The organism is Sorangium sp. So ce726 (genome assembly GCF_051521405.1).
Taxonomy (GTDB): Bacteria; Myxococcota_A; Polyangia; order Polyangiales; family Polyangiaceae; genus Sorangium.
Genome location: NZ_CP150349.1, coordinates 1,211,103 through 1,672,475, shown reverse-complemented (window position 1 = coordinate 1,672,475; position 461,373 = coordinate 1,211,103). Strand labels below are relative to the sequence as shown.

Sequence of the window (461,373 nt, the reverse complement as noted above, 5' to 3'; positions counted from 1 at the left end):
GGCGGCTGCGAGCGCTCGGAGCCGGCGTCCGCCAAGAGAGAGGACAAGCTCGTCGTCTTCGCCGCCGCCTCGCTCCGGGACGTGTACACCGCGCTCGGAGAGGACTTCAAGCGCTCCTATGCGGGCGTCGAGATCACGTTCAACTTCGCCGGCACGCAGGAGCTCCGCACGCAGCTCGAGCACGGCGCCGCGGCCGACGTGTTCGCCTCGGCGGATCAGCGCCACATGGACGAGCTCGTGAAAGCCCAGCGCGCCGCGGGCCCCGTCGTCTTCGCGCGCAACGAGCCCGTCCTCGTCGTCGCGAGCGAGAGCGCCGCGACCGTCCGGGGGCTGGCCGACCTCCCCGCCGCGACCCGCATCGTCATCGGCACCCCCGAGGTCCCGATCGGCCGTTATACGCTGCAGATCCTCGATCGCGCGTCGGCCTCCCTGGGCGCGGATTTCCGCGCGCGCGTGGAGTCCAAGGTCGTCTCGCGCGAGCCCAACGTGCGGCAGGTGCTCGCCAAGGTGCGCCTCGGGGAAGCGCAGGCGGGCGTTGTCTACCGGACGGACGCGCAGGCGGCGCAGGACGGCGTGGTCGTCGTGGTGATCCCGCCCGAGGTCAACGTCATCGCCGAGTACCCGATCGCCGTCGTGTCCGGCGCCGCGCACCCCGAGCTCGCGCGCGCGTGGGTCGACCTCGTGACGTCGGAGGCCGGCCGGACGGCGCTGTGGCGCGCCGGGTTCCTGGTGCCTTCCGGGGGCGGCGCGCCTCGGTGAGCGGGCGCCTCCGCGCGGAGCGGGTCGCCCTGGCCGCGGTCGGCGCGGTCCTCGTGGCCTTCCTGGCCGTCCCGATCCTGGCCTTGTTCGCGACGGCCACGGCGGGGGACGTCGCGCAGGGGCTCCGCCACCCCCTCGTGTGGCCCGCGCTGCGCCTGAGCCTCCTGACGACCTCCGCGAGCCTCGTCGTCGTGGTCGTCCTGGGGACGCCGCTCGCCTGGACGCTGGCGCGCTCGCGCGGGCGGCTCTCGCGCGCGGTCGAGACGGTGGTGCAGCTGCCCATCGTCGTCCCGCCCGCTGTCGCCGGTGTCGCGATGCTGCTCGCGTTCGGCCGCCGCGGGCTCCTCGCCGGGTGGCTCTACCCCGCGGGGTGGTCCGTCTCGTTCACGACGACGGCGGTCGTCGTCGCCGAGGTGTTCGTCTCGGCGCCGTTCTTCGTGCAGGCGGCGACCAGCGCGTTTCGAAGGGTCGACGCGAGGCTCCTCGTGGTGGCGCGGACCTTCGGCGCGTCGCCGCTCCGGGTGTTCTTCCGCGTGGCGCTGCCGCTCTCGGCCCCTGGGCTCGCCGCGGGGGCCGCGATGAGCTGGGCCCGCTCCCTCGGCGAGTTCGGCGCGACGCTCATGTTCGCCGGGAACCTGGAGGGGCAGACGCAGACGCTGCCGCTGGCCATCTACACGGCGCTCGAGTCGGAGCTGCGCGCCGCGCAGGCGCTGTCGATGGTCCTGGTCGTCGTGGCGTTCACGCTGCTCCTGTTCGTGCGGGCCGTGCTGCGGCGCTCCACCGAGCGCCCCGAGGCGGCGCCGTGATGACGGCGGAGCGCCTCCGCGCCCGCGTCACCGCGCGCATCGGGCGCCTGCGCGTCGACGCCGAGCTCGACACCGGCGACGGGTCGCTCGTCCTGGTGGGGCCCAACGGCGCCGGGAAGACGACCTTGCTCTCGCTCCTCCTGGGCGTCTTGCCCGTGGAGCGAGGGCGCGTGGAGATCGGCGAGGCGGTGCTCCTCGACACGGCGGCCGGGATCGACGTGCCCGTCGAGCAGCGCGGGATCGGCTATGTGCCCCAGGACTACGCGCTGTTTCCGCACCTCAGCGTCCGTGAGAACGTCGAGTTCGCTGTGAGGAGCGATCCCTCACGGCGGGGGCGCGCGGCCGGCGCCGAGGTCGTCGACGCCATGCTCGACGACCTCGGCATCGCCGCGCACGCCCACCGGCGGACGCAGGCGCTCTCCGGCGGCGAGAAGCAGCGCGTGGCGCTCGCGCGCGCGCTCTCCGTGAGCCCGCGGGCGCTGCTCCTCGACGAGCCGCTCGCGGCGCTCGACGTCCACTCGCGCCGCGAGGTCCGGGCGTTCCTCTCGGACTACCTGCGGACGCTCGCCCTCCCCACCGTCGTCGTCACGCACGACCCGACGGACGCGCGGCTCCTGGGAGATCGCATCGCCGTCCTCGAGGCAGGGCACGTGACGCAGGCCGGCACCTGGGAGGAGCTCTCCGCCCGACCGGCGTCGCCCTTCGTGGAGGAGTTCGTCGCTGCGGCGCGCAGCACCGGCGATTCGCCGCCCTCCAGGCGCGCGGATTCAGCCTGAAAATTCAGCAAGGAGCAGCGAAACCCATCTGTCACGGCCGGATCCTCGGTCGCGAGGCCATCCGCCAGTCGCTCAGTCGCCACCCAGCGCGATCATATTGAAAATGAGAATCATTCGCGTTACTGTCTCGCTCGGGAGGTCGACTTGTCAAACCCGAAGGACTGTCGTCACGAAACCCTCGCGTACAACGGTGTCGCGCACGTCCAGCGGTGCTTGGACTGCGGGGGTATCTCGATTCACCTCGGCCCCGTCTCCGTCCGGCTCGACGATTCCAGCCTGGAGGCGTTGTGGGCCGTGCTCGGAGAGGCCGCCGCGGAGCTCCACGCAAGGAGGACGACGGAGGTGATGAACGTCGTGAGGCGAGGTGTTGCGTGAGGGCCCGTGCGCTCGCGCGCGCGTCCTCGGCGGCTCTTCCGCTGGATGGGCCCTGGGGGACGTTCAGCGTGCGGGTCCGGGAGCTCGCGTGCGCGGCCATGGGGCGCTTTGGCCGGTGGGTCGCCGTGGCCGGGTGCGCGGCGATGTTCGGCTTCGTCGGCGCGTTCGTCGCCCTGAGCGCCGGCTGGATCGAGTGGCCTGGCTACCTGGTGGTGGTGTCCGGGTCGCTGCTCATGTACGCCGCCTGCCTCGCGGTCGGGCACGCCGGCGATCCGGTCGCGCTGCGGCGCCGGCAGGGCGCCTGTCGCGCGTCAGTCGTCGACGCCGGCAGCGCTGCAGTCCTTGCAGATCCCGAGCAGCTCGTGGACGTGGCCCGTCAAGCGGAAGCCGAATCTCTCCGCGACATCGCGCTGAAGAACCTCGATCGCCTCGAACTCGAACTCCACGACCTTGCCGCAGCGTGTGCAGATCAGATGGTCGTGATGTTCACGCTCGAACGCTCGCTCGTACCGCGCCCCGTCGCCCTTCGACACGAGCGTCATCTGGAGGAGCCCCGCTTCAACCAGGAGGGGTAGGACCCGGTAGACCGTGGCGGGGTGGGCATCGACGACGCCGCGCTCGCGGAGCTCCTTCAGCAGGTCATCGACCGAGAAGTGGCCTCGCCGAAGGAGCGCCGCGCGCGCGATGGCGTCGCGGACCGACGACCCCTTCAGGCCGCGCTGCCGCACCGTGCGCCGCAGCCGCTCCAGCGCCCGCTCGAGGCCGGCCTCGTCGAGCGCGGGCGGCTGGGTCACATGGCGCACGCGGGAAACTATACGAACCGTTCGCAAGATGGTCAACGCTCGCCCACCCCCTTCGGCGGCGCTTCGGTCAGGACGTCGCCGATAAGCCGCTTCCTTATCGCGTTTCCCGTTTCCCCGGCGGAGGAGACGGCTCCTCGACCATCCGGCGCAGGCGCTCGAGCGCGCGATCCCAGCCTGCGGAGATGCCGTCGAGGAACACGCGGGCTTCCTCGATCCGCCGCGGCTCGAGCGCGTAGAGGACCTCGCGCCCGCGCCGCTCGTGCGTCACGAGGCCCGCGCCCTCGAGCACCCGAAGGTGCTTCACGATCGCCTGTCGCGTCACCTTGGCTCCGTCGGAGAGCGCGGTCGCCGACAGCGCCCCTCCGGCCCCGAGCCTGGTCACCACCGACAGCCGCGTCCCTTCGCCGAGGGCGAAGAAGACGTCAGCGACCGCCGGTTCACACGCTTTCGACATACTTCGCGATGTTCTCGGCCTGAGCGGCCCATCCCCCCTCGTTCATGCGGAACGCGCGCTCGCGTCGATGCGCTGGCACACGGTCGAACCCGGACTCCACGATGGTGAGCAAGGTGCCTTCAGCGACCCCCTCGAGGCGGAACTCGACGAGCGTCGTCGGCTCGTTGTCCGGGTCGGCCTCGGCGTCGATGCCATACGGGATCCAGCGAAAGCTGAAGTACCGCTCCGGCTCGATGCGCTCCACCGTGCAGAACACCGCGCCCTTCTCGGGGAGCTTCACCTTCGAAGGCCGGAGACCGCGGCTCTTCTGGTAGTCGATGATGGCGGCTTCGTTGAGCTCCTCGCCGAAGATGCCGGTGAGCGTCTTGCCCGCGACGAACTCGCCCTCGAGCTCGATACCGAACCAGCGCCCGAACTCCCGGGCGTCGGCGATCGCCCGCCACACGCGTGACACGGGCGCGCGCAGCGTGACCCGCTTCTCGATCCTGTCCGTCGATGCCATGTGCAACCTCCTGGATGCACAATACTTTGCCGCGCGACGATGTGCAACCATTTGATTGCACATCGTCCGCACAGCGCGACCGTGGCGTTCGGCGCCAGCGAAGCAGGCGAGCTCCAGCTTCGCGTCCGATGACGCGCTTCAGGGGGTCTTCCACCTCGAGGGTCTGGACGTGTTCGACCTTCGCTTGACTTCCGGATGGCGATCCACAACCATATGGTTGTGGATTCGTTGAGCACGACCCTGGCCGCCCTGAGCGACGCCACCCGGCGCGCGATCCTCGTGCGGCTCAAGACGGGGCCTGCGTCGGTGCACGAGCTGGCGCAGCCGTTTCAGATCTCGCAACAGGCCATCTCCAAGCACCTGGCGACCCTGGAACGAGCGGGTCTGATCGAGAAGCGGCGCGACGGGCGGGAGCACGTTTGCCAGCTCAATCCCGCGCCGATGCGAGAGGTGGCGACCTGGGTCGAGCAGTACCAGCAGCACTGGGAGGAGGCGTTCGGCCGACTGGACGACCTCCTGCACGAGCTGCATCCGCCAAAGAAAGGGTGATCACGTCATAATGCAATCTCCTCAACCCCCTCATGAGCCCACGGTCCTCATCGAGCGCACGTTCGATTTTCCGAGAGACGTGGTGTTCGATGCGTGGACGAACCCCGACCTGCTCGCGCGCTGGTTCGCCCCGCGGGGGTGCACCATCCGCTTCACGCGGATCGACGTCCGGCCGGGAGGAGGCTTCCACTCGTGCATCCACAACCCGCAGTTCGGCGATTGCTGGACCGTCGGTGTCTATCGCGAGGTCGTGCGGCCGCAGCGGCTCGCGTTCACGATGCGCATCGCTGACGCGAACGGGAATCCCGTCTCCTCCGTGAGCCAGGGGCACGATCGGGACTGGCCGGAGGAGACGCTCGTGTCGATCACCTTCATCGAGCGAAACGGGCGGACGCTCGTGAGGCTCGAGCAGAACGTGAGCGAGGCGCTCGCTCGCCGGACCGGCGCTCACCCGAGCTGGCTCCAGATGCTGGACGCGCTCGGCGAAGAGCTGGCGAGGGGCGCGAAGAGACCCGGCAAGAACATCGATCAGGTTGATTTTGCGCTAATTTCGGGCGCTCCGATGGAAGGCTCGGCGGTCTCGCCGGACCATGATCGCTAGCAGACACGAACCGCTTGCAGACACGCGAGGCAAAAAGGCCACCATGACGACGCCGATCCTCTACGCCCACCCCTTCTCGTCCTACTCCCAGAAGGCCTTCATCGCCTTCTACGAAAAGAACATCCCTTTCGAGCTGCGCCTGCTGGAGCCTTCCAACCCGCAGGCTGGCGCGGAGCTGGCGGCGATCTGGCCGCTCGGCAAGTTCCCCGTGCTCAGGGTCGGAGACCTCACCCTGTGGGAGGCGAGCATCGTGGTCGAGTGGCTCGACCAGGCTCATCCGGATCCTGCCCGCCTGATCCCGCCCGATCCGGCCGCCGCGCTCCAGGTGCGGAAGTTCGACCGCATTTTCGACAACTACGTCATGAATACGATGCAGGTGATCGTGAACAACCGCATCCGCGAGATGCAGTCCAACCCGCGCGATGAGTACGGGGAGGTTCAGGCCCGCGCCGTCCTCGACAAAGTCTACGCCTGGCTCGACGGCGAGCTCGCCGGCCGCACCTGGGCGACAGGCGAGTCCTTCACCCTCGCCGACTGCGCCGCCGCCCCGTCGCTGTTCTACGCCGACTGGGTCCACCCCTTCGACGGCCACCCGAACCTGCGCGCCTACTACCGCCGCCTGCGCGAGCGCCCGTCCGTCGCACGCGCTGTGGAGGGCGGCCGCCCCTACCGCCACTACTTCCCGGGCGGCGCGCCGACCGATCGCGACTAGCTCCAGAGGGCTGCCGCAATGCGCTAATGCCGATCAGTCCGCGGCAGGGTCGTTGAGGTTCTCCACGACCCGTCGCAGCGTCGCCATCAGCGCGGCGCGCTCCCGCTCGTTCACGCCCGACATCGCGCGCTCGACCACCCGCTGCATCGCGCCCTTCACCACGGGCAGGCGGGCCTTGGCCTTGGCCGTGAGCGACACCCGACGCGCACGGCCATCGGCCGGGTCGGGCGTGCGCACGATCAGCCCGTCCCGCTCCATCCGGCCGAGGAGCGCCGCCATCGTCGGCTGCTCGACGTGGGCGCGCTCGAGGAGATCCCTTTGCAGGAGAGGGCCGTTCTCCTCGAGGGCGATGATCACCGGGAGGTAGGCCATCCCGAACCCGAGCGGGCGGAGCTGCTCCTCGAAGTGGCGCATGATCAACCGCGAGGCGTGGTTGACCCAGAAGGTGGGCACGGTCTCGGGCGCCCATGCGGGGCCTCCCTTGATTTTCATAGCATACGATATACATGGGAGGTGTTCCGAAGACAACAGCAACCCGAACCCCGGAAGGCCCCATGCTACCCACGACCAGCGCCGACTTCGACCACGCCTATCGCCGTCCCCTCACCCCGTGGGGAGATATTCGGATCCCTCCTGAGATCGCCGCGCTCGTGCGCCGAGGAGCGCCGAACGGCGTGCTCGAGCTCGGGTGCGGCGTCGGCCGCTTCTCGCGCTACGCCGCCCAGCAGGGGCTCCGCGTCACCGGCGTCGATTTCTCGCCGGTCGCCATCGCGAAGGCGCGCGCCCGCGTGGCCGCGGACGAGGTCCGGCCGGACTTCATCGTCGGCGACGTGACGAACCTGGACACGCTCACCGGCCCCTTCGATCTGTCGTTCGACGTCGGCTGCTTCCATTGCCTCGACGCGACCCAGCAGGGCCGCTACGCATCGGAGATCGCCCGTCTCCTCGCGCCGGGCGGCACCCACCTGATCTGGGCGCTGGACGCGGCGCCGGCCGGCATCTCGCTCGACGCCGCCGCCGTGGGGACGACGTTCGCGCCTCGCTTCGCGCTGCGCGACGCCAAGGCGAGCCGCCGGCGCCTTGTCCGATCGCACTGGTACTGGCTGGTCCGCTCGACAGAGTAGCTCTCGTCGCCCGGATACATAGCATGCTATTGACGAAACGCCACCCAGGATCACCGTCATCACCAGCGTCCAGCGGCGTGCGCGCGGCGCTCTGAAGGTCCCCGGAGGGCAAGCGGCGAGACCCGGCGAGACCTCGCCTGCTGCCGTTCATCCCGTCGCGGCCAGCTTCGGCTTCGCGTTCAGCTGGACGAGGCGAGCGACCTCGGTCTTGCACGAGCCGCAGCCCGAGCCGGCCTTGGTCTGCTCCGTGACGGCCTCGACGCTGTCGGCGCCGTCCTTCACGCAGGCGACGATCGCCGATTCGGTCACCTTGAAGCAGTTGCAGATCGTACGGTCACCGCCTCCCCCCGAGCCGGCGCCGACGATGTTGCAGAGCACCTCCAGGGGGTCTTCCGGCAGCGGATCCCCACGATCGAACGTCTGCACGAGGCTGGCCGCGTTGCTCACGTTGCCCACGAACATCGCGCCGACCAGCTGGCGACCTCGAAGGACGAGCTTGCGATACGCGAAGTCACGCTCCTCGACCACCTGGATCGTGCGATCCGTCTCGAGGCTCGGCTCGAGCGCGCCGAACGACGCTACCTCGACGCCGGCGACCTTCAGCCGAGCGTACAGCTTCGAGCCTCGGTAGCGCCCCTGCGATTGTGCGCCGGTCAGCACGCCCGCGAGCACGGTGGCCTGCTCCCATGCGGGTGCAACCAGCCCGTACGTCACGCCGGCGTGCTCGGTGCACTCGCCGATCGCGTACACGCCGGGGACCTGCGTCGCCAGGGTGTCATTGACGAGGATCCCCTTGTTGACGGGGATCTGGGACTTGCGCGCCACATCGATCCGCGGGCGAATGCCGCAAGCCACCACGACGACATCCGCCGACAGCCGCTCGCCGTCGTTGAGGACCACCCCCTCGACACGCTCGCTCCCGAGGACGCTCTCGATCGTCCGGCCCACCCGGACGAAGATCCCGCACCGCTCGATCTGCCGCCGCAGCATCTCGCCGCCCACGAAGTCGAGCTGCGTGTTCATCAGGCCGTGCGCCAGGTGCACGACCGTGACGTGGAGCCCTCGATCGCTGAGCACCTTGGCGGCTTCGAGGCCGAGCAGGCCGCCGCCGAGGACGACCGCGTTGTCTCCTGGACGGGCGTAGTCGCGCATCCGCAGGCAGTCGTCCATCGTGCGATACACGAAGAGCCCCGGCTTCGGCTCGCCGTGCTCGTCGTGCATGCCGTCGATAGCGGGGACGACCGGCTGGCTCCCGGTCGCGAGGATGGCGATCTCGTAGCGTAGCGGCTCGGCCCCACGGAGGACGACGCGCCGCTCCACGGTATCGATGCGCTCTGCCACGCAGGGCGAGACGAGCCGAATACGGTGCTCGTCGTACCAGGCGGGCGGCTTCGTCACGACCGCGTCCGGCTCGGCGCCCTCGAGCACCTTGCTGAGCATCACGCGGTTGTAGGCGCCGCCCGGCTCATCGCCGACGACCGTGATGTCGTAGCGCTCCTGGGCGTTGCGGGCCACGAGCTCGTCGAGCAGGCGGCATGTCGCCATTCCATTGCCGACGATGACGATGCTTTTCTTCCGCGCTATCACCTTATTTCTCCACCGCTGCGCGGACCGCACAGACCTTGAACTCCGGCATGCGGCTCGTCGGATCGAGCGCCGGGTTCGTCAGGATGTTCGCCGCCGCTCGCCCACCCCAGTGAAACGGAGCGAACAAGGTGTCTGGTCGGATCTCGGCGTTCACGCTCACGCGGAACGTGACGGCCCCGCGCCGGCTCTCGACCCTCACGAGCCCGCCGTCCACCGCGCCGAGGCGCTGGGCCAGGCGTGGGTGCATTTGCAGGCGCGGCTCGGGCTTCGCGTCCGTGAGCTTCTCGACGCGGCGGGTCTGCGCCCCCGAGTTGTAGTGCTCCTTGTAACGCCCCGTCGTGAAGTAGAGCGGGTAGTCCGTGTCCGGCTCCTCTCCCGCGGGGCGATGGTGGACGACGTGAAAGCGCGCGCGGCCGTCTGGAAAGAAGAACCGCTGGGCAAAGAGCCGCGGCGTGCCTGGATGCTCCTCGGAGGGGCAGGGCCAGAAGACGCCCTGCTCTTCCTCGAGACGACGGTAGGTGATGCCGCTGTAGTCCGCCTTCCCCCCGGCCGTGGCGCGCCGGAGCTCGTTGAAGATGGCCTCGCTGTTCGGATAACGGAAGTGCTGTCCGTAGCCGAGCCGCTCCGCGAGCTCGCACAGGATGTCGGTGTCGCTGAGCAGGCCCGGCGGCGCGTTCATCGTTCTTCGCCGGAGGATGACCCGCCCTTCGAGGTTCGTGACGGTGCCCTCTTCCTCCGCCCATTGCTTGATCGGCAAGATCACATGCGCTTGCTCGGCCGTCTCGTTGATGAACGAGTCGCACACAACGAGCAGCTCGAGCTTGTCGAGCTTCTCACGTATCGACGAGGCGTTCGGTGAGGCGACGACGACGTTGGAGCCCAGGACGAGCATCCCACGCAGGCCGCCCTCCGTGCCGATCGCGTCGAGCATCTCGTACGCGCTCTTGCCCTTGGTCGGGAGCGACTCCGGGGTGACGCCCCAGACCTTCGCGACGTGCTCCCGGGCCGCAGGGTCGACGATGTAGCGGTACCCCGGCAGCTGGTCCGCCTTCTGTCCGTGCTCACGCCCGCCCTGTCCGTTCCCCTGGCCTGTCAAGCAGCCATAGCCGCTGAAGGGCTTTCCAACCTTGCCCAGCGCCAGCATGAGGTTCGTGAAGGTCACCACGGTGTCGGCCCCCTTCGATTGCTGCTCTGGCCCGCGCCCCGAGAGGATCATGCTGCTCTCGCTCGTCGCGAGCCATCGAACGGCTTCGCGCAGCGTCGGCAGGGAGATCCCGGTCATGCGCTCCACCTGGGCGGGCTCGTACGAAGAGAGGGATCGCCGGACCGAGTCGAACCCGACCGTGCGCTGCTCGATGTAGTCGCGATCGACGAACCCCATGTCGATGGCGAGCGCGAGGAGGCCGTTGCCGAGCGCGAGATCGCTGCCGGGCGTCAGGGCCAGGTGAAGATGCGCAGCCCGCGCCGTCTCGGTGCGGCGCGGATCGACGACGATCAGCTTTCCGCCCTGATCGCGCTGCTGCTGTACCCATTGCATGATCGGCGGCATCGTCTCGGCGCAGTTGGACCCCCAGAGCATCAGCGTCTTCGTCTCGCCGATGTCGCTCACCGGAAACGGCAAACCGCGGTCGATCCCGTACGCGCGGTTCTGGCCCGCAGCCGCCGAGGCCATGCAGTAACGACCGTTGTAGTCGATCTGGGAAGAGCCGAGCGCGATCCGCACGAACTTGCCCAGGAGGTAGGCCTTCTCGTTGGTCAGCGCTCCGCTCCCGAAGGCGCCGTTCGCGTCGGCGCCGTGGCGCGCCTTGATGGAACGCAGCCGTTCGGCGACGAGCGACAGCGCCTCGTTCCACGTCGTCCTGTGCAGCGCGCCGTCGCGCCCGCGCACGAGCGGCGTCGTCACGCGGCCTGGGTGGCTCAAGAGCGCCGCAGAGTTGAAGCCCTTGATGCACATCTGCCCGCGGTTGACGGGGAAGTCGGGATCGGCGCGCACCTCGACGCCGTGCGCCCCCCTCTCGTTCATGGTCATACCGCACTGAAACGCGCAGTAAGGACAGTGCGTCCTCGTCGCGAGCGTCTCGGCCGCGGAGACGAGCTGAAGCTTCGGCTTCACGATGAGCAGCTTGTTCCCGGCTCGCTTCGCGCGCATGCGCGAGACGCCTGCCGAACGCAGATGGGTTCGATTGTCAACAGCATCGCTCGATCACGCACAGCCTCGGACGGAGCGTGTCATTGCGTCGAGAATGTTTCGTAACAGGCGCGGCCCCACACCCCACGAGAGCGAAGCATGGCGCTGGGTGTCCTGACGAATACGTTCGACGCCGCCCGAGCCGCTCGCGAGCGTGACGAAGTCCGCGTCTGCCCTGAGGAGCGCCTCGATGCTCTCCTCGTCGACCTCGCAATGAAACTGTAGCCCGAACATGCGTGAGCCGAGCTGAAATGCCTGGTTGGGGCAGCGTGGCGTCGAGGCCAAGCGCCGGGCGCGCGCCGGCAGCTCGAACATGTCGCCGTGCCAGTGCAGCACCGGGGATTCTTCAGGCAAGCCGCCAAGAATCGGGTCGGCCGCGCCGCTCGGGTGCAATCGGATCGGCGCCCATCCGACCTCGTAGCACCGCGAACCGTCGTCCTGGGTCATCGCATGGACCGGCGCCCCCGCCGCGAACGCCAGGAGCTGTGCGCCGAGACAGACGCCGAGCACGGGCGCATCCTCTGCGACGCGGCGACGGAGCAGCTGGAGCTCTTGACGGAGGAACGGATATTCCGGCCGCTCCAGATCACCGATGCCCATCGGTCCTCCCATCACCACGAGGACGTCGTCGGTGGACAGTTGGTCCGGTACAGCATCGCCGCGATCGAGCCGCCGGACTTCGATCGTATACCCGCGCTCGACGAGCAGCGGCACGAGCCGCGCCGGTCCCTCGAACGCAACGTGCTGAAGCACGATCGCTCGCCTCACGACGACGCTTGCTCCATGAAACGTTCACGAAACACAGGGCCTCCGCTTGCACTTCGTATCGGCCCTCGATGGTTTCCCATGACAATTATACGTTACATGATGTAAAGCATGCGCGCCATGGAAATGCGACTCGCCGAGGTGGCCTCGTCCTCGGGCAGGCTCGCGATCGCTCGGCTCGGCGGGCGCGCGGTCGCGCATGGTCTCCGGCGCGAAGGGGCGCGGCAGCCGCGTCGCGGAGGTGTTCGCCGCATGATCGATGGAGAGGTACGACGATGAAGCGTGGGCTCGAGTTTGCTCCTGTTGTTCTCCTGTTCCTGACCGCCTGCGGAGCCTCGAAGCAGAGCCCGGCGGACGCCGATACGATCGAGCGCGGTCCCAAGGAGATCGCGGTCGACGGCGATCCGAATGGCCTCTGGTGGGATGACGCGGAGCAGACCCTCTATGTGGCGGACGACAACGGCAATCGGCTCCTCCAATGGACGGACGCGGGCGGCTTTGCGTTGGTCCGCCAGTTACCGGCCGCGTCACCGCAAGGCGCCGGGCTCGGTCAGCTGGTCCGGACCGAGGATGGAACCATCGTGGTCACGCGGTTCGGCTACGGCACTGCTGGCGATGTCGTCTTCATCCCGCCTTCCGGCGAACCAGCGATCGTCCCCGGCCTCGACGTCGAGCGACGCCGGATCGGGCTCACCGTCGCGGCGGATGGAACGCTCTTCGACGCATGGTTCGTGCGCCTCTCCACCGGCGATCGCGCGGGCGCCGTCGGGCGGCTCTCGCTCGGCGGAAGCGAACCCGAGGTGATCACAGGTTTGAAGAAGCCGGTCGGCGTTCTGGCGGTCGGCGCCGACCTCTTCGTGTCCGATCAGGACCTGGGGCAGATCCTGAAGGCCCCACAGTCCGACCCGAGCACGTACACCGTCCTGGCGACCGTCGAGCAACCCGACCTCCTCGCCGCCGGTCCTGATGGCTCGCTCTTCACGGGGAGCGCCGGTGGGAGCCTTTATCGGATCACCTCAGCCGGCGTGGCTTCCGTCGTCGAGTCCGGGTTCCAGCAGGTGCGGGGCGTCGCGTACGACCCGACGAACAAGCGGGTGTTCGTGGCCGACCACGATCCGGACGAGAGCGACGGCCTGAGCCACGTGATGCACATCCTGCCCGTGGACTGACACACGCTCCGGGCCGCTCCGCTCGCGCTCGTCGCGATGGGGTCCACGGCGAGGGCGGGCGCAGCAACACTTGACAGTCTAGGACAATCGTCCTACTAGATCGACTCTCCGCGGCTGCGACAGCGGCCGCCGGGCGAGGCGACGCTGTGAGCAACCCGACGACCCGCGCTCAGATCGTTCAAGCGGCTGATGGCCTCTTCTATCGACGGGGCTACGAGCACACATCCTTCGCTGATATAGCGGAGGCCGTCGGCATCTCACGCGGCAATTTCTATTACCACTTCAAGACGAAGGACGAGATCCTCGATGCGGTGATCGAAGAGCGCCTAGCCAACACGCAGCAGATGCTCGATCGGTGGGAGATCGAGGGGAACAGCCCCGCGGACCGAATACGTAGCTTCATCGGCATCTTGATCGCGAACCGCGCCAACATCAAACGATACGGTTGCCCGGTTGGCACCCTGTGCGCTGAGCTCGCAAAACTGGACCACCCTTCTCAACCGGGAGCCAACCGGCTGTTCACGCTCTTCCGGACGTGGCTGAGTCGGCAGTTCGTCCTGCTCGGCCGGGCGGACGACGCTGATGAGCTCGCGATGCACCTCCTGGCCCGGAGCCAGGGGGTGGCCACGCTGGCGAGCGCCTTCCACGACGAGACCTTCATCGCGCAGGAAGTGGAGCAGATGCACGCGTGGTTGCTGTCGCTGACGACCAGCGCCGGCCCGCCTGGCCCCGACGCTCGGTCAGAGCGGGGGATCCAGGCGACGCAACGCAAGACGACGCGTGGCCGCCCCCGCGGCAGACGTGAGCCGTAACCCGAGGAGCATGCGCCGTGTTTCTTGTCCTTCTCAAGTTCTCCGATAACAAGGGTCAAGCCAGCCTGCACATGGAGCAACACAACGCCTGGATCCGGCGTGGTTTCGACGAAGGCGTGTTCGTGCTGGTCGGGAGCCTGAAGCCCCATGGCGGCGGCGGGATCCTCGCGCATCGGACCACGATGGAGGAGCTTCGCGACAGGGTGAACGGCGATCCGTTCGTCGCGGCGGGCGTCGTCAGCGCTGAGCTCCTCGAGATCGCGCCGTCTCGAGTCGACGAGCGGCTCGGGTTCCTGCGAGGCGACGCGCCATGAGCACCGCGACGATCGTGGGGCCCGACGGTCGAGCACGTTGCCGCTGGTCCGGTACGGCGCCGGAGTTCATCGACTATCACGATCGCGAGTGGGGGTTTCCTGTCAGCGACGACCGCCGGCTGTTCGAGAAGCTGAGCCTCGAGGGCTTCCAGTCCGGGTTGAGCTGGCGCACCGTCCTCGCCAAGCGTGAGAGCTTCCGCGCGGTGTTCCACGGCTTCGACTTCGACAAGGTCGCTCGCTTCACCGGGCGAGACGTCGAACGGCTGCTCGGAGATGAGCGGATCATCCGCCACCGCGGCAAGATCGAGGCGGTCATCCACAACGCTCGATGCGCCAGAGAGCTCGTCGAGCGCGAGGGCTCGCTGGCGGCGTTCGTCTGGCGCTACGAGCCCGCCGCGGAGCGGCTCGCGCAACCGCAGACCGTATCGACATCACCGGAGTCGGTCGCCCTCTCGAAGGACCTGAAGAAGCTCGGCTGGAAGTTCGTCGGCCCCACGACGGTGTACGCGTTCATGCAGGCGATGGGGCTGGTGAATGATCACGTCGAGGGCTGCGTCATCCGAGGAGACGTCGAGCGCTCGCGTGAGCGATTCAAGCGTCCCCGACGCTGACAGCTCGTACCCGTCACGGTCGAAGGCCCCGGAAGCGCGGCGGAGAGCGATGCGTGCGGTCTACAGCGTCGAGGCAGGCACCGCGACGCAGGCGCCCGCGCCCGCGCCCGGGCGCCTGCGTCGCCCGCCCGCGGCCCACGGCTTGACATGACGACATAATGTGAACAACATGTGCTCATCATGCCAAACGAGCAGAGCACGCTGAGCACCTTCGAGATGCCCTTCGCGCCGGTCCTGTACGACGCGCTCGTGCGCTCGATCTACCTGCCGGTCGGCGGGGAGCGTTCGCTGCGCGACGACGTGGTCGCGCGCCTCGCCCTCGCCGGAGGCGAGAGCGTCCTGGAGCTCGGCTGCGGGACCGGCAGCTTCACGACGCGGCTCCTCGCCCGAGGCGCCGCGGTGACCGCGATCGACGGCTCCGACCGCATGCTGGCGCGCGCGCGGCGAAAGGCCCCAGGCGCGTCATTCGCCGCGCGAGATCTGCGCGCGCTCGAGCTCGACGCCGGCGCTCGCTACGACGTCGTCCTCATGGCGTTCGTGCTGCACGAGCTCGACCCGGCGACGCGCCACGCGCTGTTCGTGCGCGCGGCGAGCGCGCTCGCGCCGCGCGGGCGCCTGGCCGTGGTCGATCACGCCGTGCCCGCCGAAGGGGGCTACGCGCGCATGTGGCGCCGCTTCCTCCTCGGGCTCGAGCCGCCGACCGTGCGTGCGGTCATCGAGCGCGGCTATCGCGAGGAGCTGGAGGCCGCCGGCCTCGCCTCCTCCGAGCCGATCTCCCTCGCGCGCGGGACCGCGCAGCTCGTCTTCGCGGCGCGGCCATGAAGGTGCATCACCTCAACTGCGGCTCCTTCTGCCCGCTGCTCGGCGGCGAAGCGGTCTGCCATTGCTTGTTGCTCGAGACCGCGGCCCACGGCCTCGTGCTGATCGACACCGGGATCGGGCATCACGTGAGCGAGGATCCTCGGCGGCGCATGTCGCTCATGAACCGGTGGACGCTCCGGCCGCGCTTCACGCTCGAGGAGTCGGCCCTCACGCAGCTCGGCGCGCTCGGGTTCTCGCCTGACGACGTGCGCCATGTCGTCTTGACCCACCTGGACGTCGATCACGCGGGCGGGCTGCGCGACTTCCCGCGCGCCACGGTGCACCTGTACGCGCCGGAGCGCGCGAGCGTTGAGCGCGCCCCGGTGGACCCGCGCTACGACGCGGCCCTGTGGCGGCACGTCGCGCGGTGGGAGACGTACGAGGACGGCGAGGCCTGGCTCGGATTCCGCGCCGCGCGCGATCTGCGCGGCCTGCCGCCCGAGGTGCTCCTCGTGCCGCTCGTCGGGCACACGCGCGGTCACACGGGCGTCGCCGTGGAGGCGCGCGGACGGTGGCTGCTCCACGCCGGCGACGCCTATCTCGATCCGGTGGAGCTCGACCCCGGGCGGACCGCCCCGTGGGCGACGCGGCTCGCGGCGCGGGTGACCTCCGCGCTGCCGGCCGCGCGGCGTGAGAACCTCGAGCGCCTGCGCGAGCTGCGGCGCACGCAGGAGATCGTGTCGGTCTTCTCGGCGCACTCGCCCGAGGAATATCGCGCGCTCAGCGCCAGGGCGGGAGCGCGGTGACCGCGCGCGTGCGCACGCGCGCCGAGCAGAAGGACGCGACGCGCGCGCGGCTCCTGAAGGTGGCGCGGCGCGCGTTCGCGGAGCACGGCCACGATCAGGCGAGCGTCGGCGCCATCTGTCGCACGGCGCGCGTGACGCACGGCGCGCTCTACCACCACTTCTCCAGCAAGGACGAGCTCTTCGCCGCCGTCGTCGCGGAGCTCTTTCACGACATCGGCGGGCGCGTCCTCGCCGCCGCGCGGTCGCGAGGAGGCTGGGACAGCGTCGCGGCGGCCTGCGACGCCTACCTCGATGCGTGCACGGACGCCGACGTGCAGGCGATCGTCTTCCGCGACGGCCCGCGGGTGCTCCGGTCGTTCGATGACGTCGATCGCGCGGCGAACGCGCCGCTCGTGACCACGCTGCTCGCGGGCTGGATGGAGCGCGGGCTGCTCCGCCCGCGCCCCGTCGAGGCCCTGGCGCGCATGCTCGGCGCGGCGTTCGCCGAAGCGGGCGCGCTCGTCACCGAGGCCGCGGACCCCGTCCACGCGCGCGCGCAGGCCGGCGCGCTGCTCGCCGACTGGCTCCATGCGCTGCGCCGCGCGCCGGGCGAGGCGCCGCGGGTGCTCGCCACCGATCGGCTGACGCTCGAGCCATGGTCGGCGGCCGACGTCCCCGCGCTCGTCGCGCTCTTCGCGAAGGAGGACGTGCGCTGCCGTGGACCCGAGGGCGAGGCGCTCGACGCCGCGTGGATGGGCGGGGCCGTCCGCGCGAGCGACGAGCGCTTCGCGCGAGGCGAGCTCGGGATGTTCGTCGCGCGCAACGGCCAGCGCGCGCTCGTCGGCGTCGCCGGTCTCGCGAAGATCCACGGCGAGGTCGAGGAGCTCGTCGTCGCCGTCGACCCGGCGCTCACCCGCCAGCGCTACGGCGGCGAGATGGCGTCCGCCGTCGTGCGCGAAGCGAGCGCCCGCGGCGTGCCCAGCCTGCGCGCGAGCGCCGAGGAAGCCAACACGGCGGCGGTGCGGTTGCTCGAGCGGCTCGGCTTCGTGCGGTGGTCGAGGCGCGGCGCCGTCGTGGCCTACGTGCGCGCCGGCCGCGACCCGGGCGGCTGACCGTCGCCCTCGGGATCGTCGACGAGCGCCTTGCCGTCGCGATGCGACCCGGGCCCCCGCTGCTGGTCGGGGCTGCCCTTGGTCGCCGGTCAGCCCGGGTGCGCCGGCTGCCGAACCGAGTACTCGGTGCCCGAGCGGAAGGGCACCGTCATCGACGCGAAACCGTGGCGCGGATCGCGCACGTAAGCGACGTAGTCGCGGTAGTCGGCCTTGAAGACGCCGACGTTGTCGGTCACCACCACGGCGCCCAGTCGAAGGGCCGGGGCGACGAGCTTCAGCACGTCGAGGGCCCGCAGCGGAAACCCATCGTTGAGCATGAAGTCCACCTCGCCGAGGTCCGCCCGCAGCGTCTCGGTCGCGTCACCCACGCGGATCTCGGCGAAGGACGCGAGCCCCGCCTCCTCCAGGTGCGCCTGCGCGCGAAGCGCCTTCTCCGGCACGAGCTCGGTGCCGATGACGCGACCGCCGCCGTTGTCGCGCACCGCCGCCGCCAGCCACAGCGTCGAGACGCCAAAGGACGTGCCGAACTCGACGATGGTCCTGGCGCGGAGCGCCCGCGCCGTCAGGTAGCAGAAGGCGCCCTGATCGGGCGCGATCGCGAGGTATTTGTCGGCGAAGTCGAGCTCCGTGCCCGGGGCGTCGACGGGGCGGCCGAGGAGCATCCGCGGCAGCTGCGGCAGGAAGTGGAGGAGGACGCCCGGCACCTGCCGGTCGGCCTCGTTGTGGAGGCGCCGCAACACGGCGCGCACCCGCCCGTCGGGCAGGACGGCCAAGGCGTCGGATTTCATGATCGGCCTCGGGTCCAGAACACACATTCTCGGAGCATTCGCTTACCCTCCTCACAGGCATTACCGCTAGCGTTGAACACCGGAGAATCCCTTCCGACCTGGGGCCCAGTAGGCGACGTTGATGACCTGTTTTGCGGAGATGCCTGCTCGCCGTACCGCCCTGTAGAGGCGCTGGATCGACGGAGCCTTCCCCGTGAAGACGCATCGCGCCTGCGGCGCAGCGCGGAGCGCTCTCGTGATGTCGCTCTCGATGCGATCGAGGTGACGATCCTGCGGCTCACGCGTGGTGAGCGTCACGCCGTTCGTGACGCAGATCCGCTCGAGCGCGATGCGCGAGGCTTCGGCGGATTCCACCTCGAACCAGAGCGCGACGTCTCGCGTTCCCTCCGGCGTCGCTCGAATCGCGGCCGCGGTGCCGAACGAGGTTTCGTCGCCGAAGAAGAGCATCGGCCGATTCACGGCGTCGAGGCCCAGCGCCGAGCGCGGGCCGACGAGGAAGAGCTGCTCTCCGATCGTCGCCGAAGCGAGCCAGCTCGACGCGATGCCGTGTCCGTGGACGTAGCCGAGGAACGTGGTGGAGCCGGTCCGCAGATCGAAGGAGAGCGGCGTGTACGCTCGCCCGGCCAGGCCGGCGAAGCCGATCTGGATCATGTCGCCGGGTATCCAGCGGCGGTTTTCGAGATCTTCTCCGACGAGAGTGACGAGGCGGAACGCATCACCCACGGGCTCGACCTCGCGAACCGTGACGCGGCGCGAGACGAGGCGATGGACCAAGGACTCGACGACGCCCGATGGCGCGGTGGAAGGCGGGGGCACGAGAAGAACATAGCGATCGGCGCTGTTGACCGCATTGCGCAATCAAGACAAACTATGTTTCAAAACGGCCATGGCAGCGAAGCGGCGAAACTCGAGGGCGACACCGATTGTGCGTCCGATGGGCTGGACGAGTCGCGGAGACGTCCAGGAGGCGAACGAGCTCGCGCGAGCCGCCAGGCCACGCCAGCTTGATACGCTCGTCCGAGCTGACATCGCGTCGGGTCGAAGGGGGCCGCAGAGCGCCTCTCTGGGGCAGGGTCGTTCCTTCCTCTGATCTTCGGAAGCGTTTGCGAGAACGAAAGGCTAGGCTTCACCCGCGGAGGCTTCGAGCGTGATCGATACGAAGTACGTGGTGACCATGGCCGCCTACAACCGGTGGCAGAACAGCAACCTGTACGGCACGGCAGACGCCCTATCCGAGGCCGACCGCAAGCGGGACCGCGGCGCTTTCTTCGGCTCGATTCACGGCACGCTCAATCACATTCTGTGGGCAGACGAGGTCTGGATGGGTCGGTTCGCCCAGCGCCCCCACCCGGCGACGCCGATGAACAGGTCCAGCGACCGCTACAAGGAATGGGAAGAGCTCCGCGCGGCGCGCATCGGGCTCGACGCGGACATCGTGGCCTGGGCAGAGGCGCTCGATCCGGCATGGCTCACGCGATCGCCGGTCAGGTCTCCGGGCGGACGCAAGACCAAGGTGCCGCGCACCCACGCCTTTTTGGTGATGCACATGTTCAACCATCAGACGCACCATCGCGGACAGGTGCATGCGATGTTGACGGCGGCGGGTGCACACCCCGGCGATACCGACTTGTTGAAGATGGAACCGTAAGAGCACGGAAACGCGACCGGCGCCGTCAGCGCCCATCAGGACCTCGTCATCCAGCGGCGCCGGCCTCGGTACCTTGCGAATCGCCAGCGCCTCCGGTGGTTCGAAGAGCTCGTACACAGCGGCTTTCAGCTGCCCATCCGCCCACCGTCATGGCTGCGGTGCGAGCCGGCGCGCAGCGTGCTGACGATCCCGGCGCTCAGCGTCAGCACGGCGCCGATACCGAGGCCGATGCGCGGCGCGGCATCGATTGGCATGATCGTGAAGAGCAAGGTCATGACGACGGCGCCCGCCGTCTGGCCGGCCAGCCGCGCGGTGCCCTGCATGCCGCCCGCGGCGGCGCTCCGCGCGCGCGGCGCCGCGAGGAACATGTTGCGGTTGTTCGGCACCTGGAACAGGCCAAAGCCTGCGCCGCACAGCGCCACGAACGGCACCAGCGCCAGCGCGCTGCCGTGTGCCGGTAACGACGCGAGCGCGGTGAGCCCCAGCGCGAGACACACCGCGCCCGTCGCGCACAGCCAGGCCGTCGAGATGCGGTTGGCGAGGCGGCCCGCGATGGGCGCCACGATGGCCACGCTCAGCGGCCACGGCGTGATCAGCAGCCCGGTGCTCAGAGCCTCTTGGCCAAAGCTGTGCCGCAAATAGAAGGGCAGCGCGACCAGGGCTGAGGCCTGTCCCGCGAAGCAGGCGACCGAGGCGATCACGGAGATGCGAAATGAGCGGCTGCGCAGCAGGTCGAGCGGCACCAGGGGCGCCTCCTTCCGCAGCTCGCGGCGGAGCAACAGGGTCGCGCTCAGGACGGACGCTGCAAGCAAGCCGGCCCCGAGCGCTGGCTCCGCCGGCAGCTGCTCCGCGCCTGCGATCAGCGCGCCGAAGGCACCCGCGTTCAGCGCCATGCTGGTCGCGTCCAGCGCTCGCGCCGTGCCGGGGACATCGGGGAGGCCGCGCGTGGCGAGCAGCACCGCCACGCCGAGCGGCAGATTGACGGCGAACAGCCAGGGCCAGCTTGCGCTCGAGAGCAGCACGGCGCCGACCGTGGGCGCTGCGGCCGAGGACAGCGCCACAGCGAGCGCGTTCCAGCCGATGGCGGCTGCCAGCTGCGCCTGCGGAACCACGAAGCGCAGCAGCGCCACGCCGAGCGCCATCACGGCGGCGCCCCCGAGCCCCTGCAAAAAGCGCGCAGCGACCAGCCAGTGGAGCGATGGCGCCAGCGCACACAGCACCGACGCGCCCGTGAACAGCCCGACGCCTGCCGTGAACACGGCGCGATAGCCCAGGCTCTCGCCCAGCGCGGCGCACGGCAACAGGGCCATCACCAGCCCGAGCTGGTAGGCGCTGACGACGCGCACCGACGCGGCGGGCGTCACCTGGAACGCGTACGCCAGCGCAGGCAGCGCCACGTTGGCGATGCCCGCGGAGAGCACCACCAGCACCATGGCCGCGAGCACGCACGCAATCGCCTCCACGCGCGCCGGGCCCTGCACACCGGAAGCCGCCTGATCGGGCACCTCGCTCGGCAGGGGCGCGTCCGCGATCGAGGTGCGCAGCGCCATCATGTTCCCACCGTCCAGACGCCGTTGCGCTCGACATAGCGGGTCACCCGCCGCGCGACCTGATCTTCCTGTCTGAGATCGCGCTCGGTGAAACGGAACAGCAGCGCCGGGCCGGCAACGCAGCACGTATCGTGAATGTCTCCAGGCAAGAACAGCTGCGCCTGCCCGGCGCGCAACAGGGTCTCGTCACGCTTGACCAGCTGGACGCCGACTCCGGTCTCGACGCGAGCGTAGGTCGACATCGCGATCTCTCCGCGCTGCAGGGCGTAGATCACCCAGCCGCGACCGTGGTCATGCGGCGGGCGGTAGAGCCCGGCCTGCTCGGTGTGGGCCTGCAGCACGAAGCCGTCCTTCGCATCCCGGTAGAGCTCCCTGGACGCGGGCGCCTCCCCGTGCAGCGCCGCGAGCCAGGGCTCGGAGGCGTGCGCGTTCGCCAGCTGTTCCAGGTGATGGCGACAGCTGGCGACAAGCTCGCTGCTGAGCGGTCCCCAGCTGGCGCGGGTGCGATGGACGAACAGTTCAAGGGAGTTCTCGGTCATGGGCGGCCTCCAGCTCGGCTCGAATCGACGTGATCCGCGCTTCGAGGTCGAAACTAGAGCGCCGGCGCGGATTGCGGAACGCGCAACGATCGCAAACACTATGTGCGTCAAACGCCATGGTTCGCCCCGACCTCTGCTAGCCTGGTGGGATGTCGCTGCCTGACCTGAACTTGCTCGTGACGCTCGACGTGCTGCTCACGGAAGGCAGCGTCACGGGCGCGGCCCGACGCCTGCGCCTGAGCCCGTCGGCGATGAGTCGGGCGCTCGCGCGCCTGCGGGAGACCCTGGGCGACCCCCTGTTGGTGCGCGCTGGACGCGGCCTGGTGCCGACCCCACGCGCGCTCGAGCTGCGCGAGCGCGTGAGTCACCTGGTGCAGGGCGCCGAGGCCGTCCTGCGCCCGGCCGAGAAGCTCGACCTGAAGCGCCTGGTGCGCACCTTCACGCTGCGCACCAGCGAGGGCTTCGTCGAGAGCTTCGGTCCAGCCCTGATCGAGCGCGCCGGCGCCCAGGCGCCAGGCGTCCGGCTGCGCTTCGTGGCCAAGCCCGACAAGGACAGCGCGCCGCTGCGCTCTGGTGCTGTCGACCTCGAGACGGGCGTCGTCGACGAAGACACCAGCCCCGAGCTGCGCACCCAGGCGCTGTTCCGCGACCGCTTCATCGGCGTCGTGCAGAGCGGCCACCCCCTCAGCCGCGCGAAGATCACGCCCGCGAGCTACGCCGCCGGACGCCACGTCGTGTTCTCACGCCGCGGCCTGGCCAAGGGGCGCATCGACGAGAACCTGGCCGCGCTCGGTCTGGCGCGCGAGGTGGTGACCATCGTCGGCGGGTTCGCTACTGCGATCGCCCTGGCGCGCGCGACCGACCTGATCGCCACCGTTCCGGAGCACCACACCAAGAGCCTGCGTGACGGCCTGTTCAGCTTCGCGCTGCCCTTCCCTGCGCCGGAGATCACCGTCTCGTTGCTGTGGCACCCGAGGCTGGACGCGGACCCCGCTCACCGTTGGTTGCGCGACAGCGTGCGGGAGGTCGTGGCAGGCGGGGAAGCGACGGTGGCGCGGAGCGGGCGTGCTGGGCAGCGCCGCGAGCCACGGAGGAGGCGAAGGGGCTAGCGCAGCCCCTCAGTTGTGAGGATCTGTATCGCCTGGCTCGTGCGTCTGGGCGGGCGGCGAAGTTGTCCGCGCCGTTGGACATACGGTCTTACCCCCGTGGCCCGGCGGCCAAGCTGGCGGTGTCGATGACGAAGCGATACTTGACGTCACCTTTGAGCATCCGCTCGTACGCCTGTTCGATCCGCTGGATCGGAATCACCTCGATGTCGGCGACGATCCCCTTCTCCGCGCAGAAATCGAGCATCTCCTGCGTCTCGGCGATGCCGCCGATCGTCGACCCCGCGATCGTCCTGCGCTTGAGCACGAGGTTGAAGACGTTGGGCGACGGGTGGGCGTCCTTCGGCACGCCCACGAGCACCAGGGCGCCGTCCCGCTTGAGCAGCCTCGTGAAGGCGTCAAGGTCATGGCTCACCGCGACCGTGTTCAAGATCACGTCGAAGCTCTCGGCGTGGCGGTCCATCTCGTTCGCGTTGCGCGACACCACGACCTCGTCCGCGCCGAGGGCCTTGGCGTCTTGCCGCTTCGACTCTGACGTCGTGAACGCGACGGTGTGCGCGCCCATCGCATGGGCGAGCTTGACGCCCATGTGGCCGAGCCCGCCGATGCCCACCACGCCGATCTTCTTGCCGGGCCCGGCGTTCCAGTGCCGAAGCGGCGAATAGGTGGTGATGCCGGCGCAGAGCAGCGGGGCCACGGCCGCCAGCTGATCCTCGCGATGGGTGATCTTCACCACGTGCTTGTCGTTGACGACGATCCGCTGGGAGTAGCCGCCCAGCGTGTGCCCGGGGGCGTCCGGGGTCGGAGAGTTGTAGGTGAGCGTCATGCCCCTCTCGCAGTACTGCTCGAGGTGATCGGCGCAGGACGCGCAACGCCCGCAGCTGTCGACGATGCACCCGACGCCGACCAGCTCGCCCTTCTTGAAGCGAGATACCTGGCCCCCCACAGCGGACACCCGCCCCACGATCTCGTGCCCAGGAACGCACGGATAGAGCGTGCCCGCCCATTCACCTCGGACGGTGTGCAAGTCCGAGTGGCAGACGCCGCAGTAGGCGATGTCGATCTGCACATCGTGGTCGCCTGGGGCGCGACGAAAGATGTCGAGCGCCTCCAGCGGCTTGTCGGCGGCATGGGCACCAAAGGCTTTCACGGTCATCTTGAACTCCTGGAGGGAGCTTGAGCTCCTGGAAGAGGTAGGATCGGCCCTGCTCGCTCGTTGGCTACCGGGCCACGTGCAGCACTATCATGGCGAGTTCCCGCCGCCGTACAGGCAACGCCGGCCCCGCAGGGAGAGCCGGCGACGTCGCGAAAAGCGGCAAAGATGAGCTCGGTTGTGGGGGTGTCCAGCATGGAGCAGGATCTGGACACGGGTGGGGGGCGCCGGGAGACGAGGCGGCGGGGTGGGATGTCCGGTTGACCCCACCCCCTGTCCAGATGACCGGGCGGGATGTCCAGATAAGCCGGGAGGTGTCCAGATAGGCGAGGGCGCGAGCGGTGGCGGGCGCGAACGGCGGGGGCGGCGTCAATGCGCCACACGGCGTCGACAGCCTCTCGCGTGGGTGCTCGGCTCGCGCTCGGCCGTGACCTACGCCTTCTGCTGCCGCTCGATCTCTGCGCGAAGGCGTTCCTCCCGAGCACGGAGCTCCGGGGTGAACTCCTTGCCGAAGTCGTCCGCCTCGAAGATCGGGCGAATCTCGAGCTCGGCCTCCTCACCCGGCATCGGATCGGGGCAACGACGCGCCCACTCGACGGCCTCCTCCATCGACCGGACCTGCCAGATCCAGAAGCCGGCGATGAGCTCCTTCGTCTCGGAGAACGGACCGTCGACGACGGCGCGCTGGCTCCCGGAGAACCTGATGCGCTTGCCCTTCGCGCTCGGGTGGAGGCCGTCACCCGCGAGCATGAGGCCGGCGTTGACGAGCTCCTCGTTGTACTTGCCCATCTCGGTCAGGAGCTTCTCGCTCGGCATGAGGCCTGCTTCGCTGTTCTTCGTCGCCTTCACGATCACCATGACCTTCATCGTCGTGTCCTTTCGCTGCGGCGCCTCGGGCGCCGGCGGGGTTGCTCGTACAGGCGACGAGCGACGCTGGGCGAGATCGACATGGCCGAGCATTTTTTCTGGGCCAGCGGCGCCACTCCGGAAATACCATGCAAAAACAATATGTTACGCAGATCCATCGTCCGGCGCGCCGTGGACGATGGCGGCCGCCACGACCCTCAGGTGGTCGGGCCATCGTCCATGCCGCACCTACCCGCGTCGCGGTCGCCGCTGGCGCTCGCTCGCACGTCGGCGCATTCCCATCTCGCGATCGCGAGGAACGGCGCCGAATTCACGCACCAAGTCAACGAGCGGTCGGAGCAGGACAGACTGCGCGTCGGGCCGCCACATCGCAATGTTGCGCATCTCCAAGCCGAGATCGCTGACCGGCTTCCAGATCGCGGTGCCGACCGCGAGGAAGCGCGCCGCGGGTTCCGCGCCGAAGGTCAATCCGAAGCCGCTCGCCACGAGCGTCAACAGGGCTTCTCCGTCGAGGATCTCCGAAGTCACGTTCAGGGTCACGCCGCGCGCGCGAACGGCGGCGATGATGTCGTCATACAAACGAGGGTTGCTCTTCCGCGGATCCATGAGCATGGGCTCGTTCGCCAGGTCCTTGACTTTGATCATGGATTCGGTCGCCAGAGGGTGCTGCTTCGGCACGATGATCCCCAAGCGATGCCGGGCAAGCACGACGCTCTGGAGCGAGGAGTCATCCGGGACGTAGTTCCCATAGCCGAGCGAGATCTGACCCGCGCGCAAGGCGTCCCACTGTTGGGCGCTGGTCATGGGCACGAGCTCCACATTCACTCGAGGCGCCTGCCTCCGAAACCGCGCGAGGATCGTCGACAACGGGCCGACATACGCAGAGCCGCTCTCGAAGCCGATCGTGACGGTTCCGATCTGGCCTTCGGCCGTCTCCCGCGCCTCTCTCGCCGCAGCGTCCACGCCTGAGAGGATCGTCTTCGCTCTGTCCAGGAGCAGCCGCCCGGCGGGCGTGAGCTTCACGCCGCGCCCCGATGGCTCGAAGAGCTCCGCGCCGATCTCCTCCTCGAGCTGCTGCATCTGACGGCTCAACGGCGACTGCGATACGTGCAGCTTCGCTGCCGCGCGCCTGAAGTTCTCCTCCTCGGCGATGGCGATGAAGTAGCGCAGGTGACGGAGTTCCATCGGTTTGCTCCTCGATCCCAGGGCTGGCCGCAGCCCCGCATCGATGCTCAACAGGTCTCAAATCGAGCCCAATATCGTCCTGGACGACTCGGTTGTCAAAGGGTACCCATCACGCATGGTCATGAAGGTCGCAAGGGATCTCCTGGGAAGGCATCCTTCATCCAGCGATTGAACAAGCGGCTGCGGTCGCTCGGTCTCTCGATCCGTCAGATCCGGACGCGAGCTTGTTGGGCACCGGGCAAAGAAGGGCTCGACGGAGACCATTCTTGGACAACTCGATGGTCAATGGGCGTCGACGCTCCTGCCCATCGATGCAGCGCAGCACTCCTCTTCCGAGAGGCCCCCAGTCACCCAGTCAACGACCAAGCGTCGCGCGCATGACCGTTCATTCAGACGGAAAGGAATCGTCGATATGGATTCAATCAGCAACGGCCAGGTCGCAGAGGTGCTCGAGCGTCTTCATCAGGAAGCGGAGGCGGCCGACGCGCCGCTGGCCGCTGACGCAGCGAGCGAGGCGGCCACCAGGGAAGAGATGATCACCCAGCTCCTCAAGGACGAAGCCAACGATCTCAAAGGCACGTATCGCGGGTTCGCGGAGAATTTCCTCAATGTCTCTCCGGATTTTGGACGTTTCCTCTACATGTGTGCCCGCGCATGCAAGGCCAGGTGCATCGTGGAGTTCGGCTCCTCGATGGGGATCTCCACGATCTATCTGGCGACCGCGCTGCGCGATATGGGCGGCGGCCGCTTGATCGGGACCGACCTTGTGCCCAGCAAAGTCGAGCAGGCGCGGGCGAACGTCGCCGCCGCCGGGCTGTCCGGTATCGTCGAGCTCCGGGTCGGTGATGCTCGAGAGACCCTCAAGTCTGGTGTCGGCGGTGATGTCGACATGGTGTTGCTCGACGGCGCCTTCACCCTTTATCTGGACGTTCTCAAGCTGCTTGAGCCGCATCTGAAGCCCGGCGCGATCATCATCGGCGAGAACGCGTTCGAGCAGGCTTCAGGCTATATCGACTACGTGCGCAACCCGCAGAACGGCTACCTCTCCCAGCCGATCCCGTTCGAGGCGGGACGCGGCAACGAGCTCACGATCAGGACGAGTTGAGCAGCCAGGCTCGAGGCACGTTGCAGGGTCATGGGGCCACCCGGGTTCCCTCGTAGGATCTGCGACGCTCACGAGCAGGAAGGTCCACCCCGCCGCCACAGAAACGGCTACTCGGCGCGCAACTTCCGCGTCGATTGTTGCCGAACCGGAAGCGCTGTCGCCGTAGGATGCGCCGGTGAGCAACGTGCCCAGCGCCGCCGACGAGGTCGAGCGGTACCTCCGCACCGGCGAGACCGACCCACACCACGCGGCGTGGCCCGGCGAGTTCATGGAGCGTGCGAACCGCGCTCACGAGGAGCTCCGAGGCGCTCTCGTTCACGAGGTGCGGCGGCGGGCCGAAGGACTCGCGCACGAATCCCTGCCGCACGCCGACGCCGTCGCCATCACGCGCGGCAAGGTCGAGCCGATGGTGCGGGGGCTGTTCCCGCGGGTCGAGCAGGACGCGGTGCTCGCGACGCTCGAGAAGTCGGTCGTGTTCGTCACGAGCGCGAACATCGAGCCGCTCTTGCTGAAGCATGCATACGACAGCTCGGCGTGGACGCTCGCCAACCTGTACCTCGCGAGCCTCGGCGCGGATCTGCTCGGCGAGGACGCGCCGCGCCTCGTTGGCTTGAGCGAGGGGACGACCTGCTATGTCTCGGTCGAGTACTTCGCGGACGACGATCCGTTCGCCGACTTCATCGTTCACGAGGCGGCGCACATCTTCCACAACTGCAAGCGCGCGACAGTCGGTCTTCGCGAGACGCGGACGAAGGAGTGGCTCCTCGACATCGAGTACCGCAAGCGCGAGACGTTCGCGTACTCGTGCGAGGCCTACGCGTGCATCCTCGCGCGCGCCAAGGGCCCAGCCGAGCGCCGTGCGCTCGCCGCGGAGTATGGTGCGACGGCGCGGCTCTCCGAAGAGCGGGTGGACCCGAGCGAGGTCGCAGACATCGTCGCGGAGGCGGCGAGTGCACGGAACGGCTGGAAGATCATCCTCGCGCGGTGCGCTCCGACGAGCCGTCCGCGGTCGGCTATCCAGCTGCTACGGGCGTCGTGGTCCGTTGAGGATGCTGCCCGGCGTCGGTGATCGAGCTGGGTCCGGTATCCATGCATGTCGGCCCGTTGGCCCAGCACCCGTCAACGTCATCGTCACCCCACCGCCGTCACGTTCACGGGGAACCACCACACGCACGCGCTATCGTGACATCACGACACTCTGGGCGCAGGGCGTCGACATCGAACTCCCGGAAGATCGGAGGGTCGGGCAGGTTCGCCACGCGGCGAACGGCAGCTGGAGGCCTCCGGCTGCTGGAGGACCTGCTCCCCTCCCATCGGGCGTTCCACCCGGTCGAAGGGGGTCGCCCCTCGTCCGAGCTGGGATCGCACCGGGCCGAAGGGGGGCCGCATCGGGTCGGAGGGGGCCTCGGCCCGGACCGATTCTGTGACGGCTGCGAGAAACGCCCCGTAATTCTGAGCATGAGCCATTCTCGTCCTCCGGCCGACCCGGTCCAGCACGGCGCCTGGACATCCATGCACACAACCGCCGTTCATGTCCTCCCTGGCATGCTCCGGTTCCTCGGCGTCGCCGAGGACGACCTCGACGACCTGTGCCAGGACGTCCTGCTGGGCGCCTACCGCAGCTTCCCCCGGTACGACCCGATGCGGTCCAGCAGCGCGCGCGACGCGGCCCTGCTGGACCCGCCAGACACCCTGGGATCCGCGGCGCCGGCTGCGCGGGCCGCCGTCGCCGCGGACAGCGCGTCGAGCGACACACCACCTCGCCCGCGCAGCACACCCACGGGCATGCCCGATCCCGCTCGACCGGAGCGCCTCGGCGAGCACTGGAGGGCGGAGGCGTCGTGGCTCTTCGGGATCGCCTGGCGGCAGGTCCGCCATCACCTGGAGCGCGCCTACCGGCGCCGCGAGGTGCCGGTAGGGCTCGCGGACGCCGCGTGCTTCCAGGAGGCAGACATCGCGGCGAGCAGCGAGCATCACATCGCCGTGCAGGAGCGGCTCGCGCTCGCGATCCGCCTCCTGTCGGAGCTCGCGCCCGAGCGCCGCGCCGTCCTCGTCCTGGCCGACGCGTACGATGTCCCGATGCGCGAGATCGCGCGCGCTCTTTCGCTCAACGAGCACACCGCCGCGAGCCGGCTGCGCCTCGCGCGCCGGGACTACCGCGCCGCCGAGAAGCGGCTGCGCCCCGAAGAGAGAAGGGCGCTCCGGTCCAGCGTCCTCGTGCTCCCGCTGTTCTCCGCGACCTCGTTGCGTTCGCTCCGCGAGACGATCCTGCCCGCGAGCGACCCGGCCGCGCCGAGCGCCGGAGCGCGGGTCGATGGGACACGGTGGCGAGCACGCCTCGCGCGCCCGGTCGCCCGGGCCCTTCGACCGGCGCTCGGGTGGGGTGCGGCAGGCGTCGCCGGCGGCGTGCTCCTGGCCACGACGCTCGCTGCGGCGCCGGTGACATGGGCTCGCCACCTCGGCCCGGTCGCGATACCCCTCCTCGTCGCGCGGAGCACACATCCGGCCCCGACGCCGGAGGCGCGACGCCAGGGAGTTCTCGCGGAAGCGCTACGCTCCGGCGACGCCACGCCCTCCGACGGCGAGCAGGGCCCCCGGACGCCCGCTGCACGAGCGGCCGATGAGCCAGGCCAGCGCAAGCCCGCCGCCTCGAGGCGCGCTCCGGCGCTCGCAGAGCCGAGCCAGGATCGCCTCGACGAGGAGCTCGCGCTGCTCGACGCGGCCAAGGCGGCGCTGTCGCGCGGCGAGCGCGCGGCCGCCCTCGAGCACGTCGATGCGCACGCGCAGCGGTTTCCACGGGGCCGGCTGACATTGCTGCGCGAGCGGCTCCGATCGAGGGCGGAGGCGCTGCCGGTCACGACGACCGGCGGCGCGGCGGGGCATGAGCGGCCGTGAGCGCAGAGCCGCCGCATCACGCGCGCGTCGGGTCGTGCGCGCCGCGATGGGGAAAGCAGGCGTGGCGCGCAGCGTTTGCTTCGATGGTCCCGGCCCTCGTCGCGCAGCTCGCGGCCCCACCGGTCCGGGCCGATTCCGGACCGCGCGGGGCCCGCGTGCGGATCGAGCTCACGCGCGGCCCAGGCGCCGAGCGCTGCCCCGACGAGCAGTTCCTGCGCGCGGCGATCGCCCGGCGCATGGGCTTCGACCCCTTCGACGCGGAGGCTTCGCTCACGATGGCGACGTCGATTGAACAGGCGCAGGGCGAGCTCATCGCGTCCGCCTATCTCCGCGATCGCCGCGGCGTGGTGCTCTGGGCCGATAGCTACAGGACCCGCGGCGACTGCAGGGCGCTGGTTTCGACGGTGGCCCTGTCGATCGCCGTGCAGCTCGACGACACGGGCGAGTTCTCGCCGCCGCAGGTAGCGCCGGCCCCGCAGGGAGAGCCGGCGACACCGGCGGAGGCGCCATGCTCCCCCGAGCGCCCGTGCACGGGGCCGCCGGCGCCGCCGCCGAGCGAGGCGCCGCCCGCGCGCCCGCCGGGGAAGGCGCCGCCCGCGCGCGAGCTGTCACGGGTGCGGGTGCCGCCTCCGAGCAGCGCGGGCCAGGCTGCGGCGGAGCGCTTCCGCTGGACCGTTGGCGCCGGCGCCACCATGGCGCTGGGGCTGACGCCCGGCGTTGCGGTGGGTCCGACGTTGGCGGTCGCGGGACGCTGGCCCGCATGGTCGCTCGCGCTGGAAGCCCGCGGGCTCTCGTCGCTGTCGACCAACGTGGCAGACGTGCGTGTGGCGACATCGGCGCTCACCGCGAACGCTGCCCTGTGCCTTCACCGGCATGTCCTCGTTGCGTGCGGGGTCGGAGAGCTCGGCATTCTCCGTGCCGTGCCCGAACTTGAAAATGTCGCGGGTTCGCTGCTGAATGTTCATGCGGGACTCGGCGCGCGGGTCGGCGTCATATGGCCGTTCTCAGATAGCCTCTCCGGGTACGGAACTACCGAGGCGGTTCAGCGCTTGGTCGACTCGTCAATGCGCCGTCGTGAAGGCATCGCCGAATCGGCACGCCCGGTCTGGAGCGCTCCCGCGATCGGGGTGGCGTTCGGGATCGGTCTACAGCTGAACCTATGAGGGCCTTCTGACAGCACGGGTATCTCCCGTCCCCGAAGGTGAGGGAATATGATAATTTTTGGTCAATCCACGCAATGCTCAAACCTTCGGGGCTCGCATCGAGATCCCCGCCTTGCGCTGAGGACCATCGTTCAGGTAGGGTATCACGCATGCGCATACCGAGCTTTGCCCTTGCTGGAGCGCTGTTGAGCGCTGGCTGCAGCCAAGAGCCCATCATTATTGATGGCCCATGTTCGCCCGAAGAGATCGCCCACGGTTATGACTACTGCGACACGGAGGGCGGCGACGGCGGTCGCGGTGGCGCGGGCGGTCAAGGCGGCGGCGGACAGGGCGGCGCTGGCGGACAGGGCGGCGCTGGCGGACAGGGCGGCGCTGGCGGCGAGGAGCACAGCGCGCTGTGCTCCGGCCAGTGCGTCTCCCCCGCCCCGCTCGGCTGGTCCGGCCCGGCGCTCCTCTGGTTCGGCCCGCCGGAGGCCACCCCCGAATGCCCTGCCGACGCACCGACGATCGGGTACGAGGGCTTCGCCGATCTCCAGCAGGTGCCGAAGACGTGCCCGACCTGCGCGTGCGACCCGCCCGAGGTCTCGTGTTCGCTCCCCACCGCGTGGGCCGCATCGTCGTCCTCGTGCCCCGGCGACGAGCCTGACGCCGTAGCGACGCCGTTCGCCGCGCCCGACGCATGGGACGGCGCCTGCACCGCCGAGAGCGCAATCCCCGCCGATCAGGACTGCAACGGCGAGCCCTGCGTGCAGTCGCTGACGATCGCGGCCCCCTCGATCACGGCCGGCGCGTGTACGCCGCGCATCGAAATCCCGCAGCCCGTCCCTCAGAACGCGCTCTTGTGGGCGACGCGCGCGATGGCCTGCGTCGCCGGGGCGCACACCGCGTGCGCCGACGCGACGACGTGCGCGCCGGGAGCGCCGCCCGGGTTCCTGACCTGCGTCTATCACGAGGGCGAAGCCGCCTGTCCGGAGGGCTACGCCCAGAAGCATGTCTTCTATAAAGACGTGCTCGACCACCGCGACTGCACTCCATGCAGCTGCGGCGAGCCGACCGGCGCTTCGTGCACGATCATGGCGTCCGTGTACCGCGACGCGGCGTGCACCGACCTGGTCGCGTCGACCCTCGTCGACTCGAGTGTGCCGTTCTGCGGGGTGACGCCACCTGGGGTCGGCCTGGGGAGCAAGTCGGCCACGGTCGCGGCGGTGGAGCTGGGCGCGTGCGCGCCGCAGGGCGGCGAGCCCGTCGGCGAGCTCCAGCCGGCCGAGCCGTCCACGTTCTGCTGCATCGCCTGAGCTCGCCGGAGCCACCGCCGCCCGGCGGAGCCGCCGCCCGGCCGGCGCAACGATCGGCTACCGGCGCACCCCGACCTCGACGTCGTCTCTGGAGGTTGCGAGCGGTAATGGAAGATGGGAGCAGACGCGCCACCGAGCGCAGTTTCCGCGCGGACGGTGAGCCGGCCGGGATGACGGCGGCCGACCGTTGGCCGATGTCTAGTTGGTCGAGGGCGCGGGGGTCACGGACGCGGGCGCCGCCGCTGGCTTGCCGTTGGCCTGTCCGGACTCGGTGGCCTTGCGGGCCTTCTCGCGCCGCGCCACCGCACGCCGGCGCCGCTCGTAGGCGCTCGTCACCTCGCGGGCGATCTCGGGGTGGCGCCGGAAGACGTGGGCCGCGGTCTTCCGTATGGCGCCGACGCGCCCGACCATGAGGTGCAGCAGCTGGTTGCGGATCGTGGTCGCGGCGGCCGAGGCGCCGGCCTCGGGGGCCGCTTCCAGCGCCCGCCGTTGCAGATCCTCCGCGAGCTTCCTGGCCTCGGCGATGAGGCGCACCTCGAACGCCTCGTCCGCCTCGACCAGGCGGTCCTTGAGCGACTCCGCGAGCCCCGCGTAATCGCGGAGCGCCTGGGAGAGGGCGCTCGAGCGCTGGCCGTCCTGCGCGTGGAACTCCTTGATGCGCGCGAGCTGCGCGTCGGCGGGCTCGTCGACGTCGTCGTCGAGCAGGAACTCGAGCGCCGACTCGAGCTCATCGACGACGAACCGGGCGCGCTGGCCGAGATCGGCGACGGCCGGATCGACGATGAGGAGCAGCCGCGTCTGCGCCTCCTGCACCGCGTGCACGATGGAGAGCAGCTCCTCGCCGCTCGATGCGGGCAGGCGGCTCTTGACCCGCTTGAGGCCCGGGCGATCGCCGTCGGGCTCCCAGTACTTCTTCACGAACGCCGCGGCGGCGACCGCCTCGCGCACGGCGATATCGTAAGGAATGTTCAGCGGGTTGTCGGTCCGCTCCGACCCGGCGGCGACCTTGACCCAGCGATCGAAGTCCGTTCCTTGCTTTGCCATGATGATTGCCTGACCCCTCCTCCTGCGACCCGCGCCCCTGGGAGCACGACGCAAAGCGGCAAGGATGAGCTCGGTCGTGGGGACGTCCAGCACGGAGCAGGATCTGGACACGGGTGGGGGGAGCCGGGAGGCGAGGCGACGGGGTGGGATGTCCAGATGAGCGAGGGGGATGTCCAGATGACCCTACCCCCTGTCCAGATGAGCGGCGGGATGTCCAGATGACCCCACCCCCTGTCCAGACGGGCGGGAGGGATGTCCAGATGAGCCGGGAATTGTCCAGATGTGCGGGGAGGACGTCCGAACGGCGGGGGCGCGCGAGCGGCGGGGGCGGCGTCGATGCGCCACACGGCGTCGATGGCCTTGCGTGTGGGTGCCCGGTTGGCCCGTGGCCGTGACCTACGCCTTCTGCTGGCGCTCAACCTCAGCGCGAAGCTGTTCCTCCTGAGTGCGGAGCTCCGGGGTGAACTCCTTGCTGAAGTCGTCCGCCTCGAAGATCGGGCGAATCTCGAGCTCGGCCTCCTCACCCGGCCTCGGATCGGGGCAACGACGCGCCCACTCGACAGCCTCTCCTTCGACCGGACCTGCCAGATCCAGTAACCGGCGATAAGCTCCTTCGTCCCGGCGAACGGATCTTCGACGAGCGCGTTCGCGACGCCACCGCGCGCAGCAGAAGGCCACCTCGCGCAGCCGCGCACAGGCTCAGGCCGAGCACGGCGAGCATAGCGATGACGCGATGTGATCCGGCGCGAGCAAGGTAGCATCCTGGTCCGGGCGATGGGCTCAGGCAGCCATGCCTCTTGGCCTGTTGGCCCAGCACCCCTTCTACGTTAGCGTCACCCCACCGCCGTCATGTTCGCGGGGAACCAGTACACCGCTGTCGGGGCCGCTGAGCCGCCGGGAGATGGTCTGCGTGTCGAGCAATCGCCCCTCGATGTTGGACCCCCGACCGAGCGCGGCGAGAACCATCGCGCAGACGAGCAACCCCGCGTGGTGGACGCGGTGCTGGAGGACGATGCCGATGTCCTCGCCGATCGCCTCGATGCGATCGGGGTCGAGCAGCCCAGGCGCCGCGTCAGCAACCTCGCTCGCGAAGGCGTCGCGCAGGGCCTGAGGATCAACGGCCGAGCGCAGAGGGCGGCGGCGGTGGAGACGCAGCAGGACGCAGAGGTCCCTGTTTCGCCCTTGCCCCAGCGCTGAAAGTTGGCCCACTTTTCGGCGTCCTTCGAGGCGAGGTGCGCCTACATAGTTCCGGTACCTCGCCGAGGGCTGACGCACCGCCAGACCGATCCCAGCCGGCTCTCTCCCGCTCTTCCCGACGGCCCCCTCCCTGGGGTACACCGTCGCATGGGCAGGCGTGTGCCCATGGGGAGCAGCTTGAGATGACGGAGCTCTGGTCCTCGGTCGACGAGGTCGCGAAGCACTTGGGAGTGGCGCAGGACTCGATCTACGGGTGCCTCGAGGGGCAATGCCTCCCAGCGCACAAGATCGGCCGCTTCTGGACGTTCAAGTGGTCGGAGATCGACGCGTGGGTCCGCGCCGGGTGCGCGAAGAGCGGCGAGAAACCCGCCTCGAAGACCATGACCGCCAAGGCCAAGAGGAGGCGTTCATGAGCGGCAAGAGCATGGACGTCTTCTCGCTGCGCGACTCGATCGTCGGCGAGTACCGCAAGTTCGCCACCTCGTTCACGACCATCCACGCGGAGGACATCCGCGCGCAGGTCGAGGCGATCTACTCCGAGGGGCGCTTCTGGCCCGACCCGCTCCTCCAGATCAACCCGAGCTACAAGCGCGGGGCGAACATCGAGACGCTCATCGCGGGCGGTGCGCTCGACCCTCGGACCGCCGAGATCTTCCGCGCCGACGGGGCGCCGCTCTCCCTCTACAAGCACCAGGAGCAGGCGATCGTGCTCGCCTCGCAGGGCGAGAGCTACGTCGTCACGACGGGCACAGGCTCGGGCAAGTCGCTCTGCTTCTTCATCCCGATCGTGAGCGCGGTGCTCGCCGAAAAGCGGGGGAGCGCTGCGCGGCGCACGCGCGCCATCATCATCTACCCGATGAACGCGCTGGCCAACAGCCAGCTCGAAGAGCTCGGCAAGTTCGTCGCGAACGTCCAAGGCGACCGGCCCATCACCTTCGCCCGCTACACCGGGCAGGAGGACAGCAAGGAGCGACGACGCATCGCCGAGAACCCGCCCGACATCCTGCTCACGAACTTCATGATGCTCGAGCTCCTGATGACTCGTCAGGACGATCTGGATCAGAAGGTTATCGGCAACTGCGCCAGCCTACGGTACCTGGTGCTCGACGAGCTGCATACATACCGAGGGCGACAGGGCGCCGACGTCGCGCTGCTTGTGCGCCGCGTCCGCGAGCGCCTGTCGCCCGAAAAGCTCCAGTGCATCGGCACCTCGGCCACGATGGCCAGCGAGGGCTCCGCGCGGAACAAGCAGGAGGTCGTCGCGAGCGTCGCCTCGAAGCTGTTCTCGACGACGGTGGATCCGAGCCACGTCATCATCGAGGAACTCGAGCGCGTCACCGACAAGTCGAAGCGCGCCGAGTCCGTGAAGAACGCGCTCGGGCCCGCGATCGATGCAGGCCTCTCGGCCAACATCACCGACGAAGCGCTTCGCAACCACCCGCTCGCCATCTGGACCGAGACGCGCCTCGGCATCACCACGACCGACGCGAACCCGGCGTGGCACCGCGCTCGCCCACGCACGCTCGACGAGGCCGCGCGCGAGCTCGCCGAGGAGGCGGGCCGCGACGAGAGGGCATGCCAAGACGCGCTGCGCACGCTGCTCCTCTTCTCGAGCCTCCCGGAGCGGGATCGAACCGGCAACGAATCGGCGTCCCACCGGAGCTTCTTCGCCTTCAAGCTGCACCAGTTCATCTCCGGCGCCGGCCATGCCTTCGCGACCTTCGAGCCACCAGGCAAGCGCTCGGTCACCGTCGAGGGCCAGCAGTACCTCCCCGGCGAGCCCGATAAGCGGCTCTACCCCGTCCATTTCTGCCGCGAGTGCGGGCACGAGTACCACCCGGTCCGCTTCGTCTCGGACTCGGGCGAGCGCGTCTTCCTGGCCCGCGACATCGACGACGCCGCGCCGGCGAGGACCGACGATGACGAGCCGGAGAGCGAGGAGGACGAGTCGCCCGATCGCGAGGTCTTCGGCTTCCTCACGCTCCACGCGCGCGACCCGGAGTTCACCTTCGCCGACCGCGAGGAGGACTACCCGGAGACGTGGCTCGACTTCGACGCCGCAGGGAACCCGCGCATCAAGAGCCACTACCGCAGCGCCCGCGCGCGCGAAGTCATCGTCGCGCCGAACGGCAAGGTGGGCTCGGGCTCCAAGGCATGGTTCATCCCGGGCCGCTTCCGGTTCTGTCTGCGCTGCGGGGCGACGCACAGCACGTCGGCGCGGGACCGCACGCGCCTCGCATCGCTCTCCGCTGAAGGTCGAAGCTCGGCGACCACGGTGCTCGTGTCGAGCGCGCTCCGGTGGATGCACGGGAAGGACTCGGGCCTCCCGACGCACACAAGGAAGCTCCTTGGCTTCACCGACAACCGGCAGGACGCCGCGCTCCAGTCGGGGCACTTCAACGACTTCCTGTTCGTGAGCCTCATCCGCGCCGCCTTCCTCGGCGCCCTCGATGTGGCGGGCGACAAGGGCCTTCGCAGCGACGAGCTCGGGGTCGCGCAGCAGCGCGCGCTCGGCTTCGACCGCCCGACGCCGGAGCTGCGCAGCGAGTGGCTCCTCGAGCCGACGCTCAAGGGCTTCAACCTGCAGGAGGCCGAGAGCGCGCTCCGGCAGGTTCTCTCGTACCGCGTGTGGTTCGATCAGCGCCGAGGCTGGCGCTACACGAACCCAAACCTCGAGCAGCTCGGGCTCGTCGACGTCGAGTACCTCGGCATCGACGACCTGGCCTCCGATGAGGAGTTGTTCGCGACGGCGCCGGACGTCCTGCGGCTCGCGTCGCCCGCGGTGCGCAAGGCGGTCTACACCGAGGTGTTCGACCACCTGCGGAAGTGGATGGCGATCCGCAGCCAGGTGCTCGATCCGGCCGTCGTCGAGCAGATGCTACAGAAGTCTCACAGCCGCCTGCGCGCGCCATGGGGCTTTGGCAACGACGAGAAGCCGCGCAAGGCACGCTGGCTGCTCATCTCGCCGCCGCTGCGCAAGGACACCAGCTTGCGCGACGAGGACATCATTGTTCGAGGCGGGTCGCGTAGCGCTCTGGGCAAGCTTCTGAAGTCCTCGCGTGGGACGCGAACGTCCCAGGAACCCGATGGGCGCAAGCTCTGGTCGGAGCCTTCGGCGGTGCGCGCGCTCAAGTCCAAGGACTTCGACGCGCTAATCGAGGTGCTGCTCAAGGCGGCAGTCACGCACGGGCTCGTGTCCGAGGAGGTGACGCCCTTCGGTGACAAGACCGGCTTCCGCTTGAGCGACGCATGCGTGCGCTTCAAGCGCGGCACGCCCAACGTTGACCCGAAGCACCCGAACGAGAACGCCTTTTTCCGCGACTTCTACGCTAACCTCGCGGTAACGCTGCGCGAGCCTGTCCACCCGCTCTTCAGCTTCGAGGCGCGCGAGCACACGGCACAGGTCGACGGTGAGAAGCGCGCCGTCCGCGAGAAGCGCTTCCGCTTCGGCGAGAAGGAGCGTCAGGAGCTCAGCTCCGATGAGAAGCGCCTCCGCGATGTCGGCGAGGCGAATCGCTTCCTCCCGGTGCTCTTCTGCTCGCCCACGATGGAGCTCGGCGTCGACATCTCCGCGCTCAATGCCGTGTATCTGCGCAACGTCCCACCGACACCCGCGAACTACGCGCAGCGCAGTGGTCGCGCGGGCCGCAGCGGTCAGGCTGCGTTGGTGCTCACCTACAGCTCCTCGCAGAGCCCCCACGACCAGTACTTCTTCCGCGACCCCAAGGCGATGGTGCATGGCGAGGTTCGCCCGCCGCTTCTCGACCTCGCGAACCGCGACCTCGTCGAAAGCCACCTCTCGGCCGTTTGGCTCGCGTGCACGGAGCTGCCGCTCGACCCGTCGATCGCCGAGCTGCTCGTGCTCTCGGAGACAGGGCGCCCGCTGAAGAAGGACGTGAAGGAGCCGATGGCGCTGCCGAAGGTGGCCGAGGAAGCCCGCCGTCGTATCCAACGCGTGCTGAACCTTCTCGAGGAGGACCTCACGCCCGCGCTCGCACCTTGGTATCCGGGCCGCGACGTTTTCGCGGGCGAGGTTGTAGAGCGCACGCTCACGCGCTTCGAGCAGTCCTTCGACCGGTGGCGCGATCTCTTCGCCGCCGCCGAGCAGCAGCGGGACGCTGCACGCCGCACGATGGACGACTACTCCGCGCCGCAGCAGGAGAAGCGCGCCGCACAGAGCCGCCACGCGCAGGCCATCGACCAACTCAACCTCCTCCAGTCGGACACGCGGAACTCGAACAGCCCCTCGAGCGACTTCAACACGTACCGCTACCTCGCGACCGAAGGCTTCCTGCCGGGCTACAACTTCCCGCGCCTTCCGCTGATGGCCTACATCCCGGCGACGAACGACGGGCGCGGGCGCCAGACGTACCTCCAGCGGCCTCGTTTCCTCGCGCTCTCCGAGTTCGGCCCGAGGAGCCTCGTCTACCACGAGGGGCGCGCGTACCGCGTCGCGCGCGCAATGCTCTCCCTGAACCATCAGGCGAGCGCCACGGCGGACGTGCGCCTGCCGACGAAAACCGTGCGCATCTGCAAGGCGTGCGGTGCGGGTCACTGGACCGACGAAGCGTCGATGTGCCACGCGTGCAGCGCGTCACTCGGAGACGCGGAGATCGTCAACCACACCTACCGCATCGAGAATGTCTCGACGCAGCCCGCCGAGCGCATCACCGCGAACGATGAGGAGCGCCAGCGCCAGGGCTTCGAGCTGCAGACGACGTTCGAGTGGGCCACGCGCGACCACGCGCTCGATGTGCGCAAGGGGGTAGCGCTCGACCTCAAGGGCGAGATCGCGCGGCTCGCCTATGGACCGGGCGCGACGATCACGCGACTGAACAAGGGCCTGCGCCGGAGGAAGAACCGCACGAAGCTCGGCTTCATGATGGACCCGGTCTCCGGCTACTGGGCAAAGAACGAGGACGAGGGTGACGAGGACACCGATCCGACCGCCTCGCCGCGTCAGTGGATCGTGCCGAGCGTACAGGACCGCAAGAACGCGCTCCTGCTGCAGCCGGCGGATACCGAGCTCTCGCAGGCCGCGCTGACGACTGTGCAGCACGCGCTCTTGCGAGGTATCGAGGCCGTGTTCCAGCTCGAGGAGGGCGAGATCCTCGCCGAGCCGATGCCCCAGCGTGACGCGCGCACGGGCTTCCTGCTCTACGAGGCGACCGAGGGCGGCGCCGGCGTGCTCACGCGCCTGGTCGCCGAGCCCGAACGCCTCGCCGAGGTGGCGCGCGAGGCGCTCGCCATCATGCACTTCGACCTGACGAACGGCCTGCCGGAGGCGGCAACGCTCGCCGACGCGCCCGGCACGGCGTGCGTCGCCGCCTGCTACCGGTGCGTCATGTCCTACTTCAACCAGCCGGACCACGAGCTACTCGACCGTCGCAACGAGGAGGCACGCAGGCTGCTGCTCCGGCTCGCTCGAGGAACGCTCACTGGGCTCACGACGCCCGTCTCGCGCCGTTCCACGCAGCCTCCACCCATCGGCCCGTCGGCGGGAGGCGACCTCGCTTCGACGTGGCTCGCCTACGCGCGTGGGCGCGAGCTTCCTTCACCTGATTCGGAGCCTCTCGTGATTGATGAACAGGCCGTCGCGCTGGTGTGGCGCGGCCACTATGTTGCTGCGCTTTTCGCAGAGAGCAGCGAGCTCGCAGCGAAGCTCCAAGACAAGGGCTTCGAGGTGGTCGTCCTTGGTGAAAACGAGGCAGCGTGGGCCGAGCCCACGTCGGCGCTGACAAAGCTTCTCGGGAGGTCGGCGTGACCGCGAACCTGACCTCGCCGCCGCCCTCACGCGAGGCGCGCTGGAGCCCTGGAAGCCTCGTACGTGCGCGCGGCCGCGAGTGGATCGTGCTCTCTGGCAGCGATGCCGACGTGCTGCGCGTTCGCCCGGTCTCAGGCTCCGAGGAAGACCAGACCTTCATTCACCTCGCGCTTGAAGCGGTGCCGGTCGCTGACGCGTCCTTCCCGAAGCCCGAGCCGACGCAGAAGGCCGGCCACGACGCGGCGCTGCTCCTCCGTGACGCGCTCGTTCTGTCGCTGCGGCGGGGCGCCGGTCCCTTCCGTAGCTTCGGGCAGATCGCCATTGAGCCGCGCGCCTACCAGCTCGTACCGCTGCTCATGGCGCTCAAGCTCGACCCGATCCGCCTGCTCATCGCCGACGATGTCGGGATCGGCAAGACCATCGAGGCCGCGCTCATCGCGCGCGAACTGCTCGACCGTGGAGATGTCCAGCGCTTCGCCGTGCTCTGCCCGCCGCACCTGGTCGACCAGTGGGTGACCGAGCTCGAAGGGCGCTTCCACCTCCGGCCCGTCGCGGTCACCGCCGCGAGCGCTGCGCGCCTCGAGCGCAACCTGCCTCCGAGCGAGAGCATCTTCACGACGCACGCGCACACGGTCGTCAGCCTCGACTACATCAAGAGCGAGCGACGTCGCGCCGAGTTCCTGCGCGCGTGCCCCGAGCTGGTCATCGTCGACGAGGCGCACACCTGTGCGTCGACCGGCCAGAGCCGCCATCAGCGCTACGACCTGCTGAAGGGGCTCGTCAGCGAGAAAGCGCGCCACCTCGTGATGCTCACCGCGACTCCGCACAGCGGCGACGAGGACGCCTACTTCCGGCTGCTGGGGCTCCTCCATCCCGACTTCGCCGCGCTATCGAGCACCTCGGGCGACGAGCACAAGAGGCTCCGTGACCGCCTCGCGGCGCACTTCGTCCAGCGCCGCCGTCCTGACATCGCCGAGTGGAAGGAGGGCAACCTCTTCCCGCGCCGAGAGACCAAGGAGCTGACCTACAAGCTGACGGGAACGTGGGAGCGCTTCTTCAATGCGGTCCTCGACTACTGCGCGTCGGTCGTCGCGGCGGCCGGCGAAGACACGAAGAAGCAGCGGCTCAACTTCTGGGGCACGCTCGCCCTCATGCGCTGCGTGGCGTCGAGCCCTGCGGCCGCCGTCCAGGCGCTGCGCACGCGCGCGGGGCTCGAAGAGGAGGTCGCCGAGGACGACGTCGAGGCACGTATCTTCGATGGCGCCGCCGACGCGCTTCCCGACGACGATGTCGAGCCGCCCGCCGCCTCGGAGGACAAGGCGCTAGCGGCGCTCATCACACAGGCCGAGGACCTCGCGGGGCAAGCAGGAGACCCGAAGCTCAAGATCCTCACCGACCACATCGCGGAGCTGGTGAAGGAAGGCTTCAACCCGGTCATCTTCTGCCGCTACATCGCAACGGCCCACTACCTCGGACAGCACCTCGCCTCGAAGACCAAGGACGTCACGATCGGCGTCGTCACCGGGGAGCTGACCTCGGACGAGCGCAGGGAGAAGGTCGAGCTGCTCGGAGACGCCGAGCGTCGCATCCTCGTCGCCACCGACTGCCTCTCCGAAGGCGTGAACCTCCAGGACCACTTCGATGCGGTCGTTCACTATGATTTGTCGTGGAACCCGACGCGTCACGAGCAGCGTGAGGGCCGCGTCGATCGCTTCGGCCAGAAGAGCGGCGTCGTGCGCGCCACGCTCCTCTACGGCGCGAACAACCCGGTCGACGGCGCGGTGCTCGAGGTCATTCTCAGGAAGGCCGACAAGATCCGTGCGGAGCTCGGCGTTCCGGTGCCGTTGCCCGACGATGGGCACACGCTCAGCCAGGCGCTGATGAAGGCCGTCCTGCTCCGCAACCGAGAACGCGAGGGCAAGCGCCAGCAGGCGTTCTCGTTCGTCGAGATGGAAGAGGCCAAGGCCATCGAAACGCGCTGGCTCGACGCCGCCGAGAAGGCGAAGAAGAATCGCACGGTCTTCGCGCAGCGCCGCCTCAAGCCCGAGGACGTGCTGCCCGAGTGGAAGAAGTCGCTCGCCGCGCTCGGCGGCAAGGAGGACGTCCAGCGCTTCACTGGGCGTGCGCTTGCGCGTCTGGGCGGGGCCCTCGAGCCCGTAGGCAGCTCCGGCCGTCGAGGCTTCAAGACGCCGCTCACGGCGCTTTCGGAGGACGTGCGCGAGCGGCTCGACGTCGAAGGGCTCGCAGGCTCGATCCTCATCGACTTCGAGTACCCGCCCGCGCCGCGCTGCCGCCCGGTGCAGCGGAGCCACCCGCTCGTGTCCGTGCTCGCCGAGACGATGCTCGAACGCACGCTCGGCAACGTCGCTATCGCCGACGTGAACGACCCAGGCGTGCTCGGCCGCGTCGGCTGCTGGGTCTCAGGCGGCGTCACGTCGCGCACGCTGGTCGCGCTCGTGCGTCTTCGCCACCAGCTCACGTCGCAGCGTGGGCAGCAGGCGACAACGCTCCTCGTCGAGGAGGCGACCGCCATCGCGTGGACCGGGGGCCCGGGTCCGCTCGAAGGTCCCGACGCGCTCGCGCTGCTCTCGCCGCTTCCCGTCTCCGACCCGCCCGCGCACGTGCGTGAGCGCGCGGTCATCCAGTCAGTCGGCCAGCTCGATTCTCGCATGTCGGAGCTCGACGCCTTTGCCGAGCGGCGCGCGCAGGCGCTCCTCGCCGATCACCGTCGCGTCCGCGAGGCCGCCGAAGCGCACGGCCGCTACAGCGTGAAGGCACTACTTCCAGCGGACGTCATCGGACTGTTCGTTCTGCTGCCGAAGGTGGACTGAACATGGCAGCAAAGCGAAAGACCCGAGCGCGCGAGGCCCAGCTCGCCTTCGAAGCCCTGTCGATCGAGGGTGGCCTCCTGTCACCCGAGTGGCTCTCGAAGGTCGCTCAGCTCCAAGCGGGCACCCAAGCCGAGGCGGACTACCGCATCCACAAGGGGCTCAACCTTCGCGACGAGATTGGCCGCTACTGGCGCATCGCCCAGGCGCACTGGGCCGACTTCAAGTCGGGGCGTGACGCGAAAGCCGACCCGAAGGCGGTGTCCGAGCGCTTCGTTCTCGCGCTCCTCCGCGACGCCTTCGGCTTCACGTCGCTGGCGACGGTCAAACCGGCCCTCCTTGCGGAGCGGACTTACCCCATCGGCCAAGCGGCGCTGGGTGGGCGCGTGCCCGTGGTCATCGCTCCGGCCGACAGCGGGCTCGATACGCCCGCCTCGGTGTTCGGCGATGGCAGCCGCAGGCGGAGCGCATTCGGCCTCGCGCAGGAGTACCTGAACGCGCAGGAGGGTGCCCTCTGGGGTATCGCCAGCGATGGCGCCTCGCTGCGCATCGTGCGCGACAACGCGAGTCTCACGCGCCCGGCGCGGATCGAAGCCGACCTCCAGCGCATCTTCACGGAGGCGCGCTACGCCGACTTCGCTGCGCTCTGGCTCCTCTGCCACGAGACCCGCTTCGGCCGTGAGGGCCAGCCGGTCACGGACTGCGCACTGGAGGCGTGGCGCAACGCCGGCCGCGAAGAGGGCACGCGCGCCCGCGAGCACCTGCGTCGCGGTGTCGAGGAAGCGCTCGCCGCGCTCGGTCAGGGCTTCCTTTCGCACGCTGAGAACCAGGCCCTGCGCGCCGACTTCCAGAACGGCACGCTGTCAGTGAAGGACTACTTCAACCAGCTCCTCCGGCTCGTCTACCGGCTCATCTTTCTCCTCACGGTCGAGGAACGCGGGCTGCTTCACCCCGACGGCACGAGCGACGCCGCCAAAGCCCTCTACGCCAACGGCTACGGCATCCGGCGCCTTCGCGAGCGCTCCGTGAAGCGCAGCGCCCACGACCGCTTCTCGGACCTCTGGGATGCAACCAAGGTGGTGTGTCGCGGGCTCGCGACCGGCGAGCCGCGCCTCGGCCTGCCGGCGCTCGCGGGCATTTTCGCGGCGAACCAGTGCACTGCGCTCGACTCCAGCAAGCTCGAGAACCGGGCGCTCCTGCTCGCGGTGTTCAAGCTCGCGTGGCTCCGCGAGGATGGAAGCCTCTCGCGCGTCAACTGGCGCGATATGGGCCCCGAGGAGCTGGGCAGCGTCTACGAGAGCCTCCTCGAGCTCGTCCCGCAGATCGCCAAGGACGGGCGCCAATTCGCGTTCGCGACCGGCGGCGAGACCAAGGGCAATGCGCGCAAGACGACCGGCAGCTACTACACGCCCGACAGCCTCGTGCAGGTGCTGCTCGACAGCGCGCTCGAGCCCGTCATCGCCGACACCATCGCCAAGAACCCGGCGAATCCGAGTGAGGCGTTGCTGGGCCTGTCGATCGTCGACCCGGCGTGTGGCTCAGGACACTTCCTCCTCGCCGCCGCGCGCAGGCTTGCGGCGCACGTCGCGCGCCTTCAGGCCAACGGCACGCCGTCGGCTGGCGAGTACCGGCACGCGCTCCGACAGGTCGTCGGCCACTGCATCTTCGGCGTCGACCTGAACCCGATGGCCGTCGAGCTTTGTAAGGTCGGTCTGTGGATGGAGGCCGTAGAGCCAGGGCTCCCGCTGACGTTCCTCAACTCGCACATCCAGCACGGTAATGCGCTCCTCGGCACGACGCCCGCGCTGATGGCGAAGGGCATTCCCGACGCCGCATGGGACGCCATCGAGGGCGACGACAAGAAGACCGCGAGCGCGCTCAAGAAGCGGAATAAGAAGGCCGCGGAGGGACAACGCTCGCTCGAAACCCTGTGGTCGAAACCGACCGACATCGGGGCCCACGCCGTCACGCGCGCCGTCGCCGAACTCGACGCTGCGAGTGACGCGAACGTCGAAGCGTTGGCGAAGAAGGAAGAACGGTGGGACGGCATCCTTGGATCGCCCGAGTACCGCCACCAGAAGTTCGTGGCGGACGCGTGGTGTGCTGCCTTCGTGTGGCCGAAGCAGCCCGGCGATCTTGCGGACGCCGCGCCGACGAATGAGCTGTGGCGACAGATTCGCGATAGCCAGGGCCAGGCGCCCGCGCTCACCACGTCCACGGTCGGCGAGTTCGCGGACCAGTACCGGTTCTTCCACTGGCACCTGCAGTTCCCGCAGGTGTTCGCAAAGGGCGGCTTCGACGTCATCCTCGGCAACCCGCCGTGGGAGCGCGTGAAGCTGCAGGAGCAGGAGTTCTTCGCGTCGCGCAGCGAGGAGATCGCGAACGCCGTGAACGCCGCAGCACGCAAGAAGCTGATCGCAAAGCTGCCGGACAGTGATGCCCAATTGTGGGAGGAGTGGAGCGCCGCGAGCCGCAGGGCAGAGGGCGAGAGCCACGTCATCCGCAACTCCGGCCGTTTCCCCCTTTGTGGCAAGGGAGACGTGAATACGTACGCGGTCTTCGCGGAGCACGACCGAACTGTACTCAGCGCGTCTGGACGTGCCGGGTTCATCGTGCCGACCGGCATCGCAACCGACGACACGACCAAGGACTTCTTCGCCGACCTAATGAACAAGCAGCATCTCGCAGCATTCTATGGCTTCGAGAACGAGGCTCGCTTGTTCGCGGGCATCGACCATCGAGTAAACTTCTGTTTGCTCGTTCTCTCGGGGCAGCGGGTCGCAGCTCCCGATTTTTCCGCGTTCATCAGGGACCCGGCGCTCCTGCGTAACCCTGACCGTGTCTACAAACTCACGAACGAGGACATTCATCTACTGAATCCGAACACAAACACATGTCCGGTCTTCCGGTCCCAGCGCGACGCCGAAATCAACGTCGCGCTCTATCGACGGGTCGGCGTGTTCTGGCGTGACTCCGAGGGAAACAGCGAGAACCAGTGGGGCATTCGCTTCGCTGCGATGCTCCATATGGCGAACGACTCAGGGCTGTTCCGATCTCGAAAGGAACTCGAACGAGACGGCGGCATTCTGGACGCAGGGCGCTACTTCGTAGGGTCCAAGGAGTATCTGCCCCTACTCGAGTCCAAGATGCTTTACCTGTGGAACCACCGCTTCGGTGATTTCGCGCTGTTGACTCCTGGTGAGCGTGAGCACATCTTGCCGCAAGTCCCGGATGACTTGCTCGGTCGCGCGCACTACCTGACGTCCCCCCGCTACTGGGTGGAGGTGCAGGAGGTCTCCGAGCGTCTAGACTCCGCTTGGAATCGATCGTGGGTGCTTGGCTGGCGACGCGTAACCGATGCTCGGTCCAGTGTCCGCACGCTGGTCGCGTGTGTCATTCCGCGGGCGGCCACGGGAGACTCGTTCTTTCTCGCACTGCCCGAGAAGCAACCTCTTCTCGCCGCGAATCTCTTGGCGAACATGTCGAGCTACGCACTCGACTACGGGACGCGACAGAAGCTCGCTGGCGTCAATCTCAACTACTTTATCATGAAGCAGTTGCCTGTCCTTCCCCCATCCACGTACGCAGCGACGACTCGATGGGGACTGGGGACGGTTCAGGAGTGGCTCGTTCCACGCATCCTCGAACTCACTTACACCGCATGGGACTTGGAGCCCTTCGCCCGCGACCTAGGCTATGCAGGCACTCCATTCCGCTGGGATGCAGAACGGCGGTTCCAGATTCGCTGCGAACTCGACGCGGCGTTCTTTCACCTCTATGGGCTGTCACGCGATGACGTCGACTACGTGATGGACACCTTCCCGATCGTCCGCAAGAACGACGAGAAGGCCCATGGCGAGTATCGAACCAAGCGCGTCATCCTCGAGGTCTACGATGAGCTGGCCAACGCCGCGCAGACGGGGAAGCCGTACCGCACACCCCTCGACCCGCTTCCGGCGGCGCCGGGCGCGAGCCACGGCACGTTCTCTCCCGACGGCACGCCGAAGGACTACGCCGAGGCGCTTCGCACCGGCCTGCTCTTCACGCTAATTAGCCGCAGCGGCGAGGCGGGTATCTCGTCGGGGACGCTCTCTCGAGCGCTTCTCTGGCTCCAGGACTCGAAACACGCCGCCTCGTGGCTTGAGGGCTCGGCGCTCGCCGACTTCGAGCGTGTTCGCGACTCGGACCCGCTCCTCGCTGAGGGCACAGCAGACAGCCAAGCGACCAAGCTGCTCGATGCGCTCGAGAACGAGAAGGCCATCACGCGTGATGCGAAGGGCATCGTGCGCCTGCGCGCGGAAAGCTCGATTCCCAACTGGCTTCCGCAGACGCCGACGCTGGCCAAGATCGCGAGCGTCATGCACACGGCGCTCGAGCGTGCTGAGCGGGGAGCCAGCACTACGCCGGCCGCCGAGAAACCTCCGGCCGGAAAGGCCAAGCGCGCATGACCAATCAGGCTCCGCGTCTTCACGTCGAACGTCTCGTGATCGTCGAGTCCCGCTCGCCGCTCAAGTTCATCCGAGACGTTCGACTGCACGCAGGGCTCAACATCGTCTGGGCTGAAGAGCTGGCAGCCGCCGACGGGACGGCGGAGGTGGAGCGTGCTGGCCACGGCGTCGGCAAGAGCACGTTCTCGCTCATGCTCCGCGCCGTGCTAGGGGACGAGGGCGCGGCGGTCAAGACGATGCGCGGGCATCTCGCGGAACACTACGGTAGCGGCGGCATCGCCGTCGAGTTGGTCGCCGGTGCGGAGCGGTTCGCGGTCTTCCGCTCGTTCGGCTCCCAGAGCCTCGCTCTCAAGAACGGCAGCGTGGAGAACCTATTCAAGGAGAACGCGAAGGTCGATGCGATCGACTTCGCAGCCTACGTGACCGCACTGGGAGAGCGGGCCTGCCTTCAGCACATGCCGACGCGCGCGCTGCCGGTCACCGGACAGGCCGTTGAGTGGGCCCATGTCCTGTGTTGGGTTGCCCGTGACCAAGCGTTGGGCCTGCGCCAGTACTTCGAGTGGCGAAACGACGACGGGACCGGACTGCGCCGCAAGGTGAAGGACCCACCAGCCCTGGTGCGACTCGTTCTCGGGCTTCCCACTGACGCGGAGGCGAAGGCCGAGGAGAGGGTCTCGAGCATCAACAACGACCTCTCGACGGCCCGCGATACGCTCAGAAGCGAGGAGCAGCGCGGCACGAATACTCGCGGCATCGTCGAGACGCAGCTCCGTACGTGGGCCGGCGTGAGCAACTCGCTCCAGATGGTCACGGATGACCTGTTCGCGGACTCGGTCGAGAAGGAGATTCAGCGCAAGACGCGGCAGATCGAGGCCAAGAACGAAGAAGACCGCACGGCGATCGCTGCGCTGGATCGCGAGTTCATCGAGCTCGCAGCCGAAATCCAAGCGCGAAGGCCCATCGTCCAGTTGACGAAAGATAGGTGGGACGAGACGGTGGCCCTTCGGAACAAGGATGAGAAGGCGCTGAAGGAGATCCGCGAGCGACGCGACAAACTTCTCACCCTGTCGGGGACCTGCCAATACGGAGGCGTAGCCTACAACGAGTGCCGTCACGTCCAGGAACAGCGCGACACGGTGAAGCTCACGGTGCAACGTGACATCGGGGTCCTTTCGAAGGCGGTCGACGAGCAGGACGACCGCGAGGCAAACGAGAAGGCCGACTACGAGCGGGGAGCGAAGGTACTTGCCGACTTGACGGACGCCCAACAGAAGAAGACCAAGCGCAAGACGGACCTCAACAACGCGATCGAAGCGCGGTTGCGTCAGCTTGGTGAAGGCGATGCGGTTCGTCGGACCCTCATGCAGTGGCAGGAAAGCCACCAGGCTCCTGAGACGGAGAAGTTGCGGGCCGCGCGCACTGCGGTCGTCGATCTCGAAAAGAAGCTCGAAGCCGCCAAAGGGGCGAAGGTCTCCGCGCAGCAGCAGCTGTCCGAACGCGAGCAACAGGTCAGCGCGCGAATGGCCAGGCTCGCCAAGGAGTTCGGCGTGAATGGTCGCTACGTCCCCTCGGACGAGAAGCGCCCGTTCCAGATGCTCGGCGCCGACGGGGACGCGTACACGGTCTTGGAGATTCTGCTCGGCGACCTTGCGTGCGCGGAGGACGGGGCAAACAGCGGCGGAGGCGCGCATCCCGGACTGTTGATCCTCGACTGCCCGCGAGAGCGAGAGATGAGCCCGCATCTCTACAACCGCTTCCTAACTCTCGTGGACGAAGTCTGCCGCAACGCAACTGGACTTCAGGTCATCATCACGACGACCACGCCACCGCCCGAGCCGCTTCGAGAACCTCCCACGCGCATCCTGAAGCTCTCGCGCGCCAGCGACGAAGACTTGCTCCTCAAGCGCCGCATCGAGAACCTGCTCGCACGGGCAACGCCGTCTTCACACGACGCGTCCGACGACGAGGAGTCATGAACTCGCGCAAGGCGGCTGGGCGACCGCCGCGCCCGACCAAGAAGCCCAAGACGGGCCGCTCGAAGAAAGTCGCAGCGCCGCTGCGACAATCGCCGGGCGCCGCCGTCGAGAAGGAGGCCCCCGTGTCCGGCGCCCAGCTCGATGCCGACGTGGCGGTGCTCGTGGGCGACATCGGCGCGATGATCGACGCCGCGCGCAAGCAGGTGTCGGTCACTGCGAACGCCGCGCTGACGGGGCTCTACTGGCAGATCGGCCAGCGCGTCCACACGGAGGTGCTCGAAGAGCGCCGCGCGGCGTACGGCGCCCAGATTGTCTCCGCAGCGGGGAGACAATTGGAGGCGCGCTACGGGCGCGGCTTCGGCGAGAAGAGCCTGCGGCACATGATCCGGTTCGCGCGCGCGTTCCCCAGTGCGGAGATGGTCTCCGCGCTGCGGAGACAATTGTCGTGGAGCCACTTCAAGCAGCTCATCTACATGGAGGACGAGCTGAAGCGCACCTTCTACGCCGAGATGTGCCGGGTGGAAGGGTGGTCGACGCGCGTCCTCGCCGAGCGCATCGACGGCATGCTCTTCGAGCGCACAGCGCTCTCCAAGAAGCCGGAGGCGCTGATCCGCGAGGAACTGGCCGCGCTGCACGAGAAAGGCGAACTCTCACCGGCGCTCGTGTTCCGCGACCCGTACATGCTCGACTTCCTCGAGCTTGCGGACACATACAGCGAGAAGGACCTCGAGTCGGCGATCCTCCGCGAGATCGAGCGCTTTCTCCTCGAGCTGGGGGCGGGCTTCGCCTTCGTCGAGCGGCAGAAGCGCATCACGCTCGACGGCGACGACTACTACCTCGACCTCCTGTTCTTCCACCGGCGCATGCAGCGGCTCGTCGCCATCGAGCTGAAGATCGGCGACTTCAAGCCTGCCGACTCCGGTCAGATGGAGCTGTACCTGCGCTGGCTCGACCGCCACGAGCGCCAGCCCTACGAGCAGGCCCCGCTCGGCATCATCCTGTGCGCAGGCAAGAAGCGCGAGACGGTCGAGTACCTGGACCTCGACACGCGGGGCGTCCATGTCGCCGAGTACCTGACCGAGCTGCCTCCTCGTGAGGTGCTCGAGGAACGGCTGCACCGTGCCATCGAAGCGGCGCGGAACCGGCTCGTCTTGGGCGCCGGCGTCGATGCCGTGATCGACGTGGCCCCGACGCGCACCGCGACGGTCAAGCGCAAGGGACGGAAGAAGTGACGACAGCTCTGTCGCCCATCATCGTCTCGCGCCTCGAGAAGGCAGCCACGGACAACGGCTTCGACCAAGAGCTCGAACGCGAGGGCCACTGGCTCGTCTTCGCCAGCACACATTGCCCGCTCCGCGTGTGGCTCGGTGCGTTTGGCGACGCCCTCTTCCTCGCCGCGTTCTCGCAGCAGAACGTCGCCCGTGCGCTTGGCGAGTACGGCACGCCGATGGCCGCGCCGATGCCGAAGGGCGCCGTCGCCGGGCGGACCGTGCCCGACGTGCCCGCGCTGCATCGGCTCCTGCGGCGCGCATTCCAGCTCTCGAAGGCACTTCCGAACGAGCTCCTTCACACGTTCGCGAAGCAGGTCGCCGCGCTGCCAAAGACCACGGAGGCCGAGCGCCTCGTGGTCCAGCGTGTTGGCCAGAATCTGTTCCGCGAAGGGCTCCTGGACCTGTGGGAGGGGCGCTGCGCCGTGACGGGGCTTGCCGTGCCCGCGCTCCTGCGCGCGAGCCACATCAAGCCGTGGGCTGACTGCGAGGCGGATGCCGAGCGGCTCGATGTCTACAACGGAATCCTGCTCGCGCCGCACCTCGATGCCGCGTTCGACCGCGGCTTCATCACTGTGGCGGACGACGGGGCGATCGTCGTGAGCCACGCGCTCGACGCCGAAGCGTGCACGACGCTGGGGCTCGACCGGCCGCTTCGCGCGCGCGGGCTGGCGGATGGCCACCGCACGTATCTGCCGTGGCACCGTGACCGGATATTCAACAGGAATGGAGCGGGGTGACGCTGGCGAGCTCTTCAATTCGCCCTCGTTTGGCCGGTGGCGAGTTGGTGACAGGTCAGCGGCTCCGTCCCGCCCGAAGGCCATCCGCTGTTGAACGCTCTCGGCTGCTCTCTCTCCAGACGACAGACCAGAGGGCGCGAACACCGCCCAGGACGCCTCGGTACACCTTCCTTCGCGCCCGCAGCGCGCTGTGCGCGAACACTGTTCACGCGCGCGTCGTGCTCGCCGAGCGCCGAATGCACGCGGAAACGAGGCCTCGCGTCTCGTCCGCTAGCTCCAGGAGCGGCTCGCGAGGCGCCGGGCAGCGTCTCGGTGCGACGCCTGGATGACCGTCACGCGCGGTCATTGGCGATGCGACCGTCGACGATCTCGATCACGCGTTCGCACTGCTCCGCGATGCGCGGATCGTGGGTGACGACGAGGAACGTCGTGCCGAGCTCGCGGTTGAATCGGCGCATCAACGCGAAGACCTCGGCCGACGACTCGGTGTCGAGGTTCCCCGTCGGCTCGTCGGCGAGGACGAGCGGCGGTCGGCGCGACAGCCACGCGTTGCTGCTGGCCGCCCGAGAGCGCAGTCGCCCTGAAGTTCATTCGGTCGGCGAGCCCCATCGCTCCGAGCAGCTCGGCCGCGCGCTCCTTCATGGTCGACGAAGGGAAGCCTTCGTCGCCCCAGGCGGGCGGCATCCCGTTCTCGAGCGCGGTGAATATGCGAGATGCCGTGTGCGCTGCACGGGCGCGCTCCGAGCCCGCGCCGGCTCAGTGAACCCGATGAGGTCGGAGGGGCTCGCTCAGCTCCGCGGCTCGCTCGGCGTCGTCCGTACCTTCAGCAGACCTCACGTCAGCGATGACGATGCCATCGTGGGAGCGATGACCTCGCCATCAAGGTGCTCGGGGATCAGGTGGGAGAAGTCATCGTCCGTGGTGAGCAGCGTCGCGCCGGCAGCCTTGGCGCAGGCCGCGATCCACAGATCGTTCTTTCCCATGTTGCGGGCGCCGTCGGGATGGCGCTGCGAGACCAGGTCGAGCTGCACGTACGCCTCGAGGACGGCTGGATGATTGATGTCCACGACAACCAGGTTATCGAGCGCATTCGAGAGCGCCTGGAGCTTGGCGTCGCCCCAGGCGTTGCGCAGCGCGAGCGCGCGCACCTCGCCGAGGCTGACCACGGACACGAGCGGACGTTGCGCAGCGGACCGCAGGCCGAAGCGCTCGTCGATGTACCGACCCAGCGCGTTACCGCGCACCAGCGGCAGAATCACGCTCGTGTCGAGCAGGTAGATCCGCTGGCTCACCGGATCGCCTCGAGCGCGCCGAGCAGCTCCTCATCGGTCTCGTCCCCGGGCCATGTGCCGAAGAACGCCGACACGCCAGTGGCCTCGTCCTGCGGCACCCAGGAGGCCACGGGCTTCCTGGCAGTAGCTTTTGGCGCGCTCTCGAACACGGTGTCACCAGCGCGCGCAGGGCCGAGATACTCGACGTCGATGACCAGGAGCTTGCCGGAGGGACGGAACTGGGCCATGCCCGAAACCACCACCCGCGAGCCGAACAGGGTCTTGAGCTGCTCGTTGTCGCGGGCGTCGAGCCGGGCAGCCACGGCAGTGCCATCGGCCAGCGTGAGCATGACGTCTGACTTCGTCGCGGAGATCGTGTCCAGCGTGCCGGTCACACGGACGGCCTTGGGATCCGGGGTCTCGTCGCGAAGGAGCTCGATCTTGCCCACATCGTCGAGTCGCACGACGAGGGGGGCGTCGAGCCCAGCAATGCCTTCGAGCTGTACGCCATGAAAGCCGTCACGCGCAGCCCGAGCGAACCGGACGCAGGTGTCGAGCAGCGCGCGGTCGGCGAGCACGCGATCTCGGTCGCCCCTCACGACGCTCGCGAGCACCCCCGCGAAGATGTCCACGGCCGAGCTGCTCGTCTCGATCAGCCGCTGCGCCTCGACGAACAGCGAGACTTGATGCGCGCCTCCAAAGCGCTCGGGCGCCACGTCGGCCAGCGTCGGAGCCTCGAGCGCCACGACGGCGGAACCAGCGGTCAGCCCCGTGATTTCCACGCGACAAGCCACATCGAGCCACGCGGGTCGCGGCCCCTTGCGCGTGCTCTCGCCCTCGACGACGAAGCGCGTCGCCTGGCGGGCCCCCTCGATCAGCGCGCCGACCGTCTCGAGAAGCACGTCTGCCGGAACGCGAAGCTCGCCGCGCATCCCTCCCAGCAGTGTCATGGTGTGCTTCTTCATCGCGGCCTCCCTCTCTATCCTCTCTATCTTCCGGTGTGCGGGCGGGACCGGCAAGGAGAGGAGGAGGAGCTGTGAACCCCAGAGCGAGGAGCCGTTCACCGTGAACCCAAGAGCACCGCTCGGTCTCGGCTCTCCGTGGGCCAAACCTTGTGGCTCGTCACGCGCCCCGTCTGGCTCTGCGCGATCTCCTGGGTTCCGCGTGCGCGCTGCGTGAGCTGCGGAAAAAACAAAGAGGCCTTGCCAGGTTTTCTGGCAAGGCCTCTTGTCGGCCTGGCACCCAGACCAGGGCGCCTCGGCGAAATAGCTCCAGCTGCTGGACTCGAACCAGCGACCCGGCGGTTAACAGCCGCCTGCTCTACCAACTGAGCTAAGCTGGAATGCGTTGGAGACGGGCGCGAGGATAGTCGGCGAGGCCTTCCCGTCAAGCGAATCCGCACCGCCGCTGAAGTTTACGTGACGCCCCGGTGTGCTCGCCCGCTCCGCGCGAGATTGCCCGCCCGGCGTGCTTCTGCGACAACGCCGCCGTGCAGCGCGCCGCCGTGCCCTTCCCGCCGCAGCCGCCGGACGCTCCGGCCCCCGCCGCCACCGCCCGCTCCGCCGGCCGCGGCGGCCTCGCCATCGCCGGCGCCAAGGTCTCCTTCATCCTCTTCGGCTTCGTCCAGCAGCTCATCCTCCCGCGGCTGCTCGGCACCGACGGCTACGGCGCGGTCTCCGTCGTCCTCGCGGGCGTCGGCGTCGTCAACAACGTCATCGTCGCGACCGGCATCCAGGGCGTCTCGCGCGCCGTCTCCAGCGTCGCGGAGCAGGACGTCGCCGCCGCCTTCCGCCGCACGCTCGCCCTGCACGCCATCCTCGCCGTCGTCGTCTCCGCCGGCTTCGCGCTCCTCGCCGGCGCCATCGCCGACTTCTCCGAGGCCCCGCACGTCGCCAACCCGCTGCGGCTCGCCGCCGCCGTCGTCCTCCTCTACGGCCTCTACGCCCCGCTCGTCGGCGCGCTCAACGGCCAGCGGCGCTTCGTCACGCAGGCCGCCTTCGACGTCGGCTACGGAGCGCTCCGCACCGCGAGCATCGCCACCTTCGCCCTGCTCTTCCTCCGCGCGGGCCAGAGCGGCGTCCTCGGCGCGATCGCCGGCTTCGTCGCCGCGGCCGCCGTCATCGTCCCCCTCGCGCTCACCAGGACCGGCCTTGGCCGCCGCGGCAGCGCCGGCCCCTCGATCCGCGAGCACGCCGCCTTCCTCCTGCCGCTCGCCGTCTCGCAGACGTTCCTGAACCTCCTGCTCCAGACCGACTTCTTCCTCCTCCGCCGCTTCCTCGGGCAGGCCACGAGCGGGCTCACGCTCGGCGCGAAAGCTGCGGACGATCTCATCGGCGTCTACCGCGGCGCGCAGCTCTTCGCGTTCCTGCCGTACCAGCTGCTCCTCTCGGTCACGTTCATCCTCTTCCCGATGCTCGCCCGCGCGCACGCCGAGCACGACCGCGCCGCGGTCCGCCGGTACGCCATGACCGGCGTCCGCCTCTCGTTCCTGCTCACCGGGCTCCTCTGCGCCCCGATCTCGGGCCTCGCCCCGCACGTCCTGCGCTTCGCCTTCCCGGTCGAGATCTGGAGCCGCGGCGGCGACACGCTCCGCATCCTCTCCCTCGGCATGGGCGCGTTCGCCGTCCTCGGCGTCGCCTCGGCCGCGCTCACCAGCCTGCACCGGGAGCGCGCGGCCGCCGCCCTCACCGCCACCACCGTCCTGCTCGTCGCCACCGGCTGCTCGATCGCCGTCCCGCGCGCCGCGTTCGGCCCCGACATGCTGGTGCGCTCCGCCGTCGCCACCTCGCTCGCGCTCGCCACCGCCGCGGTCGCCGGCGGCGTCCTGCTCCACCGCGCCGCCGGTGGCTTCGTCCCCGCCCGGACGGCGCTCCGCGTCGGCGCCGCGCTGCTCGCCGCGATCGCCGTGGGCGCGCAGCTCCCGTGGCTCGGCAAGATCGCCGTGCTCGGCGAGGCGCTCCTCGTCGCCCTCGTGTACCTCGCGGTGCTCGTCGCCACGCGCGAGGTCGGCCGCGAGGACCTCGCCGCCCTCAAGCAGGCGTTCGGGCGCGGCGCGCGGCGCGCCTAGCTCCGCCCGTCAGGAGTCCGGCCGGTGATCCGGGGAGAGATTTCAACGCAAAGGCGCAAAGGCGCAAAGGCGCAAAAAAGAACAGATTTTATGCATTTTTGCGTCTTTGCGCTCTTGGCGCCTTTGCGTTGAAATCTCTCCCCGATCGCGGCAGCTCGCCCCGCACCTCACCGCCGCGCGCGCCCGCCCGCGTCCGTCCTGACGCGCGCCCTGCGCGCCCGCCTACAGCTGCTTCCGCGCCCTCTTGACCGTCAGCCGGCGATCTCGCATACGGCCTCTCCCCCCAGCCCGGCCAGCGCCGCGCCCGCTCGAAGGCCGAGCGGGGCCCCACTGCGCGCCGGGCACGCACAGACAGGCGAAGACGTGGCCCCTCAATTCATCTTCACGATGCAGGATGTCCGGAAGGTGCACCCCCCGAACAAGGAGGTGCTGAAGGGCCTGTGGCTCTCCTTCTACCCGGGCGCGAAGATCGGCGTCCTCGGCTCGAACGGCGCCGGCAAGAGCACCCTGCTGCGCATCATGGCGGGCGTCGACAAGGAGTACCTCGGCGAAGCGAAGCCCGCCGACGGCATCCGCATCGGCTACCTCGCCCAGGAGCCGCAGCTCGAGGCGGGCAAGACCGTGCAGGAGCACGTCGAGATGGCGGTCCACGACGTCCGCTCCCTCGTCCAGCGCTTCGAGGAGATCGGCGCGAAGCTCGGCGAGTCGCCCCCCGACATGGAGGCGCTCCTCGAGGAGTACGCCGCGCTCCAGGACAAGATCGAGGCCGCGAACGGCTGGGAGATCGACCGCGTCGTCGAGCGCGCCATGGACGCCCTCCGGCTGCCGCCGCCCGACGCCGACGTCACCAAGCTCTCCGGCGGCGAGCGCCGCCGCGTCGCCCTCTGCAGGCTCCTCCTCGAGAAGCCGGACATCCTGCTGCTCGACGAGCCGACCAACCACCTCGACGCCGAGAGCGTCGCCTGGCTCGAGCGCTTCCTCCACGAGTACCCCGGCACCGTCGTCGCGGTCACCCACGACCGGTACTTCCTCGACAACGTCGCCGGCTGGATCCTCGAGCTCGACCGCGGCGCCGGCATCCCGTACGAGGGCAACTACACCGGCTGGCTCGAGCAGAAGAAGAAGCGCCTCGAGCTCGAGCAGAAGCAGGAGAGCGCGCGCAAGCGCACCCTGGAGCGCGAGCTCGAGTGGGTGCGCCTGGCCCCGCGCGCCCGCCAGGCCAAGAGCAAGGCCCGCCTCGCCGCCTACGAGACCCTGCTCGCCGAGGACAGGTCGAAGAAGGTCGAGGAGAACGAGATCCACATCCCCGCCGGCCAGCGGCTCGGGAACGTGGTCGTCGAGGCCGAGCACCTCCGCAAGGGCTTCGGCGATCGCGTCCTCATCGACGACCTCAGCTTCTCGCTCCCGCGCGGCGGCATCGTCGGCATCATCGGGCCGAACGGCGCCGGCAAGACCACGCTCTTCCGCATGATCATGGGCCTCGAGCAGCCCGACGGCGGCGCGCTCAAGCTCGGCGAGACCGTGGAGCTCGCGTACGTCGACCAGTCGCGCGACGCGCTCAACCCGACCAACAACGTCTGGCAGGAGATCTCCGGCGGCGAGGATCGCCTCCTCGTCGGCAAGCGCGAGGTCAACTCGCGCGCCTACGTCGCGAGCTTCAACTTCGCCGGCAGCGACCAGCAGAAGAAGGTCCGCGATCTCTCGGGCGGCGAGCGCAACCGCCTCCACCTCGCCAAGCTGCTCCGCCGCGGCGGCAACGTCCTCCTGCTCGACGAGCCCACCAACGACCTCGACGTCGACACGCTCCGCTCGCTCGAGGAGGCGCTGCTCAACTTCGCCGGCTGCGCCGTGGTCATCAGCCACGACCGCTGGTTCCTCGACCGGATCGCGACCCACATCCTCGCCTTCGAGGGCGACAGCAAGGTCGTCTGGTTCGAGGGCAACTACGCCGACTACGAGGCCGACCTGAAGCGCCGCCTCGGCGCCGACGCGGCCGAGCCCCGCAAGCTCCGCTACCGCAAGCTCACCGCGGGCTGACCCGGCCCGACGCGCCTCGCACGGCGCCCCCGCGGCGTTCCACCCTGGAGCACGTTTCCGGTCGGGTGCGACGCGCACACACCGGTATTTTCCAGGCACAGGATCACCCCACCCACGTAAGCGTCCGACCGCTCTTCAGCTAAGCTGCGCCCCGATGCACGGCACGAGGAGAAAGGGCTCCCCGCCGAGCGCCCGCAGGGACTGGGGGCGCCTCGCCGTGCGCGTTTTGTGCGCCGTGTTCGCGATGATCGGCGCGATCCCGCTCGCGCTCGGCTTCCTCGTGCGCACCGAGACGGTGCGGGCCTGGGCGGCGCGCGAGACGGCCGCGCTGCTCCAGAGCGAGCTCGGCATCACGGCCCACTACGACGTGCGCGTCCAGGCCTGGCCCCTCATGGTCGGCCTGAACCGGCTCGTCGTCGACTCCTCGGACGGCGGCGCGCCGTTCCTCGAGCTCGAGCGCGTGGCCATCCGCCCGCGCCTGTTCTCGCTGCTCGCGGGGCACATCGACGCAGGCGACGTCGAGATCATCGGCCCCCGCGTCCGCGCGGTGGTGAAGGACGGGGAGCTCAAGAACCTCACCCTCCCGAGCACCGGCAAGGGCGGAGGGGGCGGCCTTGGCCGCGCGCCGCTCTCCTCGGTGGCCATCACCGACGCGCGGCTCGACCTGACGATCGACAACGTCCGCGTCCAGGCCAGCGAGGTCGACGTCGACGTCTCCGCCGAGCCGTCGGACGCGTTCGAGATCGCGATGCGCTCCGGCCTCGTCTCGGTCGTCCGCACGCACGCGGCGCCCGGCCACGAGGCCGAGGAGGACAGCGTCGACGAGGACGTCGTCTGCCGCTTCGACACGCGCGTCCGCGTCGAGCCGGGCCGCGCGCTCGTCCGCCGGCTGATCCTGGAGGGCGCCGCCGACTTCGACCCGGATCCCGGCACCGCGCCGCCCTGCGCGCTCCAGGACGGCGACTGGCGCCGGGTGGAGCTCGAGCTCGGCGCCCTCCGCGCCGTCGGCCTCGGCGACGGCATGCCCCACCGGATCGAGGGCCGCGTGCGGGCGCGCCTCCCCGTGCCGATCGTGCATCGCTTCCTGAACCTGCCGCCCGCGTCCGGCTCGGTCTCGCTCGACGTCGACGCGGAGTACGACGCGGCGTCCGCGCCGCTCGGCCTGGCGCTCCCCCGCGTCAAGGGCACGCTCCTGCTCGACCGCCCGGGCCTCGACGGCAGGGTCTTCGTCACGCGCCTCGCGGGCAAGGTCTCGACGACCCCCGACGCCGTGCAGCTCTCCGACGCCGACGTCGCCTGGGCCGACGGCACGCTGAAGATCTCGAGCGCGGAGATCAAGCCGTTCGAGAAGGGCGTGCCGCTCCAGGCCGGGCCGATCGACCTCGCCAACATCGAGCTGCCGGGTCTGCTCCGCGACCTCGCGGTCCACCCGCAGGCGCACGTCGCGTGGACGCTGCGCGAGGGGAGGTTCGATCGCTTCGGCGGCACGCTGTCCCCGCTCTCCCTCGAGGGCCCGCTCGCCGTGCAGACGCACGGCTTCGACATCTTCGATCGCCCGACGAAGGACCCTGCCCGCAAGCGCCTGATGGGCGTCAAGGAGGGCACGGTCCGCGGCTCGTTCCAGGTGCGTCCAAACGCCGTCGTGCTCTCGGGGTTCTCGCTCGACACGCCGAGCTCGCACCTCAGGACCACCGTCTCGCTCGGCTTCAACGACCAGCTCGGGGTCGAGGTCCACCCGGGCTCGCGCGTGGACCTCGCCGAGGTCTCCCCGCTCGCCGCGCTCGAGCTCGCCGGCGTCGCCACGATGAAGGCCGCGATGCACGGCTCCTTTGCGCACCCGAAGCTCACCGGCGAGATCGGCATCGAGAAGTTCGTGTTCGGGGGCTTCCCCATCGGCGACCTCGAGCCCTCGCCGGTCGCGTTCGAGCCGCTCGCCCTGACGCTCGAGAACGCGCGGGTCCGGCACGGGGCGAGCCGCGTCCGGATCCCGTCGATCAAGGTCGATTTCGACCCGGCCGGCAACCTGCCCAAGGGTCGCCCGCTCGACAGCTCGTCAGGGATCGTCGTCGTGGACGCGACCGTCGACACGCGCGAGGCGCCGCACCTCGCCGCGCGCGACCTCCTCGAGGTGCTCCGCCTCGACAAGGATCCGCGGTTCGCCGCGTACAAGGCGACCGCGAGCGGGACGGCCCGCGCCCACTTCGCGCTCGGCGGCCCCGAAGACCGCTGCGGCGGCGGCTACCTCGCCGTGAACGCGGGCATGCGGCTCACCGGCATCGAGCTGCTCGACGAACGCTTCGACGAGGGCGAGGTCGACCTTGACATGATCTGGGACGACCAGGCCGCCGGCGCCGACGGCATGCGGCTCGACGTCCGCTCGGCGTCGCTGCGCAAGGGCACGGGCTCCGTGCTGGCGAGCGCCTCTGTGGCGCACGGCGGCGCGCTGAAGGGGAGCGTCATCGCGAGCGGCCTCCCGCTCTCGCGGATCGACGGGCTCGGGGCGGCGGCCTCGCAGTTCGACGGCTCGGTGTCGGTCGTCGCCAGCCTGGGCGGCACCGTGAGCAGGCTCTCCGGCTTCGCGGACGTCCACGTCTCGCGCGTCGGCATCCGCCGCACCCACGCGAGCCTGCCGCCCTCGCGGGTCGAGCTCACGATCGTGCCGACCGACAAGGCGCCGAAGGTCGTCGGCAGGACGCCGATCTGCGGCAACCCCCAGGGCGCGCCGTTCGATCCGGCGGAGTACGAGCGCGACCTCCCCGACGGATCCATCGTCGCGAACGGCTCGCTGTTCGGCGGGCAGGTCGCGCTGAAGGGGCTCCGCGTCACGCGCCAGCGGCGCAAGATCGTGGACGGGGACGTGCGCATGGAGGCGCTCGACCTCGGCACGCTCGCGAACGCGATCCCGGGCGCCGTGCTCGCGGTGGCGCCGAAGGGCACGATGACCGGGTCGCTCGACATCGAGCGGCTCCCCCTGGCCGATTTCCGGCAGGCGGCGCTCACGCTCACGGTCGACGCGCTCAAGCTCGATCGGGAGGGCCAGGGGGTCCACCTCACGAGCCCGAGCGGCCCGATCCGCCTCTCGGGCAACACGCTGAAGGTGCCGGAGCTCCACCTCGAGGCGCACACCGCCTCGCGCCTGTCCGCCGCGTTCACGGCGTCCGGCGAGATCAAGCGGGTGTTCACGGCGCCGGACCTCGACATGGCGATCCGGGTCAGCCCGACGAACCTGTCGCGGCTCAGCGCCGACATCCCGCAGATCCGGCACGCGCGGGGCACGGTGCAGGCCGAGGTCCAGGTGGCCGGACCGCTCCAGGGGCTGCGCTACACGGGCTCGGCGACGCTCAAGGAGGGAGAGCTCGACGTGGTCGGCCTGCCGGTCTCGCTCGACGACATCGACGTGGAGATCGCGATCGGCGGCGACCAGGTGCGCCTCACGAAGGCGAGCGCGCGGGTCGGCACGGGCACGGTGACCGCGGTGGGGCACATGCCGGTGCGCGGCCTGACCCTCGGCACGGCGCAGGCCTCCATCGTGGCGACCGGCGTGAAGCTGCCGGTCGCGGAGGGGGTGAACCTCACCGCGAACGCCAACCTGACGGCGAGCTTCAGGCCCGGCGTCGAGGACGACGCGTCGGGGGAGAAGAACCTGCCGCGGGTCGAGGGGAAGATCACGCTCACGTCGTTCAGCTACACGCGGCCCATCCTGATGAGCATGGACCTCGGCGATCTCACGGGGCGCCAGCGGACGACGGTGCAGACGTACGACCCCGCGGACGACGTGGTCCGGTTCGACGTCACCGTCGCCTCGCCGAACCCGCTCCGCTTCTCGAACGATCTCGCCGACATGCGGCTCGAGGTCTCGCAGCCCGGGCTCGCGCTCTCGGGCACGAACCAGCGCTTCGGCGCGCGCGGCACGCTGCGCATCCTGCCCGACTCGAAGCTCATGCTGCGGAGCACCGAGTTCGAGGTCCGGGACGGCTACGTCCGCTTCGACGATCCGTTCCGCATCGCGCCCAAGGTCGACGTGCGCGCCGAGAGCGAGTACCGCCGCTACACGTCGACGAGCTCTGCCGCGGCGGACGCGACGTCGGGCGCGGAGCCCGCGGCGCCGACGGCCGCGGCCGCGGGCAGCAGCGCAAACTCCAGCGGGCTCTGGCGCATCAAGCTGCACGCCCAGGGCGACGCCGACAACCTCCAGCTCAACCTGACGAGCGATCCGCCGCTCAGCCAGGAGGACATCGTCCTGCTGCTGACGCTCGGCATGACGCGCGCCGAGCTCAACCAGGGCGTCGTGTCGTCGCTCGGCGAGACCATGGGCCTCGAGGCGCTCTCGTCGCTGACGGGCGCCGACAAGGCGGTGAAGACGATGGTCCCCCTCATCGACGAGTTCCGCTTCGGCACCGGCTACTCGTCCAAGAACGGCGCCCCGGAGCCGACGGTGACGATCGGCAAGCGCATCACGGACGCGGTGCGCGCCAACGTGACGACGGGGCTCTCGCAGGGCAGCCAGGTGCGCGCGGGCGTCGAGGTGAAGCTCAGCGACCGGATGAGCCTCCAGGGGTCGTACGACAACACGAACGACGCCTCGAGCTCGCCGCTCGGCAACGTGGGCGCCGACCTGAGGTGGCGGCTCGAGTTCGAGTGACGTTCGAGCCGCGGCTCGAGCTCGAGTGACGTTCGCGTGACGCTCGATCCGCGGCCGTCAGGTGGCCGCGGCGAGCGCCGCGTCGAGGGCGCCGTACCGGTCGTCGCGGCCGGAGACCCACTGCTTGTGGCCCATGAGCTCGAAGATGCGCCGGTGCTTCGGGTTCTTCCAGGTCATGCCGAGCAGCGCGCGCTGGAACGCCTCGGCCTTCGCCTCGGGCAGCGCCGGCAGCGCGTCGAACATCGCGAAATCGTAGGCCGGCGTGGTCCAGAGGACGTCGACCCGGCGGAGATCGATGTGGCCGTTCGCCTGCTCGGCGAGCCACACCGCGTCCCCGACCGCCGCCGCCTGCGCCTTGCCCTCGTGCAGCGCCGCGAGCGCCTGGACCTCGCTCGTCGCGGTGTCCCCGTGCTTGCCGACGTCCACATCGAACGGCATGAGCTGGATCTTCTCCACGGCCACGCCCGCCTGCCGGAGGAAGTGGAGCGGCAGGATGCGCGCGTGCGCCGAGTCGACGCTCCCGACAGCGAGCGCCTTGCCCTCCAGATCGCTGAGCGCCCCGACGGCGGCGTCGCGGCGGACGAGGAGCTTGCTGTGGAAGTCGCGATCGATCTCGCGCATCGCGAGCGAGCGGGACCGGCCCTCGGTCTGCCGCTTCACCCGCACGTGCGCGACGGCGCTGTTCCAGGCGACGTCGATGTGCCCGCGGATCAGCGACTCGACCTGGCGCTCGTACGTAGAGAACAGCGCGAAATCAATCAGGATTCCATGTTCGCGGAAGTGCTCGCGCAGGCTCTCCCACAGCGTCACCACCTTGGCGTCATGCGCCACGGCGCCGACGAGCATCGCCAGGTCCTTCATCCGGTGCCTCGCACGGGCGGCGACGCTAGCACGAGCTCTGCCCGCCGAGAGCCCCGCGTCTCGCACATCGGCGCCTCGCGGGCGGCCTCTTGCCCATCCAGCGCCCAACCGGGCTACGCTGCGTCCGTCGTGCACGCCGGCGCCGGTTCATTTCAGTTTCGTCCCCCGGCGCTCCGCGCCTGATGGCTCGCTTCCGTTCCGCCCTCATTCCCCTTCTGCTCGGCTTTTTGCCGCTCGGCGCGATCGCCGTCCCGGCGCACGCCGACCCGACCCCCGCACGTCCGGCTCAGGCCAACCTCAACCCCGGTCAGGCCAACCTCGCCCCTGTTGACCCTTCGGCACAGGCCGTGCCAGCGGGCGAGGCCGGCACCCAGGCCACCGACGTGCCGTCGCTCGGCCAGCCGCTGGCCCTCGGAGAGCTCGTCGGCAAGCCGATCGTCCGCATCGATGTCGCCGCGCAGGGCGACCGATGGCAGATCGTCTCGCCGGTCACCAGCGTCGACCTCGGCGAGCCGCTCAGCCCCGACGCCGCGCGCCGCGCCATGCGCGAGTTGCTCGCCTCCGGCAACTTCGCCCGCGCGTCGGCCGAGGCGTACGCCGTGCCGGACGGCGCCGCGCTCCGGATCGTCGTCGTCCCCCGCCGGAGCATCGCCACCGTCCAGATCACCGGCGGCGCGCTCGACCGGCAGGACACCCTCGAGGCCGCCGGCATCGCCGAGGGCGGCGAGATCACCGCGGCCACGCTGGCCGAGATCAGCCCCCGCATCCGCGCGTTCTACGCGCTTCATGGCTACCCCGCGGCCGCCGTCACGATCCGCGCCGTCGACACCGACGAGCCCTCCCAGGTCGTCCTCGCCCTCAACATCGAGGCCGGCGCGCCGCGCGTCGTCTCCGAGCGCGTCTTCGTCGTGGCGCCGCGCGCGGACCGGGAGCTCGGCTCGCTCAAGCAGAGCTACGGCCTCGGCGTCGGCGCCCGCGTCGACGAGCCCGCCCTCGCCGAGGCCGACCGTGAGATGGCCGAGCTGCTCCGCCGGAGCGGCTTTCACGAGGCCGAGGTCTCCCACCGCGTGCTCGCGGTCGGCCCGCACAACTACCTCTACGTCTACCTCGAGCCCGGCGCGCGCATCGTCCCCGTCTTCGACGGCAACCGCACCTTCGACGACGACGCCCTCGAGGCCGCGCTCGACCTCGGCGAGACGACCGAGACGAAGACGAACGATCTCACCGATCGGCTCCGCGCGTTCTACGTCACGCGCGGCTTCCTCGACGCCGAGGTCACCCCCTCGCTGGGCGGCAAGCCCGAGGATCCGGTCCGTTACCTGACGTTCACCGTCCGCGAGCACGAGCAAGTGCGCGTCACCAAGCGCGTCTTCCCTTGCCTCACGGGCGACCTCAGCCCGGACGACCTCGGCCGCGAGATCGAGAGCTTCCTCGAGGAGGACCTGCCCGGCGCCAACGCCTTCGCGATGCCCGACCCGCGAGGCATCTCGGACCTCTTCGGCCCGACCCGTGGCGCCGGCGGCCGGGCCAGGCCTGTCGAGCTCATCCCCTCGATGACGTACGCGCAGGAGACCTACGAGCGCGCCCTCAAGCACCTTCGCGATCTCTACTTCAGCAAGGGCTACCTGAACGCCGTCGTCGGCCCGGTCTCCGTGCTCCGCGCCACCTGCTCGCGCCGCTCCCCGCCGGGCGCCTGCATCCCCGAGCCGGTCGCCGAGCGCGTCACGGCCCAGTGCCTCACCGACGCGCAAGGGCTCCCCCTCCCCGAGCCGCCCGTCCCCGCCGCCCTCACGTGCCGCCCCGACGCCGCCCGGCACCTCGCGTGCGCCCCCGAGGTGACGCTCCGCATTCCGGTCCATCCCGGCCCGCAGACCGAGCTCTACGATCTCGCCTTCGAGGGGAACAAGGGATTCTGCGGCCAGGCCGGCCTGACCGAGCGCGACCGCGCCCTCTGCGCCGAGGAGCGGCCGTTCAGCGAGCGCTGGCTCAGCGACCTCGCTGATCTGAAGGTCGGACAGCCCCTCTCGACGCTCGCGCTCGACGCCGCGCGGCTGCGCATCATGGATGCTTACCGCGACCTGGGCTACGCGTTCGCCGAGGTCCGCACGGCCATCGAGCCCTCGCCCGACCGCACGCGCGCCCGCGCGCGGTTCATCGTCTCGGAGCGAGATCGGGTGTTCGTCACCGGCATCGTCGTCAAGGGCGCCGTCCGGACCGACGAGCAGCTGATCCTCCGCCGCGTGCTGCTCCGCGAGGGCGCGCCGTTCCGCCAGTCGCAGGCCCGCCTGAGCGAGGAGCGCATCGCCACGCTCGGCCCCTTCTCCAGCGTGTCGATCTCGCTCGAGGATCCCGACGTCCCGCAGAAGAACAAGCGGGTCGTCATCCACGTGGTCGAGCAGCTGCCGCAGTACCTCAACCCGCAGATCGGGTTCTCGACCGGCGAGGGCGCACGCCTCGCCTTCGAGTACGGACACCGCAACATCGGCGGCCGCGCCATCGGCCTCACGATGGGCGTCCAGCTCAGCTACCTGTTCGAGTTCATGATCGTGGACAAGGCGGCGAGCCGCCACTACGAGGAGCTCCAGGTCGACGACCAGCTGGAGCGCCGCATCGCGGTCTCGGTCACGCTCCCGGACATCGGCCTCGGCCCGCTCGTCAGCATGTCGCTCGCGGGCATCAACGTGCGCGACAACCAGCTGGATTTCGGCGTCACGAAGACGGCGATCATCCCCGCGATCACCTACCGCCCGCGGCGCGCCGTGACGACGCAGCTCGCCCTGTCGACCGAGCTGAACAAAGTCGGATTCTTCCCGGGCGCCGTCGGCGCCGACAAGCGGGATATCCTCGACCAGCTGCGCATGCCCGAGGGCGAGACGATCGCCCTGGCGCAGCGGCTCGACGCGTCCTGGGACACGCGGGATACCCCCTTCGCCGCGACCCGGGGCTTCCTCCTCTCCGGCGGCGTCGAGCACGTCGACGCCTTCGACGCCTTCGCCTCGGTCCGGACCCAATCGAACTTCCCCGAGAGCCACTTCCTGCGATTCACGGGCCGCGTGTCGGGCTATATCCCCCTCGCGCCGCGGTCGCGGCTCACCCTCGCCCTGAGCCTGTCCGGAGGGTATATTCAGCCGCTCGTGGCCGAGAGCGGGACTTATCCAGATCGCCTGTTCTTCCTCGGCGGCGTCGACTCGCTCCGTTCCCATCTGGCCGAGTCGCTCTATCCGGAGGACGGGCTCGAGGAGGCGAGGAAGGCGCTGGGCGGGGACGCCCAGGTCTCGACCGACGATATCCCGCGCGGCGGGACGGTGATGGTGAACCCCCGCGCCGAGCTGCGCATTCCGCTGACGGATCTGCTCCAGCTCGGGCTCTTCCTCGACGCGGGCAACCTCTGGATCAGGGCGAAGAACGTCAACCTCGATCCGCGGCTCTTGCGTTACGGGCTCGGCGCCGGCCTGCGGGTGAACACGCCCATTGGCCCCCTCGCCTTCGACTACGGCTTCAACCTGGATCCGCGCGACGAGCTGGACGAGATCGACGGTGCACTCCACTTCTCCGTGGGGCTCTTTTGACAGGCCGCGACGCGCGCAACGCGGCTCCCAACGCATGATGATAACGAGGCTCCCCTGATGAACCGTTCACTCCGCATCTGTGCTTTGCTCGCCCTGACATCGACCCTCACGATCGCCGGCTGCGGCGACGACGAGAGCGCCGCGCCGAGCAGCGCGGCGAGCACGTCCGGCGGGTCCGGCGGATCCGGCGGGCAAGGCGGGCACGGTGGGGCCGGCGGATCGGCAGGCAGCGGCGGAGAGGGCGGGCAAGGCGGCTCGGCTGGCGGCGGAGCGGCGGGTGGCAGCGATGCCACGGGCGGCGGCGGAGCGGGCGGGCAAGGCGGCTCGACGAGCAGCGGCTCGGCTGGCGGCGGAGCGGCGGGTGGCAGCGATGCCGCAGGCGGCGGCGGAGCGGGAGGGCAAGGCGGCTCAACGAGCAGCGCTTCAACGAGCAGCGCTTCAACGAGCAGCGCTTCGACGAGCAGCGCCTCGACGAGCAGCGCTTCGACGAGTAGCGCTTCGACAGGCGGCGGCGACGCTGGCGGCGGCTCGGCGAGCAGCGCCTCGACGGGCGGTGGTGACGCCGCCGGCGGCGGCTCGGCGAGCAGCGCTTCGACGGGCGGCGGCGACGCCGCCGGCGGCGGCTCGGCGAGCAGCGCTTCGACAGGCGGCGGCGACGCCACCGGCGGCGGTGGAGAGGGCGGGGCGGCGGAGTGCGGCGATCTGCGGTGTGACACCGGTGAGACGTGCGATTCGTGCGCCGACGACTGCGGCGTGTGCCCGCCGATCCCGCCGGTCTGCGGTGATGGCACATGCGAGCCCGACAGGGAGAACTGCCAGGCGTGCGCCACCGACTGCGGCGTGTGCCCGCCGGCCGAGTGCAGCCACGACCTCTGCGAGGAAGGAGCGCCCCTCCTCATGGCCTGCGACCCGTGCGTGACCGAGCTGTGCGCGGAGGACCCGGCGTGCTGCATGAGCAACTGGGACACCCACTGCGTCGCTGGCCTCACCGCCGCCTGCGGGCGGGCCTGCGGGTGCGCCCACGACCTCTGCGAGGAAGGCGCGCCCCTCGACGCGTCCTGCAACAGCTGCGTCGAGACCGTGTGCGAAAGTGAGGATGGAGACAGCTTCTGCTGCACGCTCGGGTGGGACGAGAGCTGCGTCGCGCTCGCGGGGAGGCTGTGCGACGTCACGTGCCGGTGAGCTCGGCTCGCCGCCCTGAAGGCGAACCACGCATGGCGCAGTAGCGACGGCGCTCCGCCGTGAACCTGACCGGCTCCGCGGGTGGAACGCCATCGTCCCATGCCGCCGGGCCATGGGCCGGCGCCGCAAGGTCGGCGTCGGCGCCCCTGGCGAGCCCCCAATTGCCCCCTCGAACGGTGGCCGGCCGCCGTCGCGCCCTCGGACGGCGGCCCGGCCCCGCGCTCAGCGCGCTGTCGCCGCCTTCATCTCGCGGACGAAGCCCGCGACGGCGCGCGCGGCCGCCTCGGGATCACCGACGTTCGCCGCGACCCGCTGGACGACCGCGGACCCGCTGACCACGCCGAACGCCCCGGCGGCGAGGGCGTCTCGCACGTGCTCCGGCTTCGAGATGCCGAACCCCAGGATCGCGGGCGGCGCGCCGAACCGGCGCAGCGTCTCGAAGAGCGCCCCGTGGCCGAGGCGCAGCTGCTCGTCCGCCCCCGTCACGCCCTTGCGCGTGACGCAGTACGTGTACGCGCTGCTCCGCTCCGCGAGCCGCTCCAGCGTGGCCTCCGAGGCGTTGAGCGGCGCGATCAGCACCGGCGCCACCCCCGCGGCGCGCGCCGCCGCCACGTACGGCTCCGACTCCTTCACCGGCACGTCGGCGACAAGCACGCTGTCGACCCCGGCCGCGGCCGCCGACGCGTAGAAGCCCGCCAGATCGCGGTGCTTCACGAGGTTCGCGTAGGTCAGGATGCCGATCGGCACCTCCGGCGCCTCCGCCCGGAAGCGCGCCAGGAGCTCGATGCAGTCGGCCGGCCTCACGCCGGCCTCGAGCGCCCGCACGGCGGCGGCCTGGATCGTCGGGCCGTCTGCGATCGGATCCGAGAACGGGATCCCGACCTCGATCGCATCCGCGCCGCCCTCCACCGCCGCGCGCAGTAGCCGCGCGCTCGTGGCGAGGTCGGGATCCCCCAGCATCAGGAAGGGGATGAACGCCCCCTCACCCCGCTGCCGCAGCCGCTCGAATGCGCGATCGTAGCGCGTCGTCACCGTCTCCCGACTCATGTCGACCTCCCGGGATCGAGCAGCCTCTGCGCCTGCTCCATGTCCTTGTCTCCGCGGCCCGACAGGTTCACGACGAGCACCGTCTCGCGCCCTGCCTGCGCCGCCTCCGCCACCATCTTCAGCGCGTGCGCGATCGCGTGCGCCGACTCGAACGCCGGGATGATGCCCTCGCTGCGCGCGAGCCGCTGGAACGCGTCGAGCGCCTCGTCGTCCGTCGCCGCAACGTACGTCGCCCGGCCCGACGTCATGAGGTGCGCGTGCTCCGGCCCGACGCCGGGGTAGTCGAGCCCCGCCGAGACCGAGTGCGTCTCGGCGACCTGTCCGTGCTCGTCCTGGAGGATGTAGGTCTCCGACCCGTGCAGCACGCCCGGGCGGCCCTTGAGGAGCGTCGCCCCGTGCTTGTCGGTCGACAGGCCGTGGCCGGCCGGCTCGACGCCGATGAGCGCCACGTCCGTGTCCGGGATGAACTCGGAGAAGATCCCCATGGCGTTGCTGCCACCGCCCACGCACGCGACCACCGCGTCGGGCAAGCGCCCCTCGGCCTCCAGGATCTGGGCGCGCGCCTCGCGGCCGATCACCCACTGGAAATCGCGCACGATCGTGGGGAACGGGTGAGGCCCGGCGACCGTCCCGATCAGGTAATGCGTGTCCTCGTAGCTCTCGGTCCAGTAGCGCAGCGCCTCGTTGAGGGCGTCCTTCAGCGTCTGCGAGCCCGAGGTCACGGGCACCACCTCGGCCCCCATGAGGCGCATCCGGAAGACGTTGAGCCGCTGCCGCTCGACGTCCTTCGCGCCCATGTAGATGCGCGTAGGCATGCCGAGCAGGGCCCCGATCATGGCGGTCGCGACGCCGTGCTGGCCGGCCCCGGTCTCGGCGATGAGCCGCCGCTTGCCCATGCGCCGCGCGAGCAGCCCCTGGCCGAGCGCCTGGTTCGTCTTGTGCGCGCCGCCGTGGAGCAGGTCCTCGCGCTTGAGGTACAGCTTCACGCGCGGGTCGCCGGTCAGGTTGCGGCACAGGGTGAGCGGCGTCGGGCGCCCCGCGTAGCTCGTCAGCAACGCGTCGAACTCCGCCGCGAACGACGGATCGCCGCGCGCCTCCAGGTACGCGCGCTCGAGCTGCTCGAGCGCGGGCACGAGGATCTCCGGGACATAGGCGCCGCCAAAGGCGCCGAAGCGGCCGCTTTGCTGCATGGTGATTGCCTCGATCGTCGGTTGTGCGTTGTGCGTCGTGAGAGGTGCTGTCAGGGGGAGGCGCGGTCCGCCGGGGCCGCGGGGTCACGGTCGTGGCGCGACGGGCCACGCGCGCTGTCGAACAGGCGCACGAGCAGGTCGGCGCACTTCTCGCCGGGCGCGCGCTCGACGCCCGACGCGACGTCGAGCCCCCACGTCCCGACCCGGCGCGCCGCGGCGATGTTGTCCGGGTTCAGCCCGCCCGCGAGCAGGCTCCGAGCGCGCGCCGGGTGGCCGTCGATCGCGCTCCACGCGAACGTCCGCCCCGTGCCTCCCCGCGCCTCCGCCGTGCGCGTGTCGAAGACCAGCCGATCGGCGCTGCGCTCGACCTCCGCGCCCACGCCCTGCTCGCTGGCCGCGCCCGCGGCGCCCGCCGCGCTGGCTGCCTCCCCGGACGGCGCCATCGGGACCGTCTTCCAGACCTCGCACCCCTCGGGGAGCGCGCGCCGCAGCGCCTCGATGAACGCCGCGTCCTCGTCGCCGTGGAGCTGCACGGCGCGCAGCCCGATCGCCCGCGCCGTATCGGCGACGAAATCCACGGATTGATTGAGGAAAACGCCGACGAAGGGCAACCCCGCGGCCGTGGCGACCACGATCTCGGCCTGCTCGCGCGTCACCCGCCGCGGCGACGTCTCGGCGAAGATGAGGCCGCCGAAGCGGGCCCCGAGCCGCTCCGCCTCGCGCGCGTCCCCGGGCCGGGTCAGGCCGCAGATCTTCACCCTGCCGGTCACCAGCGCGCGCGCGGCGTCCGCGATATCGGGGCTGCGCATGAGCGACGTGCCGACGAGGAACCCGTCCACCGAGGGCGCGAGCCGCTCCACGTGGGCGCGCGACTCGACGCCCGACTCGGCGATGACGATCCGATCGCGCGGCACGCGCGGGGCGAGCCGCTCCGAGACGGCGAGATCGACCTTGAGCGACTTGAGATCGCGGTTGTTGATGCCGATCACGGGCGCGGGCAGCGCGAGCGCCCGCTCGAGCTCCGCCTCGTCGTGGACCTCGACGAGGCAGTCCATGCCGAGCGCCTCGGCGGCGCCCAGGCACAGGAGCGCGGTCGCATCGTCCAGCACCGACAGCATGAGCAGGATCGCGTCCGCGCCGTTCGCCCGCGCCTCGATTACCTGGTAGGGCGTCACGACGAAGTCCTTGCAGAGGATCGGGACGTCCACGACCGCGCGCACGGCCTGGAGGATCTCGAAGCTGCCCTGGAAGAAGGGCTCGTCGGTCAGCACGCTCACCGCGTCGGCGACGCCGTAGTACGCGGCGGCGACGGCGTGCGGATCGAAATCCGGCCGGATGAGCCCCTCGGACGGGGAGGCCTTCTTGCACTCCAGGACGAACCGCGCTCCCGGCGCGGAGAGCGCGCGCCGCAGGCTCCGCGAGGTGGGCGGCGCGCTCGCCCGAAGGCTGGCGAGCGGGGTCCGCCGCTCGCGCTCCGCCACGTCCGCCCGCTTCCGCTCCACGATGCGCGCGAGCACATTGCCCTGCTCAGCCATGTTTCGCCTCCTTCCGCGCTTCTTGGGCCCCGTCCCGGCTCAGCGCCACGAAGCGGGTGAGCCGCTCCGCCGCGCGCCCGGAGCTCAGCGCGTCGAGCGCCAGGGCCGTCCCCTCCCGTAGCCCCTCGGCGCGCCCGGCGATCCAGAGCAGTGCGCCGGCGTTGATCGCGACGGCGTCGCGGTGCGCGGGCGCGCCGCGCCCGGCGAGCAGGTCGCGGAGCCACGCCGCGTTCGCCGCCGGGCCGGCGCCCCGGAGCGCCTCGATCGGCGCCGGCGCGACCCCCGCGTCGGCCGGGTCGATCAAGAGCTCCTCGACGACCCCATCGCGGAGCCGGGCCGCGCGCGTCGGGGCGTGCAGGGCGACCTCGTCGAGCCCACCGCCGTGGACGACGAGCGCGGCCTGGCACCCGAGCATGCCGAGCGTGCGCGCGGCGTGGGTGACGAGCTCCGGATCGTAGATGCCCATCACCTGGATCGGCGGCGCGCTCGGGTTCACGAGGGGGCCGAGCAGGTTCATGATCGTGCGCACCTTGAGGGCGCGGCGCACGGGCATCGCGTGGCGGAGCCCGGCGTGGTACTGCGGCGCGAAGAGGAAGCAGAAGCCGACCTCATCGAGGGCGCGGCGCGAGACCTCGGCCGGCGGGTCGAGCCGGGCGCCCAGCGCCTCGAGCGCGTCGGCGGACCCGCACTGGGAGGAGACCGAGCGGTTTCCGTGCTTGGCGACCGGCAGGCCTGCTTCGGCCGCGACGAAGGCGACGGCCGTCGACACGTTGACGGTGGACTGCCCGTCTCCGCCGGTGCCGCAGCAGTCGGCATAGGCATAGGCCGGCCGCGCGAACGGCACCGACGTCCCCCGGAGCGCGCGCGCCGCGCCCGCGATCTCGGCGGGGGTCTCGCCCTTCGCCTTGAGCGCGACGAACAGCGCGGAGAGCTCGATCTCCGTCAGCGCCCCGGCGATCAGATCGCGGAACAGCGCCTCGGTCTGCTCCGCGGAGAGGTCCACGCCGGCGCAGAGCGCATCGATGACTGCATGCATCATGGTTCTCTCCTCATGTTCACGGCTGTTCTGGCAGACACTGATCCTCGGGACTCGGGCGTCGGGCTGCGGCGCACTGCATAGCGGACAAAAACGAAAAGGCCCACCGTTGTTCCGGCGGGCCCTCTTTCTTCTTTCCTTCAGGTCGTCCTCCCCGCAGGGAGGCGCGTTACCCGTGGTAAGGGCCCGCCTTGGTAGAGCACCAGCGCCACCAGCGCAGCCCTGCCACGCACGAACCCACCTCGACGGCCGAGCACGACGCGCCGCCGAGGACGAAAGCCTCGGAACAGCTGCGAGCGCAGGACGCGGGGAGCGCGCGGGACATGCGGGGAACATAGCTTGCGGGTGCGACGAGCGTCAAGCGGGTTCCGCGCCCGTCTCGCCCGTCTTCAGCTCCCGCTTCAGCCGCGGTGGCCCGAGCTTCCTCGGATCAGCGAACCTCCGAAGCCTCCGCGCTCTCCACCGCCATCCGCGGGCGACGCCTCCGCAGGAGGGTCCTCGTGCCCTCACAGGCGGCCAGCGCCGGCATCACGACGGTGGACAGCCGCCCGGAGGCCGGCGCGGGATACCGGTTCTCGTCGGCGCCTCGGTAGACCCTGAAGAGAGAGATAGAGAGCGCGCTGTCGAAGAGCTGTGCGCGCTCAGGCCGACGCGGCATCACGTCCGTTATGTGGCAGACGAGATAATCGACGTGGAATATCGCTTGGAAGACATCGTCTGGCGGCAGCTTGCGTCGCGCAAGGAGCGTCGGTCATCGTCAGGTCAACTGAGCGTCAATTGACGGTCAATTGACGGTCAACTGAGCACGCCTGACGATTCGCCGTTGACACCAGCACATCGCTGGGTGCGATGATCGCTACCTGGAGATCACGATCCAGGTGAGCTCGTCGATCCCGGAGAGCGGCGCCGTCTTGACGACCGCGCCGTCGGCCTCCCCTGCGGCTGGAGCCGAGAGCTTGCCGTCGTACTCGCTCATGGTCCGGAACCTCACGGGCGTTCCTGGCTCCAGGTCCGAGGGGGCCTGGACCCCGACGGGCGCGTCGCTGGTCGTCGCGAACGGATAGAGCGCATAGACCGCCACGATCTCCTCCCCGCCGAGATCGGGGAGCGGTGGCACGCGCTCCGGCGGGATCCTCCGGGCCGCGATGTCGTGGAGGGCCTCGCCGAGCGGCGTGGCGAGCGCGGCGCGGTTCACGGTGAGCTGGAGGCCATCGCCGACCTCCAGGACCTGCGGATCGTCGCTGTTCGGACCAAGGACCGCGCCCGCGGGCAGGTGCGGCACAAAGAGCAATCCCGCGTCGACGGTGACCGCGTCGGTGAAGCGCAGCGGGAACATGGTCGTTCCTCGGCGCGGCGTCGTCCCCGCGTCCTCCATCGACTTCAGCACGAAGTCGACGGGCGGCTCCGCGTCGCAGAGGAAGGTGAAGCGACCATCCGCCCTCGATCGGTCCGAGTAGCAGACCGCGGTATTGCAAAACAGCACGGTGGCTCCGCCGATGGGCTGTCCCGCCTCGTCCGCGAGCACCCCGGTCACGCCTGGACCCGCCGGTGCGCCGCCTGCGCCGGAGCCGCCCGCCGCGCCGCCGCCGCCGTCGCCGGCGTCGCCACCGCCGCTGGTCGCCGCGCTGCCGCCGCCTCCGGCGCCGCCGCCCGTCGCTGCGCCGCCGCCGGCGTCCCCCGCCCCGCTGGTCGAGCCGCCGCCTCCGTCGCAAGCGGACGCAATCAGCGCGACCACCAGGAGCAGGGCGCGCTTCATCATTCGGCCAGCGCCTGCTCGATGACCGCCGTCATGGCGTCGGGGTCGTACTCGTGGCTGGCGTACCGGACGATGCCGTCCTTGCCGACGATCACGTCGACCGGAAACGGGTTGGGGCCTGGGAAATTGGATGTCACGGCGGCGTAGGTGCTCGCGGTCTCCTCGAGCCCGACCGGGAAGCTGACCTTGATGTTGTCGCAATACGCCTGCACCTGGCCGATCTGATCGACCGGCTCCCTCGGGTTAAGGGCCACGATCTGCAGGCCCTGGTCCTTGTATTTGAGCCAGAAGCGCTCCTCGGTGTCCGGCAGGTGGTTGGCGCAGACCGGACAGAAGGTGGCAAAGTAGGTGAGCAGAAGCACGCCTCCTGCCGACTCCTCCGAGGTCCATGTCGTGCCGTCCAGCATCGTGCCCGTGGTCGCGGGCAGGGGCGCGCCGACGCTCACGCCGGGCGCGTTGCCGACGAGGTAGGTCTTTCGCACCGGGGCCGCAGGGTCGTCCGAGACGATGTGGAGATAACCGACCTCCTGGTCCGTCGCCGAGGCGAGGTAGGTCACGTTGAGCTCGAGCTTCTCGCCGGGCGCGATCCGGGCCTGGCGCGGCTCGACGCTGAACGCGGAGCCGCTGACCCAGTTGTCCACCAGCGTGAGCGGCGCCGTCCCCTGGTTCGTGACCTCGAGCGGGAGCGTCTTCGTGTTCCCGGCCGCGACCGGGCCGAAATCGATCCGAGCAGCGGATTCCGGGAGACGGATGTTGGGGGCGAGGCGGTCCGGCTCGAGGCGGTAGGAATACGGGTTCTCCCAGGTGCCGATGAACACGTCCTGACCCCGGGCGGCGACGCCGAAGGTGCGCATCGTGGGGAGCTCGCGATCCGGATCCTCGTACTCGAACGCCCTCGGGATGCGCACGGCCGCGATGAAGGTCGGTGCGGCGGGCGTGGACACGTCGTACACGCGCACGTCGTTCCACGCGGCGACGAAGAGGCGGCGCTCGGAGTAGGCCAGGCGGAGCGGGGTCCCGGGCATCTCGGCGCGACCGACAACGACCGGGCGCGCGAGGTCGGAAATGTCGACAACGGCGACGCCCGCAGAGCCCGCCGCCACATAAGCGAAGTCGCCGTCCACGACGACGCCCTTCGCCTGGCCGCCGGTGGCCACGCGGCCGAGCTCCACCGGCGCCGTCGGGTCCGTCGCGTCGACCGTGACGAGCCCGTCCACGCCGTCGGCGACGAAGACATGGTTGTCGCGCGCCGCGACCCCCCACGCATTGGTGAATCCACCCAGGCTGCCGACCCGCGCGAACCCGACCGTGCTGTCGTAGCGGTAGACGCCGAGGCCATCTCCGTGCAGCCCCACGAAGATGGTGTGGTTCGCGACGTCGACCCCCTCGTAGCTGATCCCCTGCTCCTGCAGGACGGGGAGCTGAACCGGGGCCTCGGGATCGCTGATGTCCCAGCCGCTGAGGAAGGCCGGGTTCCGGATGTTGCCGAGGTGCGTGGTGAAGACGAGATCGTCGTCCCACGCGAGGTGCTTGCAGCCGGGCGTGCGGGAATCGCCGGGGATTGTGTGCTTGAGCCCCCCCGCGAGCACCTCCATGTCGGCGGGGTCCTCCGCGTGAATGACGTTGAACGTGTAGCTGCAATTGAGGAGCAAGTTGTCGTCGCGGACGCGGACCTCGTCCGTATGGCTCCCCACGTCGTGCAAACTCTGGAGCTGCACCAGCGGGCTCAGGAAATGCCCGGGCTGGAGCGCGGTCGGGACGCATTCCCCGTCGACGGCGTCGGTGCCCTCGCCGCAGACGACACCGGGGCTCGTCGCCGAAGGCACGCACACGCCGTCGACGTCCTCGGTGCCCTCGCCGCAGACGACATCGGGGCTCGTCGCCGAAGGCACGCACACCCCGTCAGCGGCCTTCGTGCCTGGACCGCACGACAGCCCGGTCTCGCTCACCGCATCGTCGTCTCCGCAGGCGGACAAGGCGAGCAAGATCAGCGCGGAGACGGAAGCGCGACGTCGCAGCAGCGTCATGGAGAGCTCCTTGGATGGGATGAAGGACAGGGCGGCTGAAGAAGCAAGGGCCGCGTCTTTGTGACGATACAAGTCGCCGGGGGGTCCTGGGCAAGGAGAACCGGGGTCGCGGCGGCGCCGGCGCACATCTCCGACGGTGTCCGCCGTTGCGCCGTCCGGACCAGGCGGGCTCGAGGTCGGGGGGCAGCGGCTCGGATGGGGGGCCGCCTCCGCGGGTCGAGGGCCTGGGCGACCGAACATGACGCGTCACAGGGGACGAATGCCTCGGAACAGCGCCGCGTGCAGCGCGCGGGGCATGTGGTAGGGAACCCCGGCTGCGTCGTTGGAAGGAACGTGGTCGCTGGTCGCAGGCAGGCCACGAGAGAGCACGGGAAGGTTCATGTTGAGGATAGCGGTTCTTGGAGGCGGGATCGCCGGGTTGAGCGCGGCGATCGCCCTCGCCGGACGGGGGTTCGAGGTCGAGGTCTTCGAGCGACACGCTGCGCCAACGGACATCGGCGCGGGGATCGTCTGCTGGCCAAACGCCTCCTTCGTGCTCCAGGAGCTCGGGCTCCTGGAATCGGTCGCCAGGCTGGCGGGGCGCCCGACCCGGATGCGAAGGGTCTCGTATACCGGCGAGGAGCTCGGCGCGCTGGACATCCGGAAGCTGGACCAGCTCATGGGGTCCCCGAGCCTCTCGGTGCTGAGGAGAGAGCTCCAGGCGGCGCTGCTGTCCCGCGTCACCGGACTGGATATCCGTGTGCGTTACGGGCACGCCGCCGATCGCATCGAGCCCTCGGCCACCGGCTCGGCGACCGTTCACTTCGCGAACGGAGCGACCGTCGCGGCGGATGTGATCCTCGGAGCGGACGGGCGGATGAGATCGGTCGCGAGGGCGTTCGTGCACGGCGACAATCGCCCGAGATATCAGGGCTTCGTCAACTGGCTTGGCACGTTCGAGAGCGATCGTGCGGTGTTCTCGGAATCGCAAATCGAGGTGATGGACTGCTGGGGTGTCGGCGTGCGCTTCGGCGTCGTGCCCGTATCTCGGTCGAAGGCGTACTGGGCCGGCGCCGCGGCCTGCCCTGAAGCTCGGGGCAAGGAGCCAGCGGATTACCGGGCCGAGCTCCGCGCCCTCTTCCACGGGTGGCCGAGCCCGATACCGGAATTGATAGAGGAGACGCCCCTCGAGCGCATGAACAAGATCTACGTCCACGATCACGATCCCATCGACACGTGGCATCGAGACAACGTCTTGCTGCTCGGCGACGCCGCGCACGCGGCGCTGCCCACGTCGGGCCAAGGCGCCAGTCAGGCCCTCGAAGACGCGTGGCACCTGGCCGACTGCCTGGGCAACGCGGCCTCCCTCGAGGAGGCGTTCACCGCCTTCACGAAGCGGCGCCACGCCAAGAACGCCGCGATCAACGCGGGCGCCCGCGACCTCGCGCGCTCGCTGTTCGCGACTGATCCGGCGCTCTGCGAGGCGAGGGATCGCAGGAGCAAGGCGACCGACTACGAGGCCATGGTGCAGGGCATGGCGAGGGGCTGGTCCAGCGGACTGCCGATGAGCGGGCGTCCGGGCGCCCCGTCGGCTCGGCCTCAGGCCTGACGAGCCCGGGGGGGGCCGCCGGCACGTTCGGATTCCGGCCGCCGGCGCCTCGGGCTCGTCCGCTCCCGCAGGATACTTTGCGGCCCGGTACACCGATGGTAGGCCCCGTTCTCCAGGGCGCACGACCTCGCGGCCAGGCGCGACAGGCCCTCGCGAGGCGCCCCCGCGGCCCTCCCCCCTGCGTGCCCATGATCACCGCCGAACCAGGTCCCCCGCCGCCGCCGAGCGCCGCCGGCTCTCATGACAGCGTCCCGCCGCGATCGACGAGCGGTCCGCCCGCCCGGCAGAGCGCGCCGCCGGGGCGGTCCGTCTCCCCGCCGGGGCGGTCCGCCCCTCCGCCGCCGCGCCGCAGCGCCTGGACCACCCGCCTCGGCGAGGCCTGCGTGCTCGGCCTCGGCGTCGCCTCGCTCTCCGCCGTGCCGACCGCGCTGCGCACCGCCCGCGCCGGCGCGTCCTTCCTCGACGGGCTCCTCGTCGGCACCGCCGTCCTGCTCCCGCTCGTCACGCTCGCGCTCATCCTCTCGCGCGCCGCCGGCCGCGGCTTCCGCGGCATCGTCGGCGCGGGCGGCGAGCGGCTCGCCGTCCTCCGTGTCGCGCTCTGGATCGGCGTCGCCTTCCCGGTGCTCGCCGCGCTCGCCGCCCTCCTCAAGGCGGCGACCCACCACCGAGGCCTCGCCGGCGCGACCTTCGGCGTCCTCGGCCTCGCCGGCGTCGCGGCCGCGGCGCTCGTCACCCAGCGCCTCGTCGCGCTCGGCGATCGCCTCGCCGCCCGCGGCGTGAAGCCGTGGCTCCTCGCCGTCGCCGGCACGGCCATCGGCGTCGTGCCGCTCGTCGCCGCCTTCGCTCCGCTCGCCGCCCACGCGGCCAACACGACCGGCGACGCCGGGGCCGCCGTGCGCGCCGCCATCGTCGACGGCGCCATCGCGCTCGTGGCGACCGCGCTCGTCTCGAGCGTCGACCTCAGCGCGGCCGTCGGCCGCATCGCCGGCGTCGCGGGCGTCCCGCTCGCCGCCCTGGTCCTCATGACCGCGACCGCCCGGATCGAGTCGTTCCCGCCGCTCGGCCAGGCCGTGCGCGCCGGCGGCGGGCTCGCGGCCACCCTCTTCAGCGCGCTCGAGCAGTGGACCGACCGCGACGGCGACGGGATGGGCTCGCACTTCGGCGGCCTCGACTGCGACGAGGGCGATCCCACCCGGTATCACGGCGCGCGGGAAACGCCGGGCGACGGCATCGATCAGGACTGCAGCGACGGAGCCCACGAGGGCGCCGCCCCCCTGCCCGCCAGGGCCGTCGCGGGCTCGCCTGCCGGCGCGCTGACGACCGCGGCTGCCGGCGCCCCGCCGGCCGCCGCTTCCGGCGCCCCGCCGGCCGCTCCCGCCGGCGCCCCGCCAGCGGCCCTGAGCGCGCGCGTGCGCGCCGCCTCCGCGCCTGCCGCGCGCGACGAGGGCGGCGCGGTCATCCCGGCCGTCTTGACGAAGACCATCTCCCCCGCCGGGACCACGCCTGCGTCCCCCGCGCCCGCCGCCGCGCCGACGCGCCCCGACGTCCTCCTCATCACGCTCGACACGGTCCGCGCTGACCACACGTCGGCCTACGGCTACGGCCGCGACACCAGCCCGCGGCTCGCCGAGCTCGCGGCCCGCGGCGTGCTGTTCGAGCGCGCCTACGCTGCATCGAGCGAGACGCAGCGGGCCATCTCGCCGCTCGTCACCGGCCGCCGCCTCAACCGAGCGGCGCGCGACCGCCGCGAGTGGCCGACGCTGCTGCCCGAGAACGACACCCTCGCGGAGCGGATGAAGCGCGCCGGCTACCTCACCGCCGCGGTCAGCTCGTTCACGTGGATCAGCCAGGAGCGCGGCTTCGATCAAGGGTTCGACCGCTTCGAGACCGTCTACGGCGACGCCCACCCGGAGCGCGAGGCGACCGGCCACCTCGCGGTCAAGAAGGCCATCGAGCTCCTCGAGGGGTATGCCCAGCGCACCCAGCCGATCTTCCTCTGGCTCCACCTCTTCGACGCCCACGAGCGGTACCTCGCCCACCCCGGCATCCGCTTCGGCGCCGGCAGGACCGCCGCCTACGACGGCGAGATCGCCTACGTCGACCAGCAGCTCGGCGCCCTCCTCGACGCCGTGGCGAGGGGCCCCCGCGCGGGCCGCACGGCGGTCATCGTCCACGGCTCGCAGGGCGAGGGGCTCGGCGAGCACGGCCCCGTCGGGCACGGCGTCGAGCTCTACGAGGAGGCGATCCGCGTCCCCCTCGTCATCGCCCTCCCCGGCGCAGCGCCAGGCCGTTACCCGCATCCGGTGAGCACGGTCGACATCGCGCCCACCGTCCTCGACGTCGGCGGCGCCGAGGCCACGGCCGTCGAAGGCGCCTCCCTGGCCGCGATCGCCACCGGCGCCGAGCGCGCGCCCCGGGGACCGGTGTTCGCCCGCACCGCCCGCCGCTCCGCGGTCGTCGACGGGCAGCTCAAGCTCCTCGTGATCGAGCGGAAGAAGCGGGACCGGCTGCTCCTGTTCGATCTCGGGAGCGATCCCCGGGAGACCCGTGACCTGTCCGGCGAGCGTCTCGACGACCTCGGGCGGCTCCGCCAAAAGTTGTCTGCCTTCGAGTCTCCCTCGCAGTAGAGTTTACTGCGAGGGTTCATGCACAGATTCGCCCCTTCGACGCGGAAGCCCGCGTCCCCCCGCGCGAGGGCGCTGCGCGCCGCCGTCGCCGTCGGCTTCGCGTTGGGCCTCGCCTCGCTCGCGCTGCTCGTGGTGCGGCTCGCGGAGGCGCCGTCGGTGCCGCTGACGCTCGGCGCGGGCGCCATCACGGGCTCGCTGCCGCGGCGCCTCCGGTTCGAGTGGCGCCTCGTGCGCGATCGCCACTGGCAGATCGCCTCGTCGCCTGCCGAGTCGCGCGAGGCCACCGACCAGATCGAGGGCACCCGCGGCACCTGCCCGACGGGCATGGTCGAGGTCTCCGGCCTCATGAAGCTCGACCCCGCCCCGAAGGCCCAGGGCGACCTGCGCTCCATCGACGAGATGCAGCGGACCACCTGCAAGCACTGGATCAGCAGGGACTACCCCGAGCGATGCGCGGAGTTCGATCGCGAGAGGTGGCTCTCGATGTCGAAGGACCTCGACGCGAAGCCGATGCACTTCTGCATGGATCGCTACGAGTACCCCAACCAGAAGGGCGTTTATCCGTTCATCCTCGTCTCGTTCTACGAGGCCAACGAGCTCTGCGCCGAGGAGGGCAAGCGCCTCTGCGACGAGGCCGAGTGGACCTTCGCCTGCGAGGGCGAGGAGGCGCGCCCCTACCCCTACGGTTACGTCCGCGAGCCTGAAGCGTGCGTCGTCGATCAGGGTTGGCGCCCGTACATCGAGACCGCGCTGCGCCCGCGGGGCGGCCCCGCGGCCATGGCCGAGATGGACCGCCTCTGGCAGGGCATGGCGTCGGGCGTCCAGCCCCGCTGCCGGAGCCCCTTCGGCGTCTACGACATGACCGGCAACATCGACGAGTGGACCCGTTCCGTCCGCGAGGGCGAGCGCCCCTCCATCCTGAAGGGCGGCTACTGGGGCCCTGTCCGCACGCGCTGCCGCCCCTCGACCCGCTCGCACGACGAGAACCACATGTTCTACCAGCAGGGCTTCCGCTGCTGCGCGGACCACGGCGCCACGATCGGGGTCCCCGCGGAGCGCGCCGTCTCCGGCGATCCTGCCGCCGCCCCGCTGCCGCGCGAGCTCCGCTGACGCGCTCGCCGGCGCGCAGACGAGCGCGCGCCGCCGCGCAGTCGACCGCGCTCGCCGCAGCGCGTATCCTCTGCGCTGATGGACCACCCCCCCGCCGGACAGGGCGCCTCGCCTGGCCCCCGCGACGTGCGCGCCGAGCACGCCGGCACGCGCCTCGCTGCCCGGGCGGAGCCGCCGGGCGCCGCGCCAGCCCCGCCGCGCGCGCGCCAGCTCGATCGGCTGACCGGGCTCGTGCTCCTCGCCGCCACCGCCGTCGTGCTGCTCCCGACGGCGCCTGTCGTGTTGCGAGCGGTCGCCGGCGATCGCTCGCGGGTGCAGAGCGCAGGCCGGTTCGCGCACCTCCTCGATGGGCATTCCCCGGCGGATCGGCGCGCGCAGGTCCACCCTCGTTTCCCGTTCGACGACGAATCAGGCTCCGACGAGCGGCCATCACCTCACGACGACGGCCCTGCCTTCGACGACGAGGAGGACCCGGGCGCGCCTGCGCGCCTCCAGGCGGGCATCGCCTCGCGCGGCATCACGCTGCTCGACGAGCCGCGGGCGGACAGCACCCAGGTCGGCGCCATCGCCGCTGGCGAGATCGTGATGATCGTGCGCGAGGCGGGCGCGTGGGCCCTCGTCGTGAAGAACGGTGGGGGCGATCTGCTCATGGGCTGGGCCCGCCGGAGCGAGATCGCCATCCGATGAGCGCGCGCTCGCCGGAGTCGCCGCGCGCCTACCGCGGTCGTCTGCTCACCCCGATCCCCGCGTCGCCCGACGGCGCTCAGGTCCGAACCATCGACGACGCGCTGCTCGTGGTCGGCAGCGACGGTCGGATCGCCCAGGCAGCGCCGTTCGCCCCGGGCGCCTTCCGCGGGCCGGTGCTGGACCTGCGGCCTGCGGTGTTGATGCCGGGCTTCATCGACGCGCACGTCCATTTCCCGCAGACGCGCATCATCGGCAGCGCCAGCGGCCCGCTGCTCGACTGGCTCGAGCGGTCGGTCTTCCCCGAGGAGGCCCGCTTCCGCGACGAGGCGTATGCCGGGCTCGTCGCCGGCGAGTTCACGGATCGGCTGCTCGCGTCGGGCACGACCACATGCGTCGTCTTCTCCAGCTCGTGCGCCGGCGCGACCGACCAGCTGTTCCGCGCCCTGCTGGCCGCCGGCTTGCGCGGCATCGCCGGCCTCACGCTCATGGACCAGAGCTGCCCGGAGGCGCTCCGCGTCCCTCGCGACGAGGCCATCGCCGCCGCCCGCGATCTCGTGCAGCGCTGGCACGGCGAGGGCGGCGGCCTCCTCGAGTTCGCGATCACCCCCCGCTTTGCCCCGAGCTGCTCCCGTCCCTTGATGGAGGCGGCCGCGCGGCTCGCCCGCGATCACGGCCTCCTCGTGCAGACGCACGTCGCCGAGAACCCGGCCGAGGGCGAGGCCACGTTGCGCGCGCACCCCTGGGCGCGCGACTACGTCGACGTCTACGACCGCGTCGGCCTGCTCACCGGGCGCGCCCTGCTGGCGCATGCCATTCACCTCTCGCCGCGCGAGTGGGACCGCCTCGCGGAGACGGGCTCCTCGGTCGTCCACTGCCCGGACTCGAACTTCTTCCTGGGCAGCGGCCGCATGCGCCTCTCCGACCCGCGCGCGCGCGGGGTCTCGGTCGGCCTGGGCAGCGACGTCGGCGCTGGCCGCAGCTTCGACATGCGCCGCAGCATGTCGAGCGCCTTCGATAACGCCCTCTGTCTCGGCGACCGCCTGACCCCGGCGGATCTCTTCGTCATGGCCACGCAGGGCACCGCCGACGCCATTGGCCTCGGCCGCGTCGTCGGCAGCCTCGACGTCGGCAAGGAGGCGGACTTCATCGCCGTCCGCTTCCCCGAGCACGTGCTCGGCGAGGCCGAGACGCTGAACCACCTCGTCTTCGCGTCCGACGCGACCGTCCAGCGCACCTTCGTGCGCGGCCGGCCTGTCTACCCCTGACCGGTCCCCCGCTCGTCCTCCGCGGCCTCATAGACCTCGAGCTCCCAGACGAGGATCTCGAAATCTCGCCGCAGGATGTACCGTGCGCCGTCGTCCCCGCGCACCTTGAAGTAGAGGTGATCGCCTCCGGGCCACCGGTCGAGGATCTCCGTCACCCGCACGCGGCGCTCCCCCAGGGTGACCGTCTCGGGCTCTTCGCTCCCGCCGTGGCCGGCACGGCACGCCACATCGACCCGCATCTGCCTTTCGCGCAGGGTAGCAGGTGCGGGCGCCTGGCTCCCGCGATCCCTCCACGAAGAGGGCTCGCTCGGCCGGGCGCCCCGAGGTGGCGGCGCTCCCGGGGTGTCGCGCCCGGGAGCGCCTCCTCGCTCAGTTCGGGTTGACCGAACAGCCGTAGAGCAGCTCCATGCCCGCGGTGTTGTCTTGCGCCGCCATGGCGCACGTGTCCTCGCACAGCTTGATGAGCCCCCCCTCGATGTAGAAGGACGAGGACGCCCCGGCGCACTCCTCGATGCTCTTCACCTGCGAGAAGGTCTGCTTCTGCCCGCCGTTGCTCGGCGTGAACTCGATCTGCACCGTCTTCAGGTCGATCGAGTGCCCATCTGGCGCCTTGGGCACCTCGATCTCACACGACAGCTTGGCGCCCGAGATCACGCTGTCTGCGATGGCCTGGAACACCGCATCGTAGGTGGCGTGCTGCTGGATCGGGTATCTCAGCCCGCCGGTCATGACGCTGAGGACCTGATACGTCGTCCCGGGATCGACCGAGTCTGGCCGGCACTGCTCCCAGGTGGCGGGCGCCTCCGGCGGCCAGGGGGCGGTCGGTGGGTTGTTCTCCTTGATGCCCACGAAGCTGAAGAACTTGTAGTTGCGCTCGTCCTTCGAGCCGAAAAATTCCGGTGCGATCGCCGTCAGGGCCGCGTCGAAGGCCTCTGCCGAGGTGGTGCCGCCAGCGACGTTCTCGTTCGCGGGATCATCATCGGCGGTGTCGAAGAGCTTGATGTCAGCCCCATCGTCGAAGACCGCCTTGTCCGCGCCGAGCGACTTCGTCGTGCAGTCGACGCCGTCATCGGTGATCTCGACGAACACCTTCAGCGACTCCTTCCGCAGCCACTGCGACCACCCGGGCGACGTGGTCTCTCCCCGGGGCTGGATCGCCCCATTCAGCGTGTCGATCGCCAGACAGAGCGAGTCGAGGCTGCCGACCTCCAGGCTGTACTGGTAGAAGTGCGGCGGGTTGCTGTTCGGGTTCTGTGGAACCGGCGAGCAGCTCCCGCTGCCGAGCGGCGCTTCGATGCAGACCGACTGCTCCACATCCGAGCTGCCGTGCTTCGAGAGCATGATGACGCGGTAATCGATCTTGCTCGCCGCGATGATCGAGGCGAAGTTCTGGTTGATGTTCCGCTGGACGCTGTTGATCTCGTCCGTCATGCTCCCCGAATTGTCGATGATGAAGATGATGTCGGCCGGGCGCTGCTGGTAATCGGCCTGCAATCGGGTCGCGATGCACGCCGTGTCCTCGTTGAGCGCCGCGTCCTTGTCCCCGGTCCCTGCGTCGACATCGAACCCATCATCGCCCCCGAGCCCGCTCCCGGACGTCTCGCCGCTGCTGCCGCTGCCGCCGCTGCCGCTGCCGCTGCCGCTTCCAGAGCCGCTATTGCCCGGGCTCGCCTCACCACCCCCGCCGGAGCACCCACCGATGGCTGCCGCCGCCGCAAGCAAACCCAGACCAACCAGCCCAACAAGCGTCTTCGTCGAGAGCTTCAAAATGACCTCCAAATTGGGGAACGCGACAATGCGCAGCGACGGATGTTACCAGACTCACGTCCCAGTGGACGCGATCGACATGAAATAATCTAGATCGACATGAGGTAGACAACCGACCACCGTTGTCGGTCCAGGTACCTTGTCCACGACCGTTCGACTCGCCCTCTGGGACAGGCTCACCAAAGGAGCGAGGAGATGGCCGAGGGCGGGAGAACGGGAGCGACGCCCGACGATGCGGCCCCGGGCAGCCAGACGAGACCACCCTCGGGTACACGCAGCGAGCGCGGCGCACAGCCATCCTCACAGCCCCCCTCGGCCGCTCCGCGACGGGAGTCGCAACTTTGCGACGGGGGGAGGCGCTAGACTGCGCTCTTCGAGGCGACGAGTTCGCGCGCCGCCGCGAGCAGGCGCTCCGGCGTGTTCGCCTCGGGCTCTTCGGTGACGAGCTCGACAAGACGCTCCAGGAGCTCACCGACGAGCCGGCTCGGCGGAATGCCGAGCTCCTTCATCAATCGATTGCCGTTCACGGCGAGATCCTTGGCGGAGAGCGCGGCGCCCGCCGCGAGCAGCGCCTCGACACGCTCCCGGAGCCGCCCTATCGTGGCGATGTCCTCGGTCGCCTCGCGCCCCTTGCCGAGCGCGTCGGCGAAGCCGATCTCGTAGAGATCCGGCGCCAGCGCCGGGGTCACCCGGCGGAGCCAGCGGCGCACCGCTGCGTCCGTCCAGGTGTCGTCGTAGCAGATCAGGTGGTGTCGGATGAGCGCCACGATCCGCGCGCGCTCATCGTTCGAGAAGCGGAGCCGCGTGAGGATCGGGTCGGCCATCTCGGCCCCGATCCGCTCGTGCTCGTAGAACGTGTAGTCCTTCGTCTTCTCGGAGAACTCACGCGTCCTCGGCTTCCCGATGTCGTGCATCAGCGCCGCAACGCGGAGGATCGGCTCGGGCTTGCACGCGTCGAGGCAGGCCATCGCGTGCCCCCACACGTCGTACGCGTGCCATCGGTTCTGCTCGCACCCGACCGACTCGATCATCTCCGGGCAGGTGATCGCCAGCAGCTCCGTCCGGCGCATGATCTCGAACGCCACGCTCGGGCGGCGCGCGCGCATCGCCTTCAGCCACTCGTCGCGCACCCGCTCCGCGCTCACGCAGCGGAACGTCTGGTGCGACCGCGCGGTGCCCATGGCGCGCTCGGTCTCGGGGTCCAGCGTGCCCTCCAGCGTCGCGGCGAAGCGCGCCGCGCGCAGCACCCGCAGCCCGTCCTCAGCGAACCGCTCGCCCGGATCCCCGACCGCGCGGATGATCTTCGCCTCGAGATCGCCCCGCCCGCCGAACGGATCGATGAGGTGCCCGTCCACCGGATCGATCGCGATGGCGTTCATGGTGAAGTCCCGCCGCGCGAGATCCGCGGTGATGTCGTCCACGAACTCGACCCGGTCCGGCCGCCTGCCGTCGCTGTAGGTCCCGTCGCCGCGCAGGGTCGTGACCTCGTACGGCACGCCGCGCACGAGGACGGTCACCGTCCCGTGCTGGATCCCGGTCGGGATCACCTTCCGGAACGCGGCCACGACCTCTTCCGGCCGCGCGTCGGTCGCGACGTCCCAGTCCTTGGCGTCCTGCCCGCGGAGCAGGTCGCGCACGCAGCCGCCCACGATCCAGCCGCGCTTGCCGCGCTCGCGGAGGCGGCGACAGATGCCGAGCACGTCCTCGGGGACGGCGTCGATGAGGTGATCGATCCGGGTCACGCCTGCGGCTTATCACGGGGCACGGCGAGCAGGGCCCCCGCCGAGCGCACGCTCACTTCTTCGGGTGAGCCCAGGGGTCCCGGACATCCGGGTTCTTGGGGGTCCGGGTCGTCGGCACCGCCGGCGGCCGTCCCGTCCCGGGCCTCACCTTCGGACCGCTCTTCTCGTCGGCCTCGAGCTTCACGAGCTTGCTCGGCTCGGTGCCGTCGAGCACCACCGTGCTGGGCTGGTACCCCTCGGCCCGGATGTCGATCGTGACCGTCTGCCCCTGCTCCACGTCGATGCTCGCCGGCAGCTTCAGCTCCACGCCGTTGCGGTAGCCGACCGCCGTCTCCGGCACCGCGGCCAGCGCGACCACCGACTTCTGGACCGGCGGCGGCTCGGGGGGCGCTGGCTTGGCGGGCGCCTCGACCGGCGGCTTCTGCGCCTTCTGGGCGTTGTCCCTGGCGGACCCGCTCGCGCCGATGACGAAGATCGCCGTCACGATCCCCACCGCGGCCGCCGCCCCGGCGACCCATACGTAGCGGGGCCAAGGCGAGCGCGGCGGCGACGGCGGCGTCGCGGGGACGATCACCTTCGAGGTCTTGAAGTAATCGTGCGGCACGTTGAAGCCGCCCGAGCGCGCCATCATCTCCGCGACCGCGCCCGGCACGCCCCCGCACTTCACCTGCTCGAGGTCGGTGTGGAGATCGCCCATGGTCTGGTAGCGCGACTCCGGCTTCTTGGAGAGGCACTTCAGGATCACCGCCTCGAGCCCAGGCGGGCAGTCGGGGCCGCCGACGAGCGCGCGGATGGGGACCGGCGCCTTGTACATGTGCTGCGTCAGGATCCCCATGAAGTTGTCGGCGTTGAACGGGAGCTGGCGGCTCACGAGCTCGTAGAGCATCACGCCGAGCGAATAGATGTCGGTCCGGTGATCGATGGGCGCCCCCGCGGCCTGCTCCGGGGACATGTAGTGCGGCGTCCCGAACACCGCGCCAGCGCGCGTCAGTTTGGTCGTCGTGCTTGTCGACACCTTCGCGATCCCGAAGTCGAGGATCTTCACGAAGTTCGGATCGCTGCCGCGGGCGACCACGAAGACGTTGTCCGGCTTGAGATCGCGGTGGATGATGCCGGCGTCGTGCGCGGCGGCGAGCCCCGCGGACAGCTGCAGCGCGATGTGACAGATGCGCTCCATCGGCAGCTCGTTCGGCGAGTCGATGAGCTGCGCCAGGCTCACGCCTTCCAGGTACTCCATGACGAAGTACGTGGAGCCGTCCGGCAGGTCGCCGAAATCGGAGATGTCCACGATGTGCGGGTTGCCGATGCTCGACGCGGAGCGGGCCTCCTGCACGAAGCGCTCGAAGATCTCGCGGTCCCTGGCGAGCTCCGCGCGGAGCACCTTCACCGCGACGCGCTTGTCGATGACCTTGTGACGGGCGAGGTAGACGAACCCCATCCCGCCCTCGCCGAGCAGCCGCTCGATCTTGTACCGGTGGTCGAAGGTCGTCCCGATGTAAGGGTCCTTGGCGCCCGGCGGCCGCCGCTCGCGCGGCTCGACCTCGTCCGGCGGCGGGATCTCCAGGGAAGGCTCCCCCTCGCTGATCGGCACCGGGCTCGTTCGCCCGCTGATCTCGTCAGCGTCGGGCTCGCTCTGCCGCCCGAACCGCGGGGCCATCTGGCGCAGCGGCGGCGGCGCCCGGAAGCTCGGCGGCACCTCGCTCGCAGGCCCCTCGACCCATCCTGCCCTGGAGGGCCTCGACGAAGGGCGGAGCTCGACCTCGACCGGCACGTCATCATCGGCGCCGCTCGGCTCCATGGAGGACGGCGCGAACGCGGCCGCGACACCGGACGAGCGAGGCCCGCCCGCCGCGCTCTTGGGGCGCGACGGGGGTGCCTCCTCGAGCGCGCCTTCCTCGGCGTTGAAGACCCTGCTGCGCGCGGTGTGGTGCTCGTTTTTGGTGGCGCTCATGAAAGGCTCGCGGGCAAAAGTGCACGCCACATGCCGGCAGCTGCGACAGGGTTGGATTCTAGCAGGCGTTCGGTCCGGGAAGCGAGATCATGCGGACCCCGCGCGCGAAAGGCCGCGCCGAGCACGCGTCGACGGCGTGTCGGCCCGCCGCCGACCATGGCGGCCCAGCGTGCCGCGCGCGCCGCGTTCTGCTAGGAGGGCACCGCGATGAGCTACCCTATCGAGGTCGCGCTGCGATATCTCGGCTCCAAGAAGCGGGCGTTCATCTCGGTCGGCACCACGTTCGCGATCCTCGGGGTCGCGCTCGGGGTCGCGGCGCTCGCGACCGTGATGAGCGTGACCGGGGGCTTTCAGGCGGAGTTCCGCGAGAAGGTCCTGGGCGTCAACGCGCACGTCCTGGTGATCAAGTACTCGACGGACTTCCGTGAGTACCGCTCGATCATGGAGCAGGTCTCCAAGGTTCCCGGCGTCATCGGCGTCGCGCCATTCAGCATCAACCCCATGATGCTGACGCACGGCGACGCGACGGCGACCGGCGTCCTGGTCAAGGGGGTCGACCCGGCCAGGAGCCTCGGCGTCGGAACCGAGGGCGCCTCCACGGCCGTGCTCGACCTGCCCCGTCACATCCTCCCGGGCGGCGATCTCACCGGGCTGCGGCGCCCTGGCTCGAAGCCCGCCGAGCGCGCCGTGCCGTCGTTGCCCGAGGTCCCCATCCTGGAGCCGGACGCTGGCGCGCGGGGCGCGCTCGCGCCGGACGCGGGCCCCGAGATCGATCTGCTGAAGGCCTACGAGGCGCGGATCCGCGAGGACGAGCGCGCCGCGGCCGCGCGCGACGCCGCGCTCGCGCCCCCGACGTCCCGCGCGGCCGAGGCTGAAGGCGCGCCGGGCGCCGAGGCCGAGGAGGCGGAGGTCGCGATCGACGAGGGCGCCCCGCGGGGCTCGATCGAGCCGCAGGGCGGCTATGGCAGCGTTCTCCCGGAGGACGACGAGCTACCGCCCGAGGTCGATCCGGACCCCTGCGCCGACAAGGAGCAGATCGCCAGGATGCCGGGCATCGTGATCGGCGCCGCGCTGGCGAAGAACCTGTCGCTCGACATCGGGCAGTGCGTCACTGTCACCTCGCCCACGATCGGCTTCTCGTTCGCGAACGGCGCCATCAAGCCGCCGGTCGCCAAGCGATTCCGGGTCATCGCGATCTTCGAGGCCGGCTTCGAGCAGTACGACACCAAGCTGGCGTACGCCGATCTCTACGAGACGCAGGCGTTCTACGACCAGGGCGACACGGTGACCGGCGTCGAGATGAAGGTCGACGACATCGACAATGCGAGCGGCATCGCGCGCGAGATCAGCAAGCTCCTCGGCAGCGGGCTCTATTACACGATGGACTGGGAGGAGCTGAACCACGGGCTCTTCACGGCGCTGCGCATCCAGCAGATCGGCATGAGCGCTGTGCTGGCGCTCATCATCGTGGTCGCCGCGTTCACGGTGATCGCGACGCTGATCATGGTGGTGCTCGACAAGAAGAAGGAGATCGCGGTCCTCAAGGCGATGGGCGCGACGGACGCCGCCGTTCTGCGCATCTTCCTCTACCAGGGCGGGATCATCGGCGTCGCGGGCACCACACTGGGCCTCTTGCTCGGCGTGGCGGTGTGCAAGGGGCTCCTTGTGTACGGCTTCCCGCTTGACCCGAAGGTCTATTTTATCTCCCGCCTCCCCGTCCAGGCGCGCCCGCAGGAGTTCATCATCACGGGCTGCATCGCCATCCTCATCTGCCTCGCCGCCACGATCGTGCCCAGCCTCTACGCCGCGCGCCTCCGCCCCGCCGAGGGCTTCCGCGCGCAGTGAGCCCCCGCCTCCCCGCGCCCCGCTAGGCCCACCTCGGGCCGGGCGACTTTGCAAGGCCGCCCATCCCCGAGCCCGAAGCGTCGCGCCGGCTACCGCCGAGAGGCGGAGTAGAGCTTCTGCTGCCCGTCTTTGTCCGACGCCAGGTAGAGCGTGCACTCGTCCGGAGAGAGCGATGGCGTCATGACGGCGACGCTCGGGTCCAGGTTCGGCAGCAGCATCCTCGCCGGCTGATCGTCCACGGGCAGCCCGTCATCCCCGAGCGGCACGTAGAAGCTCCGCAGCACCGACGCCGCCTCGCACTCGCCGCGCGCGCTGTAGGGCGCCTGGAAGAAGAGCAGGCTGCCGTCGGGCGTCACCCACGGGGCGAGGTCGTCTCCCTGCGCCGGGCAGTCGCCTGGCAGGTGGATGTCGAGCACCTTCGCCTCCGCGTCCTGTGCGAGCTTCGTGATGAGCCGGCTCGTGGTCCCCCCGCTGTCCTGGTGCCTGTTCATGAACCAGTACCGGTAGGAGGGCCGCAGCCCGTGGGCGACCGCCACCGAGCGGCTCCCCCCGTCCGGGTTGAGCACAGGGAGCGCGTCCGCCTGGGTCGCGTCCAGCCCGTCCGCGACGAGCAGCGACGGGAGGCTGCCCGGCGCGGTGCGGTCGAAGAGCAGCGAGCCCGCAGGGAAGCCGTCGTGCGGCGAGGGCGCGTCCAGGGGCAGGAGGAGCGGACCCGACTCCTGGCCTTCGGCGTCGACCAGGAAGCTGGAGACGGCCTCGCCAGCCGTCCAGGGCCGCCCGGTGGCCGTGGCGATCTTCGTGTCGTCCGATCCGAACTTCGCCGTGTAGACCAGCCGGAGCGTCGCCTCGCCCTCTCCGGGCTCCGCGCGCACGCGCGGGAACGCGGGCATCGCCCCCGCCACTTCGACCTCCGAGAGCGCGCCGAACGACAGCACGCCGCCGCGGGCCGCGCAGGAGACGCACGTCTCGCTGGCCGTGCAGAACTCCCCTTCCCTGCACGCGGCGCACCCGCCCTCGCCGCCGCCGCCCGCCGCGGCGGACGACGAAGCCGAGCCCCCGACTCCCCCGCTGCCCCCGCCCCCGCCCCCGTCGCCGCCGCCATCGCCGCCATCGCCGCCGCTCGACGACGTGGACGTGGCGTCCGCGCCGGCCGCCGTGAACCGCTCGCCGCAGCCGGCGAGCACCCCCAGCGCGGCGAGCAAGAAGGTTCCGTAGAAGCGAAGCGTGCGCACCCGAGCTGCCTCCTGTCGTGGTCCCGCCGCGCGGAGCCGGCGTGCGCGGTCAAGACGCCTTGTTGTAGTCCGTGTCCTCGAGAAGGATGACGTTCGTCTTCGAGCGGGTCTCGCCGACGCTGGTCACGTAGACCGCGGGCTTGTCCTGCACCGGACACACCTTCTCGCACGCGCCGCAGCCGATGCACAGCGACGGATCGACGTGCGGACGCTGCACGTGGACCATCTTCATCGGCGGCTCCTTGCCGTGCTCGGCCGCCACCGGCTCGCGCTTCGGGATGTCGACCTCCTCGACCCAGATCGCCTTGGGGGACGTCGGGCAGAACTCCTCGCAGACGATGCACGGCACGCTCATCGACCACGGCAGGCAGCGCCCCTGATCGTAGAACGCGGTGCCGATCGAGATCGGCTTCTGGCCGATGCCCATCTTCTGCTCCTCGGTGATCTTCTGGATCGCTCCGGTCGGGCAGACGTCGCCGCAGAGGACGCAGGAGTGCTCGCAGTACCCGATGCGCGGGATGACGATCGGCGTCCAGAGCCCCTCGATGCCCGCCTCGAAGAACGCGGGGTGGATCGCGTTGTTGGGGCAGACCTTCATGCACTCGGCGCACCGGATGCAGCGCTCCAGGAACTCGCGCTCCTCGACCGAGCCCGGCGGCCGGATCACGCGGTGGTCATAGTTCGCGTCGAGCACGTCGGCGATGCGCGCCGTCGGGATGATCACCGCGCCGGCGGCGGCGGTCGCGAGGGCGGTGCGGCGGCCCGTGTCGGGCGTCACGAGGGCGCTCTTCCGGTTCGGCAGGAAGCGGAACTTGATGACGTCCTCGGGGCAGGCGCTCTCGCAGTTGAGGCACATGTGGCACTCGTCCTGCCGCCACTTCACCCCGCCCTGGGGCGAGTCGGCGCCCTGGCAGTGCACGAGGCACAGGTTGCAGTCGGTGCACTTCGCGTGATCCTTCTGCATCCCGAAGAGCGCGAAGCGCGCGAACACGCCGAGGAACGCGCCGAGCGGGCAGAGCACGCGGCACCAGAACCGCGGGATGAACCGGTTCATGAAGAGGATCGCGACGAACAGGATCCCGATGAACCACGTGTGGTGGAAGTAGAACTGCTTCGTCTGCCAGACGCTCGCGGCCAGGAAATCCTGCGCGTGATCCGCGGCGAGCTGCACCGGCCGGCTCCCGGTCGTGGCCGCGGAGCCGGTCACCACGGCGGCGACGTACTGCGCGGCCGGAATGACAGCGAGGCCGATGGCCCGAACCGCCACGCAGATCGGATCGAACAGCCCGCCGATCACGCTGCCGGTCGCGCTCGCCGCGAGGAAGGCGTACATCAGGTAGTACTTCACCCGCTGCCGCGTGTACGTCTTGTTCGCCTCGACGCGCTTGCCGCCCTTGCCGTAGCGCGACGGGAAGATCCACCCGAAGAAATGGTGGAGGGTGCCGAAGGGGCAGATCCAGCCGCAGAACACGCGCCCGAAGACGAGCGTCAGCGCGAGGATCCCGAGCGACCAGAGCAGGCCGCGGTAGACGGTGTGCGTCGAGAGCAGGGTCATCGCGCCGACGAACGGGTCGGCGAGGAGGAAGCCCTCGACGGGGAGCGGCAGGCGCACGCGCGCCTCGGCGGAGGCGAACGAGCCGCGGAAGCCCGTCTGGAACAGGAAGTAGAGGAACAGCCCGAGGCAGCCGGCCTGCACGGCGCGGCGCACCCAGACGAGCACCTGGATCACCTTGCGCGCCGGCAGCCCCGAGCCGGGCCGGCGCTTCGGCGCGGGCCGGACGATCGCGCCTGCCTTGCGGAGCAGCGCGCCCCAGCGGGCCTCCTTCGCGGGCGCGGCGGGCGGCGTCGCGCTCGCCTTCGCGGGTGCCACGGCCGCTCCTGCCGCCGGTTCACGGTGCGCCGGCGTGGCCGGCGTCGGATCGAGGTTTGCCATGAGTACTACACCTCGGCGAGCCGCAGGTTCTGCCAGTGCATCGTGCCAAGGCCCCGGTCGTGGCCCATCTTCAGGTACGGGATCTCCTCCGGCTTGCGGCCGATGAGCTGGCAGCCGTACGCGTCGGCGGCGACCTGATCGGTCGTCGCAATCACGGTGTGCATGTCCTTCGCGTCGGCGACGTTCCCGCCCTGCGGCCCGTTGCGCATGAGGACGCGGACGGCGTCCACGATCGTGAGCGTGGGCTGGATGAACGTCGCGAGATCGGCGATCGACACGTCGATGTTCTGGTGGAGCCGGTTGCGCCGGCCGCCGAGCGCCCCGTACCAGTTCTTCATCGCCGCGGTGTACTTGGACAGGTTGTGGTGCTTCGCGATGGGGACGTTGATGACCTTGTCCGCGTTGACGAGCGGCGTGTACACGGGCCAGTCGTCGAGCACCTCGCCCTTCAGGCGCATGCCGCGGAAGCGGTGCGCCGCGGGGATGACGACCTCCGCGCCGACGTCGTAGGCGGCCTTCCAGATGCCGGAGCGCTGGAAGCAGCGGTTCGGCTCGTTGCACGAGGCGTCCGTCACGATGACGGTCTTGGCGCCGGCGTCGTAGGCGAGGCGCACCACCTCGGCCACGACCTTGGGGTTCGTGTTGGCCGCGTGGATCGGCGTGCGATCCCAGCCGATGTTCGGCTTCACGACCACGACGTCGCCGCGCGAAATGAAGCGGCGCATCCCGCCGAGGGCGTCGACCGCCTTCCGGACCAGGGCGGCCGGGTCCGGGGCGCTCCCGGCGAGCGCCTCGGCGCCGGCGCGGGCGACGACGAGCTGCGGCACGTCGGCAGGAGCGTCGCGGAGCCGGTAGTCCCGCGTCTGCTGGCGCTCGGCGGCGGCGGCGGCGCTGCCGCCGCGATCCCACCGGGCCGCCGCGAGCCCGCCCGCGCCCCCGAGGACGAGGCCCGCCGCGCCCAGCCGACGCAGCACTTCACGTCGAGAAATGTCACCCATGGCCCTCGCCTTCCCTGGACCTACGGATAGCCTCCCCGGGCGATCGCCACAAGCAGAGGTGGCCTGGCGGCAGCGACGTGCGCCGCCTCCCGGCGCTTCCAGCAACGGCGCTCAAGGAGGAGCCGCGGTGGACGTCGCCGGGGCCGCCGGGGCTGCTGGGGCCGCTGGCGTCGCCGGAGCGCCTGCGGCGGGGGACGCGCCCGTGTTCGCCGGCTGCGGCGCCTGCGGCGCTTGCGGCTGCGCGCCGGTCGCGGCGGGCGGCGCGTGCGCAGGCGGCGAGGGCGGCGGGGTGGCGGGCTCGTCCGGCTCGTACGGGTCGGCCTTCAGGCGATCGCGCTCTGCAAAACAGCTGGCGCGCTCCGCGTCGCACGCGGCCCGCAGCTGCGCCGCGTTGGCGAGGTCCGCCGAGCGCTGGTCGGCGAGCGCCCTGGCCTCGTCGCGCTCGGCGGTGACGGCGGCGCGCGCCTTCTCGACCTCGGCGAGCCGCTCGTGCTCGGCCATGGTCGCCTTCTGCGCGGCCGCGGCGCTGTCCTCGCAGGTCTTGAGGCGCGCCGCCTGGGTCGCGTGCAGCGCCTGGATCTCGCGGGCGTGCTCCGCCTCCGACGTGGAGCCGCTCTTCTGGAGGGTGGCCAGCGTCGCGTTGAACTCCGCGCGATCCTGCTCGCGGCCGCCGCGGCACGCGATCGCCTCGGACTGGGCGATCTGGTGGCTGGCGACGCAGGTGTCGAGCTTGTCGAACGACTCGGCGCCCCGCTGGCGGGCCTGCTCGAGTTCGTTCGCGAGCCGCAGGGTCTCGCGCTTCGAGAAGCCGAGCAGCACGACTGCGCAGCCCACGAGGGTCATCGCGCCGGCCGCGATCCGCGCGCGCAGGTAGGACGTCTTCTGCTTGAGGCGCAGCCGCTCCGCCTCGCGTTCCGCCTCGCGCTCCGGCTCGAGCAGCACGTCGAGCTCCTCGGCGAGCTGGGTCATCGAGGGGCGCTCGTTCGGATCGATCGCGAGCCATCGCCTGAGCGCGGCCTGGAACATCTGGCGCGGGCGCCCGGTGAGGTCTGGCAGCGCGTTGTCGGTGAGCGGCTTGTCGGCGCGGACGTCGTGCGCCTCGGCGAGCTCGGTGCGGCTCTGCGCGGACTCGCCCGGGAAGTCCCTGGGATTCACGAGCGAGTAGAGCAGGGTCGTGGCGAGCCCGTATGTGTCCATCTTCTCGGAGAGCGGTACGGCGCCGGGGAAGCCGTTCAGCGCCCGGAGCTGCTCGGGCGAGGCATAGAGCGCGGTGCCGGCGCAGAAGGAGGCCTCTCGCTCCGCGGCCACGCCCAGGTCGAGCAGGATGGGGTGGACGCGGCCGGCGAACCTGGCGAGGAAGATGTTGTCGGGCTTGACGTCCTGGTGCCGGAGCCCGGCGGCGTGGAGCGCCTCGAGCCCGCGCGCGACGGCGAGGAAGATGTCGTGCGACTCGCGCAGGCCGAGGGGGCTGCGTTCGAGGCGCTGAGCGAGGGTCTCGCCCTCGTAGACCGGCATGGTGAGCCACACGTAGTCGGCGTTCATGCCGTGGTCCTTCAGCTGGACGACGTGCGGGTGCCCGACGGTCGCGAGCATGACGAGCTCTCGCTCGACGTTCCGCATCGCGTACAGCGAGCGGGGCATGAGCTTGAGGGCGACCTGGTGCTCGGGGACGTCGATCCGCTGGGCGACGTAGACCTTGCCGAACATGCCCTGCCCAAGGAGGCGCCCGAGGCGGTACAGCCCGCCGACGAGCTGGCCGACCTCGGGGAGGATCGAGGGGCCGCGGCTGCTGCTCCTCGCGGGGTCATCGGTCCCGCCGCGCGACGTGGTGCGCACCAGGTTGGACGGATCCGCCACCGTTACGGCGAACGCGTGGACGATCGTGGTGCGGAGGTTCGGGTCGACGGGCGGCACAGCGATTGCCAGAGTAGCGGAAGCAGCGAGCGCTGAGAAAGAAGCCGGCGGGCGGAAGACGGCCGGCGCGGGGCGTTTATTCGCGGAGGCCGGCGGAAGCGCCAGATGGCTCGCCCTCTCTGACAGCGGAACGCCCCCGCTGGAGCGGGAGGCCCACGCGGGAAGCTGACGCGCAGGGGAGCGCGCTGGCCTGGTCGATGCACCACGGCGCCCGAGATGCGCCACGGTGCGCAACGGTGCCACCTGGCGCTGTGAGATCGGGAATTCACGCCAATGTTCGCCAAAGCCGCGCTCGTGCTCGCCGCCCTGGAGCTCGCCGGATGTGCCGCCATTCGATCGCCAGCGGCGCCGCCCGAGCTCTCCCACGCGCTCTCGGCGATCCGCGCGGCGGAGCGGGAGGGAGCGGGCGCGGACCGGCGCTCGGCGATGCACCTCGCGCTGGCGAAGAGCGAGCTCTCCCAGGCGAGGCGGCGGCTGTCGGTGGGCGACCAGGAAGGAGCCCGCTGGCTGCTGCGGAGGGCCGAGGTCGATGCGGAGCTCTCGACGCTCATGGTGAGGGAGGCGGGGCTCCGCGACGCCGCGGGCCGCACGCTGGACGAGGCGAGCACGCTCGCCGGGCGGGCCGAGTGACAGGCCGGGGCCGCGCCGCGATCCCGCTCGCGCTGTCCCTCTCGCTCGCGGGGTGCGCGCGGAGCGCGGCCGGGCCGCCTCCCGAGCTCGTCACGGCGCGCGCCGCCGTCGTGCAGGCGCAGGACAACCCGCTCTCCCAGCTCGCGATCGCCGAGCTGAAGCAGGCCGAGCAGGCGCTCGCGATCGCCGAGCGCGAGGAGCGAAAGAGCCCGCGCTCCCCCTCCGCGCGCGACGCCGCCTACGTGGCGCGGCGGAGGGCGCAGTGCTCGCTGCTGTCCGCGCTCGTACGCGCGAACCAGAGCGCGCTCGTGCGCGCGCGACAGAGCCAACGCGCCGCGGAGCAGCAGCGCGCGCGCGCCGGCGGCGAGCCTGCACCCGCGGCGCCCGACCCCGCCGACGACGTCGATCTCGACAGCGCGCTCGAGCGCGCGCGCATGCGGCCCCCGCGCATGCGGCCCCAGCAGTCCGCCAGGTGATCGCAGCCGCGCTCCTGCGCTGCCGTGCTCGCTGGTGCGCGCCCGCGTGACGCCGGATTTGCCGCCAAAATCCGGGCGGATCGGCCCGAGCGCCCCTGCGCGCGGCGTACCGCCCAGGGCGTCAGCGCGGCCTCGACGGAACGATTTCTCCTGGGAGTGACCAATTTTTGGATCCAAGATGCGCGCGAGGCGCCTCCGCCAGCGGCGAAAGCGTCCCGGAGGTCAGCGACGGTCGAAGGTCGAAGTTCGATGGGACGCCCGGTCCCGCGTGCGAGGAGAGCGCAATGAAGGAAGGCGCGAACGTGATACTGGTACCCGTCGACTTCGAGGCGGCCTCGATGAAGGCGATCGAGCTCGCGAAGGATCTCGGCGCGAGGCTCGGGCACCAGGTCGTGCTGCTGCACGTCTACCAGCTCCCGGTCTACACGTACCCCGGGCTCGAGCCGGCGCTGATGCCCGGGTTCCACTCCGAGGTGAGCGCCGCCGCGTCGCGCGCGGTCCAGCAGCTCTCGGCGCAGACAGGGGGGCTCTCGACGGCGCTGCGCGAGGGCGACCCTGCGACCGAAATCCTCGCCGCCGCCGACGAGCAGGGGGCGGCGATGATCGTCATGGGCACGCACGGCCGCCGGGGGCTCACGCACCTTTTCCTCGGGAGCGTCGCCGAGCAGGTGATCCGGAAGAGCAACGTCCCCGTGCTCACGGTACGCGTGGCCAGCTGATCCTCCGCGGCGCCTCGCGGTGGGCGGGCCGGCGCGGCTGCCGGCCGTGGCGCGGCGGGCAGGGCCGCGCTCGACTGGGTTAGGGTGGGCTCGGCCGCGCTCGGCGCGGGTCAGGGCCCCGGCTTCTGCGTCGCTTGCGGCGCGTGGAGTTCCTCGCATGTCGCCCCTGTCTCCGCGCGATCTCGCGCTTCCGCCGAACCTCCTGAGCCTGGCGCGGCTGCCGCTGGCGGCGCTGTTCCCGATCGTCGCCACGCGGCCTGCGCTCGCCCTCACCGTCCTCTGCTGCGCGGGCCTGACGGACGTGCTCGACGGCTGGCTGGCCCGCCGCTCCGGTCAGGTGACGCCCACCGGGGCGATCGTCGACCCGATCGCGGACAAGGTGTTCGCTCTCGCGGTGGTGAGCACGCTCCTCGAGAGCGGCGCGCTCCCCCTCTGGGGCATCCCCGCGCTGCTCGCCCGCGAGCTCCTCGAGCTGCCGCTCGCGCTCTGGATCGCGGTGAGCCGCCGCTTCCAGGGCGCGCGCCTGTCGGCGGCGAGCGCCAACATCCCTGGCAAGCTCGCCACGGCGGTGCAGTTCGCGGCGGTCTTCGCCGCGATCGCGCTCCCCTCGGCGCTGCCCGCGATGCTCGCGGCGTCGGCGATCGCGGGCGCGGCCGCTGGCGTCTCGTACTGGGCGCGCCAGCTCCGCCGCGTGCCCGGGGCGGCGTAGGTGCCGCCTGGGGGCGCTCCTGGTGTAAGGTCGGCCGAGGCGGCGCGTTGAGCGCCTGCCACCGGCTCCATGCTCCGAGGAACCATGCGAAGAACGCTGCCCGTCTGGGCTCTCCTTGCCTCGCTCGCCGGCCCCACCGCCTGCAGCTCCGCCCCTTCGGCGGCGCGCGACGCCTCCAGCTCGCCGTCGTACGGAGCGGCGCCGGCCCCGATGGCAGAGATGCCTCCTGGAGCCATGCAGACGACCGGCGAGTCGACGCGCTCGGTGTCGGCGCGCGAGGAGTCGTACGATGCCGAGGTGTCGGCGGCAGCGGATTTCGCCAAGGCGGCGCCGCAGTCGGCGCCCGGCGGCGGCGGTCAGCCCCCGGCGGCCAGGCCGGCGTCGACCGCCGCAGCTCCTCAGCCGGCGCCAACCTCGTCCGGCGCTGCACCGCAGGGCACGCCCCAGGCTGCCGGCGAGGTGAGCGCGGCGCGCGCGCCCTTCCTCGTCTATACGGCGAACATCGCGATGGCGGTGTTCGAGGTGGGCGCGTCGCTCGGCAAGGTCGAGGCGCTCGCGCGGGATCTCGGCGGCTTCCTCGCGCGCCGCGACGATCGCACGATCACGATCCGCGTCCCCGCTGCCCGGTTCGACGAGGCGCTGAAGCGCCTGGAGGGGCTCGGCGACATCCTCCAGCGCAACGTGGTCGCCGAGGACGTGACCGAGGAGTTCCTCGATCTCGGCATCCGCATCCGGAACGCGCGTGCCGTGCGCGATCGCCTGGAGAAGCTCCTCGAGAAGGCCGCCAAGGTCGAGGAGTCGATCCAGCTGGAGCGCGAGCTCGCGCGTGTGTCCAGCGAGCTCGAGCGCCTCGAGGGGCGGCTCAAGTTCCTGCGCGATCGGGTCGCGTTCTCGACCCTCACCGTGACCTTCCAGCCGCGCTCGACGGAGACCCTCGCCCCGTCGGGACCGCGGCTCCCCATCGACTGGCTCAACGAGCTCGGCCTCTCGCGGCTCCTCAACCTGTGAACCGGGCGCCTCCGATGAACCACTCCCTTCGCCACGCCTTCGTCCTCTTCGCCTCGCTCACCGGCGCGGCGGCGCTGCTCGGCTGCGGCCGGCCGTTCGTCCCAGCGACCCCGCCGGGGTTCGTCGATCTCGGCGATCGCTATGGCGACGACGAGTACCGCGCGACCACCGCCGAGGGGCTCGTGATCGGGATCCGTGCGTTCGAGAACGATCCGAAGGGCGACCTCGCCTTCTGGTCCCGCGTGATCGAGAAGCGGCTGCGCGAGGGCGGCGGCTACGCGCTGCTCGGCAAGACCGACGTGAAGGCCCGGAACGGCCTGCCGGGGGTCCAGCTGCGCTTCGGGCACGACGAGGGGAAGGAAGCGCACCTTTATTACCTCACCGTCTTCGTCAACGACGATCGCGTCTTCCTCCACGAAACAGGCGGCGCGAAGGCGCTGGTCGAGCGGCATCAGCAGCAGATCGACTGGGCCATCCGCAATTTCCTGCCGGAGTGACGCGCGCTGCCCGCGGTGGCCGCGCGCGCCCCTACGGCCGCTGCGCTTGCTCGCGGAAGCCCTGTTTGCTACCTGGCGGACGTGCGTTCCCGCCCCATGCCCTGTGACGCGCGGCAGCGCCGGTCGAGCCAGGCGCTGCTCCTCGCCCTCGCGGCCACGCTCGGCAGCGCCGACGCCCTGGCGCACGGCGGAGGAGAGAAGCCGCTCGCCACCGTGCCCGCGCCGCCCCCCGGCGACGGCGCCAAGGCGGCGCAGATCCTCCTCGAGATCGAGGGCCGCGTCGCGCCCCCGCCCGCAGCCGTCCCCGGCGAGAAGGCCGCCGACGGCGAGAAGGCCGCCGTCGGCGCGCCGCGCGTCGAGCCGATCGCAGCGAGGGCGTCGGCGCCGATCGCCGCGAAGGTCGTGGCCGAGCCGATGGCGCAAGCGAAGCGCGCGCTCCAGCGCGCGCACGGCGCGCGCGCTGCGGGCGACGCGGCGCACGCGCGGCAGCTCGACGCGGTGGCCCTCGAGTGGGCGGAGACGGCAAGGACGTTGCTGCGCGCCGCCGCGGCGGAGGCGGCGGCCGTGGACGCCGCGAAGCGCGCGCGCGAGGTCGAGACGAAGCTCGAGCGGGCGCGCGCGCTGCTCGAAGAGACGCAGGCGCGGCGAGGCCGCGCCGCGGCGGAGCTCGATCGGCTCGAGGCCGAGGCGCGCGAGGCGACCAGGGCAGCGGCGGACGTCGAAGCGCAGCGGATCGAGGCCGGCAAAAAAGGGGCGGCGCCCAAGGGGGCGACGCCGGTGACGCGGGGGGCCCAACGGGCACCCGCCGCGGCGCCTGGCGCTGCGCCCAAGGGCGGCGCCGGCAAGGCGACGGCTCCGGTGGGCCAGGAGGGCACGCCTTGAGCACGCGTCGCCTCGCAGGGGTCGCCATCGCGGGGGTGCTCCTCGGCGCGTGCGCGCCGATCCCGCGGCCAGCGGTGCTCGATGAGCTCGATCATGTCCGCGCGGGGGCGGCCGCCGCCGAGTCGAAGCGGCACGCGCCGGGCGCGTTCGCGCGGGCGGAGAAGCTCCGCGGCGATGCGCTCACTGCGCTCGAGAGCGAGGATCGATCCGGGGCGCAGATCCTGGGCGAGCAGGCCATCGCGGCGCACGCACACGCGCACGCGCTCTCGCGGGTGGCTCGGGCCGAGGCGGCCGAGACCGAGGCGAAGGCGCAGCGCTCCGCCGGCGAGGCGTCGCTCGCGGGCCTCGAGGCCGAGCAGTCGCGCGTCGCGGCCGAGGTCGACGCGCTCGACATGCGGACCAAGGTCGCCCGGGACGCGCAGCCCGTGGTCCCGTCGGGCAAGGCCGACGCAGATCGCGAGAAGGCGCGCCTCGCCGCAGCGCGCTCGCTCGCGCTTCAGGCCCGCCTGCTGTGCGGCGCGGCGCGCCTCCTGATCGCACCGGCGCCGCAGGACATCTCGCAACCCGCAAGCGCCAGCCCCGCCGGAGCCCAGCCCGCAGGAGCCCAGCCCGCAGGAGCCCAGCCCGCAGGAGCCCAGCCCGGCAGCGCCGAGCTCGCGGCGCAGCTCGAGGGGGCGACCGCCGCGATCAAGAAGCTCGACGCGGAGCTCGCGGAGGCGAGCGGCTCCACCCGCGCCATCCCGGCGCCCATCGACCAGGCTTCCCGCGCCCGGGCAGGTTGCCTCGCCGCGCTGACGGCCGCGCGCCGCGCCGCCACGCCGGTGACCCGCGCGCCTGGCGCTGGTGACGCGCTCCTCGCAGAGCTCTCGGCCGCAGGCACCTGGTCCCCCGTCCGCGACGATCGCGGCATCGTTGTCACGCTTCGCGGGCTGTTCGCCGGCAACGCCCTCACGAAGGCCGGTGAGGCGCGCCTCCGCGACCTCGCGCTGGTCGCCACAGCGCATCCCTCCTTTCCCGTGGCCGTGGTCGTTCACACGGACCGGGAGATCAGCGCCAGGGAAGAGCCCGCATGGGCGGCGCGGGCTGATGCCGTCGTCCGCGCCCTCGGTCCGGCGCAAGGTGCGGCCGCCGCGGGGGCGCCCGCGGGCCCGTCGATCGCGCCGTTCGTCGCGGGATCCGCGTCCCCGGTCGTCGATCCGGGGGGCAGCGAGCGCGCCCGCAACGCCCGGGTCGAGATCATCTTTGTAACTCCGGAAACCCTGTGAGGCGTGATGATCCCGGCCGCCGGAACTCCGCTCGCCTCGGAGAGTCGTTCTCGATGATGCGCTCTTCCACCTTCGCCCGAAGCGAAAGCAAGCCTGCCGTGCTCGCCTGTACGCTGCTCGCCGCCCTCGGGAGCGCGTGTCAGGAGGACGGCAAGACCTCCCAGAAGCACGCCGCGGAGCTCTGCGCCAAGCTCGCGCCGGTCGTCGCGGAGGACGTCGGCCAGGTGCGGACGGGCCTCCCTGCGGGCGCGCAGAAGCTCGCGGCGCTGGTGGACACCGACCCGGGCGCGAACCTGCTCGGGCTCCAGAAGGCGATCGCGGGAGCGCGCGCCTCTGTGAAGGAGCTCGAGTTCGCCAAGAGCACCTTCTTCTCGTTCGCCGATCCGAGCGGCACGGTGCTGCGCAGCGAGGCCGATCCGGACATGCTCGCCAACAGGTCCGTCCTGGCCTCGTTCCCCGATCTCAGGAAGGTGCTGACGCCGGGCAGTGGCGTCGTCGAGGCGTTCGGGGAGATGCAGGAGATGCGCGGGGTCAGGAACGGCCCCGATCTCCAGTGGGTCGCCGTGCACCCGGTCACGCGGAGCGGCGGCGAGCTCCAGGGCCTCTTCGTCACGGGCTGGTCGTTCCGCGCCTATGCGTACCGGCTGCAGGAGGCGGCCAAGCGCGACATCGCCGAGATCGCCAAGCGCGACGGGCTGAAGTCGACGCCGCTGCTCTACGTCTTCGCGTGGAAGGGGCCGAAGGCGTACGGCGGACCGGTGACGCCCGACGTCAACACCGAGGCGCTCGAGAAGCTGGACCTGCCGGCGAAGACCGCCTCGGGCCCCTGGAGCGGTACGGTGGAGATCGCCGGCCGCACCTTCGGCGCTGCGGCGCAGCGCGCTCCGGAGCTCGCCGCGGACGCCGGCGTCGCCGCGCTCGTCTCGACGCTCTGAGCGCGAGCTCCGGGGCGGCCCCCCTGGCCAGCGGCCCGGGTGCTGTGACGGCCGGCGTCGAGCCTGGGGGAGATCTCCTTATCGAGCGCTACCGTGCTAGGCTGTCGCGACTGGCTCGCGCTGCCGAGCTCACCCCCATGCCGGCTTCCATCGATCAGCTTCTCAAGGTTTGCCGCGAGGTGATCGCGCCGCTCGTCCGAGCCGACGGCGGTGAGCTCTACATCGTGGCCGTCGAGCCCGATCACCTGACGCTCCACCTGGCCGGCGCGTGCTCGGGCTGCCCCGGGGCCATGCTCACCGCGCGCGCGGTGATCGAGCCAGCGGTGCTCGCGGTCGCTCCGTCCGCGCGGGTCATCGTGACCAACGGCATGCGTGTCCCCGACGGCGCCTCCCTGGCGTGAGGCGGGCACCCGCTGCGGATACGGGCCCATCTCGACGTTTTCGGTGCTCAGCGCACTGGAGTGCGCTTGCGCGCCGAAAACGCCGATCTGGGCCCGTCTCCTGTGCGGGTGACCGCCTCAGCGGAGCTACCGGGGCGGGGCGGGAAAAGGGCTACTTCTTTTTGCCGGGCTTGTCGGCGGAGGGGGGCGGGCCGGGAGGGGGCTCGTCCTTGCGGACGGCGGAGGCGACGGCGGGGTCGATGGCGTTCGCGTCGACCGGCTTGTTGGGGCGGAGCGACTCTAGGCTGCCCAGCGTCACCAGGTCCTCGTAGGCGAACGCGATCTCGGAGTCGTTCCGCTCGATGGCGCGGAAGTGCGTGGCCACGTCCTTCCAGTCGACCTCGTTGACGAAGCGGCCCTTGTCCGGAGCAGGCGGCGTCACGCGGCCAGGCACCCCGAACGCCGTCGCGAGCTTGACCACGGCGGACGCATAGTCCTTCCCGCGGACGGCCTTCTCACCCAGCGGGTGCTCGTCGATGATCTTCCAGAGCTTGTCCTGGATGAAGAAGAAGTACCGCTTCCCGCTCTCGCGGGTCAGCGTCATCATCGATTCCTTGTTGAGGTAAGTGTACTCGCCCTTGAGCGGCGTCGCGTCGATGCCGGTCGGCAACCCGCCGAAGTCGATGCGGCTGCGGCGGAACGCGCTCTTCTCCTCGGCGAGCTCCGCGTCGAGCGCCCTCATCTTCACGCCGGGCGAGACCGCCTTGTAACGCGGCACGTACGCCTCATCGAGCATCTTGTCGATGACCGCCGCCACCTGCTTGGTGGTCATCCCCCAGGTGATGCCCGCAGGCGTCAGCGCGATCGTCTTCTTCGTCACCGGCGTATCGGCAGGCTTGGCAGGAGCCGCGGCAGGCGCCCCGCTCGTCCCCCGCTTCTGCTGGGCAGCCGCCACGGTCGCACTCGTGATCGCCGCAAGGCCCAGCCCCAGAGCCAGCGCCGCTCCCAGGAGCCTCTTCGCTTTCATGTTTCTCCTCCAGCCGGCGCAGGCCCTGTCCCTGCGCTCTCTGCAATCGAAAAAGCCAGGAAACCCAGCCCGGCAAGCCGGAGAACGCTAGCACCTGCGGTAGGACAGGAGAATAGGTTCTCCGCACCGGGCGGGGTCGACCGCCGTTGGACGATCGCTCGGCCGGATCGATGGAGAGCGAGCGCGAGGCGGATCGCGACGAGGGCAAAACAGCCTCGGCAGCGCGTGTGGCCGGTGTGTGCCGGGTCCTGACAGGGAACGGCCGACGTGCTACGAGCTCTGGCCCCAAGGATGATGCCTGCCGCTGGTGCTGCACCTTTGCGCCTTGCGCTCGCCGCGCTGGCGACCGTTGGCCCCGCTGGCGGCTGCGTCGCCGACCACGAGCGCCCCGCGGCGTCCGTCGATTCACAGGCCGGCCTGCCCGCATGGGACGGGCGCGCGCGCGAGGTCTTCGACGACAACATCGAGCCTGCCGCCGTGGGCTTCTCGCTGGACGGCCCCTCGCCCAGATCTGACCCGTTCCTCCGCGAGAGAGCGCAGACGGCCGACGTGGTCGCGCGGGTCCGCGTCAACACGGTGACCGTCGATTCGATCGGCGAACAGAGCACCTACCACCTTGGGATCCAGGTCGGCTACCCTCCGCTGGCCACACCCCGGGCGCCGGACCGGACGTTCGAGCTCCACATCCGGCCGCAGAGCCGCGCGTTCGGCGTCGCGAAGGCGATCGACGCACGGCTCCGCGGGCTCACCTTCATCGCCTTCATCCGGCGCTTCGCCGGCGAGGCTGGCGAGCCGGAGATTCACTGGCACCTTTCACCTGATACAGCGGAGGTCGCCACGGCCGTCAAAGAGGCCGTCGTCCTCGGGGAGCTGTCTGCGCCGTGAGCAACGTGAGCATCAAGACGGTCAAGGAAGTCGACGCCCTCCGCACAGCCTCGCAGATGGCTGCGGAGACGCTCCTCGGCGTCGGCGAGATGATCCGCGCCGGCATCACCACCGAGGACATCAACACCTTCGTCCACGAGGACACGATCCGCCGCGGCGGCTACCCCGCGCCGCTCAACTACCACGGGTTCCCGAAGAGCGTGTGCACCTCGATCAACGAGGTGGTCTGCCACGGCATCCCGTGCGACCGCGTCCTCGTTCCGGGCGACATCATCAACGTGGACGTCACCACGATCTACAACGGCTTTTACGGCGACACGTCCGCGACCTTCTACATCGGCAAGCCGTCGGCCGAGGCGAAGCACGTGACCGAGGTGTCCCGGCGCAGCCTGCAGCTCGGCATCGCCCAGGTCCGGGACGGGGCTCGCCTTGGCGACATCGGGGCCGCCATTCAAGAATTCGCCGAGGGCGAGGGCTGCTCGGTGGTGCGGGCCTTCGTCGGGCACGGCATCGGGCGGCGCTTCCATGAGGCGCCGCAGGTCTCGCACGTGGGCAAGTACGGCAGCGGCGCCCGCCTCCGCGCCGGCATGTGCTTCACGATCGAGCCGATGATCAACCTCGGCACCTACGAGGTCGAGATCCAGGAAGACAAGTGGACCGCGCTGACGGCCGATCGCTCGCTGTCGGCGCAGTTCGAGCACACCATCGTCGTGACGAGGAACGGCTGCGAGGTGCTGACCCGTCGCAACCGGCCGCTCGCGAACAGCGAGATCTTCCCCGATCCCTTCGTCGTCTCCGCGGCGCGAGCGCTCTGACGCAGAGCGCGCACGACGACGCGCACGACGCCAACAACGCCGAACGCGCGCCGCGCCCGGACCGCGCGCGCCGGCCAGCCGCGGCCACGAGGGCCGACGCGGCGGTGCGCCGACGTGGCCCGGATCTGTCGATCGGAAACCGAGTTTTGTCGACCGTCCGGCCTGCGATTGGGAGTAGAAGCAGGGGCATGGCCTTGGACGAAGCGTCGCGTGCCCGAATCGCGCCGTATGTGTCGAGCCCGACGGCCGACGTCTTCTCGCTGTCGGGTCTGCCGGAAGAAGTCATTGCCGTCCTGTTCGCGTACTACTCGCGCAGCCGGGACGATCTGCGCACCAACCTGGCGCGCCTGCTCGGCGACGAGGAGCTCGATGTCGCCCCGGAGGCCGACGGCCGGCCGCGCCGGGGCCTCGCGTTCGCGTCGGACAAGGCGCGCAGCTTCCACGAGAAATGGGTCGTGGGCTACGGCCACGCGTCGGTCGCCGAGCACGCCGTGGTGCACCTCGCGATCGAGAACGTCAGCATCGTCGCCTCCAAGGTGATCGAGGACCTGCGGCTCGGCTCGTACACGGAGAAGAGCACGCGCTACGTGGTCTTCGATCAGCACTCGTTCATCGACCTGCCGGAGCTCGACGCCGAGCACGCCGCGAAATACAAGGCTTCCAGCGAGAGGCTCTTCGCGACCTACCTCGAGCTCCTCCCCAGGGTGACCGAGCGGCTCGGCGCACGCTCGCCGAAGCCCGAGAAGATGTCGGACGCCGCCTACAAGGGGGCGCTGCGCGCGCAGGCGTGCGATCTCCTGCGCGGCCTCCTGCCAGCGGGGACGCGGACGAACATCGGCCTCACCGCGAACGCGAGGGCGCTCGAGATCCTGCTCACAAAGATGCTGTCGCACCCGCTCGAGGAGGTGCGCAGGGTCGCGCGCGAGATGCACACGGCGGCGCTCGCCGTGACCCCGACGCTGGTGAAGTACGCCGCGCCGAACGAGCTCCGGCAGACGCTGCAGGCCACCGTCGCCGCTGCGATGAAGCGGGTCTACACGCCGCCGGACGAAGGCGTGAGCGCGACGATGGTGATCAACCAGCCCGTCCGGCTGGTGCGCTACGACAAGGACGCGCTGGAGCGCGTCGCGCTCGCCCTCGCGTACGACGGCAGCGATCCGGGCGTGCACGCCTACAACCTGGGCGACGCGCTCCACCGCGCGACGCTGCCGGAGCTCATCGGGATCGCGAAGGCCGCGTGCGAGAAGCGCGGCCCGTACGACGCGCCGCCGCGCGCGTTCGAGGCGTCGACGATGACCTTCGAGCTGATGCTCGACTACGGGGCGTACCGCGATCTTCAGCGCCACCGGATGCTGACGCCCGCGACGCAGCGGCTCACCTGCCGGCTCGGCTTCGAGACGCCGCAGGCCCTCTCGGATCTCGGCCACGCCGAGGCGTATCAGGACGCGATGCTCGCCGCGCGTGACGCGTGGAACGCGATGGAGGAGCGCTACCCCCTCGAGGCGCAGTACGCGGTGCCGCTCGGCTTCCGCGTGAGGACCCTCTGGACGCTGAACCTGCGCGAGCTCTTCCACGTCATCGAGCTCCGCTCGGCGAAGCAGGGTCACACGAGCTACCGGCGCATGGCCCAGGGGCTCTACCGCACCGCGATCACGGTGCATCCCTGGCTCAAGGACCTGATCCGCGTCGATCTGAACGACTACGCGCTCGCGCGGAGCTGATCCGCGCCACGCCTTGGGTACGCCGTCGCAGAGCGGCGGTCACCCGCACAGGAGACGGGTCCAGATCGGCGTTTTCGGCGCGCAAGCGCACTCCAGTGCGCTGAGCACCGAAAACGTCGAGATGGGCCCGTATCCGAAGCGGGTGACCGCCGCTCAAAGGCGAGCCGCCTCGATGAGCTCCGTCGCGGCCCTGAGCGACGCGCCGGTGACCTTCGCCCCCGACAGCATCCGCGCCACCTCGGCGATGCGGTCCTTCTTGTCGACGCGCGTGACCGAGCTCTTGGCGATGCCGCCCGCGTTCTCCTTGGCGACGACGAAGTGGGCGCCGGCGAACGCCGCGATGGGCGCGAGGTGGGTGATGCAGAGCACCTGGTGGTGGCGCGCCACGTCGCCGATCGCGCGCCCGATCTTGTCGGCGACGGCGCCGCCGACGCCGCTGTCGACCTCGTCGAAGACGTAGAGCCCGGCGGGCCCGCACTCCGCGAGCACCCGCTTCAGGGCGAGCAGGGCGCGCGAGAGCTCGCCGCCCGAGGCGATGCGGCGCAGGGGGCGAGGCTCGATCCCCTTGTTGGGCGAGATGAGGAACTCGACACGGTCGATCCCGTCCTGGCCAAGGCGGGCGCCGTCGACGATGAGCGCGGCGCGGTCGCCGCCGTGCGGCTCGATGTCCACGACGACCCGCGCCCCGCCCATGCCGAGATCGGCGAGCTCCGCGGAGATCGCGGCGCCGAGCTTCTCGCCCGCCTTCCGCCGCTTCGCCGAGAGCTTGCGGGCGCGCTCGGCGGCGACGGCGAGCAAGGCGTCGCGCCGCCGCTCGAGCTCCGCGACGTGGCTCTCGACCCCCGAGAGGCGCTCCAGCTCGGCCGCGAGGCGCGCCCGCGCGGCGAGCACGTCGTCGAGCGTGGGGCCGTGCTGCCGGAGCAGGCCCTCGAGGCGGTACATGCGATCCTCGATCTCGGAGAGGCGATCCGGATCGGCCTCCGCGCGCTCGGCGTAACGGGCGATCTGGCGGGCCGCCTCGCTGAGCTCCGTCCAGCAGCCGTCGACGGCGCGGGCGACATCGTCGAGGCTGGGATCGATCTCCGCCGCCGCCCGGAGCTCCGAGGCGAGGCGCGCGAGCTCGTCGCACATCGCGTCTTCCCCTTGATCGAGGCGGGACGCAGCGCGCCGCGTGATGTCGTGCAGGCGGCCCGCGTGGCGGAGCCGATTGCGCTCGGCCGCGAGATCGGCGAGCTCGCCGGGGCGCGGCGACAGCGCGTCGATGGCCTGGAGCTGGAAGGAGAGGAACGCCTCGCGCTCGCCGCGGCCGCGCTCGAGCTCGCGGGCGGCCCTGAGCTCGGCGGTGAGCGCCTCGAGCGCGCTGACGTCCGCCGCGAGCTCGCTGCGCGCAGGCACGAGGCGGCCGAAGCGATCGAGGTAGCCGAGGTGCGTCGACGGATCGGTCAGCGCGACGCTCTCGTGCTGCGAGGCGACGTCGGCGAGCTCCGGGGCGAGCGCCTGGAGCTCGCCCGCGGTGCAGAGACGGCCGTTCAGGTAGGCGCGCGAGCGGCCGGTCGCCTGGACCACGCGGCGGACCACGAGCTCGCCCTCGCTCGCGATGCCGGCGGCGTCGAGCATCGCCATCGCGCGATCGGAGCCGCGCACGTCGAAGAGCGCCTCGATCTCGGCCTCGTCCGCGCCGGGGCGGACTTGCTCGGCGCTCGCGCGGCCGCCGAGGACCAGCGAGAGCGCGCCCACGACGATGGACTTGCCCGCGCCTGTCTCGCCGGTGAGCACGTTGAACCCAGGCTCGAGCCGGAGCTCGAGGGCGTCCATCAGGATGAAGTTCTTGACCCGAAGCGCGACCAGCACAGCGGCGGGAGGATAGAAAGCTTTCGACCCGTCGTCAGCGGATCTTCACCTGCTTCATGACGGTGACCGGAATTCCTTCGAAAGGTGGCACCGCGACGTCGCGGAATGCAGCGGCGATGCACCCGGCGGTGGCGGTCCCGACCAGGTCGCCCCCCTCCACGCGCGCCGAGATGGCCTTCCCCGTGGGTGCGAAGGTGACGGCCACCCGGGCCGTGCCGGTGAGGCCCTCGCCGGTGCACCCGGCGGCGGCGGCCGCCGCCGACGCGAGGACGGCGGACGCCGCGCTCTGATCGAAGCGCGCTGGCTCGTCCTTCGCCGGAAGGAGCGGCGCGTCTGGCGGCGGCTGCTTGCCCGCCGGCTTGGCGCGCTCGGGCTCGCTCGGCGCCGTGGCCCGGGCAGGGCGCTCGGAACCATCAGGCTTCTCGCTGGCTTGCGGCGCAGCGGTCGCCGCCGGCGCGGCGTTCATCGCCGGCGCGGCCGTCGCTGCTGGCGCGGCCGTCGCTGCTGGCGCGGCCGTCGCCGTCGGCGCGGCGCTCGGCTCGGGTGCCGCCACAGGAGCAGTCACGGGCTGCGGCGGTGTGGCTGGCTCGCCGGCAGGGCCGGCGGTGGCAGCCAGCGCCTGCTCCGCAGGGCCGGGAGCGGCGGCCGGCGGATCCGCGACCGGCTCGTCATCCAGGGACGGCTCCTGGTCGGCGGTCTGGCCGGCGGGAGCCGTCGCGGCGGGCGACGGAGGCGACGCCGCGGCGAGCGCGCCGCTGCTGCTTGCGGGCGCGTTCTGGGTCGCCACGGCGCTGGACGAGCGGCCGTGAGCCTGCGCGAGGTAGAGCGCAGCGCCGAACACGATGAAGACGACGGTCACCCAGCCGGCGAGCGCCATGTTCTGCCGCGATGCCGGCGTCGAGAAGGCGCGCAGCCCCTCGGACACGAGGGAGCCGGCCGTGATCGACGTGCGCACCGGCGTCTCTTCCCCGGAGGACGTGTGTCCCTCGACGGCCAGGAGCTCGGGCTCGACGGGCTGCGAGGGGAACGAGGAGTCCGAGCTCCGCCCAGCGGCGGTGTCATCGAACAGCCCGCTGTTGATGCTCAGGATCTCGTCATCGGCCCGGTCCTCGTTGCGGCGCGCGTCGCCCTCCGCGCCGGGCGGCGGCGCCATGCTGCGCAGGTCGATCAGGCCCGAGGTCTCCTTGCGCTCGGCGCGCCCGCGAGGCTCGGTCTGGCTGGGCCAGTCGCCCGCCGCGTGGGCGGTCGACCGCGGGGAGAGGTTCGTGAGCGCGATCGGCTCATGCGACGGCCGCTCGTCGCTCCCCTGATCCTGCGGCCCCCCCGGTGCGTCCTGCGCCTCGGCCGCATTGGACCTGGCGCGGTCTCGCCGCTGCTCCTCCGCGGCGCGCGACGGGCCCGCGGCCGGCGACGGGGCGAGCGAACCCAGCAAGGCGAGGTCCGCCGGAGAGGCGTCGGCGGGCTGCGCGGCGCTCGGACCGGACCGGGCGCGCCGCGCGGACGGCATGGGCTGCGGGGCGAGCGCCGCCATCGCCTGCACGTCCTGGAGCCGGAGCTCGGGCGACGAGCGGTGCGACGACGGCCGGCCCTCGTCGATGGACAGCGGCGCCGACGGTATCTCGGAGAGCGGCGCCGGCGGCATCTCCGACGGCGGCGCGACGGGCCGCGAGGTGCCGCCAGCGCGCGGGACAGCAGCGGTCCGCGGCCGCGCGACCGCCGCCGTGACGCGCTGCTCGCGCCGCGCCGGCGGTCGCGCCGGGACCGGCGTGCGCGGGGTCGCGCGAGGCACGGCGGCGGGCTCGGGCGCAGGCGCGGGCTGGCTCGCGCGCTCCTCCTCGAGGGCGTGCGAGCCGAATGAGAGCGAGGGCGGCTCGACCCCCGGGGAGAGCATCTGCGCCAGGTCCTGGATCGAGACGGGATCCGAGTCGGCGGGAGGGAGCGCGGACGGGCTCCTACCGGTCGGCGCCGCGCCGCCGCGAGGCGTGTCGTCCCAGGAGAGGCCAGCGAACGTGCGATGCCGCGCCGGGACCTCGCGCCGCCCCAGCCCGCCGTCCGGCGTCACGACGGCGTGCTCGAGCGAGGCCTCGGCCGCCGCATCGAACGCATCCAGCGCCCTCGGGCTGGACTCAGGCGCGGCGTCCAGCTCCTGCTGCGCGATCCGCTCTGCGAGCGTGAGCCCTCGCCTGCGCCCGGCCGGCGCCGCGCGCCCCTCCGTCTCGCCCGCGAGCTCCAGCCGGTGCTGGATGCCAGCGCCCGGGAGCGTCGTCTCGGCGTCCAGCACATCGCTCGAGAGCCCGGCCCCCCTCTCCGAGCGGCGCCCAGAGGAAGGCTTCGCGCGCTCCGGCTCGCTCGACGGCTCCCGCCGGTCGCGTCCGCTCGCGGAGCTCGGAACGCCCGAGGGGGAAGACCGTGGCTCACCCCTCTCGGACGCTGCCTGCTTGCTCTTCGTGCGACACGTCTTGCAGACAAACGGCAAGGACGGACGCATCTCGCGTCCTACACCGATCTCCACGTAGGTCCTGCAGAGAGAGCAGGCGAGTTGCACCTTGATGAAGAGAATCGCGCAGCTCGCCAGCACGCGCAATCTTCTTCACAGGTGACCAGGGCGGTCGTCCTCGGGCTCGCCCGCTCCGCCCGGCTCCGCGCCGCGGGATTCCACCGGATCCCGCTGGATTCGCCTAGGCGGAGAGCTCGCCGGCGAGCGCCGGCAGGGGCGCGGGCGGGCGCACCCAGCGTTGCTCCAACCACTCCAGCGAGACCGGCGCGCTCCGCAGCGCCACGTCGACGGCGCGCGCGACCGGATCGGGGGCCGGCACGGACCCGGAAGCGCGGGTCGACAGGATCCAGTTCGACAGCTCGTAGTGGTGGAGGAGCGGCGCGAACCGGTGGGCGTCGAAGCCAGCGAGGATCTCTGCGGCGCGGCTCAGGCGATCGCAGCGCACGAGCGCCGTGGTGACGTCGAAGAGCAGGGCGCGGAGGTCCTCGAAGGCGCGCTCCGGGTTCGCGGACACGCTCTCCAGGAGCGCCTCGAACCCGGCGTCGGAGAGGCCAGCCGCGTCGGCCGCCTCGGCCATCGCGGGCACCTGCGTGGCCAGGAAGTCGGAGCTGGGGGCGTGCCCAAGGAGGCGCCCGACGAGGTACAGATCGAACGCGCTGGCGATGGCCTCGGCGAGCAGCAGCGCCTCGGCGCTGGGCGGAGCGCCGCCGCCCGCGGCCGTGAGCGCGCGGTGCGCGAGGTGGTGCCACGCGACGTGCGCGACGACGTCGGCGGCGAGGTGATCGTCGGCGATCAGGTCGCCTTGCTCGCTCTGGCTCCAGAACGTCAGGTTCAAGAAGACGACGCGATCCCAGCTCGCATCACCCTCGGGCACGCGAAAGCGGTACCCGTCGCGCCGGAGTGCCTGCTTCAGATCGTCGTAGAGCGCGACGTGCCGGAAGGAGCGCTCGTCGTCGATGGTCAGCTCGTCCAGGGTCAAGGTTCGCAGCTTCACGCGGCGGACATTAGACCCGGAACGTTTCGTCAGCCACAGCGGAGGCCGGGGAAGGACAGCCCCGGCGGAGGCCTGGAAGAACCGGGCGGCGTCGCGTGTTTTGGGCTGAGGGCGGGGTTTTCCCGACCAGGGCCGCAAGTTCTCGCCCCTGGCCGGGTGTTGCAAGCGCCGCCGGCTTAGGCATGATGCGCCCGTTCCTGCGCCAGCCGAGGAGGCACACCGAATGATTTCCGTCAGGTCTCTCTGTTCTATCGCGCTCGTGCTCGTCGCCAGCGGTGCCGCCGGCTGCAAGGAGGACCCGCCCCCTCCCCAGCCGGAGCCGGCAAGCTCCGCGGCGGCGAACACGAACAAGGGAAAGGCGAGCCTGCGGACGCCCGTGTCGCCGATGGCGAAGGTCGACCCGCAGTCGATGAAGGAGTACCGCGTCGACGTCTGCTACTTCGGGACGCTCTCGCTGAAGCAGGCCCGCGACGCGTACCTCGCGAGCCTCGGCAAGGACGAGCCCAGCGAGAAGAAGATCCCGAGCTTCGGCAACGATGATCAGGCGAAGGCCGGAGACGCCGCGAAGGGCGCGCTCCCCGCGAAGCCGCCCGCGCCCGGCGCCGCCGCCGCGCCGAAGACGACCGGCCTGCCCGGCACCGCCGCCGCGCCGGGCGGCACCAGCGCCCCCGCCGCCAAGGGCGCGCCGACCCCGCTAGGCAAGCCCGACGAGCGCCGGCCGATCAACTTCAGCGCGCGGGCGCCGCACGAGCGCAACGCGCGCGCCTGCACCGTCGCCCTCAGCCTCAAGGAGCCGGCCATGGCGGACGTCGACGCCGCGCTCGCCGAGTACGCGCCGTTCGCGACTGAGCTGGCGAAGAACATCGCCGCGGCGGCCAACTACTACCAGCGCGAGGAGTACAAGAAGGACAGCTTCGCGAAGGGCAAAGAGCTCCACGCGAAGCTCCTCGCCGACTTCCAGAAGCTCGACGCGCACTCCGACAAGCTCGGCCTCGCGGTGTCCGCGTGGCACGCGTCGCACCTGCCCGACCTCGCGAAGGCGGAAGAGGGCCAGAAGGAGGCGATCACGGCCCTCGAGGACGCGCGCGCGCTCATGCTGATCCTCGCCAGCAAGAGCGTCGATCCCGCGGCGGAGAAGACCGCGCTCCAGAAGCTGGAGACGTCCGCGGCCGCGCTCAAGGAGTACGGCTCGACCCACCAGACCGACCCGTGGGCCAAGATCATGGAGCCCGCGCTCGCCGGCTTCATCCGCGACGTGAAGGCGGCCGAGCCCAAGCTGACGGACAAGGGGATCACCTCCCCTGCCCTGTTCCTGCCGGTCGTCACGAGCTTCGTGTCGGTGATCGAGGGGAAGCACCGCGCGCACTCCCGCTCGCTCATGGCGAAGAGCCAGGCGGCGACGCGCGAGGCCGCCGGGACCGCGCAGCCGGCCGCGCCGGCCGCGCCGGCCGCCCCCGAGCCCGAGAAGGAGTGACGCGCCCGGGCGCGCTCCCCGCGAGGGAGGCGCGACCGTTCACGCGCCGATCGCGCCGCGCCTCCGCCGGAGGCGCGGTCAGAACGGGCGGCCGGTACGACGGGCGATCGCGAGGCGGTAGAGGGCCTCGTACTGCCGCGCCGCCTGCGCCCAGCCGAAGTTCTTCTTCATCGCCCGCAGCTGCATCGACCGGAAGTAAGCCGGGTCGGCGCGGTAGAGGTGCACCGCCCACGCGACGGTGTTCCCGAGCGCGCTCGACGACATCTCCTCGAATTTGAAGCCCGTGACGTTGTTCTCGACCGTATCGTCGAGGCCGCCGACGGCGCGCACGACCGGCAGCGTCCCGTAGCGCTGGCTGTACATCTGGTTCAGCCCGCAGGGCTCGTAGCGCGACGGCATCAGGAAGAGGTCGGCGCCCGCCTCGATGCGGTGGGCGAGCCCCTCGTTCATGCCGACGTAGACGCGGAAGCGGTCGCTGGCGCCGGAGATCCGCGAGAAGAGGTCCTCCGCCCAGCGCTCGCCGGAGCCCAGGACGATGAGCTGGACGTCGAGCGAGAGGATGTGGTCGAGCGCGCCCGCGAGGATGTCGATCCCCTTCTGGGTCGCCAGGCGGCTGATGAGTCCGAGGAGCGGGACGTCGGGGCGCTCCTCGAGCCCCATCTCTCGCTGGAGCGCCGCCTTGCAGAGGCGCTTGTTGCCAAGATCCTCGGCGGAGTACGGCGCCGCGATGTGGGGATCGGTCGCGGGGTTCCAGATGGAATCGTCGATGCCATTGAGGATCCCGATCACGTCGGTGCCGCGATCCCGCAGCACGCCGTCGAGCCCCTCGCCGCCCTCCCATGTCTGGATCTCCTGCGCGTACCTGGGGGAGACCGTGGAGACGAGCGTGGCGTTGTAGATGCCGCCCTTGAGCAGGTTGATGCTGTCGTACGCCTCCAGGCAGAACCTGTGGAACTGATCCCACCCGAGCCCGGTCGTGTGGAGCTGTCCCTTGTTGAACCAGCCCTGGTAGCCGAGGTTGTGGATCGTCAGCACGGACGCGGCGCGCGCGAGCGGCGACCGGTGCTCGAGCACGTTGAGGTAGAGCGGGACGAGCGCCGACTGCCAGTCGTGGACGTGGACGATGTCCGGCCAGAACTCGAGCGCGTGGCAGAGCTGCAGCGCGCCGCGCGACAGGAGCGCGTAGCGGGCGAGGTTGTCGCCGAACTCTCCATGCGCGTCGCCGTAGATGCCGTCGCGATCGTAGAGGACGTCGTGCTCGAGCAGGTACACGCGGGGCGCAGGTGCGCCGGGCGCCCCGGGATCGAGGCGCGTCTCCCAGACGGCGGTCCACGCCTCGCCGCCGCCGAGCGGCACGCCGAGCGAGATCGGCAGCCGGTGTGGCACGAAGCGCTCCGCCGGAGGCTCGCCGTCGCCGCCTTGGGCCGCGCCGGCCGACGGGGCGACATCGGCCACCGGAGCGGCGTCGGCCACCGGGGCGGCATCGGCCGCCGGGGCGGCGTCAGACGCTGAGGCGGCGAGCCCATTGCCGGCGGCCGCCGCGGCGACGGCCGGCGCGGCGACGGCCTCGCTGCCCGCGGGATGCTGCTCGGCGAGCGCGATCTGGCGGGCGAGGTAGCGCTTGGCGGCACGGTACGCCGGCATCACGACGCGCACGTCGTGGCCGGCCGCGGCGAGCGCGATCGGCAGCGCGCCCGCCACGTCGGCTAGACCACCTGTCTTGCTGAAGGGGACGCACTCGGACACCACGAAGAGAATTTTGAGGCGCGGCATGGACATGGGTGAGGAGGGGGAGCGCGCCCCCGACTCAAGGCGAGCGCGTCGCGTTCCTTCTACCAGCTTCACGCGCGATCTTGACCACGCGATCGACAGAGCGCGCTAGACCGAGCGCCGACGTGTCCACCGCGAAGTCGGCCTGCTCATAGAGCGCGCGCCGCGCCTGGAAGAGCGCCCTGAGCTCCTTCATGGCGTCGGCCCGGTTGGCCATGGGGCGCGCGTCCCCCTGCTCGACCACGCGGCGCCAGTGGTCCTCGGGCGTCGCCCGCAGCCACACCGTCACCGCGCAGCGCCTCAGTCGCTCGAAGGTCGCCGGATCGGTCACCAGGCCGCCGCCCGTGGCCACGATCCCGTGGGCGCGCGCGCCTTCGAGCCGCGCGAGCTCCTCGCGCTCCAGCCGCCGATAGTAGGCATTTCCGTGGATCTCGAACAGGGCGGCGAGGCTCATCCCTGCGCGCGCGGCCACGATGCCGTCGAGCTCGAGGAAAGGTACGCCGAGCCGCGCCGCGGCGCGGCCGCCGATCGTGGTCTTGCCGGCCCCGCGCAGGCCGAGCAGCGCGACGAGGGGCACGCCCGCCCCTCCCCCCGCCTCGCCGGCCGACCGGCCGCGCGGCGGCGCCTCCTCGCCGAGCTCGCCCGCCGAGAGCAGCGCGGCGGCCGAGGTGCCCAGCGCGCGGCCGATGTCCTCGAGCCGCACCACGGAAACGTTCGCCCGCCCGCTCTCGAGCAGCACCAGGAACCGCTCGCTCACGCCGGCGAGCTCGGCGAGCTCGCGCAAGGTGAGCGCGAGCTCCGTCCGCCGCTGCCGGAGCCGACCGCCGAGGTGCCCGAGGATCGGCGGCGCGCCGTCCGCGGCGCTCACCGCGCCGGCCTCCGGCCCCTGGCCTGCGCGCGCCCTGCGCGATGTCTGACGGGACGCCATCTCGTCGATGCACTATATTTCATGAAAGCCGGTCCAACAAGAACTATACTGCTTGACTGGACCCCGGCGCGGTGGTGGGCTCGTCGGGTATGGAAGCGACCACCTCTCCTCCTTCCGCGGCGCCGGCGCCGCAGACCAGGGCCCGGGAAGACGGCTCGTCCGGCGAGGACGCGCCCCTCCGCTTCGAGACGGAGCCAGGCCGTTACAGGCACTGGAAGCTCTCGTTCGAGGGGGCGATCGCGCGCGTGGCGATGGACGTCGACGAGGACGCGGCGGCGCGGCCCGGCTACCAGCTGAAGCTCAACAGCTACGACATCGCGGTCGACATCGAGCTCGCCGACATCGTGCAGCGGCTGCGCTTCGAGCACCCCGAGGTGAAGGCGGTCGTCGTGACGAGCGCGCAGCCGCGGATCTTCTGCGCGGGCGCGAACATCTACATGCTCGGGTCGTCGACGCACGCGTTCAAGGTCAATTTCTGCAAGTTCACGAACGAGACGCGCCTCGCGCTCGAGGAGGCGTGCTCCGAGAGCGGGCAGCGCTACCTCGCGGCGCTGAACGGCGTCGCCTCGGGCGGCGGCTACGAGCTCGCGCTCGCGTGCGAGGAGATCTTCCTCGCCGACGACGGGAGCAGCGCCGTCTCGTTCCCGGAGACGCCGCTGCTCGCCGTGCTCCCGGGGACCGGGGGGCTCACGCGGCTCGTGGACAAGCGCAAGGTGCGGCGCGATCTCGCGGACGTGTTCTCGACGCTGGCCGAGGGGGTGCGCGGCAAACGCGCGGAGCAGTGGGGCCTCGTCGATCGATCGATCCCGAAGAGCCGCTTCGAGCAGGCGGTGGCCCAGCGCGCCGCCGAGCTCGCGGCGGCGACGCCGGACAGGGCGGGGCCCGGGGTGAGGCTCTCGCCGCTCGAGGCGCGGCGCGCCACGGCGGGCGACGTGTCGACCTGCGACTACCGCCACGTGTCGATGAAGGTCGACCGCGCCGCGAGGACCGCAGAGATCCGCGTGCTCGGGCCGGACGGCGAAGGGAGCGAGGTGCCGACCGACGCCGCAGGGATGCGCCGGGCGGGCGCGGACCTGTGGGCGCTCCGCGCGTTCCGCGAGCTCGACGACGCGCTGCTCGACCTCCGCTTCAACCACCCGACGGTGGGCCTCGTGCTCCTGAGGACGTCCGGCTCTCCCGTCGCGGTGCGGGCCGCGGACGAGGCGCTGTGGGCGAGCCGCGACGACTGGTTCGTGAAGGAGGTGCTGCTCCACATGCGGCGCGTGCTCAAGCGGCTCGACCTCACGGCGCGCAGCGTGTTCGCGCTGATCGAGCCAGGCTCCTGCTTCGCGGGGAGCCTGTTCGAGCTCGCTCTCGCGGCGGACCGCTCCTACATGCTGGACGGCGGAGGGGACGAGGGGCAGGAAGCGTCGCCCGCGTCGCCCGCGTCGATCGCGCTGAGCTCGCTGAACTTCGGTCCGCTCGTCATGTCGAACGGCCTGACGCGGCTCGCGTCGCGCTTCCTCGGCACGCCGGAGCGCGTGGCCGCGCTGAAGGAGAAGACGGGCCTCCTGTCCGCCGAGGAGGCGCTGGAGGAGGGCCTCTGCACCTTCGCGCCGGACGCGATGGACTGGGACGACGAGGTGCGGCTCGCGATCGAGGAGCGGGTGAGCCTGTCGCCCGACGCGCTCACCGGGATGGAGGCGAGCCTGCGCTTCTGCGGGCCGGAGACGATGGAGACGAAGATCTTTTCGCGGCTGTCGGCCTGGCAGAACTGGATCTTCCAGCGCCCCAACGCGGTGGGCCAGCGGGGCGCGCTGACGGTGTACGGGCGGCCGGAGCGCCCTGAATTCGACTGGAGGCGGACATGAGCGCGGTCGTCAACTCAGAGAGGATCCCGAACAACGTCGACCTCGCGTCGGACAGGAAGCTGCAGCGCGCCCTCGAGGCGTGGCAGCCGAAGTTCCTGGACTGGTGGCGGGAGACGGGGCCCGAGGGCTTCCAGGCGGATGACATCTACCTGCGCACGGCGATCAGCGTCGATCACGAGGGCTGGGCGCATTTCGACTACGTGAAGATGCCGGAGTACCGCTGGGGCATCTTCCTCGCCGATCGGGTGGCAGACCGGACGATCGGCTTCGGCGACCACCTGGGCGAGGCGGCGTGGCAAGAGGTGCCGGGGGAGCTCCGGAACATGCTGCGGCGGCTGGTGGTGACGCAGGGAGACACGGAGCCCGCGAGCGTGGAGCAGCAGCGGTTGCTCGGCCAGAGCTGCCCGAGCGTCTACGACCTGCGGAACCTGTTCCAGGTGAACGTCGAGGAGGGGCGGCACCTCTGGGCGATGGTGTACCTCCTGCACAGCCACTTCGGCCGCGACGGCCGGGAGGAGGCGGAGGCGCTCCTGGAGCGGCGCAGCGGCGACCCGGACAAGCCGCGGATCCTGGGCGCCTTCAACGAGCCGTGCACGAACTGGCTCTCGTTCTTCATGTTCACCTACTTCACGGATCGCGACGGCAAGTACCAGCTGCTCGCGCTCGCGGAGAGCGGCTTCGATCCGCTGTCGCGCACGACACGGTTCATGCTGACCGAGGAGGCGCACCACATGTTCGTCGGCGAGACGGGCCTGCTCCGCATCGTCGAGCGCACGTGCGAGCTGATGAAGCGCAACGCGAACGAGGACGCGCGCGCCGAGGGCGGCATCGATCTGCCGACGGTGCAGAAGTACCTGAACCTCTGGTACTCGCTGTCGCTGGACCTCTTCGGCGGGGAGATCTCGTCGAACGCGGCGTCGTTCTTCGCCTCGAGCGTGAAGGGCCGCGCGAAGGAGGCGTCGTACGACGACCACCGGGCGCTCGACGGCATGTACGTGTTCGACGTGCCTCAAGCGCCCGCCGCCGGGGGCGGCGCGGTGACCGGCTGGCGGCGCGAGGAGGTGCCGCTCAGGAACGCGATGAACGAGGTGCTGCGCGACGAGTACGTGGCCGACTCGCAGCGCGGGATCGACAAGATGAACCGGGTGATCGAGGCGTCGGGCGTGTCGTTCCGGCTGAGCCTGCCGAGCCGGCGCTTCCACCGGAGCTCGGGGATCTACGCGGGGCTTCACTTCGACGTCGACGGCAACCCGCTCTCGAAGGAGGAGTGGGAGCGCCGGCGCGACGCGTGGCTGCCGACCGCGAGCGACGAGGCCTACGTGCGGAGCCTGATGGAGAGGCCGGTCTTCGATCCGAAGCAGATGGCGAACTGGATCGCGGCGCCGACGAAGGGGCTCAAGGGCAAGCCCGTCGACTTCGAGTACGTGCGGCGCAGCTAGGGCGCGCCCGCGTCGGGCGAAGGCGCGCCCGCGTCAGGGGGAGGCGCGCCCCCGCCTGCGGGCGCCTTCTTCGGGGGGTCGCCGTGCTCGGTGGCGAGCTTCTTCACGAGCCCGTCGAGGAGCACCTGCTCGTGGTACTGCGGCATCGCCGGGAGCTGCACGGCGACGTGCACCCCGGCGCGGCCGTCCACGACCTCGATCGACCCCTGCGTCACCCTGCCGCCGCTCTCCGGGCTCCGGTACTCGAAGAGCAGGTAACCATTGGAGACGTCCTTCTCGACGATCTTGAAGCCGAGATCGACGCGCACGAGGCGCAGCGCCGTGCCGAAGGTCTGCTCGAAGGTGTAAGGCGACTCATAGGCGACGCTGGCGCTGGCGTGCCGCTCGCCGAGGCCGCTGGCCACGGGGACGGCGAGCGCGACGAGGACGACGAGCGCGATCGACGGGAGGCGGCGCATGACCGCGGCGTAGAGGGGCTGGCGAGGACGGGCCAAGTTCCTTGCTACCGAACGAGCGGCTATGCTGGCGTCGACCTCGATGGACCGACCCTACGTCGAGCAGCTCCGCATCCAGGGCTACGGCTGCGTTCAGGACGCGACCCTGGAGCTGACGCCGCTGCATGCGCTCATCGGGCCCAACGACAGCGGCAAGAGCACGGTGCTGCGGGCGCTCCGCACGCTCTCCTCCGTCCTCGAGCGGGCGCTCGGAGCGCCGTCGCTGGACACGCTCGGGCGCGCCGGCCCCACGAGCAAGGCCCCCGACGGCGCCGTGTTCGAGGTGTCGGCGGCGAGCACGACGTGGCGCGTGGAGCTCGACGCCGGGGGCCGGATCCGGTCCATGTCGTTCCCCAGGGACCTCGAGCCCCCTTCCCTGCTCGACGACGCAGACGGGGACGACGACGCGGGCGGCGGGCCCAGCCCCGAACGCCCTGCCCTGGACATCGTCCAGGCGCTGCGCGGGGCCCAGATGCTCCGCCTCGATCCCGACGCGCTGAGGGCCCCGCACCCGCTCATCCCCGACGGGCACCCGCTCTGCTTCGCCGACGAGCGCGGCACGGGCCTGTCGGCTGTCTACGACGCCGTCATCGGCCGCGACCTGTCGGCGTACGTCGAGCTGAACGAGGAGCTCACCCGCCTGTTCCCCAGCGTGAAGAGCCTCCACCTCGCCAACCCGAGCTCCACGACGAAGGCCATCGGCGTGAAGCTCGAGGGCGGCGCCGTGGTGCCGGCGTCGCTGATGAGCGAGGGCATGCTCTACTACCTCGCCTTCGCGGCGCTGCCGCACCTCGATCCGACGCCCCTGCTCCTCGTCGAGGAGCCCGAGCACGGGCTGCACCCCGCGCGCATCGCCGACGTGATGCGCGCGCTGCGCCTCGTCTCCGAGAAGACCCAGGTCCTCCTCGCGACGCACAGCCCGCTCGTGGTGAACGAGCTGCAGCCGGAGGAGGTCACGGTCGTCACCCGCGCGGGCGAGCGGGGGATGAGGGCCACGCGCATCTTGGACACGCCGGGCTTCGAGGATCGGGCGAGGGTGTACGCGCTGGGGGAGCTCTGGCTGAGCTACGCCAACGGCGGTGACGAGGCGCCGCTCCTCGGAGGAGGGCAGCGGCCGTGATGAAGGCGCCCGAGCGGATCCGGGTCTTCCTTGTCGGCGAGGGCGAGAGCGAGCTAGGCAGCCGCGCCGGGGCGCCCGCCTACCAGTCGGACAAGCACCCCGGCGTGCTCTTCACGCTGCTCTCCCGTGTCCAGCCGAGCGGATGGGTCGTCGGCGGCGCCCGCGAGTGGAAGAGCATCCGGAAGTACCAGGCGCGCGGCGCGGCCCACGAGGACACGCACCACGTGCTGGGCGCGGCGCTCGACGCGCAGGAGGCGGGGTGCGAGATCCTCGCGTTCGCCCGCGACATCGACCGCGATCCGGCGCGCCGCGAGGCGATCGCGGAGGGCATCCGGCGCGTCTCGTCGGCCCTGTCCTCGCCGCCTGACGTGATCGGCGGCGTGGCAGCGCCGGCGCTTGGAGGCTGGATCCTCGCGTTGCTCGGCGAGAAGGCGACCGAGGAGATGTCGCCCCTCAGGGCGCAGGCGATGCTCGCGGCGAAGGGCATGATGCCAGGCGACGGCGCCGCCATGGTGCGCGTGGCGGAGGACGCCGACCTCGACGCGGTCCCCCCGGACGCCACGTCGCTCGGCGAGTGGCTCGCGCGCGCGCGCGCCGTGCTGCCGCGGCGGGCCGGCCGCGGCGTGAGGTGAGCGCTGACGCCCTCACGATGGAAGAGCCACGGGTAGGAAGTGGCTACCCCAGAAGTCGAAGCGTGCGAGCTGCTTCGGCAGCGACCCTTGCGCGTTGGTCCTTCACGAACGTCTCGATGAGAGGTCGATCCTGTTCGCGGCCGAACTCTGACAGTACCGCGAGGGCGCCGATGAGCTGCGCGGTTTGTCTGGCGGAGCTCGTGAGAATCGAGAGTGCATGGTCGCGTTGGTCGACGCTCCTATGGAGCTTGCGGAGGTAGCGCCGAGCGTAGAAGCGTACATTGGCGTTGCCGTCAAGGCATGCGGCTTCAATGCGGTCAGCGTCTGCGCGCCGACGATACTCACGCAATGCCAGCAACCGGAGCGACGGGCTGCGATTGTCCGCGAGCAACCGAAGTAGAGGCTCCAGCTCATGTTGTGGAACGACGGAGAGCGCGGTCCGTCCTGCCCATAGTCGGACGGGAGGGCTCGCGTCTTCGAGGGCTTGAGCGAGGCGCGGAGTGAGCTCGTTCGGAAACAAACGAGCGAGGTGAGTGAACGCGCTCAGGCGCAAGTACTGGTCGGGCGAACGGGTCGCGAGGTCGAGCTCGGCGACGGCCAGGTCCGGGAAGCGGGACATGAAGCCATCGACGTCTTCCAGAACACTGGAGCGCGCGCCCCGGGGGGTTTTAATGACCATGTCGATGAGCGGGAGGCACCAAACCACGTGCTGGACGCTCGAGGTTGCCAGCTGAGAGGCCCAGGCATCGCGCGCCTGTTCAGCGACCTGGGGAACGGGGTCGACGATCCGGTTCGCGACGCCAGCCAGCGAGATGGCCTCCACTCGCACGGCGAGCGCGGAGACGGCGCGCTGACGCAGGTAGCCGTCGCGCTGCATGGCGAGACAAACCAAGAGCGGGGTGGTCAGCCTGGAGATATCGACGGGGAGCAGCGAAGCGAATTCGGTGAGGTTGAGACCGACCCTGGCGTAGGCTTCACGACTGCGCAGGATTCGGTCGAAGTAGCGAAAGGCGCGCGCCCCGTCCCGCTCGAGGCAAGCCCGCAGGGTCGGGGAGTGCGAGGCGTCGTCCAGAAGCGCGTCTCGAACCAGCTTGTGAAGGTTGAGCATGCGTTTCGCTGGCCAATGAAGGAGAGTGGAGAGCGAGGGGCATCGCTGGAGTCTGCAGACGCCCTGCCGGCCTTCAATTCTCAGGGTTATCGATCCTGGGCAATGGCTGCCAGTGCGGCGCGTCTGCCATCGCCTGATTGTACTCCTTGCGCCAGGGTTGTCCCAAGAGTTGCTCCCAGGCGTGCCTCAACGCTGCTGGCTCATATTGCTCCAGCGTGGCTCCGAGATCGATCAGGAATCTACGATTGCCCTTGGCCTTGACCACGAGCTCCATCGCCAGTTGACCGGAAATGCACAACTCCGCGAGAGCCCCATAGCTGATGTTTGCGAACTCGGCGACGGCCACGTCGTGCAGGTTGCGAGCAGGTGCGCCGCTGCTCGCGGCGACCCGTCCGGCAGCGGCTTTCGGGCTGCTCTCGCTGGCAAGGATGACTGGGTCACCGAGCCATGCTCCGCGGAATGAGGATGGGACGTCCTCGAAGCAGTCCGAGATCAGCAATTTCAGCGCGTGTAGGCAGTGCTCGCCGCGCAGAACCCCGGAGAACCTCGCGGCCTCGCCAAACCTGGCCGGATCGAGGTATTCGCGTTTCGCCGGATTCACGATGAGAAAGCACGTGCTCACGTCACATCCCTCCGCGGCTCAACGAACATTCGATCGCCCACCCGATCTCATGAGGGCAAGTTCCGCCTGGCGTGCGGAGCATGGTCCACGCCGAATCCCGTTCAGCGGAGCTGAGCCGCGCTCCGGAGGGTAGCCACTCCACGGCGCGGGCGGCGCGCGGAGGCCGGCCTGCGGCCTCAGCGGCGGCGGCACTGCGGCGCCGCGGAGAGCGCTGCCCTCGCCGCCTCGCGCAGGCCGTGCGGCGTGTCCTTGTCGAGGAGCGGCTTGAGGCGCGCAGGCAGATCCGCCGGGTGCACCGACCCGAGCGCCGCGAGCGCCGCCGAGCCAAGCCGCTGATCGTGCTCGCCGATCGGCGCCTTCGCCCGGAGCGCAAGCCGCGTCCACAGGTCGACCGAGCTCGCGTCGCACATCGCCCCGAGCGCGAGGATCGCCCGCGCGCGCACCTCGACGTCCTCCTCCTTGTCCTCCGCCCGGTCGCGCACAGCCTCGATGTGCGCGGTCGCGCGGTGCGCGCCGAGGCCGTCGAGCGCGTGCCGGCGCACCTCGGGGGAGCTGTCGGCGAGCGCCCCGACGAGCGCCCGGTCGCCCGCCGCCGTCGCCGGCATCGCGCCGATCGCGAGCGCAGCGCCGCCGCGGATGAACGTCCACGGGTCCGAGGTGAGCCGCGCCGCGAGCGCCTCGGACGCGCCAGCAGGCAGCTTCGCGCCAGCAGAGGCCGCGCGCGCGAGCGCCACGATCGCCGCCTCGCGCACGCGCGCGTCCGGATCGGAGGCCGCCGCGAGCAGGTCCGGCGCGAGCGACGGCACGTCCGCCGCGACCTCGGCCGCGCGGAGGCGCACGTGCGCGTCCGCGTCCTTCCGGAGCGACGCCCGGAGGTACGCCTCCGCCGGGGCCTCGCCCGCGCGCGCGAGCGCCGCGGCCGGCGCTTGCAGCAGGTAACGCCGCTCGAAGGGCGCGCCGCCCGCCGAAGCGAGCGCCTGGAACGCCGCTCCGCCGCCCTTCACCCGCCCGAGCGCCGGCCCGAGCGCGCGCAGCAGGTCGAGCTGCGCGTCCTCCGGCCGGGCGCGGAGCCGCTCGAGCTGCACCTCTTCCTCGACCACGGAGGCGGCCCGCTCGCTCCGCGCCGCCAGCGCGAGCGCAGCCCGGAGCTCCCTCCGCGCCGCGCCGCGCGCCCCGGCGAGGGCGTCGAGCAGCGCCGAGATCGCCTCGGCCGGCGCGATGAGCGCGAGCTCCCGGGCCGCCACCACCCTGGCCGCGGCCGCGCCCGCCTTCACGATCTCCGCGAGCGCCGGCGCGGCCGCGCGCCCGCAACGGCGGATGCGATCGCGCGCGTGGTGGAGCTCAGGATCGACCTCGGACGGCGCAGCGCGAGGGGCGCGCCCCGGCGCGGTCGACGCCAACCCGGACGCGCGCCCCGCGGATGCCGCGCCGGGCGCGGGCTGCGCCGCCGAGGCCGCGCCGGACGCCAGCCGCGCGGTGAGGAACGGGATCTGCACCGCGCATGGCGCCGTGTCGATCACCCCCCGGGCGAGCTGCTTGCCCGCGGTGTCGAGCCTGTCATAGCCGGCGATCGCCGCCTCGACCGCCTCCGGTCCGCCGCGCGCGAGCAGCGCCGCCGCCGCCCTGGATCGCTCGCCGCCGCCCGCGAGCGCGCCCACGAGCGCCGCAGGGCCCTGCCCGTCGAACGCCGTGCGCGCCGTGACCTCGGCGATCGTGACGCGCACCTCCGGAGCGGAGGGCGCGCCACGGCCCCCGGCCCCCGCCGGGGCGTACGCGTCGTCGAGCACGACGGCGATGCACGAGGCCTTGATCTCCTCGGGGAGCTTCACCTCGTAGCCGGCAGACTCCTTGAGCCACGCGTCCTCGGGCAGGCTCACCTGGAAGAGCCGGTCGGGCGTCGCCACGAAGAGCGTGCGCGGCGCGGCGCCGCCCTCGACGCCGCCTTCCGGCTTGATGCGCAGGCCGAGGCCCGTGATCCCGACCTCGTCCGCCGACGAGAACGAGACGAACTCGCCCCGGCCCACGCCCGCCTTGCCCTCGGACCACGCGGTCTTCGGGTCGCCGTCGGCGATCTCCGCGAAGCGCTTGCCGACCGCGCTCGACGCGGCGGTCGGGCGCAGCAGCCGGAAGGTGGCCGCCGCCGCGTCGGCGTCGCGGCGCTCGGCGACCACCTTGCCTGCGCCGCGCCGCTCCTCCGCCGAGAGGTTCTGGAAGCTGACCCCCTTCAGGAGCGTCATGGTCCGGGGATCGACCTCGCTCGCGCCGACCAGCGCCGGCCGCCCGCAGAGGGTCACGTCGTCTCGCAGCTGCCCGACGAGCACACGGCTGCCGCTGCCGAGCGGCTCCACGACCACGGCGTCGCTCCGCCCCTCACCGTGCTCCCCGGTCGCGACGCCGGTCCAGCCGCTCCAGAGCACGAGCGGCTCCGTCCCCTTCCCTGCGAGCGGCGCCGCGAGCAGCATCACCCAGCTGCCGCTCGCGCCTTCCGGCGCGCCAGCACCCGCCGGCTTTCCCCCGGCCGGCGCCTCGATCTTGGCGAGGCGCTTGCCGTCGGCCAGGGTGACCGGCACGACGCGCGCGCCACCGAGCAGCGGCGCCACCTCGGACGGCACGGCGAGGACCTTGCCGCCGTCGGGCGCGCACGCCGCCGCAGCTGGACAGGCGCGGGCAGTGATCCCGCCCGGATCGATGCGGACAGCGAGCGCCTGCTGGCCCGCCGCGTGAGGGAGCACCACGGGCGCGACCTGCGCGGCGGCGTTGCCACCGACGGCCGCGGAGGCTGCGATCACCCCGGCCGCGGCGCCAAGGCGAGGCCGCCGGAAACGAAACGGCGATCTGGACATGCGCGCCATCCTAATCGCCCGGCGCCGCGAAACCCCTCGAGAGTTGACGCCTCGAGCACAGCGCCGCTCCCACCCGGACCGGCGCTGCGGCGCGTCGTCCGGGCGGGCCCGCCGCGCACAGCGGGCCCGCGCGCCCTCGCTACTTCGGCGTCTCCGAGGCGGGGATCCAGAAGCCGCCCTCGTCCGGCGGCGTCATCCCGAGCGCCTTCGGGAGCACGTTGGTCCAGCCCGCCACCGTCTCGAGCAGGTAGATCTCCGCGCCGGCCTCGATCTCGCCGATCGGCTTCTCCTTCTCGTCGCGCCGCGCGCGGACCGGGATCGCCCTCGTCGCCTTCACGATCGGCGGCGCCTTGTCGAGCGCCAGCTGCGCGCCGGCCACCGCGGTCGTCGGCGGGATGTACTGGTCCATCATCTCGCCCTTCTTCAGCGGCTCGAGATCCTTGAGGCGCGCCCAGGCGTCGATCGTGAGGTCGCCCCGCGACATCAGGTGAACGAAGCCGGACTTCGCCTCGGTGCTCCAGAAGAGCTGGGCCGTCCCCTCCAGCATCCTCAGCGTGAAGATCACGTCGCCGTCCGGGCGATCGGAGAGCTCGATCGTCGACGTCTTCATCAGGTACCCGCGGGCGCTGCCGGGGATCTCCATCTTCATGGGGACGCCGCGCTGCAGCGCGAAGGCGTCGCAGGGGGCCGAGGCCTTCGCTGTCTGCCTCTCGGTCCCGGAGATCGAGAGCTCCGCGCGCAGCGAGTCGCCTGTGGCCGCGACGAGCTTCACCTTCTGCGCGCTCGAGATCCAGACGTGCCCGGCGATGACCGGGATATCGCGCGTCGTGAACACCGCGACGTCCGAGGGCGCGATGTAGCCGTCGATCCGCAGCGCAGGCGAGCTGTCCGACGTGCTCAGCCGCGCGCGGCCCGCCACCGGATCCGCCGGGATCGCGCTCAGCGTCATCGGGACCAGCGCGCCGGTGAAGCTCGCGACCGTCCTGCCGCCGCTCGGCGCGTCATGCAGCCGCGTGCCCTTGGGCACCGGTGCCGTCCCCTTCAGCTTGCACGTCGGCCCCGACACCGCCTGCCCGACCGTCGCGGTCGCCTGCGCGGCCGCCCCCGTCACCTGCGCGGCCGACACCACCACCTGGGCGGGCTCTGCCTTCGCCTCGGAGACGGCCGGCGTGCCCGGGAGCCCCGCGCAGAGCACCCCCCCAAGAGCCAGAAGACCGAGTCCCAGAACGTCGCTTCTCATCCACTTCCTCCGACACAGGCCGGCGGCCCCGCTCGCGCGGCGAGCCCGAGCGCGGTCCCCACCTGTCGAGTCTCCCTGGAACCGCCGGCCTGCTCTGCGCGGCGGCGCACTGCAGGGCCGCCCGGCGCGCCGAGCTGCCCCTGCCGTTGGTCGGATCATCCTAGCGGAACATTCAGGCCTCGCCCGAGAAAGGTCCTCCACCGCAGCGCTTCGACCGTTTCGGGTGTATGGAGCAGGGCGCCCGACGCGGCACGCGCCGGGTCGCCCGGCTGGACGGTACCTGCCTCCCCGGGAAGCCACGCCATGCACGGATTCGATCTCGCCTTCGCCTCCCCCCGCAAGCTCCCCCGCGCCCGCGATCTGCGCGGCAACGTCGCCGTTCTCGACATCGCCTTCGCCTCGGAAGCGGGGGGCAAGAGCTTCGAGACGGTGACGCTCCCGTTCATCCAGGAGCTCGGGCCGCGGCTCGCCGCCTGGGTCGACCACCACGACAGCGCCCACCACGCGCGCTTCGCCGGCGACCCCCGCTTCGTCCTGTCGACCAAGGCCGAGCACGGCGCCTGCCCCGAGATGATCACGCCGGAGCTCGTCGCCCGCGCCGGGCGCGTCGACACCCTCGTCTGCCACGTCGACTTCGACGGCCTCGCCAGCGGCTCGAAGTGGATGCGCGGCGGCGTCGAGCCCTACCCCGGCTGCGACGACGACGCCCGCGCCATCGACACCCGCATCGGCGTCCCGGGCCCGGTCGCCACCCGCATGGACCGCGCGCTCCGCGCCCGCCCGCGCGATCAGGCCCTCTTCGGCCTCATCGTCCGGCACCTCGCGTCAGGCCTCTCCGACCCGTCGCTCTGGACCCCCATCGACCAGGCCGGCGCCGAGCTCGCCACCATGGAAGCCGAGACCCGCCGGATCGCGCTCCGCTACGAGCGCGTCGAGCCGGGCCTCGTCCTCGTCGACGCGTCCCAGCGGGGCGGGGCCTACGACAAGACCCTGCTCCTCCTCATCGGGCAGGAGCGCGCGCCCATCTCGGTCGTCGTCGACAACGACAGCATCACCTTCGCCGCCCGGTTCGACAGCGGGGTGAACTTCCTCGAGACCTTCAAGATCTCCGGGGGGATGCCGACCCGCATCTCCCTCCAGCGCTCCCGGCTCCAGGAGGCGCTCGTGGCCCTCGGGGTCAAGCCGACCGACGCCAGCCGGCTCGCCGCGCCCTCCTGAGCCCCTCCTCACCGCGATCCCGCCGACATCGTTGACGCTGTGGGCCTCGGCTGCTACGGGGCATTTCAGATCTGCAATTTGCAATTCTGCAATGAACATCTGATCTGAGGCGTCACGTCTGCGCCGAGCGCGAGGGGTATGGCAGCGACAAACTTGTCTTCGACGGCGAGCAGCGGTGTCGACGAGCTCCTGTTCCGGAACGACTCCGTCTCGCTCTGTCTCCTGGTCAATCGACGGCATCGGACGCTCCGCATCGTCGACTTCCGCGCGGGGCCTACGCCGTCCAAGCGGAGCTTCGTCCTGTCGACCGCCAAGCGCGAGGGGGTCGAGAAGATCTTCACGCTGGTCGAGCGCGACGAGGTGCCGACGTGGACCCGCCTCGGGTTCACGCGGGAGGGGTCGATCCCCGGCTTCTACAAGCGCAGCGACGCCTGGATCCTCGGGGCGGTCGTGTCCGAGATGACGTCGCGGCTGCGCACGAGCGGCGACGGCGAGGAGGGCGGCGAGGGCGACGACGTCTCGGCCTCTCCGGCGGTCCTGCTCGCGGAGCGCACGATCGCCCGCGCGAGGCGGCTGCTCCGGGAGGCCGAGGGGCGGCCGCTGCCCACGATCAAGATCGCGCCCGCGAGCGGCGTCGAGCTGCGGCGCGCGGCCGCGGCCGCGCAGCGGGCAGGGCGGGCGCTGACGGGCTTCGAGCCGTTCGGGCGCGACGCGGTGCGGACGGGCTACGTGCTGTCCGCGCGGGGCGGCTTCACGCTGCACGCCGCGTGGGAGATGCAGTCGTGCTTCGGCAACTCGTTCCTGGAGATCCTGAGCTCGCCGCGCCACGAGTCGGAGCGGCTCGCCACGACGGCCGCCATCGGCGCGCTCTGCGAGCGCCTCGTCGAGGAGAAGGCCGTGAGCACGTTCACCTTCGCCCCCGCGGACGACCAGGAGCTGTGCGCCGCCCTCCTCGCGAACGGCTTCCGCCGCTCCGCCGTGCTGGCGCGGCACCTCGTCGTCGGCCGCGCCCGCAAGGACGCCATCCTCTGGGCGAAGAAACTCGTCGCGCCCGAGGCCTGAGCCGCCGGCCCCGCGGGGCCGGGGCGAGGGCTACGGCGCGATCGTGACCTCGTAGTCCTCGATGACGGTGTTGGCGAGCATCTCGTCCGCCATCTTCTTCAGCCGCTGCTCGAGGTCGGGCGCGCTGCCGAGCGAGGGGTCGAGCTCTATCTCGATCAGCTTGCCCACGCGCACGCCCTTCACGCCGGGGAACCCGAGCGAGGTGAGGGCGCGCTTCACGGCGTCGCCCTGCGGATCGAGGACCTCTTTCTTCAGTCGGACGTTGACGACGGCTTTCACTGGCTTTGCTCCACGCGCTCTTCGCGCGACGCGATGGCGGTGCGCACCTGCGCCCCGCGACGATTCATGGGCGCGGCCGCGCCCGCCTCACACCCCCAGGTTGCGCGGGATGCGCACCGCCGGGTCCTCGAGGTCGGGGACGAACGCCGCCCCGGTGATCCGCTCGAACGCCTCGATGTAGCGGCGGGACGCCTCGATCCGGACCTCGTCCGGGATCGAGGGGATCGGCCCGTCGCCCTGGAAGCCGCGCGCGGCGAGCCAGCGGCGCACGTATTCCTTGTCGAACGACTCCGGGTCCTCGCCGGCCGCGAAGCGCTCGCCGTAGGACGAGGCGAACCAGAAGCGGGACGAGTCGGGGGTGTGGATCTCGTCGATGACAACGATGTTCCCGTCCCGGTCCTTGCCGAACTCGTACTTGGTGTCGACAAGGATGAGCCCCTGCTCCGCGCACGCGCGGGCGCCGTGCTCGAAGAGCGCGAGGGCCATCTCGGCGGCGGCGTCGAAGTCGCGCGGCGCGATCGTGCCGAGGGCGAGGATCTCCTCGCGCGAGGCGGAGAGGTCGTGTCCGCCCTTCGGCGCCTTGGTGCTCGGCGTCAGGATGGGCCGCGGCAGGCGCTCGTTCTTGCGGAGGCCGTCGGGGAGCCGGTGGCCGCAGAAGACGCGCTCGCCGCGCGCGTAGTGCGTCCAGATGCTGGTCGAGGTCACGCCCGTCACGTAGGCGCGCACCACCATCTCGACCGGCAGGGGCACACACTCGATCGCCTCGAGGACGTTCGGGTCAGGCTGGGAGATCATGTGGTTCGGCGCGACGCTCCGCGTGCGCTCGAACCAGAAGGCGGACAGCCGGTTCAGCACCTGGCCCTTCAGCGGCAGCGTGCCGAGCACGCGATCGAAGGCGCTGATGCGGTCGGTGACGACGAGCAGGCGGCGGCCGTCCGGCGTCGTGTAGCAGTCCCGCACCTTGCCCTCATAGCGGGCGAAGGGGCCCGCGAGCGAGGTGCGTTCGAGCACCCTGCCGAGCGCGGTGCGCAGATCGTCCTCGGTGACCATGGGGCGCGGCTTACCCGGGCTCGCGGGCCGAGTCGACAGGTTTCGGAGGCGCCGGCCGAGTTCCCTCCCCTGCGCCCGCCCTGGAGCCCCGTTGGTCTCCGGCCGGGGGGGTGGTAATAGGGCCGCCCATGGCAAACCGAAGAAAGATCGCCCTTATCGGCGCCGGCAACATCGGCGGGGAGCTCGCGGCCCTCATCGCGCGCAAGGAGCTCGGGGACGTCGTGCTGTTCGACATCCCCCAGAAGACGGACTTCGCGAAAGGCAAGGCGCTCGACCTCGAGCAGAACGGCGCCGTGCTGGGCTACGACGCTTCGATCAAGGGCACCTCGAGCTGGGCCGACTGCGCAGGGGCCGACGTCCTCATCGTCACGGCCGGCATCCCGCGCAAGCCGGGCCAGAGCCGTGACGACCTGGTCGCGACGAACCTGCCGATCATCCGCAGCGTGGCCGACGGCGCGAAGGAGCACTGCCCCAACGCGCTGGTGATCGTCATCTCGAACCCGATCGACGCGATGGTCTACGAGTTCAAGCGCCGCACCGGCTTCCCGCGCGAGCGCGTGCTCGGCATGGCTGGCGTGCTCGACAGCGCGCGCTTCCAGCTGTTCCTCGCGCGCGAGGCGAACGTCTCCGTGAAGGACGTGCGCGCGATGGTCCTCGGCGGCCACGGCGACGACATGGTGCCCATCCCGTCGGCGTGCACGATCAACGGCGTGCGCGCGACCGAGCTCATCAGCAAGGAGAAGCTCGACGCGCTCATCGCGAGGACCCGCAAGGGCGGCGGCGAGATCGTCCAGCTCATGGGGACGAGCGCCTACTACGCGCCCGCCTCGAGCGCCGTCGCGATGGCCGAGAGCTACCTGCTCGACCAGAAGCGGCTGCTCCCCGTCGCGGCCTACCTGGACGGCGAGTATGGCTACAAGGACATCTTCATGGGCGTGCCGGTCATCCTCGGCGGCAAGGGCATCGAGAAGATCGTCGAGCTGCCGCTGACCGCAGAAGAGAAGGAGATGCTCGCGAAGAGCGCGAAGAGCGTGCAGGGCATCACCGACGTGGTGAAGGCCTCGAGCTAGCGCCGGTCGCGCGGCGCGCCGCGCGTCACGAAGAGAACGCGCGCAAGAAGCGCAACGCGCGCAAGAAGCGGGAGGGAGAGGAGAGAGCGAAGGGCTCTCCCTCTCCCTCGGCGCTTCAGCGGTTCACATGGCACCGCCGTAGAGGCCATCCAGCACGGCCGTCAGCTCGCGCCGAGAATCGCGGGCGAGCTCGCCGGGGCTCGCGTCGCCCGCCGGCATCTCGTTGGCCGCGTCGCCGTCCCCTGCAGCGATGTCGCTGATGCGCTGGCAGATCAGGTTCATCATCTGCCAGCCCTCGGTGAGCGCGCCCCGCAGCGGGCCGAGGTCCAGGCCGGGGAAGCCCTTCAGAAGGCTGTGCCCGAGCTTGAAGTGCTCGGCGTCCACCTCGGCGTGCGTCGCGAAGTAGTCCGAGTCGGGGAAGATCTGCTGGGCCGCCGTGAGGAGGACGTCGGCGCAGCGCTCGATGACGAAGTGGACGAGGACCGTCCGCTCCTCGGTGGACGCCGAGCCCATCCGCTCGATGAACCAGGACGACGCCGCGGCGATGCCGCGGTCCCAGGACGGCGAGCTCCGCGGGTCGTGCATCCTGGACAGCCTCCGGTTGTGCCCGACCTCGTCGGCGAGGTGGCGCTCGGCGATCGCGATGGCCCCGGGGTGCGACTCGAAGACGACCCTGGCGCACAGGACCTTCTGGAACGCGTTCGACCAGATCTGGAGCGCGCCGAGCATCCGCCGCTTCACGTCGTCCCGGAGGGCGCGCTCGGACCGGATGAGCTGCATCAAGGGGCTGCCCGCGAACTCCCGCGCATGGACCTCGTTCTCCTCGACGAGGAGATCCACGGGGGACACGACGCGATCCGGGGACGCCTCGTCGGCGCCTTCCTCCCGCCCGAGCGCCGCGCACAGACACGGCGTGTCCCAGCGAGGCTCGCTTTCGTCGAATTCCTCGACATGGATGGATATCGCGGAGAGCCCGTCCGGCGCGCCGCCCACGAGCCCCTGCAGCCCGCCGGAAGGGACCATCACGACATCTCCCGCCTGGACGCTGCATGGTGAGTCCCCGATGACCTCGCCTGAGCCTTCGGTGACGACGATCATGCCTTTGCCGAGGAGTGCACGAGGCCTGAGCGGCTGACCTTGGAGGAGGCGTACCCATTTCAAGGAGAGGTGGCAAGCTTCGGGCAGGTAAGCCGAGAGCTCCGAATGTTTCCGGATATCCTTGAATAGCCCCAGCAGGGTGCGCTCATCCGCCTTGAGAGATTCGATCGCAAGGATGTCGGCTGTATTGACTACGCGCATCTACACGGTCCTCCGGGTCGACATGGGAGTGTCGACTCTGCACGGCTTGATCGCTTGTGTCTAGATCACACTCGAACATGAAGGCGAATCCTACGGGCCTAAAAAGGAAGAACTCCCGCAGTTCTTTTCATTCACGCTTCCCGCTCCCTGCGCCTCTGCTTCTCAGCATCTCTGCTTTCCTGCTCGTCTGGTTCTCTGCTCCTCTGCTTCCCTGCCCCTTTGCTTCCGTGCTTCCGTGCTTCTCTCCTTCCCTTGCTTCCCTGCTGAAGTGCTCGCCCGCCGTGGAGGCGCCTGTGGTCGGCGGGGTGCGCGGCTAACGCGGGCGGACGACGCACGAACCCCGGGCCCGCCATGCGTTGTGGCAGGATGCGTGCATGAGCCAGCCGCAGCTCGTACCCGCCATCCGCCGCGCCGCCGAGGCAGACCTGCCGGTGATCGTCCATCTGTTCTCGATCCCGGACGAGGGCAACGCGAAGACGGACCACCCCGGCCCGCCGCTCGATCCGCGCTACCGCGAGGCGCTCGCCGCCATCGCGGAAGATCCGAACAACGCGCTGCTCGTCGCGGAGGTCGAGGGGCGCGTCGCCGGCGCGTTCCACCTGACCATCATCCAGTACGTGGCGAACCGCGGAGCACGGGTGGCGCAGATCGAGAACGTCATCGTGGACCCGAGCCTGCGCGGCCGCGGGATCGGCGAGGCGATGATGCGATGGGCCATCGACGAGGCGCGGCGGCGGGGGTGTTTCCGGGTGCAGCTCACCTCGAACAAGGCGCGGCTGCGCGCGCACCGCTTCTACGAGCGGCTCGGCTTCGTGGCGAGCCACGAAGGGATGAAGCTGAAGCTGTAGACACGAGCAGCCGCGCGGCCAGCAGGATCGCCACCGCGCGAGGGGCGCCGCCTCAGCGGCCGCTCACCAGGAGCGGCTCCCCCTCGGCCCCGATCAGCGACAGCGGGAAGACCTGCGCTCCGGCCAGCACGTCGCGGCAATAGAGCTCCACGTCGGGGCCGCGCAGCGGCAAGGCCGCGAGCTCCTCCAGCGTGACCCAGCGCGCCTCGAGCGAGTGCTCGTCCGGCTGGCTCTTCGGGGGCGTGGCGTCCCGAGGGCGCGCGAGGAAGATCACCCGGAAGCGCGCCTGCCAGGGGCCCGGGCTGTGCTCGATGCGCAGGATGCCCTCCAGCTCCACCGGGACGCCGCTCTCCTCCAGCGCCTCGCGCCGCGCCGCTTCCGCGAACGTCTCCCCGGGCTCGACGCGGCCCGCCGGCAGATACCAGCGCTGGTCGTGCTTGCGCTCGTGCACGAGGAGGAACCGGTTCCGGTGCCTCACCAGCACCACAGCGATGCACCAGGTCGGGATGGCCGTGCGCGACATGATCGAACCTGCGACAGCTTATCCGGGGGCGCCGTTCGCCAGAAGGGGGGACGCGAGGATCACCCCGGCGCCGCGCCAGCCGGAGCCGCAGGCCCGGGGGGCTCGCTCGGCACCGCGAACGCGGCGATGGTGAGCACCGCCATGAGGGCGCCGAACACGAGGAGCCCCATGAACAAGGCGATCCCGGCGTGCAGCGCCACGGTGGCCACGACCCAGGGCAGCCGCGTGCGACGCGGCCAGATCAGGAATCCATAGCCGATCTCCACGAGCAGCACCGTCCACCCGGCGACCGCCGCGAGCCAGGGGGCGTCGGCGAGCCACGAGAGGTCGAACTGCCGGTATTCCGGCAACATGACCGAACGCCAGATCGCCTCGCCGTCCCACCACGGCTCGCCCCCTGCTTTTCCCAGCCCGCTGACGAGGTAAGCGAACGAGAGGTGCAGCTGCACCACGCGCAACCCGAGCCGGGCTGCCGGCGTGGGCCCTCCCCCCACGCGCCCGAGCCGGCGATCCATGGAGAAGGCCGCCTCCGAGGGCATCCAGAGGAGATAGAAGAGAAAGATGGTGGCGAAGCTGTCCGCACCATAGACGGTGGAGCTCGCCGTCGTGACCAGCATCAGGTGGGTGAGCCACGCCAGGAAGGCCGCGGCCCTGGTGCACCAGCCCACCAGGAGCGCGGCGAGGGCAACCACGTAGATCACCCCCGTGCCCAGGATGACCGGATCCTCCCCGACCCCGAGCGGGGCAAGGAGCTCCACCGCCCAGCCGATGCGAGGCAGATCGGCCCTCACGAACACGTCGCGCAGAGGTCCCTGGAGGATCCCGGACCGCCCGTAGAGCTCGAAGAGCGCGGGCGCGACGAGCGCCGCTTGCAGCAAGAGCACGGCCGCGAGCCCGATGCGGAGGGCGGCGAGCGGCGCCGCCGAGGCCGGCGCCAGCGCGAAGCGCTCGATCGCGCGGAGGACACGCGCGGGCTCGCCGCCTGCGGCCGGCCCGCGGAGGCCGATCGAAGGGTGCTTCACCGCGCACCCCCGCTCGCCTCACGAGAGGTGTGGAGCTTCGAGCGGCTCATGAACTTCGCCTCATACTGCAGGTTCCAGCTCGACCGCTTCCCCTCCCGGTACTCCCGCATCGACGGCAGATCGTACGTCTCCAGTCGGACGAGGATGCTCTCGGCCGCGGGGTGTCTCGCCAGCACCTTGCCCGCCCACGAGGCGGCGATCGAGCGCTGGATCGCCGGGTCCTCCAAGCTCAAGAAAGGCGTGATGAGGTTCAGGATCCGGATTTCCGTCTCGCGGCTGGCGCCCGACTCGAGGGCGTCGGTGATCGTCGCGCCGCGGGCATCGGAGACGTGAAAGCTGGCCCTGGGCAGCGGGGTGATGCTGTCCGCGAAGAAGGCATAGCCGCTCTCGGCCCCAGAGAGCGCGCCGTAAACCGCGAGCGCCCGCGCCAACCAACCGTCTCCCTCGGGATGGATCTGGAGAGCCCCCATGACGACGAGCCCCAGATGGCCCACGACGGCTACCAGGGCTGCGGTGTGGCTCCGGCTGTTCCGCTTTCCCTCCATGCAGCTCCCTCCGGTAGTGCCCGCCTGCAAGCGCCCGCGAAGCTGACCGACCAGAGCGAGACGGGGAGAGGGCCGCCCGTCCCGCTCTCCTGCCGCGGCGCCGGCACCGTCAGCGATTCGTCCTGCCCACCCTCGGGCGTCCGCCGGCCGGGGGGGCGAGGCCCCTCATCGGACCGCCGCCGGCCATGTCACCACCGGTGCCCGTACCAGTGACCATGCCAATGACCGTGCCAGTGACCATGCCCGTGCCAATGACCATGCCAGTACCCGTGCCAATGACCATGCCAGTACCCATGCCAGGGCCTGTACCAGTGACCATGCCAGGACGCGTACCAATGACCGTACCAGGGCCGCTGGCGTGCAGGACGAGCGTTGGGTGCATCCGCGGCGACGGGAGCTCGTGTTTCCGCGATGAGGACGAGCTCCTCGACTGGCGTCGTGGGTGCAGCCGAGGCGAGCTGCGCTACCCCGAGGCATGCGAGCGGCGCGGCCAGCATGCCGATGATGTTGATGCGCTTCATGTTCATCCCCCCGTGCGACGGCTGCTCATGATGAGCGCCGAACATGGCCGTGTGTTCTCAACACCCATGCAAACCGCACGCCCCGGCTGCATCCGGTGGCCGATCGTTACTTCCCCGATCGCGGGGTGACAATCACGACAAAGGGCCCCATCGGCCGAGTATCCCGTCGGCGCAATACGCGATGTGTGACGAGAGACGGAGAGAGCGGAGGGCGCGCGGCTCGACGCCGACCGGCAACGGCAGGTCCTGCGCTATTCCTGCGCTATTCCTGCGCTACTCCTGCCAAAGCACGCCGAGCTCGATCTCCACGGCGTCGAACGGCGCCGCGCGCACGGTGACGTCACCCTCCCACGCACCCACGCGCGCGAACCGCCCACCGTCGATGCGGTAGACCTCCAGGAGCCGGAGCCGCGGGTCGATCAGCCAGTAGTGCGCCACGAGCTCGCGCGCGTAGATCTCCATCTTGTCGCGGCGATCGAGCGCCTCGGTGGACGGCGAGATCACCTCGCACACCCAGTCGGGCGCGAGGAAGATCGCCGCGTTGCGCATCGGGATCTGCGGCATCCGGTCGCGGCGCCACGCGGCGATGTCAGGGATCACGATGTCCGGATCGGTGCCGAGGTGCAGCTCGGGCTCGACCAGCAGCGCCCACCGGCCAGGCCCCTTGATGCCCCGACGAAACGGCAGGTAAAGCTCGCCCGCGAGCACCGACGTCACGTTGCGGGAGAACACGGAGGGCCGCGGCGTCGCGTGGAGGACGCCGTTCAGGACCTCCGCCACCTGATTCGGCGGCGTGTCAAGCACATCCTGGTACGTGGCGCGACGGGCGCAGTCAGACATGGTCGGATGTTAGCATGCACGCCGCGCGCGGCGGCTCGCCCGGCGAAATTCCGTGAGCAGCCCCCCTCCGATCGCCGCGGGTTCGTTGTAGATTCCGCCGCCATGAGCGAAGCAGCCCCCTCCCCCACGCAACGCCCCCGTCCGCTCGTCCTCTGCATCCTCGATGGATTCGGCGAGCGCGAAGAAAAGGACCAGAACGCGATCGCCCTCGCCGCGATGCCGAACCTCGACGCGATCAAGCGCGACTCCGAGAAGACGCTGATCGGGACGAGCGGCCCGGACGTCGGGCTCCCGGTGGGGCAGATGGGCAACAGCGAGGTCGGCCACCTGAACTTCGGCGCGGGGAGGATCGCGCTGATGGACATCTCGCGCATCGACGTCGCGATCGCCGAGAACAAGCTCGGCTCGAACGAGATCATCGACCGGACGTTCCGCATCGCGCAGGACCGCAAGTGCCGGGTGCACCTCTTCGGGCTCGTCTCCGACGGCGGCGTCCACTCGTCGCTCGACCACTTCCTCGCGCTGATCAAGCTCGCGAAGTTCCACGAGGTGCCCCTCGTCCTGCACGCGTTCCTCGACGGCCGCGACACGCCGCCGAAGAGCGCGTGGGGCTACGTCGAGAAGATCGAGGAGGCGCTCCAGGGCATCGGCGTCATCGGCACCATCTCGGGCCGGTACTACGCCATGGACCGCGACAAGCGCTGGGACCGCGTCATGAAGGCCTACACCGCGATCGTGCGCGGCGACGCGCCGCGGGCCGACACGGCGTTCGACGCGATCCAGCAGTCGTACGCGGCCGGGAAGACGGACGAGTTCGTCGAGCCCATCCGCATCGGCGACTATAGCGGCATCAAGGGCGACTTCGTGGCCGACTTCGCCTCGCAGGAGCCCCGCTGGGAGTGGCAGGGAGAGGAGGTCGGCCTCTCCGTCAACTTCAGGCCCGACCGCATGCGCGAGATCTCGGCGATGCTCACGCGGCGGAACCTGCCGGCCGAGGTGCTGGAGCTCCTCTCGGACCGGGGCAAGCCGGTCTTCGCCTTCCAGGAGCACTGTTACAGCGGCATGACCGAGTACGACGCGGCGCTGAAGCTGCCGGTCGCGTTCCCGAAGGACGAGGTGACCGAGTCGTTCCCCGAGGAGATCGCCCGCGCCGGGCTCACGCAGCTCCGGTGCGCGGAGACCGAGAAGTACGCGCACGTCACGTACTTCTTCAACGGCGGCCGCGAGGAGACGTTCCCGGGCGAGGACAGGAAGCTCGTGCCCTCGCCGCGCGACGTCGCCACCTACGACAAGAAGCCGGAGATGAGCGCGGCGGGCGTCGCGAGCGAGGTCGTGGCCGCGATCAAGAGCGGCAAATACGACTTCATCCTGGTGAACTTCGCGAACCCGGACATGGTCGGGCACACCGGCATCCTCGAGGCCGCCATCCATGCCAACGAGGCGGTCGACAAGGGGCTCGGCGCCATCGGGGACGCCGTGCGCGAGGCCGGCGGCGCGCTGATCATCACCGCGGACCACGGCAACTGCGAGCAGATGAAGGACGAGCACGGCAACCCGCACACCGCCCACACGCTCAACCCGGTGCCGCTCTACTACCTGAACAAGAACGACCCCGGCATCGTGCTCCGGTCCGGCGGCCGCATCTGCGACGTGGCGCCGACGATGCTCGAGATCCTCGGCCTCCCGCAGCCCGCGGCGATGACGGGGCGCACGCTCCGCGTCCGACAGCGGTAAGTGGGCGCCGACCAGAGGCAGCTCGGCCCGTACATCCTGCGCGAGGCCGTCTCGTCGCGGGCGCTCACCGTGACGTACCGGGCCGAGCACGCGGGGCTCGGCCGGGCGGCGCTGATCAAGACGCTCAAGCCCACGGTGTCGGCCGCGAGCGCGTTCGCGGCCGGCCTCGAGCGCGAGGCCAAGATCCTCGCGCGCATCCGGCACCCCAACATCATCGACATCCACGACTTCCAGCGCGACGAGGACCGGATATGGCTCGTGCTGGAGCCGCTCTCGGGGCCGACGCTCGCGGCCCTGTGCGCGCGCGCTGGCCGCCTCGACGAGGGCGCCGCGGCGGCCATCGCGCTGGAGATCGCGCGCGGCCTCGGGCACGCGCACGAGCGGGGCGTCGTGCACCGCGAGCTGCGCCCCGAGCGCGTCGTCGTCACGCCCGCGGGCGGCGTGAAGATCCTCGAGTTCGCGGCGGCGTCCGACGGCCGGCAGCCCTCGCTGCCGGAGCCGTTCGAGGGCAGCGACACGTTCGCGCGGCCCGACTACATGGCGCCGGAGCAGATCCTCGGGGCGGAGCCCGGGCCTCAGGCGGACGTGTTCGCGCTCGGCGTGGTGCTGTTCGAGATGCTCACCGGGGTCCGCCCGTTCGACGAGCCGAAGGCGGGGCCGGAGGACGCAAGCCGTGCTTCCAACCACCCGTCGAATCACGCGTCGAGCCGCGCGTCGGTCGCGCCCGGCGCGCCGCGCGAGCGCGACGAGGATCGGTGGGCCGAGGGCAGGGCCGTCGCGCACCGGATCCGCAATGCGCCGCCGCAGCCGCTGCGGGGGCTCGTGCCCGACGTGTCGCGCGGCCTGGAGCGCGTGGTGCTCCGGTGCCTCGAGAAAGAGCCAGAGCAGCGCTACGAGAACGGCCGCGCCGTCGCGGACGCCCTGGCGGAAGAGCTCGCGGAGCGCGGCCATCCGCAGCCGCGCGCGCTCATCGCGAGGGCCCTCGCGGCGGCCAAGCTCGGCGGCGACGAGCTGCCGCCCGCGCAGGCGCCTTCCGCGCGCCCCGCGGCCGAGCAGCGCAGCGCGCCGTCGCTCGCGCCCGACGTGGGCCGGTTCGTCGGCATCTTCGCGCTGGTCGTCGCGGGCGGCGCGCTCATCGAGCTCAGCCTCCGCCAGCACGACGCCGCGGAGCCGCCCAGCGCCGAGGTCAGGCAGCCCGGCGCGCGCTCGGAGGAGCGCGGCTACCTGAAGGTCCTCGCCAGGCCGTGGGCGGAGGTCGTCATCGACGGGGAGCTCATCGACGTGACGCCGATGGCGCGGTCGATCCCGCTCCAGGCCGGGCGGCACTACGTCACGTTCCGGCACCCGAACGCGCCCGAGGAGAAGCGCACGATCTCCGTCTCCGCGGGGCAGACGGTCACGCTCGACGTGAGCATGAGGATCGATCGCAGCGCGATCGACGCCGGCGCGCCGCCGGTGGAGGACAGGGACGCGTCGCCCTGACGGCGACGCTGGCCGCGCCTACACGGCGCCCCCCGCGCGGCGGCGGAGCGCCTCGAGCGCGAGGAGCGGCCGCTCCCGCTTCTCGTGCAGCTCGCCGAGGCACTGGCCGCTGCCGCGCTCGAGCGCCCGGCAGCAGTCGGGCCGCACCTCGTAGATCGAGCACAGGAAGCGGCCATGCTCCGCGTCCAGCGTGAGCGCGGCGCAGCGGCCGTCCTCGATGCGCATGTAGCAGCGGTTGCCGATGAAGCGCGTGAACCCCCGCGCGCGATCATCCATGCGATCGTGGTCGCAGCCGAAGACCCGGACGTACTCCGGCAGGGCCGAGAAGCAGCAGGTGCCGCACGCGGTGCACTCGGGGACGACCGCATCTCCCTCGCCGCTCGCGCCGCTCGCGCGCGCCGCGCCCGTCCCGGCCCGCTCGCCCTTGCGCGTCAGAGCCGGACCTCCACGTGCGTCCCGCGCTTCAGATCGTCGAGCCACTTCTGCTTGGCCTTCGTCATGATCTCCGCCTGCAGCCGCTGGAAGACCTCCGGGCGAGCCGCATCGAGCGTCGTGAAGCGGGACGGCTGGCGGCTCAGGAGCTTCATGACCACGAACGCGTCGCCCGCGCGCATCGGCGCGGTCACGCCGCCCGGCTCGATCGCCATCAGCGCGGCCTCGAGCTCCGGGGCCATCACCTCGCGCTGGCCGGTCGCCGCGGCCTGCGTCCCCTGCGGCGCGCGGACCCCGAGGTCGCCGCCCTCCTCGCGGGTCGCGGTGTCGTCCGAGAACTGCCGCGCGAGCGCCGCGAAATCCTCGCCGCCGCGCGCGCGCTCCGCGATTGCCGCGGCGAGCGCGCGGCGCTCCTCGACTGCCTCGGCGCTCGAGCCGGGCAGGACGCGCAGGACGATCCACGCCGGGTGGTACTCGCGCCGCCGGCGCTCCTCGCGCACCAGCCGATCGAAGGCGGACCGCACGTCCTGCTCGGTGATGCGCACCCGGCCCTTCACCCGGAGCTGCAGCATCTTCCCCTCGAGGATCTGCCGGCGGATCTCGTCGCGGTACTCCTGCTCGGTGAGCCCCGAGCTCGCCCGCGCCATCCGGAACAGCTCCTCGACCGTCACCTGCTCCGCGGCCGCGATGTTCCGGAAGGCGTTCTCGATCTCCTCGGAGGTCACGCGGACATTGGCCTTCTCGGCGGCCTGACCCTCGAGCTCCTCGTCCACCATCTTCTGGAGGAGATCGCGGAAGACCTGCGACTCCGCCGCCGCCTGCTGCGCGCCCGGCGGGACCCGGGCCTGGATCTGCAGCAGGAAGGGGCGAGCCCGCTGCCGCAGATCCGAGAGCAGGATGGCGCGATCGCCGACGACGGCGACGATCCGCTCGCTCACGACCGCATGAGCGAGCGGCGAGGCGAAGGCGGCGGCGGCGACGAGCCCGGCGAGGGCGAGGCGGAGCGGAACACGCATCGCGCGCCTCTACCACTGGGCCCCAGGCGGTTCCACGCGTTTCCGGCCCCGCGCGGCCCGGGTTGTCCCGGACTCAGCCTGAGCCGGGGTACACCGTCCGACGGGAGGCGCGCTCGCGGACGGCCTCGCGCGCGAGCGCGTCGGCGCGCTCGTTGAGCAGCACGCCCGCGTGCCCCGGCACATACACGAGGCGCGCGCGCGGCCGCGCGGCGAGCGCGCCGCGCAGCGAGGCGATGAGCTCGGCGTTCGCCTTCGCCTTCCACCCCTTCTGGAGCACGCCGATCGAGTACTGGCTGTCCGTGTGGATGACGATGGGCCGCCCCGGCTCCTCCACCTCCTCGAGCGAGCGGAGGATGGCCGTCAGCTCGGCGATGTTGTTGGTCGCGGTGCCGAGGAACTCGCTGCGCTCGATCCGCCGGCCGCCGTCGATGATCACCACGCCGAGCCCCGCGGGCCCCGGGTTCCCCGAGCACGCGCCGTCCGCGTAGACGATGACAGCCCCTTCCGGGACGGGCCCCGCGCTGGACTCCCCCCGCGCCGGCGCCTTGCGCTGCGCGCGCCCTGCCGGCGCCGGGGCGGCCGCGCCCCCCTCGGGCTGCTCGCCGGCACGCGCCTTCACGACCGCCTCGGCAGGCCCACAGGTGTCGTCGGGCAACACCTTCGGGTCGGCCACGCTCAGGTTGTCGGCGCGCGCCTTGTACCTGCGGCCGTCGTGCGGCTTGTAGCGGATCTCGACGCCACCGCCCTCCTCCGCGACCAGGGCGCCGGCAGCGTCGGCGCGAGCATAGACGGTTTGACCTCGAAGCGATGCGCGGACCCAGGGCACGAGCGCACCCTGGCATGGATCGAAGGCCGCCGGTACGGGAGACCACGCCAGGCGAGCCCGGCCGATCGGGCCGGCCGGGCGCGGCCGCGCCTGCCCTCGTTGCAGCCCTCGCGGCGCGCTCGGCGGACAGCCTGGAAGGCGTGCGCGCGGCCGCGCCGCCCTGCGATCACGGATCGATGCAGAGCGCGAGAGACCACGCGGTCAGCGTGCCAGAGTCGGACCCGGCGTCGTCCCCGACCCGGAGCGTCCACGTGCCGTTCGCCGGCCCCGAGAAGAAGGCCGCGAACGACGACTCCGGGCGGAAGCAGCCGCGGAACGGCGCCATCGCTCCCGTGACCGCGGTCGCGCAGCCCATGTCGAAGACGGTCCTCCGGTAGTTGTCGCCGGAGCCGCCGTTGTCGCTCGACACGTCGACCGTCGCGCCAGCCGGAGAGGTGAGCGAGATATCGAGATCTCCGTCGAACGAATGCGCGATATCGAGCTCGAGCGTCACGCGCCGGATCACGCCGCTCGAGACGACCGGGAGGACGCTGGCAGCGACAGCGCGATCCGTGACGGTCTTGGGGATGTCCGTGGACGACTGCACCCACAACACCTGCCCGGGCGAGCACGCGCCGACGGCATCGCCGCAGCCGAGCGCGCAGTCCGGGTCGGCGCAGTCCGTCTCGCCATCGAGGTCATCGTCCTCCGCATCGCCGCAGTTGCGCTCCTTGGAGTACGTGCACACGCTCGGCGTGCCCCGGCAGGTGTACCGCGCTTCCACGACGCAGCCCGCGCTGCAGCCGTCGCCGCTCGACGTGTTGGCGTCGTCGCAGCCCTCGACGCCGTCCCGCACGAAGCCGTCGCCGCACCTCGCGACCCGACAGGTGATGGGGCAGCCGTCGGTGCTGTCCGTATCGCCGTCGTCGCACTCCTCGCCGGCCTGGATCGCGCCGTCGCCGCAGCCGTCGAGGAGGCACCCTGGGCTGCACCCGTCGCCCGCGTTCCGGTTCCCGTCGTCACACGCCTCGACGCCGGCACGGACGAACCCGTCCCCGCACACCGCCCGCGCGCAGCTCGTGGGACAGGCGTCGGTGTTGTTCGCGTTTCCGTCGTCACACGCCTCGACGCCGGCGCGGACGAACCCGTCCCCGCACGAGGCGGCGACGCACGTGGTGAGGCACGCGTCCGTGTTGCTCGTATTGCCGTCATCACACGCCTCGGCGGCGGCGTTGACAACGCCGTCGCCGCAGACCGGCGCGGCGCAGGTGCCTGCCGAGCTGCACACGTGGCTCAGGCAATCGCGCCCGGCGGCGCAGCGCATCCCGGCGGCGCACCCGACGCACGCGGGGCCGCCGCAGTCGATATCGGTCTCCGCCCCGTTCCGGGCGACGTCGGTGCACGACGGGAGGCACGTCGTCCCTGAACAGCGGCCGCCCAGGCAGTCGCCGTCCGCGGCGCACGCCTTGCCGGTGGCGCAAGGCGAGCACGCCGATCCGCCGCAGTCGACGTCGGTCTCCGCCCCGTTCGTCGCGCCGTCGGTGCACGACGACGCGCCGCACCTGCCGTCCTCGCAGATCCCGCTCCGGCAGTCCGCGTCGGTGAGGCAGGACTCGAGATCCGCGCACGGCACGCACTCCGAGCCGCCGCAGTCGACGCCGGTCTCGGCGCCGTTCATCGCGCCATCGCCGCAATCGGGCGCGACACAGCTGTTCTCGACGCAGATGTTGCTCAGGCAATCGCCAGCGACGAGACACTCGACACAGGCGCCGTTCCCATCACAATAGCGCGCTCCGGTCGCGTCGGGTCCGCCGCACTCCGTGGTCGCCGGCGCTGGAAGGTTCTTCGGCGCCCCGGCGACGCAGACGTCGGCCGAGCACGGGTCTCCGTCGGAGAGGGCGTCTTGGTCGTCGTCGAGCTCGATCACGGCGCCCTGCCCGTCGCAAACGCGCGCCTTGCAGTCGCCGAGGACCTGCTCGCCCACGGGCTTTCCCCGCGGCGCGGCGTCGAGGCCACACCGGCCGCCTTCGCAGGTGCGCAGCTGGCACGCGCCGTCGACGCCGGGACAGTCCGCAGCCGTGGCGCAAGGCACTCCGTCCCCTCCGCCCCCGCCGTCGTCGCCGCCTCCACCGCTCCCGCCGCGCCCGCCGTTCCCGCCGTCACCGGCCTCCGGCCCCGACGCCTGCCGGGGACGATCGCAGTCGACCGCGGTCAAAGCAGCAGCGATGACGAGCGGCGACAGAACCTTCGTGAACGGAGCGCTTCTGAAGAGGTCCGCTCGCACTGACACCTCGATTCCTCCGCTTCTGGCGGGAACGGCGACGTCCCTTCAAGGCTCGATCCGAGCCTGACGGACGCGCAGGCGGTCGATCATCGGCGCACTAGACTGATATGGAATCGAGAGGACGCCAGCAGCCAAACGGATCGGGAGAGCCCCTATTGCGACGCGCGGCGCTCGCAGCGCGCCGGGTCCTCGGCCACGCCCATGACGGCGGCCATCTCGCCGCCGGGTACGCGGCCCAGCCGCCGCATGAGCTCCAGCGTCCACCGGGAACCCGGAGACGCGAGACGACGCGCCTGCGAGCGCGAGCACGAGCACGAGCACGATGAGGTGCGCCGCATGCCGCATCGCCGATGTGAGGCAGCCCTCTCACTGCCGAATATCGCGCCCGACAGATGCTTGACATCTCCAAGCCGTTCTGGATTTCATTCCTTCTTCTGCACCCGTTCGGGATACCGCCTTGCTCCTCCGAACCGCTTTGGATTTGATTCTCCCCCGAGCTGTACCCGCTGGCGGAGACCATGTGCGCTCTCCTGCCCACCACCGGACTCGATCCATGCAGGCGTAGGCGATGCAACCACTGTTGAGCACCTCGCTCCGCCCTGTATGGAGCAATCTACGCGCGACCCGGGCCTCGGTTCGTAAAGCCCTCGAGCAGTACCCGAGCGCGCTCGTGGACGCGGCAGAGATGGCGGCCTGCGAGCTGCTGGAGAACGCCATCAAGTACGGCGAGGAGGTCCCTGCAGCGCGCGCCATTCGCTTCACGCTCAGCCTGACCGAGGACAGGATCGATATCGTCACGATCAACGGCTGCACCGATCACGGATCGGTCAATCGACTGCTCTGCCGGATAGAGTCCCTGCGCAACGCCCCGGACAAGACGGAGCTCTACATCGAACAGCTCCAGGAGCTGCTCGTCAGCCAGCGCGAGAGCGCCAACGTGGGCATCTACAGGATCGCGATGGAAGGCGGCTTTGCGCTCGACGCGACGTACGCGGACGAGACGGTCACCGTGACAGCCACCAGGAGAATCCATGACCGAGTCGACATTTGAGCGCGACGGGCTGAAAGTACGCCTCTCCGTGGCCGGCGATTCGGCGCGAATCGAGTGGTCGGGCGTCAGCGACATCCGCAGCCCCGCCATGTTCCTCAATCCTCTCTTCGAGGACTGGACCGGGAAGACCAAGAACACGGTCGTCACGGTGGATCTGACGAAGCTCGAGTACATGAACTCGGCCACGGTGAAGCCCCTGGTGGACCTGATAAAACTGCTGGATCAGACGAGCCTCGGCGTGGTCGTCGTCTTCCGCGACAACGACTGGCAGCGAGCGCACCGCAACTGCATGTCGGCCCTGGCGCGCACCCTGAAAAAGACGAAGGTGCAATGACCCGGAGCGACCAGGCCATCGGCGTGTTCGCAGCCCAGATCTTGGAACGAGACCGATCCTCACGAATCTACCATGATCACCTTGTCCGACCGATACACCCTGAACGCGAAGGTGCGCGAGACCCAGAGCTCCGAGGTGTACCGCGGCTATCGCGTCATCGACGGGGCATCGGTGCTGGTGAAGCTGCTCAGGAGCGAGCGCCCGACCGCGCTCGAGGTGGGGCGCCTCCGCCATGAATATGAAGTGTTGACGTGCCTCGACATGCCCGAGGTCGTCAAGGCCATCGGGCTGGAGCGGCACGGGCACGGCCTCGCCCTGGTCATGGAGGACGCGGGAGACGCGTCCGTCGACAAGCTGATTCGATCGGGTCGCCTGGATCTGCTGCGCTCGCTCGAGCTGGCGCTGGCCATGGCGCGAACGCTCGCGGCGGTCCACCGCAGACACGTCATTCACAAGGACATCAAACCCCATCACTTCTTCGTCACCGACGGGCCGAGCTCGCTCGTGCTCGTCGACTTCGGGATCGCGGCGCGCCTCTCCCAGAAAGTCGACGCGCTCTCGGGGGTCACGCAGCTGGAAGGCACGCTGGCTTACATCGCACCCGAGCAGACGGGGCGGATGAACCGGAGCGTGGATTTTCGAGCCGACCTGTATTCGCTCGGGGTCACCCTGTACGAGCTCTTCACCGGCGCGCTGCCCTTCGATGGCAGCGATCCGCTGGAGCTTGTGCATAGCCACATCGCTCGCAGCCCGCGGGCGCCCCTGGCATCCAGGCCGGACCTGCCTCCGGTCCTGTCGGACGTGATCCTCAAGCTGCTCAGCAAGACCGTGGAGCAGCGATACCAGACCGCAGCTGGGCTGCAGCACGATCTGCAGCAAATTCTGGATCAGGTCAAGCGGGCTGGCGCGGCAGAGGTCTTCGGTCTGGGCCAACGCGACAGATCCGATGAGCTCTCGATCCCCGAGAAGCTCTATGGCCGCGAGCGCGACCTCGATGCGCTCCTGGAGAGCTTCGGCCGCGCCAAGCAGGGCAGGAGCGAGCTCGTCCTCCTGTCCGGACAGGCGGGCGTCGGGAAATCCGCGCTCGTCGAGGAGCTGCACCAGCACATCCTCGGCCGGGCATACTTCGGCGCAGGAAAGTTCGACTCCCTGGCGCGGAGCGTCCCCTACGGCCCGATCGCCCACGCTTGCCGTGCTCTCGTCCGGTCCGTGCTCGCGGAGCCCCCAGGCGTGCTCGAGCAGCGGCGACGTGACATCCTCGACGCGGTCGGCCCGAACGCGGGTCTCCTCACCGATCTGATCCCCGAGCTGAAGCACGTCGTCGGCGAGCACCCCCCGGCGCCAGCGCTGGGTCCGACCGAGTCGCAGCGCCGCTTCGAACATGTCTTCTTGAGTTTTCTCCGTGCGCTGGCGGCTGAAGAGCACCCGCTTGTGCTCTTCCTGGATGACCTGCAGTGGGCGGACGCCAGCTCGACCCGGCTCTTGCAGCACGTGCTGACGGCCGCCGGCGCGCGCCACGTGCTCGTGATCGGAGCTTACCGAGAGCTCGAGATCGACGCCGCGCACCCGCTGTCTCTGATGCTCCAGGAGCTGCGCCAGGCCGGCGTCCGGAGGCGCGAGATCACGCTCGCCCCGCTCGGCCAGCCGCACATCGCGCACCTCCTCAGCGACACGCTCGGGTGCGGCGCCGAGGCGGTGGGCGGGCTCAGCGCTGCCTTGTTCGAGAAGACCCGCGGAAACCCCTTCTTCCTCGCGCAGTTCTTGACCGCGCTGCACCGAGACGGCCTGCTGCGCTTCGACCACGGGGACCTCGCCTGGAGGTGGGACACGGCGCGGGTGTGGGAACGGCTGGCGACGGACAACGTGATCGATTTCATGGTGTCCGAGCTGCGCCGATTGCCGCAGTCGAGCCAGGACGTGCTGCGCTTCGCCGCCTGTGTGGGGCATAGCTTCGACATGGCCACGCTGGCCGTCGTGTCTCAGCGCTCGCACAGCGATGTGGCGGACCACCTCTGGGAGGCGCTGCGCCAGGGGTTCATCGTCTCGCTGGACGGCAGATACCGCTACAAGGCCGACGCTCATCACGACGCGATCGGGATGGCCGACGGCGCGCTCGACGCCGCGTTCCGCTTCTCTCACGATCGCGTCCAGCAGGCGGCCTACTCGCTGTTCGGCCCGGAGGAGCGGGACGCCATCCACCTGCGCATCGGTCGGCTGCTGCGGGAGCGCGGCGGCGCAGATCCGGGCGATCGTGAGCTGTTCGCGATCGTGGATCACTTGAACCGTGGCGCGAGCCTGATCGTCGAGCCGGCCGAGAGGCGCGGGCTCGCGCGCTTGAATTTGAACGCTGGTCGCAAGGCGCGCGCTCGAGCGGCGCCCGACGCGGCGGTGCACTACCTGCGGGCGGCGCTCGACGTGCTCGGGGAGACGGGGTGGATTGAAGAGTACGAGGTCGTCTGCGCCGCTCACCTGACCATGGCGGAGTGCGAGTACCTCACCGGGAACCTGGATTCCGCGTTCGGGCTGCTCCAGGCCGTGGAGCGGAACGCGCGGTCGGTGGTGGATCGTGTCATGGGGCGCAACCTCGAGGTGCTCCTGCTCACCAACACGGGCAGGCTCGATGCTGCGTGTGCGAAGGGCATCGACGCGCTGCGCCTCCTGGACGTGGAGCTGCCTCCCCTGGCAGACAAGGCGGCCCTCGGCGCCGCGATCGGCGCCGAGTTCGGAGCGTATCAATCTGCGATAGCGGGGTCGGAGATCGAGTCTCTGGCGACGGTGTCGGGGATGAGCGACGCCCACGGGCTCGCGGTGCTCGACACCCTGGCCACCAGCATCCCGGCGGCGTTCCAGGCCGTTCCAGAGCTTCACGTCCTGCTCGTGCTCAAGGGAGTCCAGCTGCTCCGTCGGGGCACGGCGCCGCTCGCGGGCTTCTTCTATGCGCAGTACGCGATCGTCCACCTCGTCATCACGGGGAGCCGAGAGCACGCGTTTCGCTTCGGCCGGCTGGGCCTGGAGCTGGCTACCCGTGGCGGCAGCCCAGCCAGCAGAGGCCAGGTTCATTTCCTCTTCGGGGGCTTCATCGCCCACTGGCGTCAGCACATCTCGCACAACCTCGAGGTGCTGCGGTCTGGGCTGAGGCTCAGCCTCGAGATGGGAGACCAGATCTACGCGTCTTACTGCGCTGCGTTCGTGGTCTACTATCGCATGTACGCTGGCGAGAGCCTGCCGGACCTGGAGAACAGCCTCCAGGCCGCCCGCGACCTCGCGGACAGGACGGGCGACGTCGTGAACCAGGGCTTCTGCAGCGTCGCCCAGCAGGCCATCCGTGCGCTGACCGGCCGGACTCGGCATCCCGCGAGCCTGGAGAGCGCTGATTTCGAGGAGAGCAAGTTCATCGCCTCTGCGCCGCTGCCGACGCTGGCGATGTACGGGGTCGTGCAGGCGACTGCCGAGTATTTCGCTGGCCACTTCCGCGATGCCCTGGCCACCAGCGACGGCTGCAAGCTCGTCCCTGGCTTCTTCTATCACGCGGAGCACGTCCTCTATCGGGCGCTGACCCTGGCTGAGCTGACGCGCACCGCCGCTCCAGAGGAGCGAGCCGGGCTCCTGGCGCGCCTGCGTGAAGACGCCGCCACGCTCGAAGCCTGGGCCCTGTCCTCGCCTGCCAACTTCGCGCACCGCGCTGCGCTGGCACAGGCGGAGATCGCGCGGATCGAGCGGCGCACGGAAGGCGCGCTGGATCTCTACGATCGCGCGATAGCCCTCGCCCAGGAGCACGGCTTCGTGCACGCCGAGGCCATCGGCAACGAGCTGGCTGGCCGATTTCACCTGGACGAGCGCAGGAACAGGGTGGCGAGCGCCTACCTGGCCGAGGCGATCTACGCGTACCAGCGCTGGGGGGCGACGTGCAAGGTCGAGGAGCTGAAGTCGAGATACGCTCACGTGCTCCGGAGCAACGCAGCGCTCTCCTCTCCCCCCAGTCCAGCAGACGAGACGGCATCGAGCCTGCCAAGGACGACCAGCCAGACAGCCAGCCAGACGGCCAGCCAGACGACCGGCCAGACCTCCAGCACGCTTCGCTCAGGCGAGAGCCTCGACCTCACGGCGGCCATCCGCGCGACCGAGGCGATCTCCACGGAGCTCGTCATCGATCGGCTGCTCGAGCGGCTGATGCGGACGCTGCTCGAGAACGCGGGAGCTCAACGGGGATGCTTGATCCTCGATCGCGCCGGGGTGCTCACCCTGGAGGCGAGCATGACCATCGATCCCGATACGATAAAGCTGGACGCCCGCGCGCTGCAGGGCGACTCGGAGGTTCCGGAGTCGCTCGTGCGCTACGTGGCGCGCACGGGCGAGCTGACGGTCCTCACGGACGCGCACCGTGACATGCGCTTCGCCTCTGACCGCTACTTCATCCAGGCTCGGCCCAAGTCGGTGATGTGCGCTCCGATGCTCCAGGGCGGCAAGGTGACCGGCGTCCTGTACCTGGAGAACAGCATCACCGCGGAGGCGTTCAGCCCTGCGCGGTGCGGGCTCTTGCAATTTCTCGCGACGCAAGCCGCCGTATCCCTCGAGAACGCGATGCTCTACGGGCGGCTGGAGGCCGCATCGCAGGAGCTCCGGCGCGCGAACGAGAACCTCGAGGCGCTCGTCGCCGAGCGCACCGCCGAGCTCAGGCGCCTGGTCGCGGAGCTGTGGAGCGAGATGGATCTCGCGCGCAAGATACAGACGGTGCTCCTGCCGCAGCAAAATCGTCTGAAGGACTACGACATGGCCGCCCTGATGACACCGGCCGAGAGCGTCGGCGGCGACTACTACGACGTGGTCCAGACGGGCGAGAGCAGCTGGGTCCTCATCGGCGATGTATCCGGCCATGGGGTCACCGCCGGGCTGACGATGATGATGGTTCAGACCGCGATACGGACCATCCTTACGACGTCGCCGCGCGACGGCGAGCCTCTCACCCCTGCAGTCGTGCTGAGCCGGGCGAACCGCGCGGTCCGGGAGAACCTGCTCCGCGTCAGTCCCGATCAGTACATGACGATCGTCGCGCTGGAGCTCGGCCGCGGCACGGTCCGCTACGCAGGCCTTCACCTGGACATCTTGATCCACAGGGCGCTCTCCAACACGGTGGAGCTCGTCGAGACCAGCGGGATGTGGATCGGGATCGAAGACGACATCACGGCGCTGCTCCGGGACGATGTGATAGAGATCGGCGCCGGGGACACGATGCTGCTGTACACCGATGGACTCACGGAGTCTGTCACCTCCGCAGGCGGAATGCTGGAGACCCAGGGGCTGGCAGAGCGATTCCACGCGCTCGCGGCGCAAGGGATGTCGCCGAGCACCATCGTGAAGGGCCTCGTGGGCCCCATGGCAGGGCAGCAGCTCCGTGACGACGTCACCGTGATGGTGATCCGCTACTCTCCAGCCGAACAGCCAGCGGCTGCAAACTAGGTGATCCGGAGGCCACGTACTCCCTTGATGGGCGAGCCGGTCGGGGTTAACAACCATGCACACGATCACGATGAAAATGCTCCGCGCTTCGGTCTCTGCGGCCGCTTCGGGTCTGCTTCTCTCCGCGCTGCCGGTCGCCCTGGGAGGGTGCGGATCCCCCGCGCCCGCCGCGGCGCCGGCTCCTCCTGCCGTGTCCGCCGCGGCTCGCGGTGACCACGGTGACGAGCCGCTCCGCCGCCGGCTCGATGCGGTCATCGAGGCGGCCATCGCAAAGGAGCGGGTCGTCGGCACTGTCGTCGTCATCGCGCGCGACGGCGAGGTCGTCTACCGGCGCGCCGCCGGCTTCGCCGACCGCGAGGCAGGGCGCCCGATGCGCGAAGATACGGTGTTTCGTCTCGCGTCGTTGACCAAGCCGATCGTGTCCGCGGCCGCGCTCGCGCTCCTGGACGCGGGCACGCTGGGGCTCGACGATCCGGTGACGAAGTGGCTCCCCGCGTTCGCGCCGCGGCTCGCGGACGGCCGGGCCGCGACGATCACGGTGCGGCAGCTGCTCACCCACACCGCGGGGCTCGGCTACACCTTCGCGGAGCCCCCGGACGGGCCTTACCACCGCGCGCGCGTGTCGGACGGCCTCGATCAGCCCGGCCTCTCCCTCGACGAGAACCTCGCGCGGATCGCCCAGGCGCCGCTGCTCTTCGAGCCTGGCACGGCGTGGAGCTACTCGCTGGCGACCGACGTGCTCGGGGGCGTCGTGGCCAAGGCGGGCGGCGCGCCGCTGCCGGACGTGGTCCGCCGGCTCGTGACCGGGCCGCTCGGGCTCGACGCCTCGTTCACGGTCGGCGATCCGGACCGGCTGGCCGTCCCCTACGGCGACGCGAGCCCGCGCCCGGCGCGCATGGCCGATCCGCAGCCCGTCTCGCTCGGGCCGGCCACGGTCACGTTCTCGCCGTCCCGCGCGCTCGATCCGCGCTCCTATCCGTCGGGCGGCGCCGGCATGGTCGGCACCGCCGGCGACTACGTCCGGTTCCTCGAGGTGCTGCGCACCGGCGGCGGGAAGATCTTGCGACCCGAGACGGCCGCCGCCATGACGTCCAACCAGACTGGCCAGCTGAAGGTGCAGCAGGCCGGCGGGACATGGGGATTCGGGTTTGGCGCCGCGGTCCTCACGGCGCCGGACCCGAGCACGATGCCCTCCGCCGCGGGCACCTGGCAGTGGATGGGCGCCTACGGCAGTCACTTCTGGGTCGATCCGAGCGCGAAGCTCACGGTCGTCGTCCTGACCGATACCGCCTTTGCCGGAATGGTGGGCGAGTTTCCCGACGCCGTTCGGCGCGCGGTCTACGGCCCCGCGCAGCCGTGATGTTCGTCCCGGGGCGCGGGACGCGAGGCGTTGGCCGCCGCGAGCTGCGCATACAGCGCGGCGTACTCCGCCATGATCGTCCTGCTCGCATAGCGGCGCACGGCGCGCCGGCGCGCAGCCTCGCCGAGGTGCGCCCGCAGGGAGGGGTCGTCGCGCAGGGAGCGGAGCGCGCCCCGCAGCGCCTCCTCGTCCTTCGGCGCCACCAGGAGGGCCACCCGACCGCCCTCGCCCTGGATCACCTCCGGCACCGCGCCGACCGGCGTGGCGACGCAGGGCAGGCCGCTGGCCATCGCCTCCAGCAACGCGTTGGGCAGCCCCTCGCCATGGCTCGGTAGACAGAAGACGTCCGCGTCGCGGTAGACCGCGGGCATCGCGTCTTCAGACACCTCGCCGAGCCGGCTCAGGCGGCCCTGCCGCTCGAGCTCCGCGAGCGCCTCGTCGAGGCGGCGGGACGGGCCGGCAGCGCCGCCTGCGTCGCGAGGCCCCACCAGCGCGAGGGTCAGGCCCTCGACCGCCAGCACGGCCCGCGCGAGCTCCAGGACCCCCTTCTGCGGCGTGACGAGCCCCGCGAAGAGCACCCGCAGCGGCTGGCCGGGCGAGCGCGGCGCGGCGGCGGGGTGGAAGCCGTCGGTGTCGACCGGGTTGGCGATCCGGAGGACGCGGCCCCCTGGAACCAGGGCCTGCACGTAACACCGCAGCTCCTCCGAGAGCGTGATGACGGCTGCAGCGCGGCCCAGCACGGCGCGCACGGCCTGCCGAGCCGGCCACGGCAGGGCCCGATGCCAGGCGATGATCTGCGGCGACAAGCGCAGGTGGAGCACGGCCGGCACCCCCGCGCGACGGCACAGCTCCACCGCGAGGGCGTCGCGCGCGGTCGCCCAGAACAGGGTGGTGCACAGATGAACGACATCCGGCCGGCGTCGCGCGAGCAGCCGGTGAAGCGCGGCCAGCGCTTCGCCCGCGCGGACCACGCGCGCGGGGCGAAGCCTGCTCGTCGGGTCGATCGAGGCGCCTCGGGGCGACGTGTCGATGACGTCCGCCTCGATGCCCGCCGCGGCCGCCGCGTCGAGGTAATTCCGCATCCACCGCGTGATTCCGCCGGTGGGCGGCGGGAGGGGGCCCCAGAGCGCGACGCGCATGTCCCTAGAAGCGCGCCTCGGCCTCGATCTGGGCCCAGCGCTCGCGGAACCACGCCACGGTGCGCGCGAGCCCGTCGCGCAGGCCCGTATGCGCCTCGAAGCCGAGGACGCGACGGGCCTTGTCGGTGGACGCGACCCGACGGCGCTGCGTATCCCACGCCCGGCGCTCGACGAACCGGACGCCGGCGCGGTTGCCCGTCATTTCGTTGATGGCTCTCGCGACGTCGAGGATGGCTATCTCCTCGCCCGACGCCAGGTTGAACGCCTCGCCCGAGGCTGCCGCCGCGGTGCCCGCCCGGAGAAAGCCATCGACGATATCGCCCACGTAGGTGAACGAGCGGGTCTCCTCTCCCGTCCCGGTGATCGGCAGCGGCTCGCCGCGCAGGGCCCAGTAGACGAAGTTGGGGATCACATTGCGGTATCGGCCAGGGACCTCGCCCGGACCATACGAGTTGAAGGGGCGGACCCGCACGGTGCTCAGCCCCTCATGGCCGGCCGAATGACCGCAAAAATAATTGCAATAGAGCTCACCGAGCAGCTTGGTGGCCTGGTAAGGCGTGTGGACATCGAGCGCGAGGTGCTCCTCGTGGACAGGCCGCGGCGGGTCGCTGCCGTAGGGCGCGCACCCGGACGAGGCGAAGACGACGCGCTGCGCCCCGCTGCGCTGCGCGTGCTGCAACACCCGCAAGGTGCCGAGGCCGTTGACCTCGAGATCGCGCTCCGGGTTGTCCACCGAGTTCTGGTTCGCGAACAGCGCGGCGAGGTGGAAGACATGCGATGGCTGCTCCCGGAACACCTCCGCGAGCAAGCCGTCATCAACGACGCTCCCCTCCACGAAGCGCACGTTGCGCCGCGCCGGGACGCCCCAGCGGGAGGAGGAGGAGAGGTCGTCCACCACGATCACCTCCGCGCCCGCGTCGGCCAGGGCCGCCGTGAGCGAGCCGCCGATCGCGCCCGCACCCCCGGTCACGATGATCCGCTGGTCTTTGTAACCTTGCATGGTGCCCACCGCTGTTCCTGTCGTCTCGCCCATGGAACGATGCTCATCGCAATGCGCCGGTGCATTGCGTCCCTCAGTACCCCTCAGCTCCGCGCCGGTGCCCGAGGGCGCCGGCGTCTTCACGACGATGCTTCACCCCGCTGCGCGCGCGAAGATCTCCTCATAACGACGCACGAGCGGCTCGCGCGTGAACCAGCGAAGGAAATAGAGCCGGCCGGCTTCCCCCATCGCGCGCCGCGCCTCCGGCGTCATGCCGTGCAACCGCCGCACCGCGTCCGCGAGCGCCGCCGGGTTCTCGGGCTCGCAGGCGAGCCCCGCGCCGCTGTTGCGCACCAGATCCGCCGGATCCCCGCCCGCCGCGACGAGCACCGGCCTGGCCGCGGCCATGTAGGCCGGGATCTTCGAGGGGATCGTGATCTCGAAGCGCGGATCGCGCCGGAGGTGCGAGAGCACCACATCGGCCAGCGCGAAGAAATGCGGCATGCGCTCATGGGGTTGCTGGCCGATGAAGACGACGTTCGAGAGAGCCCGCGCCGCAGCCTCGCGCCGGAGCCTGAGCGCGTCGTTCCCGTCCCCGACCATCACGAACCGCACGTCGGTGAGGTCGCGCAGCCGATCGGCCGCGTCGAGCACGCTGGAGAGGGCCTGGGCAGGGCCCATGTTGCCGGCGAAGAGGACGACGAACCGCCCTGACAACCCGTGCTCCGCTGCGAGCTGCGGGTCGGGCTCCACCGGCCTGTAGATCCGATCGTCGGCCCAGTTCGGGATCAGGTGCACCTTGTCTGTCGAGACGCCTTTGCGGGAGAGCTCGCGCTCGAGCCCCGGGCTGATGACGGTGATCGCCGCGGCGCGCCGGAAGAGCGTGCGGTTCACGCGATCGATGCCAGCGAACACGAGCCTGTTGTCGAGCATGCCTGAGGCCGCCGCGGTCTCGGGCCACAGATCCTGGACCTCATAGACCCACGGTATCCCGCGGAGCGCGGCGAGCCAGGAGGAGGCGATGGCGTGGCTCGGTGATGGATTGTGGACCCAGGCGACGTCCGCCGGCCCGGAGAGGGCGGTCCCGAGCAGCGCTGTCGAGGCGGCGAAGCTCGCGTAGTTGAGCGTCCGCCGCACACGCGATCGGCTGTGATCCGGGTAGGTCGGGAGGCGTATCACCCTGGTGCCGCTCGCGTGCTCCACGTCCCAGAGGCGCTGTCGGTACCCCGGGTAGGTGCTGCCATGCGGGTAGTTCGGGAACGCGGTCACCACCGTCACCTGGTGCCCGCGCGCGGCCAGCGCCTCTGCGAGCAGATGAGGGCGCGAGATCGGCTCGGGGTGATACCACTGCGACAGGAGGAGAATCTTCACTCACCGCGCTTCGATGCGCCGGCGCTCGCGGACATTCATGGGATTCACGGGGGGCGGCGCCGAAACCTCGCGGCGAGGTACGACGGGCGGCGCTCGCCTCGATGGGACGGGCGGCCATCACGCCTCGACAGCACCGCGGGGGCGCGACGATCCTGGACCGCTGGCCGTCCCCCCACGGCGTCGCGAGCCCGCGCCCGGCGCGGATGGCCGATCCGCACCTGCTTGCGACCGCGCGGCGGCGCGTCCGAACGGCCGCCACCTTCGGTCGGACGGAAGGGCAAGCGCGCGCTCAGGCCCTGCCGGGCGCCGCCTCTGGAGGGGCTTGAACCTGGCGATGATTCCAACGTTCGCCACGACGCTGGGGTCGGTCGTCCTCGAGCGCAATAAGCCTCACGATTGACGCCCGGTTCCCGGCTCCGTATCTCCGTACGCGCTGGTCCGAAATACGCGCCCGGAGGGGTTCGTCATGTCGAAGAACATCCTGGCGAAAGCAGGCGCGTTGCTCCTCGTCGTCGCTTTCGGCGCGCTGATGGTCCCGGCCTGCACCATCCACCTCAGACAAGGAGGCGAGGGCGGAGCCGAGGACACCGAGCCCCCACCCGACGACCCGCAGCCCACGACCGCGGGCGGCGGTACAGGGGGCAGCGCTGGATTCACGCCCGAGGTGCAAGAGGCGATCGAGGCGGCGCGCAGGGCCGACCCGGTAGAGCTCGCGCTCACCCAGGCGAAAGCGGGCTATGCGGCGTACGCCCTCAGCGGATTGACCGAATCCCAGATCGTCGACCCGGAAGCCATCGACGAAGAAACGCTGCTACGCCTCATCGAGGAGAACGCGCCGCTGGCCTGGGACCTCGCGGAGCAATGGATCGCCTCGCTGGATCCGGCGACGCTCTCGTACGGGTACCCGGTCAACGTCGCATGCATGGACCCGCCGTTCTTGTGCAACTCCAACGTCGCATGCGACTTCGCAAAAGTCTGCATCCTCGACAACTGCGGAGACGGCAAGTGCAAGCCATGCCCTGACACATGGGGCCTCGGGAACCTCATCACCAGCGGATGGTGCACGTACACCTGTTACCTGGGGAACGACGGCGATATCGTCGGCGCGGCGATCACGTTTCGACCCAGGATCGGCAGCCAAATCGTCCCATGGGTCAAGCTCTGCAGAGCGAACTAGGGAGGTGGAGGATCTGGCCATGGATGAGTCGACCGAAGCACAGGCGCAGTCCCAAAAATGGGCTCAGTGCATGGTGCAGATGGTGAACTACGCAGGCGCGCTCGCCGCGCCGCGGGCAGCGCAAAGCCTTGGTGCCGCGCCGAGCCGGGAGGAGCTTCTCGGGCTCCTCGATCGGTTCATCGCGCTGAACGGTGAGGAATCGCGGGTGACGATCGGGGACGGGAGGCCGATCCATGAGGTCACCGCACAAGCGCGAACGCTCCGCGCCCTGTGCGAGACGTGGACGCCGTCGCCCGAGGTCCCGGCCGCGATCCAGCAAGCCGCGCGGAGCCTGCTCGCCGCGTTCGGCTTCCCCGAGCCGCCCGAGGGCTGGGACGAGCTGGAAGCGCCGCCGGAGGTGCCGCCCGAGCCTGAGGCCCCGGACTCCCGCCCGCCCCCGACCGAGGCGGAGCTGGCGGCGCGACCGCACCCGTTTAGCTTCGGCGTGGCCATCGGGTGGTGCCAGTATCTCGGGTCACCCAGGATGGTCGCGAAGATCCCGCCCGCGGATCTCCGGTTCCCCGCGCTGAGTCACCTCGACAACATGCTGGCTTTGTTCCGGACCGCGCGTAGCAAGAACGCCGAAGGACGCGCCTATTTTGCCACGCTGATCCAACGTCTCGAGACCTTGCACGCGCTCTGCGAGGCGTGGGACGGCGCCGAGGCGCCGCCCGCGCGCGCGCAAGAGGTGGCGCGCGCGGTGCACATGCAGCTCCAACACAAGAGCGATCCACGCGAATACGACGAGTTCGAGGAAGACGTCGACCCGGTTTACTTGACGATCCCCAAGGTGAGGAACGCGTAGGTCCGGAGGGGATTCGGCGAGCCCATCGAAGGCGGGCGCTCGTCGAGCAAGGTTCCGCCGCATCGAGCTACCAGCTGACGCCGAGCGCGATGCGCCTCCAGCTCGCTCACAGCGGATGCAGCGGGTGGGACGACCTGTCGACTTCGGGCGAGCCTCAACCTGCGCAGTCCGACCTCGGACATCACTGCGCCTTCATCGCGAGCGCGTTCGCACGCGACCACGACGCGACCTGGTGCCATCGCGAGCGCGCTCGCCCGCGACCACAATGCGACCTGGTCCATCGCGAGCGCGCTCGCCCGCGACCACAACGCGTTGTGGTCCGCGGAGGTGTATCCTGCGAAGAGTGCTTGATTTTTCAGGACAACGTGAGCTGTCGCACAGACCAGACCCGACGAAGGCCGAGGAGACGCCGTCTCGTCAGTACTCGACGTCCTGCTTGAAGATGAGCTCCGAGGACGGCGACTCGGGATTGGCGGTCTTCTCGAGGCTGATGACGAGCTCGAACCGGGTGAGCGGCACGCTCACGTCCTTGAGCTTGCCGGTGCGGGCATCGGGGTCGAAGTTGAGCGCGCCGATCCGCTGCCAGGGCGAGTCGCTGTCCGGGCGCGCCCAGACGACGTAGGCGGTGCTGCTCGACTCGAGGCGATCGGGCGGCGGGAGGTCCTTCGCGTTGATGTCGAGGCGGGTCATGGCCGCGTCGAAGTTGACGTCGGCGATGATCACGGCGTCCGCGCCCGGCGCCTTCCCCATGCCCTGCGGCGTGTAGCGCAGCGGGCCGCCGCAGCCCGCCATCAGCGCGCACGCAAACGCCACGACAGCGAGCCGCAGCACCCTGGAAACATGTCCTCTCATCTCGGTAGCTCCTCCTTCGTCCCTCTGCTGCGGGCGAAGACGCCTCGCGAGCCGCCAGCACCGGCCGGCGGCCGAAACAGCCGCGGCATCATAGCCGCTTTCGGCCGCGCCGACGGCGCTTGACGCTGCCGGAGGCGGCCAGGCCCGCCGGACGTGCTCGACGCGCCGGAAGCCCCGCCGCCTCGCGCGCCCGGCCGGCGAGGCGCCGTGCGCGAGCGCAGCACAGGCCCCCAGCGTCGGAGAACGGCGCGGTTTGGACGGATCGCATGGCGGAGCGCCGCCCATAGACTAAAGTCTCGAAATCGAGATGGATTTGGCACACACACGGCTCGGAGCACGGGGCGACCGCTGGTCGACCGGGCGGGGAGTCCTCGATGTTCGAACGCCCGCGTCCGACGTCGTGACGAGGCGCCTCGAGGGGTACGCGTCGCTCGATCTCATCGAGCCGGCGATCAGGCACCTGGAGACCCTCATGGAGGCGGCCGTGCACCCGATCGTGTTCGACGATTTCGAGCTCGGCACCGGCTATGACAGCGACGTCCGCGCCAGGCTCACGGCGTGGCACCTGCGGAACCCCGGCAAGCTGAAGGAGGTCCATATCCTCGTGCGGCCCGGGCTCGTCGCCATGGGCGTCACGGTCGCCAACCTCGCCACGGGCGGCCGCTTCAACGTGTACACCGACCGCTCCGCGTTCGAATGGGCGCTCGCGGGCGTGCTGACGACGAGGCTCACGGCGGGGCCCGTCTCGTCGGTTCGCGCGCCGTCCCTGCGCTGACGAGCGCCCTCCGGCCGCGCGGGTAGGCAGACCGCGCGCCCTCGATCCGAGCTCAGGGGTGCTGCACGGCCCCGTTCGCCGGAGCACCCCGGGTGCCGAGCGTGATCTCGCTCATCCGCTCCGGGTGCTTGCCTTCGATGCCATCGTAGTGATGGCGGATCGCCGCCATGTCGGCCTCGATGTCGCCCGTCGGGTGGAACACGTGGAGGATCCCGCCGCGTTTCCGGGGGAAGTCGAGGTATCCGAGGAGGATCGGGACGCCGGCGCCGAGCGCGACATAGTAGAAGCCCGTCTTCCAGCGCTTCGTGCGCGAGCGCGTGCCCTCGGGCGCGATGATCAGAATGAGCTCGTCGCGCTCCTTCAGCACGTCGACCACGGCCGAGACGAGGTTGTTCCGGTCGCGTCGGTCGACGGGGACGCCGCCGAGCCACTTGAAGAAGAAGCCGAACGGCGGCTCGAAGAGGGTGTGCTTGCCGAGCCAGGAGAACTCGAGGTCGAGCACGTAGCTGACCGCGAGCGTGAACGGGAAGTCCCAGTTCGAGGTGTGGGGCGCCGCGATGATCACCGCCTTCGACGGGAGCTCCGTCATGCCGTCCACGCGCCAGCCGAACACGGACAACCAGGTGTGGCCGACGAACCGGCGAATGGCGCGGCGCGCGGCGGAAAAACGTGGAGCGGGTGCGTTCGGCATGGAGGACCTCGACGGTAAGCAGCCGGAGGTTCGTCGCTGCCCGGGTGGAAGTCACGTCACCTTTCCGTCATCCCGCGCCGCGCGCTCGCGCGCATGATCAGCGCCGTTCGATTCCGTGCGGCTTGCCCTCGCCGTAGCCCGCCAGCGTCTGCACCCCGATGACGGCCTTGTCGTGGAGCTCGTCGAGGTTCGCCGCGCCGGCGTAGGTGCACGCCGACTGCACGCCCGTGATCATCTCGATCAGGATGGCGCCGACGCTCTCGCGCCCCTCGTGGATGTAGATGCGCGACGTCGAGATGCCCTCGCGGAAGAAGGCCTTCTTGGCGCGCTCGAACGCGTCGAGGTCCGCGGTGCGCTCGCTGACCGCGCGCGCGCTCGCCATGCCGTAGTTCTCCTTGTAGAGCAGCCCGTCGCGGTCCTCCATGACGTCGCCCGGGCTCTCGTACGTGCCGGCGAGCGTCGTCCCGACCATGACGCGCGAGGCGCCGGCGGCGAGGTAGAGCGCCACGTCGCGCGGGTGACGGACGCCGCCGTCGGCCCAGACGCGCTTGCCGTGGCGGTGCGCCTCGCGGGCGCACGCGAGCACCGAGGAGAACGTCGGCCGGCCGGCGCCGGTCTGCATGCGCGTCGTGCACATCGCGCCGGGGCCGACGTTCACCTTCACGATGCCGGCGCCCGCCTCGATGAGATCCCGCGTGCCCTCCGCCGTGCAGACGTTGCCGGCCACGAGCGGGACGGCGTCGCCCACGGCGCCCCGCACGGCGCGGATCGCCTCGATCATCCGGCGCTGGTGGCCGTGCGCGGTGTCGAGCACGATCGCGGACACGCCGATCTCGAGCAGGCGCGCGGCGCTCTGGGCCGCCTGCGCGGAGATCCCGATCGCCGCCGCGACCATGAGCTCGCCGCCGCCGTCGAGCGTCGGCTTGAGCAGCTCGAGGCGCACGGCGTCGTCGCGCGTCAGCACGCCGTGGAGCCGCCCGTCCTCGTCGAGCACGGGGACCGCCTTCACGCGGGCGTCCTCCATCAGCAGGAAGGCCGTCCGGTTCGGCGTGCCGACCGGGATGGTGATGAGGCGCGACGACATGAGCGCGGACGCGGGCGTGTACTGGTCCCGGTCGCGCAGGTCGGCGTGGGTGACGATGCCGATGGGCCGCCGCTCGTCGTCGACCACGACCACCATGTCGTGCGATCGCTTGCGGATGATGCCGTGCACGTCGCGGAGCGTCGCCCGCGGGGAGACCGAGAGGGGCGTGTCGTAACGCGGGTCGGCGCGCTTGATGTGGCGGACGATGCGCTCGACCGTGTCGAGATCCATGTCCTGCGGGAGCACGCCGAGGCCGCCGAAGCGGGCCATCGTCTCCGCCATCCGCTTGCCGGTGACCGCGTTCATGTTCGCCGAGACGATCGGGTGCGAGCCGCCAGGGAAGTCCGCCGGGCGCAGGTCGGTCTCGAGGCGGGAGCCGCCGGCGAAGTAGCCGGGGGTCAGGAACACGTCTTCGAGGGCGAGTTCCAGGCTCTCGTCATGCTCGGGGTGGAGAAAGCGCATGCACAGCTCCGAGGAAGGGGGATGGCGCCGCGAAGGCGGCGCGGCGCGCGCCAGTCTAGTGCCTGACGGGTAGGCGGGGTCGGCGCTGGTTGCGCGACGAGCCCCCTCCCCGCCCGCCTGCCGTGTTCAAGGAGGCTGGCGGGCGCTACGGGCGGCGGTCGAGTCGGCGATGACGCGGTCCAGGATCGCGGCGATGCTGGCCGCGGCCGCCTCGGACGACAGCTCCGCGGGCGGAGTCGCCGGGACCGGCAGCGCGCCCGTCTGACGGAAGCGCGCGAGGTGGCGCGCGAGCGCGTCGGCGATGCCGTCGGCGTCGTCCGGCGCGACGCGCGCGTTGTCGCTCCGGTACGAGAGGAGCTCTTCGACCTCCCGGTTCGCGGTCACGCTGACGACGGGCATGCCCGACGCGGCGTAGTCGTAGGTCTTGGCCGAGACGCGCAGCACGACGTGGGGGCTGAGCATCGCGAGCAGCACGTGCGCCCGCCGGAGCTCGCCGAGCACGTCGCGCTGCGGGACCGGGGGGAGCGCCTCGATGTACGGCGTGAGCCCCATGCGCTCGAAGGAGGCGCGATCGTGATCGGACATCCGGCCGATCTGCCGGAGGACGACGTCGCTCGGCGTGAGCCGCTCCCGGTCGATGAACCGCCGCAGCGCGGCGCCTATCTGGTCGGCGGAGGCCTCCTCGCGGATCGTGCCGAGGTGGAGCACGACGAAGCGGCGGGGCGGCTCCGGCACAGGCGGCGGCGCGTACAGCGCGAGATCGAAGTGGTTGCGCACGAACGAGGACTTCGACGAGAGCTCGGGGAAGCGCGCGCGGTAGGCCTCCAGCGCGGCCCGCGTGTTGAAGATCACGTGGTCGGCACCCTCGAGCCAGCGGCGCTCCAGGCGCGGCACGATGGCGCGCCGGACCCGCTCGGCCAGGCCGGACGGCGGCCCGTTCCCCGTCTCGTGCAGCGAGTACGGGTCGCGCATGTCGAGGACGAGCGGCACGCCGAGCGCCCGCTTCACGTGGAGGCCGACCGGGCAGGCCGAGTACGGGCCGGCGCTCACCACGACGGCCCGCGCGCCGGTGCGGCGGGCCAGGGCCACCGCCGCGCGCGCCCCGTGCGGCGCGTGCGCGATCCAGCGGTCGGTGATCGCCTGGAACGGGCGGAGCCCGACGAGCGGCCCCGCGCGCCCCGCGGGGAGCGGCGCCCGCGCGCGGAGGGCGCGCAGCGCGGCGCCCGCGGCGAGGACGGCCGGATCGAGGTACTCGTCGAAGACCTCGACCTCGGGCGGCAGCGCGGCGAGCAGCCCGTCGTCGCGCGGATCCTCGGGGAAGGTCCCCGACAGGACGGCGAGGCGAAAGCCATGGCGCGGCAGGTGCCGCGCGAGCTTCACCCAGCGGAAGGCGCCGACGCTCGTCTGGGGCGCGAAGGCTGGGGAGATCAGCAGGAAGGGGCGCACGATCGATCCTCTCGCGTCTTCTCGCGTCCTCTCGCGGGCAAGCTGGCGTCCACGACGTCAGCCCTCGCTGCGCACCCCGCGCTCGAGCAGGTCCGCGTAGAGCGCGAACAGCGCGTCGAAGTGCTCGTCGCTCGTGGGCAGCCGCTCCCCCGCGGCCCGCGCCGCCGCGACGCGCTCCTCCCGCGGGCGCGCGAGCACCCGCTCGATGGCGGCGGCCACCTCGCCGGGCGAGGCGCGCGGCGCGTACACCTCGGCGGCGCCGGGCTGCACGAAATCCAGCGCGGCGCCGGCGGCCGGGACGACGAGCGGCAGGCCCGAGCACAGCGCCTCGCCCAGCACGAAGCCGAACGTCTCGGCGGCGCCCCCGTGGACGAAGACGTCGGCGCTGGCGTGCAGCGCGGCGTAGGTGGCGCGGTCCTTGGCGAAGCCGAGGAAGGTCACCTGCGGCAGGGCGGCCGCGCGGCGCTCGAGCCGCGCCCGCTCGGGCCCGTCACCCAGCACAGCGAGCGCGACCGGACGCCGCGCGGCGAGCTCCCGCACCGCGTCGATCACGAGCGCGACCCGCTTCTCGACGGCGAGCCGGCACGCGACGAGGAGCAGCGCGGCCGACGGCTCGTCCGCGAACCGGCCGAGCAGGCTGCGGCGCAGCGCCGCGTCCGCGCGGGAGGGGCCGAAGTCGCCGCGCTTCACGCCGAAGGTGACGCGGTGGACGCGCTCGCAGCCGTGGCTGCGGAGCTGCTCCGCGATGAACGTCCCGGGGGCGATCGTCGCGTCGAACCGCCGCGACAGCGCGCGCGGCCAGGCGAACAGCGCGCCCTCGAGCGCCCGGGCGACCGCGCGCGGGCGCACCCGGTCGAGCAGCGGCGCCGCGTAGGTGCTGATCTGATCCGAGTGGTACACGAACGTGCGGAGCGGGACCTCGCGGGCGCTCGCCGCGACGAGCGCGGCCGTGTACGGCGCGCTCGCCTGGACCACGTCCGGCGCCTCGCGGCGGATGATCGCCCGCGCCGCGCCGAGCCGGAGGAGCGCGTGGTAGGTCGGGTCGTACGGCATCGGCGGGCCGGCCACCCGCACGATGCGGCCCCGCTCGAGCGGCACGACCTCGTCGCGCGGCCCGGGCGCCACGACGACGATCTCGTGGCCGCGCCGGCTCCCCTGGCGCACGAGCTCCTCCAGGTACGACCGCACGCCGCCCCCGCGGGACGAAAAGAACTCCGCGACGTCGAGGATCTTCACGAGTGGTTGCTCCCGCGCAGGAGGAGGCCGCCCTTCCACGAGCGCCGCATCCGCGCCGAGCGGTTCATGACGTGGAGCAGCGCCGGGAGGAACAGGAGCGCGCACGCGACGCACGCCACCTCACCGCTGACCGCGACCCAGCCGAACGAGTTCAGCGCCTGGTTGTCGGCGAAGATGAGCGACCCGTAGCCCAGCACGGTCGTGTAGCTGCAGAGGGCCACGGGGCCGGCCGAGCGCTTGAGCGCGAGCGACACGTCGCCGCCGAGCAGCCGCGCGCGATCGAAGACGTTGAAGGGGTACTCGCAGCCGATGCCGAAGGTGATCGGGAGCGCGATGAAGTTCAGGAAGTTGATCTTGACGTCGAGCGCCGCCATGGCAGTGGCCGTCGCGAGCACGCCGAGCACGAGGGACAGGAGGACCGCGAGCGCGCCCGCGATGCTGCCCGTCGCGAGCACCACGACGGCCGTGACCGCGAGGAGCGAGGCCGCCGTCGCCAGCGGTCCGTCGCGCTCCATCGACCGGATCATCTCGGCGAAGACCGTCGGCCTGCTCGCCGTGACGACGTGGGTCCCGTCAGGGAGGACCACGTTGCCTGTCGTGTCGGCCATCCGCAGGAGGTTCCTGCCGTTCGAGAACGAGACGTTGTTCTTGTACTTCACGTAGAACACCGTCCCCACGACGCCGTTGTTCTCCTCGAACCTGCGGCGGATGAGGTCAGGCAGGTCCTTGGGGCCGATGACGCGCAGCGTCTCCGGCGGCTTCATGGCGAGGACGCGCTCCCGCTCCTCGGGGCCCAGGGCCTTCAGCACCCGCGGGGTCAGCCGGTCCCGGATGCGCTCCAGGACCTCGATCTTCCGCTGCTGCTCCTCGGCCGTGCCGGGGAGGGCGTCGGCGATCGTCGCGACGTCGGCCACGAGCTGGCCCTGCGGATCCTTCGCGTCGTTCGCGAGGATCTGCGCCTTGATGGCCGGCACCTGCTCGGGGGTGTCGGCGAGCATCATCGCGCCGGCGACGTTCATCTTCCCGCCGAAGACCTCGGACGCCTTGAGCGACCAGCTCCCCGCGCCCTTCTCCCGCGAGCTCTTCGAGCCGAGGCGCGCGAAGTTGTACTCCCAGGGGTCCCGGATGTACGCGGGGAGCTTCCACGCCGCGAGCGCGACGATGACCGGCGCGACCGCGAGGAACGCGAGCGGCCACCGCGACGTCACGCGCGCGAGCGCCCGCGCGCCGGGCCCCGCGGTGCCCTCGTCCGAGACGCGCGGCGCCGGATCGCGCATCCAGCGCGGGAGCCTCTCCTGGATGCGCTCGATCGCGACGAGCGTCGCGGGCACGAGCGGCACGATGGACGCCCACACCATGAACATCCCGACGAAGCCGATCGTGCCGAACTGGCTGAACCCGCGGAAGTGCGTGATCGTGAGCGATCCGTAGGCGATCGCCGCCACGCTCGCCCCGACGAGCTCGGCGCGGAACGCGTTGATGACCGCCTCGCGCCGCGCCTCGTCCGCGGGCATGCCGCGCGCGCGGAAGTCGCGGTACCTCGACAGGAGCACGATGGGGTAGTTGACCCCGTTGCCGACGATGATCGCCCCGAGGAAGGCGCCGACCGTGTTGACGTAGCCGTAGGTCAGGGTCGCGAACGCGTACCCCGCGCTGGCGCCGAGGGCCGTGGGGAACAGGATCACCACGAGCGACCAGGGCGAGCGGTAGTAGATCATCACGCCGCCGACGATCAGCACGAGCGCGATGACGGTGGCCCACACCGCCTCGCTGACGAGCGACTTCTGCTCGGCGATGGCGTTCGGGATGTCGCCCGCGTACCCGACCTGCATGGCCGGGTGGAAGCCCGCAGGATCGAGGCGCGAGACGAGCGCGGTCACCTGGTCGAGGAGCTCCGCCGCGCGGCGATCGCCCATCCCGGCGCTGCGCGAGACGATGCGGAGCGCGACCATGCGCCCGTCGGACGTGGCGAAGTAGCCGCTCGGGAACTCGTCGATCTTCTTCAGGCGCCGCTGGAGCTCCTGCCAGGTCTCGTCGAGCGACAGCCCCTTTTTGGCCGGCGCCGGCGCCGCCGCCGCGCCCGCCGCGCCCGCGTCACCCCCGGAAGCCTCCAGATCGTCGATAAGGCCGCTCCGCAGCGCGAGCTCCAGCTCGATCGCCTCGTCCGCCGCCTCGAGCTCGCGGACGCTCGCGTAGAGCCACTTGTTCGCGTCGAAGAAGCTGCGGACCTCCTTCGTGCCGGACTCCACGTAGCGGATGAGCGCCGGCGGCCCGCACGCCGCCCGGCAGGCGTCGTCAGCGCACGCGGCGGCGCAGGCCGCGCGCTTCCGGAGCGGCTCGTTCAGATGCTCCGCGAGCGCGTCGATGAACCGCTCGTTCGCGCCGCGGTCCGGCGACTCGGCGATGACGATGAGCTGCGCTCCGCCGTCCACGCGCTGGGCCTGACGCTCGTAGGCCTGGAACGCCGGGCTGTCGCGCGGCAAGAGCTCCCGGAGCTCCGTGCGCAGCTCGAGCCGCGACGCGTACCCCCATAGCCCTGCCATGGAGAGGAGGGCGAGCGCGATGACGAGCCAGGGACGGCGCCCGCTGTAATCGACGAGCGCACCGATCATCCTGAGGAGCATTCGAAGAACACCTCGAAACCGGGAACACCTCGAAGCGGCCGCGTGCGGGCCGGCTTCGGGCCGGTCTTACCACGCGCGCTAGGCGCAGAACGACGGCTGGATGCCCTTCGGCCGCGGCGCCGCCGCGGGGCGCAGGTGGCCGAACGCGAAGAGGCCGCCGGTGAAGCCCATCCAGGTGCGGAAGTGCCGGAAAGTCTCCAGCCACTGGAGCGCCTTCGGCCCGTCGACGAGCGGGCGCAGGTTGGATTGCCTCGCGTGCTCGCGCGCGTTCGCGAACGCGTTCGCGAGCATGCGCTGCACGACGAGGGGCGAGGACCGCTCGCGCGCCCGCTGCGCGGCCGCGCTCCCGATCCGCGCGGCGGCGAGCGGGTCGCGCGTGAGCGCCAGCACGGCCTTGCCGAACGCGGCGTTCGCGCTCTCCTCGGCGATCGGCCCGCGGCCCGGATCGATCAGCAGGCCGTTGTGGCCGCTCTGGATCTGCGAGCTCACGCCCATGCCGTCGGCGAACGCGACCGTCGGAGAGCCGCACCAGAGCGCCTCGCTGAGCACGTTTCCGAACGTCTCGCTCAGCGAGGCGTGCAGGAAGAGGCTCGCGTGCCGGTAGTAGTCCGAGATCTGGCTGTACGGCACCTCGCCCGTGAAGATGACCCGGCGCGCGACGCCCAGCTCGCGCGCGAGCGCCGCGTACGCCGCGCTGTCCGGCCCGTCGCCGACGAGCGTGAGCGTCGCCTGCGGCTCGTGCGGCGCGATGTGCTCGGCGAAGATGCGGATCAGCCGGTGCTGCGACTTCTCCCGGGTGTGGCGACCCGCGCAGACGAGGCGCGGGCCGCGCGGGTCGAGCCCGCGCTCCTCGAGCAGCTGCACGTACGGGTCGGGGCCGAGCGGGCGCTCGAACACGTCCTCGGGGACCATCCGCGGGATGACGTGGATGGGCACCGTCACGCCCCGTTCGCGCCAGTAATCGCGCAGGCCCTCGCTCAGCACGACGAGGCCGTCTCCCTGGTTGTACAGGTCCACGAAGAGCCGCTCCATCGGCGCGCGGAGCGTCTTGTGGAGCACCGTGTGGACCGCGCCGATCCGGGAGACCCGCTCCGGCAGGAGCACGTCGTACGCGGCCGCGAGGTGCGTCGTGTTCACGCAGAGCAGCGGGACGCCGCGCATCTTGCGCAGCCAGATGCCGAACTCGACGAGCAGGGTCGTGGTCTGCGCAAAGCAGATGTCAAAATCCCACCGCATCGGATCGAGCACCGAGGAGCCCACGGGGATCGGCAGGTGCACCCCCGGGTAGGTGCGCAGCGGCAGGCTGGGCAAGGCGACGGTGCCGGGAGGGATCTCGTCGGCCGAGGCATCCGGATCCCGAGGTCCGATCAGTGTTGCCTGGTGACCACAGGTGTTGAGCGCGCGATACAGGGCCCGCGTCTGGAAGACCGCGCCATTCGCGTAAGGAATGCGCGTGAAATCGCTGAGGATGGCGACCTTGAGCGGCCGCCCGTTGGCGCCGGAGAGGGCAGCGAAGGGATTCTCTGGAATGGCCGCTTGCGCCCTGACGGAGGAGAGCCCTCCCCGCGCGGGTCCCGTCGACGGCGTGTGGCGCGTCGGCGCGATCGCCTCGTGCGGCGCGCGATCGCTCCGGTGGTCGCTGAGCGGCAGAATTGCATCCATCGTCATCTTCGTTGCTCCTGGAGAAGCGGCGCGAACCGTGGTCGATGACCGACCGAGGCGCGCAGCGTGACGGGCGGTAGGGCGCTCGTGTCGCGCCCGCGACAGCCGTGTCGCGCTGCGGCCGCGAGCGCGGCCTGCTGCTTGGCACAGCAGCCGTTCCTCGTCGGCCGATCGGCCTGTCGGCAGTGGGCGTAATTAGCAAACCTCATGCCGCTTGTGTTGACTTCGGCCACGGTGCGAGGTGCGAACATCGCGATGCACCTCGTCACGAGGCGCCCACGCACGCCTCGTCCAGCAAGGCGAGCACGGCGGCAGGCGCGCTCGGTAGCGCGCGCTCCAGATCGATACGAGCGAAGTCGGCGGCGCGGCAGCGATCGAAGAAGCGCGCCACGACGGCTGGCGAGAGCGCCGCGAGCGAGCTCGCGACGGCGACACCGGCCCGCTCGGCGAGGAGCCCGTTGAGCGTCTGCTCGTTGTGGCGGTCGTCGTAGAGCGCGAGCACGGGCTTGCCGGCGAGCACGCACTCGGCGAGGACGTTGCTGCCGGCGGTGGTCACGACCGCCGACGCGCCCTCGAGGTGAGCGAGGAACGCGCCCGGATCGAAGGGGCGCGCCTCGACGCCGGGCACGTCGAGGCCCGGGTCGCCGAACGCGATGACGCGCCGGCCGTCGCGCGCGACGAGCTCGAGCACGCGGCGCGCGTCGCACTCGCTGAAGTAGCAGACGACAGCCCCGGGCTCGCCGGCGCGCGCGGGGGCGAGCCGGCGCTCGGGCCGCGCGACGAGGGTGCCCGGCGTCTCCGGCTCGATCGGCAGGAAGTGGACGGCGACCGCGCGGCGCGCCCGGCTGGAGGCCCAGGTCGTGCGCCGGCACGCGAGCACCCGCAGCCTCGGCAGGCCCTCGGGCAGGCGGCAGCGCGAGAAGACGAGATCGTGGCCGAGCGCGACGGCGGGGATCCCGAGCGCGCGCGCGGCGAGCAGCGACGGGACGTCGCCGTCGCTCACGATGGCGTCGGGCCGGAAGCCCGCCTGCTCGACGATCTCCTTCGCCAGGCGGCGCGGGAGCTCGATCACGCCCGCGAGCCCGCGGTGGATCGGCCGCACGAGGCGGTGCTCCGGGAGCGCGCCGAGCAGGTCCGCCGCCTGGCCGCCGCCGTAGATCCGGAGCTCGTGGCCGCGCTCGCGGAGGGCTCCCACGATCGGGAGCGCGCGGCTCGCGTGCCCGCGCCCGCGCCCGTGGACGTAGTAGCCGATCTTGGCCACGGGCCCTCAGAGCTCGATCTGCTGGCTCGGGACGGCGCGGATCTCGCGCGGGCGCCCCGCCATCATGACGCCGAAGCCGTCCAGCAGCCGGTTGTGGTGCGCGACGATCGCCGCCGCCGCGAGCGCCGGGCTCTCCGAGGTGCCGTGCGCGTCCGCGGCGAGCGTCACGTCGAAGCCGAGGGTCACCGCGCGCCGGCAGGTCGTGTCCACGCAGAACTCCGTCTTGCAGCCCGCGATGATGAGGTGCTCGACGCCGAGCTGCTCGAGGCGCTCGGCGAGATCGGTCTCGAAGAACGCGTCGCAGGCGAGCTTGCGCACCCGCGCCTCGCCGCCCGCCGGCGCGACCTCCGGGTGGATGTCCCACGCGGCCGAGCCCACCTCGCCCGCCTCGTCGTCCTGCACGAAGATCACCGGCACGCCGCGGTCGCGGGCGCGCGAAAGGAGCGCTGCGATGCGCGAGAGCAGGCCGCTCGCCCCCTGCACGGGAGCCTCCCCGGCAAGCACGCCATTCTGGACATCGATGATCACCAGCGCGCTTCTCTGCTTCATCTCACTTCCCTGGGGATCGCCGCCGAGATCGCCGCCATGGCGGGCGTCTCGGAGCGAGCGCGGAGCGCGTCTACAACGGACGCCCCGCCGGCGGAACCCCGGAGGCGCGCGCCGTCCGGCGGTGCGCGCTCGCCGGGTCGCGCTCGCGCCGCGCGGCGACGCGTACCACGTGGGCAACGCGTACGACGTGTGCGATGCATGCGATGCGTGCGACACGTGCGTTGCGTCATTTCTCACTCCTCCAGACAGGCGACGTGCGCTTTGACTCCGCGCCAGCGCAGGGCTCCAATGGCCTGCGATTCGGCCTGCGCCGCACCATGACCGCCTCGAGCAGCTTCCATTCGACGGGATCCCAGGGACCTCGAGGCGCCAGCTCGGCGGAGGAGCGCCATGCAATGGCGCGGGGCCTCCCCACGGCGCTCGTGACCTGGCCCACGTTCGCGGCGCTCGACGTGTTCGTTGTGCTGGCGGTGTTTCCGAGCGCCTCGGTCACCCGGCTGCTGCTCTACCGGCTGCTCGGCGAGGTCATCCTGCTCTGGCTGTACCTCCTCGCCCGGCGCGAGCAGACCTCGGCCGAGCTCCTCGACGCGGCGCACGTCTTCGCGGTCTGGAGCACGGGGGGGCTCATCTCCGTGATGGCGCTGGAGTTCGGGGATCTGACCTGGAACTACATGCACGGGCTCTCGATCGTGATGCTCGTCGACGCGACGATCCTGCCCACGCACTTCTCGCGCTCGCTCCGGATGACGATCCCGGTGGCGCTCAGCTTCCCCATCATCATGGGCGCGGGGGCGTCCCTCGACCCGGCGCTCGCGGCGCAGTGGACGTCGCCGCGGTCGCTCGTGATCTTCGCCTGCAACTACATCTTCGTGCTCGCCACCGCGATCCTGGTGTCGGCGGCGAGCCACGGCCTCTGGTCGGCGCGCCAGCAGGTCTACGAGGCCCGCAAGCTCGGCCGCTACCGCCTCGTGGCGCCGGTCGGTCGGGGCGGGCAGAACGAGGTGTGGCTCGCCTGGGACGAGTCGCTCCGCCGCGACGTGGCGCTGAAGCTGCTCCGCAGCGAGAGCAAGTCCGAGGGCGACGTGCGCAGCTTCGAGCGCGAGGCGCGCGCGACGAGCCGGCTCACGTCGCCGCACACGATCCGGATCTTCGATTTCGGCGCGAGCAGCGACGGCATCTTCTACATCGCGATGGAGCACCTGGCCGGCGCCGACCTGGCCACCCTGGTGCGCGATCACGGCCCGATGCCGCCCTCCCGGGTCGTCCACTTCGCGCGGCAGGCCTGCCTCTCGCTGACGGAGGCGCACGACGCGGGCGTCGTCCACCGCGACATCAAGCCCCACAACCTCTACATCACGCGCGTGGGGGACGAGCAGGACGTGCTCAAGGTGCTCGACTTCGGGATCGCGAAGCAGGTGAGCCTGGAGGGAGACGCGAGCATGACGGACGTCGGCGTGATCAAGGGAACGCCGACGTACATGTCCCCGGAGATGATCTCGGCCGGCGCCGTGGACGCCCGGAGCGACATCTATTCACTCGGGGTCACGCTCTATTACCTGCTGACGGGCGTGGCCCCCTTCGACGGCCGGAGCTTCGGCAAGCTCGTCTACTCGCACCTGACGATGCCGCCGATCCCGCCGTCGCTGCGCGCGCCCTGGCCGCTGTCGTCGGAGCTGGAAGAGGTGGTGATGCGGTGCCTCGCCAAGCGGCCAGGCGACCGTTACCAGAGCGCGCGCGAGCTGCTCGCCGCGCTCGACGCATGCGAGCCGACGCCAGCGTGGACGCCGGACGACGCAAGGAGCTTCTGGACGGCGCGCGCCGCGATGCCGCGCGCCGAGCCGCCGCCCCCGGATCCCGGCCCCACCGTGCGCCTGCGGCCAGAAAAGGCCGTGCCCGTGGCCTAGAGGGGGGCCGGGGCGAGCGCAGGGCCTGCGCTCAGGCCTGGCTCACCCCCGAGCTGCACGCCGTCGGGGAACCGCCGCGAGGGGGGCGGCGCCCGTCGCACGGACGCAGGAGGCTGCGCGTCCGCCTGGAGCGCGGGGCGCTTGTCGATCACGGGCATGCGCAGCGGCGCGGGCGCGAGCGCTGGCGAGCGCCGCTCGCTCCGCGCCAGGACGAGCGTGTCGTGGAGCGCGCGGGCGCTCTCGTCCCACCCCTTGCACCCGGCGAGCGCCGAGATCCGCTCGGGATCGTAGGGCGCGTGGGCCGCGCGCTCCATGGCGCCGGCCAGGGCGGGGAGATCGCCGGGCGAGACGAGCTCGCCGAGCTCGGGGCGGCAGATCACGTCGGGGATGCCCCCGACCCGCGTCGCGACCACCCGGCGGCCCGACGCGAGCGACTCGATCACGACGTTGGGCGTGCCCTCGTGGTGGCTCGGCAGGACCAGCGCATCGCAGGCGGCGACCCAGCGCGCCACCTCGTGGTGCGGCAGGCGACCGGTCATCAGGACGCGCCCGCCGAGCCGCTCCGCCGCCGACCTGCAGGCCTGCTCGTCCGCGCCGCTCCCGACCAGCGCGAGGTCGATGTCGGGGTGCGCGGCGGCGATGCGCTCGAACGCGGCGATCGCGTCGAGCGCGCCCTTGTCGCGGAGCAGGTGGCCGACGTAGAGCAGCAGCCGGCGCTCCGCAGGGCGGCCCAGGGCGGCGCGCGCCTCGCGCCGGTCGCGGGGGTGGAACATGCCGCGATCGACGCCGTTCATGACGACATCGATGCGGTCGCGCTGGACGCCGAGCGCGTGGACCCCGTCGGCCAGCTGCTTGCTCACGGCGACGACGCGGGTCGCGCGCTGGAGACCCCACTCGAGCGAGGGCCTGACCGCCGGTTGCTGCGAGAGCACGTCGACGTCCGAGCCGTGCACCTTGACGACCGCCGGGACGCCGAGCAGCTCCGCGAGGCACACCGCGGCGAATCCATCCGGATAGGCGAACGAGCCGACGATGACGTCCGGCGCCGGGCGGTGGCGCGCCAGCTCGAAGAGCATGGAGGCCGCATAGAGCGGGCCATTGAGGTAGGGCGCCACCTTGGGCACATAGAGGAATCGCGGGTGGCGCACCGGCAATCCGTCGATCACGTCCTCTCGCGGCGCGTCGCTCGACATCGACCACCGAGAGAACCTGGAAGCCCCCGGAAACCACGGGATCGTCGCGAAGACGTCGATGTCGCAATACCTCGAGAGCGCGGCGAACTGCCGCCGGTTGAACGGCGCCTGTCCCGGGTTCGTCGCGTTCGGGAAGATCTTGGTGATAAGCAGGATGCGCATACCTCTGCTCCTTCGGACTCGTCCGCTCAGCTCGACGAAAATCCTCCGATCAGGGGAGCATTTCGCCGCGCGGTCGAGCGGTATCGAGCAGAGAACATGCCACTCCGATAAAGCTGGAAACGAGGCAAAGAATGGGAGCAGCGCGCCCAGACGAGCGATGAGCGAACAGCCATGCTGCCCCAGCGAGGCAAATTGCCACGGGCCGTAGGTGACCTTGGCAGGAGGAGGTAGGTAAACAGCGCGCAGGGCTAGCGAGCGAGCGCGACAATTGCGATGAGAACGGTCTTTATAAAGAGAGCTTCGCAACGAACGCGTCGCCCTGGCCTGCGCTCGAGAGCGCCCCTTGACCGAAGTTGATGGCGCCGTAAAAACGGCCGGCGATCAGCACGCTCGCGCCTGAGCCCGCCGCCACGTCGAGGCCGACCTGCGTCTGGACGTCGCCGAACAGCTTGCTGAACACGTGGTCGCCCGAGGCGCCGAGCTTGACCAGGTAGACATCGGTCTTGCCTCGACTCGTCAGCGGCCCTCCGCCGAAGTCCGCCGAGCCGAACAGCGGCCCCGCAAGCAGGAGATTGCCGGCGGAGTCCACCGCGACGCTCGCGCGCGCCCCGGTCTCGAAATCGGTGAGCAGCTGGTCGTCGGCGTCGCCGAAGCGCCGGCTCATGAGGTGCGCTCCGGCGCTGGAGAGCCTGGCGACGAACAGATCCCGCCCGCCGGCGCTCACCAGCGGCTCGCCGCCGAGGTCGATGGTCGACGCGAAGGTGCCCGTGAGCGCCACGTCGCCGGTCGCCGGGTGGACCGCGACGTCGTGGGCCTCGTCCGCCTCGGCGCCGCCGAACCGGGCGCTCCAGACGTGGTCGCCGGAAGGACGGAGCTTGGCGAGGAAGATGTCGGAGAGGCCGGCGCTCACGAGCTGCGCGCCGCCGAGATCGATGGATCCCTCGAAATAACCCGCGACGAGCAGGTTCCCGTCGGCGTCGGCCGCGATCCCATGGGCGTAGTCGTCGCCCTCGCCGCCGGCGCGCAGGGCGAGGAGCGTCCGGCCGTCCTCCGAGGCGAGGCGCAGCACGAAGGCGTCGCGCATGCCCGCGCTCGTGAGCTCGCCGGCGCCGAAGTCGACGGTCCCGTTGTAGCCGCCCGCCACGAGGACGTTGCCCGCCGCGTCAACGGCGATGCGGTCGCAGCGATCCGCGCCGGATCCACCGAAGATCCTGCTCCAGATGTGCTCGCCGTCGCCGCCCAGCTTGACGACGAACACGTCGTCGCTCCCATGCGACGCGAGCTCGCCGCCGCCGAGATCGACGCGGCCGAAGGCGCGGCCCGCCACGAGGACGCTGCCCGCCGCGTCGACCGCGAGCGCCATCGCGAACTGGTTGCCCTCGCCCGGGAACACCTTGCTCCAGACGTGAGCGCCGAACCTGTCGAACTTCGCCACGAAGGCGTCCGTGCCGGTGGCGGTGAGCGGGCCGCCGCCGAAATCGACGGTCCCCTCCAGCTGGCCGGCCACGATCACGTTGCCGTCAGCGTCGAACGCGACGGATCGGGCGTACTGGCCGCTCGCGTCGCCGAAGCCGCGGCTCCACACGTCCTCGCAGGCGGGCGCCTCGCCGTCGCAGTCCTCGTCGTCGGGCGTGTCGCACGCGTCGAACGCGGGCAGGACCTCCCCCGTGCAGGGGCCCCACGACGTGCCCTCCGCGTTGCAGACGCGCGTGCCGGCCACGCAGCGCCCGACGCCGTCCGTCCCCTCCGGGCCCGTGTAACACGCCTCCTGCGCGCTGGGCGTGCACACGCAGCCGGGACAGCCGCAGTCGAGGCCGCTGCACGCGGCCGGCGTGAGCTCCGCGATCCAGGCGGCGACACACGCGATCTCCTCGGACGAGTACGGGGCCCCGCCGAGCGGCATGCGCGCGCCGCACGAGGGCGCGTCGGTGAGCCGCACGTAGAGCGCGCTCTCCTCCGGCCGGTCCGGGTCGGCGAGCACGCCGGCGCAGCTCGTGGCCGGGCGGCCGGCGACGCGGTCGCCGACGCCGAGCGTGACGAGGTCGAGGCCAGCCGCGGGCTCGCCCGGCCCGTGGCAGCTCGCGCCGCCGCACCGCTCGGCGAACACCGCGGGCACATCGGCGCACGCGGCTTGCGGGCCGCCGCCGCCGTCCCGCCGGCCGAACCGCTCCTGGTCGTCGATCGTCCCCGGACACCCCGCGAGCAGCGGCAAGGCCGGCGCGACGAGCGCCGCCGCCGTCGCCACCGTCGCCGCCGTGAAGCGCCCGCCGCGACGGGCAGACACGGCGCGCGCCGCGCGCGCTGAGCGCACCTCACTCCCCATAATAAGCCACCCCCAGGTGAACGCTGAAGAGCTGGTCGAGCGCCCCTCCCGCGATGTACATGTCCTCTGGCTCGGAGTCGAAGTCGTAGAAGAACCGCGCGTACGACGCGCCGGCGCGCGCCTCGAGCCCCGGCGCGAACGGGGCGGCGACCGCGACGCGGAAATCGACGCCTCCGGCGCTCGGCGCGCGGAAATGAGACGCGAGGGCTCCCATCGAGAGCGGCGCCTGAACCCCTCCCCCGGCCTCCAGCGCGACCGGGCCGAGTGGCAATCGCCCGTCCACCCCGGCGCGCAAGGCGACGTAGGACACCGACGCGGCGTCGCGCGAAGGATCGCCCGTCGACTCGATATCGAAGTCGGTCCAGCGGAGTCCGCCGCCCGCGAACAGGACCGGCCCGTCCTGCCCGGCGATGCGGTAACGGCCCCGGAGGCCCGCGTGGAGCTGGCTCCACGAGGTCGATACGCTCGCTCCGCCGGCGCCCTCCGAGTCGAGGCCGAGGGCGCGAGCGTACGAGAGCTCGACACCGAGGTCGCGGAGCACCGGGACGGCGCTTCGCGCGAACGGGTACAGCTCGCCCCGAAGGGACGGCATGGGGACGCCCAGCACCTCGTAGGTGCGGAGGTTGTCGGAGAGCAGATCGCTATAGGACAGCGTACGACCTGCGATCTCGAGATCGACACCCGCGCTGAAGAGCGCGGTCCCCGCGGCGGGCGGCCGGGCGCGCTGTGAGCGATCGGCGCCGTCGGCGCTGGACGCCGCGGCCGGATCGGCGAGCGCGGAGCCTGGCGCCAACAACGCCAGGAGCACCGACAGAGTCGAGAGCGCCGCGCCGAGCAGCGCGGCAGCAGGAGAGCGGCGCGCGCGGCGCCAGCGCCCCCGAGGAGAGACAGGACAGGCGAGCGTTCGCCTTTGCATTGGGCGCGAGCATAGTCGCTCCGTACACCGCAGGTCGAGCCGCCTTCGAAGGCCGGAGTCCGCGGCAACGCCGTAAGACACGCGCACACGGGATGATCACATCGGCCCCGAGCTCCCACTTGATTCGGCCGCTCCGAGCGCGGCTCCTATCCGGGAGCAACGGTTTGCCATACGCTCCCTCAAGGATGGCGAGATGGCGCGCCACACACACGGCCGCGCCGCGCACGCTGCACGGAGGGGAACGCACCGTCCCGTGCTCGCGCTCGCGCTCGTCGACGAGGCACCATGGCTGAACCAAGAGCTCTCCGCTGGCCCATCGGCCTGCTCCTCCTCGCCTCCTGCACAGGGCAGTTCGGCGATCTCCCCGCGAACGAAGACGACGACGACGGCGGCGGCGAGGCGACGGCCCCGCTCTGCGCCTCGATCGAGCCAGGCGAGTCGCCGCTCCGCCGCATGACACGGGTGGAGTACGACAATACGATACTTGATCTCCTCGGCGACGACAGCCGCCCTGCGAGGGACTTCGTGCCCGAGGAGGAGTCGCTCGGCTTCAACAACCAGGCGGCGGCGCTCGTGGTGAGCCCGCTGCTCGCGGAGCAGTACATGACCGCCGCCGAGGGCATCGCGACGCGCGCGGCGGGCAAGCTGCTCGGCGAGGCGCCCTCGTGCCGGGAGGCCGCGGCGGGCGCCGCGTGCCGCGGCGAGATCGCGGCGCTCATCGCGTCGCTCGGCAAGCGGGCGTTCCGCCGGCCCCTCGCCGAGGACGAGGTCGCCGAGCTCGCGGCGCTCTTCGACCGCGGGCTCGGCCTCGGGGACACGCCCGACGACGCGTCGACCGGCCTCTCGCTCGTCGTCCAGGCGATGCTCCAGTCGCCGCACTTCCTCTACCGCGTCGAGCTCGGCATGCCGGATCCGGTGGAGGACGACGTCGTGCCGCTGACCTCGTACGAGATCGCCTCGCGGCTCTCGTACCTGCTCTGGGGCACGATGCCCGATGACGCGCTCTTCGCGGCCGCCGAGCAGGGCACGCTCGGCACCGCCGCGGAGATCGAGGCGCAGGCGCGGCGCATGCTGGACGATCCGCGGGCGCGCGAGGCCGTGAAGAACTTCCACCGCCAGTGGCTCGGGCTCTCGAAGATCGACGAGATCGCCGCGGGCGGGAGGGATCCGGAGCTCTACCCCGAGTACCGCGACGAGCTCCTGCCGCTGTTCCAGGCCGAGACCGAGGCGTTCCTGGATCACGCGATCTTCGAGGAGGACGCGAGCGTGAGCACGCTGTTCACGGCGTCCTATTCGATGATGAACCGGGAGCTCGCCGAGCTCTACGGCGTCAAGGGAGGCCCGAAGGGCGAGGCGTTCGAGCGGGTGGAGCTCGATCCGTCGCAGCGCGCCGGCTTCCTGACGCACGCCGGGCTGCTCTCGCTCTACGCGAAGCCGAACCGGTCCTCGCCGGTCCACCGCGGCCGGTTCGTGCGCCAGAGCCTGCTCTGCCAGATCCCGCCGCCGCCGCCGGACGTGGTCCCGGAGCCGCCGATGGTCGACCGGACGAAGACGACGCGCGAGCAGTTCTCGCAACACGTGTCCGACCCGGGCTGCAGGAGCTGCCACACGCTGCTCGACCCGATCGGGTTCGGCTTCGAGCACTACGACGCGCTCGGCCAATGGCGGGACGCCGAGAACGGCATCCCTGTCGACGCCAGCGGCGAGCTCACGCAGACCGACATCGACGGGCCGTTCGACGGGGCGGTCGAGCTCGCGCACCGGCTCGCGGAGAGCGAGCAGGTGCGCGCGTGCGTCGTGAAGCAGTGGTTCCGCTTCGGCTACGGCCGCGCCGAGCAGCGCGAGGACGCGTGCAGCCTCTCGCAGGCGACGGAGGCGTTCGAGGCGTCCCGGTTCAACATCAGGGCGCTGCTCGTGGCGCTCACCCAGACCGACGCGTTCCGCTACCGGCGCGAGATCAACGCGGGCAGCGTGGCAGACGACGCAGGGGGCGCCACGGAGAGCGCCCCGGGAGGAGAGCCGTGATGAAGCCTTTCCGACTCAGCCGCCGCGCCGTGCTCAAGGGCCTCGGCGGCGCGGCGCTCGCGCTGCCGTTCCTCGAGGTGATGGGCTGCTCGAAGCGGCTCGCGCCGGCGTCGGAGCAGACGGGGCGGGCCGGCTTCGGGCTCGAGTTCCCGAAGCGGTTCATCGTGCTCTACACGCCGAACGGCACCGTCCCGCCGGACTTCTGGCCGTCGTCCTCGACGTTCCAGAACGGCGAGGAGCTGTCGCCCATCCTCGCGCCGCTCAAGGATCACAACAGGGATCTGCTGGTCCTCGGCAACGTGAGCGCGCTGTCGGCGCTGACGGGGCCAGGCGACGCGCACCAGAAGGGCACAGGGCAGTGCCTGACAGGGCGCGCGATGCAGGAGGGCGACTTCCCCGGCGACGCCGGGCTGTCGTGCGGCTGGGCCGACGGCATCTCGCTCGACCAGGAGATCGCGAACCACATCGGTACGAAGACCAAGTTCCTCTCGCTCGAGCTCGGCGTGCTCGTCTACGGGGCGACCGTGGGCGCGCGCCTCGCGTACCGCGGGCCGGCGCAGCCGCTGCCGCCGGAGAACAGCCCGTACGCCGCGTTCGACCGGCTCTTCTCCGACCTGTCGGTCGCGCCCGCGGACGCGATGCGGAAGACCGAGCAGCGCAGGGCGGTGCTCGGCAAGGTGGCCTCGGACTACGACCGGCTGCGCAAGCGGCTGGGCGCTGCGGATCGGCTGAAGCTCGACGGGCACCTCGCGTCGGTGGAGGACATCGCGTCGCGCCTCGATCGCGGCTCGGCGCCGACCTCCCCGGCGTGCGCCGCGCCGGCGCTGACGCCGGATCTCGACATCGACAAGGTCGCCAGCATGCCGGAGCTCTGCCGGCTCCAGCTGGATCTCATCGCGATGTCCCTCGCCTGCGATCTGACGCGGGTCGCGAGCCTGCACTTCACGAACTCCGCGACGACCAAGGTGCTGAGCTTCCTCGGGCCGGACATCACCGAGGGCCACCACCCGATGGCGCACAACGGCTACGCCGATCAGGTGAACCGCGACCGGCTCACCAGGATCAGCCGCTTCTACGCCGAGCAGCTCGCGTACCTGATCGCCAAGCTGAAGAGCATGCCAGAAGGCGACGGCACGGTCTTCGACAACACGGTGATCTTCTGGACCAACGAGCACGCGGACGGCAACCACCTGCGCAAGAACATCCCTTATGTCGTCGCCGGGAACGCAGGAGGTTATTTCAAGACGGGCCGATACGTCGTCCAGCAGAAGGAGGTCGCGCACAACAACCTGCTCCTGTCGCTGCTCCACGCGATGGGCGTCGAGGCCGACACGTTCGGCGACCCGGACTTCTGCACAGGACCCCTGGTAGGGATGATCTGACGGCGGTTTGCCGGCCCCGCTCGCCAGAGCGAGGCGCAGGTTCGTGTGCGAGCGCCGCCGTGGACCACGGCGGCCCCCTCAAAACTGGCCACCGAATCCGGTCGGGCGGCCCTCGATGAAGGCTCCCCGGCCCGCTCCCACCTGCTCGGGATCGGGGTCGTGCGCGAGGAGGAGGCCGGCCGACAGGACCGCCGCGACGACCGCCCCGGCGCCGGCGATCCATACCCACGGCGGCGTCCCGCCGCGCTTCTCGGCCGGCGCCAGGCCGACGCGGACGCTGCTCAGCGCCTCGTCCTGGATCAGGATCCGGGCCTGGTAGGGCACCTTCCCCGGCGCCGTCACCCTCACCATGTGACGGCCGCTCGGCACGATGCCCTCCCACTGCCCTTCGCCCAGGAACTCGCCGTCGAGCGCAAGGCGATCGCCCGGAGAGGCAAGGATGGAGAGCCTGCCGCCGTTCATCGGCCGCGCCAGCCGGACGTCGAGCGCCAGCTGCGCGCCAGGAGCCACGCTCTCCACGCGGAGGTGCTCCTTGAACCCCGGCTTGGAGACGCGGATTCGCCTCGCGCCGGCGTCGACGATCACCTTGCCCGGGAGCGGCGTCTTCCCGATCAGCTCGCCGTCGATCGTCACCTCTGCGTCCCGCTCGCTCACCGCGATGTCCAGGTGACCGACGAGGGCCCTGGCGTTCCGCTCGACCTCGGCGATCGTCGCCCAGTCCTCCGGGAGCAGGACGCCGCGGTCCTCCTGCTTCAACCTCTCCACCAGCGCAAGGAGCTGGCTGTACCGGTGCATCTTGGAGGTGCAGGCGATCATGTTCCAGAGGAGGCGCGCGTCCTTCGAGCTCTCGTAGGCGCTCTGGAACTCGAGGAAGGCGCTGGCGAAGTCGCCGTTGCGAAAGAGCGTCTTGCCGGACTCGTAATCGGCCCTGGCCTCACCGCTCAGCCGCTCGCGGACGGGCGCAGGAGGAGCCTCGCCCGTCGCGGGAGCGGTCGGCACAGGAACCGCCGCCGGCGCAGGAGCGGTCGGCGCAGGAGCCGCCGCCGGCGCGGGAGCGGTCAACGCAGGAGCCGCCGCCGGCGCAGGAGCCGCCGCGGGTGCGGGCTGGGGTGGCTGCGCGGCCGCGCCGCCGGCCGTGGTCAACACCACCATGGCGACCGCTGGCGCGAGCCCCGTCGCCGGGCGGCGCGAACGCACCGGTGCCTCGCCTGCATCCGGCTGGAATGCGGCGTGCCGCCGGTCGGGGGCCGGAGGTTCCTGTCTCATTGGAGCGGTGGTTCCAAGGGATTCGTCCCTCCGGACGCCGACGGCGCCTTCGGCGTCGCCGACGCGCTCGTCGCCGGGGGCGCGCGCCGGCCCTGAAGCGCCGCCCCGGAGGGCGCCGCGTCGATGGGCGGCGCGACGACCGGGGAGACCGACGGCTGCTGCGGCGGCAAGGCGTCACGGACCGCCGGCGGCGGCTCCGGCGCGATCAGCGGGTCCGCGCCGCGCGCTGCGGTGTCCTGCTGCGCGCGCCGCGACACCGTGTCGTCCCGCGAGGCCGCCGCGGCGGCATGCAGCGCCGCCTGCTCCGGCGCTCTGCCGGGCGACGCGACAGCGCCCCAGAGGGCGAGCGCGAGCACGGCGATCACGACCGCCCCGAGCGCCACCCCGAGGACCCTGCGCGACCCGGGCTGCGCGTGCGTTCGCGTGAGCCCCCGCGTCGTGGGCAGCAGGCTCGCCATCGCGCCGGACGGGGCGCTCGGAGGGCCGCTGGCCGTCACGACCCGCGGCGCCGGCACGGAACCGGTCGACGGCGGCGTCGCCTGCGCCCCCGCCCCGAGGATCCGCGCGGCGCGCTCTGCGCGCTCGTACCCGCCCGCCGGCGCGAAGGGCACCAGCACGCGCGCCAGGTCGGCCACGGTCTGCGGCCGCCGGGCCGGATCCTTCTGGAGGCAGTGGAGGATCGCGGCCTCGAGCGCCGGTGGGATGTCGCTCCTGAGCGCGGTGGGCGGGATCGGCTCGGCGCTCGCGACCTGCAGCACGAGCTCGGCGAGCGCCGGGGCATCGAACGGCGGCTGCCCCACCAGGAGCCGGTAGAGCAGCGCGCCGAGCGCCCACACGTCGGCGCGGGCGTCGACCGAGCGCGACGATCGCATCTGCTCCGGGGACATGTAGATGGGCGAACCGAGCATCTCCCGCGTCTGCGTCAACGACGCGCCGACGCCCTCGGTGCTGCCCGGCACCTCCTTCGAGATCCCGAAGTCGAGGACCTTGATGAGCGTCGCCCCGCCGGGCGTCGTCGTGAGGAAGAGGTTCGCCGGCTTGAGATCGCGGTGCACGATGCCCGCGGCGTGCGCCTCGGCCATCGCCAGGCAGGCCTGCAGGACGTAGTCGGCCGCGTCCACGACGCTGAGCGTGCCGCGGGCGCGGAGCACATCGGAGAGATCTTCGCCCTCCAGATACTCCATCACGATGTACGGGATGCCCGAGCCGAGCTCGCCGACGTCGAACACCCGCACGACGTGCTCGCCCTTGAGGCGAACCACCGCGCGCGCCTCGCGGAGAAACCGCTGCACGAGCGCCGGGCTCTCGGTGCTGAACAGGAGCTTGATCGCGACACGCTGCGGCAGGAACAGGTGGCTCGCCGCGACCACGATGCCCATGCCGCCTCGGCCCAGGACGCGATCGACCCGGTACTTGCCGGCGATCACGTCTCCTTCGACGACAGGTGGCTTCATGAGAGCTCCGCGCTTCACGCCTGGCCGCGGGGCGTGCCGCCATCCGAGCCTGCTTGTGGTCGATGGTAGCACAGGTGGCCCCCGGCCGGTCCATCGACGGAGGCTTGCCCTCGCCTGCGATCGCCGGCCGGAGGGCGATACGATACGACGATGAAGCGCTCACCTCGACATATCTCAATGGCGGTAGGCTCGCTCGCGTTGCTCGTCCAAAGCGCGTGCGGTGCCGCGGTGGTCATGGACGGCGGAGGAGGCGGGGCCGGCGGCGCGGGCAGCACCAGCGGCCAGGGCAGCCCGGATGGCCCGGATGGCCCGGTCTCGACGACGAGCGCGGTCGCGCCGTCGCCGACGACCTCGGGCGGCGCGGCGGGCGAGGTGAACGCGATCGTCTTCGGCGACTCGACCGTGACCCTCCGTGTCGCCAGCCTGGCCCTGTCCTGCAGCGATCCCGACGCGAACCCCACGTACGACCCCTGCAGCAACTGGTGGGACCTGGAGCTCCGCATGCCCGAGTCGATGCTCGCCGTGGGCGAGGTCGACACGGCGAGCGGAGATCTCACGATCTACGGGACGTCCTCTCGCGCGGACTGCAGCAGCACGGGGGCCGTCAGCGGCGGCGGCAACGCGGGCTTTGGCAGGCTCACCATCACGGCGATCGACCCGACCTCGGTCACCTTCGAGCTCTCCGACGTGGGCACCTATTTCGTCGACGCGGACCCGAACGGCCGCTACGTCGCTCCACGGTGCGCCGCGCAGTAGCACCGCGCCAGCCGAGGAAGAATTCACGGCGATTGGACGGCTGCTCGGGCTGCCGGTGCCACCGGAGGGGCGTGCGCCTCCGGAACGACCCTTCCGCCAGATCGCCACCTCCGCGCCGCCCCGATGTGAGCAGCGGCTCGATGGGCAGGGTTCTTCACTCCAGCACGATGCTCACGCTCTTCGTGCCCTCGTATCCGTCGCCGCGCACGGTCACCGTGAGCTCCAGCTTCTGACCTTCGAGCGCCTCGCGGTCCCATGCGAAAGGGTGGTAGAACGCGCCGTCCGAGACCAGGAAAGAACCGGTCTTGATGAACTGGACGTTGAACTGCGCGGCGGCGAGCCCGCGGGGATCATCGGCGAGCGGGCCCTCGAACTCGTTCGCGAGGCGCACAACATGGCACGTCTCCGCGGCGTCGCCGGGCAGAGCCTCCACCTGGACCCAGGGCGTGATCATCATCGAGCCCTGATTGCCGAGGATCAGTCGCACGCTGGCGCCGTCGGCGTACGGCACGAACGTCCCGGACGACGCGTCGCCGATGTCGACGGCGCGGGTCTCGGTGAAGTCCTCGCCGAACAGCGCGGGACAATCGCTGGCTTCCGTGGGGATCGACGGCTCATCGTCGACAGGGCCACACCCGGAGAGGGACGCGAGGAAAGAGAAGGCGGGCAGCAACAGACAGGATCGCATCGCGCGTGCAGAGCTCCGAAACAAGCCGGGAAGGAGAGACGCCGGCTCGCAGAGGCACGAGGGCGAGGGGGTGCTGTAGCACGCCGGCAGGGGCGGGCCGCGACGCGATGACGGGCCGCTCCGGCGCCTGCGGCGAGTGGCACGCGCGCTGCTATCGGCTCGCGGCGATGCAGAACTCATCACGGCGAAACGCCGGCGGCCTCGCGGATACTCTGACGTTGGTGTCGCGGTCACGACAATCTGTGGCGCCTCGATTCGCGGTCCTCCGCCACCCCCTCTTCCTTGGCGCCCTGGCGCTCCTGGTGGTCAACGACCACCTCCTGAAAGGCGCCGGGCTCTTGCCAGGCGCCCTCACCGGCAAGCTCAGCGACCTCGCCGGCCTCGTGGTCGCCCCCGTCCTCGCAGCGGCGCTCGTGGACGCGCGCACCTCGCGCGGGCGAGCGCTGGCGTTCGCGGCGGTGGTCGCGCCGTTCGCGGCGATCAAGCTCTCGGCCGCTGCCGCGCAGCTCCTCGTGGGGCTCGTGGGGCTCGCGGGGATCGCGTGGCGTATCTGGCAAGATCCGACGGACCTGGCCGCGCTCGTGGTCCTCGTCCCGGCATGGCGCCTCTCGGCGCGCGCGGCTTCCAGCCGGGAGCTCTCGGCCCGGAGCGCCGAGGAAGGCTCACGCACAGCCTGGGTGCTCGAGCGCGCGATCCTCGGGGCGTCCGCCGTCGCCTGCGTCGCGACCGGCACCCCCGCCCCCGCAGGCTATTCCACAGACGCCTATCTCATCAATGCCACGCCCGGGATCGTGGACGTTCGCGTGCGCTGGGTGGACGCGTCGCTCGATTGCTCTGCCGTCACCTCCGGCGACCCGACACGCATGTTCGGGCCGAGCGCGTTCAACCTCGGGATCACGTATCGGCTGGACCCGCAGGACACGCTCCCGCTCAACCGGACCGAGGCCCACCTCGCCGCAGGCAACTTCGAGGAGGCGGCGCCGACCTCGGAAGGGACTTGCGAGGTGGTGCTGCTCGAGACGGATGGCATGCGGCCTGTGATGGCATGGTGGTCCGATCTGCAAACCGTCACGATTCCGCAGAACGTGAACGGCAACAGCGATTTCTGGAAGGACCCGGAGACGGTGGCGGGGCGCGTCGCGCTGAAGCCGCTCGCGATGGTGGCGCCCGGACAGGTGAAGACGGGCGCGCTGCAGACGAACGTCGCACCCTCGGTGTGCGCTGGCACGACTCAATCGTCCTTCCAGTGGGCTGGCCCCTGGCCGAAGCAGTTGGTCGGCGAGATCGCGAACATCGATGCACTGTCGGACGGCTGCATCGAATTGACCATGAACTACCCGCGGCTCGGCCCCGGCGATGACTCGGGCGGCGCAGGCGGCGTGGGCGCTGGCGGCGCCGGTGCTGGCGGCGCTGACGTTGGAGGCGCTGACGGCGCGGGTGCTGGCGGAGCCGGCGGCAGTGGCGCTGGCGGCGCCGGTGCTGGCGGAGCCGACGTCGGTGGCGCTGGCGGCGCGGGTGCCGGCGGCGCCGGTGGTGATGGTGGAATGGGCACCGGCGGCGAGGGCAGCGGCGAGCCGGACCCGAGCTTCACCGCTCTGACTCACTACCTGTGCATTCCGATCGAAGACTTCCCGTTCTCGGCGGGCGAAACGGTGCAATGGTTCGACATGGGCGACCACCTCGAGATCTCGGCCATCGACTCGGCGAAGCGGCTCGAGGTCTATCCCAACGTTGTCGAGCTCCAGCTCGCGGGCCTCGCTGCCTTGATCGAGGCGACCGAGTGCGAGGGCGACCGGCTGGGCTGCGGCGCCTACGTCACCGACGCCGTGGTGGCGGTGCAGAGCGGCGGCGCGAAGACCCTCCTGGGCCCTGGAGACGCCCTCGAAGGGCCGGATTTCCGCGTGCGGGTGGGCCGCGCCGAGCGCGTGCTCGCCGGGCGTGACGAGTGCGACGCGGGGTACCAGACGCCCAACGCTTCCGCGGACCTGTTGATCGCTTACGAATGAGGAGAAGCCATATGTCGTCGAAGATGAAGCTGGTCTCACTCGGTCTCTGCGCCGCCGCCGTCGGTTGCGGCACCGACAACGTCGGCGAGGGCAGCGGCGTCCCCGCAGGCTCGGTCAACGTGGCCCAGGGCGGGGCGCAGGACATTTCCCAGTTCCGCGCGATCGTGAAGGCGGGGAAGGTGCCTGCGCTCGACACGCTGGATCCGGTCGGGTTCTTCGCCGAGCACGCGATCGACCTGCCCGATGCCGACTGCGGCAAGGACGTTTGCATTCACCCGCTCCTCGCGGTGGCGCCGCGCTTCAACGGGGGTAACTGGACAATGGCCTTCGTCGCGATGAACACCGCGGTCGACCCTTCGAGGCTGGACAGGCCGCCGGTTCACCTGGCGATCGCCGTCGAGAACAGCCGCTTCGCCGAGATCGATGAGAGCGCGCTGGACGCGGGGATGGGAGGGCTGCTCGAAAGCCTCCGTCCCGAGGACCGCGTCAGCGTCATCCGCTATGGCGAGAGGGTCGACCGCCGCGCCTTCCTCGCAGCGCCGGAGTCGGCGGAGCTCGCGAGCCTCATCGCCGACGAGCGCCTCGGCGACGGCGCCGGCGAGCTCGTAAGCCTCTACGAGGGGATCGCCGCCGCCGAGAAGGCGTTCGACGAGGGCGACGCGGCGGGCTTCGAGGGCGCGCACCGCGTGCTCCTGCTCACGAGCGGGCACGCGACAAGCGGTATCACGGACCCCGACCGCATCCTCGGTCTGGGCGAGGCGCAGGTGGAGAAGGGCACGGCGTTCGGCGTGATCGGCGTGGGCGAGAGCTTCCTGGTGAGGATCCCGTCGGCGCTGGGCTCGATGGGCGCGGGCACGTACGCCTACGCGCTGAGCCCGGGCGACCTCGGTGGTTTGCTCTCGGAGGAGGGGAAGACCACGCTGTTCCCGCTGGCGACGGACTTCAGCCTGGAGGTGACCCCGTCCGCCGGCTACAAGGTGGGGCGCATCTACGGGACGAAGCGGGCGACCGCCAGCGCCGCGGGGGCGGCCCTGGAGATGCCGGCGCTATTCATCGGCCAGCGCGACGGCGCGACCGACGTGGGCGGCAGCCGCCGCGGCGGCGGTGGTGGGCTGTTCGTGGAGCTCCTTGCCGACGCGTCCCTCGCCGACGACATCGGGCCGGACAAGGCGGCCTTCCAGGTGACGGCAGGCTGGACCTCGGCGAAGGACGGAGCCGCGCAGAACGTCGACACCACGCTGCTCAACGCGCTGCCTCCCGGGCAAAACCCCGACTCGATGTGGTGGAACATCTCCGACGGCGGCTCGGGCAAGCCGTACATGATGCTGAACATGTACCTGGCGCTGCGCGGCGCGCTCGACTTCTACCAGGCGGGCGACTGCCGGCGCTCGCTCGGGGTCATCGAGATGATGAAGCCGTCGGTCGGGGGGTGGCTCGGGGAGTACTCGGACACGGACATCCAGGACGACAACAACCTGATGTTGATGTTGCGACAGAACATCGAGAATGCCTGTCGTGAATCGCAGTCGTCCACGGAGCCCACGCCCCCCCTCGACTTCGACGGCGGCTGCGGTTGGTTGTGACCGCCACCTTCACGCTCTGAACGCCGCTCGGCGGCGGTGCAGGTCGGACAGGCGGTCACGGAGCGCCGATGTGCATCACGGGTGTCCGATGCCAGCGATCGCCCGGAGCGCCTGAACCGTGTTGTCAAGGTGCCCCCTGGCCTGGATGAGGTGGCTGATCGTCTTTCGGATCTCGCGCACCGCCGGGCGAAAGATATAGAGCCCTTCGAGAAAGAGGACCCCCAGGGTCACACACAGCAGGATCAGCTCGACGAGCCGGAGCCGCTCGATCCGCGCGGTCGCCTCCTGAGCATACTGAGAGACGACCCGGTCCATCCCGCTCAGGAAGGCCGGCTCCGCGGCGAGGATCGCGGCGACGATCGGCTGGATGGCGGCCGCCTCCACCGGCTTTTCGCCGCCGGCGCCGACCGCGGCGAGGAGATCCTTCCCGTCTCGGAGCATGCTCTGGTGCAGCGGCTCGATCGTCTGGAACATGCGGGTCACCTCCGGCGTGTTCTTCCCCGGCAATCCCATCCCTGGATCGCCGTGCTGGAGCGCGCGATGCGACCGCTCCCAGAGCGCCATCGCCTGCGCCAGCTCGTCGGCGCGGCCCTTGCGCTCGGCGGGGTCGGTCGTCACCTGGAACGTGAGCGCGGCCTTGCTGAGCCGCTGGCTGAGCATTCGCTGGCGCCCGGCCACGTTGACGACGTGCGCGTCGCTCGTCTGCTGGTTCAACGCGTGCTGCACGAGGAGCTGCGCCACGACCGACAGGAGCGCGACGGCGCCGAGCGCGCTGACGTACAGGCGCGTCAACCGGCGGGTCGGTGCCAGGAGCTCAGAGGAAACATGCGCCATTGTTCTCTCTCCATGGGCGAGGAGGGAGACATTACCCGAGCATCGGAACGAATGTGTATCGCTCATGTTTCCGCAGATGGCTTTGCGCGCGCTGCCCCGCGCTCCTCCATTTCAGTGCGGACGCGCTCAAAAAAGCTGACATCTCATGACCGCTCCATGGTAAGACTCGCCTGAGAGCGCTCCTCGCGAGGCCCCTTTGCGCTGGCCTTACAGGAGCGTCCATTGGAACCAGGAGAATGTCTCATGCAAGAGCGTACCGCGTTGACCGCGGGCGGCGCGCCGCCGAGCACGGCCGGAAACGCACCTGAGCTCTTGCCGAAACAGTTCGGCAAATACACGCTCCTGTCGAAGCTCTCGGCGGGGGGCATGGCGGAGATCTTCCTCGCGCTGCATCGCTCGTCCTTCGGCTTCGAGAAGCTCGTGGTGATCAAGCGCATCCTGCCCTCGATGCACCAGGATCCGTCGTTGATCGACATGCTGCTCCACGAGGCGCGCATCGCGGCGACGCTCTCGCATCCCAACGTCGTCCAGACGTTCGACGCCGGGCAGGTGGACAGGACGTATTTCATCGCGATGGAGCACATTCACGGCGAGGACGTCGGCTCGATCGTGCGCGAGGCGGCGGAGCGCGACCCGGGAGGGATCCCGCTCGAGCATGCGCTCAGCATCATCCTCGGCGTCTGCGCGGGGCTCGCGTACATCCACGACAAACGCGGCCTCGACGGTACGCCGCTCGGCATCGTCCACAGGGACATCTCGCCGCGCAATGTGGTCGTGAGCTACACGGGCGACGTGAAGATCGTCGACTTTGGCATCGCGCGGAGCGAGCTCGGCGACGTCGAAGAGCAGAAAGAGAACGTGCTGATGGGCAAGTTCGCCTACATGTCCCCGGAGCACGTGGCGGGAGATCGCATCGACCATCGCGCGGACATCTTCGCCGCCGGCGTGGTCCTGTTCGAGATGACGACGGGCAAACGGCTGTTCAAGGGCGGTACCCAGATGCGGACGCTCCTCCAGATCCACGGCTCGGAGTATCCCCTCCCGAGCGCGATCAAGCCCGGCTACCCGAAGGGGCTGGAGAAGATCGTCCTGCGCGCGCTCGAGAAGCGGCGGGAGGATCGCTACCAGTCTGCCCGCGAGATGCACGCCGCGATCGAGGAGTTCATCCGCGACGAGCGCATCCCCGCCTCGCCGATGGGCCTCACGGCATGGATGGAGTCGCTCTTCCGGGACAAGCTCGCTCGCCACAAGGAGGCGCTCCTCGGCGTCAGGCAGCTCATCGACGTGATCGCGGCGCAGCAGCAGCGCTGGTCGCTGGAGATGAGCGGCGGCGCGACCGTCTCACAGAGCGGCGTCCCGACGAGCACGAGCCCGGCGACCTTGAGCAGCCCGCCGCCGCTCGCGGGCAAGGGAGGTGTTGCGGCGTTCATCCCAGCCGCCAGCGCGCTCGCGCTCGTGCCTGGGTTCCTCTACATGCAGGGCCAGCTCTCGGAGCGGCACGCCCAGTTCATGACGATGGTCCACGACGCCCAGGCGAGCCGTCAGGAGCCGCCCGCGCCGATCGAGGCGAAGGGCTCGCTGGAGATCACGAGCAAGCCCGAGGGCTGCACCCTCTGGGTGAACGGCGAGCGTCACCCCGTCGCCACGCCGGCCAAGCTCCACGAGCTTCCGCTCGGGCGTGAGCTCCACATCAAGCTCACCAGAGACGGATACAAGCCGTACCGCACGGCCGTGAAGCTGAGCGATGAGGTGCGCTTCAAAGAGGTCGTGGCCGAGCTGGACAGGCTCACGGCGACGGTGGTGCTCTGGGTCGATCCGCCGGCCAGCGTCTTCGTCGACGGGAAGCTCTGGAAGGGCAATCGCACGAGGATCGAGGGGCTCACGGTGGGTGAGGGACACCGCTTCGTGCTGTCCGCCCCTGGGCATGCGTCCAAGACGCTGATGGTCAACGTGGAGCCGGGAGAGATGAAGACGCTGAGCGTCCGGCTGCCGAAGCTCGGCGCGCAAGCGCCGGTGGAGGAGCGCGCCGAGGGCGCGCAGTGACGCCGAGCGACGGTCACCCGCTTCGGAGACGGGCCCATCTCGACGTTTTCGGTGCTCAGCGCACTGGAGTGCGCTTGCGCGCCGAAAACGCCGATCTGGACCCGTCTCCTGTGCGGGTGACCGCCGCTCTAAGCCCGGATCACCGCTGCTCGCCGCGCAGGAACGCCAGCGCCGCGCGGGCGAACGGCTCCTTCCACTCGCCGAAGATGGGGCCGTGTCCGCCGTTCGGCAGGATCCACAGACAGGAGCGCGGGATGGCGCGGTACAGCTCCAGGGCGATCTCGGCCGGGTAGAGAGGATCGCGGTCGCCGCTCACGATCATCGTGCGCGCCGTGATGGTCGACAGGTGGGGGGGCGTGAAGTTCATGTCGTCGTGGCTGGCGGCGAAGCGGCGCGGCTGATTCCACAGCGCTCGGATCTGCGCGTCGCCGAGCGCGTGGCGGCTCCTCATGTCCCGCCATTCTTCCTCCGTTCGGCCCTCGTCGGAGACGAGGCGCATGATCGCCCGGGCCTGCTCGGGGAAGTACGGTGTCGCGGACACGAGGACCATCGACTCGAGGCGATCCGGCTGCTGCGTGGCGAGGTGCAGGAGGCACTTGGCGCCGAAGCTGAGGCCGATGGCCCGGAACGCCTTCACCCCCAGGTGGTCGAGGAGGGCGAACACGTCGGAGGCACACTGACGGATGGTCAGCGAGCCAGCCGGGTTGGTCGAGCGGCCGTGGCCGCGCAGATCGGGGACGATGACCGTGTGTCCACACCCGAGCTCCGCGAGGTCGAACACGTGAGCCCAGTCCCCGCCTGCTCCGGTGAAGCCGTGGAGCAGCACGAGCGGCGGCCCTTCGCCGCGGAGCTCGTAGTACATCTCGATGTCGTTGACGGGCGCGGTGCGCCCGGTGGCCGTCGCTGTCGCCATTCGCTCCTCCGATCGCTCGACCGCGGCCGATCCGCGGCCGGTCGCCCACGATCTGTAAGCGGCGCGCTTCGCTCTTGATAGCTGTGCCCTTCTCGCATAGAATGCCAGTCGGCTGTTGAGGGGACGGCCAACCGGCGTATCCAGTTGACCGCGCTGAACAGACGCTCAGCGTCCTCGGTCCAGGCGGCAACGGGTGTTCGTCAGCCGGCGAGGAAATGGCGCAGGAACTCGTCTGCCTCGCTGAGGATGCGCGGGATCGAGGCGACGAGCTCGTGGCCGTCGTCCACCTCGATGAGCCGGACATGCCGCTTCCCTGCGGCGAACGTCCGCGAGAGCTCGATGTCCACCACCTCGTCGCTCCGGCCATGGATGATCAGCGTGGGCACACGCACGTCCGGCCAGCCCCCCGAGCGCTCATCCACCTCGGCCGCGTCGGCGGCGAAGCCGAAATCCACCCGGGCTCGCTTCTTCTCCGCGTAGTCGTCGACCTCCAGCCACCCCTGCTCCTGCCACGCCCGAAAGCCCTCCTCGCCCAGCCGCAGCCGCCATCGCTCCATGATCCGGAACGCGGGCGCGAGCAGCATCAGCGCGCACACCCGCGCGTCCTCCTCGGCGACGCGGCACGCGGTGAGGCCGCCGAGGCTCGAGCCCATCACCACCGCCCGGTCGCGATCGCCGCCGATCGCCTGCTTCACGGCGCCGATCATCGCGCTGAGGCGCAGGCGCTCGAACGAGGGCACCCGCAGGTTGAGCCGCTCGACGGCGACCCCGCGCCCCTCGAAGTGCGCGGCGATCCGGACCCCCTTGGTCGAGCTCGGGCCCGAGGCGAAGCCGTGCAGGTACAGCCAGCGCGGGCCGGCGGCGGAGGGCGGCGTCGTCATGGTCATGCAGGCGGGGAGCCTACTCCCTCCACCGCGGCGCGACGATGCGGTATGACCCGCCGGAGAGACGCCATGATCCGCCCCGCCACCGCCGCCGACATCCCCACCATCGCCCGCCTCATCCGGATGCTCGCCGAGTACGAGCGGCTCGCGCACGAGGTCACCTTCGAGGAGAGAGAGCTCGAAGCGCACCTCTTCGGCCCGAGGCCGGCGGCCGAGGTCGTCCTGGCCGAAGCGGAGGGGATCCCGGTGGGATTCGCCCTCTTCTTTCAGAGCTTCTCCACCTTCCTCGGCAAGCCCGGGATCTACCTCGAAGACCTCTTCGTGCTCCCGGAGCACCGCGGAGGAGGCCACGGCAAGGCCCTGCTCGTGCACCTCGCCAAGCTCGCGGTGGAGCGCGGCTGCGGGCGCTTCGAGTGGTCCGTGCTCGACTGGAACGAGCCGGCGCTCGGCTTTTACCGGAGGCTCGGCGCGAAGCCGATGGACGAGTGGACCGTCCACCGCCTCACCGGCGAGGCGCTCACCCGGCTCGCGCAGGGCTGACGCGCTCGCCACGGGCATTGCTCGTGGCGACGCAGCCGAGCACCACCGGCTGCTGCTGGAGCAGCAGCAACGGCGCCCCCTCGGCGCGCTCGCGGCCTGATCGCGCCCGAGGCGCGCCGCCCAGACCACCACCGCGAGCACGGGGATCTTGGTACGGATGTTGCGGTTCATGGCGAATTGCGAATCGCCCATCGCACACGCCGCGTGTGCTGATAACGGCGGCGCGACTCCTGGACTCGGTCGCGACATGCCCTAGTGCTCATCCTGTATGAGCGAGAGTCCACATCACCCCTCCAGGGCCGCCGCAGGCGCCGAGATGTCTTCCAACAACCTCACCGGGCTCGGCGTGCTGCGCCACCGGAGCTTCGCGTTCTACCTCGCGGCGAGGCTGCTCTCCGCGGTCGCGGTGCAGATGCAGAGCGTCGCGATCGGCTGGCAGGTCTACGCGCTGACCGGCGATGTCTTCGATCTGGGCCTCATCGGCCTCGCCCAGTTCGCGCCCTTCTTCGCGCTGATCCTCTTCGCCGGCCAGGCGGCGGATCGGTTCGACAGGCGCCGCATCATCACGGTCGGCCTCGCCGTGGAGCTGCTCTGCTCCCTCTTGCTGCTCGCGTTCACGGTGTCGGGCCTGACCGTTGTGTGGCCCGTGTTCGCGGTGCTCGTGCTGTTCGGCAGCGCGCGCGCCTTCATGATGCCGGCGCAGCAGGCGATCCTGATGAACCTGGTGCCGCAGGACAGCTTCAGCAAGGCGGTCGCGCTCAGCTCATCGAGCTTCCATGTCGCCGTCATCGTCGGGCCGACGCTCGGCGGGCTCCTCTACCTCGCCGGGTCGAAGATCGTGTATTCGATCGTCGCGGCGCTGCTCCTCGTCTCTCTCGTGCTCATGAGCCTGGTGCGCGCGGCCCAGCAGGCGAGGCGCGCCGAGCCGACGTCGTGGAGCGCGGTGCTCGAGGGGCTGCGCTTCGTCTGGTCGAAGCCGGCGGTGCTCGGCGCGATCTCGCTCGACCTGTTCGCGGTGCTGTTCGGCGGCGCGGTCGCGCTCCTGCCCGCGTATGCGCGCGACGTGCTCCACGCCGGCCCGACCGGCCTCGGCCTGCTCCGCACGGCGCCGGCCGCGGGCGCCGCGATCACCGCCGGCGTGCTCGCCTTCCGGCCGATCACGCGCCAGGTGGGCCGCTGGATGTTCGGCGGCGTCGCCGTGTTCGGGCTCGCCACCATCGGCCTCGGGCAGACCCAGAGCTTCACCGTCGCGCTCATCGCCCTGTTCCTCGTCGGCGCAGGCGACATGGTGAGCGTCTATATCCGCCACATCCTCGTGCAGTTCGAGACGCCGGACTCCATCCGAGGGCGGGTGAGCGCGGTGAACGCGGTGTTCATCGGCGCCTCCAACGAGCTCGGCGAGTTCGAGTCCGGCCTCACCGCCAGCTGGTTCGGCCTGCTCCGCGCCATCCTCCTCGGCGGAAGCGCCACCCTCGTGGTCGCCGTGCTGTGGGCCCTCGGCTTCCCCGTGCTCAGCCGCATGGACCGCTTCCCGCACGCGAAGCGAGATCCCGAGGAGAGCGCGGACGGCGGCGGAACGACCGAGGCCGCCGCGACGACGTGAGGACGTGAGGAGCTGCTACTCCGAGCGGAGGGCCTCGATCGGGTCGAGCCGCGCGGCGCGCCAGGCCGGGTAGAAGCCGAAGACCACGCCGATCGTGACCGAGAGGCCGAGGCCGAGGAAGAGCGACCAGGGCTCGACCTGGAACGCCCAGCGGCCGACCATCTGCGCGAGCAGCGCGCTGGCGAGCCAGGAGAGGGCCAGCCCTGAGAGCACGCCGAGCACGCCGCCGAGCAGCGAGACGGCCGCCGCCTCGCACAGGAACTGCAGCAGGATCGCGCGCGGCGAGGCCCCAACGGCGCGGCGGATGCCGATCTCCCGCGTCCGCTCGGTCACGGTCACCAGCATGATGTTCATGATGTTGATGCCCCCCACGATCAGCGCGACCACGCCGGTGCTGAGCAGCAGCATCTTGATGATGTCGAGGACGAGCCGCTCCTGGCCGTGGCTCTCCTCGTCCTCGATCCTGAAGTTCTTCACCCCGTGATGGCGGCGCTTGAGCGTCGCGTCGATGACGCCGCGGAGCGCGGCGAGCGGCGTCCGGACCGTGACGAGCGGATCCTGCCGGACGTACAGGCGGTCGGTCCTGTGCGACGGCGCGTAGAGCGAATCGTAGGTGGTCTCCGGGACGAGGACCTTGCGGTTCCAGATGTTCGTGTCGTCCGTGGAGCCGATGATCGGCCGGTCCTGGAGCACGCCGACGACCGTCCACACGTGGCCGTCGGCCGTCATGTGGAGGGGCTCGGCCTGCTCGGCCCGCGCCGGAGGGCCGCCGAAGAGCTCGGCCCAGACCTCGTGGCCGACGACGCACACGCGCCGCCGCGCCGCGAGATCCGCCTCGACGAGGAACCGGCCCGCCGCGAGCTCCAGGTCGTAGAGGGCCGGCGCCGCCGGCACGGCGCTGACGAGGGAGATCCGCTTCTTCTTGGCGCCAGAACGGGCCTCGGTCGGGCGCACCGACTCGCTCAGGGCCGAGGCGCCGCCGAGGGCGCGCGAGGCGGCGAGCGCGCGGGCGTCGTCCCGCGAGAGATCGCGCCGGGTGCGGCGCCGGTCGTTGACGCTCACCTCCGCGGGGTGGACCTGGATGAGGTCGGCCTCCACGGCCTGCTGGCTCGCCCGGAGGAGCGCCTCCTCGCCGCCCGCGAGGAGCGAGGCGAGCAGCACGATCGAGCCGGTGCCGATGATGATGCCGAGCAGCGTGAGCGCGGCGCGGGTCCGGTCGGCGACCACAGCGCGCGCCGAGTGGAGGAGATCGTCGAGCCTCATCGCCGCATCGCCGCCACGGGGTCGAGCCGGCCCGCGCGCTGGGCCGGCAGCCACCCGAAGACCACGCCCACGCCGGAGGAGACGAGCAGCGCCGCGACCACGGCTGGCGTGGAGACCGCGCCGATCCAGCTCGGCGTGAAGCGGCGGATGATCGACGAGGCGAGCTCGGCCGCGGCGGCGCCGCCGACGACCCCGAGCAGGCCGCCGAAGCCCGAGAGCAGCGCCGCCTCGGCCAGGAACTGCGCGCTGATGTCGCGCGGCGACGCCCCGAGCGCCTTGCGGATGCCGATCTCGCGCACGCGCTCGGACACGCTCACGAGCATCATGTTCATCACGCCCACGCCGCCGATGAGCAGCGCGACGCCCGCGATGAGGCCGACGATCGCCTTCATCGTGGCGAACATGGCCTCGAATTTCTGCATGATGCTGCTGAAATCGAGGAGGGTGAAGTCGTCGACGCCGTGGTGGCGGTCGACGAGGAGCGCGTTGATGATGCGCTTCACCGGGTCGTTGTTGCGGACGTCATCGGTCTTGATGACGAGCAGCGCCGAGGTGCTCACCGCCTTCTCGACGTCCGCCGCGGTGTCGAGCGGGGCGACGAGCAGGTCGACCCAGCTGAAGCCGAAGTTGACGCCCATCCGATCGGCGTCGGCCAGCACGCCGATGATCCGGCAGCGCAGGGCCCCGACCGTCACCCACCGGCCGATCGGGTCGCCGCGCCAGAGCCGCGCCGCGAGCTTCGGGCCGGCGACGCAGACCCGGGCCCGGCGGCGGTCCTCCTCGTCGGAGAACGTTCGGCCGCGCGCGACGGGCATCCGGAAGGCGTCGAGGAAGCCGCTATCGGCCGCGACGAAGTCGGTGCGATCCTCCTTGCCCTCGTCGGAGGTGACGTCGCGCGAGCCGAGCATGGCGTACATCGTGTGCTCGGCGACGTGGGGGACGCCGCGCGCGAGCCGATCGCGATCCCGGCGGGTGAAGCCGGTGACGTACATTGTCTTCTTCCGCTCGGCGCGCTCCGGCGCCTTCGGGACGACGAGGATGAGCCGCGCCCCGCCGAGCTGCTCGATGCCGCGGCCCAGCGTGAGCAGGCCGCCCTCCGCGAGCGAGGTCATGAGCACGATGGCGAAGGCGCCTAGCGTGATGCTGAGGACGGTCAGGAGCGACCGCAGCTTGTGCGCCGAGAGGGCCTTCGCGGCGATCGCGAGGTAGGCGGACCACCTCACATCTTCGTCTCGTTCGCGGCCGCCGAGGGCGGGTTGATGAGCACGCGGGCCCCCTCCGGGACGCCGTTCACGATCTCGACGTCGCGATCGTTGCGCGCGCCGAGCGCGACCTCGACCTTCTCGGTCGTCTGCTTGCCGTCGGGGCCGTCGACGACGCGCGTGACGAGCTGCTTGCCGCCCTCGTCGGAGACGGCCTCGATGGGCAGCGAGACCACGCCCGGCCTGCTGTCGAGCCGGATGCGCACGTCGGCGGTCATGCCGGGCTTGATGAGGCCGTCGATCTGGGTGAGCTCGGCCTCGACCGGGAAGACGTCGACCTCGCGGCCCTCGAGCTTCACCGAGGCGGGCGCGATCTTGGTGACCCTGGCCCCGTACGTCTTGCCGGGCAGGGCGTCGAGCGTCAGGGTCGCCGTCTGGCCGAGCGCGACCTTGGCCACGTCGATCTGGTTGAGGTCGACCTTCACCACGAGCGTCGAGAGATCGGCCACGGTGAGCAGCGCCTTGCCGTTGAAGGTCGACTGCACCCCCGGCGTGACGACCTCGCCGGGCTCGATGTTGCGCTGGATCACGGTGCCGTCGAGGGGCGAGGAGATCTTCGTGTACCGGAGCTGGTCCCTGGCGGCGCTGAGCGCGACCTCGGCGAGGCGGATGGCGACGGTCTTCTCGGTGAGGTCGTGCTTGGCCGTGTCGAGCTCCTGCGCAGGGACGACGCTGGCCTCGACGCCGGCGGTTCGCTGCGCGACGACGCGCTTGGCGAAGCCCGCGGCGGCCCTGGCCCGGGCGAGCTCGGCCTCGGCGCGGGCGACCTCGCGCTCGTAGTCGGTCGGGTCGAGCACGAGCAGCAGCTGGTCCTTCTGGACCCGGGCGCCCTCGTCCGCGAGCACCTCGGCGACCTGGCCCGCGACCTTGGACTTGAGCTCGACCTGCTCGCGCGCCTCGATGCGCCCGGTCTCGAGGATCTCGACGGCGAGGTCGCCGCGCTTCGCGGTCACGACGAGCGCTGGGTCGATGGGCGCGGGGCCGCCGCCGGCCTTCGCGAGGACGACGGCGCCGCCCCCGGCGAGCGCCAGCGCCCCGACGAGCCACGGCCAGAGGCGCCGCCGACGCCGGGCGCTCACGAGAGGCCTCCAGGAGGCGACGACGACGGTCCAGGAACCGATGGCGCTGGTCCAGGAACCGACGACGAGACGTCCACGCGCCGGCCGCGAGGGCCGGTGTCCTCGACGATGGCGCCGTCCCTGAAGGTGACCACGCGCGTGGCGTAGTCGGCGATCGAGCGGTCGTGGGTCACGACGACGACCGTCATCCCCTGCGCATGCAGCGCACAGAAGAGCTCCATGACCTGCCCGGTGGTGGCGGAGTCGAGCGCGCCGGTCGGCTCGTCCGCGAGGAGGAGCGGCGGCTCGTTGACGATGGCGCGGGCGATCGCCACGCGCTGCTGCTGGCCGCCGGACAGCTGGTTCGGCAGGTGGTGCGCCCGGTCCTCGAGGCCGACGCGCGCGAGCGCCCGCGCGGCCCGCGCCCGCCGGTCGGCCGGCCGGACGCCGGCGTAGACCATCGGCAGCTCGACGTTCGCGAGGGCGGTGTCGCGCGGCAGGAGGTTGAACGACTGGAAGACGAACCCGATCTTGCGGTTGCGGAGCTGGGCCAGCTCGACCTCGTCGAGGTCCTCGACCGGCTCGTCGTCGAGGAGGTAACGGCCGCCGGTGGGGCGGTCGAGCGTGCCGATGACGTTCAGGGTCGTCGATTTGCCCGACCCCGAGGCGCCCATGATGGCGACCATCTCGCCCCGCGAGAGCTCCAGGGAGACGCCGCGGAGCGCCTGCACCTCCACCTCGCCCATCCAGTAGACCTTGGTGATCGCGTCGAGCTTCACGAGTGCAGACATGAGGGTCCTCGGCGGTGGCCTGCGCGCCGTCCGCGGGACGGCCACGGCCCGCGCGAGCCCGGCTCGCCAGACCCGCGCGTGACGCACCAGGGTGCGCCGCTCTCGTCGCTCCGGCCATCCTGCTGCGAAGGCCGGCGGACGCGCTGAGGCGTAGGCGAAGCGCAGCAGCAAGGCAACCGCAGCGCAGGAGCGCGGCGCTCGCGCGCCGAGGCCACGGCGAGCGTGGCGCAGGAGGCGCTACAGCCCGGACGTTTCGACGAGCGCCAGGACCACGGCCCCGACGCCGTACGAGAGGTCGTCGCGGAGCTCGACCGCCGCGTAATCCTCGAGCTTTCCCACCGTCGTGGGCCCCGAGGTTCCGGTCACCACCGGCCGCCCGGCCCCGTCCTCCTCGATGCGCGAGCGCACCCCCGCCATGGCGCGGTCGATGGCGGGGCGCACCGAGGCGTCGAGGAAGCCGTGGCGCAACCCGCGCGCCAGCCCGACGGCGAAGAGGGCCGTCGCGCTCGTCTCCAGGTAGATCTCGCCCGGGCGGTTCATGATCGTCCACCACAGGCCGCTGTCCTGGTCCTGCGCGCCCAGGACCGCCGCGACCTGCCGCTCGAGCGCCCCGGCCACGGCGTCGTCGCGTTCCCCGCGCGCCGCGCGCACGCGCAGGTACTCGTAGCCGGCCGCCGTGACCCAGCCGTTGCCGCGCGCCCAGTACACGTCCGGATCCTGCGGCGCCGCCCAGTTGTAGGCGTGCCGGAAGAGCCCGGGCTCGTCCTGGAGGAGCGACGTGAAGATCTGGAATTGATTCGAGAATTCGTCGAGCGGACGCGCCTCGCCCGAGCGCTCGCCGGCGCGGATGAGCACGTTGCCGAACATGAACAGCGAGTCGACCCAGAGGGTGGGCTCGAACAGCGGCGACACGCCGAGGTGGTTGATGCCGCCCTGCTCCGTCCGGCGGGCTTCCTCGTAGAGGTAGCGGAGCACGTCGTCGACGACCTTCGCGTAGGGAGCCGCGCACGTTTCCTCGTGGAGCGCGAGCGCGGCGGTGGCCGGCGGGCAGCGGTCGCTGGTCGTGATCTCGTAGCCGTACTCGATGTGGCGATCGATGTAGCGCCGGTAGTAGTCCCGGTACGGGGAGTGCTGCGTGACGCGGTACAGCTCGACCAGCGAGAGCATGACCGTGCCCTCGCCCCAGTCCCACGAGAGCGACTCCGCCGGGTGCTCGGCGATCCAGCGGTCGGCGATGGCGCGCGCCAGCGCGATGCTCTCGGAGTCGGGCGCGCGCTCGCGAGCGAACGCGTCCTCCGCCGACGGTGACGTCGGTGTGCACTCCGCGCCGGAGCTGGCCGGCTGCCCGGCGCCCGGCTCCCCCGAGCACCCGCTGGCCGCGGCAACGCACGCGGCGGCAGCGACGAGCACCGCGCGGAAGCGCGACGTGCGCGACATGGGAGGGCGGGGTCTCGGCGGCATCTCACTCCTCCACGGCAAGGCCGGTGGCGTCGGGCGAGGTGACCCGGGGGTTCCCGTCGAGGAGCACCCTCGTACCCCGCGCCATCAGCGCGAACGGCCGCTCGCCCTCGATCCTCAGCACGACGAGCTCCGCATCGGTCTCGAGGACCTGCCCCCCAGGCAGCGCCAGCGCCTCCGGGGCTCCCTTGCTCCGCAGCACCGCCACGTCGGTCCCGCCGTCGCTCTCGATCTGCCACGCGACGACGCCGGGCTCCGCCGCGATCGGCGCCGCCTGGAGCGGCGCGTCGGGGCCCGCGTCCACGCCGACCTTGTAGGGCAGGAGCACCGCCAGGAACCCCGGCGCCTCGGACTCCACCGTGGCGTCGATGACGGCGTGGTCGGCGGCCTCGCGGTCCTCCTCGAACTCGTGGACGTGGGGCACCGTGAGCGGCGTGTACGGCGGCTCCACGACCGCGAGCCCCGGCGACGTCGACTGCACGCGCGCCTCGACGCCCGCCCGCGCCCGCTCCCATCGGCCGCCGTCGGGGAGCAGCTCGAAGGTGCCGCCGGAGGTGAGCCCGGCGTAGCCGTGCAGCCGCCACGCGTGCGTGCGGGCCGCCGGGTGCGACGTCGAGAGGCGGTCGCCGACCACGAAGTAGCGGCCGTCGATGAAGGCCACAGATCGCTCGACGTGCGTGTCCTGGTAGTCCTGGTGCGCCTCCGCGTAGTCGACGGCGTCGCCGTCGTGGGTGTTCCGGAGGAAGGCGTCCGCGTCGCCGAAATTGTTGAAGAGCCCCTTGTCCGGCGCGGACCGGCCATCGATCAGGATCACGTTGTGCGACGGCGACTGGCTGGTCTTGGCGTTGTCGAGCGAATCGGGCTTGTAGTAGCCGGCGTCGATCAACAGGTACTCTCCGTAGGCCGCGAGGGAGAACGACGTGCCGTCCACGTGATCGTGGATCGCCTTGCGCGCCGAGCCGTGCTCCGCGAGGAGCAGGAGCCAGCGCGCGTCGTCGCCCCAGTCCGAGCGGAACACCGCGTGGCCGGTGTCGGGGAAGAAACGCGTGAGGACGCGCGGCGCCTCGGGGGCCACGGCGTCGTCGACGTAGAGCAGGTGATGGGCGACGAGGTCAGCGCCGAACTCCATGGCCTGGGGGTCGCGGTTCTGCTCCCAGTCCCACAGGTACTCCCCGCCTCCGCCGAAGGAGGTGAGCAGCGGGCTCCCGTTGAACGGGGTGAAGACGCCATCGTCGACCGGGGGCCGGCTGCCCCAGGGGAGTCGCAGCGAGAGCGACCAGTCGACGGCCTTCGTGAAGAGCCCTCCGCGCAGCGGGACCGAAAGCGCGCCCTGCTCACCGTCAACGCAGCCGTGTCCGGCCCACGGGTCCTCGTTGGAGCGCGTGCGGCAGTCCCGGGTGAAGGACGCTTCGCCCGCGAGCGCGTTGTCGAGGGCGATGAAGAACGCCGCCGTGGGCCCCCAGGCGAAGCCGGAGTAATACGGGCCTTCGGACGCCCCGCCGTCGGGCTGCACGTACTGGCCCTCCGGCCCCCAGAGGTAGTCGAGCTCCGAGATCGACCAGTTCCACCAGGTCGCGGCCGCCGGGTGTTCGGGGAACGCGAGCGCCACATAACCGATCGCGTCGGCGGTCCGGATCGGGTGGTTGTTCTGCGCGGGGCGCAGCAGGAGATCTCGATAGAAATCCTGCTCGAGGTACTTGGCGAAAAACTGACCGGTGATGTCGGTGATCTTGCCCTCGGCCTGGGTGGACTCCTCGGCGGGGAACCACGGCGTGGCGCTCAGGAGGTCCCACGCGTTCGTGTACCCCATGAGGACCTTCGCCATCCGGATGTTCATGTCGAGGACCGTGTTCGTGTCCCAGTTGGTCTGGAGCCGGCGCAGGAACTCGCGCGCCTTGTCGGCCGCCGCCCGGTCCTCGAAGGCCCAGGCGAGGAGGGCATTCGCCTGGGCGGTCGAGGCGTTGTTGCCGTTCGTCACGTGGTCCCATGAAGCGGGGTCGGGCTCCTCCTCGTAGGGGCGGTCAGCGCGGCGCTTCAGGGTGGCGAGGATCGAGGCGTAGGGCTCGCGATCGACGCGCGAGCGCAGGAGGTCGCGGTGCTCCGGGCGCGCGAGGAGCCGCGGATGGACGCCGGTGTCCCGCGGCTCGCTCGGCCCGGTGGCGTCCGAGCCGCACGCCGCGGCCGCGAGCGCGACGCACGCGAGCGCCGGAGCGAGAGTGTGAAGAGAGAGAGGAAAGCCGCGAGACCGTGATTTCATGGACGGATGGGGCCAGGGGTCAGAGGGACGAGCTGGTGCGTGAGGCGCAGCGTATCAGCTCGCCCCGGCCTGGAACCGCACGAGTTCTCGCTGCCGTGGGGGCGATCACCACGTGTCCACGATGGGCAGTCTCGGCAGTCGCCAACACGCCGGAAGATCCGACCAGAGCGGAGAGAACAACGCTGATGACGTGCGATTGCGATGAGAAGGCGGGAGAGGAGGAGCCTTCTGTGAGGCCGCCGGGGTCAGCGCGTCGGGCGGCCCGGGGGGCGTCTCCTGCGAGCTGAGCAGCGCCTGTTGCGATGGCCTGGCGCGGGCTGCGTCGAGCGCGCGCGCGGCCTTCTCCGCTGAGGGGGTACGCGCGCAGGGTGGCGCGATCCTGCGCGAGCGTCTGCCTGCTGTAGCAGGACGCGACAGGCGGGGTGGAGCGACCGCGCTGCTGGCGCGAACCCCTCGACACAGGGGCTTCCCGCTGCGCGGTCTCCCGCTTGCATTGCCCCGCCCCGGTGGGGGGAGTCGAGGAGGTTTGACATGGCGACCGAGCAGAAGCAGGGAGCGGGCGCGCAGGGGCAGCAGGGCTCCGGCCTACAGGAGGGCCGCAGCGAGAGCAGCGTGGTCCCCGACAAGGACTACAACCTGGTCAGCGTGCTCTACCATACGCTCAAGGGCGCGGAGACCCACTCCCAGTACATCCAGGATGCGAAGAAGCAGGGTGATCAAGAGCTCGCCTCCTTCTTCAGCGAGGTCCGGCAGGAGGAGCTGCGGCTCGCGGAGCGCGCGAAGCAGCTCCTCGGACAGCGGCTGAGCGGAGGGCGCCCGGGCCAAGGAGGGGCCCGCGGGAGCGCCTAGAGCCCACGGCGCTCCGAGCCGCCCTGACGGCCCTCAATCGGCGATATACTGGTTTCGGCCAACAAAATCGAGGTACGGATACAAGGCCGAACGCAGGTTATCCACCTGAACACTCGAGTTGATACCGCCGATCTCCCAGCCGTTCCACCTGGACGGGTTCCGGATCGTCGCGTTCAGGAACAGCGGCACCTCCAGCAATGACTCCACGACGCCGGTCGTGGAGATCTTGTCAAAATCGACGAGGACCGGAGCGGTGTTGTCCGTCAGGTTCTTCACCCAGACACGCGCAGCGCCGAAGTCACCCCCCGCGACGCCGTCGATGTCGCGGTTCGGGTCGACCTGCACCTGAATGTCATACCACTTGCCCGAGGCCGGCGCGAAGTTGGTCGCCTTGTACAGCTCACCGCTGTCCCGCGACCCCCGGAGGCGCAGCTGCCCCTGCTCGAACTGGACCAGGAACCCGACGTAGTTGTTCGGGGTAAGGCCATTGCTCGCGCTGGTGGCCGTGTTGACAGGAGCAAAGTAAACACCTGTGGTGCCGTACAGCTGGCCGGAATAGACCGTCAGGTCGCTCGCGTCATGGTCGGGCCGCTCGGTCTCCCACCAGGCCTGGGCCAAGTTCGAGCCCGTCGGACGGACCGCGAGCGTCGAGGGATTGCCGGTGCCGTACGGCGCAGCAGCCGTGAGCTGCCCTGGCCCGCCGGAGGCCGGCCCCTTCCACACGAGCTGCGGAACGACCTGGCTGTCCATGGCAACGCCAGACTGATAATGGTCGAAATTGTCATTCATCTGCGGCACGTAGTACCCCATCGAGAGGTCATCCACGGCGTTGCTGTCACCGTAGGCCGCCACGATGAATCCATTGAAATTCGAGGGGTTCCTGTTCACGCCCAGGACGAGCGGGACGTACAGCACCCGCTCGGTCACGCCGGTCGTATTGAGGTTGTCGAAGACGACGCGCGTGAAGCCCTTCTGCCCGTCCGTCACATTGCGGACGTAGAGTGAGCCAAGGCCGGTGCCCACAGTGGGATTGACGACCATCTTCACCTCCAGCCATTTACCCATCGTGGCGGGGATGTTGACGGCTTGATAGAGATCTCCGCCGTCATAGCCAGAACGAAGACGGAGCGCCCCCCAGGCCATGGAAACGGTCGGCCCCTGGTAGGCGGGGAGGGCGTAGCCCGTCGGGCTCCCGCCGGCCACGTTGATCGGCTCGAACGTGACGCCCGAGATGGCATTGTAGAGGAGACCCGAGTAGACGACCTTGTCCGTGCTGTTGAAGCTCGGACCATCGAACGCGGACCAGGCCACCTTGCCGTTGTAGCCGCCCGTGGAGACGATGCTCTGCTCGGAGACATTCCCGCTTCCCGGCGGCGAGCCGATCGCGAACTTGTCCGGGTTCGCCCCCGACCAGCTGTTCGCGCCCTGGTTGTTCATCGCGTTGCCAAAGACGTGCTGCTCGTAGTCCTCGCGATCCATGGTGCAGGCCTCATACTGAAGGCGCACGTGGTCGTGGTAAGCGACGTCGGGCGACTGGGAGGGCAGCGCCGCCACATGAGACCAGTCGGCGTGCTGCGTCGTGGTGTTCATGTTGCTCACCAGCACATCGACGCGGCCCCCTCTCTGAACGCCGGACCACTCGATGCCGGCGTTCTTGTTGGTCGCCAGGTTGAGGGTGCGCAGCTCGCCGTCCCGCGCGAACACGCCGTCCAGCGCCTGCCACGCGTCCGCCATGTCGGCGGTGAACGCGAGCGTCGCGGTGACGACGTTGCCATACGTCTGGTAGTAGTAGGTGGTTGCCCCCGACTGGTTGACGTTGACCTCCCACGTCCTGAACCCGTCAGCCCCGCGGAGCCGGTAGTGCTGGACTTGTGCGACGTTGTCCGTCGGCAGGAGGACCTGCGACTGAGGCACACCATAGTTGGGCTTGTTGACGAAGTCCGCGATATAGGGAATCAACAGATCACCAGCAGGAAGGTGGCGCGCCGCCACGCTCACCGTCTCGAGCCCGTTCCAAAAAATCGCGGAAATCTGGGTGGGCGCCGTTCCGCCGACATAAGGCACGCCATTGATCGAGGAGGCGATATGCAACGCCGACTGGCTCGAGTTGTACGCCACCGGCATCGCGACGTTGATGCCTGACGTAGTGTAGATATTCTCTCGATCGATCTTGAACTGCTCACCGACATTCCAGGGCCACGCGCCGGACGTATCAACGCTCATCCCAGGGTAGTAGCCATAGTTGCCCACGTACGCCCCTGAGATATCCGCGTCCGGGTCGGTTCGAACGCGGTCGACGTTGTCCAGGAGCAGATCGTATTGCGTCTGGGTGTCCCCCTCGATGTCCATCAACAGGTAATCGAGCGCATAACCGTTGCTGCTGATCCAATCGAGCGCAGGGTCCAGCTTCGCCAGGCCCCACCCCCTGGTCTCGAGCCCCGTCGGGACCCCGGCCAGGGTGTTGCTGATGATCACGTCGTCGTAGTCGCCCCGCTCTGCCCACCCCACCGCGGCGATGTCTCCCCCGTTCTGGACAATCTCGGGGTTGGTTGGCTCGAACGCCTGCCAGCTCGTGAAGTAGCCCTCGGCTTGCGCCATCGCGGTCGCGCCGCTGTCGAGCACGCCGAGCAGCGCGCCTCCCATCACGAGCACCCAATGCAGAGCTGTCCTGTTCTTACCGTGCGTTCGCATCTGAGACACCTTCTTTATGGCATTCTGGTAACGGCCCCGAGACGCACCTCGGCCATGGGCAGGTGCGGTCGGGCGCAGGGGGACGGCGCAGGTCGCGCCGCCCGCGGCGGGATCTCCGATTGGATCACAAGGATGGGAGGGATTGGGGCAAAATCGTCCGTCCAGCGTGTCCCACGCATTCAGCGTGCCGCAAGAAAATCGACATACGTGCACAGACGCCGGTCACGAGCCGCTCCGATAAGGGGTTACCGGCCGAGGCAAGCGAAGCGTGCCGCTACGCTGTCGAAGTGAACTTGGTTTTGCCGTGGTATGCGCGAACCGTGTGCGCAGCGGAGGGCTGCCCGGTTCGCGGAGCGAGCTTCGGAAGCCCGAGCGACGCTCCGCACGCGATCACCGCCGCCCGGGCGGGCGCCGGCCGGGGCGCCCCTTGCGAGGCGCCCCTTCGCCACGAGCGGTTACTGGAGGGTCGGCGCCGTCCACTTCATCCACTTCGCCAGATCGGCCGTCGCCCCGTCGCCCTTGAGCAGGTTGGTGTCCGCGGTGCCGCCGCCGACGAGGAACTTCTTCACGTACGCCTCGAGGGCCGCCCTCTGCGAGGACGGGAACGCGCAGTGGGAATGGGCGGCGGTCTGCCAGTAGCCCATCTTGTCCTGCACCCCGAGCCCCTTCCAGATCTGCTGGGCGATGGACCCCGCCGTGAAGGTGCTGTTGATGCCGAGCCAGTCGATCCTGTTGTCGATGACGAGCAGCGCGCGCGGCGCGACGAGCCCCATGACCATGTGATGATCGAAGGGCAAGGACGTCACCCGGTTGCCGAAGGTCGAGCCGAAGTTCGCGCGGAACCACGGCTGCTCGCTGGCCGCGCTGGAGAGGGTCTGCACGTTCTCCCCGGCGTTGGCGCCCGCCTGCGAGACGCGCCAGCTCGCCGAGCCTCCGGCGCCCGACTCCTGGGGGATCGTCAGCACGATGCGCTCGTCGAACGCGCCGACCGTGAGGGCCCCCTTGCCATTGCGCGAGCAACCCGTCACGGCGATGCGCTTCGGGTCGATGTTGGCCCCCGGGGTCTTCTCCAGCGCGTCGATGATCCGGCTCACGCCCCAGGCCCACGCGATCATCGAGCTGGCCGAGTGGTTGCTGCCGTAGAGGTTGTAGAACGTGCCCGTCCCGCGCGAGCCGCCGCCGTTCTGCGCGCCCATCGCGTTGTTGTCGAAGGTCGCCATCGCGACGCCGTTCTGGGTGAACACGCTGTTGTCCAGATTCGAACCGCCGATGCCGATGACAAGCGGGATCGGACCAGCAGGCGCGCCGGCAGGCCGGCTGATGTTGATGGAGAAGGAGGCGCTCTTCCCTGCGTCGTTGACGTTGACCGTCAGCCTGTTCGCCGAGAACTGCCCCGTGACATTGTCCTTGGACACCACGGGCTTCGATCCCGACTCATACGTCTCGACCTGCGACTTGATCTCCGCACGCCGGCACGCCCACTCCGACTTCTTCGTGATGCGTGAACCGCTCAAGCTCAGGAACGGATCGTGATGCGTGTCGAACACCGGGAGAGACGAGGCGGCAGGCAACGTCGGCTTGGGGCAGTTCGCGCCGCTGTCCTCGACCACGCCCGTGCTCCCGCCGGAGCCGCCGGTGCCGCCCGACCCGCCAGAGCCGCCCGCACCGGAGCCACCCTCACCGCCGGTGCCGCCTGTCCCGCCTGAGCCTCCCCCTCCCGTGCTGCTGCTCGACGACGAGCTGCTGCTCGACGAGCTCGAGCTGCTGCTCGATGAAGAGCTGCTGCTCGACGAGGAGCTGCTGCTCGACGACGAGCTCGCGCTGCTGCTCGACGAGGAGGACGCGCCCGTGCCGACGACCGTGCCTCCGCTGCCGGTGACCGACGCGACCGCGGGCCGCCCGCTGCCGTTTGCGCAGAACCCCCACGCCGTCGAGCCGTTCAGGGTGATGGCTCCGTTGTGGCTCGCGTTCGTGGCGTTGAGCTGTCCGCTCGAGACCGTAGAGGTCACGTTCCACGAATTGGCCAGGGTCGAGCCGTTGAGCCGGACGCCCACGCTCCAGCCGGTGGTGGCCGGGGAGCGGGACTTGTTCTTCACCGTCACGTTCGCGCAGTAGCCGCTCCCCCAGTCCGACTGAATCGCGATATCCGCCGACACCGAGCCGTCAGCGCTGTCCAGGGCGCCGTCCAGCGTGTCGAGATCCTCTTCCTCGATGGGCTCGACGGCGCACGCGAGCAGACCGATAGCGAACGAAGCAGAGAGGCAGCCAAGCAAGCGAGTGGTACGCATAAGGTTCTCCATGATGGGAACGGCTGAGTCGCGGGCTTCTGCTCGAGGTGGATACGTGCACCAGCGAGACGGCTGCAACCCCCCGTTCTATTGGTTAGAGTTCAAAATTTCCGGCCAGCGTGCGCCTGTTGATGGACGCCTCGCGGACCTTGCCGACCACATGCCTGGCAACCACGGTGTTCGTCGGACAGATACTCACATGCGGGTACCCCGCGATGGGGCGGAGCACCATGAGAAAGCAAGAGCAACTCGGACACGCAGCTGCAAGGAGCGAGTGCTCCGGGCAGCAATCTCCCCCCGAGTCGGTCCTTCAACATCCAGCGACCGACGCGGCGCCCGGTTTTTTACGGTCCGGGACGCCAAGGGGGATTAGAACATTCATACAAATACGGACCGAAAGTCAAGACTCTTTTTTATCTTTCATCTGATTCATCTGAGCCGATCGCTTTGTTTCGCGTGTTTGCGATGTTTGCAGCTTTTCGACCCCATTCGGCTCGGCGCGCATTCGGCGCAGTTTACAGCCACGTTGCACGCCTTGGCTCGAACACAGAACCCCATGAGGCTCGTTCAGTTTCCCGCAAAAGTGACGACACCTCGGTAATCGCTTCAGGCATCGAGCGACATCGACAGGGGCCTTTCCGTGCGACGACACGCGGGGATCTCGCCGTGCTACTCGGCAGCACCCCCGCAACACGGGGTATGCCACGACGAACCCAGGAGACGCCGGAGCGAGCGCGATCTCCCTACCGCTGAGTCCGGCAATGTAATGATAGCACCGCCCTGAGACGACATGGTTCACGTCCCCCGCACACCGGGCCGGATCGTGCTGTTGCCGCTCAGGCCGCCTGGGCGCGTGCCATCGTCCAACTACGACGTTCCGAGGCCGGGCGTCACGCCGGCTTGCGCCCCGACACCAGATAGAACGTCACCCCGCGCGCCCCGTCGACCGTGCGCGCGAGCGCGGCCTGCTTCCACGCGCGCGCCTCCTGCATCGCGATCGCCCACAGCCGCTCGAACTGCGCCGGATCGCCGCCGCCGGCCAGATACCAGGCGTGGGCCTGGTCGCGGGTGCCGCCCGTTCCGAGCCAGATGCCGCCGTCGATCCATGCCAGCATCTGGCGCAGCTCCGCGCGCTCCGCGGGCGTCTCGTACGGCGGGATCAGCGGGGCGCACTTGTCCGACTGGACCACGTGGAGATCGCCGAGCCCTGCCTCGCGGAGCAGCCCTGGCAGCCGCTCGCCCACCGAGCTGTCCCCCTGTCCCAGCCCGCGCTTGCCGTCCTGGCAAATGGCCTCGAGCTCGAGCAGCGCGAGCCGGTCGGCGCGCGACAGGCCGGGCGCGGTGACCAGGGCGGTGGCCTTCTCGGCGAAGTTGTTCGGCTCGACCGCCAGCAGGAGGCCGCCGGGGCGGAGGACGCGGCGCATCTCGCGCAGCACCCGGAGGGGGTCGGCGACGTGCATCAGGACCGTCTGGCAGGTGGCGAGGTCGACGCTCGCGTCGGGCAGCGGGAGGGCCTCGGCAAGGCCCTCCCGGTACGACGTGCGCGCCGCGACCCCGCACGCCTCGGCCTCGGCGGCGGCGCGCGCTACGAACGACGGTTCGCGATCGACGCCTACCAGGGTGGCGTCGCCGTGGAGCACGGGCAGGAGGGTACGACCCCAGTGCCCGACGCCACAGCCGACGTCGACCGCCGCGCGCACCTCGTCGAGCCGGAGCCGGCGGGCGACGAGCTCGAGAAAATCGCGGTTCCACCAGGTGTCGCGCCAGTCGCCCTCGAAGCCGACGAGCCAGCTGTAGTCATTGGCCTCGAAGGCGGGCGGCGGCGGAGGAGCAGAGGGATCAGCGGCGCTGGACACCACGGTGGCATACCACGGCCACCGCGTGGTCCTGCGCCGATCCACGATGTGGCGCCGGGTCGGGCCTCTGGAGGCGAGCCTCGCCTGGAGCGGTCACTCGAGCGCCGGCGCCGTCCACTTCATCCACCTGGCCAGATCGGCCTTCGCCCCGTCGCTCCTGAGCACGTTGGTGTCCGCGATGCCGCCGCCGACAAGGAACTTCTTGACGTACGCCTCGAGGATCGCCCGCTGCGCCGAGGGGAACTGGCAGTGATTGTGGCCGCCGAGCTGCCAGTAGCCCATCTTGTCGGGCAGGCCGAGCCCCTTCCAGATCTCGTGGGCGATCGACCCCGCTGTGAAGGTGCTGTGGAGACACTGGACCGCAGCGCGATCACGTGAGCATTCCCAGTCGAAGGCACATCGATCACGGTTATTGGCAGCTTCAGTCCGCATTCCTGACGTTTTCTGCCCGAACCCCTCCAGAAATGCAGGAGCGCTGAACACTTCGCGCACGACCGCACAAGAAGCGACCTCTGACGAGGTGGGCAAGGCATGGCGGAGCCGCGGTGCGTTGCAGTCTTGCACGGCGCGTTTAGCCCTTGACGGGCGTCGAGATTCACCCCCGAGATCCACGAATCGGTTTGTTCACTCTCTTTCCCAAGCCACCCTCCATGGAAAGGCTGATTCAGATGGCGCCTCCTTCGGAAAACAAGATGTCACGTTGCGCGGGTCGACCGCCCACCAGACGGCCTCACTCGATGAAGATCCTGAGGGTACCGCTCCTTGTTGTCGGGCTCTTGAGCGCGGCGCTCGCGGGCGCCTGCTCCTCGAGCGGCACCGATGAGCCGAACGGGGTGACCGGCAGCGGCGGCTCCAGCTCGGCGGGGAGCCCCAGCGGGGCCACCGGCACAGGCGGCGCGAGCAGCGGCGCGAACAGCAGCGCGAACAGCGGCACAGGCGGCGGCGCGTCGGTCGGCCAGGGTGGCGGGGACACGGGAGCATCGACCGGGAGCACGGGCGGAATGTCGGGCTCCGATGAGGAGTACCCCGTGCCGAACGCCCTGTCCGACGAGACGGGCGCAGACCTCTGGCTCAGGTACCCGAAGGTGCCAATTCCGGGGCGCCTCGCGGAGTATCAGGCGGCCTTCAAGCGCGTGGTCAAGTCGGGGACCGGCGCGAGCCTCGACATCGCGGAGGCCGAGCTCGTCAAAGGGCTTAGCGGCTTGACGGGCGGAACCGTCGCGACCGGCGCGGCCGTCGACGGACCGGGCGCCGTGGTGATCGGGACGGCCGCCGCGGACGCCATCAAGGGCCTGCCGCTCGCATCGCGCCTCGGCGCCCTGGGCCCCGAGGGCTACCTCGTCGAGGCCGCTGACGTCGGAGGCCAACCGGTGATCGCCGTGGCCGGCAACACCGAGGTGGGCGTGCTCTATGGCACCTTCGCGCTCCTCCGGCACGTCCAGAGTCACAGCGCCCTCGACAAGCTGTCGCTCACCGGCTCTCCGAAGATCGGCCATCGCATCCTGAACCACTGGGACAACCTCGATCGCAGCGTGGAGCGCGGCTATGCGGGCCGATCCATCTGGGACTGGGGCGCGCTGCCCGGCACGATCTCTCCCCGTTACAAGGACTATGCGAGGGCCAACGCCTCCATCGGCATCAACGGGACCGTGCTGACGAACGTGAACGCCAACGCGCAGGTGCTGACGCCATCGTACCTCACGAAGGTCAAGGCGCTCGCCGACGTCTTCCGCCCTTATGGCATCAAGGTCTACCTCACGGCCCGCTTCAGCGCGCCGGTCGAGATCGGCAACCAGAGCACGGCCGATCCGACCAACTCCAGCGTCAAGCAATGGTGGACGAACAAGGTCAACGAGATCTACCAGCAGATCCCCGACTTCGGGGGTTTCCTTGTGAAGGCGAACTCCGAGGGGCAGCCGGGGCCGCAGGATTACGGGCGGACCCACGCCGACGGCGCCAACATGCTCGCCGACGCCCTCGCGCCGCACAATGGCATCGTGATATGGCGCGCCTTCGTCTACTCGGACACCAGCCCTCCTGACCGCATCAAGCAGGCCTACGAAGAGTTCAAGCCTCTGGACGGCAAATTCAAGAGCAACGTCCTCGTGCAGGCCAAGAACGGCCCGCTCGATTTCCAGCCCCGAGAGCCGTTCCATCCGCTGTTCGGGGCCATGCCGAAGACGCCCCTCGCCCTCGAGCTCCAGATCACGAAGGAGTACCTCGGCGAGGACACGCACCTCGCCTATCTCGGCCCGCTCTACGAGGAGGTCCTCAAGGCGGACACCTACGCGGGCGGCGAGGGCTCGACCGTGGCGCGGGTCATCGACGGCACCCTCCACAAGTACACGACCACCGCGATCTCGGGCGTCGCCAACGTCGGTGACGACGCGAACTGGACTGGATCGCAGATGAACCAGGCGAACTGGTACGTGTTCGGACGCCTGGCGTGGAACCCGGACCTCTCCTCGGAGGCCATCGCAGAGGAGTGGGTCCGGCAGACATTCTCGAACGATCCCGTCGTCGTCGAGCCGGTCGTTCAGATCATGATGGAGTCACGCGAGGCGCTTGTCGACTACATGACGCCCCTCGGCCTTGTCCACATCATGGGCAACGACCATCACTACGGGCCAGGGCCGTGGCTGAACAGCCTGAGCCGCGCCGAGTGGAACCCGGTCTACTATCACAAGGCGGACGCCAACAACATCGGCTTCAACCGCACCTCGTCGGGCAGCAACGCTGTTGCCCAGTACGCTGCGCAGGTGGGACAGAAGTTTGGGAGCCGGGACACGGTGCCGGACGATCTCGTGCTCTTCTTCCACCGCGTCGGCTGGCAAGACAAGCTGAAGTCGGGAAGGACGGTCTGGGAGGAGCTCGTCCATCGTTACAGCCAGGGCGTCGATGAGGTGGGTGTCATGCGAGAGACATGGAAGTCCGTCGAGGGCCGTATCGATGGCAAGCGCTTCGGTGACGTGAGCGACTTCCTGGAGATCCAGCACTACGAGGCGCGCTGGTGGCGCGACGCGTGCCTCGCCTACTTCGGCTCGGTGTCGAAGCTCCAGGTCCCGAGCGGCTATGCCCCCCTGGCAAACACGCTGAGCTACTACCAGGGGCTCCGCTGCCCGTCCGACGCAAAGAAGCCCCGCTGCTCGCAGGTCTATACGGGGAATCCGTCCCCGGCCATCCTCCAGTGAGAGCGCAGTAAGAGCGGCGGGCCGGCTCGGTCTGGCCCGCGGCCTGCTGGCGATCTTCACGCCCCTGCCCCTGCCAAGCGCACAGCCTCTTCTGGATCTCGCTGACTCGGCGAGCTAGCCAGGTCACAACACCGGAGTCGTCGCATGACCTCGTCGTGGTCCGCGATCGACGTGAGCGCACGCGCGCTGTTACCGTCCTGCTGGCCCATCAGAGAACGGCGTGGTGCGCGTCGGCTGCCAAGGCCGTCAGGAGGTGCGTCATGACGCTGGCATCGAGTCGAGCTTTGTTGTTGTTGATGGCAGGATGCGCCTCGGCGTGCAGCGCGCCTGGACCGCACGCCGTGGGGAATGGTCCTGCCGAGCGCCCGGCGGAGCGCGCGCTCCGGCCGAGCGGCGATACGCCGGTCGAGCTGGAGCGGATCGTGAGCAGGGCGCGGGCGAGCTTTCGATCCACGCGACAAGGGCTCTCCGCCGAGGGCGCCGCCCATCGGATCGACGTCGAGGGCGGCGCGGCGCGGATCCGCGCGAAGCCCTCGGCGAGCGCGGCACGCAGGGGGCGAGAGAGGCAGCTCCAGGCGCTCGTCGAGGCGCGCACCGCCGCCGAGCTGACAGCGCGCCGCCGCGCCCTCCGCGGGCCTCTCGTCGAGGGCGCGCCCGGCGAGGTCCAGCCCGGGAGCGCGCTCACGCTGGCGACGCGATCGATCGCCCGCGCCGGCTACGAGTGCATGAACGGCGAGGGCCGCGTGCGCCTCGCGGCGGATGGCAGCGCGGAGCGCGTGTTCGAGACCTGCAGCGAGCTATGGAAGAACCACGAGGCGAACGCCGAGCAGGCTTTCCGGTTTCCCGAGCGGCCCGGTGGGCGCGGCGATCTCGTCGTGCGCGTGGGCGCCCGGCTCGGCGCCGCGGGCGCCGCGCCGCCGGTCGCGAGCGACGCCCGCGGCCTCGTCCTCGGCGCCGCGCCGGGGCAGCGGTTCGTGTACGGCCACGGCGCGTGGATCGACGCGTCGGGCCGCCGCATGCCGGTGCCCGCCCGCTGGGCAGACGGCCACATCGAGCTGCGCGTGCCCGCCTCGGTCGTCGAGGAGAGCGGCTATCCGGCGCTGCTCGATCCGGAGGTGGGCCCCGAGATCGGGACGGAGTCGCCCGTGCCCGTCCAGCAGGACGTCGGGTTCGATCCGGAGATCGCGACCGACGGGACGAGCTACGTCGTCGTCTTCGAGGATCTATCGCGCGTCCGCGCGGTCCGCGTCGGCGCGCACGGAGACGTGCTCGATCTCGACTGGCTGGATCTGGGCGAGCAGTCCGCCGGTCAGTACCTGCCCAGCGTGGCGTACGGCGGAGGCCGCTACCTCGTCACGTGGAGCCAGTACGGCGACGACGCCCGGATCACCATCCGCGGCCGCATGATGCGACCCGACGGTACGCTCGAAGGGCCGGGGAGCTTCGCGGTCTCGACGTCGTACGAGGGCGTGTATCCCTCGGTCGAGTGGAATGGGGAGCGCTTCGTGACCGCCTGGCTCAGCCTCGCCGACGATGGGGCCGACGACGTCCGCGCGACCCTCATCGACCCGATCGGCAGCGCCGTTCCCGGCGCCGAGCGCGCCCTCTCCACGAGCGGCCGCGCGTCGCGCCCGGCGGTCAGCGCCGGGGCGGACGTCTCCGCCGTGGCCTGGGACGAGGACGTCTCCGGCGGCGGCGCGCACGCCATCCGTGCGGCGCGGGTGGCCAGCGATGGGACGGCGCTCGACGCCGGCGGCGTTCAGATCTCGGAGGGCCCGGACAACGCGCGGCTGGTCGCGCTCGCGTCCAGCGGAACGAGCTTCCTGGCCACGTGGGTCCGGGACGATCCCACGAGCACGATCCGGGGCGCGGTGCTGCGCGCTGACGGCGCGATCACGGCAAGGGACTTCCCGATCTCGCGGCCGAGCCCGGGCACCGGGGCCCCCGCCGCGGCGTTCGACGGCAGCAGCTATCTCGTGGCCTGGGCCGACGAGCGGGACGGTCGCGCGATGTACGGGGCCCGCGTCTCGGCCGAGGGCGTCGTGCAGGGGACCGACGACGTGAGGCTCGCGGACGGGTCGCCTCGCTCCGTCCGGGATTCGGAGCGGAACGCGCTCGGGTGGAACGGCGCGCATTTCCTGCTCGCGTTCCACGGCCAGGGCATCGAGGGCAGCCTGATCGGCCCGGATCTCGCGCTGGCCGCGGGCCGGCTCGGGCTCAGCCCGCTGCCAAACAAACAGGGCACCCCGCGCGTGGCCTGGACCGGCGAGAGCTACCTCGTCGCCTGGACCGATGAGCCGGACCCGGACGTGGAGCGCATGACCGCGCGCGCGGTGCGCGTGAGCGCGGCCGGCGAGGTTGTCGACCCGGTCGGGATCGAGCTCGCGAACAGCGCCTTCGCGATCGATCTGGCCTCGAACGGCGACGGCGCGTCGGTGCTCACCTGGAGCGCGCTCGGCGCCGGCGGGGATCACCTGCGGCGGGTGTCGGGCGACGGCGCGCTCGGGGAGAGCGCCGCCGTCTCGTCGCTCCACCTGCCGGCGACGCCGTCGGTCGCCGGCAACGGCGACGGTTACCTGGTGACCTTCGTGGAGAGGACCGCGGAGGAGCCCTTCGTGTACACCGCGTCGGGTCGTCTGCTCGACGCTTCGGGGAGCGCTGGCCCGGTGTTCCCCATCGTGCCCTCGGTCGGGGCGGAGTCGCACGCGATGCCGCTCCACGCCGGGCAGGACTACCTGGTGGCCTACTTGAAGGCGGGCCTGCATCTCGTCCCCGTGAGCCGCACAGCAGACGTCGGGGAGGGCTTCCTGCTGTCGAGCGCATCGGCCGCCATCGCCGGGGCGACGGGCGGCACGGACACGCTCGTGGTCTGGACGGAGTCCGCCGATAGCTGGCCAGAGCCCGGTGATGGGCCGGTGCACGGTCGAATCTACGGCACGGGCGGCTGGCGGGGCGAAGCGTTCCTGATCTCGCCGACGAGCGCTGGTCATGCGGCGGCCGTGGCCTGGGACGGCGCGAGCTACCAGGTGGTGTGGGAAGAGGCGGAGACGCACCGGCTCCGGATCCGCGCCGTGGCCCCCGATGGGACGCTGGGCATGGAGGCGCTGCTCGTCGATGACGATTGCCATGCGCCGGTGCTGGCCCGCGGCGAGGATGGCCGGTTCCTCCTGAGCTATTACAAGGTCGGCGCTGCTGCGCGCACGCGGCGCGTCGTCTCTCGGCTGCTCAGCTGGGAGCCCGGGCCCGGCGCAGGCGGCGGCGCGGGTGGAAGCGGCGGCGCAGGCCTCGGTACGGGCGGAGGCGGAAGCGTGGAGCCCGGCGCGGGCGGAAATGGCGGTGCAGAGCCGGGGATGAGCGGAAGCGGCGTTGCGGAGCCGGGCGCGGGCGGCCGAGCAGGGAATGGCGAGGGCGGCGGCACTTCCAGCGTTGCCGCCGGCAGCAGCAGAAATGATGGTACCGACGACACCAGCGACGACGCACAATGCAGCTTTTACGGCGCTGGCAGCAGGTCAGCATACCTCGGGCTCACCGTCGCCCTGTTCGGCGTCGCCCTCATCGCGCGACGCCGCGGCGCCAGGAGTGCGCAGGACGCTCAAGCGGGCAGATCTGATTGATCCACCGAGAAATCAACCGCCAAGCGCGCCAAGGACGCCAAGACGCTAATATTTATTATTTCTTGGCGTCTTGGCGTCTTGGCGTCTTGGCGTCTTGGCGTCTTGGCGTCCTTGGCGGTTCGAAATTCTGCCCTCTTCAGGAGGCTTCAATCCGCTTGTCGCTCTGGCGCTATGACGTCAGGTTCGTGAGCGGCCCGGTGCAGTGCTCCGGGGTGCCGAACGTGGTCCGGGTGTCGCCGAACAGGTTCAAGATCGAGACGAGCAGGTTGTTGTGCGGGAGGTTCTTGTACCGGAGCCAGCGCCCGGTACGCAGACCTCCGCCGCCGCCGGCCAGGAGGAACGGCATGTTCGTCTTCTTGTGGCTCGGCGGATCCGAGATCTCGGAGCCGAAGAAGACGACGCTCTCGTCGAGCAGCGAGTGTCCGCCCATATCGACCTTCTCCATCTCCTGCAGGAGATAGAGGTGCTGCTTCGAATACCAGTTGCAGATGAGCTCGCACTCGTCCGCCCTGAAGCCGCCGTCGTGCTGGTAGTAATGGTGGTGCTCGCTCAGGTTCAGCCAAGGGAAGGTGTGCTTCGCCTCGGTGTCGCTCCACTGAAGGGTGCCGACCGCGGTGATGTCGCAGGCGAGCGCCATCACCAGCATGTCCGTCATGAGCTTGCCGACCTTGGGGATCGCCGCGTCGGTCGACGTGTCCTTGATCGAGCCGTTGTCGGCGGAGTTGCGCCCCGTGCGCGGGTTGTAGTCGGAGGTGTCGACCTTCGCCGGCGCCTGGCAGGTGCCCGTCGCGGTCGGCGCCTTGCTGAGGCTCTCCTCGATCTCGCGGATCTTCGTCAGGTGTTGATCGATCTTCTGCTTGTCAGCCGCACCGAGCCGCGAGGACAGGGCGGAGTAGCGCCGGTCGAGGAAGTCGAGGACCGATTGCTTTCGCGCGAGGCGACGGGCGGCGTCGTTGTCGGCGCCGGGGTTCAGCGTGCCGAAGAGATCGGTGAAGATCTCCACCGGATCGATGCGCGGCGGGATCGGGCTGTAGGGCGCGTCGTTCTCGAAATTCGCGATGTTCATCGGAGACAGCAGGCCGTGCGATTTTCCCGTCGCCCAGCGCACCGCGATCTCGAGGCTCGCCTTCGCCTTTTGACCCCCGGAGATCCGGGAGGCGATCACCTGATCGATGGACGGCCCGCTCCCGTAGGCGCGGCCCGCGGCGCCGTCCTGCGGCGTGCCCGTGAGCCAGGCGATGATCCCGGCCTGGTGCTGCTCGCCGATCCCGCTCTTCATGTCGAGGCCGTCGACGACGAGCAGCCGGCTCTGCACCGGCGCGAGCGGCGCCAGGATGGGGCTCAGCGTGAAGCTCGTCTCGGAGCCCGTCGGCCGCCAGCGGTCCATCACGGTCCCGCCGGGCGTGTAGACGGCGAGGAAGCGCTTCGCGGGGGCGGCCTGCGCGCGCGCCGTGGGCTCGGTGCCCATGATCTCCAGCCAGGGGAGCGCGATGGCGATGCCGCCAGCGCCTCGCAGCAAGGCACGCCGGTTCAAGCGAAACGTCGACATAGCCGTCACTCCTCCCGGGGAGCCATGGTGTGGAAGGCGTCCGTCTGCGTGAGCTCGATCAGGAGCTGTTTCACGTTGTATCCGGACGTCTTGAAGGCGGCCGTGACGGCCTCTCGGGTGCACTTGTCCTCGGCGCGCAGGGTGAGGCCGTAGCCGTATTCGATCCAGTGCGTCGCGAAGCAGCTCTGCACCTCTTCGGTCTCGGCGAGCTTCCGCACCAGCTCGACCGGCCCGCTCACGGTCCCCTCCGTGCCCGGCACCGAGCCGCTCGCGTCGATCGCGACGTCGTTCTCGGTCGTGCGGAACAGCCCGACCGCGTCGTAGTTCTCGAACGAGAAGCCGATCGGATCCATGAACTGGTGGCACCCCGCGCACACCGGATCCTTGCTGTGCTGACTGAAGCGCTCCCGCGCGGTCGAGCCGGTGTACGGGTCCGGCGGCTTCACCTTCTCCAGGATGTCGCCCGTGGGGAGCGGGATCACGCGGCACATCAGCTTCTGGACCACGAACGAGCCGCGGACCACGGGGTTCGTCATGTTCGAGTGCGTCGTCCCGGCCATCACCCCCGCCTGGGTGAGGAGCCCGAGGCGCTGGGTCGTATCGAGCTCCACGCGCTGGAACGCGTCGCCCGTCACGCCGGAGATGCCGTAGAACGCCGCGAGCGGGCCGTTCACGTACGTGTACGGGGCGGTCAGGATGGACGGCCAGGTGCCGCCCTCCTCGAAGATCTCGTGCTCGAGGAACCGCTGCGTCTCCTCACGCATCAGCGAGCCGATCGAGCGAGAGAAGGCCGGGAAGGTCTCCTCGTCCCGCTCGAGATCCGCGAGGCTGCTGATGGGGAGCAGGCTGTCGAAGAAGAACCGCACGACGGGCCGGGCCCGAGGATCGTCGAGCATGCGCTCGGCGTGCGAGCGCACGCCGTCCTTCGTCGAGAGCTCCCCCGCCTTCGCGGCCGCGCGCAGCTGTTCGTCGGGCATCGTGCCCCAGAACAGGTACGAGAGCCGCGTCGCCATCTCGTCGCCCGTCGGCCGGCGGAGCGCCGGGCGCGCGGGATCGGGCGCACCCCATTCGACGCGGTAGAGGAAATCGGGCGATTGAAGCAGCGCCTCGATCACCGTCGCGATGCCAGCGGCGAACGTCGCGTCCTCTCGCCCGACGCTGTACAGCGCGAGGAGCTCGTCCGCTTCGCCAGCCTCGAGCGGCCGGCGATAGGCGCGCGCCGCGAGGTCCTCGACGATGGTGCGCGCGCACGCTTCCTCGCTCGCCGCCGTCACGTCGCCCGCGCAGGGGGCGAGCCTCGCGAGCGCCTCCGGGGTCGCGGTCGCGCGCTGGGCGATGCCCTCCGCGATGGTGCCCAGCTGCTCGGCGAGCAGGCTCGAGACCGACAGCGTGTCGGCGTCGTTGCCGAAGCCGTTCCCGATATCCTCGCTCGGCAGCGAGAAGGCCGGCTCCGTCGTGTCCCCCAGGAGGTCGCGAACCGTGTTGTTGTATTCGAAGCGCGTCAGCCGCCGGAGCGGCGCTCGCCCGGGGTACACCGTGTCGTCCTGGCAAACACCGATCGGATCATCGGTACCAGGTTTGCCGGAGCCGGAGCCGGAGCTGGAGCCAGCGCCGGAACCGGCGCCAGGCTCGCCCACGGATCCCGTACAGCCGCCGGCGAGGATCAGCGCGATCGGCGCGGTCCACCGAGCGCCTCCGCGACGACGCGCAGGCTCGTGACGGGAGGGTCTGGACATCGTTGTCGCTCCTCACCAGCGCTGGAGCGCTGAAGTCCCGCGATTAGACAACAAGCGCTCTTCAATCTCCAGGAAATTGAGAGGGGATCCCTCCCCTTCGGCTGCACAGGAGACATCGGGGCCGTCCCGGCGGCTCCGTGATTCCAGTGACGGCGACATGATTTGATTCTTCAGGACGTGTTGCCTCCCGGCGCGCACACGTTCCGTTCTGCAGCGAAAATCACACGTATACGGCGCTTCTTGTTGGCTGCAATTTTCTCGCGATGAGCGCGCGCGCCGGACCGGATGGGTAGTCTCGCGAAGCCACCGTCACGGAGATGGATTGGGCTCCAGATCCGTGATGCGCGTCATCGCGTTCACCTGGCGATCGCGAAGGCGAACGGCGCGAGCCCTCGCCTTCGCAGCACGGAGGGGACGAGCAAGGCGACCGCCTCGGGGCCGCGAGCGGTCTCGATGTCTCCGAGATCTTCGATCCAGTCAGCCGGCCAACCCAGATCGCCGAGCAGCCGTACGACGACCGCCTTCGCGCCCTCGTCGTTGCCGGAGAGGAACGCGGTCGGGGCGGAGCGCAGGCTCATGGGATCCGCCATGACGGTGAACAGCATGGTGTTCAGCGTCTTGACCACGGCCGTCTCGGGCAGCGCTGCCTGCAGGCGCTCGGCGACGCTGTCGTTCGGGTAAAGCAGGCTGCCGGGAAGGCCGTCGCGGCCGCGCAGCGTCGCGTTGGAGACGTCGACAAGGATCTTTCCCTTCAGCGCGTCGCGGAGGGCGCCGAGCCGCTCCACGCTCGTGTCCCCGGGGGTGGCGTTGATGACGATCGCGGCCAGGCGCGCGGTCTCCGCGTGATCCCTGAACTCGACGCGCGCTCCCGACCATTTCACCGCCGCTTGCGCCGGGTCTCTGGCGCCGATCGTGACGGCGTGCCCAGCGCCCGCGAGCTTGTTGGCGAGGACCGTGGCGACCCGGCCCGAACCGAGGATTCCAATGTTTCTCACGATGTGATCCATGTTCAGCCCCCTCCCCTCATCGGATGGTCGACAGGACGCCGACCGCGCCAGCGTGGAGCCCGGGCGCTGCAGCCAGGAAGTCCTCGCTGGCGAGGCTCCAGCGCTCCCCGCGTGTGTCCGTGACCGTGCCCCCGGCCTCCGCGACGAGCAGCGCCCCCGCGAGGAGCCCGGAGCGGATCTGGCTGTGCTGCCAGAAGACGTCCATCCGGCCAGCCGCGACCTGAAGGAGCTGGAGGGTGGCCGGGACCGAGACGCGCAGGACGAGCGCACTCCGGAGCATCGCGGTGACCGACATGCCAATCCGCCGGTACGTCTCCTCGTCCTCACCCGGCCTCGCCTGGCCGGTTCCGACGAAGGCAGCGCCGAGCTCTGTCTTCGCCGACACGCGAATCCTCCTCGTCCCGACGTACGCGCCAGCGCCCTTCCGGGCGGTGTACGTGTCGCCGGTCAAGGGCAGGTGCACCGCCGTCAGGACCGGCTCGTTGTCGCGGACGAGGGTCGCGGTGACACACCAGTCCGCCATCCCGTGAACGTGGTTGATGTTCCCCTCGACGGTGTCGGTGACCCACCACTCCCCTGGCGGGAGGGGCCCACACCCGAGCTCGTCCTCGACCCACCGGGCCTCCGGGCGAGCGCGCGACAAGGGCTCGCGAAGCGCCTCGAGGGAGACCGCATCGCTTTCGCCGAGCGCGGCAAAGACGTCCTCTCGGCTCCTCAGGCGCGGCTCTGTCGAGAAGCGACCGACGAGCCGCTCGCCTGCCACGGAGAGCGCCGCGACGACCGCGGGCAGCAGGGACTCGTCCTCCGCGCGGCCCGCGCTTCGGTCTCGCCACATCGCATCGTTGTTCATCTGCTCGGAACGGGTCGACATGAATCCTCCTCGGACGAGCGGCTCGCGCGTGCTCGTGAACCGCTGAACGCTGAACGCTGAGCCAGCGTGCGGAGGAATAAACCCTGGACGATTCATGCCGTCCAATGCATAGTTGCTATGAGGAAGAATTACCGCCATGCATGTGGACCTGAACCTGTTGCCGGCGCTGGACGCGTTGCTCGAGGAGAGGAGCGTCAGCGCTGCAGCGGCCCGCTTGCATCTGTCCCAGCCCGCGATGAGCCGAACGCTGGGGCGCATCAGGGACGCCACGGGCGACCCGATCCTGGTGCGCGCCGGCCGGACGATGGCGCTCACGCCCCGCGCGCTGGCCCTGCGGCAGGAGGTCCAGGCCATCGTCCAGCGAGCGCACGCGGTGTTCGCGCCCGAGCGGGAGCTCGACCTGGCGAGGCTCGAGCGGACCTTCACCGTCCGCTGCCACGACGCCCTGACGACGGCGCTCGGTGCGCGGCTCTTGCGCGCGGTGCAGGAGCAGGCCCCTCTCGTGAAGGTCCGGCTCCTGGCCGAGCCCGCGGGAGATACAGACGACCTGCGCCACGGGCGCGTGGATCTCGAGATCGGCTCGACGGAGCCCGCGCTCCCCGAGATCCGTGGGGAGCTGGTCGGCGAAGATCGCCTCGTCGTCGCCCTCCGCCGGGCTCACCCGCTCGCGCGCGGCCGGCTCACCGCCAGGCGCTACGCCCAGGCGCTCCACGTGCTCGTCTCACGCCGTGGCCGCCTGCGCGATCCGATCGACGAGGCGCTCGAGGCCCTGGGGCTGCGGCGGCGCGTCGTCGCGGCGGCTCCCACGTGCGCCGCGGCCATCCATTTCGCCCACGAGAGCGATCTCGTCGTCGCGCTGCCGGCGCGCGTCTGCGGTCCCATCGTGCAGGCGATGGGCCTCATCACCCGTCCGCTGCCGCTCGATGCGCCGGAGCTCAGGATCGTTCAGCTGTGGCACCAGCGTTGCGAGGGCGACAAGGCGCACGCATGGCTGCGCGGACACACGCGCGAGATCCTCCGAGCGATCTGCCGTGAAGAGGCGTGACCCGTGAGCAGCGTGCCAGTCGGCCGGCGCTGACAGGCATGGCGTCGACCAGCCTGACGAGCGCGCTCCGCCGCGGGAGGTCCGGCTGGCGCGGCCCTCAACCCTTCCTCCGGCGGCGCGGGGCTTTCCCGGCCGCCGGCGCCCCGGCGCCGTGGCCGCAGCGCACCAGCTCGTCCCAGAGCGCCTGCGCGACGACGCCGTGCGGGCGGTCGCGGCGGCGAATCACGAAGAGCTCCATGGTGTCGGCCACGAACTCGGGGACCTGCAGCGCCACGAGCTCGCCCGCCGCCAGCGCGCCGGCGGCCACGTGCTCGGGCAGCCCGCCCCAGCCCATGCCCGCGAGGATGACCTCCTTCTTCGCCGCGACGTCGGTGACCGTCCAGCGCAGGCCGCCCTCCAGCACGTTCAGGGACGGCGAGGCGCTCCCCTTCGCGCTGTCCCGCAGGATGATCTGCGCGTGCGCCCGCAGCAGCGCGGGCGGGATCGGCGCGCCGCAGGTGGCCACGGGGTGATCGAAGCGCGCCACCGGGATCACCTGCACGTCGCAGAAGCGCGCCGTCTCCACCGCTGAGCCGTCGATCCCGAGCGTCGTGGCGACCGCGAGATCGGCGCGGTCCTCGCGCAGCGCGTCGGCGGTGCCCGCCAGCCGCTCGGTGCCGAGCTCGATGCGCACCAGGGGATAACGCGCCTGCAGCCCCCGGAAGATGTCCATGATGGGGCCGAGCGGCGTCACCGCGTCGATGGCGAGCCGCACGATCGGCTCCACCTTGCCCGAGAGGCGCATGCCGAAGCTGCGCAGCGCCTCGGTGCCCTCGATGACGGCCGCGGCGCGCTCGTGGAACAGGCGGCCGGCGTCGGTGAGCGTGGCGCGGTACTCCCGGCGATCGAACAGCTCGACCCCCAGCTCGCGCTCGAGGTTGCGCACCAGCTTGCTCACGGCCGGCTGGGACTTGTGCAGCCGCGCGGACGCGGCGCTGAACGTTCCCTCGCCCGCGACGGCGAGGAAGGCGACGAGCTGATCGTAGGTCATGGCGGCGCCCGCATGTCCAATACCTGGAGTTATGGAGTCCATAGAAACATACCACTTTCTCGGTTCGGGGGGCGGTCCTAGGTTGTCGACGCGAAAGGAGCGACACTCCATGTCCACAAGAATCGATCGCGTCATCATCACCGGCGCCAGCAGCGGAATCGGCCTCGATCTCGCCAGGCGCTTCCTGGCCGAGGGCTCGAGCCTCATCGTGAACGGGAGAGACCCGGAGAAGCTAGAGCAGGCGCGGCGGAGCCTCGGCGGCGGCGCGCGCGTCGTCGCCGTGCCGGGCCACGTGGGCGAGCGGGCCACGGCGCGGGCCGTCGCCGGCGCCGCGCGCGAGCGCTTCGGCGGCGTCGACGTGCTGATCAACAACGCCGGGATCTTCGGCGTGAAGCCGTTCCTCGAGAGCACGGAGGAGGACCTGGAGCGGTTCTTCACCACCAACGTGAAAGGGACGTTCCTGATGACGCAGGCGGCGGTGCCGCTGATGATCGAGGGCGGCGGGGGCTCGATCATCAATGTCGGCACGGTGCTCGTCCAGCAGGCCATGGCGCGGATGCCGGCCTCGGCCGCCATGGCCAGCAAGGGCGGCGTCCACGCGCTCACCGTCTCGCTGGCCGCCGAGCTCGCCGCCCACAACATCCGCGTGAACACGCTGGCGCCCGGCATCATCCGCACGCCGCTCATCGGCGAAGGCGCGGATTCGCTTGCCTCGATCCACCCGCTGCAGCGCATCGGCGAGGTGCAGGACACGACGGAAGCGGCGCTGTTCCTGGCCAGGGCCGGCTTCGTGACGGGCACGACGCTCGACGTCGATGGAGGCTACTCCCATGGGCGCTGAGGGCCCGCAGCACGTGCTCCTGGTGGGGCTCCAGGTGACGGACGAGGCGTCCTATGCCCGCTACCGCGCCGGCATGACGCCGATCCTCTCGTCGTATGGCGGCGCGTTCGGCCACGATTTCGTCGTGTCGCGCGTGCTGAAGGGGGATGAGCGGATCAACCGCGTCTTCACCCTCCTGTTCCCCGACCGCGCGGCGCGGGAGCGGTTCTTCGCCGACCCCCAGTACTGCGCCGTGCGCGCCGAGCTCTTCGAGCCGGCGGTCGCGGCGGTCTTCGTCCTCGGCGAGCTCGAAGCGGCGGCGGGTCAAGGCGTGTAGACGATATCCCCATCGTTGAAAAAGCCGCCGGGGATCGAGACGCCGACCGCGCCGTAGTAGTTCACATCGACGTAGTCGACGCCCGCGCCTGGGCTGCCGTAGTCGACGAGCACGAAGCGGTTCGACGCGGCGAACGTGCCGCCCGAGCTCCAGCACGTGCCATAACCGTCGAAGTTCCAGCTCGCGCCGCTCACGAGGTTGGGGCGGAAGCGCAGGTAGCGGCAGTACACGGGCTCTTCACCAGGTTTGTGGACGATGATCGTGAAATGCCCCCTGAGCGAGCCGTCGGCCTGCTGGCTCACCGAGCCCATGAAGCTGCCGTAATCGCGCACGCCCCAGCCGGAGAGCGTCGGCAGCGGCCCGGCCGCCGCAGGGGACGAGAACGCGGTGACGGCGAGGCCGGCGGCCATCGTGAGCGACATGACGAGGGAGCGGGTCTTGTGGGTCGTGTTCGTGGGCAGCATCGTATCTCCTTGGTCGTTGCAGCGAGCCTCGCGCGGCTTCTTTCGTGCGGGGACGAGGAGGACACTCGCATGAGTCGTACCAGGGCCAACGAGGGGAGCGGATCGAGCGGGAGAGGCTGTTTCAGCTGAGATTCTGGACGTGGCGCGGCGCGAGGGACGCGGGGCTGGAGGGGCGCGCCTCCATGTCCGGTGATGCCCCGCGGCACCACCGGGGGCGCGAGCCGCGGTGCCTTGGTGAGAGGGCATCACAAGCAGGCTTGATTCTGACAAGCAGGCTTCGTTATGTTCTCGCTGCACGACACGTGTCGTGCTCCTCGCGGAGCGGAGAGCATCCGTGATATGCGAGTTCACCATGCCCCTCCCCAAGCACCCCCGCGTCGTCATCACCGGCGCGGCCTCGGGCCTCGGCCGCGCGCTCGCCCTCGAGCTCGCGAGCCGTCGCGCGAAGCTGCTCCTCGCCGACCTCAACGACGAAGGATCCCAGGAGACAGCGCGCCTCGTCGCCAGCGCCGGAGGCGAGGCGCACGCGATCCGCTGCGACGTGAGCCGGAGCGACGAGGTCGCAGGGCTCGTGGGCGAGGCCGATCGCGCCCTCGGCGGCGTCGATCTCGTCGTGAACAACGCGGGCGTGTGCGCCGGCGGGCAGGTCGGCGAGATCCCCCTCTCGGACTGGGGGTGGATCCTGGGCGTCAACCTCTGGGGCGTCATCCACGGCTGCCACGCGTTCACGCCGCGCTTCAAGGAGCAGCGGAGCGGACACTTCCTGAACGTCGCGTCCGCCGCTGGCCTCATCTCCGTGCCCGGGCTCGCGCCCTACTGCGTCACCAAGGCCGCTGTCGTCGCCCTCTCCGAGGCGCTGCGGGTCGAGCTCGCCCCGCACGGCGCCGGGGTCACGGTCCTGTGCCCGACCTTCTTCAGGACACAGATCGTCGAGAGCGGGCGCGGCCTCGACGCGGCCTCCAGGGACGCCGCCCTCAAGCTCATGGGGCGCGAGGGGCTCCAGGCCGACTACGTGGCGCGGCGCGCGCTCGAGTCGGTCGACGCCGGCAGCCTCTACGCCGTGCCTCACCGCGACGGCCGCTGGTTCTGGCGGCTGAAGCGCGCTGTCCCCGAGCTGCTCCACGACGTCGTCCTGCCGCAGGTGATGCGCAGGGTGCTCTGACCGACCGAGGAGATCGAGGCGCGACGATGAGGACCGGGAGCTGGTTCGTGCTGTGTCGGCGCGAGCGACTCGTCTCGTTCGTGGATGTCGCGCCGCGCCTTGCGAAGCTGCGGGACGCGCGCGTCGCTGTGCTGGAGCCGGATTACATGGAGATCGTCGTCGACGACTCGCTCACGGGCAACACCGCGACGATCGAGGTGTTCGTGAGCGACGAGGATCACGTCAAGATCGAGTCGGAGGAGACAGCCGAGAACTTCGCCGATCGCCCCGATCGCGACGCGATCGCCGCGGCCGACGCGAGATACATGCTCACGTGGGATCTGCAGTACGGCGATGAGACCTATAACACGATGTGCATCGTCGCCGAGGTGCTCGCCAAGGCGTCCGACGGGATCGTGTACGACACCACGGGCGGGATCATCCTCTGGAGCGCCGTGGTGAATGCCCGATGACCACCGACGCCATCGCCATCCTTCGTGACGGCGGAGGATTCGGTACGCACCGCTCCTCGACCCGCTCCTTCCGGTCGTGAGGTACGACTCAGGCGCCGAAGACTTCGCGCACCCGGCGTTCGGCCGAGTCGGCCAGGTCCTGCGCGATCAGGCGCAGAAAGGTGCCCGCTTTGTCCAATCGGGCCCCCGCGGGCGTGGTGCGACCGAGGATTCCGGCCCCCTGGCGGCTGAGCTCGGCCAGCAGCTCATTGGAGCGGATGCTGGTGAGACAGGAGCGGTACCCGACCTCTCTCTCTAATGAGTACCTCTGCTTGCCCCGGGCTCCGCGTTCGCGGACGATCAGGCCCTGCTCCTCGGCCCAATGGGTGGCTGTGGAGACGGCGGCCGGGCTGACATGGAGCCGCCGCACCAGCTCGGCGGCCGTGAGCTCGCCGGAGTCGGTGGTGAACAGGCACGACAGGATCCTCGCCACCATGCGCGGGCATCCAGTGGCGATCATCAGCTCGGCGAGCTGCTGCTCGAACGCGAACACCGCCTTGGGGTCGCGTCCGTAGGCGGCGGCGGTGGCGGGAGTCGCGGGCAGCGGCACCGGCTTGCGGCGGCGGGCACGCAGCCGGGTCAGCTGGTGCGCATGGTCGGCGCGGTAGTCTTCGGGCCCGCCGTTGCGGGCCACCTCTCGGGTGATCGTCGACTTGGGACGGCTCAGCCGCCGGGCGATCTCGGTATACGTCAGGCCCTCGGTGAGCCACGCGGCGATGCGCCGGCGGTCTTCCTGGGTGAGTCGGTCTCCTGGCACGGCGGGCGCCTCCACGGTGGTGCGAGCGTCGAGCAGTATGCATTCGTTGTCATGTCATTGCAACCGCTGGAGGGTCCGTGTTGCATTCACCCCCATACCCATTGCAACAAACCCCCGAAATTTGCGCAATTTTCCCCGAATGTTCGTCCCAGCGATCTTGACGATTTTACGAATGCAACGTAGCTTTTGGTTCCTCGCGAACGCTTCGCGGTGCCAACACAACGCGATTCGGCGAAGAAGAGAGGAATGAACATGACGGAATCCGTACACACCGTCGGCCTACTGCCGACGGCGCGTGACCCTGGCTGTCCCTTCGACCCGCCGAAGGAGCTGCGTCAGGCGCGCAAGCACGGTCCCATCAGCCGGTACCCCTTCCCCGGCGGACACGAGGGTTGGCTGATCACCGGCTACGATCTGGTCCGATCAGTGCTGGCCGACCCACGATTCAGCTCTCGCAAGGAGCTCATGCGCCACCCGTTGATCGACCTGGGCGACATGAAAATCCCTCCGGCGCCGCCGGGCGAATTCCTCCTGATGGACGAGCCGGAGCACGGCCGCTACCGGAAGCTGCTGGCGGGCAAGTTCACCGTCCGGCGGATGCAGCTGCTCACCGAGCGCGTCGAGCAGGTCACCACCGAACACCTGGATGCCATGGAAAAGGCCGGCCCGCCGGTGGACCTGGTGACCGCGTTCGCCAAGCCCATCCCCACGATCATGATCTGCGAGCTGCTCGGGGTGCCGTACGAGACCCGAGGCGCTTTCCAGGAGCATGTCGACGCGATCGTCTCCGGGGTGAGCAAGCAGGACCAGGTGGCCGGCTACATCGCGACCCAGCAGTACATCGCACAGCTGGTGGCGGCCAAGCGCGCCAATCCCACCGACGACGTGCTCAGCGACCTCACCGACACCGACCTGACCGACGAAGAGCTGATGGGTGTCGGCCTCCTGCTGCTGGCGGCCGGGCTCGACACCACCGCGAACATGCTGGCGCTGGGCACCTTCGCCCTGCTGAGCCATCCCGCGCAGTGGGCCACGCTGCGTGCCCGGCCCGAGATCGCCGACCAGGCCGTGGAGGAGCTGCTGCGGTACCTGTCTGTCGCCAAGACCTTCCAGCGGGCGGCGCTGGAGGAGGTCGAGCTCGGCGGCCAGACCATCAAGGCCGGCGCGACGGTCATCCTGTCGTACAACACCGCCAACCGCGACCCGGAGCGCTTCACCGATCCCGACACGCTCGACATCCAGCGGCAGGCCATCGGGCACCTGGCGTTCGGCCACGGCATCCACGTGTGCCTTGGCCAGCAACTGGCCCGTATCGAGATACGGGTCGCCTTGCCCGCGCTGGTAAGGCGCTTCCCGACCCTCCGCCTGGACGTAGCGGCGGAGGACGTCGACCTGCGCCCCGAAACCGCGGACATCTTCGGAGTGAAGCGCCTCCCGGTCACCTGGAACGCGTGACCCATGCTGGCCGCGGATCCTGCGAGGGCGGCCGCATTGACGTCGAATCCTGGAAGCTCGTTTGCCGACACGCCCTAACAGGATGGAGATGTCTTGCGGCGTGATCCCGTCCTTCGGGGTCCGAGCTCAAGGTGGTTTTCACCAGCATTGCGCCGATGCCAACGCTCGATCACGTTGACGAGGGCCGCGTGGATCCGGCCCAACGCTGCCCCCAGGCCTGGCGGAGGCTCGTCGCAGAGCGTCGGCGCGACCGAGAGGCGCAGCCGGTCCTGGAGGATCTCCTGAGCGCGGCGAATGGATTGTGGATCCCGGCGGTCGAACCAGATGGCTTCGCCAAACGACTCGCTGGCCTCGGGGCCTTCGTCCTCGGCGGGCCCGAGGTACAGGGTCACGGTGTGTCGTCCCACTGTGGCCGGTGGATCGATCCGCATGTTCCTGCAGCGTGAGCGGCGCTCGTGACAGATCGGTGGCGCAAGCGAAGACTCTCCGTTGCAGCGCGGCGCTCACCCCGCAGGCTGTGGAGTGAACGTGGCCCCCTCGATGCACGGATAAGTCGCTGATACAGCGTCACTTTTCCGGGAGGAATGCGGTTCGCGTAAGGTTCTCTACGTCAACCAGCGCGTCCAGCATGGCTGTACAGTGGGGCACATCCGTCGGTGCGCCTCGCCAGTGCCGGTGCGCCCTGTGATGCGGTTGCGATCTGCGCCACGCGCGGCGTCGTTCCACTCGCAGCGGAGCCGTCGGGCGCCGCGCGTCCAGGACGGCGATCCGCCGGCATCGGAGCGCTGTTGGCTGTACAGGGGGTTGACCACGGAACAGCCAGAGCGGCCCTGGTGGTCGAGGCGAGTGGCAAGAGAGGGGGAGGGGCCAGCGCGGGGTCGCGCTTGAGGTGATTCGCTCGGAGCGGGCGCTGGCCTTGGGGAGCTCTCGTCGTGCTGGCCGATCAGCGGTTATCGGCCGATCATCGGTCAGTCACGGTGCGGCGCGCAGAGGAGGCCGTTGTTGTAGTCGTCGAGCTTCGTGGCGAGCGGCTCGCCGGCCGACCAGGGCGAGTTCTTGCCTCCCTCCTTCACGTTGCTGCCGAGCGGGTTCTTCTTGAGCCAGGCGTCGGCCGCGGCGATGGTGTCCTCGATGCAGCTCGACTGGTTGCCGATACCGACGTTGAGCTTGGCGACGATGAGGTGCTTCGCGATGATGTACGTGACGTCGCCCTTGGTCGGACGGCTGATGATGTCGAGGAGCTGAGCCTTCGTGTACGTCTTGCCACCGATGGTCAGCTGCGAGACCTTCCAGGCGCTCTCGTGGTTCTTCCAGTAGCCGGGGGTGCCGGTGCCGGGGGAGGCGCACTGGCAGGCGCCGCAGTCGGCCGCGCAGCTCGAGCAGTCCTCGGAGCCGGCCTTGCAGACCCCATCGCCGCAGACCGGCGGGCACTCGCCGCAGTCGGCCGCGCAGCTCGAGCAGGTCTCACCGACCGCGCAGACCCTATCGCCGCAGACCGGCGGGCAGATGCCGCAGTCGCTCGGGACCTCGAAGCAGTTCTCGCCGGCCTCGCAGACGCCGTTGCCAGGGACCGCGGGGCAAGCACCGCAGTCGCCGGTGCAGGTCGAGCAGTCCTCGCCGTTCTCGCAGACGTTGTTGCCGCAGACCGCGGGGCAGGCGCCGCAGTCGTCCGAGCAGGAGCCGCAGTCCTCGCCGGCCTCGCAGGTGCCGTTGCCGCAGACCGGCGGGCAGGTGCCGCAGTCGGCCGCGCAGGTGCTGCAGCTCTCGCTGCCGTTGCAGGTGCCGTCGCCGCAGGCGGGCGGGCAGACGTCGCAGTCGGCGCTGCAGCTGCCGCAGTCCTCGCCGGCCTCGCACGTGCCATTGCCGCACTGGGGCGGGCAGATGCCGCAGTCGACGGCGCAGCTGGAACAGCTCTCGTCGCCGCCGCAGACGCCGTTGCCGCAGGAGAGCTGGTAGCCGAAGTCCGCGTCGAGGAGGTCTTGTGCCCAGCCGAGCGAGACCACGCCCACGTTGTCGAGCCCGCCGTCGGGATCGGCCGTCGGCTCCTGTCCAGCGAGCGGACCGCTCGTCATGAAGTTGTCGGCCGTGATGACCACCGAGTAGGTGCCCGCCGGGAGCGTGTCGAAGAGGTAGAAGCCGGGCTGGCCGGTGTAGGGGCTCGTGCCGGTGATGGTGAAGTCGATCAGCTGGGTCCCCTGGAACAGCTCGACACGGACGCCGTTGACGCCGAGCTCGCCGGTCTCCGGCTCGTAGAGCCCGTCGGCGTCGCTGTCGAGCCAGACGGTATCGCCGATCGACGAGTACGTCACATAGCCGAAGTCGGCGTTGGCGACGTTCTCACCCGCGTCGAGGGACACGCCGAGCGGCTCGTCATCGCTGGTCAGGAGGTGGCCGAGCGGGAGCGTCGTGTCGTCGACGTCGACGACGTAACAGCCCGCGTCGAGCTCGGAGAAGCGGTAGATGCCGTTTGCGCCGGTCACGGTCGTATGGAGCGCGGCGCCCTCGGCGACGCCGTCGCAGTTCGCGTCGCCGAAGAGGTCGACGACGACGCCGGAGATGCCGAGCTCGGAGGCGTCCTCGATGCCGTCCGCGTTCGCGTCGAACCACACCTTGTCGCCGATCGAGCCCTTCGGCACCGTGTAACAGACCTCGAGGAGAGGACGGTAACCCATGTCGGTGTGGGCGCTGCCCTTGTACGAGGTCTTCCCGCTGGCGCCCTCCTCAAGGAGGATCCCGTAGCTCGGCGCTGTCCCGCTCACCCACTGCTGCACGATCCCGGTGAGGTCGACGGAGCTCCACCCGGTGACGTTGGGCACGAACGAGGTGAGCGCGGCGGGGTCCATGCCGCCGAAGTTGTTCCACGTGACGAGCGACTCGCTCCAGGGGGCGAGCACCTGGTGGACGTACACGGTCTTCGCAGTGCTCGTGTACGACAGGGCGTAGAACTTGGCCGACGTGACCAGAGAGCCGGCGGGGATGGGGCTCAGATCGAAGCGGAACAGGGCGCGCTTCTCTCCGACCGAGCTGGAGTACCCGGTGTTGACCTCAAAGGGGGACGGGACGTGGTAGCTCGGGGCGAGGCTCCAGATCTCCGCGTTGTAGATGTCGCCCAGGACACCCCGCTTGATCACGGTGCACGTGGGAGACGGAGCGGTGGTGTTGGCGAGGCTGGTGGCGGTGATGAACAGCGTGGCGAGCGCGGCAGAAGATGCGATTGCGAAACGCTTCATTGGTAGCTCCTTGAGGTCCTCACGGGTGAACCATTGCTGGAGCGTCATCCGAATAGCAGGCACCATGACACACGGGTCAGGCGAGGTCGGTTTCGCGGGCTCCGGTCGGAATGAGCCCCCGCGGGCTGATCAGGATCAGATCAAGTACGCGGGTGCTCTGGCTTCGATCAGAGGGCGGATGCGCGAGGTGACAGTCTTCAAGATAGCAACTCGACTATGAAGGTGTCCAGATCTTTTTGAAGACAGACCAGAAAAATACATCGAGTTGCGCAGTGACAATTTTGGGTCGTGTGGTGACGTTTTTGGTCTTCTCGCGTCGTGTCGCGTCGTCTCGCGTCGTCTCGCGTTTTGTCGCGACCCGTGGAGAGGAACGCAGAGACGAGCGCGGTCTGTCGCATCGATGTCGCATCGAACTCGATGGCCAGTGAGCAAGCTCGCAGTGCGCGGGTTGCCGCGTGCCCCGCGCCGCGCGCGCGGCGGCGGGGCGCGGGCTCAGCAGCCCTCTTCGACCCTTCGCAGGGGCCGAGGGACGAACAGGATCGGATCAGGTACGCGGGAGTGTCTGACGAGATTTGATGCAGAGTGCGCACGGGACCATTTTTCAAGATAACGAGTCTTCGCTTCGCCTGTCCAGATCCTTTTTTGCGGCATGAGCTTTTTGTGTGGCTCTTGGTCTCGCGTGCGGGTGGGTGTTGGGTGCCGGGCGCAGCTCATCGCGCACCGTTCAGCGCACATCGTTCAGCGCACATCGTTCAGCCCACATCGTTCAGCCCACATCGTTCAGCCCACATCGTTCAGCCCACACCGTCCAGCCCACACCGTTCATCGTCCGCCGCGCACACCGCGGCCGGGGACCTGCGCCTCGGGCCTGCATGGAGGTGTCGGTCGGCCTCCTCCGTCGGGACCCGTCGTCACCGGGCTGTGGAGTGAACGCGGCCCCCTGGATGCATGGATAAGTTGCTGATACAACGTCGCTTTTCCGCGCCGACCTTCCTGAGCCACCATGCCCGCCAAGAAAAAAAGCATCGTCCTGGACGACCTGCGCCGCTATGCGGTGGCGCGCACGCTGTTCGCGCCCACCACGATGGGGCGCGCGATCGCGCGCCTGGGCTTCGTGCAGGCCGACCCGATCCGCGCGCCAGCGCGCGCCCAGGACCTGACGCTGCGCCATCGCGTCAGGGACTACTGCGCCGGCGACCTGGAGCGCCGCTATCCGCGGCTGGCGATCGAGGAGGACTGCCTGGTCAACTACGGCTTCCTGCCGCGCGAACACCTGGCGCTGCTGCATCCACGCATCGCCAAGCGCGCTTGGGACGCCGCCACGCAGCGCCGCGCGACCGAGGTGCTGGCCTTCATCCGCGAGCGCGGCCCAACCCATCCGAAGGAGGTGGCGGCCCAGTTCTCGCATCACGGCCGTGTGCGGGGCTACTGGGGCAACACGCTCAATGCCAGCACCCAGCTGCTGGAAGGCATGCACTACCGCGGCATGCTCAGGGTGGTGCGGCGCGACACCGGCACGCGGATCTACGAGGTGGTGTCGCATCCGCCGGCCGACGACAGCCCGGCCGCCCGCGCGCGCCGCGCCGCCGCGCTCGTGGAGCTGGTAATGCGGACATACGCGCCGCTGCCGGCGGCCAGCTTCGGTTACCTGGTCACCCTGCTGGGCTACGGCGCGCCGCATCTGCGCAGCGAAACGCGCGCGGCGCTGCGGCTGGCGCGCGAGCAGCTGGCCAGCGTCGTGATCGACGGCACCACCTGGCTGTGGCCGGCCGACGAGGACCCGGCTTCGCGCCGCCACGCGCCGGATGAGGCGGTGCGCCTCCTGGCGCCTTTCGATCCGGTCGTGTGGGACCGCCGCCGCTTCGAGCTGCTGTGGGGCTGGGCCTATCGCTTCGAGGCCTATGTGCCGGCGCCCAAGCGCAAGCTGGGCTACTACGCGCTGCCGCTGCTGTGGGGCGAGAAGGTGATCGGCTGGGCCAACCTGAGCGCACGCGACGGCGTCGAGCGGGCCGAGCTCGGCTATGTGTCGGGCCGCGCGCCGCGCGATGCGGCCTTCCGCCGCGAGCTGGCGGCCGAGCTCGAACGCATGCACGCCTTCCTGGGCCACGACACCTGAGGCGAAGCGCCCCGGCATAAAGGAGGGCCGTGCGCCGCGCGATATCGATGTTCACGCGATGTCGGATTCACATGTCGAATTCGGCCTGTCGAGCGTGCACTTCAGATGGATACCCCACTGCGGGCACCTCGGGGTGAATGGACAGCACGTCGACGCGCCAGAGCTGAGTGTCTTCGTGGATCAGCCGTGGACCTGGGGACTCATCGTCGCTGAATCGTGGAACGAGAGAATCGTCTTGGGTGGAACGCGGAACCCGTGGGGGCTCGCGAAATGGGGCACCGGCCAGGGAGCGATCTCGCCGTCCGCATTCGCGGGGTCTTGCGGCTTCGGTGGGCGCGGTCCGATGCGCCTGCGCGCCAACGTGGGCGGCTGCTCGCCCCCGGGCGGCGCCGGAGGTCCACTGCCGCTGGTATGCCGCGCACCAAAGCCGGCTCACCAACGCGCCCGACGCCGGATCGTGGGCCCGGCCACACGCTTCCCGCCGCTCGAGGCGCTGAGCGGGTCCGCGGCCGAGCGGGCGCTGGTCCCGGCCGAGCGGCGCGACGGGCGGCCCTCGAGCGGCTGAGAGGGACAGGCTCCTGGCGTCGCGGCGTCCGCCTGGTCCGATGAGCGCCGAATAAGCGGCATGGGCTTGACGACCATCCCCCCGACGGAAGGACAATCCTCCACAATGATAACGGTCCGTCCTCCTCCGATGACGGCCGAGCTACTCGAGCGCACGGACGGATACGTGGTGGCGGTGTGGCGGCGGCTCATGCTGCTGGTCTGGCGAGGCGAGGCGACCGCGGTCGGGATCGATCGCTCGCGGGAGCTCTTCGCGCGCTGGTCGGCGAGCCAGCCGGGCGGTGCGGTCTTCGTCGTCGTCCTCCCCCTTCAGCACACCCTACCGCCGGACGAGGAGAGCCGGGCCGCGATGCGGCGGGCGGCGAGCTCCCCTTCCCGGAACCTCAGGGGCACGGCCACGCTCGTCGAGTCGGAGGGGTTCATCGCCGCCTCGGTCCGCTCCCTCATGATGCGGCTGAGCACCGGGCGGGCGCCGAACGTCTTCCGGACGACCGGCGAGCTCGCGACCTGGGCGGCGACGCTCCTGAAGGACCCCGAGCTCACCTCCGCCGGCGTCGCGGAGGCGATCCGCGTGGCGCGCGAGGGTTGAGTCGGCCCGCGCGCGAGGGCGGTTCTCCGGCACATCGCTCACCCAGCGGGCCCTGCCTCCGGGATCGGCACGCGGCCGATCGCGTAAGGCAGGATTCGCGCGATGTTGCGCGCATCGTCGATCCCGCGATGGTGTGTCCCATGGAGTGGGAGTCCTAGTCGCTCTAGCGCGCTCGCCATGCCGTAGCGCTGAGCCACCCCGAGCGCCGCTGAGAAGCGCTTCTTGATGTTCATGTGCCCCTGCAGCGGCAGGGGCACGCCCCAGCGGGCCGCGTCGATCTCGAACTGCTTGCGGTCGTAATCGCCCCACGAGCCGAAGAGCGCCTCCCGCTGGCCGACGAAGCGCCCGAGCGCCGCGATGGCTTCGGGGAACGTGGGCGCGGCGTCGACGTCTGCTTGCGTGATCGTGGTGAGCTTCGTGCAGAACTCCGTGAGCTTCGGCCGGATGACCGGGCGCACGAAGGTGGCGAACTCGCTCACGGGCTCGAGCGTCGCGCCGTCCACGAGGACCGCGCCGATCTCGATGATCTCCATGATGCGCTCGGGGATGCGGCCCTCCTCGTCGCACGTCGCCTCCAGATCGATCACCAGGAAAAATGCAGGATCCTTTCCCATGTCCGTCCTCCTCTCTGCTGAACCTTGATAGGATCTGCGCGAAGAAAATGCCCGGACACGAAACCGGACAGGCCGCTCCCGCGGGCTTTTCCTGGGAGGATTACGTCGCCTGGCTCGTCGCGCAGCACGGCTCCTTGACCGCGGTCGCCGAGCGGCTCTCCTCCCTGCGTGGCTACGAGGACGACGTGTACTCGATCGAGCGCGCCCTGCGCCGGCTGCGGACGCGTGGCCAGCGGGACGGCGGGACCTGGGGGGCGCGCGCGCTCGCGGCCTTCGGATTGCCGGACGCGCTCACCGAGCGCGCCCGCTGGATGGGCGCCTATCACTCGCGGTTCACCGATCTGCCCCTGCCCCTCGCCCAGGACCTCTTGCGCCTCTGGGATCGACCGCCGGTGAGCGAGGATCCGACCTCCCACGTCTTCCTCGCCCTCGCCCACGCCACCTGCGTGCTGCGCGGCGACGACCGCGAGGCCGGAAAGACGCACCTCGCCCGCATCCGGCCGCTGCTCGGAAAGGCCCCGCCCGAGGCGCGGGTGGAGGCCCTGCTCACAGAGGCCTTCGTGGCGAGCCGTGATGACGTCGCGCGCGTGGCCAGCCTACTCGATGAGATCGAGCCGCTCTTCGAGCTGCCGATGCCCGCCTGCGACCGAGCCTGCCTGTTCGCCCGGTGGATCGATCAACGCGCCTTCGAGCGGAACCGCTCCTGGGGCGGCAAGCAGCCAGATCCGGCGGCTGCGGAGGCGCTTTACCGGCGCATCCCGGAGGACGGTCCGGCCTTCGCCCGGGCGCGGCGCGCGAACGGGCTGGCGTATGCGCGGTGGAAGCAGGGTTTCCCCGAGGAAGGCGCGGCGCTCGCGCGCGAGGCATGCCGGCACGCGGGGGACGGCGGGCACATGCGGATGCGCGCGATGGCGCTGAACATGCTGGCGCGAATCGTGAGCGGCGAGGAGGGCGCGGAGGCGAGGCGGCGGGCGATGGCGATCGCGAACGAGCTCGAGGACGAGGTGCTCAGGCTGCGGTTCGAGCGGCGAGCGGGAGCGGGAAACAAGCGCTGAGGCGGATCAAGCCGCCTTCTCGACCATCTGCTTTTCCTTCCGGGAGACGAGCCGCACCCCGCACCCCGGCGAGGGCAGCGGCGGAATCGTGCGAGTGGGCAATACGGCACGTCGTCGCCCTTGTACCGAAGATCGAGCGCTTCGATGCGGTACTCCTGCTGTACATAGGAGCGTTCCCCGAGCGGCGGCCGTGCGAGGATGTGCGGCGTGCCCATGTCGCCGCAGAAGCCGCGCAAGGATCCGCGCCAGGAGCGCTCGCGCAGCACGGTCGACGCCATCCTCGAGGCCGCCGGTCAGCTGATCGAGCGCGAAGAGGAGGCGAAGCAGAACCGTGTATCGACCACGCACATCGCCGAGCGCGCCGGCGTCAGCGTGGGCTCGCTGTATCAGTACTTCCCCAACCGCGAGGCGCTGGTCGCGGCGCTCTTGCGCCGCTTCGTGCAAAGACGCTTCGCCGAGATCCGCCGGGTGCTCGACGAGGTCGAGCCGCTCCCGCTGGAGGCGGCGCTGCACCGGCTGGCCGGCCGGCTGATCGAGCTCGAGCTGGCCCACGCGCGCGTGATGAGGGCGCTCATGAAGTGGTTCGTGCGGGTGGGCGACTTCGATCTGATCGCCGATGCCGATCGCGAGGCCGAGGCCGCGCTGGCCGAGCTCCTGGTGCGCATCCGGCCCAAGACCCGCGCGGTGGATCCGCAGCTCGGCGGCTTCTTCCTGTTCCACGCAATGCGAAACACCTTGGGCATGGCGGCCTTCCGCGAGGGCGACATGCTGCGCGCGCCGGCGGCGCAGGCCGAGCTCACCCGGCTTTTGTACGGCTATTTGCGGCCCGACTGACGGCCGCTGACGCGCGCGGGCGCGGCGCCGGGAATGCGAATGGGCGGCGCCGGTCGCGCTGCCTAGATCGAGGCGCATGCGTTCCTTCGAATGGGTCACGCGCGCCGAGCCACACCGCGCGCGCCGGCGCCGTATCCTGCGCGAGCACCCCGAGATCCGCGCGCTGTTCGGCTACGACCGGCGCACCATCGCGGTCACGCTGGCGGTGGTGCTCGCGCAGTTCTCCGTCGCCTGGTTGCTCGGCGTGCTCGCCGCGCGCTGGTGGGTGGTCACGCTGGCGGCGGCGACGTTCGGCGCGGTGCTCTCGCACTGGTGCGCGATGGCCATCCACGAGGCGGCGCACGATCTGGCCGCGCGCCGCGCGCGCTCGAACAAGCTGCTGGCGCTGTTCGCCAACCTGCCGATGGTGCTGCCGGCGGCGATGAGCTTCCGCCGCTACCACCTCGCGCACCACGCGCTGCTCGGTGTGGCCGGCGAGGACACCGATCTGCCGCGTTCGCTCGAGGTGCGGCTGATCGGCACCGGCCGCGTGCGCAAGTTCCTGTGGCTGTTCTTCTACTTCGTGGCCTACCTGGGCCGCGCCGCGCGCTTCGCCAAGCTGCCGAACCGCGACGAGTGGATCAACCTGGCCATCCAGCTGCCCGCCGCGTGGCTCTCGTGGCGCCTGCTCGGCGCGCCCGGCTTCACCTACTTGCTGCTGTCGACCTTGATCGGCCACAGCCTGCACCCGGTGGCGGGCCACTTCGTGCACGAGCACTACGTGTACGCGCCCGAGCAGGAGACCTACAGCTACTACGGGCCGCTCAACCACGTGACGTTCAACGTGGGTTATCACGTCGAGCACCACGACTTCATGAACGTGCCCGGCTGGCGCCTGCCCGCGCTGCACCGCATCGCCAAGCGCCACTACGACACGCTGGTCTCGCACCGCTCGTGGACCTGGGTGCTGTGGCACTTCATCACGGACCCAGCCCTGGGCCCGCACGCCCGCATCGTGCGCTCCCGCGCCGTCCATGATGGCGCCGTGAGGCGGACAATCCAGCTTGGCGCCAGCGATGGGAGGAGCATAGCCCCGGGTGCGCAGCTGGAAGACGAAGGTGCAGCGGCGTGACGCGACGGGCGCGGACCTGGTGGGGCTGAGCAGGGTCTCTGGTATCGTGCCCGGATGAACGAGGACGAAGAGCTTCGCGAGCCCGAGAACCTCGAGGAGATCGTCCGCGCGGCGGCGGGCGACGCGGCGGTGCACGTGACCGACGGAGAGAGCGTCGACGACGTGCGCGATTACGGCAGGGTCCTCGACGCGCTCGACGCGATCTCGGGCGGCGTGCTCGATATCACCGCGCGCCGCTTCGAGGAGGGCGCGACGCGCACGATCGTGCTCGAGCGGGGCGCGCGGGCGGCGATCGAGCTCCGCCTGGAAGGCGCTACCGACTGGATCGACCATCCGGCGCTCGTCGAGCAGCTCGATCGCGCGCTCGAGGCGGACGGCGCGCCGGGCCGCTTCTACGCGTTCTGTTCGCGATCGTGGGGACAGGAGGTCGGCTTCGTCTACCTGCCGAAGGTCGAGGGCGAGCGCATTGCGGAGCTCGTCGCGGCCCGGGAGGAGATCGCGATCTTCGAGGACTTCTTCCCCAAGGGGAGCCAGACCGTCGACGAGGACTGAGCTGCGCTGAGCAAGCGAGGCTGGTCGATGGGTTGCTGGTGCCGGGAGGCGCTGGACCGCTGGGCCTACGAGGACCTCCGACATCGGGGCGCCCTCGACAGGCCATCATCAACGGGACCGTCGCTGGCGCGCGCGTGACGGGGTGATGAGGGACGACGGCGCGCGAAGGAGCTCGACGAAGCGCGCGAGCGGAAAGCGCGCAGCCGCGTCGCGCCTGTAGACGGCCGCCCACTTCTCCGGGAGGCCGTCGCGGGTGAGGCGGCGCGCGGCGACCTCGCCGCGCGCGATGTTCGGCGCGACGGCCCAGCGGGAGACGATGCCGACGCCGAGGCCGGCCTTGACCAGATCCACGAGCGCGTCGGTGAGCGGCACGCGCGCGGCGAGCGGCATCGGCGCGCGCTCGCTGGCGATGAGCTCGCGAAGGCGCTCGACGTCGCTCCGCGGGGCGTCGTGGGTGAGGAGCTTCTCGTGACCGAGCTCGATCGCGGTGACGTACGGACGCGCGGCGAGCGGATGCGACGGTGAGACGATCACAGTCCACTCGTCGTCGAAGAGCGGCTCGACCACGAGCGCGCGATCGCGCACCGGCGAGCTCACGATGGCGAGCTCGATCTCGCCGCGGAGGAGCGCGGCGACGGGCTCGCGCCGCGCCTCGAGCACGATGCGCACGTCGACGTGCGGATGGTCCTTCGCGAGCGCCGAGAGGACCGGCGGGAGCCAGTAGTACGTGGTGAAGCACTCGACGGCGATGCGGAAGACCTCGTGCCTGCGCGATCCGGCGTACTGCAGGTCTCGCTCGATACGCGCCAGATCGACGAGCATCGTGCGCGCGGCGTCGAGCAGCCGCGCGCCGGCCGGGGTGAGCTTGAGCCGGCGCCGGACGCGCGTGAACAGGACGACCCCGAGGCGGCCTTCGAGCTCGGCGAGCTGATGGCTCACGGCGGACTGCGTCAGGTGAAGACGCGCCGCGGCGCGCGTGGGCCCGCCCTCTTCGGCGATGGCGCGGACGAGGCGGAGGTGGCGGATCTCGAGCATCTGGGACATGAGCTGCCCTCATGAATCCATGCGAAACATGAGTTTCTCACATGTCGAGGTGACGATCATAGTGGACCCATGAACACGACGACCTTCCGCCCCCAGCAAGATCAGTCCTTCGAGACCGTCGCGCCCGGCATCCAGTTCAGCTTCCTGCGCCGCCACGACAGCGGCCATGGGCTGACGGTGCTCGTTCGCATGGAGAAGGGGTCGCACGCGCGGCGCCACGACCACCCCGGCGGCGAAGAGACGTACCTCGTCTCGGGGAGGCTTCGAATCGGCGAGCGGGTGCTCTCGCCAGGCGACTACCTCTGGACCGCTCCAGGCGAGAGCCACGACGGATACGCCGAGGAGGAGAGCGTCTTTTTCGTCGTCCTCCCAGCCGGCCTCGACCTCACCGACGCGCGCTGAGCGGCGGCCCTCGGTTGGGTGAGCGCGCTGGAACATCGGTGGGCTCGCCGAGCGCGGTGAGCGCGCCAGGATGCCGCGCGCCGGATCAACGGCCCGTGAGGTAGCCGGCCACGAGACGCGTCGTCTCGTCGAGGAACGTCTCCAATTTCGGGCCGGCGACGTGGTCGCCGGCGTTCACCACCGCCGTGTGCGTCAGCGTCTCGACTGTCTTCACGCACATGAAGGCCGCGAGGTCGAGATCGCTCACCGCGAGCTCGTCGCGGTGCACGTCGAGATAGCCGCGCACGAGCGCGTAGGCCTCATGATCCAGCGCTTCCACGTTCGCGAGCCTCCCGACGCGCGGGAGCTGCTCGAACAGCACCCGATGCAGTCGCGGATCGACCCGGTGAGCGTCGACCATGACCGCCACCAGCCTGCGTACCGCCGTCTCGACCGGCTGGTCCATGACGTCGGCCAGCGCCACGCGCACCACGCCCATCATCTCCTCCATGTGGCGGTCGATGACGGCGGCCACGAGCGCCTCCTTGCCGGGGAAGTACTGGTAGAGCGAGCCGATGCTGGCGCCCGCCGCAAGCGCGATCTTGTTCGTGCTGGCCGTGTCGTAGCCCTCCTTCACCAGAATGCGAGCGGTCGCCGTGAGCAGCGCGTCGACGGTCCGCTGCGCCCGTTGCTGGGTGGCGAGTTTCCTGGGCGCGGTCTTCGGTCTCCTGGTCATGTGCGGCGCCTCCGGAATGCGAGCGGACCGAATATGAGCCATCGCTCACAATGAGTCCACCACCGCGTTCCCGAGGAGCATCGACATGAACATCACGCGCGCCGGCCACCCGCGGGACTTCACCCCCGCCGTGCCGTTCCTGTGGACCTATGACCTCATCGTCGCCGCGCTGACGCGGGAGGCTCGCTGGCGGGGCGCGCTGCTGCGGCAGCTGCGCCCGCAGGCGGACGACGTCATCGCCGACCTCGGCTGCGGCACGGCGTCCTTTCTCGCGCTGCTCGGTCGACACGGCACGCGAGCACGTTTGATCGGCGTCGACCCGGACACAGCGATCCTCGCGATCGCGCATACCAAGCTCGTCGAGGCCGGCGTATCCGCCGACCTGCGGCATGGCTACCTGCGCGACGCGGCAGCGTTGTTCTCGGGGAGCAGCGTCACCAAGATCGTCTCCAGTCTGGTCTTCCACCAGGTGCCGCTCTCGGAGAAACGAGCGGGGCTCCGTGCCATCCACGACGCCCTCGTGCCCGGCGGCGAGCTGCACGTCGCCGACTACGGCCTGCAGCGCACGCGGCTCATGCGCGGGCTCTTCCGCGCGGTGCAGCTGGTCGACGGCTTCGCGGACACGCAGCCGAACGCCGACGGCTTCCTGCCGGAGCTGATGCGGGAAGCCGGCTTCGTGGAGGTCGAGGAGACCGAGGTCATCGCGACCGCCACCGGCTCGATCTCGCTCTATCGTGCCGTGAGGCCGCTCGATCCGGCCGCGCGGCGAGCCACGGTGGGCGGCCGGTCGCACGCGCTCTCACCGCGGCCTCCGGAGGACGCCGGCCCGAGCTGGCAGACCCGCCTGCTCCATGGCCTGTTCCGGCTCGCGGGCATCAAGAAGGGCTACGGTTCTGCCGCTGCGGTGCAGGCGCACGTCCGGCGCCTCGGCGAGCGGCCCGCGCCCCACCGCCCGACAGGGCTCGGCAAGAACGTGAGCATATCGCTCGAGACCGCCGAGGGATGGCCCGTCTACCACACGGCGCCCGCGGCGTATCCTCAGGCGCGGCAGCACGTCGTCTATCTTCACGGCGGCGGCTACATCAACGAGATCAAGCGCCGGCACTGGGGGCTCATCGGTGAGCTGACGACGAAGGGCCCCGCGCGGTGCGTGGTGCCGATCTATCCACTCGCGCCGCTGTCCACCGCGGATGCGACGGTGCCGGCCCTTGCCGGGCTGCTGCGGTCGCTGCTCGAGGCCGTGGGGCCCGAGGACGTCACGGTGATCGGCGACTCCGCCGGCGCAGGGATGGCGCTCGCCGCCGCGCAGGTGCTGCGCGACGGTGGCGGGCCGCGGCCCCGGGCCATGATCCTCATCTCGCCCTGGCTGGACGCGTCGGTGAGCGGCGCGGAGCAGGCCGCCATCGCCGCGCGCGACCCGCTGCTGGATGTGGCCGGCCTGGCCGAGGCAGGGCGGATCTACGCCGGCCCGCTGGCGGTCACACACCCCTTCGTGAGCCCGCTGAACGGCGATCTCCGGGGCCTTCCGCCCCTGATCCTGTTCACCGGCACGCGCGACCTGCTGCATCCGGACAGCCTCGCGCTGGCGCACGCGGCGGCGCAGCAGGGCGTGCCCGTCGATCTCCACGTGGGCGACGGGCTCGCCCACATCTATCCGCTTCTCCCGACGCCCGAGGGCCGCGCGGCGCGCGCGCGAATCGTCCGCGCCGTCGCGGGACCGGCGGACGACATCGCGCCCAGTCGGCGAACCTGAAGCTCAGGTCGGCGGCGCCGGCCCGCCCGTTCCACGCACGCGGTACAGCACTGGGGTAGGATGCCTTCCGCTTGGTGCTACGTCGCGGTAATCCCAGGCGTTTCAGGCGTGGAAGACCTTCCGGAAAAAAAACGCCGCCTCTTGTCGATCCGGGGCTGGCTCGAACGGCTTAGCTACGTCCCCGCACGGACATCACCCAAGGAGAACGCCGTGAAGTACCTCTGCCACCTGTACTACAACACCAAGAAGTTCGACGCCTTGACCAAGGACGCGCTCCAAGCGCTCGTCGCCGAGTGCCAGCCGCACGACGCGGCGCTCAAGAAGACCGGGCAGGTGTCGGCCATCGGGAGGCTCGCTCACGGCACGGCGGTGACGCTGCGCGCGCAGGAAGGGCGGACGACGACGACCGAGGGCGGCCGGAACGGCGGCGACGACCAGATTGGCGCCTTCATGATCGTCGAGGCACGCGACCTGAACGAGGCGGTGCGCATCGCTTCCTTGCACCCGGCGGCGAACACCGGCGAGCAGCTCGGGTGGGCCGTGGAAGTCAGGCCCATTCAGGCCTTCGAGCAGCCTGCGTAAGGGTGAACCGCGATGAAATACCTGTGTTTGGCCTACTATGACGTCCCCACCTACGAAGCGCTGACCCCCGAGCAGAAATCGGCTCTCTTTCCGAAATGCAAGCCGCACGACGACGCGCTGCGCGCGACCAAGAAGCTCGTCGTGAGCGCGTCGCTCGGCGCGGCGCCGCGTACGGCGCGTACGCGCGCCGGCAAGGTGTCGATCACCGACGGGCCCTACGTCGAGACGAAGGAGCAAATCGGCGGCCTCTTCATCATCGAAGCAGACGACTTCGAGGAGGCCATGGAGATCGCCGCCAAGCATCCGGCTGCCCGGATCGGTGAGGAGCTCGGCTGGGTGGTGGAGGTGCGGCCCATCGACAGGTGGCTCGAGCCGGAGCCGTGAACGCGACCATCGACGCAGTCTATCGCCGCGAGTCGCGGCGTGTGCTCGCGACGCTCATCCGCCTCCTCCGCGATTTCGATCTCGCGGAGGAGGCGATGCACGAGGCATTCGCCGCCGCGGTGGTTCGCTGGCCAGAGGGAGGCGTCCCCGAGAACCCGCATGCGTGGCTCGTGAAGACGGCTCGGTTCACGGCGATCGATCGCATGCGCGGGCGAGCGCGATTCGATCGCGCGATCGCCGATCTCCTGCGAGCGGTCGAGACCGAGGGCGAGGCAGAGCCCGACCCCGAGCACGATGTCGCCGACGATCAGCTCCGCCTCGTCTTCACCTGCTGCCACCCGAGCCTCCCCACGGATGCGCAGGTCGCGCTCACCCTTCGCGAGGTCTGCGGCCTCACCACGGAGGAGATAGCGCGCGCCTTCCTCGTCAACCCGGCCACGGTTGCGCAGCGGATCGTCCGCGCCAAAGCGAAGATCCACGACGAGAAGATCCCGTATCGAGTCCCGACCGCCGCCGAGCTCGCCCAGCGCCTGGATTCGGTATTGAGGGTCGTGTACCTGGTCTTCAACGAGGGCTACTCCGCCTCCGCAGGCGAGACCCTCACGCGCCACGACCTATCGGCAGAGGCCATCCGCCTCGGTCGGCTCCTGCTCGATCTCATGCCGGAGCCCGAGGTGATGGGCCTCGTCGCCCTCATGCTGCTGCATGAAGCGAGGCGGCTCGCTCGGACGGCCAAGACGGGCGACATGGTGCTGCTCGCCGACCAGGATCGATCGCTATGGGACCGCTTCCAGATCGCGGAGGCGTCGACCCTCGTGGAGCGCGCGCTCCGTTCTCGCCGCTTCGGCCCGTACACGCTCCAGGCCGCGATCGCCGCCGTCCACGCCGAGGCCCCTGACGCCGCGAGCACGGACTGGCCGCAGATCGTCGGCCTCTACGACATCCTCGTGCGCGTCGACCCATCACCGATCGTCGAGCTCAACCGCGCGATGGCCCTCTCAATGCGCGACGGACCCGAGGCCGCCCTATCCATCCTCGACCGCCTCCATGACGGCGGTGACCTCGACGATTACCAGTTTCTCCACTCCGCGCGCGCCGACCTCTTCCGGCGTGTAGGCCGGCGCGAGGAAGCGCTCGCCGCCTATCGCCGCGCGCTCGAGCTTGCACGGCAGGAGCCCGAGCGGCGTTTCCTTCAGAGGCGGATCGACGAGCTGGCTTGAGAGCCTCTGCCCTGCAGACAGCCGTCCCCGGACAGAGCGTGCGGAGCTGCGCCGTGCTGCGGATGCCCGCGGGGGGTCCGATCTCACGCGCGCGTCAGCACCTCGAGGAGGTCACGCCGGGTACGCGGGGAGCACGAGGTCGCTGGCGGCGCTCGTGACCATCTTCTCGAACCAGCGGGAGAGCGGACGCGAGGTGAGCGCCCGGTACATCGTGTTGCGCAGCGCGAGCTGCACGCGGGTCGGTGGTGCGAAGAACGAGCCGACGTGTTTCGCCCCCTGCTGGCAGCGCCGGGCATACCGGCGGATCCGCGCTTCGTAGCGCTGGAACGCGGCGCGGTGGTCTCCCTTCGCGACGGCGAGCTCACCCGCGAGCACGTACGCGCAGACCACGGCGAGGCCGGTCCCCTGTCCGCCGATCGTGCCGCCGTAGCCGGCATCGCCCAGGAGCACGACGCGACCGCGCGAATAACCATCCATGTCGATCCGCCCCACGGCGTCGAAATACAGACTCGGACTCTGCCTCATCGCCTCCAGCAGACGCGGGACCTCCCACCCCATCCCCGCAAAACGCTCGGCGAGGATCGCCTTGTGCTGCGCCACGTCGCGCGGGTCATGGTCGAGCGGCCTGGAGGCGAACATCAGGAGCGCCGTTGCCTCCTCGGGGCGCCGGGCGCTCCCGAGGCTGGCGGCCCGCCCCGGCTCGCTGAAGATGAGGCCCTGGTGATCGAGGCCGAGGTGGTTCGGCGCGGCGAACGTCGCCACGTAATAGCCGTGGAAGCGCAAGAACCTCGACTCGTCGCCGAACGCGAGCGCGCGCACGCGGGAGTGCAGCCCGTCGGCGCCCACGACCAGATCGAAGCGTCGCGGCCGGCCGCGCTCGAACGTGACGTCGACGCCGTCGGGCGTCTCGGTGAGCGAGGCGATGCTGTCGTCGAACACGAACTCGGCCGCGTCCTTCGCGGCCTCGTGGAGGATGCGGCTGAGATCGCCGCGCTCGATCTCCACGTCGCCGCTCGCGAACGCCGCGGGGAGCGTGACGAGGCGCCGGCCGGCCTCGTCCACCATCGCGAGATCCCGCATGTGCGTCTGATGCTGTCGAATCGCATCGAGCACCCCCATCTCGCCGAGGACGCGCAGGTGCGTCGGCCCGCGGAAGTCCACGGCGTTGCCCCCTGCCCGCAGGGCGGGGGCGCGCTCGACCACGGTGGGGATGAACCCGCGACGCGAGAGCCAGTAGGCGAGCGCGGGGCCTGCGATGCCTGCGCCGGAGACGAGAACGGTGCCGTTCGACATGGGGACCTCGGGTGGAGGGCTGCGTACGCCGTACGCAACCGATCGCGTACGACGTACGCACGAGCATGGCGACGACGGTGGCGTCCGGCACCCCACGAAGGACGCCACAGCCGAAGATTCTAGGCTAGAACAGCTGCGGGGCCGCGCTGCGTCCCGGCAGCATCGCGCGCTCTTTCAGCCGACCATCTGTGCTAGTACAGTCACCATGCCTCCGGTGAAGCGCGGCACGCCGGCGAACCGTCGCAAGTCGGCCGACGGACCGCCCTACCTGCAGATCGTCAACGACCTGCGCGCGCGCATCGCATCCGGGCGCCTCCGCGCGGGCGATCGCGTCCCTTCGACGCGCCAGATCGTCCGCTCCTTCGGCGTCGCGCTCGCCACCGCCACCAAGGCGCTGTCGACCCTGCGCCACGAGGGGCTCATCCGATCGGTCCCGCGCTCGGGCCACGTGGTGGCCGAGGGCGATCGCGCGGCACCTGTGCAGTCCGAGCGAGGCGGCCCCCTGACGCGCGAGCGGATCGTGCAGGTCGCCATCCGGCTCGCCGACGACGAGGGGCTCGACGCCCTCTCCATGCGCGGTGTCGCCGCGAAGCTCGGCGTGCCGACGATGTCGCTCTACCGGTACGTGGAGGGGAAAGACGCGCTCGTGCTCCTCATGATCGACGCGGTGTTCGGCGAGCACCCGCTGCCGAAGTCGCCTCCTCGCGATCTGCGCGAGGCCCTGATCCGCGCGGCCCGCGCGCAGTGGGCGTTGTACCGGCGGCACGGATGGCTCGCGCACGTGCTGCCGCTCGCGCGGCCGGTCGCGCTGCGCAACGTGATCGCACACGCCGAGTGGATCCTGCGCGCCATGGAAGCCCCCGGCCTCGACGCGGTGACCCGGCTCGAGGCGCACATGACGCTCTACAGCTACGTTCGCGGCATCGCCGTGAACCTCGAGTCGGAGCGCGAGGCCGAGGCCACCACGGGAATGACCGAAGCGCAGTGGAACGAATCGCAGGGGGCCGCGTTCCTGGCGATCGCGACGTCGGGGCCCTATCCGAGCTTCGCCAGGCTGCTGAACGAGCTCTCGGGCGGGTACGATTTCAACCTCGATCGTGTGTTCGAGTTCGGCCTCCAGCCGATGATCGACGGCCTCATGAAGACGTTGCGACCGCGCGAATGAACGGGAACGGTCACGACGAGGAGATTGACTTTCGTGACGGCGAGCCCGCCGCTCGCGTGGACTTGCTGTGGGAGCCTTGCCGCTCGCCAGCGCCCGCGGGCTCTACCGACACCGCCTCGTTCACTTGCGCAGAGCGCTGGCGACCTGGCCGACGAGCGTGGCCCAGGGCATGTCGAGCGCGGCGTAGACGGCGCCCGCCTCCGGACGGCCGTTGTCCTTGAGGATCTCGACCATCAGGGTCGCATAGTCGGACAGGACGACGCCGGCCTGCTGCATCCGGAACAGGTTCACGTCGTGCTTGGTCTCGCTGAACGTTCCGGAGGCGTCGACGGCCACATACGCGTCCAGCCCGCGCGCGACGGCCGTCATCGCCGGGAAGCCCGCGCACACCTCGAGCGAGATACCGGCGAAGATCAGCTTCTTGCGGCCGGTCGCTTCGATGGCCCTGGCGACGCGCGGGTCGTCGTAAGCGTTCACGGTCGAGCGATCGATGATCTCGACGCCGGGCAAGGCGTCGACGAGCTCGGGGAAGGTCGGCCCCCACATGCTGTCGCGCGCCGTCGTGGTGACGACGATCGGCAGCTGGAGCGCCCTGGCGGCCTTCGCCAGGGCGACGACGTTGTGCTTCAACTCGCCGGTCGAGTAGTCGCGGACGCCGGTCATGAGGCCGACCTGGTGGTCGACAAGGATGACGGCGGCGTTGTCCTGGGTGAGCGGTTCGTACTTGCGAATGGTCATGGGTCCTCCTGAGTTCATCTCCGGATCCCGGTGGGTCCGGCGCTTCGGAGTCACGAACGTTTGCCGTGACGACGCGAGAACTACCCGCTGGACGAACAACCCAAAAGACGGCAAAATCCGAACTCAGCGTCCGACCCGTTGGACGATCGGGGAAACATGCTGGATTTGAACGACTTCTTCCTGTTCGTGCAGGTGGTCGACCGGGGCGGATTCACGGCCGCGAGCCGCACGCTGCGGACCCCAAAGTCCACGCTCAGCTACCGCATGCAGCAGCTCGAGAGCAACCTCGGGGTCCGGCTTCTCAACCGCACGTCGCGCAAGTTCGGGATGACGGATGCGGGCGAAGATTTCTATCGGCACGCGGTCAGCATGCTTCGCGAAGCCGAGCTGGCCGAGGCCACGATCCGGCAGCGCCTGGTCGAGCCGAGCGGCACGATACGCTGCACCGGCGGCGTGGCGACGATGCAGTTTGCGATGTCCGACATCGTCGCGGATTTCCTGGTGCAGTATCCGAAGGTCAACGTCGTCGTGCATGCGGTCGACCGCGCCGTCGACATCGTCGGAGAGAACTTCGACGTCGCCATCAGAGCGCACTCCGATCCGCTGCCGGATTCCAATCTGGTCCAGCGGACGCTCGCGCCCGCCCCCTGGTACCTGTTCGCCGGATCCGACTACCTCGACGAGAAAGGCGAGCCGCAGAAACCCCAGGATCTGCGCGAGCATCCATCGCTGTTCATGATGCGGACCGGGGTCGATCCGGTCTGGCGGCTGCGCCACGTGCGTCAGGCCAAGAGCGAGGCCGTGGTGCCGCTGACGCCGCGGCTGTTGAGCGACGATATGGTCGGCCTGCAGCAGGCGACGATCAGAGGTCTCGGGATCGTCGCCCTGCCCGGCTACATCTGCCGGGCAGCCGTGAAGTCCGGCAAACTGCGCCGGGTGCTGCCGAGCTGGATCGCGGGCGACTCCACGATCACCGCGCTCATCCCCTACAGGCAGGGGCTGCTTCCATCGGTGCGCGTCTTCCTCGATCACCTGGCGGCCGAGCTTCCGAAAGCCGTTCTGATCTAGGTCGTCCAATCAGTTGGACGCTACGTCTCAAAAATGGCGTCTTTTCGGTCAACGTTCCCGCAACTAGATTGGCCTCCAGGGACGCAAATGTCTGGAGGGTGATCGATGACCAGGACTGCAACCTCAGAAAAAGCCGACGGGCGCGCCGAGAGGCTCGGCGGAATCGTCGCCGCCACCCCGCACACGATCGGAGGCGGATTCACCGCAGCTCACTTCTCGGAAGAGGCGTTCGGCGGACGCATGGATCCGCTGCTGATGGTGGACGACTTCGTGATGACCGCCCCGACGTTCGAGCCGCATCCTCACGCCGGCATCTCCGCCGTCACCGTGATGTTCGAGGACGCGAAGGGTGAATTCCGGAACCGCGACACGCTCGGCCACAACATCGCGCTGCAGCCCGGCGATCTGTACTGGCTGGCGGCGGCCAGCGGCGCCGTTCACGAGGAGCGTCCGGAAGAAGGCGCGCGAACCCACGCTCTGCAGATCTTCGTCAACCTGCCGCGCCGCCTCAAGAAGGAGCCGGCTCGCGCGCTGCACGTGCGCGCGGGAGACGTGCCGGTGCTTGCCGCCCCCGGACACCGCGTCCGGGTGCTGCTGGGGCGCACCGGGACAGCGATCGGAGCCGAAGGCACGCCCGAGGAAATGACGATGCTCGACGGCTTCCTCGACAAGGGCGGTCGCTTCTCGCACCGCCTGCCCGACGGCCGCCAGGCCTGGATCTACGCGGTCTCGGGTCGACTGACGGTCCGATGCGGCGACTCCCAGCGCACGCTGAAAGCGGCCACCGCGACGACCGTCGATGCCGGCACAGAAGCCGAGATCGCGCTGGAATCCGACGAGCCTGCGCATTTCGTCCTGATGGCGGCGAAGCCCATCCGCGAGCCGTTCGTCAAACACGGGCCGCTGGTGATGTCCACCGAGGCGGATGTCCGCCGGACGCTCGCGTACTACGCAGAGGGCAAGTTCGGGCGCATCCCGACCTAGCCTCTCCTTGCAGATCAACGCCCCACGCCACGCGCGACACGTAGCTCCGCGCGGAAGGCGGGGCCATGTCCAACGATGGAGAACGACGATGTCGAAAATGCATTCGCAGGATCATCAACGGAGCAAAACGGAGATCATCAAGCTCTCGCCCGAGGAGCGGCAGCGCGAAGCCGCGCTGCGCGAGCGGTTCGCCAACTTCTGGGCGACGGCGACGGGAGACCAGAGGACCGTCTACGATGCTTTCATCTCCGGCTCTCCTTTGACCAGCGACGTCACGCTTGAAGCTGTCGACGAGGCGGGCGTGCGGGGCTTTTTCATCCGTCCGCCGCAGGCCGAGCCGAAGCGGGCGATCCTCTACCTGCACGGCGGCGGCTACGTCCTCGGCTCGGCGAAGGCATACCGCGGATTCGTCAGCCAGATCGTCAGCCGCACGAAGATCCCGGCGCTCGTCATCGATTATCCTCTGGCGCCCGAAGCTTCGCTGCCGGCCGCTCCGGACGCGGCGCGGACTGCTACCATGTCTCTGGTCGCCAGGGGCTTCGACCGCATCGCGATCGTCGGCGACTCCGCGGGCGGCGGCCTCACGCTCGTGACGCTGGCGGGTCTGACCGGAAAGCCCGCTGGTCCGGCGCCGGTCGCGGGCGTCGTGTTCTCTCCGTGGGTGGACCTTTCCTTCACCGGCGCGTCGATGACGGACCCGGGCATCGTCGATCCGTTGATCGGTCACGCCTACCTGCAGGACTGCGCCCGCAAGTACGTGGGCGCCCATAGCTCCTCCGATCCGCTCGCCTCGCCGCTGTTCGGCGACCTGAAAGGCCTGCCGCCGCTCCTCATCCAGGTCGGCACCGACGAGCGCCTGCTCGACGATTCCAAACAGTACGCCGATCGCGCGGCGAAGGCCGGAGTCCCCGTCGAGCTCCAGATCTTCGAGGGCATGCACCACGTCTTCCAGCTCGACGTCGCGCACCTCGAAACCAGCAGGAACGCGCTCGATCGCGCCGCCCGCTTCCTCCGCGACACCTTCGATCGCGGCTGAAAGGAACCCGTCAGGAAAGGAGAAGCCCCAATGGCCAACGAAACCCAACAATTCGACGTCATCATCGTCGGCGGCGGATCCGCAGGCGCCGTGCTCGCGAACCGCCTGAGCGAATACCGGGACCGTCGGGTTCTTTTGCTGGAAGCTGGCCAGGCCTACACGCCGGCGAACACTCCAGACGTGATCGCGAACGCCAACCGCGTGGGCGGCGATCGCGAGCACGGCTGGGGCTACCACACCCAGGATCACCTCGGGCTCGGTCACGACGTGAACGCGATCCGCGGCAAGGTGCTGGGCGGCAGTTCGGGCGTGAACGCGGCGGTCGCGATCCGCGCCAGGCCGTCCGACTTCGCGCGCTGGGCAACACACGGCGTGGAAGGCTGGTCGTTCGAGGACGTGCTGCCGATCTTCAAGGCGATGGAGAACACGCCGACCGGCGAAGACGCCTGGCACGGGCGCACAGGCCCCTTCCCGATCCGGCAGCGGACGATGGAGGAGAATACCCCGTCGATGCGCGCGTTCGTGCTCGCCGCGGAAAAATGCGGCCTCGCGCGCGTCACCGACTTCAACGGCGCCGAGCAGCACGGGGTGTCGCCCTACCCATTGAACGTCGTCGACGGCAAGCGGATCAACACCGGCATGGCCTACCTCACGGAAGACGTACGCCGCCGGCCGAACCTGACGATCAGAGGAGGCGTCGAGGTCGACAGCGTCGTGTTCGAAGGCCGCCGCGCGACCGGCGTGCGCCTCATCGGTGGCGAGACCATCGCGGCCGGTCAGGTGATCCTGTCGGCCGGCGCGTACGGCAGCCCCGCGATCCTGATGCGTTCGGGCATCGGCCCGTCATCGCATCTGAAGGAGCTCAGCATTCCCGTCCTCGTCGAGGCACCGGTCGGCCAGCGGCTGAAGGAGCACCCGTTCTATTACAACGTCTATGCGCTGAAACCCGAGACCAGGTCGATGACGCCGGTCGCCGGCGCGATCCTCTGGACCAGGTCCAGCGAGGCGGGCGCGGACGAGCTCGACCTGCACATCTCCGGCACGCACATCTTCGATCCGGCCCAGAGCCCGACCGGAGGGGCGATCGTGCTGGCCTGTTCGGTGACGCTGCCGAAGTCGAAGGGATCGATCCGCCTGGCGAGCCGCGATCCCCGTGCGATGCCGCTGATTCGCTTCAACTTCTTCGAGGACCGCAGCGATCTGCGGCGGATGATGGAAGCTGTGCGCCTGTCACGCAAGATCGGCGAGACCGCGCCGTTCAGCGGCGTTGTCGAGCTGGAGATGACCCCCGGCAAGGACGTGCAGGACGACGCCGCGCTGGAGAAGGCGATCATCGCGCAGGTCGACGGCTACTCCCACCCGACATCCTCCGTCCCGATGGGCGGACCGAACGATCCGGGCGCCGTCGTCGATGCAGGGGGCGCGGTCCGCGGCGTTGACGGCCTGCGCGTCGTCGATGCGTCGATCATGCCGGACATCATCTCGGCGCCGACGAACGTGACGACGATCATGATCGCCGAAGCCATCAGTCGGAAGCTCTGAGGCGACGAGCGCGCCGCACCAACAGGAATCGACCCGGTGTCGCAGGGCGACACGCCCCTGCGCGGGGCGATCGCCGCGCTGCGCTCAACTCGGCGACAGCTCCACCACCGTCGTGTCCTCCACCACCGTGACCGATTCGACCTGAAGGCTGGCCTGGCGCGCGAGCTCGCGGTGCTCGTCGCCGGTGCGGATCCTGCCGCTGGCCGCGATGGCGAGCATCTGCAGATCGTGGAGAGTGGCCCACGTCTGGTTCGACGGCAGGAGGACGTTCTCGATGACCAGCAGCCGCGCGCTCCTCGACGCTCCCATGGCGCTGCGGATGTTCTTCAGGATCTGAAGACACCGCTCATCGTTCCAGTTCCACAGGATGCTCTTGAGAACGTAGACATCGTGTCCAGCGGGCACGCCCTCGAAGAAGTCGCCGGGCTGGAAGGTCACGCGCTCGCCCGCGCCGCTCTGCGCCAGGTAACTCGCGGCGCCGGCCTGGACGCCAGGCAGATCGAGCACGACGGCGCGCACGCCAGGGTGCGCCCTGGCGATGGCCGCGGCGAGCACGCCAACCCCGCCGCCGGCGTCGAGCACCGAGCCAGCCGCGCGGAAGGCCGGGAGGCCGGCGATGGCGGCAGAGGTCTGGAGGGAATAGCTCATCATCGCCGTATTGAAGAGCGCGGCGTCGGCGGCGTCGCCGCGCAGGTGATCGTACAGCGGCACGCCGCGGTGGTGCAGAAAGCCCGATCGCCCGTCGCGGATCGCGCCGGCGAAGCCGTCCCAGGCGCTGTTGTGGAGCTGTGACCCCATGAATACAGCCATGAAATGCATGCTGAACGGGTGATCGCGGCGGAGCTGCCGCGACATCTCGCTGTGCCGGAAGGTCTGCTCGCCCGCCTCCTCGAAGATGCCGTTGGCGGCGAGCGCGCGCAGCAAGCGATGCAGCGACGCCGCGTCGACCTGGAGCCGCGCCGCGAGCGCGTCGGCCGAGACGGGCTCATCCCCCACCGCGTCCGGGATCTGGAGAGCCGCGGTCACGGAAAGGGCCCGCGCCAGCCAGAGCCCGCAAAGGATGTCATTGAACCGGCGCCGATTGGCGGTCACCGAGGCTTCCATACCGGCGTCGCTCATGAACGGGCTCCTCCTGGCTGCTTCCATGCCATATCGCTCTCTGAGCTCCATATCTTGCAGGCGCCATCGGGTCAACCGACGCCGGAGGGGTATTTCTCGACCGTCGCGCCGAACGGCACGGCGCCCGCCGAATGCTTTTCGCATGGAAGCGCGGGCTGTCCGGAAGGATCCGCTTCGCATGGACGTCAGGTTCGTGCGGCAATAGTCGTCGAGGCGGCCTGATTCTCCGGTATCGTGAAGGGATGAGGATCCTGAGAGACAAGCTCGCTCCGGTGCTTTTTCTGCTCACGATCGCCGTCTCCGCGTGCGGGGACAATGGCAGATCGAGCGCGACCACCTCGCCTACCAGCAACGGTGGGGCGGGCGGCACCGGGGTGGGTGGCACCGGGGCGGGCGGCACCGGGGTGGGCGGCGCCGGTGGCTCGGGGGCAGGTGGCGGCGCGCCGATCACGGGGAGCGCGCTGTGCGCCGAGCAACCTGCCGCGGTCCCGCGTCAGTGCTCCAGCATCAGTCAGTGGGGGATCACCTGGACCTTCGATACGGAGTATCCGTGCGGCCAGTTCGTCAATGGGGATCCGTGGGTGACCCCGAGCTCCGCCGGGGGTAAGGTCCACATCATCGAGGTCACGCCCGCGGCCGCCGATGGCAAGAACGGGCTCATGGTGAATCCGGTATCCAGCGATGCCCAGGCGTTCGACAGCGACGCGCCGGGCTACGAGGCCGGGCTCGCGCTGGGGCTGCCGTACGACGCGGGCGCCGGCGACTCGCTGGTGAAGGCGGTGTCGCTCGCCGGCGGGTGCGACAAGAGCTGTCTGCAGACCGCCACGGTGCTCACCGTGCTCGACGCCGCGCCGCCCGCCACCGCGCTCCGCCCCGCGTACTTCGGCGACGCGGCGTCGAAGAGGCTCTACTGCACCGACTCGCTCTCGCTGTCGGCGCTGCCGGAGCTCGCCTCGACGCCGGCGATCGACGCCGAGGCGCCGTCGCTCGAGGGGGTGACGGAGGCCATCATCCGCGTCCAGCTCAACTACTTCGGGAGCTGGGCCGGCGAGCAGATCCGGCCGGTCGACAACGTTCGGCTCGATGATCCGTACGGCCCCGACATCTCGAACAACAACGTCGAGGCCGCGCTGCGCGTCCTCCTCCAGCGCCCGGGCGACAGCGCCGAGGCCAGGCGCGCGGCCGTGGTCGCGCTGCTCCAGTACGGCATCGACAATGACGCGATCTTCCGCTCGGGAAAGGCGGGGTGGCGGGCCGACGGCGGCCACGGCCTCGGGATGAAGCTGCCGATCGCCCTCACGGCGCTGCTGCTCCAGGACGCCGACATGGCCGCTCGCCTCCAGGGCGCGGCGCGCTCCGATTTCGCCGAGAGCGATCAGACGCACCTGAACGCTCAAGGCAAGGTGATCTGGGGCCAGGATCGCTGTCGCTACGAGGACGAGACCGGCGAGATCGAATACTGGTTCGACCTCGGCCCGGACCCCAAGACAAGGACTTGCCTCGACCCCTATCTGCTCATCGACGGCGGGGCGGAGCCGGGCGGCTGGTACCAGGGGTGCTGCACCTCGCAGGCGCTGAAAGGCAGCGCCCTCGTGGTGCGGCTGATCCCGGGCCTCGGCGCCGTCTGGAACGATGCTCTGGCGCTTGAATACGCTGATCGATGGGTGGCGGAGGGCGCCTCTACACAGCCCGATCACTGCGCCCCACCTGAACAGGACGGCGGGCCCGATCCGGCGAACCCCGGTCACTGCATCCCGGATCCGGATCTCGAGAGGTGCGCGACCTTCCCCGACTGCGACTGCCAGGCAGGCAAGCAGTGCGGGCGTTTTCCCGATCTGCACGGGACCGGCGCCGATCAGGGGCTTCACAGGAGCGCGTTCGTCGACGTGATGTGGAGCGCCTTCCGCTGACGCCTGCCTCGCCCACGATCCGAGCGTGGGGGCGTATTCTTGCCTCGCTGGCCGGTGCTTGGTAAGCTCCCGAGGTGGCAGCAACGCCGAAGCACCGCACTTCCAGTGTACGGCGCCCGCTCCTCCTCGCGGCTCTGATCCTGGCCATGTCCGGAATTCTTCTGGCCATTCCCCTGGCCGGCGAGGCACGACCCACCACCTGTGCTCGGCCCGAGATCGTCGTCCGCAAGGGCGATGGAGCGCTCGACCTTCATTGCGCCGGCCAGAAGACGTTCACGTTTCCGGCCACCTTTGGCGCCAACCCCGTCGGTCCCAAGGAGCGCGAGGGCGACGAGCGCACGCCGGAGGGCGTCTACCGCATCGACAGCAAACGCGAGAGCAAACGGTTTTATCGTTTCCTCGGCGTCTCGTACCCGAACGTGGATGACCTGAAGCGCGCCCGCGCGAAGGGCATCGAGAAGCCGGGAGGCGCGATCGGCATCCATGGCAGCGACCCCCGCCTCGCCGGCCTGGCGCGCGCCTGGATCCGTCTCGCCAACGCCGCCGGTCTTCAGAAGCTCTGGGGGCCCACCGACGGCTGCATCGGCCTGACCAATGAGGATGTCGATGTGCTCTATGCGCTCGTGCCGGTCGGGACCAAGGTCACCATTCAACCCTGACCTTGGATGAGCGACGACCGGCGGCCTCGGCGTCGCCGCCGGCGCGGCGGCGCGGCTCCCCGCGCTCGCCCCCCGCCTCGGCGAACGGTAGTTTCGCCTGGCAGCACGCGCCATAGTACGACGCGTGTCGCTCGACGCTGCGATCCACTCCCTTGCCGGCGATCCGCTCACCGACATCCTGCGGCTCACCCAGGCCACGTCGGTCATGGCCGGAGGCATCGCCGCCGGTGGCCGCTGGGCCGTCCACTTCCCGCCGCCCGGCGAGATGAAGATCTCGGTCGTCGCCAAGGGCGGCTGCTGGTTCCGCCTGGACGGCCACAAGAAGGCGATCCGTGGTGAGCCGGGGGACGCGGTGCTCCTGCCCGGGAGAAAGGGGTTCCTCGTCGGCAGCGACCTCTCGGCCCCACCCCTGGACTTGATGTGCCTGCTGGCCCAGAAGCGCCACCTCTTCTCCACCCTCGGTGACGGCTCCGAGGTGCTGCTCCTCGCCGGCGGCGTGACCCTCGATCCGCGCCACGCCGACCTCGTGCAGGGCGCGCTCCCCCCTTTTCTGCACGTGCGCGCGACCGCACCCCAGGCAGCCCCCATCCGCTGGCTCATCGAGCAGCTGCTGGCGGAGCAGACCGCGCGCAGCGCGCCGGGCGCCTTCCTCTCGGCATCGATGCTGGCGCAGCTGCTGTTCGTCCAGATCCTGCGCGCCCACCTGGCCACGGCGCCACGCCTGCCCGCGGGCTGGCTGCGGGCCCTCCGCGACGAGCGGCTGGCGGCGGCGCTGCGCCTCCTCCACGGCGAGCCGGCGCGCGACTGGAAGCTCGAGGAGCTGGCCCGCGCCGCGGCCATGTCGCGCACCACCTTCGCCGTGCGCTTCAAGGAGGCCGCAGGGATCGCGCCGCTCCAGTACCTCACGGCGTGGCGCATCCGGCTGGCGGAGCGGCGGCTGCGGGACGAGGCAGCGCCGATCTCGCAGATCGCCGCCGCGCTCGGCTACTCGTCGGAGAGCGCCTTCAGCCAGGCCTTCAAGCGCGTCACCGGCAAGCGGCCGCGGGACTACCGCAACGAAGCGCGCGGCTGACACTCGTCCGATCGCTCCGTACGCTCGCGACAGTTATCGGCACGCTTGCGCATGGTGCGTTCGACACGCCCTCGCTATCGATGAGGACATGCGAACTGTGCTCGTCCTTGGCGGCACCGGGCTCACCGGTCGCCGCCTCGTCAAGGTCCTGCTGAAAGAAGGGTTCCTGGTCCGCTGCGCCGTGCGCAACCTCGACGCCGCCCGCGCCAGACTGCCCGCCGCCGCCGAGCTCGTGCGCGGCGACATCGCCGACCGCGCCTCCATCGAGGAAGCGGTTCGCGGCTGCGAGGCCGTGTTCAACTGCGTGCACACGCTCTCACCGCAGAAGGGCGCCGCGCCCGGCGAGACCTTCGTGGACACCGAGCTGCGCGGCCTGGAGAACGTGGTGGCAGCCTGCCGGATCCACGGCGTGCGGCGCGTGCTCTACGTGACCTTCCTGGGCATCACGCCCGACACGCGCTCGATCTGGGCACGCGGTCGCTGGAAGGCCGAGCAGATGCTGCTCGGCAGCGGGCTCGACGTGACCATCCTCCGGCCGGGGCAGATCGTCGGACGTGGCGGCTTCGGCTTCGACGCCACGCTGGCCAACGCGCGGCGGCGCGTGGCGCTGATCCTCGGCAGCGGCCGGAGCCGCATGCAGAACATCGCGCTCGACGATCTCGTCCATTACCTCGTGCGCAGCCTCGACGAGCCGCGCACCTTCGGCCGGGCCTTCGACGTGGGCGGCGACGAGGCGTTCACCACCGACGAGATGGTCGACGTGGCGGCCCGCGTGCTCGGCCGGCGCCCGCCGTGGAAGCTGCACCTCCTGCCCTGGCTGCTGGCGCCGTTCGCCGGGCTCTTCGAGCGCCTGGCTGGCTTGCCCCGCGGCGCCTTCGCCGACCTGCTGCTGGGCCTGGACGCCGACCTCGTCGGCGATGTGGGGCCGATCCGCGCCATCATCCCGCTCACGCCCATGCCCTACGCGCAGGCCGTCGAGCGGGCGCTCGCCGCGAGCGCCTGATCGGCGTCGATGCCTCGTCGCTGGACCCGGAAACCTCGGAAATGCAGGACGGGCACCGGCAAGCTCACCACCGCGACCTCGCCATCCTGGAAGGCTTGCAGCTGGATGACATGCCGCCCGGCGACCACGAACGGATCTCCCTGCCGCTCGAGCTGGCCAACCTGGGCGCCAGTCCGGTCCGTGCCATGCTGCGCACGCTGCGCTGCGGAACCGAAGGGACGCCTGACATGAGCCTGCAAACCACCCGCGACACCTGCCTTGCCCGCGACGCAAGCGACCCGCTGCGCCACCTGCGCGACGAGTTCGCGCTACCGGGCGATGTGATCTACCTGGACGGCAACTCGCTGGGCGCCCGCCCCAAGGCGTCGCTGGCCCGTGCCAGGGAAGTGATAGAAGCGGAATGGGGTGACGGCTTGATCCGCAGCTGGAACACGGCCGGCTGGGTGCACATGTCCCGCCGCCTGGGCGACCTCCTGGCTCCGCTGATCGGCGCCGGCAGCGGCGAAGTGGTGGTCACCGACACCACGTCCATCAACCTGTTCAAGGTGCTGGCCGCCGCCCTGCGCCAGCAGCAGAGCGCCGCGCCGGAGCGCCGGGTGCTCGTGTCGGAGCGCGACAACTTCCCCACCGACCTGTACATCGCCGAGGGCCTGACCGAGCTGCTGAAGATGGGCGGCGGCGCAGCCTACGAGTTACGCCTGATCGACTCGCCCAAGGACTTGCCGCAGGCGATCAGGGACGACGTGGCGGTGCTGGTGCTCACCCATGTCAACTACAAGTCCGGCTACATGCACGACATGGCCGCTGTCACGGCGCTCGCGCACGAAGCCGGCGCGCTGACCGTGTGGGACCTGGCGCATTCCGCGGGCGCCGTGCCGGTGGACCTCCGCGGCGCCCGCGCCGACTTCGCCGTCGGCTGCACCTACAAGTACCTGAACGGCGGCCCCGGCGCGCCGGCCTTCCTGTGGGTGGCGCCGCATCATCAGAACCGCTTCTGGCAGCCGCTGTCCGGCTGGTTCGGCCACGCCCGGCAGTTCGCGATGGAACCCGCCTACACCCCCGCCGACGGAATCGGCCGCTTCCTGTGCGGCACCCAGCCGATCACCGCGCTTTCGCTTGTGGAATGCGGGCTCGCCATCTTCCGCCATACCGACATGGCCGCGCTGCGCGCCAAGTCGCTGGCGCTGACGGAGCTGTTCATCCAGCTGGTGGAAGCCCGCTGCGGCCAGCATCCGCTGACCCTGATCACCCCGCGCGACGCCGCCCGCCGCGGCAGCCAGGTCAGCTTCGAGCACCCGCAGGGCTACGCGGTGATGCAGGCGCTGATCGCCCGTGGCGTGATCGGCGACTACCGCGAGCCGCGCATCATGCGCTTCGGCTTCACCCCGCTGTATACCCGCTTCGTCGACGTCTGGGATGCGGTGGACGTGCTGCGCGACCTTCTCGAGAGCGGCGCCTGGGACAAGCCGGAATTCCACAAGCGCGGCACGGTGACCTGATCCACCCGTAGCCTGGACGAGACGCAGCCGGGGACGCGTTGGCTCGGCGCTCGGGTAGAGTGGGAGGTGCTGAATCGGGCACTCTCGGACTGCGGGGAAACACCTCTGAGGAGCACTGCTCATGGGCAAGACGGCCAAGCTGTTTTCGGTTCCGAAAGAGCGGCAGATAGAGGCGCTCTTCGCCCACAGCGCCGAGATCCGCGACGAGTTTCGAGCGTGCTTTTCCGTGTCGCCCGGACACCCGAAGACGCACGAGGAGCCACGAGAAGGCGAAGAGCCCCATTTCGACGGGCTCTGGGTCTTCGGGGATGGGCCCGGCGTCGAGGTGGTCGACACCGGCGCGTACGTCGAAGCCGAGCTCCTTTGCAATCGCGCGCTCGGGGAACGCGCCTACGTTCAGTACGAGTACCGCATCGAAGCGCTCGATCTTCGGTACAAGGGCGACTACGCGCCGTATTACAGGAACCGCGGCAGAATCCTGAAGCACATCGGAAAGCGCCTCGAGCTCTTCTGCGCGTACGCGCTGCTCGAGCTCTACGAGCTGGTGCAGCGCCGCGGGGTCGAGGACGCGACGCTCGGCGCCCTCTTCTCGCCCAGGCACGTGAAGGCCATGTTCACGGCGTTCCGCGTGCCGATCCGCTTCACCGGCGACCTTGGTTGAGGTGAGGCCCGACGCCTCGCGACGCGCGGCCTGTGAGCAGCGCGCTCAGCGCGCGGGCCGGTCGAGCGCTGCGAGCGCGTCCTGCGCGCCCCGGTGTTTGGGATCGAGCCGCAACGCCTCCTCGAGGTGCTCCTTCGCGTCGGCGAGGAGCTCGGTGCGTCTCTGCTGCTCCTGCTCAGGGGAACCGAGCGGGTGCGGTGGACGACGATGGCGGCGCCGCCGGCGGCCGTGAGGCCGAGGGCGACCGCGGCCGCCACGAACAGGCCGCGCCGGGGGCTACGTCCCGCCGGACGATCGAGCGCGAGGAGCGCTTCCCTCGCCGTGGCAAACCGGCGATCCAGGTCGGGATCGAGCATGCGATCGAGCCAGTCGGCGAAGGGGGGCGAGACATGGACGCTGCCGCGGACATCGAACCGCATGCCCTTCTGGGGCAGATCCGCGGGATCGCGGCCGGAGAGCACGTGCAGCAGCGTGGCGCCGAGCCCATAGAGATCGCTCCCGGGCGCGGCGCGGCCGCGGAACTGCTCCGGGGCCATGTAACCGTACGTGCCCACCACCGTGCTGCCCCCCGACGTCGTGTCCCGCGCCTCCCCCACGGCGCCGAAATCGACGAGGTACACGGAGCCGTCCTCGTGGCGGAGGAGGTTCTGCGGCTTGATGTCGCGGTGGACGATGGGCTGGCTGAAGCCCTGGAGATAAAGCAGCGTCCGCAGGACGTGCCGCGCGATGGTCGACGCCTCGGCCTCGTCGGCGCGCCATCCGTCCTTGACCCAGGCCGAGAGCGGTCGCCCCGGCGCGAGCTCCTGCACCAGATAGAAGCAAGGCCCCTGCGCGCCATCGAGCTTGAGGTAATCGATATAGCGAGGAATGCTGGGGTGGGTGAGGTTCGCGAGGACCCTCGCTTCGCGCTCGAATAGATCGAGGGCTTTCCACTCCGCGCGCTTCCAGATCAGGAGCTGTTTGACGGCGACGCGCCCCCCGGTCGAGAGGTCCTCGGCCTCGTAGGTGATCGCGCTGCCGCCGCGGCCAAGCACGCGAACGACGCGGTACCGATCGGCGATCACGTGCCCTTCAAGGTACGCAGAGTCCATAACGAGCGAGAAGATACCATGCGGAATGCGCGGCTCTCCGCGCGGTCCGCTCCACCGGAGCGCCGGAATCGTGCCCAGAGGCGAGGGCGGATCCGGGGCCCAGGGACGTCGTGAGTACACGCAAATGAGCCAATTCGTTCAAAAATGCCTCGCTCAAGAGGCGCTGTCGCTCGCGTGAGCAGCGCCGACATCGCGCAGCGGGATCGGCGGTCCGACCGCGCGCTGACCGCGAGGCGTCTGGCAAGGCGCGCTGGGCGATCGCCGCGCCGTGGAGCACTCCGCGCCAGCCGCCGGAGCCGGACAGGCAAGCGCCCCCGAACGCCGGGGCCTTTCTGCCTGGGACGCCGGAACCACCCCGGATCGCCCAGCGTGTGGCGGCGCCCGCTGAGCCGTTGTAAACGCGGGGCGTGACCCAGGTGCGCTCGATCTTCGCCCCAGGACTCTTCGGACACCAGGTAGCGATCGTCACCGGCGGGGGCAGCGGCATCGGCCTCGCGTGCGCGCGTGAGCTCGCTTACCTGGGCGCGAAGGTCGCCCTCTGCGGCCGGCGGGCCGACAAGCTCGAGGCCGCGGCGGGGACGCTCGCGGGCGATGGCGTCCCCGGCGACGACGTGCTCGCCGCGCCGTGCGATATCCGCGAGCCGGAGCAGATCGCCGCCTTCGTGGGCCAGGTCCTCGACAAATTCGGCCGCGTCGACGTCCTCGTGAACAATGCCGGCGGTCAGTTCCCGAGTCCGGCCATGGACATGACGCCGAAGGGATGGGAGGCGGTCGTCCGCAACAACCTGAACGGTACCTTCTTCATGACGCGCGAGGTCGCGAGGCGGGCGATGCTCCCGGCGCGCCGCGGCCGCGTCGTGAACGTCACCGCGTCGGTGAGCCGCGGCTTCCCGGGCATGGCGCACACGGGCGCCGCGCGCGCCGGCGTGGAGAACCTGACCCGCTCGCTCGCCGTCGAGTGGGCGGCGCTCGGGATCCGCGTCAACGCAGTCGCGCCCGGCAGCAACATCCGGTCGAGCGGCACGTCGCAGTACGGCGACGAGCTCCTCGAGCTCGCGCGGCGCGCCACCCCGCTCAAGCGCCTCGCCACCCCCGAGGAGGTCTCGCGGCTCATTGTCTTCCTCGCCAGCGACCAGAACGACTTCATCACGGGCGCGGTCTACGGCGTCGACGGCGGCCAGCCGCTCTGGGGCGACATCTGGTCCGTCCCCGAGCCGGACGGCGCGCCGACCGCTCCACCGGACGCGAAGGGCTGAGAGGGCGCGGCGTGACCTATCCGCCCCCGTCCCGTTCCGCCGGGCACGACGTGCCGGAGCTCACGGCCGACGCGCTCGACGACGACACGACGGTGCCGTACGGGCCGCCGTCCTCCGGGATGCCGCCGTCCTCTGGGCCGCCGCCGTCCTTCGGGCCGCCGCCGTCCTCCGGGATGCCGCCGTCGGCAGGGCCGCCCGCCGCGCCGTCCTTCTTCGGGGACGCCGCGCGGCGCGTGCGCGACTACTTCCTCGCGCTCGATCCGACGTTTCTGTCCGCGATCGCGCCGCTCGCGCTGGTCGCCGTCATCCTCTTCACGCGCGCCCCGTCGACGAACTACATCTTCGACGAGCAGGAGGCGCTCCTCGCCAACCCGTACGTGAACGCGAAGGGCGGGATCGGCTTCCTCGAGGCGATCCACCGCGATTTCTGGGGGCTGCCGCCCGACCGGAGCGTCGGCTCCTACCGCCCGCTGCCGAACTTCCTCTGGCGCACGATCTGGGCGGTCACGAAGCAGCCGTTCTTCCACCACTTCTACAACGTCCTCTTCCACGCGGTGAACGCCGCGCTGCTCACGTGCGTCACGTTCTGGCTCACGCGGCGGCGCGGGCTCGCCTACCTCACCGGGCTCCTCTTCGTCGGCTGCGCGCTGCTCACCGAGGCGGTGAGCGGCATCGTGGGCATCGCCGACGTGCTCGGGGGCATGGGGGCGATCGCCGCCCTCGCCGCCCTCGCGCTGCCCGCGTGGGCGATGCCGTTCGGCGTGTTCGCGGCCGTGCTCTTCGGCCTCTTCTCCAAGGAGAGCGCGCTCGTCTGCGTGCCCCTCGTCCCGTTCGCCGCGCTGATCGCCGCGCCGCTCACCCACCCCACGCGGCCGGCGCGGTTCGTCCGGGCGCTGCTCGCGCTGCTCGCCGCGGGCGCGGCGTTCGTGCTCTACGTCGAGCTCCGGCGGCGCTGGTTCCCCGCGCCCATGCCGGCCGAGCTCGCCGCGCCGCTCGCCGAGGGCGCGCCGCTCGTGAAGCGCGCGCTGCACGAGACGCTCGTCTGGTTCCACCAGGCGCCCCTGCCGCGCGATCCGCTCAACAACCCGCTCGGCGCCGCGGACATGCCGCACCGGATCGCCGGCGCGCTGCGCGTCTACTGGCGGGGCCTCACCCAGATCGTGTTCCCGTGGACGCTGAGCGGCGACTACTCGTACCCGCAGGAGCCGGTGCCGGACAGGCTGGTCTTCTTCGGCAGCGTCGCCGGCGCCGCGATGATGGTGCTGCCCCCGCTCGGCTCGCTCGCGCTCTGGATCGCGGCCCTCCGCCGCGAGCACCTGGAGCGGCGCGAGCGGCGCTCGGTGCGCGCCGCCTTCCTTGTGGACGGCGGCCAGGCGACGTCGCGCCGGTGGCCGCTGCTCCTCGCGGGGGCGCTCCTCGCGATCGCGGCGGCGGCGCTCGCCGCGTACGACTGGCACGTGCTCCGCCCGGCGGGGCGCGTGCCGCTGCTCCGGGCGCTGCCGCTCGTGCTCTGGCCGCTGCCGTTCCTGCCCGCGTTCCTCCTCGGGCTCGGGCTGCTGGTCGAGGGCGCGCGCCCCCTGCCCTGCCCGGCGACGGCGGACCGGAGCGCCTGGGTGCCGCTGCGCCGCGGCTACGCGGGGCTGTGCATCGCGGCGATCGGGCTGACCTGGGTCGTGGTCAGCTACTTCCCGCACTCGAACATCCCGGTCGTCCTGCCGACGGTGCGCGCCGAGCGCTTCTGGTACTTCCCGGCCATCGGCTCGTCGCTCGTCCTCGCCGTCGCCTTCTCGTGGCTGCACGAGGCGCTCGCTGGCTCGACCCTCACGCCGCGCGCGCGCTGGTCATGGAGGGCGTGGGTGACGCCGGCGCTGTTCGTCCTCTTCTTCGGCTTCCAGTGCGCGCAGGCCTACCGGCACGCGATGGACTACCGCAACGACCTCGATTTCTGGGCGGCGACGAAGGAGGCGGTCCCGAACAGCGCCAAGGCGCACCTCAACTACTCGGTGATGAAGGGCGCCCGCGGCGACCTGGAGACCCGCCTCGCCGAGAGCAAGATCGCGATGGAGCTCGCCCCGACGTGGCCGATGGCGCACGTGTACACGGGCGACACGCTCTGCCGGATGCACCGCGCCGACGAGGCCTTCCCGCACTACGAGCGCGGCATGGAGCTCGGCCCGAACGAGCTGAGCCTGATCGCGCTCGCGCTGCAGTGCCTGCACGACGAGCAGCGCCTCGCGGCGCACGAGGACGAGCTCAGACAGCTCGCGGTGGACCACCCGGGGACGTGGCTCGCGTACCTCGCGACCGACACGCTCGACAACGGCGCGACGCACGGAGGAGTGGACCCGAAGTACCGGCCGCGCGGCTACAACGAGGGGCCGAAGGAGTGACCGCGGGCTGGCACGTCTACATCCTGCGCTGCGGCGACGGGTCGTTCTACACGGGGATCGCCCGCGACGTGGAGGCGCGCTTCGCGCAGCACGCGGCGGGGCGCGGGGCGCGGTACACGCGCGGCCGGGGGCCGCTCGCGGTGGTCCACGTCGAGGCGGCGGCCGACAGGGGGGAGGCGCAGCGGCGGGAGGCGGCGATCCGGCGGCTGGGGCGCGCGGGGAAGGCGGCGCTCGCCGCCGGGGGCAGGGGGGACCCGTGAGGGCCCTCGCCGCCCGGCCCGCGAGCGTGGCCCCGTAGTTCCGGCGCCGGGCGGCGGTAGCGCGCCGGCATCGTGAGAGGTGGTGCCGAGCCGACGGGCCCAATGGGAGGGAGCTCGTCGCGCGGGGCACGACGTGTATGGCCGATGCAAGAAGCTCGTTTCCTAGACGCGATGAAGAGGAGGCCTGTCCGGATGTCGTTAACGGCGAGGTCGAGCGGCAGCTAAGACGTGTAGCCCTCGGAAGAAAAACTACCTATTCGCGGGCTCCGATAAGGGCGCTCAGCGCCTGGCCATCGGCTACACGATCTTCGGCTCGTGCCGGATGCACGGAGTCAACCCGCTCGCCTGGACGACGGCCGTGATCGGCAAGTTGCAGGCGGGTTGGCCGCGCGGACGGCCGGGCGAGTTGGTTCCCGATGCCTGGGCGAGATCGTCGCTGGTAGCTCCGGCTTCCGCCAGCGCCGACGCGCCCTGAGCGACGCCGGATCGAGCGTGCCCTCGTGGCGCGGTCACGACCACGACACCTCGAACTCGCACGCCCTGGCGCCACGGAAGCGGCAACGGGTGTGCAGGCAGCGGCCCTCCCGAGCGCCCATGTGGGACAGGATCCGCTCCTGCCATGCCGGGATGCCCACCGCGCAGGTCACCGGCCCGGGAGCGCGGTCCAGGAGCCGCGACGCGGTGAGGCGGACCGTGTAGCGCTTCGCGCCGACCTCGGTCGCCTCCATCGTGCCCTCGTCGAAGTAGCGCTCCCACAGCGAAGAGGACCGGCGCAGCATCGTGGCTGGGGACGCGGCCTTGAGCAGCACCGTGAAGAACCGTTGCAGGTCCGCCGCGGCGATGGCGCTGGCCACGGGCCGGAAGCACTGCGGATTGCCATCTCCGAACAGCGCCACATAGCGGTCGATGAGGCGGTTCCAGAGGCTCACCGGGTACCAGCCGTTCGGCAGGAGGATGCCGCCCACCTGCGCGGCCTCCTGCGGGCTCAGGCCTTCCAACCACCGCGCCACGCCGGCGGCGCCGTGCCGTGTGGCCACGAAGTCCTTGAACCCCCCCAGCGCGTTGCCCTTGACGTTGCTCATCGAGTTCGCTCCACCGGGCGGCCGTCGCCAGGCCCGTCGGGTGCCGGGAAGGGAGGATCCTGACGATGGTCCCGGGCAGATGCAATCGCGCCGGCCGGGTGTTCCGAAGAGCCGGCGGGCGTCGTTGCGAGCGCGCATTCCGGCGGGCGCCGTACTACAATCGCCCGCGTGAAACCGTGCCCCTTCTGCGCGGAGCAGATCCAGGACGCCGCGATCAAGTGCCGCTTCTGCGGCAGCATGCTCGATGAGAGAGCGCCCGTGGCCGCCGCAGCTGTCGCCGCGCCGCTCGCCCAAGCTCCCGGCGCGCTCGCCCCCACCCCCCACGCGGGCGCCGCGCTCGCCCCGGCGCCGGGCGCGGCGCGCGTCCTGTTCGAGGGGACGCCGAGCTGGAAGGCGTGGTTCTGGTCCTACCTGGCGGCGGGCGTGCTCTCGCTCGTGCTGGTCGGCCTCATCTGGCTCGGCATCCTGCACTGGAAGCGCAAGAGCCTCCGCTACAAGATCACCGATCGCACGATCGACTACGAGGCCGGCCTGCTCACGCGCCGGATCGAGACCCTGCAGCTCTGGCGGGTCCTCGACATCGACCTCCGGCAGACGTTCATGCAGCGGCTGCTCGACGTCGCCGAGATCCGCGTGTTCACGAAGGACGCGAGCGATCCGGAGCTCGTCATCCGGGGGCTGCCGGCGTCGCGCGAGCTGTTCGAGGCGCTCAAGAACGCGGCGGAGCTCGCGCGCCAGCAGCGCGTGCTCGGCGTCGTGCAGTGAGCTCGGCCCACCAACCCTAGATCGGAGCCCGACCATGCCCCCGAGGCGATCCCCGCTCGACGAGCTCCCGGACGTGCGCGACGGCCTGACCCGCGCCGAGCGCATCATTCTCTGGAAGCTCTCCGAGCTCGAGAAGGAGTTCAACGGCCGCAACGTGCCCACGGCCACGCTCTACGGCCGCGTCGTCGAGCACATCGACCTGTCGGTCCCCGAGTTCCAGCGCCTGATGCAGCGCCTCGTCGGCGTGCGCTGAGGGCAGCCAGCGCCGGTGCGGGTGCTCCGCGGAGCTGGCGCAGCACGATGGCCCCCCGCCGGGCGCGACGCCTGACCGCGTAGCGGAGCGAGGCGGGCGAGGCCGCGACGGCGAGCGACGCGCGCGGCCGCTGGGACATCGGAGGCTGCATGGCCACGCACATCCGAGCGCGCGGCGGCCAACGCCGACCGGCCTCAACCGCCTTGTCCCCGGCGCTGCTCCTCGCGGCGCCGCCCCTCCCCTGGACGACCTCCAGCCCCGCGGGCTGATCGTGGCGTGACGGTGGCCCCCTCGAGCAACGCGAACGCGCCTCCGATCGACCGGAATGTGCGGCCGATCACCCCTTCCGTCTATGGCGCCTATGCAGAGAAGTGGGCCGTGATCGTGGGGATTTCCAGGTACAAGGACGCGAGCCTCAACCTGCATTACGCGGCTCGTGACGCCGAAGACCTGGACAAGCTCCTCAAGACGGGCTGCGGCTTCAAGAGCACCAATGTCCAGCTCTTGCTCGATGAGCAAGCGACGACAGCCAGGATCACGTGGGCGCTCCGGAGCTTCCTTAAAAAAGCTGCCACGGACGACATCATCGTCCTCTACTTCGCGTGCCACGGTCAGCCGGACGTAGGGGCTCGGGGAAACATCTTCTATCTGATCACGTGGGACACCGACGCGAGAGACATCGGGTCCACGGCCCTGCCGATGCGGGAGGTGCAGAACGCCCTGAACGACTATGTGCTGGCCGAACGAGGGATCATCCTGGTCGATGTCTGCCACGGTTCGCCGATCGGCGATTCGACACGAGAGCGAAGCCTCAGCGCAGGCGACGTGATGAATCAGCAGGCCGAGGCGCTCAGCAAGGCGCAGGCGGGGATCGCGACGATCTCGTCCACGCGCGCGAACGAGACGGCGCAAGAAGGCGCGCAGTGGGACGGCGGCCACGGCGTCTTCACGCACTTTCTGCTCAAAGGGCTGAGCGGCGAGGCCGCCGAGGAAGAGACCGGCAAGGTGACCGTGAGCAGCCTGTTCGACTATGTGAGCAAGAACGTGACGGAAGCCACGGAGCCCACGCCGCAACACCCCTGGATCAGCGGAAACGGCTTCGATAACAGCCTGCCGCTCGCCTGGAGGGCGACGCTCGACAACAAGGAGCGGCTGGCGCTCGGCCGCGATCTCGCCGACCTCGCGCGGCTGCTGGGCGATCGAGTCAGCCTGGACCTGGCCAGCGAGCTCTTCGTCGAAAACACGGTGGACCTCGGCCTCGCGCGCCTCGATGCCGGAGACAGCGACCGCGCCATCCCGACCTTTCAGGCCGTGGTGAGCCAGGACGAAGCCGGAGCCGCGGAGGCGGCGTACTACCTGGGCGTCGCGCTCGCGATGGCCCACAAAGACGGCGCCGCGAAGCAAGCACTCGAGTCTTTCCTCGCGAAGAGCCCCAACGACCCGCGAGCGGCCTTTGCGCGCGATCTCCTGACGGATCCGGAGCGCCGCGCGAGCACCGGTACCCGGCGCGCGCTCTTGATCGGCGTCGGCCACCAAGCCCGGGGAATGAACGAGGACGCGGCGGAAGCGAACGACGCGCGCTCGCTCCGCGACGTCTTGATCGAGCGGTGGGGCTTCGCCGCCGACGACGCGATCTTGCTCTGCGGGCCCGACGCGACCCGGGACGGCATCCTGGGCGAGCTGGAGAAGCTCGTCACTTCTGCGACCGAGGACGACGCGGTGGTCATCTTCTACAGCGGCTGCCGCGGCTGCTTGCCGCTTCGAGACGACGCGATCCTCCCCCACCGCGCCAGCAGCCCCGACGCGGAAGAGGACGCCGAGCACGCCGTTCCACCGATCCCGCTGGACGAGGTCCACAGGATCGTTACAAGCATCCGCTCACGGCGCAAGACGCTCATCATGGACTCGGACGCATCGCCGACGCTGATCGGCCTTGCCCGGGGCGCGTCCTACGCGGCCCTGTTCGGAGCCAGCGCCGGACGGCAGGCCTTGACCGTGCACACCGATGAGCGCCACGGCCGCCGCGGGCTCTTCTCCTGGGCGCTCGTCGAGCAGCTCAAGACGGCGCCGCCGGGCATCACGCTGGAAGAGCTCAGGGACAAGATCGCGAAGAGCATGCAGACCCATGTGAACCAATGGGAGCAAGAGCCGCACCTGAGCGGGACAGGATCGGTGTCCCACCGCCTTGAGCCGGTGTGCATCGGGCATCTCATGCTCTTCGAGCTGAGCCGGCGCCGGCGCTTCGACGGGTTCGCGCGCCACGAGCTCGAGGCGCGCTACGACGTGATTCTTCGCGCGTTCCCCGCGGCGCCGCCCGACCTGCACTACGCCGCCGGTCGCGGCTTCCTCGCAGCAAGAGCGTACGAGCGGGCGGCGGAAGCCCTGGCTTTGTCGGCGCACGCGCGCGCGCCGTCCGAGCCGGAGGCGCTCATGGCGGTCGCCGTCGCTCAGATCGGCGCCGGACAGCGGGAGGCCGCGGCAGACTCGCTCGATGGGTATCTCCGCGCCTTTACCCCGCCGGAGCAGGCCCCGCTGGCAAACGACGTCACCTCGCTGATCGCGCGGCTCAAGCGAGGCAATCGCTTCGCGGTCATCGTCGGAATCGACGCGTATGGTCATCCAGGGGTGCCCCGGCCGCTGGGCGCGGTCAACGACGCCTGCGCGCTGTGTCAGGTGCTCATCGATCGCTGCGGCTTTCTGCCGGAGAACGTGCACTTGCTCCTCGACGGCGCCGCGAGCCGCGCCGCGATCCTCGCGGCGCTCGAGGACCTCGCCGCGAAGCCGGAGGAGTCGGCCACGCTCTTCTATTTCGCTGGCAACGGCTCCTTCGACGCGAGCGGCCATCCGACGATCGTGAGCGCGGACGGGCGAAGCGAGGGCGTGTTCGACATCTCCCTGCGCGAGCTCGGCGAGCTCGCCGGTCGGGGCTCGGCCCGGCTCGTCACCATCATGGACGCCGGCTGGACGAGCAGGACGCCCGCTGAAGGGTCGAGGTACGTCGAGGCGGACCCGCGGCCGGTCCCGCTTGGGCGTGCCCTGATCGGGCCCCGGTTCTTCGAGTCTCCCCTCCGCGTCGGCAGGCTGACCGCGCTCAATGGATCCATCAACATGGCAAGGGCCAGCGAAGACTGGCCCCAGGTCGAGACGGTGATGCCCCTGTCGCCGCCCGGATCCGGCGGCGTGGTTCGCGGTCTATTGACCCATGAGATTGCCAGGGTGCTGCGAGCAGCCCGGCCGGCCACGCTCACGTGGCGAGGGTTGTTCGGGAGGGTTCAGGCGACGCTGAACGTGCATGTCACCGGGGAGGGGATGGAGGAGATCGCGTTCGACGACAGGCTCCTGGACAGCGCCCGAGCGTGCCTCACGAACCTCGATCGCGAGCCGGCCCGCCGTGTGCTCGCCGCGCTCGAGCGCGCTGACATACCCCATAAACCACTATGGCGCGGGATCGCCTACGCTGCGCTCGAAAAGTACGAGGAGAGCATCGAGACGCTCGACGCGTTCATCCGCGGAAAGGCGGGGGAGCGGTCAACCGCGGCGCACTATCATCTTGGCCGCGTGCTCTTCGAGAGCGGGCGTGACCTGGACCGCGCCGTGAGCGAGCTGCGCTGGGTAACGCAGCGCGATCCCGCGAACGCCGCTGCGTTCCTCTATCTGGCCAGAGCGCTCTGCGCCCGCGCCGAGAGCGACATCCGGGGAGAGGCGGCGATGGCCTACGCCAGATACCTCAACTCCGGTGCCCCTCCCGGTTACGAGGACGAGGCATGGAGCTTCATGACAGCGAGAAGGAGCGGCGCGCCTGGATTTTCCCCGCTGGAAGAGTGCCCGACGAGCAAAGGCCGCCAACGATGACGAGACGGCGGCGAGGCTAACTTGACATGGGATGTACGCGTTCCGACGTGATGGGCCGGAGTGTGTCGCATGGTTCGACCACCGCGCGCCCGCCGTCCAAGAAGGATAGACACGACCGATGACAACGACAGAAGATTCCATCCACATCTGCCACGATCGCACGATGCCGCTCGCGCTGGAGGAGACAGCGAGGCGGGTCGCCATACTGGAGAATCCGGCCAACGAGGCAGACCCGAACCTCGACCCGAACGATCCGAACCTCGCGCCGGCAGAGCGTGTCGCGCTCATCGCGCAGAAGCGATGGCGCGCCGGCAAGCGGCTGAGGATCCGCTTCCTCGATGGTTCACCCACGATGCAGGCGAAGGTCGCTCACTACGCCGCGGAGTGGACGCGGTACGCCAACATTTCATTCGACTTCAGCGGCTCGGCGTACGCCGAGATCCGGATCTCCTTTTACGCCGACCGGGGCTCGTGGTCGGCGCTCGGCACGGACGCGCTGGTGCAGCAGTACTTTCCGCTCCATCAGCCCACGATGAACTTCGGGTGGCTGCGCGACGACACCGACGAAACGGAGTACTCTCGCGTCACGATCCACGAGTTCGGCCATGCGCTCGGCGCCATCCACGAGCACCAGAACCCGCAGGGCGGCATCAAGTGGAACGAGCCCGCCGTCTACAGCTATTTCGCCGGGCCGCCGAACTACTGGCCCAAGGAGACGACCTATCGCAACGTCATCGCCAAATATTCGTCAGACATCCTGATCGGGACCCAGTTCGACCCGGCCTCGATCATGCTCTATCACTTCCCTGCGGCGCTGACGCAGAACGGCGTGGGGACGAGGTCGAACACCAGGCTGTCACAACGGGACATCGAGTTCATCAAGATCGCTTATCCCAGATAGCCTGCGCCCGCGCCTGCGCCGAGATCAGGGCGTGATCGCCCCCCCAGCCAGGGGAACCTCATGAACAATCCACGCAGCTCCGAAGCCGACGACACTCGAGTGAGCGAACCGCGGGGGGCGAGCCCGACCTTCCGGGCGCTGCTCATCGGCATCGATTTCTATGCCCTGAACAAGCTCCCGAATGACGCGACGTACATGTCGCTGCGCGGCTGCGTGAGCGACGTCGACCGCGTCGAGAAGGTCCTGCGCGCCCGGATCACGCTGCCGCACGACATCAAGACGCTCCTGGCGCCGAACGTCGGGGACGACAGGCCCGGTGGGCCGGAGAGCGCCTGGCCCACGTACAGGAATATCAAGGCCGCGCTGGATGGGCTGCTCGCCCGTACGCAGCCGGGCGACCACGTGTACATTCACTACTCCGGCCACGGAGGCCGCGTACTCACGAAGTTCACCGACCTGAAGCCCGGCGGGTTTGACGAGACGCTCGTGCCGACGGACATCGGCGACGGCTCGCGCTACCTGCGCGATCTCGACATCGCGTATTACCTCGACGCGCTGACGAGGAACGATCGGGCGACCGTGACCGTCGTGCTCGACAGCTGCCACTCCGGTGGCGCGACGCGCGGAGTCAACATTGCGCCGCGGTGCGCGACGGGCGCCCGCGGCGGCGCGGATCCCACGCTCGACGCCGCGGAGCGCCCGACGGACGGCGTGGCCTCCGACGATGAGCTGTACGCCGCGTGGAAGCGGCTCGAAGCGACGGGGGCCGGCCGGCGCGCTGCGACCGCCACCACCTGGCTCCCCGAGGCCAGGGACTACGTGCTTCTTGCGGCGTGCCGCGACGTGGAGACCGCGCTCGAGGTGCGCCTGGACGGCGGCAGGTCGACTGGCGTGATGACCGCGGCCTTCCTCGAGGCGCTCGAAGGGCTCGGCAAAGACCAGACCTGGAAGGCGCTCTACGAGCGCGTGCTCGCGAGCGTGCACAGCAAGTATTCGTCGCAGACCCCCCAGCTCCTGGGTCAAGGGGAGCGCCAGATCTTCGGGGCCGAGCTGCGGCCGGTCGTGAGCACCGTGATGGTCAACGAAATCGACGCTCCGAACCGGAGAGTGAAGCTGAGCGCAGGACTGGCGACGGGGACCCACGCGGGCGCGAGGTTCGGGATTTTCTCCCCGGGGACGACAGACTTCACGCAGCCCAACCTGCGCGTGGGCGCGGCCACCGTCGACAGGATGATGGCTGTGGAGAGCTGGGCGTCGCTGGAGGAGGGCGCCGCGATCGATTCCGTCGAGCTGGGCGCCCCCACGCTTCTCGAGGACGTGGGATCCATCGAGCTGCGGCGCGCGGTCAACCTCTTTCACCGGGACGACCTGCCGCCCGAGATCGATCAGGATCAGGCGCTCGGCGCCGTGGGAGCGGAGATCAAGGCGAGAGGGCGAGGGTTCCTCGAGCTCCTCTCCGGCGGGACACCGCACTACCAGGTCGCTCTCAACAAGGATCGTCGCTACGAGCTCTGGGACCCGTCGGGAAAGCCCATTCCCAACGTGGGGACGGTGGCGATCGGCGCACCGGCCGCCGCCACGATCGTCGTCGATCGGCTGCTCCATCTCCTCCGTTGCCAGGCCATCCTGGAGGTCGCCGAGCCGGTCTCGGGGCTCAAGGACGACCTCCACATCGAGCTTCTCGCCCCGCCACGGGGGTGGTCGGAGCGCACGCCAGCCGAGGGTGGGACCGTGATCAGGCCCGACGGCGATGCGTACGTCATCAAGCCCGATACCTGGGTATTCGTCCATGTCGTGAACGAGAGCAACAGCCCGGTCAACATTGCCGTCATCGATCTCGGCGATGACTGGGGGATCCGCGCCCTGGAACCTCCGCCGCCGGAGGGGCGCATGATCCCCACGCGGCGGTATTCCACCGTGGAGGCGAGGAGGGAGGCCCGCTTCGCGTTGCAGTTCTTCCTTTCCCAGGGACGTGGCTCGTCGCTCGACGTCCTCAAGATCTTCGCGACCCTCGGCGATACCGATTTCTGGTGGCTCCTGCACTCGGCCCTCGACAACCCCGTGACCCGTTCGCTGGCCACGAGGGACACAGCCGCGAACGACGCGCTCTTCCGGCTACGCGAGGCGCTCGACGCGGAGGAGAACACCCAGCGCGACGTGCGCCCCAGGTCCGCGCCGGGTGACGGATGGACCACAAGGCAGTTCCGCGTCGAGACGCGACGGACCTGAGCCTCGACGAGGCCCCTCCGACGTGTCACGCGGCGCGCCGCGGCGACGCGCGGCCCCCTCCTCAGGCGGCGCGCGGCTCGAGGGCGGCCCGCTGCTCGAGGGCGGCCCGCAGCGCGGAGACCGAGGCGCTGCGCAGGTACACGACAGGAGCGCCGTCCGCCGCGAGGCCCTGCATCTGATCGCGCAGCGCGTGCGAGACCATCGTCACCATGATCACGACGAGCGCCACCTTGCCCGCGCCGTGGCGCGCGCCCGGGGGCACGCGGTTCTCGTAATGGCGCAGCGACCAGCCGTGCTTCTCGGCCACATCGCGGTAGCGGCTGGACATGCCCCCGCTGCCCCCGATGACCAGCACCGTCTGCTCCTCACGCCTCCTGTCGCTCCCCTGACTCGGCCGCTCCGCCTTCATGCGATCTCCCTGGAGCAAGGCGCAAGCCAGGCTCTCCAGCTCGCCATTTCCGGCAGAATCCTCGTTATCGGACTCTATTCCTGGGCAAAATGTCCTTGAATCGCGAAGGCCCTTGTCACCGTGGCAGCGCGAGCGTCGGGCTGCGTGCGCCCGCGTCCGCGCCCAGAAATCGGAGCCTCGGGCCCGCGCGCCCCTCGACTCGACAGGTCGTACGCGCGCTATTCCCGGCTGCTCGCAGGCCGGGAATAACGCGCGTACCCCGGCGCTCCGGGGGTCGCGCCCGGCGGGCCGCGGCGCGCCAGGGGCAGCGCGGGATAGACATGCTCGAGGAGGGTCGGGAGAGGAGAGGAGCAGGAGAGGAGTCGCGACGCCGGCTCCGGGGAGAGGGCCTCTCCTCGCCGCGGCGGCGTGACGTGGTGTCAGGCGGACCGCTGCTCGATCGCGGCCCGCAGCGCCGAGACGGAGGCGCTGCGCAGGTACACGACGGGGGCGCCATCCGCCGCGAGGCTCTGCATCTGATCGCGCAGCGCGTGCGAGACCATCGTCACCATGATCACGATGAGCGCGATCCGCCCCACGCCGTGGCGCGCGCCCGGCGGCACGCGGTTCTCGTAATGGCGCAGCGACCAGCCGTGCTTCTCCACCACATCGCGGTAGCGGCTGGACATGCCGCCGCTGCCCCCGATGACCAGCACCGTCTGCTCCTCGCGCTTCCTGTCGACCACCTGGGAACGCCGCGCCGCCTTCATACGATCCTCCGGAGCAAGGCGTAAGCCACGCTGCTCCAGCGGCTATTCCCGCGCAAATGTCGCGCCTGCGGCCTATTCCCCGGCAAAATGTCGTCGAGTCGCCGAGGCCTCTGTCATCGTGACATCGCGAGCGCGAGGACACGACGCTGCGCGGCGGTAGCCGCGAGGATCGGGGAATATTCTCCCCCTCGCAGCAGTTCCTGCCGGCGCGCGCAGCCCGGGCGAGGATACGGTTTGCAGGCGCTACCGCGAGCGCCTCGCCAGAACCGCGAGAGCGCCGCAACCACGAGCCCTCGGTGCGGAAGGCAAACCCACCAGCACCGAGATCGACCGACATGCCGTCCCCGCTGCCCGCGGCCGGGGTGCGCCCGGTGGGGCGATGCCTGAGGGGGCCACAAAGGCGGGAAGGCCGGAAATAAAATTCAATAAGATTCCATACTTAACGCCTACATGGGAGCGCTCTCCGGGCGGATGCCACGGCGTTCCGCCGGCGACGTCGAGCTGTGGTAGGGAGCGGCGTCCCCCCTGCCCCGCCGTGCCATGATGTCTCCCGCCACGCCGCCCAGCGACCCGCCTCCGCCGCCGCCCGGCACTGTCGAGCGCTGGGCCTGGGATTACGTCCTCTCGACCGACCTCGATCACAAGCTCTCTCCGCCGCCCGTGCCCTCCCTCTGGGAGTCGGATGCCATGCTGTCGGCGTCGGGCGCCGCGCCGGCCCCGCCGCGGCGCCTCGCGCGACCTGGACGGCCCGCCGCGCTGCGCATCTCGGAGCGCGCGCAGAAGAGCCCGGGGCCCGAGGCGCTGCGCAACCCGGCGCGCCGCGCGCAGCTCTTCCACGCGTTCCTGCACCACGAGCTCCAGGCGGCGGAGCTCATGGCCTGGGCGCTGCTCGCCTTCCCGGAGACGCCGCGCGCCTTTCGCGGCGGCCTCGTCCGGATCGCCCTCGACGAGGTGCGCCACATGCGGCTCTACGCCGCCTACCTCGCCGCGATCGGCCACCGCTTCGGCGACTTCCCGGTGCGCGACTGGTTCTGGACGCGGGTGCCCGCCGCCGCGTCGCCCGCGCAGTTCGTGGCCGTGATGGGCATGGGCCTCGAGGGGGGCAACCTCGACCACACGGCGCGCTTCGCCGAGCGCTTCCGCGCCATCGGCGACGTCGAGGGCGCCGCGCTCACGGAGCGGGTCTGCGCCGAGGAGATCCCGCACGTGCGCTTCGGGGTCCGCTGGTTCCGCCGCTTCACGCAGGCGAGCGGGAGCGCTGGCCAGGCGGCGCCTTCCACGTCTGCCGCAGCCAATCCGGCCGCCGCGGGTGAAGCCGCGCCGCACGGGCCGGATGACGTCACGCAGCACGGGCCAAGCGACTTCGAAGCGTGGGTCCGCCACATCCCGCCGCCCCTCTCGCCGCTGCTCATGCGGGGCGAGCCGATGAACCGCCGCGACCGCAGCCGCTCCGGCCTCTCCGAGCCGTTCCTCGACGCGCTGGCCTCATGGACCGAGCGAGCGCCTGGATCCTGAACTTCGACGCCGACGAGGAGCTGGCGCGCCCCGCGGGATACACCCCGCGTGCCGCGGTCGCCGGCCGAGCTCCCGAGCTCGCCGTCCGGGTCTCGGCCCTGCTGCGCCCCGGCGACGTCGTGCTCAGCCCCGAGCTCCCCTCGCCCCTCGTGCCGCCGGCGCCGCCCGGGACCCCGCTCATCGGCCGCGCATGGTGCCCCACGCCCCGCGCCCGGCGCCTCCTCGGCCGCGCCAGCGTCGACCTCGCGGAGGCGCCGCCGCTCGAGGTGCTCCGGCGCGTCAACCACCGGAGGTTCTGCGCGGATCTCGGCCAGACGCTGCCCGGCGCGCGCTACGTCGCCTCGCTGGCCGAGCTCGAGGCCGCGATCGCGGAGCCCACGCCGACGGGCCACTGGCTGCTCAAGCGGCCGTTCGGGTTCGCCGGGCGCGGCCGGCGCCGGGTCGCCCGCGGCGCGCTGCCGCCCGACGCGCGGCCCTGGGCCGTCGCGTCGCTCGATCCCGCGTCGCCGGACAGCGGCCTGCAGGTCGAGCCGTGGGTCGAGCGCCGCGGCGACTTCTCGCTGCACGGGCACGTCGCCCGCGGCGGCGCGGTGCGCCTCGGCGACCCGTGCGTCCAGCGCTGCGACGCGAACGGGGCGTACCTCGGGGCCGCCCTGGCCGGCGAGGGCGACCTCGGCGACGGTGAGCGCCGGGAGCTCGTCGAGGCCGCGCTCGAGGCGGGGCAGGCGCTCGCCGGCGCGGGCTATTTCGGGCCGTTCGGGATCGACGCCTTCCGCTGGGAGGACGAGCACGGGGCGCTGCGCTGGAACCCCCGGTGCGAGATCAACGCGCGGTACACGATGGCGTGGGCCATCGGCATGGGCAGGGCGCGGCCTGATCTCGAGTGACCGAGGCACTCCCGTCGGGCGGCGAGCGCGCCTGCGGGCAGCGGCGCTCGTTCAAGCGCAGCGACCTCTGGAGCTGCTCTCTTCCGCGCGCCAGACGCTCCTGGATCGTGTTGGGGTTCTGACCGAGCTCGGCCGCTATCTCCTCCGCGGTGAGTCCCAAAGCGGAGTCCACCACGGCGTCGCGCAGCGCGGGATCGATCCGGTCCAAGTGGCGGAGGCTGAGCCGCGCCTCCACCTGCCCCAACGGCGACGGCATAGGGTCATCGATCGCCGAATGTGCATACGAATCGAGGCCTTTCTCCCACCGATTCTGGAACTGCCTGTAGTGCGTCGTATGGTGCCACACGACCACATCCAGCCAGCGTCTTGTAGCCTGCTTCATCGACAGGTGCTCACGCGCTGGGACCCCTCCTGCCTCGACTGTCCTCCATACCGAGAGCAGGATATCCTGCATCACGTCGTCTCGGTCGCACTCTGGAACCTGGAACCGGCGCAGCCGGTCCCTGATCTTGGAACTTTGCTGCACGATGGCATCGAATGCAACGCGTACCTCGGGGCGCGTGGCCACGTCCTCCGCATCCGAGGCACGGCGGCGCTCACCCATGGCTTCCTACTCCCGGAAGTGTGGTGTTCAGCGGAGAGCGCTCTGCTTCCTCCCAATCCGACGCGTCGGAGCTCGCCCCCCCTTCGTCGCGCTGTAGCGGGAAGCTCGCCAATATCCCAGCGCGACCGGCGAGCTCCGCCCCTGTGCCGGCGCGGACGGGGAGCGGCGACCGAAGCCGCGGCAGCGGTGGCGGCGGGAGCTTCGCCCGCGGGCTCCTGGCCTCGAGCTCGGGAGACGGCACCACCGGCGGAGGAACGTCGAGCGCGCGAGGAGGTATCGCGCGCGGAGGTGACGGCACCGAGCTCGACGCCGGAGACGACGCCGGAAGCGCCGAGGTCTCGCGCCTGGTGATGGGCTCGCCGACCTGGATCACCACGGTCTCCTCTGCGTCCGTCCGGTAGTCGTCGTGCAGCCGCCACAGGCGCTCCCAGTACCGAGCAGGCGTGCCGGTGAAGGCCTCCAGCTGCCTGGCAAGGCCGGGCGTCATGGGAAGGTCGTTCCTTAGCAACTGCTCCACCTCCCTCGGCGATAGCCCCGTGCTCTCGGCCAGCTTTCTCCTCCACGAAGGGTTCGTCGCGCAGAACGACTCGAGGACCCTGCCTGGCCCGGGAATGGGGCGCGCGCGGACGTTTGTCAGCTCTGCGAGCGCCGCATCGACGTGACAGTCCAGCAGGCGCCGGTATCGGTCCCGCTCCCCTGCAGCCTGATCCTTCGCATCGGTGAGGGCTGCCTCCTCGTCATCATGCGCGTGCTCGCGCGCCTCGCGAAGCCCGCGCTCGCGTCCCAGCGCTTCACGCGCGGTGACCGCGAAGCCGATCGCGACGCAGGCAATCATCGCGAGCCCGAGCGGTGAAATGAGCCACATCGCACTGAGCAGTTCCTCCATCGTAGTCATCGCGTTTCGTTTCCTGGACGTGACCGTTCTTCTCGGGAACAAGGCGGATCGCCGCCTCGCGCTGTCCGAAGACATCACCAGCGTCACCGCCTGCTTGCTGTCGGAGGACAGCCGAGGGCTCAGCGCAGCTGTCGGAGAAGCGCTTCGCGCTCGGCGGCGAGCAGCCCATCGGGGAACTCCCGCGCGTGGGCGTTCAGCAGCTGGAGCGCCTCGACGTCGGCCATGGCGTTGCCGTCCTCGACAGCCCTCCGGGCCTGATCGATCAGGCTCCTCTCGTGCTCGCTGATGGTCGGTCGAACGGCCCTCGCCGGAGGCGCGGGCCGGCCGTTGGACCTGGTTGAGCGAGCGGGTGTGCTGCTCGCCGCCGCCTGCGCGCGTGCGCTTCCTTGATCCTTTGGCGATGAGATCTCATGCGCGATCGGCGAGGCGGGCGCCGCGGCGCCGTGTGCGCCGTCTCGCGCAGGGGACGCCACAGCATCCTGCGCTGCGGGCGGGGTGACAGGGACGCTGACCGCCGCCACCCCCAGCCATGATTCCAGGTCGGCCAAGGGCGGCACAGCGGAGGCGATCGCGCCTGTCAGCAGGACGAGCGCGCACTGAACGAAGATCCTCACGCCCAGATGGCGCAGCGAGGCCACCCACGACGCGTGACGGCGGAAACCCAGCGCGAGCGACAGGAAGGCGCTGTCGTCCCTTCCCTGCGAGCGCTCCTGCGCCTGCCACCGCTCCCGCTGCACCCGGAGCTCCTTGTGCGCCCGCCAGTGTCGCGTCTTCACCGTGGCCAGCGGGAGTCCCTGCTCGGCGGCGATCTCGGCGAGCGGGACGTCCTGGAGATCGTGCTTGATCACGAGGTCCCGGTACTTGGGATCGAGCTGGTCTATCAGCTGCCGCGTGAACTCTTCCTGCTGCCGTCTCCGGAGCAGCTCTTCCGGCGTGGGGCACTCGTCTCGGATCTCGCACTCATCGAACGACGTCAGCACCTCGCCGCGGCAGCGGGCGTCACGGACGTGGTTGCGCGCCTGGTTGATGGCGATCGTGACGCGGTACGGGGCTGGGTCTCCCCCCGGGTCGAGCCGCTTGTCAGCCTCCAGCCCCCGCAGCAGCGCTTCCTGAGCGACATCCTCGGCGCTTCGCGCCGGCACACCGTGGCGCCGCGCGAGGCGCCGGAAGAGCTCGAAGCCGGGGGAGACGGTCGCTGGCTTGTCCACGGTATGCAGCACACTTGAGCGGGTCGAAAGGCTTCAAAAAAATGAGCCGACGAGCAACTTTGGTAGGACAAGTAGCCCAATGTAGCATTACAAACCACATTCAGTCAGCCCTGGCGGGCGGTTGAACGCATTCAATCAACCGGCCGAAAATTCTCACAAAAACGGACTGAATCTGGCGATTTCTGTCGGTTGACGCCAAGCGGACGGCATCACTAGCGTGACTGGATGCGTTGCATCGCGCATTCGCTCTCGATCTTTCTTGCGCTCGGGGTCGCGACAGGACTCACGCGCTCGGCCAGCGCGGACGACCTTCAAGCGAAGGCGAAACCGAGCGGCAGCTCCTCGGTGAAGGACCATGTTCGCCGCGGTCAGAGAGCGCGCAATGCCGGGCTGTGGGTCGAGGCGCACGCCGCGTACAAGGCTGCTTTCGAGGCCGCAGACCCGACGACCAGCACCGAGCGAGAGCGCGCGGAGCTCGCCGGTGAGCTCGGCCTTTGCGAGGTCGCGCTGCACAGGTATCGCGACGCGGCCGAGCACCTTGCCAGAAGCCTGGAACAGCGCGAAGCGCTTCCGGACGCGCTCCGGCGGCGATTCGAGGCAGGACAGCGCGAGGCAGCGAAGCACATCGCGACGCTCGTGCTCGGGGTCGATCCGCCCGACGCCGAGGTGTTCATCGACGGCGAGCGCATCGACCAGATTGCACGGACCTACACGCGCTTCTTCGAGCCGGGCAAACACATGGTGCGGGCCCGCGCACCGGGCCGTGAGGATGCGCTCCATTCGTTCCTCGCCGTGGCAGGTGCGGAGCACGAGATCACGATGCAGCTGCCCCGGTCGGCGGCGAGCAGCGCCAAGGAGGCGAGCGGCGCCAAGGAGGCCGCGTCAACGACGCCAACCCCCGTGCGCGATTTGCCCGCTCCGCGCGCGCAGGCCCCCAGCCCGTGGGCTTCCTGGCCGGGGACGCTGCGTGTCGTCGGAATCACGCTCGCGACGGGCACCATATCGACAGGCGCCATCCTCATGATCAGCGCCAGCAAGCTCGACCAGGAGTTGAGCGCTCGGCGGGACCAGCTCAAGAGCGACCCAAGCGCGAGTTCGTCCATGTGCTGGCAAGCGCCAGAGCGCTCGCCATGCGGCGAGCTGCGGCGCCTGCGCGACGCGCGCAACCTGTCCGACCGGGCGGGCATCGCCCTGGTCATCACGGGCGGTGTGATCGGCGCGGCCACCGCCGCGTCTTTCTTCACCGACTTCTCCTTCCTGGGCCGCACGCCAGCTCAGGAGCGGCTCAATGTATCGCCTGTTGTGACCGGGCACGAGACGGGCCTGAGCATCGAGGGGGTGTGGTGACCATGCCGGGTACCGAAGGGATGCGGCCACAGGCAGACCGAGGAGCGTTGGCCGCCGCCGTTGCTGTCGTGGTCTGTGCGTGGGGAGCGAGCAGCACGCTGCTGGCTTGCACTTCGTACCGCGACGATTGCTGGGAAGTGATGGAGTGCGCCCCTGCACCTGAGCCGACTTTGTGTGACGGCGACCCAGCGACGACAATGGCGCTCGATGAGTGCGGGGTGTTCGTCAGCCCGTTGTCGGGTGACGACAGGAGCCCTGGCACGAAAGACGCACCAGTGAAGACCCTGCAACACGCGATCGGGCTCGCCGCGCATGGGCGAAGCCACGGCGAGGAGCCGACCCGGCGCGTGTACGCGTGCGGCGGGTCGTTCGAGGAGAAGATCACGCTGCCCTCGGGGGTTGACCTCTGGGGCGGGCGCCTGTGTGACGGCGGGGATTGGTCGTATGAGGGGTCATTCGGCGGGCCGGATCACCCGACGATCATCGCTCCGCCGGGGGGCATCCCGCTGCGGGTCCTCGGGGAGGACGGTATGGCGCTCGCGGGGGACGACGTGACATCGGTGATCGCCGGCGTGCACGTGATCGCGGCCGACGCCTCGGCGCCCGACGGCAGGTCGTCGATCGCGGTGATTTTGAGCACGGGGGCCACGGCGATCGTGCAGGACAGCAAGATCATCACGGGCAACGGGAAGGACGGGGAGCCGGGAGAGGACGCCGACACCGAGCGTGCAGCGGACGGCCTTGAGGGGAACGACGGTGTGTCCGCCTGCACCACGGATTCCCCGACGGGCGCCCTCCCGGTCGTGACCGTGTGCGACGATGGCATCGAGTCCATCGGCGGCTACGGGGGCGACGGCGGGCTCGAGTCGGGGAGCGATGGCGCTCCGGGGCAGCCGGAGCCGGCGGAGAATCCTGAGGGGAATGGCCGCGCAGGGGTCGGCGCAGACGTCACGAGATGCGAGAACGGGTCCCCGGGCGCACACGGCGCCGATGCCGGTCGCGCGGACGGCGCGGCGGGCGTGGGCCACCTCGGCAATGACGGATGGCTCGGCGTCCGGGGCAAGGACGGGAAGCGAGGCGGCACCGGCCAGGGGGGCGGCGGCGGTGGCGGCAGCAAGTCGCGTGGGGAGATGGTCGCGTGTCGGGCAGGCCTGCCCCAAGGGGGCGCCGCCGGCGGCTCGGGAGGGGGCGGCGGCTGTGGCGGTCGGGGCGGCTATGGCGGCGGCTATGGCGGGGCGGCCATCGGATTTGTCGTGCTGGACGGCGCGGAGCTGACGATTGGGACCAGCGACGTGATCACGGGCAACGGTGGCCGCGGTGGCGTGGGCGGGAGGGGCCAACCGGGCGGCTTCGGTTGGACTGGTGGCCAAGGCGGCGGAGCTAGAGGTGAGATGTGGCCTGCGTGCCCCGGAGGCCAAGGAGGCAACGGCGGGCTCGGAGGAGATGCCGGCGGCGGGCTCGGAGGCGCAACCATCGGCATCGCCTACGTGGCGCCCAACTTCGCCATTCGACCCGGGACCAGCATCACCGTCAGAGACCCCGGTGAGGGCGGCTATGCGGGGAACGCCGGCCTGGGGGACGAGGTGGGCAAAGGGCAGCGAGGCCCCACGGGTGAAGTCCATGCGTTCAGCGTGAGGAACGAGCCGCCCCATTGACTCGTGACCTGCGAGACGTCGCCATCGAGGGATGCCATGGGCCTGAATTCCACGATCTTGCTGTTCTTTACGCTGACACTCGCCGCGGCCGGTTGCGGGACCGCGCCCGGGGTGGACGGCCCTGGCGGCGCGCCGCCGTGTGACGGTCCATCGACGTGTGCAAGCGATCCCGTCCCCGAGTCGGTCTGCCTGGAGCATCTTGCGGCGGGTCGGGCGATGGACGGCTGCGGCGTGTTCGTCATCAATCCGTTTTTCGGCGGTGACGACGCGAATCCCGGCACGAAGGACAGGCCGGTTCGTTCCATCCGGCGCGCGATCGAGCTTGCGCGCACCGGGCGCGGTCGCGTGTTTGTTACCGACGATGGGTTTGAGGAGACCATCACGCTCCCCTCCGGGGTGGATATCTACGGAGGCTTCGAAACCGCCATCGGATGGGAACGCCGCAGAGACCTGGAAGACCCGGTGCACATGATGGCCAAGGTCGGTCCCCGCGATCCCGGGCTCATCGCGCTGACCGTCGAGCCGGCGCGCGCCGGCGACACGGGGGCTGCGGATGGGGTCTCGATCATCGACCACGTGGCCGTTCTCAGCACAACGCATGTCGGAATGTTCGTTCGGTCGGGCGCCGCGGTGGAAATCGTCGGAAGCTGGATCAAAGTCATGGCGGGATTGAGGGGCGACCCTGGGGAGGAATGGCCCTGGCCGTACCAGGCAGCGACGGGACCGGATGGGCAGTACGGGGAAGACGCGTGCTCCGCCGCCACGGTTCCGGGCGGAGCTCGTGCGGTGAACCCGTGCGAGGGAGGAATCCCGAGCATCGGCGGCGCGGGCGGGGACGGGCTTTCCGACGGGGCGGGCGACGGCGAGGACGGGCAGCCGCGCGTGGAGTCAGATCCGGCGGCCGGACGGGGGGGCGATGGGGACGCGCCAGGCGTCCATTGCCAACGAGGTCAGGTGGCGCTCCACGGCGATCCAGGCATCCCCGGTGAACCGGGAAAGGGCCGCGGTCGGATCGATGAGACCGGATGGCACCCCGACAGGGCTGGCGACGGCACCCGGGGGACGCCCGGGCAAGGCGGCGGCGGGGGCGGGGGCCGCCGGGGCGGGCTCGCGGTGTGCGGCGTGGCCTCCAAAGGAGGCGCCGGCGGCGGCTCCGGAGGTGCCGGCGGCTGCGGCGGTCGAGGCGGCCGAGGGGGCGAGAACGGCCAGCCGAGCATCGGTATCCTGGCGCTCCACGCCAAGGTGACGGTGCGCGACAGCACCATCACCGTGCGCGACGGTGGCCCCGGCGGCGACGGCGGGGGGCCGGAAGATGGCGGCAAGGGCGGCAGGGGCATGCCAGGCGGCGCCGTGGGGGACGGCACGTGGTCCTGCGGCGGTGCCGATGGCGGCGACGGAGGTCCAGGCGGCCGTGGCGGCCCCGGGCGCGGCGGCGACTCGATCGGCGTCGCCTACCTCGACGAGGACCAGCTCACGCTGGAGGCGGTCACCTTCGAGCTGGGGCTGCCGGGCCCAGGCGGCACGAGCTGGGATTGGTCTGGCGAGGAGATCACGGGGGATGATGGCATCCAGGTCAAGACGCTTCGATTCCCCGAGTCGCAGGAATGAAGCCCATTGTCCTCCGCGCTGTTCACCACCTGCATGGACCACTCTGTCGGTATCCCCCTGAGTGGATCGCGTGCTACGGCGCCGCTGGTTACGCGTCCATCAGAAGATCCAGGGTGTCCTGATGCCTTCGTGGGAGCGTGAGCGGCGCGGTCCCGCGGTCTCGCGCCGCTCACGCTCCCACGAAGGCATCAGGACACCCTCACTGATCGCCATGCTTCTATCTATGGGAACTCGCCCACAGCCGCCGAATCCACTCGTTATCGGTAGGGCGCGGTTCGGTCTTGATAGGACTTCCTCCAGGAGCCGATTCGATAAGGTGGAGGAGGGTCCATGCAAGGCCGTAACAATCGTCCGTCCCGAATGAGCCAACCAACAGCGCGGCCTCCTCGTCCGTCACCGGCCGTTTGATGCGCTGCAGGTGTACCTGGTGCAGCGCGGTTGTCTCCTCAGAAGCGCCAGAATCTGGGAGTGGCCCAAGCCGAACGAAGTCTTCCACCGCCTTGCGGACATCCATGCCTATCTATCCATGAGTTCGGGAATTTTGCCTATAAACCTGCAATAGATCGCGGAGCCCTTTGTCGTACTTGGGGCCGACAATCTGGCGGACGTCGCGGATGTCACGAGCGAGCACATCACGGAACGACATTCCGGCCTCGGTTCGTGCCGTAACGCGACCGAGCGCGTCGTCGGGCTCACGGTCGTAGCTGAAGCTGTCCGTGCCCGCGCTGGTGACGGCGTGCGGGTGCAGCGGGTCGTCGTAGGAGAGCGCGCCGACGTCCGACTTGAAGGAGAGATTGCCGTTGGGCTTGCCCTCGTAGCGGAGATCGCAGGGCGCAGTCGCGCTCTCGGTGTCGCTGAAGTACGCGCACGTCAGCCGCTCGAGCGCGTCGTACCTCCACTCGGTCACGAGCCCATGATGCCGCGATCCGGGCGGTATCATGCTATATATTTCTATCGCCCAATTGCTGGTTCAGGATATCGTGCAGCGGTGTTCCATTGGGGCTGTTTATCTCCCACTCGTGTCCACCCTTTCGAAATATCAGCCTGAATTCTCCCTTCTCTGCGTCATCTTCGATCACTCTCGAACCGTCGAGGACAGCGAGAAAACCGAAAACTGCATGATGGGCCGCCATGTTGAGCACTCGGAGCAGTGTCGCCTGGTCCTGGTCGGACAAGGTTCCAAACCACCGACTGGCCTCGACAAGATTTTTCTCCGGCCGACGGCCCGGCGGGTGCTCCAATGTTGCCACCGTCGCCTCGGTTGCGGCCTCGAGGACGTTTTTTTGTATCGCTGCGACAAATTTTTCCGGTGTCATCTTGTAAAAGCTCCAGGGTACATTTCATTGTTGAGTCGAATTAGTTCTTGAAGTGCGCCGTTTGGCACATTGGTGGACTGACGCAAGTTCCAAATATCGTGAGCGAGCAGTGCCCGCGGTGAGAGCGATACAGGCCCTCGGAGCGTCGGAACCAAGGCGTGTTCACCACGGGGTAGGGCGATGGCAGGTCCGGAAGCCCTGCTGTAGCCAGGGACGATTTGCCCCATTGCGTGCGCCTGTCTCACATGATGAATGTCGAGTGCATCCCCAACAACTGAGCGAGGTTTCAGTGCGTCGTAGGTTCCCACTTCGTATGCGGCGACTCTCGGGGCTCCGCCTGCAGCTCGAGCCGCAACCGCCGACTCCTCCGCCGCCGCCCCCAGCCCCCTTCCGGCGCCGAAGACGGTGGCCGCCGCGAGGACCATCGTCTTGGTCCCCGCCGCGCCCGCTGCCCGGTAGTCAGCTCGGTCGATCGCGAGGGCCGTATCCGCGGCGCCGCGCCCGATGTGGTAGAGCGGGTTCACGGCGTTGAGCGCGCCGACGATCCCGTCATTCTCGTGGCCCTCCCACATCGCGCTCGCGAACTCGTAGCCGCTGTAGACCCCGAGGGTCAGCGCGTTGAGCACGAGCAGCTTCGCGATGCCTACCCCGATGTCGCGCGTGCCCTCGGCGACGCCCAGCAGCGTCTGCCCGACGACGGAGCCAGCGCCGCCGGCGCCGGCGTGCTCCGGCGATACGGTCACCGGCTGCGGCACGTACCCGGACGAGCTTCCGGTCGTGCCCACGTCGATAGGCGCCGTCGTGGCGCCGACCTCCACGGCCTCGCGCGGCCCTTCTTCAGGCTGGTTTGCTTTCGGCGGCGAGTAGAAGATCCCTACGGCGTATTGTTCCGGGCGCACCACCGAGTAGACCGGCAGGATCGGCGCCTCCACCGGCTCTTCCTGGAACCCGCTCGGATCCACGTGATTGAGCGGGCTGTTGCGCACGTAGCTGTACGGTAAGCGCTGCGTGAAGCGCCGTCTCACCCAGGACGCGCGCTCCAGTTCATGATGGTGTGCATGACAAGTACGAGAACGACAGAAGCGATGTGGGCCGAGCGCGTTCAGGCGTGGCGCGACAGCGGTGAAACAGCGGAGGCGTTTGCGCGGAGCCGCGGCTTTGCGGCCTCGACGCTGCACGGCTGGTCGAGTCGACTGTCGCGGGCCGAGCCCCCGCGCTTTCTGCGTCTGGTGCCGAAGGCGCCCGCCGTGACGAGCAGCGCTCCGGAGCTTGTCGTCGAGGTCGGCGGCGTGCGCGTGCGAGTCGCCGCGGGATTCGACCCCACGCTGCTGGCGGAGGTGGTCCGCGCCCTTGGCGGGGCGGCGCGATGATCCCGGCGGGCGTGCAGGTGTTCGTGGCGCTGGAGCCGGTGGACATGCGTTACGGCTTCGAGCGGCTTTCGGGTCTCATTCGTGAGCGCGTGGGGTACGAGGCGCGCTGCGGGGCGCTGTTCGCGTTCATCGGCAAGCGGCGGACCACCATCAAGATTCTCTTCTTCGACGGCAGCGGACTCTGCCTGTTTTCAAAGCGCCTCGATCGCGGCATGTTCGCGCTTCCCGACCCGCCAGCCGAGGGGGCGACCCACGTCGAGGTGGACGACGCCACGCTCGAGACGCTGCTCGACGGCATCGAGATCGCGCCCACGTCCAAACCGCGAAAGCGCGCACCGCGCCGCGTTCACTGAGCCGCACGAATCCGCTCGACAACGACGCCCGACTTTCGTAGAGCGGCGTCGTGCACGACGCCGCCGACACGTCGAGGCCGACGCCCGAGCAGCAGCGCATCGCGCAGCTCGAAGCAGAGCTCGCCGCGGCAAAGAGCGAGCTCGTGGGAGCGCGCGATGCACTCGCGCAGCTTCGGCGCGCCTACACCCGTGCGCTCGAGCAGCTCCAGCTTCTGCGACATCGACTGTTCGTGGCAAAGGCGGAGCGCGCCGAGGTGAGCGCGGAGCAGCTCGCGTTCGACTCGATGTTCCTCGAGGTTCAGCGTCTCGAGAAAGCGCTCGACGCTGCCGAGCGCAACAGCGGCGAAGAGCGGCAGCACGACGACCCCAAGGGGCCGAAACGAAGGTCCGGCGGCAAGGGCCGTCGCGACCTGTCCGAGTCGGACCTGCCCGTCGTCCGCATTGAGCTCTCCTGCCCCGAGCTCGATGCGACGGCGACGCGCATCGGCGTCGAGGAGACCTCGCGACTCGGCTACGAGCGCGGCGGAATGCGCCGCATCGTGCTCGCACGTGTCGTGTACAAGGTCGAGAGGTCCGTCACGGACGTGGGCAGCTCTGGGGAAGTGGAAACCGCCCCATTGCAGGTCGTCGCGAAGGAAGTCCAGACGCCGACGCCCGATGCGAGCGTCAGCGCGGAGAACAGGGCGGCGGCCGGCAAGCTGAGCGCTTCCTCCACAACTCTGGACACGCCGCAGCCGGCGCCGATGGGCGAGACGTGCACCGCCTTCATCACGACGCCGCTTCCCAAGGAGCTGTTCCGACGGTCGTTTCTCGCACCGTCGATCATCGCGCACATCCTCACCAGCAAGTACCTGCTCGGTGTCCCGTTCTATCGACTGGAACAGCAGCTGGAGCTTCAGGGGGCGCCGCTCGATCGCGGCACGATGTGCCGTTACGCCGAAGACGCGGGCGCGACCTTGGGCGCCATCGTCCAAGCGGCGCGGAACGAGGCATTCGAGACCGCCTTCTGCCTCTCCACCGACGCCACTGGGGTCTCTATACAGCCTGGATCCATCCAGGAGCGCAAGGACAAGAAGCCCGGACCGTGCCGCAAAGGTCACTTCTTCGTCGTCCTCGCGGACAAGGATCACGTCTTCTTCGAATACCAGCCCAAGCATACCAGCGCTGCGGTCTGCGAGATGTTCCGCGGCTTCTCGCGGTATATTCAGGCAGACGCCCACGCCATCTATGACGCCCTCTTTCGCGGCACACCCCCGAGGGGCGCTGCTGCCAACGAGCAGCGCGGTCCGCCTCCGACCGAAGTCGGATGCTGGTCGCACTGCCGTACCAACTTCTGGGAGGCGGCGGTCTGCAAGCACGAGCTCGGTGTCGAGGGGCTGCGCCGTATCAACGCCCTCTTTGCCGCCGATCGCAAGCTCGCGGATCTTGCGCCCGCGCAGCGCAAGGTGCGCCGTGACACCGTCGTCCGCCCGCTGGTCGACGCGTTCTTTGCCTGGGCGAGGGCCGAGCACGCACGTCCCCGCGAGCGCGGCCTCGTCTCCACCGCGCTCGGCTACGCCCTCAACCAGGAGCAGCCCTTGCGGCGTTTCCTCGACGACGGCCGCCTGCGCTTGGAGAACAACGCCAGCGAGCGAGCTCTGCGATCCATTGCCGTCGCGAGAAAGTCCTGGCTCTTCTTCGGCAGCGACGACCACGCCTCTGCCGCGGCCAACCTCTTCTCGCTGGTGGCGAGCTGTAAGCTTCACGGCCTCGACCCCGAGGCCTACCTGGCCGACGTCATCCGTGTGATGCCCTACTGGTCGCGCGAGCGCTACCTCGAACTCGCCCCCAGGTACTGGGCGCGCACCCGCGCCCGGCTCGTCGTCGACGAGCTGAAGGTTCCCCTCGGGCCGATCACCGTGCCTCCTCCGCTTCCCGCGGAGGAGCAGCGCGCGACGAGCTGACCGAGCCGGTTCCATCGCCCCCATCCTGCACCGGCCGACCGGCGTTGGGGTCGACGGCGCCTCATGCAGCGCTTACGCTGTACGGATTCCAGCTCTGGCCGAAGGACGGAATCGAAACGATCGGGTCGGTCGTCAAGGACCGCCCGACCCTGGGGCGGTAGCTCCTGCCCTTCATGTTCACGAGCCCGAGCTCATCGTCGCTCTCGTGCCCGGTGAACCCCTGCGTCGTCTCGCTCGAGAACGACGCCGGCGGGCGCTCCCCCCATACGGGGTTCCTGCGCTTCCCGAACGGGTCATAGCTCCACCGCTCGATCACGTCGTCGTTCTCGCGGACATACGGCAAAGGCGACACTCCACCGGCTGCCTTGCCTCACGGAGCGGTAAGCAACCTCGTGAGCACGATCTCTGTTGCGCCAGCTCCGAGGACAGCATCACGTTCGAGACCTGTGTCCTCGTACCCAGTCCGGACCTCGGATGCGACGACATTTGCGTCGCATTCAGAATATGTAACTTTCCATGCTTTCCGCGAGAGCTCGTCCCTTCGCACGAACTCCGGCACCTTCCATTCGCTGCGTTGCCAATCCAGATCGCGCCCAATCACAGGCCAAGTTCCGTCAGTTAGGCCAAGGTCTCCGACTCGCAAGATCTGCACGGCGGACTCAGGTCTAAGGTCCTTAACCTCCGTCAGTAGCGGTGGCCGTTCCCAGACGTCTCCGAAGAAGTACGAGAGTATAACTCCGCCGCCTGATGAGGTTCGCGCGACCACGCCAACCGCAAATCCTCGCGAACGTAACGGAACAGCGAACCATGTACCTTCATCGACGATCCGTCTCATTGTCTCTCCAGGAAAAGTCTGCTGCAGTTAGATACTCTTGGAGTTTGGGGTTTTGCGAACCGATCGCACTGATCTGGTTCAGTGGCGGCCGATATGTCTGTTCCAACATTTGCTCCAAGCCTCGTTGCTCCGCATAAACATCGGTTCTATGCACTGGTTCAAATTTGAGGTCTCGCACCGCTGGATCTCGACCGTGCTCCGCTGCTCGCCGGGCGAGATCATTTGTCCGCCCAGTGCGCATCACCTGGCCGGTCGCCGGGTCGCGAAGAACGTAAGTTCCGCCTCTGGGGACTGCGCCCGTTACGGCGGGCGCCGCGCCCTGCGAGCCCATACTGCCCGACCCGCTCGACATCAGCGCCTGAGTCAGCCCCTGGATCCCTGCCGCGATGTTCCCGACCCCACCGACGACCAGCCCGGCCGAGACGACCATCGCAGGCACCCCGATCGCCGCGCCGATGCCGGTGGCGCTCGTGACGCCTCCGAAGACCTCCCCCGTCACGCCGCCGAGCGTGAGGGCAATCCCACCCACGATCTGCCCGATCTCTAGCCCTATCCTGGCTTCTCGTGACCCATGGGAGAGCACGCCCCCGGCGTCCAGCAGTTCGTGACCCACGCCGGCGAAGGGAACGGACCCGAGCAGCAACCCGGCGACGAACCCTCCCTCGATCTGGACATAGGGGTTCTGCGACCAGTCGATCGGCGCCGTGGTCATTGGCTGGGGCACATACCCGGACGAGCTTCCGGTCGTGCTGACATCGACAGGCGGGGCCGCCGCTCCGACCTCCGCAGCTTCCCGCGAGCCTTCTACCAGGTTGGGAACCGTCTTAAGGCATTCGAGGCCCATGCAACCGGACTCGATGATGCGCTGTACTTCGGGATCCTTGGTATACTCCGGATCGACCGGAACCGGGGGACCCGGTTCGAACCCGCTCGGATCCACGAAGTTGAGCGGGCTGTTCAGCACATAGCTGTACGGATTCCAGCTCTGCCCGAAGGACGGGATCGACACGATCGGGTCCGTCGTCAAAAACCGCCCGATCCTGGGATCGTAGATCCTGCCCTTCATGTTCACGAGCCCGAGCTCGTCGTCGCTCTCGTGCCCGGTGAACCCCTGCGTCGTCTCGCTCGGGAACGACGCAGGCGGGCGCTCCCCCCACACGGGGTTCCTGCGCTGCCCGAACGGGTCGTAGCTCCGCCGCTCGATCACGTCGCCGTCCTCGTCGGTGAGCGCGTCGATCGAGCCGAGGTGATCGACATGCACGTAGCGCGTGCCGTCGTCCGAGCCTCCCCGGGTCACGATCGCCACCACGCGCTCCGGTGAGTGGACGTGGTACCGGTGCTCCACGGTGCCCGATGCCGCCTCGGTGACCCGCTCGTACAGATCGCCGAAGTAGAGCGTCTCCTTTTCCGGCGTGGTCTTGCGGATCCGCTGCTGGTCGCCGTCGTAGCCGAGCGTGATGGTGCTCGCGCCCTGCGTGATCTGCTCCGGCAGGTCGAACGGCGTATAGCGCACCGTCGTGCCGCCCGGCCGCGCCGTCTGATTACCGACAGCGTCATGCTCGAAGCTGTCCGTACCCGCGCCGGTGATCGCATGCGGGTGCAGCGGGTCGTCATACGAGAGGTCACCGACGTCCGACTTGAAGGTGAGATTGCCGTTCGGGTGGTAGTCGTAGCGGAGCGCGCAGGGCGCCGTCGCGCTCTCGAGATCGCCGAAGTACGCGCAGGTCAGCCGTTGGATCGGATCATACCGGAATCGCTCCGTCGTGTTCTCTGGCTGGAGCGCGTCAGTGCGGCGCGTGAGATTCAGGAGATCGTCGAACCCGTAGTCCAGGTCTTGCACCTCCCCCGCGCCGCTCTGCGTCGCCATGTGCCTCAGGCGCTGCTTGTCCGCGAAGTAGCTCCGCTCCGTGACAGCGCCGTTGCCGAACACCTCCTCCCGGAAGCGCCCCGCATCGTCCACGTCCGTCAAGCGCCAGTAGGCGAGGTTCGTTCCGCTGTCGCGCACGGCGATCACGTGGCCGTGCGCGTCGTGGCCGTGCGCCACGACGAACGGCGTCGCGCCGGCCGGCGCCGGGTACGCGACCGTCTCGACGCGGCCGAGCTCGTCGTAGCCCAGCCTGGCCTCCAGGGGAGAGCGCTCGCCGTCGATGCGGAGCGCGATCGTGTCGAGCTGGCCAAGGCCCGTGTACCCGTACGTCTTGTCCCCGTCCGGGCTCGCGAGCGTATGGAGCTTGCCGACGCCATGCGCCGCGGTATCCCAGGTCCACGTGGTCGTCCGGCTCTCGGCGCCGTCCTGGTCCACGCGCGAGCGGCGTCGACCGAGCGCGTCGTACGCCCACGTGGTCTCTCGCCCGAGTGCATCGCTCTGCGAGATCTGCTCGCCGAAACCATCATGCACCGAGACCGTCGTGCCCCGATCGGGATCGTCGAGCTGCCGGACACGGCCGAACGCGTCGCGCGTCGTGCGCGTCACCGCATCGCCCGGATCGGTGACCGTGTGCAGCAGTCCGAAGGGACCGTACGCGTAACGGGTGATCCCGTCGGCCGCGTCGGTGACGGTCTTGATGCGCCCCAGCGGATCCTGCTCGGTCACGGTCACGTGGTCGAGCGGGTCGGTGACGCGCACGCGAAGGCCATCGTACTCCGTCGTCGTGACAGCATTCCACGGCGTCGTATGGCGCCCTTTGCGGCCCGCGGCGTCGTACTCGTAGCGATCGTACAGGATCGCGCTCTCGGGCGTGTCCTCCCTGACCGGCACCGAGCGCCGCGCGATGTGCTCGCCGAGCGCGTCGTACCCGATCTCCTGCATGATGCGCTTCGCACCGCCCGAGCCCTCCGACGGCTCCGGTTCGGGCCCGTATCCCAGCCATCGGATCGGGCGGCCGAGGCTGTCGAACTCCACCGTATCGTCGGCCCCGCCGGTCGTGATGCTCTGCTGCCTCACCCGCCACGCATCCTGCTCCGGGCCACCATCCTTGCTGCGAGCGAGGGAGACGGTCGTCGTCGTGCCGTCCGGGCGCCTCTCGACGCCGAGTCGCCCGAAGCCGTCGTGTGCCCACGTCGTCACGAGCTGATTCGGATCGACCCGCTTGAGGAGCACGCCGAGCGCGTCGTCGAACTCCACGAGCGTGGCGTGCCCGGCCGCGTTCACGTACTTCTCGGGGAACATGCCCTCCTCGTCGAAGTCCGTGCTGGATGTCCGCTTGTGCCCGAAGGCGTCCTCCGCCGTGACGCCGGTGATGTTCCCGAAGTCGTCGCGCGCATAGGTGAGCTTCAGCTTCGTGTCCGGCAGGCCATCGTCGCTCTCGGTGGACTCGGTCTCGACCTCCCCGTAGATCGTGGTCGTTCGCGCGAGGGTCCGGCACTGCGACATCCCCGCCGCGGCGCTGCACTCCTTCTGCGTCTCGAGCTGGCCGAGGACCCAGCGCTCGGTGTCGTTCTTGAACGTCCGCGTGACCTCGAGCGCCAGGTCGACGCCCTCCGTCGAGACCTCCTCGGCGCGCACGTTGCCAAACGTGTCGAAGTCCGTCACCTTCGATACCGAGTCGCGCACCAGCGTCGCGCCGTCGCCGCCGCGCTCGATCTCCCGCACGTACGCCTCTACGGAGGGCGTCGCGCCGCCCGGTGGCGGATAGACCCCTTGCGCTCGCCTCACCCGGCGCTCGGTGGGCAGCGTGAAATACGTGGCGCCGTCGTTGGTCGGCACGAGCGTCCGCGTCACGTCGCTGAACGAGAGCTCGATCTGCTCCGGTCTGGGCTGGCTCGCGAGCCCCGGAGCCCCGCGCAGCGTCCGCTGGACGCTCCCCGCGAAGGGAAAGACCTGGAGCTCGTCGTTGAAGGTGACGTGGTCGTAGACATCGATCGTCACGGCGCCCGTATCCAGGTCGGTGACGATCCGCTCGCCGAACCCGAGAAATCCGCGGCCCAGCCGGTGGTAGCGCCCGTCGCGGTAGCCGACCTCGAAGCGCCGCGGCCGGTCCGCGCCGTTGTTGAGCGCGTACGCGCTGACCACCCGGCGAGGGCCCACGACGCAGCGCCGCGGATAGCCGCAGTCGTCCGCCGCGCCGGAACGCGCGACGTAGAGCGCGCTCCTCCGGTCCGGATCCTCTCCCGCGCCTCCGCTCGTGACCAGCGCATCGGTCAGGTGGCCGTAGGAGATGCTCACGTTGGGCACGAAGCCCGGCTCGGTCGGCTCGTGCGCGTTCATCCCGTCAGAGACCGCGACCAGGAGATCCTGGTCGGCCGAGAGGTTCTGGAAGACGTTGAACACACCGCCGAGCGCCAAGATCACGTCCTGGGCCCCGTCCCCGTTGAGATCGCCAGTGCGCGGCCCGCGCGGATCGGCGAGCGTGATCGCGTCACCGAGCTTGGCCTCGAAAGGAACCCCTGCGTCGACGAGCTTGAACGGCGGCCCCGCCAGGTCGCCCGTCGCTTGCAGGACGGCCCAGGAGGGGAGGACATTGGAGCCACTCAGCAGCATGCCTGGTGGGACGGGCATGAGCAGATCCTGCCGTCCATCGCCGTTGAAGTCGAGCGGCACCGCGAGGCGGAAAAGCGCGTCCTGGTCCGGGACCCCCAGCAGATCGCCGAAGCTGAACGCGTCGACGGTCCGGAACGGCGATATCACGAACGTCGACCCCGTGTTGAGGTAGGTGGTGAGCTGGCCGCTAAAGCCGGATTCGACGGCATCGGGCAGGCCGTCGCCGTTGACGTCGAGAAAGACAACGCGGCCCCCCCGCGGCACGACAGGGAGCTTGGTGTCGATGACCCCCCAGCGTCCCTCGCCCCGGCGCATGATCGCCTCGTAGCTATCTTTGATGAGGGCCGTCCCGTCACCAGACAACCTCACGGAGGGCACGATGAGCTCGATCTTGCTGTCGGCGTCGATGTCGAGCGTGTGGAGCTCCATTGCGCAGGGATAGCCGGTGAGCAGCTCGATCGATTCGCCCGTGGGGTCGAACCCCGCGGGCGTCGCGCCGCGCGCGGGCCTCCAGAGGTGGACGGTCCACACGGCGGAGAGCGGGTCCGGTACCAGCTCCTCGGCGTGGTCCTGGCACTGGATCAGATCCGGCACCGAGTCGCCGTCGAGATCGGCGAGGTGCACCGAGGCGCCGGGGCTGCTCAGGCTCGGCGGCGCAGGCGTAACCCCGAGCGGGAACGGCCGGCGGATGCCCGTGTCATGGAGCGCGAAGGTCCGGTCCGGCTGGGACAGGAGCACGTGCCATGTGGTCTTGGTGTCGAAGACGTCGTGGAGAAAGACGTCCATCCGCCCATCGTCGTTGTAATCGAGCACCGTCCCGAGCTCCGGCTGAAGAAGGGCCGGGTCGGACGGTCCATCCGGATCGGCGACGAACAGCCAATCCTCGAGGAAGGCGATCTCCGGCGCCGCGAGAAAGGACGGCGAGGCGCGGGGCCCGAGGTTGCGCGCCACCCCCCACGCGGTGATCGGATGCGACGGCGTGCTGGGCCCCGCGACGATGTCCGGAATCACGAGATCGTCGAGGCCGTCGGCGTCGATGTCGAACACCATCGGGCTCGCCTTCTCGGAGACCGGCTTGTCGATGTCCGTCGTGAGCCGCTCGAATCCGGGCTTTCCGCGGCTGTACTGAAACCGTGTCGGAGGCTTGCAGACCCCGTCGCCCGCGCACTCCTCGACCTGCGTGAGGAGCGTCCGGCTCGTCGTCGGGCTGAGCTCGTAGCGGAAACCGTAGCTCCGGACCAGCGCGTCGCCCGGACCGAGCATCTGGATCTCCTCCAGGCGAAGCGAGCGCTGGAGCGCCACGCCGCCCGAGTAGCCCGTACGAACCGCGGCCGAGTCCTTGTTCCCGTACACGAAGCGCACCGCCCGGGAAGGCTCGAGCGACGGCGTGCCCTCGAAGCTCGTGTAGCGGATCTCGTCCACCGCGTATTCGGCGGTATGGCCGTCCTCGGCCTCTGCGAGGCAATATGCGTACGTCATGGCGTTGCCGCGGCCGTCACGCGCCTCGTTCGCGAGCCACGCGCGCGGGACGCCGCTCCGCGCGCGGGGCTTGCTGCCATCGTTGCGCCCGTACTCGACGACGCGGCCGGAGGGCAGATGGGCTTCGAAGAAGAGCGCCTCGGCGGGCGCGCCGCGTTCCGGAGGGTAGTGACCGACCACCTTGACGAAGGTATCCGGGAACGTGCGGTACTCGATGGTTCCCGGCCCCTCGCCCACGGGGACGAGGCGCTGGCCGTCGAGGCAGAGCGCGTCGTCTCCGTCGTAGCGCACGCCGCGGACCTCCCCGTCTTGCGCGAGGCTCTTCGGACATCGCGTGATCGCGGACAGCCCGGTGATGGAGAAGCCGTTGCCGAGCACGCCGTCGCCGCCGTCGCTGCGATAGACGAGCTGGAGCCCAGGACCCATGCCCGCGCGCGAGGGCGGGGAGGCCAGGTCCATGGTGTACACAGCCTCGCCGGTGCTCGTGATGGAGAACGTCCCCGGGATGGTGCCGGCGGCGACGGTCTCGACCTCCGGCGCGGGGCGAGACGTGGCAGGGCTGTGCGCGCGCTGCGTCCGGCAGGCGACGAGGCCATGAGGCGGCTCCGGAAGCGGCTCGCCGAAGGTGCACTGGCACCCGCCCGACGCGAGCACGCAAGCCAGAAACATCCAGAGCGGGATCAACGCCCGGAGCAACCATCGCTGAATTGGCGCCATCGTAGCCTCCTCGGCGAAAAGCAGTGCCACAGCGCTACATGGCGAGTCAAGCGCTGCGCCGATGCTGAACCACCCCATCCATGCCGATATCGGGGCATTCGTGAATCCATCTGTGGCTGTCCGGCGGGCGCGCGGCGGGCGCCACGGATGCCCTCGTCGAGGCGCGGTTGGCCGTCCATGATAAAGTCGCGGCGAGGTGAGGGCTATCCGAGCGCGAACGCGCGCACACTGCCTCAATGCTCATAACCGTGGTTCTCAGCTGAGCCTCGCATGGCCCCAGATTGAGTGGATTGAGCCGGTACGGGACGTCAACACGCACGACGGCGTGATCGGGACGCTCACCGGCGGCCCAAGCGCAGCGATGACTCGCTCGGCGTTGCGCGTTGCCCACCTCGACTCGACGAGGACCAGCTCACGCTGGAGGGGGGTTACCTACGATGTGGAACCGCCGGGCATGGGAAGCTGGAGTCTCTGCCCCGGGCGACGATCGGCGCGCCAGCTCCGGCGCGCTCCGTGGTAGGATCTCATCATGGCCGAGCTCATGCCGACGCCGGACGCAGCGCTGTCGCACCGCCTCGGAGCGCGTTCGGCGCTCGGGGCACGCGCGCAGGAGCTCTTCGACGAGCTCTGCCCCTACAGCGGCGACGGGCTGCGCAACCACTGTCTTCGCGTATTCCATTTCACAATGCTGCTCCTCGAGCGCCGCCGCCAGAAGGCCGATCCCGACCTGCTCTATGCGCTGGCGATGACTCATGATCTCGGGCTGCTGTGCCCGGACGAGCAGGGTGGAGACTACATGCAGCGCAGCCGCTCGCTGTTTCACCGCGCCTTCGCCGCGAAGTCGTTCGAGCTCTCCCCCTACGACCTGCGCGTGGCCGACGAGTGCCTCCTCTACAACCATCGCCTCCGCCCGGCGCCGGCATTATGCCCTGAATCGACGGCGTTCCGGCAGTCGGTGTGGATGGACCACTCCCTCGGTGTGCGCCGCTACGACCTCGACGCCGCATCGGTGCGCGACGGCTTCGCGCGTTATCCGCGGGGCGACTTCAACGCGGTCCTCCTCGACTTCGCCCGTCGCGTCCTCACGCGCGAGCCCTGGACCCTCGTCGACGGCATCTTCATGTGAGGGGTAGGCCGCATGTCGACCCTGCGTCGCGCCATGTTCCGGGACCCCGCCGACGCGCGGCGGCTTGCGGTCGTCGCGGCAGCCGAGGTGATCCTCCTCGGGATCGTCGTGTGGAGCGGAGGCGGCCCCCTCGCCGGAGGGCTCTTCTGGGCTGCTGGGCTCGCGGGATGGACCTTGATTGAGTACCTGCTCCACCGCTTCCTCTTCCACCTGCCGGCGGAGCACCCGCTCGCCTTTCTCGGCGCCCGTATCCACCTGGCGCACCACGAGGTCCCTGACCAGACGCCGATCGTCAAACCCCCCGCCGCCACGCTCGGGGCCTTCTCCGCCGGCTTCTGCGCGACCGCGGCGGCCGCGGGCGTCTCTCGCGCCGCGCCGCTCTGGGCCGGGCTCGTCGCCGGCTATTTTCTTTATGAGCTCTCCCACCTCGCGGCGCACCTGCTCAGCGACGCGGAGCACCCTCTTCCAGCGCAACGCCGCCATCACCTCCGGCACCACGCCGCGCCGCGCGCCCGCTTCGGGGTGAGCTCCCCGCTCTGGGACCGGGCGTTCGACACCGGGCGCGAGGCAGGCCAGTGAACGCGGCTGGCGACGGCGGCTCGCCCGACCCCGCCCCGCTCGACGACTCGGGCCGGGCCGAGCTGCGGCGGCGCCGGGTCATGTCGATGCCACGGTGGTACTCTCCCTGGCTCCACCTCGCGAGCACGGTCGGCCTCGGGTGTGGCCTCGCGGCGCTCGCGCTCACGCGGTTGCGAGGCCTGTGCGCCTGGGAGCTCGCCGCGATTCCGCTTTTCTTCCTCTTTTGCAATGCCGTCGAGTGGCGGGCGCATCGGGGTCTGCTTCACCGGAGGCGGCGCTTTCTTGAGGCTTTCTACGACCGGCACACGCCGGTGCATCATCGCGTGTTCGTCGAGAACGACATGGCGATCCGTACACCGCGTGAGCTCGGCTTCGTGCTGATCCCGTCGTACGGCATCGCGGGTGTCTTCGCGCTGACGCTCCCGCTCGCGCTCGCCCTCAGCGCGGCCGGCCAAAGCAACCTCGCGTCGCTCTTCGTGGCGACGTGCATGGCGTACATGGTGCTGTACGAGTGTCTCCATCTCTCCTACCACCTCCCGCCGAACAGCAGGATAGGTCGCAGCCGCGTCGTGGCGCGGCTCCGGCGGCACCACAGCGCGCACCACCGGCCGTCGTTGATGCAGCAGTGGAACTTCAACGTCACCTTCCCGCTCTGGGACCTGGTTCGCGGGACGTACTACCGCGGCGGCGCCGCAGACGCGGGCAAGGCCGCCGATCGGCTCAGCATCCCGGAGCTCTGATCGCAGCGCCGTCGCCGACACAGATTTGTTGCACACTGGCCCATCCAGCTCCTTTACGTTCCCGCCCGCCGAACGACACGGGCCATCCAGGATCGTCCGATGGCCACGTGAGAGGAGGGAGCGGCATGGATCTTCCAACGTGCATCGAGGTGCGACGTGTCGTGAGGAATCGCGCGGTACAACGGAGCACCAGCGCGACGACGAGCGTGGGCATCAGGGCGTTCGGCGCGCTCGCCGCGCTCATGGCGCTCGTCGCAGCGTGCGGGGACGGCGGCGACGACGGATCGGGCGCGGCCCGAGGGCCCTGCGGAGGCGCGGTCTGCGCCGCGGATCAGTACTGCAACTACCCGCCAGGCGACTGCGGTGAGGGCGGCGTCGTGCCGGGGAATTACGGCGTCTGCCAGGAGAGGCCCACGTCGTGCGACACCGCCACGCCGCGCGAGGTCTGCGCCTGCGATGGGCGCTCCTACGCCAACGCCTGTGAGGCCGCGCGGGCCGGCGTGAGCGTCGGCAATGGCGAGGAGTGCGCGGGCGCAGCGCCGCCGGGGACGTTCGCCTGCGGGAGCTACTTCTGCCGATCGGACGGCGAGTACTGCCAGACCATCGAGGATCAGCACGACGAGCTGTTCCGTCTGCCGCCGCAGAGCTCCTGCAAAGCGGTCGCCGTCGCCTGCGCGTCGGAGCCCTCCTGTGCCTGCCTGATCGAGGTGGTCAAGCCTGCTGGCAGCAGCGACAAAAGGGAGTGCACAACCGCACCGACCTGCACGCAGGACGCATCAGGCAATTTCGCCCTCCGGTGCGCCGGCGATCTCTACTGAACTGCCATCGCGAGCGGCCGGATCTGCAGAGCCTGCGAGGCGTGGCGCCAGACAACCGCTCGGCAATTGTACCAAAGTGGAATGCGATCTCCATGGAATTGTATCAATTCAGGAAATAGCACTTCCACTAACCTGCCCGTGCCTCGCTCACACCTACGTTCGAGATCAGGAGAAAGGGTAGACAGACTCATGCAGAAATCGCGCACGCGAGAGGACGCAGGCACACACGAACACCGAGAGACGAGCTGGTCGAGATGCTCGAAGGGCGCCCTCTGCGCCGCCCTGCCGGCGCTCGCGGTCATCCACGCCTGCGGCGCAAATGACGAGTACATCGAGGAGGTCCTGGAGACGCGGCAAGCGCTGACCACGGTCTCCTTCCAGCAGGGGTCGCTCCCGAGCTCGTCGTACGCCGGCTCGACCGACGCGACCCTCCGGCAGGCCGCCGCCACGACGAACTACGGCGGAGCCACCACGTGCGAGGCCGACGGCGACGACGGCTCGGGCGTGGACAAGTCTTGCCTGCTGAAATGGACCCTCTCCGGCATCCCCGCGGGGAGCATCGTCCAGTCGGCCTCGATCACCCTCCAGGTCACGGACGGCTCCGCGAACACGTACAGCGTCTACGAGGTGAAGCGCTCGTGGAACGAGTCTCAGGTCACCTGGAACAACGCGACCTCCACGACGGCGTGGGCCACAGCGGGCGCGATGGGCTCGACCGATCGCGGCAGCGTCGTGGGCAGCGTCACCGGCAGCACCGGCGCCAGGACGATCACGCTGAACGCGGCCGGCGTGGCGCTCGTCCAGGCGTGGGTCGACGGGACCTCCAACAACGGCCTCGTCATCGCGAGCTCGTCGAACACGGATGGCATCGACTTCGCGTCCTCGGAGCACGCCACCGTGGCGCAGCGGCCCAAGCTCACGATCACCTATGGCCCACCCGGCGGCGGCGCGGGCACGCCGACCGATCCCGATCTCCTGATCGCGTTCATCGGCGACCAGGGCGCGAACGGCAACTCGGACGCGGTGCTCAACCTGATCAAGAACGAGGGCGCCGCGGCCACCATCCACAACGGCGACTTCGACTATGCGAACGACCCGGCCGCGTGGGACAACCGGATCAACAGCATCCTCGGCGCGAACTATCCCTACTTCGCGGTCATCGGGAACCACGACGCCGCGGCCTGGGGCGGCACGAGCGGCTACGCCAGCAAGATCCAGGCGCGCCACACGGCCGTGCCGTCGATGAACTGTACCGGCGAGCTCGGCGTCAAGTCGACGTGCAACTTCCGCGGGCTGCACATCATCCAGTCCTGCGTCGGGACGAGCGAGCTCCGCTCGACCTGCGCCGCCAACGCGGCCGACCAGGTGGACTTCATCCGCGACTCGCTCGCCGCCGACAACTCGATCTGGTCCATCTGCAACTGGCACAAGAACCAGAACGACATGCAGGTCGGCACCAAGGGCAACGAGGTCGGCTGGAGCGCGTACCAGGAGTGCATGAACGCCGGCGCGATCGTCTCGACCGGCCACGAGCACTCCTACTCGCGCACGCTGACGCTGACCGACGTCGGCAACGCCGCGACCGGCCACGGCAAGACCGGCGCCTACGACCTCGTGGAGCTCGGCCCGAGCCGCAACTTCGTGTTCGTCTCCGGCCTCGCCGGCGTCGGCATCCGCGACTACGACGCGGCCAGCCACGACGACGACACGTGGTGGGCCTCCTACTACGCCAGCAACAAGTGGAAGAAGAACAACGTGGTCATGTCGGGCACCGCCGACTATGGCGCCCTGTTCATCCGCTTCCACGTCGGCGGGGATCCGAAGCGCGCGACGGCATACTTCAAGGACGTGAACGGCCGCCTCGCGGACGAGTTCACGATCCAGGTCCAGTAAACCCGGGCGGGCCCCGGCGAACCTGCGGGATCCGTGGGCTCCGCCGGGGAACGGCCTGTTACTCGCAGCCGGGCGGGGCGGACAGCCCGATCAGCGAGAAGAACGTGCCAAACGTGTTGTCCTCGAAGCAGCTGTCGTGCGTGTCCGGCACGGTGAGCAGCGTCAGGTCGCTCGGATCGTTCGATTCATCCCGGACGGGTCGATGGAAGCGTGTCCGCGGAGCGCCTGGGACAAACGCCGACGCGAGGATGCGAGACGAAGGCAGCAGCTATCTGGACGGTGAACGCTGGCGATCAGCAATTCACCCCGAGGCTCTTGCACCGTTCATTCTCCAGCATCAACATGCCGCCGAGTCGGCTCGCGGGCAGACCCCATGAACGACTGACGGCGCTGTCCGCGTCTAGCACATGTCGACAAGCCCCCTCGCCCTGTGAGAGAGGGGAGCGCGAGCGGATCTGGGGCACCCTCTCATGCGTCTGCGGGCGAAGCATTATCGGACGGGCCAGCCTCTCGATCTCGTCTGCGAGCGAGGCGCGATTCAGCTCGTCGAGTCCGCCGGCGCCGGCACCGCCGATCACGAGGCGGATTGGGTCGCGCCCGCCTTCTGCGATGTGCAGATCAACGGGTCCGGGGGGATCAGCTTCAACTCCCTCCAGCTGACGCAAGCGCAGGTCCGCCACGTCGTGGACACGTGCCAGCGACGCGGCATCGCCCAGCTCTGTCCCACGCTCGTGACCGGTTCGCTCGACGCCCTGATGCACGGGTGCCGCACCCTTCGCGCCGCCTGCGACGAGGATCGGGAATTGAGCCGGGCCATCGTTGGGATTCATCTCGAAGGCCCCTACATCTCGCCGGACGACGGGCCGCGCGGAGCGCATCCGAGGCAACATGTCCGCCCACCCTGCTGGGAGGAGTTTCAACGCGTCCAGGACGAGGCCGCCCGCGGCATGATCAAGATGGTGACGCTGGCGCCGGAGACGCCAGGGGCGCTGCCGTTCATCGAAAAGCTAGTGAAGGCGGGCGTGCTCGTCGCGCTCGGTCACACCGCTGCGTCGGCCAGCTGCATTCGCGACGCGATCCGCGCCGGCGCATGCATGAGCACGCACCTGGGCAACGGCTCCCATGCGATGTTGCCCCGGCACGACAACTACCTGTGGGAGCAGCTGGCGGCGGATGAGCTCTGGGCCAGCATCATCGCCGATGGGCATCACCTACCCGTCCCCGTGATGCGCTGCATCCTCCGCGCCAAGACGCCGGCCCGGTTGATCGTGACGTGCGACGCGAACCCCCTGGCCGGCCTGCCGCCGGGGAAGTATCGCGAATGGGATCAGGAGTTCGAGATCCTCCCGGCGGGCAAGATCGTCGTGCCCGGCACCAGCTTCCTCGCTGGCTCGTGGGCGTTCACGGACCTGTGCGTACGCAACCTGCTCAACCTGGGCGAGACGTCGTTGCCGGACACGATCGACATGGCGTCCAATCGACCGCGCGCCTTGCTTGGGCTGCCCCTGCGCCGGATCGAGGTGGGCGAGCCGGCGGAGTTGATTCTGTTCGACTGGTCGCCGGGGCAGGAGTTGCGTTTACGGGCGATCGTGATGGGCGATAATGCACGAGGGCCCTGCACGGCGTTATCTACCTAGGGAGTATCCTGGCGCGGCGGAATGACGTCGAAGCGCCTGGTTCCCGGCTTCCCCAGGAGAACCTGATCGGCAAAGTCGAAGATGGCATTCCAGTCTTCCTCGGTGGCGCCGTGCCCGCCGGGCCGGAAGTTCAGCCCCACATGCTCGGGGACGCCGAGGAAGTCGTACACCGGTTGAGCACCGAGGTACGACTGCACGGCCGCGTAGGCCCTTCCGTACTGATCTTTGAGCGAGTTGCACATGATGAAGAGCCGCGGCGCGGTGAGGGCGGGCAACCAGTGCTGGTCCGAGGGGAGGCGCTCCGTCCGGTTCCTGAACTCCGGAAGCAGCGGCCCGAACCAGTAGGTGTTCTGATCGACGATCTCGGTGATACCCTGCCCGAGCCCCTCGCCCATCTCGGCGCCTGAGAACCGAAAGGCCATGCCCCCTGCCACCGGGGCCGTGAGCGCGATGCGCTCGTCGAAGGCGCCCGCGAGCAGGACCGCCTGGCCCAGGCGCGACGTCCCCGTGATCATGATCTTGTCCCGATCGACGGCTGGATCGGTCATCAGATAGTCGACAGCGCGGGAGATGCCCCAGGCCCACGCAGAGATGTCCCTCCAGTCGTGGTCCGGATACGACGGAAAGAACGCGGTCGACGCGTAGTCGCGAGAGTCCGCGCCGAGCTCCTGGTAGCCGATCGTGGCCACGGCGTAGCCTCGCTTGAGCGCGCCGGCCGCTCCCCCCAGGCTGGTTTCGCCGGAGCTGAAGGAGAGAGAGATCAAGATGGGACGCGCCTGGGCCTCACCCTCCGGAGTCGCGCCGGCCTCCGGGAAGAAGAGGCCCAGGTCGAAGCCGAGCTCCCCTCCTGGCCCGAAGCTCAGGTGAAGCTTGCGGTAGGTGGCATCCACGCCCGAGGCCGTGATCTCCTTGGGCTCCGAGAGCGGCACGGCCGTCACGTTGCCCGGCGGCGGCGGCATGTGCCCGTAGGTGTAGTCCTCCAGGATCTGGATCATCTCCTTGCGGCGAGCCCGCCACTGCTCCGCCGTGGTGACCTTGGTCCCATCGACCATCGTGAGCGGATCGGGCATCTCGGGGATGACGGGGAGCTCGTCGACCGGGATCGGGGGGGAGTCGTCGACCGAGGAGCCCCCGCCGCTCGGGTAGGGATCGCTCGGAGCGCCCAGCCAGCAGCACCGCTCGCTCGGGACACCGCAGCTGCCCTCCACCTCCAGAGCGCCCAGTGCCGGGCAGTCGTCGTGACAGGTGAAGGTGCAAGGCGCGGTGGCCGAACCGCCGCTCCCGCTCCCGCTCCCGCTGCCGCTGCCGCTGCCGCCCACGCCCGTCGACGTCGTGCCCCCGCTCGAGCTCGAAGGCGAGGTGCCACCCGCCCCGCCGCCTCCAGCTCCACCGGTGAGGGGCGGCGCATCGGTATCTGCCGCAGGGTCTCGCTCGCTGCAGCCCATGAGCGCCCCGCACAGCGCGCCGATGCACAGACTCGTGAAGCGGATGGTCCGACGCTCGATCATGAATGTCGCTCCAGGGGGAAGTCAGGGCATCGGGATGACGAAGGTGGTGACGGAAAAGGCCGGGACCGTGACCACCAGGCGATAGCCTTCGATCGCCATGTCGGGGAGCTGCTCGAGGTCCTCCGTGCGCGAGGTGCGGTGCACTTCCGCGGCGGGACCGACCGTGGGGAGCCGGGTGAGGTCGAACGTGTAGCCGCGGCTCGCGTTGCGATCGCCGTTGCGGACCACGAGCGAGAGAGAGCTCCCGTCGGCGCTGATCGCAGCCACCATGTCCGCGCTATCGACGTCGACGAAGCGCGCGCCGGGCCGGATGTAACGGCTGAAGCCGGCGTGCATGTAAAAGCGCTTGAGGGGAGCGTAGGCCTGCTGGCTGTCGTTCAGCGTGAAGCTCGCCCAGCTGCGCGACGGATCGCCCGACTGCCAGTCGACCCAGGCCTCCGGCTTCAGCTCGCGCAGATCCTTGATGATCCGCTCCGCCATGAACAGCGCCGCGTCCGTGTCGTCGCTGATGCTCTGCCCGAGCGGCCCTGATTCCGATTGCCACAGCCGCTTGCCGAGCCTGGTCGCGAGCTGCCGGAGCTGGGTGCGCTGGCTGCCGGCGTAGGAGTGGACGTTGATCTGCTGGAAAGCGGCGAGCGTCCCCGCGCCGAAGGCGCCGATGTTCCGGACGGCATCATCCATGCTGTTCTCGTCCGACGCGCTGACCACCGTCTCGCCGAGGCCCTTGCTGGTCAGCTGTTTGGCCACCTCCTGGATGATCTTCTCCTGGCTCGCCCGGTCGAAGTGGCAGCCTTCCTGGGAGCCGTTCGATTTCCACCAATCGGCGAAAGGCTCGTTCAGCGGCTCCAGCGTGCGAAAGGTGATCCCGTACTTGTCCTTGTAGTGACGGACGACCTCCGTGAGGTAGTGGGCGAAGTCGTCGTAATGGTCCGCTTTGAGGTTGTCTTTGCCGTTGCTGCTGCCCGAGGCGCAGCCGCTGTTCGTCATCCAGTAGGGGGGAGAGTTGGAGAACGCCTCGAAGATCAGATCTGCCCCGCGCTCCGCGATGCGCAAGAGGATGGCGCGCTGCCTGGCGTCGTTCTCCCACGTGAAGGTCCCATCGGCGCTCTGGAACCCGGGCATCTCGCGATGCTCCTTCATGTGCTCGTGGGACGGGTTCTCCCCGCCGCCGATGTTGTAGCGGAAGACGTTGTAGCCGAGGCCATTCACCGGATCGACGACCGCTTCGACCACGGCGTTGCGCTTGGCTTCCTGCCATCCGCCCACGTGATCGGCCCACCAGCACAAGCTCGTGCCCCAGCCCTCGAAGGATTGGTGCACCACGCTCGCGTCGACCGTGACGAGCTCCGTGCCCGGAGCGGCGGTCACCGTGGGGCGTGGCTCGCTCGGTGAGCCCCCGCTCCCGCCCGACGCGCCGCTGGTCGAAGCCGCGCTCACCGCCCCTGCCCCGCCGGAGCCCGCCAGCGCCCCGCCAGATCCCGCCAGCGCGCCGCTGCTCGAGCCCGCCGCTCCTCCTGCTCCGGTCGAAGACGCGCCGCCGCTTCCACCGTTCGAGCCGGCCTCGTCCGAGGGAGCCGCCGAGTCACGGCCGCAGCCCGACACGAGGACCACGGCGAGCGCAAGGATGGACGAGGTTCTCGACGTCCTGGTCATCATGGGCCATCCCGAGCTCCGGCGCCTCCCGGTCGCTCCACGGTGAGAGGTCTCAACAGCTCTCTCAGGCGGTCGATGACCTGTCCGGCCGGACAAGGCACCGAACAGGCAGCGCCTTCCCAAGAACGGCAACATTAGAGCATGACGGCGCGGAGCGTGGAAGATGGGACCCGAGCCGATCCCACATTCCCGCCCTCATGTAGTTCTCCTCCGCTATTTCACATGGATCGGCGCGTCAGGGATCCTGGGTGACGGGGGAGGGGCTCGCTTCGGCAGCTGCTCGCAGACCCAGCGTACCGAGGCCGGTTGTGCGACCTCGTCCGCGGCTCGGCCGCGTCGAGCCTGAGGGCTGTCCCTGGACTGGCAGCTAGAACGCCCCTACGGGGCGTTGTCGCCACCGAGCCCTGGTGCTAGCCATGATGACGCGGTCAGGCGCCGGGAATTGACTCGTCTAGCCAAGGAGGAGCTGTGCGTTTAACTTCGTTAAAACTTTTTACTTTGTTCTTGGGGTTCGTTGCCGTGGGCTGCTCCGGGTCGGATGATTCATCTTCGGATACCGGGGCGGGTGGCAGTTCGGCTGGGACGGGCGGCGTGACCTCGGGCAGCACCGGGAACACCGGTAGCACCGGTAGCACCGGCAGCACGGGGGGCCCGGGCGGGTCGACAACGAGCGGGACGACTGGCAGCACCACCACGAGCAGCTCGGCCACGAGCGGGACCGGGGGCTCGGACGGGTCCGGGGGCGGGGGCAGCACGACAACGAGCAGCTCGACGACGAGCACCACGACGACGAGCAGCTCGACAACGAGCACCACGACCTCGAGCACCACGTCCACGACCGGGACCGGCACACCTACCCGGTGCACGGAAGCCGACCTGGAGGTCTGCAGCGACAAGACAGGCACCCATTGCGGGCTCACCTTTGAATACTGGAAGGACCGAGGAAACGGGTGCCTGGTCAACACGGCTGACGGCTTCAGGGTAGACTGGAACAACATCAACAACCTGCTGGGCCGTAAAGGCGTGAGGCCGGGCGGGAAGGACAATATCGTCACCTACGAGGCCGACTACCAGCCGAACGGCAATTCCTACCTGGGTGTCTATGGGTGGACGAAGAACCCGCTCATCGAGTATTATATCGTCGATAGCTGGGGCAACTGGCGTCCGCCGGGCGGAGAAGGGCACGTGGGCACCGTCACCAGCGACGGAGGTACCTACGACATCTACAAGACCCAGCGAGTCAACCAGCCCTCCATCGAGGGCAACAAGACCTTCTATCAGTTCTGGAGCGTTCGCACGCAGAAGCGCACGAGCGGAACCATCACTGTCGCCAACCACTTCGACGCGTGGGCGAAACAGGGGCTGACCCTGGGGAGCTTCTATGAGGTTTCGCTGGTCGTGGAAGGGTATCAAAGCAGCGGTAAGGCTGATGTGAAGGTCTCGATCGAGTAAGCGCTGGGCCTTGAGCATCGTCTCGGCCAGCAGCCGTTCCTGAACGGAGCAACGACGGGCACCTGAAGCATCCCTGCGCGCCCCCGAGCGCCGGCCCGCTCGGACGGCGCTCGAAGGACGGCGCTCGAAGGTGGACCGCCCGTCGGGTACGCTGCGGGCCGGATGAAACAGCACGCGCCGCGCTCCCCTGACGCCCCGGCCCCCGGGGCCCACGCGAACGCGCCCTCGCTGCCGTCGCCTTCCAGCGCCACGACGCAGGTCCACAAGACGCGCGTCCCGGAGGCCTTCGGAGAGGCACCCACGATCATGTACATGCCGGGCGACGAGCCCGATCGCGCGTCGGGCCCCACCCCGTCCGCCGCAGCCGGACAGGCCCGGCCCTCCGCGGCCGGCGGCGCCGCGGCGCCCGGCGACCGAGATCGCGGCGCGATCGACGAGACCACCCTGCACATGCCGCCCAGGGCCGGCGCCCAGGCCGGGGACGAGGCCACCCTGCGCATGCCCTCCAGGACCGGCGCCCAGGCCGGGGACGAGGCCACCCTGCGCATGCCGCCGAGGGCCAGCGCCCCGGGCGGGGAGCACGACGACCGCACGCTCAAGATGCCCGAGCGGCCAGCGCGCGGCACGGCGGCGGACGAGGACAACGCGCCGACCGTCAAGGCCGAGCCCAAGGCGTCCTACGCCGACCTGAACGCCGACGACGAGGACAAGCCCGGGGACCTCAGGTCGTCCGCCCGCGCCTTCCTCAAGCGCCATCACAAGAAGCTCTGGTGGCTGCACACCGCGTATGCGCTCAGCCTCGGCGCGTTCGTGGTGACCTTCGCGCAGAAGGGGTTCCAGCACGCGCGCTTCCTCGCGGTCACGGTCAGCGTCGCCTGGCTGCTCGTGCTCCTCTTCTTCCGGCTCTTCGGCACCGGCGCCCGCCAGGACTTCGCGACGGCGTGGCGCGGCGCCCGGCTGCGCTTCCTCGTGATGACCTATGTCCTGAAGAACCTCTATCAGGGCATGCTCTTCTTCCTCCTCCCGTTCTACTGGAAGAGCGCCAGCCTGGACGCGCCGAACCGGTGGTTCGTCCTCCTCCTCGCCGCCTGCGCGGTGCTCTCGACGCTCGATCTCGTCTTCGACCGCGTGCTCATGCGCTGGAAGACCCTCGCCTCGGTGTTCTACGGGGTGACGCTGTTCGCGTGCCTGAACCTCGTCATCCCCGCGCTCCTCCCCGACACCCGGACGCTGTACACGCTGCTCTCCGCCGCCCTCGTGTCCGTGCTCGGCTTCTGCACGCTGCACCTGCCGTTCGGGGCCCTCTGGAGCCGGATGGGCGTCGTGTTCCTCGCCGTCGCGATGGCCGCCGGGGTCGGGCTCGCCTACGGGACGCGCGAGCTCATCCCTCCCGTGCCGATGCACCTGTCCTCCGCGGCCGTGGGCCCCTCGGTGCTGCCGGACGGACGGCTCGCCATGTCCGTGAAATCGCTTCATTTTTCTGTGATCCGCGAGCTCCGCGCGGTGACCGACGTCGTGGTGCCGGGCGGCGACGGCGATCGCCTCCTCCACGTCTGGCGGCGCGAGGGGCGCGAGGTCCTCCGCGCGCCGGAGGAAACGCTGCGGGTGCCGGGCCCGGAGGGCGCCGTGCGGCTCAAGTCGCAGCTCGTGGGCGGGAGCCTGCCGCGCCGCCTGGCAGGGCACTGGACGGTGGATGTCGAGACCGAGGACGGCCAGCTCGTCGGCCGCACCTCGTTCGAGGTGACGGAATGAGCTGGCCGCTCCGGGGCGAAGGTGGGGCGAGCGCCGCAGAGCGCGCGCGCTGGGTCGACGCCGGCAACATCGCGAACGGGTTCCTCGTGTTCGGCAACGTCGTCACGGGCTTCATCGCGATCGGCAACGTCGCGCGCGGCTTCATCGCGATCGGCAACGTCGCCGTCGGCGTCGTCGCGATCGGCAACGTCGCCGTCGGCGTCGTCGGCGGGTTCGGCGCGACGATCGCCGTGGGCGCGTTTGCCGCCGCGGGCGTGCTCGCCCTGCCGGTGCTCGACGGGGTGGCGGGCGTGACAAGCCTGCTCGCTCTGAATCCATTCCTGTCGGTGCTCCCGATCGCCCTCTGGCTCTTCGCCGCGCGCGTCCTCCCGGGGGAGCGCGCGCCCCGGCTGGGCCCCGATCCCGAGCTCGCGTCGCTCTCGTCGGTGCTCCGCGGCGAGCGCTCCGAGGGCTGGGTCCGCGGGCGGGTCGAGCGCGCGGGCGACGGCGCGCTCCGCCTCACGCAGCGAGGGCGGGCCGTCGAGCTGCCCGCGACCCCGGAGGCGCTGCGCGCGGGCGCGGCGCTGCTCCCGGAGGGGCGCAGCGCGCGGCTCTTCGCCCTCGTGCGGGCGGAGGAGCAGGTCCGCGGCGGCGAGGGCGGCTATCGCGCGGCGCAGGAGCGAGAGCGGGTCCTCACCGTCGCCGATCTGCTGGCGCCACCGGCGTGGGTGCCGCCATGGATCAACGGCGCCGAGGTGCAGTGGTGGCTCGCGCGCGCGTGGAACGTCGGGGCGGTCGTGGCGCTCATGCTGCGGGCGGCGCAGCTCATCGCGGGCGCGCTGGGATAAGCGCCCGCGACTCGCCTGCTCCGTTACTCCGTTACTCCGTTACTCCGTTACTCCGTTACTCCGTTACTCCGCTAGTCCGTTACTCCGTCCCTCCGTTGCTCCGCTCCTCCGCCGCCTTCCGCTCGCTCTCGGGCACCAAGGCGGCGTCGCTCCCCTCGATCTCCGGAGGCAGCGGCAGCCGGACGCAGAACGTCGTGCCCTGGCCTGGCTCGCTCTCGACCAGGATCTCTCCGCCGTGCGCCCACACGATCAACCTGCAGACGTAGAGCCCAACGCCGAGCCCGCTGTGCGCCTCCGGTGTCCACCGGAACGGCTCGAAGAGCCTGTCCCGCTGCTCCGGCGTGATGCCGACGCCGCGATCGTGCACGGAGATCACCGCGAAGCCAGCCTGCCGGACGACCGACAGCGTGATCGGCTGTCCAGCCCCGTGCCGCGACGCGTTCGACAGCAGGTTCGTGATGACCTGCTCGACGCGCGCGTCGTCCCAGTAGCCAAACACGGATCGGTCGAGCTGGAGCTCCAGGGAACACCCGTCGGCCTCGAGCTGCTCTGTCACCTGCCGGGCGGTCCTGCGCACGATCTCGTTGAGCTCTGTCCTCTGCAGGTTCAGCGCCGGCGGGCCGGCCGCGAAGCTCGCGACGACGAACATGTTGTTGATGACCTGCGTGATCCGGGCGAGCTCTCGCGAGGACACCTTCAAGAAGCGGCTGATGTCCTTCGTGCCCAGCGTCACCATGAGGGGCTGGGATCGCGATCGCAGCATGTGCTCGTACAGGAGCCGCAGGCTCGTCAGCGGCGTGCGCAGCTCGTGCGAGGCGAACCGCAGGAACTCCTCGCGGATGCGGATGGCGTCTTTCAGCTCCGTCTCCGCGCACTCCAGGCGATGGACGCGATCCTCGAGCTCCCTGCGCAGCTCCTTCTCGCGTCGCACGGCGGTGGCCAGGTCCTTCGCGCGCCGCTGCAGCAGGATCGTCAGGACGAGCGTGGCGAGCATCATCACGCCGCAGGCCATGAGGACCACACGGCGCGTCACGACATACACGCCATAGGCATTGTCTTTGTCGATCTCGGTCGCGAGACCGAGGTCGAGCTCCTGATCCCACAGCCACGAACCGACGACCGGGACGCCGCGATAATCGCGGTATCCCTCGACATCGACCCCGGCGATCCCCGCGACGGCGCTGGTCGCCATGCGCGTGAGCGGCTGCTCCGCACGGGGCAAGAGGCGCCCGGCGCCGTCCTGCGCCTCGCCTCCGGGATCGCGTATCTCCACGTTGAGGCTCGTGCGCTCGCCGGCCGCCAGGATGCCCATGTCGCGGAGGTTCTGGGCGAACCTGAGCTCCGTGACGACACGACCGTGCCTGTCGAACGCGTAGGTCTCCCCTGCCGCGCCGACCTGTCCGCGATGGGCGATCTGCGTCAGCTCCTTCCCAGGATCGATGCGGAAGGCGAGCGCCGCGATGACCTCCCCTTCCCCGGCGACGGAGCGCACCGGCGCCGCGACGACGAGGACGGGGGTGACCCTGCCGAGGACGGGAGACCGCATGACGAAAGGAGTCCCCATGACGGTCGAGCCGCGCAGGGCCGCGGCGATGGTGTCCGGATCGTAGGCGCTCAGCGTCTTGGTGCCGAGGAGCTCATCGCGATCCGAGGCGATATGGGTGCCATCCAGCGCGATGACGTCGAAGCCGAGGCACTGTTCCCGCTCAACGACGTTCTCCAGCTCCAGCCGCAGATCCTGGAGGTACGGGCTATCGCGGAGCGAGCCGTCGCTGCGGCGCACCTCGACCTGGGCGGCGACCGCGCGCCGTATCCTCGGCTCGTTCGCCCAGAACCCCGCGGCGCCCTTCGCCTGCCGCGCCCACGTCAAGAGCCCTTCGCGGGTCGTCGAGAGCACGGCCTGCAGGGTCGCCGCGATGTTCCTGCGATGGACGTCCTGGATCTCGTGGAGGCTCAGGAGCAAGACGACGCCGATCGGCAGCAGCGCCGCCAGAGGCATCCAGTCGAGCCATTCCTTCCTTCGCCGTTCGTTTCCCATGCATGACGCAGGCGAGACGCGGGGGACAGCCCCTCACAAACCACGCCACCACCGCGTGTGAGCGCGCTTCACGCTCGCCCGCTCGGCCTGGGCCTGCCTCGATCCCCCCGCGCCGAGACGAGCCGGCGCCTCGCCTCGGTCAAGGCACAGGCGGGCCCGAGGGCGCGGGGCTCCCCTCCACGATCGAAGGGCTCCCGCTGTACACCACCGCGTCGAGCAGCCGCTCCTCCCGCACCATCGCGAGCGCCGGCGCGTCCCGGCGCACCGAGATGCTGCCGCCAGGATCCGCGAACCCGCACGCCTCCGCCCCCCGCAGCGCGCCGATCTCCCAGAGCGCCTCGGCAGGCGTCGCTCCGCCCTCGCCCCGCAGCGTCACGCGCCGGCCCGTCCGCAGCCGCTCGCCCAGCTCGACGGCGCGCATGTCCTCGAACGGATCGGTGATCACGTGGCTGTCGATCCCGACGCACAGCCGCGCGCCCGCCGCGCGCAGCGCGCCCACGTCGGGCAATCCGTCGCCGAGGTCGCGCTCGGTCGTCGGGCACAGGCACGCGAACGCCCTCGCGGCGCCGAGCAGCGCCGGCTCGTGCGGCGCGAGGTGCGTCGCGTGCACCGCCACGAAGCGCTCGCTAAGGACCCCGCGCTCGGCCAGGAGCTCCACCGGCCGCCGTCCCGTCTCGGCGAGGCACGCCTCGATCTCGGCCGGCTGCTCGGCCACGTGCATGTGCACCATGAGCCCGCGCTCCGCGGCGTACCGCGCGATCTCGCCGAGCCACGCCGGGGGCACGGCACGCACGCTGTGGGGCGCCACGCCGACGCGCACGTCCTCGCAGCCCGCGTAGCGCGCCCGGAGCGCCTCGACGTCCGCGAGCGCCGCGTCGAGCGAGGCGTCCGAGAACCGCAGCTGCGCCCCCTCGGGCGCCCTGCCCGCGCCGGCGCGCGCGTAGACGACCCGGAGGAGCGCGATCCGGAGGCCCTCCTCGCGCGCGGCCTCGATCACCGCATCCGCGAGGACCGTGCGATCCGCGTAGGGCGCGCCGCCCGGCTGGTGGTGCACGTAATGAAACTCGCCCACCGTGCGCACGCCCGCGGCGCGGAGCTCGCGATAAGCCACCTTCGAGATCGCATGAATGGACTCCGGCGTGAGCGACTCGGCGAGCGCGTACATGGCGCTGCGCCACGACCAGAAGTCGTCCGCCCCCGACGGCCCCGGCCGCTGCGCCTCACCGCGCATCCCGCGCTGGAAAGCATGGGAGTGGGCGCTCGCGAGCGCCGGCAGCTCGATGGCTCGCTCGGTCAGCCTCATGGCGCACGTCTATCACGTCCATCGCGCCGGGATGGCCGGGGAAAGGCGCGGCCGGCCGCGCTGCCGGCGCTGCGCCGCGAGCCAGAGCGGCCCTCCGCACTGGAGCAAGGAGCACACGGCCCGGGGCGCGCCGCGTCCGGCTCTGCTCACTCGTTGCCTGGCGTCGTGAAGAGCGGGAAGCAGCCGACGCCGAGCTTGCCGCAGGCCCCTTCGAGCAGGGTGTCGCCCCTGTCGGTTTGCTCGTAGAAAGCCATGGTGAGCGCGCTGCACTCGGGGAACACATCGCGCGTGTACGCTCGCATCTCGGCGGCGCAAGCGTCGATCTCCGCGATCGTGGCCGTGCACTGCGTCGGCTGGCCGCAGGGCTTTGCCTCGACCTCCACGAGGGCCTGCTCTAGCAGCTGCTCTGCCTGGCTCGGGTCGGCCATGCACCCCTCGACCAGCTCGGAGCACTTCGCCTGCAGCTCGGCGTCGCTTGTCCCGGCGTCGTCCCCGTACGCCGCGCCGAGCACGCCCTGCATGAGGCACACGTAGTCGACGGTCACCTCCTCGGCGCTGCAGCGGCGATACCCCTTGCACGCCTGCTCGACCTCCGCGGGCGAGAGCTCGCTGACGAGCGCCGACGTGTCGAGTCCAGAGCAGGACGCAGCCCCGGAGCCCCCGCCCCCCGCCGAACCCGCCGAACCCGTCGAGTCGCCGGGCGTCGCCCCGTCGTCGTCTCCCCCGCAGCCCAGCCCCGAGAGGCCGCAAGCCAAGCACACCCCCACCACACCAGCCCAGAACGTCGTTCGCATTCCTCTGCGCTCCCGATGAAAGGTCAAGAATCGGGCCCTGCCGCGGCAGAACCACCTTTCCTTACGCCGGGCGGCTGTGATTTCCCCCCCCCGATGAGGCCGTCACGATGCTGCTCGCCGCGCGCCTCGACGCCGGCCCTTTCGATCTTCCTCGGGCCCTCGTGGCCCGAGCGCGCCTCACCGCTTCGGCTCGACCTCGAGCTCGGGCAGCCCCGCGAGCTTCACCTCGACGTCCGCGGCCGGCGGCGCTTCACGGGCCTCCTCGCGGCGGGGGGCCATGACCGTCAGGGCGCGCGGGAGGCACTCCACCACGAGCGGCGTCGTCCCGGCCTCCTCGCCGTCGATGAGCACGTTCTGGGGCGGATCGGTGGTGATGCAGACCCGCCGGGCGGCGAGGAAACCGACGTTGTCGCGCTCGGCCGGCTCGCCGTCGATCGCGGTCCTCAGGAGGTGCAGTCCGGTCGCGACCGCCTCGACCAGCGTCGTGGCCGACACGATGGTGAGGTCAAGCCGCCCGTCGTCGGGGGACAGGACGGGCGGCCCCTGCGCCAGCACGGTGCGCGGAGGCGCCATGTTCGCGACGGTCACCGCGACCGCCCGGCAGTGGATCCGCTGGTCCTCTGTCTCGATCTCGACCGCGAATGGCTCGAGGCTCATCAGCTTCTTCAGCCCGGTGCGGATGTACGCGAGCACACCCCAGCGCTGCTTCTCGTCCTGCGGGGTCTCGCCGACCGTGTCGGCGTGCAGCCCGACCGCCGAGAGCAGGATCATCGTCTTCCCGTTGGCGCGGGCGGCGTCGATGCGCGTCGGCTCGCCGCGGACGAGCACCTCGATCGCCCCCTCCAGGTCGTCCGGGATTCCCAGCGAGTGCGCGATCGAGTTCGCCGTTCCCAGCGGCAGGACACCCAGGCACGCATCGGCCCCGAGGAGCGCGGACGCCACGCTGGAGATCGTCCCGTCGCCGCCCGCCGCGATCACCAGGGAAGCGCCATCGCGGCGCGCTGCCTTGGCGCAGGCGGCGGCAGAGCGGTCCGCGCTCGTCTCGTAGACGCTCAGCGCAAAATCGCGCTGGAGCCGGGCAGGCAACGACTCGACCGCATCGCCCGCATGGCCCGCAGCAGGGTTGACGATCAGCGCCGCTCTCCGCTCGGTCATGGCGGCATCGTAGAACGCCGAACCGGTTGAAACCCCAAGAAAAATCGGCGGGGTGGCCGCGCGCGGCGACCACGGGAGCGGCCATCGCCGCGCCCGTACGGCTGTGCCTGCGTGCGCCACGCGCGCGACAGCGACGCCCCGCCGCGCAGCCCTGAGACGCCGCTCGTCGCACGATGGCACGGCAGTTGTACCGCGATGTTGTTCATGAGACTTCAGCGAATCGGTCGACCGGCTTGTCTTGCGCTCGCGCTCCTCGGCGCGGGGACGCTCGCCGCCTGCGGAGAGGACGCGTCAGAGGCCCCGGGTAGCAGCGGCGCCACAAGCAGCGGGGGCGCCACCGGCGGCGAAGGAGGCGCGGGCGGCGGAGGCGGGGGGAATGGCGGGAGCGCCGGAGGCGGCGCTTCATGGCCCGTCGACACCTACCCGATCGACATCACTCCGTCGGAGGACTGGAAGAACCAGATCAGCTTCCCCTTCGAGCCCTTCGCCGCCTGGCCGGCGACCTTCGAGACGCCGGGGTGGGTGAAGTTCACCGTGCTGATGCACGATCCCACCAAGGTCTATTACCAGGACAGCAACAAGTTCCCGTTCCATGGCGAGTTCGCCACGACGCGGCTCGACCCGTTCTTCGACATGTCGCTGGACGAGTTCGACCAGGTCTCGCTGCACGAAGAGGGACAGAAGGCCATCCTCGGCGCCGTGATCTTCCCGCCGACCCCGGAGAGCGTGCCGGAGTACGGCATCCAGCTCGTCCGCCAGGACGCTTACGATCCCGAGGTGGCGCGCGTCGTCCTGGAGCTCGTGAAGGACAGCGTCATCGCGCCCGGTGGGGCGCAGCCTTTCTATTTCCCGACGTACGAGCAATCGGCGTCGGCCGCGGAGAACAGCGCGTTCTTCGAGGCGAGCGGGTTCCCGGTGAGCTCGGTCGAGCGGTGGCTGGACGGCGACGCGTGTTATGCGACGGGCTGGGCCGTGGGCCGGCTCCGCTATGTCCCGCCGGACGCGATCGACGCCGCCTATGCGAGCGGCGAGCTCCGGGCCGAGGACATCCTGCTCACCGACTCCATCCCTGCGGAGGTGCCTTATGTGGCGGGCATCGTCTCGCTGTCGCCCGCGACGCCGAACGCGCACACCGCCCTCCTCGCGACCTCGTTCGGCATCCCGTTCGTCTACCTCGGCGATCCGGCCGCCGCAGAGGCGGCAAAGGCGCTCGACGGCGAGGAGGTCGCGATGCGGGCCTCGCTTCAATACGGGGCCATCTGCCGCGCCGTGCTCTTCGAGGCCGGAGGGATCGCGCCGGCGGACAAGGAGCAGCTGCTCGCGCTGAAGCGGCCTGGCAAGCTCGAGATCCAGCCCAAGGAGCCGCTCGGCGCCTACGCCGGGTCCACCGAGGATCTCGGCCCCGCGGATATCGTCCATTTCGGGGGCAAGGCCGCGAACTATGGCCTGCTGCGGGACGCCATCCCGGAGAACTCCGATGTCGCGGTCGCGCTGTCGTTCGATCTCTGGGACGATTTCCTCGATCAGGTCATGCCCGGCGGCCGCACGCTGCGCGCCGAGATCGCGGAGCGCCTCGGAGGCCATAGCTACCCGCCCGACATGCTGGCGCTCAAGGCCGATCTCGCGGCGATCCGCGCGCGGATCACGGAGGAGACAGCCTTCTCGGCGGGGCAGCGGCAGGCGATCGAGGCGGCGCTCGAGGGCTTCACGCCCACGAAGAAGATCCGGTTCCGGAGCTCGACCAACGTGGAGGACAGCGCCGCCTTCACGGGCGCGGGCCTCTACGACAGCTACAGCGGCTGCCTGGCCGACGATCGAGACGCCGACCAGGCGGGGCCGAGCCTGTGCGACTCGGGCGAGGCCGGCGAGCGCGGCGTGTTCCGCGCGATCCGCAAGGTGTACGCGAGCTTCTACAACGACAACGCCTTCCTCGCCCGGCTCCTCCACGGCGTGGACGAGGCCGAGGTCGGGATGGGCGTCCTCGTCCATCACTCCTATCCTGACGAGGACGAGATGGCGAACGGCGTCGCGACGCTCACGCGGCGCGAGCTGGTCAATGACCAGATCCAGATCGTGACGCAGCTCGGGGCGACCTCCGTCACCAACCCGGAAGGCGGAGCGCAGCCGGAGGTCGTGACCGCGAGCCTCTTCGACCAGGAGACCTCCGTTTACCTCCTGTCCAGCTCGACGCTCGTCCCGCTCGGCGGCCACGTCATGCAATGGGAGGACGATTACCTCGCGCTCGCCGACCTGCTCGGCCGCGTCGAGGCGCGGTTCAGCGAGGTGAACCCCGGCAGGAAGTCGTTCCTGCTCGATTACGAGTTCAAGAAGATGAAGCCTGGAGACCTCGTCGTGAAGCAGGTGCGCGAGGTCGCGCTCCCGGACACGACGCCGAGCATCACGCCGTTCCTGCTCGACGAGCCCCGGGAGGTCTGCACCTTCCAGGGCGAGTTTGGCGACGTGTTCGCGAACCACCGGCTCAAGGTGCGCGCGACGCTCTCGGCGAAGAGCGGGTTCCTCACGCCGGCGGCGCTCGCCAGCACGCTCTTCAACGAGGACGCGCGGCTCGACTACCTCTCCGGTGGATCGGTGACGACGCTCTCGGGGAGCCCCGCGGCGTGGCCGGCCGCGTCCCACGCGTACGCCAGCGAGACGGCCACGGACTCCTTCGTGGACGGCGCTGGGGCCGCGGAGATCACCTATGCGCTCGCCGCCTCCCCGGTGCCCGAGCTCCTGCCGCCGTCGGTGGGCCCGCTGGTCGCGCTGCGCGACGTCGGGATGACGCTCAGCGCCGCCTACACCACGCCTGTGCCGGCGCTCGACTGGGACGGGACGCGGCTCGACGTGTCCTCGGAGGTGGTGCAGCTCGACGCTTGTCCCGCGGACGGCCCCCCGGTGGCGGGCGCGCTGCTCCAGGAGCGCTCGCTCTCATGGACGTCCGGCGTCGCGGTGGAGACATTGTTCTACTGGCCGCCGGCCCCCACGGGCCCCACGGCGGGGTATACGGCGCCGCTCCACAAGTGGGTGGGGACACGCATCGAGGGGCTGACGAGCGCACCGATCGTGCTCAAGGGCTATCACGCGCAGACGTACCGCCCGCAGCACCACAACATCTCGGAGGACTTCATCTTCGAGCCCCGCCTCGAGCCGGGCCTGGATCCCGCGATCCTCGCCGAGCTGGAAGAGAAGGGCATCCGGCTGATCCACGTCCGGACGTCGGACGGCGGCGGGGAAGGCGCGAAGCTGTGGACGCTCGATCCAGCGGGCGTGTTCCACCAGGTCGACTGAGCGCCCCCCGAAAGGCCTGCGGAGCCCCGGCGAGCCCCTCCGTCGCCTGAGGCTCCGCCGGGCTCGTCACTCGTCTCGAAGCGCACAGCCGGGCTCGACTTCCGCTCCAGGCGACCGCGCGACGTGAACCGCGGCCGGCGCGCGCGCGGAGTTGACGCGCGGAGGCTGCGGGTGGACCAGAGCGCCGGCTGTTCCTGCTGACGAGGAGAAGATCATGAGCCTTTACGACAGCTCGTTCCCCCAGATGACTCGCATGCTCGGCCAGGTGCTGGTCTGGCTCGACAAGGCGGAGGCCTACGCACAGCAGAAGAAGTTCGATCCGGAGGTGCTCCTCGCCGCGCGCATCGCGCCCGATCAGTGGCCCTTCAGGCGTCAGATCCAGACCCTCATCGCCTGGCCCGTGAGGCTGGGCGCGCTCCTCACCGGCGCGGAGCCGCCGCAGTTCGAGACGCGCGACGAGACGATCGCGGAGCTGCGCGCGCGCATCGGCAAGACGATCGAGCAGGTGAAGGCGCTGAAGCCGGAGCAGCTGAAGGGCGCGGAAGACCGCACGCTGCCGCTCTTCTTCCTGCCGGGCAAGGGCATGAAGGCCCCGGACTTCGTGTTCCAGTTCGCGCTCCCCAACTTCTACTTCCACGCCACCACCGCGTACTCGATCCTGAGGCACAACGGGCTCGACGTCGGCAAGTCCGACTTCATCGGATCGCTCGACCTCCGCGACCTGTGACCGCAGCCGCTCTCCCCCGCCCCGCTGGCCTCCTTCCCCGCAGGCCCGCGCGGTGGCGGGCCTCGTTCGGCCCCCCGTACAGCCGGGCGGGGTAGCCGCGCGGGAGGCGACGGGAGACCGTCAGTCGTCCTCGCGCTCGTCCCCGAAGAGCACGCCGACCTGAAGCTCGATCGCATCGAACGGCTCGGCCCTGATGCGCTCACCGCGCTCCGCGCGGAGCGCCACGAGGTACCCCTCCGGGGTCCACCGGTGCACGGTCAGCGTCTCCTCCCGGGGATCGACGATCCAGTAATGGGGGAGCTGACAGCGCTGATAGACGCGCATCTTCTTGACCGTGTCGTTGCGCGCGTTGCTCGGGGAGAGCACCTCACAGACCCAGTCGGGCCGGATCCGGACAGGGCACCCGCTGGGCCGCTCCGGCGCGCGCTCGCGACGCCAGCCGACCACATCAGGCCGATACACCTGGTCCGGCATGAACTCGACCTCGATCTCGGTGGCGAACCACCATCCTCCGGGCCAGCGGCCCCCGGGGCGCCGCTGGAAGGGGATCTTCACGTGCGCGACGATGGCGGACTGCGCGTCGCCGTGCTCGAACGAGGGCACGGCCTTCTGCACGAGCTCGCCGTCGAGGATCTCGTGAAATCGCTGCTCCTCGGGGATGGCCAGGAGATCCGCCACGGTGGCTGGGTGTGGCTTCTGTGCAGCGGTGGGCACGCGTCGAGCATAGCGCCTCCGAGCGAGGTGTCGCGACGCTTCGCTCGGCCTTACCAGCTCGCTCCACCTCCGCGACGTGGGACCGCGACGCGCTCTCTCGCCCGATCGGCGCCGGCCCTCGGTCCAGCGCGGCGCACGCTCAGCGCGCGCTCTCCCTCGGCTCCTGCTCGGCGAGCGCCGCGAGCGCCTCCTGCGCGACCAGCGCCGAGGACGCGGGGTTCTGCCCGGTGACGAGCCGGCCATCCCGGACGGCGAACGGCTTCCACACCGGGCCGCGCTCGTAGCGCGCGCCCAGGGAGCGCAGCCGCGACTCCAGGGCGAACGGGACGACGCCCGCGAGGCCCACGGCCTGCTCCTCTTCGTCCGAGAAGGCGCTCACGCGCCGCCCCTTCACGAGGGGCTCGCCGCTCGCGAGCCGGACGTTCACCAGCGCGCCGGGGCCGTGGCACACGGCGGCGACCACCTTGCCCTGATCGAACGCGCGGCCGAGCAGCCTCGCCGTGGCGGCGTCTTCAGCGAGATCCCACATCACGCCATGGCCACCGACGACGAAGTACGCGTCGTGGTCGCCGGCGATCCCATCGATGCGGAGCGTCGACGAGAGCTTCGCCTTCGCCCGCTCGTCCTCGAGGAACGCCCGCACGGCGTCGGACGGATCCGCGGCGCTCTTCGGGTCGGCCGGCGGTTTACCGCCCTGAGGCGACGCGATGTCGACGTCCGCCCCGGCCTCGACGAAGGCGCGGTACGGCGCGGCGAGCTCCTCGAGCCAGAACCCGGTCGGTTGCCCGGTCTCGCCGAGGCGTGCGTGGCTGGTGACGATCAGGAGAATCCTTGCGTTCATGGCGTCTCGCTCCTCTGGGCGCCTCTGCGCCCGTTGCGGTCGCGCCCGTCGCGCCCAAGGCGCTCGGGCTCGCGGCGACGGGAGGAACGTAGGCTCTCCTGTCGATGCAAACCAGCGAGACGATCTCACGCTATAGATGAGCCATGCTCATCAATTACGAGCTGCTCCGCACCCTGCTCGAGGCCGGCGTCGCGCCCACGTTCGCCGAGGCGGCGAGGCGCCGCCGCGTCACGCCGTCGGCCGTGAGCCACCAGATCAAGGCGCTGGAGGCGCAGCTCGGCGTGCCGCTGTTCGAGCGGGTCGGGCGCAACGCGCGGCTCCTGCCGGCGGGCGAGGGCCTGGTCGGCGCGCTGCGCGAGGCGTTCGCGCGCATCGACGACGCGCTCGCCGCGGCGTCGGACGACCACCGCGAGGTCCGCGGGGTGGTGCGCATCGGCGGGCCGGGTCCGTTTTCCCGCATGTGGCTCCGCCCGCGGCTGGCGCGGCTCCTGCTCGCGCACCCGGAGCTCGTCATCGACGTGCGCTTCGACGTGCCCTCGGTGCTCGCGCGGCGCCTGCTCGCAGGAGACGACGATCTGAGCCTCCTCGTGAGCGCCGAGGACACGCCGGGGCTCGAGGCGCGACCCGTCTACGTCGAGGAGTTCTCGGCCGTGGTGTCGCCGGAGTACCTGGGAACGCGCGGCCGCCCGGAGACGGCGCGGGAGCTCGCGGAGCACAGGTTCGTGGTCTTCGACGCGGATCTCGCGATGCACTCCGCGTGGTGGCGGGCTTCGTTCGGCAAGAGAGCCCCGCTGCCGCCGAAGATCGCCTGCCGCATCACGAGCCTCGACGAGATGCTGGCGCTGGTGATCGCGGGCGTCGGGATCGCGGTCCTGCCGAACTACTTCATCGCCGAGGCGGTCGCGGCGAAGCAGGTCGTCGTGGTGGGGCCGCGGCCGGGCAAGGGGCGCCGGAGCGCCCGGAACACGATCCACCTCGCCTGGCGCAAGGGCGCCGCGCAGAGCGCGCGCTTCCGGGCCGTGCAGGCGGCGCTGCTGGAGGAGGGCTGAGCGCCGCGTGCGGCCTCATCCTCGCGTCCGGTGGAGCATGCCGGACCTGGAACGTCCGTCGCCCGTCCGCCGCCCGTCCAGAGTCCGCACGCTTCACCGGGCGCGGGCGCGCCGTCGAGCGATTCAGTGAAACGACGGGCAGCGCGGCGGCTACACTCCACGCCGAGAGCCCATGCTGACCTCGATCACGCTCGAGAACTTCAAAAGCTTCCGGAAGGCGACGATCCCGCTGGGCCCCTTCACGCTGCTCGTCGGGACGAACGCCTCCGGCAAGAGCAACCTCCGCGATGCGTTCCGCTTTCTCCATGGCGTCGGCCGCGGTTATTCACTGGCGGAGATCTTGGGAGAGAAGTACGGCGAGGGCGGCGAGCTTCAGTGGAAAGGGCTCCGAGGCGGCACAAAGGAGGTCGTCTTCGGAGGAGGAGCGGAGTTTTCGATCGGAGCAGAGCTCAACGAGATTGAGAACCAATACCATATAAAGTATCGAATCTCCGTCGCGACCGGGCTCCCGAGTGCTGCTCCCAGGGTCATACGCGAGGCCCTCTACGGGAGCACAGACATGGACTTCGACTCGCACCCCGCCGAGAACGCCCCTGCGCAGACAGACAACAGACACTTGCTCGTGCGCCTCGCGCGAGGTGGTGAGGAATCCACCTTGTCAAGCTCGCCTGCGATAAGTTCGCCTGCGATCGCGCAGGTCAGGGATCCCCGCTACGTCCGGAGACAAGCAAAGCAGACGCTGCATACGCTACGCTCGATGCGATTTTTGGATCTCTCACCGGACGCTGCGCGGCTACCCTCGTTGCCAGGCCGACAGGTGCTCGGGGATCGCGGCGAGAACCTCTCGTCCGTGCTGCAAGCGATATCCCAGGATCCGAAGCGAAGAGACACGCTCCTAGAGTGGATCCGCGCGCTCACGCCGCTCGACGTGATGGATCTCGAATTTCCCCAGGATTTCGCCGGACGCGTCCTCGTGCACCTCGTGGAGCAGGGCGGGCGCAGGATCTCGGCCTACAGCGCCTCGGACGGCACGCTGCGCTTCCTCGCGATCCTCGCCGCTCTTCTCGACACCGACTCCGCTCACTTCTATTTCTTCGAGGAGATCGAGAACGGCATCCACCCGACACGCCTTCACCTCCTCGTGCAGCTCATCGAGCAGCAGTGTCGCACCAGGGATGTCCAGGTCATCGCGACGACGCATTCACCCCAGCTCCTCGGATTCCTCAGCCCTGAGTCCAGAGAGAGCGCTCTCCTCATTTACCGGCTTCGCGGTGCAGACGAGTCCAGCGTACGCAAGGTGGTCGATCTCCCGGACCTGAACCGGATCCTCGAGACGCAGGACCTCGCTCGCCTTCACGCCTCCGGCTGGCTCGAGGACATGGTCGAGCTCATGGCAGACGACGCGGGCGAGGCCGCCCAGTGAGCTATCGCGTACTCGTCATCCCCGAGGATTTTCGCAAAGATCAGTACGTCCTCGAGCCCATCATCACGAAGATGTTCGAAGCCATCGGCCGCAAAGCCAAGGTGCTCGTGTGCCGCGATCCGCTCCTCGGCGGCGTCGACCAGGCGCTCAGGTGGGAGCGCGTCCAGGAGATACTTCTGCGCTACCAGGCGATGATCGAGTGCTTCCTGCTCCTCGTCGATCGCGACGGCAAACCGGGGCGGCGCGAGGCCCTCGATAGACTGGAGTCGCTGGCCAGCGCCGCGCTTCCACCGCGAAAGCGCTTTCTGGCCGAGAACGCCTGGCAAGAGGTCGAGGTGTGGCTCCTCGCCGGACACGATCTGCCCTCGGAGTGGGCGTGGAAGGCAGTACGCGCCCACGAAAACCCGAAGGAACAGTACTATCAACCCCTCGCCGAGGAACGCGGCGTCCTCCAGGAGCCGGCGGAGGGGCGCGGGATCCTGGCCCGCGAAGCAGCCTCACGGTACAGCCGGATTCGCTCCCTGTGCCCGGAGGTCGCGGACCTCGAGCGACGCCTCGGCGCGTAGCGCCCCCGCGCCGCCCACGCCCCGTACAGGCTCACCCGCCCCAGTCGACCTTCGGCCTCCCGGGCGGTGTGACGTTGGGCATCTCGTGGAAGAGCCCCCGCGCGAGGTCGGGCAGCGGCGCGCACGCCTGCTCGCCCAGGTTGGTCAGCTCCAGCGGGTCCTCGAGCACGTTGAAGCAGTGGTACTCGCCGTCCCACTCGCGCGCCTCGATCTTCATCGGCCCCTGCATCATCCCCCAGTTGCGGAACGCGCAACCCCACACCCACGTGCAGTTCGTGAGCGGCATCGGCGCGACCGTGCGCTCCGGCCGCGTCAACGGGTGCCCGATCATCCGCCGGCGGAATGGATCGAGGCCCGGCTCGTCCCAGAGGCCCATCAGATCGAGGAACGTCGGCGCCAGGTCGAGGTGCCACACGAACGTGTCCTTCGCGCCCTCGATGCTCGCCCGCTCCTCCGGCGCGAGCGTCCCCTCCGGCGCGTCGACCCACGTCGGGACGAGGATCTCCTCGTCCCAGAGCGAGCTCGTGTGGCCGAGCTGCCAGTGCTCCCGGAACGACTCGCCATGATCCGACGTGTACACGATGACCGTGCGCTCGCCGCTCGGCGTCCCGCGGATGTGCTCGATGAGCCGGCCAACCGCCATGTCCGACAGGTAAACGACGTTCTTGTAGTAGTTCTTGAAGTGCTCGTTCTTCTCGGGCGCCTTGGTCAGCTCGCTCGGCTGGAACGGCGAGTGGAGCGGATCGCTCACGTACGGGAAATGGACGTTCGAGTAATGGACGACCGCGAAGAACGGCTCGACGAGCTCGTCCCACTCCTCGATCACCCGATCGGTGAGCTGCCGATCATAGGCGCCGTAATCGAGGTCGGCGCCCGGATCGAGCTGGGTCGCCACCGCCCGGTGCGAGACCGGGATGTCTTGCACGTAGAGCCGAGCGTTCCCGAACATGAGGTTCTGGCTCGTCCAGTACGCGGTGTCCCACCCGGCCGCGTGGGCGTAATCCCAGAGCAGCGGCGCAGAGCCGAGCACCGCGAGGCTCTCCGTCGGAGGGGCGCCGGACCAGATGTTCGAGATGGAGATGGCCGTCGTCGAGTCGTGGGCCCGCATCTGCAGGAGCGGCATGCGGCGGGGCGCGGCGGCGTTGGAGAACGGCGTCGCCTTGTCGCAGGCCGGGTCGTACGCGACGCACGTCACGTCCGCCCGCTGGCTCTCCTGCAGGATGAGCACAACGTTCCGCGGCCGCGCAGGCCGCGCCGAGAGCCGCGGCACGCGCTCCGGGCGGCGGCGCTGCACCCGCAGATCCGGCGAGTCGTTCGTGATGCCGAGGTGCTCCTTCACCAGGGCGGTGATGCCGTGGAAGTAGATCATGTCGGCCGACGACGACTGGATCACCCGGTAGCTCACCGGGATCATCGCCACGCTGGCCAGCGCGAGCGGCACGACCGCGGCGGCGAGGCGCCGCCGGAGCCGCCGGGGGCGCACGAGCCGGCGGGAGAGCCGGAGCGCCCCAAGGGCGAACCCGAGCGCGACGGCGAAGTGGGCGATCACGCGCGGGTGCCCGAGCGGGAGCGTGCCCACGATCGACCACGGGATCGACTGGGAGTGGATCTGGGAGTCGATCGAACAGTAGATGTTGTAGAGGGCGTGGAAGCCCCCCTGGACGCCGCACGCGAGCGTGAAGAGCGCGACGAACAGCGCGCCCACGGCGACGCGCGCCGCGCCGCGGCGGCCCGAGGCGACGTAGAGCAGCAGGCCCCAGAACCCCAGCGACGCCGCCACGGTCGCGGCGTACCCCGCGGCGTGCGGCCGATCGAACGTGATCATGTGGCGGGCCCGGCGCAGCACGTCGACGACGAGGATCCAGAGCGCCGGCGAGGCCAGGAGGGCCACGCTGATCAGGCGGCCGCGGCGGAGCGCGGCCTTCCGCGCGGCGCGCGGGCGGACGCGGTCACGGGCGGCGCGCTCGTCTGCGCGCGCTGCGCGCTCGTCCGCGCGCGCAGGGAGGATGGCGGGAGACGCGGGCGGCTCGGCGAGCGCGCCGCCCTGTCGGTCGATGTCCTGGGTCATCCGGATCAGTCGTGGCGAGGCACCGCCGCGAGGTCGCGGAGGTGGGCGGGGACGTCGACGCTGCCGGCAGGACCGCCGTAGAGGGCGTCCGCGAGCCGGGGCAGGTCGCCGCAGGCGGCGGGCCCGAGGTCGCGCTGCTCGCGGGGGTCGGCGAGCACGTCGTAGCAGTGCCAGGCGGTGTCCCAGGCGCGGGATTCGAGCTTCATGTTGCCGCGCATCATCCCCCAGTTCTTGAACGCGCAGCCCCAGATCCCGGTGCAGTTGGTGAGCGCCAGCGCCGCCGGCCCCGGCGACGGCCGGAGCAGGCTGTGCCCGACCATCGCCGCCCGGTACCCCGCGAGCGCAGGCTCCTCCCAGAGGCCCATCAGGTCGAGCAGGGTCGGCGCCACGTCGGTGTGGAAGACCGGCTCGTCCCGGGCCGCACGCAGCGCGCCCTCCTCCTCGGCCGTCAGGGTGCCCGGCGGAGCGTCGACCCATCCGGGCACCCGGATCTCCTCGTCGAGGATCGAGCCCGTGTGGCCGAGCTGGCCGTGCTCCCGGAACGCCTCGCCGTGGTCCGACGTGAAGACGATGACCGTGCGCTCGCCGACCGGAGAGCTGCGGATGAAGCGGATGAGCTCCGCGATGGCCGCGTCCTGCCGGTAGACCGCGTTCCTGTAGAAGTTGCGGTACGCCTCGTTGTCGTCCGGCGCCTTGCTCTCGAGGGCGGGCTGGAACGGCGCGTCCTCCGGGTCGACCAGGTAGGGGACGTGGGTGTTCCCGAAGTGAGCGACCGCGAGGAACGGCTCGCGCAGCGAGAGCACCTCGGACTGGACGTGCGCCGACAGCAGCCGGTCGTCAGCCCCGAGATCGATGTCGGCGAGCGGATCGAGCTCGGTCGCGCCGCACTGGTGCGAGACCGGCAGGTCCTGCACGTAGAGGCGCGAGTTGGCGAACATCATGTGGTGGCTCGTCCAGTAGGCGCTGTCGAAGCCGGCGGCGTGCGCGTAGTCGAAGACGAGCGGCGCCGTGTGGAGCGCCTCGCGGGTCGCGACCGGCTGGAGGCCGGACCAGAGCACCGCGAGCCCGATCGCCGTCGTCGAGGCGTTCGAGCGCATCTGCGTGAGCGGCAGCCGGTCGGGGACCGCCGCGTCGATGCGCGGCGTGCCAGGGCACGCGACGGGGGTCTCGCCGGCGTTGACTGGCAGGGGCGCGCGCGCCGAGCACGTCGCGTCGGCGCGCACGCTCTCGGTCAGGATGAAGAGGACGTTGCGCTGCGGGCCCTGCTTCGGGGTGACCGGCGGCAGCGAGGGCGGCGTGCGGAGCCCGGGGCGCACCTGCGCCGTGGTCTGGACGCCGGCGAGCTCCTTGAGCAGGCCGCCGATCGCGTGGAAGTAGATGACGTCGGGCGTGGAGGCCTGCACCGTCCGGTAGGAGCACGGCAGGACGAACGCGGCCACCACGACCGCGGGCGCGGCGAGGCGGGCGGCGCGGGCCCACGCCGTGCGGCCGGGCCGCACGATGCGCCGGCCCAGCCACACGAGCGCGATCGCGAGCAGGAGCGGCGGGAGGACCGAGCGGAAGAAGTTCTCGCCGTCGGCCCGGAGCTGGCCGAAGAGGCTGGACGAGAGCGAGGTCCCGAAGAGCGTCGCGTCGAGGTTGAGGTACGTCGCGTACTGGCGGTGGAAGTAGAGCTGGCCGCCGAGCGACAGCGTCGCGAGCGCCACGAAGAGCAGCGCCGCGATCCACCGCGACGCGCCCCGCCGGGACGAGGCCGCGAAGAGCAGGAGCCCCCAGAGCGCGGCGCTCTCGAGCATCGCGCCGAGGTAGCTCGCGATGTGCTTCCCGCCCAGATCGAGCAGGCGATCGCCGCGGAGGAGGACGTCCGCCACCACGATGAGGAGCAGCGGGAGCGCGAGGAACAGGCGGCCGTAGCGGCGGCGGACGCGGGCGACGGCGCGCAGCCGCGCGCGCGCCGCGGCGCGATCTGCGCCCAGATCGCGGGCGAAGCCGCGGGACGAGCGGCTTGCGGCATCAGCCTCGACCGGCGGAGGATCGTTGAGCGCCTTGGAGCGGAGCACGGAGGCGCGCGAGTTTACCGAGGACGTGGCGCATCGGGAACGTTTCTGAGGCGGCTCGGTGGCATCGAGGTGACGGGGCCGGCCGGGATTGCCCGCCCGGGGGAGGAGAAAACCCTTCGACCGCCGCGCGAGGCGTGCCATGGAGGCGTTCGCATGGCTGAGCAGCTCTTCCTGAACGGGATGCGCGGCGCGCAGCAGGCCTCCGGGGCCGCGGCGCCGCCGGCCGAACCCGCGTCGACCGAGGCCGCCGCGCAGCCTGAGCCGCGGCCGTCGCCGGTCGCGCCAGCGCCCGAGCCGCCGCTCGAGACGGCGGCCAGGCTCAGCGCCGAGCTGGAGGCCGCGCTCGTGCGCGAGCTCATGGCGGCCTACCAGAGCCTGAACTACACGCATTTCCGGCGGAAGCTGCGCTCTGCGTCCATCGAGCTCTCCGACGCCGCGAGCCGGCTCGGGCGATGGATCTCGGAGGCGCGCGCGATCGAGATCTCGCGGCCGCTCGTCCTGACGCAGCCGTGGGGCGTCGTGATCGAGGTGCTGAAGCACGAGATGGCGCACCAGTACGTGCACGAGGTGCTGGACGTCAGGGACGAGGCGGCGCACGGGCCGGCGTTCCGCGAGGTGTGCACGCGCCTCGGCATCGACGGGACGGCGGCCGGGATGCCGGCCGCGGGGCGCTCGCCGGCGGATCCTGGCGGGGTCGCGCGCGGCGGCGACGCGGGCGCGTCGGACGCGAGCGTGGACGCCCGGATCCTCGATCGCATCGCGCGCCTGCTCGCGCTCGCCGACAGCCCGAACGCGAACGAGGCGCAGGCGGCGATGAGCGCCGCGCAGCGGCTGATGCTGAAGTACAACCTCGACGTCGCGAAGGCGCGCGCCGCGCGGCAGTACGGCTTCCGCCACCTCGGCGCGCCGAGCGGGCGCGTGGGCGAGACCGAGCGGATCGTCGGCGGCATCCTCGGGAAGCACTTCTTCGTCGAGGCGATCTGGGTGCCTGTCTACGTGCCGCTCGAGGGCAAGCGGGGCAGCGTCCTCGAGATCTGCGGGACGCCGGCGAACCTCGAGATGGCGGCCTACGTGCACGCGTTCCTGCACCACACGGCCGAGCAGCTGTGGAGCGCGCACAAGCGGGTCCACGAGGTGAAGGGCAACAAGGACCGGCGGACCTACCAGGCCGGGGTGATGCTCGGGTTCCTCGAGAAGCTGAACGCGGAGCGGAAGGTGTCCGTGGAGCAAGGGCTCGTCTGGGTGAGGGACGCCGATCTGGACGGCTACTATCGAACGCGCCACCCGCACGTGCAGCACCTGCGCCACGCGGGCAACCAGCGGACGGCGGCGCACGCGCACGGGCGCGAGGCGGGGCGAAAGATCGTCCTGCACCGCCCGATGCAGGAGGCGACCGGCAACCGGGGGATGCTGCTGCCGCCGGGCAAGAAGGGCTGAGCTCGCGACTCCGGATCCGCGCCGCGCGAGGAGCTCGGACGGACGACGGAAACGAGGCGAACGACGCGAACGATGGGAGACGGCGCAGCGCCGGCGTCTCGGCGGCGGCGCGCGCTCGACGCGCTCGTTGACGGAGAAGGAGCGGTTCCGGCACGATGGCACGGCGCGCGGGCCAACCTAGGAGAAGAACGAGATGCCGCTCCTGTTCACCATTGAAGAGCGCTTCGATGCATCGCCCGAGGACGTCTTCCGGCTCGCGACCGACATCGACTCGTTCGGCGACTGGATGCCCAATTTCGTGCGGGTAGAGAGGCTCACGGGCGCCGTCGTCGGCAAGGGCGCGATGTGGCGTGAGACCCGCAAGATGTTCGGCAAGGAATCGACCGAGCTGTTCGAGGTCACGGCGGCGGAGCCCGGCAAGCGTCTGGACCTCTTCGTCGACGGGCAGAAGGGCACCACGGGGCGGGGGGCCTACCGCTTCCGGTATGTCTTCGAGCCTCAGGGCGCTGGCACGCTGCTCAAGATGGAGGGCGAGATCGCCGGGATGGGCTGGTTCATGGAGACGCTGGGGCGGCTCTTCATCGGCAGCTTCAAGAAGGCGGTGCACGGGGATCTCAAGGCGATGAAGACGCACATGGAGCGGCAGCGGGCTAGCTAGCGCTGCGCGGCTGGCTCTCCGGAGAGAGGAGAGGGAGCTTGGCAGCCGGGCCCTTGGAGAGGGCGCTGGGCCCGGTCGCCCGGCCCCCGGAGAGGGTGTCCGTGGGGCGGCGCGGGGGCCCCACCGAACTCGCCTGATCGACGTTCTCTCTCCGGCGCGCTGCGCACGCCGGAGAGAGAACGTCGATCAGGCTCAGACAGCGGTCCGTCCCCCGCGCCGCCCCACGGACACCCTCTCCGGGGGCCTCATCGGTGTTCACCAAGGTCGTTCGATCGCGCTCAGGGCACCAGGCCCGATCCGCCAGCGCTCACCGACGTGATCGTGGTTATCTTATTATCCTTCGATACGAGCCTGGGGGACATCCGCTGATGCAGCGAGGGTGATCTGCCGCGGCTCCGGCGAACTTCCCGCATTGCGCTCGGGCGGACGGCGGAACAGCATCCCGGCATGGCGATGCGACGGCGGAAGGACCCCGCGAGAGCGAAGTCTTCTCTTATGCTCGAACGGCTGCCGTCTATCCTGCTGTCGCTGTTTGCGGCGTTCTTCGTCGCTATCGCGAGCTTCGTGATCTCCGCTGGCTACGCAGAGCACCGAGCCGCCGAGATCGACGCGGCGGCCATGAGCTTGGCGGAGAACGCCACGCCGAGCATCATGCACCTGGCGGCCGCGCGCGCCGAGCTGAGGCATACCCAGGCGCTCCTGAGCGACCTTGTCAACGACGCCGCGCTAGGCCGCCCGCGCGATCGCCACGAGCTCGACGAGGCGCGTGACAATCTATCCCGGAGCATCGACATCTACCTCGGCATGCCCGTCTACCCGGGCGAGCTCAAGCAGTGGCAGACCGTCGCGCAGGCGCTCGGCAAGCTCGATCTGGACATCGACCGGGTCCTCTCGCTGGTGGCGAACGGCCATCCGGACGAGGCCAACAAGCTCATGGACGCCGTGCTGCGAGCGGACTTCAACTCGGCGAGCGACGCCGTGATGGACAGCATCGCGCTCAACGCGCGGCAGGCACGTCATCTGGCGATCGAGATCGCAGAGAACCGCGTTCGCTCGCATCGGATCGCGCTCGTGCTCAACACGGCGAGCGTGACGTTCGCGCTGCTGGCCTGCGCGGCGGCCGCCGTGCAGGTCCGGCGCCATGTGAGGCTGCTCTGGCAGCAGGGCGTGCTCCTGGAGCGTCGAGCGGATGAGCTCGAGCAGTTCGCCGGCCGGGTCGCGCACGATGTGCTCAGCCCCCTCGGCGCGATCGCGCTCGCGCTGGACGTCGCCCTGCGGCGGTGCGGCGAGGGGGAGCCGGCACGAAAGGCGCTCGAACGGGGCCGGCAGGCCATCCTGCGAGTCAAACGCATGACCGACGGGCTGCTGGAGTTCGCTCGCGCGGGCGCGAGGCCGGAGCCAGGCGCGCGCGCCGAGGTGCGCCCCGTCATCGACGATCTGATGGTCGAGCTCGTCCCTGTCGCGGTGGAGCTCGGCGCGGAGCTCCACGTCGAGCCCTTCTCCTCATGCGCGGTGACCGCGAGCCCCGGCGTGCTGACCAGCATCCTCGCCAACCTGATCCGCAACGCGCTCAAGTACCTCGGCGACGCGGCGGTCTGTCGCGTCGTGATCCGGGTGCTCGACGCGAGAGATGCTGTGCGGATCGAGGTGGAGGACACGGGGCCCGGCGTCGCGCCGGCCCTCGAGCAGATGGTGTTCGAGCCTCATGTCCGAGCGCAAGGCGCTCTAGTGCCGGGTCTGGGCCTGGGCCTCGCCACCGTCAAACGCTTGACCGAGGCGCACGGCGGCCGCGTGGGGCTCCGCACGGTCGTGGGCAAGGGGAGCCTCTTTTGGTTCGAGCTGCCCAGAGCGAGCACCGAGGCAGCGCACGCGTCCGAAATCGGCCCGAGCGCCAACGCATGACCTCCGGGAGGCTGCGCCCCGGTCGCTCCGCGAGCGACGCGAGAAGAGCCGCCCCATCCGAACGGGGCCGGCGGCGCCCCCCTCGCACAAGGCTGTCGCCTCGGACGACCCACGGCGCCTCGAGCTTGGACAAGGTGGCCCCCTCGGACGACCCACGGCGCCTCGAACTTGCGCAAGGTTACCCCCCGGACGATCCCGGTCTCCTTCAGTTCACGCCGTTCCGTCTTTGTTGACCCAATGCGCTGCCGCAGGCACCATCCACGCGCAGTGCCCGGCGGGCCTGCATGGCCGGAGGCTCGACTCCGGCTCGCCACCCTTCCCTAACAGCTGTTGAGGTGCTTTGATGCCCGTTCGTACGATTCTCTTGCTCTGCTTCGCTCCCTTCGCCATCGGCGCTCTCCAAGGCTGCGGCGGTGATGACGGCGGCAGCAGCAGCAGCGGCGAGACCTCCGGGGGAGCGCTCGGCGAATGTCCGCCCGACTCCGACGCGCAGGCGCAGGCGGGCTACCAGGCGCTCCAGGACCAGTGCGCGACCTGCCATTCGACGACCAAGACGGGCGCCGCCCGCATCGGCGCTCCGGAGGACGTCAATGTCGACGACCCCGCCAGCGTCACCGCCGAGGCGGGGGAGATCTACTCGGAGATCCAGATCGGCGGGGCGAATGGCGCGGACGGCATGCCGCTCGGCGCGAAGCTCCCCGACGACACGATCGAGTCCATCCGGATCTACCTCGCCTGCGACGCGACCCAGTAACGCCACGTCCCCGCCACGCCCGCTTCACATCACGTCCGAACGCCAGCGCGCCAGCTCACGGGAGGGCGCGCTGGCACACCAGCGGCGTCGCAGACGCGCCCCGCTCATCGCCTGCGCTCCAGCAGCGATTGCGCACCTGAGGTGCGCTCGGAGTTCGCTCCTGGTCATGAAGACGCATGTCTTCAGGACAAGGCGTGGTTCGATGTATCGGCAATAACATTGCACATTTACTGCAACACGGGTGGTTCCCCTCTCGGCCCTCGGATGCACCGGCTCGCCACGCGGGAGCGATGGCACGCAGCGCGGGCGAGCGAACGAAGCGGGAAAGCGCAGCCACGCGCGGCGCCACCTCTGGCGCCCTGGAGCTCGGCGCCGAGGGAGAGCTCGCCGCGGGCACGACGTTCAAACGGGAGCTCGTGAGCCGCTCGGGCGACCTCCTCCGTTTCGTTGGGATCGGCGCCACGGTCGCGTCCGGTCCCTGAGCGCGGCGCGCCGCTCGCCTCGATCGCTGTGCGACCGCGCAATCCGGAGTATGGTGCAGGCATGTTCAGGCTGGATGCCCGCTCCGGGGCCGCCGCGCTCGCGCTGGCCGCCACGCTCGCGCTGACCGCCTCGCTCGGCGCCTCGTGCGCCGGCGCGCCCGCCGCGCAGCGCGGGGCGGCGGCCTGCCCGCCGCTCTGCCCGCAGCCGGCGCCCCCGCCGAACGCAGCGCCGCCGGGGCCCGTCGTCCCGGGCACGCCGGGCGAGGCGCCGGCGTTCGACCCCGAGCGCCTCACCCTCGTGCTGGACGACCCGCGGCTCGCGCAGGTGCAGAAGCTCGTCGAGCAGGAGGCGTACGCAGGCGCGGCCGCGGCGATGGCCCAGGCGCTCTCGGCGCCCCTGTCGCCCGCAGACGCAGCGGCGTTTCGCTACCAGCTCGGGCGGCTGCGCGCCCTCGCGGGCGATCCCGTGGGCGCCGCGAAGGAGTATGACGCCGCCGCGGCGGCGGGCGGGCCGCTCGCGGATCACGCGAGGTTCGCGGCGGCCGATCTCCTCGCCAGGGCGGGGCAGCCCGACGCGGCGCTCGAGCGCGCGCGCGCCGTCGCGTCGGACGTCGCGATCGCCGACGAGCTCGATCGCATCGTCGCCGGCGCGCTCGCCGACAAGGGCGACATCGAGGGCGCGGCCGCGCGCTGGCGCGCGTACCTCTCCCGCAGCGGGCCGGCGTCGACGTGGGTGCCCGAGGCGCTCCGATTCGCCCGCGCGCTGCTCCGCCACCCGAGCGAAGACCACGCCGAGGAGGCGATCCGTGTCGCCCGGCGCGTCATCGACGAGGCGCCGGGCGGCGCCGGCGCCGGGGAGGCGAAGGAGATCCAGGACCAGGCCCTGTCGACGCTGCCGTTCGCGCGGCGCAAGCCGTTCCTCGACCTGGGCCCCGCCGATCTGCTGGCCCGCGCGCGCGCCCTGCTCGCATCGCGCCAGGACAAGGAGGCGCTCGCCGTCACCGACGCGCTGATCGCCCTCCCCGAGGCGCAGGCCCCCTCGGCCTTCGCCTGCGACGCGTTCGCCGCGCGCGGCGAGGCGCTCGGGCGCCTCCGGCGGCGGGCCGAGGCCGCCGACCTCTTCGGCACGGCGATCGAGCGCTGCGGGCCGGCTGCGCCCGCCGCCGCAAGCGCGGCGCCCGCCGCTGCGGGCGTCGCGCCCGCCGTCGCAGGTGCGAGCACGCCCGTCGCAGGTGCGAGCACGCCCGTCGCAAGCGCGGCGCCCGCCGCACCTGCGGCGCCCGCCCCGCGGCGGCCCGAGACCCTCTACAACGCCGGACGCGCGTCGCTCCGCGTCGATCGGCACGCCGAGGCGGCCGCGCGCTTCGCGCTGCTCGAGAAGGAATACCCGGATCACCGGCTCGCAGACGACGCGCGCTACCTCGGCGCGCGCGCGCTGTTCGGGCTCGGGGACCAGGCGCAGTTCGTGCAGCTGCTCACCGCCATGCCCGACGATTACCCGTCGGGCGACATGGTCGCCGACGGCCTGTTCGAGCTCGCGCTCTTCGAGATGGAGCGCGGCGACTGGGCGGGCGCGGTCAGGCCGCTCGAGCGCGCGCTCGATCGGTTCCCGCACGAACGGGCGTACCACGCCGCCGGCAGGCTCCCCTATTACCTCGGGCGCGCCCACATCGAGACGGGCTCGCCCGACAAGGGGAAGGCGCTGCTCGAGCAGGTGATCCGCGACTACCCGCTCTCGTTCTACATGGCGCTCTCCCACGCGCGGCTCGCCGACGTGGACCCCGCCGCCGCCCAGCGCGCCCTGTCCGCGGCCCTGGAGCGCGACGCGAGCGCGCCGTACACCGAGCTCAGGAGCCCGCTCTTCGCGCAACCCGCGTTCACGCGCGCGGTCGAGCTCGCGCGCCAGGGGGAAGCAAAGCTCGCGCGGCGCGAGCTCGACCTGCTGGGCGTCGGGGGCAAGACGGCGCCGCGCGAGGTGATGTGGGCCTCGGCGTTCCTGCTCGCGCGCGCGGGCGCGCTGCCGCAGTCGTACAGCATCCTGCGCACCGCCATGGCGGCGCCGGCGGCCGTCGAGCTCGCGGGCGAGTGGGTCGATCACTACCCGGTCGGGCGCTGGCGCGGCGCCTGGGAGCTCGCCTACCCGCGCCCCTTCTCGGGCCTCGTCACCGCGGAGACCAAGCGGAGCGCGATCCCCGAGGCCCTCGCCTACGCGATCATGCGCGAGGAGTCGGCCTTCGACCCGAGGGTGGCCTCGCCGGCCCAGGCGTTCGGGCTGATGCAGCTCATCGTGCCGACCGCGAAGCGGGTGGCCAAGCCGCTCGGGCTGCCGTGGAGCGCCGACGCGCTGAAGCGCCCCGAGGTCAACATCGCGCTCGGCTGCCGTTACCTCTCGGAGCTGCGCGGCCAGTTCTCGGACAACCCCCTGCTGGCGATCCCGGCCTACAACGCGGGCAGCGGCGCGCCGAAGCGGTGGATCGGGGAGCGCCCCTCGCAGAGCTTCGACCTGTGGGTCGAGCGCATCCCGTACGAGGAGACGCGGCTCTACACGAAGCGCGTGCTCACGAGCCTCGCCGTCTACGAGCTCCTCTACGCCGGCGCTCAGCCGGGCGAGGCCCTGCGGACGCCGCTCCCCGCGAGCCCGGCCGCGCGTTCGGCCGTGGCGAACGCCGCGCCCTGACCCGCGCCCGCGGAACCGGAAGCCAAACGCCGAAGCGCCGGTGGAACCGGAAGCCAAACGCCGCCGAGGTTTCGGCGAGCGGGCCGCGGTGAAGCTTTGGTAGAGTCCGCGTGTGATCGACCCATCGAGCCCTTCCCATCAGCTCGTGGGCGCCGTGCTCAACGGGCGCTTCCGGATCCTGCGTCTCCTCGGCGAGGGGGGTATGGGCGCCGTCTACGAGGCCGAGGGTCTTCGCGGCGAGGGCAAGAAGGCGATCAAGGTGCTCCACCCCGAGTTCACGCAGGAGGAGCAGGTCCTCCACCGCTTCTTCGCCGAGGCGGAGGCGACGAGGGGGTTCGTCCACCAGAACATCGCCTCGGTCTTCGAGGCGACCCGCGCCGAGGACGGCACGCCCTACCTCGTCATGGAGCTCCTGCAAGGCGTCCCGCTCGCCGCGTACATCGACACGGGCAACCCGATCCCGCCGCAGCAGGCGGTGCCGATCATCCACGAGGTGCTCCAGGCGCTCATGGCGGCGCACAGCCACAGGGTGATCCACCGCGATCTGAAGCCGGAGAACCTGTTCCTCATCCGCGATCCGCGCGGGGGCTTCCGCGTGAAGGTGCTCGACTTCGGCATCGCGAAGGTGATGGACGCGGCCGGCGGAATGGGCCTGAAGACGCGCGCTGGCACGCTCCTCGGGACGCCCGGCTACATGAGCCCCGAGCAGATCAAGAACGCGCAGGGCGTCGACGCGCGCGCCGATCTCTGGAGCGTCGGCGTGATCTTCTACGAGATGCTCACGGCGACGCAGCCGTTCCCTGCCGAGAACGAGTTCGCGCGGCTCACCGCCGTGCTCGCCAAGGAGGTGCGCCCGATCGAGCAGGTCGCGCCCCACCTCGCGGCCTGGGGCCTCTTCTTCCAGCGCGCCCTCTCCAAGGACGTGGCCGGGCGCTTCCAGACGGCCGAGGAGATGGCGCAGACGCTGGGCGCCATCGCGCACCGCACGGGCATCGCGACGCCCAGCGCGCGGCCCGATGCGCCGGCGTCGCCCGCGCTGACGCACCAGCTGCCCTCGCTGCCGCCGCCGCAGCCGCTTCAGAACACGACGCAGCCGCCGCAGACCGCGACGCAGCCGCCGCAGAACATGACGCAGCCGGTGCAGAGCGTGCCGCCGATCGCGTCCAGGATCCCGACGGTGCCCCCGCCGCGCATGACAGCGCCGCCCGTCCAGGCGTCCCCGTCGGTGGCGCCCACGGCGACCTTCTCGGCCAGGCCAACCCACATCAGCGCGCAGCAGCCCGCCGGCGTGCCCACGCTCACGGGCGGCCACTACGACGTGCGGGTCGTGGACGTCCCCTTGGCTGCCGAGGGCGGGGGCTCGGAGGGCGCCGCCTGGTGGCTCGTGGGGCTCATCGGGCTCGTGTGCCTCGGCGTCGGCTTCGCGCTGGGCGTGCTGGTGAGCCGGTGAGCGCATGAACGGAAGCGCCCGCATCCGCACCTTGCTCGCTGTCACCTGCGCCGCCGGCGCCCTGGGCGCGCCGCAGCCCACGCTCGGCGACCCGCCCGTGGAGCCCCCCGTGGCGGTCGTCGATCTGCACGTGGACGTGCCCTGGCAGGTCCACTTCAAGGGGCGCGACAGGCGCCTCGGCGAAGGCCACGCCCGCAGGGAGACGCTCGTCGCGGGCCACTACCTCGGCATCGTGCTGCCGATCTACCTGCCCGACCAGGCGCGCCCCGAGGGCCCGCAGATCGAGGACGCCAGCGCGGTCCTCGCGACGATCGAGGCGATCATCGCCGCGAACCCGGTGTTCCTCCCGCTCGGCGCGGCGCGGGCCGAGCCGGGGAAGATCAGCACCTTCCTCTCGATCGAGGGGGCCGGCGCGTTCGCGGCGGACATCGCGCAGATCGACCGCTTCATCGCGCGCGGCGTGCGGCTCATCAGCCCGAACCACGCGAAGAACACGCGGCTCTCGTCGTCCGCGACCGGCGAGCCGGCGGCGTACGGGCTGACCGAGCTCGGCAAGCAGTTCTGCGAGCGCGTCTACGGCCAAGGCGCCCTGATCGACGTCTCGCACATCTCGGACGCCGCGTTCGCCGATCTCGTCCCGATCGCCGCGGCGCACGGCGCGCCGATCGTCGCGACCCACTCGAACGCGCGCGCGGTGGCGAACCGGCCGCGCAACCTGACGGACGAGCAGCTGCGGCTCATCGCGCGGAGCGGCGGGGTCGCGGGGCTCAACTTCCATGCCCCCTTCGTGAACGGCACGAACGAGGCGGACGTCGACGACGTGGTCGCGCAGGTCGATCACATGGTCCGCGTGGCCGGCGTCGATCACGTCGCGATCGGCTCGGATTTCGATGGCGGCATCGTCCCGCCGAGGGGGCTCGACGACGCGTCGGCGCTGCCGGCGCTCGCCGCGCGGCTCAGGCAGCGCGGCATGTCGCGCGAGGACGTCGTGAAGATCTTCTCGCAGAACGCGCTGCGCATCCTCGGCTGGCGGCCGGCGGGGGCGAGCGCGGCGAGCGGCGCGCGCCCGTAGCCGAAGGCCGCGGCGCGCCGCCGGCGCGATCGTGGTAAAGGCCGCGCATGCGCAGGGAAGTCGCTCGGTCGGCGCGGGGGCTGCTCGCCTTCGCGCTCTTCGCATCCATCGCCGGCCTGAGCTGCGCTGAGCTCGCGCACCTCGAGGGCGCCGGCGAGGCCGTCTGCCCCGAGCTGCGCGGCCCGGGCGACGTCCTCGGGGCCCAGTTCTCGGCGGACGCCCGGGCGAACGTGAAGGTGAGGACGTTCGTGCAGGCCGCCAAGGACATGGCGGCCGTGTCGGCGGCGATCGAGGCGCAGGTGGCCGACGCGTGCCGCCGGATGGGCGCGGATCTCGGGATACCGCCCGCGCAGATGGCGCCGCGCGACGAGGCGGGGGGCCAGGCCAGCGGCGCCTGCGGCGCGGTCTCGGCGGCGATCGACGCCATCCTGCGCCAGGGCGCCGCCGTGCAGGTCGCGGTGACGCCGCCGGCCTGCCAGGCGAACGCCCAGGCCGGGGCGCAGTGCAGCGGCTCGTGCGACGTGCAGCTGGATCCAGGGCAGATCGTGGCGCAGTGCGAGCCCGCGCGGCTCTCCGGCTATTGCCAGGGTCGCTGCACGGGGCGGTGCGACGGGCGCTGCACCGGGCAGTGCCGGGGGCAGTGCTCCGCCTACGACGCGCAGGGCCGCTGCGTGGGGCAGTGCAGCGGCGAGTGCGACGGCGGCTGCGACGCCACGTGCCACGCGCGCTGCGAGGGCACCTGGCAGGCGCCGCAGTGCTCCGGGATGGTGCGGCCTCCGAGCGCCGACGCCGAGTGCGAGGCGAGCTGCCGCGCGCACGCGGACGTCTACGCGGCCTGCACGCCGGCGCTGGTCCAGGTGCGCGCGTCGCAGGGCGCCGAGATGGCCGCGCGGCTCGCGGCGACGCTGCAGGCCAACCTGCCGGCGCTGCTGCACGCCGAGGTGGCGCTCGGCCGCCGGCTCCTCGGCGACGCGCAGACGGTGGTCCAGGTCGGCGCCGCGCTCCCGCGGATCGTGGGCGACGCGGGAGCGCGCGCGCTGGCGTGCGTCGCCGGGGCGGCCGAGGCCTCGACGAGCGCGTCGGTGCGCATCCAGGTGAGCGTGCGCGCGAGCGCGAGCGTCACGGGGCGCGTCGGGGCGACGGGCGGATAGTAGCGGGGCTGCCGCGGTTAGCGCCCGCGCCCGTACCGCGCGGCGCCCCGTCGGCGAGACCCGATCGACGTGCGCTCGCGCCGGCGACGATGTCCCGGTCGCAGCGTCCTGCGCCGGCGCCCGGAGCGGCGGCGAGCGCCTTGGTCTGCATAGAGGGCATGGACGGCGCCGCGCCCCTCGGACTACCCTCCGGCTCCCGCCGGGAGGATCCCATGACCGATCTCGACGACCGCTGTCTCGACACGTTCCCCGAGTGGCTGCGCAGCCTCGCCTCGGACGCCACGGATCTGGCGGGCCTGCTCGCCTCGCCGGACAGCCCGGAGGCCACGCGCCGCTCGCTCGCGGGGGGCCTCAACTACCTCTTCAAGTCGCTCGACCTCATCCCGGACGGCATCGAGGATCTCGGCTTCCTCGACGACGCCTTCGTGCTGCGCGTCGCCGCGTCCTTCGCCGCGGCGGAGAGCCCGGAGCTGCGCGACCAGGCGCCGGCCCTCGCGCGGCTCGCCCGCGACGCGGAGCTCATCGCCGAGCTGCTCGGCGGCGACTACGCCCGGCTCAAGGGCTACGTGCGCTCGCTGGAGAAGGGCGCCGCGCGCGGCCGCACCGTCGATGACATCCTCGGCGACGAGCAGGTCCGCACCTCGTTCATGCACGAGATCACCGGCTGGGCGTCGAGCTACACCGCCCCGAGCTTCAGCCGCGACGCGAAGAATCTGATCAAGCTGAAATCCTTCCTCTCCGCCAAGCTCCCGGCCTGATCGCGCGCGCCGAGGCGCCGCCGCAGCGCGCCGCGGCGCGTCCGCCGCCCGCGTAGTACACCCCCCGCTCATCCCCCGGAGGATCGCGTCCGATGTCAGCCGCTCCCCGCCTCACTGCGCTGCTCGCCGCATTGCTCGCCGCGGGCTGCGACGCCGACCGACCCGCCTCGACGGCGCACAGCCCTGCCGCCGCCGCCTCGTCTCCGGCCTCGCGCTCCGCCGAAGCCCCGGCCGCGCCGCCGCCCGACGCGGATCGTTCCTACGCCTACCCGGCCGCCGATCGCGTGGTCGCCATCGGCGACGTCCACGGCGACCTCGCGGCAACGCGCGCGGCCCTGCGGATCGCGGGCGCGATCGACGGCGCGGATCGCTGGATCGGCGGCAAGCTCGTGCTCGTGCAGACGGGCGACGAGCTCGACCGCGGCGACGGCGAGCAGGAGATCGTCGACCTCTTCGATCGCCTCGCCGTCGAGGCGCGCGCCGCCGGCGGCGCCGTGTACGCGCTGAACGGCAACCACGAGGTCATGAACGTCCAGCTCGATTTTCGCTACGTCACCGAGGGCGGCTTCAAGGACTTCGAGGACGTGCCCGGGCTCGACGCGTCGGGCCCCCGCCTCACGCCTGTGCCGCCCCCCGCGCGAGCCCGCGCCGCCGCGTTCGTCCCCGGCGGTCCCTACGCCAAGAAGCTCGCGGCGCGCGACGTGATCATCGCGGTCGGCGACACCGTCTTCACGCACGGCGGCGTGCTCCCGGCCCACGCGCGCTACGGCATCGCGCGGATCAACCGCGAGGTGCGCGCGTGGATGGAGGGGAAGAGCCCCTCCGCGCCGGCCGTGATCGCGGCGGAGGACAGCCCGGTGTGGGCGCGCCTCTACTCGAGCGAGCCGCCGCCGAGCCCGGGGTCGCCCCCCTGCGCGGCGCTGGACCAGACCCTCGCGGCGATGTCCGCGAAGCGCATGGTCGTGGGCCACACGGTCCAGAAGCACGGCGTCACGTCGGCCTGCGGCGACAAGATCTGGCGGATCGACGTCGGCATGGCGTCGCATTACGGCGGAAAACCAGCAGCGCTGGAGATTGTCGGTGACACCGTGCGCGTCTTGACGGCCGACGCAACGAAGGCAACCTCGGCAACCGAGGCGGCCGACGCGCCCAGCGCAACCAGCACGATCAACGCGACCAAACCGAAAAAATAGACGCAATTGTGAGAAAACCCCAGCGCCGTCCGCAACGCGATCGCGCTCGTGCATGTCAACAAGAGCGGCGACATGCGCTGGGGGAAACGTGAGCAGCCACGAGAAGCCGCCGGGCGCGCCCCGAGCTCCATTGACGGGCGCAGCGAGAACCGGATAACGTGAATAGCAAACTGGGGTTCTTCGATCCCCAGGGGAAGGGAATCAGATGCCCGAGCGACCGCTCGCGCTGATCCACGAGGCGAATCTGAGCGACGGGGTGCCTACCCTGACGCTCGGCGAGCGGCGCCCCCCCCTTCCGGTCCCCCGTGCTGCGCCCGCGCTCCTGAGCCGGAGCCGGCGTGGCGAGCGCTGTACCGCGTGGCTCGACGCGGGGTGCGGCTGATGGACGACGACGAGCTGCTGCGCGCCCTGACGCGCATCGCACAGCGGGATCCGACGACCGATCCGCGCTGGCGCAGGCTCGCCGAAGAGACGCGCCCGGAGGACGCGCCAAACGCTCCGGAAGACGCCGCGAACACCGCGGCGCGCTCGAGCGCCGAGCGGGAGGAGCGCGAAGTCCGGCCGCCCCTCGATGACGAGACCCGCGCCCGGCTCGCCGACCAGCTCCTTGCCCAGCTCCGGGAGCCGCGCGGCGGTGCGCCCGCGGCGTCTTCGCTGGCGCGTCCAGCGGTCGATCGGAAGTCCGGGATCCGCTTCCGGTGCCCCGAGGAGTGGGACTGCGATGCGGAGGAGGCGAGCGATGCCGCCGATGCCCCGCCGCTGGGCGCGGACGCCGACTCGCTCAGCGGGACGAGCGCGCCGTCCACCACGGACGCGCCCGTCTGTCGCGCGATCGACGGCGAATCGGTGCCGCCCGGGACATCGGAGCCGCCGCGCGATACGCGCCCGAGCGCGGCGCCCGGGCAGCCTGCCCAGCGCGCGCAGGACGGCGCGGACGCCATCGCCAAACCGCCGCGCAAGGGCCTGCCGTACCCCGAGCTGGTCGTCGAGCGGCGGACCGCGCGGCGGACGGCTCCGGCGGCGCGGGCCCGGGCGGCCGTGGGTGTGGTCGGCTGGGTCGTGTCGGCGGCGCTCGTGTCGCTGCTCGCGCTGCGGCCCGCGCCGTTCGCGCCGGGCGCCGCCCCGCTCCCCGACTACACGCTCGCGACGACCCTCGGCGACGGCCCGCAGCAGGGCGATCGCGAGCCGGGCGCCACGCGCCACGTCGGCAGGGGCGAAAGGCTCACGATCGCGCTCTCGCCCGACACGCGCGTGCCAGCGCCGGTCGCGGTAAGGGCCTTTCTGGTGCAGGGCGGGAGCGCGCGCCCGTGGTCCGTGGAGCTGGCGCTGGATGGCGTCGGCGGCGCGAGCATCTCGGGCACGCGCGAGGCGCTGTTCCGGGACGTCGCGGTGGGTCCCTGCGAGGTTGTCCTGGTGGTCGGCCACCCCGACGCACTGCCAGGCCCAGACGACGCGCTGCCTGACGAGGACGCCATCCACCTGGCGGGCGGCCGGCTCCTGCGGCAGCGATTGTTCCTTGACTGACCGCCGCCTGCGCGCATGAGGTAGCCCGTCCTTCCCCTGGCGGGGAGGTCCGCCTCGCCCGCGGGCCTGCGGCGCGCGCTCGACCCGGCGCGCGCCGCTGTCCCTGGCCGGGAAGGGCAGAGGGCATCACGCATGAACCGACGGATGTTCAAGAGCAAGATCCACCGCGCGACCGTGACCCACGCGGATCTGCACTACGAGGGCAGCGTCACGATCGACGCCGACCTCCTGGAGGCCGCCGACATCCTGCCGTACGAGGCGGTCGACATCTGGAACGTGACGCGCGGCTCTCGGCTGACCACGTATGCGCTCGCGGGGGCGCGCGGCTCGGGCGTCGTGTGCATCAACGGCGCGGCGGCGCACCTCAATCAGCCCGGCGACCTCGTGATCATCGCGACGTTCGCGGACATGGACGACGCCGAGGCGCGGCGGCACACGCCGCGCGTGCTCCGCGTCGACGGGCGCAACCGCCCGCTCGCCGACCAGCCGCCCGAGACGCCGGGGCCGCTCGCGCCCAACTGAGCGGCGGGGGCCAGCCGGGCGCCTCGCCCGAGGCGCCGGCGCCGCGCGCCCGGCCAACCAGCGGAGCGCGCGCGTTCACTCGGCGAGCGACAGCGCCCGCGCGAGCGGCGCGCGGGCCAGCCGGACGAAGCGCGCCGAGAGCCCCACCGCGACGGCGATGAGCCCCGCGGTGAGCCCGAACCAGAGCCCGCGGACGCCGAGGTCGAGCCCGAAGGCGAGCCCGATCGACAGCGGCAGGCCGAAGGCCCAGTGGGCTCCGAGGTTGGCCCAGAAGGGGAACCGCACGTCGCCCGCCCCGCGCAGCGCGCCGGCGGCGACCGCCTGGACGCCGTCGAACAGCTGGAAGAGCGCGGCGATGCGGAGCAGCGGGACGCCGATGGCGAGGACGTCGGCGTCCGGGGTGAACGCGCCGATGAGGGCGCGAGGGAACGCGGCGTACGTCGAGGCGCTGACGCACATGAGGCCGGCGCCGAGCAGGAGGCCGAGCACGCCGGGGCGCAGCGGCGACCGGCCCGCGCCGACCGCGTGCCCCACGCGGACGGCGGTGGCTCCGCCGACGCCGATGGCGCCCATGAACGTGAAGGAGGCGAGCCCGATGGCGATCTGGTGCGCCGAGACCACCGTCGCGCCGAGCCGCCCGGCGAGCAGCGCCGTCATCCCAAACACGCCGACCTCGGCGAGGAGCTGCAGCCCTATCGGCACGCCGAGACGGTAGACCACCGCCACCGGCACCGCGCCCTCCTCTTCGCGGGGCGCCGCGCGCCGGCGCCCCGCGGAGAAGAGCACGATCGACGACAGCACCGCGCTGGCGAGGCTCGCGGCGAGCCCCGCGCCGAGCGCGCCGAGCTGCGGCAGGCCGAGCGGCGGCAAGCCTACCCAGCGCAGCGCCTCGTCGCCGCGGACCATCAGGTTGCAGGCAACGACGTTGACCGCGTTCGCCGCGATGACGGCGACGAGCGCGGGCCGCGTCGCGCCGTGGGCCTGGAGGAAGTTTTTCCCGGCGAGGAACACCGGCCAGAGGAAGATCCACAGCGCGTGGCCGAGGATGTACCGGCGCACGCCGGGGACGAGCGCCGGATCGACGCCCATGGGCGCGAGCGCGAAGGTCGCCGCGAGCGCGGCCCCGAACGCGACGGCGCTGACGAGCAGGCTCGCGCGCAGGGTCGCGCGCAGCGCCGCCCACGCCTGCCCCGGGCGACCGGCGCCGATCGCCTGCGACGCGAGCGGATCGACCGCGGCCGAGACGCCGATCCCGAGCGCGTTGCTCGTGTGGACGAGCGTCCTCCCCATCGCGCAGGAGGCGAGCTCGTTCACCGAGACGCGCCCCACGATCGCGACGTCGACGAGCGCCATCGCGACGAGCCCCGCCTGCGCCACCGCGATCGGCAACGCAAGGCGCGCGAGGGCGCGCAGCTCGGACCGCGTGCTGTCCGCGGCGAGAGGGGCGGAAGCAAGGTTCAAGGGTTCACCGGCTCGACAAAGGGGCGCCACCATAGCGCGCCGGGGTGGGAGCGCTCGCCGGAGGTGGGGCAAAGGCCTAAAAGATCAACAATTACGTAATTTTACCGATAAAACGAGCGAGCCGACTCGAGAAGAGAAGAAGAAAAAAACGCAAAGGCGCAAAGGCGCAAAGACGCAAGGGAGAGAGATAGAACCTCTCCCAGCTCCGGGCGTCGTCTTCGACGGACAGCACATTTCCGTGCTTCGGCCGTCGCCGTGCGCCCATCAGCGCTCACTCATTTTTCTCTCTTTTTTGCGCCTTGGCGCCTTGGCGCCTTGGCGGTTTTTCTTCTTCCCGCCGCGCGTCGCTCCGCCCCCTTCGCGCGCGCCCCAGGCCTCACCAGGCGAGGTGCGCCCGCCCGTCGAGGTACACGCGCTGCGCCTCTCCAAGGCCCGTCGACTCGCCCTCCACGACGCGCAGGATCCCTGTCGCGGGCCCGAGCGCCACATCCCGCCCCGCCTCGAAGCGCTGCATCCGGACCAGGGCGCGGTAGGCCTTGTCCAGCAGGAGGGCCCGCTCGCGCGACGGCGCCACGAGGTACGCGAGATCGCGGTCGCCGCCGGGCGCGCCGCGCCGCACCTCGGCCTCATCGAGCGCGCCGCCCGGGAAGAAGCGGGCGAGCATCTCCGCGTTCCCGCGGTAGTCGTCGGCGCCGTGGGCGCGGCGCAGGTAGGTCAGCACCTCCGGCTCCGCGTGGCCGGCCTGCGGCACGTCGGGCATGCCGCGCAGGTCCTGGTGCCGCCAGCCGGCGGCGCCAGGCACCTTGCGCGCCAGCGAGAAGGTGTGGTCCACCGTCACCCCCACCGCGCCGTGGCAGCCCATGCACGCCCGGTGCTCCTCCGCGGTCTGCAGCCGCAGCCGGCCCTGCTCGTCCTCGATGAACGCCTGGATCTGCCAGCCGAACGCGTTGCGCAGGCCGACCTCGGGCCCGCCCGGGTGGAACGGCGGCTGCCCCTCCGCCTTCTCTTCCGCCTCGCGCTCGTACGCGCGCGCGATCGCCCAGTCGTCCGGCTCGTCGACCTTGCGCGCGTAGCGCAGCTCCTTCATCCGCGCGGCGAGCAGCGCCGGGCGATCCGGGTCGAGGTACCGCACCGAGTGCAGGAGCTCCGCCCCACGCGGGTAGAGCCACGCCCGCACCGGTACGCCGGCCGCCCCGCCGGCGTACCGCGCGGGCAGGCGGACGACGCGCGTCACCGCGGGCTCGAGCGCGCCGTCGCCGTCGAGATCGAAGCCGGCGAGGAGCTCGCTCACCGGCTCCACCTCCCGCCCGGCGGCCGCCCCCGCAGGCCCGGCCGCGCCCTCCCTCGGCAGCGGCGACGGCGACGCGATCGCCGCCTCGAGCAGCGCGAGGTTCAGCTTGTACACCTCGCGCGACGGCGCGCCCGAGGCGTCCTCGCGGAACGCGGCCGGCAGCCGGAGGAACACGTCGCCGGCGCTGCCGTTCGTGGGCCAGAAGCTGCCGGGAAACGGCTTGTAGCGGACCGCGCGGAAGCCGCTCCCGTCGCGCGCGAAGCCCTCCTCGTCGAGCCCGGCGCCGAGGTCGAGATCCGGCACGTAGCCCGGGTAATCCCGGCGCGCGGCGAGCGCCTCGCGCAGCGGCGCGTAGTTGTCCTCCCGGATGTACTCGAGGATCTCCGCGTCGCTCGTCCGGGCGGCGGCGGCCGAGAGGTCCTCGAGCAGGTTCGTCCAGGGGTTCTTCCGGGCCGCGTCCGAGAAGCTGTAGTCGCGCTGGAGCTCGTGATCAGCGAGCGTGTTCGGGCCGATCCCGATCGTGTGACACGTCCAGCAGCCGTTCGCGCCGCTGGCCGTGGTCGCGTAACACATCGGCGGGATCGACGCCTCGGGGTTGCCCGCGTGCCCGGCGCGCGCGGCCGCGGTGGCGAGCGGGTCGTAGCCGCCCCCGCCGCAGCGCGCGCCCGCGGCGAGGACGGCGGACACCGCCGCGAAGGCCAGGGGCGCGGACAGCAGGCGCGCGCGGCGGGCGGGCATGGCGGCGATCACTCGGGCAGGAAGGTGACCGCGATCACGCTCGACAGGGAGGCGTCGCCCTTCGGCCAGGTGCTGTAGGCGTTCTCGCCGGGGTGCTGCACCGACAAGAAGATCGTGCCCATGTCGGGCGTGAACGACGGGCCGGTCGCCTCCGCGTCGCTCGGCAGCCCAACGACGCGGAACGCCTTGCCGAAGCTCGGCTGGGTGACGCCCGGCTGGCCCGCGCGGTGGGCGGGGTCGAGATCGAGGTAGTAGAAGGCGTCCGCGTGGGCGGCCACGCCGAAGTTGCCGTCGGTGCCGAACCACACGCCGCCATTGCGGTCGAGGAGCAGGTTGTCCGGGCAGGAAGCGTCGAAGTCGCCCTGCCCCTTCGAGCCGTGCCACACCTCGAAGTAAAGGAACTCGGTCGACGCGCCCGGGTTCGCGGCGTCGGACTCCTCCAGGGCGAAGATCGAGCCCACGGCGTCCGCGCGCTTCGGAGACTGGGTCGCGTGGGTCGCCGGATCGTACACCGCGCCGTCCTGATTGAGCGACGTCTGCCCCGTGTGGTTCGTGAACGCCACATAGAGGCGCGGCGTGCCGCTCGGGTCGCGCGGGTTCCACTCGATGTCTTCGGGCCGGTTCAGCTCCATGATCCCGACCTTGTTGCTCACCGTGAACAGCGCGCGCCAGACGTCGTAATCGGTCTGGAAGCCGCCGATCCGGTTCCAGGTCACGTCGCGCAGCGCGTCGCCGACGGTCTTGGTCGCATCGCCGAGCGCGGCCGCGTTCGGCGCGATGGCAGCGCTGTCGACGGAGATCTCGATCCACTGCCCCGTGCCCGGGGCCGCCTCGGTCGGGGCCGCGTGGGTCGCGACCAGCGTGTTGCCGGTCGTGTTGTCGAGCCCGGCCATGTGCGCCGCGTAGAGCTTGCCCTCGTCGAGCAGCGCGCGGATCGCCGCGCGCGTCATCCCGGCCGTGTACGTGCCGCTGGTCACGTACTTGTAGATGCGGCCGCCGCGGCGATCGTCGGTCCCGTAGACCACGATCGGCCGACCGGGCACGAGCCTCCACGCGTCGTCGACCGCGAACGTCGCGGCCTCCCAGCGGGCGCGGCCCATGAAGCCGAACTTCTTGTGGCCCGTGCCCGGCTGCGTCTTGCCGTCGTACTCGCCCGCGGGCTGCCCCGGGTCGATCTCGGTGAGGTAGCCGTAATGGTCGCGCGGCTGCCGCCCGTTCGGATCGGAGATGCGCCCGAACTCCGCGCTGGTGCTCGCCTCGAAGACCGGGCTCACCGGCGCGCCCGGGTCGAAGCCCCGGCCGGTGAGGAACCGCTGATCCCCCGACCAGTTCGCCTCGAGATCACCGTAGTAGTCCTGCACGTTCTCCTCGGCGGTGATCACCGTGCCCCACGGCGTCTGCCCGCCGGCGCAGTCGCCCATGATGCCGGCCACGAGCCCGCCCGCGAGCGCCGCGCCGGTCGTGTCGTCGTGGCCCGGACTCGAGAGCTCGTGCCCCGCGAGGCGGCTCAGCGTCTTGCTCGTCGCGTCGTAGCGGACGGCGCTCCCGCTCCGGTCGATCGACCACGCGCCCGTCGCCGGGTCCTGCACGGTCCGGAGCCAGGAGCCGCCGACCTCCTTCTTTTCCCAGCGGATATAGGTGTCGACGTCCGCCTGCGACCAGACGTTCGACTCGACGTCGTTCGTGAGGACACCGAGCTTGCGCAGGTGCCGGGCCAGCGTGAGGTGCTGCCCGGTCGGCGCGGAGCTCGCCGTCGGGCTTCGTCCGGAGACGTACTCGTGGTTGACCCAGAGCCACCCGGCGGTGGCGGAGCCGTTCCACTGCGGCGCGTCGCCCGCGGTGGCGGCCCACCCTTCGCCGAAGAACGCGGTGTAATCGTTGTTGGCGCCGAAGCGGGGCGCGTCCGGCGCGGTGCTGAAGGTCAGCGGATCGAGCCAGGTCACCACGATATCGGAGCGCACGCCGGCGAGCGCCCGGATGGTGTCGGTCGCGGCCGCGCGGAGCGGGAACTGCTCGCCCTCGGGCAAGTTGCCCGTGGCGAACAGCGCGACGCGCTCTCTCACGTAGTCCCCGAGGTTCGCGGCGGTGCTCCACACCGGCGCGTCCTCGCCGGGCGCCCCGGGCTCCCCTGGCGCTCCGGGCTCACCGGGCGCTCCGGGCTCACCGGGCGCTCCGGGCTCACCGGGCGCCCCCGGCTCCCCGGGCGCTCCGGGCTCACCGGGCGCTCCGGGCTCCCCCTGCTCCCCGGGCTCCCCTTGGTCCCCGGGCTCCCCCTGCTCCCCGGGCTCCCCTTGGTCCCCGTTCGCGCCGTCCTTGCCCGGTGCGCCCTGTTCACCGGGCGCGCCGGGCGCGCCCTTCGCGCCATCCTCGCCGCAACCGCTCCCGATCGCGGCAAGGCCGCCTGCGAGCACCAGAAGCAACGCCGTCCTCAGGGTCCGCCTCGTCATCATTTCCTCGTCTCCGCCGGGTAATGGCCGCAGACGATGCCTGGCGACGGTGGCGCCCCAATGCCCCTCACGCGACGAGTTGTTGTCAGAGATCCCCTGACCCGCGATCAGGCGTGTCATGAGCCCCACACGACAGGCGGCCACGGGCCGGGGCCACGGCGAAGATGCCCTCAGAGGACCAGCGGAGCCGCGTTGCTCTTCATGACCGCACAGCCGTCATGAACGCGCGGCCGTCGTCGCTGCGCTACTCGTCATCCTCGTCGGGCACGACGACGTCTTGACCGAAGCGCGCGCGCGCCTCGAGCAGATCCCTGTCCGAGATCCAGGTGCGCTCGCAGCCGAGGAGCGGCTCTACCTGATAGACGTCCTTGCGCTGCTCGCCGTGTCCGTCTTCGAGGACCCGGACTACCTCGTGATGGAGGCCGCAGGTGGGGCAGAGCGCTCGCATGAAGGGTCACTATAGTGCGGGCACGCAGGGCGCAAGGCCCTCCCCTGCGCGCCGTCGACCGCGGAGCGGCGTCGGGCGGCGGGGGAGGTCAGCGCGTGAGAGAGGGGAGCGCCAGGGCGCGGGGAGCGCCGAGCGCGAGAGGAGACGCCCGGCTCAGGCCGTGGCGCGAGCGCCGGCAGCGTCGGTCGCCTTCTCGTCCGACTTGATCCGCATCCCGTAGAAGGAGCGGTACACGAACACCATCGAGAGCACGAAGAAGATGCCCGCGAGCACGAGGCTCGTCCCGCGGTCGATCTCGATCGCCAGCTCGACCGCGAGGAGGCCGAACAGCGTCGTGAACTTGATGATGGGGTTCATCGCGACGGACGAGGTGTCCTTGAAGGGGTCGCCCACGGTGTCGCCGACGACCGTCGCCGCGTGGAGCGGCGTGCCCTTCTCCTTCAGCTCCACCTCGACGAGCTTCTTCGCGTTGTCCCAGGCGCCGCCGGCGTTCGCCATGAAGATCGCCTGATAGAGCCCGAAGAGCGCGATGCTGATGAGGTAGCCGATGAAGAAGAACGGCTCGAGGCAGGCGAAGGCGAGCGTCGAGAAGAAGACGCCGAGGAAGATGTTGAACATCCCCCGCTGCGCGTACTGGGTGCAGATCTCGACCACCTTCTTGCTGTCGGTGATCGAGGCCTTCTCCACGCCTTCGAGGCGGATGTTCGCCTTGATGAACTCGACCGCGCGGTAGGCGCCGGTCGAGACCGCCTGGGTCGACGCGCCCGTGAACCAGTAGATGATCGCGCCGCCCGTCACGAGGCCGAGCAGGAACGGCGGGTGGAGCAGCGAGAGCTTGTCCACGTTCGTCGTCAGCTTGTTCGTGAGCACGACGATGATCGAGAAGATGAGCGTCGTCGCGCCGACGACCGCCGTCCCGATGAGCACCGGCTTGGCCGTCGCCTTGAAGGTGTTGCCCGCGCCGTCGTTCTCCTCGAGGTAGTGCTTCGCCTTGTCGAAGTTCGGGGTGAAGCCGAAGTCCTTCTTCAGCTCGGCCTCGACGTTCGGGACGTTCTCGATGAGCGAGAGCTCGTAGACCGACTGCGCGTTGTCGGTCACCGGGCCGTAAGAGTCGACAGCGATGGTCACCGGGCCCATGCCGAGGAAGCCGAACGCCACGAGGCCGAAGGCGAAGACGCTCTCGGCGATCATGAGCTGCCCGAGCCCCTGGGCGGCGAAGTAGGACGAGATGCCCATCAGCGCGACCAGGACGAGGCCCATCCAGTACGCGCTGAAGTTGCCTGCGGTCAGGCCCGACAGGACGTTCAGCGAGGGGCCGCCCTCGCGCGACGCGGTCACGACCTCACGGACGTGGCGCGACTCGGTCGAGGTGAAGATCTTGATCATCTCCGGGATGATGGCGCCCGCCAGCGTGCCGCAGGTGATGATCGACGAGAGCTTCCACCAGAGCGTCGTGTCGCCGCCGAGGTTCGGGATCATGAACGCCGACACGGCGTAGGTGAGCGCGACCGACACGATGGAGGTCAGCCAGACGAGGCGGGTCAGGGGCGCCTCGAAGTTCATCTTGTCGGCGTCGCCGTAGGACGCCTTCGCGATCGCCTCGTTGAGGAGGTACGAGCCGATGCTCGCGAGGACCATCACGATGCGCATCACGAAGATCCAGACGAGCAGCTGGACCTGGACGGCGTGGTCGGAGACCGCGAGGAGGATGAACGAGATGAGCGCGACGCCGGTCACGCCGTAGGTCTCGAAGCCGTCGGCGCTCGGGCCGACCGAGTCGCCGGCGTTGTCGCCGGTGCAGTCGGCGATGACGCCCGGATTGCGCGCGTCGTCTTCCTTGATGTTGAAGACGATCTTCATGAGGTCCGAGCCGATGTCGGCGATCTTCGTGAAGATACCGCCCGCGATGCGGAGCGCGGAGGCCCCGAGCGACTCGCCGATGGCGAAGCCGATGAAGCACGGGCCAGCGTAGTCGGCGGGGATGAAGAGCAGGATCATCAGCATGAGCATGAGCTCGGTGCTGATGAGGACCGCGCCGATGCTCATCCCGGCCTTGAGCGGGATCGCGTACGTGGGGAACGGCTTGCCCTTGAGGCTCGCGAACGCGGCGCGCGAGTTCGCGAACGTGTTGATGCGCATGCCGAACCAGGCGACGCCGCAGCTGCCGGCGATGCCGACCAGGCTGGCCAGCAGGATGACCACGACCTTCGCGGCATCCATGTGACGCAGCACGCCGAAGTAGAGAACCATGACCGCGCCGATCAGGATCTCGAGCATCAGGATGAATTTGAACTGCGTGACCAGGTACGTCTTGCAGGTCTCGTAGATGAGCTCCGAGATCTCCCGCATCGCGCGGTGCACCGGCAGCTTGTTCAGCTGCGAGAAGGTGACGAGCCCGAACACGAACCCGAGCGCGCAGACGCCGATGCCGCCCATGAGGAGCGTGCGACCGTCGATGCCACCGAAGGACTGGGTGCCTAGGTCGGGGAGGATCAGATCGGATTCACTGGCGCTGGCGAGCCCGCCGCTGAGCAGCAGGGCAAGCGCAGCGAGCCCGGCCAGCATCGGTGCGAGCCAGGCCTTGTGGGACCGGAGAACGTTCATGGACGGTGTGCCTCCATCGCAAAATCCGAGGCAGAGGACGGCGCCATCGCCGCCTGCTGCTTCGTGGTTCCGAGGGGTTGGCCGCCTGCGTAAAGGGGAAGGGGACCGGCGCGCTGCCGGAGGGGCTCTTGCTCTAACGCCGACGCTTCAGCACAGCCTCGTCCCTCGACGACCGGAGGGTGTCGGAGTGCCCAGAGCTGCCAGGCATGCCTCCACCGTGACCGGACCCCCGAGGCGCGCGCTAGCTACCATGCACCAGAGACGCCGTCGAGAGGGCGCGATGCGCGCCCACGACGAGAAGGCCTGTCAGCAGCGCGACGTCAGGAGATCACGTAGGGAGATTACGTACGATGGTGGGAGATTACGTACGATGGTGGGAGAAGAAACGAGCACTCACGACCGAACGCTGTCGCACGCTGTCGCGTCCGGTCGCATTCAGCTGCGCTCGGACGCTTTCAGCTGCGCTCGATCGTGTTCAGCTGTGCTCGGCCCTGTTCAGCTGCCCAAGGCCGCGTTCCGCTGTGACCGGTCGTGTTCAGCTGCGCTCGACGGTGTTCAGTTGCGCTCGGTCGCGTTGTTCAGCCGGCGATCCGAGCCGGAGAGCCGCTGATCCGAGCCCGAGTCCGCGCCAGGGCTGGCGTGGGACGTGAGGAGCTCCGCCACGAGATCCCGACACTCCGGCTTGTTGCGGAGGTGGCTCAGCAGCAGGTTCGAGGCCTCGCTGAACGACTTCTCGTAGGCGAGCCCCTCGCGCGTGCGCGCCGCGACGCGCTCGCGCCCCTGCGCCAGATCCTCCTCCAGGGCCTCGGCGTAGCGGGCGAGCTGGGCGCGGAGCTCGTCGATCTGGCGGCGCAGGTCGCGCGCGTTCGCCTCGCGCGTGTTCTTCTTGTGCTCGTAACGCCCGAGCTGCTCGCGCTTCGCCTGCGCGGTCGCGCCGGCCGCGCCCGCGCGCTCGTAGACGAGCGGATCGTGGTTGCCCTGGCGGACCGCCCCGTCCGCCAGCTGGCGCGCGGACAGCGCGAGCTTCTCGGCGGCGGCGAGCTCGACGCGGACCTTCTCGACGTCCTCGCCGTCGGCCATCGCCTCGCGCATCACGCGCGACTCCTCGTGCGCGAGCTCCTCGACCTTGCGGCCGATCTCGGCGCGCAGCGCGCGGCCGCGGCGCTCGAGCGCCTCGAGCTTGCGGGTGAGGCTCGCGACCTCGCCCTCGAGCTTGTTGGCGCGCGCGGCGAGGTCCCAGGCCTGCGCAAGGCCGTTCTGGACCTCCTGCGGCACCTGCCCGGACGGGTAGGCGCGGGAGACCATGCGCGAGAACAGGGCCGCCCGGCTGGCCCACTCGATGACGCCAGCGCTCTGCGGCGGCGGCGGCGGCGGCGGCACCGGCACGCCGTCGCTCCCCTCGACCTCCCACGCGTGGGCCGGGAGCCCGCGCTGGAGCGCCTTCAGCTCCTCCTGGAGGTGGTGGGCGTCGCGGTAGCGCTTGCGGATGTCCTTCTCGAGCAGGCGCAGCACGATCGCCTCGCCCTGCGCGTGCGCGTCGGGGCGGATCGAGCGGGGCCGCGGCGGCGCGTGGGTCCGCTGCATCTCGAGGAGCGTGTCGCGGTCGTTCGCGCGGAACGGGAGCTGCCCGGTCAGCATCTCGAAGAAGAGCACGCCGAGCGCGTAGAGGTCGGACTGCGCCGTCGCCTCCTCGCCGCGCGCCTGCTCGGGCGACATGTACTCGGGCGTCCCGAAGACCGCGCCCTTCGGGGCGAGGCGCGGGTCGCGCGCGATGGCGGCGAGGCCGAAGTCGAGGATCTTGACGAAATCCTTCCGGCCGCCGCGGTGGGTGAGCAGGATGTTGTCGCTCTTCAGGTCGCGGTGCACGACGCCGAGGTCGTGGGCGCGCGCGAGAGCCGCGCACATCTGCTCGAGGATGTCCACCGATCGCGCGATCGGCATCGGGCCGCGCGCGAGCTCCGCCGAGAGCGGCGTGCCGACGAGGTATTCCATGACGAGATAGAGCTCGCCCTCCTCGGTCTCGCCGATGTCGTGGATATCGATGATGTGGGCGTGATCAACGCGGTTTGCCGCGCGCGCCTCGCGCAGCATCCACGCGCGGAGGTGCGTCTCTCCGCGGAGATCGGGCCGGATGAGCTTCAGGGCGACGACCCGGTCGATCAGCACGTGGCGGGCGCGATAAACGACGCCCATGCCGCCTTCGCCAAGCCGTGCCTCAAGCCGGTACCTGCCGGCCACGACCTTGCCGATCAACGGATCGGTGCTCGAAGCCTTGGGACCTGCCGGTCGCTGAATCGCGCGCTCCATGGTGCCTTCGTTTCTCCTCAGCGCTCCCCAGAAGAGCCGTTCTCGTCTCTCAGGGCCCTATTGCGCTGTGCGGTGAGTCGGATCGCTCGCTGAACGTATCCGGTTTGAAACAGCTGGTCTACGGGCCCGCGGTAGGGTTGCGATGAATCTCGTGTGAGCTCCGTGTGGAGGTGGGGTGGGAGACCGGCGCCGATGACGCGCTCGTCTCGTCACGCCGCACGATAGGCCGAGCGGGCGGGCTCGCCTCCGCGGACGGCCGTTCGGGCGGGGTGGCCTCCGCGGACGGCCGTACGGGAGGAGGGGCATCGCCTTGCGGACGGGCGCTCGCCGGGCGAGGATCGAGGGGTAGGCGACAGACGAAGCGCGCGCCGTGGACCGAGGCCGGCGCTCCGCGGCGCGGGTGTCCGCCGCGGCTGTCGTCGTCTTCTTCTTTTGGTTCTGGTTCTGGCGCGAGGGCGAGCGTGCCGCCGTGCCGCCGGACGATCTCGGTCGAGATGGACAGCCCGAGGCCGGTCCCCTGCCCTCGCGGCTTCGTTGTGAAGAACGGATCGAAGATGCGCTGGGCGAGGTCCGGCGGGACGCCCGGCCCGCTGTCCGAGATCGCGACGGCCGCCATGTCCTCGTCGACCCAGGTCTCGATGCAGATCGCCGGCTCGCCGGGCGCGCGCGGCGCCGCGCCGCCGCCGGAGGCCCCCTCCTCTGCCGGCGCGGCGGGCGCCGGCGGCGCCTCTAGCGCCTGGATGGCGTTGACGAGCAGGTTCATGAACACCTGGTTGATCTCGCCGCCCCGGCAGGTGACGGGCGGCAGCTCGCCATAGCGCCTGATCACCTCGATGCGCGCCTGCCGGAGCCGCGGGCCGAGCAGGAGCAGCGTCTCCTCGAGCCCCGCGTGCAGGTCGACCGGCAGCGGCTCCCCCGAGACGCGCGAGAAGCTCTTCAGGTTCGTGACGATGCGGACGCTGCGCTCGACCGCGCGGTGGACGAGGGTCGAGATGCCGACGAGATCGTCGAGCGCCGCCTCGGTCTGGAGCCGCTCGCGGAGCGCCTCGAGCGCGCGGCGGCGGTCGCCCGGGAGATCGCGCTCCGCCTCGCGGTACGCGTCGAGGACGGCGCGGAGCTCCGCGGCGCGCTCCTCGATCGGCTGGGCGGCGCCGGCGATGGCGTTCAGCGGGTTGTAGATCTCGTGCGCCACGCCGGCCACGAGCTCGCCGATGGAGGCGAGCCGCTCGCCCTGGATGAGCGCGGCCTGCGTCCGCTTCAGCTCGGACAGGGCGCGCGTCAGCTCGGCGGTGCGCGCGGCGACGTTCTCCTCGAGGCCGGCGCGCTCGGCCTCGAGCTCGGCGATCGTCCGGGACAGCGCCTGCCGCATGCGCTCGACGCTCTCGCCGAGGCCCACGACTTCCTTCGGCCCTGACAGCCGCGGCACGGCGGCGTCGAGCTCGCCGCGCGCGACCTCGTCGGCGGCGCGGGCGAGCCGCGCCATCGGCCGGGAGAGCTCGCGCGCCGCCCGCGCGACGACGCCGAGGGCGGCGAGGACGAGGAGGGACAGCGAGGCGAAGAGCGCGGCGATGGCGTTGAAGTCCTCGTCGAACGACGAGCCCGTGGCGAGCGCGCGGTAGAGGCCGATCGAGGAGAAGAGCGAGAGGAGCCCCGTGAACAGGAGGGGCAGCCCGAAGTCGCGCAGCATGCGCCGCCGGAGGGGCGTCGGGGGCGCGCCGCCGTGCTCGGGCGCGCCCGTCCAGGCGCGCAGGAGGTCCACCGCGCGGGCAACCGAGTCCTTGTGCCAGGCGCGCTGGTAGAACGAGACGCCGAAGGCGAAGAGGGCGCCGAAGCCGAGCTGCATGAGCGCGTCGGCGACGCTGGAGGTGGCGCCGACGCGCACGTAGGCCATGCCGATCGCGGTGCACCCGAGCCACAGCGCGAAGTTCAAGGAGGCGAGCACATCGGGGAGCCGCTCGGCGCGGGCGAGGCCGCGGCCGAGCAGGGCGCGGTCGCCGGAAGGGCCGGCCGCGAGGGCGGCCACGATCGGGCGCGTGGCGGGGCGCACGGCCAGCGTGAAGCCGAGGGTGCCGGAGAGGGCGAGGAGGGGGACGACCTCGAACCACGCCTGGAACACGACCTGGCTCTGGGTGCGGAGGAACGCGACGCAGAAGAGCAGCATGACGTGCCCGCCGACGATGCCCGCGGTCGCCGCCGACTCCGCGAGCCTCGGCCGGAGCGCCGCGGCGAGGGCGCGCGCCGAGGCGGCGTCTCCGGCGCCGCCCTCGACGGCGCCTTCGCGGAGCAGGGCGCGGTAGATCGCGCGGCGCATGCCGCCCGCCATGATGCCGAAGGCGACCGCGGTCACCAGGAGGCCGAGCCACGACGGCGGCGTCGCGCGGCCGATCCCGAGCGGCCCTGGCCAGGAGGGGGGCGCGGTCGGGGCGCCTCGTAACGCGAGCGGCAAGACCGCGAGCGGCCACGAGAGGGTGCGGATCGCCGCGGCGACGGCGACGCCGCGGTCGCCGCGGCGGGTGAGCGCGCCCGAGAGCGCGGCCGAGGCGGCCAGGGAAGTGAGCAGGAGGATCGCCGGCCACGGCGTGGTGAGGGCGGCGGGGACGACGGCGGAGAGGAACAGGAGCGCCGAGAACAGCTCCCAGCCGGTCGCGACGAGCTCTGCGCGAACGCGCGGGGCGCGGAGCGCGGCGGGCGGGGGCGGCGGCGGCGTGGTCACGAGGCGGGCGGCATGGAAGCGCAGGGCGCGCGCCCTCGCAACGGCGCCCCGGCCCGCGACGGGGCGCGCCTCCGCGCGTCAGCGGCCGGGGAGGCGCACGCCCGGGAGGACGGTGCGGCGCTCGACGACCTCTTCGAGCGCGTCGGCGTCGATCAGGAGGTGCGCCCGCAGGCTGTCCTCGATCGCCGAGAACACCTTGCCCTGGTAACGGATCTCGCGGCCCGGCCCGGCCGCGAGCCAGTAGTTGCCGCCGGGGCCGCTGCCGTCGCCGGCCGCGCTCGGGCTGGCGAGGAGCGGCTCCGCGTTGCCGGGGAACGGATCGGGCGGGGTCGCGAAGCCCGGGAATGACGGCGCGGGCGGCGCGGACGGCGCGGGTTCGAAGCGCTCGGGGCCCGCGGAGAACGTGAGCGACGCGCCGGGCTCGAAGCTCACCGACAGGGCGCCGCCGCGAGCGGCGACCACGACGCCGGGCGTGCGCTCCTCGACGACGACCTCCTCGATGACCTTTCCGGAGACGAGCAGGAGCTTGTGGCTGCTCGTCACCTGCGAGCTCTCGGCCGTGAGCTCGCGGCGCAGCGCGATCTGGTGCGAAACGTAAAATTGGAGGTTCTTCACGTCGCTGTCGCTCAGATCGTGCTGCACCCGGAGCTCGTGCGTGAACGGGACAAGGCGGGGGCCGCAGCCCAGGAGGAGGAGCGCAAGGAGCGCCAGGAAGAGCGGGGCGGACGGCGTGGACAGGCGCCGGCGCGCCGCGGCGTGGGTCGTGTGGACAGAGAACGGCATGGAAGCCCTCGTGGAGGAGGCCTCGGCGAGATCGCCGCGGCGCACCTCATTCTTCTCTTCGCAACGCGGCGGCCGGGCGCAGCTTACAGCGGGCCAGCGAGCCGCTCGCCGCGAGGGTGCCTGGCGACGCCACGGCGGAGTCGCCGCCGCCTCGGGGGCGCGTGACGGGAGGAGGCGCTCAGCCAGCTCCCGGACGATCGGCGATGTTCGCCAGGTGCTGTTTCAGCACGTCCGTGCGGATCGGCTTGACCAGGTGCACGTCAAACCCGGCTTCCCGGGTCCTGCGGCGGTCCGCTTCCTGGCCGTATCCGGTCATCGCGAACAGCGATAGGCCCGCGAGGCCCGGAATGCGACGCAGCGCGCGCGCGACGTCATACCCTGTCATGCCCGGCATGCCGATATCGAGCAGCACCACGTCCGGCTGGAGCTGCGCCGCGAGCTCGAGCGCTGAAGGACCGTCGAACACGGCGTGCACGTCGTTGCCCATGCGCTTCAGCAGCAGCGCCATGCTCTCGGCCGAGTCGCGGTTGTCGTCGACGACGAGGACGCGCAGCTTGCGTCCGGCTTGCGTTGCGGGCGCGCCCACCGTCGACGGCGCGAGAGGGCGCGTCTGCCGCGGCAATCGCACGATGAACTCGCTGCCGCGGCCGGACCCCTCGCTGAGCGCCTGGACCGTCCCGCCGTGCAGCTCGACCAGCCGGCGCACGATCGTCAATCCGAGGCCCAGCCCGCCCTCGGCGCGATCGAGGCTGCGATCCCCCTGCGTGAACAGGTCGAACACCTGCGGCAACAGCTCTGGCGATATCCCCACACCGTTATCGCGGATACGGAGCGTCGCGTGCGCGTCGTCCGCCTCCAGGGTGATCCGGATCGAGCCGCGCGGCGGCGTGAACTTCGCCGCGTTGTGCAGCAGGTTGCTCACCACCTGGGTGAGCCGCGCCAGGTCGCCCTGGACGACGGCGGGCGGCTCGGCGGGCAGCTGCACCTCGAGGGCCTGCTCGCGCGCGTCGATCCAGGTCCGGGACGCTTCCGCCGCGCGCGTCACGACGTCGGCGAGATCGACGCGCTTGGACTCCAGGGCGATCTTGCCGCGCGTGATGCGGCTCACGTCGAGCAGGTCGTCGACGAGCCGCACGAGCTGACCGACCTGCCGTTCCATCAGGCCGGCCGCCCAGACGACCTGGGCGTTGTCCTTGCCTTCGAGCTGGAGGACGCTGGTCGCGTTGGCGATCGGCGCCAGCGGATTGCGCAGCTCGTGCGCCAGCATCGCCACGAATTCCTCCATCTGGCGCGCGTTGAACTCCATCTGTTCGAGGCGCTTTCGCTCGCTCAGGTCGCGCGTGATCTTGGAGAAGCCGCGAAGCTCGCCGCTCGGGCCGTGGATGGCCGTGACGAGGACGCTCGCCCAGAACGCCGAGCCGTCCTTGCGCACGCGCCAGCCCTCGTCCTCGAAGCTGCCTTCGCGCCGCGCGCTGGCGAGCACCATCTCTGGCCGGCCGCGCTCGATCGCCTCGGCCGGATAGAAGCGCGAGAAGTGCGTGCCGATCACCTCTTGCGCGGAGTATCCCTTGATCCGCTCCGCGCCGGCGTTCCACGTGGCCACCCGGCCCTCGGGGTCGAGCATGAAGATGGCGTAATCCTTCACGCCTTCGACCAGCATGCGGAAGCGCTCCTCGCTCTGCCGCAGCGACTCTTCCTGGCGCTTGCGCTCGGTCAGATCGCGCGTGATCTTGGCGAAGCCGCGCAGCTCACCGTCGGGGCCGTAGAGGGCCGTGATGATGACGTTCGCCCAGAACATCGAGCCGTCCTTGCGCACGCGCCAGCCTTCGTCCTCGAAGCGGCCTACGCGCCGCGCTTCGGCGAGCTCTGTCTGTGGCCAGCTCCGCTCGATCGCCTCGGCCGGATAGAAGCGCGAGAAGTGCGAGCCGATCACCTCTTGCGCGGAGTATCCTTTGATCTGCTCGGCGCCGGCGTTCCACGTGATCACGCGCCCCTCGGTGTCCAGCATGAAGATGGCGTAGTCCTTCACGCCTTCGACCAGCATGCGGAATTGCAGATCGGCGCCGAGCCCCGTCGGATCCATGCGGCACAGCCTACAGCATGGTTACACGTTCGCCATGCCATGCTCTCCCTTCCTGTCCTGCTCTCCGCGTCCGCGAGCCGTCATCGTGGCGGCCGGCAGCGGCGAGTGACGAGCACAGCAATGGCCCTATGAGCCGGCCTCGAGGGCGCCCGCTGGCGGCCGCGCAGGGCAGCCGCTACCCGCTGGAGCGGTTCGAGAGTGCAAAGACGGACTCATCGATTGTGGAGCCATCGAACGTGTCCAGTGCGAGCCACCCGACCTCGAGGGCACCGGGTTGATCTTGCCAATCAGCTCCGGGAGCGCGCGGCGCCGATCCGTTGCCGACGCCCGGTGGCTCACGCTCGAGTTGGTGTGCGTGCGTGTCGCGGGCGAAGAAACGCCGGTGTATCCTGGCCGGTGTACGCTGAGGCCGCCGCGAGCATCCCCGCCGCGACCGCTCCAGAACGAGCACGATCATGCATCCTGACCCCTGGCACCTGGTCACCAGACAACCGGACTACGTCCTGGCTTCCTGGCACCAGATCTTCTGTGTCATCTGGCGCCGCGAGACGACCGAGGACGGCGCGCGCCACCTGAGGGACGCGTGCGCGGAGTTCGCGAAGAAGCACCCGCGCGGCATAGGGCTGCTCACCCTCGTCGAGAGCGGGGCGTCGTTGCCGCCGGCGCCCGCGCGCAGGGCGATCGCGAGTTTCCTCGCGGAGGCGAGCGCAACCATCAGGTGTTCAGCGGTCGTCTTCGAGGGCTCGGGGTTCCAGGCGGCGATGGTTCGCAGCGTCGTGACAGGGCTCACGCTCATTGCCCGCCAGCGTTATCCGCACAGGGTATGTGACATCCGGGAAGCCTGGCAGATGTTCGCAGAGCTCCTGACCGCGGCGTCGGGCGACGCGGTGAGCGAAGCCGCGTTCCGGGCGTCGCTCGACGCCCTGCGCGAGGACCTCCGCCGGACATGAGCCGGCGCCGCGCCTACTCCCAGTACAGCGTCGCCCGCCCGATCGCCGTGAACGGCCAACCCGGCGAGTAGTGGATCCCGGTGACCGCGGCCGGCTCGTACCGCAGCCGCGACTCGCTCGCGAACTGGACCTCGCGCCACGTCGTGTCGAAGAGGTTCTGGATGTCCACGGCCACCTCGACGTTCTTCCACCGCAGCCCGGCGTTGGCGTCGACGACCGTGAACCCCTCGGCGGTGAGCGACTCGTCCTCGGTCGCGGGCCGCGCGCCGATCGCCTTGACCCGCAGCGCCGCGAACGGCGTGAACGCGCCGAACGTCGGGCGGACGCCGACGCCCGCGGTCAGCGTCTGGGTCGGCGCGAGGGCGACCGCGCTCGCGTTGCCGGCGTTCTCGCGGAAGCGCGCGCGGGTCAAGGTCGCGTCCACGTCCGCGAAGAGCCAGCTCCTGAGCCGGTAGCGCCCGCCGATCTCGATCCCGTAGCGCCGCGTCTGCCCCGACGCCTCGGTCTCGCCCGCGTCGCCGCTCCAGACCAGCTCCGAGTCCAGGTCGAGCAGGAAAGCGGCCCCGCTCAGGGACAGGCCGCGCAAGGGCGCGACCCGCACGCCGACCTCGTAGCCAATCGCGGGCGTGATCAGCGTCGCCGCCCCCTCGCCCAGCACCGCGCCCTGCGCGTCGTTCGAGTGGAAGCCCCGACCGAAGTGGGCGAAGAGATCGACCCCCTCGGCGGGCGACACGATCGCCGTGAGCTTCGGGAGCAGCTGCATCTGTCCCCGGGCGCCGCTCGACCTGTTCCCTGCCGCCTCGAGGTCCTCGCCTGGGTCGTCCACGTTGACGTCGATCCACTGCCCGCGCGCCCCGAGCACGACGCGGAGCCAGCGCCGGAGCCGGGCGTCCTGCTCGACGTAGACGCCGATCTGGCTCTCGTCGACGTGGGTCCTGCTCTTCTCCTCGATCCGCTCGCGCGCCTCGTCGTGGTGGAGGGACTTGTCGATCGCGTCCGCGCGGATCTGCGCGCCGAGCGAGGTCGTGAACCTCGCCCCGCCGAACTCGTATTGCCTGCGGAACCGGAGATCGGCGCCCCCGACGGTGCGGTCGTCGTTCTGCTCGATCTGATCGCCGTGGACGGGGTCCTCGCTGAAGAACGTGAAGTTCGAGTACAGCGTGAAGCGGTAACGGACGAGGTAGGCCAGCGCGCTCAGATCGGCGTCCCGCCACGCGGTCGAGTAAGCGACGGACGCCATATGGCGCTCGGTCGCCCCGCCCTCGGTCGGATCCACGGCGCCGAAATGGTCGATGCACGGCTGTCCGAATGCCGAGGGCGGCGGGTTCAGGCCGCCCTGCTCGCCCTCGCCGCACACGGCGCGCGCGGGGATCTGGCCGGAGCCGTGCCAGGTCGATCCGTACGACATCCATGTCATCTGGACCTTCCCGGTGTTGCCGAGATCGTGCGTGGCCCGCAGGTACACGTTGAAGCGCTTGAGCCGCTCCGGGCTCAGGAACGGCCCGTCGTTCCGGTAGATCTCCGCCGCGGCCACCGCGCGCCACGCGTCGCCGAGATCCGGCGAGGCGATGACGAGGCCGCGCTGGATACCGTACTGCCCCAGGCTGACCTGCGCGTAGCTCTCCTCGAGCTTCTCGGCGAAGCGCAGGTTGACGGCGCCCGCCGTACCGAAGTCGCCGATGCTCGCGTAATAAGGCCCCTTGTAGCCGTCGAGCCCTGTCACGAGCTCCGGGATCATGAAGTAGAGATCGGTGAAGCCGTGCCCGTGGCCGTGGCTGACCATGTTGACGGGCACGCCGTCGACGAAGAAGGCGACGTCGGTCCCATGGTCCGCGTCGAACCCGCGGAGGAAGTACTGGTTCGCCTTGCCGCCGCCCGCGTGCTGCACGGCGAAGAGCCCGGGGACCGACTCGAGGATGTCGCCCGGCCGGAGCCTCGGCCTGAGCTCGAGCTCCCGGCGTCCGACGGAGACGCGCGACGCGGCCTCGCTGCCCGGCTTCTCCGCCTGGATCGTGACCTCGATCGCGGCGTCGCCCGCGGGCGCGCCCTCACCGGTGGGCGCTGCAGCGGCGGCCTCCGGCGGGGCAGCGGGCGCCTCGGGGGTGTCGCCCTCGGCGCGCGCGGGCCGCGCGGCGGCCAGCACCATGGATAACGCGGCGAGCAGATGAAATGGATGGCGGTGCCCGTGGCTCGTCGTGACCGTCTCGCGCAGCATTCGTGTCCTCCTTCGCCGCAATCGCGCGGAGCGGCGTCGGGCCGCTCGCGTCGAGCTCCGCGAGGACGAAATGGCTGGCCATCGCACGGTGCGCTGGACCGACCTCTCGCCCCCACGGGCGACCGGAAGGCGACGCGGGGGGCGGTTCGGTATCCGGGACGTGGCAGAGGCAGAGCTGCACCGGCTCGGACCTCACCGCCTCCCTCGAGGCTCCCAGGTCGAACCGGCGCCGGATGTCTCCCGCCGCCGGGCGCTGGCAGGTCTTCGGGCTCGCGAGCGCTCCGGCCTGGCCGGCTCCCTACTGTCCACCGCTTCCCAGCCCTCGGCGGGCCAGTGCATGGGGTGGAGGTCGTTCTCGCTTACCGCTGCGGGGCAGCCCCGGAATTTCACCGGGTTCCCTCTTCGGCCCAGGCGAGCGCCCGGGCACCAGCACGGCGCGCACCCTATGGCCGTGCGCCTTCGGCTGTCAATCGCTAGCGCTCCCCTCGCCCGCTCGGCGCGCCCGGGCTCATCCGCGCCACGCGCGCGCCTCGCGCTCTCCATCCAAGCGCCCCAAGCGCCTCGCCGGGCGGCTGCCGTGCAGGCCGAACGTTCGGGCTCTAGCGAGGATGGGCTCGCTCCTCCGTGGGTCGCGTGCTACACGGCCGCCGCCGTATATGCCCCGTAATGATCTCCGCAATATCGCCATCGTCGCCCACGTCGACCACGGGAAGACGACCCTCGTCGATCACATGCTGCGCCAGTCGGGCGCCTTCCGAGAGAACGAGGTCGTGGCCGAGCGCGTCATGGACTCGAACGACCTCGAGCGGGAGCGCGGCATCACCATCCTCGCGAAGAACACCAGCATCCGGTACCGCGGGGTCAAGATCAACATCGTCGACACGCCCGGCCACTCCGACTTCGGCGGCGAGGTCGAGCGCACGCTCATGATGGCCGACGGGGCGCTCCTCCTCGTCGACGCCGCCGAGGGCCCGCTGCCGCAGACGCGCTTCGTGCTCTCGAAGTGCCTCCAGCGCGGCTTCCCGATCATCGTGGTCATCAACAAGATCGACCGGAGCGACGCGCGCGCACACGAGGTGCTCTCCGAGGCGTTCGACCTCTTCTGCGACCTCGAGGCGAGCGACGCGCAGATGGACTTCTCGACGCTCTACGCCGTGGCGAAGCTCGGCCAGGCGAAGCGAGAGCTCGAGCACGAGGCGAAGGACCTCGAGCCGCTCTTCGAGACCATCCTCGAGCGGGTCCCCGGCCCCTCCGGCGACCCCGACGCGCCGCTCCAGGTCATCGTCTGCAACACGACCCACGACGACTACGTGGGCCGGCTCGCGGTCGGCCGCGTGGTCCGCGGCACCGCCCGGTCGGGCGCCGACGTCGCGCTCCTCACCGAGGACGGCCAGTCCCGCGGCTACGTGAAGATGCTCTACGTCTACGAGGGGCTGAAGCGGGTCCCGGTCGAGAGCGCCGTCGCAGGCGAGGTGGTCGCCATCGCGGGGCTCGACTCGGTCACGATCGGCGACACGATCACGGATCCCGCGCACCCCGAGGCCCTGCCGCGCATCGTGGTCGAGGAGCCGACGATCAAGATGAAGATCGGCGTCAACACGTCGACCTTCGCCGGCAAGTGCAAGCAGTCGAAGTTCCTGACGAGCCGTCACCTGAAGGAGCGGCTCGAGCGCGAGGCGATGAAGAACCTCGCGATCCGGGTGGAGCCGACCGAGGTGCCCGACACGTTCGTGGTGCTCGGCCGCGGCGAGCTCCAGCTCGCGATCCTCGTGGAGACGATGCGGCGCGAGGGGTACGAGATGCAGCTCTCGAACCCCGAGGTGGTGACGCGCGAGATCGACGGCGAGGTGATGGAGCCGCTCGAGCTCGTGGTCATTGACGTGCCGGACACCTACGTCGGCATCGTGACCGAGCGCCTCAGCACCCGGCGCGGCCGGATGGTGAAGATGACGAACCCCGGCTTCGGCCGCGCCCGCCTCGAGTTCCGGGTCCCGTCGCGCGGGCTCATCGGCTTCCGCGGCGACTTCCTGACGGCGACGCGCGGGACGGGCCTGCTCAACACGATGTTCGACGGCTGGGCGCCCTGGGGCGGCCCGATGATACGCCGCCCGACCGGCGCCATCGTCGCCGATCGCGCCGGCGTGGCGACCCCGTACGCGCTGCACCACCTGCAGCCGCGCGGGATGTTCTTCATCGTCCCCGGCGTCGAGGTTTACGAGGGGATGATCATCGGCGAGCACAACCGGCCGAACGACACCGACGTCAACGCGATCAAGGAGAAGAAGCTGTCGAACGTGCGCAACCACGGCAAGGACGAGAACGTCCTCCTGGCCAGCCCGCGGCTGCTCACGATCGAGACGGCGATGGAGTGGATCGACGGCGACGAGCTCGTCGAGGTCACGCCCGACGCGGTGCGCGTCCGCAAGAAGGTGCTCGCGTGCAACCGCCGGGAGCGCCGCGAGGACGCGATCGAGCAATCGCAGGCGGTGGAGTGAGCGGCGGGGGCGCGCGGAACGTCCGACGCGCGCCCCTGCCGTGCCTGCCGCGCGATAGGATGCCCTGATGAGAACGACGCAGCTCTTCGCTTTCCTGGCTTCGCTCGTCGCGCTCTCGGGGGCGGGCGCTTGCGGCGGGGCGGTCGTCGTCGACGGGCTCCCCGGGAGCTCCGATGGCGCCGGGGGCGCTGGCGCGGCCGTGGGCTCGCAGTCGGCGAGCTCCGGCGGGCCCTCGATCGAAGAGCAGAAGGCCTCGTGCGATTTCTTCTGCTCGCTCTTCGACGGCGTCACGTGTCCGGAGCTCCGGTGTCGCGAGCAATGCGCCGACCTGCTCTCCGAGCAGCGCCCTTGCAACGCGCTGACCGCTCCTTTCTTCGACTGCGCGGGCGAGACCGTCGCCTCCGCGGACCAGATCCCCTGCGCGTTCCTCGCGCCGTCGATCGCGTCGCTCTTCGATTGCCTGAGCGGGCGCGTTTCGGAGTGCACGACCGATTTCCTGCCCCCGACGTGCGATGCGCCGTTCGAGGCGCTCAGGGCGTGCCAGCGCGATCAGGGCCGGTAGCGGGGGCGCTCGTGGCCTGACGCGCGCGGCCGCGCGCCGGGATCGAGGGCGCTCCGGAGCGGCCCGAGGGCGTCGACGACGAACGTGACGAGCGCCTTCACGCGCGGCACCCCGCGCGTATCGCGGTGCACCCCGAGCCACAGCTTGCGCCCTGGCGGCGGCGAGGGCGGCGAGAGCAGGCAGAGGCCGGCGGTCGCGTCGCCCAGGTAGCGCGGCAGGCAGACGAGCCCGACGCCGGCGGCCCCCATCGTCGCCTGGGGCTCACGGCCGTTGGTGCGTGCGGCGACGCGGGCCTTCGCGGCGACGGCGCGCACCCATGACAGGTCGGCGATCGCCGGAGGATCGTCGTTCATGGTGACGAGGGAGTGGCCCGCGCACTGCCGGTCGAAGTCCGGCGGGCCGTGCTCGGCGAGGTAGGCCTCCGATGCATAGAGGCCGAACCCGATCCGCGCGACCTCGCGCTGGAAGACCTCGTGGTGCTCGAACGCGGCGGGGCGCAGGGCGATGTCCGCTTCCCGCCGCGGCAGGCTCAGCCACCGCGCGTCCGCGACGAGATCGACGGAGATGGCGGGATGGCGCGCGAGGAACGGGACGAGCATCGGCCCGAGGACGCGCGTGGCGAGCCACTCGGACGCGGTGATACGGAGGTGGCCTCTCAGGCCAGCGTCGCGTCCGGCGGCGGCGCGCTCGGCGGCGAGCGCGTCCTGCTCCATGCGCTCGGCGTGGCCGAGCACGCTCTCGCCCGCGGCCGACAGCGCGAACCCCGACGGTGAGCGCTGGAAGAGCCTCGCCCCGAGGCGCCGCTCGAACGCCGCGACGCGCCGCCCCACGGTCGGCTGGGTGACCTTCAGGACGCGCGCGGCGGCGGAGAGGTTGCCGTGCCGCGCGACGGCGAGGAAGTAGCGCAGATCGTCCCAGTCGAGCATGGCTCCGGGGCGCGGGGCGCTGCTGCCGGAGAGCGCTCCGCGCCATGCAAAGGTGCATGGCGAGTCTACGTCGATGGTGGATCCCCGGGCAACGGTGGACCGCGCATGCTCTCCCGCGTGCGTTCCCGCACCCGCGCACTCGCGCTCTCGCAGGTCGCGTGGTTCACGTCAGATGATCTGATGGAGGCCGGCATGTTGACGAATCGTCGTGAGTTTCTCCACCGCGTGACCGGTACGGCCGCGGCGGGCTTCCTGGGCTCGGCCCCGGCCGGGACCACCTCCTGTGCCGCGCAGCATGGGCCGGCGCCGCCGCGGCCAGCAGCAGGATCAAAGATCAGGGCGGTCGCCTTCGACGCCTTTCCGATCTTCGATCCGCGGCCGATCGCGGCGCTCGCGGAGGATCTCTGTCCGGGCAAGGGGGCATTGCTGAGCGAGGCGTGGCGCACCCGGCAATTCGAGTACACGTGGCTCCGGGTCGCGTCCCACGAGTATGCCGACTTCTGGCAGGTGACGGCGGATGCGCTGGTGTTCGCCGAGCGCGCGCTGGCGCTCGATCTCGGGGAGGAGAAGCGGGCGCGGCTCCTCGGCGCGTACCTCGATCTCCGGGCGTGGCCCGACGTGATGCCGGCGCTCCGGGCGCTGAGGGGCGCGGGGATCCGGCTCTCGTTCCTGTCGAACTTCACGCCGAAGATGCTCGGGGCCGCCATCGAGGGCTCCGGTCTGGCAGGCCAGTTCGAGCACGTGCTCAGCACGGACCGGGCAAGGACATACAAGCCGGATCCTCGCGCGTACCAGATGGCGCTCGACGCGTTCGGCCTCACGCGCGAGGAGATCGCGTTCGTCGCGTTCGCGGGCTGGGACGCCGCGGGGGCCCGGTGGTTCGGCTATCCCACGTTCTGGGTCAACCGCCTGGGCCTGCCGGCCGAGGAGCTGGGCGTGAGCGCCGACGCGACGGGAGCGAGCCTCTCGGATCTTGTGGAGTTCGTGAAGGAGAGGGCGTGACCGGCGGGGCCCCGCCGCCTGTGCGAACAGCTGGTCCCAGGGCTCCCGGCGCGCCTCACGGCGGCGAGGTCACGGCGCTGCGCATGACGCGCAGGGAGTCGCGGGCGAACCGCCCCTGGACCCGGCGCGCGTAGGGATAGCCGAGCCGGGCGAGGAGGTGGTTCGGCCGGGAGACGGCGAAGATGTCGTAGGCGACCTCGCCGGAATGCTCGTTGTGCTCGACGAGGAAGCGCTCCTCGCCGCGCTCGCCGTGCTCCTCGAGCGTCCCGTAGGCGAAGCCGAACCGGCGCACAGGGCCGCTCGTCTCATCGACCGTGTAAACGATCTTGCACGCGTTGAGCCAGTGAATCCCGAGCACGCGGACGAGGATCACCACGGTGACGCCGGCCTTCAGGGGAGCGTCGGGATAGCAGAGCTCGACCCAGCCGAGCCGGAACTGCGCCCAGCGCCGCATCGCCTCGACAGCGCGGTCGAAGAGCGCGGCGCCCTGGCCGAGCACAGCGCGGTGGTGGTCGACGTTGAAGCCGGCAGGCGGCCGCGGGCGGCCATCGCCGGCGCCGGTGCACCCGACCTCCGTATACGAGGGCGGCCGCCCCGCCTGGCGAGCGAGGAAGGCGCGGATCGCGGCGTCGGAGGGGCGGGCGCGGGAGAGCACGAGGAGCAGGATAACCGATCACGGAGACGCGATCTCCCGCGCCCCGTCGTGAGATCTCGCGCAGTTCGCGATCCCTCCGCCTGTCTCGGAGTGAGCGAGCGCCGTGATACCGCCGCATCACTCGCGGATGCGCGTCGTCGTGTTGTAGCCGCCCGGCGCGAGGGGCGACAGCTTCTCCAGCCAGATCTGCTCGAGCAACGTGAGCTCGTCCGCCAGGGAGAACCCCGGCTCGTCCTTCTGCTTCACGATCTCGAGCACCTCGAACGTGAAGGCGTCGGCGCCGTGCTGCTTCCAGTCCTGCTGGAGCTCCTGGTTCGAGTGGCCGCCGATGGACAGCATGAAACGGTGCTTGTTGAGCGGCCCATGCAGGTTGGTGCTGCTGCCGAGCAGCACCTTGCCGTTCACCTTGTTCTTGACCTGGAAGATGCCCGCCTGCTTCGGTGTCTCGAGGTACTTCCGCTTCAGCTCCTTGCGCGTTTCCATCGTGTTCGCTCCCGCCTTCCTCGTCGCCGCCTCGGGCGTCTTGGCCCCCGCCTCAGGCGTCTTGACCCCTGCCTCGGGCGCCCTGGCGCCGGCCTCGATCAGCTCATAAAACTGGCCATCACGCGCCATGTAGCCCTCGTCCACCAGCATGCGCCGGATCGTGCAGTGGTCGGGATACACGGCCTGGATGATCTCGTTGACCTCACGCTCCCGGTAACGCCGGCCCGCCTGGAACTTGCCCAGGAACTGCTCGAGCACGATGCGCTGCTTGCGCCACTGCTTTGGCAGCTGGACCAGCACGCCGCCGCGGAAGAAGCTGCGCAACACCTGGCTCCGGGAGCGCTCCGCGCGCCGCCGCTCGGGGCTGCTCGCGGCCGACGGCAGCGCGACGAGCTCCCTCAGCGTGAGGCGGAGCAGATCGTCTCGCAGCGCATAGACGAGGTAGTACTGCGTCTTGCGCTTCGTCACGAGGCCGGCCTCGTCGAGCTTGCGCAGGTGAAAGGAGACGGTGGACGGCGCGCGCCCCAGCCGCTCGGCGAGCTCCTCGGCGCAGTGCGGCCGCTCGAGCAGGGCGTTCACGACCTGCATCCGTGAAGCGTCGGCGAGCGCCTTGAGCACGCCGATGCGCGCATCGAGGCCCAGCGCCGGCGCCGGAGGATCTGGTTCGACGACCATCGAAACAAATGTAGCGGGCGCGACGCGGGCGTCAATCTGATTCGACGGACGTCGAACCAGATCCTCCGGCGCGCCACCAGCTCGTCCGGCGCGCTGACCGGCCTGCACGGATCCGCCCGGGCTCTCACGGATGGATCGGCATGGACATGAGATGTGCTGGACGATCGCGAAGCGGGCTTCAGGCGCGCTTCGCAGGTCGAGGATGGCGGCGCGCACGCCACGCGACTCCGGCCGCGCGACTGGCACCTGCCAGCGAGCGCTGATACGCTCCTCGGCGACTCGTAACAGCGAGGAGGTGCATGGCCAATGGACATGCAGTTCAAATTTCACGACGCCGAGGTCGAGGCCGACCAGCTGGACGCGATGCTCGAGAGCTTGATGCGCGACATCGGCACCGCAGGCGCGACGCCCTCCCGCGTCGTCGAGGGGCGCCTCCCCAAGGACGCGAAGGGAGACGCCTTCACCGTCGGCGCGATCGCGCTCGCCGCGCTCCCCGCGGTGCTTCCCCAGGTGATTCAGCTCGTCAATGAGTGGGTCGTCCGCGCGCCGAAGCGGCGCATTCGCATCCGGGGGAAGAACGGTCTGGAGGTCGAGTTCACCTCGGACAAGCCGCTCGGGGAGAAGGAAGTGCTCGACCTCGTACGCCGCATCAGCGCAATCAAATGACAGCCTTGGACAGAGATCCTGTGCTGGGCGGACGGGACCGCATCGCGCTCATCATCGCGAACGGAATGTATGCGGACGGCAGGTTGCGCTCGCTTCAGGCGCCCGCCCTCGACGCATCGAAGCTCGCCGATACGCTGGAAAACCCGGACATCGGCGACTTTCGCGTTCAGCTCTGCGTCGATGGCAGCCAGCTCGAAGTCCGGAAGGCCATCGGCGCGCTCTTCCATCGTCGCCATCCGGAGGATCTGCTCGTCCTCTACTACTCCGGTCATGGCCTGAAGGACGACTGGGGTCACCTCCACCTCGCCACGCGCGACACAGAGAAAGAGCTCTTCAGCGCGACCTCGGTCGACGCGGCCTGGATCAGCCGCCAGATCGATCAGTGCCCGGCGAAGCGCATCGTCCTGATCCTCGACTGCTGCTACAGCGGCGCGTACGAGAACTCCGCCAAGAGCGAGCAGGACAGCGTCGACATCGCCGGGACGTTCATGGGAGACGGCTCGGGTCGCGTCGTCATCTCCGCCACGACGTCGGTTCAGCTGGCATGGCAGGCTGACCAGCCCGTGGGGGTGCCCTCGCAGTCGATCTTCACGCGCCACCTCGTCGAGGGCCTGTCGACCGGCACGGCCGATCTGGACCGAGACGGGTACGTGGATGTCCACGAGCTCTGCGAGTACGTGCAAGCGAGCGTCAAGGCCGAGGGAGGCCGGCAAACCCCGCAGATGTGGACGCAGAAGTACGAGGGGCGGCTGCGCATCGCGAAGGCGCCGCTCAGGCCCACGATCCCGGCGTCGGGCGGGAACGCCGCGATCACCTACGAGCTCTTCGTGTGCAACGGGCCTCTCGCAGGTCGGCGGTTCGTGCTCCAACCTGGAGAGTTCAGGGTAGGGCGAGAGCCCGACTGCTTCATCCGCCTCGATGATCCGAAGGTGTCGCGAAAGCACGCGACGATCGTGGTCGGAGCGGATGAGGTGCGGGTGATCGACCAGGGAAGCACGCACGGGACCAAGATCGACGATCAGCGCATCACGAGCGCCTTGCTCCCGCAAAATGGCCAGATCATCGTCGGGGGCACCGTGCTCAGGCTGGTCCGCCTGGAGCCCCCGGGCACACGTCAGACCGCGGATACGGCCGCGCTCCCCACGGCGCCGAAGAGGCGATCGGCCACCCTGTTCACTCCCTGACCCCTGGAGCAGGCGTGCCCGCGCTATGCTTCCGCTCGCCCGGCGAGCGCGGCCTCCCGGTGGGTGTGACCGCGCCCCAGGGTGAAGGGGCACCGCTCGCCCGCAGATCGCGGGCGGCCTGACCGCCCTCCCATCGATGCACCAGGACCTCCTCGATCTCCTCCTCGCCCTCGACCGCGTGCCGCAGGATCCGCGCTGGCACCCCGAGGGCGACGCGCTCTTCCATTCCCTGCAGGTCTTCGACCTGGCCCGCCGCGAGACCGCGGATCGCTCGCTCTGGGCCGCGGCCCTGCTCCACGACGTCGGCAAGGCGTTCGCCTGCGCCGACCACGCCGAGGAAGGGGCCGACGTGCTCGCGGAGCTCGTGTGCCCGCGGATCGTCTGGCTCGTCCGGCACCACCTCCACCTGCTGCGCTCGCCCGGCGCGACCAGGCGGCGCCTGCGGCGCACGAAGGCGCTCGCGGACCTCGCGCGGCTCCGCCGCTGGGACGTCGGCGGCCGCTCGCCCGAGGCGACCGTGCTCCGCCCCGAGGCCGCCGTGGAGCTCCTGCTCGACGGCGCAGACTGGACCCTCCTCTCGATCGGCGGCGAGCCCGCCCCCTCCGATGACCTGCGAAAGGAGCCGCTCGCCTGAGCGCAAGATCCGCCGGGAGGTCCTCTGCGACGACGTCGACCGCTGGGGCGACGATCGCCGGCTCTGGGGCGGCGAGGCCGAGCCGCCCGGGCGAGCGCGGCTCTGCGCCGCGGTGCGGGACGCTGTCGAGACCGCGCTGACGGCGAAGCAGCGGGAGGTCGTCGAGGCGTACTTCTTCGACGGCCTGTCGCAGGGCGAGATCGCGCGCCGCCTCGGCGTGGCGCAGCAGGTCGTGCAGAAGCGCCTGTTCGGGGCGCCGCGGGGCGGCCGGGTCGTTGGCGGCGCGATGCTCCGGCTGCGGCAGGCCCTCGAGCCGGCGGTCGCCGCGGCGCCAGCGCGGGCGGCGGCGTCGGCGCAAGCGGCGGCGCAGGCGCAGGTGGCAGAGGCACCGGCAGCGCGCGCGGCGCGGGTGACCCGATGAGCGCCGAGCGCTTTGGCGGGCTGCGGGCCCGCATCGCCGCGGAGGCCGCGCGCCTCATGTACGAGGAGGGCGTGGACCAGTACTTCACCGCCAAGCGGATGGCCGCAAAGCGGATCCTCGGCCAGGTGGAGGGGCGCCGAGCGCGCTACCGGCCCGCGGACCTGCCCTCCAACGGCGAGATCCGCGAGGCGCTGCTCCTCTTCGCCGAGCGCGCCGAGGGGAGCCAGCGGACGCTCCGGCTGTTCGCGCTGCGCGTCGTGGCGCTGGAGGCCATGCGCGCGCTCGCGCCGTTCTCGCCGCGGCTCATCGGCTCGGTCTCCACCGGCCATATCCGCCGCGGCAGCGACGTCGATCTGCACGTGTTCCCGGCCGACGAGGAGGCGCTGGAGCGGCACGTGCGGGCGCTCGGCTGGACCTTCGACCGGGAGCGCGTGACCATCCAGAAGGGCGGAGAGCTCCGGGAGTACGTCCACTACCACGTGGCGGACGTGGCGCCCCTCGAGCTCACGGTGTACGCCCCGCGCGATCTGAGGGCGCGGCCCCGCAGCAGCACCGATGGGAAGCCGATCGTGCGCCTCGGCGTCGCCGCGCTCTCGGCGCTCTGCGCCCGGGATCACCCCGACGCGTGGGAGCGTTACCTGGAGACAGGCGAGGTGGAGGGCATGGACGCGCTGCTCGAGGCGGACGAGGACGAGCCGCTCCCCGGGCCGTTCGATGGGCTGCTCGACAGCGGCGACACCGGAGAGGACGGCGACGAGCCGGTCTGCGCCGAGCCCGGCGAGGAGGACGACCCGTCTCAAGACTACGAGCCGCTCCCCGGCTTCGAGGACACCACCTGAGGCCCCGCCCGCAGGCGAGGAGGGTCCGGCGCTCCTGCGCTCCCGCGACGGCGCGGAGGGATATCGCCGTTCGCCGAGCGCGATGTTCAACACCGATGGATGGATAGGGCGACTCGCCGGATCCGGATCCTGCGATCGTCGCTGGACTCTACCGCTGTCACCCGCGCTGCGAGGCCGACGAACCTCATCGGCGGGCAGAGGGGCGAGCGCCGGACGACGCGCCGGTGTCGCCGCGTGGCGACGCTTGACCCTCGCGATGCCCCGGTGCTCTCATGGCGCGGTGAAGCCCGAGGCCCCGCCCGTTCCCAGCGCGATCGCGGCGCCTTCCGGAACGGCAGCGGCGGGGGTGATGTGGCGGGCGCGGGGGCGGCTCCACCTCACGGTGATCGCCAAGGCGACGTTCGCCTTCGTCGACGGCGCGCAGATGATCCCCGTCGAGCCGCAGCCGATCATCGATGCCGACATCCACCATCACAACAACCCGGGCCGCAGCGTCCGGTTGACGAGCGACCTCGCGCCCTACCTCGCGCGCATCGACGTGTTCTTCACGGGCCACGCGCACGCGCCGCCGGGCCCGCCTGCGGCGCCCTTCTCCGTGCGCCTCGCGCTCTTCGCCGGCGAGCGCCCGATCCTCGACAAGGCGCTCTCGATCGAGCCCGGCGGCGCGGAGAAGGCGATCCCGCTCGCCTACGAGCGCGCATTCGGGGGCATCGGCATGGCCGACAACCCGTTCGGCACCGATCGCCCGGCCGTCCTGGATCCCTCGCGGCGCGACCGGCCGGCGGGCTTCGCGCCGATCGGGAGCGTGTGGCCGTCGCGCAGGCGGCTGCTCGGGCGTACGCCCCACAAGGCGCTCGAGGGGCCCATCCTCGAGATCCCCGACGATTTCGACTGGAGCTACTTCCAGGCGGCCCCCCCCGATCAGCGCGTTGAAGCGTTGATCGGCGATGAGTGGCTGGTGCTCGCGGGGCTTCACCCGACGCTCGCAGCGCTGCGGACGCGGCTCCCCGGGGCGCGCGCCCTCGCGCGCGTCCATGGCCTCTCCGCGTTCGGCGTCACGGAGGGGCAGCCGCTCGATCTCGTGCTGGACACGCTGCACGTCGACGGCGACCGGCAATCGTGCTCGCTGGTCTGGCGACGCAGCTTCCCGATCGCGAATGAAGCAGCGCTCGCGGCGGTGCGTGTCGTCGTCGGCGTCGAGGTGCCGGGCGCCCCGCCCGCATGGCTGGCTCCTGCCGAGATCGCGATAGCCGCCCCGAGCGCCGTCGCGACGTCCGATCCGACCGGGGTGACGCTCAACGTGTCCGATCAAGACGTCGTCAGTACGTGAGCGAGGCCGTCGCGCAGCCCATGCCGAAGGCGCTGACGACGGTCGCGATCACGGTCTGAACGGCGTTCGGGACCTGGGCGCCATCGCAGACGGTGTCCGGGAACGGCTTGCCGCCGTCGCCGCCCGCGCCGCCTGGAAACGAGAGGGGCCCGAACTCGACGCGGAGATCGCCGGGCTCCCCCGTCACGAGGAGCGGCGCACAACCGATGGAGAAGAAATCCACGAAGCTGCCAGCCCGGCCGCCGAAGCCCACGACCACCTCGTTCTCCGGGCACATGATCTCCCACAGCTCGTCGCCATAGTCGCCCCGCACCGGAGTCACGTCGCCGGGCGTCGTGGTGATCGCATATGGACCGGCTCCGGTGAGCTCCAGATAGCCACACTGCGCCTGGATCCTGCCGATGACGAACGACTCCGCCAGCGGCGCCAGGGCCCCTCGATAGCCGAGGGTGACCTGCCCATCCGGGCACACGTCCATGACGGGGGTACCCGCACCGGGACTGCCGCGCAGCACGGTGAACGTCTGGTCCACGAGCTCGACGCCTCGCGGCACCGGGCACGGACTCCCGTCGCACTCGCCGCCTCCGCCGCCCGACGCATTGCCGCCGCCCGACGCATTGCCGCCGCTGCCCGACGCATTGCCGCCGCTGCCCGACGCATTGCCGCCGCTGCCCGACGCATCGCCGCCGCTGCCCGACGCATCGCCGCCGCCTGATGCATCGCCACCGCCGCCCGACGCATCGCCGCCTGACCCATCGCCGCCAGCGCCAGGCGCGGCACCACCACCTCCGCTCCCGCCCACGCCCTGGAAGGTCAGATCGTCGATGCCCGAGATCGCATTGCATCCGGACAGCACGAGCGAAGCGATCAGCGCACAGAGGCCGAGGTCATGGAGCGTCACGGAGATGCGGAAGCGGTACCCTATCCGCCACCGGCCCGGTAGGCCGTCGCCGGAACGCCACAGGACTGTCGAGGTTGGCGGGGCGTGCGGGCCCCGGAGCGGCGGGCCGAACCAGACGACGCGCTGCCGGGTTCTCCGAGGTGGCCGAGCTCGACCGGATGAGCACGGTGTTCCTGCCGATCGCGTACATCCAGGGCCACAAGCGCCGCGACGACCCGCAGGCCTGAGCCCGCTCATCGGGCCAGCGCCGTGCGCGCGGCGCACAGGCACGCTCGCTCCTCGATGAACATGGCGCGGCGCCGCGCGGCGGCGCAGGACGGGCGGTGGGCGCGTTGCTCGGCCTCGCCGCCGCAGATACATTCGGTGACCCATGGAGGTCACGACGCTGGTGCGGGGCGAGGCCATCTCGGTGGTCGACTACCGGTGCAGCTCCGGACCTGGGGACGCGCCGTTCGCCGAGCTCCACCGCGGCTTCTCCGTCTCCTACGTGCGCAAGGGCAGCTTCAGTTACCGCGTCCGGGGGGAGGCGTTCGAGCTCGTGGCCGGGTCGCTCCTGGTCGGCCACCCCGGCGACGAGTACACGTGCTCGCACGAGCACGTCGTCGGCGACGAGTGCCTGTCGCTCCAGCTCGCGCCGGCGCTGGTCGAGGCGCTCGGCGACGGCGGCGGCGCGTTCCGGGCCGGCGGCCTGCCGCCGGTGCCCGAGCTGATGGTGCTCGGCGAGCTCGCGCAGGCGGCCGCCGAGGGCAGGAGCGACATCGGCGTCGACGAGGTGGGGGTGCTCCTCGCCGCCCGCTTCGTCGAGGTCGCCTCCGGCCGGAAGCGAACGCCGCCGGACACCGGGGCGCGCGACCGCCGCCGCGCCGTCGAGGCGGCGCTCTGGCTGGACGAGCACGCGCACGAGCCGATCGACCTCGAGGGCGCGGCGCGGGAGGTCGGGCTCAGCCCGTTCCACTTCCTGCGGGTCTTCGGGAAGGTCGTCGGCGTGACCCCGCACCAGTACCTGGTCCGCGCCCGCCTGCGCCGCGCGGCGCGCCTCCTCGCCGACGGCGCCCGGTCGATCACCGACATCGCGCTCGACGTCGGGTTCGGCGACCTCTCCAACTTCGTCCGCACCTTCCACCGCGCGGCCGGCGTCTCGCCGCGCGGCTTCCGGAAGGCGGCGAGAGGGGATCGCAAGATCTTCCAAGATCGCCTCGCCGCGCGCTCCTAGGATGCCGCTGGACGCGGGCGCCTGCCTGCCCGCGAGGACCCCCATGACAGCAACGGCACACGGCTTCCTCCTGTTCGACACGGCGATCGGCCGCTGCGGCATCGCGTGGGGCGAGCGCGGCGTCGCGGCCTTGCGGCTCCCCGAGGCGCGCGAGCCCGAGACGCGGGCGCACCTGCTCCAGCGCCTCCCGGGCGCCCGGGCGGCGGCGCCGCCGCCCGAGGTGCAGCGCGCGGTCGACGCGATCGTCGCGCTCCTGCGCGGCGAGGCGAGCGACCTGTCCGCCATCGCGCTCGACATGGATCGGGTGCCGCCGTTCCACCGCCGCGTCTACGAGGTCGCGCGCACCATCCCGCCGGGCGCCACGCTGACCTACGGCGAGGTCGCGGCGCGCCTCGGGGCGGTCGGCTCGGCGCGCGCCGTGGGGCAGGCGCTCGGGCGAAACCCGTTCGCGATCATCGTCCCGTGCCACCGCGTGCTCGCGGCCGGCGGCAAGGCCGGCGGCTTCTCCGCGAACGGCGGCGTCACGACGAAGCTCCGCCTCCTCGCGATCGAGAGCGGCCAGGCGCGCGGCGCCCCGAAGGCCGCGCCCGGCGGCGACTTCGGCTTCGATCCGGGCGCCGCCGTCGAGCTCCTGCGCACGTCCGACGCGGCGCTCGCGCGCGTCATCGACGCGGTCGGGCCGTTCGCCATGCGGATCGACAGGACGTCGAGCCTCTTCCTCGCGCTCGCGGAGTCGATCGTCTACCAGCAGCTCACCGGGAAGGCCGCCGCGACCATCTTCGCGCGCGTGCGCGCGCTCTTCCCGCGAGCGCACGAGGGCCCCACGCCCGCGCAGGTCCTGCGCGCCTCCGACGAGAAGCTCCGCGGCGCCGGCCTCTCGCAGGCGAAGCTCCTCGCGCTGCGCGATCTCGCGCAGAAGACGGAGGACGGCGAGCTCCCCACGCTCGCCGAGGTCCACGGCATGGAGGACGAGGCGATCATCGAGCGCCTCACGCGGGTGCGCGGCATCGGCCGGTGGACGGTGGAGATGCTCCTCATGTTCCGCCTCGGCCGCCCGGACGTGCTGCCCGTGGACGACTACGGCATCCGCAAAGGGTTCGCGATCGCGTTCAAGCGACCCGAGCCGCCGGCGCGCGCGGACCTCGAGAAGCGCGGCGCGCGGTGGAAGCCGTACCGCACGGTGGCGAGCTGGTACCTCTGGCGCGCGGTGGATCTGGCGCGAAGCGGCTGACGCCTCGCCCTCCGCGGCAGCGCTGAGGCTGCCAAGTGAGGCGCCTCCTCGAATGCGGCCGCCGTCGCCCGGGCGAGCGGCCATCGCGGCGCGGCCGCCTGTCGGGCTCGCCATCGCGGCGCGGCCGTCGGTCGGGCTCGCCGTCGCGCTGGCCGGCGTCGAGGCTCGGGACTAAGTTCTCGCCGGCCCGAGAGCGCCGCGTGGAGCGCCGCGCGGCGTTGGACAAGGTTGCCATCGCCGATGGCGACGAGAACAGCACTCAAGGAGCACGACAGTCATGCTGAAGAGCCTCGAAGGGCAGCGCGTTCCGGATGTCACGTTTCGCACCCGTGTCGACGGTCAATGGAAGGACGTGACCACCAAGGACGTGTTCGCTGGCAAGAAGGTGGTGGTGTTCGCGCTGCCGGGCGCCTTCACGCCGACCTGCTCGAGCAGCCACGTGCCGCGCTACAACGAGCTCGCGGAGGAGTTCAAGCGGCGCGGGGTGGACACGATCGCGTGTGTGTCCGTGAACGACGCGTTCGTGATGGATGAGTGGTGCAAGGCGCAGCAGGCGGACAAGGTCCTGTTCCTGCCCGACGGGAACGGGGAGTTCTCCGAGAAGATGGGCATGCTCGTCGACAAGGCGAACCTCGGCTTCGGCAAGCGCTCGTGGCGCTATTCGATGCTGGTCGACGACGGCGTGATCAAGAAGATGTTCATCGAACCCGAGGTGGCGGGTGATCCCTTCGATGTGTCGGACGCGGATACGATGCTGAAGTACCTGGATCCATCGTCGAAGGCGCCGCACGACGTGCTGCTGTTCACGAAGCCGGGGTGTGGCTACTGCACCAAGGCGAAGCGGCTCCTCGACGCGCGGAAGATCGCTTACGAGGAGGTGGCGGCCTCGCCGCGCCGCCTGCGCGCGGTGAGCGGCAAGGGCACGACCCCGCAGGTCTTCATCGACGGCAAGCACATCGGCGGCGCCGACGAGCTCGAAGCGTACCTCACGAAGGCCTGATTCACGAAGGTGGCCTGGGCGCCCCCCGGCGACGGGCGGCGCCTACGCGCCGCCCTCCGGGTCCGACGGCTCGGCGCGGAAATGGGTCACCGCAGGCGCAGAAGCCGGCGACACCGCAGGCGCCGAGGCCAGCGGCACCGCCGGCGCCTCCACGGGGGAGACGGCCGGGCTGCGGCGCGCCATGGCGGCGCACCTGTCGCTGTTCATGGCGAACTGCCCGATGCTGGTCCATAGCCCGTCGAACTCGGCCTGATCGAAGGTGGTCCGGGACTGGAACAGGTCGTATCCGCCGTATTTCGGGTCCGCTCCGTCGCCGTCCTCCGGGGCGATGAACCGATAGTGGCCCATCACGTCGGCGTGGTCGGCGTCGACCAGGAAGCTGCGCTTCGTGTCCGGATAGACCATCGATACGCAGTTGACGATCCCGTCGTTCATCTCCGGCGTGAGCGACTCGGTCCGGGTCGGGTTGTCGAACCGTGGCACAAAGCAGGACGGCCCGAGGGCCTCGACCACCTTCGGCTCCTTGATGTTGCCTGTGATGCCGTGAAAGATGCCGAAGGCGCCCAGGAACGCGCCGCCGGGATCGCGCTTCGCCCGGGTGACGATCGATCGGAGCGCGATGCCCCGCTGCTCGTAGTACGCGCTCAGCTCCTCCTCGAGCTCCGCCCCGAGGAGGCTGGCTCTCCTGGTCCGCTTCGCGCTCTTGATGGAGGCCGCGAGCTCGCGCGGCCAGGCGCCGGGGCCGCGCGCGGACAGGCCATGCTTGGACCAGCGCTCCTCGCGCGACCGCTTGCCTGACAGCGGCAGGGGATCGAGATCCTCGAAGGCCTCGGTGTCCTCGGCGACGTGAAGCAGCCAGCGGAGCACGTTGAAGTACTCGCCGCGCGCCTCGGCCCTGGCGAGGTCGTCGCACGGCATCGCGTGGAAGTGCTCGATCGTGTCGAGGGCGGCGCGGACGATGCCGTCCGATTGGCCGAACGCCTGCAGGAGCGTCTTCGCGCGGCGGGCCGCGGAGCTCGCGTCCTTCGGGCCAGCCAGGCGGAGCCACCAGTGGAGGGCCTTGGCCAGGCTTGTGAGCAGGGGCTGCCTCCGGTGGAGCACGTGGGCGAGGTTCGTCCCGCGGTGCGGCGTCGAGAGGAACTGGATCGAGCAGATGCTCTCGAGGATGCGCTCCACCGGGACGCCGTAGACCGACCCTTTCTGCTCGGTCTCGGCCAGGAGCAGGAGCATCAGCGTCTTGATGTCGCGGCCGCCGGTCGAGTGGCCCACGAGGTGGACGCAGTCCCGATGGCCGCGGCCCGCGCTCCCGTAGAACACCCCCTGCCTGAACCGATCCGCGAGCCAGCGGAGGAGCGCGTGCGCGCGGGTGTCCACGCTCGCCGTGGGCAGGTTAGGGAAGCAATGCACCGAGAGGGGGCCTTGATACGGCCCTGTATCGGTGTTTCGGAGGATCTCCGTGACACCGCTGTAATAGACGATCGAACCCAGGATATCGAAGCCCGCAAAACCCGGCACGAGGACGAGATGGCTTCTCGGTGAACTCATGGCTTTTCCCTCCCACATGAAGGGGCCGCGCGCATCACCTGAGGAGATGAGCAACAGCCCGACATTCTCTGATCGAGCGGGCGGCCGACGAACGCGCCACGGGGGCGCCTCTCCCAGGGCCGGGCGAGCGCCGCGGCGCGTTCGCCGACCGACCGCCCGCGCCCGGAGGGCCCGCAGCCCCGCTCACTCGGCGGGATACATCTCGTCGATGGTCCCGCGGAAGCGCTGCTCGATCACGTTGCGCTTCATCTTGAGCGTCGGCGTCATCTCGCCGTCCTGCACCGAGAACTCGCGGCCGAGCACCGTGAACCGCTTGATCTGCTCGAAGCTGGCGAGCTCCGCGTTCAGGGCGTCGACGTGCGCCTTCACCTGGCCGACCACCTCGGCGCTCGTGATCGCGACGTCGCTGCTCAGGGAGCCTCGCTCCTTCAGCTCGGCGAGCTTGCCCTCGGTCAACGTGATCAGCGCCGAGAGGTACTTGCGGCCGTCGCCCACCATGCACACCTGGCTGATGATCTCCGCCGCCTTGAGCCTCTCCTCGATCGGGAGCGGCGCGATCATCTTGCCGCCCGAGGTCTTGAGGATCTCCTTCTTGCGGCCCCGGATCTTGAGCTGCCCGCGGTCGTTCCACTCGCCGAGATCGCCGGTGTGCAGCCAGCCGTCGTCGAGCGTGGCCTCCGTCGCCGCCTTGTCCTTGTAATAGCCCACGAACACGTGCCGGCCGCGCGTCAGGATCTCGCCGTCCTCGGCGAGCTTGAACTCGACGCCCGGCACGGGCTTGCCCACGGTGCCCGCGCTCTCGATGCCCGGCTCGGTCATACAGATGACGCCGGTCGACTCGGTCTGGCCGAAGTCCTCGAGGATCTCGAGGCCCAGCGCGCGGAACCACGTCGAGATGTGCGGCGCGAGCGCCGCCGCGCCCGAGGCGAGCACCTCGGCCTTGCCCAGGCCGAGCGCCGCGCGCACCTTGCCCAGCACCAGCTTGTCGGCGAGCGCGAGCTGCAAGGCGTCGAGCGCGCTCGGCGCGCGCTGCGCGTACTTCGCCTGGGCCACGCGGGCGCCCACGGCGAGCGCCCACTCGGCCAGCTTCTTCTTGGCGCCCTTGCCGCCGCGCACCTTCGCCATCACGCCTTCCATCATCTTCTCCCAGAGCCGCGGCACGCAGAGCAGCAGCGTGGGCTGCACCTCGGGGAGCTCGCTCGAGACGTTCTCGAACTTCGAGCAGAAGTTGACGGTGTAGCGCTGGGTGAGACCGGCCCCGACACACTGCAGCTTCTCGGCGATGTGACAGAGCGGGAGGAACGAGAACATCGTGCCGCGCGCGAACGGCAGGTTCCAGTACTTCACGGCCATGTCGGCCGTGTAAGCCAGGTTGTCGTGCGAGAGCATGGCCCCCTTGGGGTTGCCCGTCGTGCCCGAGGTGTAGATCAGGAACGCGCCGGCCCTGGGGTCGATCTTCGCCAGGTAGTCGGCGAACGTCTTCGCGCCCGGCTGCCCCGCGAGCGCGCGGCCGTCGGCCAGGGCCTGTTCATACGAGATCGCGTTGGGAGAGATCGATGTGTCACCATCGAAGACGAGGATCCATTTCACGCTGTCAGGGACGGAATACTCGCCCTTCTCTCCGGAGATCTTCTGAAAGTACTCCTTGTTTTGCACCGAGAGCAGCGTCGCCTCGGTGTGGTTCAGGATGTACTGGATGTCTTTCGCGGTGGAGTTCGGGTAGAGGCCCGCCGACTTGCCCCCGACGAGCAACGCCGCCAGGTCGACGTGGACCCACTGCGGGCAGTTGTACGAGAGGATCGCACCGACCTGGCTCGCGTCGAAGCCCTTGGACTCGAGGAACAGCGCGAGGTGGTGAACCCGGTCACGGTACTCGCGCGCGGTCAGCGTCTTCCACTCGCCTTGAGATTTGAAGCGCTGGGCCGGCGCATCAGGAGATTCGTTAGCCCACTGTTCCAGACGGTGGAGGACGGTGCTCATGGCATCTCCTGCGGCTCAAAGCCTCGGGGGTCGCGGGTGGCCAGGATGCGGGAGCCGCCGGGGCATTGTCAATCAGCGTCGAGGAGCCCGTTGAAGCGCCGGCGAGGAGCCGCCGGTCGTCTTGTACCGCGTACCGCGTACCGCGTACCGCGTACCGCCCGCGTACCGCCCGGCCCGGTCGTCACGGTTCACGGTTCGGCGTGGCCGCCCCGCGCCGCGGCCTGGTACGATCCGATAAGGAACCTCACCTCACGCGGCCCGTCCATGCGGCATGTCCCCGAGCGCTTTCAGATCGTCCGGCGGCTCGGGGCAGGTGGCTTCGGGATCGTGTACGAGGCGATCGATCGCGAGCGCGGCGAGCGGGTCGCCCTGAAGGCGCTCGCGCGCATGGGCGCCTCGGCGCTGTACCGCTTCAAGCGGGAGTTCCGGGCGCTCGCGGACGTCACGCACGACAACCTCGTCCGGCTCCACGAGCTCATCGGCAGCGGGGACGAGTGGTTCTTCACCATGGAGCTCGTGCGCGGGGTCGACTGGCTCACGCACGTGCGCGGGCAGGGATCCGCGGGCGGCGCCGCCTCGTGGCCGAGCCTGACCAGCACCGCGTCCCCGGACGAGGGGATCGATCTCGACGCCACGCTGGAGGAGCAGGTCGAGCGCCCGCCTGCCCCCTCTCCTGCCCGCGCCGCCTGCGCGGAGGCGCGCGCCGACGTCGCGCGGGTGCGGTCCTCGCTCGTCCAGGTCGCGCGGGCGCTCCAGGCGGTCCACGCGGCGCGGCTCGTCCACCGGGACGTGAAGCCCTCCAACGTGCTCGTCACGGCCGAGGGGCGCGCCGTCGTGCTCGATTTCGGCATCGCCTCGCGCCTCTCGACCAGCGGCAGCGGGCAGAGCGCGACCGACGCCGAGCAGCTCATCGGGACGCCGCGCTACATGGCGCCGGAGCAGGTGGGCGCGAGCGCGGTGGCGCCGAGCGCCGACTGGTACGCGCTCGGCGTGATGCTCTTCGAGGCGCTGGCGGGGAGGCCGCCCTTCACGGGGACGTCGATCGAGGTCCTCGCGGAGAAGCAGCGATCCGAGCCGCCCCGGCTCCGCGACGTCGCGCCGTGGGCGCCGGACGACCTGGCCGACCTGGCCGCCGATCTCCTGTGCGCGGCGCCGGAGCGGCGCCCCTCCGGCGAGGAGGTGGTGCGGCGGCTCGGCGCGGCGGGTGATCTCGCGGCGGCGCCACCCGTCCCGGCGGCGCCGGTCGGTCACGGCGGCCGCGGCGCAACGCGCGCGGCGGTGGAGGCGCGGGCGACGCGGCCGCGGGAGCTCGAGGCGCTCGCCGGCGCGCTCGCGCGGGTGCGGGAGGGGCGTCCGGGGCTGGCCCTCGTCCAGGGCGCCGCCGGGGCGGACCGGGGGGCGCTCGTGCGCGCGTTCCTCGACGGCGAGGCCGAGGACGCGCTCGTGCTCGAGGGCAGGTGCCACGAGCGCGAGCAGGTGCCGTTCAGGGCGCTCGACGGCGCGATCGACGCGCTCAGCCGCCACCTCGTGCGGACCCCGCCGGGGGAGGCCGCCGCGCTCATGCCCCGGGGCGCCGCCGCGCTCGCCCGCGTCTTTCCCGTGCTCGCTCGCGTCCCGGCCATGCGCGCGGCGCCGCGGAGCGCAGCGGAAGAGGGCGAGGAGCGGCTCCGGGCGCGCGCGTCGGCCGCGCTGCGCGATCTGCTCGGGCGGATCTCCGACCGGCGCGCCGTTGTCGTGTTCATCGACGACGCCCACTGGGGCGACGCGGAGAGCGCGACGCTGCTCGCGGAGATCATGGCCCCGCCGGACCCGGCCGCGCTCCTGCTGATCGTCGCCTACCGCCCCGAGGACGCCGGAGCGAGCCCGCTGCTCTCGGCGCTCCGGACCTCCCCGGCGATGGCCGCTGTGCACACCGTGGAGATCGACCTCACCGGAACCCCGGCGCGAAGATCGCCGCCATGCGCGCGGGGTTCCTGACGCCCTGGCCCGCCATCCAGGCGTCCGCGGCCTGGACCAGGGAGCGGCCCTCGTCCCCGCCGAGGAGCTGGCCGCGGCGGCGGCGCGCGCAGGCGGCGAAGAGGGCCATCCCGCGCTCGTCGAACGCGGCCGCGGCCGCCGCGAGGAGCGACAGGGCCGAGGCGGCCTGACCCCGCTGCGCCGCGATGGCGGCGCGCAGGGACATCGCCATCGGAGCGACCCACGGCGCGCCCTCGCGCGATAGCCGCCGGGCGTCGCGCGCCGCGCGGCGGAGGAGGGCCCGGCCGAGCCGCGCGTCGCCGACACCGTCGCGCGCTGCGGCCTCCAGCGCCGCGGACGCGCGCAGGTGATGGATCAAGACGCGGTAGTACTGGAACCTCGGCAGGAACGACCAGGCGATCTTGCGCCAGCGGTCCTGGATCCTCCGCAGCGCCGCGAGCGGCGCGCCGGCGTAGAGATCGATGCGCCCGAGCGCCAGGGTCTCCAGGCAGTCGAGGTGATCGAACGAGCGGCGCGGCCAGCGCGCCATGGCGCCCAGCACCTCGTCGCGCGCGGCGTCCGGCCGATCCGCGGCGAGCGGCACGATGTACGTGAGCCCCACCCGGAAGAAGCTGGCCGCGTAGAGGTCGCCGCGCGCGTCCGCGTCGGCGCAGCGCGGCGCCGCGAGGCGGGCCAGCGCGTCGAGCTCGCCGCGATGGTAGTGGGCCACCATCATGAACCGGCTGGTCGTGCCGAGCTCCCACGCGACGCCCGCGCACCGCGCGCGCAGGAGGTCCTCGGCCTCGCGGCAGAGCTCGAGGCCCTCGGCCCAGCGCCCGGAGACGCTCTCGACGACGCCGAGCATGCCCTTGTTGAAGGCGATGAGGTACGGGTCCCCGACCTTCTCCGCGAGCGCCGCCGCCGTGCCGTAGAGGCGGTGCGCCTTGCGGCGCCCCACGACGTGGTCCGTGCCGAGGTGCGCGATCTCGGTCGCGATGGCGCGGGCAAGGCGGTAGGGCTCGCCCGCGCGGAGCGCGAGGAGGAGGTGCCTCGCCTGGAACTCGGCGCCCTGGAGGACATCGGCCATGGCGAGCCCGACCGAGGCCGACCAGCAGATGTCGAGGCGGGTCAGCGTCTCGGCCGGCAGATCGCGGGCGTCGCGCTCCCGGAAGCGGAAGCCGCGCACGCGGAGGAGCAGGCGAAAGAACAGGAGCGAGAGCAGCACCGCCCACCGGCGCTCGACGAGCCGCATCCCGACGGCGGCAAGGACGCCCCGGAGCACGCGCCTGCCCTCCTCGATGTGACCGCTCACGAGGAGCTGCTCGGCGGCGCACCGCCGCAGATCGAGGCTCTCCCGCGGCGGCGCGCCCTCGGCCGCGGCGGCGTACGCCCGGGCCGCCTCCGCGCCGCGGCCGGCGTTGCGCAGGGCGTGCGCGAGCTTGACCCGCAGCGCGCGCGCCTCCCCCTCGCCTGCCGGCGCCGCCTCGAGCGCGGCGACGAAGTGCTCCGCGGCGCGATCGAAGGCGAGCGCCTCGGCGGCGCGATCGCCCGCCAGGACCGCGTAACGGGCCGCCTCGCCGGCGCGCCCGGCGCGCCGGAAGTGCACGGCGAGCACGTCCGCGTCGGCCCGCCCCGAGGCCTCCAGGACGGCGGCGAGCCGCAGGTGGACCTCGGCGAGCTCCGCCGCGCCGAGCTGCGCGAGGGCCGCCTCGCGGATGCGGTCGTGGAACGCCTCGAGCTCCTGCTCGTCGTGCTGCCCCCGCGTGCGCACGATGTTGCCGGCCCGGAGCGCCGCGAGCGCCGCCAGCTCCTGCTCGGGGGTGAGCTCCGCGGCCTGCCGGGCGGCGCGGCGGTCGAGCGGCTTGCCCGACACGGCGATCACCTCGAGCAGGCGCCTCGCGTCCGCGGGCAGGCGCAGGAGGCGGTTCGCGAGGACCGATCCCAGCCGGACGCCGCCGTCGTCTGCGCCGCGCGACGACTCCGGCGCGGCCTGGCCCTGCACGTCGCGCGAGAGCTCGATCACGAAGAACGGGCTCCCGGCCGCCTCCGCCGCGATCGCGTCGGCCTGCGCGACGGCCCGGTCACCGCCGCCGAGGAAGGCCAGCGCGAGGGCGCGCCCCTCCTCGGGCGTGAGCGCGCCGACGGCGAGGGAGCGCACGTCGCCCTCGTCCGCGTCGCCCGGGGCTGGCGGGAGCAGCCGCGCGAGGAGCTCGCTCCGCTCGGCGTCCTCGCTCCGGTAGCAGAGGAGCAGCAGGAGCGCTGGCGCGTCGGGCTCGCGGAGGACGTCGGTGAGGAGCGCGGCGCTGTCCGCGTCCCCCCACTGGAGGTCGTCGATGAACAGGACGAGCGGCCGTCGATCCGCGATCCGCGCGAGGATCTCGCGGAGCGCGGCGAACCCGCGCCGGCGGAGCTCCCGGGCGTCCGGGGGCTCGATCTCGCGCCGCGGCGCCCGGGCGATCGCGTCGACCTGCCCGAGCACAGGGAAGAGGCGCACGACCGCGTGGACGTCGCGCGGCATGAGCTCGGCGGCCTCCAGCCTGGGGAGGCGCGAGAGGTGGCGGCTGAGCGCGTCGATCAGGCTATCGACGGCCTTGTAGGGGACGGATTCCCGCTCGTAGCACCGCCCTTCGAGGATCACCGGCTGATCCACGCGCGCGAGCTCGTCGAGGAAGCGCCGGACGAGCGCTGTCTTGCCCGTGCCCGACGCGCCGTGGATGTGCAGGGTGGTCGCCCGCCCTCCCCTCGCCTGCTCGAACGCCCCGCGCAGCGCGTCGATGTGCCGCTGCCGCCCGACGAACGGCGCGCCGCTCCCGGCTGGCGCTCCGGAGCGCGCCTCGGCGAGCGGCGGCGGACCGGCGCTACCGCGGGCGTCCCCGCTCGGAGGCAGCAGCCGCCGGAGCACCTCGGGCGCCGGGGGCCGCTCGTCAGGGGCGCGGCGCAGGAGCTCCGCGCAGAGGGCGTCGAGGTCCTCCGGGATGCCCGGCGCGAGGGCGCTCGGAGGAGGCGGCTCTTCCACCTGCTTTCGCAGGATGACGTCGAGCGCCCCTCCCTCGAAAGGCCGGCGCCCGGTGAGCGCCTCGTGGAGCATGACGCCCACCGCGTACCAGTCGCAGGCGGCCGTCAGGGAGCCGGCCTTCGCCTGCTCCGGCGCCATGTACGCCGGCGTCCCCGCGATATGGCTGCCGCTCTGGTCGATGGAGCCGCTCGAGAGCTCCGCCACCAGGCCGAAATCGAGGATGACGACGCGCCCCTCGCGCGTCACCAGGACGTTCGACGGCTTCAGGTCGCGATGGAGCTTGCCGGCCGCGTGGAGCGCGGCGAGGCCCTGCGCGAGCTGGAGGAGCGCCCCCCGCAGCGGCCCCCAGCGCGGCGGCGGAGCGGCGGCCGGGTCGCGCCCGGCGTCGCCGGCGGCCGGATAGCGCCGCATCGCCGAGGGGTCTGGCGCCGTCGCGTCCGGGTCGTCCTGGACGAGGCTGGGCGCGGTGGAGCTGGGCGCCGAGGCGCCTCGTGCCGCGGGGCCGCGCACGGAGGAGAGGAAATCGATGCCCTCGATGAGGTCCATCGTGAAAAACCACTGATCGCCCTCGGAGAACAGCTCGTGGAGCGCGACCAGGTTCGGGTGGACGACCTCGGACAGGGCGCGGAACTCGCGCTTGAACCGGTAGAGCGCGACCGGGTCGAGGCGGTGGAGCGATTTCAATGCGACGCGCGCCCCTCGCTCGCGATCCTGCGCCTCGTAGACGGCCCCGAACGCGCCCTCGCCGAGGCGGCGGCCGATCGAGAATCGCGCATTGCTGGGGGGCGTCCGCTGCATTGAATCGCTCTGCAGTGCCCGGCTCGCGGGCGGCGAGCCTACCACGCGGTGCGCGCGATTCTGCGCCGGATTCCGCGCCGGATTCCGCCCCGACCTGGAGCCTTGCGCGCCCTGGCGCCGTGATGAGAGAGTCGGCCGCGGGAGAATGAGCGAGGCAACGGCGTCCGGCGGCCCGACCCGAACAGACGAGGCGCCGCGCGGGGCCGACGAGGGCGGCTCGTACCTGCTCGTTGTGCAGGGGAGCTCCTCCTCGGTGCTCCGCCTGCCGCGGAGCGGCGTGGTGCTCCTGGGCCGCGGGCCCCGGGCCGACGTGCGCCTCCGCAACACCTCGGCGTCGCGAGAGCACGCGAAGATCGTGCTGCTCGACGGGCGCGCGCAGCTCGTGGATCTCGGCAGCCGGAACGGCACCCTGCTCAACGGCGTCCGCGTCGACGGCGCGAGGCCGCTCGGCTCGGGCGACGTGGTGTCGATCGGCGAGACCGTCGTGGTGATGCGGTGCGCGCGCCCCGCGAAGAGCCGGCAGGTCCTCGAGATCGCGGAGCTGCGGCGGAGGATCGAGGGGGAGATCGACAGGGCGCTGCGCCACGATCGGCCGGCGACGGTGATCGCCGTCCAGATCGAGGCGGCCTCGGCCCGCGAGGTCGTGGCCGGCGCGCTGGAGCGGGAGCTCGCGGTGACCGATTTCGCGGGCTTCGAGGCCGACGATCGGCTCCTCGTGCTCTTGCCTGAGGCGGACGCGGCTGCGGCGGTCCACGCCGTGCAGCGGCTCATCGACGCCGTGAACGCCGTCGCCGCGGCGCCGAAGGTCGGCGTGGCGACGGCGCCGGCGGACGGCTGCGACGCGGACACGCTCGTCGCGTCGGCCCGGGCCGCCGCGGAGGTCGCGCGCCCCGGGCAACCGGCGACCGCGGCGGAGGCGGTGACCACGCTGGAGATCGGCGGGCAGCGCACGGTGCTCGCCGACGCGGCCATGGTGCGCGTGTTCGATCTGATCCGGCGCCTGGCGGCGACGGACCTGCCGGTGCTGGTGACCGGCGAGACGGGCTCCGGAAAGGAGAGCGCGGCCCGCGCGCTGCACGAGTGGTCTCCGCGCGCGAGGCGGCCGCTCGTGACGCTCAACTGCGCCGCGATGCCCGAGAGCCTGGTCGAGAGCGAGCTCTTTGGCTACGAGCGCGGCGCGTTCTCCGGCGCGGCGGGCCCGAAGCCGGGCCTCCTGGAGCACGGGAGCGGGGGGACCGTCTTCCTCGACGAGATCGGCGATCTCTCGGCGAGCGCCCAGGCGAAGATCCTGCGCGCGATCGAGACCCGGCGGATCCTCCGGCTGGGCGACGTGCGTGAGCGCGAGGTCGACATCCGCGTCGTCGCCGCGACACACAAGGATCTTCAGGGGGAGGTCAAGGCGGGCCGCTTCCGGCAAGATCTCTATTATCGCCTCGGCGCGGCCACGGTGATCTTGCCCCCTCTCCGGGAGCGCCCGCGCGAGATCCTCGCGCTCTCGAGGGCGTTCCTGGCCGACGCGTGCGCGCGCGGGGGGCGCGAGGAGATGGTCCTGTCGGCGGAGGCGACGGAGCTCTTCACGGCCTATGCGTGGCCAGGCAACGTGCGTGAGCTGAAGAACGTCATCGATTACATCGCCGCGACGGTCACCGCGCGCATCGTCGAGCGCGGGCACCTGCCCTCCGCGCTCGCGGCGGGGCCGCCGCGCCCCGAGGGCATCCCGCCCTCGGTGGCACCGGCCTCCCGCGCGGCGCCCTCCGCGAGGGGCCCTGGGCGGGCGTTCCGGCCGCTCGCGGAGGAGGTGCGGGAGCTCGAGCGCACGCGCATCGCCGAGGCGCTCGCCGCGGTGGGCGGGGTGCAGACGAGGGCGGCCGAGGCGCTCCACATGCCGCTGCGGACCTTCGTGCTGAAGATGAACCGTTATGGCCTGGCGAAGCGCAGGCGGTGACGCCGCCACCCGAAGCGCACCGGCGAGACCGAGGCCATGGACGAGCCTGAAGCGGAAGTACCCGTAACCCGGACTGGCACGCCTACTGGGGCCCCACGCAGCGGGTCACGAGGTCGGGCACGTCCTTGGCCGGGTCCAGCGTGTAGTCGTAGGGCGGATCCGTGAAGGGGGTGACGCTATCGCCGCTCTCCCCTCCGAGCCCGGTATCTTTGCTCCCCGTCGTGTTGTCATAGACATTGCCGTTGGCGGTGATGTGCGAATAAAGGGCGTACATGAACTGGTGCGGGCTCTTCACGTCCTTGAAGTAGTTGTTCTCGACGAGGACGGCGCCGTACGACCCCACGCCGACGCAGTAGAGGTTGCCTTTGGACGTATAGTAGTTGTTGAAGATGTGCCCCTGACCGTACATGACCCGCGGCATCCGCTGATCGACGAGGTCACCGAACCAGTTGTGATGATAGGTGATCTTGAGCTTCCCCAGGTCCTCGGGATGGTCGCCGCCGCCGGAGCCGTTCAGGCTGGCCAGGCGGTGCGGATGGTCCTTGTTCGTGTACCAGAACTTGCTCCAGGACACCGTCTGGTAGCTCGACTCATTGGTGATGTCCAGGAGGCCATCCCCCCCGTCCCAGACATTCAGGTGATCGTACCACACATGATGAGAGTTGCGGGAAGAGATCGCGTCGTCCGGCCCTGAATTCGGCCAGACCCCATGAATATTGAGGTTGCGAACGATGACGTTGCTAACGTTCTTCATGGCGATGCCGCCGTAGATGGTCGCGTCCTTGTCGGCGCCCATGATCGTCTTGTTGCTGGCGATCTCCAGCGCGTAGCCACCCTCCGTCTTGATGGTTCCGGAGACGATGACGACACGCGGGTTCTTGTCTTGAACGGCCGACTTCAGCTCAGCGAACGTGGTCACCGTCACCGGGGTCGCATTGCCGCCGCCCGTGGTCGTCTTGACGCCGTCGGCATTCACCGCAGCCCATCCGACGAGATCGAGGGGACAACCATCCGGGGTACTCGTCCCCCCTGCGCCGCTGCCACCCGTGCCCGCGCCACCCGCGCCGTCAGCGCCACCCGCGCCGCCAGTGCCACCCGCGCCGCCAGCGCCACCCGCGCCGCTGCCAACAGCGCCGACGCTGCCCGTTCCAGCGCTGGGTCCGCCGCCGGTTCCCTCGGTACCCCCAGAGCTGACTGTGACGCCGGTGCCACCAGACGCAGCGGTACCGCCGGCGCCGCCGGACGTGGCCGTACCGTCAGGAACCCCGGTCTCCGTCGAGCGCGTCGAACCGCACGCGCTCGCGAAACCGAAGACCGAACACCAGAGCGCTCGAGCGATCAATCGATACGATGGCGACATTTCTTTCCTCGAGGGGATGGTCTTTGCCCCGCCTCACACGACATCATCCGCGCACGCGACCACCACGGATGCAGCCCGGATGAAGCCCAACACCACAGACGGAGAAACTCGAACCCCGAAGCGGCTCGCGTGATCCTCCATGCCCAAGGGTTGCTTCTGCGGCTCGCGGCCCTTCAGAAATCGAATCGGCCGCTCGCCGAGGGGATGAGGGAGCTAGAGCGCACACGCATCGCCGAGGCGCTCGCCGCGGTGGGAGGGGTGCAGACGAGGGCCGCGGAGGCGCTCCACATGCCGCTGCGGACCTTCGTGCTCAAGATGAACCGTTACGGCCTGGCGAAGCGCAGGCGGTGACGCCGCCGCCGGGCGCGGCTCCGATGCCCCGATGCGACGGCGACGTGGAGGCCTCAGCGCTCTCCCGCTCTCTTCGAGGAGGCAGACGGCCCGTCGATCACTTCGAGATGACCTTCGTGCACGTCGCGCCGAAGTCGACGTAGCCGACCGGGCAGCTCCCCCAGCACACGGGGCCCGCGCCGCTATAGCCGGAGGCGCAGGCCGGATAGCAGAGACCCGCGTCGACCTGCTGGCCCGCGCCGCAGCTCGTCGGCACAGAGCCGGCACCGCGTCCGTAAGAGCTCTTTCCGAAGATGTGCGCGTTGATACGGCACGTGCAGCCGTCGTTGGTATACCCCGGCGGGCACGTGGAGCAGCCCTTGGCGAAGGTCAGGCCGCAGGCGTCATACCAGGGGCACGCGGAGTTGTTGGCGTTGATGATCTGCGCGTCGCGCCGGCACGTGAGGCCGTCGTCCGAATACCCGGACGGGCAGCTCTGCCAGCACACCGGGCCGACCCCGTAGTAGCCCGACGCGCAGGCCGGATAACAGAGACCCGCGTCGTATTGCTGGCCCGCGCCGCAGAGCGTCGGCGCCGTGCCGACGCCGCGCCCGTAGCTCGGTTTCGTCACCGTGGAGGAGCACGTCGCGCCGTCATCGCTGAAGCCTGGTGGGCAGGCCGGCACCGCGGCGGGGGCCGGGACGGCGGGGTTCTGCACGTGGAGGCGCGCCTGGAACTCAACCAGGCTGTGGATCGCACCGGGGTTCGCCTCCAGCACCTGGATCATCGCGCTGTCGCCCACGACGTCGGAGAGATCAAGCAGCGCGTTGGCGATGCGCTTCTCGTTCCAATCCCGGTACTGGATCGACGGGCACGCGGCCCCGCCGCCGCAAAGGCGGCCGCGCGCGCCGACCCGGGCTTGCTCCCAGTAGTTCGCGAAGCCCTCGTTGAAGGCGTACCCCTGGTTGGCGATCTCGGAGCCGTCGTGAGAGCGACCATAGACATAGGCCACGTCGTCACCATTCCAGTGGTTCAGATCCCCGTCGGCGACGTGCCGCACGCTGTGCCCGAACTCGTGGGTAATGACCCTCCGGCGCTCCGCGGCCGTGCTCCCCCAGGTGCTCGTGAGGAAGTCCGTGCGAATGTTGATGTAGTCGTAGAACGTGAAGGGCGTGCCCAGGTAGACCGCGCTCCAGCGCAGCATGCGCAGCCCGTGCGCGGGCGGCTGGGCCCCGCGGGCAGCGTGGAAGTCGCGCAGGGTATCGACGCCAAGGCGCCAGAGCTCGCAGTCGACGCCGCTCAGCGTGACCACGTCGACGTCGAGATCGCCGCTCGAGCGCGGGCTGCCCGCGACGTCGACCCCCTGGCCGCGCGGGGCGTGCAGGTCGTCCATGATCGTGAGCGGCGTCGTCACGCCGCTCGAGCTCACGACGCCGTCGTACGTCACGTCGAGGTGCACGCTCGCGCTCGCGGTCGACGAGATGGGGATCCTGAAATCGCCGTTCGCGTCCGTCACGCCGCTCCCGAGGCCAGGAATGCTGAGCGGCACGAACGCGAGCGCGCTCGTGACCGTCCCCGCGCCGTCCGGCGCGGCGCACTGCAGGCGCCCGATGACGGCCGCGGACGGCGGTACGCAATGGAGGCTCGTCACCTCTGCGGCGCAGATCGAGTCCCACTGGGTGGTACAGCAGTACGGGTCCGCCGCGCAAACGCAGCTCTGGACGGACGCGTCGTTGCAGCCGGCGAACGGGTGCGGGTTCACGCAGTCGTTCACCTTGAGCTCGCTGTCGGCCTCGGCCGTCGATTCAGCCGCAGCCTGCGGCTCACCTGGATCGCCGGAGGGCTCCGAGCCCTCATGATCGCCAGAGGGCTCAGCGCCCTCGGGGACGGCGCACGCGGCGAACGCCCCCGCGGCGAAGAACAGCACGGCGGACGCAGAAACCCTCGCCATCCCGACGTTTCGTGTCGATGACATGCCCCTCTCCTTGATGTGGTCTGGACCGCTCCATGTCGTCCAGCCACCCCAGGTACGCGGGCCATGTTCGGTGGTTTCGCGCCACCGTCCAGTTTCGCAAGGGCCGAACAGAGCGACGGCCGGGGGGCGCGCCGCGCCCTCCGCGCCGCCAAAGCGCCAGCGGCGCCGACTACTGGTTGGCGGCGCTCACGACGGCTTGCCACTCCGTCGAGAACGAGCCGTCCGTGCGCTTGATATCCGTCCCCGTGTCCCACAGCACGGGAACGACGCCGCGAGACTTCGCCGCCTCCACCACCGACCGCATCCACAGCGTCCGTGACGCCGGCTCACGGGGGTAGTTCGTGCCCAGCGTGACGCCGAACTCGCCGAGGATGATCGGAATGCTCCGCTGCGTGCTGAACGCGCCGAGCGTGTCGAACTTGCTCTTCAGCTCCGCCTTCTCGGGCTCCGTGCCCCACGTCGTCTTGGGAGAGCCCCAGCTCTCCACCGTGTCGAGGCCGCAGAAGGTGTAGGGCGTATAGTAATGGATCGAGAGGAAGAGGCTCTTCGTGCCGGCCGGATCGGTCGGCACCTTGAAATCGCCCACACAGGTCCTGTCGATGTCCGTCACGAAGCCGGCGATGAGCAGGGCGCGGCTCGCGTTGTAGCCGCCCTGCTCGCGCACGGTGGTGACGAAGAGCTGGTTCATCTCGTTCAGGGCGGCGTAATCCGGCGTCCCGCCGTCGTGAACGCCGTTGACCCAGTAGTTCCCCTCCTCGTTCATCCCCTCGAGGATCAGCTTATGACCGACGTCGCTGAAGGCCGTGGCGATCTGGGTCCAGTACGAAGCAAACTTGGTTTTGACGTCGCCGGTGAGCTTGTACTTGTCGGCGTTGTCCTCGTTGTAGATCCAGCCCCCATCCCAGTGGATGTTCACGATCGAGTACATTCCGGCGGCCTCGATCCAGCCCACCACCTCCTTGACTCGGGCCATCTTGGTGGCGTCGATCGTGCCGTTGGCGGCGTAGGTGTCCCAGGCCACGGGCACGCGCACCGTCTTGATGCCGTGGTTGGCCATGCCGTTGATGAACGTCTGCGTGATCAGCGGCTGGCCCCAGCCCGTCTCCCACTCGGTGGTGTTCTCCAGCGTGTTGCCGATGTTGGCCCCGATACCCATGTCGGGGACCATGGCCGCGGCGTCCACCGGCGTCGCTGATCCGCCGGTCCCGCCGGAGCCCCCGACTCCCGCCGTACCGGCACCGCCCGCGCCGGCGCCGCCCGCGCCGGCACCGCCCGTGCCGGCACCGCCCGTGCCGGCGTCGCCGGTACCGGCCCCGCCCGTCGCGGCGTCGCCCGTGGCCGCGCCTCCGCCGCTGCCGCCGGTGGCTCCTTCAGAGGCCGCGCCTGCGCCCGACGTGGCATCGGGATCCGTCGAGCTGCAAGCGACCAGCAAGCCGAGAATCGAGAAGAAAGCAAGTCGATACGAGTGAGTCATGGGTCCTCTGCGGGTGATGGGAAGGGAGCTCGTCCCCCTCAGGTTGCGCTGCGCCCCTGCCAGCCGTCACAAATCGCACGGACGCTCCCGGAGCGCGATCCGCGCCGGATCCTGGGAGCCCGAGCTCGGCCTTCGCAACCAGGGGGCGGCTCGCCGTCGCCCTGCCGCCGCTCGCGGGCGGGGCGCCCGCCGGGTGCAGGAGTTACCGGGATCACGTAAGAGTTACCTAGCCCGGTCGTGCAAGAGTTGCACGAGCCCGCCAGGGGGACGCGTCACGCTCGCTGGAGCGCGCTGCACCCGGGGCGCCGGCTCAGGCACACAGGCTGCTAGGACGACAAGGCCCGAGCGTCTCGCAGGATTCTCGAACACCAGAGGACGGAGCGGGGCGCCGCGCGGATCACGTCCGCCGCGTCCGCCTCGCATCTTTCTTCTGCCGCCTTCTGTGTTCCGTGCGCGCACACCCGCGGACGCGGGCGAGGACGGCAGATGCACGGCGAGACGAGAGAGGACGCTCCCTGCTGGCAGCCCGAGGAGATCCGCTTGCCCGAAGCCAACATGACGACATCCGCCCTCAACTCCGCGCTCGGCGGAGAGATTCGGTCCCTCCGATCCGTGATCGCCGCGCTCACGCCGGTGATTCACGCGCGGGTCGGCCGGGCGCTGCACCGGCGCCGCGCGCGGTTCGCCGGCGGCGCGGACGACCGCATGGACGACCTCGTACAGGATGTGTTCGTCGAGCTGTTCCGCGACGACAGCCGGGCGCTCCGCGCCTGGGATCCGGCCCGCGGATTGAGCCTCGCCAACTGGGTCGGCCTCATCGCCGACCAGCGGGTGGCGGCGGCCTTCCGCCGCCGGAAGCGGCAGCTCGACGACGCGGCGCTGCCGCTCGACGACGCGCCGGAGGAGGGCGCCAAGTCCGACGACGATCCGGAGGCCCGGGTGCTCGCCCGCGACGCGCTGGAGCGCCCCCTCGGCCTGCTCCGGGCGGAGCTCAGCCCCCTCGGGCTCTCGCTCCTCGAGGCGCTCCTCATCGAGGAAGAGCCGATCGCCTCGGTCTGCGCGCGGACGGGCATGAGCGCCTGCGCGGTGCAAGCCTGGAGCAGCCGCCTCAAGCGGCGGTTCGCGGAGCTGGCCGCCGGGGGCGGCGAGCACGCGCGGAGCGGGCCCGGAGGACGGAGCAGGGCGGCCGCGGCCGAGGACGACAGCGCATCGTTCGTATCCGCTCGATCCGCCGGGGCGCATCGCCCCGACGGCCGGGTCGCGCCGGGGGAGCGAATCGAGAAAAAGACGACATGGGATGTCAGCCGTGGAGAGCGTCGCTCCTAGACCTTCATCGACAACGAGAGGCGCGGGTGCCCGCGGGGCGGGAGCGACAGAGCGCCTCTCACGACAGGAAGGGAGAAGATGCCATGCTTCTTGTGAACACCGTGCTGCGCTCGACGACGATGGCCCTGATCGCGATCTCGATGCTCGCGCCTGCGTGCGCCAGCGCGCCAGCGGACGACCCCGGCGAGGGCGCGGTCACCGCGCAGAGCGCCGAGGTCGAGTACCTGTATGGCCTGAGCCGCGCCGAGCTCGCGCAGCTGCACCCGCTGGTCCAGGATCGCTACGATCTCGAGGCCTGGTTCGACGCGAACGTCGCTCCGTTCGACTGCGGCCGTTATGGCACGATGTGCCAGGACGTCGGCGAAGAGGCGGCCTACACGATCACGGAGACGTCGTATCACATGGGCCTCGAGGGCGCGTCGCTCGACGCGATCGACGCCTATCTGAGCGGAGCGCTCGACGAGGCGACCCGCGCGTGGGAGGCGCGCGAGGACGAGCGCGGCGAGGACGAGCGCGTCGACAGGAGCTGCTTCTTCAGCGGCGGAGCCAACGAGGAGCGCCTCAAGGTGACGGCCTACGCGCACAAGCCGCTCCTCGGCGACTGGAACACGCACGCTTCGTGCAGCTATCAGGTGAAGGGGCTCTTCGGCATCTGGTTCGACGAGGGCGGCGCCTCGATCCAGGCGTGCAACCGCGGGGAGCTGCGCGACGATGGGACCGTCGTGGACAGGAACCCCAACTCGGGCCTGGACTGCCGCAGGGGCACAGGCGGCACCTTCGATTCGGATACCCTCCTTTACTTCCCGTCGACCCCGACGCTCACGCTCGCCAGCTTCGCGCGGTGCAGCGCCTCGAAGGGCGGCTGGTCCGCGAGCGGGTCCTGCAGCGTCGCCCAGGACTGAGCGGGTTCGCGGGGCGGAGGCTCGCACATCGCGCGGAGGAACCGTGGATCGCACATCGCTCGTCGCGTCGATCGGCCTGCTCATCGCCCTCTGGCTCTCGCCGCCGCCGTCGCACGCGGCGGCGGCGACAGCGCCCCCTCCCGCCCCGCCAGCCGCCACCGCACCCCCTCCCGCCCCGGCGCCCGCCGCGTTCGTCTCGATGGGGCGCCGGGTCGAGCTGCACCCCAGCCGCCGCTGGCTCACGGTGGAGCTCGCGCCCGGCGCCTCGCTCGACGCCGCACGACGGCGGATCGCCGCGGCGCCCGGGCTCGGGGCCCATCAGATCGCCGCCTCGGCCCGGCGGGGCGGCGAGCTCCTCGTGCGCCTCGACCGGGAGGCCCCGGACGCGCCGGCGCTCGCGGCGGCGGCCCTGGCGCTCCCGGACGGCGGCGCGATCGCGGCCGCCACGCCCGCGGTCCACACGCCCGACGGCCAGCCGCTCGGCCTCACCGCGCGCGCCGTCGTCGTGATGTCGCCCGGCGTCGATCCGGCGTCGCTCGCGCCGCTCGTGCGCGCCCTCGGCGGCCGCATCGACGAGGCGCTGCCGTTCGCGCGCGCGCTGCTGGTCAGCGCGGCCCGCGCCCCGGACGCTGGCGCCGTCCTCGCCCTCGCCGAGCGGCTGCGCGCCGCGCCGGGCGTCCTCGACGCGCACCCCGACTTCCTCCGCGCCGCGGGCCGCCGCCGCGCCCCCTCGGATCCGCTCTTCCCCGAGCAGTGGTACGCGGCGCGCGCCAGGCTCCCCGATGCCCTCGATACAACCGCGGGCAGCGCGCGCGTGCTGCTCGCCGTCCTCGACGACGGCTTCGACCTCGATCACGAGGACCTCGGCGGCCGTCCGCGCATCTCCGCCGACGCCTGGGATTTCGCGGATCTCGACGCCGATCCCTCGGCGGGCTCGCTCGACGATCACGGCACGCCGGTCGCCGGCATCGCCCTCGCCGTGGCCGACAACGGCCGCGGGATCGCCGGCCTCTGCCCGCGGTGCGGCTTCCTCCCCCTCCGGCGCGGCGCGACCGACGCCGACGACATGAAGGCCATCGCCCGCGCCGCGGAGGCCGGAGCGCACGTGATCAACTGCTCGTGGGGGTACACCTTTCCGTCGACCGGCGTCGTCGAGGCCCTGCGCGCCGCTGCGCAGGACGCCCGCGGCGGGCGCGGCGCGCTCGTGATCTTCGCGGCTGGCAACGAGGGCGTCGACATCGACGAGGCCTTCGACATCTCCGCGCTCCCCAAGGTGGTCGCGGTGGCGGCGACGGGGCCGGACGACGCGCCGCTCGCCTCGAGCAACCGCGGGCGATCGGTCGATCTCGCGGCGCCGGCGGGCGGGATGCGGACCACGGACCGGACGATCGGCGGCTTCGCGGCCGGCCCCTATGCGCGGAGCTTCGGCGGCACGAGCGGCGCGGCGCCCGTCGTGGCCGGCGCCGCGGGGCTCCTGTTCAGCCTGGATCCAGAGCGCCCGGCGGCGGAGGTGCGCGAGATCCTCGAGCGCACCGCGGCGCCCGTGGTGGGCGACGACGCCGCTGCTCCAGCGTACGGCAGCGGCCGCGTCGACGTGGCGCGCGCGGTCGCCGTGGCAGCCGGCCCTCGGGAGCCGTCGTCGACCTGCGCGCTCGCCGCGGCGGGGACGTCGAGCGCGCCCGGCGTTCCGACCGGCGCGCTCCTCGGCCTCGCGGCGTTCGCCGCGCTCCTCCGGCCCACAGCCGCTCGGCGCCTTCCAGGGTGAGCGTCAATCGATCCCCTTCGATGCGAAGCTGCACGGCGACAGTCTAGCTGTTCGCGAGCGCCTGGCGAGCAGCGTTCGCTGCCAGATTGCCGCCATGGTGAAACGCGGCGATAAAGAAAATCACACGCGATGTCAGATTCATCGAGCGTCGCGCATACTCCTCTATCGATGACGGCGAGGCGCCCGATCCCCAGCTGGAAGCGGCGGCTCGCTCCTCACCAGAACGATGGGAGAAGACATCATGTTTCATGACACGAACCTGCGCTCGATGAAGATGAACCTTTGCGCGCTGCTCGCGGTGACCGCGGCGCTCACGACGCTCCTCTCCGCGTGCGGCGCCCCGCCCGTGGGTGATCTCGATGGCGTCGAGGAGGAGACCCTCTCCGAGCAGGCAGATGAGCTCGCGGGCGGCCGCCTCACCTGCGCTGTCGTACGCTGTATGGACGGGTTTGTCTGCGAAGAACGGAAGGGGAGGGCCGCGTGCGTGCCCGCCCCGATACGCCAGTGCGTTACCGACGCCGACTGCAGCCTCGTCGACAATTACTGTGGAGGCTGCAACTGCAATGCCGTCCCCACGGGCACGCCTGCGCCCAAGTGCCTGGGAGACGAGGTGGCGTGTCTGGTCGCGCCGTGTTCCGGCCTCACCGCTTCCTGCCAGGCCGGAGCGTGCGTGATCTCGAACGCGCTCTGAGCGGAGCCCCCACGACGACGTACCGGCCCGTCGCTCGCCCCTGCGCGGCTCGCCGTCGCCCTCGCACCACGCCCCGGCGCTAGAGCGGCGGTCACCCGCACAGGAGACGGGCCCAGATCGGCGTTTTCGGCGCGCAAGCGCACTCCGGTGCGCTGAGCACCGAAAACGTCGAGGTGGGCCCGTATCCGAAGCGGGTGACCGCCGCTCTAGGCTCACCCCGGATCGCGCCCGGGGATCTCCGGCCGCACACGCACGCTCTTCCACCGCGCGAGCTGCACCAGCCCGGCGGGCGCGCCTGCGCGGCTTGCTCACGTCCGCGGCCCGGCAGACGTGGACCTCCACCTTGGCGGCGCTCCTCGCCTTCGAGTACCACGCGGCCGCCGCCGCGGCGCGCTCGACCACCTCGCGCGGGATCTCCACGCGCTCGGGGTTGCGCACGATCACGTGGCTGCCCGGCGTGCCGCCGGCCACGTGCAGCCAGAGATCGTGCGGCTCGGCGACCTGGAAGGTGAGCTCGTCGTTGTCCTCGTCGCCGCGGCCGACGAGCACCTCGAAGCCATCGATCGTGAGCGTGCGGTACGGCCGCCCCTTGCTGCCCATGCCGGCCCCTGCCGTCAGCCGGACGCGGCGCCGGCGCGTGGCCCGGCGCCCGATTGCGCGGGCCGCGCCGGCGCTCGCGCCTCGCTCGCCACCTCGGCGGCGAGCCACGCGAGCAGGTCTCGCACGACCTCCTCGCGGTTGATCTCGTTCAGCATCTCGTGGCGCCCGCCGGGGTAGAACCGCTGCGCCACCCTGCGGAGACCGGCGGCGCGGTACGCCTCGATCATCTGGGTGACGCCCTTGAGCAGCCCGCCGACCGGGTCGCGAGAGCCGGAGAAGACGTAGATGGGCAGGTCCTTCGGGATGCGCGAGAGCCGCTCGGGGCGCGCGAGCGCCGCCATCGCGTCGAGCAGGTCGACCCAGAGCGAGGTCGTCGCGGGGAAGCCGCAGCGGGGATCGGCGATGTACACGTCGACCTCGGCGCGATCGCGAGAGAGCCAGTCGAACTGCGTGCGCGTCGGCGCGAACATCTTGTTGAAGCTGTCGAAGCTCATCGTCTGGAGGAGCTGGCTCTTGCCGCGCTCGCCCAGCCGCCTCCGCTCGGCGCGGGCCACGAGCCGGCCCGCGTCCACGAGCGCGTTCGCCTTGCCCGAGGCGCCGGAGAGCACCGCGCCGTCGATCGAGCCGCCGTGCTCGATCAGGACCTCCTGCGCGAGGGCGGCGCCCATGCTGTGGCCGAAGAGGACGACCGGCAGGCCGGGGTGCTCGCCGCGCGCGCGCGCGATGAGCTGCGCGAGATCGCGGACGACCCGCTGGAAGCCGCCCTGGCTCGCGAAGAAGCCGAGCTCGTCGCTCCCGCGCGCCGTCGCGCCGTGGCCGCGGTGGTCGTTCGCGTAGACGGCCCACCCGGCGGCGCAGAGCGCCTGCGCGAGGCGCGCGTAGCGGCCCGCGTGCTCCGACATGCCGTGCGCGACGTGGACGACGCCGCGCGCCCCGCCGTCCGGGAGCCAGCGGTACACGAAGAGCTCTCGGCCGTCGTCCGCCTGAAACGTGAAGGTGTCCGCGGGCATCGCGAGCCGACCCTACCACCGCTCCGCGCTCGGCTGACCACGATTCTCGATGCTTCCGCGCCGAAAGGAGTTTTCGGTACGGTCCTCCATGGCATGAGGTTCGCACAAAGGCCGGCCATGCCCGAGCGCCGATCGTTGCCCGTGCTCTCGTTGCGCGACACCGTCCTCTTCCCTGGGATAGCGACGCCCATCACGGTCGGACGGTTGAAGACGCTCCGCGCGGTGGAGGCCGCCCTCCGGGTCGAGGGAGAAGACAAGCGCATCTTCGCGGTCGCCCAGCGCGACGCCGCCGAGGAGCCCACCGCGGGCGGCCTCTTCTCGATCGGCGTGATCGCCCGCATCACCCAGGTGCAGCGGTTCGGGTCGGGCCTTCAGCTCGTGCTCTACTGCGAGCGGCGAGCGGCCGCGCCCCGCTACACCGAGGTCGACGGCGTGATCCGCGCCCCTGTCATCGAGCTCGCCGATCTACCCCTCCGTCCAGAGGAGGACGGCGCCCTGGAGGCGCTCTCCCGCGAGGTGCGCGAGCGGGCCGTCGAGTACGGCCGCCACCGCGGCGCGCCGGAGGACGTGCTCAAGCAGTTCGTCGGCAGCATGTACGGCCCGGCCGAGCTCGTGAACCACATCGCCTTCTACCTGGACCTCCCGACCCCCGAGAAGCAGGCGCTGCTCGAGATCCTCTCGACGGAAGAGCGGATGCGCAGCCTCGCGCTGCACCTCTACCGGCAGATCGGCATCGTCGAGACCCAGGAGAAGATCAGGACGACCGTCGAGGAGGAGCTCGGCGAGCGGCAGCGGGAGATCTACCTGCGCGAGCAGCTGCGCGCGATCCAGAAGGAGCTCGGCGAGGAAGACGACGAGAACGCAGCGGCACGTCTGGAGCACAAGCTGCAGCGGGCCAACCTGCCGGCGGAGATCCTGCAGGAGGCCCGGCGCGATCTCGCGCGGCTGCGGCGCATGGGGCGGGAGACGTCGCCCGAGGCGCAGGTCCTCATGACGTGGCTCGAGTGGGTCGCGGATCTGCCCTGGAACCAGCGGACCGATGACCACGTCGATCTCGAGCGGGCGCGGGCGATCCTCGACGAGGATCACTACGGCCTGGGCGACGTGAAGGACCGGGTGCTCGAGTTCCTGGCCGTCCGGAAGCTGCGCCTGGAGCAGGCGAGGAGCGAAGGCGAACGGAGCCGCGCGATCTCCCGCGGGCCGATCCTGCTCTTCCTCGGTCCGCCCGGGACCGGCAAGACGTCCATCGCGGAGTCGATCGCGCGGGCGCTCGGGCGCAAGTACGTCCGCGTCTCGCTGGGCGGGGCGCGCGACGAGGCGGACATCCGCGGCCACCGGCGCACGTACGTGGGCGCCATGCCTGGCCGCATCCTCCAGGGCATCAAGCGGATAGGCTCGAAGAACCCGGTGATCGTCCTCGACGAGGTCGACAAGCTCGGCGCCTCCTACCAGGGCGATCCTGGCGCGGCGTTGCTCGAGGTCCTGGATCCGGCGCAGAACGACGGATTCGTCGACCACTACCTCGGGCTGCCGTTCGACCTGTCCGAGGTGCTGTTCATCTGCACGGCGAACTTCCGCGAGACGATCCCCCTTCCGCTGTTCGACCGGATGGAGCCCGCGCTGTTCGCCGGATACACGGAGCAGGAGAAGCACGAGATCGCCCGGAAGTACCTGCTCCCCCGGCAGCGGAAAGAGTGCGGGCTGCGCGAGGAGCAGCTGCGCGTGACGGGCACGGCGCTCGGCGGGATCATCAGCGGATACACGCGCGAGGCGGGCGTACGGCAGCTGGAACGGACGCTCGGCGCGCTGGCGCGGAAGGCCGCGCGCAGGATCGCGGGCGGCGAGATCGAGCGGGCTGTGGTGGGCGCCGACGACGACGTGAAGGAATTGCTCGGCCGCGCGAGGATGCGCCTTGAGCGGAGGCTTCAGTACGACCAGCCGGGGGTCGCGACCGGCATGTATTACACGCAGATGGGTGGCGACATCATGCACGTCGAGGCGAGCGTGATGCCCGGCAAGGGCGATTTCGTCCTCACGGGGCAGCTGGGCGACGTCATGAAGGAGAGCGGCCGCGCGGCGCTGAGTTATGCGCGCGCGCACGCGGCGGAGCTCGGCGTCCCGTCCGATCGGCTGCAGCGGCGGGACATTCACATCCATGTTCCGACGGGGGCGGTGCCGAAGGACGGGCCGAGCGCGGGCGTGACGATGGCGGTGGCGCTGGTGAGCGCCCTGTCGGGCAGGCCGGTCAGGAGCGACATCGCGATGACGGGGGAGATCACGCTTCGCGGGACGGTGCTGCCGATCGGGGGGATCAAGGAGAAGGTGCTGGGGGCGCACCGCGCGGGGATCTTCGAGATCCTGCTGCCAGCGGACAACGAGGCGGATCTCGACGATCTGCCGGCCGAGGTGAGGAGCTCGCTCGAGTTCTACCTGGTGAACACGCTCGACGAGGCGCTCGCGCTCTGCCTGCGGCTCCGCTCGATCCGCCTGGAGGCGCCCGAGGAGATGCCGCACGCGCGGGCATCCTGACGCGCCTCAGGTGGGGTACTTTGGCCGCAGGTGGCGTCTTTTGAACCGCCAAGGCGCCAAGAGACGCCAAGAAAAACATAAAAATCTTGGCGTCTTTTGGCGACTTGGCGGTTTTATCATCCCGGCAGGGTGGAGAATTCCCTCACCACCTCAGGTAGGCGGCGGGGAGGCCGGCGCGCTGGCGCCGCCGAGCGCATCGGCCAGCGCGGCGGCGGCGGCGGCGGCGAAGGCGTCCAGCGTGGCGGGCTCGGTCCAGCGGGTCGCCTCGCGGGCGTCGAGCGCGTGGTGGGTCTCGACGAGGATGGAGGGCATGGAAGGGCGGCGCAGCACGAAGATGCGCTGTCCCGGGGGGCGCCGGTCGAGGAAGACGCCGGGCTGTGCGGTGTCCGGCTCGTACAGGCCGCTGTACGCGGCGCCGTCGTAGGGCAACAGGCCTGCTTCTTCCATGCGCCCCGCGAAGCCGCGCGCGAGCGCGAGCCGGAGGGCGCAGAGGGCGGGCTCGCCTTCGTCGGACCACAGGACGGCGAACCCCGGCGCGGCGAGGCTGAGCGGGCACTGGCGGCCCTGGCCGGGCGACCACGTCTCGGTCCTGCCGCGCACGTCCGAGTGCAGGCTGACGAAGGCGTCGGCGCCCCACCGGGCGGCGTCCTCGACGCGCTCCGGGTAGGGCAACGGACGGTCGCCGGCCCTGCCCACGCGCGCCTCGAAGCGCCCGGTGGCGTTGAGCCGCTCGGCGAGGGCGCCCGCCGCGGCGAGGGTGAAGTCCTGCTCATCGACGCAGAAGCAGGAGAGGTTGCCGGAGTTGCCAGGGGCGCCATGCCCGGCGTCGAGGTAGATGCGGCGGACCCCGAAATCCCGCGGAAAGACGGCGGAGGGGGCGACGACGCGGGCCCCTGGAAACGGCCACCCGCTCGGCGCGATCGGGAGCTTGAGGGCGCGCCGCGCCGCGATCTCGCGCGGGGAGCCCCGGGCGAGCGCCCGTGAGAGGGCGGCTGCGCCGGCGGCGCCGGCGAGACCGAGGACGAGCTTCCTGCGCGAGATCACCGCGGCTCCGCTTGCTATCAAAGGCGGAGCGCGGCGTCAGGTTCTCGGCAGGCGAGCGTGGCCGAGGTGACGAAGGAGGCGCGACGTAGCGACATCCCGAGATCGCCCGGGACGTCCGAGAAATGGTGACCCGGCGCGCCCCTCCGCACCTCGGCCAGACCCCCGTTACTGGGCCGGCGTGTAGCAGACCTCGAGCTTCGGCCGGGGGGCGATGTTCGTTTGCTCGCTCGAGCGGATGTCGGTCCGACCGTTCACATCGTGGAGCGCGACACCGTGGTTCGGGGAGCCATCCACCCAGGACTGGACGAGGGCCGCCACGTTGGTGGTCACGACGGCGTCCGCCTGGGCGACGGTGGCGATCGAGGCCTCGACAGCCGCGTTGTACCCGGGGAAGTTGCCGGCGTGCACGGTCGCCTCCTGCCAGGGGCCGTTCACGCGGTGCAGCTCGATGGTGCTGGCGCTCGCCTTCCACGGGTGGGACAGCGAGAGGGTCGCGGATTCGACGTCGGAGCCCGCCGGGATGAACGACAGATCGAAGGCCAGCACGCCCAGCTGCACGCCCTCCGGGAACGTGTTCATGACGATATACGGGTAATCGCCGTACGGCCACGAGACGCCGGGCTGGATATGCGCATCCCGCACGCTCCCGTAGGTGCCGCGCTGCACGACCACGCACACGGGCTCGGCGGGCGGGGGGGGCTCGCAGGCGTCGCCGATGCCGTCGGCGTCGGCGTCGGCCTGGGAGGGGTTGGCCAGCGCCGGGCAGTTGTCGCACGAGTCGAACACGCCGTCCTGATCCGTATCGGCGGCGACCACGGTGACATTATCGAGGAGCGTCCCCTGGCCGTTCGAGATGCCCAGATCGTTGAACTGGAGGCGCGTCGTCGTGCCGGAGGCCACGAGGGTATAGGTGTAATTGACCCATGCGGTGCTGGCGGTCGTGAGCGTGGCCACCTGCTGGCCGCCCCACACGACGCCGAGCACGTTCTGGCTCGCGTTGGTGCCGGGGCGCGCGGCGAAGGCGAACCGGAGCTGGTAGGTCGCTCCCGGGACGGTCGTGAGGTTCTGATAGATGCCGCTCGAGTTCGTGGCGTCCAGCTCGACGTGCTGGTTGCCGTGCGCGGGGCTCATGCCGTTCGAGTGGTCATGGATCTGGATCTGACCATAGGCGGCCTGCCAGCCGGTGATCGAGCCGTTGTATATCGTCGATGTCCCGGACCACACGTCCGGCGATTCGAAGCTGCCGTTCGTGACGATGTTGCCGGAGGGGAGCACCGAGCAGGAGACGAGCGCCGCCGCGCCCTCGCCGACGGCCTCGTCGTCTCCATACGGCTCGGATGCCGCCATGCAGCCGGAGATCATCAAGGCGAATGCGAACGCAGAAGCAAAGGAAGCAGAGGAAGCAAAGGAAGCAAAGGAAGCAGCGATCGACGGATAGGTGGTCCTCATGGGAGAGCTCCTCGTTGCAGCGCCGCCATAGCGGCACCGCGTTGTGCGGCGATCCGCCGCACGCTGTGGACTTTGAAAGTACTATTTACAAACAGAGTAGACGCGGATAGGGTGCTCCATTTGCCCGAAGGCGGAGCGCTGAAGGAGTCATTCGTCAATCAGCGCGTGCGGCGGGACGGCACGACGGGACGGCCGTTACCAGGCGTCGCCTCCCGGATCGTGGCCGACATCGAGCTCCCTGGCCCCCAGAAGGCTCTCGCTCCCCTGAGGCGGATGAGGGTCGTCGCCGGCAGGGCGATCGATGGACGGAGTCGGACGAGCGCGGTCACGAGCAATTCTTGCAGCAGCCAGCCGTAGCGCTGTCTCGTTATATCATGAAATGGGCGCGCGGCTCATTGTCCTTCGCGCCTCCATGGCGGCGTCACCCGAGGTCGTCTATGGCTTCACAAGGGATTGAGCGACAGAGACGGTGGGTACGGCGCGGCGCGGCGAGAAGAGCGATGAAAATTTCTACTCTCTCTTCTGCGCCCTGAGCCCGTCGCTCACGACATCCAGGAGCCTCAGGGACGCGCCGCACTCGCCTCGAGATCGCGCCATCGCCAGACACCCCAGCAGGAGGGCCTTCACATCCGCGGCGTCCACGTCGCCGCGCACCGCGCCAGCGCGCTGCGCTCGACGGAGGAGCTTGCCGATCGCGGCCAGCAGATCCTTCTCCGCGGCGTCCACGAGAGCGTCGCGGTCGATGCCCGCCGCGGCGAGCGCGTCGGCCAGCGCCTTGTTCGCGAGCCCCGACTGCACCGCGCTGGCGAAAAAGCCGAAGAACGCCGCACCCGGATCGTCCGCCGCCGAGAGGGACCGCGCCTCGCCGACGATCCGCTCCAGGCGCTCGAGGGCGATCGCCTCGAACAGCGACTCCTTGGTCGGGAAGTGCCGGTAGACCGTCCCCGCGCCCACCCCCGCGCGCCGGGCAATCTCGTCGATCGGCACGGCCAGGCCTTCCGAGGCGAAGACCGCGTTCGCGACCTCCAGGATCCGCGCCCGGTTCCTCCGGGCATCCGCGCGCAATGGCCTGCTCCCGGCGTCGTGCTGCAGGTCGTCCCGCTCGGGCGGGGGGGTCTTCTTCGCCGGCAATGTCGAGATGCCTCCCTGCTCCCCTTGACAAACGGGGCGCGCGTTCCGATTGTTCAAACCGGAACGACGGTTCCGATTTTAACCCAGGAGAGGGTGATGAACCAGGGAAGAGAATCTCGTGCGCGGTGGACCGAGGCCGACATCCCGAGCCAGGCGGGGCGAATCGCGGTCATCACGGGTGGCAACACCGGCATCGGCCTCGAGACGGCCCGAGCGCTGGCGGAGCGCGGGGCCACGGTCGTGCTCGCGTGCCGCGACATGGCCAGGGCGAGCGCCGCGGTGGAGCAGATCAAGGCCCGCGTCCCGGACGCGGCCGTCCGCGCCGTGCGCCTCGATCTGAGCTCGCTCGCGTCGGTGCGCGAGGCCGCCGGCGAGCTCCGGGCCACGTGCGCCCGCATCGACCTGCTCATCAACAACGCCGGCGTGCTGTCCTTCAAGCGCGAGGTCACCGCCGACGGCTTCGAGCTCCAGCTCGGCGTGAACCACCTCGGCCACTTCGCCCTCACCGGCCTCGTGCTCGATCGGCTGCGTGACGTGCCGGGATCGCGCATCGTGACGGTCAGCAGCGTCGCTCATCGCCAGGCCGAGATCTCCTTCGACGATCTGCAGAACGCGCGGGCGGTCCCGGGGTTCTCGGCGTACGCGCAGTCCAAGCTCGCGAACCTGATGTTCACCTACGAGCTCCAGCGCCGGCTCGCCGCGGCCGGCGCGAAGACGATCGCGCTGGCCGCTCACCCCGGCGGATCGAACACCGAGATCGCCCGCAGCGCGCCCGGCTGGTTCCGCGGCATGGCCAAGCTCGGCGCGTGGCTCCGGCTCGGGCAGAGCCCCGCGATGGGCGCCCTCCCGTCGCTCCGCGCCGCCGTCGATGCGGGCGCGCGGGGCGGCGAATATTACGGACCCACACGCCTCATGGGGATGGCGGGCTTCCCCGAGCGCGTCGAGTCGACCGCCCGCTCGCACGACGAGGGCGCGCAGCGCCGCCTCTGGGAGGAGTCCGATCGGCTCACCGGCGTGACCTACGCCTTCCGGGCCGAGACAGGGAGCGTGTCGGCCGCGATGCCCTGATGGCATGGCCAGGCTGCAGGGCGAGAGCGCGCACGCGCGCGCGGGACGATGGCCCTCACGCTTCGCCCGTCCTCCGCTCCCGCAGCGGCAGGAGCAACCCGAGAAACACAACCGAGATCACGGTCCCCAGGGCGAACAGGCCTGCATAGCCGAGCCGCTGGGCGACGGCGCCCGAGAGCCACACCGCGGGCGATTTGCCGAGCACCTCCACGCTGGCGAGCAGCGTGTAGTGCGTCGCGCCGACCGATCGCCGGACACGCGACATCATGAAAGCGAACACCGCTGTCGTGAGGGCGCCGCCGAAGAGGTGCTCGGCCACGGTGACCGCGACGACGGCCGCCGCGGTGGGCGCCCCCGCCGCGGCGAGGTACCACTCGCCCGCCATCGCGACGGTGCGCAGCGCCGACGTCACCCCGACGGCGGCGAGCAGCGGGATCCGGTGCGACAGGAGGCCTCCCGCGAGCGAGCCGGCGATCGACGCGACGAGGCCGTATGTGCCCACCCAGAGGCCGATCTGGTGCGGCGGGAAGCCGGCGTCGACGAGGAACGGCTTGAACATCATGTCGACCATCGCCTCGCCGAGCTTGTAGGTCCCGAGGAAGGCGACGACCCAGAGCGCGCCGGGCGCCCGCAGGGCGGCGAGGACCGTCGCGAGCACCTCGCGGAGCGACCGGCGCGCGTGCGCCTCGCCCTCGCTCGCGGGAGGCTCGCGCAGCGCGAGCGAGGCCAGCGCCGAGAGGAAGACGAGCGCGGCCATCGCCCCGAACTGACCGCTCCAGCCGATCCAGGCGCTCGCCCAGACGAGCAGCCCGCCGGCGACGAGCATGCCGACCTTGTAGCCGACCACCTGCGCGGCGTTCGCCAGGCCGAGCTCGCCGCGCCCGAGCAGGTCGATCGCGAGCCCGTCGACCGCGATGTCCTGGGTGGCCGCGAGCAGGTTCATCAGGAAGACCAGCGCGAGCAGGGCGCCGAGGTGGCGCGACGGCGGGACGAACGCGGCGGCCGCGCACGTGAGCGAGAGCAGCACCCCGAGCGGCAGGATCCACGAGCGGCGCCTGCCGATCCGCTCCCAGCCGTAGCGGTCGACGAGCGGCGCCCAGAGCGCCTTCGCCGCCCACGGGAGCGCGAGCGCGCCGGCGAAGCCCACGCCGGAGAGCGAGACGCCGCTCGCCCGCAGGAAGACGGGGAGCGCCGTCGCCTGGAAGCCGAACGGAATCCCCTGTGCGAAGTACAGCGCGGCGAGGGCGGCTATCGTGCCGGCGCGCGTTCGGTCTGCCACGACCGACAATCGTAACCGAGCGGACGAGCATCGGTCGCCCCAAACACGGACACTGGCGTACGATTCGACCTCGATTCGATCCCGATCTCGATGAGCACGCCGCACCGACTCACGCCGTCTGCCGGCCGGATGAGCCCGCGCCGATGATCGCCGACACGTTCTCTCCGCGATCGCTCGCGCCGGCGGGCGCGGTCCGGGTGCGGTGGCTGGGCACGGCGGGGTTCGCGATCGAGCACGCCGGCGCGGTGGTGCTCATCGATCCCTATCTCACGCGCGCTTCGCTCCTCCGTTGCGTGGTCGGCCGGCTCGTCCCCGACGTGGCCGCGATCGCGCGCCACGCGCCGCGCGCCGACGCCGTCATCGCGGGCCACACCCATTTCGATCACGCGCTCGACATCCCGGAGATCGCGCTCCGCACCGGGGCCACGGTCTTCGGCTCACGCTCCGCGGTGGCGCTCTGCCGCGCTGCCGGCGTCCCCGCGGCGCGCGTGCGCGACGTCGAGCGCGCGCCGGGCGGCGAGCCCGTGGTCGCCGAGGTCGGCCCGTTCCAGCTGCGCTTCTTCCCGAGCGCTCACTCCCGCCTGCTGCTCGGCCGGGTCCCCTTCCCCGGCGACATCTCCGATTGCGACCAGGTCCCGCTCCGGGCCGAGCGTTACCGGTGCGGCGCCGTCTTTGCGGTGGAGATCCGGGTCGCGGACCGGCGCATCGTCCACCTGGGCAGCGCGGAGCTCGTCGAGGCGGGGCTCGATTGCAGGGAGCCCGACCTGCTCCTGCTCTGCGTGGCCGGCTGGACTGCCTCGAGCGATTTCCCCGAGCGCGTCGCGCGCGCCCTGTCGCCGCGCGCGGTGCTCTTCTCCCACTGGGACAATTTCTTTCTGCCCCTTGATCGCCCCGCCGTCGCGCTCCCCGCGATGCAGGGAGAGCGCCTGGCAGAGCGCCTCGGCCGGGCGTCGCGCGACGTGAGATTGGGTGTGCTGCCGCTGCTGGGCGAGGTGTGGATCTAGGTCGAGACTCGCTATTTCCTCGCCGTCCGCGGAGACTCTGTACCAGCGTGGAGGGGAGCTGTCCGGACAACCGTTCATTCGATGGTCGAGGCGAGGTTCCGGCGCTCACCCGACCTCCGTTACGTGCGTCGCGCAGCCGGAATCGTCCCTGGCCGACGCGCTACCGGCTCCCCGCCCTTCTCACGGCCCGGCGCGCAGGAACGCCACCTTGATCCGCTTCTTCCCCCACCCGGAGAACTTCACGGTCGCGATCGGATCCGCCCCAGGATCCACGCTCTCGACCACGCCCGGCCCGAACCGCTCGTGGTACACCCGCATCCCGCGCCGCAACGCGAGCCCCTCGCCGCCCTCGGCGCCCGCGTCGACCGCCTCCCGCTCGACATACCGCTCGCCCGGCGCCCGATCGGGGACGTCCATGCCACGCGCCGTCACCCCCCTCGCCGGCTCGCCCTCCCGCGAGAACCGCGCCCCTGCGAACCGCTCTTCACCCTGCGCCCCGGGCCTCCGCTCGCGGCCCTCCCACGAGCGCTCCGGGCCACCGAACCGGAGCCCGGACGCGGCGTACCCGCCGCCCCCGCCGAAGCCGCCCTCGACCCGGCGCTGCGCCATCATGCTGGCGGGCGTCGCGATCCCGCGCACCGAGGCCGGCGGCAGATCCGCGAGGAAGCGGCTCGGCAGGCCGTACCGCGTCTGGCCGAAGATCGCGCGCCGCGCCGCGTGCGTGATCCAGAGCCGCTGGCGCGCCCGCGTGATCGCGACGTAGGCCAGCCGGCGCTCCTCCTCGATGTCGCCCTTGCGGTTCGGATCCTGGCTCCGGAACGGGAACAGGTCCTCCTCCATGCCCGTCAGGAACACCGCGTGGAACTCCAGCCCCTTCGCGGCGTGGATCGTCATCATCGCCACCTTGGGCACGTCCGCGAGCGCGTCGACGTCCGACACCAGGCTCACCCGCTCGAGGTAGCCCGCGAGCGTGGCCTCGTCGCCCGCGGCGGTCGCCTCCTGCTCGTAGTCGACGAGCGACTGCACGAGCTCGCGCAAGTTCTGGAGCCGCGCCTCCGACTCGACGCTCTCCTCCTGCTCGAGCGCCTTGGCGTAGCCCGACCGCGCGAGCACCTCCTCCGCCAGCGCGCTCGGCGACGCGCTCTTCGCCTCGGTCATGAGCCCGAGGATCAGGTCGCGGAAGCCGAGCAGGCTCCGCTTCGCCGCCGGCGCGAGCGGCGGCAGCTGGCCCCCCGGCATCGCCGACGGCGGCACCCGCCCCTCCAGGAGCGGATCGATCGCCTCGAACAGCGACATGCCCAGCAGGTCCGCCGCCTGGATGAGCTTGTCGACCGTGCTCTGGCCGATCTTGCGGGCGGGCACGTTGATGATGCGGTTGAGATCCACGTCGCTCTTGGGGTTCGCGATCACGCGAAGGTACGAGAGCAGGTTCTTCACCTCCGCCCGCTCGAAGAAGCGCGTGCCCCCGATGATCTGGTACGGGATGCGCGCCTCGCGCAGCACCTCCTCGAGCACGCGCGACTGCGCGTGGATCCGGTAGAAGACCGCGATCTCGTTCGGCGAAACGCCCTCCGCGATGAGCTCGCGGACGCACTCGACCACCCACGCTGCCTCGTCGTGCTCGCTGTCCGCCGCCACCACGTCGATCGGCGTGCCGTCCTGGTTCGCCGTCCAGAGCTCCTTCGGCTCGCGATCCGACGCGTGGCGGATCACGCCGAGCGCGCCCCGAACGACGTGCCCGATCGAGCGGTAGTTCTGCTCGAGCTTCACCACCGTCGCGTGCGGAAAATCGCGCCGGAAGCCGCGGACGATCCGGACGTCCGCGCCGCGCCAGCGGTAGATGCTCTGGTCGTCGTCGCCGACCACGCAGAGGTTGTCGTGGCTCTTGCAGAACGCCCGGACGAGCCGGTACTGCACCTGGTTCACGTCCTGGAACTCGTCCACGAGCACGTGGCGGAAGCGCCCCCGGAGATCCTCACCGGCGTAGCTCGTCGGGTCCTCCGCGATGCGCAGCACGGCGAGCAGCAGGTCGTCGAAGTCCACCGCGCTCGCCGCCTTGAGGTGCCGCTCGTACGCCTCGAAGCACCGCGCGATCGCGTCGTCGAAGTAACCCTTCCGCTCGAACTCGGCGGGCCCCCGCCCCTCCTGCTTCTCCGCGTGGATGCGCGAGAGCACCTGGCGGGGCGGATAGCGCCGATCGTCGAGGTTGAGCTCCTTCAACACGCGGTTCATGACCGCCCGCTGATCGTCGTCGTCGTAAATGACGAAGTTCTTGTCGAGCCCGGCCGCCTCGTGGTGCCGGCGCAACAGGCGCGCGCATACCGCGTGGAACGTGCCCACCCAGAGGTCCTTCACGATGTCGGCCCCGATGAGCCCCTCCAGCCGGCGCTTCATCTCGGTCGCCGCCTTGTTCGTGAACGTCACCGCCAGGATCCGGTAGGGCGGGACACGGTGCGTGACGATGAGGTTCGCGATCCGGTACACGATGACGCGGGTCTTGCCGCTCCCCGCGCCGGCGAAGATGAGGAGCGGCCCCGCCGCGTGGCTGGCCGCGCGCGCCTGCGGCTCGTTCAGCTCCTCGTAAGGCAGGCCAGGCTCGGGCGGCGGAGAGCGGTCGGCGTCGTGTGCGGCGAAACGATCCACACGGGGTCGCTAGCACGACCTCCGCGCGAGCGGGAGCCCGCCGAGCCCCGGAGAACCCAGCGGCGCTCTCCTGCTTTTTCCCCGGCAAATCACGCCCGCTGGCCGTAATCTCGCACGTCCGTGCGCCTCCGGCAGAGCACCGGGGGAGCAGCGGCCCGGACGACCGGCACAGGAGAGACCATGCGCATCGCGCTGACGCACAACCTGAAGATCACGAGCTCCGCCGAGGAAGCCGAGTTCGACAGCCCGGAGACGATCGCCGCCATCGCCGGCGCGCTCGAGCGAGCCGGGCACGAGGTGGAGCGGATCGAGGTCAGCGGCCCGGCCTCCCGGGTCCTCGCCCGGCTCGAGGCGCTCCAGCCGGACCTCATCTTCAACACGGCCGAGGGCCACAAGGGCAAGACGCGCGAGGCGTTCTACCCGTCGCTCTTCGACGAGCTCGGCATCCCGTACACCGGCTCCGACGCCTACACGCTGAACGTCGCGCTCGACAAGTCGCTCACGAAGCGCGTCCTCGCGAGCTACGGCGTCGCCACCCCGCGCGCCCGCCTCGTCAACCGGACCACCCTGGAGAGCGGCGCGCTCGACGACGTGAGCTTCCCCGTCATCGTGAAGCCGAATTTCGAGGGCTCCTCCAAGGGCATCTTCCGGGAGTGGAGCGTCTGCGAGGACGCGCACCACCTCGCCGAGGTCGTCGAGCGGCAGCTCGCGCGCTTCGACGCGGGCCTGCTCGTCGAGCACTACATCGCCGGCATCGACGTCGCGTGCGCCTTCGTCGACGGACTCAAGGAGACGAACGGCGCGCGCTCGAGCGGCACCGGCATCCCCGAGGGCGTCCTCACCCCGATCGAGTTCGTGATCGATCCCGAGGTGCCGGGCAGCTACAACGTGTACGACTTCAACCTGAAGCACGCGAAGCCCGAGCAGGTCACGCGCCGGCCCGCGCAGCTGCCCGCGGCCACGATCGAGCGCATCCGGTCGCTCACGGCGCGCATCGTGCGCGCCCTGGACCTCAAGGATCACGCCCGCTGCGAGTTCCGGGTCACGCCGTCCCCCTCGCGCGGCCAGGGCCACGACGTCCACTTCCTCGAGGTCGACGGGCTGCCCACCCTCCAGCCGGGCGCCAGCGTCTTCGTCGCGGCGGCGCAGCGCGGCGTCGACTTCGACGGCGTGATCCGGGCCATCGTGAGGAGCGCCTGCAAGCGGCGGGGGCTCCTGCCGCTCCTGGAGAGCAACCAGCCGCGCCGGGCGAAGCGCACCGCGCTCCGCGTCGGGTTCACCTACAACATGAAGCGGAGCGACACCGCCGCGGCCGACAAGGCGGGCCCCGGCACGATGCACGACCTGGAGGCCGAGTTCGACTCGCCGCGCACGATCCAGGCGATCGCGAGCGCCATCGAGAGCTACGGCCACACCGTGGTCCCGCTCGAGGCGACCCCGGACCTGCCGCGCGCGCTCGCGGCGTCCGGGGTCGACGTCGTCTTCAACATCGCCGAGGGGCTCCGCGGCCGCGGCCGCGAGGCGCAGGTGCCGGCGCTCTGCGAGCTGCTCGGCATCCCCTACAGCGGCTCGGACGCGACCACGCTCTCGCTCGCCCTCGACAAGGGCCTCACGAAGCAGATCCTGCGGGCCGCCGGCATCGAGACGGCCGAGTGGCAGGTGGTCACGACCGGGCGCGAGAAGCTCAAGCCGTTCCGCTACCCGGTGATCGTGAAGCCCAACGCCGAGGGGACCTCCAAGGGGATCACCTCCGCGTCCGTCGTCAAGGACGAGGCCGCCGCGCGCGCCGCGGCGAAGCAGCTGGTCGATCGCTACCACCAGCCGGCCCTCATCGAGGAGTACATCACGGGCCGCGAGTTCACCGTGGGCCTGCTCGGGGAGCGGCGGCCGAAGGTGCTGCCGCCGATGGAGGTCGTCTTCGTCGACCCGCCCACCTACCCCGTCTACGGCTACGACGAGAAGCAATCGGACACGCCGCGCGTGCGCTTCGAGTGCCCTGCGCAGCTCACGCCGTCGGAGCTCCGCCGCGTCGAGAAGGTCGTGCGCGACACGTTCGCGGCCCTCGGGTGCCGCGACGTCGCCCGGGTCGATCTGCGCATGACGAAGGACGGCAGGGTGTACGTCATCGAGATCAACCCGCTGCCCGGCCTGACGCCCGACTTCAGCGATCTCTGCGTGATCGCGAAGGTGGCGGGGATGGATTACCGGACGCTGATCGGCGAGATCCTGGCCGGCTGCCTCAAGCGCTACCGCGACGCCCGCGCCGCGGCGCCGCGGGCCGCGTTCACCGCGGCGGCGCCTGCGACGGGCGCCTCCGTGCCCTCCGCGAGCGCGGCGCTCGCCTCTCCGGCCGCCGACCCGGGCCTGCTGGCCGCGCCCGGCCCTGCGCTCGCCGAGCCCACGCCGCTCCCGGTGGAGGCCGCGCCCCTCTCCGACACGGTCTCCGTCGCGAATGGCGAGGTCGCCGGCCCATGAGCGCGCCCTCGGCCCCGCTCAGGCGCCCTCGGCTGCGCGATCTCGGCATCGCGATCGGCCGCTTTCCGACCGGTCCGGAGAACGCGATCACGGACGTCGCCGGGGTGCGCGTCCACCACGTGACCAAGATCGAGGGCGAAGGCGAGCTCGTCGCCGGCCTCGGCCCGGTGCGCACGGGCGTCACCGCGGTCGTCCCGGCCGACGGCGACGTCTTCCTGGATCGGGTGTTCACCGCGAGCTACGTGCTCAACGGCGCAGGCGAGGTGACGGGCCTCTCGCAGATCAACGAGTGGGGCCTCTGCGAGACGCCGATCCTGCTCTGCAGCACGCTCTGCGTCGGCCGCGTCCTCGACGCGAGCGTCGCGTGGCTCTCGCGCAAGCACCCCAAGATCGGCAAGGACTACGACGTCGTGATCCCCGTCGTCGCCGAGTGCGACGACAGCTTCCTCAACGACGCCGTGGGGCGCCACGTGACGCAGGCCGACGTCGACGAGGCGATCGACAACGCCCATGCTGGCGCCGTGGCCGAGGGGTGCGTCGGCGCCGGCACGGGCATGCAGACGTTCCACTTCGCGGGAGGGATCGGCACCTCGAGCCGGTCGGTCCCCGTCGGCGGGGTCGACGCCCTCGTGGGGGCGCTCGTGCTGTCAAACTTCGGCGATCGCGAGCTGCTCCGCGTCGATGGGGTCCCGGTCGGGCGGCTCATCAGCGACCGCTTCAACCACGTCCCGCGGCGGGGCCCGGCCGGCTCGATCATCGTGCTCGTCGCCACCGACGCCCCGCTCATCCATCGCCAGCTCGCGCGCCTCGCGCGGCGCGCCGCGCTCGCGATCGGCCGGACCGGCGGGTATGCGGCCAACAACTCGGGCGAGATCGTCCTCGCCTGGAGCACCGCGAACCGTGTGCCTCGCGTCCCCACCGAGCAGTGGAGCGCCCCCCGGTCGAGCCGCTCGCTCAGCGTGCACCCCCTCGCGCCGGGCCGGCATATGGCCGAGCTCGTCCTCGACACCGAGGTCGACGCGCTCTACGAGGCCACCGTCGACGTCGTCGAGGAGGCGATCCTCAACGCGATGTTCGGCGGCGTCGACATGACCGGCCACAGCGGCCACCACGCGCCGGCCCTACCGCTCGACGCCGTGGCCGAGATCCTGAAGCAGTACCGGCCCCCGCACCCCTCCGATCCGCCTCCGCTCTGCTAGCGCGGCCCCCCGCCCCTCTGTCCACACCCCGCAGAGCGCCGGGCCCCCTCTCCGGCGCCCCCCCGCCGAGCGGCGGTCACCCGCACAGGAGACGGGCCCAGATCGGCGTTTTCGGCGCGGAAGCGCACTCCGGTGCGCTGAGCACCGAAAACGTCGAGATGGGCCCGTATCCGAAGCGGGTGCCCGCCGCTCACTCCGGATCACCGTGGAGCAGCCACTCGTGGGCTGCGTCCTCGTCCCAGAACCGCCGGAGGACCTTGTCCGTGCCGCTCTCGCGCGCCACGCGGTTCAGCTGGAGCGCGACGATGTCGCTCTCGATGATCTCGGCGACCCGCATCACCCCGAGCTCCAGACCGAACTCCTGGACGGCGCGGATCTTCTCCGCCACATCGGGGGCCATCGGCCTGAACCCGCGGACATCGGCCTTGATCTTGATCGCCAAGCCCTGGAGGCTCTCGCACGCCTTCCTCAGCTCGAGGACGAAGTTCTCCATCTCCTCGAGGCGGACACGCCCCTCGAGAACGAAATCCACCATGGCGGTGTTCCGGTCGACTTTGATCTCGAACACGTTGAGAGACCTCCTGCCAGTTCCCGAAGGGGCGGGATGGGGCCGCGTAATCATACTCCGGATTGCGCAAGGACGAGCCTAGGGATCGCGACGCTCACGCGGCAGCGATGCTGGCCGTCGGCCGTGGGAAGCTCGGGCTGGGGTCGCCGCCCCTTCACGCCGCGCGCGGCTCGCCGACGCGCGACTTGCCCCGTCCGCGCCGCACGGCGATCGCCTGCTCGTAGATGGTCTCGTACCGCGAGAGCAGCGAGGGCCACTGCCGCTCCTTGAGGATCCACGCCCGCGCGTTCTTGCCGACCTGCTCGAGGCGCGCCGGGTCCTTGAGGGCCTCCACACACCGCCTCGTGAGGTCGGCGCTGTCGCCCGCCTTGAAGACGAACCCGGTCTCCCCATAGTGGACGAGCTCCCCCATGGCCGCGACGTCGCTCACCATCACGGGCCGGGCCATGGACATCGCCTCGAGCGGCTTCAGCGGGGTCGTGAGCTCGGTCGTCCGGGTCCGGATGCGGGGATACACGAGCAGGCTCGCCATCGCGTAGATGTTGAACACCTCGTCGTGCGGCACCCGCCCGGTGAAGGTCACCTTGGACTCCACCCCTCGCTCGCGGGCGAACGCCTTGAGCTCCATCTCCTGGCCGCCGGCCCCGGTGATCACGACGTGCGCGTCCGGGATCTCCCGCGCGATGTCGCCGATCGCCGCGATGAGCGTCTGGAGCCCCTCGTACGGCTGGAAGGTGCCGACGTAGCCGATGAGCTTCTTCCCGGCGAGCCCGAAGCGCTCCCAGGCGCCGGGCGGGGCCTCCCGCGGCGCGAACTTGTCCGAGTCGACGCCGTTGCCCACGACGTGGAGCGCGTCCCTGCTGCGCACCCGCGGCGCGACAGCGTTCTTCAGGGCGTCGCAGATCGTCACCGTCGCGTCAGCGTACTTGTAGACGATCGTCTCGAGGCCGGCCGCGATCTTGTAAGGCGCCGAGTCCTCTTTGAATTTGCCCCGATCGACGGAGGCGTTCTCCCAGAGGTCGCGCACCTCGTAGACGAGCGGCAGCCCGAAGCGGCGCGCCGCCGCGAGCGCCGGCAGCCCGACGAGCATCGGCGAGTGCGCGTGCACGAGATCGGGCTGGAACTCCCGGATCGCGTCCTCGACGCGCGCCTCCAGCGCCCGCACGAGCTGGAGCTCTCTGACCAGCGGCAGCTTCTTGCCGGTAGGCTCGCGCGTCCGCCAGTACGAGAGGCCGCCGATTTCATCCTTCAGCGCATCCCCGGACCCCTGCTGCGCCGACGTCACCACCGCCGGCCGCATCCCGTGCTCGGCCTGATGCTTGATGATGTAGTCGCTGCGGATCGTGTATCCCGCAATGACAGGCAGCGACGTATGAAGAACATGGAGCACGCGCACGAATCACCACCCTTCTTTATGCTGCGCCGCGCAGCCTACCCGAGGCCGCCGCGACCGTCATCAAGCTCCTCCACGCGCGACATCACCTCCGAGCCGCGCGCGGCGCTCGACGTGGACCCGAACGCCGCGCGGCGCTCAACGTGGACGCTCGCCGGTCAGCGTGGACGCCGCGCCCTGCATGTCGCCCACGCGCGGGCCGCGGCATCCACGCGGATCGGCGGGCCGGCCGAGAGCCTAGCTCTCGGCTGCCACGTTGCGGTACGCTCCGCCGCCGCATGACCCTCAAAATCGCGATCGTCGGCTGCGGCAAGATCGCCGACGGCCACATAGAAGAGATCCAGAAGATGCCGGAGCGGGCTCGGGTCGTCGCCGTATGCGACCTGGAGCTCCTGATGGCCGAGCAGATCGCGGTGCGCTACGGCATCCCGAGCCACTACGACTCGTTCGACCGGTTGCTCGACGTCGAGAAGCCCGACGTCGTCCACATCACCACCCCTCCGCAGTCGCACCTGTTCCTCGCCCGGCGAGCCATCGAGGCGGGCGCCCACGTCTACGTGGAGAAGCCGATTGCGCTGAACCTCGCGGACGTGCGGCGCCTCATCGAGCTCTGCACCGCCGCCGGGAAGAAGATGACCATCGGCTGGGAGTACCAGTTCGATCCCCCGGCCGTCGAGATGCGCAGGCTCGTCGGCGACGGCGTGATCGGCGATCCCGTCCACGTGGAGAGCTGCTTCGGCTACAACCTCGCCGGCCCCTTCGGCACGGCGCTCCTCGGCGACGGCTCGCACTGGGTCCATCGCCTCCCGGGCAAGCTGTTCCACAACAACGTCGATCACCTGCTGAACAAGATCGTCGAGTTCGTGGACGACGAGCAGCCGAAGGTCACCGCGACCGCCTACGCGCTCCGGGAGAAGCGGTTCGGCGACTCGCGCGACGACATGCTCGACGAGCTCCGCGTCACGGTGCAGGGCGCGCGCGTCAGCGCCTACGGGACCTTCTCGTCGCACGCGCGGCCGCCCGGGCACTTCCTCCGCGTCTACGGCACGAAGAACACGCTCCACGTCGACTTCACGAGCCGCACGGTCACCCTCGACGCGTCGCCGAAGCTCCCGAGCGCCATCGGGCGCGTCGTGCCGGCCTTCGATCAGGCCCTCTCGTACCTCCGCGAGGGCGGCAAGAACGTGGTGCGGTTCGCCCGCAGCGACTTCCACTTCTTCTCGGGGCTGAACCGCCTGATCGGCCTCTTCTACGACAGCATCACGCGGGGCGCGGAGCTGCCCATCTCGTACCGGGACATGATCCGGGTCGCGTCGATGATGGATGAGATCTTCCGGCAGGTCCCGCAGGAGAAGGCGCGCACATGAAAGTCCTTGTCACCGGCTCGAACGGCTTCCTTGGATCGGCCCTCGTCGACCGGCTGCTCGCCCACGGCGAGACCGACCTCCGCTGCCTCGTCCGCCCCGCGAGCAACCGCTCGCGGCTCGAAGAGATCGAGAAGCGGCAGGGCGTCCCCCTCGAGGTCGCGGTGGGCTCCCTCGCCACGAAGGAGGCTGCAGAGCGCGCGGTCGAGGGCGTGGACGTCGTCTACCACGTGGCCGCGGCCATGGGCGGCGCGCCCGCGGACATGTTCCTGAGCACCGTCGTCGCCTCGAAGAACCTGCTCGAGGCGCTCGTCCACACCGGCCGATCGCCGCGCGTCGTCCTTGTCAGCTCCTTCGGCGTGTACGGCGTCGCCGACCTCCCGCGGGGGTACATCGTCGACGAGAACACGCCCCTGGAGACGCGGCCCGCGCAGCGCGATCTCTACTCGCAGGCGAAGCTCCGGCAGGAGAAGCTCTTCTGGGAGTACCAGGCGCGCTACGGCTTCCCGCTGACGGTGCTCCGCCCCGGCGTCATCTACGGCCCCGGCGGCAACGCCTTCTCCAGCCGCGTCGGGATGAGCCTCTTCGGCGTGTTCCTCCACCTCGGCGGCCGCAACATCCTCCCGCTCTCGTACGTCGACAACTGCGCGGAGGCGATCGCCGTCGCCGGCCGGAGCGACGTCGCGCGGGGGCAGGTCTACAACGTCCACGACGACGACCTGCCCACCGCCGACGTCTACCTCGCCCGCTACAAGCGCGAGGTGAAGCCGATCCGCTCGCTCACGGTGCCCTACTTCGCCCTCGCCGGGATATCGAAGCTCGTCGAGCGCTACCACGCCTACTCGAAGGGGCAGCTGCCGGCCATCTTCACGCCCTACAAGAGCGCGACCTCGTGGAAGGGGAACCGGTTCGACAACACGAAGCTGAAGGCGCTCGGGTGGAAGCAGCTGGTCTCCACGGAGGAGGGCATCCAGCGGACGTTCACGTACCTCAAGGAACGCGCGACATGACAGGCTCGCGGCCGCTCGCGTCGCTCGGGCTGGCGCTCGGCCTCGCGGGTCTCCTCGCCGGCTGCGAGCGGCGGCAGACCCCGGGGCCGCCGGCGGTCCACAGCGGCGAGGGCACCCAGTCCGCCACCGCGGCCCTCGCGGTCGCAGCGCCGCGCTTCGAGGGGCCGCCCGCGCCGCCGGCCACGCCGACCAAGGGGCACCCGCGGCTCTGGGTGCGCGCGGCCGATCTGCCGAAGCTCCGGGCGCGCGCCACGCAGGCGAACCCCCTGTTCAAGGAGCTCGCCGCCGTGACGGCCGAGGCCGCGGCGGCGATGGACAAGGGCAACATCCCCTCCGAGGGCGACTGCACCCACGACCGCATCTACTGCGAGGCGCACGCAGAGCTGTTCGCCTTCATGTCGCTCATCTCGAGCGACGAGGCGGCCCGCAACGACTACGGCGCCCGCGCGCGCAAGATCCTCCTCTACATCGTCGATCGCGTGAACAAGGGGGATGCGCAGGATCCCTTCGTCCGCAGGTTCTCGACCGGCGACCGCGCCCGCTGGGCCGGCGAGTCGTTCGGCCTCACGGTCGACTGGATCTACGGGTACCTCTCGGCCCAGGACAAGGCGGCGATACGGCCCGTCTTCCTCCGCTGGGCCGAGGATCAGCTGAAGTCGTCGACGACGAGCCACGATCACCCCGAGCCCGTGGGCAAGCTGAACGACCCGGCGATGCTGAAGGAGCCGAGGAAGCGCAGGTACGCCGTGAACAACTACTTCACGTCGCACATGCGCAACCTGACGCTCCTGTCGCTCGCGTTCGACGAGGCCGACGATCCGCCGGATCCGAAGCCGAGCGGCACCTACCCGCGGCTCAGGGACTACTTCGCCAACGTCACCGGGGCGTGGCTCTACATGACCGACAGCGTCCTGCGGAACGACGCGCGCGGCGGCGCGCCGCCGGAGGGCTTCCAGTACGGCCCCGCGACGCTGGCCTACGTGAGCGAGACGCTGCTCGCCATCCAGACGGCCGGCGAGGCCGATCCGGCGAAGTGGGGCCCGCAGGTGCACCTCGACGGCAACCCGTTCTGGCACGAGTTCATCCCTGCCCACCTCCACAGCCTGAGCCCCGCCACGCCGGCGGGCCGGCTCGGGCCGACCCACGAGGCCGCGTGGACGGGCGACGGGGAGCGCTACGAGTACACCGATCACATCGACCCGTTCGCGGCGCTCGGCCTCCACGCCGAGAACAGCGGCAACGCCGAGCGCCTGAACGCGCTCCGCTGGATGGCCATCCACGCCGGCCCGGGCGGCGCCGCCGCCCTCGCGCGGCGCGCCCGCTCGCAGCTCGGCCAGACCCACAAGCGCCACTCGATCCTGTACTTCCTCCTGCTCGACCCGGCGGTCACCCCGACCGACCCGCGCCCCTCCATCCCGCTCACGCACTACGGCCCCGGCCTCGGCCAGGTCTTCGCGAGGACGAGCTGGGGGCCCGAGGCCACGTGGCTCCAGTTCCAGCTCGGCTGGGAGCAGATCGACCACCAGCACGGCGACGGCCTCAGCTTCGGCTTCTACCGCGGCGGCGAGTGGCTCACGAAGGAGCGCGTCGGGTACGGCTCCTTCATGGGGAACTCCGAGCAGCACAACACCCTCGCGGTCGAGAACGACAAGAACCGCCGCCACGACGACCCGAACCGCGGCGAGCTCTGGCGGCGCGGGTCCCAGTGGCCGCTCGTGCACACGGGCGATCCCAGGGTGCTCGCGAAGAGCTTCACGCAGGACTACGTCTACGTCCTCGGCGACGCGACCCCGCTCTACAACTCCGAGTACGAGAACATCCGCGACGTCACGCACGTCAGCCGCGCGCTCGTGTGGCTCAAGCCGGACCACCTCGTCCTCTACGACCGCGCCGCCACGGGCAAGGACGGGCGCTTCAAGCGCTTCTTCGTGCAAACGCCGAGCGCCGCGCAGGTCGCAGGGAAGCTCGCGACGGCCACGACCGCGAAGGGGCAGAAGCTCTTCGTGACCACGCTCCTGCCGGAGAGCGCCGTCGTGGTGGCCGAGCCGTACAAGCCGACGGGCACCTGGGACACCAAGCCGGCCGAGAACGAGTCGATGCTCGCGACCCTGCGGGTCGAGCCGCCGGCCCCGATGCCGAAGGACACGCGCTTCCTGCACGTGCTCCAGGGAGCGGCCGGCAACGCGACGGCGGATCCGGTGACGCTCGTGCGCACGAAGCGCGGGACGCCGTTCGCTGGCGCGGCGGTCAAGGGCACCCTGGTCCTGTTCCCTGTCGATCTGGGCGCTGTGTCCGAGGTGCAGTTCACCACGCTCCCTGGCGTGGCGAAGCACGTCGTCACAGGGCTCTCCCCCGGCGCATCCTACGACGTGATCAGGAAGCCCGCGGGCGGCGGCGACGAGATCACGATCCGCGCCGGCTCGGCCGCCAAGGCCGACGAGGGCGGTGTCCTCACCTTCTGAGCGCCGTGTCGCAAACGGCAAACGGGCAAACGCCAAACGGCAAGCGCCAAACGCAACGATGACGCCGTCCGCGCCCGCTTGTCCTCGGCGTGGCGCGCTGCAATAATCCATCCTCCTTGCCCACGTCCTGTACGGAGATGCCATGAGCAAGAAGCGACTCGTCTCTGCCGGCGCATTCCTCGTCGCGCTGGGCGCCCTGTTCATCCCCATCGAGGGCACGGCGCCGGCCGCGACCGGCCCCATCGCGAAGGCCGGCTCGCTCGATCTGTCGGGCTTCGCGAGCACCCGGCCCGATACCCCGCTGGATCTCCTGTTCATCCATCACTCGTGCGGCGGCCAGCTCCTCACGGAGACGGGCGCCGAGAAGGAGAAGGCGTCGTGCGTCTACGAGGCGCACCCGAACGGAGGCGGGCTCAAGAAGAAGCTCACGGAGCAGGGCTACCGCGTCCACGAGGCCTCCTACGGCAGCGAGATCGGCGAGAACACCGACCTCTTCGACTGGGCGCCCAAGTTCCGCGACAAGATGGACAAGGTGCTCCGGGTCGCGCTGAACGACCAGATGCACCCGGACGGCGTGGTGAACCGGATCGTCGTCTTCAAGTCCTGTTATCCCAACAACCGCTTCGTCGGCGAGGGCTCCGCCCCCGGCAACCCGGCCGGCCCGGAGCTCACCGTCTGGAACGCGAAGGCCACGCTGACGTCCATCCTGCCCGACCTCGCGAAGCGGAAGGACACGCTGTTCGTCTACATCACCGCCCCCGCCAACATCCTCAAACGCTCGAAGGAGCCCGCCTGGAAGTGGACCGCGAAGCGGCTCCTCGGGAAGCCCTCCGACGCCGAGATCGCGCAGCGCCAGGCGGATCTCGCCCGCTCGTTCAACAACTGGGTCAAGTCGCCCGACGGCTGGCTCAGCGGCTATCCGGAGAAGAACGTCGTCGTCTTCGACTACTACGACGTGCTCACGAACAAGGGCGAGTCCAACTTCTCCCTGCACGGCTCGGAGGGGAACACCGACAACCACCCCTCGAGCGCGGGCAACGCGAGGGCCGCGGATGAGTTCGTCCCGTTCCTGAACCAGGCCGTGCGCCGCGTGGGCCTCAGCACGTAGCCTCGAGGGCCTGGCAACCACGCCGGAGGGAGCGAGCGCAAGTCGCTTGACGCGAGCCGCGATCCTCCGGAACGTCCCCCACCACCCGAACGGCGTCTTCGCCGAGGACCCTCGACATGCTCGCGCTCCCCGGGGTCATCCTTCTCATCGTCTTCATCTACGGCAGGCCTCAGGAGTGGGACGAGCGCTTCGAGAGCCTGCCGTTCCTGTACCTCTGGCTCGGCCTCGCCTTCATGGGCATGGGCCTCGATCTCGCCATGGGCAAGATCAGGCTGAAGGCGACCCCGCAGCTCCGGTGGGCCATCGTCGTCTACGTCTGGTGCGTGCTCACGCTGGGCTTCCGGAACCCTGCCGAGTTCTCCGAGGGCTTCGTCTCGATCAGCGTGACGTTCGTGCTCTTCTTCCTGATCGGGCACAGCACCGACGGCTTCAAGGGTTTCCAGAAGCTCGCCTCCACGGTGCTCGTCATGGGCCTCTTCGTGGCGGGCGTCGCTGTGCACCAGGGGTTCTCCCCGTCTCAGTGCCTGGCGGTCTCCCAGACCATCGGAGGCTCGCGCGGCGAGTCGGGCATCCCTGACGGCCGGTCCTGTGAGCTCCGCGTGGACTGCCGCGAGGGGCCGGGCGCCGATCCCGAGGTCGAGTACCTGTGCGAGCGCGTCGGCCTCTTCAAGACGTCGACGATCAACGGCCGCGTTCGCTGGCGCGGCGTGCTCCAGGATCCGAACGAGCTCGCGCTCACGTCGGGCATCGTGCTGCCGTTCAGCTTCGCGATGTTCGAGCAGAAGCGCTCCTTCCTGCGCGCGCTCCTGGTCTTCGCGTCGCTCCTCGTGATCGCGACCGCGATCATCCTCACGCAGTCCCGGGGCGGCCAGCTCGTCTTCGCGACGGTGCTGGGCGTCTACTTCGTCAAGAAGTACGGCGTCCGCGGCGCGATCTTCGGCGCGATCTGCGCGGCGCCGCTCATGATGCTCGGCGGCCGCGGCGGCGACGAGGCGGACGAGTCGGCGGGCGAGCGCACGGAGATCCTGGCCGAGGGCCTGAAGATTTACCGCATGTTCCCGCTGATGGGCGCGGGCTTCCGCCAGTTCACGGAGCACCACTGGCTCACGGCGCACAACGCGTACCTGCTCGCGCTCGCGGAGCTCGGCCCGATCGGGATGTTCGCTTGGACGGCGATGATCTACCTCACGCTCAAGATCTCGCTGGTAGCGCTCAACCGCTACGAGCACGGCGCGCAGTTCGCGTCGATCCGGGCCTGGGCCATGGGGATGCTCGCCGGGTTCTGCGGGATGATGGTGGGGATCTTCTTCCTCTCGTTCACCTACCACTACGTGCTGTGGATCTACTTCGGCCTCGCGGGCGCGTTTTATTGCGCCGTCAAGAACGTCGATCCCTCTTTCTCGATCAAGCTCGAGAAGCGCGATGTGTACCGGCTCATCCTGGCCAACATCGGCCTGGTGGTCGCGCTGACCCTGTACACGAAGTCAAAGGGCCACTGACGCTGTCGCGCCTCCGCGCGGGATGCGCGTGAAAGAGCCGTCTGGCGCTCGAGCGCGCCGGCGTCGGGGGGCGAGGGAGGGCGCCGCGCTATGGCGTCCAGGACGCGAGGGCGGGCGCCAGTGGCTGGGGTGTGAGGCTGAGCGCCGCGCCGGCCATCTGGGACGCGTGGGCGGACGGCGCAGGACGTCTGGCGCTGGAGCGCAGGGCGCCCGGGCTCAGCGCCCGAGGCCGAGGACCATCACGAGCGGCGTCTTCACGATGATCGAGAGCTCCATCTGCAGGAATGTCGTGAGCTTCTCGAGCGACGCGGCGTACGCGAGATCGAAGAGCAGCTTCATCCGCATGTCGTCGGCCTCGGCCCCCTCCGCCTCCTCGAGGCCGAACGGGTTCGTCAGCGTCGCCTCGAACGCGGCGACCTCGCTCTCCGCCGGAGCGCGACCGGTATACCCGAGCGACACCTGCGCGAGCCCCGTGATGCCCGGCTTGATGTCGCGCATCCGCTCCTCGAAGAAGGGAATGGCGAGCGCGAGGTTGACGAGCAGCTCGGGGCGCTCGGGGCGCGGCCCCACGATGCTCATGTCGCCCATGAGCACGCTCCAGAACTGCGGGATCTCATCGAGGCGCGTCTTGCGCAGGAAGCGGCCGACCCGGGTGATGCGCGGGTCGTCCTGCTGGGCGAGCACGGCCCCCGTCAACTTCTCGGCATCCACGCGCATGGAACGAAATTTGCGCATGTGGAATTCGACGAAACGCGGGTAGGCCACGCCGTCCCGCACTTCCGTGCCGATGAGCATCCCGGCACGGCGCTGCATGTAGAAGATCGGCCCGGGCGACTCGATGTAGATAGCCGCGCCGATGAGAGGGTAGAGCGGGAGGGTCAGCGTGAGACCCACGAGCGAGCCCGCGATGTCGATCGCACGTTTCGCTACACGAACGCCAGGTGTCACTGTTTACCTTGTGGCTCCCATAGTCGAGAACGTGGTAGGGTACAAGCTCGGATGGAGGTTTGGGCGTGATCCGACTCCGCGTACCAGGTTCGTTGACCTATCGCCACCTCGCCCTCCGCGTGGTGGCGGCCGCATGCAAGATGGCCGCGCCTGGGAGGGTCGAGGGCGGGTCGCCCGGCCTCACCCAGGAGGATTTCGAGGACCAGACCGTCTCGGCGTTCGGCGAGGCGTTCAACAACATCGCGATTCACGGATACCGCGCTGGCCCGCCGGGTGACGTCGACATCGAGATCGAATCCGACGCGGACGGCATTATCATCCGCTTGATGGACACGGGTTGCAGCTTCGATCCCGCGGCCATCGACAACCCTCCCATCGACGACCTCCCCGAGTCTGGGATGGGGCTCTTCATCATCAAGTCGTTCATGGATGAGGTCGACTACTGTCCCGGCAGCCCGAATGTCCTTCGTCTGGTGAAGCGGAGGGAGGGCAGCTCGTGTATTGCCGGTGACGGGGGTGAAGGCAGCAGCGAACAAGAGCATTCCGACGCCGAGTTCGCCGGGGCGACAGGGCATCGGACGAGCAGTTTTCGAATGCGGAGCGTCTCCCGTTCGGGCGCGACCCGCGCCGCAGGGGGAATCAAAATCCAATGAGCTATACGCGGACCGATAACGGCAGTGAGACGGTCGTGCAGTTCGAGGGGACCCTCGACGCAGTGACCGCACCGGAGTTCAGGACATTGGTGGACGAGCTGGTGGCCGAGAACCGGCAGAACATCACGCTCGAGCTCTCGTCCCTCCGGCTGATCGACAGCTCAGGCGTCGGCGTCATCGTCTCGCTGTTCAAGCGGGTACGGGCCAACGGCGGCCAGGTGCGCATCGTCGGGCTGAGGGATCAGCCGCGCGCGATCTTCCGCCTGCTGCGCCTCGATCGGGTGTTCCCCACGTGATGCTCGGTGGCGGCGCGCGCGCCGCCACCCCGGCCCCCCGGCCCCCCGGCCCCCCGGCCTACCCGTCGACAACGGCTGCGGTGGCAGCGCCGCGCGGCAGGTGTCACGCGGACGTTGCGGAGCGGCTGGAGTCGCCCGGACGGTGCCCTCCGTCGCCGCGGCGCTGGTTCCACGTGCTGCGCGTACTGGGAGCGTGTTAGGCGTGGGGTTGCGCGCGGCAGACACAGCCGGGTGCAACAAGCTGGCGCTCGGGCGTCGCACGTCTACCATAGGCAGCCAGCCTGCCAGACCGGGGTGCGCGTTCTCCGGACCGGGCGGAGCAAGGCAACCTTCGAGGAGCGGGGACCATGGACAAGAAGATGAACCAGCAGCTCTCCGGGCCTACCCCGCCCCAGGAGGCGCTCGGGGCGAGTCCCGCCGACGCAGCGGCGCGGCCTGCAGGTCCGCAGCCGCCCAGCGTCAGCGCGATGATCAACCGGACGCTGGCGCACTGGTACGTGGCGGTGCTGGTGGCGATCGCGGGGATCGGGTTCACGGTGCTCGTCGTGCAGTCGAGGAAGCCCGCGTACCGCTCCGAGACCGTGATCTTCTACCGCGAGGGCGTCAAGGCGACGTACCTCGGGCCCGACGGGCCCGACCCGCTCCGCACCCTCTCCGCGCGGCTCAAGGAGACGCTGCTCGCGCGCTCCAACCTCGAGAAGGTCGTGACGGAGTTCAACCTCTTCCCCGACGTCCTCGAGAAGCGGGGCATGGTCGACGCGGTCGATCGGCTCCGCGCCAAGATCACCTTCAAGGCGCGCTCGCAGGACACCTTCGCGATCTCGGCCGAAGGGGAGACGCGCGAGCAGGCGCAGGAGGTGACGCAGCGGCTCGCGGACATCCTCGTCGAGGAGACGACGCGCATGCGCCGGTCGCAGGCGAAGCTGACGAACGAGTTCCTCGACGCGGAGCTGAAGCGCGCCGAGCAGGACGTCGAGAAGGCCGAGACCGAGCTCGCGGCGTTCCTGGCGGAGCACCCCGAGTTCGCTACCGAGCAGTCCACACCCGGCGGCTCGCAGGGCGGCGCCGCCATCCGCGAGCGGGAGCGGCGCGCCACCGGGACCGACCCGACCCTCGAGGCGCTCGAGCGGCAGGTGCCCCGCCTGCGCAGCCGGCTCACCGGCAAGCCGGAGCAGCCGGCGGTGAGCGCCGTCGGGGTGCCCTCCCCCGCGCTCACCCGGCAGCGGGATCAGGCCGAGCAGGAGCTCGCCACCGCGCGGCGGGATCTGGCCGACAAGCAGTCCCGCTTCACCGAGCAGCACCCCGACGTCCGGGCGGCGGCGGCCCGCGTGAGCAACGCCGAGGCGGCGCTGCGGCGCGCCGAGCAGGCGCTCGTCCTGCCGCCGGCGCCGGAGCCGGTGGTGGAGGTCCCCGCAACCGACGAGGCCGAGAAGGCGAAGATCAAGTCCCAGCTCGCCGCTCTCGAGCGGGAGATCGCGGTGCGCAGGGGCGCGAAGAAGGGCAACGCGGCCGACGCGAGCGAGGCGGCGAAGCAGATCATCAACACCGAGACCGACTGGTCCCGGCTCAGCCGCGAGAAGGCGCGGGCGCAGCAGCGCCTCTCCGACCTCGAGGGCAAGTCGTTCCGCGCAGAGATCGCCGCGAGCTCGGAGCAGGGCGGCTACTCGGCGCAGATCGAGGTGCTCGACCCGGCGTACCGGCCGAGCGCGCCGTCGAGCCCGTCGCGGTTGATCGTCGCCATCGGCGGGCTGTTCTTGTCCGTTGCGGCCGGCATCGCGGCCGCCGCGGCGCGTGGCATCGTGTTCGACGATCGGGTTTACGACATGGAAGATATCGATCGAATGGCGCTCGCTCCGGTGCTCGTCGTCGTACCGGCCGCCGCGCGCGCGCCCCGAGGGCGCCGTGGCTGAGACAGGCGGAGCTGAGCCGGGAAAGCCGCCGCCGGTCGCTTCCCTCGAGCGGGCGCTTGATCAGGTCTGCGACTTCCTGAGTCGCGCGGAGCAGACCGCGCGGGTCCGCGCCCTCGTCATCGAGGCGCGCCGGCTCCGCAACGTGGTCGGCAACTGGCGCTCGATCGCGCCGGATCCGGACGTGCGCGAGGAGATGATCGCCCGCGTCCTGCGCCTCGCGAACGACGCGGAGGACGTGGTCTCGGGGGAGCGCCCGAGCTCCAGCCAGGACGACCCGAGCGCCGCGTTCGACTCACCGACCATCCGGCAAGATCTGCCCCCTTCGGGGCCGCAGCATCCGCAGGCGATTGGGCTGCGCCTCGGCGCCGCGCAGACGCCGGGCGCTCACCCCGGCGCGCAGCAGCCGCTCAGGGGGCCGTCGCCAGCGACGGCGCTCTTCCTCGGGGGTCCTGCGGCGAGCCACGGCGAGCACCGCGCGCATCCCGCGCATCCGGGTACCGCGACGGTGCTCGGCATGCCCGCGCCGGCGCTGCCGCCCGGCCCGGAGCGGCAAGGCTCATCCCCCGCGGTCGCGCGCGTCGTCGATCTGAGCGCGACGCTGAGCAGCCCTGGGCTCGTGTCGAGCGGCGGGAGGCCGGGCAGCTCGCCAGCGCTGCCGGTGCCGATCGACCGGGTCATCGCCCCGCCGGCGCGCGACGTGGGGGTCCGGGACGCGGCGGCGCCTCCCGGGGGAGCGCCGTCGATCGAGCGATCGTTCAGCGGCACGTTCCCCTCGCCTCCTTCGCTCGTCTTCGATCGCGTGGTGCCGCCCGCGACGCGCGAGGTGACGGTGCGCGAGGTGCCGCAGCCGCATCAGCAGCCACCGCAGCAGCAGCAGCAGCCGCCGCCGCCCGAGAGGCCGATCGAGCGCTCGCTCACCAGCACGTTCAACTCGCCGCCCTCCCTGATCTTCAACCGCGTGGTGTCGACCCCGGCGCACCAGGCGGTGGACGCGAAGCTGCAGTCGCTGGATCCGACGTTCGAGGAGCCGCCGTCGCTGCACATCGAGCAGCTGCGCTCCCTGCCCACCACGCCGGAGAACGCCGGGTTGCTCCCGGAGGAGTCGCTGCGCAGCCCGGGCGAGATCACCGTGCGCCCCGTGCCGATGCCGGACGCCGTGGATCCGAACATCGTGATGCTCCGCGCGCCCTACTCGCCCCAGGCCGACGCATACCGGACGCTCCGGCGCAAGCTGCCGACGGGCACGGGGATCACCATCGCCGTGACGAGCGCGGGGCCCGGGGAGGGCAAGACGTCGTGCGCCATCAACCTCGCGCTCGCGCTCCGCGAGACGGTCCGCGGGAAGATCCTCCTCGTCGAGGCGAACATCCGCAAGCCCGGCATCGCGAAGGCGCTGCGGTTCGAGCCCCCGAGCTGCTTCACGGAGCAGCTCCAGCGCCACGTCAACGACCGGTTCGCGCCCTGGGTCGTCGTCGATCAGGCGGCGCCCGCCGTGGCGCCCGGCGACGACGGCGGCGAGTCGTCGTCGGACAGGAACGCCGCCCCGCTGGGCGGCAGGTCGCCCGACGCGAGGCTCGCCCTCCAGACGCCCGTCCACATCCTGGCAGTCGATCCCCGCACGGAGCGACCGCCGATCTTCGATGGGGTGGCGTTCTCGACCGCGATCGAGAGCCTCAAGCGCGCGGGCTACTCGTACATCATCATCGACACGCCGCCGGTGCTCGGCAGCATGGACCTGAACGTCATCGGCGACTCGGTGGACGGCGTGGTCCTGACCTCGCTGGTCAAGAAGTCGACCCGCAAGGCGATCCGCCAGGCCATCGAGCAGCTCCGGCCAGCGCCCATCCTCGGTGTCGTCCTGCTCGACGCCTGAACGGCCGGCGCGCGGCGTTCGCCTCCTTGCGCCGAAAGGTCGGGGAGGCATAGCCGAGCGCCGGCTCCATTGTTACCTTGCAGCCCTCATGCGCTCCGGACGAGGCATTGCGGTCGCGGCCTTCGGCTGCGCGATCCTCACCCACCACGACGCCGGGGCGCAGGACGCAACCCTTCACGGCGTCTTCACCGGGTCGATCGGCGTCACCGACAACGTGAGCTCCGCGGCCGAGCCCCCGGCCGGGCCCGGTCCTGACGCCGACGGCCTCGCGACCGCGAGCCCCGGCCTGATCTTCACCTACACGACGCCGCGGACCGCGCAGACGCTGTCCTACACGTTCTCGACGAGCCTCTTCTTCCAGCACTCGGAGGCGAGCTCGTACTCGAACGTGGCCGCGTGGTCGGGCCGCTTCGTCACGTCGCCGAGGACCTCGCTGACGCTCGGAGCGTCCGGGTCGCAAGGCCAGCTCAACACGTTCCAGCTCGAGCAGACGCCGGGGACCACGACGGTCCAGGGCACCGCGGGCGGGACGACGAACTTCGTGCAGGGGTCGTTCAACGAGGGGTTCTCGTTTCAGCCCTCGCCGGTCTGGTCGCTGGGGCAGGCGGCGACGTTCGCCGTCTACAACCCGCTCCAGGATCGCCCGCAGCGCACGTACAGCGCGGCGAACACGCTGACCGCGGGCCGAAGCTTCCGTCACGACGTCGCGGCCCTCGCGCTCTCGGTCGGCTACACCCATTTCGACAACGTTCCGGTCACCGACACCGATCCTGCGACCGAAGACACGTACACGTCGCGCGACCAGCTCCTCAGCACGCTCGTGGCGAGCTGGCAGCACGACCTAGGGCGTCGCTTCTCGAGCCAGCTCGACCTCGGCGGGGTCGTCGCGACGGACCTGGCGGGCGGCGCCGGGTCGCTCGCGCGCCCGAGCGGGCTCGCGGCGCTGCGCTACTTGCACGAGCGGGGCGACGCTGCCGAGCTCGCGTACACCTATGCGGCCACGCCGAACGTCTTCCTGCAGCAGATCCAGCTCTCCCACATGCTGACGCTCCGCGCCGCCGTGCCCATCCTCCCCGCCTGGCACCTGTCGGTCGAGGGCTCGGCCAGCGCGCAGCTCGCTCAGCCTCTCGAGACGAACGCGGAGGGTGATCTCGACACGGGGCCGACCACGCTCGCGGTGCTCACCGACATCGGGCTGCTCTGGAGCCCCGTCATCGTCATCCCCGACTTCGCGCTCGCGCTCCGGTACCAGCACTCGAACCAGCGCACCGAGGCGAGAACGGCGGAGCTCCCCGACACGCGCGTCGTCCGGAACACGCTCCTCCTGTCCGTATCGGGCGCGTTCCCGCGGCAGATGGCGCCGGGCTCGCGCATCTTGATGACCCAGCCCTTCGGATCTGCCGGCCCTTCCGGCACGCCGCGCCAGCAGACGCCGAGCGAGCCGCTGGAGGACGAGGCGCCGGCGTCTGCTGGCGCCGGCGACGCCGCTCGCTGAGCGCGACGCGTCCCCAGCGGCCATCGCAGCCCCGCCCTTGGCGCGCTCAGGGGCTCCGCCGGGCTGCCGAGAGCGGCGCGCTCAGGTGCGCCGCGCGAGGAGGAAGGCCCTGTCGTCCTCGGGTAGCTGGTCGCCGCGGAATTCCTCGAGCATGTGCGTGAGCTTGTCGGCGATCGACGCGACCGGGCGGCCAGCGCTCGTGGCGCAGAGCTTGGCGAAGCCCGTGCCGAGCGCGTGCAGGCCGAGCATCTGCTTCGACGAGTTGCGCAGCTCGGTGAGCCCGTCGGTGTACATCGCGAGCACCTCGCCCGGCGCGAGAACGCTCTGGTGCGCTTCCATCGGCACCGGGCCGACCCCGAGCGCCGGGTTGACGGCCGCCTGGAGGTGCCGCAGGCCGCCCTCCGCGGTCGCCACCAGCGCCGGCGGGTGCCCTGCGTTGACGCACTCCATGCGGCCCGTCGCGGGGTCGAGGGCGACGGCCACCATCGTGACGAACGAGTGCTCCGGCAGGTACTCGCACAGGTAGGCGTTCAGCCGGTCCATCATGCCCGTGATCCCACGGCCAGCGTCGACCGTCGCGCGCACCATCGTGTGGACGCTCGAGCCGATGAGCGCGGCCTGGAGCCCCTTGCCGCAAACATCCGCGACGGCGAGCATGAGGCGGCCGTCCGGCATCGGGACGATGTCCACGTAGTCGCCCCCGACCCACCGGCACGGCTCGAAGCCGAGCGCCACGTCCAGCGCCTTGAACTCCAGCCGCTTCGGGACGAAGGTCCGCTGGATCTGGTGCGCCATCTCGAGCTCGCGCTCGATCGCCGCGTGCGCCTGCGCGTGGCGCCGCGCCTCCCAGGCCGACTCGGCCTGCTGGTAGACCTCCGCCGCGAGCGCGATGAGCCCGAGCCACTCGACGCTGCCGAAGTCGGGCGGCAGGGTCACGTAGAGCAGGTTCATCATCTGCTCCTCGACGCGCAGCGGACAGGCCACGACCCAGAGGGCCATGACGTCGCGCGACATCGTGAGCTCGACCGTGGCGCTGTCGCTCACCAGGTTGCCGGCGAGCACCGGCTCGCGCGTGTCCTGCACCGCCGCGAGCACGCGGCGCGAGATGTACGGCGGGGCGACGGAGTCCTCGCGCCGGAGCGACTGGAACGGGCGGTGCGGCCCGGACAGGATCGTCAGCGCGCCGTTCTGCCGGAGGCGCAGCGCGAGCGCCATGCTGCCGTGAAAGTCCTCGCGGACCATCAGCTGGCAGAGCGCGTCGAACCGATCCGTGGCGTCCTCGATGCTGAGGAGCCGCCGCGATAGGTCCATCAACGTGAACAGGTGCTTCGCGGCGATCCGCGGCGGGTCAAGCTCGCCGAGCTTGCGGATCGCGGTCGGTTTGTCCTCCTCGAAATGGAGGCCGCCTGGGTCGATCGGCACGCGAGGGGCCCGCGCCGTGAGCTGAAACTCGAGGATGTAGTCGCCGATCCCGATGCGATCGCCCGGCTTCAGCACCTTCTCGTTGATCCGCTCGTCATTGACGAGCGTTCCGTTGGTGCTGCCAAGGTCGCGGATCCACCACCGGCCGAACGGATCGCAGAAGAGCTCCGCGTGGCGCCGGGAGACCGTGTAGTGGTCGAGCGTGAGCTGCACGCCCGGCGCCCTGCCGATGACGATGTGAGACTCCGTCAGCGGCCGTCGCGTCCCCGGGAGATCGCCGAGCCGGATCTCCAGGTGGCCCTTCCAATCCGAGCTCGATGGCGCAGGGCCCAGGCTGTCATCTGCAGGCGACATCGTTCGACCTGGCCCGACCATGGGCGGCGGCGTGGACATGGACCGTCTTTGATGGGTACCGAACCGGCGCCCTGACATCAAGGGGATGCTCGCGATTTCGCGAGCTCGGCAAGAGCTGCATCGGTTACGGGGTTACGGGGTTACGGGGTTACCGGGTTACGGCGCTGCGGGGTTACCGGGTCACGAGGATACGTGGTGACGAGGATACGCGGATACAAGGTGACGCGGCTACGAGGTCGCGAGGACACGCGGAGCCCCCGCGGTAGCCGAGAGTCACCCAGAAGCGCCACCGTGGCGTGGGCGCCACGGCGATGCCCGCGGCGCGCCGCCCACAGCGCGGGAATTGAGCGACACGCCACCGGGCCAGCGTCGGCGCCGCAAGGACGCCGCCGCTGGATGCCTGGTCACCAGGACCGCCGCGCTGGCAAGCGACGCCTGCCCGCGCCGCTCGGGGCGCCCTCCGTCAGGCCTTGACTACCTTGGGGTTCGCCGCGCGGTAGACGCCGCGGGCGTCGACGATCAGGGCGGCGTGGTTCAGCACCAGATCGTAGTCGACCACGGAGTGGTCGGTGACCAACATGACCGCGTCGTGGCTCTTGAGCGTGTCCTCGTTGAGGGGGATGGACGAGAGCTCCGGCAGATGCGGCCAGGTGCGCATGCGCGGCAGCTTGGGCACGTGCGGGTCATGGAAGCTCAGCACGGCCCCGAGCCTGCGCAGGAGCTCGATGATCTCGAACGCGGGGCTCTCGCGCGGGTCGTCGATGTCCTTCTTGTAGGCGACGCCGAGGAGCAGGACCTTCGTGCCCTTCAGCGCCTTGCCGCGCTCGTTCAGCGCGAGCTGGAGCTTGTTGACGACGTAGTGCGGCATCTCGACGTTCACCTCGCCGGCGAGCTCGATGAACTTGGTGGACACGCCGTACTCGCGCGCCTTCCACGCGAGGTAGAACGGGTCGAGCGGGATGCAGTGGCCGCCCCAGCCTGGGCCCGGGTTGAACCGCATGAAGCCGAACGGCTTGGTCGACGCGGCGTCGAGCACCTCCCAGACGTCGATGCCCATGGCGTCGTAGACGACCTTGAGCTCGTTCACGAGGGCGATGTTGATGGCCCGGAAGATGTTCTCGGTCAGCTTCGCCGCCTCGGCCGCGCGCGCCGAGGAGACGGACACGGTGCGCGCGATCGCCTGCGAGTAGAGCGCCACCGAGAGGGCCAGCGACGCGCGATCGACGCCGCCGACGACCTTCGGGATGGTCGCGGTGCTGTGATCGCGGTTGCCCGGATCCTCGCGCTCAGGCGAGAAGGCGAGGTAGAAATCCTGGCCCATGCGCAGGCCCGACTGCTCGAGGATGCCCTTGACGAGCTCATCGGTCGTGCCCGGGTACGTGGTGGACTCGAGCACGACGAGCTGGCCCTTCCGCAGCCGCTCCTTGATCTTCTGGGCCGAGCCGACGACGTAGCTCATGTCGGGCTCCCGCTGGGCCGTCAGCGGGGTGGGGACGCAGATGAGGATGGCGTCGGGCTCGTTGAGCCGCGAGAAGTCCGCCGTCGCCTCGAACTTGCCCGTCTTGGCTGCCGCCGCGACGCGCGCGGGATCGAGGTGCTTGATGTAGCTCTTCCCCTCGCCGAGCGCGGTGACCTTCTCGGGGTCCACGTCGAAGCCCAGCACGCGGAAGCCCTTCTCGATGAACGTGAGCGCCAGCGGCAGGCCGACATAACCCATGCCGATGATGCCCACCTGGGCTTCGCGGGAGTTGATCTTGGCCAGGAGGCTCTCGACCGCAGCGGGATGCGTCTCTGCCATTTCGTTTTATCTCCAGTGGTGGAGGGGAGCCGCGATGCGGCTCCCGACCCAGTTTCGAAGAGAGGGGCCCGACGCTACCACAGGCCCCCAAATTTCGCTCGAGTGTCGCGTGGGGCCCCAACGATCGGAGGGGAAAGGTGCTCCTCGTTGCGGTCCATGCGCTTGTTACGCTTGTTATGCCTGCTACGCGTGTTGCCCTGACCTCGCTCGTAACGCTCGCTGCGAGTGCTTCGCTCGTCACGCCGGGTCGGTGACATTCAGGAAACGCCTTAACGACGGCGGCGGACCGCTTCGCGGGCGAGCTGGAGGAAGTCCCGTGATGCCTGCCGCGCGATGACCAGCGCCGAAGCGACGAAGGCGAGCCCGCCGGCCACCACCTCGGCGCCAAGGCGGCACCCGCGGGGCAGATCGTGGAGCGACCGCATGCCGTAGCGGACGGCGAGCACCGCAGCGACCAAGGGCAGGCACGCGAGGAGCGGGCGGACCAGCGGGCGCAGCAGCCGCATGTACGGGACGCCATCGGCGCGCTTCACCACCCAGAGGCTCGCCAGGGCGTGCACCCCGAACGCGACGCCGACGCCTGCGCAGGCCCAGAGGACGCCGCCGATCGTTCCGAGCAGCGCGATGCTGCCGACGATCGCGGCCACCTTGAGCCACTCCAGGACCATGATCGTCCGCGTCCGGCCGTAGACCTGCATGTACGAGGACAAGACCCAGCCGATCGGGCGCGTGACGCCGAGCGCCGACAGCACGGCGAGGAGCGGGCCGGCCGGCTCCCATGCCTCGTTGAAGAAGGTGTCGTTCAGGATCGTCGGGGCGACCGCGCCGAGGCCCACGGCGAGCGGGAAGATGAGGAGCGCGAGCAGCGTGAGCGCGCGGACCAGCGCCGCCTTGCGCTGCTCCGGCTCGAGCTTCGCGAACGACGGGACGAGCACGTCACCGATGCGCTCGCCGACCTGGGAGGCCGGGATGTCGGCGAGGTTCCACGCGAGGTTGTAGAGCCCGCCGACCTGCTCCCCGAAGAGCCGGATCATCACGAGGTTGTCCCACTTGGAGGCCCCGAAGTTCGCCAGCGACCCGAAGTTCAGCGGGATACCGAAGGCGAACAGCTCGCGCGCCTTCTCGCGCGACAGCGGGCTCGGCGTCAGCCACTCGGAGAGCTTCACCGCCGGCACCGTGGTCACCACGCGCACGACGGCGCGCAGGAGCGTCGCGACCACGATGGCGTTCCCCCCCCAGCCGAGCACGGCGAGGGCGACGGACACCGCGGTGTAGGTGAGCTCGCCGGCGGCGTTCCGGAGGCTGACGCTGCGGAAGCGCATCTCGCGGATGAGCAGGCGATCGGGGACGTACCAGAGCCGATCGATGAACATCGCGACGATGAGCCCCGGCATGAACTCGAGCATCCCGGGCGCGCCGACGAGGTGCACCGCGATCGGCTCCCGGAGGAGGTACACGGCGGCGATGGCGATGACGCCCGCCAGGTGGAAATAGACGGTCGCGTTGAAGACCATCTGGCGGTCGAGGTTGGGCCTCGACGCGATGAACTGGCCGGTCCCGAGGCTCGACAGGAAGTGCGCCGTCATGATGACGACGGACGCAGCCGAGACCTCGCCGTACACATCCGGCGCGATGAACCGGGTGAGCACGAGCGTGCCTATCAGGCCGAGCACGCGCGAGCCGAGCCCGGTCGCGATCGTCCAGACCGCGCCGAGGACGGCCTTTCGTGCGAGCGCGGAGGAGCCGGCCACGATCAGGGCACGAAGACGGTATCGCCGGCCTTGAGCACGAGGTCCTGCTCGGGCCGCTTGCGCGAGGCGATTTCGTCGTAGTTGATGGGGATGTGCCGGAATTTGCCCGGGCTATCCATGCGGATGAGCAGGATCTGATCCGTCGAGGCGAACTGGTTTGGACCGCCGGCGAGCGCGAGCGCCTCGGAGACGGAGACGAAGTAGTTGGAGGTGAAGATGCCGGCGCGCGCGACGTTGCCGCTGACCACGAACCGGTAGCTGTTGATCCCGGTCACGGCGACGGTGATGACGGCCGTCTCGTCCTTCACGAACTCGGCGAGCCGCTTCTTCAGCTCCTCGCGCACCTGGGTCGGGGTCCTGCCGGCCACGTAGACGTCGCCGATGAGCGGCATCGTGATGACGCCATCGGCCCGGACGAGCGCCTCGCTCGACAGGTCGGCCATGCGCCAGACGTTGATCCGGATCTGGTCCCCTACCCCGATCGTGTATTCGTGCTTACGCGGGTCGTACTCCTTCGCGTAGTTCGCCGGATTGTAGACGTACGTGGGCGCGCACCCGGCGGAGAACGCGGCGAGGGCGAGCCCTGCCGCTACCGTCAGAAGCACTCCTCGCATGAAGGACCGTTTCGTGGGACGGGTTGTGCCTTCCATGGGCGTCTGCATTGAGGAGGATGTCAGGCGGTACGGGGTTGCGATCACGCGGCGATCACGGGGCGATCACGGGACCATGAGGTGAACTCGGCCATACGGCGGCGCGATTCACCGAGCGGCGCCAGCATTGCAGGAAGGCCGTCCGCCGCCAAGGGGAAGTTTTCGTACCGCGGCAAAGCGCGGGATCCTCGCGAGGAACCAACTTGACGGGCCGATGACCTCTCTCGAAAGTCGGCTTTGATGCTGCTTCATCTGCAACGGATCGCGGTCCCCTTCGAGTACCCCGTCTACTTCACGGAGGGCGTCTTTTCGCCGAGCAACGCCGATCTAGCGGCCGCCATCGCCGCGAAGGAGCCGCGCCGGCGTCACCGCGTGCTGCCTGTGATCGACGGCGGCGTCGCGGCGGCGTGGCCGTCTCTGGCGGACGACATCGCGCGGTACGTGGGCGCGCGACCGGACCTGCTCACGCTCGCGGCCGAGCCGATCGTGGTGCCCGGCGGCGAGGCGGCGAAGAACGACGGCGCGGCGACGGCGGCGCTGCAGGCGAGGCTCGACGCGCTGGGGATGGATCGGCAGTCGTTCGTGATGATCGTCGGAGGCGGCGCGGTGCTCGACATGGTCGGCTACGCGGCGGCGACGGTGCACCGAGGCGTCCGGGTCGTGCGGATCCCGACCACGGTGCTCGCGCAGGCCGATTCCGGCGTCGGCGTGAAGAACGGCGTCAACGCGTTCGGGAAGAAGAACCTGCTCGGCACGTTCGCCCCGCCGTTCGCGGTGCTCATCGATCCGCGCTTCCTGGAGACGCTGCCCTTGCGCGACAAGGTGGCGGGGATGGCGGAGGCGGTGAAGGTCGCGCTGATCCGGGACGCGCGGCTGTTCTCGTGGCTGTCCGAGCACGCGCCCGCGCTCGCGTCGGGGTCGCTCGCGCCGCTCGCGCAGCTCGTGCGCCGCTCGGCGGAGATCCACCTCCACCACATCGCGAGCGCGGGCGACCCGTTCGAGCTCGGGAGCGCGCGGCCCCTCGACTTCGGGCACTGGGCTGCGCACAAGCTGGAGTCGCTCACGAAGCACAGGCTCCGCCACGGCGAGGCGGTCGCGATCGGGATCGCGATCGACACGCTGTACGCCGAGCTGGCCGGCCTGTGCAGCCAGGCGACGGCGGCCGCGGTGGTGGCGGCGCTCGAGGCGCTCGGCTTCACGCTGTGGGACGACGCGCTCGCGCTGACGCGCACGTGCGAGAGGGGGGAGCGGGGCGAGCGGGGCGAGCGGCTCTGCGTGCTCGATGGGCTGGACGAGTTCCGCGAGCACCTCGGCGGGGAGCTCACGGTGACGTTGCTCGAGGACGTGGGGCGCGCCCGCGAGGTGCACGCGATGGAGGAGCGGCACATCGTCGCGGCGATCGCGCGGCTGCGCGAGCGCGCCGGGAGGCGGGGCGCGCTCGCGGCGACCGGTGCGACCACAGCGGCGGGCGCGGCCACCGGAGCGGCAGGCGTGGCCACGGCAGCGGCGGGCGCGGTCACGGGAGCGGCGCAATCATGAGGCTCGCGTGCGCGGGCGCGCCGCACCTCACGTACTGCACGAACATCCACGCGGGCGAGACGTGGTCGGAGGTGAAGCAGAGCCTCGAGACGCACCTGCTCGCGATCTGGTCGCGCGCGGCCGGCGGGGAGGAAGGGGAGCAGCGCGGAGGAGGCGACGGAAGCGGCGGCGGCCGCAGAGGGGCGGAGGGCCTCGGGCCGAGCGCGCGCCGCCGGTGCGGGGTGGGGCTGCGGCTCTCGGCGAGGGCGGCGGCGGAGCTCGCCGAGCCGGCGGAGCTCGACGCGTTCCGTGATTTTCTCGAGCGGAACGGCCTCTACGTGTTCACGCTGAACGGCTTTCCCTACGGCCGGTTCCACGGCGCGCCGGTGAAGGAGCGCGTGTACCTGCCCGACTGGCTCGACGACGAGCGGCTCGCGTACAGCAATCTCCTGGCGACGCTCCTCGCCGAGCTGCTGCCGGCGGACGAGGGCCTGATGGGCAGCGTCAGCACGGTGCCCGGCGCGTTCAGGCCGCGGGTGCGCACGCCGGGCGACGCGGCGGCGATGGCGCGGCGGCTGGTCGAGCACGCGGCGCACCTCGTCGAGATCCGCCGCCGCACGGGCAAGCACATCGCGCTGGCCCTCGAGCCGGAGCCGTGCTGCTTCCTCGAGACGACGCCCGAGGCGATCGGCTTCTTCACCGATCACGTGTTCGCGCCGGAGCGCGCGCGCGAGCTGTCGGCGCTGGCCGGGATGAGCCTGCCGGACGCCGAGGCGGCGCTCCGGAGCCACCTCGGCCTCTGCTTCGACGCGTGCCACATGGCGGTGGAGTTCGAGGACGCCCCCGCGTCGCTCGCGGCGCTCCGCGCGGCGGGCATCAGCGTGCACAAGGTGCAGCTCAGCGCCGGGCTGCGCGCGCGCGTGGCGGAGCGCGAGCCGGCGACGATGGCGAGGCTGCGCGCCTATGCGGAGGACGTCGTCTACCTGCACCAGGTGGTCGAGCGGCGCGGAGGCACAGGCGGGGGCGAGCTGGTTCGCTACCTGGATCTGCCCGAGGCGCTGGCGTCGCTCGAGGGCGGGAAGGCGGCGCCGACCGGAGCGCAGCCGGAGGAGTGGCGAGTCCACTTCCATGTGCCGATCTTCCGGGAGCTCGAGGGCGCGCTCGCGACGACGCAGCCGGAGCTGGCCGCGCTGCTGTCGCACCTGCGAGACTCGCCTGCAACGCAGCACCTCGAGGTAGAGACCTACACCTGGGATGTACTGCCGGAGGACCAGCGCCGCGGCGGGCTGGTCGAGGCGGTGGCAAGGGAGCTCCGCTGGGTGGAGGAGCGGATGGTGGGTAACGGGGGCGACGGCAGAGGCGTCGGCGGGAGCGGTGGAGTCGGCGGTGGCCGAGAAGTCAGCGCGAGCTCCGGTGGCCGAGCGGACAGCGAAGTCGGCGCGAGCTCCAGTGGGCGAGCGGGCAGCGGAGCGGAGGCAGGGCGATGAGCTCGCGTGCACGGGTGTATCTGCGGCTCGGCCGCGTCTCGAACCTGCCCACGGTGTGGACGAACGTGCTCTGTGGCATGGCGCTATCGGGGTCCGGGCTGCGGGCGCCCGAGGTGGCGCTGGTGGGGTTCGCGGTGTCGCTGATGTACGTGGGCGGCATGTTCCTGAACGACGCATTCGACCGGGAGATCGACGCGCGCGAGCGGCCTGAGCGGCCGATCCCGTCCGGGCTGGTGAGCGCCCGGGAGGTGTTCGCGGTCGGCTACGGCCTGCTCGGGGCGGGGGTGCTGATCGTGGGCGGCCACGCCCATGTGGCGAACCGGGGGATGGCGCCCGCCCTGGCGAGCGCGCTGCTCGCCGGGGCGATCGTGCTTTACGATGCCTGGCACAAGGGGAACCCGCTGAGCCCGGCGCTGATGGGGACGTGCCGTGTGCTGGTCTATGTGACGGCGGCGCTCGCGGCGGGAGGGCAGCTCGGGAGCGCGGTGATCGGCGGCGGGGTGGCGCTGCTGTTCTATCTGATCGGGCTGACCGCGATCGCGAAGCAGGAGAACCTGCTGGCGGTCCGCAGCCTGTGGGCGCTCGGCTTCATGGCGATCCCGTTCCTGGCGACGCTCGGCGCGCCGCTCACCGGGATGATGGGGACGATCGCGTACGGGGCGCTCGTTGGCTGCGTGATCCACGCGATAAGGTTGCTGCGGGGGACGCGAAAGGACCGGATCCCGCGCGCCGTGGTGACGCTCATCGCAGGCATATCGCTGCTGGACGCGGTGCTCATCGCGAGGAGCGGAGCGCCGGGCGCCGGCGGCGCGGCGGCGCTGGCGATGATGGGATTCCCGCTGACGCTGGCGATGCAGCGGGTGGTGAGGGGGACGTGACGTCAGCCAAAGACGTGATTCATCACGATTCCACGAACGTCCTCGGCACGAACCCGTTCGCCTGGTAGAAGCGACGCACAGCTAGAGAGCACAAGCGGCCCTTGCTCTGGGCGCTCCGTCAGCCGGCCGTGCGATCCATTGACCAACCCAGCATCAAGCGGGATCACGTCCATGAGGTATCGAAAACCAAGCTTCTTCTTGACCAGCTTCCAGGCGACATGCACTGGCAGGATTCGTAGCTTGGGGTCGGCGAACAGCTCCACAGGATCGTACCCCGGCTTGCGGTGAATATCGACGGTCCTGGCAAACTCTGGAGCCCTCTCGTCATCGAGCCAGTAGTAGTAGCTAAACCACCGATCCTCTCGCGAGATCGCGACGAGCTCTCCCGATCGTGCATGATCGAGCCCGACGGAGCGCTTGCCCTCCGCGTCAAGGACGACGTCTACTCCGGGGAGCCTCTCCAGGAGCTCCTTCACCTCTTGAATGCGCTCCGGGCGACGCACGTAGACATGCGCCACCTGATGATCCGCCACCGCGAACGCCTCGGACGCACCGGCATCGAGCTTCTCAAGTCCACGCTCGATCCGGACCCGCAGAAGGCCATGCTCTCGAAGCGCGCGGTTGATGTGCACCACGCCGGACACGCGCGTGATGCCGTACTCGGACAGGACGATCACCCGCGTCCCATCCTTGCGCACATGGTCGATGAGCTCGCCGCACACGGCGTCCACGGCGCGGAGATCGCCCTTGATCGCCGGATGCTCCGGCCCTAGCCGCTGCAGGTTGTAATCGAGGTGCGGAAGGTAAACCAAAGTCAACGTCGGTCGCTGTGTGTCGTACACGTGGCGCGCGCACCGAGCGATCCATTCCGTTGATCGGATATCCGCGTTCGGCCCCCAGAAATTGAAGAGCGGGAACTCACCTAGCCGGGAGACGAGCTCATCGTGCAATGACGCCGGCTCGGTGTAGATATCCGGCAGCTTGAGCCCGTCCGCCCAGTAGATCGGCCTTGGCGTCACCGCGTAATCCGCCGAGCTGTACATGTTGTACCACCAGAACAGCTTGGCGCAGGTGAACGCCGGGTCACGCCGGCGCGCGGCCTCCCAGATCTTCTCCCCCGTCACGAGCTGGTTCGCCTGACGCCACAGGTTCACCTCGGCGATGTCGCGGAAGTACCAGCCGTTCGCGACACAGCCGTGCCCGCTCGGGAGGAGCCCTGTCGTGAAGGTCGATTGGACCGTGCAGGTGACCGCTGGCAGCACGGTCTGGAGAGGGCGCACCGCCCCTTCCCCGGCGAGCCGCTTCAGGTTCGGCGTGGCGTCGCCGAGGAGCTCGCCGGTGAGCCCGACGACATTGAGGACGACGGTGCGGTGCATATTTGCGCTCGATCAGCCCTTCACGACGGGGGCCTGCCCGCGCAGGACCGAGTTCCCCTCGAACAGGGCGCGCTGATCCACCGCCGGCGCCTCGCCGAACTCCGCGAGGTCGAGACGGCCGCTCTGGGAGAAGAAGGCCAGAGGGTTCTTCCAGACGATCCGCTCGATCGCCTCATCCGAGATCCCGTTCTCGCGCATCCGCGCGGCCGTCTTCGGGACCTTGAGCGGATCGCTCACGCCCCAGTCCGCCGCGCTGTTGATCAGGATCCGCTCGGCGCCGTACGTCTTGACCAGCGCGACCATCCGTTCCTCGTCCATCTTGGTGTTTGGGTAGATGGAGTGACCGGCCCAGCAGCCGGTCGCGAGCACGAGCGGCAGCGTCTCCTCGTTGTTGTGATCGACGAGCACGCGCTCTTCAGGGAATCGAAGCTCCCGCACCAGGGCGAGCGTCCGCTCCGTGCCGCGCTTCTTATCGCGGTGCGGCGTGTGAACCAGAATCGGAAGATCGTGCTCTCGGGCGAGCTCGACCTGCTGGGCAAAATACTTCTCTTCCTCCGGTGTCATGTCATCGAAGCCGATCTCCCCGACCGCGACCACGCCCTCCTTGTCGAGATAGCGAGGCAAGAGATCGATGACGCCTTGCGCCACGCGAGGGTTGTTGGCCTCCTTCGGGTTGAGCCCCAGCGTGCAGAGGTGACGGACGCCGAACTGGCTGGCCCGGAAGCGCTCCCAGCCGAGCAGGGACGTAAAGTAGTCCTCGAAGGTGCCGACATGGGTCCTCGGTTGACCGAGCCAGAACGCCGGCTCGAGGACGGCGACGATACCGGCCGCGGCCATCGCCTGGTAGTCGTCCGTCGTCCGCGATGTCATGTGGATGTGAGGATCGAATAGCTTCAAAGGTCCCTCCGCATCGCGCCGCTTCACTCGGGGATCCGCGTCGCGCGCTCGCGCTCATGGTCCAGGGAGAGCAGGCCGATGTCGGCCGGGACGCTCCGGCCAGCCGCCCTCCGTTCACTCGCGAAGTCCTCCGCCATCCTGGCGAGCTCGCTCGAGCGCCGCCGGTCGAGCCCGACGATCCGCGCGAGCGCCACGCCCATGAACATGGCCTTGAGGACCATCTGATTGAAGTTGAGATCAGGGAAATAGGCCGCTGGGTAAGGATTCTCGCAGGCGATCGCCTCGAAGATGGGCAGTTCGTTCGTACGGCACGCCTCGACCGCCAGCGGAACGAAGCGCTCCGCCTCGGCCAAGAGCGGCAGTGACCGCAAGAGCGCCTGCCGCTCCCGTCCATCTCCCTGCTCGTAGCAAACCCGGAGCAGCAATTCGAGCTCCGGTGCGGGAAGGCGCCTCGAAACCTGCGCGAGCATCGTTACCCGGCCGAGCTCATCCACCCCTCGTCCATCGACCACCCCGGCGACCCCGGCAGCCTCCAGCGCATCCCGCTCCTCGGCGTGAAGTCCGAGCGGCTCCTTGCCGAGCACGCGTACCGCCGCAGTGAACGTCGCGAGGAAGCGGTCGCTATCGAACCAGGTCGACGCCTCGCTCACCGGTGCATCCAGCGCGCCGCCAAGGCGCGCACCGGTCCCAGTCAACCTCTCGACGCGCTCCAACCAGGAACGCGCCGGCGGCGGAATCCGGCGCGACAGAATTTCAACCAGCAGTAGGGAAGAGTCTTGCATTGTAGCCATGTCAGCCGATCCAGCGCGCCTGCCGCAAGATGCCGACGTCGCCGAGCGGTGGAAAGTTATACCAAGGGGCGCGCTGTTCGGATAGTGTCCTACTGCATGATAGACCAGAAGCGTTTCCGTTTGTCTTTCATGCCCATCGCAGCCGCCGTCGCCGGGATCGGCCTTATGCTGAATGGCTGCGGCAGCAGCGACTCGGGAGCAGGAGGAGGCGGCGGGGGAGGCTCCGGTCCCGGTGCGACGGGCACCGGCGGCGGCAGCACCTCGGCGGGCACTCCGACGACGAGCAGCGGAACCAGCTCGAGCACCAATTCGACCAGCGCAGGCACCAATTCGACCAGCGCAGGCACCAATTCGACCAGCACAGGCCCCGGCTCGACGAGCGGAGCGGGAGCCGGCCCTGCGAGCGGAACCGGCGTGGGAGGGAGCGGGACCATCGAGTGCGACGAGCCGGGCGGGACCGTACCGGCGCTCCGCCTCACGGAGGTAGCGAGCGGCCTGGACCAGCCCTTGTTCGTGACGAGCGAGCCCGAGGACCCCAGCCGGCTCTACGTCGTGGAGCAGGGCGGAACCATCCGCCTCATCAGCGGAGGGGAGCTGCAGAGCGCTCCGTTCCTCGACATCAGCGCGGACGTCCAGGGGAGCGAGTACGATGAGGATGAGCGAGGGCTCCTCGGACTCGCGTTCCACCCGGAGTATGCGAGCAACGGAAGGTTCTTCGTTTATTACAACACGAGGTCACGAACGCTGGTCCTCCGAGAGTACAAGCGTTCAACAGGCAATCCGGACCGAGCTGACCCGCAGCGAACAGCCGAGTTTTTCTCAATACCGGTGTTGGTCGGCAACCACAATGGCGGGATGCTCGCGTTCGGCCCTGATGGGATGCTCTACATAGGCGTCGGCGACGGCGGCGGGGACACCTCCAACCCGGATCCGGACAACAACGGGCAAAACATCGAGGTGAAGTACGCCAAGATACTTCGCGTAGACGTCGAGAATCACCCGACGGCGCCGGACGGGAATGTCCGCGGCGGAGACCCGTACGTGTGGGATTATGGATTTCGCAATCCGTGGCGTTTCAGCTTCGACCGCTGCAGGGGCGATCTCTACATCGGAGACGTCGGTGGGCGCCTCTTCGAGGAAATCAACATCGAGCCGCGCGGCCAGGGCAACAAGAACTACGGATGGAGCGTCACCGAGGGTGGCACATGCCTTCAGGACGACCAGGCGACCAGTTGCGACTCGCCGACGATCACACCGCCCGTCGTGGCATATGACCACGACAACGGCGATGGCTCAGTGACAGGCGGCTATGTCTATCGTGGGAGCAGGATCCCGGAGCTTCGTGGGAAGTACCTGTTCGGCGACTTTGAAACGGACCGAGTCTGGATGCTCACCTGGAAGGACGGCGTCGCCACGCCGAGGAGCTCGCTCAGCCAGGACCTCGCTTCTGAGAGCACCATCCAGGGCCTCGCTTCGTTCGGTGAAGACGCAGCGGGCGAGCTCTACATCGTCTCCTACGGAGGCCGCATCTTCCGGATCGATCCGGAATAGATTGGCCCGTGGTCCGCAGGGACCAGCGCGGCCGTCCGTCGTTGGTCCCTAACCTCCGAAGAGCAGCTTACCAGATCTGGATTCGAGCCATGCAGAAGACGCGGAGATTGGCGGTAGGTTGGGCGCTCGCGCTCGGGTTGCTGAGCCACGAGGCAGCAGCTGGAATCGATGACCTCCTGGGCACGGGGCCAGACGAGATGCCACAGCCGAACAATCTGGGCACCGCTGAGCGCTGCGCTGGCTGCCATCGAGCAGAGATCGAGGATCACCGGGATTACATGCCCACCGACACGTGGGCAGGCACCATGATGGCCAACGCATGGCGCGATCCGGTCTTCAAAGCCGCTCTTGCGGTTGCCAACCAGGACGCGCCTGGGGTCGGGACCTTCTGCCTGCGATGCCACTCTCCCATTGGGTTCCTGAACGGGAGAGCGACCCCCCCGGACGGCTCTGGATTCGACCCCGAGGCGTCGGTCGATGGCAAGATCGTCGATGGCCAGGGGGTCAGCTGCAGCGCTTGTCATCGCGCGATAACGACGCCAGACGCTGACGACGCGTACATCATTGGCAATGCTCAGCTCGTGTTCGACGTCACGCCCGAGGTTGCTGGATTCACAGCCACGCCCATGGTGTATGGTCCATATGAAGACGTCGTCTCTGAATCTCACACTGGAGAAAGGACGCCCGCGTTCGCCGAATCCGCGTTTTGTGGCCAATGTCATCAGGTCACCAATCCGGAGGTCATGCTGAAGGACGCGAGCGGGACCCCCACCACCATCGAATTTCCGCTCGACACGACCTACGAGGAGTGGGCTTCCAGTGACTTCCGCAATGGCGGCTCGAGCGCTCAAAGTTGCGCCGATTGTCATATGCAGAGGAGGATCGGCGAGTTGCCTGTCGGCGATCGCGGACCGATTCGAACCGATCCGCGCACTCACCTCCTCGTCGGCGGCAACCACTGGGGCATCCAGGCCGTCATGGCGGCCGACGAGGCGCGCGCCGCGGAGTACGCCGACTCCTTCCAGCTCGCGCTCGACGGTACGCTCAAGAGCCTCGCCTCGGCCGCGTCGGTGACGCTCGTCGAGGCCCCGCAGGAGGCCGCTCCAGGAGAGGAGATCGCCGTCACCGTCCGGGTCGAGAACCTCACCGGTCACAAGTTCCCGACAGGCTATGCGGAGAGCCGGCGCGCCTGGATCGCCGTGTTCCTCGTCGACGAGAACGGCGTCGAACGGCCGCTGCTCGGCGGCTACGACGCCGATACCGGGGAGATCCAGCACGAGCCGCCCACCCACGAGTACCGCGCCGTGCACGGGCGATGGAACAGCGAGGCGGGCGTGGGTGAGAAAGAGGAGCACCTCGCGCTCCACGACATGATCATCTCCGACACGCGCATCCCGCCGAAGGGCTTCGTCCCGTCGCGGACCACCCAGCCGACCCAGGAGATCGACTTCACCGATGGGAACGACGGGTACCGCAACTACGACGAGGCGCGCTTCACGCTCACCGTCCCGGCCGACGCCTTCGGCAGGCAAACGCTCTCGGCGCGCGTGTACTACCAGTCGATGACGAAGGAGTACATCGAGTTCCTGCAGTCCGAGAACCGCACGGACAGCACGGGAGACGACCTCCTGGCCATCTACGAGGAGACCGGCGAGGCGCCGCCCATCCTCGTCGCGGCCGATGACGCGGAAACGCCGCTCGATCTCGGAGAGCCGCCCGTCAACGCCAGCAGCAGCAACGGCGCCGGCGGCAGCGGCGCCGGCGGCAACGGCACCGGCGGCGACAGCTCGACCGGCGGCAGCGTCAGCCGCTCCAGCGACGACGGCGGCTGCGGCTGCCGGATGCCCGGCAACGCCCCCAACGGGTGGCTCCCCGCGGGCCTCGCGGGGCTCGCCCTCGCCGCCGCAGCCAGGCGCCGGCGCACACACCGGCGGAATTGAGCCTCGCTCCACCACGAACCGCCGCAAGCTCGCATCGCCGCGGGCGGATGAGCCCCGATCGGCGCCGTCCCGCCGTTTCACCTGGAGACGGGCCCTTTTTCGCTCGCATCGCCCCCCCGGCGCCTTCATAGATCGAGCCCACCCAGCGCCTCACGGCGAGCCTCGCCTTGCCCATCTCCCGCTTCGTCGATCCCCTCCTCGTGCTCCTCGTCGCCGCGGGCGTCGGCCTCGCGCTCTCCGGCGGCGACTGGAGCTTCCGAACACGCGGGGCGAAGATCGGGCGGGCGCTCGCGTGGAGCGCTTGGCTCGCGCTGTGGCTCCTCTCCACGCCCTGGCTCTCCAGCGCGCTCGCACGCCGGATCAGCACGGTGCCGAGGGACCTGCACGCGGAGCTCGCCGGAAGCTCACCCGAGCGGCGGGTCCTCGTCATCCTCACCGCCGGCATCGACGCCGACGAGTTCGGCGAGCCAGCCATGGAACGGCAGTCGGCGGAAGGCCTCGAACGCGGCCTCGCCGGGGCGCGCGTCTACCGCGAGTACGGCTTCGGCCACATCATCGTCTCGGGGAAGGACGTGAGAACCGCTCCCACCGAGCTCGCCAGCGCGATGGCCGATCTGCTCGTGGAGCTCGGCGTTCCCAGGAAGAAGATCATCCTGGAGACCGAGTCGCGCGATACCCGAGAGAACGCCCTCCACTCCACGCGGATCGCCCGCGGCCTGTCGGCCGACGCCGTCGTGGTCGTGACCAGCGCGCTCCACATGCCGCGCTCCCTCCGCATGTTCGAGCGCGCAGGGCTCGACGTCCTCCCCGCTCCGGTCAGGTTCCAGTCGCTGCCGCCCGACGGGCCAGAGAAGCTTCTCCCGGAGTCGCTCTCCCTGAGGCGGTCGCAGCGCGCCGTTCACGAGCTCGTGGGTCTCTTGGAGCCGTAACCCCGGCGCACCGCGCGCTACCAGGTGACCTTCTGCGAGCCGCGGAGGTACCGCCAGAGGCCGACCACCGCCGCCGCGTTCAGGACCACGAACGTCCGCGCGAGCGCGCCGAGCTTGCCCGCAGCGCCCCCT

General features: G+C 70.6%; 360 protein-coding genes, 1 tRNA gene, 5 pseudogenes and 1 riboswitch (2 of these 367 running past the window's edge). Of the genes and pseudogenes, 197 read left to right on the top strand and 169 right to left on the bottom strand.

The genetic code is table 11. The annotated features are described in order from the left end of the window. The 3 genes in view from modA to WME79_RS06270 are tightly spaced (each overlapping or abutting the next) and all read left to right on the top strand, a layout consistent with a single transcriptional unit that may run on beyond the window. Positions 1-759: the 3' portion of a molybdate ABC transporter substrate-binding protein gene (gene modA, locus WME79_RS06280; RefSeq protein ID WP_437539778.1), read on the top strand. 54 nt of this gene lie to the left of the window's left edge; the window shows 759 of its 813 coding nt (coding positions 55-813); the start codon falls outside the window, past its left edge; the stop codon is at positions 757-759. After that, a complete protein-coding gene (locus WME79_RS06275; RefSeq protein ID WP_437533245.1) occupies positions 756-1,565 on the top strand; it encodes an ABC transporter permease in 810 nt (269 codons plus the stop codon). The genes modA and WME79_RS06275 overlap by 4 nt, the downstream gene beginning before the upstream one ends. Then, positions 1,565-2,341, top strand: coding sequence for an ABC transporter ATP-binding protein (locus tag WME79_RS06270; protein WP_437533243.1), 777 nt, complete (start codon positions 1,565-1,567; stop codon positions 2,339-2,341). Before WME79_RS06275 ends, WME79_RS06270 begins: the two co-directional genes overlap by 1 nt. 686 nt (positions 2,342-3,027) lie before the next feature. Here WME79_RS06270 and WME79_RS06265 read toward each other — a convergent pair. The 3 genes from WME79_RS06265 to WME79_RS06255 form a co-directional block, all read right to left on the bottom strand. Next, positions 3,028-3,519 carry a Fur family transcriptional regulator gene (locus tag WME79_RS06265; RefSeq protein WP_437533240.1) on the bottom strand — a complete coding sequence of 164 codons (492 nt, stop codon included), beginning with the start codon at positions 3,517-3,519 and terminating at the stop codon, positions 3,028-3,030. A 94-nt stretch (positions 3,520-3,613) separates the two neighbouring features. Further along, on the bottom strand, positions 3,614-3,973 hold the full coding sequence (locus tag WME79_RS06260) for an ArsR/SmtB family transcription factor (protein WP_437533237.1): 360 nt from the start codon (positions 3,971-3,973) through the stop codon (positions 3,614-3,616). After that, positions 3,957-4,475, bottom strand: a complete 519-nt coding sequence (locus WME79_RS06255) for an SRPBCC family protein (RefSeq protein WP_437533234.1) — start codon at positions 4,473-4,475, stop codon at positions 3,957-3,959. The genes WME79_RS06260 and WME79_RS06255 overlap by 17 nt, the downstream gene beginning before the upstream one ends. A gap of 219 nt (positions 4,476-4,694) precedes the next feature. Between WME79_RS06255 and WME79_RS06250 the strand changes: the two genes are divergently transcribed. Genes WME79_RS06250 through WME79_RS06240 form a run of 3 tightly spaced genes read left to right on the top strand, consistent with a single transcriptional unit; the run spans position 4,695 to position 6,337 of the window. Beyond that, positions 4,695-5,024: an ArsR/SmtB family transcription factor gene (locus WME79_RS06250; RefSeq protein ID WP_437539776.1), complete on the top strand. Its 330-nt coding sequence runs from the start codon at positions 4,695-4,697 to the stop codon at positions 5,022-5,024. Positions 5,025-5,034: 10 nt separating this feature from the next. Beyond that, entirely contained in the window at positions 5,035-5,625 is a 591-nt protein-coding gene (locus WME79_RS06245; RefSeq protein ID WP_437533231.1) for an SRPBCC family protein, read from the top strand. Positions 5,626-5,668: 43 nt separating this feature from the next. Then, complete coding sequence (locus WME79_RS06240) at positions 5,669-6,337, top strand: glutathione S-transferase family protein (RefSeq protein WP_437533229.1); 669 nt, start codon at positions 5,669-5,671, stop codon at positions 6,335-6,337. Positions 6,338-6,370: 33 nt separating this feature from the next. On the opposite strand, the gene WME79_RS06235 is transcribed toward WME79_RS06240, so the two are convergent. Further along, on the bottom strand, positions 6,371-6,829 hold the full coding sequence (locus WME79_RS06235; RefSeq protein ID WP_437533226.1) for a MarR family winged helix-turn-helix transcriptional regulator: 459 nt from the start codon (positions 6,827-6,829) through the stop codon (positions 6,371-6,373). 62 nt (positions 6,830-6,891) lie between these two features. Here WME79_RS06235 and WME79_RS06230 point away from each other — a divergent pair, with 62 nt between their 5' ends. Next, complete coding sequence (locus WME79_RS06230; protein ID WP_437533223.1) at positions 6,892-7,461, top strand: class I SAM-dependent methyltransferase; 570 nt, start codon at positions 6,892-6,894, stop codon at positions 7,459-7,461. Positions 7,462-7,608: 147 nt separating this feature from the next. Here WME79_RS06230 and WME79_RS06225 read toward each other — a convergent pair whose 3' ends face one another. From WME79_RS06225 to WME79_RS06215, 3 genes are read right to left on the bottom strand one after another with little or no spacing between them, the layout of a single operon-like run. Next, the gene (locus tag WME79_RS06225) at positions 7,609-9,048 is read right to left on the bottom strand and encodes an FAD-dependent oxidoreductase (RefSeq protein WP_437533220.1); all 1,440 of its coding nucleotides are present in this window, start codon (positions 9,046-9,048) and stop codon (positions 7,609-7,611) included. Between the two features lies 1 nt (position 9,049). Then, positions 9,050-11,197: a molybdopterin oxidoreductase family protein gene (locus WME79_RS06220; RefSeq protein WP_437533217.1), complete on the bottom strand. Its 2,148-nt coding sequence runs from the start codon at positions 11,195-11,197 to the stop codon at positions 9,050-9,052. Between the two features lie 54 nt (positions 11,198-11,251). Beyond that, a complete protein-coding gene (locus WME79_RS06215; RefSeq protein WP_437533214.1) occupies positions 11,252-11,950 on the bottom strand; it encodes a glutamine amidotransferase-related protein in 699 nt (232 codons plus the stop codon). Positions 11,951-12,276: 326 nt separating this feature from the next. On the opposite strand from WME79_RS06215, the gene WME79_RS06210 reads away from it, so the two are divergent. The 7 genes from WME79_RS06210 to WME79_RS06180 all read left to right on the top strand — a co-directional run bounded on the left by WME79_RS06210 (position 12,277) and on the right by WME79_RS06180 (position 17,605). Then, complete coding sequence (locus WME79_RS06210; protein WP_437533212.1) at positions 12,277-13,170, top strand: hypothetical protein; 894 nt, start codon at positions 12,277-12,279, stop codon at positions 13,168-13,170. A gap of 146 nt (positions 13,171-13,316) precedes the next feature. Further along, positions 13,317-13,982, top strand: coding sequence for a TetR/AcrR family transcriptional regulator (locus WME79_RS06205; RefSeq protein WP_437533209.1), 666 nt, complete (start codon positions 13,317-13,319; stop codon positions 13,980-13,982). A 17-nt stretch (positions 13,983-13,999) separates the two neighbouring features. Further along, on the top strand, positions 14,000-14,296 hold the full coding sequence (locus WME79_RS06200; protein WP_437533206.1) for a YciI family protein: 297 nt from the start codon (positions 14,000-14,002) through the stop codon (positions 14,294-14,296). Beyond that, positions 14,293-14,907 (top strand): DNA-3-methyladenine glycosylase I, encoded by a 615-nt coding sequence (locus WME79_RS06195; RefSeq protein WP_437533203.1) that lies wholly within the window; start codon positions 14,293-14,295, stop codon positions 14,905-14,907. The genes WME79_RS06200 and WME79_RS06195 overlap by 4 nt, the downstream gene beginning before the upstream one ends. 180 nt (positions 14,908-15,087) lie before the next feature. Continuing rightward, the gene (locus WME79_RS06190) at positions 15,088-15,729 is read left to right on the top strand and encodes a class I SAM-dependent methyltransferase (protein ID WP_437533200.1); all 642 of its coding nucleotides are present in this window, start codon (positions 15,088-15,090) and stop codon (positions 15,727-15,729) included. After that, positions 15,726-16,514, top strand: coding sequence for an MBL fold metallo-hydrolase (locus WME79_RS06185; RefSeq protein WP_437533197.1), 789 nt, complete (start codon positions 15,726-15,728; stop codon positions 16,512-16,514). Before WME79_RS06190 ends, WME79_RS06185 begins: the two co-directional genes overlap by 4 nt. After that, the gene (locus WME79_RS06180) at positions 16,511-17,605 is read left to right on the top strand and encodes a GNAT family N-acetyltransferase (RefSeq protein ID WP_437533194.1); all 1,095 of its coding nucleotides are present in this window, start codon (positions 16,511-16,513) and stop codon (positions 17,603-17,605) included. Before WME79_RS06185 ends, WME79_RS06180 begins: the two co-directional genes overlap by 4 nt. A gap of 89 nt (positions 17,606-17,694) precedes the next feature. On the opposite strand, the gene WME79_RS06175 is transcribed toward WME79_RS06180, so the two are convergent. Both WME79_RS06175 and WME79_RS06170 read right to left on the bottom strand, forming a co-directional pair. Next, positions 17,695-18,393: an O-methyltransferase gene (locus WME79_RS06175; protein WP_437533192.1), complete on the bottom strand. Its 699-nt coding sequence runs from the start codon at positions 18,391-18,393 to the stop codon at positions 17,695-17,697. Positions 18,394-18,459: 66 nt separating this feature from the next. Next, entirely contained in the window at positions 18,460-19,209 is a 750-nt protein-coding gene (locus WME79_RS06170) for a siderophore-interacting protein (RefSeq protein ID WP_437533189.1), read from the bottom strand. A gap of 331 nt (positions 19,210-19,540) precedes the next feature. Here WME79_RS06170 and WME79_RS06165 point away from each other — a divergent pair, with 331 nt between their 5' ends. After that, a complete protein-coding gene (locus tag WME79_RS06165) occupies positions 19,541-20,041 on the top strand; it encodes a DinB family protein (RefSeq protein WP_437533186.1) in 501 nt (166 codons plus the stop codon). A 125-nt stretch (positions 20,042-20,166) separates the two neighbouring features. Here the strand turns inward: WME79_RS06165 and WME79_RS06160 are convergent, their stop codons facing one another. Beyond that, entirely contained in the window at positions 20,167-21,594 is a 1,428-nt protein-coding gene (locus WME79_RS06160; protein ID WP_437533183.1) for an MFS transporter, read from the bottom strand. Continuing rightward, a complete protein-coding gene (locus WME79_RS06155) occupies positions 21,591-22,130 on the bottom strand; it encodes a hypothetical protein (RefSeq protein WP_437533181.1) in 540 nt (179 codons plus the stop codon). Before WME79_RS06155 ends, WME79_RS06160 begins: the two co-directional genes overlap by 4 nt. Before the next feature lie 149 nt (positions 22,131-22,279). Here WME79_RS06155 and WME79_RS06150 point away from each other — a divergent pair, with 149 nt between their 5' ends. Then, complete coding sequence (locus WME79_RS06150; protein ID WP_437533179.1) at positions 22,280-23,239, top strand: LysR family transcriptional regulator; 960 nt, start codon at positions 22,280-22,282, stop codon at positions 23,237-23,239. Between the two features lie 88 nt (positions 23,240-23,327). Here WME79_RS06150 and WME79_RS06145 read toward each other — a convergent pair whose 3' ends face one another. From WME79_RS06145 to WME79_RS06135, 3 genes are all read right to left on the bottom strand, one after another. After that, a complete protein-coding gene (locus WME79_RS06145) occupies positions 23,328-24,392 on the bottom strand; it encodes an NAD(P)-dependent alcohol dehydrogenase (RefSeq protein WP_437533176.1) in 1,065 nt (354 codons plus the stop codon). Positions 24,393-24,821: 429 nt separating this feature from the next. Beyond that, on the bottom strand, positions 24,822-25,256 hold the full coding sequence (locus tag WME79_RS06140) for a YciI family protein (RefSeq protein WP_437533173.1): 435 nt from the start codon (positions 25,254-25,256) through the stop codon (positions 24,822-24,824). Positions 25,257-25,484: 228 nt separating this feature from the next. After that, positions 25,485-26,492: a LysR family transcriptional regulator gene (locus WME79_RS06135; protein ID WP_437533170.1), complete on the bottom strand. Its 1,008-nt coding sequence runs from the start codon at positions 26,490-26,492 to the stop codon at positions 25,485-25,487. Between the two features lie 361 nt (positions 26,493-26,853). On the opposite strand from WME79_RS06135, the gene WME79_RS06130 reads away from it, so the two are divergent. The 5 genes from WME79_RS06130 (at position 26,854) to WME79_RS06110 (ending at position 32,899) form a co-directional block, all read left to right on the top strand. Next, a complete protein-coding gene (locus tag WME79_RS06130; RefSeq protein WP_437533167.1) occupies positions 26,854-27,546 on the top strand; it encodes an O-methyltransferase in 693 nt (230 codons plus the stop codon). A 175-nt stretch (positions 27,547-27,721) separates the two neighbouring features. Then, the gene (locus WME79_RS06125) at positions 27,722-28,615 is read left to right on the top strand and encodes a hypothetical protein (protein WP_437533165.1); all 894 of its coding nucleotides are present in this window, start codon (positions 27,722-27,724) and stop codon (positions 28,613-28,615) included. A 389-nt stretch (positions 28,616-29,004) separates the two neighbouring features. Continuing rightward, positions 29,005-30,441 (top strand): RNA polymerase sigma factor, encoded by a 1,437-nt coding sequence (locus tag WME79_RS06120; RefSeq protein WP_437533162.1) that lies wholly within the window; start codon positions 29,005-29,007, stop codon positions 30,439-30,441. An 83-nt stretch (positions 30,442-30,524) separates the two neighbouring features. Continuing rightward, the gene (locus WME79_RS06115) at positions 30,525-31,604 is read left to right on the top strand and encodes a hypothetical protein (RefSeq protein WP_437533159.1); all 1,080 of its coding nucleotides are present in this window, start codon (positions 30,525-30,527) and stop codon (positions 31,602-31,604) included. 185 nt (positions 31,605-31,789) lie between these two features. Further along, entirely contained in the window at positions 31,790-32,899 is a 1,110-nt protein-coding gene (locus WME79_RS06110) for a hypothetical protein (RefSeq protein WP_437533157.1), read from the top strand. Between the two features lie 198 nt (positions 32,900-33,097). Here the strand turns inward: WME79_RS06110 and WME79_RS06105 are convergent, their stop codons facing one another. From WME79_RS06105 to WME79_RS06095, 3 genes and pseudogenes are all read right to left on the bottom strand, one after another. Continuing rightward, complete coding sequence (locus WME79_RS06105) at positions 33,098-33,943, bottom strand: hypothetical protein (RefSeq protein ID WP_437533154.1); 846 nt, start codon at positions 33,941-33,943, stop codon at positions 33,098-33,100. 396 nt (positions 33,944-34,339) lie between these two features. Then, positions 34,340-34,575: pseudogene (locus tag WME79_RS06100) on the bottom strand (YciI family protein); the annotation flags it as partial. Between the two features lie 190 nt (positions 34,576-34,765). Then, on the bottom strand, positions 34,766-35,152 hold the full coding sequence (locus WME79_RS06095; RefSeq protein WP_437533151.1) for a hypothetical protein: 387 nt from the start codon (positions 35,150-35,152) through the stop codon (positions 34,766-34,768). A gap of 170 nt (positions 35,153-35,322) precedes the next feature. Here WME79_RS06095 and WME79_RS06090 point away from each other — a divergent pair, with 170 nt between their 5' ends. From WME79_RS06090 to WME79_RS06060, 7 genes are read left to right on the top strand one after another with little or no spacing between them, the layout of a single operon-like run. Next, positions 35,323-35,553 (top strand): helix-turn-helix domain-containing protein, encoded by a 231-nt coding sequence (locus WME79_RS06090; RefSeq protein WP_437533148.1) that lies wholly within the window; start codon positions 35,323-35,325, stop codon positions 35,551-35,553. Beyond that, a complete protein-coding gene (locus WME79_RS06085) occupies positions 35,550-40,904 on the top strand; it encodes a DEAD/DEAH box helicase (RefSeq protein ID WP_437533145.1) in 5,355 nt (1,784 codons plus the stop codon). Before WME79_RS06090 ends, WME79_RS06085 begins: the two co-directional genes overlap by 4 nt. Then, positions 40,901-43,735 carry a helicase-related protein gene (locus WME79_RS06080; protein WP_437533143.1) on the top strand — a complete coding sequence of 945 codons (2,835 nt, stop codon included), beginning with the start codon at positions 40,901-40,903 and terminating at the stop codon, positions 43,733-43,735. Before WME79_RS06085 ends, WME79_RS06080 begins: the two co-directional genes overlap by 4 nt. Positions 43,736-43,737: 2 nt before the next feature. Next, positions 43,738-48,180: an Eco57I restriction-modification methylase domain-containing protein gene (locus tag WME79_RS06075; RefSeq protein WP_437533141.1), complete on the top strand. Its 4,443-nt coding sequence runs from the start codon at positions 43,738-43,740 to the stop codon at positions 48,178-48,180. Beyond that, on the top strand, positions 48,177-50,156 hold the full coding sequence (locus tag WME79_RS06070; protein ID WP_437533139.1) for a hypothetical protein: 1,980 nt from the start codon (positions 48,177-48,179) through the stop codon (positions 50,154-50,156). Before WME79_RS06075 ends, WME79_RS06070 begins: the two co-directional genes overlap by 4 nt. Continuing rightward, positions 50,153-51,388, top strand: coding sequence for a PDDEXK nuclease domain-containing protein (locus WME79_RS06065; RefSeq protein ID WP_437533136.1), 1,236 nt, complete (start codon positions 50,153-50,155; stop codon positions 51,386-51,388). Before WME79_RS06070 ends, WME79_RS06065 begins: the two co-directional genes overlap by 4 nt. After that, the gene (locus WME79_RS06060) at positions 51,385-52,164 is read left to right on the top strand and encodes an HNH endonuclease (RefSeq protein WP_437533133.1); all 780 of its coding nucleotides are present in this window, start codon (positions 51,385-51,387) and stop codon (positions 52,162-52,164) included. The genes WME79_RS06065 and WME79_RS06060 overlap by 4 nt, the downstream gene beginning before the upstream one ends. Positions 52,165-52,496: 332 nt before the next feature. Here WME79_RS06060 and WME79_RS06055 read toward each other — a convergent pair. The 4 genes and pseudogenes from WME79_RS06055 to WME79_RS06040 form a co-directional block, all read right to left on the bottom strand. Then, a pseudogene (locus WME79_RS06055) lies at positions 52,497-52,869 on the bottom strand (ABC transporter ATP-binding protein); the annotation flags it as partial. A 128-nt stretch (positions 52,870-52,997) separates the two neighbouring features. Further along, on the bottom strand, positions 52,998-53,456 hold the full coding sequence (locus WME79_RS06050; protein WP_437533130.1) for a PIN domain-containing protein: 459 nt from the start codon (positions 53,454-53,456) through the stop codon (positions 52,998-53,000). Then, positions 53,453-54,385: a hypothetical protein gene (locus WME79_RS06045; protein ID WP_437533128.1), complete on the bottom strand. Its 933-nt coding sequence runs from the start codon at positions 54,383-54,385 to the stop codon at positions 53,453-53,455. The genes WME79_RS06050 and WME79_RS06045 overlap by 4 nt, the downstream gene beginning before the upstream one ends. 319 nt (positions 54,386-54,704) lie before the next feature. Continuing rightward, positions 54,705-54,777, bottom strand: a tRNA-Asn gene (locus WME79_RS06040). 87 nt (positions 54,778-54,864) lie between these two features. On the opposite strand from WME79_RS06040, the gene WME79_RS06035 reads away from it, so the two are divergent. The 3 genes from WME79_RS06035 to WME79_RS06025 all read left to right on the top strand — a co-directional run bounded on the left by WME79_RS06035 (position 54,865) and on the right by WME79_RS06025 (position 63,181). Further along, positions 54,865-56,502 (top strand): lipopolysaccharide biosynthesis protein, encoded by a 1,638-nt coding sequence (locus WME79_RS06035; protein ID WP_437533125.1) that lies wholly within the window; start codon positions 54,865-54,867, stop codon positions 56,500-56,502. Between the two features lie 363 nt (positions 56,503-56,865). After that, positions 56,866-58,539 carry an energy-dependent translational throttle protein EttA gene (ettA, locus tag WME79_RS06030; protein WP_437533122.1) on the top strand — a complete coding sequence of 558 codons (1,674 nt, stop codon included), beginning with the start codon at positions 56,866-56,868 and terminating at the stop codon, positions 58,537-58,539. 217 nt (positions 58,540-58,756) lie between these two features. Beyond that, a complete protein-coding gene (locus tag WME79_RS06025; RefSeq protein WP_437533119.1) occupies positions 58,757-63,181 on the top strand; it encodes a translocation/assembly module TamB domain-containing protein in 4,425 nt (1,474 codons plus the stop codon). Positions 63,182-63,238: 57 nt separating this feature from the next. Here WME79_RS06025 and WME79_RS06020 read toward each other — a convergent pair whose 3' ends face one another. Next, a complete protein-coding gene (locus tag WME79_RS06020; RefSeq protein ID WP_437533116.1) occupies positions 63,239-64,042 on the bottom strand; it encodes a phosphate/phosphite/phosphonate ABC transporter substrate-binding protein in 804 nt (267 codons plus the stop codon). Positions 64,043-64,224: 182 nt separating this feature from the next. Here WME79_RS06020 and WME79_RS06015 point away from each other — a divergent pair, with 182 nt between their 5' ends. Together WME79_RS06015 and WME79_RS06010 are read left to right on the top strand one after the other, a co-directional pair. Then, complete coding sequence (locus WME79_RS06015) at positions 64,225-67,611, top strand: POTRA domain-containing protein (RefSeq protein ID WP_437533113.1); 3,387 nt, start codon at positions 64,225-64,227, stop codon at positions 67,609-67,611. 57 nt (positions 67,612-67,668) lie between these two features. Beyond that, positions 67,669-68,793 (top strand): hypothetical protein, encoded by a 1,125-nt coding sequence (locus WME79_RS06010; RefSeq protein ID WP_437533111.1) that lies wholly within the window; start codon positions 67,669-67,671, stop codon positions 68,791-68,793. A gap of 222 nt (positions 68,794-69,015) precedes the next feature. Here WME79_RS06010 and trpA read toward each other — a convergent pair whose 3' ends face one another. From trpA to WME79_RS05980, 6 genes are all read right to left on the bottom strand, one after another. Then, positions 69,016-69,840 carry a tryptophan synthase subunit alpha gene (gene trpA / locus WME79_RS06005; RefSeq protein ID WP_437533108.1) on the bottom strand — a complete coding sequence of 275 codons (825 nt, stop codon included), beginning with the start codon at positions 69,838-69,840 and terminating at the stop codon, positions 69,016-69,018. After that, positions 69,837-71,030: a tryptophan synthase subunit beta gene (gene trpB / locus WME79_RS06000; RefSeq protein WP_437533105.1), complete on the bottom strand. Its 1,194-nt coding sequence runs from the start codon at positions 71,028-71,030 to the stop codon at positions 69,837-69,839. Before trpB ends, trpA begins: the two co-directional genes overlap by 4 nt. A 50-nt stretch (positions 71,031-71,080) precedes the next feature. Then, positions 71,081-72,565 (bottom strand): bifunctional indole-3-glycerol-phosphate synthase TrpC/phosphoribosylanthranilate isomerase TrpF, encoded by a 1,485-nt coding sequence (gene trpCF, locus WME79_RS05995; protein ID WP_437533102.1) that lies wholly within the window; start codon positions 72,563-72,565, stop codon positions 71,081-71,083. Beyond that, positions 72,558-73,601, bottom strand: a complete 1,044-nt coding sequence (gene trpD / locus WME79_RS05990; RefSeq protein WP_437539774.1) for an anthranilate phosphoribosyltransferase — start codon at positions 73,599-73,601, stop codon at positions 72,558-72,560. Before trpD ends, trpCF begins: the two co-directional genes overlap by 8 nt. An 856-nt stretch (positions 73,602-74,457) precedes the next feature. Then, entirely contained in the window at positions 74,458-75,360 is a 903-nt protein-coding gene (locus tag WME79_RS05985) for a hypothetical protein (protein ID WP_437533099.1), read from the bottom strand. Next, a complete protein-coding gene (locus WME79_RS05980; RefSeq protein ID WP_437533096.1) occupies positions 75,357-77,384 on the bottom strand; it encodes a redoxin domain-containing protein in 2,028 nt (675 codons plus the stop codon). The genes WME79_RS05985 and WME79_RS05980 overlap by 4 nt, the downstream gene beginning before the upstream one ends. A 379-nt stretch (positions 77,385-77,763) precedes the next feature. On the opposite strand from WME79_RS05980, the gene WME79_RS05975 reads away from it, so the two are divergent. The 5 genes from WME79_RS05975 (at position 77,764) to WME79_RS05955 (ending at position 84,661) form a co-directional block, all read left to right on the top strand. Next, positions 77,764-78,972: an FAD-dependent monooxygenase gene (locus tag WME79_RS05975; protein ID WP_437533093.1), complete on the top strand. Its 1,209-nt coding sequence runs from the start codon at positions 77,764-77,766 to the stop codon at positions 78,970-78,972. 188 nt (positions 78,973-79,160) lie between these two features. Further along, positions 79,161-81,599: a sulfatase-like hydrolase/transferase gene (locus WME79_RS05970; protein WP_437533092.1), complete on the top strand. Its 2,439-nt coding sequence runs from the start codon at positions 79,161-79,163 to the stop codon at positions 81,597-81,599. A gap of 18 nt (positions 81,600-81,617) precedes the next feature. Beyond that, positions 81,618-82,709: a formylglycine-generating enzyme family protein gene (locus WME79_RS05965; RefSeq protein ID WP_437533089.1), complete on the top strand. Its 1,092-nt coding sequence runs from the start codon at positions 81,618-81,620 to the stop codon at positions 82,707-82,709. Between the two features lie 78 nt (positions 82,710-82,787). Continuing rightward, positions 82,788-83,396 (top strand): SH3 domain-containing protein, encoded by a 609-nt coding sequence (locus WME79_RS05960; protein WP_437533086.1) that lies wholly within the window; start codon positions 82,788-82,790, stop codon positions 83,394-83,396. Further along, positions 83,393-84,661: a guanine deaminase gene (locus WME79_RS05955; RefSeq protein WP_437533083.1), complete on the top strand. Its 1,269-nt coding sequence runs from the start codon at positions 83,393-83,395 to the stop codon at positions 84,659-84,661. The genes WME79_RS05960 and WME79_RS05955 overlap by 4 nt, the downstream gene beginning before the upstream one ends. Here WME79_RS05955 and WME79_RS05950 read toward each other — a convergent pair. From WME79_RS05950 to WME79_RS05935, 4 genes are all read right to left on the bottom strand, one after another. Next, the gene (locus WME79_RS05950) at positions 84,652-84,900 is read right to left on the bottom strand and encodes a hypothetical protein (protein ID WP_044964103.1); all 249 of its coding nucleotides are present in this window, start codon (positions 84,898-84,900) and stop codon (positions 84,652-84,654) included. The genes WME79_RS05955 and WME79_RS05950 overlap by 10 nt on opposite strands. A 130-nt stretch (positions 84,901-85,030) precedes the next feature. Continuing rightward, positions 85,031-86,428: a hypothetical protein gene (locus WME79_RS05945; RefSeq protein ID WP_437533080.1), complete on the bottom strand. Its 1,398-nt coding sequence runs from the start codon at positions 86,426-86,428 to the stop codon at positions 85,031-85,033. 359 nt (positions 86,429-86,787) lie between these two features. Next, positions 86,788-88,170 carry a CCA tRNA nucleotidyltransferase gene (locus tag WME79_RS05940; protein ID WP_437533078.1) on the bottom strand — a complete coding sequence of 461 codons (1,383 nt, stop codon included), beginning with the start codon at positions 88,168-88,170 and terminating at the stop codon, positions 86,788-86,790. Between the two features lie 52 nt (positions 88,171-88,222). Continuing rightward, positions 88,223-90,121, bottom strand: coding sequence for a protein kinase domain-containing protein (locus tag WME79_RS05935; RefSeq protein WP_437533076.1), 1,899 nt, complete (start codon positions 90,119-90,121; stop codon positions 88,223-88,225). A gap of 207 nt (positions 90,122-90,328) precedes the next feature. Here WME79_RS05935 and WME79_RS05930 point away from each other — a divergent pair, with 207 nt between their 5' ends. Then, on the top strand, positions 90,329-91,966 hold the full coding sequence (locus tag WME79_RS05930; protein WP_437533073.1) for an ABC transporter permease: 1,638 nt from the start codon (positions 90,329-90,331) through the stop codon (positions 91,964-91,966). A gap of 89 nt (positions 91,967-92,055) precedes the next feature. On the opposite strand, the gene WME79_RS05925 is transcribed toward WME79_RS05930, so the two are convergent. From WME79_RS05925 to WME79_RS05910, 4 genes are all read right to left on the bottom strand, one after another. After that, positions 92,056-93,198 carry a hypothetical protein gene (locus WME79_RS05925; RefSeq protein ID WP_437533070.1) on the bottom strand — a complete coding sequence of 381 codons (1,143 nt, stop codon included), beginning with the start codon at positions 93,196-93,198 and terminating at the stop codon, positions 92,056-92,058. A gap of 49 nt (positions 93,199-93,247) precedes the next feature. Then, positions 93,248-95,068 (bottom strand): 4Fe-4S binding protein, encoded by a 1,821-nt coding sequence (locus WME79_RS05920; RefSeq protein WP_437533067.1) that lies wholly within the window; start codon positions 95,066-95,068, stop codon positions 93,248-93,250. Positions 95,069-95,136: 68 nt separating this feature from the next. Beyond that, the gene (locus tag WME79_RS05915; protein WP_437533064.1) at positions 95,137-96,129 is read right to left on the bottom strand and encodes a DUF362 domain-containing protein; all 993 of its coding nucleotides are present in this window, start codon (positions 96,127-96,129) and stop codon (positions 95,137-95,139) included. A 111-nt stretch (positions 96,130-96,240) separates the two neighbouring features. Then, entirely contained in the window at positions 96,241-98,043 is a 1,803-nt protein-coding gene (locus WME79_RS05910; protein WP_437533062.1) for a serine/threonine protein kinase, read from the bottom strand. A 273-nt stretch (positions 98,044-98,316) separates the two neighbouring features. On the opposite strand from WME79_RS05910, the gene WME79_RS05905 reads away from it, so the two are divergent. The 10 genes from WME79_RS05905 to WME79_RS05860 all read left to right on the top strand — a co-directional run bounded on the left by WME79_RS05905 (position 98,317) and on the right by WME79_RS05860 (position 105,565). Beyond that, complete coding sequence (locus WME79_RS05905; RefSeq protein ID WP_437533059.1) at positions 98,317-98,673, top strand: DUF4398 domain-containing protein; 357 nt, start codon at positions 98,317-98,319, stop codon at positions 98,671-98,673. Beyond that, positions 98,670-99,149 (top strand): hypothetical protein, encoded by a 480-nt coding sequence (locus WME79_RS05900; RefSeq protein ID WP_437533056.1) that lies wholly within the window; start codon positions 98,670-98,672, stop codon positions 99,147-99,149. The genes WME79_RS05905 and WME79_RS05900 overlap by 4 nt, the downstream gene beginning before the upstream one ends. Positions 99,150-99,433: 284 nt before the next feature. Further along, positions 99,434-99,868, top strand: a complete 435-nt coding sequence (locus WME79_RS05895) for a universal stress protein (protein WP_437533053.1) — start codon at positions 99,434-99,436, stop codon at positions 99,866-99,868. A gap of 157 nt (positions 99,869-100,025) precedes the next feature. Next, entirely contained in the window at positions 100,026-100,577 is a 552-nt protein-coding gene (locus tag WME79_RS05890; protein ID WP_437533050.1) for a CDP-alcohol phosphatidyltransferase family protein, read from the top strand. 84 nt (positions 100,578-100,661) lie between these two features. After that, positions 100,662-101,585, top strand: a complete 924-nt coding sequence (locus tag WME79_RS05885) for a DUF4349 domain-containing protein (RefSeq protein WP_437533047.1) — start codon at positions 100,662-100,664, stop codon at positions 101,583-101,585. A 14-nt stretch (positions 101,586-101,599) separates the two neighbouring features. Further along, complete coding sequence (locus tag WME79_RS05880; RefSeq protein WP_437533044.1) at positions 101,600-102,082, top strand: serine/threonine protein kinase; 483 nt, start codon at positions 101,600-101,602, stop codon at positions 102,080-102,082. 96 nt (positions 102,083-102,178) lie between these two features. After that, positions 102,179-102,964 (top strand): hypothetical protein, encoded by a 786-nt coding sequence (locus WME79_RS05875; protein ID WP_437533042.1) that lies wholly within the window; start codon positions 102,179-102,181, stop codon positions 102,962-102,964. Next, positions 102,961-104,229, top strand: a complete 1,269-nt coding sequence (locus WME79_RS05870) for a hypothetical protein (protein ID WP_437533039.1) — start codon at positions 102,961-102,963, stop codon at positions 104,227-104,229. The genes WME79_RS05875 and WME79_RS05870 overlap by 4 nt, the downstream gene beginning before the upstream one ends. A gap of 98 nt (positions 104,230-104,327) precedes the next feature. Then, on the top strand, positions 104,328-105,164 hold the full coding sequence (locus tag WME79_RS05865; protein WP_437533036.1) for a hypothetical protein: 837 nt from the start codon (positions 104,328-104,330) through the stop codon (positions 105,162-105,164). Between the two features lie 137 nt (positions 105,165-105,301). Further along, on the top strand, positions 105,302-105,565 hold the full coding sequence (locus WME79_RS05860; RefSeq protein WP_012233706.1) for a NifU family protein: 264 nt from the start codon (positions 105,302-105,304) through the stop codon (positions 105,563-105,565). Between the two features lie 151 nt (positions 105,566-105,716). Here the strand turns inward: WME79_RS05860 and WME79_RS05855 are convergent, their stop codons facing one another. Next, the gene (locus WME79_RS05855; protein WP_437533033.1) at positions 105,717-106,571 is read right to left on the bottom strand and encodes a hypothetical protein; all 855 of its coding nucleotides are present in this window, start codon (positions 106,569-106,571) and stop codon (positions 105,717-105,719) included. A gap of 291 nt (positions 106,572-106,862) precedes the next feature. Between WME79_RS05855 and WME79_RS05850 the strand changes: the two genes are divergently transcribed. The 3 genes from WME79_RS05850 to WME79_RS05840 all read left to right on the top strand — a co-directional run bounded on the left by WME79_RS05850 (position 106,863) and on the right by WME79_RS05840 (position 109,992). After that, positions 106,863-107,456: a cobalamin ABC transporter substrate-binding protein gene (locus WME79_RS05850; protein WP_437533030.1), complete on the top strand. Its 594-nt coding sequence runs from the start codon at positions 106,863-106,865 to the stop codon at positions 107,454-107,456. Then, a complete protein-coding gene (gene map, locus WME79_RS05845; RefSeq protein WP_012233703.1) occupies positions 107,453-108,271 on the top strand; it encodes a type I methionyl aminopeptidase in 819 nt (272 codons plus the stop codon). The genes WME79_RS05850 and map overlap by 4 nt, the downstream gene beginning before the upstream one ends. A 188-nt stretch (positions 108,272-108,459) precedes the next feature. Then, positions 108,460-109,992, top strand: a complete 1,533-nt coding sequence (locus tag WME79_RS05840) for an FAD-dependent thymidylate synthase (RefSeq protein ID WP_437533027.1) — start codon at positions 108,460-108,462, stop codon at positions 109,990-109,992. Between the two features lie 153 nt (positions 109,993-110,145). Here WME79_RS05840 and recN read toward each other — a convergent pair whose 3' ends face one another. The 3 genes from recN to WME79_RS05825 form a co-directional block, all read right to left on the bottom strand. Then, positions 110,146-111,843 (bottom strand): DNA repair protein RecN, encoded by a 1,698-nt coding sequence (gene recN / locus WME79_RS05835; RefSeq protein WP_437533024.1) that lies wholly within the window; start codon positions 111,841-111,843, stop codon positions 110,146-110,148. 34 nt (positions 111,844-111,877) lie between these two features. Beyond that, positions 111,878-114,124 (bottom strand): hypothetical protein, encoded by a 2,247-nt coding sequence (locus WME79_RS05830; RefSeq protein ID WP_437533021.1) that lies wholly within the window; start codon positions 114,122-114,124, stop codon positions 111,878-111,880. 397 nt (positions 114,125-114,521) lie between these two features. Further along, positions 114,522-115,334 (bottom strand): hypothetical protein, encoded by an 813-nt coding sequence (locus WME79_RS05825; RefSeq protein WP_437533019.1) that lies wholly within the window; start codon positions 115,332-115,334, stop codon positions 114,522-114,524. Between the two features lie 223 nt (positions 115,335-115,557). On the opposite strand from WME79_RS05825, the gene WME79_RS05820 reads away from it, so the two are divergent. Next, positions 115,558-116,808: a DUF3829 domain-containing protein gene (locus WME79_RS05820; protein ID WP_437533016.1), complete on the top strand. Its 1,251-nt coding sequence runs from the start codon at positions 115,558-115,560 to the stop codon at positions 116,806-116,808. Positions 116,809-116,886: 78 nt separating this feature from the next. Here the strand turns inward: WME79_RS05820 and WME79_RS05815 are convergent, their stop codons facing one another. Both WME79_RS05815 and WME79_RS05810 read right to left on the bottom strand, forming a co-directional pair. Continuing rightward, a complete protein-coding gene (locus tag WME79_RS05815; RefSeq protein ID WP_437533013.1) occupies positions 116,887-118,581 on the bottom strand; it encodes a glycogen synthase in 1,695 nt (564 codons plus the stop codon). Between the two features lie 34 nt (positions 118,582-118,615). Then, entirely contained in the window at positions 118,616-119,506 is an 891-nt protein-coding gene (locus WME79_RS05810; protein ID WP_437533010.1) for a helix-turn-helix transcriptional regulator, read from the bottom strand. A gap of 89 nt (positions 119,507-119,595) precedes the next feature. Here WME79_RS05810 and boxC point away from each other — a divergent pair, with 89 nt between their 5' ends. Next, on the top strand, positions 119,596-121,356 hold the full coding sequence (gene boxC / locus WME79_RS05805; protein ID WP_437533007.1) for a 2,3-epoxybenzoyl-CoA dihydrolase: 1,761 nt from the start codon (positions 119,596-119,598) through the stop codon (positions 121,354-121,356). After that, entirely contained in the window at positions 121,353-122,795 is a 1,443-nt protein-coding gene (boxB, locus tag WME79_RS05800) for a benzoyl-CoA 2,3-epoxidase subunit BoxB (protein ID WP_437533004.1), read from the top strand. Before boxC ends, boxB begins: the two co-directional genes overlap by 4 nt. Here the strand turns inward: boxB and WME79_RS05795 are convergent. Further along, complete coding sequence (locus WME79_RS05795) at positions 122,792-123,289, bottom strand: hypothetical protein (protein ID WP_437533002.1); 498 nt, start codon at positions 123,287-123,289, stop codon at positions 122,792-122,794. The genes boxB and WME79_RS05795 overlap by 4 nt on opposite strands. Positions 123,290-123,314: 25 nt before the next feature. Here WME79_RS05795 and WME79_RS05790 point away from each other — a divergent pair, with 25 nt between their 5' ends. After that, positions 123,315-124,409 (top strand): AAA family ATPase, encoded by a 1,095-nt coding sequence (locus WME79_RS05790; protein ID WP_437533000.1) that lies wholly within the window; start codon positions 123,315-123,317, stop codon positions 124,407-124,409. Further along, positions 124,409-125,041, top strand: coding sequence for a hypothetical protein (locus WME79_RS05785; RefSeq protein WP_437539772.1), 633 nt, complete (start codon positions 124,409-124,411; stop codon positions 125,039-125,041). The genes WME79_RS05790 and WME79_RS05785 overlap by 1 nt, the downstream gene beginning before the upstream one ends. A gap of 43 nt (positions 125,042-125,084) precedes the next feature. Here WME79_RS05785 and WME79_RS05780 read toward each other — a convergent pair whose 3' ends face one another. The 4 genes from WME79_RS05780 to WME79_RS05765 all read right to left on the bottom strand — a co-directional run bounded on the left by WME79_RS05780 (position 125,085) and on the right by WME79_RS05765 (position 130,854). Beyond that, positions 125,085-126,149, bottom strand: a complete 1,065-nt coding sequence (locus WME79_RS05780; RefSeq protein WP_437532998.1) for a hypothetical protein — start codon at positions 126,147-126,149, stop codon at positions 125,085-125,087. Between the two features lie 73 nt (positions 126,150-126,222). Next, entirely contained in the window at positions 126,223-126,771 is a 549-nt protein-coding gene (locus WME79_RS05775) for a hypothetical protein (protein ID WP_437532995.1), read from the bottom strand. Positions 126,772-126,947: 176 nt separating this feature from the next. After that, positions 126,948-129,614 carry a HEAT repeat domain-containing protein gene (locus WME79_RS05770; RefSeq protein ID WP_437532993.1) on the bottom strand — a complete coding sequence of 889 codons (2,667 nt, stop codon included), beginning with the start codon at positions 129,612-129,614 and terminating at the stop codon, positions 126,948-126,950. A 139-nt stretch (positions 129,615-129,753) separates the two neighbouring features. After that, entirely contained in the window at positions 129,754-130,854 is a 1,101-nt protein-coding gene (locus tag WME79_RS05765; RefSeq protein WP_437532990.1) for a hypothetical protein, read from the bottom strand. 303 nt (positions 130,855-131,157) lie between these two features. Here WME79_RS05765 and WME79_RS05760 point away from each other — a divergent pair, with 303 nt between their 5' ends. Further along, complete coding sequence (locus tag WME79_RS05760; RefSeq protein WP_437532987.1) at positions 131,158-132,072, top strand: hypothetical protein; 915 nt, start codon at positions 131,158-131,160, stop codon at positions 132,070-132,072. A 153-nt stretch (positions 132,073-132,225) separates the two neighbouring features. Then, complete coding sequence (locus WME79_RS05755) at positions 132,226-133,134, top strand: hypothetical protein (protein ID WP_437532985.1); 909 nt, start codon at positions 132,226-132,228, stop codon at positions 133,132-133,134. A gap of 30 nt (positions 133,135-133,164) precedes the next feature. On the opposite strand, the gene purS is transcribed toward WME79_RS05755, so the two are convergent. Both purS and WME79_RS05745 read right to left on the bottom strand, forming a co-directional pair. Further along, a complete protein-coding gene (gene purS, locus WME79_RS05750) occupies positions 133,165-133,413 on the bottom strand; it encodes a phosphoribosylformylglycinamidine synthase subunit PurS (RefSeq protein ID WP_437532982.1) in 249 nt (82 codons plus the stop codon). Positions 133,414-133,500: 87 nt separating this feature from the next. Further along, the gene (locus tag WME79_RS05745) at positions 133,501-134,463 is read right to left on the bottom strand and encodes a phosphoribosylaminoimidazolesuccinocarboxamide synthase (protein WP_437532979.1); all 963 of its coding nucleotides are present in this window, start codon (positions 134,461-134,463) and stop codon (positions 133,501-133,503) included. Positions 134,464-134,591: 128 nt separating this feature from the next. On the opposite strand from WME79_RS05745, the gene mdh reads away from it, so the two are divergent. Beyond that, the gene (gene mdh, locus WME79_RS05740) at positions 134,592-135,533 is read left to right on the top strand and encodes a malate dehydrogenase (protein ID WP_012233684.1); all 942 of its coding nucleotides are present in this window, start codon (positions 134,592-134,594) and stop codon (positions 135,531-135,533) included. Between the two features lie 123 nt (positions 135,534-135,656). Here mdh and WME79_RS05735 read toward each other — a convergent pair whose 3' ends face one another. Beyond that, positions 135,657-136,631 carry a hypothetical protein gene (locus WME79_RS05735; protein ID WP_437532975.1) on the bottom strand — a complete coding sequence of 325 codons (975 nt, stop codon included), beginning with the start codon at positions 136,629-136,631 and terminating at the stop codon, positions 135,657-135,659. 575 nt (positions 136,632-137,206) lie between these two features. Between WME79_RS05735 and WME79_RS05730 the strand changes: the two genes are divergently transcribed. Then, a complete protein-coding gene (locus WME79_RS05730; protein ID WP_437532973.1) occupies positions 137,207-137,680 on the top strand; it encodes an N-acetyltransferase family protein in 474 nt (157 codons plus the stop codon). 52 nt (positions 137,681-137,732) lie between these two features. Here WME79_RS05730 and WME79_RS05725 read toward each other — a convergent pair whose 3' ends face one another. The 4 genes from WME79_RS05725 to WME79_RS05710 form a co-directional block, all read right to left on the bottom strand. Continuing rightward, complete coding sequence (locus WME79_RS05725) at positions 137,733-138,203, bottom strand: NUDIX domain-containing protein (RefSeq protein WP_437532970.1); 471 nt, start codon at positions 138,201-138,203, stop codon at positions 137,733-137,735. A gap of 59 nt (positions 138,204-138,262) precedes the next feature. After that, entirely contained in the window at positions 138,263-139,225 is a 963-nt protein-coding gene (locus tag WME79_RS05720; RefSeq protein WP_437532967.1) for an HTTM domain-containing protein, read from the bottom strand. After that, positions 139,222-139,770, bottom strand: a complete 549-nt coding sequence (locus WME79_RS05715) for a hypothetical protein (RefSeq protein WP_437532964.1) — start codon at positions 139,768-139,770, stop codon at positions 139,222-139,224. Before WME79_RS05715 ends, WME79_RS05720 begins: the two co-directional genes overlap by 4 nt. A gap of 794 nt (positions 139,771-140,564) precedes the next feature. After that, the gene (locus tag WME79_RS05710) at positions 140,565-141,131 is read right to left on the bottom strand and encodes a Uma2 family endonuclease (RefSeq protein ID WP_437532961.1); all 567 of its coding nucleotides are present in this window, start codon (positions 141,129-141,131) and stop codon (positions 140,565-140,567) included. Positions 141,132-141,233: 102 nt separating this feature from the next. Between WME79_RS05710 and gpmI the strand changes: the two genes are divergently transcribed. Both gpmI and WME79_RS05700 read left to right on the top strand, forming a co-directional pair. Continuing rightward, positions 141,234-142,865, top strand: a complete 1,632-nt coding sequence (gpmI, locus tag WME79_RS05705; protein WP_437532958.1) for a 2,3-bisphosphoglycerate-independent phosphoglycerate mutase — start codon at positions 141,234-141,236, stop codon at positions 142,863-142,865. After that, complete coding sequence (locus tag WME79_RS05700; protein WP_437532956.1) at positions 142,866-144,347, top strand: serine/threonine protein kinase; 1,482 nt, start codon at positions 142,866-142,868, stop codon at positions 144,345-144,347. It abuts the gene before it with no gap. Positions 144,348-144,365: 18 nt separating this feature from the next. Here the strand turns inward: WME79_RS05700 and WME79_RS05695 are convergent, their stop codons facing one another. The 4 genes from WME79_RS05695 to WME79_RS05680 all read right to left on the bottom strand — a co-directional run bounded on the left by WME79_RS05695 (position 144,366) and on the right by WME79_RS05680 (position 148,890). Then, a complete protein-coding gene (locus WME79_RS05695; RefSeq protein WP_437532955.1) occupies positions 144,366-144,827 on the bottom strand; it encodes a YkgJ family cysteine cluster protein in 462 nt (153 codons plus the stop codon). Beyond that, positions 144,779-145,795: a peptidylprolyl isomerase gene (locus WME79_RS05690; RefSeq protein WP_437532952.1), complete on the bottom strand. Its 1,017-nt coding sequence runs from the start codon at positions 145,793-145,795 to the stop codon at positions 144,779-144,781. Before WME79_RS05690 ends, WME79_RS05695 begins: the two co-directional genes overlap by 49 nt. 73 nt (positions 145,796-145,868) lie before the next feature. Then, positions 145,869-146,621 (bottom strand): ribonuclease HI, encoded by a 753-nt coding sequence (locus tag WME79_RS05685; RefSeq protein WP_437532949.1) that lies wholly within the window; start codon positions 146,619-146,621, stop codon positions 145,869-145,871. A 166-nt stretch (positions 146,622-146,787) separates the two neighbouring features. Continuing rightward, complete coding sequence (locus WME79_RS05680; protein WP_437532946.1) at positions 146,788-148,890, bottom strand: DUF4215 domain-containing protein; 2,103 nt, start codon at positions 148,888-148,890, stop codon at positions 146,788-146,790. A gap of 562 nt (positions 148,891-149,452) precedes the next feature. Between WME79_RS05680 and WME79_RS05675 the strand changes: the two genes are divergently transcribed. From WME79_RS05675 to WME79_RS05660, 4 genes are all read left to right on the top strand, one after another. Beyond that, entirely contained in the window at positions 149,453-149,935 is a 483-nt protein-coding gene (locus tag WME79_RS05675; protein ID WP_437532943.1) for a hypothetical protein, read from the top strand. Next, a complete protein-coding gene (locus tag WME79_RS05670; RefSeq protein ID WP_437532940.1) occupies positions 149,916-150,269 on the top strand; it encodes a hypothetical protein in 354 nt (117 codons plus the stop codon). Before WME79_RS05675 ends, WME79_RS05670 begins: the two co-directional genes overlap by 20 nt. 72 nt (positions 150,270-150,341) lie before the next feature. Then, entirely contained in the window at positions 150,342-155,726 is a 5,385-nt protein-coding gene (locus tag WME79_RS05665; protein WP_437532937.1) for an AAA family ATPase, read from the top strand. Positions 155,727-155,802: 76 nt separating this feature from the next. Next, on the top strand, positions 155,803-157,086 hold the full coding sequence (locus WME79_RS05660; protein WP_437539770.1) for a serine hydrolase domain-containing protein: 1,284 nt from the start codon (positions 155,803-155,805) through the stop codon (positions 157,084-157,086). Here WME79_RS05660 and WME79_RS05655 read toward each other — a convergent pair. From WME79_RS05655 to WME79_RS05645, 3 genes are all read right to left on the bottom strand, one after another. After that, positions 157,065-158,225, bottom strand: coding sequence for a glycosyltransferase family 4 protein (locus WME79_RS05655; protein WP_437532934.1), 1,161 nt, complete (start codon positions 158,223-158,225; stop codon positions 157,065-157,067). The two genes, WME79_RS05660 and WME79_RS05655, sit on opposite strands and share 22 nt — an antisense overlap. 4 nt (positions 158,226-158,229) lie before the next feature. After that, the gene (locus tag WME79_RS05650) at positions 158,230-159,225 is read right to left on the bottom strand and encodes an NAD-dependent epimerase/dehydratase family protein (RefSeq protein WP_437532931.1); all 996 of its coding nucleotides are present in this window, start codon (positions 159,223-159,225) and stop codon (positions 158,230-158,232) included. Positions 159,226-159,357: 132 nt separating this feature from the next. After that, positions 159,358-160,575: a glycosyltransferase family 4 protein gene (locus tag WME79_RS05645; RefSeq protein ID WP_437532928.1), complete on the bottom strand. Its 1,218-nt coding sequence runs from the start codon at positions 160,573-160,575 to the stop codon at positions 159,358-159,360. A gap of 466 nt (positions 160,576-161,041) precedes the next feature. On the opposite strand from WME79_RS05645, the gene WME79_RS05640 reads away from it, so the two are divergent. Together WME79_RS05640 and WME79_RS05635 are read left to right on the top strand one after the other, a co-directional pair. Next, positions 161,042-161,752, top strand: a complete 711-nt coding sequence (locus WME79_RS05640) for a hypothetical protein (RefSeq protein ID WP_437532925.1) — start codon at positions 161,042-161,044, stop codon at positions 161,750-161,752. Between the two features lie 19 nt (positions 161,753-161,771). Then, positions 161,772-162,596, top strand: coding sequence for a hypothetical protein (locus WME79_RS05635; protein ID WP_437532922.1), 825 nt, complete (start codon positions 161,772-161,774; stop codon positions 162,594-162,596). 417 nt (positions 162,597-163,013) lie between these two features. Here the strand turns inward: WME79_RS05635 and WME79_RS05630 are convergent, their stop codons facing one another. Further along, positions 163,014-163,448 carry a hypothetical protein gene (locus WME79_RS05630; protein ID WP_437532919.1) on the bottom strand — a complete coding sequence of 145 codons (435 nt, stop codon included), beginning with the start codon at positions 163,446-163,448 and terminating at the stop codon, positions 163,014-163,016. Positions 163,449-163,755: 307 nt separating this feature from the next. Between WME79_RS05630 and WME79_RS05625 the strand changes: the two genes are divergently transcribed. Next, positions 163,756-164,223 (top strand): hypothetical protein, encoded by a 468-nt coding sequence (locus WME79_RS05625; protein ID WP_437532916.1) that lies wholly within the window; start codon positions 163,756-163,758, stop codon positions 164,221-164,223. 52 nt (positions 164,224-164,275) lie between these two features. Here the strand turns inward: WME79_RS05625 and WME79_RS05620 are convergent, their stop codons facing one another. From WME79_RS05620 to WME79_RS05585, 8 genes are all read right to left on the bottom strand, one after another. Continuing rightward, positions 164,276-164,914 carry a lysophospholipid acyltransferase family protein gene (locus WME79_RS05620; RefSeq protein ID WP_437532913.1) on the bottom strand — a complete coding sequence of 213 codons (639 nt, stop codon included), beginning with the start codon at positions 164,912-164,914 and terminating at the stop codon, positions 164,276-164,278. 97 nt (positions 164,915-165,011) lie between these two features. Continuing rightward, on the bottom strand, positions 165,012-166,460 hold the full coding sequence (locus WME79_RS05615) for a GuaB1 family IMP dehydrogenase-related protein (protein WP_437532910.1): 1,449 nt from the start codon (positions 166,458-166,460) through the stop codon (positions 165,012-165,014). A gap of 126 nt (positions 166,461-166,586) precedes the next feature. Continuing rightward, positions 166,587-167,906: a glycosyltransferase gene (locus WME79_RS05610; RefSeq protein WP_437532907.1), complete on the bottom strand. Its 1,320-nt coding sequence runs from the start codon at positions 167,904-167,906 to the stop codon at positions 166,587-166,589. Positions 167,907-167,963: 57 nt separating this feature from the next. Next, on the bottom strand, positions 167,964-169,142 hold the full coding sequence (locus WME79_RS05605; RefSeq protein WP_437532904.1) for a glycosyltransferase family 4 protein: 1,179 nt from the start codon (positions 169,140-169,142) through the stop codon (positions 167,964-167,966). After that, positions 169,139-171,766, bottom strand: coding sequence for an MMPL family transporter (locus tag WME79_RS05600; protein ID WP_437532903.1), 2,628 nt, complete (start codon positions 171,764-171,766; stop codon positions 169,139-169,141). The genes WME79_RS05605 and WME79_RS05600 overlap by 4 nt, the downstream gene beginning before the upstream one ends. Before the next feature lie 78 nt (positions 171,767-171,844). Beyond that, on the bottom strand, positions 171,845-173,434 hold the full coding sequence (locus WME79_RS05595) for a glycosyltransferase (RefSeq protein ID WP_437532901.1): 1,590 nt from the start codon (positions 173,432-173,434) through the stop codon (positions 171,845-171,847). Between the two features lie 259 nt (positions 173,435-173,693). After that, positions 173,694-174,689 (bottom strand): glycosyltransferase family protein, encoded by a 996-nt coding sequence (locus WME79_RS05590; protein ID WP_437532898.1) that lies wholly within the window; start codon positions 174,687-174,689, stop codon positions 173,694-173,696. 6 nt (positions 174,690-174,695) lie between these two features. After that, complete coding sequence (locus WME79_RS05585) at positions 174,696-175,238, bottom strand: cysteine hydrolase family protein (RefSeq protein WP_437532895.1); 543 nt, start codon at positions 175,236-175,238, stop codon at positions 174,696-174,698. 395 nt (positions 175,239-175,633) lie between these two features. On the opposite strand from WME79_RS05585, the gene WME79_RS05580 reads away from it, so the two are divergent. Beyond that, on the top strand, positions 175,634-177,142 hold the full coding sequence (locus WME79_RS05580) for a serine/threonine-protein kinase (RefSeq protein ID WP_437532892.1): 1,509 nt from the start codon (positions 175,634-175,636) through the stop codon (positions 177,140-177,142). On the opposite strand, the gene WME79_RS05575 is transcribed toward WME79_RS05580, so the two are convergent. The 3 genes from WME79_RS05575 to WME79_RS05565 all read right to left on the bottom strand — a co-directional run bounded on the left by WME79_RS05575 (position 177,139) and on the right by WME79_RS05565 (position 181,736). Then, entirely contained in the window at positions 177,139-178,497 is a 1,359-nt protein-coding gene (locus tag WME79_RS05575) for a glycosyltransferase family 4 protein (RefSeq protein WP_437532889.1), read from the bottom strand. The genes WME79_RS05580 and WME79_RS05575 overlap by 4 nt on opposite strands. Before the next feature lie 286 nt (positions 178,498-178,783). Continuing rightward, positions 178,784-180,781: an SBBP repeat-containing protein gene (locus WME79_RS05570; RefSeq protein WP_437532886.1), complete on the bottom strand. Its 1,998-nt coding sequence runs from the start codon at positions 180,779-180,781 to the stop codon at positions 178,784-178,786. Positions 180,782-180,809: 28 nt separating this feature from the next. Then, on the bottom strand, positions 180,810-181,736 hold the full coding sequence (locus WME79_RS05565) for a hypothetical protein (protein ID WP_437532883.1): 927 nt from the start codon (positions 181,734-181,736) through the stop codon (positions 180,810-180,812). Positions 181,737-182,021: 285 nt separating this feature from the next. On the opposite strand from WME79_RS05565, the gene WME79_RS05560 reads away from it, so the two are divergent. Together WME79_RS05560 and WME79_RS05555 are read left to right on the top strand one after the other, a co-directional pair. Further along, a complete protein-coding gene (locus tag WME79_RS05560) occupies positions 182,022-183,761 on the top strand; it encodes a DUF1592 domain-containing protein (RefSeq protein WP_437532880.1) in 1,740 nt (579 codons plus the stop codon). Further along, positions 183,761-185,143, top strand: coding sequence for a DUF1552 domain-containing protein (locus WME79_RS05555; RefSeq protein ID WP_437532877.1), 1,383 nt, complete (start codon positions 183,761-183,763; stop codon positions 185,141-185,143). Before WME79_RS05560 ends, WME79_RS05555 begins: the two co-directional genes overlap by 1 nt. 78 nt (positions 185,144-185,221) lie before the next feature. Here the strand turns inward: WME79_RS05555 and WME79_RS05550 are convergent, their stop codons facing one another. Further along, positions 185,222-186,340: a PEGA domain-containing protein gene (locus tag WME79_RS05550; protein ID WP_437532874.1), complete on the bottom strand. Its 1,119-nt coding sequence runs from the start codon at positions 186,338-186,340 to the stop codon at positions 185,222-185,224. Positions 186,341-186,405: 65 nt separating this feature from the next. Continuing rightward, positions 186,406-187,863, bottom strand: coding sequence for a protein kinase domain-containing protein (locus WME79_RS05545; protein WP_437532871.1), 1,458 nt, complete (start codon positions 187,861-187,863; stop codon positions 186,406-186,408). A 198-nt stretch (positions 187,864-188,061) separates the two neighbouring features. Between WME79_RS05545 and WME79_RS05540 the strand changes: the two genes are divergently transcribed. Next, entirely contained in the window at positions 188,062-188,619 is a 558-nt protein-coding gene (locus WME79_RS05540) for a hypothetical protein (RefSeq protein ID WP_437532868.1), read from the top strand. A 154-nt stretch (positions 188,620-188,773) separates the two neighbouring features. Here the strand turns inward: WME79_RS05540 and WME79_RS05535 are convergent, their stop codons facing one another. Further along, complete coding sequence (locus WME79_RS05535) at positions 188,774-189,307, bottom strand: hypothetical protein (RefSeq protein ID WP_437532865.1); 534 nt, start codon at positions 189,305-189,307, stop codon at positions 188,774-188,776. 242 nt (positions 189,308-189,549) lie between these two features. Between WME79_RS05535 and WME79_RS05530 the strand changes: the two genes are divergently transcribed. Both WME79_RS05530 and WME79_RS05525 read left to right on the top strand, forming a co-directional pair. After that, positions 189,550-191,313 (top strand): hypothetical protein, encoded by a 1,764-nt coding sequence (locus WME79_RS05530; RefSeq protein WP_437532862.1) that lies wholly within the window; start codon positions 189,550-189,552, stop codon positions 191,311-191,313. Between the two features lie 11 nt (positions 191,314-191,324). Beyond that, positions 191,325-192,896 carry a hypothetical protein gene (locus WME79_RS05525; RefSeq protein WP_437532859.1) on the top strand — a complete coding sequence of 524 codons (1,572 nt, stop codon included), beginning with the start codon at positions 191,325-191,327 and terminating at the stop codon, positions 192,894-192,896. Positions 192,897-192,971: 75 nt separating this feature from the next. On the opposite strand, the gene WME79_RS05520 is transcribed toward WME79_RS05525, so the two are convergent. Further along, positions 192,972-193,730 carry a type IV pili methyl-accepting chemotaxis transducer N-terminal domain-containing protein gene (locus WME79_RS05520; protein WP_437532856.1) on the bottom strand — a complete coding sequence of 253 codons (759 nt, stop codon included), beginning with the start codon at positions 193,728-193,730 and terminating at the stop codon, positions 192,972-192,974. A gap of 243 nt (positions 193,731-193,973) precedes the next feature. Between WME79_RS05520 and WME79_RS05515 the strand changes: the two genes are divergently transcribed. Further along, positions 193,974-195,773 carry a serine/threonine protein kinase gene (locus WME79_RS05515; protein WP_437532854.1) on the top strand — a complete coding sequence of 600 codons (1,800 nt, stop codon included), beginning with the start codon at positions 193,974-193,976 and terminating at the stop codon, positions 195,771-195,773. Positions 195,774-195,912: 139 nt separating this feature from the next. On the opposite strand, the gene WME79_RS05510 is transcribed toward WME79_RS05515, so the two are convergent. Both WME79_RS05510 and WME79_RS05505 read right to left on the bottom strand, forming a co-directional pair. Continuing rightward, positions 195,913-196,686 carry an alpha/beta fold hydrolase gene (locus WME79_RS05510; protein ID WP_437532851.1) on the bottom strand — a complete coding sequence of 258 codons (774 nt, stop codon included), beginning with the start codon at positions 196,684-196,686 and terminating at the stop codon, positions 195,913-195,915. Positions 196,687-196,886: 200 nt separating this feature from the next. Then, complete coding sequence (locus WME79_RS05505) at positions 196,887-197,573, bottom strand: YqiA/YcfP family alpha/beta fold hydrolase (RefSeq protein WP_437532849.1); 687 nt, start codon at positions 197,571-197,573, stop codon at positions 196,887-196,889. A 45-nt stretch (positions 197,574-197,618) separates the two neighbouring features. On the opposite strand from WME79_RS05505, the gene WME79_RS05500 reads away from it, so the two are divergent. Then, positions 197,619-198,110, top strand: a complete 492-nt coding sequence (locus WME79_RS05500) for an N-acetyltransferase family protein (RefSeq protein ID WP_437532846.1) — start codon at positions 197,619-197,621, stop codon at positions 198,108-198,110. A gap of 316 nt (positions 198,111-198,426) precedes the next feature. Continuing rightward, on the top strand, positions 198,427-199,713 hold the full coding sequence (locus tag WME79_RS05495; RefSeq protein WP_437532844.1) for an MFS transporter: 1,287 nt from the start codon (positions 198,427-198,429) through the stop codon (positions 199,711-199,713). 15 nt (positions 199,714-199,728) lie between these two features. Here the strand turns inward: WME79_RS05495 and WME79_RS05490 are convergent, their stop codons facing one another. The 6 genes from WME79_RS05490 to WME79_RS05465 form a co-directional block, all read right to left on the bottom strand. Next, positions 199,729-200,976: an ABC transporter permease gene (locus WME79_RS05490; protein WP_437532841.1), complete on the bottom strand. Its 1,248-nt coding sequence runs from the start codon at positions 200,974-200,976 to the stop codon at positions 199,729-199,731. Next, complete coding sequence (locus WME79_RS05485) at positions 200,973-202,199, bottom strand: ABC transporter permease (RefSeq protein WP_437532839.1); 1,227 nt, start codon at positions 202,197-202,199, stop codon at positions 200,973-200,975. The genes WME79_RS05490 and WME79_RS05485 overlap by 4 nt, the downstream gene beginning before the upstream one ends. Continuing rightward, complete coding sequence (locus tag WME79_RS05480) at positions 202,196-203,317, bottom strand: efflux RND transporter periplasmic adaptor subunit (protein ID WP_437532836.1); 1,122 nt, start codon at positions 203,315-203,317, stop codon at positions 202,196-202,198. Before WME79_RS05480 ends, WME79_RS05485 begins: the two co-directional genes overlap by 4 nt. After that, positions 203,314-204,087, bottom strand: a complete 774-nt coding sequence (locus WME79_RS05475) for an ABC transporter ATP-binding protein (RefSeq protein WP_437532833.1) — start codon at positions 204,085-204,087, stop codon at positions 203,314-203,316. Before WME79_RS05475 ends, WME79_RS05480 begins: the two co-directional genes overlap by 4 nt. Positions 204,088-204,324: 237 nt before the next feature. After that, a complete protein-coding gene (locus tag WME79_RS05470) occupies positions 204,325-205,548 on the bottom strand; it encodes a glycoside hydrolase family 88/105 protein (RefSeq protein ID WP_437532831.1) in 1,224 nt (407 codons plus the stop codon). A 1-nt stretch (position 205,549) separates the two neighbouring features. Continuing rightward, complete coding sequence (locus tag WME79_RS05465; RefSeq protein WP_437532828.1) at positions 205,550-207,802, bottom strand: heparinase II/III domain-containing protein; 2,253 nt, start codon at positions 207,800-207,802, stop codon at positions 205,550-205,552. A gap of 531 nt (positions 207,803-208,333) precedes the next feature. Between WME79_RS05465 and WME79_RS05460 the strand changes: the two genes are divergently transcribed. Next, complete coding sequence (locus WME79_RS05460) at positions 208,334-208,651, top strand: hypothetical protein (RefSeq protein WP_437532826.1); 318 nt, start codon at positions 208,334-208,336, stop codon at positions 208,649-208,651. Positions 208,652-208,684: 33 nt separating this feature from the next. On the opposite strand, the gene WME79_RS05455 is transcribed toward WME79_RS05460, so the two are convergent. The 6 genes and pseudogenes from WME79_RS05455 to WME79_RS05430 form a co-directional block, all read right to left on the bottom strand. After that, positions 208,685-211,342 (bottom strand): hypothetical protein, encoded by a 2,658-nt coding sequence (locus tag WME79_RS05455; protein ID WP_437532823.1) that lies wholly within the window; start codon positions 211,340-211,342, stop codon positions 208,685-208,687. 455 nt (positions 211,343-211,797) lie between these two features. After that, positions 211,798-212,856, bottom strand: coding sequence for a glucuronyl esterase domain-containing protein (locus WME79_RS05450; RefSeq protein WP_437539769.1), 1,059 nt, complete (start codon positions 212,854-212,856; stop codon positions 211,798-211,800). A gap of 417 nt (positions 212,857-213,273) precedes the next feature. Then, positions 213,274-213,630, bottom strand: a pseudogene (locus tag WME79_RS05445) (cellulose binding domain-containing protein); the annotation flags it as partial. A gap of 890 nt (positions 213,631-214,520) precedes the next feature. Beyond that, entirely contained in the window at positions 214,521-215,486 is a 966-nt protein-coding gene (locus WME79_RS05440; protein WP_437532820.1) for a class I SAM-dependent methyltransferase, read from the bottom strand. 93 nt (positions 215,487-215,579) lie between these two features. Further along, on the bottom strand, positions 215,580-215,918 hold the full coding sequence (locus tag WME79_RS05435; protein ID WP_437532818.1) for a hypothetical protein: 339 nt from the start codon (positions 215,916-215,918) through the stop codon (positions 215,580-215,582). A gap of 298 nt (positions 215,919-216,216) precedes the next feature. Continuing rightward, positions 216,217-216,459: a hypothetical protein gene (locus tag WME79_RS05430; protein ID WP_437532815.1), complete on the bottom strand. Its 243-nt coding sequence runs from the start codon at positions 216,457-216,459 to the stop codon at positions 216,217-216,219. A 28-nt stretch (positions 216,460-216,487) separates the two neighbouring features. Between WME79_RS05430 and WME79_RS05425 the strand changes: the two genes are divergently transcribed. Then, positions 216,488-218,677 carry an alpha-glucuronidase family glycosyl hydrolase gene (locus tag WME79_RS05425; RefSeq protein ID WP_437532812.1) on the top strand — a complete coding sequence of 730 codons (2,190 nt, stop codon included), beginning with the start codon at positions 216,488-216,490 and terminating at the stop codon, positions 218,675-218,677. A gap of 341 nt (positions 218,678-219,018) precedes the next feature. Continuing rightward, a complete protein-coding gene (locus WME79_RS05420; protein WP_437532809.1) occupies positions 219,019-222,291 on the top strand; it encodes a hypothetical protein in 3,273 nt (1,090 codons plus the stop codon). A 169-nt stretch (positions 222,292-222,460) separates the two neighbouring features. Here WME79_RS05420 and WME79_RS05415 read toward each other — a convergent pair whose 3' ends face one another. The 4 genes from WME79_RS05415 to WME79_RS05400 form a co-directional block, all read right to left on the bottom strand. Continuing rightward, positions 222,461-223,840, bottom strand: a complete 1,380-nt coding sequence (locus tag WME79_RS05415) for a DUF1552 domain-containing protein (protein ID WP_437532806.1) — start codon at positions 223,838-223,840, stop codon at positions 222,461-222,463. 5 nt (positions 223,841-223,845) lie between these two features. Continuing rightward, on the bottom strand, positions 223,846-225,576 hold the full coding sequence (locus WME79_RS05410; RefSeq protein WP_437532804.1) for a DUF1592 domain-containing protein: 1,731 nt from the start codon (positions 225,574-225,576) through the stop codon (positions 223,846-223,848). 356 nt (positions 225,577-225,932) lie between these two features. Continuing rightward, positions 225,933-226,571 carry an NADPH-dependent F420 reductase gene (locus WME79_RS05405; RefSeq protein ID WP_437532801.1) on the bottom strand — a complete coding sequence of 213 codons (639 nt, stop codon included), beginning with the start codon at positions 226,569-226,571 and terminating at the stop codon, positions 225,933-225,935. Between the two features lie 28 nt (positions 226,572-226,599). Continuing rightward, on the bottom strand, positions 226,600-227,454 hold the full coding sequence (locus tag WME79_RS05400; protein WP_437532798.1) for an inositol monophosphatase family protein: 855 nt from the start codon (positions 227,452-227,454) through the stop codon (positions 226,600-226,602). Between the two features lie 136 nt (positions 227,455-227,590). Between WME79_RS05400 and WME79_RS05395 the strand changes: the two genes are divergently transcribed. Continuing rightward, entirely contained in the window at positions 227,591-228,499 is a 909-nt protein-coding gene (locus tag WME79_RS05395) for a LysR family transcriptional regulator (RefSeq protein WP_437532796.1), read from the top strand. Positions 228,500-228,596: 97 nt separating this feature from the next. Here WME79_RS05395 and WME79_RS05390 read toward each other — a convergent pair whose 3' ends face one another. Then, on the bottom strand, positions 228,597-229,529 hold the full coding sequence (locus WME79_RS05390; RefSeq protein ID WP_437532793.1) for a LysR family transcriptional regulator: 933 nt from the start codon (positions 229,527-229,529) through the stop codon (positions 228,597-228,599). A 109-nt stretch (positions 229,530-229,638) separates the two neighbouring features. On the opposite strand from WME79_RS05390, the gene WME79_RS05385 reads away from it, so the two are divergent. Both WME79_RS05385 and WME79_RS05380 read left to right on the top strand, forming a co-directional pair. Further along, entirely contained in the window at positions 229,639-230,370 is a 732-nt protein-coding gene (locus tag WME79_RS05385; protein WP_437532791.1) for an SDR family NAD(P)-dependent oxidoreductase, read from the top strand. Continuing rightward, complete coding sequence (locus WME79_RS05380) at positions 230,360-230,686, top strand: DUF1330 domain-containing protein (protein ID WP_437532788.1); 327 nt, start codon at positions 230,360-230,362, stop codon at positions 230,684-230,686. Before WME79_RS05385 ends, WME79_RS05380 begins: the two co-directional genes overlap by 11 nt. Here the strand turns inward: WME79_RS05380 and WME79_RS05375 are convergent. Further along, positions 230,674-231,150, bottom strand: a complete 477-nt coding sequence (locus tag WME79_RS05375; RefSeq protein ID WP_437532786.1) for a hypothetical protein — start codon at positions 231,148-231,150, stop codon at positions 230,674-230,676. The genes WME79_RS05380 and WME79_RS05375 overlap by 13 nt on opposite strands. 352 nt (positions 231,151-231,502) lie before the next feature. Here WME79_RS05375 and WME79_RS05370 point away from each other — a divergent pair, with 352 nt between their 5' ends. Then, on the top strand, positions 231,503-232,312 hold the full coding sequence (locus tag WME79_RS05370) for an SDR family NAD(P)-dependent oxidoreductase (protein ID WP_437532784.1): 810 nt from the start codon (positions 231,503-231,505) through the stop codon (positions 232,310-232,312). A 26-nt stretch (positions 232,313-232,338) separates the two neighbouring features. Next, entirely contained in the window at positions 232,339-232,764 is a 426-nt protein-coding gene (locus WME79_RS05365; protein WP_437532781.1) for a hypothetical protein, read from the top strand. Between the two features lie 88 nt (positions 232,765-232,852). Here WME79_RS05365 and WME79_RS05360 read toward each other — a convergent pair whose 3' ends face one another. Beyond that, on the bottom strand, positions 232,853-233,560 hold the full coding sequence (locus WME79_RS05360; RefSeq protein ID WP_437539767.1) for a helix-turn-helix domain-containing protein: 708 nt from the start codon (positions 233,558-233,560) through the stop codon (positions 232,853-232,855). Positions 233,561-233,812: 252 nt separating this feature from the next. Here WME79_RS05360 and WME79_RS05355 point away from each other — a divergent pair, with 252 nt between their 5' ends. Then, positions 233,813-235,015 carry a cytochrome P450 gene (locus WME79_RS05355; protein WP_437539765.1) on the top strand — a complete coding sequence of 401 codons (1,203 nt, stop codon included), beginning with the start codon at positions 233,813-233,815 and terminating at the stop codon, positions 235,013-235,015. Between the two features lie 74 nt (positions 235,016-235,089). On the opposite strand, the gene WME79_RS05350 is transcribed toward WME79_RS05355, so the two are convergent. Next, positions 235,090-235,407, bottom strand: a complete 318-nt coding sequence (locus WME79_RS05350; RefSeq protein WP_437532779.1) for a hypothetical protein — start codon at positions 235,405-235,407, stop codon at positions 235,090-235,092. Between the two features lie 576 nt (positions 235,408-235,983). Next, positions 235,984-238,245 carry an SdrD B-like domain-containing protein gene (locus WME79_RS05345; RefSeq protein ID WP_437532776.1) on the bottom strand — a complete coding sequence of 754 codons (2,262 nt, stop codon included), beginning with the start codon at positions 238,243-238,245 and terminating at the stop codon, positions 235,984-235,986. A gap of 1,003 nt (positions 238,246-239,248) precedes the next feature. On the opposite strand from WME79_RS05345, the gene WME79_RS05340 reads away from it, so the two are divergent. Next, positions 239,249-240,361, top strand: coding sequence for a DNA glycosylase AlkZ-like family protein (locus WME79_RS05340; protein WP_437532773.1), 1,113 nt, complete (start codon positions 239,249-239,251; stop codon positions 240,359-240,361). Positions 240,362-241,055: 694 nt separating this feature from the next. Continuing rightward, positions 241,056-241,514: a hypothetical protein gene (locus tag WME79_RS05335; protein ID WP_437532770.1), complete on the top strand. Its 459-nt coding sequence runs from the start codon at positions 241,056-241,058 to the stop codon at positions 241,512-241,514. A 38-nt stretch (positions 241,515-241,552) separates the two neighbouring features. On the opposite strand, the gene WME79_RS05330 is transcribed toward WME79_RS05335, so the two are convergent. Beyond that, on the bottom strand, positions 241,553-242,128 hold the full coding sequence (locus WME79_RS05330) for an exonuclease domain-containing protein (RefSeq protein WP_437532768.1): 576 nt from the start codon (positions 242,126-242,128) through the stop codon (positions 241,553-241,555). 47 nt (positions 242,129-242,175) lie between these two features. Between WME79_RS05330 and WME79_RS05325 the strand changes: the two genes are divergently transcribed. The 4 genes from WME79_RS05325 (at position 242,176) to WME79_RS05310 (ending at position 245,680) form a co-directional block, all read left to right on the top strand. Continuing rightward, a complete protein-coding gene (locus WME79_RS05325; RefSeq protein ID WP_437532765.1) occupies positions 242,176-243,183 on the top strand; it encodes a hypothetical protein in 1,008 nt (335 codons plus the stop codon). A gap of 213 nt (positions 243,184-243,396) precedes the next feature. Continuing rightward, complete coding sequence (locus WME79_RS05320) at positions 243,397-244,017, top strand: TetR/AcrR family transcriptional regulator (protein ID WP_437532762.1); 621 nt, start codon at positions 243,397-243,399, stop codon at positions 244,015-244,017. A gap of 76 nt (positions 244,018-244,093) precedes the next feature. Then, positions 244,094-245,128 carry a fatty acid desaturase gene (locus tag WME79_RS05315; RefSeq protein WP_437532759.1) on the top strand — a complete coding sequence of 345 codons (1,035 nt, stop codon included), beginning with the start codon at positions 244,094-244,096 and terminating at the stop codon, positions 245,126-245,128. A 54-nt stretch (positions 245,129-245,182) separates the two neighbouring features. Next, positions 245,183-245,680, top strand: a complete 498-nt coding sequence (locus WME79_RS05310) for a hypothetical protein (RefSeq protein WP_437532756.1) — start codon at positions 245,183-245,185, stop codon at positions 245,678-245,680. Positions 245,681-245,788: 108 nt separating this feature from the next. Here WME79_RS05310 and WME79_RS05305 read toward each other — a convergent pair whose 3' ends face one another. Further along, the gene (locus WME79_RS05305; RefSeq protein WP_437532753.1) at positions 245,789-246,724 is read right to left on the bottom strand and encodes a LysR family transcriptional regulator; all 936 of its coding nucleotides are present in this window, start codon (positions 246,722-246,724) and stop codon (positions 245,789-245,791) included. Positions 246,725-246,793: 69 nt separating this feature from the next. Here WME79_RS05305 and WME79_RS05300 point away from each other — a divergent pair, with 69 nt between their 5' ends. After that, positions 246,794-247,126 carry a cupin domain-containing protein gene (locus WME79_RS05300; protein ID WP_437532750.1) on the top strand — a complete coding sequence of 111 codons (333 nt, stop codon included), beginning with the start codon at positions 246,794-246,796 and terminating at the stop codon, positions 247,124-247,126. 85 nt (positions 247,127-247,211) lie between these two features. Here the strand turns inward: WME79_RS05300 and WME79_RS05295 are convergent, their stop codons facing one another. Continuing rightward, positions 247,212-247,841 carry a TetR/AcrR family transcriptional regulator gene (locus WME79_RS05295; protein WP_437532747.1) on the bottom strand — a complete coding sequence of 210 codons (630 nt, stop codon included), beginning with the start codon at positions 247,839-247,841 and terminating at the stop codon, positions 247,212-247,214. An 85-nt stretch (positions 247,842-247,926) separates the two neighbouring features. On the opposite strand from WME79_RS05295, the gene WME79_RS05290 reads away from it, so the two are divergent. From WME79_RS05290 to WME79_RS05275, 4 genes are all read left to right on the top strand, one after another. Then, entirely contained in the window at positions 247,927-249,594 is a 1,668-nt protein-coding gene (locus WME79_RS05290) for an alpha/beta hydrolase fold domain-containing protein (protein WP_437532745.1), read from the top strand. Between the two features lie 210 nt (positions 249,595-249,804). After that, complete coding sequence (locus WME79_RS05285; RefSeq protein ID WP_437532743.1) at positions 249,805-250,176, top strand: YciI family protein; 372 nt, start codon at positions 249,805-249,807, stop codon at positions 250,174-250,176. A gap of 12 nt (positions 250,177-250,188) precedes the next feature. After that, positions 250,189-250,560 carry a YciI family protein gene (locus WME79_RS05280; protein ID WP_437532740.1) on the top strand — a complete coding sequence of 124 codons (372 nt, stop codon included), beginning with the start codon at positions 250,189-250,191 and terminating at the stop codon, positions 250,558-250,560. Continuing rightward, positions 250,557-251,780: an RNA polymerase sigma factor gene (locus tag WME79_RS05275; RefSeq protein WP_437532737.1), complete on the top strand. Its 1,224-nt coding sequence runs from the start codon at positions 250,557-250,559 to the stop codon at positions 251,778-251,780. Before WME79_RS05280 ends, WME79_RS05275 begins: the two co-directional genes overlap by 4 nt. A gap of 111 nt (positions 251,781-251,891) precedes the next feature. Here the strand turns inward: WME79_RS05275 and WME79_RS05270 are convergent, their stop codons facing one another. Continuing rightward, complete coding sequence (locus tag WME79_RS05270) at positions 251,892-253,073, bottom strand: FAD-dependent monooxygenase (protein WP_437532734.1); 1,182 nt, start codon at positions 253,071-253,073, stop codon at positions 251,892-251,894. Here WME79_RS05270 and WME79_RS05265 point away from each other — a divergent pair. Beyond that, positions 253,060-254,238, top strand: a complete 1,179-nt coding sequence (locus WME79_RS05265) for a TetR/AcrR family transcriptional regulator C-terminal domain-containing protein (protein ID WP_437532731.1) — start codon at positions 253,060-253,062, stop codon at positions 254,236-254,238. The two genes, WME79_RS05270 and WME79_RS05265, sit on opposite strands and share 14 nt — an antisense overlap. Positions 254,239-254,358: 120 nt before the next feature. Here the strand turns inward: WME79_RS05265 and WME79_RS05260 are convergent, their stop codons facing one another. Further along, positions 254,359-254,976: an isochorismatase family protein gene (locus tag WME79_RS05260; protein ID WP_437532728.1), complete on the bottom strand. Its 618-nt coding sequence runs from the start codon at positions 254,974-254,976 to the stop codon at positions 254,359-254,361. A 156-nt stretch (positions 254,977-255,132) separates the two neighbouring features. Between WME79_RS05260 and WME79_RS05255 the strand changes: the two genes are divergently transcribed. From WME79_RS05255 to WME79_RS05240, 4 genes are all read left to right on the top strand, one after another. Beyond that, positions 255,133-256,044, top strand: a complete 912-nt coding sequence (locus WME79_RS05255) for a LysR substrate-binding domain-containing protein (RefSeq protein ID WP_437532725.1) — start codon at positions 255,133-255,135, stop codon at positions 256,042-256,044. Between the two features lie 105 nt (positions 256,045-256,149). Continuing rightward, positions 256,150-257,028, top strand: coding sequence for a pirin family protein (locus tag WME79_RS05250; protein ID WP_437532723.1), 879 nt, complete (start codon positions 256,150-256,152; stop codon positions 257,026-257,028). Further along, entirely contained in the window at positions 256,970-258,064 is a 1,095-nt protein-coding gene (locus WME79_RS05245) for an alpha/beta hydrolase (RefSeq protein ID WP_437532720.1), read from the top strand. Before WME79_RS05250 ends, WME79_RS05245 begins: the two co-directional genes overlap by 59 nt. Before the next feature lie 30 nt (positions 258,065-258,094). Further along, positions 258,095-259,606: a GMC family oxidoreductase gene (locus tag WME79_RS05240; protein ID WP_437532717.1), complete on the top strand. Its 1,512-nt coding sequence runs from the start codon at positions 258,095-258,097 to the stop codon at positions 259,604-259,606. A gap of 84 nt (positions 259,607-259,690) precedes the next feature. Here the strand turns inward: WME79_RS05240 and WME79_RS05235 are convergent, their stop codons facing one another. After that, the gene (locus WME79_RS05235; protein ID WP_437532714.1) at positions 259,691-260,725 is read right to left on the bottom strand and encodes a methyltransferase; all 1,035 of its coding nucleotides are present in this window, start codon (positions 260,723-260,725) and stop codon (positions 259,691-259,693) included. Positions 260,726-260,967: 242 nt separating this feature from the next. Between WME79_RS05235 and WME79_RS05230 the strand changes: the two genes are divergently transcribed. The 5 genes from WME79_RS05230 (at position 260,968) to kynU (ending at position 266,868) form a co-directional block, all read left to right on the top strand. Then, on the top strand, positions 260,968-262,635 hold the full coding sequence (locus WME79_RS05230; RefSeq protein WP_437532712.1) for a hypothetical protein: 1,668 nt from the start codon (positions 260,968-260,970) through the stop codon (positions 262,633-262,635). Positions 262,636-262,709: 74 nt separating this feature from the next. Beyond that, positions 262,710-263,294 carry a L,D-transpeptidase family protein gene (locus WME79_RS05225; RefSeq protein WP_437532710.1) on the top strand — a complete coding sequence of 195 codons (585 nt, stop codon included), beginning with the start codon at positions 262,710-262,712 and terminating at the stop codon, positions 263,292-263,294. A 124-nt stretch (positions 263,295-263,418) separates the two neighbouring features. Continuing rightward, a complete protein-coding gene (locus tag WME79_RS05220) occupies positions 263,419-264,366 on the top strand; it encodes an AraC family transcriptional regulator (protein ID WP_437532707.1) in 948 nt (315 codons plus the stop codon). A gap of 88 nt (positions 264,367-264,454) precedes the next feature. Continuing rightward, a complete protein-coding gene (locus tag WME79_RS05215) occupies positions 264,455-265,369 on the top strand; it encodes an SDR family oxidoreductase (RefSeq protein ID WP_437532704.1) in 915 nt (304 codons plus the stop codon). 233 nt (positions 265,370-265,602) lie between these two features. Further along, complete coding sequence (gene kynU / locus WME79_RS05210; protein ID WP_437539764.1) at positions 265,603-266,868, top strand: kynureninase; 1,266 nt, start codon at positions 265,603-265,605, stop codon at positions 266,866-266,868. 534 nt (positions 266,869-267,402) lie between these two features. Here the strand turns inward: kynU and WME79_RS05205 are convergent. Further along, positions 267,403-268,593, bottom strand: a complete 1,191-nt coding sequence (locus WME79_RS05205) for a serine/threonine protein kinase (protein WP_437532702.1) — start codon at positions 268,591-268,593, stop codon at positions 267,403-267,405. A gap of 434 nt (positions 268,594-269,027) precedes the next feature. On the opposite strand from WME79_RS05205, the gene WME79_RS05200 reads away from it, so the two are divergent. The 4 genes and pseudogenes from WME79_RS05200 to WME79_RS05185 form a co-directional block, all read left to right on the top strand. After that, on the top strand, positions 269,028-269,876 hold the full coding sequence (locus WME79_RS05200; protein ID WP_437532699.1) for an SDR family oxidoreductase: 849 nt from the start codon (positions 269,028-269,030) through the stop codon (positions 269,874-269,876). Positions 269,877-269,887: 11 nt separating this feature from the next. After that, positions 269,888-272,266: a tetratricopeptide repeat protein gene (locus tag WME79_RS05195; protein WP_437532695.1), complete on the top strand. Its 2,379-nt coding sequence runs from the start codon at positions 269,888-269,890 to the stop codon at positions 272,264-272,266. Then, entirely contained in the window at positions 272,263-272,526 is a 264-nt protein-coding gene (locus WME79_RS05190; RefSeq protein ID WP_437532692.1) for a GIY-YIG nuclease family protein, read from the top strand. Before WME79_RS05195 ends, WME79_RS05190 begins: the two co-directional genes overlap by 4 nt. A gap of 191 nt (positions 272,527-272,717) precedes the next feature. Beyond that, a pseudogene (locus WME79_RS05185) lies at positions 272,718-273,001 on the top strand (transposase domain-containing protein); the annotation flags it as partial. Between the two features lie 34 nt (positions 273,002-273,035). Here the strand turns inward: WME79_RS05185 and WME79_RS05180 are convergent. Beyond that, on the bottom strand, positions 273,036-273,608 hold the full coding sequence (locus WME79_RS05180; protein WP_437532689.1) for a hypothetical protein: 573 nt from the start codon (positions 273,606-273,608) through the stop codon (positions 273,036-273,038). Between the two features lie 168 nt (positions 273,609-273,776). On the opposite strand from WME79_RS05180, the gene WME79_RS05175 reads away from it, so the two are divergent. The 5 genes from WME79_RS05175 to WME79_RS05155 all read left to right on the top strand — a co-directional run bounded on the left by WME79_RS05175 (position 273,777) and on the right by WME79_RS05155 (position 281,608). Continuing rightward, a complete protein-coding gene (locus tag WME79_RS05175; protein ID WP_437532687.1) occupies positions 273,777-274,373 on the top strand; it encodes a PH domain-containing protein in 597 nt (198 codons plus the stop codon). A gap of 34 nt (positions 274,374-274,407) precedes the next feature. Continuing rightward, positions 274,408-274,626, top strand: a complete 219-nt coding sequence (locus tag WME79_RS05170) for a hypothetical protein (protein WP_012233609.1) — start codon at positions 274,408-274,410, stop codon at positions 274,624-274,626. Positions 274,627-274,902: 276 nt separating this feature from the next. After that, positions 274,903-278,478 (top strand): caspase family protein, encoded by a 3,576-nt coding sequence (locus WME79_RS05165; RefSeq protein WP_437532683.1) that lies wholly within the window; start codon positions 274,903-274,905, stop codon positions 278,476-278,478. A gap of 118 nt (positions 278,479-278,596) precedes the next feature. Beyond that, positions 278,597-279,379: a matrixin family metalloprotease gene (locus WME79_RS05160; protein WP_437532680.1), complete on the top strand. Its 783-nt coding sequence runs from the start codon at positions 278,597-278,599 to the stop codon at positions 279,377-279,379. Positions 279,380-279,478: 99 nt separating this feature from the next. Continuing rightward, a complete protein-coding gene (locus WME79_RS05155; protein WP_437532678.1) occupies positions 279,479-281,608 on the top strand; it encodes a caspase family protein in 2,130 nt (709 codons plus the stop codon). Positions 281,609-281,669: 61 nt separating this feature from the next. Here the strand turns inward: WME79_RS05155 and WME79_RS05150 are convergent, their stop codons facing one another. Continuing rightward, complete coding sequence (locus WME79_RS05150; RefSeq protein WP_437532675.1) at positions 281,670-282,017, bottom strand: DUF2325 domain-containing protein; 348 nt, start codon at positions 282,015-282,017, stop codon at positions 281,670-281,672. A 419-nt stretch (positions 282,018-282,436) separates the two neighbouring features. Further along, positions 282,437-282,766 (bottom strand): DUF2325 domain-containing protein, encoded by a 330-nt coding sequence (locus tag WME79_RS05145; RefSeq protein WP_437532672.1) that lies wholly within the window; start codon positions 282,764-282,766, stop codon positions 282,437-282,439. Between the two features lie 540 nt (positions 282,767-283,306). On the opposite strand from WME79_RS05145, the gene WME79_RS05140 reads away from it, so the two are divergent. Then, complete coding sequence (locus tag WME79_RS05140) at positions 283,307-284,281, top strand: ferritin-like domain-containing protein (RefSeq protein WP_437532669.1); 975 nt, start codon at positions 283,307-283,309, stop codon at positions 284,279-284,281. Then, on the top strand, positions 284,254-285,168 hold the full coding sequence (locus tag WME79_RS05135) for a hypothetical protein (protein ID WP_437532667.1): 915 nt from the start codon (positions 284,254-284,256) through the stop codon (positions 285,166-285,168). The genes WME79_RS05140 and WME79_RS05135 overlap by 28 nt, the downstream gene beginning before the upstream one ends. On the opposite strand, the gene WME79_RS05130 is transcribed toward WME79_RS05135, so the two are convergent. From WME79_RS05130 to WME79_RS05120, 3 genes are all read right to left on the bottom strand, one after another. After that, positions 285,104-285,772, bottom strand: coding sequence for an RNA polymerase sigma factor (locus tag WME79_RS05130; RefSeq protein ID WP_437532664.1), 669 nt, complete (start codon positions 285,770-285,772; stop codon positions 285,104-285,106). The genes WME79_RS05135 and WME79_RS05130 overlap by 65 nt on opposite strands. After that, positions 285,765-286,637, bottom strand: a complete 873-nt coding sequence (locus tag WME79_RS05125) for a helix-turn-helix transcriptional regulator (protein ID WP_437532662.1) — start codon at positions 286,635-286,637, stop codon at positions 285,765-285,767. The genes WME79_RS05130 and WME79_RS05125 overlap by 8 nt, the downstream gene beginning before the upstream one ends. Before the next feature lie 149 nt (positions 286,638-286,786). Then, positions 286,787-287,875, bottom strand: a complete 1,089-nt coding sequence (locus tag WME79_RS05120; protein ID WP_437532659.1) for an RNA polymerase sigma factor — start codon at positions 287,873-287,875, stop codon at positions 286,787-286,789. A gap of 225 nt (positions 287,876-288,100) precedes the next feature. Here WME79_RS05120 and WME79_RS05115 point away from each other — a divergent pair, with 225 nt between their 5' ends. The 3 genes from WME79_RS05115 to WME79_RS05105 are packed head-to-tail and all read left to right on the top strand — an operon-like array spanning position 288,101 to position 292,485. Continuing rightward, entirely contained in the window at positions 288,101-289,222 is a 1,122-nt protein-coding gene (locus WME79_RS05115) for a hypothetical protein (RefSeq protein ID WP_437532656.1), read from the top strand. A gap of 20 nt (positions 289,223-289,242) precedes the next feature. After that, positions 289,243-290,877 (top strand): hypothetical protein, encoded by a 1,635-nt coding sequence (locus tag WME79_RS05110; protein ID WP_437539762.1) that lies wholly within the window; start codon positions 289,243-289,245, stop codon positions 290,875-290,877. A gap of 36 nt (positions 290,878-290,913) precedes the next feature. Next, positions 290,914-292,485 (top strand): hypothetical protein, encoded by a 1,572-nt coding sequence (locus WME79_RS05105; RefSeq protein ID WP_437532653.1) that lies wholly within the window; start codon positions 290,914-290,916, stop codon positions 292,483-292,485. A 520-nt stretch (positions 292,486-293,005) separates the two neighbouring features. On the opposite strand, the gene WME79_RS05100 is transcribed toward WME79_RS05105, so the two are convergent. The 3 genes from WME79_RS05100 to WME79_RS05090 are packed head-to-tail and all read right to left on the bottom strand — an operon-like array spanning position 293,006 to position 294,826. Further along, on the bottom strand, positions 293,006-293,392 hold the full coding sequence (locus WME79_RS05100; RefSeq protein WP_437532650.1) for a hypothetical protein: 387 nt from the start codon (positions 293,390-293,392) through the stop codon (positions 293,006-293,008). A 34-nt stretch (positions 293,393-293,426) separates the two neighbouring features. Beyond that, positions 293,427-293,801 (bottom strand): hypothetical protein, encoded by a 375-nt coding sequence (locus tag WME79_RS05095; protein ID WP_437532647.1) that lies wholly within the window; start codon positions 293,799-293,801, stop codon positions 293,427-293,429. Beyond that, positions 293,798-294,826 (bottom strand): hypothetical protein, encoded by a 1,029-nt coding sequence (locus WME79_RS05090; RefSeq protein WP_437532644.1) that lies wholly within the window; start codon positions 294,824-294,826, stop codon positions 293,798-293,800. Before WME79_RS05090 ends, WME79_RS05095 begins: the two co-directional genes overlap by 4 nt. 33 nt (positions 294,827-294,859) lie before the next feature. Here WME79_RS05090 and tnpA point away from each other — a divergent pair, with 33 nt between their 5' ends. Genes tnpA through tnpC form a run of 3 tightly spaced genes read left to right on the top strand, consistent with a single transcriptional unit; the run spans position 294,860 to position 297,467 of the window. Continuing rightward, positions 294,860-295,171 carry an IS66 family insertion sequence element accessory protein TnpA gene (gene tnpA, locus WME79_RS05085; RefSeq protein ID WP_437528966.1) on the top strand — a complete coding sequence of 104 codons (312 nt, stop codon included), beginning with the start codon at positions 294,860-294,862 and terminating at the stop codon, positions 295,169-295,171. Positions 295,172-295,194: 23 nt separating this feature from the next. After that, positions 295,195-295,524, top strand: coding sequence for an IS66 family insertion sequence element accessory protein TnpB (gene tnpB, locus WME79_RS05080; RefSeq protein ID WP_437528963.1), 330 nt, complete (start codon positions 295,195-295,197; stop codon positions 295,522-295,524). 50 nt (positions 295,525-295,574) lie between these two features. Beyond that, positions 295,575-297,467 (top strand): IS66 family transposase, encoded by a 1,893-nt coding sequence (tnpC, locus tag WME79_RS05075; protein ID WP_437528960.1) that lies wholly within the window; start codon positions 295,575-295,577, stop codon positions 297,465-297,467. 61 nt (positions 297,468-297,528) lie between these two features. Here the strand turns inward: tnpC and WME79_RS05070 are convergent, their stop codons facing one another. From WME79_RS05070 to WME79_RS05060, 3 genes are read right to left on the bottom strand one after another with little or no spacing between them, the layout of a single operon-like run. Beyond that, complete coding sequence (locus WME79_RS05070) at positions 297,529-297,819, bottom strand: RHS repeat domain-containing protein (protein ID WP_437532641.1); 291 nt, start codon at positions 297,817-297,819, stop codon at positions 297,529-297,531. 18 nt (positions 297,820-297,837) lie between these two features. Next, a complete protein-coding gene (locus WME79_RS05065) occupies positions 297,838-298,302 on the bottom strand; it encodes an immunity 26/phosphotriesterase HocA family protein (RefSeq protein ID WP_437532638.1) in 465 nt (154 codons plus the stop codon). Then, positions 298,283-304,978, bottom strand: coding sequence for an RHS repeat-associated core domain-containing protein (locus WME79_RS05060; RefSeq protein WP_437532635.1), 6,696 nt, complete (start codon positions 304,976-304,978; stop codon positions 298,283-298,285). Before WME79_RS05060 ends, WME79_RS05065 begins: the two co-directional genes overlap by 20 nt. Positions 304,979-305,507: 529 nt before the next feature. Here WME79_RS05060 and WME79_RS05055 point away from each other — a divergent pair. The 6 genes from WME79_RS05055 to WME79_RS05030 all read left to right on the top strand — a co-directional run bounded on the left by WME79_RS05055 (position 305,508) and on the right by WME79_RS05030 (position 311,771). Further along, positions 305,508-306,104: an HD domain-containing protein gene (locus WME79_RS05055; protein WP_437532632.1), complete on the top strand. Its 597-nt coding sequence runs from the start codon at positions 305,508-305,510 to the stop codon at positions 306,102-306,104. A 12-nt stretch (positions 306,105-306,116) separates the two neighbouring features. Further along, complete coding sequence (locus WME79_RS05050) at positions 306,117-306,683, top strand: sterol desaturase family protein (protein ID WP_437532630.1); 567 nt, start codon at positions 306,117-306,119, stop codon at positions 306,681-306,683. Beyond that, positions 306,680-307,423, top strand: coding sequence for a sterol desaturase family protein (locus tag WME79_RS05045; protein WP_437532627.1), 744 nt, complete (start codon positions 306,680-306,682; stop codon positions 307,421-307,423). Before WME79_RS05050 ends, WME79_RS05045 begins: the two co-directional genes overlap by 4 nt. A gap of 125 nt (positions 307,424-307,548) precedes the next feature. Then, positions 307,549-308,241: a hypothetical protein gene (locus WME79_RS05040; RefSeq protein ID WP_437532624.1), complete on the top strand. Its 693-nt coding sequence runs from the start codon at positions 307,549-307,551 to the stop codon at positions 308,239-308,241. A gap of 189 nt (positions 308,242-308,430) precedes the next feature. Further along, on the top strand, positions 308,431-310,134 hold the full coding sequence (locus tag WME79_RS05035; protein WP_437532622.1) for a DNRLRE domain-containing protein: 1,704 nt from the start codon (positions 308,431-308,433) through the stop codon (positions 310,132-310,134). A 470-nt stretch (positions 310,135-310,604) separates the two neighbouring features. After that, positions 310,605-311,771: an N-acetylglucosamine-6-phosphate deacetylase gene (locus tag WME79_RS05030; RefSeq protein ID WP_437532619.1), complete on the top strand. Its 1,167-nt coding sequence runs from the start codon at positions 310,605-310,607 to the stop codon at positions 311,769-311,771. Here the strand turns inward: WME79_RS05030 and WME79_RS05025 are convergent. Both WME79_RS05025 and WME79_RS05020 read right to left on the bottom strand, forming a co-directional pair. Continuing rightward, the gene (locus tag WME79_RS05025; RefSeq protein ID WP_437532617.1) at positions 311,768-313,279 is read right to left on the bottom strand and encodes an alpha/beta hydrolase family protein; all 1,512 of its coding nucleotides are present in this window, start codon (positions 313,277-313,279) and stop codon (positions 311,768-311,770) included. The genes WME79_RS05030 and WME79_RS05025 overlap by 4 nt on opposite strands. Positions 313,280-313,300: 21 nt before the next feature. After that, positions 313,301-314,935 carry a glycoside hydrolase family 30 protein gene (locus WME79_RS05020; protein ID WP_437532614.1) on the bottom strand — a complete coding sequence of 545 codons (1,635 nt, stop codon included), beginning with the start codon at positions 314,933-314,935 and terminating at the stop codon, positions 313,301-313,303. A 588-nt stretch (positions 314,936-315,523) separates the two neighbouring features. On the opposite strand from WME79_RS05020, the gene WME79_RS05015 reads away from it, so the two are divergent. From WME79_RS05015 to WME79_RS05005, 3 genes are all read left to right on the top strand, one after another. Beyond that, complete coding sequence (locus WME79_RS05015) at positions 315,524-316,384, top strand: glycoside hydrolase family 11 protein (RefSeq protein ID WP_437532611.1); 861 nt, start codon at positions 315,524-315,526, stop codon at positions 316,382-316,384. A 162-nt stretch (positions 316,385-316,546) separates the two neighbouring features. After that, positions 316,547-318,136: a DUF5924 family protein gene (locus WME79_RS05010; RefSeq protein WP_437532608.1), complete on the top strand. Its 1,590-nt coding sequence runs from the start codon at positions 316,547-316,549 to the stop codon at positions 318,134-318,136. Beyond that, positions 318,133-318,963 (top strand): hypothetical protein, encoded by an 831-nt coding sequence (locus WME79_RS05005; protein ID WP_437532605.1) that lies wholly within the window; start codon positions 318,133-318,135, stop codon positions 318,961-318,963. The genes WME79_RS05010 and WME79_RS05005 overlap by 4 nt, the downstream gene beginning before the upstream one ends. 79 nt (positions 318,964-319,042) lie before the next feature. On the opposite strand, the gene WME79_RS05000 is transcribed toward WME79_RS05005, so the two are convergent. The 4 genes from WME79_RS05000 to WME79_RS04985 form a co-directional block, all read right to left on the bottom strand. Then, positions 319,043-320,962, bottom strand: a complete 1,920-nt coding sequence (locus WME79_RS05000; RefSeq protein WP_437532602.1) for a sensor histidine kinase — start codon at positions 320,960-320,962, stop codon at positions 319,043-319,045. A 178-nt stretch (positions 320,963-321,140) separates the two neighbouring features. Then, a complete protein-coding gene (locus tag WME79_RS04995; RefSeq protein ID WP_437532599.1) occupies positions 321,141-322,304 on the bottom strand; it encodes a formimidoylglutamate deiminase in 1,164 nt (387 codons plus the stop codon). Positions 322,305-322,450: 146 nt separating this feature from the next. Further along, positions 322,451-323,098 carry a hypothetical protein gene (locus WME79_RS04990; protein ID WP_437532596.1) on the bottom strand — a complete coding sequence of 216 codons (648 nt, stop codon included), beginning with the start codon at positions 323,096-323,098 and terminating at the stop codon, positions 322,451-322,453. Between the two features lie 177 nt (positions 323,099-323,275). Further along, positions 323,276-324,373, bottom strand: coding sequence for a YegS/Rv2252/BmrU family lipid kinase (locus WME79_RS04985; RefSeq protein ID WP_437532593.1), 1,098 nt, complete (start codon positions 324,371-324,373; stop codon positions 323,276-323,278). Between the two features lie 84 nt (positions 324,374-324,457). Between WME79_RS04985 and WME79_RS04980 the strand changes: the two genes are divergently transcribed. Both WME79_RS04980 and WME79_RS04975 read left to right on the top strand, forming a co-directional pair. After that, entirely contained in the window at positions 324,458-327,541 is a 3,084-nt protein-coding gene (locus WME79_RS04980; RefSeq protein WP_437532590.1) for a PEP/pyruvate-binding domain-containing protein, read from the top strand. A 214-nt stretch (positions 327,542-327,755) separates the two neighbouring features. Continuing rightward, positions 327,756-328,268 carry a DUF1993 domain-containing protein gene (locus WME79_RS04975; protein ID WP_437532587.1) on the top strand — a complete coding sequence of 171 codons (513 nt, stop codon included), beginning with the start codon at positions 327,756-327,758 and terminating at the stop codon, positions 328,266-328,268. Between the two features lie 120 nt (positions 328,269-328,388). On the opposite strand, the gene WME79_RS04970 is transcribed toward WME79_RS04975, so the two are convergent. Together WME79_RS04970 and WME79_RS04965 are read right to left on the bottom strand one after the other, a co-directional pair. Next, positions 328,389-328,982 carry a Uma2 family endonuclease gene (locus tag WME79_RS04970; RefSeq protein WP_437532584.1) on the bottom strand — a complete coding sequence of 198 codons (594 nt, stop codon included), beginning with the start codon at positions 328,980-328,982 and terminating at the stop codon, positions 328,389-328,391. Between the two features lie 139 nt (positions 328,983-329,121). After that, positions 329,122-329,823, bottom strand: a complete 702-nt coding sequence (locus WME79_RS04965; protein WP_437532581.1) for a type 1 glutamine amidotransferase domain-containing protein — start codon at positions 329,821-329,823, stop codon at positions 329,122-329,124. Between the two features lie 143 nt (positions 329,824-329,966). Between WME79_RS04965 and WME79_RS04960 the strand changes: the two genes are divergently transcribed. The 3 genes from WME79_RS04960 to WME79_RS04950 all read left to right on the top strand — a co-directional run bounded on the left by WME79_RS04960 (position 329,967) and on the right by WME79_RS04950 (position 332,861). Further along, positions 329,967-330,872 (top strand): LysR family transcriptional regulator, encoded by a 906-nt coding sequence (locus WME79_RS04960; RefSeq protein ID WP_437532579.1) that lies wholly within the window; start codon positions 329,967-329,969, stop codon positions 330,870-330,872. A 172-nt stretch (positions 330,873-331,044) separates the two neighbouring features. Then, the gene (locus WME79_RS04955; protein WP_437532577.1) at positions 331,045-332,295 is read left to right on the top strand and encodes an AAA family ATPase; all 1,251 of its coding nucleotides are present in this window, start codon (positions 331,045-331,047) and stop codon (positions 332,293-332,295) included. Beyond that, the gene (locus WME79_RS04950; RefSeq protein WP_437532574.1) at positions 332,292-332,861 is read left to right on the top strand and encodes a hypothetical protein; all 570 of its coding nucleotides are present in this window, start codon (positions 332,292-332,294) and stop codon (positions 332,859-332,861) included. The genes WME79_RS04955 and WME79_RS04950 overlap by 4 nt, the downstream gene beginning before the upstream one ends. 31 nt (positions 332,862-332,892) lie before the next feature. Here WME79_RS04950 and WME79_RS04945 read toward each other — a convergent pair whose 3' ends face one another. Next, positions 332,893-334,929: a sulfatase-like hydrolase/transferase gene (locus WME79_RS04945; protein WP_437532572.1), complete on the bottom strand. Its 2,037-nt coding sequence runs from the start codon at positions 334,927-334,929 to the stop codon at positions 332,893-332,895. A 5-nt stretch (positions 334,930-334,934) separates the two neighbouring features. Beyond that, positions 334,935-336,989 (bottom strand): sulfatase-like hydrolase/transferase, encoded by a 2,055-nt coding sequence (locus WME79_RS04940; RefSeq protein ID WP_437532570.1) that lies wholly within the window; start codon positions 336,987-336,989, stop codon positions 334,935-334,937. 153 nt (positions 336,990-337,142) lie between these two features. Between WME79_RS04940 and WME79_RS04935 the strand changes: the two genes are divergently transcribed. From WME79_RS04935 to panD, 13 genes are all read left to right on the top strand, one after another. Next, a complete protein-coding gene (locus tag WME79_RS04935) occupies positions 337,143-338,426 on the top strand; it encodes a SprT-like domain-containing protein (RefSeq protein WP_437532568.1) in 1,284 nt (427 codons plus the stop codon). Positions 338,427-338,619: 193 nt separating this feature from the next. After that, the gene (locus WME79_RS04930; protein WP_437532566.1) at positions 338,620-339,084 is read left to right on the top strand and encodes an SRPBCC family protein; all 465 of its coding nucleotides are present in this window, start codon (positions 338,620-338,622) and stop codon (positions 339,082-339,084) included. 495 nt (positions 339,085-339,579) lie between these two features. Next, the gene (locus WME79_RS04925) at positions 339,580-340,986 is read left to right on the top strand and encodes a sensor histidine kinase (RefSeq protein ID WP_437532564.1); all 1,407 of its coding nucleotides are present in this window, start codon (positions 339,580-339,582) and stop codon (positions 340,984-340,986) included. Between the two features lie 343 nt (positions 340,987-341,329). After that, a complete protein-coding gene (locus WME79_RS04920; RefSeq protein WP_437532562.1) occupies positions 341,330-341,740 on the top strand; it encodes a hypothetical protein in 411 nt (136 codons plus the stop codon). Positions 341,741-342,030: 290 nt separating this feature from the next. Beyond that, on the top strand, positions 342,031-342,222 hold the full coding sequence (locus WME79_RS04915) for a hypothetical protein (protein ID WP_437532559.1): 192 nt from the start codon (positions 342,031-342,033) through the stop codon (positions 342,220-342,222). 61 nt (positions 342,223-342,283) lie between these two features. Then, positions 342,284-344,899 (top strand): transglycosylase SLT domain-containing protein, encoded by a 2,616-nt coding sequence (locus WME79_RS04910; protein ID WP_437532556.1) that lies wholly within the window; start codon positions 342,284-342,286, stop codon positions 344,897-344,899. Between the two features lie 112 nt (positions 344,900-345,011). Beyond that, positions 345,012-346,349, top strand: coding sequence for a protein kinase domain-containing protein (locus WME79_RS04905; RefSeq protein WP_437532555.1), 1,338 nt, complete (start codon positions 345,012-345,014; stop codon positions 346,347-346,349). 4 nt (positions 346,350-346,353) lie between these two features. Beyond that, entirely contained in the window at positions 346,354-347,421 is a 1,068-nt protein-coding gene (locus WME79_RS04900) for a dipeptidase (protein ID WP_437532553.1), read from the top strand. Between the two features lie 47 nt (positions 347,422-347,468). Next, positions 347,469-348,572 carry a hypothetical protein gene (locus WME79_RS04895; RefSeq protein WP_437532550.1) on the top strand — a complete coding sequence of 368 codons (1,104 nt, stop codon included), beginning with the start codon at positions 347,469-347,471 and terminating at the stop codon, positions 348,570-348,572. A gap of 212 nt (positions 348,573-348,784) precedes the next feature. Further along, positions 348,785-349,330, top strand: a complete 546-nt coding sequence (locus tag WME79_RS04890) for a DUF1232 domain-containing protein (RefSeq protein WP_272100287.1) — start codon at positions 348,785-348,787, stop codon at positions 349,328-349,330. Between the two features lie 92 nt (positions 349,331-349,422). Further along, the gene (locus tag WME79_RS04885) at positions 349,423-350,523 is read left to right on the top strand and encodes a metallophosphoesterase (RefSeq protein WP_437532547.1); all 1,101 of its coding nucleotides are present in this window, start codon (positions 349,423-349,425) and stop codon (positions 350,521-350,523) included. A gap of 357 nt (positions 350,524-350,880) precedes the next feature. Next, positions 350,881-352,047 carry a hypothetical protein gene (locus WME79_RS04880; RefSeq protein ID WP_437532545.1) on the top strand — a complete coding sequence of 389 codons (1,167 nt, stop codon included), beginning with the start codon at positions 350,881-350,883 and terminating at the stop codon, positions 352,045-352,047. Between the two features lie 132 nt (positions 352,048-352,179). Further along, positions 352,180-352,569, top strand: coding sequence for an aspartate 1-decarboxylase (gene panD, locus WME79_RS04875; protein WP_437297999.1), 390 nt, complete (start codon positions 352,180-352,182; stop codon positions 352,567-352,569). A gap of 75 nt (positions 352,570-352,644) precedes the next feature. On the opposite strand, the gene WME79_RS04870 is transcribed toward panD, so the two are convergent. The 9 genes from WME79_RS04870 to WME79_RS04830 form a co-directional block, all read right to left on the bottom strand. Continuing rightward, positions 352,645-354,030, bottom strand: a complete 1,386-nt coding sequence (locus tag WME79_RS04870; protein ID WP_437532542.1) for an MATE family efflux transporter — start codon at positions 354,028-354,030, stop codon at positions 352,645-352,647. A gap of 376 nt (positions 354,031-354,406) precedes the next feature. Continuing rightward, positions 354,407-356,059: a hypothetical protein gene (locus WME79_RS04865; RefSeq protein WP_437532539.1), complete on the bottom strand. Its 1,653-nt coding sequence runs from the start codon at positions 356,057-356,059 to the stop codon at positions 354,407-354,409. Between the two features lie 8 nt (positions 356,060-356,067). Beyond that, the gene (locus WME79_RS04860; protein WP_437532536.1) at positions 356,068-358,509 is read right to left on the bottom strand and encodes an alkaline phosphatase PhoX; all 2,442 of its coding nucleotides are present in this window, start codon (positions 358,507-358,509) and stop codon (positions 356,068-356,070) included. A 241-nt stretch (positions 358,510-358,750) separates the two neighbouring features. Continuing rightward, positions 358,751-358,954 (bottom strand): hypothetical protein, encoded by a 204-nt coding sequence (locus tag WME79_RS04855; RefSeq protein ID WP_437532533.1) that lies wholly within the window; start codon positions 358,952-358,954, stop codon positions 358,751-358,753. 153 nt (positions 358,955-359,107) lie between these two features. Then, entirely contained in the window at positions 359,108-361,558 is a 2,451-nt protein-coding gene (locus WME79_RS04850; RefSeq protein WP_437532530.1) for a sodium-translocating pyrophosphatase, read from the bottom strand. 555 nt (positions 361,559-362,113) lie between these two features. Then, complete coding sequence (locus WME79_RS04845) at positions 362,114-363,865, bottom strand: protein kinase domain-containing protein (RefSeq protein WP_437532528.1); 1,752 nt, start codon at positions 363,863-363,865, stop codon at positions 362,114-362,116. Between the two features lie 118 nt (positions 363,866-363,983). Then, entirely contained in the window at positions 363,984-366,578 is a 2,595-nt protein-coding gene (locus tag WME79_RS04840) for an ATP-binding protein (protein ID WP_437532525.1), read from the bottom strand. A 78-nt stretch (positions 366,579-366,656) separates the two neighbouring features. Beyond that, complete coding sequence (locus tag WME79_RS04835; protein WP_437532523.1) at positions 366,657-367,361, bottom strand: DNA-directed RNA polymerase; 705 nt, start codon at positions 367,359-367,361, stop codon at positions 366,657-366,659. Positions 367,362-367,539: 178 nt separating this feature from the next. Next, the gene (locus tag WME79_RS04830) at positions 367,540-369,444 is read right to left on the bottom strand and encodes a hybrid sensor histidine kinase/response regulator (protein ID WP_437532520.1); all 1,905 of its coding nucleotides are present in this window, start codon (positions 369,442-369,444) and stop codon (positions 367,540-367,542) included. Between the two features lie 455 nt (positions 369,445-369,899). Between WME79_RS04830 and WME79_RS04825 the strand changes: the two genes are divergently transcribed. Further along, on the top strand, positions 369,900-370,394 hold the full coding sequence (locus tag WME79_RS04825) for a hypothetical protein (RefSeq protein WP_437532517.1): 495 nt from the start codon (positions 369,900-369,902) through the stop codon (positions 370,392-370,394). A gap of 13 nt (positions 370,395-370,407) precedes the next feature. On the opposite strand, the gene WME79_RS04820 is transcribed toward WME79_RS04825, so the two are convergent. After that, positions 370,408-372,609, bottom strand: coding sequence for a TonB-dependent receptor (locus WME79_RS04820; protein ID WP_437532514.1), 2,202 nt, complete (start codon positions 372,607-372,609; stop codon positions 370,408-370,410). Between the two features lie 238 nt (positions 372,610-372,847). After that, positions 372,848-373,055: riboswitch (cobalamin riboswitch) on the bottom strand. A 162-nt stretch (positions 373,056-373,217) separates the two neighbouring features. Here WME79_RS04820 and typA point away from each other — a divergent pair. Both typA and WME79_RS04810 read left to right on the top strand, forming a co-directional pair. Further along, a complete protein-coding gene (typA, locus tag WME79_RS04815) occupies positions 373,218-375,104 on the top strand; it encodes a translational GTPase TypA (protein WP_437532511.1) in 1,887 nt (628 codons plus the stop codon). A 67-nt stretch (positions 375,105-375,171) separates the two neighbouring features. Continuing rightward, a complete protein-coding gene (locus WME79_RS04810; RefSeq protein WP_437532510.1) occupies positions 375,172-375,666 on the top strand; it encodes a hypothetical protein in 495 nt (164 codons plus the stop codon). On the opposite strand, the gene WME79_RS04805 is transcribed toward WME79_RS04810, so the two are convergent. Then, the gene (locus WME79_RS04805; RefSeq protein ID WP_437532507.1) at positions 375,654-376,592 is read right to left on the bottom strand and encodes a LysR family transcriptional regulator; all 939 of its coding nucleotides are present in this window, start codon (positions 376,590-376,592) and stop codon (positions 375,654-375,656) included. The genes WME79_RS04810 and WME79_RS04805 overlap by 13 nt on opposite strands. Before the next feature lie 192 nt (positions 376,593-376,784). On the opposite strand from WME79_RS04805, the gene WME79_RS04800 reads away from it, so the two are divergent. After that, a complete protein-coding gene (locus tag WME79_RS04800) occupies positions 376,785-377,594 on the top strand; it encodes a haloacid dehalogenase type II (protein WP_437532504.1) in 810 nt (269 codons plus the stop codon). Positions 377,595-377,649: 55 nt separating this feature from the next. Here the strand turns inward: WME79_RS04800 and WME79_RS04795 are convergent, their stop codons facing one another. After that, the gene (locus tag WME79_RS04795; RefSeq protein WP_437532501.1) at positions 377,650-378,249 is read right to left on the bottom strand and encodes a DUF1990 family protein; all 600 of its coding nucleotides are present in this window, start codon (positions 378,247-378,249) and stop codon (positions 377,650-377,652) included. A 117-nt stretch (positions 378,250-378,366) separates the two neighbouring features. Next, the gene (locus WME79_RS04790) at positions 378,367-379,407 is read right to left on the bottom strand and encodes a metalloregulator ArsR/SmtB family transcription factor (RefSeq protein WP_437532498.1); all 1,041 of its coding nucleotides are present in this window, start codon (positions 379,405-379,407) and stop codon (positions 378,367-378,369) included. A gap of 306 nt (positions 379,408-379,713) precedes the next feature. Here WME79_RS04790 and WME79_RS04785 point away from each other — a divergent pair, with 306 nt between their 5' ends. The 6 genes from WME79_RS04785 (at position 379,714) to WME79_RS04760 (ending at position 384,481) form a co-directional block, all read left to right on the top strand. Then, positions 379,714-380,073 carry a hypothetical protein gene (locus WME79_RS04785; RefSeq protein WP_437532496.1) on the top strand — a complete coding sequence of 120 codons (360 nt, stop codon included), beginning with the start codon at positions 379,714-379,716 and terminating at the stop codon, positions 380,071-380,073. 5 nt (positions 380,074-380,078) lie between these two features. After that, the gene (locus WME79_RS04780) at positions 380,079-381,257 is read left to right on the top strand and encodes a caspase, EACC1-associated type (protein ID WP_437532493.1); all 1,179 of its coding nucleotides are present in this window, start codon (positions 380,079-380,081) and stop codon (positions 381,255-381,257) included. A 136-nt stretch (positions 381,258-381,393) separates the two neighbouring features. After that, positions 381,394-381,891 carry an HD domain-containing protein gene (locus WME79_RS04775; protein ID WP_437532490.1) on the top strand — a complete coding sequence of 166 codons (498 nt, stop codon included), beginning with the start codon at positions 381,394-381,396 and terminating at the stop codon, positions 381,889-381,891. Continuing rightward, a complete protein-coding gene (locus tag WME79_RS04770) occupies positions 381,863-382,312 on the top strand; it encodes a sigma factor-like helix-turn-helix DNA-binding protein (protein ID WP_437532488.1) in 450 nt (149 codons plus the stop codon). The genes WME79_RS04775 and WME79_RS04770 overlap by 29 nt, the downstream gene beginning before the upstream one ends. Beyond that, positions 382,309-383,151, top strand: a complete 843-nt coding sequence (locus WME79_RS04765) for a nucleotide-binding enzyme (protein WP_437532485.1) — start codon at positions 382,309-382,311, stop codon at positions 383,149-383,151. The genes WME79_RS04770 and WME79_RS04765 overlap by 4 nt, the downstream gene beginning before the upstream one ends. 256 nt (positions 383,152-383,407) lie before the next feature. Then, positions 383,408-384,481: a DUF2169 family type VI secretion system accessory protein gene (locus WME79_RS04760; RefSeq protein ID WP_437532482.1), complete on the top strand. Its 1,074-nt coding sequence runs from the start codon at positions 383,408-383,410 to the stop codon at positions 384,479-384,481. On the opposite strand, the gene WME79_RS04755 is transcribed toward WME79_RS04760, so the two are convergent. Further along, on the bottom strand, positions 384,471-385,382 hold the full coding sequence (locus tag WME79_RS04755; protein ID WP_437532479.1) for a hypothetical protein: 912 nt from the start codon (positions 385,380-385,382) through the stop codon (positions 384,471-384,473). The genes WME79_RS04760 and WME79_RS04755 overlap by 11 nt on opposite strands. A gap of 74 nt (positions 385,383-385,456) precedes the next feature. Between WME79_RS04755 and WME79_RS04750 the strand changes: the two genes are divergently transcribed. The 5 genes from WME79_RS04750 (at position 385,457) to WME79_RS04730 (ending at position 388,826) form a co-directional block, all read left to right on the top strand. Then, on the top strand, positions 385,457-385,609 hold the full coding sequence (locus WME79_RS04750; protein WP_437532477.1) for a hypothetical protein: 153 nt from the start codon (positions 385,457-385,459) through the stop codon (positions 385,607-385,609). 143 nt (positions 385,610-385,752) lie between these two features. After that, on the top strand, positions 385,753-386,595 hold the full coding sequence (locus WME79_RS04745; protein ID WP_437532474.1) for an AraC family transcriptional regulator: 843 nt from the start codon (positions 385,753-385,755) through the stop codon (positions 386,593-386,595). A 43-nt stretch (positions 386,596-386,638) separates the two neighbouring features. Beyond that, positions 386,639-387,826: a methylated-DNA--[protein]-cysteine S-methyltransferase gene (locus tag WME79_RS04740; RefSeq protein WP_437532471.1), complete on the top strand. Its 1,188-nt coding sequence runs from the start codon at positions 386,639-386,641 to the stop codon at positions 387,824-387,826. Positions 387,827-387,878: 52 nt separating this feature from the next. Further along, a complete protein-coding gene (locus WME79_RS04735) occupies positions 387,879-388,001 on the top strand; it encodes a hypothetical protein (RefSeq protein ID WP_437532468.1) in 123 nt (40 codons plus the stop codon). A 102-nt stretch (positions 388,002-388,103) separates the two neighbouring features. Further along, positions 388,104-388,826 carry a glutathione peroxidase gene (locus WME79_RS04730; RefSeq protein ID WP_437532465.1) on the top strand — a complete coding sequence of 241 codons (723 nt, stop codon included), beginning with the start codon at positions 388,104-388,106 and terminating at the stop codon, positions 388,824-388,826. Positions 388,827-388,868: 42 nt separating this feature from the next. Here the strand turns inward: WME79_RS04730 and WME79_RS04725 are convergent, their stop codons facing one another. After that, the gene (locus WME79_RS04725; protein ID WP_437532463.1) at positions 388,869-390,371 is read right to left on the bottom strand and encodes a hypothetical protein; all 1,503 of its coding nucleotides are present in this window, start codon (positions 390,369-390,371) and stop codon (positions 388,869-388,871) included. A gap of 183 nt (positions 390,372-390,554) precedes the next feature. Then, complete coding sequence (locus WME79_RS04720) at positions 390,555-392,351, bottom strand: AMP-dependent synthetase/ligase (RefSeq protein WP_437532460.1); 1,797 nt, start codon at positions 392,349-392,351, stop codon at positions 390,555-390,557. Positions 392,352-392,615: 264 nt separating this feature from the next. Between WME79_RS04720 and WME79_RS04715 the strand changes: the two genes are divergently transcribed. Beyond that, on the top strand, positions 392,616-394,328 hold the full coding sequence (locus WME79_RS04715) for a protein kinase domain-containing protein (protein ID WP_437532457.1): 1,713 nt from the start codon (positions 392,616-392,618) through the stop codon (positions 394,326-394,328). Here WME79_RS04715 and WME79_RS04710 read toward each other — a convergent pair. Continuing rightward, complete coding sequence (locus tag WME79_RS04710) at positions 394,279-398,121, bottom strand: serine/threonine-protein kinase (RefSeq protein WP_437532454.1); 3,843 nt, start codon at positions 398,119-398,121, stop codon at positions 394,279-394,281. The two genes, WME79_RS04715 and WME79_RS04710, sit on opposite strands and share 50 nt — an antisense overlap. A 145-nt stretch (positions 398,122-398,266) precedes the next feature. On the opposite strand from WME79_RS04710, the gene WME79_RS04705 reads away from it, so the two are divergent. Next, the gene (locus WME79_RS04705; RefSeq protein WP_437532451.1) at positions 398,267-400,066 is read left to right on the top strand and encodes a sigma 54-interacting transcriptional regulator; all 1,800 of its coding nucleotides are present in this window, start codon (positions 398,267-398,269) and stop codon (positions 400,064-400,066) included. Positions 400,067-400,148: 82 nt separating this feature from the next. On the opposite strand, the gene WME79_RS04700 is transcribed toward WME79_RS04705, so the two are convergent. Beyond that, the gene (locus tag WME79_RS04700; RefSeq protein ID WP_437532449.1) at positions 400,149-401,042 is read right to left on the bottom strand and encodes a pectate lyase family protein; all 894 of its coding nucleotides are present in this window, start codon (positions 401,040-401,042) and stop codon (positions 400,149-400,151) included. A 513-nt stretch (positions 401,043-401,555) separates the two neighbouring features. Between WME79_RS04700 and WME79_RS04695 the strand changes: the two genes are divergently transcribed. Continuing rightward, complete coding sequence (locus tag WME79_RS04695) at positions 401,556-401,777, top strand: helix-turn-helix domain-containing protein (RefSeq protein ID WP_437532446.1); 222 nt, start codon at positions 401,556-401,558, stop codon at positions 401,775-401,777. A 97-nt stretch (positions 401,778-401,874) separates the two neighbouring features. Here the strand turns inward: WME79_RS04695 and WME79_RS04690 are convergent, their stop codons facing one another. Together WME79_RS04690 and WME79_RS04685 are read right to left on the bottom strand one after the other, a co-directional pair. Beyond that, positions 401,875-403,731: a hypothetical protein gene (locus tag WME79_RS04690; protein ID WP_437532443.1), complete on the bottom strand. Its 1,857-nt coding sequence runs from the start codon at positions 403,729-403,731 to the stop codon at positions 401,875-401,877. A 169-nt stretch (positions 403,732-403,900) separates the two neighbouring features. Then, a complete protein-coding gene (locus tag WME79_RS04685) occupies positions 403,901-405,205 on the bottom strand; it encodes a glycoside hydrolase family 5 protein (protein ID WP_437532440.1) in 1,305 nt (434 codons plus the stop codon). A gap of 540 nt (positions 405,206-405,745) precedes the next feature. On the opposite strand from WME79_RS04685, the gene WME79_RS04680 reads away from it, so the two are divergent. The 3 genes from WME79_RS04680 (at position 405,746) to WME79_RS04670 (ending at position 409,198) form a co-directional block, all read left to right on the top strand. Further along, complete coding sequence (locus WME79_RS04680) at positions 405,746-406,531, top strand: RNA polymerase sigma factor (RefSeq protein WP_437532437.1); 786 nt, start codon at positions 405,746-405,748, stop codon at positions 406,529-406,531. 83 nt (positions 406,532-406,614) lie between these two features. After that, complete coding sequence (locus WME79_RS04675) at positions 406,615-407,433, top strand: hypothetical protein (RefSeq protein ID WP_437532434.1); 819 nt, start codon at positions 406,615-406,617, stop codon at positions 407,431-407,433. 43 nt (positions 407,434-407,476) lie between these two features. Next, the gene (locus tag WME79_RS04670; protein WP_437532431.1) at positions 407,477-409,198 is read left to right on the top strand and encodes a S8 family serine peptidase; all 1,722 of its coding nucleotides are present in this window, start codon (positions 407,477-407,479) and stop codon (positions 409,196-409,198) included. Between the two features lie 43 nt (positions 409,199-409,241). Here the strand turns inward: WME79_RS04670 and WME79_RS04665 are convergent, their stop codons facing one another. Then, a complete protein-coding gene (locus WME79_RS04665) occupies positions 409,242-409,448 on the bottom strand; it encodes a hypothetical protein (RefSeq protein WP_437540132.1) in 207 nt (68 codons plus the stop codon). Between WME79_RS04665 and WME79_RS04660 the strand changes: the two genes are divergently transcribed. Next, a complete protein-coding gene (locus WME79_RS04660; RefSeq protein WP_437532428.1) occupies positions 409,440-409,889 on the top strand; it encodes a hypothetical protein in 450 nt (149 codons plus the stop codon). The genes WME79_RS04665 and WME79_RS04660 overlap by 9 nt on opposite strands. Positions 409,890-410,201: 312 nt before the next feature. On the opposite strand, the pseudogene WME79_RS04655 reads toward WME79_RS04660, so the two are convergent. Next, positions 410,202-410,489: pseudogene (locus WME79_RS04655) on the bottom strand (NFACT RNA binding domain-containing protein); the annotation flags it as partial. Between the two features lie 14 nt (positions 410,490-410,503). Beyond that, a complete protein-coding gene (locus WME79_RS04650) occupies positions 410,504-411,499 on the bottom strand; it encodes a lysophospholipase (protein ID WP_437532425.1) in 996 nt (331 codons plus the stop codon). A 117-nt stretch (positions 411,500-411,616) separates the two neighbouring features. On the opposite strand from WME79_RS04650, the gene lon reads away from it, so the two are divergent. Next, positions 411,617-414,028 (top strand): endopeptidase La, encoded by a 2,412-nt coding sequence (lon, locus tag WME79_RS04645; protein ID WP_437532422.1) that lies wholly within the window; start codon positions 411,617-411,619, stop codon positions 414,026-414,028. Positions 414,029-414,178: 150 nt separating this feature from the next. On the opposite strand, the gene WME79_RS04640 is transcribed toward lon, so the two are convergent. The 3 genes from WME79_RS04640 to WME79_RS04630 form a co-directional block, all read right to left on the bottom strand. Next, complete coding sequence (locus tag WME79_RS04640) at positions 414,179-415,072, bottom strand: N-acetylmuramoyl-L-alanine amidase family protein (protein WP_437532419.1); 894 nt, start codon at positions 415,070-415,072, stop codon at positions 414,179-414,181. 165 nt (positions 415,073-415,237) lie between these two features. Then, a complete protein-coding gene (locus tag WME79_RS04635; protein WP_437532416.1) occupies positions 415,238-416,419 on the bottom strand; it encodes a DNRLRE domain-containing protein in 1,182 nt (393 codons plus the stop codon). A 612-nt stretch (positions 416,420-417,031) separates the two neighbouring features. Then, positions 417,032-417,652 (bottom strand): TetR/AcrR family transcriptional regulator, encoded by a 621-nt coding sequence (locus WME79_RS04630; RefSeq protein ID WP_437532413.1) that lies wholly within the window; start codon positions 417,650-417,652, stop codon positions 417,032-417,034. 96 nt (positions 417,653-417,748) lie between these two features. Between WME79_RS04630 and WME79_RS04625 the strand changes: the two genes are divergently transcribed. Then, entirely contained in the window at positions 417,749-418,720 is a 972-nt protein-coding gene (locus WME79_RS04625) for an oxidoreductase (protein WP_437532411.1), read from the top strand. A gap of 55 nt (positions 418,721-418,775) precedes the next feature. Here WME79_RS04625 and WME79_RS04620 read toward each other — a convergent pair whose 3' ends face one another. Beyond that, entirely contained in the window at positions 418,776-419,999 is a 1,224-nt protein-coding gene (locus WME79_RS04620) for an MFS transporter (protein ID WP_437532408.1), read from the bottom strand. Positions 420,000-420,142: 143 nt separating this feature from the next. Between WME79_RS04620 and WME79_RS04615 the strand changes: the two genes are divergently transcribed. Next, a complete protein-coding gene (locus WME79_RS04615) occupies positions 420,143-421,003 on the top strand; it encodes an MBL fold metallo-hydrolase (protein WP_437532405.1) in 861 nt (286 codons plus the stop codon). A 180-nt stretch (positions 421,004-421,183) separates the two neighbouring features. Here the strand turns inward: WME79_RS04615 and WME79_RS04610 are convergent, their stop codons facing one another. After that, entirely contained in the window at positions 421,184-423,646 is a 2,463-nt protein-coding gene (locus WME79_RS04610; RefSeq protein WP_437532402.1) for an ATP-dependent helicase, read from the bottom strand. Positions 423,647-423,826: 180 nt separating this feature from the next. Here WME79_RS04610 and WME79_RS04605 point away from each other — a divergent pair, with 180 nt between their 5' ends. Then, on the top strand, positions 423,827-426,121 hold the full coding sequence (locus tag WME79_RS04605; protein ID WP_437532399.1) for a D-alanine--D-alanine ligase family protein: 2,295 nt from the start codon (positions 423,827-423,829) through the stop codon (positions 426,119-426,121). Continuing rightward, positions 426,118-427,320 (top strand): P1 family peptidase, encoded by a 1,203-nt coding sequence (locus tag WME79_RS04600; RefSeq protein ID WP_437532396.1) that lies wholly within the window; start codon positions 426,118-426,120, stop codon positions 427,318-427,320. The genes WME79_RS04605 and WME79_RS04600 overlap by 4 nt, the downstream gene beginning before the upstream one ends. A 190-nt stretch (positions 427,321-427,510) precedes the next feature. On the opposite strand, the gene WME79_RS04595 is transcribed toward WME79_RS04600, so the two are convergent. Both WME79_RS04595 and WME79_RS04590 read right to left on the bottom strand, forming a co-directional pair. Then, a complete protein-coding gene (locus WME79_RS04595) occupies positions 427,511-427,888 on the bottom strand; it encodes an STAS/SEC14 domain-containing protein (RefSeq protein ID WP_437532393.1) in 378 nt (125 codons plus the stop codon). Between the two features lie 154 nt (positions 427,889-428,042). Beyond that, on the bottom strand, positions 428,043-429,278 hold the full coding sequence (locus WME79_RS04590) for a glycosyltransferase (RefSeq protein ID WP_437532391.1): 1,236 nt from the start codon (positions 429,276-429,278) through the stop codon (positions 428,043-428,045). Here WME79_RS04590 and WME79_RS04585 point away from each other — a divergent pair. The 6 genes from WME79_RS04585 to WME79_RS04560 all read left to right on the top strand — a co-directional run bounded on the left by WME79_RS04585 (position 429,261) and on the right by WME79_RS04560 (position 436,724). Next, entirely contained in the window at positions 429,261-429,563 is a 303-nt protein-coding gene (locus WME79_RS04585; protein WP_437532388.1) for a hypothetical protein, read from the top strand. The two genes, WME79_RS04590 and WME79_RS04585, sit on opposite strands and share 18 nt — an antisense overlap. Beyond that, positions 429,560-430,648, top strand: coding sequence for a Gfo/Idh/MocA family protein (locus tag WME79_RS04580; protein ID WP_437532385.1), 1,089 nt, complete (start codon positions 429,560-429,562; stop codon positions 430,646-430,648). The genes WME79_RS04585 and WME79_RS04580 overlap by 4 nt, the downstream gene beginning before the upstream one ends. Next, the gene (locus WME79_RS04575) at positions 430,645-431,655 is read left to right on the top strand and encodes an NAD-dependent epimerase/dehydratase family protein (protein ID WP_437532383.1); all 1,011 of its coding nucleotides are present in this window, start codon (positions 430,645-430,647) and stop codon (positions 431,653-431,655) included. Before WME79_RS04580 ends, WME79_RS04575 begins: the two co-directional genes overlap by 4 nt. Then, a complete protein-coding gene (locus WME79_RS04570; RefSeq protein WP_437532380.1) occupies positions 431,652-434,117 on the top strand; it encodes a hypothetical protein in 2,466 nt (821 codons plus the stop codon). Before WME79_RS04575 ends, WME79_RS04570 begins: the two co-directional genes overlap by 4 nt. 142 nt (positions 434,118-434,259) lie before the next feature. After that, positions 434,260-435,225 (top strand): hypothetical protein, encoded by a 966-nt coding sequence (locus WME79_RS04565; protein WP_437532377.1) that lies wholly within the window; start codon positions 434,260-434,262, stop codon positions 435,223-435,225. A gap of 116 nt (positions 435,226-435,341) precedes the next feature. Next, positions 435,342-436,724, top strand: a complete 1,383-nt coding sequence (locus WME79_RS04560; protein ID WP_437532375.1) for an O-antigen ligase family protein — start codon at positions 435,342-435,344, stop codon at positions 436,722-436,724. Between the two features lie 216 nt (positions 436,725-436,940). On the opposite strand, the gene WME79_RS04555 is transcribed toward WME79_RS04560, so the two are convergent. Then, on the bottom strand, positions 436,941-437,672 hold the full coding sequence (locus WME79_RS04555) for a sugar transferase (protein ID WP_437532372.1): 732 nt from the start codon (positions 437,670-437,672) through the stop codon (positions 436,941-436,943). Positions 437,673-437,737: 65 nt separating this feature from the next. Here WME79_RS04555 and WME79_RS04550 point away from each other — a divergent pair, with 65 nt between their 5' ends. The 5 genes from WME79_RS04550 to WME79_RS04530 all read left to right on the top strand — a co-directional run bounded on the left by WME79_RS04550 (position 437,738) and on the right by WME79_RS04530 (position 443,899). After that, on the top strand, positions 437,738-438,325 hold the full coding sequence (locus tag WME79_RS04550; protein ID WP_437532370.1) for an ATP-binding protein: 588 nt from the start codon (positions 437,738-437,740) through the stop codon (positions 438,323-438,325). Next, a complete protein-coding gene (locus WME79_RS04545; protein ID WP_012233514.1) occupies positions 438,322-438,621 on the top strand; it encodes an STAS domain-containing protein in 300 nt (99 codons plus the stop codon). The genes WME79_RS04550 and WME79_RS04545 overlap by 4 nt, the downstream gene beginning before the upstream one ends. 347 nt (positions 438,622-438,968) lie before the next feature. Then, on the top strand, positions 438,969-440,531 hold the full coding sequence (locus WME79_RS04540) for a GumC family protein (protein WP_437532368.1): 1,563 nt from the start codon (positions 438,969-438,971) through the stop codon (positions 440,529-440,531). Then, positions 440,524-442,404: a hypothetical protein gene (locus tag WME79_RS04535; RefSeq protein WP_437532365.1), complete on the top strand. Its 1,881-nt coding sequence runs from the start codon at positions 440,524-440,526 to the stop codon at positions 442,402-442,404. Before WME79_RS04540 ends, WME79_RS04535 begins: the two co-directional genes overlap by 8 nt. 88 nt (positions 442,405-442,492) lie before the next feature. After that, entirely contained in the window at positions 442,493-443,899 is a 1,407-nt protein-coding gene (locus WME79_RS04530) for a hypothetical protein (protein ID WP_437532362.1), read from the top strand. 81 nt (positions 443,900-443,980) lie between these two features. Here WME79_RS04530 and WME79_RS04525 read toward each other — a convergent pair whose 3' ends face one another. The 4 genes from WME79_RS04525 to WME79_RS04510 form a co-directional block, all read right to left on the bottom strand. Beyond that, positions 443,981-445,675 (bottom strand): SpoIIE family protein phosphatase, encoded by a 1,695-nt coding sequence (locus tag WME79_RS04525; protein WP_044963983.1) that lies wholly within the window; start codon positions 445,673-445,675, stop codon positions 443,981-443,983. A 463-nt stretch (positions 445,676-446,138) separates the two neighbouring features. After that, positions 446,139-447,473 carry a nucleotide sugar dehydrogenase gene (locus WME79_RS04520; protein ID WP_437532359.1) on the bottom strand — a complete coding sequence of 445 codons (1,335 nt, stop codon included), beginning with the start codon at positions 447,471-447,473 and terminating at the stop codon, positions 446,139-446,141. Between the two features lie 269 nt (positions 447,474-447,742). Beyond that, entirely contained in the window at positions 447,743-449,224 is a 1,482-nt protein-coding gene (locus WME79_RS04515) for an oligosaccharide flippase family protein (RefSeq protein ID WP_437532356.1), read from the bottom strand. A 2-nt stretch (positions 449,225-449,226) separates the two neighbouring features. After that, positions 449,227-449,838, bottom strand: coding sequence for a polysaccharide biosynthesis/export family protein (locus WME79_RS04510; protein ID WP_437532354.1), 612 nt, complete (start codon positions 449,836-449,838; stop codon positions 449,227-449,229). A gap of 273 nt (positions 449,839-450,111) precedes the next feature. Here WME79_RS04510 and WME79_RS04505 point away from each other — a divergent pair, with 273 nt between their 5' ends. The 3 genes from WME79_RS04505 to WME79_RS04495 are packed head-to-tail and all read left to right on the top strand — an operon-like array spanning position 450,112 to position 453,757. Continuing rightward, positions 450,112-451,413, top strand: a complete 1,302-nt coding sequence (locus WME79_RS04505; RefSeq protein ID WP_437532351.1) for a 3-dehydroquinate synthase — start codon at positions 450,112-450,114, stop codon at positions 451,411-451,413. Beyond that, positions 451,410-452,879, top strand: coding sequence for a metabolite traffic protein EboE (gene eboE / locus WME79_RS04500; RefSeq protein WP_437532348.1), 1,470 nt, complete (start codon positions 451,410-451,412; stop codon positions 452,877-452,879). The genes WME79_RS04505 and eboE overlap by 4 nt, the downstream gene beginning before the upstream one ends. Next, positions 452,876-453,757, top strand: a complete 882-nt coding sequence (locus tag WME79_RS04495) for a UbiA family prenyltransferase (RefSeq protein ID WP_437532345.1) — start codon at positions 452,876-452,878, stop codon at positions 453,755-453,757. The genes eboE and WME79_RS04495 overlap by 4 nt, the downstream gene beginning before the upstream one ends. Positions 453,758-453,759: 2 nt before the next feature. Here WME79_RS04495 and WME79_RS04490 read toward each other — a convergent pair whose 3' ends face one another. From WME79_RS04490 to WME79_RS04475, 4 genes are all read right to left on the bottom strand, one after another. Beyond that, a complete protein-coding gene (locus tag WME79_RS04490; RefSeq protein WP_437532342.1) occupies positions 453,760-455,133 on the bottom strand; it encodes an alkaline phosphatase family protein in 1,374 nt (457 codons plus the stop codon). Between the two features lie 12 nt (positions 455,134-455,145). Then, positions 455,146-456,030, bottom strand: a complete 885-nt coding sequence (locus WME79_RS04485; RefSeq protein WP_437532339.1) for a TatD family hydrolase — start codon at positions 456,028-456,030, stop codon at positions 455,146-455,148. 23 nt (positions 456,031-456,053) lie between these two features. Beyond that, entirely contained in the window at positions 456,054-456,680 is a 627-nt protein-coding gene (locus WME79_RS04480) for an EboA domain-containing protein (protein WP_437532336.1), read from the bottom strand. 230 nt (positions 456,681-456,910) lie between these two features. Further along, positions 456,911-457,183: a hypothetical protein gene (locus tag WME79_RS04475; protein WP_437532334.1), complete on the bottom strand. Its 273-nt coding sequence runs from the start codon at positions 457,181-457,183 to the stop codon at positions 456,911-456,913. Positions 457,184-457,235: 52 nt separating this feature from the next. Here WME79_RS04475 and WME79_RS04470 point away from each other — a divergent pair, with 52 nt between their 5' ends. The 3 genes from WME79_RS04470 (at position 457,236) to WME79_RS04460 (ending at position 461,241) form a co-directional block, all read left to right on the top strand. Then, positions 457,236-458,372 carry a PQQ-dependent sugar dehydrogenase gene (locus WME79_RS04470; RefSeq protein ID WP_437532331.1) on the top strand — a complete coding sequence of 379 codons (1,137 nt, stop codon included), beginning with the start codon at positions 457,236-457,238 and terminating at the stop codon, positions 458,370-458,372. An 869-nt stretch (positions 458,373-459,241) separates the two neighbouring features. Next, on the top strand, positions 459,242-460,312 hold the full coding sequence (locus WME79_RS04465; RefSeq protein WP_437532329.1) for an MYXO-CTERM sorting domain-containing protein: 1,071 nt from the start codon (positions 459,242-459,244) through the stop codon (positions 460,310-460,312). Between the two features lie 167 nt (positions 460,313-460,479). Then, on the top strand, positions 460,480-461,241 hold the full coding sequence (locus tag WME79_RS04460; protein WP_437532326.1) for a YdcF family protein: 762 nt from the start codon (positions 460,480-460,482) through the stop codon (positions 461,239-461,241). Positions 461,242-461,258: 17 nt separating this feature from the next. Here the strand turns inward: WME79_RS04460 and WME79_RS04455 are convergent, their stop codons facing one another. Beyond that, positions 461,259-461,373, bottom strand: partial view of a glycosyltransferase family 2 protein gene (locus WME79_RS04455; RefSeq protein WP_437532323.1) — the 3' end only. The gene runs 1,010 nt beyond the window's last position; 115 of the gene's 1,125 nt are visible here — the last part of the coding sequence; its start codon lies beyond the right edge, outside the window — the gene reads right to left on this strand; its stop codon occupies positions 461,259-461,261.

Bases quoted from the DNA above. Each gene is read 5' to 3' on its own strand.
- WME79_RS06270 (WP_437533243.1), top strand. From the start codon at position 1,565: ATGACGGCGGAGCGCCTCCGCGCCCGCGTCACCGCGCGCATCGGGCGC.
- WME79_RS06260 (WP_437533237.1), bottom strand. From the start codon at position 3,973: ATGTCGAAAGCGTGTGAACCGGCGGTCGCTGACGTCTTCTTCGCCCTC.
- WME79_RS06255 (WP_437533234.1), bottom strand. From the start codon at position 4,475: ATGGCATCGACGGACAGGATCGAGAAGCGGGTCACGCTGCGCGCGCCC.
- WME79_RS06245 (WP_437533231.1), top strand. From the start codon at position 5,035: ATGCAATCTCCTCAACCCCCTCATGAGCCCACGGTCCTCATCGAGCGC.
- WME79_RS06240 (WP_437533229.1), top strand. From the start codon at position 5,669: ATGACGACGCCGATCCTCTACGCCCACCCCTTCTCGTCCTACTCCCAG.
- WME79_RS06235 (WP_437533226.1), bottom strand. From the start codon at position 6,829: ATGAAAATCAAGGGAGGCCCCGCATGGGCGCCCGAGACCGTGCCCACC.
- WME79_RS06230 (WP_437533223.1), top strand. From the start codon at position 6,892: ATGCTACCCACGACCAGCGCCGACTTCGACCACGCCTATCGCCGTCCC.
- WME79_RS06220 (WP_437533217.1), bottom strand. From the start codon at position 11,197: ATGCGCGCGAAGCGAGCCGGGAACAAGCTGCTCATCGTGAAGCCGAAG.
- WME79_RS06210 (WP_437533212.1), top strand. From the start codon at position 12,277: ATGAAGCGTGGGCTCGAGTTTGCTCCTGTTGTTCTCCTGTTCCTGACC.
- WME79_RS06195 (WP_437533203.1), top strand. From the start codon at position 14,293: ATGAGCACCGCGACGATCGTGGGGCCCGACGGTCGAGCACGTTGCCGC.
- WME79_RS06190 (WP_437533200.1), top strand. From the start codon at position 15,088: ATGCCAAACGAGCAGAGCACGCTGAGCACCTTCGAGATGCCCTTCGCG.
- WME79_RS06185 (WP_437533197.1), top strand. From the start codon at position 15,726: ATGAAGGTGCATCACCTCAACTGCGGCTCCTTCTGCCCGCTGCTCGGC.
- WME79_RS06175 (WP_437533192.1), bottom strand. From the start codon at position 18,393: ATGAAATCCGACGCCTTGGCCGTCCTGCCCGACGGGCGGGTGCGCGCC.
- WME79_RS06160 (WP_437533183.1), bottom strand. From the start codon at position 21,594: ATGATGGCGCTGCGCACCTCGATCGCGGACGCGCCCCTGCCGAGCGAG.
- WME79_RS06155 (WP_437533181.1), bottom strand. From the start codon at position 22,130: ATGACCGAGAACTCCCTTGAACTGTTCGTCCATCGCACCCGCGCCAGC.
- WME79_RS06150 (WP_437533179.1), top strand. From the start codon at position 22,280: ATGTCGCTGCCTGACCTGAACTTGCTCGTGACGCTCGACGTGCTGCTC.
- WME79_RS06145 (WP_437533176.1), bottom strand. From the start codon at position 24,392: ATGACCGTGAAAGCCTTTGGTGCCCATGCCGCCGACAAGCCGCTGGAG.
- WME79_RS06140 (WP_437533173.1), bottom strand. From the start codon at position 25,256: ATGAAGGTCATGGTGATCGTGAAGGCGACGAAGAACAGCGAAGCAGGC.
- WME79_RS06130 (WP_437533167.1), top strand. From the start codon at position 26,854: ATGGATTCAATCAGCAACGGCCAGGTCGCAGAGGTGCTCGAGCGTCTT.
- WME79_RS06120 (WP_437533162.1), top strand. From the start codon at position 29,005: ATGAGCCATTCTCGTCCTCCGGCCGACCCGGTCCAGCACGGCGCCTGG.
- WME79_RS06115 (WP_437533159.1), top strand. From the start codon at position 30,525: ATGGTCCCGGCCCTCGTCGCGCAGCTCGCGGCCCCACCGGTCCGGGCC.
- WME79_RS06105 (WP_437533154.1), bottom strand. From the start codon at position 33,943: ATGGCAAAGCAAGGAACGGACTTCGATCGCTGGGTCAAGGTCGCCGCC.
- WME79_RS06090 (WP_437533148.1), top strand. From the start codon at position 35,323: ATGACGGAGCTCTGGTCCTCGGTCGACGAGGTCGCGAAGCACTTGGGA.
- WME79_RS06085 (WP_437533145.1), top strand. From the start codon at position 35,550: ATGAGCGGCAAGAGCATGGACGTCTTCTCGCTGCGCGACTCGATCGTC.
- WME79_RS06075 (WP_437533141.1), top strand. From the start codon at position 43,738: ATGGCAGCAAAGCGAAAGACCCGAGCGCGCGAGGCCCAGCTCGCCTTC.
- WME79_RS06070 (WP_437533139.1), top strand. From the start codon at position 48,177: ATGACCAATCAGGCTCCGCGTCTTCACGTCGAACGTCTCGTGATCGTC.
- WME79_RS06065 (WP_437533136.1), top strand. From the start codon at position 50,153: ATGAACTCGCGCAAGGCGGCTGGGCGACCGCCGCGCCCGACCAAGAAG.
- WME79_RS06045 (WP_437533128.1), bottom strand. From the start codon at position 54,385: ATGACACTGCTGGGAGGGATGCGCGGCGAGCTTCGCGTTCCGGCAGAC.
- WME79_RS06020 (WP_437533116.1), bottom strand. From the start codon at position 64,042: ATGAAGGACCTGGCGATGCTCGTCGGCGCCGTGGCGCATGACGCCAAG.
- WME79_RS06015 (WP_437533113.1), top strand. From the start codon at position 64,225: ATGGCTCGCTTCCGTTCCGCCCTCATTCCCCTTCTGCTCGGCTTTTTG.
- WME79_RS06010 (WP_437533111.1), top strand. From the start codon at position 67,669: ATGAACCGTTCACTCCGCATCTGTGCTTTGCTCGCCCTGACATCGACC.
- trpA (WP_437533108.1), bottom strand. From the start codon at position 69,840: ATGAGTCGGGAGACGGTGACGACGCGCTACGATCGCGCATTCGAGCGG.
- trpB (WP_437533105.1), bottom strand. From the start codon at position 71,030: ATGCAGCAAAGCGGCCGCTTCGGCGCCTTTGGCGGCGCCTATGTCCCG.
- trpCF (WP_437533102.1), bottom strand. From the start codon at position 72,565: ATGGCTGAGCAGGGCAATGTGCTCGCGCGCATCGTGGAGCGGAAGCGG.
- trpD (WP_437539774.1), bottom strand. From the start codon at position 73,601: ATGCATGCAGTCATCGATGCGCTCTGCGCCGGCGTGGACCTCTCCGCG.
- WME79_RS05985 (WP_437533099.1), bottom strand. From the start codon at position 75,360: ATGATGAAGCGCGCCCTGCTCCTGGTGGTCGCGCTGATTGCGTCCGCT.
- WME79_RS05980 (WP_437533096.1), bottom strand. From the start codon at position 77,384: ATGACGCTGCTGCGACGTCGCGCTTCCGTCTCCGCGCTGATCTTGCTC.
- WME79_RS05975 (WP_437533093.1), top strand. From the start codon at position 77,764: ATGTTGAGGATAGCGGTTCTTGGAGGCGGGATCGCCGGGTTGAGCGCG.
- WME79_RS05970 (WP_437533092.1), top strand. From the start codon at position 79,161: ATGATCACCGCCGAACCAGGTCCCCCGCCGCCGCCGAGCGCCGCCGGC.
- WME79_RS05965 (WP_437533089.1), top strand. From the start codon at position 81,618: ATGCACAGATTCGCCCCTTCGACGCGGAAGCCCGCGTCCCCCCGCGCG.
- WME79_RS05960 (WP_437533086.1), top strand. From the start codon at position 82,788: ATGGACCACCCCCCCGCCGGACAGGGCGCCTCGCCTGGCCCCCGCGAC.
- WME79_RS05955 (WP_437533083.1), top strand. From the start codon at position 83,393: ATGAGCGCGCGCTCGCCGGAGTCGCCGCGCGCCTACCGCGGTCGTCTG.
- WME79_RS05950 (WP_044964103.1), bottom strand. From the start codon at position 84,900: ATGCGGGTCGATGTGGCGTGCCGTGCCGGCCACGGCGGGAGCGAAGAG.
- WME79_RS05935 (WP_437533076.1), bottom strand. From the start codon at position 90,121: ATGAGCGCCACCAAAAACGAGCACCACACCGCGCGCAGCAGGGTCTTC.
- WME79_RS05930 (WP_437533073.1), top strand. From the start codon at position 90,329: ATGAGCTACCCTATCGAGGTCGCGCTGCGATATCTCGGCTCCAAGAAG.
- WME79_RS05915 (WP_437533064.1), bottom strand. From the start codon at position 96,129: ATGGGTGACATTTCTCGACGTGAAGTGCTGCGTCGGCTGGGCGCGGCG.
- WME79_RS05905 (WP_437533059.1), top strand. From the start codon at position 98,317: ATGTTCGCCAAAGCCGCGCTCGTGCTCGCCGCCCTGGAGCTCGCCGGA.
- WME79_RS05895 (WP_437533053.1), top strand. From the start codon at position 99,434: ATGAAGGAAGGCGCGAACGTGATACTGGTACCCGTCGACTTCGAGGCG.
- WME79_RS05890 (WP_437533050.1), top strand. From the start codon at position 100,026: ATGTCGCCCCTGTCTCCGCGCGATCTCGCGCTTCCGCCGAACCTCCTG.
- WME79_RS05885 (WP_437533047.1), top strand. From the start codon at position 100,662: ATGCGAAGAACGCTGCCCGTCTGGGCTCTCCTTGCCTCGCTCGCCGGC.
- WME79_RS05880 (WP_437533044.1), top strand. From the start codon at position 101,600: ATGAACCACTCCCTTCGCCACGCCTTCGTCCTCTTCGCCTCGCTCACC.
- WME79_RS05875 (WP_437533042.1), top strand. From the start codon at position 102,179: ATGCCCTGTGACGCGCGGCAGCGCCGGTCGAGCCAGGCGCTGCTCCTC.
- WME79_RS05860 (WP_012233706.1), top strand. From the start codon at position 105,302: ATGCCGGCTTCCATCGATCAGCTTCTCAAGGTTTGCCGCGAGGTGATC.
- WME79_RS05855 (WP_437533033.1), bottom strand. From the start codon at position 106,571: ATGAAAGCGAAGAGGCTCCTGGGAGCGGCGCTGGCTCTGGGGCTGGGC.
- WME79_RS05850 (WP_437533030.1), top strand. From the start codon at position 106,863: ATGATGCCTGCCGCTGGTGCTGCACCTTTGCGCCTTGCGCTCGCCGCG.
- WME79_RS05840 (WP_437533027.1), top strand. From the start codon at position 108,460: ATGGCCTTGGACGAAGCGTCGCGTGCCCGAATCGCGCCGTATGTGTCG.
- WME79_RS05820 (WP_437533016.1), top strand. From the start codon at position 115,558: ATGATTTCCGTCAGGTCTCTCTGTTCTATCGCGCTCGTGCTCGTCGCC.
- WME79_RS05815 (WP_437533013.1), bottom strand. From the start codon at position 118,581: ATGCCGCGCCTCAAAATTCTCTTCGTGGTGTCCGAGTGCGTCCCCTTC.
- WME79_RS05810 (WP_437533010.1), bottom strand. From the start codon at position 119,506: ATGGCGTCCCGTCAGACATCGCGCAGGGCGCGCGCAGGCCAGGGGCCG.
- boxC (WP_437533007.1), top strand. From the start codon at position 119,596: ATGGAAGCGACCACCTCTCCTCCTTCCGCGGCGCCGGCGCCGCAGACC.
- boxB (WP_437533004.1), top strand. From the start codon at position 121,353: ATGAGCGCGGTCGTCAACTCAGAGAGGATCCCGAACAACGTCGACCTC.
- WME79_RS05790 (WP_437533000.1), top strand. From the start codon at position 123,315: ATGCTGGCGTCGACCTCGATGGACCGACCCTACGTCGAGCAGCTCCGC.
- WME79_RS05785 (WP_437539772.1), top strand. From the start codon at position 124,409: ATGAAGGCGCCCGAGCGGATCCGGGTCTTCCTTGTCGGCGAGGGCGAG.
- WME79_RS05780 (WP_437532998.1), bottom strand. From the start codon at position 126,149: ATGCTCAACCTTCACAAGCTGGTTCGAGACGCGCTTCTGGACGACGCC.
- WME79_RS05770 (WP_437532993.1), bottom strand. From the start codon at position 129,614: ATGTCCAGATCGCCGTTTCGTTTCCGGCGGCCTCGCCTTGGCGCCGCG.
- WME79_RS05765 (WP_437532990.1), bottom strand. From the start codon at position 130,854: ATGAGAAGCGACGTTCTGGGACTCGGTCTTCTGGCTCTTGGGGGGGTG.
- WME79_RS05760 (WP_437532987.1), top strand. From the start codon at position 131,158: ATGCACGGATTCGATCTCGCCTTCGCCTCCCCCCGCAAGCTCCCCCGC.
- WME79_RS05745 (WP_437532979.1), bottom strand. From the start codon at position 134,463: ATGGTCACCGAGGACGATCTGCGCACCGCGCTCGGCAGGGTGCTCGAA.
- mdh (WP_012233684.1), top strand. From the start codon at position 134,592: ATGGCAAACCGAAGAAAGATCGCCCTTATCGGCGCCGGCAACATCGGC.
- WME79_RS05735 (WP_437532975.1), bottom strand. From the start codon at position 136,631: ATGATCGTCGTCACCGAAGGCTCAGGCGAGGTCATCGGGGACTCACCA.
- WME79_RS05730 (WP_437532973.1), top strand. From the start codon at position 137,207: ATGAGCCAGCCGCAGCTCGTACCCGCCATCCGCCGCGCCGCCGAGGCA.
- WME79_RS05725 (WP_437532970.1), bottom strand. From the start codon at position 138,203: ATGTCGCGCACGGCCATCCCGACCTGGTGCATCGCTGTGGTGCTGGTG.
- WME79_RS05715 (WP_437532964.1), bottom strand. From the start codon at position 139,770: ATGGAGGGAAAGCGGAACAGCCGGAGCCACACCGCAGCCCTGGTAGCC.
- WME79_RS05710 (WP_437532961.1), bottom strand. From the start codon at position 141,131: ATGTCTGACTGCGCCCGTCGCGCCACGTACCAGGATGTGCTTGACACG.
- gpmI (WP_437532958.1), top strand. From the start codon at position 141,234: ATGAGCGAAGCAGCCCCCTCCCCCACGCAACGCCCCCGTCCGCTCGTC.
- WME79_RS05690 (WP_437532952.1), bottom strand. From the start codon at position 145,795: ATGCGTGTTCCGCTCCGCCTCGCCCTCGCCGGGCTCGTCGCCGCCGCC.
- WME79_RS05675 (WP_437532943.1), top strand. From the start codon at position 149,453: ATGCAACCACTGTTGAGCACCTCGCTCCGCCCTGTATGGAGCAATCTA.
- WME79_RS05670 (WP_437532940.1), top strand. From the start codon at position 149,916: ATGACCGAGTCGACATTTGAGCGCGACGGGCTGAAAGTACGCCTCTCC.
- WME79_RS05665 (WP_437532937.1), top strand. From the start codon at position 150,342: ATGATCACCTTGTCCGACCGATACACCCTGAACGCGAAGGTGCGCGAG.
- WME79_RS05660 (WP_437539770.1), top strand. From the start codon at position 155,803: ATGCTCCGCGCTTCGGTCTCTGCGGCCGCTTCGGGTCTGCTTCTCTCC.
- WME79_RS05655 (WP_437532934.1), bottom strand. From the start codon at position 158,225: ATGCGCGTCGCGCTCTGGGGCCCCCTCCCGCCGCCCACCGGCGGAATC.
- WME79_RS05650 (WP_437532931.1), bottom strand. From the start codon at position 159,225: ATGCAAGGTTACAAAGACCAGCGGATCATCGTGACCGGGGGTGCGGGC.
- WME79_RS05640 (WP_437532925.1), top strand. From the start codon at position 161,042: ATGTCGAAGAACATCCTGGCGAAAGCAGGCGCGTTGCTCCTCGTCGTC.
- WME79_RS05635 (WP_437532922.1), top strand. From the start codon at position 161,772: ATGGATGAGTCGACCGAAGCACAGGCGCAGTCCCAAAAATGGGCTCAG.
- WME79_RS05630 (WP_437532919.1), bottom strand. From the start codon at position 163,448: ATGAGAGGACATGTTTCCAGGGTGCTGCGGCTCGCTGTCGTGGCGTTT.
- WME79_RS05625 (WP_437532916.1), top strand. From the start codon at position 163,756: ATGGATTTGGCACACACACGGCTCGGAGCACGGGGCGACCGCTGGTCG.
- WME79_RS05620 (WP_437532913.1), bottom strand. From the start codon at position 164,914: ATGCCGAACGCACCCGCTCCACGTTTTTCCGCCGCGCGCCGCGCCATT.
- WME79_RS05615 (WP_437532910.1), bottom strand. From the start codon at position 166,460: ATGCGCTTTCTCCACCCCGAGCATGACGAGAGCCTGGAACTCGCCCTC.
- WME79_RS05600 (WP_437532903.1), bottom strand. From the start codon at position 171,766: ATGCTCCTCAGGATGATCGGTGCGCTCGTCGATTACAGCGGGCGCCGT.
- WME79_RS05595 (WP_437532901.1), bottom strand. From the start codon at position 173,434: ATGACGATGGATGCAATTCTGCCGCTCAGCGACCACCGGAGCGATCGC.
- WME79_RS05585 (WP_437532895.1), bottom strand. From the start codon at position 175,238: ATGAAGCAGAGAAGCGCGCTGGTGATCATCGATGTCCAGAATGGCGTG.
- WME79_RS05580 (WP_437532892.1), top strand. From the start codon at position 175,634: ATGGCGCGGGGCCTCCCCACGGCGCTCGTGACCTGGCCCACGTTCGCG.
- WME79_RS05575 (WP_437532889.1), bottom strand. From the start codon at position 178,497: ATGCGCATCCTGCTTATCACCAAGATCTTCCCGAACGCGACGAACCCG.
- WME79_RS05565 (WP_437532883.1), bottom strand. From the start codon at position 181,736: ATGCAAAGGCGAACGCTCGCCTGTCCTGTCTCTCCTCGGGGGCGCTGG.
- WME79_RS05560 (WP_437532880.1), top strand. From the start codon at position 182,022: ATGGCTGAACCAAGAGCTCTCCGCTGGCCCATCGGCCTGCTCCTCCTC.
- WME79_RS05555 (WP_437532877.1), top strand. From the start codon at position 183,761: ATGAAGCCTTTCCGACTCAGCCGCCGCGCCGTGCTCAAGGGCCTCGGC.
- WME79_RS05545 (WP_437532871.1), bottom strand. From the start codon at position 187,863: ATGAAGCCACCTGTCGTCGAAGGAGACGTGATCGCCGGCAAGTACCGG.
- WME79_RS05535 (WP_437532865.1), bottom strand. From the start codon at position 189,307: ATGCGATCCTGTCTGTTGCTGCCCGCCTTCTCTTTCCTCGCGTCCCTC.
- WME79_RS05525 (WP_437532859.1), top strand. From the start codon at position 191,325: ATGTCGTCGAAGATGAAGCTGGTCTCACTCGGTCTCTGCGCCGCCGCC.
- WME79_RS05520 (WP_437532856.1), bottom strand. From the start codon at position 193,730: ATGGCGCATGTTTCCTCTGAGCTCCTGGCACCGACCCGCCGGTTGACG.
- WME79_RS05515 (WP_437532854.1), top strand. From the start codon at position 193,974: ATGCAAGAGCGTACCGCGTTGACCGCGGGCGGCGCGCCGCCGAGCACG.
- WME79_RS05510 (WP_437532851.1), bottom strand. From the start codon at position 196,686: ATGGCGACAGCGACGGCCACCGGGCGCACCGCGCCCGTCAACGACATC.
- WME79_RS05505 (WP_437532849.1), bottom strand. From the start codon at position 197,573: ATGACCATGACGACGCCGCCCTCCGCCGCCGGCCCGCGCTGGCTGTAC.
- WME79_RS05500 (WP_437532846.1), top strand. From the start codon at position 197,619: ATGACCCGCCGGAGAGACGCCATGATCCGCCCCGCCACCGCCGCCGAC.
- WME79_RS05495 (WP_437532844.1), top strand. From the start codon at position 198,427: ATGTCTTCCAACAACCTCACCGGGCTCGGCGTGCTGCGCCACCGGAGC.
- WME79_RS05490 (WP_437532841.1), bottom strand. From the start codon at position 200,976: ATGAGGCTCGACGATCTCCTCCACTCGGCGCGCGCTGTGGTCGCCGAC.
- WME79_RS05475 (WP_437532833.1), bottom strand. From the start codon at position 204,087: ATGTCTGCACTCGTGAAGCTCGACGCGATCACCAAGGTCTACTGGATG.
- WME79_RS05470 (WP_437532831.1), bottom strand. From the start codon at position 205,548: ATGCCGCCGAGACCCCGCCCTCCCATGTCGCGCACGTCGCGCTTCCGC.
- WME79_RS05465 (WP_437532828.1), bottom strand. From the start codon at position 207,802: ATGAAATCACGGTCTCGCGGCTTTCCTCTCTCTCTTCACACTCTCGCT.
- WME79_RS05460 (WP_437532826.1), top strand. From the start codon at position 208,334: ATGGCGACCGAGCAGAAGCAGGGAGCGGGCGCGCAGGGGCAGCAGGGC.
- WME79_RS05455 (WP_437532823.1), bottom strand. From the start codon at position 211,342: ATGCGAACGCACGGTAAGAACAGGACAGCTCTGCATTGGGTGCTCGTG.
- WME79_RS05435 (WP_437532818.1), bottom strand. From the start codon at position 215,918: ATGCGGACTGAAGCTGCCAATAACCGTGATCGATGTGCCTTCGACTGG.
- WME79_RS05425 (WP_437532812.1), top strand. From the start codon at position 216,488: ATGTCGGGCTCCGATGAGGAGTACCCCGTGCCGAACGCCCTGTCCGAC.
- WME79_RS05415 (WP_437532806.1), bottom strand. From the start codon at position 223,840: ATGTCGACGTTTCGCTTGAACCGGCGTGCCTTGCTGCGAGGCGCTGGC.
- WME79_RS05410 (WP_437532804.1), bottom strand. From the start codon at position 225,576: ATGTCCAGACCCTCCCGTCACGAGCCTGCGCGTCGTCGCGGAGGCGCT.
- WME79_RS05400 (WP_437532798.1), bottom strand. From the start codon at position 227,454: ATGTCGACCCGTTCCGAGCAGATGAACAACGATGCGATGTGGCGAGAC.
- WME79_RS05395 (WP_437532796.1), top strand. From the start codon at position 227,591: ATGCATGTGGACCTGAACCTGTTGCCGGCGCTGGACGCGTTGCTCGAG.
- WME79_RS05390 (WP_437532793.1), bottom strand. From the start codon at position 229,529: ATGACCTACGATCAGCTCGTCGCCTTCCTCGCCGTCGCGGGCGAGGGA.
- WME79_RS05385 (WP_437532791.1), top strand. From the start codon at position 229,639: ATGTCCACAAGAATCGATCGCGTCATCATCACCGGCGCCAGCAGCGGA.
- WME79_RS05380 (WP_437532788.1), top strand. From the start codon at position 230,360: ATGGGCGCTGAGGGCCCGCAGCACGTGCTCCTGGTGGGGCTCCAGGTG.
- WME79_RS05375 (WP_437532786.1), bottom strand. From the start codon at position 231,150: ATGCTGCCCACGAACACGACCCACAAGACCCGCTCCCTCGTCATGTCG.
- WME79_RS05370 (WP_437532784.1), top strand. From the start codon at position 231,503: ATGCCCCTCCCCAAGCACCCCCGCGTCGTCATCACCGGCGCGGCCTCG.
- WME79_RS05365 (WP_437532781.1), top strand. From the start codon at position 232,339: ATGAGGACCGGGAGCTGGTTCGTGCTGTGTCGGCGCGAGCGACTCGTC.
- WME79_RS05355 (WP_437539765.1), top strand. From the start codon at position 233,813: ATGACGGAATCCGTACACACCGTCGGCCTACTGCCGACGGCGCGTGAC.
- WME79_RS05345 (WP_437532776.1), bottom strand. From the start codon at position 238,245: ATGAAGCGTTTCGCAATCGCATCTTCTGCCGCGCTCGCCACGCTGTTC.
- WME79_RS05340 (WP_437532773.1), top strand. From the start codon at position 239,249: ATGCCCGCCAAGAAAAAAAGCATCGTCCTGGACGACCTGCGCCGCTAT.
- WME79_RS05335 (WP_437532770.1), top strand. From the start codon at position 241,056: ATGACGGCCGAGCTACTCGAGCGCACGGACGGATACGTGGTGGCGGTG.
- WME79_RS05330 (WP_437532768.1), bottom strand. From the start codon at position 242,128: ATGGGAAAGGATCCTGCATTTTTCCTGGTGATCGATCTGGAGGCGACG.
- WME79_RS05325 (WP_437532765.1), top strand. From the start codon at position 242,176: ATGCCCGGACACGAAACCGGACAGGCCGCTCCCGCGGGCTTTTCCTGG.
- WME79_RS05320 (WP_437532762.1), top strand. From the start codon at position 243,397: ATGTCGCCGCAGAAGCCGCGCAAGGATCCGCGCCAGGAGCGCTCGCGC.
- WME79_RS05315 (WP_437532759.1), top strand. From the start codon at position 244,094: ATGCGTTCCTTCGAATGGGTCACGCGCGCCGAGCCACACCGCGCGCGC.
- WME79_RS05310 (WP_437532756.1), top strand. From the start codon at position 245,183: ATGAACGAGGACGAAGAGCTTCGCGAGCCCGAGAACCTCGAGGAGATC.
- WME79_RS05305 (WP_437532753.1), bottom strand. From the start codon at position 246,724: ATGTCCCAGATGCTCGAGATCCGCCACCTCCGCCTCGTCCGCGCCATC.
- WME79_RS05300 (WP_437532750.1), top strand. From the start codon at position 246,794: ATGAACACGACGACCTTCCGCCCCCAGCAAGATCAGTCCTTCGAGACC.
- WME79_RS05295 (WP_437532747.1), bottom strand. From the start codon at position 247,841: ATGACCAGGAGACCGAAGACCGCGCCCAGGAAACTCGCCACCCAGCAA.
- WME79_RS05290 (WP_437532745.1), top strand. From the start codon at position 247,927: ATGAACATCACGCGCGCCGGCCACCCGCGGGACTTCACCCCCGCCGTG.
- WME79_RS05280 (WP_437532740.1), top strand. From the start codon at position 250,189: ATGAAATACCTGTGTTTGGCCTACTATGACGTCCCCACCTACGAAGCG.
- WME79_RS05270 (WP_437532734.1), bottom strand. From the start codon at position 253,073: ATGTCGAACGGCACCGTTCTCGTCTCCGGCGCAGGCATCGCAGGCCCC.
- WME79_RS05260 (WP_437532728.1), bottom strand. From the start codon at position 254,976: ATGACCATTCGCAAGTACGAACCGCTCACCCAGGACAACGCCGCCGTC.
- WME79_RS05255 (WP_437532725.1), top strand. From the start codon at position 255,133: ATGCTGGATTTGAACGACTTCTTCCTGTTCGTGCAGGTGGTCGACCGG.
- WME79_RS05250 (WP_437532723.1), top strand. From the start codon at position 256,150: ATGACCAGGACTGCAACCTCAGAAAAAGCCGACGGGCGCGCCGAGAGG.
- WME79_RS05245 (WP_437532720.1), top strand. From the start codon at position 256,970: ATGTCCGCCGGACGCTCGCGTACTACGCAGAGGGCAAGTTCGGGCGCA.
- WME79_RS05240 (WP_437532717.1), top strand. From the start codon at position 258,095: ATGGCCAACGAAACCCAACAATTCGACGTCATCATCGTCGGCGGCGGA.
- WME79_RS05235 (WP_437532714.1), bottom strand. From the start codon at position 260,725: ATGAGCGACGCCGGTATGGAAGCCTCGGTGACCGCCAATCGGCGCCGG.
- WME79_RS05230 (WP_437532712.1), top strand. From the start codon at position 260,968: ATGAGGATCCTGAGAGACAAGCTCGCTCCGGTGCTTTTTCTGCTCACG.
- WME79_RS05215 (WP_437532704.1), top strand. From the start codon at position 264,455: ATGCGAACTGTGCTCGTCCTTGGCGGCACCGGGCTCACCGGTCGCCGC.
- WME79_RS05180 (WP_437532689.1), bottom strand. From the start codon at position 273,608: ATGAGCAACGTCAAGGGCAACGCGCTGGGGGGGTTCAAGGACTTCGTG.
- WME79_RS05170 (WP_012233609.1), top strand. From the start codon at position 274,408: ATGCCCCCGAGGCGATCCCCGCTCGACGAGCTCCCGGACGTGCGCGAC.
- WME79_RS05160 (WP_437532680.1), top strand. From the start codon at position 278,597: ATGACAACGACAGAAGATTCCATCCACATCTGCCACGATCGCACGATG.
- WME79_RS05150 (WP_437532675.1), bottom strand. From the start codon at position 282,017: ATGAAGGCGGAGCGGCCGAGTCAGGGGAGCGACAGGAGGCGTGAGGAG.
- WME79_RS05145 (WP_437532672.1), bottom strand. From the start codon at position 282,766: ATGAAGGCGGCGCGGCGTTCCCAGGTGGTCGACAGGAAGCGCGAGGAG.
- WME79_RS05140 (WP_437532669.1), top strand. From the start codon at position 283,307: ATGATGTCTCCCGCCACGCCGCCCAGCGACCCGCCTCCGCCGCCGCCC.
- WME79_RS05135 (WP_437532667.1), top strand. From the start codon at position 284,254: ATGGACCGAGCGAGCGCCTGGATCCTGAACTTCGACGCCGACGAGGAG.
- WME79_RS05130 (WP_437532664.1), bottom strand. From the start codon at position 285,772: ATGGGTGAGCGCCGCCGTGCCTCGGATGCGGAGGACGTGGCCACGCGC.
- WME79_RS05125 (WP_437532662.1), bottom strand. From the start codon at position 286,637: ATGTGGCTCATTTCACCGCTCGGGCTCGCGATGATTGCCTGCGTCGCG.
- WME79_RS05115 (WP_437532656.1), top strand. From the start codon at position 288,101: ATGCGTTGCATCGCGCATTCGCTCTCGATCTTTCTTGCGCTCGGGGTC.
- WME79_RS05110 (WP_437539762.1), top strand. From the start codon at position 289,243: ATGCGGCCACAGGCAGACCGAGGAGCGTTGGCCGCCGCCGTTGCTGTC.
- WME79_RS05105 (WP_437532653.1), top strand. From the start codon at position 290,914: ATGGGCCTGAATTCCACGATCTTGCTGTTCTTTACGCTGACACTCGCC.
- WME79_RS05095 (WP_437532647.1), bottom strand. From the start codon at position 293,801: ATGACACCGGAAAAATTTGTCGCAGCGATACAAAAAAACGTCCTCGAG.
- tnpA (WP_437528966.1), top strand. From the start codon at position 294,860: ATGACAAGTACGAGAACGACAGAAGCGATGTGGGCCGAGCGCGTTCAG.
- WME79_RS05065 (WP_437532638.1), bottom strand. From the start codon at position 298,302: ATGAGACGGATCGTCGATGAAGGTACATGGTTCGCTGTTCCGTTACGT.
- WME79_RS05060 (WP_437532635.1), bottom strand. From the start codon at position 304,978: ATGGCGCCAATTCAGCGATGGTTGCTCCGGGCGTTGATCCCGCTCTGG.
- WME79_RS05055 (WP_437532632.1), top strand. From the start codon at position 305,508: ATGGCCGAGCTCATGCCGACGCCGGACGCAGCGCTGTCGCACCGCCTC.
- WME79_RS05050 (WP_437532630.1), top strand. From the start codon at position 306,117: ATGTCGACCCTGCGTCGCGCCATGTTCCGGGACCCCGCCGACGCGCGG.
- WME79_RS05040 (WP_437532624.1), top strand. From the start codon at position 307,549: ATGGATCTTCCAACGTGCATCGAGGTGCGACGTGTCGTGAGGAATCGC.
- WME79_RS05035 (WP_437532622.1), top strand. From the start codon at position 308,431: ATGCAGAAATCGCGCACGCGAGAGGACGCAGGCACACACGAACACCGA.
- WME79_RS05030 (WP_437532619.1), top strand. From the start codon at position 310,605: ATGCGTCTGCGGGCGAAGCATTATCGGACGGGCCAGCCTCTCGATCTC.
- WME79_RS05025 (WP_437532617.1), bottom strand. From the start codon at position 313,279: ATGATCGAGCGTCGGACCATCCGCTTCACGAGTCTGTGCATCGGCGCG.
- WME79_RS05020 (WP_437532614.1), bottom strand. From the start codon at position 314,935: ATGATGACCAGGACGTCGAGAACCTCGTCCATCCTTGCGCTCGCCGTG.
- WME79_RS05010 (WP_437532608.1), top strand. From the start codon at position 316,547: ATGAAACAGCACGCGCCGCGCTCCCCTGACGCCCCGGCCCCCGGGGCC.
- WME79_RS05005 (WP_437532605.1), top strand. From the start codon at position 318,133: ATGAGCTGGCCGCTCCGGGGCGAAGGTGGGGCGAGCGCCGCAGAGCGC.
- WME79_RS05000 (WP_437532602.1), bottom strand. From the start codon at position 320,962: ATGCCTCTGGCGGCGCTGCTGCCGATCGGCGTCGTCTTGCTCCTGAGC.
- WME79_RS04995 (WP_437532599.1), bottom strand. From the start codon at position 322,304: ATGAGGCTGACCGAGCGAGCCATCGAGCTGCCGGCGCTCGCGAGCGCC.
- WME79_RS04990 (WP_437532596.1), bottom strand. From the start codon at position 323,098: ATGCGAACGACGTTCTGGGCTGGTGTGGTGGGGGTGTGCTTGGCTTGC.
- WME79_RS04980 (WP_437532590.1), top strand. From the start codon at position 324,458: ATGAGACTTCAGCGAATCGGTCGACCGGCTTGTCTTGCGCTCGCGCTC.
- WME79_RS04975 (WP_437532587.1), top strand. From the start codon at position 327,756: ATGAGCCTTTACGACAGCTCGTTCCCCCAGATGACTCGCATGCTCGGC.
- WME79_RS04965 (WP_437532581.1), bottom strand. From the start codon at position 329,823: ATGAACGCAAGGATTCTCCTGATCGTCACCAGCCACGCACGCCTCGGC.
- WME79_RS04960 (WP_437532579.1), top strand. From the start codon at position 329,967: ATGCTCATCAATTACGAGCTGCTCCGCACCCTGCTCGAGGCCGGCGTC.
- WME79_RS04955 (WP_437532577.1), top strand. From the start codon at position 331,045: ATGCTGACCTCGATCACGCTCGAGAACTTCAAAAGCTTCCGGAAGGCG.
- WME79_RS04945 (WP_437532572.1), bottom strand. From the start codon at position 334,929: ATGACCCAGGACATCGACCGACAGGGCGGCGCGCTCGCCGAGCCGCCC.
- WME79_RS04935 (WP_437532568.1), top strand. From the start codon at position 337,143: ATGGCTGAGCAGCTCTTCCTGAACGGGATGCGCGGCGCGCAGCAGGCC.
- WME79_RS04930 (WP_437532566.1), top strand. From the start codon at position 338,620: ATGCCGCTCCTGTTCACCATTGAAGAGCGCTTCGATGCATCGCCCGAG.
- WME79_RS04925 (WP_437532564.1), top strand. From the start codon at position 339,580: ATGCTCGAACGGCTGCCGTCTATCCTGCTGTCGCTGTTTGCGGCGTTC.
- WME79_RS04920 (WP_437532562.1), top strand. From the start codon at position 341,330: ATGCCCGTTCGTACGATTCTCTTGCTCTGCTTCGCTCCCTTCGCCATC.
- WME79_RS04915 (WP_437532559.1), top strand. From the start codon at position 342,031: ATGGCACGCAGCGCGGGCGAGCGAACGAAGCGGGAAAGCGCAGCCACG.
- WME79_RS04910 (WP_437532556.1), top strand. From the start codon at position 342,284: ATGTTCAGGCTGGATGCCCGCTCCGGGGCCGCCGCGCTCGCGCTGGCC.
- WME79_RS04900 (WP_437532553.1), top strand. From the start codon at position 346,354: ATGAACGGAAGCGCCCGCATCCGCACCTTGCTCGCTGTCACCTGCGCC.
- WME79_RS04895 (WP_437532550.1), top strand. From the start codon at position 347,469: ATGCGCAGGGAAGTCGCTCGGTCGGCGCGGGGGCTGCTCGCCTTCGCG.
- WME79_RS04890 (WP_272100287.1), top strand. From the start codon at position 348,785: ATGACCGATCTCGACGACCGCTGTCTCGACACGTTCCCCGAGTGGCTG.
- WME79_RS04885 (WP_437532547.1), top strand. From the start codon at position 349,423: ATGTCAGCCGCTCCCCGCCTCACTGCGCTGCTCGCCGCATTGCTCGCC.
- panD (WP_437297999.1), top strand. From the start codon at position 352,180: ATGAACCGACGGATGTTCAAGAGCAAGATCCACCGCGCGACCGTGACC.
- WME79_RS04865 (WP_437532539.1), bottom strand. From the start codon at position 356,059: ATGCCCGCCCGCCGCGCGCGCCTGCTGTCCGCGCCCCTGGCCTTCGCG.
- WME79_RS04860 (WP_437532536.1), bottom strand. From the start codon at position 358,509: ATGATGACGAGGCGGACCCTGAGGACGGCGTTGCTTCTGGTGCTCGCA.
- WME79_RS04855 (WP_437532533.1), bottom strand. From the start codon at position 358,954: ATGCGAGCGCTCTGCCCCACCTGCGGCCTCCATCACGAGGTAGTCCGG.
- WME79_RS04850 (WP_437532530.1), bottom strand. From the start codon at position 361,558: ATGAACGTTCTCCGGTCCCACAAGGCCTGGCTCGCACCGATGCTGGCC.
- WME79_RS04845 (WP_437532528.1), bottom strand. From the start codon at position 363,865: ATGGAGCGCGCGATTCAGCGACCGGCAGGTCCCAAGGCTTCGAGCACC.
- WME79_RS04835 (WP_437532523.1), bottom strand. From the start codon at position 367,361: ATGCCGTTCTCTGTCCACACGACCCACGCCGCGGCGCGCCGGCGCCTG.
- WME79_RS04830 (WP_437532520.1), bottom strand. From the start codon at position 369,444: ATGGATCCGACGGGGCTCGGCGCCGATCTGCAATTCCGCATGCTGGTC.
- WME79_RS04825 (WP_437532517.1), top strand. From the start codon at position 369,900: ATGCATCCTGACCCCTGGCACCTGGTCACCAGACAACCGGACTACGTC.
- WME79_RS04820 (WP_437532514.1), bottom strand. From the start codon at position 372,609: ATGCTGCGCGAGACGGTCACGACGAGCCACGGGCACCGCCATCCATTT.
- typA (WP_437532511.1), top strand. From the start codon at position 373,218: ATGGGCTCGCTCCTCCGTGGGTCGCGTGCTACACGGCCGCCGCCGTAT.
- WME79_RS04810 (WP_437532510.1), top strand. From the start codon at position 375,172: ATGAGAACGACGCAGCTCTTCGCTTTCCTGGCTTCGCTCGTCGCGCTC.
- WME79_RS04805 (WP_437532507.1), bottom strand. From the start codon at position 376,592: ATGCTCGACTGGGACGATCTGCGCTACTTCCTCGCCGTCGCGCGGCAC.
- WME79_RS04800 (WP_437532504.1), top strand. From the start codon at position 376,785: ATGTTGACGAATCGTCGTGAGTTTCTCCACCGCGTGACCGGTACGGCC.
- WME79_RS04790 (WP_437532498.1), bottom strand. From the start codon at position 379,407: ATGGTCGTCGAACCAGATCCTCCGGCGCCGGCGCTGGGCCTCGATGCG.
- WME79_RS04785 (WP_437532496.1), top strand. From the start codon at position 379,714: ATGGACATGCAGTTCAAATTTCACGACGCCGAGGTCGAGGCCGACCAG.
- WME79_RS04775 (WP_437532490.1), top strand. From the start codon at position 381,394: ATGCACCAGGACCTCCTCGATCTCCTCCTCGCCCTCGACCGCGTGCCG.
- WME79_RS04770 (WP_437532488.1), top strand. From the start codon at position 381,863: ATGACCTGCGAAAGGAGCCGCTCGCCTGAGCGCAAGATCCGCCGGGAG.
- WME79_RS04765 (WP_437532485.1), top strand. From the start codon at position 382,309: ATGAGCGCCGAGCGCTTTGGCGGGCTGCGGGCCCGCATCGCCGCGGAG.
- WME79_RS04760 (WP_437532482.1), top strand. From the start codon at position 383,408: ATGCCCCGGTGCTCTCATGGCGCGGTGAAGCCCGAGGCCCCGCCCGTT.
- WME79_RS04745 (WP_437532474.1), top strand. From the start codon at position 385,753: ATGGAGGTCACGACGCTGGTGCGGGGCGAGGCCATCTCGGTGGTCGAC.
- WME79_RS04740 (WP_437532471.1), top strand. From the start codon at position 386,639: ATGACAGCAACGGCACACGGCTTCCTCCTGTTCGACACGGCGATCGGC.
- WME79_RS04735 (WP_437532468.1), top strand. From the start codon at position 387,879: ATGCGGCCGCCGTCGCCCGGGCGAGCGGCCATCGCGGCGCGGCCGCCT.
- WME79_RS04730 (WP_437532465.1), top strand. From the start codon at position 388,104: ATGCTGAAGAGCCTCGAAGGGCAGCGCGTTCCGGATGTCACGTTTCGC.
- WME79_RS04725 (WP_437532463.1), bottom strand. From the start codon at position 390,371: ATGAGTTCACCGAGAAGCCATCTCGTCCTCGTGCCGGGTTTTGCGGGC.
- WME79_RS04720 (WP_437532460.1), bottom strand. From the start codon at position 392,351: ATGAGCACCGTCCTCCACCGTCTGGAACAGTGGGCTAACGAATCTCCT.
- WME79_RS04715 (WP_437532457.1), top strand. From the start codon at position 392,616: ATGCGGCATGTCCCCGAGCGCTTTCAGATCGTCCGGCGGCTCGGGGCA.
- WME79_RS04710 (WP_437532454.1), bottom strand. From the start codon at position 398,121: ATGCAGCGGACGCCCCCCAGCAATGCGCGATTCTCGATCGGCCGCCGC.
- WME79_RS04705 (WP_437532451.1), top strand. From the start codon at position 398,267: ATGAGCGAGGCAACGGCGTCCGGCGGCCCGACCCGAACAGACGAGGCG.
- WME79_RS04690 (WP_437532443.1), bottom strand. From the start codon at position 403,731: ATGTCATCGACACGAAACGTCGGGATGGCGAGGGTTTCTGCGTCCGCC.
- WME79_RS04685 (WP_437532440.1), bottom strand. From the start codon at position 405,205: ATGACTCACTCGTATCGACTTGCTTTCTTCTCGATTCTCGGCTTGCTG.
- WME79_RS04675 (WP_437532434.1), top strand. From the start codon at position 406,615: ATGCTTCTTGTGAACACCGTGCTGCGCTCGACGACGATGGCCCTGATC.
- WME79_RS04660 (WP_437532428.1), top strand. From the start codon at position 409,440: ATGTTTCATGACACGAACCTGCGCTCGATGAAGATGAACCTTTGCGCG.
- WME79_RS04665 (WP_437540132.1), bottom strand. From the start codon at position 409,448: ATGAAACATGATGTCTTCTCCCATCGTTCTGGTGAGGAGCGAGCCGCC.
- WME79_RS04650 (WP_437532425.1), bottom strand. From the start codon at position 411,499: ATGCCCGCGGACACCTTCACGTTTCAGGCGGACGACGGCCGAGAGCTC.
- lon (WP_437532422.1), top strand. From the start codon at position 411,617: ATGCCCGAGCGCCGATCGTTGCCCGTGCTCTCGTTGCGCGACACCGTC.
- WME79_RS04635 (WP_437532416.1), bottom strand. From the start codon at position 416,419: ATGGCGGCATCCGAGCCGTATGGAGACGACGAGGCCGTCGGCGAGGGC.
- WME79_RS04625 (WP_437532411.1), top strand. From the start codon at position 417,749: ATGAACCAGGGAAGAGAATCTCGTGCGCGGTGGACCGAGGCCGACATC.
- WME79_RS04615 (WP_437532405.1), top strand. From the start codon at position 420,143: ATGATCGCCGACACGTTCTCTCCGCGATCGCTCGCGCCGGCGGGCGCG.
- WME79_RS04605 (WP_437532399.1), top strand. From the start codon at position 423,827: ATGCGCATCGCGCTGACGCACAACCTGAAGATCACGAGCTCCGCCGAG.
- WME79_RS04600 (WP_437532396.1), top strand. From the start codon at position 426,118: ATGAGCGCGCCCTCGGCCCCGCTCAGGCGCCCTCGGCTGCGCGATCTC.
- WME79_RS04585 (WP_437532388.1), top strand. From the start codon at position 429,261: ATGAAGAACATGGAGCACGCGCACGAATCACCACCCTTCTTTATGCTG.
- WME79_RS04580 (WP_437532385.1), top strand. From the start codon at position 429,560: ATGACCCTCAAAATCGCGATCGTCGGCTGCGGCAAGATCGCCGACGGC.
- WME79_RS04575 (WP_437532383.1), top strand. From the start codon at position 430,645: ATGAAAGTCCTTGTCACCGGCTCGAACGGCTTCCTTGGATCGGCCCTC.
- WME79_RS04570 (WP_437532380.1), top strand. From the start codon at position 431,652: ATGACAGGCTCGCGGCCGCTCGCGTCGCTCGGGCTGGCGCTCGGCCTC.
- WME79_RS04565 (WP_437532377.1), top strand. From the start codon at position 434,260: ATGAGCAAGAAGCGACTCGTCTCTGCCGGCGCATTCCTCGTCGCGCTG.
- WME79_RS04560 (WP_437532375.1), top strand. From the start codon at position 435,342: ATGCTCGCGCTCCCCGGGGTCATCCTTCTCATCGTCTTCATCTACGGC.
- WME79_RS04545 (WP_012233514.1), top strand. From the start codon at position 438,322: ATGAGCTATACGCGGACCGATAACGGCAGTGAGACGGTCGTGCAGTTC.
- WME79_RS04540 (WP_437532368.1), top strand. From the start codon at position 438,969: ATGGACAAGAAGATGAACCAGCAGCTCTCCGGGCCTACCCCGCCCCAG.
- WME79_RS04530 (WP_437532362.1), top strand. From the start codon at position 442,493: ATGCGCTCCGGACGAGGCATTGCGGTCGCGGCCTTCGGCTGCGCGATC.
- WME79_RS04525 (WP_044963983.1), bottom strand. From the start codon at position 445,675: ATGTCGCCTGCAGATGACAGCCTGGGCCCTGCGCCATCGAGCTCGGAT.
- WME79_RS04520 (WP_437532359.1), bottom strand. From the start codon at position 447,473: ATGGCAGAGACGCATCCCGCTGCGGTCGAGAGCCTCCTGGCCAAGATC.
- WME79_RS04510 (WP_437532354.1), bottom strand. From the start codon at position 449,838: ATGCGAGGAGTGCTTCTGACGGTAGCGGCAGGGCTCGCCCTCGCCGCG.
- eboE (WP_437532348.1), top strand. From the start codon at position 451,410: ATGAGGCTCGCGTGCGCGGGCGCGCCGCACCTCACGTACTGCACGAAC.
- WME79_RS04495 (WP_437532345.1), top strand. From the start codon at position 452,876: ATGAGCTCGCGTGCACGGGTGTATCTGCGGCTCGGCCGCGTCTCGAAC.
- WME79_RS04490 (WP_437532342.1), bottom strand. From the start codon at position 455,133: ATGCACCGCACCGTCGTCCTCAATGTCGTCGGGCTCACCGGCGAGCTC.
- WME79_RS04465 (WP_437532329.1), top strand. From the start codon at position 459,242: ATGCAGAGGAGGATCGGCGAGTTGCCTGTCGGCGATCGCGGACCGATT.